Origin of the sequence: Paenibacillus sp. 22594, assembly GCF_052044425.1 — a bacterium.
Lineage (GTDB): Bacteria > Bacillota > Bacilli > Paenibacillales > Paenibacillaceae > Paenibacillus_AQ.
In genome coordinates this window covers 346,027-708,944 of record NZ_JBQENA010000004.1, presented here as the reverse complement: position 1 = coordinate 708,944, position 362,918 = coordinate 346,027, and the positions used below count along the sequence as shown (strand labels likewise).

The window sequence follows — 362,918 nt, the reverse complement described above, 5'->3', positions numbered from 1 at the left end:
ACCTGTGCGGGTGTAGTTCAATGGTAGAACTTCAGCCTTCCAAGCTGATAGCGTGGGTTCGATTCCCATCACCCGCTTAATTGTTAATCGAGTGAACCCTTGTGGAGCAAGGGTTTTTTTGTGCTTTTCACCGTATTGTGTTTTTGCCGACAGTCAGAAAGTGCAGGGAACTGATATTATTAGGGTGGCGAGCACAATGTCATGAATACCAGGAAATTAAGGAGCCTACATCGATGACTGACAAAGTAATTCGGATCTTCAAAATTATCAACGCTATCCAGTCCAGTCCAGGGATTACAGCCGCGGATCTGGCGATCAGATGTGATGTGAACATAAGAACCGTCTACAGGGATTTGGAGATCATAAGCCATTTTGCGCCTGTAACGAACGAGGGCAGAGGTACTGGCTATAAGTTTATGGGTAAGTTTTTTTTGTATCCACTGGATTTCTCCGAGCAGGAGGCAATGGCCTTTTCTCTTTTACCTTCAATCCTGAATCAGGATAAGATTCCCCCAGGCTTCCATACCGCCTATGATAAGGTCATGGGCACACATCTCAAGGAAAAATCCAAGTCCAATGCAATACTTGAGAATATTGCCGATATTATTCAGATGGGTAAACCTGCTTACCGCAAAGAAAGCCGGAACTTTCTGCAGCCGATTATCGGCGCGATTGTGGAGCAGCGGAGCATTCGGGCTATCTATCATTCCCAGTCGCGTAATGCTATTACACAGCGTGTGATTGATCCGTATTACTTGATTCCGCGGGATCAGCGGTTTTATCTGATCGGGTACTGCCATCTTAAGGAGGCCATCCGGACCTTCCGTATCAGCCGTTTTCAGGAGGTGGAGGTGACGGATAAAAGCTTTGATAAAGGCGATTTTAATATTAAAAAGTATCTGAAAAATACCTGGTCCATTGACCGTGGCAATAAAAACATCAAGTTCAAGGTGCGTTTTCATCCTGAAATTGCCCGTTATATTAAAGAAGAAGAACTCTTTGTGCATCCATGGATGAGCGATGAACAGGATGGCAGTCTGCTGTTTGAAGTGACTGTCAACAATGAGAAGGAATTCACCAAGTGGATTCTGCAATATGGCCCAAATGCAGAAATTCTGGAACCAGCGTCGGCCAGAGATGGGCTGAAGGGTCAGCTTACCCAGTGGATGGAGCTTTATCAAAAGTGAGCAGGTACGATAAAAGCATTTTTTGAGTGGGAATACTTCACAGCAACAAGCGACAATGAGCGGAGGCTCTTCGTCCCCTTCATTCACATGGGCAGATGTTACTTAGAGCGCTATGGGGAGCTCAATCTTTGTTTTCATAACAGATGTAGCTTATGCCAGTGAATAGGTTATTTTTTTGTAACCCGTAAATCGAGAAACTTTTATCATCTTCGATGCGTCAAATAGATAGAAAAAAATGAGGATTTTAGCATATCCAGGAGGATGAGCTTGTGAAGAAGTTATGGATTTCTATTGTAGTGGGGTTGTTAGTGTTTCCGATGATGTTTCAATCCCCAGCTCAGGCGGATACACCCATCAGTATTATTATTGATGGAGTCCCATTGTCTACAGATCAGCCGCCTGTAATGGTGAATGGGCGGACGATGGTACCGTTACGTGCAATCTTTGAAGCCTTCAATGCCAACATCAAGTGGAATCAGAAGACACAAACAGTAACGGCTACTAAGGATGATACGACGATTATATTGAAGATTGGCTCCAAGATAGCTACGATTAACAATCAGACTGTAAGTCTCGATGTACCCGGTCTAAATTTGAAGGGTAGAACAATGGTACCGACACGGTTCGTAAGTGAAGCCATGGGTCGAGAAGTGGGATGGAACTCCAAGACCAAAGTTGTGACAATAACCACTTCAGTCTCGAACGTTGGAAATGCAGGTCCGGTCACTAGCTTAACAGCGCAGGATGTAAGTGATTTTGGTGACGGCCGTGATCTGCAAGTTAGCTTCACCCGAGTGGCAGATGAGTCACTAGTGGATCATTACCGAGTTCTGATTGCTAAAGCAGGGTATACGCTTAATCTGTCATCAGCACAAACGATAGCCTCATCTAATTATTCCGCTGTATTAGCAACAGGTTCAAATCCTACGATTAAATTGACCGCTACTTCGAGGACTGTTGATGGCGATTTAATTAAGAGTAATCAAGCGTATATAGCTTATGTCATGACAGTTGGCAAAGGAAGTAATGCCAGTACGCTTTCTAGTGGGTCTTCCTCTATTACACTAGTAAATAACACTGCAGAATTACTAAGCAATGTAAAAGTAAATGATATCAGCGACTACGGTGATGGGCGAGATTTATTCGTCAGCTTCAACAAGCTGTCAGATGAGACGAAAGTAAGTTCTTATCGGATATTTGTGATCAAAGCTGCTAATTATTCAACTTTTAATTTGGCGAAAGCAAACGCTGTCTCCAGTTCGGATTCCACACAAGTTAGCAAGACGGGTTATAACATCTCCCAGATCTTGTCTTCAGGAGCCAGGGATGTGGATGGAGCTCTTGTTAAAACAGGGGTTAGTTATCGAGTGTTTGTCATGGCGATTGATAGCAGTAATGCAGCCAATAATGTGTTGTCTTCTGCTTCATCTGCACTTACGCTGTCAAGCGTAGGTATCACTGGCTTGAGTGTTAGCGACGTTAGCGATTATAATGATGGCCGTGATTTGAAGGTATCATTTACTCATGCTACGGACGAAACCAATATTAGCCAGTATCGAATTATGGTAGTGCCTGCGTCATATTACAGCAGCTTCAGCTTATCTGACGCGAATAATGTATCGAGTGCGTACTATACAACCGTAAGCACAACAGGATCTACTACCAATCAAGTATTGAACTCGTCAGCAAGAGATGTACGCGGCAATTTGATAAAGAGTGGCACTAGCTATAAAGTGTATGTGTTATCTATCGGAAGCGGGACTTATTTAGGGGCTAATGTACTTTCGTCTGCTTCATCGGATATTATGTTGTTGAATGTTTCCAGCTTGAGTGCCGTTTCTAACTTGAGTGTTAGCGATGTTGACGATTATGGTGATGGCCGTGATTTGAAGGTGTCATTTACTCATGCCACGGATGAAACCTATATTAGCCAGTATCGGATTATGGTAGTGCCCGCGTCATATTACAGCAGCTTCAGCTTATCTGATGCGAATAATGTATCGAGTACCTACTATACAACCGTAAGTACAACTGGATCTACTACTAATCAAGTATTGACCTCGTCAACCAGAGACGTGCGTGGCACTTTGATAAAGGACGGAATTAACTATAAAGTGTATGTGTTATCAATCGGAAACGGGAATTATTCGGGTTCTAATGCATTGTCTGGTGAATCGCCTGTCATTACCTTGTCGGGTAAGATCCCGGTCATCTCTGTAACGAATGTAACGTATAGTGTGAACGATGGTAAAATACTGATAAGTTTCAACAAATCATCCATTGAGACAAATATCTCAGAATACCGGGTATTGGTAGTTCCTTCTAAGCAAGGCTTTGGTTCGACGGATGCCTTGGGGGTGCAAGCTTCGTTCTATAAGTCGATCGCTCCTAATGGAACGAATCCTTCAATAGTGACTGCGACAAGGGATGTTAATGGAGCCTTAATTACAAAAGGGAAAAAATATAAGGTATATATTCTTGCCGTAGCCAATAGTAGTGGTGTGCAGAATGGTGGTCTTTCAGATTCAACGGAAGAATTTGAAATATAACTACGCTCAAGTGGAGAGGGCTATGCTATAAAAAATAATCGAGCCTGTGCTACGATGTTCCTGAAGGAACTACGCGGCACAGGCTGTTTGTATGAAGAAGCTTATGAGAGCCGGGTTATCAATAGGCAGACGGGCAGAATGAAATAACCCCCGGCCTTTACGGCCGAGGCTTATTCGTGCAATAGGGGACAGGTTACTCACCTTGCGGTATAGTCAGTCCCAAACCTTCAGCAATGCGCTGACCCAATTCGGGGTCTGCCTTATAAAAGTGTCCGATCTGGCGGAGCTTGATCTCTTCGTTCTCGACGGGGGTCATGGCGCCTACAATATTGCGGATCAGACGTGCGCGTTCTTCTTCACTCAACAAACGGTAGAGGTCCCCGGGCTGAGTGTAGTGATCGTCATGATTATAGGACACACTGTCGGCCTGCCCGGTGACTTCAAAAGCTGCCGGCTTGTGCGCAGGTGATTCTGCCGCTCCACCGAAGCTGTTCGGTTCGTAGTAGACGGAACCGCCGCCGTTATTGCCATGGATCATTGCGCCGTCGCGCTGATTGTTGTTCACCTCCGCTATAGGGCGGTTAATGGGCAACTGATTGTGATTCGCACCTACACGGTAGCGGTGGGCATCGCCATAGGCAAAGAGGCGGCCCTGCAGCATTTTATCAGGGGAAGCTTCAATCCCGGGGACAAAGGAGCCAGGAGAAAATGTAGCCTGCTCCACTTCCGCGAAATAATTCTCGGGGTTGCGGTCCAATACCATGCGGCCTACTTCAATGAGCGGGTAATCTTTTTGCGACCATACCTTGGTTACATCGAAGGGATCAAAACGGTACGTATCTGCATCTTCTACAGGCATAATCTGCACATGCAGTCTCCAGGCAGGGAAATCTCCCTTATCAATCGCATTGAACAAATCCTCTGTATGATAATCCGGATTCTCTCCGGCGATTTGCGCGGCCAGATTCACATCGAGATTCTTTATGCCCTGCTCTGTTTTGAAATGGTATTTGACCCATACTGCTGCACCCTCGGCATTGACCCATTTGAATGTGTGGCTCCCGAAGCCGTGCATATGGCGGAGCGTAGCCGGTATGCCGCGGTCGGACATCAGAATCGTAACTTGATGCAACGACTCCGGTGAAAGGGACCAGAAGTCCCAGACGGCATTGGGGTTCTTCAGATGGGTCTGCGGATGGCGTTTCTGGGTATGGATAAAGTCCGGGAATTTGATTGCGTCACGGATGAAAAAGACAGGTGTATTATTGCCGACCAGATCGTAATTGCCTTCTTCGGTATAAAATTTCACGGCGAAGCCGCGCGGATCACGAACGGTATCGGAAGACCCCAGTTCCCCGGCTACTGTCGAGAAGCGGATGAACATTGGTGTGCGTTTGCCCACTTTGGACAGGAAAGCTGCTTTGGTATATTTGGACAGGTCCTGGGTGACTTCAAAATAACCATGGGCTCCGGCTCCTTTGGCATGAACCACACGTTCGGGTACACGCTCCCGGTTGAAATGCGCCAGCTTTTCCAGCAAATGTACATCCTGCAGCAGAGTGGGTCCACGGGAACCGGCAGTCATGGAATTCTGGTTATCCCCTACAGGTGCTCCCCAGCTCGTTGTAAGTCTGTTATGGTTCTCGCTCATGAATAATCTCCACCTCGTATTAAGATTTGAATTTAGAATAAGTATAAATACTATAATATCAAATAAATTTAAAATATCAATCCTAAATTATAATTATTTTAAATAAGTCTGAAGAACCTAGCATTTTCTGTTGCGCTCAGGCTTAAAAATGAACGATAATGGGGCTGTTGGAATTACAGGGAGTTTGGTCAGTTAGGGGGAGACAACATGCTGGATCGGCTGATTAGTCTGCCATTCACGATGACGGATGAGGAGCGCAGAGAACTGCACATACTTACGCTTAACGAAAATATTTCCAGAGGCAAGCTGTTTGCCAAAATTATTATAGGCATTGAATCAGCTTTGGCAGTCACTGACTTGGCAGCTTCTTTCGCTAAGGTACACGATAGCTTTCATTTCAGCTTTTATTTTATCATGTATGTTTTCATGATCGGACTGAATGTAGCTTTTCTGCTGGGAGCTGCAGCCTATGAAAGAGATGCCAAGCGGGTGGAGGGCAGGTATCGGCTGTATGAGAAGCTGTTCATCGTATATGCGTATACTTTTGTGATTTGGGGCTCTGTCGTGACGTTGTCGGATCAGCGGCTATATGGACAAGTGATGGCTTTTGTGATTAATCTGGTCAGCATTTCGGTCATCTTTTATTTCAACAACAGGATGGTGCTGTACCTGTATGGAGTCTCGGCAGGATTGCTGTATATCGGGCTCCCCTTGTTCCAATCGTCTTCGAATGTACTGATAGGTCACTACGTCAATCTGACTTTGTTCCTTTTCTTTACCTGGGTGGCGTCAAGAATTCTCTATGTGAACTATTGCAGCAATTATTACAACGGAATACTGCTGGGGAACAGCCACCGGAAGCTGGAGGAGCAGGTCATTCAGAATGAAAAAGTACATCAGGAACTGGCCCGGGCCAACGGGGAGCTGCAGAGGTTATCGCTTATCGATGCGCTGACAGAAATTCCGAACCGCCGTGCTTTCGACCAAAGGATACAGCAGCTGTTAAGCTCGGGCAAGGAAGCGGCCAGTATGGTTGCTGTATTAATCATTGATATTGATTACTTCAAATCATTCAACGATAACTACGGGCATGCTGAAGGGGATCGGATCATTAAAGAAGTGGCTCAGGTGATTCATGGGGAAATGGAGGGAGAGCGTCAATTTGCAGCCCGGCTGGGGGGTGAGGAGTTCGTGGTTGCAGCCTTTGATACCGGGGTGAACGGGGCGATGGAGCTTAGTGAAAGAATCCGTAAGCGTATTCAGCAGATGTCTGTTCACCACGGCTATTCCGAAGTCAGCTCCTATATTACAGTGAGCATAGGCGCCGCCGCAGGTGAAGCGACGAATCCGGGGGAGATTGCGCTTCTAATGGAACTCGCAGATCAGGGGTTATATGTAGCGAAAACGAGCGGCCGCAACAGAGTGTCCACCGCAAGCGGCAGCATGTAAAAATCCCGCCTGCAGCATAGAAGCTGGAGGCGGGACATTGTTGTAAACAGTTAACCTTTGATATACATCCGGTTGTAATATTCCTCCAGCATCCGTTTGCTCGCGAATTCGGTACGGGTGGTTTCAATGCTCTTGCGCATCATCTGTACCCACTTCTCCTTATCCTCATAGAAGGTTGGGAGGACACGGTTCAGGAGTGTGTCGTAGAGGGCATCGCTGTCATGCTGGTCAAGCACAGCGAAATCAGTCGTCTCGAAGCCGTCTCCGATCTGCCAGCCATTCTCGCCGTCAATACAGGCCTCCGGCCACCAGCCGTCAAGGATGGAACAGTTCAGGACACCGTTCATGGCAGCTTTCATACCGGAGGTGCCGCTGGCTTCCAGCGGACGGCGCGGATTGTTGAGCCAAATATCGGAACCGCGCGTCAGCATTGCTCCGATCGTCATATCGTAATTTTCCAGGAACACTACGCTCTTCGGATATTTTTTCATCATGGCCACGAGGTTGCTGACGATTTTTTTGCCGTTGTCATCCAGCGGATGGGCTTTGCCGGAGAATACGATTTGGATGCGGCCACTCTCCAGGTAAGGCTCGATAATCTCCGGCTGGGAAAAAATCAGGTCGCTGCGTTTGTAAGGGGCAGCGCGCCGGGAGAAGCCGATCAGCAGATTGTCCGCATTCAACGAGATGCCGGAACGTTCTTCAATAAAGCCGATTAGCTCGCCTTTGATCTCCTTATGTGCGGCCCACAGATCGCCGTCTTCTTCAAAGGCCCTGGTCATTCGTTCATCGACCCAGGTTGGGGTATGAATAGCATTGGTAATGCCGATGATCTCCGAACGGCCGGCGACTTCCTTCCACATTTTATTTGCGGTATCGGCATGTAGCTGAGCCACAGCGTTAGAGATACGCGACAGGCGCAGTCCGGCTACGGTCATATTGAACGGATCACCGCCGATGCGCACCATTTGGTCATGGGTCAAGCCGTTAAAAGCACCCATATACTCCAGACGATCCAGCGGATGCGTCTCATTGCCTTCCTTAATCGGTGTATGTGTAGTGAACACAACCTCTTCCCGGGTAGCTTTCCAGGCTTCTTCAAAGGTGCTGCCACCGGACATTTTTTCACGGATCAGTTCGATAGCGGCCAGTGCCGCATGTCCCTCGTTGAAATGGTAGACGTCAATCGGAATATCCAGTGCGCGCATGGCTTTTACCCCGCCTATTCCGAGGACAATCTCCTGTGCGATCCGTTCTTCCCCAAACCAGCCGTAGAGCTGGCCCGTAATCCAGGCATCTCCGTTCTCCGGAATATCCGTATCGAGCAGATACAGTGGATTGTTGCCGAAATGATCGGTTTTCCAAACCTTGCAGACTACATCGATCTTGCGGACCTTAACGGTGACCTTCACGCCTGTATCCTCAAGGAAATCATAGACGTAATTGTGGTAGGAGTCGTAAGGATTGCCGCTCGCGTCAATCTTCTGGTCCGTGTAGCCTTGCTTCCATTTCAGCCCTATGGGGATGATCGGAGCGCCAATATCCTTGGCACCCTTGATGTAGTCTCCGGCCAATATGCCCAGGCCACCGGCGTACATTTTGAAGTCGGAATGCAGTCCGTACTCCATGCTGAAATAAGCTACTGACGGTAATTGGTTCTGGTTCACTTGATAAGCCTCCTAAATACATAGTAGAGTGAAAACTGGTGTTACTGCAGGCTTAATCTAAGGTGCAAACGTTTGCTCAAATGAGCGAAAAAACTTTCCTGGAAGCGATTGCACACCTATTCTAGCACATTTGCAGAAAAAAAGCATACCGAAGTTTGAAAAAAGAAATGGCCCGATTTAAAGCAGTGTTTTCCCTGAACGTTTGGATGGCTCCGTGGAGTAGGCCCCGCAGGCTAGGACTGGAGTAGCGTTGCAAACTCCGGCCCGAGCTTATTATCCTAAAAATTCATTTCTGCTCATAAAGTGAGAGCTGGCAGCCGAAATAAATAAAGATATATATCACAACATAGGGGGAACCGATCACATGAAAAAAACAGTCAGTATTATTGCAAGCTGCTTTCTGGCCATCAGTATGGTGTCAGGAGCTGCACAGGCCAAACCCGACAACAATAATGGTAAGGGTAACGGCAATGGTAAAAGTATAGTAGAAGCTCCAGCTGCGGTACCTGCTAATGTAGCAGCGCCAACAGACAAGGATAAAGACAAGGACAAAGAAAAAGAGAATACCAAAGAAAAGGATAAAGAGTCCGTTACTACAGTTACCTATGCTACATATGGAAATAAGGGCCAAAATGGATATAAGGGTCTTCTGCATGCTATTGAAAATGTGAAGGACAAGCCGGCAGGGGCCGTGATCGCAGAGCTTTTATTGACCCAGTATTCTACGGAACTGACACCAGAAATGAAGGCTGAGCTAGAAGCCATTAAAGATAAGGATGCCGCGTTGTCAGCACTTGCGGAGATTCTGAACCAAAAAGGCAGTGTAACCGATGCGGTATACGTCCAGAAAGAAGCTATTCTGGCTAACGTAAAGAATCTGAACTCGTATAAAAAGCTTGGCAAGCTGTATGCACAAACCGGCAAAAAAGGAGTAAAGCTGTACGTTAACGGTGAAGAGTCTACCTCTGCCGTTGCTCCTATTGTTACAGCCGGAAGCACATTGGTACCGTTCAAAGCTATTGCTGAAGCCTTGCAGGCTGAAGTGGTCTGGAATGGGAAGGAGCGTTCGGTTACCATGACCCGAGAAGGGACTACTGTAAAGCTGTTTATTGATAAAAAGACAGCGTATGTCAACGGTCAGGCTGTTACTCTTCAGGTCGCGCCGGCCATCGTTAAGGGCAATACGGTTGTGCCAGCCCGCTTCGTCAGTGAAGCCTTGAAAGCTACTGTGAAATGGGAGCCGGAATCCCAATCGGTAGTCATCTACGAAGAGTAGAAGATTACAGAAGGCCCAGGCCGCAGTACATGTTCAAGAGGAAGTTAGCTTGCATTAAGGAGAAGGCACGGCAGTCACTGCTGTGTCTTTTTGTTAATATAAAAATTTATATGTTTCATGCTATAAATTTTCTGCTTAGTACAGAGAGAAATGGGGTTTGATAAAACCGGGTAAACCCGAGTAAGATAGAGTGTAACAAGTTAGGATGGTGAACAGATTGGGTATAGTGATAATCGGCAGCCTGAACATGGATATGGTGGTACGCACAAGCCGGGCACCAGAGGCCGGAGAGACATTGTTCGGACAGGACTTTACCCTGTCTCCAGGCGGGAAGGGTGCAAACCAGGCAGCAGCGGCAGCCCGTCTTGGCGCAGAGGTGACGATGATCGGCAGAGTAGGCAAGGATGCCTTCGGCAGCGAGCTGCTTGAGGTCATGCGCCAGGAGCAGATCCATACCGAGCATATTGGACAGAGTGAAACACTCGGTACGGGGATCGCTTCCATCGTTGTGGACGGAGAAGGGGAGAACCGGATTATCGTTGTGCCTGGGGCGAATATCGAGATGGGTCCAGCAGATATTGCAGCACTTGCGCCGATAATTAGCCAGGCGGAAATGGTAGTCATGCAGCTGGAGACGGATCTCTCAATGTGTGCACATGCTGCCGCCATAGCCGACAGGCATGGAATCCCGGTAATCCTGAACCCTGCACCGGCCCGGGCCCTTGATGATGCATTTCTCCAGCATGTTACCTACCTGACACCCAACGAGACGGAAGCGGGCATCCTGGCAGGAATGGCCGTGAATAGTATTGATGATGCTGAGCAAGCGGCGCGTATTTTGTTGCAAAAAGGGGTCAGGAACGTTATCGTGACCCTCGGTCCCAAAGGAGCGCTAATTGTGAATAATGCCGGAAGCCTGCATATTCCCGGTTTTCCTGTACAAGCTGTTGACACGGTAGCGGCTGGAGATTCTTTTAACGGAGCCCTGGCCTGGCAGCTTACCAAAGGAAAGACGCTTGACGAAGCGGTCAGATTCGCGAATGCTGTCGGTGCGCTGGCTGTAGGCAAGAAGGGTGCGATTCCGTCGCTGCCGCAGCTGCCGGAGGTTGAGCAATTTCTCCAGGATGCTGCTGAACAGTAAATGAATCATAGCTACACGCTGATACATAAGGAGCTGAAGGAAATGAGCGGCACAGTAACTGTTAGACATGTAACCCTTGGTGAGGATATTCCCAAAATCTGTGTTCCACTGGTTGGAGCTACGGCAGCTGAGCTAATAGCAGAAGCAGAGGCACTGAAGCAGCTGGCACCGGATCTGGTGGAATGGCGAAGCGACTTTTTTGCAGAGATAGAAGATCTCACCGCAGTACAGGAAACCTTGTCCGAAATCTCCTCCGTCCTCCCGGATATTCCACTGATCTTCACGTTCCGCAGTGTGGAGGAAGGCGGCGAGCGAGCGATTGCTAAGGAATATTATATCCGGCTCAATCAAGCGGCTGCAGAGAGCGGCTGCGTCGATATCATCGATGTGGAGCTGTTCAAGGGGGATGATATCGTTCGTGAGTTAATTGCGGCTGCGCATGCCTGCGGGGTGTTCGTGATCGTCTCGAATCACGATTTCCACGGAACACCCTCCCAGGAGGAGATGATCACACGGCTGCGCAAGGCCCAGGAGCTTGGCGGGGATCTGCCCAAAATCGCTGTCATGCCGCAGCATGCGGGTGATGTGCTGACGCTGCTGGCTGCCACGAATACGATGCGAGAACAGTATGCGGACCGTCCGATCATTACGATGTCCATGGCCGGAGAAGGCGTAATCAGCCGCCTGGCCGGAGAAATTTTTGGCTCAGCGCTGACCTTTGGCGCAGCACACAAGCCCTCGGCTCCGGGCCAGGTGGCGGTAGCCGAGCTGCGCAGTGTGCTGGAGCTGCTGCACCGCAGCCTGTAGAATTGCGGGCATTCAAGGGATCAGGAAATACAGGCAGCTCCATCAGCTGGAGCTGTCTTTTTGCTGATCTTGCATAATAATTCCCCGCTCCTTAAATACCTCCTTGGCTACAAAAGTCGCATTCAGCACACGCGGAAATCCGGTATAAGGCACACAGTGCAGGATGGCTTCCACGATTTCTTTAGGAGAAAGTCCTACATTAAGCGCTGCATTGATGTGAACGGTGAGCTGAGGCTCGCAGCCGCCAAGCGTAGTGAGCGAGGAAATGGTGACTAGTTGGCGCTGCCGCAAATCCAGTCCTTCGCGGGGATAAATATCGCCAAAAGCAAATTCGATCACAAATCTGCCCAGATCGGGAGAAATGTCCTTCAGCGATTGAATTACATTTGTCCCGCCCTTGCCATCCACTTCCATCAGCTTTTCCCACCCGCGTTCATAACGTTCTGTTGTCATAAGATAACCTCCGATTAATAGGGTATTTAACTTCTGAATTCAGGTTACAGCTTAGAGCGCGCTCTAATGCAACCGTTAATTTTTTGTGGTATGATTCCGCCATGGAGAACTTACTTACGATTCAGGAAATGTCCCGCCTGACGGGACTGTCGGCACATACGCTGCGGTATTACGAGAAAGTGGGCATGCTTGAGGGAGTGGCGCGGAATGAACAGGGCTACCGTGCCTATTCTGAAGCCGATGTATCTTGGGTACAATTTCTGGTCATTCTGAGAGAGCTGGATATCCCCATCCGGGAAATGAAGCGTTATTCCGATCTGCGCAGCCAGGGTCCGTCTACTGTCCATGAGAGACGATTGATGCTGGAAGCCCACCAGAGCAGGGTCCAGGAGCAGATGCGGAAGCTTGGCGATAATCTCGGGAAAATTGCCGACAAGATTCAGTACTACAAAGTAATGGAGGAAGAGGTGGAAACGGATATAAAATAGAGCGGCAGCGAAATATCCGCTGCCGCTCTGACTTTCACAAACGTGTAGAAAAAGCCTATTCCTGCTCCGTTGCGGTATACACATGAACGGCATCCCTCAGAAACTTGGCCACGCCGGACCGGGTTTTGTCGTAGTAGGCGGTGAACCGCTCATCATCGACATACATTTGTGCGACTCCGGCATGGGCCTCTTTGGTATAGGTATCCCAGTAGAAGGTCAGCCATTGGCGGTGCAGATCGGCGGCTTTTTGGGCCAGCACGCTTGCCGGATCACCGTCCTCCATGGCCTGCTCCAGTGCGGCGAACATCTCAGCCTCGAGCAGTTGAACCCTGTCGTGCTCCTCCTCCGTCATATTTCTCAGCTTACGGTTCGACTTCTCTACAGCTTCATCGCCATATTTCTCGCGGATTTCCTGCCCATACTTCTGCTCGTTATCGTCGATCAGCTTTTGCTTAAAGCCTGCAAATTTCTCTTCATTGCTCATAGTTATTCTCCCTTCAGTTTGTGCCAGTGTCCGCTCGACATTCAGGATCAGCCTATCCAATTGCTGTCTCCGCTGAAGCAACTTCTCATGATGCTCACGCAGGGCCTGGGCGCCGTCAAAGGAAGGTGCGGTTATAAGCTCTTTGATCCCTTCCAGGCTTAGGCCCAGCTCCCGGTAAAAAAGAATCTGCTGCAGCCGGTCCACCTCGGCCTGGCCATAGATTCGGTATCCCGAGGAGTTGATTCTCGCCGGCTTAAGAATGCCAAACTCATCGTAATACCGCAGGGTCCGTGTGCTGATTCCCGCAAGCGCCCCCAGCTTCTGCACGGTATACTCCATCATTTCTTCAGCCTCCAGCTCATTCTCAGCGTGTATTTGAATGGATCGCTTCACGTCAGCGACTCGCAAGCAGCTGCTTGCAAAATGAATGTACACCTTTACGTAGCGGCAATGTCAATCTTTTTTTATGATGAAAAAACAGCGGCAGTCTCCCTAGTATACCCACTAAGGGAACTGCCGCTGTCGTGTGACGATAATGAATTCAGGTTACTTTTTACCGAGCTGTGCTGCAAAGTAGGCCTGCAATTCAGCCAGCTTGCGTGGATCAGCCAAAGCGTCCTCAGCCGGGAAATAGTGCTCGGCAACGAGGTCCCAGGTGGGAACGATCTTCTGCGCGTTCATCGCTTTGATCGCAATCTTGACCGTCTTGCGTTCTCTGGCATTGGAGAAGGTGTCCACATAGTGTTGGGAGCGCTCGAAGTCGAGATCCGGGAAGACGGCGCGGAAAATTTCCGCTGTCATCTTGGCGTCGTCCAGCGCGCGATGCGCGGAGCCGGAAGGCTCTAGCTCGAACAGGGCCATCGCCCCTTCGACGCTGATATCGTTGCTGAGGCCGCGTGCGCGCAGCACACCTTTGAGCAAATCGAAATAGGTGGCAGACAGCCAGTAGGCATCGTCTATTTTGTGCATGCGGACATCCTGAATGATCCGTTTCATATCCTCACCGCCCCACGTTAGAAGGAGCACACCGTCCAGGCTCTGATCCAGCCAGGCCCGAAAGGCCGTAATCACCTTAGGGAACCGTTCGGCCACGTCGATATCCTCCTGGGGGATGCCGGTTTTTTTCTTAATGAACGAATTCAGGGTGGAGAAGTATATGGGTTTGATCAAAGCTGAGAATTCATCCTTATATTGCAAAGAAGCGTCTAACCGGACGGCTCCAATCTCAATGACCTCCATAGGGTGCTCGCTGGCAAATTTGCGGCCGTTGAATTCGATGTCCAGAATAATATAATCCACAGGTAATGCCTCCGTTTCAGTGACTGGCGCTAGGATTGCCTTAAAATACGCCGACTATTCTATTTTAGCAAAAAAAACGCAGGAGTGGGGGGTTCAGAGGGAATCCCTCCAATTTGACACCATTCTTACGTATTTATGCATTTTTCCTTCTGATAAATCAGGAGATAACGCTTTATTTGTAAAATCATATAAGGAAAAAGCAGGAGAAAAGTCGCGGTACGGCGAATTTCTTGTGAGAAGGAAGAGAGGAGTGTGTGATGAAGAACAAGCCTAAATTTGATGTGCAGACATTGCAGAACGCTTACTCTTCTTTATGCGGATTGTCGATTATGATTACCAATCAAACAGATGAACGATTAACAGAAACCTCGGGTTTAACGGATATGGTACGTCTTTTATTGAGTTTTGAGAGTCAATCTGCCGAAGATGCAATTATTAAAATTATTGAAAAGGTTAGCGGCATTCCTAAACCTATCGTATATGAAACCATATCCGGATTTAAGCTGCTGGTTGCCCCTATAAATCTTCATAAACAAACCGGTTATTATATTATTGCAGGTGTCTGGATAGAGGAAGGCAGTAAGGGGCTCATCGCAGAACGAATATATGAAACGATTGACCCCAACGAATGGGAGCAGTGGATTCGCGCTCTGGATACTGTGGCAACGTACAACAAAGAGCATACTGGAAGTGTTCTTCACCAACTGGAAACCTTGGCCGATACGGTTAGTGTCCTTCTTGAACGGGAGCAGCGGGAAAATCATTCTGCATATAAACTGCAGTTGTTGAATCTTACACACCTCATCGACTCCAAAAGCCCAAACTGGCTGAAAGGGGTCCTCGGCATATTTACACGTGTTATGGGGCTTGAATTTGCAGGATATGCCGGCAGCATGGACGAAAAGGGACAATTTACGATCATTGAAACGACTGGCATGCCTGCTGAGCATTCCCTAACAGGCTCTTCCTTTTTCTCGGGTGAAGGCTTCCTGGGACAAGTAGGGCTTTCCAAGCAGATGGGGTATTGGGAGAATTCGGACCGGGACCCGAGAAGCTACTTCTTCACTATGCGGGGAATTAAACCTAAAGTTATCATTTGCTATCCCATAAAATATAAAGGTCAATTATTCGGATTGTTATTTGGCGGAGATACTTCGAGAACGGAAATATCAGAAGAAGAGGCGGATATGGGATTGCTGGCAGCCCATCAGATCTCATCTTCTATGTACCACTTGGATAGTGAAGATGCAATCGAACGGCGTAGTCTGCGGATTAAGGCTTTTCAAGAATTAACTCAGGCATTTGTTGCTGTCCAGGACAGGGAAGACTTCCTGCAAATGTTTCTTGAAGTTATACAGCAGCAGATTCACAGCTCTTTTATTTGCCTATTGCTGCATCAGCCCGAAAATAATGGAATGAAAATATACACTTCTCCTTCTGCTTCAAAAGAATTGTATTCTGTTTATGCTGCAGATGCTGAAGCCATCTATTTTGGAGACGGGATGCCGGGGTTTAGTATGCTGCGCAGGCCCTTGCAACGTGAATGGGAGGGCAGGGATGTAGTAGAGTTTCCAGTGGCTTCCGGTCAAAAACTGCTGGGGACGGTTACTATCCAATTTATAGATGATAGGCAATACAAGGAATATGCGATGTTCATTCAGGCAATCTGTGGTTTTGTGGTAGCAAAATTAGTGGTAGCGCAACAAGCGGCCCCGCTTATGAATACTGATCTCATACACCTGCTTCAGGATTCGTTGTTAATGTGGAAACCGGAAGCGCATCATAAGGGGACCCGGGTAAAAGAGCTCGCGGCGGGTTTGTTGCAAGAATTGAATCGTCCTTCCGAAGAGATCCAGCGTATCGGGCAGGCAAGCCTGCTCGCTGAATTTGACGCAGACCTGCTTGCCGGCTACTTTGGAGAAGCCCCGCTGGTTATGCTGCTGCGTCAACTGCAACGGTACAGGTCAGGACAACATGAGGACATAGGAGAAAGTTCCTATACTTTCCTGGGACAAGTACTGTTGGTCGTTATATGGTATTTGGAAAAGGGGGACAAGGAATGGAAGGAAGCTCTTCCTGTTCCCGTAAATGAGTCCATCCTGCAATCTGCGGAACATTTCTTGTACAGGCGGACTTCATCCGCAGCCCCCCGGCTTCCGATTGAAAATAAAGAACGTCTGACTTCAAGAGAAGAAGAGATTTTAGGTCATTTGGTTCAAGGAATGAATAATAAAGAAATCGCAGAGAGGCTGTTTATCAGCACGCATACTGTCAAGAATCATATCACCAAGATCTATGAAAAGCTTGGTGTTAGCGGTCGGGCACAGGCGATATCTCAAATGTATCAAACCTCCATAAGCCTTACGGTGAATAAGCAATGATCCCCCTTTTTAGGGTGCATTGCTTTTTTTGTGCTGTGAAAAAGGAAGAGATTCCTGTAGAAAATAGGAATATATTGTCGATAAACAGGAACTAGTGACAATAGGCACAAGGAACTAGTCCAATCATAATAAAAGAGAAATATTTCACATAGTTGACCGTTTCGAAATATAGGATTTTTCCTAATGCAAGGTATAAGGAGCGGCGGGAGCTAGGGGGAATTGCACAAAACGGAGAGTAGTCTGTGGAGTGTTTGAAAACGCATACAAAAAGTAATCACTTAGAGGAGTGTTTCAAATGAAATTTAACATCCGAACTAAATTATTGGGTAGCTTCCTGCTTGTTGTATCGTTGCTTCTATTTATCAGCGGATTGTCGATTGTTAAGATGGGGCAAATGAACAGCAAGTCAGTGCAGATGCGCGACTATAATTTCCCTGGATTAGTCCATATGGAGAACATCCGCGCGGATCTGTACAAACTCCGCGGCGACCTGATGAAAATCATACTGGAAACAAGAACTTCAGAATTCGACAAGATCCAATCGACAATTCAGGAAGATCAGAAAAATCTGGCGGTCAGTATCAAGGACTACGGAGAACTTTCACTTGATGCCGGACAAAAGGCATCCATGGAGATCATTAAGCAAAATGTGGAAAGCTATAACGCCGTGGTTCCTGAAATCGTTGAGCTTGGAATCAATAATGATAATGTTAAAGGCTACCAAGTAATGCTTGATGCCGTTCCTTATCTGCAAAAGGCGCTGGATACAGTGAACCTTGAAGTAGAGAATGTAGTAAGTGACGCGAATAAAAATATTGAGGCCAATTTAAGCAGCTATTCCACCGGGAAAAATTCAGTGATCATCTTTGCGTTTTTAGCTACTGCCGTTGCCATTGTGCTTGCCTTATGGATCTCGCAGGGCATTGTAGGTCCAGTGTCCAAAATTCTGTCAATCATGGTCAAAATGGCCGGTGGAGATCTCAGAGAGCAGATCACACTGAAAAGCCGGGATGAGTTCGGCAAGCTTGCCGGTGCAGTCAATGAGATGATTATCAGCTTAAGAAAATTAATCGGTGGAACCGCTGAGTCTGCTCAAAATGTAGCGGCCTCCTCCGAGGAAATTTCGGCCACCACTGAACAAATCGCTGCGGGCAGCCAGTCCCAGGCTATGGCAGCACAAAATATCAATCATCTGATTCAGGATCTGGTCAGAGGTATCGATGAGGTGGCCAAGAACGCCGAACAAGTCTCGGAGTTATCCATTCAAACCCGTCAGGGTGCTGAAGAGGGAAGTAATGCTGTAAGAGAATCCGGTCTGGGTATGAGTGATTTGTCAGAGAAGATGGGGCTTCTTGAGCAGGACTCCCAAAAGATCGGGGAGATTATTGAGGTGATTGACGAGATCGCCGAGCAAACCAATCTGCTTGCCTTAAATGCGGCGATCGAAGCGGCGCGTGCCGGTGAGCAGGGGAGAGGCTTTGCCGTTGTGGCTGATGAAGTCCGCAAGCTGGCAGAACGGAGCAGCGATGCCACGAAACAAATTGCCCACATCATCCGGGGGATGCAAAAGAATACAGTACTCAGCGTACAGGCAGTGAGTGAGGTATCTGCACTGTCAGACCGGACGGAGGGGCTAATCAAGGGCATCGTTGACCGTGTGAACGAGACTACCCAGCAGATTACCGGTATTGCCGCGGCATGTGAGGAACAGGCAGCACAAACGAGTGAGGTCCTCTTCTCCATTGAGGCTGTAGCGTCGGGTAGCCAGGAGTCAGCAGCAGCAGCGGAGGAAACGGCAGCTTCCTCGCAAATGCTCGCCAGATTAGCCGACGAATTGAATAGCGCCATCTCAGCCTTCAAGCTGGTGTAAGGAGGATGAACGATGCAGGCAACAATGAGTACTGAACAATATGTTGTATCCCGTCTGGGAAGCGAGAAGCATGCTATTAATATTCGGGATATCAATGAAATCATCAAAATGGAGCATATCACAGGAGTGCCCAACAGCAAGCCATTTATCAGAGGTGTTATTAATTTACGGGGCAGGATTGTTCCGGTGATTAGCTTATGCAGGAGATTTGGCATTCCCGAGACACCTATGGGAGCACAGTCACGCATCATTGTGGTGCGCTATAAGCAGGAGGCCATTGGCATTATTGTCGATGCAGTGGAGAAGGTGACTTCATTTCAAGAAATTGAGCCTCCGCTCGAATCTCGTGAGGTCCAAGGCGCTCAATATATGGAGGGAATAGGACAGAGTGCAGACGGGTTGATCAGCATTCTGAATGTTGAACGATTGTTTGGTGAAGGGTGACGCATGAAGGAGAGCGAAAAAGATGAATGATTTTCATAATTCTGCGTATTTGGGTGTTTTTTTAGATGAAATGGAAGAGCAGCTTCAACTTTTGGATGATTCCTTGCTGGTGCTGGAAAGCGTGGGCTGTCAGCAAGATACCATTCAAAAAATTTTCCGGGCTGCACATACCTTAAAAGGATCTTCTGCAGTCATGGGTTTTAAGCAGCTTAACAGGCTGACCCATCAGATGGAAAGTGTATTTGAGCTGATCCGGTGCGGACAACAGGAGGTGACCTCCGAGTTATTGAATATTCTATTCGACTGTATAGATTTCATTAAGGAGCTTCGCCATTCCATTCTGGGCGGTGTGATGGAGGAAGGAGACACAACGATTCTGATGGGGCGGTTGGAAGAAATCCGGGGTTCCGCTTCGGGCACTCCTCTAAACCATGAACAGGCAGTAAAAGAAACCGCTCCTGCACTACATATTGTTTTTGACGATATTCAGAAGGAAAAAATACAAACAGCTCTGGAAAGCAGCTACGAGGTTATGGCTATTCATGTTCATATGGCGGAAGAGGAATCCATGAAATATGTACGGGCCAAGCTCGTCGAAATTAATCTGATAGAGCATGGGGAAGTTGCTGCCTGCTACCCGGAGCTGGAAATGATTGAGAAGGATGAGTTGTTTACCGGAACTGTAGTGTATATTTTGATTACCCAACAAATCCAGCAGGATATTATTCGCAGTCTGACCCAAATCTCCCAAATTGATTCTGTGCGTATTGAATATATTACAAATTTGAATCTGGATACCTTTTTAGAAGGGAAAGTTGTGCCAGAGGTCGAAAAGACCAAAGTACAAGAACCCCGCAAGGAGTTAGTCAAAGCCAAAGAGGTTCCGGTAATTACCGAGAAAAAGGTACAAGTGGCTCAGACGGTTCGCGTTGATGTGGAGCGTTTAGAGGGTCTTCTGAATCTCGTAGGCGAATTGATCATTGATAACACTAGGCTTCGCAGTATACGAACTAAACTAAGCGAGCAGTTCAAAAACAATGGCGATATTAATGTCTTGAATGACATTGCAAGCCATTTGAACATGGTCGTTACCGATCTCCAGGAAGGAATGATGAAGACACGGATGCTGCCGATTGAGCATTTGTTTGGCCGTTTTCCGCGAATGATCCGTGATTTGGCTCAGAAGTCGAATAAAGAAATCGAATTCATCATTGAAGGCAAAGAGACGGAGCTTGACCGTACCCTGATTGAAGAAATCAGCGACCCGCTTATTCATATCCTGCGTAATTCGGTTGATCATGGACTGGAGCTGCCGGATGAACGTGCTGCTATGGGCAAACCGAGCAAAGGAACCATAGTGCTTCGGGCCAGCCATCAAGGGAATATGATCGTGATTACTATCGCGGATGACGGCAGAGGCATAGATGCGGAAAAGGTTAAGGAAATGGCAGTCCGCAAAGGATTCGTTAGTGCTGAAGAGGCCAGCCATATGACAGAAAAGGAACTTGTGATGCTGATTTTCCGTTCAGGCGTTTCCACAGCCCAAAAGGTCACCGATCTATCCGGGCGGGGCGTTGGAATGGATATTGTGAAATCGCATATAGAAAAATTAAATGGTGTCATTGATATTGAAACGACCCGGAATGAAGGCACCGTATTTACCATAAAGCTTCCCTTAACCCTTGCCATTATAAGGTCTCTGCTGGTGAAGCTGGGAAGAAGTACATTTGCGGTCCCGTTAGTGAATGTGATTGAAATCTTCAGGCTGAAGACAGCGGATATTCTTACGGTACAAGGGAAAGAAGTGTGCAAATTCCGCAATCAGGTGCTGCCTCTTGTGCGTCTTCACCGGAAGCTGCAGGTGCAGGAAGAGCTGGAACCGGCTAAGGACCGCTTGTTCGTGGTAATCGTCGGATTGGCGGATAAACGGGTCTGTCTAGTCGTCGATCAAACCATCGGCAACCAGGAGATCGTGATCAAATCGCTGGGGAATTATATCGGCAATGTTTCTTATATTGCCGGGTCAACGATTCTTGGAGACGGCCATGTGGCCCATATATTGGATATTGGCTTCATTGCCCGTGAGACGGGCTCCTCTTACCAGGCACTGTTGCCTGAAGACATGGAGGGCGAACAGGTAGATGCCGAAAATGAGAAATATGTGACCTTCAGGCTGTCAGGTTTGGATTTCGGAATTCCGATTTACAAGATGAAAGAGATTCTACCTGTACCTGAGATTCACCCTCTAGTCTCTGCGCCTGCATATGTTCTGGGGATGATTCATCTGCGGGGAATGCTGTTTCCGGTATATGATTTACGGTCCCAATTGGGAATGAGCACCTTTGAGCAAGCCCCCGGCTCCCGGATTATGATCTGCGAAGTGTCAGGGCATGAGGTGGGGATTGTAGTCGATGAGGTTACGGAGGTTTGCCCGCTCTCAAGTGTATACATGGAAGAAACGCCGGATTATGTGCTTATGAATTCAGATATGCTCGATGCCATATACAAACAAAACCAACAGTTTATCCATTTGTTGAATTTGGAAAAGATGCTGAATTTAGAAATTAAGCGGAAAGAGGTAGGCTGATTATGGAGAATACCTTGAAGGATCAGGTACAGCTGCTGAACTGGAATACAGATGTAACGTTAAAAAATGTGGACGAATTCCGCGGGGCGATTGAGAAACTGGTCGATGGGGAGAAGACGAAGCTTATCCTGGAGCTCACGAAGGTAGCCTACCTGAACAGCGCGGCTCTTGGTGTGATTGCTGATGCTGTGCTTGGCGCAGGTCGTACAGGCAAAGAGCTTATTATTGCGGGTGTACAATCGACTGTAGGTGAAATATTCGAAATTGTCCACTTCAGTGCATTGATGAAGATCTTTACTGAATTGGAGGAAGGCTACGACTATTTTGCAGGTGAATTGAAATGAACAAACTGAACAGTGGGACGTACGGGCAGATTCTGGTCATTCATTCGAGAAACGATATTGCTCTTGCTATGGAGACAACCAGAAGGATTGCGGTGCGTACGGAATTTTCAGAGCACGAATCCATACTCCTGCAGTTGGTCACAGAAGAAGCCTGCATGAATGCATTTGAGCATGGTTGTCCCTCAGGTACCTGTGAATTCAGAGTTTCTTGGCTGGTTGAATCAGATATCATGGAGATCAGGGTTTGTCAGAATGGAGAGTCCTTTGAAATGAGCAATGAACAAACCGAGCCGGTTAAAATAGGGTCACGCGGAAGAGGACTGGTCCTGATTCAAGGTATTATGGATGAAGTGTGCTTAATTCCTACGGGTCCCTATGTAACTCTCTCCATGCGTAAGAGAAGGAAAGTGTAATGAATAATAGAATATTGGGCTTGTTGAGAGAAAAAGCCTCCAAAAAGAAGGCTCTCTTTTTGCTTATCCTTATTGTATTGAATTTATATAATCTTGTATTTGTGGATAAAGGGTTCAGCTATGAGTTTATCGTTGATCTTCTGACACAGGGCGTTATTCTAGCCCCGCTATACATCATGTTTAGACAGCTGGAAGGCCATACGAAGAAACTTAGGGCAAGTGAACAACGGTATGAATCGTTATTTCTCTATAATAATGCAGGAATATACGTGGTAGACCTCAATGGTTCCATCATTAGTGTAAGTCCCAATCTTCTGGATATTCTCGGATATACTGAAGCGGAGATTAGAAATACTACATTTATTAATCTGTTCCATCCGGCGGATATCCCGTTGATTCAGGAGACCTTTCTCGATATTACGAACGGAAGTATTCTTTCTACCTCCAGCAAATTACAGCTGCGTCATAAAAACGGACAATATCTTATCTTTGATTTATCCAGTGTTGCCCTGATGGCCAGCGGAGAAATTCAGGGTGTTATCGGTTTTGCCAAGGATATTACGGAATTTGAAAGAGTACAGAACAAATTGGGGGAAATCCAGACCCAGCTCAACAACATTTACGGGAGTATCGATATTATCTTATGGTCGTTTGATGTAACCCGAAATCAACTGATTACCATCTCGCCGGCGTGTGAGAAGATATTTGGCTACTCTGCAGAGGAATACTATCAATACCCCGATTTATGGTCGGCGCAAGTCTATGAAGAGGACAAGGATTTCGTGAAGGAAAGAATGTTTTCCGTTATTGAAGGGACTTCTGCTAATCCGACTCTTGAATACCGGATTATCCATGCAAGCGGGGAGATCCGCTGGGTGGAGAGCCGGATGTTTCCTTTAGCTGACCCCAGGATTGGGGTCACTGGTATAAACGGAGTCGTGCTGGATATTACCGATAAGAAGCAGATTGAAAAGAATAAGCAAACCGATCTGGATCTGGCCAGACAGGTTCAGAAGAGTGTACTTAGTCAACCAATACATACTCCTTCATTCTCCATTAATGCGAAATACGTTCCTTCCCGGAACCTTGGAGGAGATATGTACGCCTGGTACCGCTTGAATGAGAACCGCTACGGGGTTCTGATCATGGATGTCATGGGACATGGGGTTTCTTCAGCGCTAATATGTATGTCCATCCGCTCTTTGCTGAGGGGGATTATCCAAGCCAATCTAAGTCCGGAAGAAGTCATTCATGAATTAAATACTCATATGAACAAACTGTTCAGCGTGGCCAAGGGGACTACGAATTTCTTTTTTACAGCTATATATTTGATCGTGGATACAGGGAAGCACACTGTTGAATATATAAATGCGGGACATCCCAGCGGACTGCTTGTAGATGATCGTGGAGAAGTATTCCGTTTGAAATCCTCCAGTCTTCCCATCGGCTTGATTCCCCATATGAAGCTTCAAAAACAGACTCTTTCTTTCAAGGGAGCCGCCCGGATACTCTTATATACCGACGGGTTGATTGAAAGACCGGGACGTTTGTTGAAAGACCAGATCGGTCTGCTGCTACAGGTAATGGAAGAAACCAGACTTGAGCCGATTTCGGCGCTAATGGACAAGCTGCTTGCGTTCAACAAAGAACACCAGCAGGTTGAGCAGGAGGAACAGGATGATATTTGCCTTGTCTGCATGGATATATGCGGTGATACAGCCGGAAAGATGGAGGATATCGGGTAGGGGACACCGATGCCTCTTAATCCCGGATCACATGGCCCTGCCCGAGCGTAATTTCCACAAATCCGGCCATTTGCTTGGCTTGATAACGGATCGGCTTAACGCTGCCCATGATGAGGACGTTGCGGACATCGGCTGTGCCTTCCGCAGGAAGAGCAAAAGCTTTGATATAGGGGAATTCTTCGCTAAGGGTCGTGTGGATGGCACCCATCAGGCGGTCCTTTTCGCTTCTGCCCATCAGGTTCATGATGATCGAACCGCGGCTGTTCAGCTTGGAGCGGGCTATGGCGAAGAACTCGCTGGAGACCAGATGCTGCGGGGTACCGTCTGCGGTGAAGGCATCCAGAAGGATGAAGTCATAGCGGTGGTCAGGCTCACCCTCCAGAATGCAGCGCCCATCCCCAATAACAACATTGTCCTGGCTGCAGCCAAAGTGCTGCCTGCTGAGCTTCACAACCTCTGCACTTACCTCGGCGGTCTTAAAGCGTTTCTCTGCGAAGTATCCGGCGATCGTCCCGATGCCATGTCCGATGACAAACACATCCTCAAACAACGCCCCGCCTGCCTCCATTAAGTGGATCATTGCTCTAGGATATTCAAAGACCACCCGACGGGGGTGGTTCAGATCAAGGGCTCCCTGAATGGCGTCTCCCGAAAACTGCAGCACACGGAATCTGCCTCTCTCGCCATATAATTCTGTGGTATCATAGACTTGGATTTCATGCCCATCCCCTGAGGTGCTTAACCATAGCTGCAAAGCGATCATTCTCCTTATATAAGTGAAATGCGTTTATATTCGTTCGGTGTAACGCCGACTATTTTTTTGAACAACTTATTGAAATAAGCGGGATCGGGGTAGCCGACTTCAGCTCCGATCTCATGGATCTTCAGATCATGCGCATTCTTCAGCAGCTGCTTGGCCTTGCGGATACGGATTTCTATCACATAGTCGGTTAGGGTCAGCCCGGTTTCCTGCTTGAACAGCTTGCTTAAGTAGCTTGGTGTCAAAAACACCATCCCTGCCAGCATGTTCAAATCGGCGTGCTGATTGTAGTGGGCCGCTACCCATCGCTTCACGGTTTCGACAGCGGTGCCTGACAGCTCCAGACGGTGGGTGCGGATTATGCTTAATGCGTCCGAGATGGAGGAGATGAACATCTGCTCGATCTCTCCAAAGCTCATACAGGTCTCGATCTGTTCCTCGAGCAAAGGTCTGTTGCTTACGCTGTAAACGGCTCCGAATTCCTGAAGCTCCTTGCGTGCTGTGTCCTCAACCTCCCGGCAGGCCCGCAGAATCTGTTCTGGGCAAGCCCGCTGCGACTCCAGCAAAGAGAACATGGAATGGATATGCCCCAGAACGCCGGACATATTCAGAATCTGCAGATCGTGGATCAGCGGCTCACGCACAGGCGTAAAGGGATCAATCAGGCTTATGCCGGCAGCCGTAAGCTCCTGAGCAGTAATATAATGCAGCGGCTGTGAATTGTAAATCCCCGCATCACAGGCCAGCTTGGCTTCCAGGTAGGCGGATCTAAGCTTGGAGGGAGTGCTATATGTGCCGCTGACTCCGGCATGGAGGCATTGTCCGCTGCTTGCCGCCCGGATAGTCCCGCCGATACGATTCAATTCCGCAGCTGTTAAAGGCTCGGCAGAATACCAGATCCATACATACAGTCCCTTTCGGACTTCCAGAAGGTCAAGCAATATTTCCTTCTCTTGCCGCAGACTGTCTGAGCAGGCACAGACGGTTTCCCGCGAGCTTCCTTTGAGCACGAACACGGAGAAGTAAGGCTGGGGCAAGGTAAGGCTGCTTAGAAGGATTTCGGATGGCTGCTCGACATGAAGCAGCGAGAGCAGAAGCCCGGAACGCTGGCGTTCTTCTTTTTCCTGAAACAGCTTCTGCTCCTCATCCAGACGGTAGAGCACTTCAAAAAGCTGCTCTTTGTTGATAGGCTTCAGTAAATAGTCCACAGCAGAGCTGCGGATAGCCTCCCTAGCATAATTAAATTCTACAAATCCGCTCATCAGCAGCGTACGTATCCGCGGATACCCGGCTTTGAGCTGTTTGATCAGCTCCAGCCCGTCGATATGCGGCATCCGGATGTCTGTAATGACCACATCAATCTGAAGGGAGGGAAGGTCATCCAGCAGCTGCTTGCCGTCGGCATACGTTCCTGTGACAAGAAAGCTGCTGCTCTCCTTGCTTATCATCCGGGCCAGGCCCTCGCGAATCAGAATCTCATCATCTACAATCACAATACGCAGCAATCCGAAATCCCTCCTTAAAATAAAAATAACGAGTATTATTCCTCCCGGGGACGGCTGGTGAGCGCTTCAATGCGCAAGGTGACACGGGTGCCTCTGCCGGGCTCGCTGCTTACGCTTAGACCGAGGAAAGGCCCGTAATGCAGGCGGATCCGCTCGTTCACATTCCTAAGACCAATGCCGAACCTTTCACCGTCTGCTCCACTTCTCAGGCTATCGTTCAAAGCACGCAGAGTATCCCCATCCATCCCCACACCATCATCCTCTACGCAAAATACTGCTTGACCGTCCTCTTTCCAGCCGCTGATGCTCAGCGTACCGGGTCCTTCCTTCGGTTCCAGGCCGTGAAAGACAGCGTTCTCGACGATTGGCTGCAGGACCAGCTTAATGACAGGAAGGGGGAGCAATGCTTCCGGCACTGTAATATCCAGTCTGAATTTATCCGGGAAGCGGATCTGCAGCAGATGCAGATAATTCCGTACATGGTCCAGCTCGTGGCGGATCGTAACCATCTCTTCGCTGCGGACAATACCGTAGCGCATTTGCAGTCCGAGCAGATAGGTCAGCTCGGCGACCCTCGGGTCCTCGCTGCTCTCGGCCAGCATACGGATCGATTCCAGGGTGTTATATATGAAATGCGGGTTAATCTGGTTCTGCAGCGCCCGCATATCGGCTTTCTGTTTTCTTTTTTCCGTCACAGAGACCTCCTGCAGCAAATCCTTGACCCGGACAATCATCCGGTTGAAATGGCTGCCAAGCATGCCGATTTCGTCGTTGTATTTGGGATGCAGCCAGACCTCCAGATTGCCGTGTTGGACCTGCTTCATCAGCCGGACCATCGATTTCAGCGGCTTTGTCAGCGCATGCGAGATGATCGTAGCGACGAACAGGGCAAAGGCTATAATCGCGAGTGTGGTCAGAATCAGCGTATTGCGGTTTTTCTCTACGGGCGACAGAATGCGGGACAGCGGAATGGTAACCATTGTCGTCCAGCCGGTTTGCTTGGATACGGTGTATACGGCCAGGTAGGGCTGTCCGTCCAGCTCAATCTGAAAATGTCCTTGATCCTGTTTCACATGACCCAGCAGCTGCTGCCGGGTGAGTGCCTGCCTTTCGGGATTTGCTTTCTCCGTGTTTTCACCGTCATACATAAGCTTCCCCTGATCATCCACCACCAGGGTGTTGCCCTGAGTCACAGCATTCACGGGATCCAGAATACCCTTGAACAGGCGGATATCGATATCGAAGACGAGAATTCCGATGCTTTTCAACGTGCTGACAGAATAGATCGTGCGCAGCATACTGAAGACTTCCCGCTGTTCAGATGAATTGACCTGAATGCTGTGTCTACCCTGAATGACAGGAGCCGTCCCTCCAGCTTCACTGAGACTTTTCCATGTAGACAGCCGGTCCTTCGGAAAAGTCATATTGATGCCTGCAGCCGTATCGTAAAAAACGGAATCGTACTGGTCCACCATATAGACGGCCAGGATTTCGCTTTTCGTGGGTTTCAGATAACTAAGGAACATCGACATCGCGGTATTTTTATCCCAATCGGTGCTCTTCTGCGTCAGGTAGAGCTGCACATCAGTATTATACAACGGCAAGGTAGTATACCGTTTCAAGTCTGCCACATAGCGGTCCATCGTATCCGAAGCGTTCGAGGTCATTTGGCCCGCGCTGTCTGTGGCACTTTCCAGAACAGAATGGAACATGGAGCGGGAGGACAGATAGCTGACATAGGTAATGGGCATGGAAATCAGAAAAACAAAAACCACAATCAGCTTCCGCTCCATCGGCAGGTCAGCCAGGAACAACCACATTTTGCGAAAAATCCTCAGGATTGTTGACACCACGTTGTTATTCCTCTCCGTACATCCCCCTTATTTGACCGCGCCGCTGGTTACACCTTCAAAAATATAGCGCTGCAGGAAAAAGTACAGAATCACTGTCGGCAGCAAAATCAGCAGAATCGCGGCACAGATCAGGTTCCATTCCCCGGAGTTGACCCCCTGGAAACGCATCAGGATGGTGGTGACCACACCAAGGCTCTGTTTGGGCATATAAAGGTAAGGGATGTACATGTCATTGTATATGCTGATCGTCTTCAGGATCACCAGTGTAGCTGTCGCCGGGGTCAGGAGCGGGAAGATGATCGAACGGTAGATTTTGAACAGGGAAGCGCCCTCCACCATGGCACTCTCATCCAGATCAACCGGAATGTTGCGGATGAACTGCAGATACAGAATGATCTGGATCACGTCTGCGCCGATATACAGGACAATTGGGGCGCCGAGCGTGTTGTAGAGACCCATGTTCTTGATGATGCCGAAGGTGGCAACCTGAGTGGTGATGCTGGGAATGATAGTAGCAACCAGATAGGCTCCAAATACAACCGGTTTCAGCTTAAAAGAGAAGCGGCCAAGCACATATGCAACCATTGTCCCAAACAGAATGTTCAGGGTCAATGTAATTATTATGATCACGAGGACATTGCCGAAACCGCTGAGAAGCCCTCCGCGCTGGAAGACGGCGACAAAGTTGTCGAAGTTCAGGAAGCTTTTTGGCAGTGACATTGAGCTGCTTGAATTGAATTCATCCGTCGATTTGAAGGCATTAACGACTACCACATAAGGAGGGAAGAGGACAACAAAGACCCCGATCAGGAGCGAGACGTATTTGATAATATCAACCAGACGAAATTTAGTGTGTGCCATGTTTATTTGTCTCCTCCCCGGTTAAGAACCAATTGCTGCACCAGCAGTACAATAACGACAAAGAACAGCAGAATAATGCTCATGGCTGAAGCCAGGCCGTAATTGTTATATGCGAATGCCGTCTCGACCACGCGCTGCACATAGGTCTGACTCGCGCCGGCCGGGCCGCCTTTGGTGAGTACGAACGGCAGGTCGAAGACCTCGAGCGCACCGGTAACAGTGAGAAAGAGATTCAATTGAATAACAGCCTTCATATTCGGCAGGGTCACTCTCCACAGGGTCTGAAAAGAGCCGGCACCGTCGATCTTGGCTGCTTCATAAATATCGCGCGGAATGGCCTGCAAGGAGGCGATGTAGATAACCATATTGTAGCCCATGAAGCGCCAGAAGCCGGTGGAGGCCAGTGAGTAGTTGACGAGGCCTTCGGTTCCAAGCCAGCTGGTCTGGGCCAGATGGTGCAATCCGATGCTGTCCAGGAACAGATTCAGTGAGCCGTTGGTGGTATCAAATACATAGCCGAACATAAAGGCAACGGCGACGCCGTTCATAATGTAGGGCAGGAAGAGCATAATCCGGAATCCGTTGCGGCCCCGTAGCTTGCTGTTCAGCACAACAGCGAAATAGATAGCCACTATGTTCTGGACAATCCCCATGACGAAGTAAGCAAAGTTATGGATGAATACCTTGAAAATATCGGGATTGGTGAAGACTTCGCGGTAATTGTCCAGTCCTACCCAAGGCTTCTCGGGGCTGTAGCCGTCCCAGTTCGTGAAGCTGTAGTAGATGAGCTTAAGTGCCGGATAATACGTGAATGTAGCTAGCAGTATCAGCGGAATGAGCAGAAAGGATACGATAATGACCGTCTTCTGTTTGTTGTAGGACAACGTTCCGAACATAGCTTGACCTTCTTTCCTGGAGAGCGCTCTGTGTTTTATGGCAAAATGGATTATCCGTAAAGGCGATAATCCATTTTGCGCCGTGTTATGGGATGATAACGTTACAGCGTGATTTGAGATTAATAGCCGAGGTCTTTCTTAGCTTTAGCCCAGGCTTTGTTCCATTTGTCAAAGACGGTTTGCGGATCTTTGGCAAGTACAAATTCCTGAAGCATGGCTGGAATATCAAGCTGTGCCTTGTTAGTGATTTCCGTAACCTTAGGATCATCAGGTGTACCTTCTTGCAGAGTTACGCCGGTAGCCTGGAATTCCTTCAGCTGAGTTAGCTTGGATTCTTTGCCTTTCAGCGGAGAGATAAATCCGGCAAAATCTTCATATCCTGATTCTTCGATCATCCATTTCACGAAGGCTTTGGCAGCGTCTACATTTTTGCTGTCCTTGGCCACGGCATAGAAGAAGTCTGGGCTGAGCGGAGCAGAAAGTTTACCCGAGTTGTCGTAAGGAAGCGGGAAGAAACCTACGTTGTCAGAAGTTGTACCTGCGCCGATGACTTGATTGATTACCCAGTTACCAAGGAAATACATGGCGAACTTGCCGGCTGCGATGTCTTTCTTGGATTGTTCCCAGTTAGTGGAGTTGATGTCTTTTTCCAGATAGCCTTTTTCGTTAAGCTCTCTCAGAAGGCTGAATGATTTGCCATATCCATTATCCATAGTGAAAGGAGTGTCAGTGTTCAGCTTGTCATTAGGGAAATCAGCTTTGTTCTCAATGATGCGGGGAACTGCAAATACCCAGTCGTTAAGCGGCCATTTGTCTTTAAAGTTGGAAGCCAGCGGCACGATACCTTTGGCTTTCAGCTTTTCGCAGGCAGCCAGGAATTCGTCCCAGGTCTTGGGAACTTCCGTGATGCCAGCATCGGCGAAGGCTTTTTTGTTGTAGACAATCCCGGAAGTGGAGTTGCCTGTAGTAATTCCGTAGAGCTTGCCTTCATAGGATTTGAAATCTTTAAAGGTGATCTGGTCGTTCAGGCCAAGATCGTCCAGGGAAGCAAAATATTTAGGCAGATCCGAGTTCGGAATGCTTGGAACGAACATCACATCCGGAAGTTCCCCACTGGCCATTCTGACTTTGGCTTGCTGGTTGTAGTCGGTTTGAGAGGCTTCAAATTCGACCTTGATATTCGGGTATTTTTCATTAAAGCGCTTAACATATTCGTCATACTCTTTACCGATCATGTCGGTTCTGTTGGTGAGGAAGGTGATTTTGCCGCTGATGTCGGTGCCGCTTGCTGCCGGTTCAGTGGTTGCTGACGCATCACCACCGGTACTTTCAGTATCCGTAGTTGCTGCAGGCTTGTCTGTGGCTGAGGCGGCATTATTATTGTTGTTGGAGCCGCAGCCTGTCAGGGATAAAGAGAAAATCATGATGATAACAAAACATAACGAAAATAACTTGTTTCTCATTGCGTTGTCCCCTTTTCGTTTTATTGTTAGCGTTTACATTAGTTATTATAGCGATAAAATTCTAATTGAGAAATGGATTGAATTATTATTTATTGTCTTTATTTATTCTATTTAAATGAATATAATTAGTCTGTTGCTAACAATAGGATAACAAAATACAATGGAAATGCACATTATTCATGAAAGCGCATGCTTACAATACTGTAGGGCGTATGTTTTCCAAATGAGTTTGGTATGATGCAGACCCAAGGAGCTTAGGCTCATATAAATTATGCCCATGCATCCGTAGCGGGTCTTGTATGATGTGATTACAGGAAATCTATGCTCACAAAACTTTTAGGAGGTTCTTATGAAGCACATACAACTGAAATTGGACAACTGGCAATTTAGAGCATGTGGTGAAGAGGAATGGCTGCCGGCAGCCGTGCCTGGAACGGTGCATACCGATCTGCTCCGTAATGAACGAATTCCACAGCCCTTTTATGGAAAGAACGAACATGAACTGCAATGGATCGACAAGAAAGACTGGGAATACCGGACGGTCCTGCAACTGGAAGAGAAATGGCAGCAGCATGTTTGTACTGAGTTGATCTTCAAGGGACTCGACACGTATGCGGATGTCTATGTAAATGATGTGCATGCGCTCTCAGCAGACAATATGTTCCGGGCCTGGACTGTGGACATGAAGGGGCTGCTGCGGACTGGGGAAAATGAGATTCGCGTGAGATTCCGTTCCGTAGTGAATGAAGATCTGCCGAAGCTGGAACAGCTGGGCTATGCGCTGCCGGCACCCAATGACCAATCAGAGCTTGGCGGACTTGGGGGTCAGCAGATCAGCGTATTTGCCCGCAAAGCGCCGTATCATTACGGCTGGGACTGGGGGCCGAGATTCCTGACCAGCGGCATCTGGCGTGAGGCTGTGCTGGAAGGCAGGGATACCGTTGCTATTACAGATGTATATATCCGGCAGAATGTAGTGAACCGGGAAGAAGCACGGGTGACTGTGCTTGTGGAAGTGGATGCTCCGTCCGGATGGAACGGTCTGCTGCGGATCAGCAGCGGCGGTCAGGAATGGATGAAATCCGCTGCAGTACAGCCGGGCAAGCAGACACTGGAGCTGGAAGTTGTCCTGGATCAGCCCCGTCTATGGTGGTGTAATGGTCTCGGGGCACCTGAGTTGACTGTTTTTCGGGCAGAGCTGCTGGAGGAAGGGAAGGCTGTGGCGCAGACTGAAGTTACCACAGGTCTCCGGGAGATCAAGCTGGTCCGGAAGCCCGATGACCGCGGGGCTTCCTTTTATTTCGAACTGAATGGTGTGCGGGTTTTTGCCAAGGGTGCCAATCATATTCCGAATGACAGTTTTTCCACGGAAGTTACCGAGGAGCGTTATCGTCATGAGATCGCTTCAGCAGCAGCCTCCAATATGAACATGCTGCGGGTATGGGGCGGCGGGATCTATGAAGAGGAAGTCTTTTACCGGCTGTGTGATGAGTATGGGCTGCTGGTCTGGCAGGATTTCATGTTTGCGTGCAGTATGTATCCTGGTGATGAGCCATTCCTGGAGAATGTGCGCGAAGAGGCTGTCTATAACGTGCGGAGATTGCGCAACCATCCGTGCATCGCTTTGTGGTGCGGCAATAATGAGATGGATTCGGCGTGGTCGCACTATGAGGAGAATATGGGCTGGGGCTGGAAGGAAAAGTTCAGTCCGGAGATCCGTGAGAAGCTGTGGAAGGATTACGAAGCAGTATTCCATCGTATCTTGCCGGAGGCTGTAGCCGCCTGCCACCCGGATGTGGATTACTGGGCATCTTCTCCGATGCGGGACCTTACCCATGACCTGAATCAGCATGCTACGCGGATTGCCGGTGAAGGGGATGTGCACTACTGGGGGGTATGGCATGGAAGCGAGCCTTTTGAGAACTACAATGTTAAGGTTGGCCGCTTCATGAGTGAATACGGCTTCCAGTCTTTCCCTGAGCTGAAATCGGTGCTCAGTTATGCGGAAGATCGCGATATGGCGCTGGAATCTGAAGTGATGCTGGCGCATCAGAAGAACGGACGCGGCAACCTGCTGATTAAGGAATACATGGATATCTATCTTCCGCAGCCGAAGGATTTCAGCAGTTTCCTCTATATGAGCCAGATTCTTCAGGCAGAGGCCATGCAGATAGCTATTGAGAGCCACCGGAGAAACAAACCCTACTGCATGGGTACGCTGTATTGGCAGATGAATGATTGCTGGCCGGTGGCCTCCTGGGCGAGCATGGATTACTACGGCCGCTGGAAGGCGCTGCAATACACAGCACGCAATAGCTATAAGGAGCTTCTGCTCTCCATTGACGGCTCGGACGGGGACACCCTCAAGGTGCATGCCGTTTCTGACCGTCAGGAAGCGTTTGAAGGCGAGCTGCAGGTCCGGTTGCATGACTTCAGCGGCGATGTGCTGCAGGAATGGTCACAGCCGGTGACCCTGGCAGCGGACGCTTCAGACGTCGTATTTAAGACAGGACTTGACGGATTGCTGGAGGGCCGCGAGTCTGACCGTGTTCTGTTAACTGCGTCTTTGCTGGCTGACGGCCGGCTGCTGGAGCACAAGCACCACTACTTCGTATCCGCCAAAGAAATTGCGCTGACCCCGCCGAACCTCACGGTGACAGAGGTTCCCGGCAGCAGCGGACTCAGCTTCAATGTAAGCAGTAATGTGCTGGCGAGAGGGGTATATCTGACTACGGAAGAGGAGGGGATCTTCTCGGATAACTTCTTTGACCTGCTTCCAGGTGAGACGAAGACTGTGGAATTCTTCCTGCGCGGCAGCGGGGAAGCGGACTTCGCTCCGGCTGCTCCAAAGGGTCTTGAGATTCGCTCGATGGCGGATTACGTGGAATAGAGTCTTTAGTTGAAACCTACAAGAGAGAAGGAATAAGGACCATGGCGATTTGGGTACAGGAAGACAAGGGGATATTCCACCTGCAAAGCAAGGGCATGAGTTACATCATCGAGCTGGTCAACGGCTATCCGGCGCATGTGTACTGGGGTGAAAAGCTGCGCCACGGCAGCAATCTGGAAGGCTTGCACCCGCTGGTAACCGGTGGCTCGCTTGACCGCCTGCCGCAGGAATACCCGCAGTACGGTACGGGGGATTTCCGCGTTCCGGCTTATCAGGCCAAGCTTGAGGATGGGACCCGGGTTACGGAGCTGCGCTACAGCGGTTACCGGGTGCTGGCGGGCAAGCCGAAGCTTGCAGGACTTCCTGCAGTGTATGTGGAGTCCGAGGAGGAAGCGGATACTCTGGAGCTTATTCTCCGCGACGATTATGCCAAGCTGAATGTTGTCCTGCGTTATTCCGTATATCAAGAAATGGATGTCATTGCACGATCCGTCGAATTTGTAAATGACGGTCCGGCTCCGCTGCAATTGCTGCGGGCACTGAGTACTTCCGTTGATTTCCCGGCAGGGGATATGGACATGATCTACCTGTCCGGCGCCTGGTCGCGGGAAGGCCGTCTCACCCGCAGGCAGCTGGAGCAGGGCAGTACTTCGATCGAGAGCCGCCGGGGGATGAGCAGCCACCAGCACAACCCTTTTGCCGCGTTGGCGAAGCGTGGCACGGATGAACGTCAGGGAGAGGTGTATGGATTCTCACTGGTGTACAGCGGAGGTTTTGAAGCCGTGGCCGAGGTGGATTCCTTCGGAATGACCCGGCTCACAATGGGAGTGAATTCCCTTGACTTTTCCTGGCGGCTTGAGCCGGGGGAGAGCTTCCAGACACCGGAAGCGGTAATGGTCTACTCGGGACAGGGGCTTGGTGAAATGTCGAGAACCTATCACAGGCTATACCGGACGCGGCTCAGCAGAGGAGAGTACAGGGATAAAGAACGGCCGATCCTGGTGAACAACTGGGAAGCGACATATTTTGACTTCAATACCGATAAACTGGAGGCTATCGCCGCTGAAGGCGCGAAGCTCGGCATTGAGCTGTTCGTGCTGGACGACGGCTGGTTCGGCAAGCGAGATGCGGACAACTCCTCACTCGGCGACTGGGTGGAGGATCTGCGCAAGCTGCCGGGCGGCCTGTCCGATCTGGCAGCCCGGGTGAACGGCCATGGGCTGAAGTTCGGCCTGTGGGTGGAGCCGGAGATGATCTCGCCGGACAGCGACCTCTACCGCAGCCACCCCGACTGGTGTCTGCATGTTCCGGGCCGCCGCCGCAGTGAACTCCGGTGGCAGCTGGTGCTGGACTACACACGTGAGGAGGTGCGGGAATATATTTATGAATCGCTCAGCCGCATCTTCTCTAGCGTTCCGGTAGCCTATATCAAATGGGATATGAACCGCTGTCTGACAGAGATCGGCTCGGCGCAGTTGCCGCCAGAACGTCAGGGAGAAACAGGGCACCGGTATGTGTTAGGACTGTACGAGCTGCTGGAACGTCTGACCTCGGCATTTCCGCATATTCTGTTCGAGAGCTGCTGCAGCGGCGGCGGGCGTTTCGATCCGGGTATGCTCTACTATATGCCGCAGACCTGGACCAGCGATGATACGGATGCCGTGGAGCGCTTAAAGATTCAGTATGGTACGAGTCTTGTCTATCCGGTCAGCTCTATGGGGGCACATGTCTCCGCAGTGCCGAATCATCAGGTGGGACGGATCACTCCGTTGTCCTTCCGGGGAGATGTCGCCATGTCCGGCAACTTCGGCTATGAGCTGGATCTGACGAAGTTTACTCCGGAAGAGAAGGAACTGGTGAAGGTGCAGGTCGCGAATTACAAGGGAATTCGCAGCCTGGTCCAGCAGGGCAATCTGTACCGGCTGCAGAGCCCGTTCGAGGGGAACGAAACGGCCTGGATGTTCGTCTCGGACGACCAGCGCGAGGCGCTGGTCTACTATTTCCGGGTGCTGGCTGAACCGCACCCGCCGCGCCGCAGCCTGCTGCTCAGCGGGCTGAACCCGGAGCTGGACTACCGGCTCACGGACAGCGGGGAAGTCTACGGCGGCGACCGCTTGATGCAGGCGGGTCTGGCGCTGCCGGAGATCCAGCGGGACTTTGTGAGCGGATGCTTCCGGCTGCTGGCTGAGGCGTAAACCGCGTTATAGGAATAGGGGGAGGCCAGGGAGACTTGGCTGCCCCTATTTTTTGGATTAGGGAGCTAAAAAGTTGAAGTGAATTTAAGAAAACGAAAGGAGGAGTGGAAAAAGTATACTTAAATCTGCTCTAAAGTGCTTCATAGCGCGGATAGTTGGAATTAGTAGACCTAATCTGAGCGAATCCATCTGATGGAGTGCTAAACGGGCAAATTAGGTTTACTTTTTCCACATGTACTTCTGGCGGGAGTGGAATCGCACGGATTAGGTTTACTTTTTCCACATGTACTTGCTCTCAACCGCTGAAAAGAGTCTGGAACATCCTCGATAGAAGTAGCTCACGTTTCAGCTAAAAGTTTTTGTGTTCCAGTCTTATTGTATATAATGGAAGCATTGCATGATTTCGGAGGAGGCGCTGCTGGTGACGGGGATGGATCAGATGAACGAGGTGGACAATGTGGAGAAGCTGAGAGGGCAGAAACATTCGGGGAAGTGGAAGAAGCCAACCCTGACGCAAATCTTCCTGACTGTGTTCCTGCTCGGGATTGCTGTATTCTGGGTAGGGACGATCCTGCAGTCCTTCACTTCGTTCGAGAGCCGGGTGTCCAGCCGCATCGATCTGCAGGATATAAGCTCTATTGAAGTCATCCGGTCCTTGCCGGAAACTACAGATGAAGTTACGGTCACTGTGACTGATCCGGCGGAAATCGCAAGCATTATGAATGCTTTTGCTGACGTGAAATTATTAAGTTCCTCTGCTTCCCACGATTTCACCAGAAACTACTGGATTAGCATCTTTGTAGACGGTCATCCAAGATTCGGAATCACATTGGATGACCAAAAGTATATCTACATCAATGATACGGAGAGAAAAGACAAATACAGCAGCGGGTCATTTAAAATCATCAATCATTATGACATACAGTCCATCGACCGCCTGTTCGACTGAGTTTGCGGATTCCATTGACTTGCAGATGACCCGCACCTATGATGATTAATAATATAAATGTGAAACGAACAGAGGAGCGAAACAGCATGGCTATGGAGATTGAACGCAAATTTCTGCTGCCGGAGTACCCGGAGCGGCTGATTCAGGATGGTCAGGTACAGGTGATTACCCGGCACAGCATTGACCAGACGTACCTTGCGATAGAGGACGGGCAGGAGTTGAGAGTGCGCAAGATCACCGACCTGGATTCGGGTGAAATTACGTACACACACACCTTCAAGGATGGCAAGGGCATCAGCCGCCAGGAGATTGAATATAACATTTCGGAGGGGTTGTATACCCAGATGATCGAAGCGGTCAAAGCCGTACCGCTGGTCAAGACGCGGATTACCGGCATTTGGAACGGCACGACAGTGGAGATTGACCTGTATACCCAGCTTGAGCTTGCGGTGCTGGAGGTTGAATTTGATTCCCTGGAGGAAGCGGAGAGCTTTGTGGCTCCCGAATGGTTCGGCCAGGATGTAAGCGTCGAGAAGAAGTACAGCAACAAGACCGTCTGGAAAGAGCTGCAGAACCAATGACACCAGGCAGCGGACGCTGCAGATGTTCACACAAAAGTTGACACAGAAGTAACGGACTTTAACGCGTAAACGTGTTAATATAGAGTGAGCTTAAGGCTGGTTCAGCACGGCTTCATTTTCATATATAACGTGAACTTATAGACCAGCTGTATGAAGGATAACTAAAGAGGGGTTCAGGAGGATGAGAGAGGTATGGAGTATATAAGCACAAGAGGCAATGTGAAAGCTAAGGGCTTTATTGATACGGTTCTGATGGGGCTGGCGGATGACGGCGGGCTGATGGTGCCTTTTCAGATTCCGGTGATCTCCCCCGAGAAGCTGGCAGAATGGAGAAGCCTGAGCTTCCAGGAACTGTTCCTTGAAATTTTCTCTTACTATACCAATGATGAAATTCCCTATAATGATCTCAAAGAAATGGTCTACACCAGCTATGGCAATTTCCGCGCGCCGGAAGTGACACCGCTGCACCAAGTGAATGATTCCTTGTACGTGCTGGAGCTGTTCCATGGACCAACCTTTGCTTTTAAGGACGTGGCACTGCAGTTTATGGGTGAACTATATTCCTACATTGCTAAGGTGCGGGGTGAAATTATCCATATTCTCGGTGCAACCTCGGGGGATACGGGTGCGGCGGCGATTCAGGGCGTGCGCGGCAAAGAAGGGATCAAGATCTGCATCCTTCATCCGCACGGCAAGGTCAGTAAGGTGCAGGAACTGCAAATGACGACAGTGGATGACAGCAATGTGCTGAATCTGTCGGTTGAAGGCAACTTTGATGACTGCCAAAAGGTGATCAAGGAGCTGTTCGCTGATCTGGATTTCAAGGGCCGCTATCACCTGCGGGCGATCAACTCGATTAACTTCGTGCGCATTCTGGCGCAGACGGTTTATTACTTCTATGCCTATCTGCAGATTGAGGGCAGCGATGAGAAGAAGATCAGCATCAGTGTGCCTTCGGGCAACTTCGGCAATATTTTCTCAGGTTATCTGGCCCAAAAAATGGGTCTGCCGATCCACAAGCTGATCATCGCCACCAACGAGAACAACATTCTCGAACGGTTCGTGCTGACCGGCGAATACAAACCAGGCAGCTTCACAGGAACCTACAGCCCGTCAATGGACATCCAGGTAGCGAGCAATTTTGAACGTTATCTGTATTACCTCTTAGATGAGGATGCGGTGAAGCTGTCTGCGTACATGGCTCAGCTGCAGGCGGAAGGAAAGATTACGGTGGATGGTGCAGCCTTTGAGCAGGTGCAGCAGGATTTCTCTGCGCTGGGGGTCAAAAATCAGCAGTGCCTGGATACGATCGGCAAATACGAGCAGGAATACGGCTATCTGCTGGACCCGCATACGGCCTGCGGCATTGCAGCCTATGAAGCGTTCAGCGGTCCGGACGAGACGAATATTACTTTCGCCACGGCACATCCGGCCAAGTTCGATGAGGCGATTGCCCTGACCGGCATCAAGCAGGAATTCCCTGCTCCCATCTCGGCACTGTTCTCCATGCCGCAATTTATGACCGTGGTAGAGCATGACAAGGCAGAGATTGTGCGTCAGCTGGTGAAGTTTTACGAATAGAATGGAACTAGCAGCGTTGCCGGACATCCTCTTGCGGGCTGCTTGAATTTAACGTATGGCATATAGCCCTGTTCCTGAAAAGGACAGGGTTTTGTCATGTAATCGGCTGGTGCTTTTTTTCACAACCACAGGTTTGCGGAATTTGTCGGAAATTCCCCCTGAAAAGTAGACATCGCTATCCCGGAATGAGAAAATAGCAGGAAGAGAATCCATATACCCAGCCCAAACGGCTCTTATATTAATCAAAGGACGGGATCATTCATGACTATTCGATTTGGAGTCGTAGGCACCAACTGGATTACAGACCGCTTCATTCAAGCCGGTCTTGAGAACGAGGAATTTCTTCTCACTGCCGTATATTCACGTACTGAGGAGAAGGGGCGCGATTTTGCCGCTAAATACGCTGGCGCTTCAATCTACACCAACCTTGAGGAAATGGTGACCAGCGGGGAAGTGGACGCGGTATACATTGCCAGCCCCAATTCGATGCATGCGGAGCAGTCGCTCATCTGTCTGAACCACGGAATGCATGTGATTTGTGAAAAGCCTGCGGCCTCCAACAGCGCGGAGCTGCGTGCAGTCATTGAAGCGGCCCACCGCAACGATGTGCTGTTCCTGGAAGCGATGAAGTCTACCTATATGCCGAACTTCGGTGTGATCAAGGACAACCTGTACAAGCTGGGCCAAGTGCGCCGTTATTTCGCCAGCTATTGTCAATACTCATCGAGATATGATGCTTACCGCCAGGGAAAAGTGCTGAATGCCTTCAATCCGGTCTATTCCAACGGCTCACTAATGGATCTGGGCATCTATTGTCTGTATCCAATGGTAGCACTGTTCGGCAAACCGGAAACCGTGAAGTCTGTTGGTATGATGCTCTCTTCGGGAGTGGACGGTGAAGGCAGCATTGTCATGCGTTATCCCGATATGGATGCCGTGGTCATGCATTCCAAAATTGCCGACTCTTATCTGCCTGCGGAGATTCAAGGCGAGAACGGTACGATGGTCATCGACAAGATCAACCAGCCGTACCAGGTCAAAATCTACTACCGCGACGGAACGGTTGAAGAGCTTACCCTTCCGCAGGTATTTGAGCCGATGTATTATGAGGTTGAGGAATTTATCAGCCTGATCAAGAATGGTCATCGCGAGAGCAGCGTGAACAGCCATGCCAATTCACTGGCGGTCGCTGAGGTGATGGAGGAAGCCAGAGCACAGATCGGCCTCCGCTATGCCTCGGACCTGTAGCCGAAGCATCGGATGAATATTGAAATGGGGAGCGGAACTTGAAAACTTTTAAAAAGGTCTACATCGAGATTACAAGCGTCTGCAACCTCGCCTGCAGCTTCTGTCCGCCTACCGAACGGCAGAAAAACTTCATGAAGCTGGATACCTTTAATACCATTCTCGACGAGATCAAGCCGCACAGCAATCACATCTATCTGCATGTCAAAGGCGAGCCGCTGCTGCACCCGAAAATCGGCGAGCTGCTTGATGCTGCCCACGCCAAAGGGTTCAAGGTCAACATTACGACCAACGGAACGCTGATTCATAAAGCGGGGCCCAAAATCCTCGGGAAGCCGGCGCTGCGGCAGATGAACTTCTCCCTGCACAGCTTCGACGGCCATGCGGGCTCGGAGAACCGCGAGGGGTACGTGTCGGAGATTATTTCCTTTGTGCGGGAGGCATCCGCCCAGGGAGTCATCGTCTCCTTCCGGCTGTGGAATCTGACCGAGGACAACCGGACGAATCTGGAGAAAAGCCGCAACCGCGAGACGCTGGCGCTGCTGGAGGAAGCCTTCAATCTGGACTTCAAGATTGAAGAAAAGGTGGTGCCCGGCAGCGGGGTGAAAATTGCCCCGCGCGTGTATCTGAACCAGGATCACGAGTTCAGATGGCCTGCCTTGAGCGAGCCGGAGGATGACGGCAAAGGCTTCTGCCACGCGCTGCGCAGCCAGGCGGCGGTGCTGGTCGACGGCACGGTGGTGCCGTGCTGTCTGGATGGCGAGGGTGTGATTAACCTCGGCAATATCCATGAGAAGCCGTTCTCCGAGATTGTCGAGGGCGAACGCGCGAACAATCTGTTCTATGGCTTCTCCCGCCGGGAAGCGGTAGAGGAGCTGTGCCGCAAATGCGGGTACAGACAGCGGTTTGGGACGTAGTAAGGGAAGGCAAGCTTGAACTGGAAAAGAGGGAACGGATGCCTACTGTACTGGTAGCGGACGACGATGCGAACATTCGCGAACTCGTTTGTTTATTTCTGCGCAACGACGGATTCACAACGGCCGAAGCTGCGGACGGCAAGGAAGCACTAACCGTCTACGCCTCGACGAATATCGATCTGGTTGTGCTCGATATTATGATGCCGATTATGGATGGCTGGACGTTATGCAAGGAGCTCAGAAGAGCCAATCCCGATCTCCCATTACTGATGTTGTCTGCAAGAGGCGAAACATGGGAGAAAGTGAAAGGGTTCGAACTGGGGACGGACGATTATATGACGAAACCATTCGATCCGCTGGAGTTAACCGCCCGTGTCAGGGCATTGCTCAAACGTTACCGGGTTGGCTCCACGCATACGATCCAGTTAGGTAACGTCATCCTTGACCGCCAGACCTACAAGGTGATGAGAGGGACGGAGCCGCTCACATTGCCGCTCAAGGAGTTCGAATTGCTGTATAAGCTTGCCGGCACACCCGGACAGGTCTATACGCGCGAGCAGTTGATCGATCAAATCTGGGGGATTGATTACGCTGGAGATGACCGAACGATAGACGTACACATTAAACGCCTGCGCGAACGGTTCGCGGCGACACCCGAATTCCGTATCGAGACGGTCCGCGGGCTGGGCTACCGGCTTGAGGTTTACGAATGATCAGATCCTTATATATACGCGTTGTCCTGACGTTTCTAGTGTCTGTAATCGGAGGCACGATCATTGCTTTTTTTGTGGCAACCTGGATATTTAAAGATCAATTGAACGAAAACCTGCAAATCACCTTACTTGATTTTGGTCAGGATATTGCCCGAATGTACGAGATTCTACCCACTAGTGAAGCAGACTCGTTCGTAAGTGGTATGAAGCAGCTCAATTCCTATTATGTCCGAATCTATGATGGGACGGGGCAGACGCAATCTTTGGGAGTGCTTAAGGAACATAACCCTATCACTGTGACTGCGGAACAAATAAAGGAAGTGCTTGCCGGCAAAGTTTTTCAAGGCAAGACGAATGGGATTAATCCGATCCTTTTAGGACTGCCGATAAAAACGGATATGGGAACAAAAGCGATGTTTGTAGAGCAGCGTGCTTCCTCCTCCTCTTCTTTTATCATCAAATGGATTATAAACTTTTTGACCTATTCGTTGATTGCAGGAAGCCTATTGATTCTGGTGGCAGCGATGTTCCTAATCAGTCCGATCAAGAAGCTGACAAAAGCGACCCGCCGTATAGCCGCTGGAGATTTCAGCACTAAGCTGAATATTAAGCAAAAAGGTGAACTCGGTACCTTGGCACGCAGCTTCGAAGAAATGATGTATGATCTGCAGCAGCTTGAACAGATGCGCAGAGAATTCGTATCGAACGTGTCGCACGAAGTTCAATCGCCGCTCACCTCGATATCCGGTTATGCTATGGCGCTCAAGCAACCAGGCATCACAGAAAACGAGCGAAGCCGTTATCTCGATATAATCATCACTGAAGCAGACCGGATGTCCAAGATGAGCGATAGCCTGCTAAAACTGAGTTTGTTGGAATCGCAATCACAGCAGCTGCAGCTCACCACGTTCAGCCTTGATGAACAGATCAGACGGGTTATCGTCGCGATCCAGCCGCAATGGCTGGCCCGCAACATCCGTTTCGAGCTTGATTTGAAGGCTGTTCGGCTAGTGGCCGATTATGATCAATTAAACCAGGTATGGACGAACCTGATCGGCAATAGCATCAAATTTTCCATGGATGGCGGCGTTATTGATGTTAGCATCAGGCAAGATGTTAACCATGTGACCGTCCGGATATCCGACAACGGTATCGGTATTTCTCCCGAAGACCAGAAACGTATATTCGAACGGTTCTTTAAGGCCGACCGCTCCCACAGCCGTAAGTATAGCGGCAGCGGTATGGGACTTGCCATCGTTAAACAGATTGTATCGCTGCATCAAGGCGATATCCGGGTGGAGAGTGAGCCCGGCCGGGGAACTACCCTTACTGTCACCTTGCCGATCACCACGAAGGCTGAGTAGCTGGTGCTTTTTTCAGGTTACGGTATGATCTTCAAGCCTCTGTGCTTGTTACGCCGTAGCTTTTTTTGAAATATAAAAATTTATATGCTTCGCGCTATAAATTATCCTTCTATTTCTCGCTGAAACGGTGCCGTCCTTAAAAAAGGACGGCACCGTTTCTACTTGCTTGTTCATACTCCGTTCATATTGTCGTCACGGGGAGTACATCTTCGTTGTATAAGCTTACCTTAACGGATCGTTAAGGCAACCGGAATCACCGATGAGGACAGGAGAAGATACAAGTGAAACAAAGAGAGACAGCGAAAATGGGGATGGACACGAGAATGAAAAAACCGCTTAGGATTATACTGAAATCATTAGCAGGATTAATGATAGCCATAGTACTTTTTTTAGCCATTGTTTTTATAGTCAATCTAATATGCAACAAATCGGAGCAAGGTAGGATTCAGTCCTATGGCCAGTTAGTCCCTGTAGACGGGAAAAAGATGAATGTATTGATTCAAGGCAAAGGTGAAGATACCGTGGTACTGCTGCCCGGTTATGGGACAGCAGCACCGGCACTTGATTTTAAGCCGCTGGTAGATGAGCTGTCACCCTTGTATAAGGTAGTTGTGATTGAGCCATTCGGATATGGATTAAGTGATGGAACGGATAAAGAACGAAGCACAGAGAATATTGTAAGTGAGATTCATGAAGCTTTACAGCAGCTTCATATTGATCGTTACACGCTAATGGGACATTCCATTGCGGGCATTTACGGGCTGGATTATGTGAACAAATATCCAGACGAAGTGAATGCATTTGTCGGGATCGACAGCAGTGTTCCCACGCAAGGTGGTATGGATGAAGAATTACCGGCAAAAACGTTAGAATTTCTCGACAAATCGGGTCTCATGAGACTGCTGAAGAAAATAAGCGGGGACCCTTATGCCGGACTGCCATTTGATGATCAAACGAAAGAACAAATGAGACTGATTTCGAATATACACTCGAATAATGCTACTGTGATGAATGAAATGGAACATATTTCTTCTAATTTTAATGCAGCTAAAGCTTTGGCATTCCCTAAGAATCTTCCCCTTCTTCTTTTTGTACAAGCGAATAATACAGACGTTGAAGGATGGATCTCCTTGCATGAAGGGCAAATCAAAGATTCTGTACATGGAAAAATGATCACACTCGAAGGGGAACATTATCTGCACCATACCCGATCCAAAGAAATCGTTCAGGACTTCAGGGAATTTATGAAGGAATCCAAATAAGAGATTGCTCTACTTCCCTACTCATAGAAACAGCGGCATCATGGACGAGAATAAGGTCCCGGATTGCCGCTGTTTTTTTGGGATAGTATTAAGTTTGTAGGTGATATCATAAAGGGCAGTTGTTAGCTATATCCGTGTTGAAATAGCATATAACGAATGCCCTGAATGAATGCAAACTCTCATTTTTTGGTTTATAATATAACAGAATTCATCTACATGTCTTGCTTAATAACAATTAATGTTGGAAACACTAGAGGTATACAATTAATTTAATGGGGGGCTTGATATGCCAGATAATCGAAGTATTACAGAAATTGAATTTACCGATTTTACGTTGTTTTCAGATATCACAATTCCCTTTGCTAGGGATATTAATATAATAAGTGGAGAAACTAGTGTGGGCAAGACCAACATTATGAAGGCACTATACAGCTATGGAAAAACAATAAACGAAGTTAATGATTTACTTGATCCTATCTCAGTTGAACGAATTAGTGAAATGATCACTTCTAAATTCCTTGGTGTCTTTCGACCAGATGAGAGAAAGATTGGTAGACTGGTAAAAAGAAATAGAGGAAGAGGAACAGCTATTTGCAAAATTACCTTTGATAAAGATCATGATATAAAGTTATCCTTTTCAAATTTAGCCGTCAAAAACATTAAACTTGAAGGTTACCAACCTATAGAGAATTGGCCTCGCTTTGTCTACATACCAGCTAAAGAAATTATCTCATCTACTGAAAACTTCTCTGCGTTGTACGAAAATTATCATATTGCGTTTGAAGAAACCTATTACGATCTTAGCAAGCTCTTGTTACTTCCTACGAGAAAAGGCCCTTTAAATTCTAACCAAAAAAAATTAATTAAAACCTTGGAAAAGATAATTGACGGGAAGGTTACACTAGAAAGTCAAAAGTTCTATTTAAAGACTAAAGGATTAGGTAACATTGAAATGGGTCTTCTAGCTGAAGGATATCGCAAGATTTCTACTTTATTACAGCTTATTTCCAATGAAACGTTGGACGAAAATACTATTCTTTTTTGGGATGAGCCGGAGTCGAATATTAACCCCAAAATGATTCCTGCTCTCAAAGAAATGTTAGTAGCACTTGCTCAAATGGGTGTTCAGATATTCATTACAACGCACAGCTATTTTCTTCAACAGGAACTTTCTCTGTTTGCCCAATATAATAACGAGAATAATCTTGATATTCGATTTATTACCTTGTATCCAGAGGAAGGCAATATTAATTTTGAATCGCAAAAACTCATTTCAGATTTATTGCACAATCCAATACAGCAAGAATTTATGGATTTATATAATAGGGAGCAGGAACTATTCTATGACCATACTTAAATTAGAAGAGAGTAATCTTAGTTTTCAATTTAAAGAGGGTCTTTTTCCAGTTAAATTCGATGAAACAAATTTTTATGTGAATCACTTTATTACTCTCCAAGGTTCTAAAGGCGTGGACTTTATAGTATTCGATGATAAAACTGTATATTTCATTGAAGTTAAAAATTTTAGCGGATATGAAATTGAAAATAAGAACAGACTTATTGCAAATTCAGAACAAAGCTTAGCACTTGAGGTATCGAGAAAAGTACGTGATTCAATTGCATGTCTGGTTGGTGCGTATAAAAATAGTAATGAAGTTCTTTCTCCTTACTTTAACCGCCTAAAATCAAGAACGGTAGACATTAAAGTTATTTTATTTCTAGAGGGTAAATTCCATAATGAAACTGCCGTATTCAGGGCGATAACAGATGAAATGAAAAATCGTATGAAATGGCTGACTACGAAGGTTATTGTAGAAAATATTCGATTAACAAAAGGTCATATTTATTCAATTAATAGATTAGCAAACGATTAGCTGCAATCGTCTCTCTGCAATAAACCTGCTTCTATTTATGCGTTATGTCTCTAATCGAATATATTGTTTTTCTCTTTTGTGTCAAGAGTTCAACCAGTGGTTATTGGCTGAACTCTTTTCAAATTTCGCATTAGTCTTCTTTCCCGTTACAATTAATGCAGCAATGCCGCTCCTTACATCCCCACACGGTTTGTATAGACATTCTCGAAAAATATTTTACTTATACATACTTAGGAGGAATTAGCATGCTGAAATCCCTGCGAGCTATTGAAGAATACCGCGAAACTGGACAGCTGTACGGCGGGGGGGTTCCCTGGCTGGAATATATCGTTGAAGCGGAAGAAACGATTGTCAACCTGGAACGCGTAGACTCCCTGCATGAACTGGAATACATCAACCCGGTACTGGATTACGTGGAACGGAGCCTGCGTCTGCTGGACAGTCTGGCGCTGTCTTACTGGATCAAGGAGTTGGCGGAAGAGACACTGGTCTGGTCGGAGACGGCAAAGGGAGGAACATTGCGCCAGCGCCGGCTGTGGCAGGCGGAAGGGATTAATATTTTTGTGCACAATATCGGTTCGGCTCAGCTGTATTTGAGGCATGCAGGGGTAGCCGGGGCGGAGGCGTATGGTCTGCAGACTGTTCGTATGATGGAGGCGGGGGGGACCGAAGCAGCGAAGCAGGAGATTGTGCATCGGCTGATTGAAACACATGGCCTCATCGGGCAGCAGATTCGCGGCGAGGTGCCGCCATCCGTCAACCGCCCGCTGGCATCGATGGTAGAGGAAGGACTGCTGACCGCCGATGAGCTGGAGCGCCTGCTGTTCGCACTGAATCACTGCATTATTTCCGCGGTATCCCCGGAGCTGTGGCAGAAGGTACGGACCGAGGTGATGGTGCTGATCGCCGTGATTTCGTCCGGGGATCTGCTGCATGCTGAAGTGCCGATGAAGGAGCGTTTGCGGAGAATGCGTGCGGGAGCGATTGCTGCAGGTGAAGATTTTGATACCGAGTGGAACAGTCTGGTGCAGGAGGGCTTCAATCCCGATGTTCTGGAGCCGATGCAGCCGATTACCTTCTGGTATGTGGAATCGGCACTGCAGACCTTTTCGCTGGAGCAGTTTCTCAAGGTTATGGCTCTCACTGCCTGCGGCAGCAAGCTGTCCGGTCTAAACCATATCAGCTACGAAGCGGTAATGAACAGCATTTATTATGACTACAAAGGTGCCAAAAAGATCAATGTATACAAGAAACGGATCATTGAAAAGTATTTATCCGGGCTGGCCTGGGAGGATATTCTGACCGGTTCTGCTTCTCCAGGGAATCCTCATCTGATTCACCGGCTGCGGCGGGAGGAGCATTTGCCGGACACGCTGTTTTTCCATTTCGAATTCTCTCCGGCAGCGGAGAAGCTGATCGAGTTCTGCACCGAAGCGGAGAAGTCGGCACTGTATGAACGGGCTGTGCTGATGCTGTTCGATTTGTTTGAGCTGCGCCGGGATGCCTTTGACCGGTTCCATAACGAGGATACGTATTTAAGTCAAATGAATGAGACGGCAGACTATAAAGCGGTCATTCTGGAGTATGTCACCGGCCGGAAGGTGCTGGACATCGGCCCTGGCGGCGGGGTGCTGCTGGATCTGATCGAAGAGCGGATGCCTGGAGTGATCCCGGTAGGCATTGATATCTCCAGTAATGTTGTAGAAGCGCTGCGCCAGAAGAAGCAGCGGGAGGGCCGGCGCTGGGAAGTACTGCAGGGCGATGCGCTGAACCTTAAGGACTTTGTGGAGCCGGGCACGGTGGATACTGTTATTTTCTCCTCCATTCTGCATGAGCTGTATTCCTATGTGCCGCTGAACGGGGTGAAGTTCAATCATGAGACCGTATCGGCAGCGCTTCGCAGCGCCTTTGAAGTGCTGACAGAAGGTGGCGCGATTATTATCCGGGACGGGATTATGACGGAACCCGAGTCACAGCAGCGGAGAATCAGGTTCCTGGAAACGGACGGGATGGCGGCGCTGGAGCGGTATGTGAAGGATTTTGCCGGACGGAAGATCAGATTTGAGGTACTTGGTACTGATGAAGTGCAGCTTCCGGTGAATGATGCGATGGAATTTCTCTATACCTATACGTGGGGGGAAGAGGCTTACATTCATGAGGTGCAGGAGCAGTTCGGCTATCTCACACCGTCGGCGTATGCCGAATTTATCAGGAAGGCTCTGGGGGAACAGGCTGTGATTGAGGTCTTACGCCATTATTTGCAGGCAGGCTATACCGAGGCTCTGCAAGGCCGCGTACAGTTCATGGACGAGAACGGTCAGGAGACGGCACTGCCGGACAGCACCTGCTTTATTGTTATCCGCAAGACAGGCGGAGAGATTCTTTGATTCGGAATACATCAATTAGGTTAGATGAAAAAAAGATATTTCTCCAATGGAAATATTTATGAATGGAGGGATTCTGCCGATATAAACTGAGAATTATCCAATATTGGCGGCTGATTGCCGGATTAGGCAAAAGAATACATATCAGGAGGAACGAAATGCGAGAGAAAAGCAGGATTGTATTGCCGATACTGGGGGCATTATTGGCAGCGATTGTAGGTGGTACGTTATGGGCTGTCATTGCCATCCAAACCGATTATGAAATTGGTCTTTTGGCCTGGGCCATCGGCGGATTAGCCGGATTTGCGGTTGTGAAGCTGAGCGGAGGCCGCACGAATGTGGCGCATCAGTTAATTGGGGTGATCGCCAGCTTGCTGGGGATTTTTCTCGGAAAATACTTTATCTTCAGCTATGTTATCAACGAAGGTCTGGACGGAATGTTCGCCATTGATCTGTTCACGCTATTCATGGACAACATCAAAGAGTTCTTCGGTGCGATGGACATTGTGTTCGTCATTCTGGCCATTATTACCGCCTGGCAGATGCCGGCCCGTCTGGCCAAACAGCCCGCGGCTCCGGAACTGAACCTTCCTTCCTAAGCTTTGCGGGAACTAAATAGAGAGTGCTCAAACCAATCAGCAATCAGCACACCCGCAAGCCCTGAGGCCTTCGTCTCAGGGCTTGTTGTATACCCAGCGCTAGCGGGGAAGTTAGGGCAACCCACGGGGCTCAGCTGCCGTCCGCCAGCTCAACAGCGTTTACGGAACTCCGAAGGAGAGCATTTCATGCTCTTGCGGAACACTTTGATGAAATAGCTGACGTTGTCGAAGCCGACCTCCAGGGCGATGTCAGAGATTTTACGTTCCGTCTGCTGCAGCAGGTCTGCCGCCTGGCGGATCCGGTAGGAGTTGATATAGTCAACCGGCGTTTTACGGGTCATGGCCTTGAAGAAGCGGCAGAATTGCCCTTCACTCATTGGGATCAGCTCCGAAAGATCACGGGTACGAATCGGTTCCTGATAGTTGTCCTGAATATATAGAATAACCTTTTTGAGCCGGTTGATCTTGGTGGTGTCGGCGCTGTCCGACTGGCTGTGGTTCACCGAACGGCCCTCTATGGCGATCTGGGAGAGCATGATCAGCAAAGTTCCTTTCATAAAGGACTCGAATCCGGGCATTTTATGATCATATGCCTCCATCATGCGCTCCAGATAGCGCAGCAGCTCCTGTTGCCAGGGGACAGCGGGTGTAATATGGCGGGGGAAGCTTTGGCGTTTCTCCAGAAGCGGCAGGATCACGGTCTGCTGAATGGCATCATATTGAGCGCTGGCCAGCAGATCGGGGTGGAAGACCAGTGCGCAGAAGCGGCAGGGGATATCTTCTAGCGCATATGCCGCATGGACATCACCGGATTCAATGAATACAGCTTCACCTGGACGGAGCGGGAAATAATCGGTATCGACCTGGAACATAATCTCTCCCTCCAGCAGCAGGAAGAACTCGGCTTCCTCATGCCAGTGCGTATCCAGGACAGGGGTTCCGGCGGGAAGCTCGATCCAATAGGCGGCGAGTGGAAACATTACATCACCATGAACACGGTCTTCTTTGAGCAGACGCTGCGAGGTGCGGTCCATTATGGGCCTCCTTTTCGATGAAACATCAGAATAATGTTATAAATAAGCTATATTATATTAGTTTTGTCTAATTATTATCGTTATAATGCAACTATAAACACCAAATTGAAGGGTGGCAAGTACCACATGAAATTTACAGACGGCCTCTGGCTGGTTCGTGACGGAATCAACATCAATGGTGCAGTTCAGAACTATGTAGTAGAAAAAACAGCTGAAGGTTTGACTGCTGTTACGCAGACAACTCCGATTACAGGACGCTCAGCAACCCTGAACTCCACACTCTTGACCGTAAAATTCCATTCCCCGCTTCCAGGCGTGGTAGGCATCAAAATCATACACAATGATGGCGTATTGGACCGCGGTCCAGCCTTTGAATTAACGAAGGGAACCGGCGATCATGTACAAATCGAAGAAACCGATGCACAGACTGTACTGATCAGCGGCGGACTTCGTGTTGTCATCAACAAAGGTACACATTGGTCCGTAGACTTCTACCGGGGCGACGAGCGTATTACCGGCAGTGGTTACAAATCGATGGCCTACATTACCGATCAGGACGGCAACACGTTCATGCGTGAAGAGCTGGATATCGGCGTAGGCGAATTCGTCTACGGTCTGGGCGAGCGCTTTACCTCTTTTGTGAAAAATGGACAGGTGGTTGACCTCTGGAACAAGGATGGCGGCACCAGCTCCGAGCAGGCCTATAAAAACATTCCTTTCTATGTAACAAGCAAAGGCTATGGCGTATTTGTTAACCACCCTGAGCTGGTTTCGTATGAAATCGCTTCGGAAAAGGTGAAAAAAGCCCAGTTCAGTGTAGCCGGTGAAAGCCTGGAATACTTCATCATCGAAGGGCCTTCCATTAAAGAAGTCATCACCAAATACACCTCACTAACGGGTAAGCCAGCGCTTCCGCCGGCATGGACCTTCGGTCTGTGGCTGACCACTTCGTTCACAACCGACTACGATGAAGCGACCGTTAATTCCTTCGTTGAAGGTATGGCTGAACGCGATCTGCCGCTGCATGTTTTCCACTTTGACTGCTTCTGGATGCGTGAATACCAATGGACAGATTTCCAGTGGGACCCGCGCGTATTCCCGGACCCTGTCGGCATGCTGAAACGTCTGAAGGATAAAGGCCTGAAAATCTGCGTGTGGATTAACTCCTATATCGGACAGCGTTCACCGCTGTTTGAAGAAGGCAAGAAAAACGGATATCTGATCAAAAAAGCAAACGGCGACGTGTATCAGACAGACCTGTGGCAAGCGGGCATGGGACTTGTAGACTTTACGAACCCTGCAGCTTGTGAATGGTATGCCGGCTACCTGCGTGGCCTGGTGGATATGGGTGTAGACAGCTTCAAGACCGACTTTGGCGAACGTATTCCTACCGATGTGGTGTACTTCGACGGCTCTGACCCGCAGAAAATGCATAACTATTACACTCAAATGTACAACAAAGTGGTCTTTGAAGTACTGGAAGAGAAGCTTGGCAAACATGAAGCTGCTGTATTTGCCCGTTCGGCAACGGCCGGCGGACAGCAGTTCCCGGTTCACTGGGGCGGCGACTGCTACGCGGATTATGAGTCGATGGCAGAGAGCCTTCGCGGCGGTTTGTCCCTGGGCTTGTCCGGCTTCGGTTTCTGGAGTCATGATATTGGCGGTTTCGAAAATACCGCTCCGGCGCATGTGTTCAAACGCTGGCTGGCCTTCGGCCTGCTCTCCAGCCATAGCCGTCTGCACGGCAGCACCTCGTACCGTGTGCCTTGGGCGTACGATGACGAAGCCGTGGATGTTACCCGCTTCTTCACCAAGCTCAAATGCAGCCTGATGCCTTATCTGTATGATGTGGCCGGACAGGCACATGAGCAGGGTTGGGCTTCGATGCGTGCGATGGTGATGGAATTCCCGGAAGATCCAACCTGTGAAGTGCTTGACCGTCAATATATGCTTGGCGATAAGCTGCTGGTGGCTCCAATCTTCCAGGAAAACGGCGAAGTGAAATACTATCTGCCGGCTGGACGCTGGACACATCTGCTTAACGGTGAAACGGTTCAAGGCGGATCATGGCGTAAAGAAAAACATGATTTCTTCAGCCTGCCGCTGTTTGTCCGTCAGAACTCACTGCTGGCTACAGGCAGTGTAGATACCCGCCCGGATTATGATTTTGCCGATGGCGTGAAATTCGGCCTGTATGCACTGGAAGACGGAACAGCAACGACTGCAACTGTTCGTGATATGAATGGTGCGCCTGAGCTGACCGTGAAGGCTGAACGTAAGGGCAGCACGGTTACCGCTACGGCAGAAGGAAGCGGCAAGGCATTCACGCTGGCTGTGAAAGACCTGGGCGCTATCGCTTCCGTAGACGGAGCAGAGCAAGTGGACGATACAACAGTGAAAGTGAGCGCCGGAGCCAAATCCGTATCGTTCACCATCACACTTAAATAAGAATTAGGATTCTGCACAATAGCAGAATGACACACAACCTCTCTGTACAGCATGGCTGCGAAGGCTTCCATGGAGTCGGAGAGGTTTTGCTGTGAGGGGATTTGCCGGGGTATACCAGGATCAGAATTATGTTATATATCGGCTGATTCGTATTAGTTTTATGCCGGTAATGTCCGTATACTGTGATTGTTTACAGATTCGTATGAACGAAGGAGCTACTTCACTATGCACAGTCAAGAGAACCAAGACGGAGTGTTCAGCCAGTCTGAGTACTCCTCAGCCACGGCGCTGTCCACGGCCGCCAATTATATCATGAACTCGCAGGAGCCATTCACGCATACTTACCGGACGTACATCCGGTTACGGGAGAATGGAAGCCTGACCCTGAAATTCTGGCACAGCAACGCGGTGGATTCGACCTGGGATATGGGGCTTGAAGCGAGAGGCAGCGAGCCGGGAGGCGAATGGAGCATTGCGGCGGCTTATATAGCCGACGGAGGGCTTGCGCCGGATGGTACCGTCGCGGCAGGCACTGAGGTGCCTGTGACTTTCTCGGGAGCAGCGGCGAAGCAGGTGGCCCCGGGGGAAACCTTTTGGAGTGACGAGGCTTCGGTTACACTGCCGGAGGGCCACTATCTTGCTTTTACATGGACCATTAGAACGGCTGCACCGGGCAAAACCTTCCCTTACAACGTGGAGGGCATCCTGGTCTCTGCCTACGATGCCCCGGGGAATCTCGCCGGACAGGAATCGAATGCTTCCTTCCGTGTATCGGACAATCTTCTGGTATTGCCAAGCTACATCGGCTACAAGAAAAAAGTGTCCAAAAGACTCGTATTCCTGGGTGATTCCATCACACAGGGTGTGCGGACGGCTAAGGACGAATATTCCTACTGGGCTGCGCGGATTGCGGAAGGGCTTGGAACCGGGTATGGGCTGTGGAATCTCGGGTCCGGCTGGGGCAGAGCTTACGATGTGGCCACGAACGGCTCTTGGCTGAATAAAGCCAAGCAGGGAGATGAAGTACTTATTGTGCTGGGCGTGAATGATCTCGATATCGGCAAGCGCTCGGCTGCAGAATTGTTTGAAGATCTGGTGCATATCATTTCCTTGATCAGAGCGGCCAATCCGGAAGTGGAGATTATTCTAAGCACTGTGCCGCCATTTAATTTTGAGGGCGAGCGTGAGGAAGCCTGGCGCAGTGTAAATGCACAGATTCTTACCGCACCGCCTGCGGGAGTCAGCCGTGTGTTTGATATCGCGGCCGTATTATCTATGCCGGCTCCGGCAGACCATAGGGTCCGCGCAGAGTATATGAGCAATAGTGACGACCCGCATCCGAACGGCACCGCCGGCAAAGCGGTGGCGGATGCTTTTCTGGCATGGTATGAAGGAACAGTTAGCAAGTAAGGCTCTAGAAGGATTCCCGAAAAAAGAACACCCAAAGCACACTAGGCATACTATGTATTACTTTTACAGGAAGGTAGTGCTTACTATGGGTATCCAAATGGGATCACATCAAAAAGTGTTGTATCAAGCTGACAATCATTATATCCAAAGTCTGAAGACCGTTAGAAATCACTTACACGGCATATGCAGACAACATGCAAATCAGTTTGTTCGAGTACAAACATTAGACGGTCAAGTGTTCACCGGGAGAATTGTGGGCTGTGATAGAGGGTTGATTTATTTGAAGGTACAGCATCATGGAGGACAACGCGCTTTTTTTGGAAGCAGCAGTGATGAAATGATATTAACCCTGGTGCTGTATGAATTGCTTGTTATTACTCTGTTGTATACCTAACACATGAAAGAGAACCTACATGGTTGTAGGCTCTCTTTTTTTGGCTTATGACAGATTAAAATGTTCTAAGAATAATCACCAGCAGAATATACAGCACCAAGATTGTAGTAGTGGAAGTAACAAGGCCTCCAATATTTCCGCAACCGCTCATTGTATAACCTCCTCCGCGTTTTCATCTTACAGACCCATGATATGCACCTTCCTCACTGTCTGTATGGACGATTAACCCGAATGAAAAATATATCAGGGGGTATTCTGTATACGGTAATCCTTGGGAGAGCAGCCCACCTGTTTTTTGAACACCTTGCTGAAGTATTTGACATCATGGAAACCGACCATTTCCGAGATTTGTGACAGCTTCAGGTTGGGGTTCTGCAGCAGAAGCTTGGCTTTGTCAATTCTGACATTGCCGATGAAGTCAGAGAAATTGATGCCATACTCCTGCTTGAATTTACGTGAAATGTATTCGCGGCTAACGTAGAATTTGCCGGCCACCTCCTGCAGTGACAGGTCGGAGGGGTAGTTCTGCTCAATATATTTTACAATATCCGTCATCGGGTTACGTTCCTTAACTGCTCTGGCGGCAAGCTCCTGCGAGAGCTGCTGCAGCATGGCGAAGGACCAGTCGCGCCAGGCGAACAAAGAAAAGGAATAGCCGCTCGGCAGTGGAGCCGGATTGAGAGTATCCGCCCGTTCCAGCTCTGCCAGTGCACGATCGGCCTGTCCGCCCAGGGCTTCCCGCACCAGCCGGGAACGGAAGAGCAGGGCGTCGGCCTTCCAGGAATTCAGCATCTCCGGGGTAACCACACCCCGGCGGCTGAGCTCGTGGGTCCAATGCTGCGCTGCGGCTGACAGCACTTCAGGACTGCCGCTAATTACGGCCATTCTCCATTCTTCCTGTACATCTGCAAAGAGCATCGGAGCCCCGTTTCCGGTATCCAAAGGTTCAGCGGGCGGGGAGAAATGGCAATAATCTTCATGTCTTAACAGATTCCGCCGGAGTAGTGCTTCGGCGGCTTCTGCGCGTTCTGCGGGCAGTCCTCCAGGCAGGCTTCCTACTGAGCTGATGCCAAAGTGCATCCGGAACTGCAGTGTCAGGTATATTCCCTGGTTGATCCGGTTGATCAGCTCGACAACCGATTCCTGAACATCCCACAGGATCATTGCGATTTCCGGCGGTCCGCCCCAATAGCGGAACGCTATCCCTTTGCTCTGCTGCAGAAATTCATTGCAGATATTGACGATGGCATAATACATCAGCTCACTGTCTCCGCCAAACCGTTTGATCAGCGGATTGTTACCGGGATCGGTCTGCACCAGAACCAGCCGTGAGACGCTGGCATGATGCGGGACCACTCCCTCATCCAAAAGCCTGCGCAGCGTGACTTCCGCATTCAGCGGATCATCAATCAGCGCCGACAGCAGCTTCTCCCCGTAGATGGGTTTGATTTCATTCAGCCTTATGCTTTGTTTCTGCCGGTGGCTCCGCTCTTCCTCTTCGGTCCGCCAGGCGGCTACCGCTTTGGATACAGCGTTATTGATCATTTCCGGCTCAATGGGTTTGAGGATATAGTCAATCCCGCCATGACGGACGGTTTGGCGGACGAAGTCAAAATCATTATGGCCGCTGACCACAATAAACTTGGTGCTCCCGGCAAATTCATTGACCCAGGTCATCAGTTCAATCCCGTTACCCGACTCCATCATCATATCCATGATGACAAGTGCCGGCTTTTCCTTGCGGATCAGCTGAATGGCTTCATTACCGTTCCCGGCCTCCAGAATTTCCCCGATCTGATGCGCATCCCAGTCGACCAGAAGTCTGACCGCCTTGCGTACTCTGGCCTCATCGTCAACAATCAGCGCCTTCATATTCCTTCACTCTCCACAACAATTTCAATTTCCAATCTGATAACGACTCCGCCTGCCTTATGATTATCCACCATCAGCACAGCACTGTCTCCGCAGACCAGCTTTAGCCGGGCCAGCACGTTGGGCAGTCCGATCCGGGCGCCAGGGGCATCCCGTGTGCTGTCTTTGCTGTCCGCGTCTTTCAGGGAGCCGATATCCAGCCGGCTGGGATGCTCAAGCTCCTGCTGCAGCGCTTCCAGCCTCGCTGCAGGAATGGAGCTGCCATTGTTTTGGATGATGATTTCCATCCGCCCGGTGGCAAGCCGGGCCGCTGTGATTTCAATCAGCCCGTCGGTACGGGCGAGATTGAAGCCATGCTTGAAGTAATTCTCCACAATGGGCTGGAGGATCATCTTGGGCATCAGCGCATTCTGCAGCGAGTCCTCCATATCGTAGCGGAAAGTGAACTTATTTTCAAAACGTTCCTTCTGCAGCTCCATATAGGCTTTGACATGATCCAGCTCATTTTGAACCGTCACAATTTTCTCATCATTGTACATACTGTAACGCATCATTTTGGCGAGCGCGGAGAGCAGGGCATAGATTTGCGGGACCTTAAGCTCCAAAGCGAGTGTACCGATAATCTGCAGCGTATTGTTCAGAAAATGAGGATTAATTTGTGACTGCAGCGCCTTTAGCTCATTGGTCTTGTTCGATAGTTCCAGCCGGTATTCGCGCAGAATCAGGTTATTGATCGTATCCATCATGCTGCGGAAGCGTTCGGTGACGAGACCAATCTCATCTTTGCCGGTTGGCCTGATATCGATCTCCAGATTACCCGTCTGCACCTGATTCATGTACCTTGTCAACTGCTTAATGGGGGCCGTGATCCGGAAGGAGATGAGAATCGTCAGTGTAATAATCATGATCATCAGCAGCACCAGCAGCAGAATATTGATTCTGACGGCTTCGTTCGCTTCACGGTACAGGTAAGAGACCGGAATCTGCTTCACCAGCGTCCAGTTCAGTCCCGGACTCTCAATCTTCTGATAGATAAACACGGCTCCGTCCTCTTCAAAATAACCCTGAGACTGCCCGTTTGCCGCGATTTGCTTGTCATACCAGGAGGCATGCAGCGGTTTACCCATGGTTGCCTCATCATGACTGTATACGAGCGTGCCGCTGTCATCGACCAGATAGATGTTTTCTTTATCGCGCTCATACAGCTGGTCCATGATGTCCGTAAACGCTGTCAGCTTCACATCAATAGAGAGATAGCCGAGCGCATCGGTGGAAGGGACTCTCTCAATCTTTCTATGCAGGGTGAAGACCGGCTCCGGAGTCAACTGCGGAATCACTGAATTCAGCCCGTAGCTGTTGCTTATATGTGTACTCTGAATGGATAGGGGGGATGAGTCCGTGATCCGGGTGTCACTAAAGAGTGGAATCCCCTGCCGGCGCCTGGGTGTGGCATTGTGGGCTACGAGCGTGGCTTTGCTATCCTTGACACGATATAGATAGACCTGAAAGATGTCAGGAATAGAAGTCAAAATATAGTTCAGCGAAGAGTAGATCCGGATATTGGCAGTCATATCATCGTAGCCCGCTTCAAGCTGCCTGTAGAAGTCGGAGTCCGAGTATACTGTCAGGGACAACCGGTCTACCTCCTGGATCAGGGTGCTGATATTTTTGTAGCCTTGGTATAGCAGATTTTTATTCTCATCTACCGCCCGGGTTCGGAGAGACTTCGTCGTGTAGGAATAGCTGATAAACATCGTAGCCATTATACAGATTAGGGTTGGAAGGAGTAAAAATACAATCAATTTAGTGCGGATACTGTTCCATTTCATCGATTCTTGTCACATCCGATCAATATTTTACACCTTAAAGATCACCTGAGTAGGTGTGAGAGGTTCTTCAAAAAATAGATAATATGTTTAGATCATAAACAAGTGAGTGAGTAAAAGAAAGGGGGACGGGTGAATGCGCGGTTCGAAGTTGTCCCAATTTGGTCAACAGGCTTTTTTTGTGGGTCCGGCACTATTGTTTTTTACCCTGATTACGATTATTCCATTTCTGATGGGGATGTACTATTCCTTCACGGACTGGAACGGCGTATCTGGAAACGTAGGCTGGGTTGGCATTGATAACTTTAAAGCGATATTTACAAATGATCCGGATTTCTGGTCATCCTTCTGGTTCACCGTAAGATTTACTGTGCTGGGAGTGGTTTTGACCAATGTAGTGGGCTTTTTCCTGGCCTATCTGCTGACTAAACCATTAAAAACACGCAATATGCTCCGTACCATTTTCTTCATGCCGAATGTTATCGGGGGATTGTTGCTCGGGTTTATATGGCAATTTATCTTTATCAAGGGTTTCGCCACGATGGGCGATGTCACCGGCTGGTCCTTCTTTAACCTTCCATGGCTCGGAGATGCAACCACAGGCTTCTGGGCGATTGTCATGGTTTTTGTCTGGCAGTCCTCGGGTTATCTGATGGTTATCTACATCGCTTCACTCAGCAATGTATCCAAAGAGGTGCTGGAAGCGGCTGAGATTGACGGGGCAACCCGCATGCAAGTGCTTCGCAACATTATTGTTCCTTTGATTATGCCCGCAGTGACCATCGGGTTGTTCCTGGCTATTTCCTGGTCCTTCAAAATGTTCGACCTGAACTTGTCGCTGACCAAAGGCGGACCGTTCAAATCGACCGAGTCTGTTGCCATGAACATCTATAATGAAGCCTTCCTAAACAACCGTTACGGTCTGGGTACGGCCAAAGCGCTGCTCTTCTTCCTGATTGTAGCTATTATCACTGTCATTCAGGTCCGTGTGACGAAGAGCAAGGAGGTAGAAGCTTAATGAATGCAAAGTCCAAAAGCAGATGGAATATCGGAATTGAAGTAATCATGATTCTTTTGGCGCTTCTATTCCTCTCTCCTTTCTATTTCTTGCTGGCGAACTCGGTGAAATCCTTCGGAGAGATCCTGAGCGATGCTGCAAGCTGGCCGCAGCACTTCATGTGGTCGAACTACTCAAGCGCATGGAAATTGGCCCGCTTCTCTGAAGCCTTCCGCAACTCGCTGATTGTCACCATCATCAGTGTGGTTCTGATCTCTTTGTTCAGTGCCATGGCTGCTTACCGCATGGTTCGCGCCAATAACCGGTTTAACCAGGTGCTGCTGCTGCTGTTCGTAGCGGCGATGGTCGTTCCGTTCCAGACCATTATGATTCCGATCCTAAAGGTCGTTAATGTATTAGGAGTGAATAACTCCTTTCTGGGACTCATTATTTCCAACCTGGGACTCAGTATTCCGATGGCGATCTTCCTGTTCCACGGCTTCATCAAGTCCGTACCTCTTGAAATTGAAGAGGCGGCAACGGTCGACGGCTGTAATCCGATATCGGCATTCTTCCGGATTGTGCTGCCTCTGCTGAAGCCGATGCTGATGACCATTATCGTTCTGAATGCTCTGGGAATCTGGAATGACTATCTGCTTCCGTCGCTGATTCTTCAGGCACCTGAACTGCGGACTATTCCGCTGGCTACCTTCTCGTTCTTCGGGCAATATACGAAGCAATGGGATATGGCGCTCCCGGCATTGACGATCGGAGTTGCTCCAATTGTTATCTTCTATCTGTTCATGCAGCGTTACATTGTTGAGGGAATAGCGGCTGGCTCGGTGAAAGGTTAACACCGGGCCCCCGTTCCATATATGAATCAGTTAAATTATACAAGGGGGAAATAAAATGATTAAGAAACGTTCTGCATTGTTGATGTCATCTGTAATGCTAATGACAGTAGTGCTCGCGGCCTGTGGCGGGAATTCAAATAATGCCGCATCCAATAATGCATCCAATGGAAGCGCTGGCAACAAATCCGGCGAAGTGAAAACGGTTAAAATTTTTCAATTCAAGACTGAAATCGTGGAAGGCCTTAACGAGCTGAAGGTTGAATTCGAGAAAGAACATCCCAACATCAAGCTGGATATCCAAACGGTCGGCGGCGGTGCTGACTATGCGGCAGCCCTGAAGACTAAATTTGCTTCCGGCGATGCTCCTGATATTTTCTCGAACGGCGGTTACGCTGAAATGGCACTGTGGGCTGACAAATTGGAAGATCTGTCCGATCAGCCTTGGGTGAAGGATCTGATTCCTTTGGCTGCAGAGCCAATGACCAAAGACGGTAAAACCTATGGTATGCCAATGAACCTTGAAGGTATCGGTTATGTATACAATAAAGACTTGTTTGCAAAAGCGGGCATCACTGAAACTCCAAAGACCATTTCTGAGCTGGAACAAGACGCTAAGAAGCTGCAGGCGATCAATGTTATTCCTTTCGGCAACGCGTATCAGGAATGGTGGCTGCTGGGTATCCAGGGGATTAGCGTAGCTTTTGCACAGCAGAATAATGTGGATGATTTCATTAAGGGCCTAAATGCCGGAACTTCCACAATCGTGGGCAACGAGAAATTCAAGGATTGGAGCAACCTGCTTAATCTGACTGTAAAATACGGACAAAAAAATCCTTTGACTACAGATGCTAATACTCACCTGGCTATGTTCGCCAATGGCGAAACAGCTATGATGCAGGAAGGTAACTGGGCACAGACTCTGGTTGACAACATCACGCCTAACATGAATATCGGTATGTTCCCTATGCCAATCAACGACGATGCTGCGATGAACGATAAGTTGTCTGTAGGCGTACCGTCCAACTTGGTTGTCAACAAGGATTCCGGATCGAAGGAAGAAGCTAAAACCTTCCTGAACTGGCTCGTAACTTCTGACATGGGTAAAGAATATATTACAAAAAAATGGAAGTTCATCCCTGCACTGTCCACCATTCCGGCAACACCTGAAGATATCGGTCTGCTTGGTTCTGATGTATGGAAATATGTTAAAGAAGGTAAAGTATACGGTTTGCAGGCTTCAAAATTCCCTGATGGTGTAACTCAAGAATTCGCCAGCGTCATCCAAGAGCTGATCGCCGGTAAAACCGACGAAGCCGGTTGGGAAAAAGGCATGCAGGCTGCTTGGGACAAGCTGAAGAAATAAGCGGATCAAGTAAACAGAGAGTCCGGACACGGACCAAATAAGCAGTTGGATAAAGTGGATTTGCGAAAGGCGCTCCGTCTATCTCATCATTGATGTGAGGCGGAGCGTCTTTATTTGATTTAAAATAAGAGGATGAAAGGGAGTGGAGGAATGGCCGGGGAAGGCTATACAAATGTTCAGGTCGGTGTTGATTATTATCCGGAGCACTGGGATGAATCCATGTGGGAGCCGGATGTGAAGTTAATGAAGGAGAGCGGCGTCAGACTGGTGCGGGTGGCAGAGTTTGCCTGGAGCCGTCTGGAGCCGAGCGAAGGTGATTTCGAGTTCGGCTGGCTGGATAGGGCGATAGATCTGTTTCATAAATATGGCCTCCAGGTTGTGATCGGGACGCCTACAGCAACACCGCCGCGCTGGGTGACGCGGACTTACCCGGATGTGCTGCCGGTCTTTGCGGACGGGCGGATTTTTCACGAAGGCGTGCGCGGGCACCGCTGCTACAACAGTGTCTCCCTGCGCAAATTCGGAAGCCGCATTATTGAACGCCTGGCTGGACACTACAGCAGTCATCCGGCCGTGATCGGCTGGCAGACCGATAATGAATTCAGCATGCTGGACTGCTGCTGCGACCGCTGCAATAAGGACTTCCGGGACTGGGTGCGGGCAAAATACGGCACGCTCCAGCATCTGAACCAGGAATGGGGAACCGTGGTCTGGAGCGGGGAATACAGTGACTGGTTTGAGGTTACAGTGCCTTATGGCGGCTCGCCGCACCAGAATCCTTCACTTCTGCTGGACTATCAGCGGTTCCAGTGGGAATCATGCATTGCCTTCCAACGTTCCCAGGTAGAGATTCTGCGCCGGGTCTGCCCGGAGCATTTCATTACGCATAATTTCCACAGCTATCCGCAGCGGCTGAACATGCATGGGCTGGCTGAGGATCTCGACGTGGCAGCCTTCGATTATTATCCGAACCCGTCACCGCAGAAGCAGGCGACCGCGCCTTACAGCGGCGTGCTTTCCCTGGATCTGACCCGGGGCATCAAACGCCGGAACTTCTGGATCATGGAGCAGCTTAGCGGCCCTCCGGGCTGCTGGTTCCCGATGTGGCGGACGCCGTACCCGGGTCTCATCCGCGCTTATGCCTGGCAGGCGATTGCGCGCGGAGCCGATACGGTTGTGCATTTCCGCTGGCGCAGCGCGGCTGCTGGAGCGGAGCAATTCTGGCATGGGATGATCGACCACAGCAACGTGCCCGGGCGGAGGTTCGCCGAATTCGCACAGCTGTGCGGGGAGGTGAATGGTCTGGCCCCGCTGCTGGAGGGGACTGAGGTCGTCAGCAGGGCCGCCATCCTGTATTCGCATGAGCAGCAGGCGGCACTGCGCATCCAGCCCCAGGCCGAGGGAATGGATTATTATGAGAACATCAAGCTGTACCACCGCGCGCTGACCCGGCTTGGCATCAGCTGTGATGTTATCGACTGGCGTCAGCCGCTTGAGGGGTACAGGCTGGTGATTGCCCCCAGTCTGTACCTGCACGACGAAGAAGCCTCCCAGGCACTGGAGGCATTTGCCGAAGCCGGAGGAACGGTGATTCTCACGAACCGCAGCGGCGTGAAGAATATGAACAACATCTGCGTGATGCAGCCGCTGCCGGGATTCTTCTCGCGTGCGGCGGGCGTTTCGGTGGAGGAATACGACCCGGTCGGAAGTGAAAATCATCTGCTTCTCGATCGTGAGGGTGTGCTGTATGAATGCAGCCAGTGGTGCGACATTCTGCGGCCGGAGGGGGCCGAGCCCATCGCTTGGTATGGAGACGATTTCTTCGCCGGAGCTCCTGCGGTTACTGTGAACCATTTCGGATCGGGCAGAGTTTATTATATCGGGACTCATGCCGGTGAGGACTACTGGCTGAAGCTTCTCCATGATATCGCCCTGGATGCAGAGCTGGTCCTGTTTCCGGGATTGCCGGACGGTGTGCAGGCATTTACGCGTACCGGAGAGGCAGGAGACCTGCTGTTCCTGCTGAATCTCACCCGTACAGCACAGACCGTGGGACTGGCCAAGCATTACCGCAGCGCTCTTACCGGTGCCGGGCTTAGTGGACCGGTTGAGCTTGAGCCGTACGCCGTAGAGATTCTGAAGACAGAAAGCTGATCTATTCGGGCAGGCGGACTCAGGCAGAGGGATGGCGTCTTTTGTCCATCATACGGGAGACAAAAGGGAGCAGTGGCGCTTTCGGCTTATTCTTCAGACTTGCAGTCTGATCCTCCTGCGGGGCTTGAGGCTCTTCGCTATGGAGCATATCCAGCAGGTCGTACACACTTCTGATATCGCTGGTATTGATAACCGTTTCTCTGCCGTCCGGGTCCCCGGGTATCTTAAAGCTCCAATATTTGTTATCCATTGATCCCGCTCCTTATAAGTTTTGATAGCCTCAGCTTTCTTTAGTGCGCTTCGCAGAACTGTATAAGATGAACTTAAAAATTCATAAAAGGGGTGGAAGTGAGAGGGGGAGTTTGGAACTGTAGGAGCGAACGCGTCCGCCTTTATGTTTGGATTTCAACCGCGATCAGCGGCATAAAATCAGGAAATCCAAACATAACAGCGGCCGGAAGTCCAAACATTCCCCGTAGTTACTACCATAACCCCACATGATAATCTAAAAGTTAACTTATATGGCTTCGGAAGCATGTGCATAAAGTTCAATTTTTATGTATTTCCATCATAATCCGGACACCGGTATCATGTATAATGAAGGGAAATGATGGAGGCTATCACTGCGGCTGATGGGTGATGCGGGGGGAGAGAGCAGAGATGGAAATTGGACTTCTGAAAGTATTCCGGGCGGTCGCTGAAGAAGGGAGTATTTCCAAAGCGGCCCAAAGCCTGAACTATGTGCAGTCGAATGTGACGGCGAGAATTCAGCAGCTGGAGCAGGAGCTGAAGACCCCGCTCTTTTACCGGCACAGCCGGGGCATCACGTTGACCTCAGCCGGACAGACGCTCATGGAATACACAGTCAAAATACTGAATCTGCTGGAGGAAGCAGAACAAGCGGTTCTGGATTCGCCCGTTCCGAAGGGCTCGATTACGGTTGGCTCGGATACGACGGCTGCCGTGCGGCTGCCTGCTATCCTGTCTGCCTATCGCGGTTGTTACCCCGACGTCGAGGTTCACCTGCAGATCGGACGGTCAGGTGAACTCATCGATTCTGTCTTGCAGTATTCCGTGAACGGAGCCTTCGTCGACGGACCGGTAGAGCATCCGGAAATTGTCCAGGAGCTGGCTATCAACGAACGGCTGGGACTCGTCATTCCAGATACCATAGATTATCAGGGTATCCAGTCGGTCCATGACAAGATGCTGCTGATCCTGAACGCGGAGTGCATGTACCGGACCAAGCTGGAAGAGTGGCTAGGAGACGAGGGTTGCCGGCTCGGGAAGGTGATGGAATTCGGGACGATGGAAGGATTGCTGGGATGCGTGAAGGCAGGGATAGGCTATGCAGTTCTGCCCATATCCTATTTCAACCGGATGAACATAACAGAGGGTATCCGCTGCTATCCGTTTCCTGAGAAATACGCAGAGGTTCCCATGGTGTTCATCCGGCGGCGTGACCTGTATATGACGAGCGCCTTTCGGGAATTTATAGAGGAGTTGAAGGTGCGGCTGCCGGAAGCTGTGTCCGGGGCGGAAATATCATAATATTCTTCAAAAAACATAAACATCGGTACCCTGGCCGGTTCAGCCCCTGGGTGCCGATGTTTGTGTGCAAGGCTATTGCCGGGGGGCTGGATCACGAACGGAGATTTAGTGCAGCCGCCGAAATTGATCCGGCGTCGTTCCGGACTGCTTACGGAAGGTGGCCACGAAGTGGCTGACATCGCGGAAGCCGACCCGCTTCGAGATGGCTTTTACCGTGAGATCCGGCTGGCTGACCAGCAGCTCTTTGCTCTTGCGGATGCGCAGACGGACGAAGTAGGCATAGGGGGAGAGACCGAAGGTTTGCAGGAACAGGCTGTTGAGATAGCGGCCCGACACGCCCGACTGCAAGGCCAGATCGTGGAGACCAATATCGGGATCGCCATAGTGGCTGTCCATCCATTTCAGCAAAGGCTGCACCTTGTCCACATTGCGGGATATGGCGGTATTGTTATGCAATTGCCCGTATTTGCTTAGCGTAAGAAGGAAACGGTAGGCATCAGAGGAGGCACCCAGGCTGAACATATCCTCTGCGGCATCATAGCGGTCGAGCATTTCCTTCAGCATCAGGGGGAGCGGTGCCTCACTCTCCCAGCGGTAAAAAGAGTTGGCGTTCATACCCAGCGAATCGAGAATATTCCGGGCGGAGCTTCCCCCGAAGGTCAGATAATAGGTGCACCAAGGTTCAGCGGAGAGCGCTGCATAGCGGTGCGGGGTACCTGGCAGCAGCAGCACGCCGCTGCCTTCGGCGAGCGTAAGCTTTTTATTCTCGAAATGAATCAGTCCTTCGCCCTGCGAAGTCTGAAGCCAATGATAGGCGTGATAGCCTTCCGGCCGGGATACCTTCTCCTGATCCGGGTTATAACCCATACTGTCCAGAGTAATCGGCAGATGATAGCCGCCCTCCTGGCCAAACACAATTCTGCGGGGTGCTGCCACAAGCACAATGATCCACTCCTGTCAGTTCCATATTATTATATGACATAGCGGTAATTTTATATTTAAAGGGAAACGGCTAACGTTTACAATAAGAATATACTTATACTATAAAGGATGTGCAATAAGTGATCAACGATAAATTGGCGAAGATTTGGTACGGCGGAGATTACAATCCCGAGCAGTGGGACGCGCCTGTATGGGCAGAGGATGAACGGATGTTCAAGCTGGCGGGCATTGATGTCGCTACGATTAATGTATTTTCATGGGCGCTCATTCAGCCGTCGGAAGACACCTATGATTTCTCCGGACTCGATGAATTGATGGACCGTTTATATAAGAATGGAACCTATGTCTGTCTGGCGACGAGCACCGGTGCGCATCCGGCCTGGATGGCTCACCGCTATCCTGAAGTGACCCGGGTGGATGTTCAGGGCAGAAAACGCAAATTCGGCGGACGCCATAACTCCAATCCGAATAGTCCGGTCTACCGGAAATTCGCGGCCAAACTTGCGGGCAAGCTGGCTGAACGCTACAAGGATCATCCGGGGCTGGTCGCCTGGCATATTTCCAATGAATATGGCGGCTACGATTACTCTGAGCAATCCGAAGCAGCTTTCAGAGTCTGGCTGAAGAACCGTTATGGCTCGCTGGATGCTCTCAATAAAGCCTGGAATACCCGTTTCTGGGGACATACCTTTTATGACTGGGAAGAAATTGTTGTGCCCAGTGAGCTGAGTGAGGAATGGAATGGAAACCGGACCAACTTCCAGGGGATATCCCTCGATTACCGCAGATTTATGTCCTACAGTCTGCTGGAATGCTACAAGCTGGAATATGATGCGATCAAGGAGCACAGCACGAATGTTCCGGTCACCACGAACCTGATGGGTTTCTATCCGGAGCTGGATTATTTCGAGTGGGCCAAGCACATGGATGTCATCTCTTGGGATAACTACCCGTCGCTCGATACGCCGGTCAGCCATACGGCCATGACGCATGATCTGATGCGCGGCCTGAAGCACGGTCAACCGTTCATGCTGATGGAGCAGACGCCAAGCCAGCAGAATTGGCAACCGTACAATTCGCTGAAGCGTCCGGGCGTGATGCGTCTGTGGAGCTATCAGGCGGTAGCACGCGGTGCGGATACTGTGCTGTTCTTCCAGCTCCGCCGTTCCATCGGTGCCTGCGAGAAGTATCATGGTGCAGTTATTGAGCATGTGGGGCATGAGCATACCCGGGTATTCCGTGAATGTGCTGAGCTCGGCAAAGAACTGGAGCTGCTGGGCGACCAGCTTCTGGATGCGCGCAGCGCAGCAAAGATAGGCATTATCTACGACTGGGAGAACCGCTGGGCGCTGGATCTGTCGAGCGGACCTTCCGTAGCACTGGATTATGTGAACGAAGTGCATAAATATTATGATGCCCTGTACCAGCAGAATATCGAAGCCGATATGATCGGTGTTGAAGAGGACCTGTCGAAGTACAAAATTGTCATTGCTCCGGTACTGTACATGATTAAGCCAGGATTTGCTGAGAAGGTTGAAGCTTTCGTAAAGGCGGGCGGCACGTTTGTTACAACTTACTTTAGCGGGATCGTGAACGAAAATGATCTGGTTACCGTAGGCGGCTACCCTGGAGAGCTTCGCAACGTGCTCGGCATCTGGGCTGAGGAAATTGATGCGCTGCTGCCGGGAATGAGTAATGAAATCGTGATGAGCAAAGAGTGGGGAGCGCTGAACCGCACCTATCCATGCGATTTACTGTGCGACCTGATTCACGCTGAAGGCGCAGAAGTGCTCGCGGAGTATGGCACCGACTTTTACAAAGGCATGCCGGCCCTGACCATGAACAGCTTTGGCGAAGGCAAGGCCTATTATGTGGCAACCAGTCCGGATGCGGCCTTCCTGCAAGGGTTCGTGTCGAACCTGTGTACTGAACAAGAGATCCAGCCGCTGGTCAGTGCACCGGAAGGTATCGAATCCGTGCAACGCGTTAAGGACGGTGTATCCTATCTGTTCCTGCTGAACCATAAGGAAGGCGAACTCAACGCTGATATCGGTTCGGTGCAGCGCACCGATCTGCTGACGGGTAAGACCTTCAGCGGCACGGCTGTTGTTCCGGGGCGTGGCGTGCTGATTTTGTCAGACAAGTAATTTAAAAGGACGATTTCCCGGGCTTCAAGCCTGGAGATCGTCCTTTTTTCTACGCCCAAAATGGTATAATGCAGAAATAGAGCGAGATACGAAGATTAACGGTTCAGGAGAGAGGCAGTATATGACAACCTTACTGGTAACAGGCTACCGCGCGCATGAGCTCGGGATTTTTGACAGCAAACATCAGGGGATTCCGTATATCAAAAAAGCGCTGAAAAACAGACTAATCCCTCTGATCGAGGAAGGGGTTGACTGGATCATTACCCCCGGACAATACGGGGTGGATCTGTGGGCCTGTGAAGTGGTGCTGGAGCTGAAGCAGCAGTATCCCGGACTGAAACTGGGCATTATTACAGCACATACCGCTCCGGAAGAAAAGTGGAAAGAGGAGAAGCAGAATGAATACCGCCGGATTATTGCCGGGGCTGATTATTACGGGGCGGTGAGCAATGCTCCGTACGACGGAAGCTGGCAGTTCCGGGCCAGAGATGACCTGCTGCTGCGCAAAAGCGACGGGATTCTGCTGTTCTATGATGAAGACGCGGCCGAGGGAAGTCCCAAATTCTTGAAAGAGCGGGTCCAGAAGCTGCATGAGGAGGGAAATTACAGCCTCTATCTGATGCATGCCGAGGAAATCCAGAATATTGCGGATGAGGAAAGCCAGCGCGGATATGAATAAGGAGGACGGACAAATGAGTTCTGTTAATGGCGGAGAGGATATTTGTTATGTCATTATGTTAAACCCCACCCCGCAGGACCGGAGGGATATAGATATCATCCGGGCGCATGTCAAGCATTTGCAGGAGCTCGAACGCAGCGGACAGCTGGTCATGTGCGGACCTTTCAGCGACAGTCCGGGCGGCATGGTCATTATTCGTGCAGACTCCCGCGAAGAAGCGGAGCGGATTGCAGAGCGCGATCCGTACATTCTCACGGGAATCCGCAGCTATGAGCTGCGCACCTGGGAGCTGTCACATGCAGGCAACCGGCATATGGGCATCGCGAAGGAATAGAACAACAGCTCTCCTCACAGAAACGATACCGTCCCTCAGAAGGACGGTATCGTTTCTGTTTATATGAAGCTTTGCAGGGAAGGTGCTTGGCGGACCTTGTAATTCTGCTCGTAAGCATATGCCAGCCGGATCAGTACCGGCTCCTGGTAAGCCTGCGCCGAGAAGGTGACCCCAAAGGGAGCACCGGCAGAAGTGTAGCCGGAAGGCACAACGATGGAAGGATAACCTGCCCTGGAGGTGATCCTTGCACCGAAATCCGCCGGGAACAGAAGCGCGTCAAGCTGATGCTCCTTCATCGTGGCGTCAATGCCAAGCTCCTTGCAGAGCCTGAGATCCGTTGCCCGGTCGCGCAGATATTGCGGCTCAGTGAACGTGCCGGAGGAGGTGTACTCGGCATCCATCAGGGTGGCTTGCCCGTATTTCAAGGTCTCCATGGGATGTGCATGATTGAAGTCGATAATATCCTTCAGCGTGCGCATTCTGGCTCCCGGGCCGAGAGCGGCCAGATACGCGTTCAGCGAGGTTTTGAATTCGTTCAGCACGACGGAGGAATAACTGATCTCGCGTGCGGTCCGGATCTCTGCCGGATCAATGATGGTGGCGCCAAGCTCGCGCATCCGGTCCACCGAGGCGTTGAACAGCGCCAGCTGCTCATCGGTCAACTCCTCAAAATAGTAATCCCGCGGAATTCCAATCCGTGCGCCTTGCAGCCCATTCGGGTCTAGGAAGACGGTATAATCCCCATGCAGACGGCCTGCACTTGTCCCCATGGCGGCATCTCTGTCGTCCTTCCCCAGCATTGCGTTCAGCAGCAGTACCGCATCGCGGACCGTACGTGCCATGGGTCCGGCAGTATCCTGTGTATTCGAGAGCGGCAGAATGCCGGAACGGCTGATCATCCCCACCGTCGGCTTGATGCCGATGATGGAGCCGAGATTGCCTGGATTCAGAATGGAGCCTGAGGTTTCCGTACCCACGGACACTGTGCAGAAATTACAGGCCACTGCTACCGCAGAGCCGGCGCTGGAGCCGCCCGTCGGCGTGGATATATTGTAGGGATTCAGCACTTGTCCACCGCGTGAGCTGTACCCGGACGGCATGCCGTTCGTCATGAAATTGGCGAATTCAGTCATATTGGCTTTGCCTATAATGACGGCGCCAGCTTCGCGCAGCTTGGTGACAATATAAGCATCTTCTCCGGCAAAAGAATCCGCCAAAGCCAGCGAGCCTGCACTGGTGTGCATTTTATCGCCAGTGTTGATATTGTCCTTCACTAAGACAGGTATACCATGCAGCGGCCCCCGGGGGCCTTGCAGCGAGCGTTCCACATCCAGAGATTCGGCAATGAACAGGGCATCGGGATTGATCTCCAGAACGGAGTTGACCGTCAGCCCGCTTTTGTCATGCTCGGCGATACGTTCAAAATACATGAGGACTAATTGTCTGGACGTAATTTCTCCGGTTTCAAGCGCAGCCTGAATCTCCGGAATAGTAGCCTCTACGATTTCAAAACTCATGCGGTTCACGCTTCTTTCCCTGTGGAATATGGCTTTTTTGTCTATAGGGTATTCAGGTCCTTCTCGAATCCTAGTCCTGCACCTGGGTAAATCCTTCTTCCGCCAGATATTCCTCAGCTTCTTCAAGCGTCTCGAAAGCCATCTCCAGCTGAAGCCCGGCGTAGAGATACCACAGGTCATCCTCCGGCTTCAGGGTAAGCGTGTGTCCTTCATCATTCGTCCACAGTGTCTGTGCTCCGGCTGTCTGCTTTTTCTTTCTCTTGCCAGGTGCCGGTGCCTCGGGGATATACATAGACAGTGAGGTGATGGACGCCTCCAGCAGGCTGCGCAGTTCGGGCTCCCCGTAATCACGGATGTTCACCATGCCCTTGTCATCGGTCTCATAGCCGCGCAGCAGTCCTGCATACACAAACCCGTTGCCATTCGGATGCAGATGGAAGGCTACCGTTTTCTTCTCATGGCGGCTTTCCTCATAGTGGTAGTTTACCCGGCCCAGCGATACATTTCTCCGCTCAAGCTGGGGGTAGGAATCAAGAATAGCCAATTTCTGTTCAAAAGTAAGCATATGCAGCCTCCGGTTTACGGTTTCAATTTCAGTCGCCCTGATTATACCATGCCGTTCCCTTCAAGGACTATAATCCGGACTGTACCCTCAATGGTCTACCGGCATAGAGGCAGGGTGATTACAAAAGCGCAGCCCTCCTCCGGTCTGTCGCCGAGCCGCAGGCTTCCGCCCATGGCTTCGGCAAGCAGGCGGCTGAAGGTAAGGCCGAGTCCAAGGCCCCGGAGTGTGCTTTGTTTGTCACTGCTGCGGAAGAAGGCTTCGAAGATCCGCCCGCGGTTCTCTTCAGAAATGCCCGGCCCATTATCGGTGACGGTAATCACGGCATATCCCTCCGGATTCGCCTCTAGGCGGAGGGTCAGCTGAAGGGCATGCCCCGTCGCCTTGGCCTGTACGCTATTGTTGAGCAGATTGACGAGAATCTGCTGGATTCGCAGCGGATCGCCCCGCAGGAATAGGGGCAACTCCGGCAGCTGCAGCTTCGGCTCACATACCTCCTCCTTCTGGGTCAGCTTCCACTGATAGACGACCTCCTCCAGTAGCGGAACGGCATCGAGCCTGTCATGACGGATGGCGACAATACCTGCAGCCAGGGCGTTGTAATCCAGCAGATCCGCGACCATACGCTGCAGCCGTCCGGCCTCCAGCAGAGCGATGTCGAGGAATTCACTGGCTTCTTCGCCTTCCACAACGCCCTCACGAACCGCATGCACCAGCCCCTTGATGGAGGTGACAGGGGTTTTAAGTTCATGGGAGACCCCGGCCAGCATCACCGCCCGGGACTGCTCGAACTGCTGAAGCTTGCCTGCCATCTCCTGGAAGGAGAGCAGCAGCTCGTGAATTTCCCGCTCCTTGGCCTCCGTCTTCAAGATGATGTTGTATTCACCGCCGCTGATCTGCGAAGCAGCGGCGGCAACCCGCTGAATCGGCTTGGCCAGCTTAATGGACAAGAGATAAATAGTCAGCCAGCTTAAGAGGATCAGGAAGAAGATGAGAATCGAGAAGAAGGTAATCTCCTCACGCGGAATGAACCGCAGGGATCGTTTGGACTGCAGGACCACGACCTGCCCGAGCGTTTCGCCGTTTCCTTGAATCCGGGCACCAGCCGACTTGAACTCCGGGCTGCGCGCCGCGCTCAGGCTGTCGTTGAGCTCGTAGCGCATCTCCTTGTCAGTCATCGTCGGCTGGGAGAACAGCAGCTCCCCTTTCGGTCCGGTGATAATGACGCACATTTCCTGCGTCAGTTTGAAGAACCGCTTGCGGTCCTCGATCAGCTGATTCAGAGCCGGGGAAATACTCAGGCTGCCGTCCGCATTCACGCTGCGGTCGGCAATCTCCTGCGCGAGCAGACCGGTGGTTTGCATCCGGTTGTTCATTGCTTCCTGCTGAATCCACCAAAAGGTCACCAGCGCGGTGAGCAGGAGACCCGTGCCGATAATCAGCAGGTAGCGGACCGTCCAGTAGGAGAGGATGGAGGTGTGTGTGTTGCGCGGCTTCTTCAACTTCAGGTGGTCCATAATTGATACCCCGTTCCTCTAAGCGTGCGGATTTCGCCTTCTTCGGCAGGCCAGTGCGACAGGGCCTGGCGCAGCCTCTTGATCGATAGGTCCACAGCCCTGTCACTTCCCTCATAATCCATCTCCCACACATGCTCCAGCAGCTGATCCCGCGTACAGATCTGATTCGGGCGCTCCGCAAGGAAGAGCAGCACCGACATATCACGCGGGCTCAAGGAAACCTCGGCTCCGTTCAGGAACACTGAGCGTGCGCCAAAATCAATAAACAGGCTGCCATAATGGCGTTTGCGGCTGCCGTCGGACCACTGGGAGGGGCGCCGCAGCACCGCATGTACACGGGCCACCACCTCCTCAGGAATGAAGGGCTTGGACATGTAATCGTCGGCCCCTCCGTCCAGTCCGGCCAGCCGGTCGTGAATAGAGTCTCTGGCCGTCAGCATAATCACAGGACAGCTGCTTTTCTCACGGATCAGACCCAGCAGCTCAAAGCCATCCATATTCGGCAAATTGATGTCGAGCAGAATCAGTGAAGGCGGAGCCACCTCGAAGGCCTTCAGCGCAGTGCGTCCGTCTGCGGCGCGGGTGATCTGGAAGCCCGCTTTTTTGAGATAAGCGCCGAGCACACGGGCAATGGCCTCCTCATCTTCAACAATCAGAATCGATTTCATCATCTATAGACAGTCTCCTTACAGCAACTTAGATTCTTAAGTTCACTCTATATAGTTAAAATTACGACAATTTTACCACAATACAGATGGGGGTGCTTTGACTTATTCCCGACATATTGCTCTGCTAGAATGGGAACCAAGCCATACCGGGCAATACAGAACCATTTGGATGGAGGAAACAGGATGAAGAAAAAAACAATCGCCATCGTCGCTGCTGGAGTCGTCATTGTAGGAGCCATCACCGCATTTTCCTATTTGAATAACAGCTTGGGAAATAATGTTAAAATCGAGTCCGTGATTCCGACACAGGAGCAAGGTGCAGCAAACGGTACGAACACAGCGAACGCGGCAGCATCGCCCGCAGGAGCAGCCGTTACAGCAGAACAATTAAATGGTGCCTGGAACATCGCCGACACCTCGAAAGTATACTGGTCGGTAACGACCTCCAAGGAAACTGTCAATTTCGTGGACCCGTCAGTTACGGGAACCTGGAACGTGAACCTGGACGATGCGGGGGCGATGACCGGAGAAGGCACCGTGGAGATGAGCGCCCTTGATTCCGGCAACGGCCAGAGAGACGAGCATGTAAAGGGAGCAGACTTCCTTTCTGTAACAGAATTTCCGCAGTCCACCTTCGTCGTGAAGTCTTTCTCGGAGCTGCCTGCGGAATGGACGGAGGGCACGGCGGTACCCGTCCAGCTGCAGGGCACGATGACCGTAAAAGGCACTACAAAGGATGTCACCTTCGACAGTCAGGCCGTATATAGCGGCGGACAGCTTATGCTCTCGGGCACAACTACCGTAACTTTTGAAGATTTCGGTATGGCCAACCCGCACTCGATTGTGTTAGACACCGAAAATAATCTCGAGGTCCGCCTGGAGCTTGTACTATCGAAATAACAGGAACACTTCAATAAAATAAGCTTAAGACTCTTCCCGGCAACCGCATCTTTGTGGTTCCCGGGAGGAGTTTTTTTGTAAATATAAAAAAATTTATGTTTCACGCTATAAATTATCCTTATATTTCTCGCTGAAACGGATACCGTCCTTAAAAGGACGGCGAAGCCGTTTCCACTTGTTTTACTGGATATCCCTGCTGCACCGGGGTATATTTTTACCTATAGCCTGAAGGAGGGAAGCTCCATGATTGAAGTGGCGGCAGCGATTATACATAATGCAGAAGGGCAGATCCTGATCGCACGGCGGCGGGAGGGCAAATCGCAGGCCGGATTATGGGAATTCCCGGGCGGCAAGCTGGAGGACGGCGAAGAGGTGCCGGACTGTCTGCGCAGAGAGCTGATGGAGGAGATGAGCATCACGATTCTTCCTTACGCGGCTTTTGGAGTGAATGAGCATGACTATGGCGGATTCAAGATCAGGCTGATTGCCTGGGAGGCTGAATTTCTGGAAGGCCAAATCAGACTGAGTGACCATGATGCTTTCCGGTGGGTGGCCGCGAATGAGCTGGACGCGTTTGCTTTTGCTCCGGCGGATATCCCTTTTGTGCACAGACTGCTTGGTCCATTACAGTAAACCGGATAACAGACGATAGAATATACATAGGAAGGAGCTGTTTCATCTGCCTGAGTACCATAAGCTTGTGCGTGACGGCATACCGGAGCTGATTGCTGCCGGGGGGCACTCGTGCATTACAAAAACACTGAAGCATGAAGAGTACATAGACCAGCTGCGTGAGAAATTGCGTGAGGAAGCGGAGGAGTATTTCCGTGAGGACAACGACAGGCTGGCACTTGAAGAACTGGCGGATCTGCTGGAGGTCATTCGGGCGCTGGCAGCCATACACGGGGGGAGCCCCGAGGTTCTGGAGCAGATCCGTGCAGAGAAGGCGGAACGCCGCGGCGGATTCCAGGAGCGTATTTTTCTGTTACGGGTAGAGGATGGCAGCTAGCGGCGTACCAGATGGTTCTCGTTCAAGCTATAGGAGGTTGACAATTCATGTTCAAAAGCAGACTGACCATGCTCTTAAGCAGTGCTGCCGCGATTGTACCGATTGTGCTGTATTTCTATCTCTACCCGCGGATGCCCGATTTTGTACCGATTCATTACAACGGGGCCACGGCTGACCGGTTTGTGGATAAATGGAGTGTCGATGTGGCTCTGCTCTGTCTGCTCAGCTGGTTCGGCTTCGGTTTTATGCGGCTGCTTCAATTCATATTGCAAAAAATGTTCCTGAACAGTTATATCCATAATGTGGCGTTCATTCACCGGATCTGGAATGCGGCGACATTGCTTGTGACGGCCGGGTTCGCCGCGATTAGCGTCTGTGTCCTGCTCGCTATGGTCTAGCGGTATGCTCTTCCCCGAAAATTTTATTAACAATCCGATATTGTAGCTATAATAAGGAATAAAGAATAAAACCTATTCTTTCAACCCTTTCGGCTAAACTAAATTGAATATGGGAGAGCAGAATGAACAAGAGGCAGACAGAGATTATTCGGAATTTGTTAACCGAGCCAGACCGCTTATGGCTGGTGCAGGATTTGGCGGATCAGGCCGGCTGCTCGGACAAAACCATTCGAAGTGATCTGAAGGTCATTCAAAAATATATGAACAAGCACTCCACAGCACAACTTGTGAAAAAACCGGGGCTGGGGATTTATTTGGAGCTGGGTGAAGGAGACCAATCTGTTTTGCTTCAGCTGCTGTATTCAGAGGAATATGATACCGAGCATGAATCGGATGAAGAAAGAGTCCTGCATATCGCCTACCGGCTTCTGATGAACGCCAGTCCAGTGACCACACAAGATCTTGCTGCTCAGTATTACGTGAACAAAACGTTAATCCGCAGAGATCTGGAGAAGATTGAGCACTGGCTGCATCACCTTGATCTAGCGTTAATTATCCGGCCCCGCATAGGGCTTATGATTAAAGGCACCGAAAAAAATAAACGTCTGGCCCTTGCCAGGCTGAACCAGCTGATTGACAGCCCTGAACTTACGGGACAATGGATGCGCAAGCAGTTTGAATCGCATGAAATTGCGGCTGTAAATCATGAATTGAAAATATTTCAGGAACAGCACCGGCTCTTTTTTACGGATGAAACCTTCGAAGGGCTGATGCTGCATATTCTGCTTATGGTCAAACGGACAAAGCTAAACCAGCCCATTTCGCTCTTGGAACAGGATATTGCCTTCCTGCAGGAAAAAGAAGAATATGCTTGGGCTGCAGCATTTTTGCAGCAACTGCATAAGCTGTTTTCGGTCTCATTCTCACGGGAGGAAACAGCTTATCTGACCCTGCATTTGCTTGGCGGAAAGTTTCGCTATGGGCAGGAGGAGACAGAGGGGAGACGGACTCTGCTGGCGGACAGCCACCCGCTTCTGCCGGAATTGATCAGACAACTGGTCAAGCGGATGTCGGAACTGAATATGATAGAATTCTCCAGTGATCAGGTACTCCTGAATGGACTCAAGGTTCATTTGTTCACTACCCTTAACCGTCTCCAGTATGGCCTGAAGCTATCTAACCCCATGCTGGCCGATATCAAAAAGATGTATCCCTACATGTTTGACCGTGTTATTGAGGCACTGGAGGCGGCAGGCAAAGCCATAATGCAAACGTTTCCGGAAGAGGAAGCCGCCTATGTCACTCTGCATTTTCAAGCTTCTGTTGAACGGCTGCAGCAGAGCGAGAGGCAACCGCAAAAGGCTATTATTGTGTGTCACATGGGCATTGGAATGTCTCAATTGCTCCGTACAAAAGTGGAACGCAAATTCCCGTCTGTGCATGTAGGAGCAACTCTATCCAAAGCAGAGGTCAGAGGATATCTGGCCTTACATGACGTGGATTTGGTTATATCAACTGTGGCTCTTCCTGAGGACATCAAGCATATAATCGTCTCTCCGCTTCTGGAAAGCAGGGATGAGCGTTTGCTGGAACAGTCCATTCGACGGTTGGATGAGCCGGACCATGCGGTGGAGGAATCTGTCTTTCTAAAGTATACGACCCCGTTTCTGGTCTATCCCCAGCAGGAGGTGCAGCATCCGGAACAGTTAATTGCCAAACTGGCAGGAATTCTTGAACAGAAGGGCTATGCGGAAGTAGGCTATGCGGAAAGTGTGCTGGCGAGAGAGAAACTATCCAATACTACCATTGGCGGAGGAGTGGCTATCCCGCACGGGAGCTCGGAGTATATCAGAGAATCTTCTATTGTAATTGCTGCGCTGAAGCACCCGCTGTCATGGGGGAACGAAACCGTGCATCTGGTGTTCCTGCTGGCGGTCAAGCATGATGAACGGGAAGAAATGCGGCTGCTGTTCAGAGAATTGTCCCGAATAAGCGAGCAGCCTGCACTGGTCAGCGCGTTGGCCAAAGAAACGGATGCGATGGTCCTGCTCCGAAAACTGGGCAGATAAATTGCCAATTGAATAATCCTTAGGAGCAGGGGTGTCCCAAAAAGCCATGAAGTGGCTGCTTGGGGCATCCTACTTTTTTGGAGCAGGCTGGACCTGGGTACTTGTGCGGGATGGTAACATCTTTGGCAGTATTAATCCGTTTTTCCGGAAGTTCCGGTAAAAAGTTTGTCCGATATCCGAGGATAAGGTGGATATAATTTAAAATGTAAGCGCTGATAAAAGTGGAAAGGGATGATAGAAATGAAAATATTAGCGATAACCTCGTGTCCTAACGGCATTGCGCATACCTATATGGCAGCTGAGAATCTGCAGAAGGCAGGCAAGAAATTAGGCATTGAAATTAAGGTTGAAACACAGGGCTCCATCGGCGTGGAAAATGCGTTGACCGAGGAGGAAATTCGTGAAGCTGACGGAATAATCATTGCAGCGGACAAAACGGTAGTAAAAGACCGGTTTGTCGGAAAAAAACTGCTAGTTGTCGGAGTGCAGGATGGAATCCGCCGTCCGGAAGAGCTGATTCAGCGGGTTATGAAAGGCGAGGTACCTGTGTACCAATCGCAGTCTCGTTCTTCCGACAGCCGTCCGGGTGAAAAAGCACCGAAACAAAATCCGATTTACCGTCATTTGATGAATGGCGTCTCCTATATGGTACCCTTTATCGTCATTGGAGGGCTGCTTATCGCCATCGCATTGACGATTGGCGGTGTGAAGACACCGGGCGGTCTAGTGATCCCGGAAGGCTCCATTTGGAAGAACATTCAGGATATCGGGTCTGCTGCATTTACTTTCATGGTGCCTATTCTGGCGGGATTTATCGCAATGAGCATTGCAGATCGGCCAGGACTTGCTCCGGGGATCGTCGGCGGATTTATCGCCGCCAACGGAAGCTTATATGGCAGTGAAGCGGGAGCGGGGTTCATCGGCGGGATTATTGCCGGCTTTCTGGCGGGTTATGTAGCACTCGGCATCCGCAAAATCAAAGTTGGCCGGGCGTTGCAGCCGATTATGCCCATTATAATCATCCCCGTGCTTTCTTCCCTGATTGTGGGTTTGATCTTTATCTTTTTCATCGGATCTCCCATTGCCCATTTGTTTGAAGTGCTAACCGGCTGGCTTGCCGGCATGCAGGGAACAAGCTCGATCCTGCTGGCTTTGATCCTGGGAGCGATGATCTCCTTCGATATGGGCGGTCCGGTGAATAAGGTAGCCTTTCTGTTCGGATCGGCCATGATTGGTGAAGGGAATTATGAAATTATGGGGCCTATCGCCGTAGCCATTTGTATTCCGCCTATCGGGATGGGACTGGCTGCAATGATCAACAAACGCAAATTTGCATCTGCCGAGCGTGAAGCCGGCAAAGCGACATTTACCATGGGGTTGTTTGGTATTACTGAGGGTGCAATTCCATTTGCGGCCCAGGACCCGCTGCGCGTGATTCCAAGCATCATGGCCGGATCAATGGTTGGATCGGTAATTGCGATGCTGGGGAATGTAGGGGACAGAGTAGCCCATGGCGGACCGGTTGTAGCTGTGCTGGGGGCTGTTGACCATGTTGTTATGTTTTTCATTGCTGTTATCGTTGGATCTGCCGTAACAGTGGCCATGGTGAGTCTGCTGAAGCGGGACGTTGCCGTTGTGGCGGAGAGTACAGCAGTAGAGGCGGTTGCCCCGGAAAGCTTGGAAAATGTTCACCAGGTCAAGCCTGCCAAAACCTCTATAGCTGCTGACGTGGAAACAACTCAGGACCGTCTTGAGAAACTGACGGATATTTTAACACCAGACCTAATTGAGCTGAATGTAGCGGGAGCCACAAAGGAAGCCGTTATTGATGAAATGATTGCAATCCTGGAAAGAAACGGGGCCATAAGCTCTGCGGGTGATTTTAAAGAAGGGATATTGGCCCGTGAGGACGAAAGCTCTACAGGCATCGGTATGAATATTGCTATTCCTCACAGTAAATCAGATGCGGTCCTGAAGCCAAGCGTGGTTTTCGGCATCAAGCAGGATGGAGTGGATTGGAACAGTGTAGATGGCAATCACGCGAAGCTGGTATTTATGATTGCCGTACCGCGCAGCAGCAAGGGGAATGCGCATTTGAAGGTGCTGCAAATGTTGTCCCGCAAGCTGATGGATGATGATTTCAGAGAAGCGCTTCTTGCGGTTACGACGAAGGAAGAGGCTTATCAGTTACTTGGGCAGGTGCACTAATTTAGCCGGCAGAAGAGCAGATCCATACTATGCTCTTCTGGTTAAGCAGAACATATACAGGCTGGCGATCCCTTATGCAGGGGACACCGGCCTGTTTGTCTGTATCTCTCGCCGAGCCTGTACGCGCAAGGTATAGTTTGATAGAATCAAAAGTACCTTATGGCCAAAAACAAGGAGGATTCATCAATGACAATCGATAACGCTTACAAGGTAAAATGGGGAATTCTCAGCACCGGCTGGATCGCGCACCAGTTCGCAACCGATCTGGCTCATGCATCGAACGGGATTGCCTATGCTGTAGGTTCACGCAATCAGGAAAGCGCCGATGAATTTGCCAAAAATCACGGTATTCCTGTAGCCCATGCCACGTATGAAGATTTGGTCAATGATCCGGAGGTGGATGCGGTTTATATCGGGACGCCGCATCCTTTTCATAAAGACAACGCGCTGCTTGCGCTGCGTGCCGGCAAGGCGGTGCTCTGCGAGAAGCCGTTCACGGTGAACAGCGGCGAGCTTGAGGAGCTCGTATCCTATGCCCGCGAACATAAGCTGTTTCTGATGGAAGCCATGTGGAGCCGGTATATTCCGGCCAACGTCAAGGTCAGAGAATGGGTTGCCGCCGAGCGGATCGGAGACGTACGGATGGTGAAGGCAGATCTAGGCTTCCGTGCCGAATGGAACCCGGAGAGCCGTCTGCTGAACCCGGCACTGGGCGGCGGGGCGCTGCTGGACGTTGGCATTTATCCGATATCCTTTGCATCCATGATCTTTGGGCCTCACCCTGAAAAGGTAGCCAGCACTGTACATATGGGTGAAACGGGAGTAGATGAGCATTTCTCGCTGCTGCTGTCCTATGGCGATGGCAAATCGGCTTCCCTGAACGGCGGAGTGCGCCTGAATATGCTACAGGAGGCTTATGTGTTCGGAACAGAAGGCCATATTGTGGTTAAAGGCTCGTTTATAAACCCGAAATCAGCTGAGCTGTATGTCGGCGGCGAGCTTGTGGAGACCTTTGAGGATGACCGGGCTTCCATCGGGTATGCCTTTGAAGCCGAGGAAGTGGGACGCTGCCTGCAGGCAGGACTAACGGAGAGTCCCGTGCTGACGCTGGATGAATCGGTAGCGATTCTGAAGCTGCTGGATCAGGTGCGCGCAGAGTGGGGGCTTGTCTATCCCGGTGAAGAATAAACCCGGATAGATACGTGGACATGATGATTACCTGCTCAGTAAGGGACTCTCGTTAATGCTTAGAAGAGGAATGCAGGAGGTGTAACATGGTACTGGATGTGGATCGTTATCAAGGCTGCCTGCAAGGGCTGGCAGCGGGTGATGCACTGGGAACCACCGTAGAATTCAAGGCTCCGGGGACCTTTGCGCCGCTGGAGGATATTGTTGGTGGAGGGGTGTTCCGTCTACAGCCGGGTCAATGGACAGACGATACTTCGATGGCGCTGTGCCTGGCGGACAGCTTGCTTGCGTCCCGGGGATTTGATCCCGCCGACCAGCTGCGGCGGTATGTCCGGTGGTTCCGCGAAGGCTATCTGAGCAGCACGGGAGAGTGCTTCGATATCGGGAACGCCACACGCTCAGCGCTGATGCATTTCGAGGCCAGCGGCGAAGCCTGGAGCGGGTCGGAGGATCCGCATGCTGCCGGGAACGGCTCGATTATGCGGCTGGCCCCGGTGGTCCTTTATTATGCTGAGGACCCGGCTGCCGCCATAGAGTACGCTGCGCTCAGCTCGCGGACGACCCATGCTGCTGCAGAATGTGTGGATGCCTGCCGCCTGATGGCGGCCTATATCCTGGCCGGGCTGCAGGGGTGGAGCAAGCAGGAGATGCTGAGCCCAGGCGCCTTCGGCGGCTGGCTGCACGAGGGGACGTTGTCCGGCAGCATTCTGGACATTAAGCACGGTTCCTACCAACGCAAGGCTCCGCCGGAGATTAAGGGTTCCGGTTACGTGGTGCAATCGCTGGAAGCAGCCCTTTGGGCGTTCCACCAGTCGGCCAGCTTTGAGGAGGGCGCGCTGCTGGCGGTCAATCTGGGCGATGATGCTGATACTACCGGTGCTGTCTACGGCCAGATTGCCGGAGCTTATTACGGCCTCGGCGGCATCCCTGCTCGGTGGTCTGACAAGCTTACCCTGCATGGGCTGATCAGTGATTACGCCGGACGTTTGTTTACGGAGCGGGCGGGAAGATAAGCAGATATAGCGTAAGGGCGAGTGGATAGAGCGTAAGAATGAGTAATAGTACGTGTGGAAGCTCTGCAGCTGCGGAGCTTTTTTGTGCTGCTTGGCAAATGGGGGATTCCTTCTGCAGTGTGAACGGGTTCCTAGGAAAACTGAATCCACTCTCCAGCCGATGAATAGTGGGAGTTATGCAAGTAGAATAACGTATCTCAAACGGAGGGGGAACAGGCATGGAAGGAATGACACCGGCGAACTGGCTAAGCGGACCGGGCTAAGCATGGCAACTATCCGCTACTATGAGGACAGCGGCATTCTGCCGTCCCCGAGCGGATTGCAGCGATGCGTTCCATTCAGAAATTGCTTGCCGGACTGCTTCAGACGCCAAATGAAGAGGTTCACGGATAAGGAGTAATAAGCAATAAGCCTGTTATTTGGACAGCAGTTCTTCCACGGCAACGGGGAACAATGATTTTACGATATCAAGGATCGCCTTCGCGTAGTCCTGGATTTCCTTTTGGGCATCATGCTCCAGCCGCTGGTTCAAAAAATGGGCAACGGACTGCAGGGACGCCGTCCAATACCAACGCACGTACAGGCCATAAGCCGCAAGGAACAGTCTGGCCTGCTCGGCGCATATGCCGTCAGCTAGAGCAGCCTCGTATTTGTGTATGCCCAGTTGGACGTATTCCATGAGCTCTTGCGTATATTTCTCACCTAGCTCCCAGGCTATCAGGTCACCGCTGCCTTGTTTGGAGTTCTCCGGTGCGCCTCTCCACTGTCCGGCAGAGGGAATATAAAAAGCGGGTTCTTCTGTAATATACCTGCGGCTCGATTCATTCCACGCCTCCAGGCTATCTCCGGTGCCTTCATAATGGGCTGAACCTACTACGTATTTCCACCACTGTCTGGCGACCATGAGCGGGGCATAAATTTCCAGCTGGATTACGGCATGTCTGAAAGGCGAGGTGTGGCCTTCCCGTGCGAGAAACTGAATCAGCCGGATATCTTTTTCCGTCAGTGCTTCAGATTGTTTGGCATAGGATACGCGCGCGGCATTCACAACGGTCAGATCGCTGCCCATATGGTTAACCAAGCGGACATACCCCTTGTCCAGTACGTTAATATGCAAAATTATTACCTCCAATTATAGTAAGCTCTCTAATTCTTATTCTGGAATGTGAGGGCTCTTTCCTGCAAATGGAAGTCTTACACTTATCTATTCCCAACACACATGGTATAATTTCCCTTATGACGGGCTTGCATCAGAGAGATTGCGGAAGAGACAGGTCTGGCGGAACACGCGCTTGCCGGTCTGGAACTCAGGTACATTGTGCATAGAATCAAGGATGAGAGCGAAATCCGCATACAGTACATTTTTATAGGAGAGGTACAGGCTGGCAGCAGACTGATGGAGAGTGATGAGGGACGGCTGATGTGGGTGGATTGCGGCAACGTAATGAACCAGCAGGTTACAGCCTCTACCAAAGAGGTCATGGGGCACTACCTTGAAACGGGAATACATAGTCATAAAACTTATATCGGCACTATGCACGGCATACAGGGACAAGCTGCAATGAGCTGGGCAGTGCTGGAAGATTGGGAAAGCAGGGTGAGTCTATGAACGGAACGGTGAGTATTTTGGGTGTGCCATTTTCCAAGCTGACGCTTAATGAGACGATCCTTCATCTAACTGAACAAATCGGGAACCGGAGCGACAGGCTGTTTCATCTCATTACCGCCAACCCGGAAATCACACTGGCGAGCCAGACGGACGAGTTGCTGCAACACATTATCCAGTCAGCGGATATGATTGTACCGGATGGAATCGGAATTGTACTGGCTTCGAAAAGAAAAGGGGAAGCCATCCCCGAGAGAGTAACGGGATATGACCTACTGCTGAAACTCTTGGAACAGGGGGATGAGCGGAGCTGGAGTTTTTATTTTTTGGGTACGGATGAAGAAACAAGCAGGCAAGCGGTTGAAAAGATCACGCACAGCTACCCTGGAGTCAGGATTGCCGGCAGGCATCATGGATTTTTTGACGGAACTGCAGAGCCTGGGATTATTACCGACATTCAGCAGGCCAAGCCGGACATTCTCGTTCTTGCGATGGGTGCTCCGTACTCGGATAAATGGCTTCATAAACATAAATCGGAGCTTGCCGGAGTGAAGGTGGTTTTTGGCGTAGGGGGTAGTCTGGATGTAATTTCGGGAAAAATGAAGCCCACACCGCCCGTTTGGAAAAAACTCAACCTGGAGTGGGCGCACCGCTTGCTCTTTTCTCCCGTTGCCAAAGGGCAGAAATCGCGTTGGCGCAGACAATCTGCGCTACCGAAGTTTATATACCGGACGATGATCCGGAAATGAAGGAGAAGTAGAGATGAAGCAAGAGAACAGCAAACCAATATTGCAGCTGGTTTCGCTAATTTCAACGGGAGCAGAGGATTTTGTCAGAGATGCTTTTGCCAAACAGAAGGTAACGGTTGTGTACCATGAAGAGTCCGGGGATAATCAGGGAGTGTTCTGTTTGGCAGAGGATGACGATTGCGTCATTGCTTATGCTGCTTTTATTCGAACGGACGGGATCGGCTCATTGTTGAAAGTGATAGAAGACAGTATTAAGCCGTACATAGCAGAAGAGTGCAGAGAATTGTGCTGTAATGTATACGGTGAAAATAAAGAAATTATTGAATGTATAAGATCGCTTGGTTTTGCCTCGGATATGGAGGGGTATCAGCTCAAGTATGACTTATCCTCTCCGGGCTCATTGGATGATACTTCTGTATTGTGGGAGCGGGGGTTCACACCGGATATGCTGGAGCCGTTTATTGTTTTATTTGACGGGGCCTATCATCAATTGCTTCAAGACAATGGATGGGAGACAGACCGGTACCGAAAAGACCCTGAGCACTTTCTGAGAGCACTTACCCGGTATGAGTCGGCTGAGGGGGTCCGATCCTTTTGGCTGCAGAGTCAATTGGTGGGGGCGTATATTTCGGAAGGTCAATATATCCGTGATGTCGTTGTTGCTCCTGAATTTCAGAACCGGGGATTTGGGCGTATCCTCCTGCAGAGCTGTGTTAACCGTATGAGCAGTTTGCTGCCCGGGGGACCGATCTATTTGCGGGTGGCAACAAGCAACCAGGGGGCTAAACGATTCTATGAAAGAAATCATTTTGTGGAATGCTCTTTTTTTGCCGAGCATACATATCCCCGTCCAGATTGTTAAGTAAGGAAGGAGAGATGCCGGATGATTCGATTGTGTGAGAAGAAAGACGAGGAGAACATGTACCGGATTATCAACGATGCCGCTAAGGCATACCAGGGGGTTATTCCGGAGGACCGGTATCATGAACCGTATATGAGCAGAGCTGAACTCGTTCACGAAATGAAGGATGGGGTCGTTTTTTGGGGATTTGAAGACAATGGAGAACTGTGCGGTGTGATGGGGATTCAGGACAAAGGCGAGGTAGCCTTAATCAGACATGCCTATGTCCGAACGGCCCAGCGTCAAGGCGGGATTGGGACAAGACTGCTAACGCACATCACAGAACGTACAGATAAGCCCATCCTGATTGGCACGTGGGAAGCGGCAGATTGGGCGATTTCCTTTTACACTAAGAATGGTTTCAATCTTGTGCAGCCAGACGAGAAAAGAAATCTGCTGAACCAATACTGGAATATCCCGGAGCGGCAGATCGAAACGTCTGTTGTTCTAAGCAATAAAGGCTGTTATTAGAAGTAAGGATATCTTATACTAGAAGACCTTAATGTATGGCATAAGCGGCATATTCGTGGATGGCATGGGGAAGAATATCCTTTCGAAAAAGGAGGGAGTACCATCAAAAAACCACTGTTATGGATTTGTGTCCTGCTGCTGGCTGTTATATTTCCAGTGGCCGTACAAGCCGCACCCCCAGAGAGTAAGTATCCTTGCAGTCTCATACTGAGTGCCAAAGAAAACATGCCGGTCAACGCCAAGGGTGTAGCTCTGGTTTATCGTGTACTTAGGGATGTCGGAGGTGAGCGGACAAGCTTGAGCATTCACGCCCAATTCTTACCGGATCCAGCCTCCTTAGGAAATTACGACAGGTATGAGGGATTTGCTCAAGTGGCGGGTGAGATCAGCTGGCGATTCCCTTTGCATCCGGCTCCTGCCGGAACGGAGAATCCAACCTGGGCTGGCCGGATTGATGATATCACAGGTCCGCTGGAGCGTGCTTCCATACAGGTCCGTCTATCCAACTCTACAACGAATACACTGGGTCCCATCGTTCTGGAGAGTGTTATGAGCAAGTGTAATTGATGCTAATATCGCTACTCGATAAGTAAAGCATGCAGGGAGAAGCAGGAGAATTTTCCACTTCGGGCGAATTTACTCTACATCATGTCCAAGTCTGGGGAAAAGAGGTTGTGCCATGTCCCGAAGCTTTCAGGTTGTACTAAAGAAGGTAGTCGATCACTCCTATGCGATTGAGATTGGTGAGCGGCTGTTTGATTCGCTGATTGAGGATTTACAGCAGGGGCTAGTGCCGAATGTAAGCAAATATGCAATTATTACGGATTCCACAGTGGAACCGCTCTATGGACGGCCTTTGCTTGAACGGCTGCGTCAAAACGGTTTTGAGGCGGACTTGTTTTCTTTTCCGGCGGGGGAGACCTCGAAAACCCGGGAAACCAAGGCCCTGCTGGAGGATCAGCTGCTGCAACGAGCTTACGGGCGGGACTCTTGCATCATCGCCGTGGGCGGCGGAGCTGTGACCGATCTGGCCGGATTTCTGGCCGGAACCTTTGGGCGGGGTGTACCGAGCCTGAATTATGCAACCACCCTGCTGGCTGCTGCGGATGCGTCGGTCGGCGGCAAAACGGGTGTAAATACGCCGGTGGCCACGAATCTGATCGGTGTTTTCCATCAGCCGCGCAAGGTATACATAGATTTAGCTGCTTGGCGCACCCTTCCGGCCCGTGAGTTCAGAAGTGGCTTGGCCGAAACCATCAAGCATGCCTGCCTGGGGGATGCCGGTTTTTTCAGCGATCTGGAGGAGAATCTGGGCAAGGTCATTTCGGATCGCGGGCAGCTGGTGCTTGATGCCGGAGTTTGTGAGCGGATCGCGCTGGCTAACTGCCGGATCAAATACGAAGTAGTGGAGCAGGACGAGCATGAGAGCAATCTGCGGCAGATTCTGAATCTGGGCCATACGGCCGGCCGGGCACTCGAAGCGGTAAGCGGTTATACGCTGCTGCATGGAGAGGCCGTTTCGGTGGGGCTGGTGATCCAGGCGAAGCTGGGAGTGAAGCGGGGGTATATGACCGAAGAACAGGCAGAGCGCGTGATTGCACTGCTGAAGAAGGCCGGATTACCGACGGATATTCCGGATCAGATCCCGAACAGACAACTGATGGACAAGATGTATACGGATAAAAAAGTGCGTAGCGGCCGTATCCGGTTTGTGTTCCAGGACGGTATCGGGGCGATGAAGCGTTTTGCAGACGGCTCGTATTCGGTTCCGGTTGAGGAAGCGGAGGTTATGGAAGTGCTCGAGGAGATGCGTCAATTGTAGGCTTTGAGGTCCAAAGCAAAGGCAGGACCCGGCAGCATTCATGGCTGCCGGGTCCTGCCCGTTTTAATTATATACTGCTCTACTGAAATTATTCCCGACTTCTAATTATTTGGCAGATACGGATTTGTACCAATCGTTGACTTCTTTCGTGATTTGGTCGCCGCCGTTAGCTTTCCAGTTGGTGACGAATTCGTCAAATGCATCAACCGGCAATTTGCCGTAGATGATTTTGTTGAAGGTTTCCATCTCGGACTGGCGTAGCAGATTCCACTTGGAGACCATGGTCGGTGTAGCTGCACCTGTGAAATAGTTTTGCTTGCGGATATCTTTCTGTGACATTACGATCTTGGCGGCTGCCCAGTTTTCCGGCTTGCGGAACTCAGCCATTTGTTTCTCATAAGGGGTTACCGGTTTTTCGCCGTCTGCCAGCTTAACGAGTGTTTTCATGTACAGATCAGGAATACGGGCCGGACCGGTCAGGAACGGGAACTCATTGTTGAAGTCCTTAATCTTCTCTTTATCGCTGGTAGGCTGGCCATTAATGATATCCCAATCGTAGCCCTTGGCAAAGCCGTATTCATATGGGCTGCCTGCGGTCGGATTCGCCACGTTATCGAGCAAATAGTTATAGTACAAGAAGATAGCTTCCGGATGCTTGGCATCTTTATTGATCATGATACTGGCATTTACACCGGAATTCTGCCATTTGGTGCCGATCTTGCCATCAGGTCCGGCAGGAATAGGGTAGGCTTTGTACTTAGATCCCGGCACATTCTTGAGCAGATCGGGAGCGGGCCAGTCTGGAACCCATTGGGCTCCCGGCAAAATGCCTGCCGTGCCTTTGGTCCAGCTCTCAGCGGATTTCGCTTCATCCCATAGAGCGGAGTCGGCATGGATATAGCCTTTATCCATCCATTCCTTCAGCTTAGCAAGGGCTTGCTTGGCACCCGGGTTCACAGAACCATATTCCAGATTGCCATTCGCATCCATGTTCCATTGCTCCTCGATGGTCCCATAAGCTCCGAATAGCCAGTCGAGCGAGCCCATCCAGGTGTTTGTGTTATTTTTCAGCGAAATGGCCAGTGGATACACTTTATCGGGAGCCAGACCGTCAGGGTTCTGATTCTTGAATTTGTCCATGATATTGTCTAAGTCGGCAATAGTCTTGGGTGCCTTAAGATTCAGCTTCTCCATCCAGTCCTCACGGAGCCAGAGCAGGGTATCGTCATTGTCGGTATATTCCATGATCGGCATATTGTATTTCTTGCCGTCTCTCATGAAAGGATACCAGAGCTCAGGGTGTGCAGCAGCATGGTCTTTCAGTGTCTTGTCGGCGTATTTGTCAAACAGCTCATCAATCGCAATGAACTGGCCGGAATCAATCAATTGATTAGTCAGTACAGGATTGGTAGGTACAGATACGAAATCCGGAAGCTTCTCGCCCGAGGAGATCGCAAGCTGAAGCTTTTGCCGGTATTGGTCGTCATTCGCGGGATACCAGGTATCTTTATGCTTGATTCCCAGAGTCTCCAGCATCCAACGGTCATGTACATTATTTTCCTTCGTGTCGCCATGGGCGTACTTCTTCGGCATAAGTACTGAACTGATCTCAATCGGCGGATCGTATTTGCCTTTGGCAAAGGCTGCGTCGGCTTCAGAGGTAGTGGCACTATTGGAAGCGGCATTGTCTTTGGGTGCCTTCTCATTGGATGTTCCGTTACAGGCTGTGAGTGTGACGAGAGCTGTGACAGCGAGCAACGAGCCTAATTTTTGGAATGTATTCATTCATCATGTCCCCCTACTGTGTATGATGCTTACATGTGTACTGTACCAACTTTGAGGGGAGTGCATCTATATGAGTTTCTTAGTTTTGATAGGACTCTATCATGCTATTTTTTTCCGTCCCTATATTCCTGCGGTGTTACCCCAAACTGTCGTTTGAATACCTTGATGAAGTAGGCGGGGTCCATGTAGCCAATGTCTGTGCTGATCTCATACACCTTTTTGGCGGTAGTCTTCAGCATATGACAGGCCCGGTCCATACGCAGGCGTGAAATATATTCGCTGATGCCTTCACCTGTTTCAATCTTGTAGATTTTGGATAAATGGGTGGGATGCAGATTGACATGGTCTGCCAGCACCCGCAACGAAACATCCAGATGCAGATTCTTATCCGTAAACTCCTGGATTTTCTTCACGTAGAGGGAACGGATGTCTTTGATTTCGCTTGAGGTTCCCTCCTTCAGCTTGCCAAGCACGTTCACGGACCACACTCTGAGCTTGTTGATGGAAGAGAAGGCTTCACCGCTTTGCAGCTCTTCAATATCTGTCCCCAGCAGTTTCCCGAGCGTATGTCCATTCCGGTGTGCCAGGTTGGAGAAAGCCGCCGAGATTAAGAATCCGGCTTCCATGCAGTGCTCCCAGGATTCAGGCCATTTCTCATCCAGTTCTGCACATACATCCATCAGCTTGGCCTCGGCAGCTTCCCAATGTCCGGATTCCAGCAAATGAATCAGAGAAGGAGGTGTGTAGAGGGCATCCAGCGGTCCTTGCTCTGCTTGTTCGCCGGGTTCACTGACCCGCATAACGAATTCCCGCTCATCCCCGACAATCTGGCGGAAGTAGGCCGAGGCCTGGCGGAACCGGTCAGACAGCTGCTCAGGGAACTTGAACCATTCTGTGATCACTATAGACAGCGAACCTTTCAGGAATTGTTTTACCTTGTACTGCAGCTGCACAGACAGCTGCTCCAGAAGGCCTTCTTTCCCCAGATCTGCTGCCTGTTTCTTCAGCTGAAGCAGAAAGACCAGATATCCATGCTCTTCCTTGACGCCCCAGACCTCCATGAATTCGCCAATAATCTCTTCCGCCATATTAATGACTGCATATTCAATGAGTAACTGTCCGTTATTCTTATACTGTCCGAATTCTTCTTCCAGCCTGACAAGCATCAAGGCGCAGTCCCCATGGCTGAAGGGGAGACCGTAGCTCCCCAGCTTGCGTTCCCATTCATCGGCTGACATCCGCTGGCCCTGCAGAGCACTCAGAAGCAACTGGCCGCGCAGCAGCGGCAGGTTCTCTCTCAGCGTATATTGGGTCCGTTCCAGGGAGCTGACCAGCTCCCACTCCGCATTCAATTGATCAATTGCCGTTTGGACGGCACCCAGTAATTCAGGGTCTGTCGGAGGCTTAAGCAGGTAATCCACTGCACTGTGCTGAATGGCAGTTTTGGCGTATTCGAAGTCCGAATGCCCGGTTAAGATGATGCATTTGATTTTCTTGTCCCGTCTCCGGATCCGTTCTATCAGTTCAAGTCCCGTCATTTCAGGCATCTGAATATCTGAGATCACAATATCTATGGGGTGCGTTTCGATGATCTGAAGCGCCTCGGTAGCGGAATATGCCTTGTGTACTTGTTCGATTCCCAGCGTGTGCCAGGGTTTGGTCATGGACAGGTTATCTACCCAGTGGGCTTCGTCGTCAACGATGATCATTTGCATGCTGTGTGTCTCCTTGTTGGTTAGTGTACAGGTGATACTCTTCCTGAGCTGGAATTTCCCAGATAATCTCTGTCCGGAAACCGCCTAGCGGTGATTCCCTGAAATGCAGAAAGGATTGATTACCGAATTGGTGAATAAGCCGCTGATTCGTATTCCAAAGGCCACAGCCCATTTCCTCGCGCAGCGGCTCCCGCATCTTCCGGTTGAGCGCTTCCTGCTGATCCTGGCTCAGGCCCGGCCCATCATCGTCAATATACACCCGGCAGAAGCCTTCGGTAGTCTCGCCGGTGATTCTGATTTCACCGGAGCTGTACGATTTTCCGACCCCATGAATGACTGAGTTCTCCACAATGGGCTGCAGCAGGAGACGCGGAATAGACTGTTTCAGCATCTCTTTGGGGATATCAATATGATAATCGATTCGGCCATTGCGCAGCTTTTGAATATCCAGATAGTTAATCAGCAGTTTGACTTCGTCGTCCAAAGTGGCTGTATCCCGCTCCATCCGGGTAGTATAGCGATAGTAGGCGCTTAAGTTATAAGCCATCGATACAACGGCTTCTTCATCCTTCATTTGAGCCATATTGATAATATATCCCAGGCAATTGTAGAGAAAATGCGGATTAATCTGAGCTTGAAGCTGCTTCAGGGTGGCCTCACGGGCCCGGATTTTTTCGTTGAAGACATTTTCAATCAGGTCCTGAATCTGATGAGACATATCATTGAACCGGTGGAAGAGAAACGAAAATTCGTTTTGATCCTCGGAGTGGAGGCGTACAGTGTAGTCGCCCCGCTGCACACGTCTAAGCCCTTTGATGAGCTTCTTGATGGGCTGTTGAACGTTCCGGTACAGCAGAATGGAAGCCGAGATTCCAACAACAAAGAGCAGAAGCATGGATACATAGAATAAATTACGGCTGCCGGATATAGGCCCGAGAATACGGTCAAGCGGTACAACGTCAACCAGATACCAGTCCAGATTAGTGGACTTCACCGAGCTGACCAGATAATTTTTATTCTCCAGTTTCACTACATGCTGCGTGCTGTTGTCCGGTGAATGCTCATTCAGATAAGTGATCAAATCACCGGTTAGGCGCTGGTCCGCACTGCGGTTCAGGATCGGCTTATCGCCTTTGTGATAGAAGAACGGGTCACCCTGCCCCCCTGCCTTATACGTATCCAGCATGTTCTGGATATTCTCATAGCTGAAGCTGGCTTCAACAACCAGATCACTTCCCGTAAACGTTCCCTGCGGAGCAATAGAATCGCTATAGAACCAGTAAAAAGCCTTGGTTTTCCCCGGATAGCCCGATTGGCCGTCGCTGTATGTCCATTTACCGCTCATATTTTGCTTCAAATAGTGTTCATCATAACCTGTGGGCTTGTCGTAATTGGAAATGACATCCTTGTTCTGCTGGGAATATACAGCGTATCTGGAAGGCCAGATATCCGTTAACCCGGACTGGAGCATCATCTTCTCCTGAATGACATAACGGGTCTGCATATGGTCGTAACGGTCTTCCCACATATTCAGGCCATTGAATTTCCTGACATTCGGATCTTTCGAGAATACCAGACTGAAATCCATCATTTGGTTGATCCGCGAATCAATTTGACTGGATAAAAAAGTGAGCTGTTTAGTATTGGATTCCTGGAGCTCTTTACTGACTACATCGTAAGTGACGTTATTGGAATACGTATACACGATGATGATCGGCACAAACAGCACAATGATCAGACTGTTCATTTTGGCGAACAAACTAAATCTGCTCCAGGATTTTTCCTTAGCGAAGTTAATAGCTTTACTTAGACCCATCTAATGTCCCCCCAGACGATGCCCTAATAAATCCCTATGAGAGCCTAACAAAGTAATATAGTCAAACCTTAGAAATGCTTGCTACTATTTATATCAGAGATTCATACAACACACAAAATAATTTTTTGAAAGCGGGAGAGAGCGATGGAAGCTAACACTATACAGCAGGTGAATTCTGGAAAAACGCCGCGCCTATCGAAGAAAAAGGGGTATAAGCAGCCGTGGATGCTTCACTTTATGGTGCTGCCGGCGGCCGTTATGGTGTTTATTTTTTCTTATGTTCCCATGGGCGGAATTCTAATGGCCTTTCAGGATTATAAGCCGGCGCTCGGATTCGCTGATTCTCCCTGGGTGGGACTCAAACATTTCGAATACATGTGGCAGAACGATTACTTCCTGCAGATTACATGGAACACCCTGTTCTTCGCCTGCTCCAAAATGGTGATGAACCTGATTATCCCGTTCTTCTTCGCCTTACTGCTGAATGAGGTCAGAAAGATGGCGCTCAAACGAACCATTCAGACACTGGTCTATCTGCCGCACTTTTTATCCTGGGTTACCCTGTCGGGGATTCTGATTGATATGCTTGCCCAGACGGGCCTGATCAACCAGTTCATCTCCAGTCTGTTCGGCGTGAAGCCGATTTTCTTCCTGGGTGACGGTAACTGGTTCCGGTTCACGATCATTTTCAGTGATGTCTGGAAGGAATTCGGGTTCAACATGATTATATTCCTGGCGGCGCTGTCCGGCATTAATCCCTCCCTGTATGAAGCGGCGGAAGTGGATGGGGCAGGGCGCTGGAAGCAGACGATTTATATTACCATTCCGGCGTTGATTCCGATTGCCATCGTGGTGGCAACCCTGGCGTTGGGCAACGTGATGAACGCGAACTTTGACCAAGTGTTTAACCTCTATAGTCCTTTGATCTATCAGCAAGGGGATATTATTGACACCTTTGTCTACAGAGAGGGTCTGCTCAGCGGACAGTTCAGCTTTGCCACTGCGGTGAATCTGTTCAAATCGGCGATAAGCCTAATCTTGATCGTGATCTCCTATCGTCTGGCATACCGGTTTGCCGGCTACAGAATCTTTTAGAAAGGATGACATCCTATGTATCACAAAACGGCGTCTTACCGCATATTCAGCGTATTCAATAATGTCTTCCTGACGGTTATTTCCGTACTGTGCCTGCTTCCGCTATATCACTTGCTGATGGTATCGCTCAGTTCGACGGCTCCGGCCAATGCCGGGATGGTGACCTTTTGGCCGATCGGATTTACTTTTGAAGCCTATACAAAAACATTTAACAACAGCAACTTTCTCTCTGCCCTTTGGGTGTCTGTAGAACGGACCGTGCTGGGAACGGCCCTTGCCCTGGTTGTGAATACCGTTGCTGCATACGCGCTCTCCAAGGAAACCCGTGTATTCCGGGCCCGCAATATTTATCTCTGGTATTTTGTCGTCACCATGCTGTTCAGCGGCGGTCTGATCCCCGGCTACATTCTGATTCTGAAGCTTGGGCTGATGGATTCCCTGATGGCGCTGATCCTTCCGGGACTGGTGGCTGTGTTCAATATTATCCTGCTGCTGAATTTCTTCCGTACGGTGCCCAAAGATCTCGAAGAAGCCTCCTTTATTGACGGGGCAGGGCAGTTCCGTACCTTCTACAGCGTATATTTGCCGGTGTCCCTGCCGGTTCTTGCCACGGTATCCTTGTTCATTATGGTCGGACATTGGAATTCGTATTTCGACGGGATTATCTATATCAAGGATGCCGCAAAGCTCCCGCTCGCGACCTTTATGCAGACAATTATTGTGCAGGCAGATATGTCGCAGATTGATCCGAACGTCGTGGCCAATCAGTCGCAGCGTACCCTCCGGGCGTCACAGATTTTTATAAGCGCCTTGCCGATTTTGATGGTTTATCCTTTTTTACAGCGGTACTTTGTAACCGGGATTGTTGTCGGTGCTGTAAAAGAATAGCGGATGCCAGCCGGCAGCATGCCAAACAGGACGTTCATCACAAAGAAGCCGGTGCTCACCTTTACAGGGGGCACCGGCTTCTTAACTCTTTTACTTATGATTACCTTGCACAGGTGGATTGACTGCAGCGCCGTTGGCCGAGACGCCCACGCCATCTGTGTACACCATTTTCCCGCCGTAATATCCGGTTCCCAGCACAAGCCCGCAAGCGGCAAGGGAGACGGCCAAGTACAGCACCAGCGGAACCTTCACAAAAGCCCGCTTGCCCTTCAAGTACATCAGCAATCTCCACACAACGATCAGAGAAGCTGCCCAAGCGGTCAGAGTAGCGAGCGTCTCGTGAGGCTCAATAAATGAAGTCACGCCGCGGGCATCATCATCCGGTCCGGTTGCTATAGCGACCCATGCTCCCGCTGCAGCAAGAAGCCACATCCATAACCCTCCGGAAGGATTCAAAGTGTGTTTTTTCAGGGCCACCACCAGATCATATCCAAATCCGATGAGGATCAGAGCGATAGGAAAATGTACGACAATAGGATGGATGTGGTTAAAGACTTCAGTGAACATAGTAATACCTCCATTTTCTACTTGAGTGGTTGCCTAAGGATTCGCTGGGTTTCAGGAAGGATGACCGTAAATGTGCTCCCCTGATGAAGGGTGCTGGTTACGACGATTCTGCCGCCGTGCCGGCTGACGATCTCGTGCGCAATGGCGAGTCCCAGCCCGGTGCCGCCATGCTCTCTTGTGCGGGCTTGATCTACCCGGTAGAACCGTTCGAACAAGTGGGGAAGATCCTCCTCGGGAATCCCGCAGCCCGTGTCCTGAATGATTACATTCGCAGTGCCGTTGTCATTCCGGGAAATCCCCAGCGTGACTGTGCCTCCCTCCGCAGAGTATTTGATTGCATTGTCCAAAAGAATATAAAGCAGCTGATCAATCTGTTCACTGTCGCCCAGACAGGTAAAGGTATCTTCCGTGTTGCCGATATGGAGCTGCAGCTCCACAGTTTTCTCGTGAGCCTTCAGCTGCATTCTTGCGGCTGCAAAAGAAAGGCTATGCTTCAGGTCGAATACCTCCCGTCTCATCTGCTGCACAGGAGAATCGTTTCTGGCCAGCGTGAGCAGTTGTCCGGTTAAGCGTGTCATGCGCTGTATTTCTTCCTTCATATCCTGAAGCACCGTTTGATGGACCGGTGAAAGCTTGTGCTGTTCCTCTTCCAGAATGTCCACCGACAGCTGAAGTACACTTAGGGGTGTCCTTAGCTCATGGGATGCGTAAGCGGTGAATTTTTGCTGCCGGATAAACGCATGGTTGAGGGGAATCATAGCCCGGCCGGCCAGTATATATCCTATGATCGTGGCCACCGCCAGGAGGAGAAGCGTGATCCCGATGAGGAGCAGCCTCATCTCCTTCAATAAATGCTCCTGTTTGCTAACCTCTTCCGCGAGCAAGAGAAACGGATGTTCTTCATCACCTGTCATCACACGCAGTACCGCATAATTCGTCCTGTTGTTACCCGAAGAGATGCTCAAATGAATGTAGTTTTTACTCCCTTGGGCATCCAGCAGCTTCTGGAAGGAAGGCTTGAGCAACAGGTTATTCTCCTCTGGCGAATGAACGAAGATCGTCCATGAAGGATCTGTAATGACCGCAAATTGGTCACTCTGCAGATATTCCCATTCCATCCGGTGGCTGTCCGCCTGACGCTGCTCCCGGATTTCCTCCTGATCCTGCGGCCCCGGTGAATGATTACGCCATTCGTTTACGGCCTTTTGCCCGGCGGACTCCAGATTATGCCTCTCATCCCTGTGCATCACATCCGTCAGTACCCAATAGAAGGAAGCCGCCATGAGGAGCAGAATTAATCCAATCATAGTGCTGTAAAAGATGGTTAATTGCCTGCGGGTGTTAGGTATCATCATGGACAGCTCCGGTGTCAACCAGGCGGTAGCCTCTTCCGTGGACACTCCTGATCAATTTCACAGGGAAGGGGTCATCTACTTTTTTGCGCAGCAGCTTGATCACCGCATCCACCGCATTCAGAGTAACATCGGCATTGTTACCCCATACATAATTAAGAATCCGCTCTCTGGACAGTACCTCATTGGGGTGACGGGCGAAAAACTCCAAAAGCTGAAACTCGCGGTTAGTCAGGGTGAAAGTGACCCCGGCACGTTCTGCTTCCTGTGTGGCCGGGTTCAGCCGCAGGCCGCTGACCGCATACTGGTTCACATAACCCTGGGTTTGTTTTCTGCGGTCCAGGGACGTAATACGGGCCAGGAGTTCTTCAAAGGCGAAAGGCTTGATCATATAGTCATCCGCTCCGGTAAGCAGTCCGCTGACGCGGTCCTCAATCTCGCCGCGTGCCGTCAGCATCAGAATGGCCGTGTTGTCATTCAGGCGGCGCTGCTGCCTGCATAGCTCAAGGCCAGTCTTGCCAGGAAGCATCCAGTCCAGAATGTAGAGATCAAATTCTGCAGAGGAAAAGAACAGTTCCGCTTCATCCGAGTTGCGGGCCCATTCTGCCAGATGTCCTGCAAGCTGCAGTTTATATTGGATCATATACCCGAGTTTGGTATCGTCTTCTACTAATAGAATACGCATGGTTTCCTCCTCAGCCGCTCTATATAAGGCTCATTATATCCCGTAATAATGAAAAAATAATGAAATCATAGCAGACATCAAAAGGAGCAGCGTGCATGACCACGCTGCTCCAATAATAGTATTAGAGTACTTAGGGAATTGGATTCATACTCCCCAATGACTCGACTGCAAATACAGGCACGTACTGTTCCCCTGTATCGGTTCCTACATAATCGAATCCATACTGGAATTGGCCCGTTACCAAGGCGGGACCCGTAACCGTACCCACATTTCCTTGCAGGGCCAGGAAGCGCCCATTCGCGCTTGCTACGGGTCTGCCGTTGGAATCGATATAAATATCAACCTTCAAGACAACGGTTTCCAGGGGGTGAAGCTCCAGCTCAGAAGCGTCCACAAGCGGATACTGCTGGTAGATTTCAGAGAACTGGTAGACTCCATTCGTCTGCCGGAATATGGCAGTCTGGCCCTCCGAACCGTCTCCCATATCTGCATTGGTGACACGGATGGAAGCATCGTCCGGCTGGAACTCGTAGCTGTTGCCGGCAAACGAGAAGAGCAGGGAGATTCCTTCAGGCCTGATGGTATAGGCTGTGAAAGAGGTCCGCCCGTCTTCGTGGCTGCCTGCAGCCACTACCACCGGCACTTCGGAGTAGACGGACAACGGGTCATCAAAAGCAAGGCTGCTGATACTTTCAAAGCCCGGTATGGGATCTCCGGTCCGTGTAGTTACGGTGCCGTCATTGCTCAAATCCGCATAATAGAGGCGTCCGCTGCTGTCTGTTCCGGTTACGGCAAGCCGTGCGCCGTAACGCCCGCTGACGGAAACAACATGCGTATATTTACCAGGCTCCTCCCCGCCGGGCAACATGCGGACGGGTTCGGCAATGTTCCACGCGAGCTGTGCTGCGGCGATTTCAGCCGCCGTGTCCTGAAGCTGGGACAGGTCGCTGTAGCGCTGAATGGCCTCCGCGTACCCGCCACTGCGAACCAGCATTGCGGCGCTTCGGAGCAGCTTGGTGGTGGTACTGTCGATTAGAGTCAGCACCTTCGAGGCAGCGAGGCCAGCCGAGGCAGCATATTTGCGGTACGCTGCAGCATGCGTAGAGAAGGCAGCAATCTGATCGCCGTCTACATCCTTACGCAGCATGAGCTTGGCGCTCATTTCAATCTGGCTGGCTACCCAGGGAGCCGTATAGCTGTGGCTGCTATAGGCATCGTTAAGGGATAAAGCGTAATTCAGCATGGGCGAGAAGCTGCCCGTTGCTGCAAGCGCCTTGAGCCGGGCGGTGTCATGCGCTTTGAACTGTGTGGCCAGCAGATCTTTTTTGGCATCGGCTCCGCCTAGATACACATCGGGAATCCTCAGCAGATTCCATTTGAAGCTGTCTCCGTCATTATCGGTGCTGCTGCCGTGCTGGCTTGCCGCCAGTTCGGCAAGAAACTGCGCCTTGAACTGCTGAAAACCTGTCCCCAGCTGATCCGAAATGCCTGAACCCCCTGACAGCTGGCGATAATAGGTTTCATAGGGTCCGCTTGGTTTCATATATTGGCTCTTCAGACTCAGCAGCGAGGCATAGCTCTCCATAAAACCGCCAAAATCCTTGGTCGCCAGCTGGTCTTCAATCTTCAGTGTAAGTGTGCTAAGACTACTGCGGATCGCCGTAATTGGAGCCAGCTCCTTAAGTCTCGAGGCAATCTGTTCTTCCTTGTAAAGAATGGAAGCATTAGCGGCTGCCAGGCGGTAATGCTTCTCGGCGGCAATCAGGTCTCCGGAGACATAGAGCCGCTCGGCTTCCCGTACCGTCTCGATCTTGCTGTGAAGCCTGAGAGCCTTCTGCCCCAGCAGGGCCAGCATGAATATACACAGAATGATCATAAAGTTCCGCAGGGTTAAGACCTGTTTGATCGTCATATTGTAGTAGCCCCTTTTCCGGCTGACAGTGCTCTATTCAAAAATCGGGGTCCCAGCGGTATTTGGCTTCGCGGACCTCCGCCACTTTGAGGTCCAGGCCGTTCCAGGCCTCGTAGGGATTGGCGGATATCATCCGGCTCAGACGCATAAAACGGTCCTTGGGAAGCTCCTGTATGTATCGTCCGATCATGCCCGAGTTGAGCAGCGCGTAGCGTTTTAACCGCACTGCCGCTCCGGCCACAGCCGTCAGAATGGCTGCGCCACGTTCCATTTCCAGAATCTGCACCTCATAGGTTTTGACATAGCGCAGCGTGCGGTCCTTGATAAGCTCGGGCCGCACTTTGGCAATCTCGCCGATATATTCGGCGAGCAGCGGTTCGAAATCCTTGAGCAGCAGCTGCTCAAGCTCCAGGTTCATATCCTTGCGCAGCTGAAAGCCGTGCAGCAGAGCGACACGCTGGCGGGCGACCCGGTCGCCGCGCAGCAGAATCGAGATTTCGCGCAGCTTCTCATAGGCCAGCACATCATTCTCGCGCAGAACGGACACTGCTTCCTGGCGGTTGATCTCCAAGCCATCCCTGATGCTGTCTATGCTGCGGCCCAGCAGCTCATTCAGGGCATACAGATTTTCGTTCTGCCGCACTTTGCGCTGCATAAGCAAGAGCAGTCCGGCCAGCACGATGCCGCCGGCACCGCACAGCGCCATCTGCTGCAGGCTTTGGCCGAAATAGACCGAACCCAAGGTAAGCAGCAGGATGAGAAGAAGCCGGGTATGCATTTTTCGTCCGGCAAGGGAAATTGCATGCTTCTCTACTGGTGTCAGCGAAGCATGGCCGCATTTGCTGCACCGTTCTTCACCGAGCGCAGTATAACGGCTGCACCGGCGGCAGATACGCAGCTTGTCAAAAGCATACCGCGGAGTCTTAAAGGGGCGGAACGTCACGGGTTTCTTCTTATTTACCGGCATGGTCGCCTCCGTTCAGCGCAGCCAGCAGACGCTCATCAATGTCATCACGGGTTAGCGGCTTGCGCTGCCGTAAGGCATAAATAATGATCTGAATGACTACATAAAGAAACGTAATGCCGAGAATGGCGTATGAAATCATGGAACTCTTCCTTTCTTGTTGGAAGCTGACAGCGCTAAAGTTGAAGTTTACAAGGTTTAATTATATCATAATGGCATGCTATTGACAGAATTTAGCTATACCTGCAACCCTGCCGTAGTTGCCTAATTTAACACAAGAGGAGCCCTATTTATGCTTCGTACACCGATTAATATTTCAAAGACAGCCAAGAACATACTGCGGCATGTTGTCCCGCTGCTGCTGGTGCTGTGCATCTCAGCGGCGCCGTTTGCGGCAGGGAGAGCCAGCGCGGCATCACCCGCGCCATCCCATATTGATGCCGTACTGCTGATTGATGTCAGCAATTCCATGAATAAGAGCGACAAAAACAAGATCGCAAATGAAGCGATGAAAATGTTCATAGATATGCTGTCTGCCCAAGGCGATAAGGTCGGGATTGTGGCCTATACCGACAAGGTGCAGCGGGAGAAGGCACTGCTGCAAATCGGCTCTGCCGGAGACAAACAGGATTTGAAGGATTTCATTGACGGTCTGGACCGGGGAGCCTATACGGATATTGCCGTTGGAATGGAAGAGGCCGTAAAGGTGCTGGAGAACGGCAGCGATCCGGCACATGAGCCGATGATCGTCATGCTGGCAGACGGCAACAATGACCTTAATGAAGCAACCGGCCGCACGCAGAGCCAGTCGGATCAGGAACTGGACGCTGCGGTGGCCACCGCCAAGCAGAAAGGCTACCCGGTCTATACTATAGGCCTTAATGCTGATGGAAAGCTGAATAAGGAGATTCTGGCCGGACTGTCCAATCAAACAGGAGGCAAGGCGTTCACCACTGATTCGGCGGATGACCTGCCGCAGATTCTCAGCGAAATTTTTGCCGACCATTTGAAACTGAAGGTGGTTCCGGTACAATCCATCACAGCCAACGGCAGCTACCAGGAGGTTACAGTAAATGTTCCCAATGGAAGTGTGCTGGAGGCGAATATCTCCATTATGTCTGCACAGCCGGTTACGGCGAAGCTTAGTGATCCCTCCGGCAAGGAAGTGGCTATTCCGTCTAACGATGTGCTGCTCTCCAAGTCCAGCTCGTACAGCTTGATCAAGCTGCTGTCGCCGGAGCAGGGGGACTGGAAGCTTCAGGTGAAGGGCGTGCCGAAGGATAAGATCGATATCAATCTCGTCTTTAACTATGATCTGGAGCTGAAGCTGGATGCACTGTCATCCAAGACTTACCAGAAAGGCGATACCGTAGATATCTCTTCACACCTGTTCAGCAATGGAGCTCAGGTAACACTCAGCAATTTGTATCAAGATATGAAGGCGGTGCTGCTTGCTACGGATACCGATACGGGGAAGGTGCAGGAGCTTCCGATGGATAACACCGGCGCGGTGTTCAAAGGCTCCTTCAAGATTACGGAGAGCCATAATTATGAGCTGAAGGTGCGGGCGGAGGAGAGCAGCTTCTACCGCGAGAGTGATGTTCTTAAGATCAACGCCAAGACAGGAGCTGTGGCGACGAGCCCGGCAGCAGGAGCGGGTGTGAGTGAGCCTGCACAGGATAAGTCTTCTTCCAAAACTCTCTATTATATTATCGGCGGGATCGTGCTGGTACTGGCCGCGGCTGTGGTGCTGTGGATGCTGCGTAAGCAATCAAACCGCGGCTTCGTAGGGCAGATGGTAGTAGAAGTTCTGGACGGCAATACCGGGGAGAAAACCTATCCGCAGTACAAGAAGCTCTCAGCTTTCCGGGGCAAGTTCACCCTGCATCAGCTTCTGCAGCTGGCACCTGAGCTGAAGGAGAGCGAGAAGCTTGTATTCACTCCGGGCAAAAATGACCGCCTCATGCTGCGCGGCAGCGAAGGGATTTCCGTCGAAAAATCAGGACGCGTCGCCGATGTGACGCGCGGCCTGGAACTGAAAAGCGGCGACCGCATTTCCGTGGCTCTGGCTACGGTGGATAAGACGATTTTACTGGAGTATTTGATATAAGGGGGAGCACGTATGAAACCGGTAGTAAGAGAACATATTCAGCAGCTCGACGTATCGCTGGGCGGAGGAATCGTCAGCGACAAAATCCGAGTGGACACCATTGACAACCCAATCCTCATCATTGGCCTTGGCGGCACGGGAATTGATGCCCTACTGCGGCTGAAATATCAGATTAACCGCCGTTTCAAGCTGCCGGAAGATCCGCTGTCCAAGAAGAAAAGGGATAAGCCGGACAATGTGGAATTCCTGGCGTTCGAGACGAATGAGCAGGATCGCGGGAAGAGGTACAAAGGCATTGGCCTCGATCCGCAGAATGAATTTGTGCTGCTGGCCAATGCGGAAATCGGCGGACTGCTGCAGAACCGCAGCATTTTGGAGCCTTATATTACGGATTGGCTGTCGCCGGAGCTGAGCATTACCGATGGCATGAACGGAGCCGCCGGGGTGCGTCAGGCCGGACGCCTGCTGCTGTTCACGAAGATTAACCAGGTGGTAGCGGCCATCGACAAGAAGATTAAGACGCTGTCCGTCGGCACGAGCAAGAAGCTGATGGTTTTCCTGCTCACCGGCTTGTCTGGCGGAACAGGCAGCGGGGCTTTTCTGGATATCGCCTATATCGTACGCGGGATTATTGAACGGGATTACGGCTCAGCCGGTATCGACCGTGTAAATACACTTGGCTACCTGTTCACGCCAGATGTGAATCTGGCGAACAAAAGCCTCAGCGAGCACACCCGTGAATATATCCGCAAGAATGGCTATGCGGCGCTCAAAGAGCTGGACTACTGGATGAACGTGGACAGCCGGGGGGAGAGATTCCGCCAGCAGTATGGCAATATTTTGACTGTGAACTCGCCGCTGCCTCCGTTCAACCTGTGCCATCTGATCTCCGCGACCAATACCGAAGGCAAGCTGCTGGAGAACGCCTATGACTACTGCATGAATGTGACAGCGGAGAATATCACGAACTTCATGGCCAGCGAGGAAAAACAGTCGGGCGAGGAATTCGCCATCCACGACTATATCAGCAACATCCGCACGAATATTGCGCAGATGAACAAGACCTATCCTGCCAATTATGAATACAACATCATCGGCGCTTCGTCCGCGGTGCTGCCGATTGAAGAAATGACAACCTATCTGGCATTCCGCCTGTTCGACAAGATGGACAAAATGTTCCAGCAGGCTCCGGGGCAGGAGGATGTGGAGAAGCTTGCGCGCAAGCTCGGGATCGACCTCGACAGCATGATCAAGACCTTCGAATCCCGTGTGCCGGAGCCGCTGCCCGGCTATGAGAACAGCGAGCGCCTGAATCACAGCAATGTCATCAAGCACCAGGTGGTGGACATGGATACGGAACTGGAGCAGAATTTTCTGGCCCGTGCCCGTGAGGAATATATCAAGTCCAAGAAGCAGCTTCCCGGAGAGATTACCGGACGCTTCGGTGAAGAACTGGAGCGTATTTTCCTGCATCCTGAGCAGGGTCCGTTCTATGTGTCACGGCTGCTCTATACCGAAAAGGGCTTCTGTATTCTGAAGCTGATCCAGTCTTATATTGAAGCGCTGCGCGAGAGCCTGCTGCGTCTGCCGCGCGATATTGAGACGGCACAGGACAGTGCGCAGGAGAAGCTGGGCGATGCGCGGAGCGCTTTTGTCTCCAAGGAGAAGAAGAAAAATGCCTACATTGAAGCCAAGATCAATGAATACTGGCTGCATGCCGACGTAGAGCGCACTGAACAGATGATTGAGTTCTATGAAGACCTGTTTGAGCTGCTCAATGAAGAGAACAACCGGATTTATGGTGTGTTCACAGAGATTCTCAGTGCGCTCAGCACGATCTTCGAGAAGAATGGCGATATTCTGATCAATGGTGAAGAACAGGCCGATCAAAAAGGGAACAAAACCTATTATTGGAATATCGTTAACGTGCCGGATATTGCCTCAACCATCTCTAAGGTGATGGACCAGAAGGACGGCGACGATCTGATCCGCGACTTCACACGGGAGATGCTGAAGCATTCCGGGCGCTGGGTCAAGGAGCAGGAAATCGACATTGTGCGCTCGATTTCAGAGTTCCTCAGCGATAAGTTCGGTGATCTGATTACCCGTTCCATGGAAGAATTCCTGGTGATGAAATACGGCCGTGAGGAACCGCTGGACAAGTTCGTGGAGCGGATTATCGCCGGACGTCTGGATGAAGATGCGGTGCCGATTTTCCATCTCAGCAACAGCTCCGGCAGTTTGCATTTCCCGTCGTGGGGTTTTGTCTCCGTGCCGGTCAAGGCGCCGGGCATTCTGAAGGGAATCCGCAATTATCAGAATAACGCGCTGGGCAAATCACAGTTCACGATTAAGGAAAGTCAGGTGAAGAACCGGATTTTCTGGCTCAATACGCGCAACGGGGTGCCACTGTTCGTATATACGCCGCTGCGGGTATTCGAGGAGAATTATGAACGGACGATTCTGGATAAGGAAGGCATTGGCCGCCATCTGGTGATGACCGACAAGAACAACTGGACCTATCTGCCTTCACCGATTCCGGAAAAATCATGGGGGGATACTTACGTTAACACCCGTGTCCGGGATTACAATGCCAGAGTCCGGGCTGATTTCGCCAGAGCGCTTGAGATCGGGGTTATTATTGAAAAAGGCCTCGACGAAAATACAAGCAGCCGTTTCTCGGTCGTCTTCACGAAGCCGTTTGATGTGGATAAAATGCTTAGCGGCTATGACCTGCAGCTTGGCATGGCTCGTCCAAATCTGGGCGAAGTGAAAAAGGCGGCTGACGAGCTGAAGTCGCTGCGCGCAAGCGGGCTGGAACGCGAAGGGGTTAAGGATATTTTCGGCAGCATCAACAAGGATCTGGCCCAGGAAAATCTCATTCGCTCGCCGCAGCTGATTACGCGTGTCCGTGAAGAATTGGCCAAATATGAGGCACTGGCAGCGAAGGCGGCCGAGCTGGATGGACTTCTCCATCAATATCTCGACGAAGACAAGTGGATCGACCAGTTTATTGAAGCCCTGTACACGGACACGATCACCAAAAAGGGTGCGCTCTACGTCTATGACCGTGATGAGGACGAAGACGCCTGGGAGCCGTTCGCCAACTTGATGAAGGAACGCAGCTATGTGGAGTATGCCGTCTACCGTCATTTCCGCGGTCTGGACGAGAAAAGCCGCAGCCTGCTGCTGCGCAAAGCGGCGCGCCGTGCCGGGGAAATGACCGCTGCCGAGGATGTGACTCCGCTGCTGTATAAACTGGAAGGACTGTATGTGTCCTTCCTGGAAGCACGCGACAGTCTGGAATATGAGCGGGTAGAGCATGCGGACGGCGATGAAATGTACAGCTTCTACAAGAGCCTGACCGGCAAGCTTGGCAGCATCCGCAGAAAGCTGAAGTAATCCTATGATCAAAGCACAGGCATTAACCTATGCGCAGCAATATGCGGCCCAGGAAGAGGCGCAGCGCAGCAAAGGGGACGGGCGCAGCAGTATTCATTATCCTGCCCTGTTCCTGTTCCTGGGTGACAAAGTAGCCCCGGCCATCGGCCCGGTGCTGGACAGCTGTGAGCGGAAATGGGACAATGCGGGCGGTATTATGGCGCTGCATGCCGCATCCGCTGGAAGCACAGGCCAGTCTGGCAGTGGTATTCAGGCTCAGGCTGGAAATGCCCATGACGGGAATCAGGTGCAGCCTGAAGGCGGCAGTGGCAGAAGAGAACGGGTCCTGGCTATGACCCTGCCGGAAACGGCGGGGCGTGATCCCCGCACCGTCCGTCAGGAACTCTATCGCGAGTTTCACGAAGACAGCCGGTTTTTGGCCGGGTTGAACCGGAGCCTGCGGCGGTTAAGCAACAGCATAGCGGATTATGGACGGCTGTATTCCTCTTTTGACGTCATCCATCTCTCTATTGTTACGCGGGTCGATGACCCGCTTAACGTGCTGCTGCCTGAGGTTGCCCTGCTGGCCCGCGCGGTGCTCAGCCAGTCCTTCAAGTCGGTGCAGACCGACCTGTACGCGCTGATCAATGAGCGGGAGCAGGGGGACAACTTCGGTTATTCCAGCTCGGTAGGGCTGGCTTTTCTGCGTGAGCTGGACGGGATGCAGCAGTCGGATTATGCCTTCAGTGCCCCGCTGCTGGTCACGGAGGACGGGCTGTCCATACCTGTAGCTCATGGTCCTTCTCCGCTGTTCGATCTCGTCTATCTGCTCTCGGACAAAAACGAGCGGGGGATGATGTCTGCTCACGGCATGGACGACAACTACGAAATTATCGCCCATATCAGCCTGCTCAAAAACCGTGTACGCCCGGCTACAGATACGGCTACGGGACACGGCGGTTACAACAATATGACCTTCAAAAGCGGCATCCGGGGCAGCTCCGGAAGACAGGGCTACGCATCTGCCGGGTTCTCGGCAGTGCGCAGACCGAACCGGCAAATCGCTCTCGCGGTGCTGGCTCATGCCTTTCATTATCTGGCCGCAAAGCTGCAGGAAGGCGGAACAGTCAGTCTGCGCGAGCGTCAAGCTCTGCTCGGCCTAAGCGCCGATTCCCTGCGTGAACGGGCAGCTTCGCTGCTTCCGGATGAAGCGGGGATAGAAGAGATGACCGGGCTGATGAGCCACGGCCGGCCCTCCTATAGCGAGTTGAAGCCGCTGTCGCTGCTCGAGGCCGAGACGTTGCTGTTCGGCGACGGCGGGCAGGCCTATTTCCGCAGCAACTTTGCGGATGTGGCGTCGCGGCGGGCGGCGGCTCTCGATCCTGCCCGCGAGTGGGCCGCTCTACTGGCGGACCAGGAGAAGGCGGTTCCGCCGCTGACCTTCTACCAGCTGGCGGAATGGACCGCCGAGCAGGGCGGCGGGGGCAGTGTACTGCATGCGCTGCGCCAGCATATGGCCGGACTGCGCTCAGCAATTCTCTCCGCGCAGGAGGAGCTGGATCAGCTCTACGCGGAGAGCGTGGAGCGCCAGCCGTTCCAGCGCGTGCCGTTGCTGGACAAACGGACGGTGCGCAATTTCATTCATTATTTATTCGCAAGTGTGTACGGCCGGAAATATGAGCTGCTGCGCATGGAAAGTGAGCTTGCGCTGTGTCTGCGCTACGATGCGGCGCTGGAGCAGCTGCACGCGGACAGCAAAGCCAAGGTGCAAACCATGGAAGCGCTGGAGGAGGATCTGCGCGGTCTGGCGCTTGACAGCATCGGCCGGACGGGCGAGACGGTGGACCAGAACATTATGGAGTATTACCGGACCGTCACGGAAGAAGTCATGCGGGATATTGAAGCACGGCGCGGCCCCGGTATTTTCTTCAGCGAGCGGTTCATGGGAAGCATCTCGGGCCTGCTCCGCCAGGGGGGCGCGGCAGTAGCCGAGCGGCTTACCCAGCTGTGCCGCCTCGAGCTGCTGACGGCGGAGCCGTTCGCACTGCCGTTCGAGGAAGAACTGCTGCGGCGCGCCAATGTCGCGGCGGCTTACGAGAACCGTGAAATAGTCTCCAGGGAGGAGCTCTTCAAACGGCTCTACCGCAGCCTGGAGGAAGAAGCGAGCATCAATGTCCGCCTGTTCGAATATACGCAGGAGCACCGCCATGAGGAGAAATATTTCTTCGGTGACAGCGGCTCCGAATTCCTGCGTTATGCCTTCGGCGCGGATGAGACGACGCGCATTTACCGGCTTGGATTTGTGCATGAGCAGCGCAGAAGCGGTGTCGAGAAGCTGAACCTGATGGGCGGCTTCCATCTGGAGGATCTCCTCTATTACCGCAACGGCAAAGTCTATTATGAGACCTACGCCACTAGCGGCTACAAGCTGCATGGTATAGGCGAAGAAGAGCTGCCGAAGCTGAGGTAGGTGAGTGGAAGCAGATAGTCATGGCCACAAGAATGAATATAAGCTCAATTCAAGTTTTTCCGGGAAAGGATGGATATCGATGCAGCGAAAAATCAATCTGCTATTGCTCCTCTTCAGTCTGCTTGGCGGTGGAGTTGCCTTTGTGTTAGGTGAGCTGCTGCTGGACAGCAGGCCTTATGATCTGCCGTCGATCATACTGATCGGCATCTATTTTGCCATTGTGGCACTTGGGGTCGGGCTGGGTAGCTTACTTGCAGAGATCATTTCGCCCAGATTGAACGGCTTGTCGTGGAAGCAGCGGTATCTGGGCTTATCGTGGAAGCTGCTGCCCGTAACGCTGGTGATGCTGTTCGCGGTTGGCACCGTAACGGAATTTGTGTATGAGCTGAACTTCGGCGGCGTGAGACCGGTAAAAGATGTGGTCATGGTCATTGATGACTCCGGCAGCATGAAGCAGAGCGATCCGGGCAACAGCCGTTATACGGCTGCAGAAGCGCTGGTACAGCGCATGGATGAAGATAACCAGGTAGCCGTGGTGACGTTCAGCCAGGAGGCCGCAGTGGTTCAGCCGCTGGTCCCGCTGTCCAGCACTGCGAACCGTGAGAAGGTAACTTCGGTTATTCGCAGTCTGCAGACTACAGAAGGTGGTACGAACTTCAGCGCCGCGCTTACGGAAGCCATGAGTGTCATAAACAGTGACAATACATCCGGGCGTGGAGCTATGGTAATCATGCTGTCCGACGGATTCAGCCAATTTGATACCTCGAAGGAACTAGCGCAGTATGTGGACCGCGGGATTGCAGTCAATACCATTGGCCTTGCACTGGATGATCCTTCGGGACCAGCTTTGCTTCAGGACATCGCCACCACAACCGGCGGGCAGTATTATGATGTAACGAATGCAGAGCTCCTCGGCGGTGTGTTTCAACAAATCTATGACCGGCTGGGTGACCGGACGCTGATGACGGTGCGCAGTGATTCAACGGCGGACAGCCCGTATTATGCCGGGGTGCGGATTCTGGCACTGCTGCTGGTAGGTACGGCTCTCGGTATCGGGCTTGGCATTGTGTTTGATAATCGTCATCTGGCGCGGAGCTTTGGCGTTGGCGGCGCAGTATCCGGCCTGTTCGCTGGCCTCATTCTGGAATTTGGCCTGGACGGCCATTCCTTTGGGGATGCCATGACCCGTCTGCTGGCTCTGCTTGTTCTAACTGCTGTCATTGCATTGTTCACCTTTGTGATACCGTTCGGAGAAGGGCGTCTTTCCCGCAAAAGAGGAAGAGGCGCAGAAGTTCCTTCGCCATCGTCGGACGGCTTCCCGTCTTCACGCAGAAATCGGGGAAGCAAAGGGTTCTGATCGTGAAAGAGACATTGAAAGATACCGAAAGTGATACTGAAAGGAGCCTACATTCATGAGGTACGCCGAGGTTGATTCCTCCACACCGGCAATTACGGAGGTGTCCTCCCGGGTGGAGGACAGGTTCTGTACACTGCGGTGGCACTGGCCGGACGGCGTGCAGGCAGTCTACATTCATAAGGCACCTGCGGAGGCGCCGGACAGCCTGGAGCTTCCTCCTCCTGGCATGAAGCTCTATACCCGTGAGGAGTACAAGGCGAACAACGGATACCGTGACCGGCTGGATGACATCGGCCTGGTTGTCTATACCGTTTATGTCCGGCTTGCCGATGGCGGAGACATCCTGCTGGTTCGCCAGCGGGATGGTGCCAACCGTACGCTGGTCAGTGCCGGCAAAGCGCGGATCTACTACTCCATCCAGCAGAAAAAAAGCTTGTTCGGCAAGCAAAAAACAGTACATATGACGCTCACGGCCGAAGTGCCCGTATCCAAAGAGGTACTGTGCTATGTGAAAAAACGGGGCGGATTTCCGGCGTCCAAAGAGGACGGCGTACTCTTTCCGTTCGTCCAGGATTTTGCCGCCGGACGCAACGTGCTGCCGCCGATTGAAATCGGCAAAGAGGACGCTGTCCGTATCTTTTTTACGGATGGCCGCAAATATGGTTTGTATTACGAACTGATACCTGAATAAGTGGAGGGAATGCCCTGCTGACGTGATGCAAGGCATTCGGAAGGGGATCACTGGGCGCAGGTACTGAAGTCAGCGGCCCTGCCGAGCGTTCAGCACACACAAGTTAAGGGGCAGAGGCTCACAAAACTTAAGCGTATGCTTTCGAAGCGAGTTTTGCCGCAAGCATTTTCGATGAAGCGGGTATTCTGCAAAACTTAAGCAAATGCTTCCGAAGCGAGCTTTGTTCGAAGCGACTCAAGGGAGCAGAAGCTCACAAAACTTAAGTGTATGCTTTCGAAGCGAGTTTTGCTGTAAAGCATTCTCGAAGAAGCGGGTATTCTGCAAAACTTTTAGGAGGACAAGAGATGTCTTTTTTCAACCGGTTTAAGAAAAAGAATCAGCCGCAGCAGCGGCCGCTTTTTTATGATATTGTCTGTCCGTATTGCTTCACCCGGTTCCAGCCGGAGGATGTGGTGTTTCGGGCTATGCACAGCCGTGAGGATGACGAGAATTATGCGCTGGGTGAAGACGATGCGCTCAACAAATACCGCGAGCGCTTCGGCCTCGATACGGTTGACGATATGGAAGCCATCCTGAATCCGGCGGATATTCCGGAGGAGTACCACCACTATACGGACCATGTGCTGACCGGCATCACCGACCGTTATGGTGTGCTTACACGCAGACGGCTGTGCCCATCCTGCCATAATGAGCTGCCCGTGACCGCAGGCAAGGTGCCAAGCAATATTATCTCGATCATCGGCGCTTCCCAGGTCGGGAAGTCAGTGTACATGACCTCGCTGATCCATACGCTCCAGCATACGACGGCGGGGCATTTTGACGCAGCCTGCATGCCGCTGAATGCCGAGATCAGCCGTAAGTTCCGCACGCTGTATGAAGAACCGCTGTTCGAGCGGGGCGATCTGCTGGCTTCGACCCAGAAGGAGAAAATGCAGGAGCCGTTTATTTTCCAATTTGTATTCAAGGATGAGTCCAAGCCGCCGTTGACGCTGGTATTCTTCGATGTCGCGGGTGAAGGTATGGTCGATCAGGACTATCTCGGGCTGCACGGACAGCATATCAAGAATTCTGCCGGCATCCTGTTCATGGTCGATCCGCTGCAGATCCGCTCGATCCGCGAGAAGATCCGCATCAACTTCGGGGACCGTCCGGGGGAATGGGTCTCGCAGTATGACGAGCCGCGCGATGTGGTGCTGACCATGTTCGGTGATTTCATCGCCTATCAGGAGAAGAGCAAAACCGATATCCCGACCGCAGTCGTGCTCGCCAAGAGCGACATGCTGCATTCACTGAAGGATGAGGACGGCGACTATATTAAGTCCAACAGCAATGTGTTCAATAACTATGTGCACCGCAAAACGCTGAATCTGGACGAGTTCCACAACATCGACGGTGAAATCCGCCGCTTCATTGAGAAGGTAGACCGCCCGTTCAAGGATACGATGGATGTGTATTTTGCGAATACGGGGTATTTTGCCGTGTCGGCTCTGGGCAGCAATCCCGTGAATCAGAAGATTGAAGGTGTGGTCAGCCCGATCCGTGTGGACGAGCCTTTCATCTGGCTGCTGCACAAGCTGAACTATATTGAGGGGAGCGACGGGCCGTGAACAGATTTTCAGGGTCCATGATCACCCAGCAGATGTATACCCGGGAGCGGCGAGGGGTGTACCGGGCGACAGAAGGATTCGATACGGTAGCGAAGTCAGAGAGCCTGGACAATAATTTTGTCAAAAAAATTCTGCACCCCTTCTGCCTCTATGATGCTCCGGCAGAGCTGACGGCGCGCGGCGAGAAGAATGAGGAGCTGTATCCTGCCGCGCTGCATTTGTTCCATACGGAAACGAATGATACAGTCATTGGGCAGAGCCGGTATCTGGCGGCGGATTTCACAGGGCAGCGGAGCGCTTTTTTTGCCCATAATTTTGTGGTGCCGCCCATCCGTTCAGAGGAGATTCTGGAGGGTTACCGGGACTTTCTCCATGCGGATTTTGCCGGCAGTTATGCGGGTGAGCTGGGCGGGACACTGCCGGAGCTTCCGGCTGTTCCTGCCCTGGAGCAGGAGCGGAATACGAATCCGCTGACCATCCTGAGCGCGCTCGGCATTACGGAGGAGCTGTTCAAGTCGCTGCTCCAGGCAGTGATGGTCTCTGTGGCCGGGAAGAAGAAAATATATGTTGCTTTGGATGTTCCGATTGTAGAGCTATCCCGGCGCGCGGTGGAGCTGACGGAGGTGCTTTTTGCATCTTTGCCTTATGATTTCCGCCGCAGACTGGGTGTGATCACCTATGCAAGCGAGCCGAAAAGCCGTAAATACATCCATCTGACCTTCGTGGAAAAAAGCTCGCTCCGCCCTGGCGACCGCAGCGTCGAGAAGGATTTTGTGTTCGATCTCGCTTCGGGCCGGATCATGAATGCGGACTTTGGCGATTCACGTCAGCCTTATGCCGAGCTGGCCTGGAAAACACTGAAGCAGCCGGAACGCGGACTGGAAGATTTCGCACATTTTGCCGATTCGCTGCTGCCCGGGGAGAGCGTGGAGCGCAAGCTGTCGCTCGCGCTGTACAACGAGCTGGCGGTATTCTATGAGATCGAGCAGGGCAATGAAGATCTGTATACAGAGAACAAGCAGGCGGTGCTGGGCGGATTGCTGTCCTACTTGAAGCCGGAGGGTGCGCTTACCTCGCGGGTGCGGCTGAACGATATGTTCCTGGAGCGGTTTGACCGCGAATATGACCTGATCCGGCAGAAAGGCATCCCTGTGCCCGAGATCATGGAGCAGTTTGTGGAGTATTTTACGCTGAAGGGCCATAATTACCGGGTCAAGATTGTCGATTATTTTATCAACGGCATGCTCAATGCCCAGTCTGCTGGCCGTGAAGATGCACTGGCAGCAGCTTACGGTATGATCGAGAGCAATGATGAGCTCAGCGCGTCTTTCTTCAAAAGAGTGCTGGCTCAGCCCATCTTTCGCCGGGCGCTGCTGGAGCCTTACATGGAGTCCCGGCTGTCTACAGCGGCAAGGTCTGCTGACATTTTGCGCTTTGTGGTACACTTTGGCAGGTTCCTGCCGGAAGCGCTGCAGCAGTCGTTTGTCCGCGATACCGTCAAGGAGTACCTGCTGGAGAAGCTGCAGCGGGAGGCTGATCCGGTAACGGCGGTAGCAGCGATCCATGATTCCGTGGACAAGGCGGAAAAGGAGCGCCGCAGAGGAAGCGGGCTCTATCCCGAAGCCCTGTCGCTGCTGGAGGAACTGATGACGGCCGCAGACCGCTTCCTGCTGAACCGGGTCTCGCTGGACGAGCTGACACAGGAGCAGCTGCTGGAGATATCTTTTCTGCGCTACCGCGAGGTTACCGACTGGCAGCCGCCGCTGGATGCGATTACCCGGCAAAAGGCGAACGCCCTCCGGGCAGCTTACCGCTGGTTCGGGGAGGAGAAGCCGGCAGAAGAGATTTTTGCCGGACTATCGCCCAGAGAGCTGGATGATGTGCAGCTGCTCGGACGGCGCTGGCTGAAGGAATCGCGCAATATTGAGCCGTTCGAACGTGTGCCGCTGGCCTTCTATCACAGCAGTGAGCGAACGGATGGACCGCTGGATTATGAGACACTGATGGAACTACTAAAACGCAAGGCGGGCGACGACAAAGAGAGAATCTACCGTTTCCTGGCCTGGTCGCAGGGCAATCCGCTATTTTCTATTTCGAATAAAAAGCTGTGGCCCGGTTACCGCCGGGCCATCCTGAAGTATTTCCTGAGCAGTGACCGCGAGGCGTTCAAAAGCCGCGATTTCCGCAAAAACTATGCCGCCGCCGCTGGCCCGGCACTGCAAAATGTATACAACGAAGCGCGCTCCCAGCTGGCTTCGCCGCTGGCGCGGTGGGTCAGCCGCAGCCGATTTCAACTCCTGATCTCCGGCAGCGTGCTGGGTATTGTGCTGATCGCTGTAATGATCGCGTTCAGCCTGCTCCGGCCGGACCCTGCGGACACGGCCCTGCCAGAAGGCAGCGCGCAGCCCAGCGCCACAGGCGGGGCTGCTGCTCCAGCTCCCGCCACCGTCCGGCTGGGCCGCGGGACAACAGGCGGCAGCCTGGTGTTCAGCTTTGCTGCTGCCGCCGACTGCTCCGCCTTCAAACCGGCGGAGATCAGCGTGGTGTCCTCCGGCGATGTGACGGAGGACTACAAGATCACGGCGACGACAGGCAGCTGCCTGGTCGTGTCGCCGAAGCCGGGCGCCGATGCGAGTGCGCCGGCCGGGTCTGACAGCGGCGCGGATACAGCCGCTGGAGCCGCAGGCAGCGCGGAGGCAAGCGCGCCTGCAGGGACTGACGGCACCGACACGGGTGCCGGACAGGAGACCGGCGCGACTGCGAGCGCTGTTGTGAAGGGGGCCGCGGGCGGGAACGCCAGCGCGGCCACGCCTTCTCCGGCGGCGGGGGGCACCGCGCCGGCAGCTCCCGGAGCCTCGGGAGCGGTGCCGGAGGCATCCGCGTTCGAGGTGACCGTGCAGCTGGAGGCCGGCGCGAAGCTGGCCGCAGGCGACATGATTATCGCCGGGGAGTACAAGCTGATCCTGCAGCCGGCTTCGGGCAAGGCAGCAGTCAGCACCCCGAGCGCCGGGGCGGACACCTCTTCAAGCGCTGAACCTTCGCCTAAGGCAACTGGTGATACGGACAGCGAATGATGCGTGGCAGTAGAATATGTTTTCAACACATTATCCTGAACAGCACGATTAGCCATGAGTGTGGGGCGCGTGCAGTTCGGGATTTTTGCTAATTTATGGTGTATATGAGTTGAACCCGGGAAGTCGAACGCTGGGCGTGTTTTAAAGTATCAGACCGACCCTGGAAATTGAAACAGCGACAGTAAAGGACAAGAAAGTCCTAGACTGTCGCTGTTTCATTGAATGCTAACGTTCTACGTTAGAGTTAAATATGACAAAGAAAAGTATAACTCTAAGCATGTGCTAATGCAGGTACACAGAATTTTGAGCTTGGATCTAAAGTAAAGTTAGACTTTATAAAAAGCATATCACCGTTGTTGTCCATCCACTCGTACTGTACGTTCTCAGGCAATTGATCTGGTGTGAAATGAAAATGAATATATTCTGTTTGCTCATTAGCAATACGCTTAAGTAGGCGATCTAAATTAACGTCACATTGACTAACTACATCATATAAATTTAGGTTATGACCTTCTTGTTGATAGACGATAATAGCCTCGTCCTCTTGCGAATAATATATTGATTCGGGAAATACTTTTATAGCGTAAAACATAAAGAGTCCTAGGTTATTAATAACACCAAATTGTTCTGAAACAGGTCGGCGAGACAAAACCATTCTTTTGATAAATGCCAAGTCTTCTTTATGGGAACAATTCAACTTGCGCAAGGTGGTATCCGCATTTGGAGTGGGGTGATATTTAAGTTTGATTTGGGATTCACCAACGGCTTTAAATCCAAATATTGGATAGAAATCAATTACACTGCTATTAGCGAATAAGAAGAAGAAATCACAATCTTGCTCGTAAAAATCTAGAACGTGCCTCATCAATTTTCCAGAAAGTCCTTTCCCTCTAAAATCCGGATGAGTCATAACTGTTCCAATTTGAATCGCTTTTTTATTAAATCCATTTATCATCAAGTCCATTTTGCTAACTGATACATTGGCAATGACTACATTATCTCTGATGAAAGAATGGCATATATAACGATCATCCCAGAATCCTTTCTGATACCAATCTTCAAAGTTGATATCAAAAACCAAAGTCGCTAGTTGATTAAAACTATCCCTGTAAACTTTGCTATCTTTATAATCGTTAACTAGGCCGATGTTATCAATATCTATATTTTCACTAGAAAACACAAATATCCCCCCATTGTCTTTATGTTCACACTACCACGGGAAGCTTTAATATATAAGGGTAAATATAAGGTATAACTAAACTATCCCAAGACAGTTTATCGTAGCGTGTAGCCAGTCTAGTTTTGAGTGTAGGATTCACCGCCGACTACGTATTTATGATAGTTGCTTTACGCAAGCGCCTCTGCTTCGTCAGCTCACCGTCAGAGGTTTTTCCGTGATTGGCATGCTGAAAGAGATGAAACAGCGCTATCTGGTGCAAGGAAAGCGAAACCGCCTACGTCCACTATGAAACAGCTTGTCTATAGACATACAAGGGAATACTGGATATGATTATTGATATTAAAATTTAATAGGTTATGGAGAAGGTGCCGGTTCTGCTTCGCAGAAACAGAATCGGCTTAAAAGGGAAGCACGGTGCAAATCCGGCGCGGTCCCGCCACTGTAAATGCGGAGCGGCTCTTAGAGCGGCCACTGTCCGGATATAAGGATGGGAAGGCCAAGAGCAGCAATGAGGCATAAGCCAGGAGACCTGCCTTTTTCGTGAACGTTTCTATTCTTCGTGGGGTAAGAATGCGGAACATATACAGATGGATGGAGTCCGGAGCTTAGGACAGCCGCAACCTTCACTTTGTATTCTTCCCGGGCCGCCCTGAACAAGGGCGGTCTTTATGTTGTTAAGGTTACCCCCTGCAGTGCACTACAATCCATTTCATTAAAAAGGAAAGAGGTTGACGATGAAGACATTGTATTCTGCCAAGTCTTTTATACTTGGTCTGGTCTTATTACTGGTTATTTCGATTACAGGTACCGCTGTGGTTCCGGCGGGACAGGCTTTTGCTGCGGCAGGAGCCTCCGCTAACAAGGTAACGAATAGTGTTGCAGACGCTGTGTATGAGGCTGACCATTCTGCGGACGGAGAAGCCGCAGCGGCACTAACCGCAGCAGCTTCCGGGGGACAGGTATCGGTCTCGCAGGCAACGTATACAGCTGCCGAATATATTATCAGCGGCGGTGTGACCTCGGAGTGGCAGGCGATCGGCCTGGCCCAGGCGGGCTACCGGGTGCCGGAGAGCTATGCCCAGTCGCTTGCACAGAAGGTGCAGGCTGCGGGAGGTATCTTCCCGAACGTTACGGATTATGCGCGGATTGTGCTTGCCGTGCGGGCGACCGGCGGGGATCCGGCGAATTTTGCCGGCAGCGGTTCGGGGGCAGGGTACAATCTGCTGGAGCGCATCTACAACAGTGACAAAATCAGCGGCCAGTCGCTGAATGCTCCGGTATATGCACTGCTGGCACTTGATTCCGGAAGCTATACGCTTCCCGGGGATGCCAAATGGAATCAGACAACATTGTTAAGCGAAATTCTATCCAAGCAAAACAGTGACGGCGGCTTTGCTCTGTTCCCGGGGGCGAGCGATCCGGATATGACGGCCATCGTCCTGACCGCACTCTCTGCTCATAAGAATGACCCGGCTGTTGCGACAGCCGGACAAAAAGCCGTAGCCTGGCTGGCTGCCAAACAGGACGCCAGCGGTGGTTACGGGGACAGCAGCGAAAGTGTGGCTCAGGCCATCATTGCCCTGTCTTCTTATGGCGTAGACCCCACCAGTGACGAGTTCACCAAGAACGAAGCAGATCTGGTCAGCCGACTTCTGAGCTTCCGGCTGGAGAATGGTGCCTTTGCCCATAATCAAGGCGGCAGTGCCAATGTGCTGGCCACGGAACAGGGACTCCAGGCGCTGGTGGCCTACAGCTTGTTCAGCGGTGGAACGAACGGAAAACTGTACGATTTTTCCAAGCCGGCACCGCAGAATCCGTTAGTCTATGTGCCGCTCACGATCGAAGGCCCTGAGCAGACACTGGGTCAGGGCAGCGCATATGCGGGAAATGTACTCGAAGCGCTGGACAAAGTAGCTGCAGCGAACGGACTGACGGTTACGAACCCTTCCGGTAACTATGTCACGGGTATTGGCAGCATCTCTGCCGGGACCTATGGCGGGTATGATGGCTGGATGTATGCCGTTTCGCGCGGTGGTGAATGGGCAAGCGTCGATGTAGGCATGAAAGACTTCAAGCTGAAGGAGTCGGACAAACTGCTGGTTTATTATGCCGGCAGCGATACACAGCTTGTAGATCAAGTATCCCTTTCCAAGGTGCAGCCTAGAGAGGGTGAAGCTTTTACCGTTACGGTCACCCAAAAAACATGGGTATGGAATAATTCCACATCCACTTCCAGTCCGGTAACCTCAGGCGCTGCCGGGGTACAGGTGACAATTGGGGATCATACGGTCACAACAGATGCAAAAGGAACTGCAGCCTTTACCGGAGGGATTTCAGCAGGTGATTATACGCTTGCTGTGACCGGCTACGCTCCGGGGAAGGCCCCGGCAGTTGCGAAATATACGCAGTCTTTGAAGATCGCTCCCAAGAATGTAGCGGCTTATCTGTCGGTTGAAGGACCGCAGGGGCCAGTCATTGACGGTGCGCTGGAGGCGTATAATACACTGGAAGCGCTGAAGAAGCTCGCCGAGTCCGGCAATATTCCGCTGAAGATTACAGAATCTTCTTTTGGCAGCTATGTCTCGTCGATCAACGGAATAGAGAGCGGCACGTATAAGGGCTATTGGAGCTTTGCGGTGCAGCGGGGCGGCGAATGGATCTACCCGTCTGTCGGGATGGGGGATTATGTACTGGAGGCATCCGACCGGGTGCTGGTGTATTATGCCGGTGCGGATACCCAGGTGGTGGATACGGTACAGGTCAGTCCAGCGCAGCCTAAGCCGGGGGAAGCTTTTACCGTTACCGTGACGCAAAAGAAATGGGTGTGGAATTCGGCCACATTCAACAATGATCCGGTAACCTCCCCGGCGGCGGGTGTACAGGTTACCATTGGCGGCAAATCCGTCACTACAGACAGTCAAGGCACAGCCAGCTTTAAAGACGGTCTGCCCGGCAAAATATACACACTGGCGGTAACCGGGTACGTTGCCGACAGCACGCCGAAGATTGCCCGCCATGCACAATCCTTGAAAATAGCCCTGAGCAATGTGACCGCTTATCTGTCCATTGAAGGGCCTCAGGGGCCGGTGGCCGAAGGCACGCTGGAAGCGCTCAACGCGTTTGACGCGCTGCTGCAGCTGGCTGCTTCGGGCCATATTCCGCTGAATATTACGGAATCCTCTTTTGGCAGCTTTGTATGGGGGATCGATGGCATCAAGAATGGCACTTACAGCCCTAATGATTATTGGGGGTTTGCAGTATCGCGCGGCGGGGAGTGGATCTACCCCGAGGTAGGGCTGAATGATTTTGTATTGCAGCAATCCGACCGGGTGCTGGTCTACTATACCGGTGGCAACACGCATGTTGTCAATTCACTGTCGGTTGCTCCTGCGCAGCCTAAGCCGGGTGAAAAGTTCACCATTACGGTAGCGCAGAAGCAGTGGGTCTGGAATAATACCACCTTTACCTCTGACCCGGTGGTAACGCCGGCAGCGGGTGTACAGGTTACGATTGGCGGCACAGCAGTAACTACAAATGACCAAGGTATAGCTACCTTTGACAAAGGATTGCCTGCTGGTGCGTACACCCTGGCCGTGACCGGATATATTGCGGAGAGCACGCCGAAGATTGCCCGCTATACGCAAAAGCTGACCGTTGCAGATCCGGCAGTTGTGCCTCAGCCGGCATCGGCAACGATCTCGGTTATCGGGGACAGCGCCAAAGGAACGATTCTGCCCAGCACGCAGGTGGTCTTGAATCCGGGCGAAACGGCATACAGCCTGCTGAACCGCCAATTGGGGGGCAAAGTGGAGGCCACGACCTCCGGCGGAAGCCTGTATGTGGTGTCTATCGACGGCCTCAAAGAGTTTGACCGGGGACCCAAAAGCGGATGGCTCTATTACGTAAATGGTAAGGACCCCGGATTTAGTGCGGCTGATTATAAATTGAGTAATGGAGATGTACTTGTCTGGTCCTACACGACAGATTATGAAACCACTTCTCCAGGCGCAGGCGGTCTTCCGGGAAGTACGGGAACCGTGGACATCACCACTGACAACACCCTTCCGCTGAATCAGGTGGGGCAGACAACAGCCGTTACGAACCTGAACGCCAGAATGACGGCGTCAGAAGCGGCGGCACTGAGCGGGAAATTCACGGCAAACACTGCTGTCTTCGAGCAGGAAGTTACCCCTGGTGCAGGTGCAGTCCTCAAGGACAGCGGGGGTGAAGTGCAACTGCTGATTCCGGCCGGTGCGGTTACCGGAACCGTGAAGATCAGCGTGCGGGAGAGCAGCTCGTCACGCAAGGAGCTGGTATCAGGGCTATACACCTTCTCCCCGGATGGTACCAAATTTGTGAAGCCGGTCGATTTATCCATTACGGTGCCTGTAACCGTCCTTAATCCAGCGAATCTGGCCTTGGCCTGGCTTGATCCGGCCACAGGCCGCTGGATTCCGGTTCCGTCGGTATTGGATGCCAAAACCGGAATTCTCACCGGAAAGGTGAGCCACTTCACCGACTACGCAGTGGTTGACCGCAGCAAGTGGGAGCCTAAGCCAGAGCAGCTGAAAAGCGACATTGCTGCTACAGCGAAGGGCATAACAGCAACGGAAGAGCTTAGTGACTGGCAGGCCGTTGGGCTTGCCCGTTCAGGTCATGCGGTGCCTGCTGCTTATCTGGCAGGTGTGAAGGGGCAGCTGTCGGACAGTCAGGGGCAGCTCCGCAAGGTTACAGACTATGAGCGTCTAGTCTTGGCTGTGGCTGCTGCGGGTGCAGATCCGCAGACGTTTGGCGGCTATAACCTCATTGAGAAAATCTACAACAATGACAAGTTGACCAGCCAGGGAAACAACGGTCTGATCTTTGCCCTGATTGCCCTGGACAGCGGCTCCTATACGGTGCCTTCGAGTGCCAAGTGGACCAAAGAACGCCTGACTCAGGCGCTGCTCGAAGCTCAGGATAAGGACGGCGGATTCCCGCTGACTGCAGGCGGAACAGCAGATCCGGATATTACCGCTATGGCGGTTACCGCGCTTGCTGCTCATACCGACCAGGCTGCTGTTGCGGCGGCAATAGACAAGGCCATTGCCTGGCTGTCACAACAGCAGCAGGAAGACGGCGGCTACAAGCAGGCTGGTGAAGCGAACAGTGAGAGTACGGCGCAGGTGATTATTGCCCTGAGTGCTGCGGGCACCGGCCCGAATGACTCCCGGTTTGTCAAAGCCAAAGGCGGATTGCTCAGCCATCTGGCTTCCTTCCGGCAAGCGGACGGCGGTTATGCGCATACACTGGGACAACCCGCGAACAACGTAGCTACCGAGCAGGCACTGCTGGCGCTGACAGCGTATAGCCGTTATCTGAATGGTGAGGCGAAGCTGTTCAGCATTTCTCCTTCCGGTGTGACCGGGGGAGCGGTATTCACCGATGAGGAACTGATTTCGGCCTGGGCGCTGGATTCCGTGCATCAGGCTTACACCCGGAAGCTGATGGAAGGGGTCAGCGGAAACAGCCTGATTTTTGCGCCGAAGCAGAAGATTACCCGTGCGGAATTTGCGGCTCTGCTGCTCAGACTGACCCACAATGAGCCTTCTTCAGCAAGCAGCGCACCGGTATTCAGCGACGTCAAGACTGGCGCATGGTATTATGGAATAGTGCTGAGAGCCAAACAGCTCGGCATTGTCGATGGGATCACGGACACAACCTTTAATCCGAACGGCATCATCTCCCGCCAGGATATGGCTGTCATGATCGCCAGAGCGCTCAAGCTGGAAAATACAGCTTCTGCGTCAGCCCCGCAGGCCGTTAAATTTACGGACGAAGCCCAGATTAGCAGCTACGCGCTATCCGCTGTCCGTTCCGTCACTCAGCTCGGCTATATGACTGGATCTGGCGGAACCTTTGACCCGGTGGCAGCTGTCACTAGAGAAATGGCGGCTGTTGTGGCTGTAAGACTGCCTTGATGTTACCTTCTCCAGTAAAGTTGATCCATTCAGACTTGGTGGTTCCTGTTATACCAGCATTCATATTGTAAAAGAACGGAACGGGGGAGCAGTCTGCAGCCCCGTTCCTTTCCCTTTTTCCCGGAGGTGTCCATGTTCATGTTGAAGTCCATCCAGCAATGGCTGTCTTACCCGCTGCTGCTTCTGGCCGCAGCGCTGCTGCTCGTCGGCTGCGCATCCGGCGCAGACACAGCCGGCGGCGGGCCGAGCCCCGCCGCCACGAATACGGCTGCGGTGCAGAGCCCGCAGCCCCAGAACCAGGCGTCCCCTATCCCCGGGGACGCCGCAAGCCCCGTGCCGTCCGCTACAGGGGACGGCACAGCCTGGACGTCCGGCGCGGAATCCGCCGCCGGGACGTCCAAGGGGGCGGCTGCGTCCGCGCCGCCCGCCGCTTCCAGTGCGGCCGCTGGCACCGCGCCGTCTGCCGCTGCCGTAACGGAGCCAGCTCCCGTTACGGGCAGCGCAGCTCCGGCCACGGCGCAAGCCTCGGCCGGGCCTGCGAAGCCTGCTGCAGGCGCGAAGCCCTCAGCAGCCACTAAGCCGGCGGCAACGGCGAAGCCTGCCGCCACGGCGCAAGCACCGGCAGCTGCGAAGCCGACTGCTGCAGCATCAGCCGCCCCGGCGAAGCCTGCCGGGGCCGAAGACACCGTCACGTTCTCCATTACCGGAGATGAGGAGCACGGGGCGATTTTTGCGGCAGCCGCCGTTGAAGTCAAGGACGGCGAGAGTGCGCTGGAGCTGCTGAAGCGCATTACCCGCAAGAATAAAATTCAAATGGAATACCAGGGAGCCAAAAGCTTCGCTTATGTTGAAGGAATAGATAATCTCTATGAGTTTGACCACGGGCCGGAGAGTGGCTGGATATACAGAGTCAACGGTGAAATTCCCGGCAAGGGGGCAGGCAGCTACACACTGAAGCCGGGTGATACCGTGGAGTGGCTGTATACGCTCGATCTCGGCAAGGATGTGGGGGCCGAAGTGCAATGAGCAGCGGCTTCCGCTCGATGCATCCTACGGTGGCGCTGGTCTATTATGCAGGGCTACTCTTATTCGCCGCCTTGCTGTTTCATCCCCTGTTCCTGGCAACGGAGATTGCCGGACTGACCTTACTCCTGGTGCTGCAGGGTCAAGGACGCGGGCTGCTGCGCGGCCTGCCCTTTTATCTGCTGATGGCGGTTTCCGTGGCGGTGCTGAATCCCTTGTTTTCACACAGGGGGGCGCATATTCTGTTTTATTTTATGGATCAGCCGATTACACTGGAAGCCGTACTGTACGGGCTGATGATGATGCTGGTGCTGCTGACTGTCTTTATACTGTTCATCTCTTATAATTACACGGTTACTACTGATAAATTCATGTACCTGTTCGCTGCGGCTGCACCCCGGACTACTCTGCTTACGCTCATGACCATGCGGTTCGTCCCCTTGTTCCAGCGGCGGCTGCGGCAGATCACCCTGATCCAGCGGATTCGGGGAGTGGATGCGGGCAAGGGCAGCCTGCGCTCCAGAATGAGGGATGGCATGACACTGCTCAAGGTGCTGCTGACCTGGTCGCTGGAGGAGGCGCTGCAGACAGCAGACTCGATGAAAGCGCGGGGGTATGGTGTCCGCAAACGCAGCGTATACGGCATATACAAGCTGGACCTGCAGGATAAAGCCATGCTGCTGCTGTTTACCGTAAGCGGATTGATTCCGCTGTTTTTTTGGATGAAAGGGTATGGGGTGCTGGATATTTATCCGCGGATGAAGCCGATGCACCTCGGCTGGGCTGATGCTGCGATGTATGCCAGCTTCTGCGTGTTTGTGCTGACGCCGCTGGCCCTGGAAGGAAAGGAGAAATGGTTATGGAGATCCTCACGGCACAGCAGTTATCCTTCAGCTACCCCGAAGAAGACAGGGACTCGCTTCATGAGCTCTCATTTACGGTAGAGGAAGGTGAATTTGTGGTGCTGCTCGGCCCGTCCGGCGGTGGTAAAACCACGCTCCTGCGCCATTTGAAGCGCGAGCTTGCTCCAGTGGGCAAGGTTAGCGGGACGATTGCTTATAAAGGGCAGTCCTTGTCTGATCTGCCAGCGGAGCTTGCTGCCGGAGAAATTGGGATGGTGTTCCAGAACCCGGACGCTCAGATCGTGATGGACACCGTGTGGCATGAGCTGGCCTTTTCTATGGAAAATATGGGCTATCCGCCTGCAGTCATGCGCAGCAGGCTAGCAGAGATCGCCGGCCTGTTCGGGCTGGAGCCGCTGCTGTACCGGTCCATACATGAGCTCTCCGGTGGCCAAAAGCAGCTGCTGAACCTGGCATCAGTACTGCTGCTGCAGCCGAAGCTGCTGCTGCTGGACGAGCCAACCTCACAGCTCGATCCGGTCGCTGCGCGGGAATTCATCCAGACGCTGCACCGGTTAAATGAGGAACTGTCGGTGACGGTAATAATCAGCGAGCACCGTCTGGAGGAAGTGCTGCCGCTGGCTGACCGGGTGCTGCTGCTGGAAGAAGGGGAACTGCGGTTCCAGGGTACGCCCCGTGATTTCGTACGCCAGGCCGGCAAGGAACCGGACTCAACACATATGGCGTATTTGCCAACCGCCTCACGTCTTTTCCTCGCGCTTGCGCCGGACGCAGGTTCTGCTCCGACGGAGTCTATCCCGCTGACCGTGCGTGAGGGCAAGCGCTGGCTGCATTCCTTGGACGGAATAGCGGCAAGCAAGGATACTTACGCTACCTCTGGAGGAGCTGGCTCTGCTGTACACACCGCCCGGACACTCGCTGGGACCGCAGAGGGCTTCAGAGCCCATGAAGATCCCGTAAGCACAGTTTCATCCGCCGACGCTTCACGTACGGTCCCAGCGCCCTCTTCCGACCTGCTGCTCAGCTGCCGGGAAGTGACCTTACGCTACACCAAGGACGGGGCAGAGGTGCTTAAAAAGCTCTCGTTATCGCTGTACCGGGGAGAGCTTCTGGCTATAATGGGCGGGAATGGGGCCGGGAAATCAACGCTGCTGCATGTAATGAATGGTCTGCTTAAGCCCCAACGCGGCAAGGTCGCGCTGGGCAAAGGGATTACCAGCGGCTTTCTGGCCCAGAACCCGCTGCTATACTTCAGCTACGACACGGTTCAGGAGGAGCTGAAGCATATGGCAGATTACGCCGGGTTGTCCGGAGAAAGGGCAGAACGGGAAATATCCCGTCTCCTCGAAACCTTTCAGCTGGAGAACCTCCTGCTCAGCCATCCGCATGATATCAGCGGCGGTCAGCAGCAGAAGCTCGCGCTCGCCATGGTTATGCTGCTCGCGCCAGACATTTTACTGCTGGATGAGCCGACGAAGGGACTGGATCCCGGGGCCAAGGAACGGCTGGCTGCATTGCTTGGGGATTTGCGTCATCAGGGAGTCAGTATCGTTCTGGTAACACATGATGTTGAATTTGCTGCGAGATATGCCTCGCGCTGCGCGATGCTGTTCGACGGCGGAATTACGTCAGAGGGGGCCCCGGCGGAGTTTTTCAGCAGCAATTATTTCTATACGACAGTGGTCAATCGCATGGTGCGGGATCTGCTGCCGCAGGCATTGACGATAGAGGATGTGATGAAAACGTGGTCCGCTTTCGCTTTCCGCTCCTGATCGCACTCGGGTTATTTGTAGCCGGCCTGGCGCTCACCTCTGCGCTGAAGGACCGCCATTATATGTTGCTCAGCCTAGTGCTGCTGGCGGTGACCCTGCTGCCGCTGTTCATCCGGCTGGAACGGCGTCCGCTTGAATCCAGAGAGCTAGTGCTGCTGGCAGTGCTGTCAGCTGTCGCTGCGGTCAGCCGCATTCCTTTTGCTGCCTTGCCGAGTGTAAAGCCTGTATCTGCTATTGTCATACTATCGGCCTATGTCTTCGGGGCTGAAGCTGGCTTCATCATCGGGGCGGTAGCTGCACTGGTGTCCAATATCTACTTCGGGCAGGGTCCATGGACACCCTGGCAAATGTTTGCCTGGGGGATGGTCGGCCTGACGGCGGGCTGGCTGCGGAATACCTGGTGGATGAAGAAAAAGGGCGGAATGCTTGCCTTTGGCTTTGTATGGGGTTTTGTGTTCGGCTGGATTATGAATATCTGGTATCTGATCAGTCTTCCTGATGCATTCAGCTGGGGACTGGTGACGGCCGCCTATGCATCAAGCTTTTATCTGGACCTGGCCCATGCCTTATCCAATGTGTTTTTCCTGGCCGTTCTCGCCGGAGGCTGGACCAAAGTGCTGAAGCGGTTCCGTAAAAAATATGGGCTGCTCCAGGAATGAGTGGTCATATAGTCTTATAGTCACATAATATACTATAATATTCGTTTTTTCGACAAATTTCTCCGCTGAATCATCATACTTTTGACCTTCTTCTCCGATAAAATATGTACAGCAAGATTGGGAGAAGGCGGGAACAGGAAATATGAAACATCTTAAGGTTAGACATAAAATGTTATTGCTGGTGACGATTTTTGCGATCTTGCTCTTTGGGATTGGAGCTATCGGCATGATTACCACCAATCGCATGGCTGACAGATCCAAGGAAGCTTATAATCAGAACCTGCAGCCCATCTATTTGATTACAGAAATACGCGGAAACAACCGGGCGATTGAGTCGTTCCTATTGGAGTCTCTGATCACCAAGGACGATGCCAAAAACCAGGTGCTTAACGCAGCCATCGAAGAGAACATCAATACTAACAATAAGCTGATCAGTCAGCTTAAGGGGATCTCATTGGCTAATAAAGAGATTTCCAATAAAATATTTCAATATCTATCTCTGTTGCCGGATTACCGGGCACAGCGTGATAATATCATCAAGCTTGCCGGTAAGCATCTGAGCAGTGATGGATATCAGATATATTCGGACACCAGCTTCAAAGAATTACGGAAGACCATGGTTGGCCTCCTTGACGATGCCAGCGTGCTGCTGGTTCAAGATGCTGAGAATCATAATGTGAAGACTCTGAAAAATGCTAAAAACTCCATGACAGCGAGCATTTCCCTGATAGTTACAGCCTTACTCCTGTGTGCAGGAATCGGCTTCATGATCTCGAGGATGATTACTAAGCCGCTGAGAGAATTGCAGATGCTGATGAAACGCGCAGAAACGGGAGATCTTACCGCAGCAGCTTCCTATGACTCACGGGACGAGATCGGGCAGATCAACGGATCGTTTAATACGATGCTGGATAGCCTGAAGCTCATGATGCAGGGGGTTTCGGAGAGCGCTGAAATGCTGTCGGCCTCCTCGCAGCAAATGAGCGCCAGCGCAGAGCAGACTGCCAGTGCTTCGCGGTTAATCGCCGAAACCTCCAGTGAAATCGCCACCGGGTTCGATGCGCAGGCAGAGACGATTGACCGCACTGCGCAATCCGTGCAGACGATAGTGAAGGATATTGCTGCTGTTGAGCGAGGAAGCAATGAAATGTCTGTGCTCATGGCAGAGGCCACAGCTTTCACCGCTCGTGGTGCTGATGCAGTTGAAGTTATTCTTGGGCAGATGAAGCAGATGGATTCCAGCTTCTCAACCAGCCGGGAGATGGTCAGTAATCTGGGCAGACTGACGGCAGAAATCAATAGCATCCAGGAGTTCATTAGAAATGCTGCACGTCAGACAGAGGAGATTTGCAAGGCCACTCTGCATGTTTCTCTTGAAGCCCAATCGGTATCAAAGGCTATGGAGCAGGTAAGCGAAGTTTCGCGCAAGGGTGCGGGAGAAGTGCAGGATACCAGCGCTGCCAGCGAGGAACAATTGACTGCGATGGGCGAAATGTCGATGTCCGCTCAGTATCTGGCAACGTTGGCCGAGAATTTGCAAATGGATTTGGCGCGCTTTAAGCTCTGATATGATCAACAAGCAGCCTCCCCGGAGCCAGAAACTCTCGGGGGGCTGCTTGTTTTTGTTCGCATAATAACAGGCAAGCAAAAACGGTCTGTCCCGGCAGCAAATTACCGGAACAGACCGCTTGTTATTGCAGATCGAAGAATGAAATGTTGCGGGCCTTAGGCGTACCAGCCCCATACGAAGATGAACAAAGTACCGAAAATGGTGACCAGACCCACAAAGAGTGCATAGGTGATATTAATGTACAGCTCTTTCTTGGTATCTGCCGATTCCCCGATGTGCATGAACACGAACAGCTGCAGGGAAGCCTGGATCAGAGCTGTGATCAGCAGTACGGCCATGTTGGCGCCGTGTGAGAGATCACCATAGATAACAATGAGCGCTGCAGCAGAAAGGACCAGAGAGGCCAGATAACCCATCACATGGCGAATTGGAAACAGTTGCTTCATCATGTCACATCAGTCCTTTCAGGTAGACGAAGCTGAAGATAAAGATCCAGACAACGTCCAGGAAATGCCAGAACAGTGAGAAGATAAATGCTTTGTTGGCTGTAGCCGGGTTAATGCCCTGACGCCACAGCTGAATCATAATCGCCGTTCCCCACAGGAAGCCGAAGCTGACGTGGGCACCGTGCGTTCCCAGCAGGACGAACAGACTGGAGAGGAAACCGCTGGTTTGCAGCGTAGCCCCTTCATGCACGTAGGTCACAAATTCAGTGATTTCAATGCCGATAAAGCCCAGACCCATCAGCAGCGTGAGGGCCATGAAGACCATCATTGCCTTCTTATAGCCTAGACGCATGGCATGAACCGCAAGACCGATCGTGAACGAACTGGTCAGCAGCAGGAAGGTTTCAATCAGCACCGGGCCAATTTCAAAAAGCTCTTTTCCGTTAGGGCCGCTGGCGAAGCGGTCCACCATGACCAAGAATACGGTAAACAAGGTGGCGAACAATGGAATTTCAGCTCCGAGAAAGACCCAGAATCCGAAGATTTTGTTACTGTTCTCTTCTGTTGAGTATTCAAGCGGCTTGGATGCATCTATTTTCATACAGTCTCACCCCGCTTCAATTTCTTTTCTGTAGCGATAACTTCATCCACTGAGATGTAGTAGCCGTGATCGCGGTCAAAGGACATGGCTGCCAGCATAATCAGAATACCCACTCCGGCAACAATCGCAGGAATCCACATGCTGAAGACCAGGAAGAAGCCAGCGAAGAAGAAGATCACACCCAGGATAAAAGGTTTGCCAGTATTGCTTGGCATGTGGATCTTAGTGATTTTGTCCTCGAATAACGGTAATTTGTCCTGCTTGGCGGACCAAAAGGCATCACGTGTCTGAACTTTTGGCACAACCGCAAAGTTGTAGACCGGCATTGGGCTATGCGTAGCCCATTCCAGTGTGCGTCCATCCCAAGGATCGCTTGTTGTATCTCTTGGCATGTAGCGTGTGCTCCAGTAGATGTTGTAGACCAACAGTACAAAGCCTATCGCCAATCCTACCGCACCCACAAAGGACAGCATATTGAGCGGGCCAAAGCCGGTTTCCTTTGAATAGGTGTACATCCGGCGGGTCATCCCCATTAGACCGAGGAAGAACAGCGGGAAGAAGGTGACGTTGAAGGAAATCACGATCCACCAGAAGGAATGCTTACCCAGTCGTTCGTTCAGACGGAAGCCGAATACTTTCGGGAACCAGTAGTGGAACCCGGCAATAACGGCGAAGACGGCACCCGGAATCAGCACGTAGTGGAAATGCGCAACCAGGAACATGGTGTTGTGGTACTGGTAGTCGGCACTGGCCATCGCCAGCATGACCCCCGTTACCCCGCCGATGGTGAAGATCGGGATAAAGGCCAGCGTATACAGCATCGGGGTCGTGAAGGTAATCCGGCCTTTTCGCAGTGTAAACAGCCAGTTGAATATTTTAACCCCGGTAGGTACAGCTATCGCCATCGTGGTGATGGAGAAGAAACTGTTGACCATAACGCCTTGACCCATGGTGTAGAAATGGTGGGCCCATACCAGGAAGGACAGGAGCGAAATAATCAGCATACTGAATACCATGGAGGTATAACCGTATAGATTCTTTTTGGAGAAGGTGGCGATAATTTCGCTATAAATACCGAACGCCGGCAGAATAACGATATATACCTCAGGATGTCCCCAAACCCAGAACAGGTTCGCCCAGAGCATATCCATCCCGCCGTTGGCCATGGTGAAGAACTGGGAGCCGAACAGGCGGTCGAACATCATCAGCGCCAGGGCCACGGTCAGAACCGGGAAAGCGAAGACGATAATCACGTTGGTGATGAGTACGGACCAGGTGAACATCGGCATCTTCATCAGCTTCATGCCTGGTGCGCGCATTTTAAGAATGGTTACGATAAAGTTAACACCTGTGATCAGAGTCCCGATACCGGAAATCTGCAGCGCCAGGGAGTAGTAGTTGTTGCCGACTGTCGGACTGAACTCCAGACTTGCCAGCGGGAAGTAGGCCGACCATCCGGCATCCGGCGATCCGCCGATGACGAAGGAAATGTTGAGCAGCATGGCCCCCATAAAGAAAAGCCAGAAGCTGACGGCGTTCAGACGCGGGAAAGCTACGTCGCGTGCACCGATCTGCAGCGGTACGATCACATTCATCAGACCGATGATAAACGGCATGGCCATGAAGAGAATCATGATCAGACCGTGGGTGGTAAAGACCTCATTATAGTGCTGTGCGTCGAGGAACTTCATTTCCGGCGCTGCGGTTTGCAGACGCATCATCATCGCGTCCACGCCCCCGCGGAACAGCATGAGCAGCGCGGCCAGGATATACATGACGCCGATTTTCTTATGGTCGACCGTGGTCAGCCATTCGCGCCAGAGGTAACCCCATTTTTTGAAATAGGTAAGCCCGACGAGAATCCCGATAGTAGCAAGTGCGATACTGATCATGGCTCCGTATATCAAGGGTTCGCCGTGAACCTTAAATTTGTCTAAATCCATTAGGGTGGCTCCTTTCAGGTTGTTTCATCGAGCGGTACTTTAAGAATTGCTATCTTGCGTCTGTTCGTCTACCGGTGAGCTTGGCAGCGGCTGTTCGACTTCCGGATTCGGTTTGCTGTCGAACTCAGTCTCGCTGGAAGGCTCCGGTGAAGGATGGATATCCTTATTGTCCTGATGATCCATATTTCCGTTATCCATATCCATCTCCTTGCCTTCACCGCTCATATGCTCGCTGTGGTCTCCCGGAGGAGGGCTGAATTCCAGATGGGTGGAAGAATAAGTTTTACGTCCAAGATAATCGGTGGCGAGCAGGCCCTTGAATTCCTTCTCTGTAAGCTTCGGAGCCGTTTCCTTGACCTCTTTCACCCACTCGTCATAATCCTTGCTGCTCATGACAAGGGCTTCGAATTCCATATGGGCGAAGCCTTTACCGCTGAAGTTGGCATTCTTGCCAATATATGAGCCTTCAGTATCTGCGGAAAGATGAAGTGTGGTAAGCATGTCGCTCATCGCATACTTTTGTCCGGCAAGCTGTGGAATCCATAGGCTCGTGATGGTACCGAAAGAGTACATTCTGAACTCTACTGCCCGGTGCACCGGCATATTGACATAGTTCACGGTTTCAATGCCTTCCTCCGGATAGCTGAAATGCCATTTCCAGTTGGAAGAAGAGGCATAGATGACGAGAGGAGTCTGGTCTTTGTAATCTTCGGCCTGCTTCTCGACAGCGCTAGTCGTTTTGACTGTCACAACGGACAGGAAGGCCACAATAATGATCGGGATAATAATCCAGATCGCTTCGAGCACCTTGTTGCCCTCCTCATGCTCCGGAATGTATCCTTCATTGCTTTTATTGGCCCGGTATTTCACCAGCACGAAGATGTATAAGATGTAGACAACGGCCAGAACACCGAGCATCACGAGAATAGAAAGGATGATGGTGTCAGATAAAGTTCGTGCAGACGGCCCCTTCGGGTTCAGAACAGCGATTGAACTGCATCCCGGGAGGAGGAGAATGAGGCTGAGAAACAAAGCGTATAACGGTCCCTTTTTTTTCATATAGAACTCCTTCCTTCAATAGTTCTTTTCATGCACCGATCGTTAGCGGGCAAACATTAACCTGTATCTATAGTAAGAACTACTTACCCATAATGCAAAATACATATTTTGTAATTAAAGCTATAATCGTCCTTAAAAATGTCCATTAAGTTAAATATCTGTGATCAATTTGTTACAACATCCTTAACGTATGATAAAGATCACAGTAACGGTGCGCCTTAAGGTTATTTTAAGAATGTTCAAATTTTGTTCATAATTTCACAAATGTTACTATTTTCGTCACAAATATTTAAGCCGTAAAAGGCCCGGATTCATTGGGATTTGCTTACTATGACAGCATTCGACGAAGTTTGAGTTCTTTCTGAAAATAATGACAATATGTCATTTATCACAGCATAACAGTTACAACTTTTTCTGCTCGCGGTTACAATCTCTCAAATTACGTTATATCTATGTATGTTAAAGTAATAGATAAATATACATAGATTGGAGATTGTGTCGGTGGCTACTAAAAAAGTAATGCTCTTATTCATGTCATTATTCCTGTGCTTCGGTGTCATTCAAACAACAGTAAGTGCAGCGGGAGCGAACAAATCTTTGAAGCTGGGAGTAGGGGATACCTTAAGCGGCATCACAGCCGTTTCGCATAATGATACCTATTATGTTCCTCTCCGCGCTTTGGCGGCAGAGCTGAAGTGGACCCTCACCGGTCTTCCAGATGGCATTCAGGTCGAAGGCGGGGGGCGCACGCTCAGGCTGCTGGGGGATAATGGGGGAGCTAAGCTCCAGGATGGAACGATTGCCAAGGCGGATACATTTCTTCAGAACGGAACATTGATGGTTCCGCTGAAGATAAGCGCCTACCTCGGATATATCATTTCCTTTGAACCGGAGAAATATTTACTGCGCGTCTATGATGCCTCGGCAACCTTGGATGACGCAGGGTTCATAAGTAAATACAAGAGCGAACTGACGCCGCCTGTAACCCCCGAAGAACCTGCCAAAGAACCTGCGAAAACTCCTGCAGCCAAGCCGGGTACAACCTTATATCTGACCTTTGATGACGGACCGTCAGCAACAACGTCACAGCTGCTGGATATTCTGGACAAGTATGATGTCAAGGCCACGTTCTTCATGATTGGACCCAATATGAACCGTTATCCTTCCCAGGTGAAGCGGATTGTGGAGATGGGAAGTGGTCTGGGCTTGCATGGCATGACGCACCGCAAAGAGAAGTTCTATGCGTCTGCCTCTGCTGCGCTTGCCGAAATGAACGGGGACAACGCGATCCTGCGGAAGATCACCGGCCAGGGTACAACACTGATTCGTCCGCCATACGGCAGCAAGCCTTATTTCACCAAGACCTTTAGAGACAAAGTGCTGGGTCAAGGTTATCATCTGTGGGACTGGAACGTGGATTCGGATGACTGGAAGTACAAAGAGGATAGTGCCACCATCTATACAACAGTCATGAATCAGGTGCATAAGCTGCAACACTCCAGAACCAATCCGGTGATCCTGATGCATGACCAGAAAGCAACCCTCAAAGTGCTTCCGCGCCTGCTGGAGTCACTGAAGAAAGAGGGCTATACGTTCGAGATTATTACGAAGGATATCGAGCCGTTGAATTTCTGGAAGGACAAGCGTTAAGCATCTCTAGGGTTGGAACATTGAGGGACAACCGTTAGCCTTTATAATTTTGTTATAAAAAAAGGGCTCAACCAAAAATTATCGGTTGAACTTTTCAGCATGGTAATCGGATTCGATTCCATTCAACTAAAATACCTGAATAGCGGAAAAACGCCCTCTATTCAGGCGGCGAACAGGATATTTGGAGGAATAGAGGGAAATGATCCCTCTATAATTGGCCATTATCCCCTTCCGTGACGGTTTGAGTAGGAATAGAGGGATAAAAACCCCTTAATACTTAATACTGGAAGATTATCTGTGGATTAGCGGGTCATTTTCCTCTTGTTTGTTCAGACACTACACAGGCATTCCAAGGCCACGCCTAGCGAATCGCTCCTCGTGCTGAAGGAACTAAGGAAACTTCTATTGGAGTGACAACCGCTAATTTTGGTTTTGAACCAAAAAAAGAGCAAGCTACGTGGTTGATTCATCCTCGCAGCTTGCTCTTTTTTGTCATTGAATGGGGTAATCCGTGGGAGAACAACGGTAGAAATGCCGTTATTTCAGCTCCAAGTACCAGATCGCCATGAACAACTGCAGAAAGTTTCAGCCCCTGTGTGAGCGGGTCGCTCATCCCCCGCCGCCGAGGGTGCAGACCGCGGCGGCTTTGTTGTACTGACCCGGAGCCTGGACTACCCTCACTTATACAGATAACTGATAACCATCTGAACCAGCTCGGACTTCAGCCGGTCGGTTGCGATGCGCTGCGGGGAGAAGGAGATGACATCAACGATGGCGCTGACCGTTTCGAACACGATGATAGAAGCGGCCTCCACGTCTTCCGTCTTAAGCTCATCTTGTCCCATCTGCAGATACTTCAGTGTTCTGATCCGGCCCACCTCATACTGGGCATCCATCAGCTGCTTAATTTCCTCATCGCTATGGTACATGATCGTCAGATCTTTATGGTACCCGATAAAGGCCTTATGGGAGACGAGAAGGGTGTCAACCAGATGAGTAATCAGCTCGGTCCGTTCGATGGTTTTGAAGTTGATCTCAGACATCGAAGCGTCGATCCGGACCATAAGCTCGTCGCCATATATTTTGAGAGCATCGATAAAAACAGCTCTTTTATCAACGAAATAGGAATAGAAGCTGCCTGTCGATACTCCGGCGGCCGCTGCGATTTGCTTGGTATTGGTCTGGTGGAAGCCCTTGTCCGAGAAGAGCTTCATAGCCGCCTGGATAATTGCTTCCTTGGTTTTGATACTGCGTTCCTGCCGTGGTGTTCTGATCTTGTCTTCCATATCACTCATGTCCGGTAGCTCCCCCTTGTAGTACTGATTGTAGAGGAGGGGTTTTGGGCTGTCAATAAAAGTTGAACTAAAGTTCATTTTTTGTTGACAAACATGAACTTTAGTTCATATAATCACAACATGAACTGCAGTTCACATTTCGGGAAGCCTTTTTGAGGAGTGGTGAAGATGAGTATTAGAATGCGCAGAGCTTTATCTTTTACGGCAATCGTACTTGGTTTTTTTATGGCGCTGCTGGATACAACGATTATTAATATTGCCCTGCCGGAGATGACCCGCCATTTCGGCGGGAGTGTATCACGGATTTCATGGGTGATGAACGGGTATAACCTGGCTTTTGCCATATTCATTCTGACCGCCTCGCGGCTGGCTGATCAATTTGGCCGGAAGAAAGTGTTCATTTTCGGGGTGGCCCTGTTTACGCTAACCTCTCTACTTGCAGGGTTTGCAACCTCTCTCGGGGTTCTGATCCTGCTGCGGGTGATTCAGGGTCTAGCCGGGGCTATTATTGTTCCGGTCACCATTCCTCTGACTACGACTACTTTTCCTAAAGAAATGCATGGCCTGATTATTGGCATATGGGGAGCTGTATCGGGTATTGCGGCGGCAAGCGGCCCGGCGCTGGGCGGGATTCTTACGCAGAAGCTGAGCTGGGAGTGGATTTTTTTTGTGAATGTGCCGCTCGGTGTGCTGAGCATTGTGTTGACGGCTGTTTTCATTGAGGAATCACGGGATAATACAGCAGGCCGCACGATCGATTACGGAGGAACCCTTGCCATTACCGGAGCGATGTTCTTCATTACGTACGCTCTGATCAAGGTGCAGGATTATGGCTGGGGTTCCGGTGTGATCCTTGGGCTGCTCGGGGCAGGCCTTGTGTTCCTGCTGCTGTTCATCTTTACGCAGTGGAGAGGGAAGGAGCCCATGCTGCCTTTGTCACTTATGCGGATACGTACGTTCAACGGTGCTTCTCTGACCTTGCTGATTGTCGGTGCAGCGCTAATGAATCTCTCTCTGTTAACTTCCTTCTTTCTGACGCGGATGATGGGGATGACCGAACTGAAGGCAGGGCTTGTACTGTCCATGATCGCTGTAGGCTCGATTGTAAGCTCAGCTATTTCGGGTCCGCTGTCTGCAAAATACGGAAGTCATCTGTTCGCTGCAGCCGGTATCATGGTCACTGGTGGAGCGATGTATTCTTTGAGCGGACTTCACGCAGACTCGGCTCTTTCAGAGGTGGTGGTGAGGCTGTTAGTGGCGGGTGTCGGCGTGGGCCTTACCATGGCGCCGGTGATGTCTTCCGCTGTCCGCAATGTGCCGGATGACAAAGTGGGCATTTCTTCAGGAGTCACCAATATGGCCAAAGCGCTGGGCAGCGTCATCGGAGTGGCTATTATCGTGACCGTGCTGCAGCACAATACGGACAGTGAGCTGGGCAAGGCGGGGATTTCCGCCACTAAGGTCATTCAGACGAATACGGAGCTTCAGCCTTTTGTCAAAAATGTTCTAACCGAAGCGGTGGCTTCCATCGGCAAACAAGGGAATGCAGCGATGGACAGCAGTGGCAGGGAAGCGGATACCGCTTCAGCTGTAGTTCATGCGGTGGAGCTTGCTGCCGCTAAGCTGCCGCCTGCGGAACAGAAGGCTTTTGCGGCAGACAGCGCCAATCAATTTCATGAAGTGAAGCTACTCCTGTCTCAGGCAGGAGGCGGAATGCAACAGGCGGCGGTGAAGGGATTCAGCCGGACCTTTGCTTTTGCCGGACTGCTTATGATCCCTGGGATACTGTTCGCTCTCTTAAGCGATAAGCGGCGGAAGCCGGAGGAGCCTGTGATGCTGGCTGAGCCTGCTGTACTGGAGCGTTAACTCCGCAAGGGTCATAGCCCATGGCTGTGACACCAGTCCCACCTGCAGCATAGAATGGACTACATTCCATTAGCCGAGGTGATACCGGATGCCTAACACCTTAAAAAGCACACCCAGAGAGGATGGCTACCGTATGCCGGGCGAATTTGAACCGCATGCGGGAACCTGGATGCTCTGGCCCACCCGTACAGATACCTGGAGGCTGGGCGCGAAGCCGGCACAGGATGCTTTTACCGAAGTGGCTGTGGCGATTGCTGAGTTTGAGCCGGTTACCATCGGTGTGATCTCCTGCCAGTATGAGCATGTCCGCTCCCGCATGCCTGCGGCTGTGCGCGTAGTTGAGCTGTCGTATAACGATGCCTGGATGCGGGATATCGGACCGACCTTTGTCGTGAACGGGCAGGGGGGAGTAAGGGGGATCGATTGGGGGTTCAATGCCTGGGGCGGCCTTCACGGGGGATTGTATTTTCCCTGGGATCTCGACATACTGGTGAAACAAAAAGTGCTGGAGATCGAGCGTATGGACCGCTATGATCTTCAGCATTTTATTTTGGAGGGCGGGGCGGTCCATGTGGATGGTGAAGGCACGCTGTTGTCCACCAGCCAGTGCCTGCTGCACAAGAACCGCAATCCGCATCTGACGAAGCGGCAGATGGAGAAGCTTTTACGGGATCACCTGAATATTACAAAAATCATTTGGCTGCCCCAGGGCCTGCATAGCGATGAGACAGATGGTCATATTGATGAGGTGGCGGCTTTTGTGAAGCCTGGAGAAGTGGTGATGAGCTGGACGGATGACCCGGGTGACCCGCAATATGAAGTGCTGGGCAGGGCCCATGAAATATTGAGCCGGGAGAGGGACGCCAGGGGCCGCAGACTGGAGATTCATCGGCTGCATCTCCCGGACCGGCTGATGATAACGGACGAAGAAGCGCGGCGGATTGACACGGCCAGTCACAGCTACTACCGTGGTGCAGGCACTGCTTTTGCTGCAACCTATGTGAATTTCTATATCTGCAACGGCGGTGTGATCATTCCTGCTTTTGGCGACCCGAGGGATGAAGAGGCGCTGCGTACACTCAGCGGTTTATTCAAGGACCGTAGGGTGGTGCAGATCAATACGCGGGAAATCGCCCTAGGCGGCGGCAATATTCACTGCATCACCCAGCAGCAGCCAAGAGGGTGGTGAAGCTCCGCTGCTTAGCTATAGTAGAATTCTGGACGGCCCTGTTGGCCGTTTCTTTGTGTTGACATCCCTATCTGACTGTATTAATAATAGTAGTACAGTTAATACACTGAGATGCTTGCCAGAAGACAGCATACGAAAGGAGGACTGTCATGTTCGAATTGGACGTCCGCAGCCGCAAGCCGATCTATGAGCAGTTGACCGATAAGGTCAAAGAGATGATCATGCACGGAATTCTGCGGGCAGATGACCAGCTTCCGTCCGTAAGAACCTTATCCTCACAGCTTACAGTGAACCCCAACACGATTCAAAAGGCCTACCGGGAGCTGGAGCGTGAAGGCTATATCTATTCTTTGCAGGGCAAAGGGAGCTTTATAACACCTTCGCAGCAAGGGCAGAACGAAAGTAAAAGAGCGGAGCTTCGGGAGGAATTGCTGCGTCTGATGGCGGAAGCAGTCTATCTCGGATTCACCGAAAGTGAGATAGGAGCGCTGTACCGCCAGGTGCTGGAGCAAAGAGAGAGAGGGGAGAAACAATGATCGAGATTCGCGGAGTCAGCAAGAGCTTTCAAGGTGAAAAGGCTGTGGACCGCCTGTCGCTGACTGTACATAAAGCAGCTATTTATGGACTGCTGGGCTCCAATGGTGCCGGAAAAACCACGCTGCTGAAGACACTTGCGGGCATCTACCGGGCCGATGAGGGGACGGTCCAGATTGGGGGCAAACCGGTGTTTGAGAACCCGGAGGTGAAGCAAAGCCTAATCTTTATGCCGGACAGCCCTTACTTCTTCCCGCAGGCGTCGATCAACAGCATGGCGGCCTACTACCGCTCGATTTATCCGGGGTGGAGTGACAAGCGTTTTGAGGAGTTGGGGACAGTGTTCCGGCTGGATACGGCACGCAAGCTAAGCCGCTTCTCGAAGGGGATGCAGCGCCAGGCGGCGTTCTGGCTCGCGCTAAGCTGTACACCCGATGTGCTCATCATGGATGAGCCGATTGACGGGCTGGATCCGGTGATGCGCCGGCAGATCAAAAATCTGCTGTTTCAGGAAGTCGCTGAGCGGGAGCTGACCGTACTGATCTCTTCACATAATCTGCGGGAGATTGAGGACCTGTGCGATCATGTCGGCATTATGCACGGCGGCCGGATGCTGGTTGAGAAGGATCTCGATGACCTGAAGGCGGACACGCACAAGATTCAGGTGGCTTTCCGGGATGAGCGTCATGCGGCGGCACTGGCGGCCAAGCTGCAAATTCTCCATCAAGAGCAGCGGGGCAGCGTGAATCTCTATATCGTAAAAGGCGACCGGGAGCGGATTTCGCAAGCTTTTCATGTCTATGAACCGTATGTGTTCGATCTGCTTCCCTTGACGCTGGAGGAAATCTTTATTTATGAAATGGGGGATGCCGGGTATGACGCACAGCCGATACTTCTTTAACAGCGGTGTAATCCGCCAGAATGTGCGCCAGCACGGCTGGATCGGAATCATCTATACACTGGGATTGCTGTTTTCGCTCCCGTTGCAGCTGTTCATGAGCGGTAATTCCGGTACACAGCCACAGAAGGTGGATAATCTGTTCCGCGTAGCAGGAGATATCCAGATGCTGTTCATCGTCGTCCTTCCTGTAGCTGCAGGCTTGTTCGTGTTCCGCTACCTGCAGTCCAAAATGGCCTCCGATCTGTGGCATAGCCTTCCGCTGCGGAGGGAGCATCTGCTTACTGCCCATATGGCGAGCGGACTCGGCCTTCTGCTGCTTCCGGTCTGGCTGACGGCAGCGGTTACCGCAATCGTGACTCCGCTGGGCGGCAATATGTACATCTATTCTGGTGCAGATATTTGGAGTTGGTGCCTGATCGTCAGTGTTCTTACGCTGTTCCTTTTTGTGTTCAGCACCTTTGTTGGCATATGCACGGGGCAAACGGTGCTCCAGGGAATAATCATTTATATTCTGCTCATTCTTCCGGCAGCATTGTTTCAGCTGGTCAATTTCCATTTGAGCACGTACCTGTATGGTTACCCGCAATGGTCCTGGTCCAGCGACAGTCTGCATATCTGGTCACCGCTGCTGCGTCTTATCACTTATACAAATGACATTTTTAGCGTAGCAGAGCTATGCATTTACGCGGCACTGTCGGTTGTATTCATCGCCTTATCCTTTGTGCTGTATCGAAATCGCCATGGGGAGAAGACAGGGCAGGCCATTGCCTTCGCCTATTTTAATCCACTATTCAAAGCGGGTGTCATGCTCTGTGCCATGCTTCTCTCGGGAACTTATTTTACCTCAGTGAAACCTCATCAGCTGGGCTGGATGATCTGCGGTTATATTACTGGGGCTATACTGGGCTATATTTCTTCTGAGATGATTATCCGTAAAACCTGGCAGATCCTAACGCGTAAAGTGCCAATGGAGTTTGCAGTGTATGGTATTCTGCTGGGTTTGCTGCTCTACATTCCGGTATCCGGATTAACCGGATATGAGAACCGGGTGCCTGCGGGGGAACACGTCACGGGGGTGTATGCAGGGAGCAAATACCAGATGTACAATGACGATTCCTATCCGCGGATATACAGTTTCAGTGCAAGCGTAGATTCATCCGGCGTGGATAAAGATCCTCCTTTGGCTAAGCCGGATTTCTACACTACCGATAAACAGTACATCGAAGCTGTACGCAGACTTCATCATGCGCTTGTAACGATGCGGCCAACGAATCAGGATTCAGTGAGACACTATTCTCCTGGAGCCAGAATGTTCACTCTTGCCTATCAACTGGACAACGGGCGCAAGCTAGTGCGGCAGTACTGGATTCCGGGTGAGGGATTTGAGCCGGAGATGAAGTCGGTGATGGAAAGCAAGGGCTTCAAACAGAATGAATATACGCTTTATCAACTGGATGAAGACATAGAAAGCATCCGCCTTGGCTCCAATTATACAAATAAAGCTGTTAGCATCTCTGATCCACAGGAGGTTAAGGAATTTACCGGGCTATTGAAGCAGGAAATTTTGAACATGAGCTATGAAGATCAGACTGGCGACCAGAAGTCGATCGCTACTATGCAGATGAACAGCAAGCCGAACCATATAGGGTATGGTTTTTATTATGACTTCGACTGGAAGCCCTCCTTTCATGAGCTGGAGAACTGGCTCGTTCAGAAGGGATATGCGGATAAGGTCCGTTCTACAGTAAAAGATGTCATCTCCGCTGAACTGATCCAAGATGATTATGCCGGCAAGCTTCCTGAAGAGACCAGGTTTGACGCTGAACAACATGTGAAGTTGGCACGCAGTGAGAACCGTGCTGTTATCGTTAAGGGTGCGACAGAGATTAACGATATTCTGAGCCGCCAGCGCAATTTTACAGGCAAGAATGGCGATTATCTGGTGAAACTGGTCTATAAAGGCGGATCCATAGATTATGCTTCGCTGCATGAAGAAGACTTAACGCCAGGCCTTAAAGCACTTATTCCCTAGAACTGGGTTGACAGAACCTGGAACCGTGGATTATGCTTTTGGAAATATTATGATGCCCACATCGCTAAGTGTATGCTTACGAAGTAATGCTAACCAAACTTTTAGGAGGTCAGGACAGATGAATGAACAAGGAAAACTATCGTACCCGAATCTTGTCCATTTGTTTCCCGTTTATCTGTCCGCCTCGTTCGGCAGGCTGGCCCTGGCAGCGGTTGATTCATTTCCGGCAGCAGCAAGTGATCTTGTTCGCGGGAAGTGATTTGCCTGAATATGCATGAGGCTAAAGCATGGCCATGGACGATGGAGTCCATGGCCTTTTTTGACTTTTTATCTTGAAAAAGATTGGGGGAGATACATCATGTCTGAAATTCATGAATCCATTATCCGCGAGCTTCGCGCTATCGAATCCGAGGAGGATGTCCGTATCCTGTACGCTTGTGAGTCCGGCAGCAGGGCTTGGGGCTTCCCCTCCAAAGACAGCGACTATGATGTGCGGTTCCTTTACCTGCGCCGCCCGGAAGCTTATCTCTCAATCTTCGGGCAGCGGGATGTTATTGAGCGTCCAATCAGTGACTTGCTGGATATTAATGGATGGGACCTAAAGAAAGGGCTGACCCTTTTCCGTAAATCCAACCCGCCGCTCCTGGAGTGGCTGCAATCCAGGGTCCGTTATGAAGAGAACTATACCGTAGCAGACGGAATCCGCCGCTTGTCGCCGCTTGGATTTTCGCCCAAATCCTGCATTTACCATTATCTGAATATGGCCCGCGGGAATTACCGGACTTACCTTCAGGGCAGCGGGGTCAAGATCAAGAAGTATTTTTACGTTCTCCGGCCAATGCTGGCGTGTGCCTGGATTGAGAAGTATCAGGAGGTGCCTCCTCTGGAGTTCACAGTGCTGGTAAAAGACCTGATTCCGGAAGGAACGGAGCTGAGAGAAACGGTCGATAGGCTGCTGGTCCGCAAAATGTCAGGCGATGAACTGAACCTGGAGCCTCGGCTTGAGTGTATTAACAAGTATCTGGAGCAGCAGATCAGCCATTTTGAAGAAGCGGCGGCCCGGTTTGGACCAGGAAACGGGGTAGAGAACCACGTGCTGGATGAACTGTTCCGTTCCGCACTGCTTGAGGTGTGGGGCGGAGAAAGCCGCTGGACCCTGTAGAGAGAAAATCAAGTGACGCAGAAGGAAAAATGGACGCTATGCATTTAATGAGCTAACAAATCGGCACCGTTGTGCAAATCTGGATGGAGGTGTAACAAATGTTGAACCAAGCTGCTGAGGTTTCACTCAGCAAATTCATGACCAAGCTGCTTCGGCACACCCCGTCAGAGTATGGCCTGCTCCTTGATCCTGAGGATGGCTCCTGCCTGCTGGAGGATCTGCTGAGTGTCATCCATGCAGCCCCGAAATGGGCCGGTATTACTGCAGAGGATATCCGTCAGGTTGTCCGAAACAGCGAGAAGCAGCGCTTTGCCATTGAAGGCGGGCATATAAAAGCGCGGTATGGGCACAGTCATGCCAAGCTAACATATGAGCCGGGAACTCCGCCTCCTGTGCTGTATCATGGCACTAATCAATCAGCATTGTCCGCGATCCTGAAAGAAGGGCTGAAGCCGATGGGGAGGCAGTATGTACACTTGTCAGAGGGGCTACATTTTGCCAGCTTGGCCGGGAGCCGCAGAGGCAAGCTGGTTCTGTTGAGCGTGGATACGGTTAAGGCTGTGCATTTGGGAGTAACCTTCTACTATGCGGGTAATGAAGTATGGCTGGCGGAGCCGGTTCCACCCGCTTGTGTTGCCTTGCGGGAAGAAGAGTAGACGGGTACCGCCAGCTTCCAGCTTACAGGAGGGATGTCCCATGGATGAAGTGCCGGATCACCTCGACCACGGTTTGCAGATTGTATTTATCGGCTTCAATCCCAGCCTCCGTTCCGGAGAGCTGGGGCATCATTACGCCAATCCGCGCAATCATTTCTGGCGTATTCTCGAACGCTCCGGCCTGACGCCCCGCCTCTATGATGCCTCGGAGGACGGAGAATTGCTCCGGCTAGGCTTGGGCTTCACCAACATCGTTGCCCGCCCGACACGTGGAGCGGAGGACATTACCCGTGAGGAATATGCGGAGGGACGCCAGATTCTCCGGGACAAGCTTACCCGCTACCGCCCGGAGATCGCCTGTTTTGTAGGCAAGGGGGTCTATACGGAATTTAGCCGCAGAGCAAAGGCGGACTGGGGGTTTCAGGAGGAGCAGCCCCCGATCGTGGATGGCGTGAGGGAATTCGTGGCGCCTTCGTCCAGTGGGTTGGTACGAATGCCCATGCCGGAGATCGTGGCTATTTACCACAGGTTGTATGAGTATATTCAGGAAAATACTTGATTCCGCCCTACGCCGCTTTTTCTACTCGTAGTGCTCATACGGTGGGCTGGCATCCAACAAAAAACCACCCTAGAAGAATGAGATCAAGGGTGGTTTTGCTGTATTACTGTGCTTTTTACCCCAGCCCATACCAGTCCGCGTCAGGTCTGGATCAGCAGCAGAATAATTGAGGAGAGCGACAGGCAGACGCTGGCCAGATAGAGGACGGCAACAACCTGCTTCTGGTTCAATCCAGCTTTGAGCAGACGGTAATGGACCTGGGTTGCATCGGCTTGATAAATCGACTTGCCTTGCACGAACCGTTTGATGACGACAAACAAATTGTCGAAGATCGGCACGCCCAGTGCGAGAATCGGGATGAACAGCGACAAGACTGTTGCCTGCTTAAATGCACCGTCCAGCGCAATTACAGCCAGGATATAACCGAGAAAGGTAGCGCCTGCGTCACCCATGAAAATTTTGGCCGGGGCCTTGTTGTAACGCAGATAGGCAATGGTAACACCCACGAGAGTGATGGCCATCATGGCTGAGGCGGATTGCCCTTTGGCCAAAGCGACCACAAATAGGGTTACTGCAGAAATGGCCGTCAGCCCTCCCGCCAGACCGTCCATACCGTCCGAAAAATTAATCACAGTCGTCACGCCGAAGATCCAGAGAATAGTAAGCACAAATTGCAGGATGACCGGCAGCGAGATATAATCCCCGGAGAAGGGGTTGAAGAATCCGGTGAAGGCATTGCCCGACAGAAAGACCAGAATCGCAGCCGCGATCTGAACAATGAACTTCGGCAGCGCCGGGAAGTCCTTGCCCTTGGTTTTGTACCAGTCATCGACGGTGCCTATGGTCAGCAGGAGTACACCGCCAATGAACAGGGCGAGTGTACCCAGCGAGAGATCTCGGGTAAACAGCAGGTATGTAATGAAAAATCCGATGAATATCGCATAGCTGGCTGTCAGCGGAATGGGCTCCCTATGTATTTTTCGCTCCACATCCTGCCGGGGTTTGTCCACAAAATCGAGCCGGAAAGCAAGCCTGCCAAGCGGAGGAATAAGCAAATAGACGATGCAGAAGGACACCAGAAACGCTAGAACGTAAAAAATGACAATCACCGCCGTTACATTTTTTGAAAGAGCCTCTCTGAATTATATCGCAGATGGCAGGTGCTTGTCGACGAGACTCGAAATAGGAGGGAATATGGGAATATGAAATACGAGGTCATTTTATTTGATGCCGATGATACCCTGTTTGACTATGGGATGGCTGAGAGCAAGGCGCTATATAATGCTTTTGTCCATTTCGGCTTGCCTACGGGCGCCGAGGATTATGCTGCAAGCTACCAAGAAATTAACAGGGCCCTGTGGAAAGATCTGGAGCAAGGACGGACAACGTCTGCTGTGCTGCGGGTTGAACGGTTCAACCGGCTGTTTGCTGCGCATAAGCTCGAACTAAATCCTGAGGCGTTCAGTGAAGCCTATTTAAAGTTTCTGGGTGAGGGGACATACCTTATTCAGGGGGCGGTGGAGCTGTGTCAGGAACTGAGCGGGTACAGACTTGCTGTTATCACTAATGGGATCAAGGATGTACAGCTGTCCAGAATTCAGGGCTCGCCGCTAAGTGATACCTTTGAGCAGATCATTATTTCCGAAGAGACAGGCTATCAGAAGCCGGAAGCGGGGATTTTTGATTATGCTTTTGACAAGCTGGGGATCTCTGACCGGAGCAAAGTGCTGATTGTCGGTGATTCGCTGACCTCGGATATTCAGGGTGGAACGGGCTATGGCATCGATACCTGCTGGTTCAACCCGCTGGGCAAAGAAGGCGCTCCGGGCATTCATCCAACCTATGAGATCCGGGAGTTGTCCGGGCTTTTGGAGATTATCCGATAGTCCGGCTATATGGCCCTGAGATTGAAAACTTTCCCAGGTGTTAAATATATTAAGATACAATACTCATACTCTATTATCAATTCTAATGGGAGAGGATCAACTTGAACAAAAAGTGGCTAATTGCCGCTGTCACTGCAGGCATGACAATAACCGGATCGGCAGGTGTCTATGCAGGAGCCAAGCTGGAGCAGATCAAAGCCTATCTGAATCACAGTATTGGTGTTGTGGTGGATGGCACCCCTTATTGGCTGAAAGACGGCAACGGTAAAACCTTATCGCCGATCACCTACGAAGGCATTACGTATTTGCCGGTCCGTTCGATCGCCGATGCCCTGAAAGTACCGATAACTTATGATGCCGCGAACTATAAAGTGAGAATTGGCAGCGGCGCCGAGACTGGAGGAGCCACGGGAACAGGTGCTGGGACAACAACTCCTCCGGTAGAGAGTACAGTGCGGCCGGTGAACCTGCCGAAGGATTTTCCGATTCCGGAGGATGCTCTGATTGCGACTACACTAGATACGGACGCCGACGGGGTGAAGAAGGTGGCTTTTACCTACTCCACGCAGGAGACGTTGGAAACGATGGGTTTTGTGTACAGTGAATATGTGCGGATCAAACGGCTGGAGAATGCTTCCCAGACCGTAAGCGCCACTACAGTCAAAATCTCAGGCAGACTGGGCGGAACTAGCCCGCTGTCCATCACCGGCAAAGCTTCAACCGCGCGCCCGGGCTTCAATATCTTCACCATCACTTTCTCGGAGAGCTGATTATCCCTATTGTTTACAAAAAAACAGCTGCGCCTTCTGAAGGTCGCAGCTGTTGCAGTAGTAATTCCCTTGCTGAGTGGGTCTTCCAGAACCGCAGCGGAGTGCAGCCGCCTTGTAAGCTGTGCAGGTTCCAGCCCAAACACTGGATTATGCCTGCTGCCGTGCATCCGGCCGAATCACTGGATTAAGCTTATTGCCGTGTATCCAGCGGCTTCAGGTGCGCTTCAATCTGCTCACGCTTGGCTTCGAGGAAAGGCGGCAGGGCCAGGGACTCGCCCAGATGCTCAATATCCTCATCCGTGGCAAAGCCCGGGCCGTCCGTTGCCAGCTCGAACAGGATTCCGCTTGGCTCACGGAAATACAGGGAGCGGAAATAAAAACGGTCCACGAAACCCGAGTTCGGGAGCTGGTAGCTGCCGATCCGCTCGATCCATTGCTTCAGCTCATCGGCGTTGTCTACGCGGAAGGCCACGTGATGAACACCGCCGCGTCCGAGCCGCTCCTGAGGCAGATCTTTGCGTTCTTCCAGATGGATCTCCGAGCCGGAGCCGCCTTCGCCAGTCTCAAATACAATGACATCCGGCTGACCGGCAACCGGGGAAGGATAGCTGCCTTTACGACGGAACCCGAGCAGATCCACAAGCACCTTTGCGGAAGACTCAGCAGTCTCGACGGTCAAATGGACCGGACCCAGGCCGAGGATGCCGTAAGCCGCCGGAACCGGACTTTTATCCCAAGGCTTACCGCCTGCAACACCCTGATTATGCTCATCCGATACAAGAATCAAGCGCTGTCCCTCATGATCCCGGAAGGCTAAAGTCTTACGTCCGCCGCGATCCATAATTTCGTCATGCTCCACCTGGAACTCCGCCAGCCGCTGGGACCAATACTCAAGCGACTTGTCGTCCGGCACCCGGAGCGACAGCGCGGAAATACTGTTATTACCGTCACGGTTGCGCCCTGCGTTAGGAATCTCGAAGAAGGTGACCTCCGTACCGGGATTGCCTACTTCGTCCCCGTAGAACAGATGGTAGACGGAGACGTCATCCTGGTTGACTGTTTTTTTGATCAGGCGCAGTCCAAGCACCTCCGTATAGAATTTGAAGTTTTCCGGGGCTCTGGCGGTTAGGGCCGATACATGGTGAATTCCTTTTAATGTTAAACTCATGATAGTTCCTCCTCAAAGGATGGGATTGAAGTACTGATAACAGGGTTTATTATGAATGTGATGTAAAGTATATAATTATTTTTAAGTTACTTACATTTTAATAGTAAAATGAATAATTGGCAAGCATGAATTTCATTCCATTGAAATACAAGGATCTGTAGAATTCCAACTATAAACGATCCTTCTATTCTTGGAGAAGAAGGAAGCTGCCTCTTTCAGGGACAGTATCCCTTCTCTTCTTATCTGCAAAGGAGAGCGATATGATACATACACAAATAAGCTTGATGGAGCAGCTGAAAGGAATGGGGATTGATCCGCAGGGGACACTCCACGTCCATTCTTCGCTGAAGAGTATCGGGCAAGTCCAGGGAGGTGCAGACACAGTACTTGATGCGCTCTCTGCATATATGAAACAAGGCTTATTGGTTCTCCCTACGCATACCTGGTCTTATATCCATGCGGACAATCCGCGGTTCTCTGTCCAGGAGTCCCCATCGTGTGTCGGCATCCTGCCGGAGCTCTTCCGCAGACGGCCGGACGTTGTCCGCTCGTGGCATCCGACCCATTCTGTAGCAGCACTGGGTAAGGACGCGGCTGCATTCACCACCGGTGATGAGCGCTGGGATACACCTTGTGCCCGCGGCTCCGTCTATGGCAAACTTCTGGACCGCCAGGCGGACATTATGCTGCTTGGTGTAGATTTACGGCGGAATACCTTCATCCACGGAATTGAAGAATGGCTCGATATTCCCGGCAGAATGACGGATGAGCATGAGCAGCTGTACACGGTGACGCCCAGCGGGGAAGAGCTTCCAGTCTCTTCACGGAGGCACTGCGGACTCTCCTGGTCGCAGCATTTCTGGAAGGTAGAGCGGGTGCTTGAGCAAGGCGGAGCACTGCGCAGAGGCAGTTTTGGAGATGCGCCTGTGATGATCTGCAGGACAGTGGCAACAACAGATATTCTGAGCCGTATGCTGCGCAGCAATCCGGACCTGTTCTCAGACAATGAACCCTTGGATGGTTTAGAGGTGCCCGAGCCGCTGCCCAAGACCAAGCGGGCCGTTCTGGATTGACTGCGCACCAGATGTGCCTCCTTGGCTTAATCAAATAGGTAATGAATTTCAGGTTCTTGTCCGCAATCTGGCGGGCACCTATCAATGTATGGTATATTATTCTCACAAAAAACATAGTAAGGAGATTGGAAATGGAAAAAACATTGATTTTTGGACACAAAAATCCGGATACGGATACCATCTGCTCGGCCATCGCTTATGCGGCATTGAAGAAGGAACTGGGCTGGGATGCTGAGCCGGTTCGTCTCGGAGAAGTTAGCGGCGAAACTAAATATGCGCTAGACCACTTCGGCGTACAGGCTCCGCGCCTGGTTGAGAACGTGGCAAGCGAAGCTAAGCAGGTCATTCTGGTTGACCATAATGAACGCCAGCAAAGTGCGAATGATATCGATCAGGTCCGTGTGGTCGAGGTTATTGATCACCACCGGATTGCTAATTTTGAAACGGCTCACCCGCTCTACTACCGTGCTGAACCCGTAGGCTGTACAGCAACGATCCTTAACAAGCTGTACAAAGAAAACGGAGTGGCTGTTCCGAAGGATATCGCCGGTCTGATGCTGTCCGCCATCATTTCCGACTCCCTGCTGTTCAAATCGCCTACCTGCACCGAGCAGGATGTGGCGGCTGCGCGCGAACTCGCGGCAATCGCCGGTGTAGACGCTGACAGCTACGGTCTTGCCATGCTCAAGGCGGGTGCCGATCTAAGCGACAAGAGTATCGCCCAACTGATCTCCCTGGATGCCAAGGAATTCAAAATGGGTGAATACAAAGTGGAGATTGCCCAGGTGAATGCTGTAGATGTTAACGATGTGCTCTCCAAACAAGCTGAACTGGAAACAGCCCTGACTGCCATCATTGATGACAAAGGCCTGGACCTTTTCCTGTTCGTAGTTACAGATATCCTGAACAATGATTCCGTAGGTTTGGCCCTGGGCCGTGTGGCAGGTGCGGTTGAGCAGGCTTACAATGTGAAGCTGGACGACAACAAAGCTGTTCTGAAGGGTGTCGTTTCCCGCAAATCGCAGATCGTTCCAGTTCTGACCGAAACCATTGCCAAACTGTAATAGACAGGCCCGGTAAGCGGAGTTATTCAACAAATCATTGAATATAGGTATGACACAGCCCGGCTGTGTGCCTTCTTTAGGGAGGTGCACAGCCGTTTTTTTGTATATATGGGCTTTCTAAGCAACTTATTTCCATTTGGGCGGTATAATCAGCAGGGACAATCAGAGGGGGAGAATGAATGGGGACTATGAAAAAGCTTATTATTTCCACACTATGCCTGATGGTAATATCGGGTGGCACCCTGCTGTATGCGGCTTCGGGCAAAACGGATATCGCGGTCTACCTGAACAATGTGCTGCAGAAGCAGTCGGGGCTGTTGTCGGAAGGAGAGCCTTATCTGTCCATCGAGCAGCTCCCTGAGAACCTGCACGCGGTATTATCCTGGGATGAATCCGCCAAGGAGGTGCGAATCTATAAGCCCAATGTCAACATGGTCCTGCTGGATGATCAGGGGAAGATCTTTGGCAAGGTGAGAAGTGCGGCAAGCAGCACATTCTCCGTTCTTCTGCAGGTGGATCATCTCAAGACAGAAATCTCAGATCTGAAGATTACCATCACAGATCCTTTGAACAAGACGGTTACGATGGATAATCAAGCCATCAAAGAAAATAAGGAGAGCTTCTGGTTCAAGTCCGTGGAATACTCCTATATGTTTAATGAGAAAGGTAACTATATGATCCAGGTCTACATCAAGGACAGCTCATCCAAAAGCTGGTTTATCGTTTCCGAAATGCAGATTTCCACGATTTAGCGGACTGCGTAATTACAGCAGAAGGTGAATCCTTTTGCCAAAAAGGCGCGCAGACTCTATACTTAAGCTTACATCTAAGTGTAAAGGAGCGGAGGAACATGACTAGAACACGAAACAGCGGAGCGCTTCAATATAAATCGTTTGGTCTGGTTCTGCAGGCACTTGTGATTATGGCCCGTAAAGAGGGCAATACCTGTTCCAGTTGTGAAATCGCCGGGCATTTGTCGTCAGAGCCCACCGTTCTGAGAAAAGCTCTGGCCAAGCTGACCAAGGAACACATTCTGGTAACCCGTGAAGGGCGGGATGGCGGCTACATGCTGAACCGTTCCCCGGAAGAACTGACGCTGGCTGAAATATATAGCGCCATGGAGGCCTGCGGGGTGCGCAGCAATACTGTGAATGAGACGATGTGTGAGAACGCTTTTGGGCTGCAGATGAAAGGCGCATGCGGAGATATTCTGGAAGAGATGGAACAGAGTGCAGTAGCTGTTCTGCAGAAATATACACTGGCAGATCTTGTGCGCCGAACGGAATGTTGACAGGGTGCTTTTTTATGAATTATACTGTGCTTATTAAATCACAGTTAAACGCATCATAAAAAAACAGGGATAGGAAGAGGAGGATTAAGTTATGGCAGCAGAACTGAAAGTAGAACAGGAATTCAGCAAGGTGATTCGGGAACGGCGTTCGGTGCGGAAGTATGATCCTTCCTGGAAAATTTCAGATGAGGAGATCAAGGAGCTTCTTGCAGAGGCTACCCTGGCTCCATCTTCCTCTAATCTTCAGCCATGGCGGTTCATCGTCATTACTGATCAGGAAATTAAGGAGAAGCTACTGCCTATAGCGTACAATCAGGCGCAAGTAACGGAGGCTTCGGCGATGATCGCTGTACTTGGTGATACGGAAGCTTATAGCAATGCGGAAGCTATCTATGGTCATGCCAGTGCTAGCGGGCTTATGCCGGAGGATGTTGCCGCTGCTATGGCCAAACGCAGCCGTGAAGGTTATTCCAGTCTGCCGAAGGAAAAGCTGGAGGACATTGCTCTGGTAGACGGCGGACTGGTATCCATGCAGCTGATGCTTGCAGCCAGAGCCAGAGGCTATGACACGGTGCCGATGGGCGGTTTTGACCCTGCGGGGCTCAAAGAGCTGTTCCAGATCTCTGACCGTTATATTCCGGTGATGCTGATTGCGCTTGGCAAGGCTGCAGTGGAAGGACGGCCAACAGGCCGCTTGTCATTGGAAGAGATCGCTTACTGGAACGGATTCCAGTCATAAAGTCCTGATTGATTACAAGTTGTCTACCAGCGTGGACTCGTATAATAAAAATAAGAGCTCCTGCCAAAGTCCCTTTAATGAGGATGAGGCGGGGCTCTTTTTTTAAATATAAGGATTTATATGTTTCACGCTATCAATCATCCTTATATTTCTCGCTGAAACGAATACCATCTCTTTCAGAGGACGGCGAAGCCGTTTCTACTTGTTCCTTTCGATTTAAACGCCAGATAGAATAGTCTAAAAACTCCTCAAGCTGCTCTACGCTGATCCCGGAATCGATGGCTTTTTTGATGAGATGATGCCATTCACTATCGGGATTTTCGCTCAGAACGGGATTTTTCTGCAATAATGCATCTACAGTTATATTAAAAACTGATGCAATTTTCTCAAGAAATTCTATAGAGGGATTAGATTGAATCCCCCTTTCAATACGACTTAGATAGGACTTGGCAACTTCAGCACATTCAGCTAGCTCTGATAGAGAAAGGCCTTTTTCTATTCTAAGTTGGCGTATACGTGTTCCAATCATAAACAGCCACCTTTTTTGGAGTGAATTATATAGTTAATAGGATAGAAAAACAAGGAGACTCTGCTTCTTTTGAATCAAGTTGATGTATCTAATTTACAAGTGTAAATGCGACGAAAATCACTTTTTTTCCGCGAATTGGAATTTAATTGGTTTATCCGAGATGATTGATTATAAAAATAGATCAATAGTTATGCAGTGGGGTAGAAACAGAGGTAGTCGATAATAACTTATTGATGATGTTAGGGATATGGTAGAAATGAGCAAAGATGACTATATCATATATTGACACTGCTACCCTATAATTGGGTTACGCCGTTGCTTAAAAGGAACGAAAAAGTGTTGCTCGAATTGTTGTGCTTCAACGAACCGTTATTCAGTTGATTTCAAATGATTATTGAACAGGGAGTTTATGAAGCTGGTGGTAACGTGCCAAGAGATTCACAATACTTTTGTAGAGCACATTCCAAGTCTTTATCTTAACATTTTTAACACTATTTAGGAAGGGCTTTCCGCGATTCAACTTTTTTGCAGCGTTCAAGCTGAATGACTAGTTCAAGTCGAGAAAAGTGTTCTCTAAAAGGAACAAATGAATCTTCTGAATTGATTACATGAAAAGTGGAAAGGGAGAAAGATTCAACATATTTTGTGGAAGGAGAACTCAAATTGATCGCCTATGTATCAACTGTAAACGTCATTATCTACATGATATTAACTATGATTTCGCTCTGTTTTGTATTCATTTTCATTCTTAAATCCAGAAAAATATGGATGGATAAAAAAACAAATAAGATCCTGATAAAGTTTGAAGATTATTTTACATATATACAAGCTCATATCGACAGTGATGATCAAATACGGATCCCTCATTCCAGGCTAAACGGTCATGAACGGTATGTTATGCAAAAAAAACTGATCGAGTGGATTGAACACTTTAAGGGAAGCCATCGCGAGAAATTAATTAAGCTGTGTGAAGACCTGGGACTGATCAAACTTGATATAGTACGTCTGCATAGGCCGCTGCCTTGGATACGGCTGGGTGCCATCTACAATCTGGGTGCTATGAGATCTGATCAAGCCATACCAAGGCTTATGAAATTACTAGTGACTCCTAAGTATGAACCGATTGTTTTTATTATCGCTCGTTCCATAGCTAAGTGCGCTTTAAATATAGAACCCTTGAAGGGAATGGCACTGTTTCTCGTAAAACAACGAAGGAACGTTCACCACCTGGTTGTTGACATCATCAAGGAATCAGAATTGGATTGCACCCCGCTTATGGTGGAATTTCTACATGATGACGACAACGATGTGATCAAACTAGGACTAGTAGGACTGCCTGCTTATATGGTGCCAAACGTCGTACCTACGCTATATCGTTTGCTCCATTCCGATGATGAGGAGATCAGAGTGCAAGCCGTGAAGCTGTTAAGCAGCAATAACATGTTGATCCCAACGGGCTACGCCATGGCCGTATAATTTCAAGTGAAAGGAGATGCCATGAGAGATTTTTTGTTAGGATATGGGATTTTTGCAACTTATTACGTGGTAGTCATTAATACTCTTTATTTTTCGATTATGTTGTTTTCATTCAAGAAGATTTTTTCGATTGTCAAAAACAGCACCTATTCGAGATTTCAGGCATTATCCGGCTCGGAGTATGTTCCATCCATATCCATTCTCGTTCCAGCGTACAATGAGGAATTGACCATTATCGAGAATGTCAGTTCACTGCTGGCCCTGGATTATCCAAAGTATGAGGTCATTGTTATCAACGACGGGTCAAAAGATGACACCGTAGACATATTGATACAAGAGTTTGGTCTAAAACCTTCAGAGCGTACTGCGAAAAACATTTTAGAAACTGAAGCGATTCGAGCGGTCTACCATAATCCGGAGTACCCTAATCTATATTTGATTGACAAGAATAATGGAGGAAAAGCGGATTCGCTTAATGCTGGCATCAATCTTTCCCACCATGCGCTCATTGCATCCATTGACGCTGATTCTCTGCTGGAAAAGGATGCACTCATTCGCATTGTAAAAGTATACATGGAGAACCCGGAGGAAACTGTAGCGATTGGCGGGAATATCCGAATTGCGAATGGTTGCGAGATTGAGGACGGAATCGTTAAGAAAGTTCAGTTACCCCATAATATTCTCCCTATGTTTCAGACAGTCGAGTATCTAAAGGCGTTTCTGGGAGGAAGAATTGGCTGGAGTGCCATCAATGGTTTAATTATTGTATCAGGAGCTTTTGGCGTATTCCGCAAGGATTATGTGATAAAAGCAGGCGGGTATCGCGGGGGATATCCGGGTGAAGATATGAACATTATTATCAAGCTACATAAGTACATGCTGGAAAATAAATTACCCTATCGTGTGGCCTACTGTCCTGATGCCGTTTGCTGGACCCAAGCCCCGGATTCACTTCGGATACTGGGCAGCCAGCGAAGGCGATGGGGGCGCGGGAACCTTAAGAACATGCTGGAGTACGGTATACATATGGCATTCCGGCCAAAGTATAAGGTTATGGGGCTGTTAACCCTCCCTTATAATATTATCTTTGAAACCTTGAATCCGTACTTCAGATTTACCGGGTTTGTGGCATTGATAGGATATGTCCTGTTGGATTTAACCAATTGGTATATTCTTGCAATGTTCAGCTTATTAAACATTCTATACGGAATTCTGCTGGGAGTCGGATCACTTTTACTGGAAGAAATGGCATTTAGGCGGTATCCGAGAATTAGAGATGTGTTCAAGATGCTGTTTTTCATTGTCATCATGTTCTTAGGGTATCAGCAGCTGGGGGTTATCTGGAGATTTCTCGGGCATATTGAGTTTTTCAGAAACAATAATACTTGGGGGACCATGACCCGAACCAGTTTTACTAAAGATAAAAAAACTACCGGCTAGGGGGGGAGTACAATTAAAGTCATGGAAAGAAAGTCATCGAAAAAGCTGCAGGATGCGTTTGAATTTTTTCTTACTTACTATCAGGCGGGTCAAATCTCTTACGGGATCATTCTTGTCGAATCCCATGAGATCCAAGAGAAGGATTTGCAGGATATGAAGCTTTACTTCGGTAAGGAGGGATCTATATTTGCACAATACTATTACGATAATGAAAGTAGTATTTTAGCTATTTTGATAGACGATCTAAACCTTAGCCATACCCATTATCATTCTCTGGTTGTTAAGGATTATCTGCTGGGACGGAAGCTGTTAGCCGGACAAATCCTAATCGCGAGCTTCCCGGAGAATGGTGAGTCGGCTGTGCGGATATTAAGTGAGATGCTGGATGAGATGAGTAAAGGTTCAGGCGCGGTTGGGGGAATTCGGATTTTCAACGTTGAAGCTCTGAATAAAAAGCGGAAAATCAGCATTTTAGTAGTCAATGATGATGAAACGGTTAATGAGTATTTGGGCATTTATTTGCATAAAAAAGGCTATGATGTCCATTTTGCCAATAACGGGAGGGAAGGGATAGCAAAATATCTAGAGTTGGGGCCGGATTTGGTGATTACAGAGTTGAATCTGCCGATCATGGATGGTTACCAGCTCATCAATACGATCAAGAATAGTGAACATACAAATAACTATAAAATAATGGTCTTGACGGATAAACGATTGGATGAAGACATCCAAAAATCGTTTGAAATGGGCGTCTCTGATTACATGATCAAACCCTTTTCACCGATAGAGCTGGCTGTTCGAATTAAAAGACTGTTTCAAGAAAATGACGATAAAGGGGAAATGAAGTAATGAAGAACTATTCTGATTTGAAACAAAAAATCGTAGCAAAAACAGCGAAAATCGGGGTAATTGGACTCGGATATGTGGGTCTTCCCCTGGCCATGGAGATGGTGAAGAGCGGTTTTTCAGTCGTTGGCATAGATCTGGATGTCCGGAAAATTGAAAAATTGCTATCGGGCAAGTCCTATATTCAAGATGTTCCGGATGAGATTATTCAATTGTCCATGGGAAAGTTCCTTCCGACTTTCGATTTTTCAGCGCTTGAAGAGTTAGATGCCATCAGTATTTGTGTACCCACACCGCTGAGCGAGAATCAGGATCCGGACACTTCATATATCACCAGTGTAGTCAATATGATCAAGAAACATATGAAAAAGAGAATGTTAATCACATTGGAGAGTACAACTTATCCCGGTACAACGGAAGAACTGATTCAATGGGAATTTGAAAAGATCGGTTTAACCGTAGGTGAAGATTTCTTCCTCTGCTTCTCTCCTGAGCGTGTAGATCCAGGTAATACTTCTTATAACACCTATAATACGCCAAAGGTAATTGGAGGAACCACTCCGAAGTGCGCAGAACTTGGCTCGCTTTTATACGGAAATACGGTGAAAACAGTAATTACCGTTTCTTCGCCTAAGGTAGCTGAGATGTCCAAATTGCTTGAAAATACGTTCCGCAGTGTAAATATTGCCTTTGTGAACGAAATGGCCTTGATGTGCGACAAGATGGGAATCAATGTATGGGAGGTCATCAAAGCCGCCTCTTCGAAACCCTTTGGATATATGCCGTTTTTCCCGGGTCCGGGAATTGGCGGGCACTGCATTCCGCTTGATCCGATGTACCTGTCCTGGAAAGCGAAAGGGTTCCGTTTTCACAGCAAATTTATTGAACTGGCTCAATCCGTGAATGACAATATGCCTGATTATGTGATCAGTAAAACAGGCCAAGTCCTCAACGTCTATGAAAAATCTATTAGAAAATCCAACGTACTCATCCTGGGGATGGCCTACAAACCGGACATTGACGACATGCGCGAGTCACCAGGATTACATATCTATGAGCTGTTTCAAGAAAATGGAGCGAGTGTCGATTACTATGATCCGCATGCACAAAGCTTTGTCGACAAACATGGGAACATGGTTCATTCGATTCCATACGATTTGGAGAAAATGAGAAGCTATGATTGCTTTGTACTTGTTACAAATCACAACAGTTTTGACTATGAGGTGCTTGCCGGTTTAGGTGTAGCCATTATTGATACACGCAATGCTTTTCAAGGCATAGAGGCACCGCATATCTATCAGCTCGGGACAACGGTAAAGATACCGGCTGAAAAAGAATTGCTCTCCCTTTTAGCGTAGGCAGGTTCAGAATTATTATGAAAAATTCAATGGGATGAGGAGATAGTCGGATGTGTGGAATTGTGGGCTATATTGGAGCGGGTCAGGCACAACAGATTTTAACGAATGGTTTGAAAAAGCTTGAATATCGCGGATATGATTCCGCTGGAATCGCGGTTTATAACGGCGAGAAAGTGGAAGTGTGCAAGTCTATGGGACGCATAGCTGTTCTAGAAGAACGGCTGGAGCATTCTCCTCTAGAGGGTTCCGTAGGGATAGGCCATACCCGCTGGGCGACCCATGGACGTCCATCAGATGAGAATTCACATCCTCATACGGATGAAACAGGGATGTTCACTGTAGTTCATAACGGAATTATAGAGAATTATCTTGATCTCAAAAAAGAGTTGCTGGACAAAGGTGTGATCTTCACATCAGAGACTGATACCGAAGTCATCGTTCACTTGCTTGCGGACTTATACGATGGAGATATTGTTTCTACGATTCAAATGGCGGCCGCAAAAATGCGTGGTGCGTATTCTCTCGGGGTTGTCACGGAGTATGAACCGGACAAGCTGATCGCCGTTCGATTGGCTAGCCCTTTAGTTATTGGTGTGGGAGAGAGAGAGAACTTCATTGGCTCCGACATCTCAGCCGTACTAGAATATACCCGTGATTTTTACATCCTGGAGGATGGAGAGATGGCAGTTATTACGAAAAGTGATGTCTCTCTGCTGAAAATAGATTCGAATGAGACGTTTCAGCGTGAACTTTTACGAGTCGACTGGGATATGGTGCAAACGGAGAAGGACGGTTATGAAACGTTTATGCTGAAGGAAATCTATGAACAGCCGAATGCTTTTCGCAAAACCATATTGAACCGGATTGATGCCGGGGGGGAAAACATTGTCTTTGAAGGATTGCAGTTAAGTTCAGAACGAATCCAGGCGCTGGATAAAATCTATATTATAGGATGCGGTACTGCCTATCATGCTGGATTGGTCGGGAAAACTGTGATTGAAGAGCTGATCCGGGTACCGGTGGAAGTGGATGTCGCTTCTGAGTTTAGATACCGCCGTCCGATTATTACAGAGAAAACTTTGGTCATTGTAGTAAGCCAGTCTGGAGAAACAGCGGATACGTTGGCTGCTTTACGGGAGAGTCAACGTCTTGGCGCAAAGGTCCTGGCCATTACCAATGTACCCGGAAGCTCCATTGCCCGCGATGCCGATGCTGTGATTGCTACCGTAGCAGGGCCGGAAATTGCTGTCGCCTCTACCAAAGCCTATACATCACAGTTAATAGTATTCTATTTACTTGGGATGTACCTTGCGCAAGTAAAAGAAGTACTCTCCGAAGATGAGCGTAAGCTCATGATTGAAGCTCTTTGCAAATTGCCTGAACAAGCGGAAGCCGTACTTCAGCGTGCCAACGATATCCGCCTGTATGCTGAATCTATTAAGAATCACAGCAGCTTGTTTTATATGGGCCGCGGTATGGATTATGCCGTTGCCCTGGAAGGCTCTCTAAAGTTGAAGGAAATTTCTTATATCCATTCTGAGGCATACGCGGCAGGTGAACTAAAGCATGGGACGCTTGCATTAATTGAGGAAGGAACGCCCGTGGTTGCCTTGACCACCCAAGTGGATCTTTATGAAAAAATGGTCAGCAATATTAAAGAAGTAAAGGCCCGCGGTGCTCACGTACTCGGGATTACACTGGAAGAAAATATCGAGCTGCACAGAGTTGTAGATGACGTGTGTTTAATTCCTCAAACGCAGTTTCTGTTTACACCGATCTTATCGGTACTTCCTTTACAGCTTATTGCCTACTATACTGCCATATCTCTCGGTAATGATGTGGATAAACCACGCAATCTGGCCAAAAGCGTCACGGTTGAATAAGTGGGGAACATGAGACATCATTATGCGGTTGTTCTGGCAGCGGGAAAAGGAACCCGAATGAAATCGAAACAATATAAGGTGCTGCACGCGGTTTGCGGAAAACCTATGGTTCAGCATGTTGTTGATCGGTTGAACAGCCTTAGGGTCGATGAGATCGTGGTCATTGTGGGACATGGTGCTGAACAAGTAAAGGAACAGCTGGGAACGGCTGTGAAGTACGTATTTCAAGAGGAACAGCTGGGTACAGCCCATGCCGTTATGCTGAGCAGGGAATTTTTACAGGATAAGACGGGAACAACGATTGTAGTGAGTGGAGATACTCCATTAATCAGAGAGGAAACCCTGAAGCATCTCATGCAGCAGCATGAAGAAAGTCAAGCGGCGGCGACCGTCTTGACTGCTATATTGGATGATCCTGCTGGATACGGCAGAATCATCCGCTCCCCTGAAGGTTTGGTAGAGCGTATCGTGGAACACAAGGATGCTTCAATGGGTGAAAGGGAAATCTCTGAGATTAGCACCGGAATCTTTTGCTTTGATAATCAACACTTATTTCAGGCGCTTACTCAGGTTAAGAATGACAACGTACAAGGAGAGTATTATTTGCCCGATGTCATAGAAATCCTGAAAAATCAGAATCATCGCATTGCTGCTTATAGGACGGATAATGCGGAAGATGGAATGGGAGTGAATGATAGGGTGCAGCTGGCTGCGGCCCAGAAACTTCTCTGTACCAGAATAAATGAGCAGCATATGAGAAACGGCGTGACCTTTATCGACCCTGATTCAACTTATATTGATATGGACGTTGTTATTGGAGCGGATACGGTCATTCATCCGGGTTCGTTCCTTCGAGGGAATACCTCCATTGGTGAAAACTGCATAATAGGACCTCATGCCGATCTAAGGGATTGTCAGGTTGATCGAGAAGCAGAGGTTCAATACGCTCGGGTTACGGGTAGGAGGTTGCCTAAAATACAATGAACACCACATCACGAAGGAAACCAAAAGGGAAATTCGTTATCTTCGGCATGTTGTTGATAGGGGCAGCTGCCATTTGGTTGTATTTCTATATGTCCGGGCCCGCTTTGATCAAATCGACTTGGATATGGAATCCGGAAATTATATCTAAAGAAGCAGACGATATTGTTGCGTTCAGCAAGCAAAACGGAATTAACCTCATTTATTTACATATTGATCAAAAATCAATTACGCAGGAAGCATATCGTTCGTTTATCCAGAAAGCGGGTGCAGCCGGCATACAAGTGGATGCACTTGCCGGCGACCCCTTATGGTCGTTACCGGAAAATCAAAAAAGCATCCAAACCTTTGTGGACTGGGTACAGGATTATAATCAATCTGTAAATAAAGAAGAAAGGTTCCATGGGATTCATGTAGATATTGAATTTTATACTTTGGCCCATTGGGATGATCATAAAGAAGAAATCACCAAGCAGTGGATGACAAACATAGAGCTTTTGGTCAAAGAAACTAAAAAGGATCAAAAACTCGAAGTCAGCGCGGACGTTCCCTTCTGGATCAATGAGCTTATGATCCCGGGCACAACGGAAACCCTCAGCAAGTGGCTGATCCATAGAATGGATCATATTACGCTAATGTCTTATCGGGATCACGCTGAAGGAACCAATTCCATTATGGAGATCGTTACGCCTATCTTTAATGAGGCTGGTGCTGAAGACAACAAAGTAGTGGTAGGTGTGAACCTTCTAAAAAGTTCGGAAGGGAATGACACGACGTTCCATGAAGAGGGTCTTGATGAAATGGAGCGGCAGCTGACCATTCTAAAAGAAAAGCTGAAGAAGTATTCCCTCTATAAGGGAATTGCTATTCACGATTATGACAGCTGGCGTGAACTTGCGAAATACACCGCCTCTGCTTCAGCGTCAGTCCAATCAACCCCAAAAGCTATGCCTGTTTTTGAATCGGGTGGAATCAAACAAATCGCAAAGGTGGATGGAGAACATCTGACCCTGTTTGATGGTACGTCATGGAAGCAAACCTTCTGGGCGGGGATGAACCTGGGGGCAACCACACCTGGCCACTTTCCCGGAGAGCTTTCACCCTCCCGCACAGATTACCTGCGATGGTTTGCAGAAATGCAAGAGATGCATGTAAAAGTAGTCCGTATCTATACGATCCTGCCGCCTGTTTTTTATGAAGCTCTGAATGATTTCAACGAAAGCGCTGAGGTGCCTTTGTTCGTTATGCAGGGAATCTGGGCACCGGACGAGGAGCTTGCCGGGGAAGATCGTATGGGGAGAGATGCTTTTACCCCGGAGATTACCAAGGATTTCACCAAAGAAATAGAAGATGCCGTGGGGGTCATTCATGGAGATATCACTCTACCCACCCGGTATGGTCACGCAAGTGGAGAGTACCGTACAGATGTTTCGCAATATTTGTTAGGCTGGATTGTAGGGACGGAGTGGTTTCCTTATACAGTTCAGGTTACCAATTCGCTGCACCCGGATATGCCTCCGTTTAAAGGGGATTATTTCACAGCAAGGGAGAATGCTTCTCCATTTGAGAGCTGGCTTGCCTCTATGTTGGAGGTTCTCGCCCATAAGGAAATCCAGTATGGCTGGCAGCACCCTGCCGCATTTACGAACTGGCTGTCTACCGATCCGCTTAATCATCCGAATGAGCCGCTTAAGCAGGAAGATTTGGTGTCTGTAGATCCGATGCATGTGGCAGCAACCTCTGCCTGGACGGCCGGATACTTTGCTTCCTATCATGTATATCCGTATTATCCTGATTTTTTGCGGTATGAGGCGAAGTATCAAAGTTACCGTGACGTGGATGGCAAAATCAACCCCTATGCGGGTTACTTGCATGATCTGCGCGCCTACCATAATGGCATTCCGGTATTTGTATCGGAATTTGGCGTCCCCAGCTCGCGGGGAATCACGCATTTTGGGGCAGCGGGTCTAAACCAGGGGATGCATACCGAACAAGAACAAGGACAGATGGATGCAGCTATGCTTAAAAGCATCTATGATGAACGCTACGATGGAGCGCTGCTTTTTTCGTGGCAGGATGAGTGGTTTAAATATACCTGGAATACTTTCGATCTGGAGATCCCTGTGGAACGCCGGGCGATGTGGCGAAATCGCTTAACGAATGAAGAGAATTTTGGAGTCATTGCTGTAGAGCCAGGCAAGTCCGCTTCAGATATGATCATTCTGGACGGGAAGACAACGGATTGGGAGAAGAGACCGCTTAAAGTCAAACAATCGTACGATAACTTTGATCTCACGGTATCTCACGATGAGGCCTATCTGTATCTTCTGTTAAAGAAGCAAGAAGGAGAATGGGATTTTTCAAAAGATACTGTGGATATCGGCTTTGATACCTTGAAGGGTGGCAGTCTGGTTGCTGATAAAGCGCCCGGTGCAACCTTCTCCAGTGGAATTGAATTTTTACTCCGGATGCAAGGTGAGAAGGATACCCGTCTCTTTGTAAATAGTGCGTATGATCAGCATACATGGCTGTATGCGTATACCAAGAACATGCTGCCTGGAGACCCTAGATACCGCCAGGATAAGCTAGGCCTCTTTCTACCCTGGAAACTTGCGCTCAACAAAGCGCTTTATCTGCCGGTAAGTAAAAAGACAGTTCCTTTTGAAGAGTATGAAGTAGGGCTTATGAAATCCGGAACCACTGATCCTGATGATTCTGCATTTAATACGCTGGCCGATTGGTATGCAGCTGAGAATATACTGGAAATACGCATTCCCTGGATGATGCTTGGTTATACGGACCCTAGTAGTAAACAGGTCTGGCGTTATCCATATGTGGCTGATGGAATTGTAGCTACAACCAGCGAAGGGGTAAAGGTGGAACCCTTTGTAGAGTCGAAGGGTCAATCCTCATTTGCGCAATCTGAACCGGTTTTTTATCAATGGGATTCATGGGATGAACCTACTTCCCACGAACGTAAGAAGCAAAGTTTTGAGATTCTTCGCCAAGCTTATGGCGAATACTGATGGGACGCTTATTAAATTTTTTGCAAAGTTGGCGTATGCAGCAGAGGCTGCCTGAAAGGATGAGAAGGTTTGAGGATTACCCTCAAGCCCTCTCTTTTTTTGTTTTCCTGCGCTTTCTGCTACAATATTTTTAGGGTAGATGAGGTGACTATGACAAGGGGGAGATAAGATGATTCAAGTCTATTCGGCGGACTCCGCCCATCGCTTTGATCATGGTTGGCTGCAAGGGAGACATATTTTCTCGTTCGGTGATTACTACGATCCCGGGAATACGGCGTTTGGCCCCATGCGCGTCTGCAACGACGATACGATCGCTCCGGGAAGGGGCTTCGGCGCCCATCCGCACAGCGATATGGAGATCGTCTCTATTGTATTGTCGGGAAGACTGCGCCATGAAGACAACCTGGGGAATGTGGTCGAAACGACGTTTGGCGGCATCCAGCGGATGTCAGCAGGTACAGGGGCCATTCATACTGAGCATAATCCCTCGGATACCGAGCAGGTACGGCTGCTGCAGCTGTGGTTCATGCCACGCACCCGCGGTACCGCACCATCTTACGGTACGGGCCGCTTTGTTCCGGCGAAGCTTCAAGGCAGGCTGCTCCCTGTAGTAGCTTCCGAACGGTCAGAGGAAGTCGTGGATATTGCCCAGGACATGACGATTTATCTTGGCCGGGCGCAGGCCGGACAGACACTGGATTTTGAACAAGAGCCCGGAAGACGCATCTTTATATATTTGATCGAGGGACAGCTGGAGCTAAGCGGAGACACGGTGTTGAAGCCGGGAGATTCTGCCCGGATTGAAGATGTCTCCAAGCTGGCGCTTACCGCTGCCCAGGATGCACTCGTCATGCTGATTGATCTGCCATAGGCAATACAACTCAGGTCATTTTTTAAGGAGGAATCCAATCATGGGGCAGGAGAGAGTGCTCGTAAAGCATTCCGTAACAGGGCGCATGCTTGTCAGCAGCACGGACGGAGTGACGTATACCTTTGATCAGCGAGGAGATCTGACCTTGATTACTTTATTCGGTGTGCCTGCTGACAAGGGAGCGGCTGTCGTGGAGCTGAGGTCTGAACTGAATGTATTCCGCTTCGAAGAACCGGTGGGAGGGCCGAATATCAAACATTGGTATTATGTAGGGGACAACCTGGTAGCCTACGACATTTCCTCTGAATGCTTAACGATAGCGGTCCAATCGGAGATTGAATATCGGCCGGATCAGTACTGGGAATAGAATATCAAGCTGAAATGAATCCTAACATACATCTGACATTAAAAGTGAATTAATATCGGTTTTGAGTGGATTAAATAAGAAAATCCACTGGATACGGACAAAAGATATTGACAATACGCTCTGGAAGTACTAATTTTGTTATGAAACATAACACGAATAAAGAGCTGAGACAGGAGAAATGAATAAAATGGAATTGTTTGCAGCAATGGAGCGGGACGATTACGAGGAACTGTTGTTTTGTCAGGACAAGGCATCGGGACTAAAAGCCATTATCGCCATTCATGACACAACATTGGGTCCCGCACTGGGTGGAACAAGAATGTGGACCTATGCTTCGGAGGAGGACGCGATTGTAGATGCGCTCCGGCTGTCCAAAGGAATGACCTACAAAAATGCTGTAGCCGGGCTCAATCTGGGCGGCGGCAAGACGGTAATCATCGGGGACCCCAAAAAGGACAAAAACGAGGCGATGTTCCGTGCCTTCGGCAGATACATACAAGGTTTGAACGGCCGCTACATTACAGCCGAGGATGTGGGCACCACGGAAGCAGACATGGATATCATTCATCAGGAAACGGATTATGTGACCGGGATTTCGGCAACCTATGGTTCTTCCGGCAATCCGTCCCCGGCCACAGCTTTTGGCGTATACCAAGGGATGAAGGCAGCGGCGAAGGCGGCTTTTGGCAGCGATTCTCTGGAAGGGAAGACCGTTGCAGTACAAGGTGTCGGCAATGTATCCTTCACGCTGTGCAAGTATTTGCATGAGGAAGGCGCGCAGCTGATCGTAACCGATATTAACAAGGAAGCGGTGAAGCGGGCGGTAGAGGCGTATGGGGCCAAAGCAGTTGATCCTGCAGACATCATCTCTGTCAAAAGTGATATTTATGCGCCCTGCGCCCTCGGCGCCACGATCAATGATGACTCGCTGCCGCTTCTTCAGGCGAAGGTTGTCGCCGGTGCAGCCAACAATCAGTTGAAAGAACCGCGTCATGGGGATGCCTTGCATGAGATGGGAATTGTGTACGCTCCTGACTATGTCATTAATGCGGGCGGTGTAATCAATGTGGCTGATGAGCTGAACGGATACAACAAGGAACGCGCCTTCAAGCAGATTGCCAAAATCTATGACAGTATATCGCGGGTGCTGGAAATCTCCTCTACCAGCGGAATACCTGCTTATGCGGCGGCGGATCATCTGGCACAGGAGCGCATCAACCTGCTGCGGAACAGCCGCAGCACCTTCCTGCGTGACAGTCACCATGTGCTCAGCAGAAGATAACATAACAGCTGCGGATACAATAAAGAGCCTCTTTTCCGGTATGGGAAAAGAGGCTCTTTATTGTAGTTGCCGGAGGGCCGGGAGTAAATACAGCTTGGGAATATCTACTGTACCTTTTCCGGTTCGGGATAAGTTACGCCTAGCGTATCCACGGTGACCTTCTTCATGACCGGTGGCTGTTCCGGACGGTCTGAGCTGTCACGGGGCAGATTCACGATGGCATCTACCACATCCTGGCCTTCGGTAACCTTCCCGAAAGCAGCATATTGGCCGTCCAGGCTTGGATACGCAGCAGCCATAATGAAGAACTGGGAGCCGCCGGAGTTCATATCCTGGCTTCTTGCCATGGACAGTACGCCCTGCGTGTGCGCCAGATTGTTGGTGAAGCCGTTAGCTGTGAATTCACCTGCGATGCCGTAGCCTGGTCCACCCATACCCGTGCCATCTGGATCTCCGCCCTGAATCATGAAGCCTGGAATTACGCGGTGGAAGATCGTTCCGTTATAGAAGCCTTTTTGAATCAAAGAGATGAAGTTATTGACGGTATTAGGAGCGACCTCAGGGTACAGCTCGGCCTTAATGATGCCGCCGTTATCCATCTCTATCGTGACTACCGGATGGCTGGCTGTTGCCAAAGGTACACCTTCAGTGGGTGCCGCAGCACTCTCTTGGGGAGCAGGACTCGCAGCATTGCCTGATGTATTGCCCGCTGCATTGCTGCTGTTTCCGCTATTGGCTGAACTGTTGTTATTCCCGGGCTTGTTGCCGCAGCCAGCGGCAATCACCAGCAGGAGGCTCATCATCAGCAGCAGGATGACGGGATTTCTTCTTGTACGCTTCACGTTCTTAATCGCTCCTTTGATCTATAAATATCGTAGTTCATCTACCCTATCATACCCCGTTTGTCCTGCTCCTTGCAAAAGTGAAGTGACGGCATTGGTTGGCACATCCCTGAATGAGAGTTACAATGAAAGGATGATGCTTCCAAGAATACTCAGAAGGGACGTGTGCAGCATGCGTTTTTCATGGAAGCGGAACCTGATCGTGCTTTGGGTAGGGGTGTTTTTTTGCAGTACAGCATATTCGATCTCGATTCCGTTCCTCTCGATCTTTTTGAGCGACCAGCTGGGTGTTACGAATCATTTGGAAATCTGGTCAGGGTTCAGCTTTGGCATTACCTTTCTTGCCAGTGCGCTGATTTCACCTTACTGGGGGTCGCTCGCCGACAAATACGGGCGCAAGCCGATGCTGATCCGGTCGGGCTTCAGCCTGGCGGCGCTGTATTTGATCAACTTTTTCGTACATGATCCATATGTGTTTATTATCGTGCGGATTTTTCAGGGACTCTTGGCGGGTTTTGTTCCGGCAGCCATTGCGATGGTTGCCACCAATACACCGGAAGACAAGACAGGTTATGCGCTCAGCATTATGTCTACGGCCGGAGCTACCGGGAGTATTATCGGCCCGCTGATCGGCGGCGTGGTCAGCTATTATTCCAGCAACCGCAGCGCATTTCTGTTCTCGGCCGTGATTGTGCTGGTATCGGCGCTGATTGCCACCTTTTTTGCGAAGGAAGAGAATTATGACCGGTCGGCACCGAGATCGCGTGTGCGAGATGATATCCGGGAAGCGCGGGCGAATCCCGCGTTTATGACGCTGCTGCTTCTGGCGGGGCTGGCGACCTTTTCCGTGATGATCCTGGAACCGCTACTACCGATTTATCTGCTCGACATGGGGGTCTCAAGGAACAGCGCCTCCCTAAGCTCTGGCATCGTCTTCTCTGCTGTAGGGATTGCCACGGTAATTATGGCTCCGCAGTGGGGGCGTCTCGGTAGCCGTAAGGGCTTTGGGTTCATTCTGTTTATCGGCCTGGTCGGCGGAGGTATCGGCAATATTCTGCAGTATTTTGTATCGGGTTATGTAGAGTTCGCCATCCTGCGATTTGCTTACGGCTTGTTCTATGCCGGTGTGCTGCCTTCGGTGAATGCGATGATTGTGCAGGTGATTGACCCTGGCTTCCGTGGCCGGGCCTTCGGTCTGAATCAGGCAGCCACCCAGCTGGCAACCATGGCCGGGCCGATTATCGGCGGACTTCTGGGGGCGTTTCTTCCGATCCGCTGGATATTTGTCATTAACGGTGTGATGCTCCTATTGGCGGCGGTGCTGGTCAAAACCCGTAAGCTGGAGGCAAAAGTGGAAGCCACCCACGTCACGGGACAAAAAGTGATACTGGACAATTAATAACAGAAGCTGTTGACAGACCGTCTGCCTGAAGGCAACTTTTCAGCGGACGGTCTTTTTCGAAAGATAAGAAACGGATGCTATCCTTTTTAAGGACCATCGTAGCCGTTTTTACCTGCCTGGCGCAGCTGCTTGACGGCTCCCAGTGTGGTACCTTCGGGAATGCGGACCCACTCACTTTTGGATATTCCAATCTGCTGGGACGTATAGATGCCGGAATGTCCGGAGAACAGGTAGCTTACCAGGCAAGCGATGAACATATAGACCGCTCCGCCTGAGCCGAACAGTTCAATCCCCATTAGAAAGCAGGCGATCGGTGTATTGGTCGCTCCGCAGAAGACGGCAATGAATCCCAGAGAGGCCAGAAAAGGCGCATATAGATGAAGAAACCCGGCTAAGCTGTTCCCCAGGGTGGCACCTATGGCAAAGAGCGGAGTCACTTCTCCCCCCTGAAATCCGGTTCCCAGGGTAAATGAGGTGAAAATCAGCTTCCATAGAAAGGCGAAGGGGGCAACATCCGTCTGAAACGAATCTTGAATCAGAGGAATCCCGAGACCCAGATAATCTCTGGTGCCGGCAACATAGACCAGGGCAATGATGATGAACCCGCCGAGCGCGCTTTTGAGCATAGGATTCTTCACTAACCGGGTGAAGGTTCTTTTCAGATAATGGGTCAGCTCGCTGAATGCGATACTGGCTAGTCCGAACAGAACGGAGGCCAGGATGACTTTGAACAGTACAATCATGGAAAGTGCCGGAAAGACATCTACCTGATAATGGATGTGATGGACGTTCCATAGACGGGTAGCCACGATATCTCCGACAAAGCTGGCTGTGAAGCAGGGGAGCAGCGCCTTATGGCTGATCAGGCCGATGGCGATGACCTCCAGACCAAACAGCGTTCCAGCCAAAGGTGTACCGAAAATGGAGCCGAACCCGCCGCTGATCCCGCACATAAGCAGAATTCGACGGTCAAGGGAATTGATGCGGATCAGTCTGCCGAAGGCTTCCGCCAGACTTCCGCCCATTTGCACAGCCGTTCCTTCCCGTCCCGCGGAACCTCCGAATAGATGGGTAACGAGTGTTCCGAACAGGACCAGGGGAGCCATCCGCAGCGGAATCGTCTCCTCGCCTTGCTGAATCTGTTCAAGGATCAGATTATTCCCCTTGCCGCTGTTTTTGCCGTACCGCATGTACAGATAGCTTACCAAAGCCCCGCCCAGCGGCAGCAAATACAGCAGCCAGGCATGATTCAAGCGTACTTCTGTCACTGCATCCAGGCTCTTCAGGAAAATGGCTGAGGCTGTACCGGACAGCATACCGACAACGCCGCCAAGTACAATCCATTTCATAAAAGTACCCCAAAGCGCCAAATAACTGCTCCTTTCTATAAGCTTCTCCCACCGTGCGTATACTGCTCTCATCTTCCTAGCCCCCAATAAATAATGATGTTACAACATGGTTCCCTAAAATCAAACAGACTCCTACCAGCGAATGGACTGCTGGTAGGAGTCATTAGTCTCTAGAGACGGTTAATGGCGAACTCCATCGCCGTATTGAATTATAACCAATACTAAGGACATCATGTGAAAAAGTCAATGCGAAAAATAACGATGTTAATCATCATCACCATTTGATCCATTCAGAACATCCGTACCCGGCATGGCATCGATTGGCGGGGAGACCGGATCAATGGCCGTTCCAGGTTCAAGTTCATCGGCATCGGGAATATCTTCGAGCGGAAGCTCTTCTTCATCGTCATCTATAAGCTCTTCATCATCGGCGTAATCAATCGCACTGCCGGCCAGTCCGGCAGCTTCAGCGGCAAATATTGCATCTGATTCCAGTACTTCGTCCCGTTCGGATGGTGGAGGAGAAGTTATGCTGGTGACCCTGTCTGCCCGGCGTCCAAGCGCCGGTTCAGGAGTATTGAGGTTGATATCGGCAGCAAGAATAGGATCCCCCTCCAAGACGGGATCGGAGCCGTCATCGACCACACCATCCCAATCGACAGGCTTCTCGTGGGCCGGAAGTTCCTCAAGCGGGATATCCTGCTCGGATGAAACTCCACCCATTTTACTATAACGCTCATATACAAAGTCGGCTTCAGTTTTATTAAATTCATTACCCATCGCCGTTCAGCTCCTTTTGGCGTGATTACTTTTGGTTTCATTCACTATAGTAATTCTATACCCCAATCTCTTGCGGCGAATCTTCATGCCTTACCGTAACCTATGCTTAATATAATCATTCTGCTGATGGATTAACCATTATTGAAGTAAATGTTCATCTGGTCAGCTGAAATATAACGTCTTTTTTCGAGGTTTTTTGCAAGAATAGGCAGGTAAAGTGCGAAGGTTGTCGAAAATAAGAGTTGTATGGACTACATAAATCCAACTAAAGATTTACTGAGGTGCCACAATGAAGTTTTCATCAACAAAGGCAGCGGCAGTTATTTTCACAATGTTGCTGCTGATTGTTATAGTACCTATGGCCGTTGCCTCACAGGGGAGCGGCAAGGCAGGAACCTTATTGCCAGGCTGGGAGCTGAAATGGGAAGACTCAGCAGTGTGCAATCCTGCTGCTGCAGCTTCGGCCCCTGACAGTGATTGGATCTCAGTTGCCGGGCAATCCGCGAGACCCGTGGCTCCGGCAGGGGCCACAGCCGTCTGGCTTCGCTTTTCTCTCCCGGAGCCCGGGGTGAGCACGGGCCTTTTGATTGATAAAGTCCATGGGAATAACTTCAGAGCTTATATAGACAATAAGCTCATTTATGATTCTCAGGATGTAGTGAATGATAATGGAAGTAAGGTGCTGATCCCTTTGTCCGGTGCAGAGGGGCCTTCCCTTCTTTATCTGTGGAGCAGCGGAACCGGTCAGGATTTTGGGATTGAAGGCACAATCACAGCAGGAAGCTACGGCAAGCTGCTGGCTGTCTATGTGAAGCAGGATTTGGCGGATATTGTGATTGGTGTTGCTTTTTTATTTATGGGTGCAGCATTGATGGTTTGTTTGCTGTTTCTCAAGCTGGATGTATTCAAGGGCGGTTTTTTTCTGGTTCTGGTCATTGTTTGCTTTGGCGTACTATTCATCACCTATTCGCCGTTTCTGCCGATTATTTTGCACACCCGGGGACACTGGATAGAGATCTGCTTTGATCTGGCGTTATTCACACTGCTGCCGTCGTTTACATTTTATTTTGAGCAAATTTTCGGTCCAGGACGGCGTGGACTGATTATGCGTCTGCGTCAATTTCAGATGGGCTATTCTCTATTGTGTGTACTATTTCTGATTGTTAACGCTCTGCTGTCTTACCGGTTGGACGGAATATATAGAATTTTCACCGTAGATATTCTGGGACTGCTGATGATGATGCAGGTTATCTTTTTGCTGTACGTGGCTGTTCAGACTGCATCCCGAGGGGACCGCGATGCGGTTATCTTCTCAATCGGGTTCTCAGTATTTGCTCTATTGTCACTAACGGAGCTAATTCTGTACTATGCCAACAACAGCTATCACTTGCAATGGTGGAAGTGGGGGGTTATTGTGTTTGTCCTTTCGCTTATTGTCATTCTGGGCAGAAGATTCGCCAGCAATCATGAACAGGCACTGGAATATTCCCGTGAGCTGGAGAGATTCAATGATGATCTGCAGCGGTCGGAGAAAATGGAGATCATCAGCGAACTCGCGGCCTCGGTGGCTCATGAGGTACGTAACCCCCTGCAGGTTACCCGCGGATTTTTGCAGATTCTGGGAGAACGCTCCGGCAAGAAGGAGAAGGAATACCTGCAAATGGCCTTGGAAGAGCTGGACAGAGCTTCGCTCATCATCACGGACTTTCTGACCTTTGCCAAGCCTGGGCCTGATTCACTGGATAGCTTTGAAGTAGCGGAGGAGCTTAAGCATATCTCGGGCATTCTGGTACCGCTGGCCAACATGCAGGGAGGGGCCATTGAGCTTCAACTGCAGAGCGGACTCCAGGTGCTGGGCAGCACTTCCAAGTTCAAGCAGGCTTTTATCAATCTGATCAAAAATGCCATTGAATCCCTTGAGGAAGATGGGCTGATTACCATTACTGCATGGAAGTCTGGAGAGTATGTCATCATCAGTGTGCAGGATAACGGTGAGGGGATGAAGGTGAGTGAGCTGGCTCATCTGGGTGAACCGTATTATTCGAACAAAAAGAAGGGGACCGGGCTTGGCCTGATGGTGACGTTCCGGATTATTGAAGCCATGAACGGCTCCATTCAATTTGAGAGCAGGAAAGGTGAAGGCACCCAGGTGATTGTTAAATTACCATCGTCCGCAAATAAATAGGAATTATTTTGGTTAATTCCGTTTTTTTGAAGGGATGGACTGTAGATGGGGCGAAGTACTAACAATAACAGAACAATAGCTTCTGAATTTTACTTCTGAGGTGCTCGCATGCGCTTGTTCGCTAGAATTCTACATCTATCGGTAGTTCTATTCGTACTTTGTATGGCTTGTGGTGTGCTTGAGGCATCGGCAGAAGGTCGGTATGGCTCCACAGAAATCACAAACTGGCAGATGAAATGGGGAAGCCCGGACGGAGAGACAGGCAAGGAGGTTCCGCTTGCGGACGAGCAGGGATGGATGACGGTCCACGCTCTGCAAGGTACATCGGAGCTTCCCAAAGGAATTTCCTCCGCGTGGACGCGGATACCGTTGCCGGAGAACAGGTATACTTCGCCTGCGGTCTACATTAATACGTTATACGCGCTGCATGTTAAGGTATATGTGGGGGACCGTCTTATTCTTGAGGGCGACCGCAGCTTCATCCATGACAATTATTCACTACTTATCCCCCTTAGTACCGAAGACAACGGCAAAACCTTATACATATGGACGGAGACCCTGCAAGACCGCATCGGAATCAAAGATAAGGCGCTGCTAGGTGAGCACAGTCTCCTAATAAAAGATTATTCGAAAAACGGACTGGTCGATGTGGTCTTGGGCGGCGCTTTTCTATTCGTGGCTATCGTTCTTTTTGTTTGCGCATTTTACTTGAACAAGGAATATTTCCCTATCGGCGCTTCCCTTTCCGTAGTCATCGCCTCCACCGGAATTCTATCCATTACTTATTCTCCTTTTACCTACACCTTCTTCAGTTATTTAGGCCCGCTTAGCGTCGTCTTTTTTGATTTGGCACTGCTGTCGCTTCTGCCTGCATTAACCTTTTTATTCGAGAAAATTTTTGGCAGCGGCAAGCATGGAATCATCCGCCGGTTTCGTAAATTTCAGGTGGCCTACTCCATGTTCTGCATTGCCTGTCTGATTGTGAATTACCTGTCGGGCAACCGGCTGGTGGAATTTTATTATTTTGTGTCTGCTACCATTATCGGCATCATTATGATTCTGCAGTTCATCCTTTTGACCGCCTGTGTCATCCTGTTCTCTCTGCGGGGGAATAAGGATGCAATCACCTTTGCCGTCGGGTTTGGTATTGCTGCCGTGACCGGGGCGGGTGAGCTGGTGTGGTATTATATCCGGCAGGGCAATTATGATCTGATCTACTGGAAGTGGGCGCTGGTGGTGTTCATTCTCTCGCTGATCATCATCCTTGGGCGGCGTCTCGCTTTGAACCATCAGCAGGTTGTCAAGTATTCACGGGAGCTGGAGCTGTTCAACAACGAATTGCAGCGGTCCGAAAAAATGGAGATTATCAGCGAGCTGGCTGCATCGGTGGCGCATGAGGTGCGCAATCCCCTGCAGGTGACAAGAGGGTTTCTGCAGCTTCTAAGCGAAAAGTCGAGCGGTGATGAGAGACGATATTTATTCATGGCCCTCAGCGAGCTGGACCGCGCATCCAATATCATTACGGATTTTCTTACATTTGCCAAACCCGAATTCGAGAAGATCTCCCTGCTCAGTGTCCAGGATGAATGTAAGCATATCGAGAGTATCCTGCTGCCGCTATGCCATTTGAACGGAGGCAAGATGGTGCTCGAGGTCGCCGGTAATCTATGGGTAAAGGGCAATTCCTCCAAGTTCAAGCAGGCATTCATCAATATTATCAAGAACAGTATTGAGTCGCTGGGAGAGGATGGGGACATTCATATTACGGCCTATGCCAAAGGGGATAAAGTGTTCATTCATATCAAGGACAACGGGTCGGGGATGGATCCATGGGTTCTGAGCCGGTTGGGTGAGCCTTATTTCTCTTCCAACAAGACCAAAGGAACGGGACTCGGACTGATGGTGACGTTCCGGATTATTGAGGCGATGGGGGGCGAGATCCGCTTCATGAGCACAAAAGGAGCCGGAACCGAATCCATTACCACTCTGCCTTTGGCAGAAGCGCCGGATGGTTCTGGCTCCTATGAAGCTAAGCTTGGTTAGATTACCAGGTGCTGTGTAGTATTACCAGGTGCTGTGTAGTATTACCAGGTGCTAAGTGTGGTTAAGTCTGTTTTCATTACACCTGATGCCGGACTGGGCGGGATAACCAGGTAGAACTCGTTGGATCCTTCTTCAACGGTCTTGAGAGTAATATCATCGGGAAGTTGAATGCCTAGCACTTCTTGGAGGGCTGCTTTCGGATCTGTGAGTAATCTTTGCTTGAAACCGGGATCTTCCCATGCCTTCTGAATCACTTGATTTCGGAGAATTGCTTCTGACAAAATAATCACCCTTCCCAAAATGGTTATATTTTCCTGATCAGTATAGCATAGCCCAATCTATTATTCTACATCCTATTTCCTATTTACAGATTTATATGTTTGGATAACCAGTAGCTGAGACCCCCGTGCTGTAAAAGCTGCTTTTCTGCTTCAATGGCTGCTGCCATGTGCTGCAGATTCTTAACCATTACCTGGTGGAAGGATATGAGATGAGGGGCGTTCAGGTGGCAATGTTCCAGCTTTCTGTGATTGGTTAGTGCCGTCTCGGCATACTCGGCAAGTCCGCCTGTGGTAAAGATATAATCCTTGACCTGTGTTTTGGTAAGCGCTTCCCTTTGTGTGTTGAAATGACTGCAGGCCAGTGACAGCAGACAGTTGTAGCTTCCCCCGGCAAGATCCTGCTCCCAATCCTCGTAGTCATCCAGCATTTGCAGCGTCAGCAGTACCGTGTGGAGCACATCTTCCGCCTCCGTAATCATTGAAGCATTACCGGAATACAGCAGGACAGCTGTGCTGGTAAGCTTCAGCGGACTGGCTTTGTGAGAAATCTTCAGGCGGTCATTCAGAAAATAATCTCCATGCGCCTCACCGGCCATACTGTCCGCCCACTCCAGGATATATCGGTTGAAGCAGAGCCAGAAGAGTGAGTCTGACGGGAATAGCGGTCTATATCTGTTGAGGAATTCGACATACAGCAGATTGGCAAGCGGGAGCTTGCGGGCTGCACTGTCCTCGCTGCTGTCGATCAAGTCGTCCTGAATGAAGAAATACAGCATGCAAAAGACATTGCCCGCCGACAGTTGCCGGACTTCGGCATCCGTAAGGCCATAGCCGTCCCTCAGCCAGAAGGGAAGCAGATAACAGATGTAATTTTTGTGGCTTCCTGTACTAAACACGTTAAACTGTTCGAGATAGGATAGTCCTTGGGAACGAATCGGTTCAGGGAATCCTGAAATAATGTTGCTGCAGTCCTGAAATACCAAACGGAGCTCTTCATCGAAATCATGCAGCCAATCCATAGTTTTGTCTCCTGTCATCAGCTTTTTGAAAGATCTATGTATTGCGTTTACAGGTAATAAATGGTTATTCAAAATGATTATAGTCTTCCCGTCAGGTGTTTTCAATCTAAATTCGAGGGGGAATTATACTATGGAATGGTATACGTTCGGACAAATGCTGATGCATATCCGTTTGGGACAAAAGGCGGCCACTCCTGACGGGCGTACGGTGCTTCGCACCTCTGCCGGATTGCTCTGGCAAGAGGGAAGGATGGATGGGAGCTTCGTGGAAATTAAGGATTATCTGTTCTCCGATCTGTGGAGGATTTACGAGGATGAAGTGAGTCTGAAGGAGAGCCATAACCGGGATTTTTTGGAGCAGAGAGAGCGGGAAATGTTGGAGAACCAATATGAAGAACAGCGCTGGAATTATATGAAGGAACAGGGAGAGCCGAGAGGAGAATAATTGTACTGCGCGAGAAGTGCAGGGAGGTTGTCCGGGTTGACCAAGATATTAAGGGGAAGGAGAATTAAGTATGGAAAAAATAGTATTTGGACTGGTGGGCGGGGGCTGGCGTGCGGAGTTTTATTTAAGGATCGCCCGAGAACTGCCGGAGCGCTTTGCCGTTGGGGCCATGTTTGTCCGGAATAAGGAAAAGGCTGCAGCTCTTAGCAGAGCTTGGGGTGTAAAGGTGTATACCACCATCGAGGAATATATCTCATCGGGAGCTTTTTCATTCACCGTAGTGAGCTTGAAAAAGGATATCAGTACAGCCTATGTGATCCGATTGGCGGAGGCGGGAATTCCGGTGCTGGCTGAAACGCCTCCCGCTTCGGACCTGGCACAGCTCAAGGAGCTATGGAACCGAGTTGGCCACTCCGCGAAGATTCAGATTGCTGAGCAGTACTTGTTCCAGCCGATGCACGCCGCAAGAATTAGGCTCGCTGTATCAGGCAGGCTCGGAGCCGTCAGCCAGGCTCAGGTATCTGCTGCGCATGGTTACCACGGAATCAGCCTGATCCGCCGGCTGCTCAGCATTGGCTTCGAGGATGTCAGCATCCGTGCGCAGAATTTCCGCTCCCCGATCATTCAGGGACCGCAGCGCAGCGGTCCACCTTCCGCCGAAGTACCGGTGCAGGCTGTCCAGACCCTGGCAACGCTGGATTTTGGGGACAAGCTGGGTGTATTCGATTTCACCGGTGAGCAGTATTTTTCGTGGATTCGCGGCAACCGTGTCCTCGTTCGCGGGGAGCGTGGGGAAATAAGGGATCAAGACGTAGCCTGGCTGGAGGCCTATGACACACCGCTGTATAGCAGCCTTCGCCGGATTGATGCTGGACATGGCGGGAATCTGGAGGGCTTTTATCTCAAGGGAATTATGGCCGATGGAGAATGGCTGTATAAAAATCCTTATGGACCAGCGCGTCTGTCGGATGATGAGCTTGCCATCGCAGAGAGTCTTACCCGGATGCAGCAGTATATCCAAGGCGGGCCATCATTCTATAGCCTGGCTGAAGGAAGCCAGGACCAATATTTGGCGCTGCTGCTGGATCAGGCAGCCAGGAGCGGCGAGACGGTAGTTTCGCAGCGTCAGCCCTGGGCGGCGGAATGAGCCTGCGCCGCTGGGGAACCGGGTTTGGCCCGGAAAAGGCGGCAACAACGGCAAAAGTGCCGTTGTTAGAGCAGGAATGGCCAAGTTGGTCCCGAACAACGGCAGAAATGCCGTTGTTGAACGGGCCTCGGCCGGAAAAGGCGGAAACAACGGCAAAAGTGCCGTTGTTGGAGCAGGAATGGCCGAGTTGGTCCCGAACAACGGCAGAAATGCCGTTGTTGAACGGGCCTCGGCCGGAAAAGGCGGCAACAACGGCAAAAGTGCCGTTGTTTCCAAAAAAAGCTGCCCGTTCGCAGTGATACATGCGGCAGGGCAGCTTTCGGCCTTTTTACGGTTTGTTCTTACAGTTACTTGTTCTTACAGGTTAGATGAGGAGTTATAACGCCGCCGAACCAGTCAGCTCAGCAGCCAGCCCGATGTACTCGGAACGGAGCCGGACCAGCTTCGAGACACTTTGCTCCAAACCGCCGGGGCGGTTACGCTGAATCCATAGCTGGCGGTAGTGGTGAAGCAGAAGGTCGAGGTCTTTGATCTGCCGGTGGATCAGCGCCGGGTCTAATGGGCTAGCATCCTGTGCCAGATGCTTCTTAATCCGGGCCAGTTGCACTGCATGCTGTACAAAATGAATGCCATTCCGCAGCTCCTCCAGCACAAGACGGGCATCGCCGCACCCCAGCTCCAGCTGTTCAAGCTGTGCTTCGATCCCTTCTATATAATGCTCTAACTGATCGAAGTGTCCATCCGTCAGCTTGGTGACAAGCTGCACCTGATGCAGCGGGGTACGCATCAGCATGGACATTTCCGTATCATTGGGACGGACAACCCCAGATTCATACTTGTAATAGTTGCCCAGATCAAGCAGCAGCTGACCAATTTTGCCCGAGTGGTCATGGAAGACGGCTGTATTTAGATAAGCGGCAACATCTGCTTCAAGATTGTTCTCCACATTCCAGGCTACTGCTGCACCATAGGCGAATCCGGCATAGCTGATGGGCAGATGCTGCCAATGTCCGAAATCACCCCAGTCGGTAATCAGGTAGCCGATGGCACCATTATTTTTGCCATGCACTGCAGCGCTGCGCAGATTGGCCAGCATGTTATCGCTGCGGCCCGTGAGTGAATTCCAGGAGCTGGTTCCGGGGCATACATAGAACGGAATCCCCGCTTCCCGGAATTTCAGCGTATCTGCCTCAAACGGATGGGCTGCGCTGTAGCCCCATTCCATGGCAATGATATCTTTGGGCAGCTGGGGGATAAGCTCGGGGTGCTGGATGATAATATCTCCCCAGAACTGCATGGTTTTGCCGCGCTCCAGGACAAGCTTATGAATTTTCTGCAGGAAAGACAAATACAGCTGGCCTTTGCCTTCGGCCTCGGCCGACGCTTTGCTTTTGCCAAGACCCAGCTCATACGTCTCATCGCAGCCTACATTGAACTGCTTCGATGTGAAATACGGTAGGAGGTCATCATACATGGTGCCTAACAGCTCGAGGACTTCAGGATCTTCAGTATGGAAGGTACCGGGGTGCATGAACAGTCCCTCCGGGTACATTTCACTGTCGTACATATTCTCTGGGAGCATGAATCCTTCCGGAATTTCAGCCAGGCTATTAAACTCTGGACGGGTCAGCCAGCCCTCCATATGTCCGAAGCTGTTTTGATTCGGAACCAGCTCGATATATCGCTCCTTGCAATAGGCATCCAGCAGCAGAATTTCCTCGCCGGTGATAGGGGTTTCCAGCTCCCAAACTTGTGGAAAGGACTCGTAGGCGAATGGAGAACCTTCTATATATAACTGCAGCTGATTCAACTTCAGATCTGCCATGAAATCAATAATGTGGTAAAGGGTCTCAAGCCTCGGGATTTTGTTGCGGCTGATATCGATCATTAGTCCTCTGGCGGCAAAATCCGGCTGATCGCTGATTTGCAGAAACGGGATGCTTCTGCCGAATTGCTGCAAAATTTGTTTTAGGGTGGCGGTAGCATAATAAGCTCCTTCGGGAGAACTGTACATGACGGCAATTCCGCTCGCATCGACGCGGATTTCATAGCCCTGTGCAGGCAGCAGGGGACTATAACTAAAGTGATAGACGGAACGGGTGGCTGAACGAGTGCCTACAGACAAGGAAAGGCTGAGCTGCAGGACCTGCGACAGGATGAGTTGAAGCCTGCGCGCGGCAGGAAGAACGGAACCCTCTGCTTCTCCCGTAAGAACTATGCTTCCTGCAGAGGGATGCTGGAACCGGCCTTCGGACCAGACCAGCACCTGTGGCTTCGGAAACAGCTGTAATGGATGATTATCAGACATAGCGTGGACACCTCTTGTTCATGTAGAATATGATCATCTTCAGATTAACCATATCACTCCTGGATAGAGGGAGGAATGCACATGATGTCCGAGGTCATGGATTATATGATCAGTCCATACCCCATAAGGATTATTGATCCCAAAGTAGAGTCTTCCAGGCTCAGGCTAAAGGCGATTCAGATAGGTCAAGCGGGTCATCTTCCGGGAAGAATATTGTATCGTACAAACGTTGTATTCGAACATTGGGCACTTGTATATATTTTATCCGGGAACGGTACTTATAGGGAGAACGGCGAAAAGGTACAGCAGGTGCGTGCCGGCAGCCTATTTTTTTTCCGTCCGGGCTGCAGTTACAGCTTCGGACCTCCGCAGGGAGGAAGCTGGGATGAATACTATGTTAATTTTACGGGCACCCGTGTGACCGAATGGCTGGAAGCGGGACTTATTGAGGGGGGGACGGTATTCGAGGCTGCTGCATTTCAGGGGCTCAGTTCCTTATTCGAGCAGGTGCTTGGACTGATGGAAGGCGGTGTACCTGCAGATGCCGACAGGGCGGCAGCTATGCTGGAGGGTATATTGCTGGAATGCTCCCTAATCACTCAAGGGTTTTCCTGGACACGGGAAGCCGACATTATGCCCCAAATCCGCGAAGCGTTGAACTCCTGCATCTACGGAAAGCCGGATCTTTCGGACATTGCGGCCAGACATCATATTTCCATGTCAACCCTTCGCCGCCTTGTGCGGCGCAGCAGCGGATACCCTTTGCATGAGTATATCCACCGGCTCAAGATGGCGGAAGCGAAACATCTGCTGCTTAATACCTCCCTCCAGGTAAAAGCGATAGCCGGAATGCTGCATTACGCCGATTGCTTTTACTTTTCAAGGTTATTCAAGAAATATATGGGCATGTCCCCGCTCAACTGCCGCAAAAGCTTATAATTACTGACAAATTTCTACTTCAATTGACTTAGATATGTCGGAATTTGCGGTTTTTTCATTGACAGCGGCAAAATCAAAATGTTATTATTTAGGCAATATTTGCAGAATCACGATAGTTCTTATAGACTATGCCGGAGATGAAGCCATGAGGGAATTTTACTGCATCAGTTGCCGCAGTCTCCATAAGGTGGAAATACCAAACCACAGCGTACGTATTTTATCCACTGGTTATCATATCGTTGGCGAACAACGCTATCAGATTTGCATTTGTAATTCATCCAAGTTGCCCAAAGCTTTGCCAGCGGTGGCCGAGTAGACTTCGAAAGACTGGAAAGATTACAACAACCATAGATTTTAGCTGCCGAAGCAGCCTGTCCCATTTTTAGGGATAGGCTGTTTTTAGTTCGGCTGCAAGCAGCCTGGAATATATTACATATTCATGAATTCGCTATCATTAGAAAAGATGGATTGGAATTGATAATCCTTTGAAAAAAAAAGCCCTATTTTATGCAAAAATCATTAAATGTAAACGTTATCACTAAAAACGGGAACTTGTTATTGTGATTTTTCTCATGTATGATGCTTTTAAACAAAGCTTAGAAAAAGCTCGCATTTTCCAAAAAATGGAGAATAGGGTGGTGGGATGAAAATTAAAGCAACCGCGGAAGACAGAATGATTACACTTTACAGAAACATTTCTTTGTCCCTCACATCATTGATGTACCTCCTGGATCATACGGGGCCTTCCGTCTTTTATAAATCCCTATTAATCATGCTGTTATTTTTATTTGCCCAAGTATTCACTGTTTATTACCGGAGGTTGCGTAAATGGCCGCGTGTTCTTATGCTTGCAGTGAGCATTGAGATCGCTGGAATCATTGTATTGACGTTGTGTACTGGCGGGTATGACAGTCCGTTTAAACTATATGTACTTAATCCAGTACTCATCGCGGCAGGTTCCCTATCCTTTTACTTCAGCTGGAGCCTCTTGTTTGGTTATTTTGGCATATTTGCTGTATTTTGTTACTTTTTTATGAACTCATCCGGTAAAACTTTTGCAGAAGCAGTGCTTGATAACGGCAACCTGTTTCTAGTCCTGGTACTTACGGTTATAATTATGCAAATGGTAAATCGGATCAAGCGGCAGCGGGAAGCGGCAAACGCACGGACGAACGAAACCATGGAGCATATTAAATCGCTCTATCACATTGTAGAGACTTCAAGTCAGCATGATTTTATGAACATCGGGCAAGTCATTACGGATTATGTGGTGAAGCTTACTAAGCTGGACAAAGCATTGTTCTGGTTCGCAAAGAAGAGTGGAGAGCCTGCCCCTGAGAGCCGCCAGACCGGCTGGCAGCAGGAGGAGGAATGGTACCTGTTCGCAGAGCTGGAAAAGCACGAGCATGAATGGAGATTGCAGCGCGAACCTGTTTTTAAAAGCCTACCCGGACTCGGAGACTTTCTGCTCATGCCTGTGAGAATGAGTACACGTTTTGTGGGTATGATTGGTGTCAAGCTGGAAGCATCGGAGGGGCTGGAAGGCCGCAGATGGTACATCCAGCAGCTAATGTTTCTTTCAGAGCTGAGCGCCATTATTCTGGAGCGCCATGAGCTTGGCGTTATTGAGAACCGGCTGATCATCACCAATGAGCAGAACCGGATTGCCGATGAAATGCATGACAGCGTGTCGCAGAGCCTTTTCGGCATTGTCTATGCAACTCATTCTCTGAAGCAGACCTGGCGGAAGATGTCCGAATCCGAGCTGGAGGAGCAAATTGAGCTGATCCATGATTCAGCTACCAAGGTTGCCAAGGAGCTGCGCATTACGATTTACAGCCTCAGCTCCAAAAAGAGCGGCGGTCCTACATGGCTGGGCATGGTTAGATCACATTTAAAAAGCTTATCCAGGCTGAATGATGTGGAAATTGAGTTAAAAATAACGGGGGATGATTTCAGTCTTCCTTATCCTTACCACAAGGCGCTCTTCCGGATTATATCCGAAGCGACAGGCAATGCCATACGTCATGGTGCTGCCAGCCGGGTGGATGTCGAACTGTCACTTAAGCCGAAATGGATCAGACTTTCGATAAGCGACGATGGCGTTGGTTTCGATACTGATCTGCTCTGGACCGAATCCGAGGATAATACCGGCGGACTAGGCATGAAGAATATGCAATATCTGGCACAGTCCCTAGGCGGTGACTTCCAGTTGTCCAGCAGTGAGAATGCAGGCACCAGAATTTTAATTTCGATACCTGTCGGCGTGGCTGAACTGAAAAATGCATAAACTTTAGGCAGGAGGTCGTTCTAGTGAAAATCGTCATTGTTGATGATCACCCATTGGTTAGAAGAGGACTCGCGGCGGTCATTTCCATGCAGTCGAATCTGCATTTCGCCGGCGAAGCAACGAATGGCCAAGAAGCTCTTCTGATCATAGAAGAGACGCAGCCTGATCTTGTGCTTATTGATCTCAAGCTGGCCGATGAATCAGGTCTGGATGTCATCAAAGCAGCGCGTTCACGTGGGCTGATCAGCAAGTTCATCCTGTTGACCTCATCGGCGAGCCGGGAGGATTTCCTGAAGGCGGAGGAAGTATTGGTTGACGGGTATGTGCTCAAAGAAGCGTTGCCTGAGGAACTGCTGTTTGCCATTCAGCTGGTTCACAAAGGCCGAAAGTATTATGACCCTGGACTGATGGAAGATAAGATGCGGATGAATGGCAACAGTCCAACAGACGAATTGACTCCGAAGGAAAAAGAGGTGCTCATTGAGCTTGGACAGGGGGCAAGCAACCGGGAAATTGCCTCAAGGCTGTTCATCAGTGAGTTTACGGTGAAAAAGCATGTTAGCCAGATTCTGGCGAAACTTCAAGTGGCCGACCGGACACAGGCAGCACTATACGCGAACGCGGTGGGGCTCACCAAGTATGAAATGTCATACGATTAACTTCCATTTAATTTAAAATATGTATGGAACACGGACGTAATAGTCTGTGTTTTTTTTTGCCTTCAGGAGGGTTTTCCGCGCTATTTGTATTTCCTCTGACGTTAGCATTGCCATCTGAACATGATCTGAACAGCAGGTTACATACCCATATGCCTGCGGACGTAGCTATTAATGCCACGGCTTGTCAGGCTTTTCCAGTCATATGGCACTAAAGTATACCATGTGGCCCCTCTTTTGTAGTAAACCTCCTCACACGAAAGTGAAGATTAAAGTGATGGTATGACCCATGTGGGGATTCCCAGGGATTGATAAAATAAAAGCAAGATATCTGAAACTTTCATGATTGCTTTCAGAATGCAACGAATGCGGAAGGAGGGTTACTGTGGAAAAGACGATTTTGGATTACATTAACCTGATTAAAAAGAGGTTATGGTTAATCACACTGTTTGTATTAATCTCCTGCGCCACCACCTTCTATGTCAGCAAGAACTTCGTCGTGCCTGTCTACTCAGCCTCCGGACAGCTGCTCGTCAACAACGCCGCGAATGTCCCCGAGAGCAACAATCTTAATAATCTGAACTTCAGTCTCAACCTCATCGAGAGCTATAAGGAAATTATGAAGTCGCCAACGATTATGAAGAGCGTAGTAGCAGAACATCCGGAGTTCAATCTGACAGAACAGCAATTGGCTGGCAAGCTGCAGATTAAGTCTTCGGAAAAGAGCCAGGTGATCAACCTGAGCGTACAGGATGAGAGCTATACTAAAGCGGCTACAATAGTAAACGCGGTTTCGCAGACATTTATCCGCAGTTTGCCGGCGTTGATGAATCTGGACAATGTGGCATTCCTGACTCCGGCTGACCCTACTGATGTTCCTGGACCCGTTAACGGCGGATCGACAATGAACATTATCATCAGTTTTGTTGTCTCGCTGATGGCAGCCATCGGAATTATTCTGCTGATGGAAACTCTCAACGGTACACTCCGGTCAGAGAAGGAAGCAGAGTTCGATCTAGGACTTCCGGTTATCGCCAGCATTCCTACGATACGCAAACGGGACTTAGGGAAGTCGGCAAATGCTAAAGCAAGAGTAGGGGAGGGTGCTTATGTTACGGCTGAATAAAAGTCTGATTGCGGACATCAATCCATCCTCGCATATCTCCGAATCCTTTCGCTCGCTGCGCACCTACATCAGGCAGCTCGGGCTGCTGAAGAGCAATGGAGGGCAGGTGCTCCTCTTCACTTCCGCTGAAGGCGGGGAAGGCAAGACGACGATATTGTCGAACCTTGCAGTTTCCTTCGTACAGGACGGGAAAAAGGTGGCGGTTGTTGACTGCAACCTGAGACATCCGGGGCTGCACAATGTGTTTGAGGTAGAAGGCAGTCAAGGGCTTGCCGCATATCTCGGGGGCATGGAAGAAGCGAAGGATATTGCCGTTTACGGCAATCTGGCCAATCTGGCTGTAATCCCGGCGGGAATTACCAGTGTGAGTCCACCGGACATGCTGGGCAGTGAGAGAATGGCAGGCTTGCTGGAGGAACTGAAGGCGAACTTTGATCTGGTGCTGCTTGATTCGCCACAAGCGGTTGAATACAGCGATGCACGCATCCTGGCTCCCCTGTCTGATGGACTGATTATCGTTGCCAGACACGGCAAGACCAAACGCGAGTCGCTCAAAAAGTTGAAGGGGCTGATGGAGCAGACGGGCGTGAAAATTCTCGGAATTGCTATGAATCAGACCAGATAGTACTTCCAAGCGGGTTTTGTTCTAAAGAGAAAATGAGTGGAGCCAATACTTACAAAACCTGGTGTATGCTTCCGAAGCAAGTTTTGTACGAGGAATATTCGGATGAGGCATATGCTTACAAAACTCTTAGGAGGTAAGTGCGATGAAGAAGGTAAAAAAGGTGATTATCCCTGCAGCAGGACTAGGAACGCGCTTCCTTCCTGCGACGAAAGCAATGCCTAAGGAAATGCTGCCGATCATTAACAAACCCACTATTCAGTACATTGTGGAAGAAGCAATCGCTTCCGGCATCGAAGATATCATCATCGTTACAGGTAAAGGGAAACGCGCAATTGAGGATCACTTCGACAACGCTTTTGAACTGGAGTCCAGACTGCTGGAAGACGGCAAGCTGGAGCTGCTGAAAGAGGTTCAGCGTTCATCGAAAGTTGAAATTCACTATATTCGTCAAAAAGAACCCAAAGGCCTGGGTCATGCAGTATGGTGCGCTAGACGCTTTATCGGAGACGAGCCCTTTGGCGTAATGCTGGGTGACGACATCGTAACTGGCAAAGTTCCCTGCCTGAAGCAGCTGATCGACCAATACGAGGAAACGCAGAATTCAGTCATCGGGGTCCAGGAAATTCCTGATGAATTCACCAACCGTTACGGCATCATTGAACCCGATTTGCAGGATGGACGTTTGTACCGGGTTAATAATTTTGTCGAAAAACCGGCGATTGGCACCGCGCCATCCAACCTGGCGATCATGGGACGGTACGTGTTCACTCCAAAGATATTCAAATACCTGGATCTTCAAGAAAAAGGCGCAGGCGGTGAAATTCAGCTCACGGATGCTATTCAGAAGCTGAATCAGAGCGAGCGGGTATATGCTTATAACTTTGATGGTACGAGATATGATGTCGGTGAACGGCTGGGATATATTTTGACTACTCTTGAATTTGCACTGCAAAGCGAAGATCTGCGGTATCCGGTGATGGATGCGATGGCAGAATGGCTCAGCAAAGAGGGATTAACTCTGAATAGCTGAAAACCAAGTTTATACTTTCGAAAAGAGCAAACATTTAGGAGGAATGAGGAGAAATGAGCATGCAAAAACTGCCGGAAGACTATGAGGCCGTCCTGCCGAAACTTTACATGCTACATGCCAAAGAAGGAAGTAAAGAAATGGATTCCTATCTGGTGATGAAGCGGATTATCGACATTTTTTTCTCCGCTCTTGGCCTTCTCGTGCTGCTGCCGCTGTTCATCGTGGTGGCAATCCTGATTAAGCTGGAAGATCCGAAAGGAAAGGTGTTCTTCCGTCAGAACCGGGTTGGCAAGGACGAGAAGCTGTTTCCAATGTATAAGTTCAGATCCATGGTCTCCAATGCCGAGGAGCTGAAAGCGAATCTTTTGGCCTACAACGAGGTCAGCGGCGCGATGTTCAAGATCAAAAATGATCCCCGCATCACCCGTACAGGAAGATTCCTGCGTAAGACCAGCATTGATGAATTGCCTCAGCTCTGGAATGTGCTGATGGGTCATATGAGTCTGGTGGGTCCCCGTCCTCCGCTAGTGGAGGAAGTTGCCCAGTACACGGAATATGACAAGCAGCGGTTAATGGTTACACCAGGCTGCACGGGCTATTGGCAGGTAAATGCAAGAAACAGTGTCGGATTTGATGAAATGGTTCAGCTGGATCTGACCTACATTCATATCCGCAGCACGATGCTGGATCTCAAAATCATCTTCAAGACAGGCCTGATGCTGCTCGGCTCTAAAGATGCGTATTAATAAAATGGAAATTGGGTGAATGCCGATGCTTGTATACGGAGACGTTCCTAAGATTTCCATAATCATCTGTACCTACAACCGGGCAGCTTTGCTGCTTAAGACGCTTCAGTCGCTGTTGCCGCTGGAGAATCTGGATCAGGCCGAAGTCATTTTGGTGGATAACAGCTCCAAGGATGATACGGCAGCAGTGGTCAAGCGGTTTATGGATACGGAAGGTACAGATATGGATATCCGTTACATTCTGGAGCCGGTACAAGGGTTATCGGCGGCCCGGAATACAGGAATTCTGGCTTCCAAATCGCCGCTCATCGCTTTTCTGGATGATGATGCGATTCCTTGCCGGGATTGGATAACGACAATTGTAAACACGTTTGATCAAAAGCCCGAGGTCATGGCCATGGGCGGCAAGATTGCTCCGATCTTCGAAAGCAAGCGCCCGGATTGGCTGATCAAGCCGTTCGAGTTGCCTTACACCATCGTCGATTTGGGCAACCGCATTAAGGAATATCCGAAACGGCTTCATCCCTGCGGCGCGAATATGGCGATGCGCAAGGTGGCCTTTGATATCAGCCTGTTTCCACTGGAGCTCGGAAGAAAAGGAGACTCACTTCTCTCCGGTGAAGAGACCTGGCTGTTCAATCAGATTGAAAGTCAGGGACATTCGATTCTCTATCATCCGCAGATGGCTGTTGATCATTTCGTACCGGCCAACCGGCTGACGGAGGATTGGATTATGAAAAGATATTACAGTCAAGGCATATCCAACGCGATGAAAAGCGCTGGTGTGAAGGATAATCTGCTCCTGCTGGGTAAGACGGCCGCCAAAGTCATCTATGTGATGGCCGATTCGATCCTCTCCAGAAGCCAGGGAAGAAAACTCCTGAACAAATGCCGGCTGGAGAGTATTCGCGGAACTCTTCATATGATCTGGAACCGGAAGAGGGAATCTGCAGCGGGGTGAGGGAGACAATGACGAATTTTGAGTGGGGCTCCAAAATAAATGTTTTACCATACGGAATGCTCTATCTCATGTCCGCACTGTTCCTAGGAACAGCGGTCATCTATCAGCCAGTAATAGCGATAGCAGCCGTACTCCTGATTATATTGCTGGTTGTCTCGATCTCTCGTCCTGAACTCATCAGCTATTTCGTCCTGCTCACGACAGCGGTCTCCATCAACTTTCTGTATCCCGGCAGCATGTTCGGCGTTGAGATTCTCTCGCTTTACAAGCTGGTGATCCTGATGCTGCTGGTACCTTGCATTCTTGTGAACGGATTGAAGTTCCGTCTGAGCCCGCCCCTTTGGGCGATGGTGGGACTGCTCTTCATCACCTTTGGCACCTCCATATGGTTGCCTGAGATGAGCGGGTCCATTGCAATCAAGGCATTTATCGGTTTGTCTCTTCCTTTTGTCTTCCTCCTGATTAACTGGAAGAAGGAAGTAGCCGAACGGCAAATCCGTATTCTCGCTTCGCTTCCACTAATGAGTGTGCTGGCCGGAATCGTGCTGCAAGTCGTACATCTTCACTCTTTCCTCGATGTGGAGTTCACCGGCGCTGTACGGGTTCAGGGAGCGAACATCCCGGCGCATCTGGCGATGCTGGCCTTCATGGGTGTGGGAATTGCCTTCATTGAGATCAAGCGCAGTCCGCAGCATGCACGTTATTTCTATACCATGCTGGCACTGAACTTCCTGATTCTCATTGGAACCGGGACACGCGGACCGATATTGGCACTGGTGTTAATGGCTCTGTACTATTTCTACGATATTTCGCGGCAGTACCTGAAGGGCAAAACACAATTTCTGATTCCGCTCCTGTGCTCGGTTATTCTGATCTTCTCGGCGGTATATCTGCAACTCGACAACATCAAGAAGCGTTCCTTCGAACGCACGACGGAGACGACGGTTGACTTATCGGGGCGCGCAGAAGCCTGGGAGTACTTCCTGAACAAGGCGGCAGATTCTCCGTGGTCGGGCAGAGGACTTGGAGCCGTTACGGTGGCGAACGACGGAACACTGTATAAAGGATTCGTGGTTCCCCACAACGAGTATATCCGCTTTTACTTTGATGGAGGGTATATCGGAGCCATACTGCTTCTCATTTCATTATTGGCTGTGTTTACTCTGGTGTACAGAGCTTTGGCAAAGCCAGTCAAACCATATTATCTGTTCTTCATAGCAGGGTTTATGATTTATTCGTTTTCCGACAACACGCTGTCGACGGTCCAATCGATTATTCCTTTCTGTTGGTACCTCAACTGCCTGTATCGATCTTCACAGCCAACCGATTCCCCACAAAAAGAAGTGATACGATGAACCAAGTGAACATGTTCGATGTCAATTTCGATAACTATGATTTCATGGACCTGCTTGATTACATTGATAAGACTATTCAGGAGCGGTCACAATCGTACATCCTGACCTGCAACGTCGATCATGTGATCAAGCTTCGCAAGGACAAAGAGTTCCAGACCGTCTATTCCGAAGCAGGTGCTGTAGTGGCAGACGGAATGCCGCTCATCTGGGCCTCAAAAATGCTTGGTAAGCCGCTGAAGCAAAAGGTATCGGGAGCAGACCTTTTCAGCCGCCTAGGCAATGCCTTTGAGCAAAGGAAGTACCGGCTGTTCTTCCTCGGCTCTGCACAAGGTGTGCCGGAGCAGGCAACCAAGAATCTTAAAGCGGCCTATCCCGGCATGAATATTGTCGGCTGCTATTCTCCTTCCTACGGCTTTGAGCACAACGATGAAGAGAACCAGCGTATTATCGAAATGCTGACGGAGAGTCAGCCGGATATTGTGTTCGTAGGCGTGGGAGCGCCGAAGCAGGAGAAGTGGATTTACCGGCACTACAACTCTTACGGGGCGCCGATCTCCATTGGCGTGGGAGCCACCTTTGACTTTTTGTCAGGATCGGTGAAGCGGGCGCCGGATTTTATGCAGAGAACAGGGCTCGAATGGTTCTGGAGACTCAGCCAGGAACCGAGAAGGCTCTGGAAAAGATATCTTGTCGATGACGCTCAATTCCTGGTTTTGCTGCTCAAAGAGCTGCGCAAACGGGATAAAGCAAAGGGAGGCAGGCTGGAATGAACTTAAGTCTTCCGTCCATGAAGTCAGCAGGAACGCTGCTGCTGATCTGCGGTATATGTCTTGGGCTTCCGCTGATGATCGGGTTTGCCAGTGCGAAGCTCAGCTCTTCCAATAGTCTTCAGGGGATTATCCTGGCGGGAATCCTGTTTCCGGCCTTCCTGCTGGCATTGCTGAAGCCGAAGGCGCTAATCGCCTATACCTTGCTGGTCTGGGCGGTTGCTCCAGAGCTGCGGCGGATCGCTGATTGGTCGGAAGGAGTCTATCATTCTGTATCACTGCTCAGTCTGGCGCCGCTGCTCACGGGTGCTACCCTGGCAATTCCGGTGCTGGGGGAGATTCACCGCATCCGCAAATCTTCCACCCGGATTATCCTGTTGTTCTCGGTGGCACTCGCTTACGGAGCGCTGATTGGCCTGGCGAAGAACGGCATAGGCTCAGTGTACGATCTGGCAAATTATATCGTACCCTTGCTGCTGATTCCGTTCTTCGCGGTAACCCGCTTTAGACCGAAGGACATTGACCGGTTGCTTTATGCTTTTGCCAATATCGCCGTTCTCGTAGCCATTTACGGAATCGTCCAGTATTTGACCGTTCCCCCTTGGGATGCCTTCTGGATGAAGAATGCCGATATGATGTCCATTGGCACACCGTATCCTTTAGAAATCCGGGTTTTCTCCACGCTGAATTCACCCGGACCTGCAGCGACCTTCCTGGTCTTTGCCCTGGTACCGATGATTCTGGAGAAAAGATGGCAGGGTACCCTGCGCTGGATCGGCGTTATGCTCGTTGTCGTCTGCCTCCTGACCACGCTGGTGCGTTCAGCCTGGCTGGTCATGCTGGTCATGCTGCTGGTATACATCGCTTCCTCCCCGTCAAAGGGCAAATGGAAGGCGCTGCTCCAACTGGTCTTCGTCGCTGCCGCACTGTTCTGGATTGTCCCTAAGCTTCCGGGCGCGGAAGGGCTGGTCGCCCGTATGGAGACACTGACCTCTGTGCAGGAAGACCACTCCTATAATGAACGCCTGAGTCTATGGCAGAACATGCTTCCGATGGTGGCGGCCAATCCGGTCGGCCAAGGCATAGGCAGTGTAGGCCAGGGTACCAAGATCGGCAACGGTGGAGAACTTGGCGAATACGGAAATATGGACAACGGTGTGATCGCCTTACTGCTTACCTTCGGGGTCCTGGGCGCATTGTTTTTCTTTGGCGCCCTGGGCGCAGTCATTAAACAAATTATAGTCAGAGTGACCAGCAGAGACAGTCTTCAGCCATATGCCCGGTTATCACTGGCAGCATGGATGGGAGCGGTGGTCAGTCTGGTATCGGACAACGGTTTTCCCGGACTCAAAGGTTACCTGATCTGGATGCTGATTGGATTAGGGCTTGGGGCCAAAGAGATTATTGATAGCAGAAAGAAGGGAACACCACATGCAGCCATTGAACGCGAAATCACTTCCCACTAGCACGGTCTGGTCCTCGCTTCGGCGGTTTACCAAGAGTAAGGACAACAGCTCCGCAGCTGTGAAGACCATGTTCGTCAGCGTGCTGATCCTGCTGGTGAATATGCTGACCGGTGTGCTGACCGCCCGCTACCTGGGTCCTACAGGACGCGGAGAACAGACAGCTATGGTGAACTGGTCACAATTTCTGGCGTTCAGCATGAGCTTCGGGATTCCTTCGGCGCTGATCTACAACGCCAAAAAGAATCCGGATGAAGCAGGCGTACTCTATCGGGTGGCCTTGCTAATCGCACTGGCATTCGGGACCGCAGCCATGATTGTCGGGATTGTGATCCTTCCCTACTGGCTGAAATCCTTCAGCCCGAATGTCGTACTGTTTGCGCAATGGTCAATGATCCTGTGCCCGCTGATCGTGGTCTCACAGATCAACAATGCAGCTTTTCAGTTCAGAGGCGATTACAAGACCTTCAACTGGCTGCGGTATCTGCTCCCGCTGCTGACGCTGGTAGCTATCGGAATTCTGATCCTCACCCATTCGATGAATCCTTTTACAACTGCACTCGCATATCTGGTACCTTCAGTGCCGGTCTTCATCTGGATGACAGTTACCCTGCTCCGTACCTACAGAGTGAAGATGAAGGATGCTTACAAGAATTTCAAAAGACTGTTCACCTATGGACTCGGTTCCTACGGAAATGATCTGCTCGGACAGTTTTCCTTCTATATCGACCAGATCATTATCGCCGGGCTGCTACGGCCAGCCGATCTGGGATTATATGCGGTAGCGGTAAGCCTCTCGCGGATGGTCAACTTCTTCTCGAATTCGATCACCGTGGTGCTCTTTCCAAAAGCTTCCGAGCTGTCTAAGGATGAGGCCATTTCCCTTACCTTCAAAGCCTTTCGGATCAGCACAACGTTCACCCTGCTGGGCTCACTGTTCCTGATGCTGGTTGCACCATTCGTGATTCCGCTGCTGTACGGCAAAGATTTCAACACAGCTCTGACGGTGTTCCGCCTGCTGCTGCTGGAAGTTACGATCAGCGGAGGCACATTGATACTGGCCCAGGTGTTCATGGCACTCGGCAAACCGAAGTTCGTATCGATCCTGCAAGGGGTCGGACTGATCCTGGTAATTCCGCTGCTGTTCCTGCTGGTGCCGAAGTTCGGATTGTTCGGGGCAGGGGTGGCGATGCTGTCATCGGCGGTGCTGCGGTTCTTGTTCATTATCCTGAATATCAGATACAACCTGAAGGTCAAGCTGCCCCGCCTTATCATTAACGGGGATGACATTCAGTGGATGAAGACGACGATGAATTCCTATATTCGTAAAAAACCTATGGATACCTAAGCAAGCGAGCAGAGGCACTAAGCGAGCCGCTTCTCTGCTTAAATAATAATGGACGGTGTTGAGAGGAAAGTAGAGAAAGTTTGGAGCTGTAGAAGCGTAGCGTTCGCCTTTGTCTTCTGATTTCAACCGCAGCTGCGGTCTTAAATAAAGAAATCAGAAGACAACAGCGATCGGAAGCCCAAACATTTCTCGAATTGACGACAAACACCGGACTGAAAAGGAGGATACCTTCATGGATTCAGTGAAAAGCGTGCTTGGCGGCCCGGGCAGTTACCCGATTTCGGCTGTCATCATTGCTCAGGATGACGAAGTTCGAATATCCAAAGCAATTCAGTCCTGCCGACTATTCGCCGATGAGGTGGTTGTAATCGACGGAGGGAGCAAAGACGGGACGGTGCAACTCGCCGAAAGCTTGGACTGCCGGGTGTTCGTTAACCCATGGCCCGGATACGCGAAACAAAGGGAATTCGGAGTGGAACGCGCCGTCCATGATTGGGTCTTCCTGATTGATACCGACGAAGTGGTCAGCGATGAGCTGGCGCAGGACATTCTGGACCGCAAGCCGGGACTTACGGACAGGGAAGTTGCCTTCTCGCTATACCGGATCGGTGATTTTCTGGGCAAGTGGCTGGATAAGGGTGAATACCTGGTGCGTCTCTATAACCGCAAGGCGTACGCCATCCGCAACAGTCTGGTGCATGAAATACCTGAGGTACCAGAGGAAAAGACGGTCAAGTTGAACGGAATACTCTGGCATCAGGGCTTCCGCAGCATCAATGACCATGTCGCCCGCTTTAACAAATATACCGATCTGGAAGCACAAACGGCTTTTGCCAGCGGCAAGCCCTTTAAGATCAGCCGCTTGCTGATTCGTCCGCCGGCTCGCTTTTTACAGAAATATTTCCTGCATGGTCTGTACAAAAAAGGGATTTCAGGGTTTGCGGTATCCATATTCTGGGTGATGTATGAATTCATGGTCGGCTTCAAGCATTACGAACTGAACAGCTCCGGCAAGCTGGCCCGGCATAATGCACTGGGTCAGGCGGAAAAAGAGGAAAAAGGGGAGAGAAGCTATGCCGTACAGTGACGGATTGAACATTATGACTACCGGCCTTAGCTGGCCCTCTTTACAGCCAGGCGGACTCAATACGTATTTCAAATCCGTCTGTGAGCAGCTCTCTTCACGCAACAAGGTGCACGCGCTGATCTGCAGTCAGGAGACGCCTGCCACCGCCAAAGAGCTGATTATCCACAACGCCGGCGACCCCAAGCAAACGATTTGGAAGCGCAAGGATGCGTTCCAGCGCAAGGCAGCGGATCTGATGGGGAATGGAAGCGGACGTATAGATATTCTCTATTCCCACTTTGCACCTTACGGAATAGGCCCGGCGCTTGAAGCCAAGAAACGCGGCATTCCCGTGGTGATGACCTTCCATGGTCCATGGAATGAAGAGATGAAGATCGAAGGTCAAGGGATCAAACACCGGGTCAAAACAACCATTGCCAAATCGATTGAACATAAAGCCTACAAGCTTGCAGACAGATTCATCGTACTCAGCGAATACTTCCGCGACATGCTGCACAGCCTGCACGGGGTGCCGCTGCATAAGATCACGGTTATCCCTGGTGCGGCTAATGTGGACCGCTTCATCCCCGCTACCAACCGGCTGGCGATCCGGCGGACGCTGAATCTTCCGGAGGGAGCAACCACTGTTCTTACGGTGAGACGCCTGATGAACCGGATGGGGCTTTTGCAGCTGCTGGAGGCTTGGAAGCAGGTCGCCGAGCGTTTCCCGAACGCGATTCTGCTGATTGGGGGCAAAGGCCCTCTGCGTGGAGAGCTGGAAGGGAAAATTGCAGACTACGGACTCGGTAATAAAGTAAGGCTGCTGGGTTATATTCCCGATCATGAGCTGGCCTCCTATTATCAGGCAGCGGACATGTTCGTGGTTCCATCCCAGGCACTGGAAGGGTTCGGACTTATCACTGTCGAGGCATTGTCCTCCGGACTTCCCGTGATGGCGACTCCTGTAGGCGGCAATAAAGAAATTCTGCAGGGCTTCCGGCCGGAGCTGCTGTTCAAGGGATCATCCAGCGATGATATGGCGGAAGGTATGATTCACATGCTGAGCAACCGTAAGCTGCTGCCTGGGCGTGACGAATGCAGAAACCATGTGCTCGAGAAATATACCTGGCAGCATGTAGGCGACCAAGTAGAATCCGTATTCCTCGAAACTTTGGGAAAGGGTGTGGCTGCAGGATGCTAAAAGTCGCTTATATCGATCACACCGCCAAATGGAGCGGCGGAGAGGTAGCCCTGTTCAACATTCTCACCAATATCGGTGAAGAGATTGAACCGCTCGTGATCCTTGCTGAGGAAGGAACACTTGCCGAACGTCTCCGGGAGAAAGGCATTGATGTACGCGTCATCCCGATGGATGAAAGCATCCGCAACCGCGGACGGAATGCCGTCAATCTCGGTGCGCCTGCTGCTGCGCTTGGACTACTGTCCTATGGACGCAAGCTGGCTCCTATCCTCAAGCAGGAGAAAGTGGATTGTGTGCATACCAATTCCCTGAAATCGGCATTCTACGGAGCCGTTGCCGCCAAAAAAGCCGGCGTGCCGCTGATCTGGCATATCCGGGATCACATCGGCGCCCCTTACCTCAAGCCGGTTGTCGCCAAGGCGATCCGGCTGATGTCACGCCTGCTGCCGAACGGTGTCATTGCGAATTCACATTCCACGTTGAATGCGCTGGAGCTGCCCCGTACGAAGAAGACACTGGTTGTCTACTCTGCGTTTGCCAAAGCGATTGGCGAAGGCATCGGCAAACGGGACCAGAAGGATTTCAACGTTCTGCTGGTAGGCCGGCTCGCGAACTGGAAAGGCCAGCATATCGTCCTGGAAGCGGCTAAGGCTTTTAAGAACGATAGCCGGGTGAAATTCTGGCTGGCCGGGGATGCCCTGTTCGGTGAAGAAGAATACAAAAATGAGTTAATTCAGAAGATGCAGCAGGATCAACTGACCAATGTCAGCCTGCTGGGTCATGTGGAAGATATACAAGGCCTAATGAACAAAGCCGATTTGCTGATCCACACCTCGATTACGCCTGAACCGTTTGGCCAGGTGATTGTCGAGGGCATGGCCGCTGGACTTCCGGTAATTGCCTCCAATGAAGGCGGACCGGTAGAGATTGTGGTTCCCGGTGTAACGGGAATGCTGATCCAGCCTGGAGACCCAGTCGTACTTGCAGACTCCATCACCTGGATGCTGAACCATCCCGAAGAGCGAAGACGGATGGCGGATAGTGGAATGAAACGGGTGAAAGAGCATTTTGTCATCGAAAATACGGTCAAGGATATCGTCAATTACTACAAAGGTTTGCTGGCGGCGACCTGACCTTATGTAAGACAAGAGCTTGTAGCTCGATCAGGAACTAATACATCCATGCGTTCACTACTTGATGATGCTGCTCCATAAAACTTTGAGGATGATTCACATGAAAATTGCGATAGCGCACGATTACTTAATCCAAATGGGCGGGGCGGAAAGAGTAGTGGAGGTATTCCACCACATGTATCCGGATGCTCCGATCTTCACGACGGTTTTTAACGGAAGCCGGCTGACCGACAACCTCAAAGACGCGGATATCCGGGCCTCCTGGCTGCAAAAAATACCGGGAGTGAAGACCAATTTTAAAGGGGTGCTGCCGCTTTATCCCATGGCCATCCGTGATTTGGACTTTCGCGGGTATGATATCGTCCTGAGTTCCAGCAGTGCTTTCATGAAAAGCATACAGGTGCCCGAGTCTACGTTTCATCTTTGCTACTGTCATACTCCGATGCGGTTCGCCTGGGACTATGACACTTACATGGAGCGGCAATCGAATTCCGGATTGTTCAAAAGACTGCTCAAGGTCTACATGCAGCGCCTCAAGAACTGGGACCAGCGGACTTCCAAAAATGTAAACCAGTTTGTTGCCAATTCGTCCGTAGTAAAAACGCGGATTCAGAATTATTACCACCGGGATGCGGATGTGATTTTTCCACCGATCAACACCGCACGCTTCAGCAGTTCGTCCTCTATAGGCGATTACTACCTGATTGTATCCCGGCTTGTATCCTACAAGCGGATTGATCTGGCGGTGGAAGCCTTCAACCGCAACGGTCTGAAGCTGTATATCGTCGGTGACGGGCCGGACCGCAAGCGTCTGGAGGGCATGGCCAAAGACAATGTATCGTTTCTGGGCCGGCTTGAGGATGCGGAGGTTACGGGCCTGATGTCGAAGTGCCGGGCGTTCATTTTTCCCGGAGAAGAGGACTTTGGTATCACGCCACTTGAGGCGAATGCTGCAGGAAGACCGGTGATTGCCTATCAGGCCGGAGGAGCACTGGATACCATCGTACCCTATGTCAACGGCGTATTCTTCCAGCACCAGGAAGTTGATGATTTACTTAAGGCCATTTACGAAGTGGAGTCCTACGCGTGGGACATTGGGCAGATTATGGGTCATGCGCGTAAATTCGATGAACAGGCGTTTATGGTTCAGTTCAAGCAGTATGTGGAACAGGCCTACGTCAATTTTCTAAAAGGAGGATGATTGTATGAAGCTGACAGTAATCGGTACCGGCTATGTCGGTCTTGTATCTGGCGTATGTTTTACACTGAATGGGAACCATGTGATTTGTGTGGATAAGGATGAGGAAAAGATTGAAAAGCTGGGCCGGATGGAATCCCCCATCTATGAGCCGGGTATCGAAGCGCTGATCGAAATGAATTTGCGTGAAGGCAGGCTTTCTTTCTCCTCTGATCTTCAGGAATCGGTAAGACGCTCCGATATCGTCATTCTGGCTGTAGGGACACCTTCATTACCAGGCGGCGAAGCGGATCTGAGATATATCGAAGGTGCAGCCATAGAAGTCGCCCAAGCGATGGAAGGCTACAAAATCATCATGACCAAGTCAACTGTTCCTGTTGGTACGAACGAGAAAATCCGTGGTATCATCGCTTCCCACACGAATCATCCCTTCGATATCGTCTCCGCTCCGGAATTCCTGCGTGAAGGCTCGGCCATCCGCGATACGCTCCATCCTGACCGGATTGTCATCGGACTTGATAACCCGGAGCTTGAGCCTACGATGCGCCAGCTTCACCAGGGCTTCACGGAAAATGTGTTCGTAACGGATATCCGCAGTGCGGAAATGATCAAATATGCATCCAATGCTTTTCTGGCAACCAAGATCTCCTTTATTAACGAGATTGCCAACATTTGCGAAAAAGTGGGAGCTGATGTAACCCTGGTGGCGGAAGGCATGGGGATGGACCGTAGAATCGGCTCCTCGTTCCTGCAGGCCGGCATCGGTTATGGAGGCTCCTGTTTCCCGAAAGATACCAATGCGCTGATCCAGATTGCGGGCAACGTGGATTACGAGTTCAAGCTGCTGAAATCCGTAGTCGAGGTGAACAAGGGGCAGCGGTTTATGATTCTCTCCAAGCTGCATGAATCCCTTGGCAACCTGCGCGGCGCAGTGATCGGTGTATGGGGTCTGGCTTTCAAACCGAACACCGATGATGTACGCGAAGCACCCGCCCTTGAAATTGTTGAGGCACTAGTGGCCGAAGGCGCTACAGTGAAGCTGTATGATCCGATTGCTGCAGATAACTTCAGACAGCAATACGATCATCCGCAGCTCCGCTGGTGCGGTCTGCCGGAAGAAGCGGCGGAAGGCAGTGATGCAGTATGCCTGCTGACCGACTGGAGCATGTTCAAGGATATTGATCTGCATAAGCTTGCGGAGAGCATGCGCCGCCAGGTGCTGATCGATGGCCGCAACGTGTACTCCAAAGAGCAGATCGAGGGCACCGGGCTCGAATATCATTCCGTCGGCCGCCCGCAAATGGGGGGCCTGAGCGGCTACTCCCCCAGCGTAGCCGGTGCGGTCTAATCCTTTGATCTTATCTGCTCTTGCCTGCAGCCCAAACAAGCGGCAATGCTGGATCTTTAGCAGGGCGCTTCGCCTGCGGGTGAAGCCAGTTGAAGGTTAGAGGAATTCACTGTAGCTGGCTACAGTGAAAATGCTGCTTGGGAAGCTGTTAAGGGAAGGAACGGAGAGGAATTTTGGAACTGTAGGAGCGTAGCGTCCGCCTTTGTCTGCAGATTTCCACCGTGACCAGCGGTTTAAATCAAGAAATCTGCAGACAACAGCGGCCGAAAGTCCAAACATTCCTTGCAGTGACTCCCGCAACAGTTGACCTTAAACATTGTCATGCAGCATAAAGCGAGAGTGGCATTCCTATCCTTCATGCGTCAGCCACCCGGCAGAAGCTTACGATAACAATCCGATATTTTCGCGACAAAACATAAATAGGAGGGTTCACATATGAAACTGGTACTTCTATCTGGCGGCTCTGGTAAACGTCTCTGGCCTTTGTCCAATGATTCACGTTCCAAGCAATTTCTGAAGGTACTGCAAAGTCCGGCAGGTGAGCCGGAGTCCATGGTACAGCGTGTATGGAGACAGCTGCAGGAGACAGGGATGGCGGAATCCTCCTACCTTGCGACCGGCCGCAGCCAAGTGGAGATGATACAGAGCCAGCTCGGCACAGAAGTGCCAATCATTGTGGAGCCGGAACGCCGTGATACCTTCCCGGCCATCGCTTTGACTGCAGCTTATCTGTATTCGGTGGCAGGAGTGTCTCCCAGCGAGACCGTGGCCATTTTGCCGGTCGATCCTTATGTGGAGGCATCATTTTTTGACACCGTCGTCCAGCTTGAAGCAACGATGGAACAAAGCGGCGCAAACCTGGCGCTGATGGGTGTTGTTCCTGAGCTGGCTTCTGAGAAATACGGCTATATTATTCCTACAAGCGACGAGGCGGCGGCAAGCGGCTATCTGCAGGTGAGCCATTTCCAGGAGAAGCCGGACCGTGTACAGGCTGAGGAACTGATCAGCAAGGGCGCGTTGTGGAACTGCGGAGTATTTGCATTCCGCTTGGGTTATTTACTGGATATTTTGCAGCGTAAAGGTTTGCCTTTGAACTATGAGGAGCTGCAGAAGCAATATAAATTGCTGGCTTCCATCAGTTTTGACTACGAAGTGGTGGAAAAAGAGGAGAATATCGTCGTTCAGCCGTACGCCGGTTTCTGGAAGGATCTTGGCACCTGGAATACCCTCACCGAGGAAATGAGCAGCAACCACGTGGGCAAAGGGTTCGTGACTGCCGATTCTGAAGGAACCTGCCTGATCAACGAACTGGATATTCCGATTACAGTCATCGGTGCGAAAGATTTAATCATCGCAGCCAGCCCGGATGGCATTCTGGTTACTCACAAAGCGGAAAGCCCGCGGATTAAGGAAGTGCTGAAGTCTTTTGAACAAAGACCCATGTACGAGGAACGCCGCTGGGGCCACTATAAGGTTATTGATTATGTGAAATATGATGAGGGCAACGAGGTGCTGACCAAGCGGATTTTCATAGCCGAAGGAAAAAACATCAGCTATCAGCTGCATCACAAACGCAGTGAAATCTGGACGATCGTCAGCGGGGAAGCCAGCATTGTGCTGAATGAGAAGATGCATAATGTGAAAGCGGGAGATGTTGTGCGCATACCGGAAGGCACGAAACATGCAATCCTGGCGTTGACCGATGTGGAGTTCATTGAGGTGCAGACCGGTTCAGAGCTGGTAGAAGAGGATAATATCCGCATCACACTGGACTGGAAAGATATTGCTCTTCAGCAATTTATTTCGTGAAAATAGCAGCGCTTAACGCGCTGTAGAATTCGACTGAACCGTCCCGGAACCTGTGTTGGGTGGTCCTAAACATAGGGCTAAAATATCTATTTACCCAATTGTGGCAAATCCAAAACAGGTATTAAGAACCATTTATTAAGAAAAATTCATTAATGCTCTAAACTAAAAATTTAATAGAGACGATACTTACGGTAAGAGGGATAAATCCTTCCAAAACGAAAAAGGCAAACCTAATCGAAAGATAGGGACGCAAAGCTATAGGGCCTTCGAAAGAGTGGCAGCCTGGCTACCGAAAGGAAGATGAATTTTGACAACTTACCGTAAGTCGCGTCTGCTGTGCACCATTTTAACGATTGCCCTGTTGTTGACTGCTGTACCACTGGGTTTGGGGGCTGCGCCTTCGACCGCAGCTGCTTCGAGTTCTTCAGCACCGGTTAATCCGGATGCTTCAGCTGAAGCTGTCAAGCTGCTTGACAATCTGTACACCATTTCCGGAAAAGGCATTATCACAGGCCAGCATGACTACCTGGAGAGCCCGGATGAGTTCAGTAACAAACTAAAGGGAACCAGCGGACAATTCGCTGCCCTCCACGGATTCGAGCTTGGCGTGATCAGCGGCCAGTCGGAAAGTACTGCAGCAACTCAGCGCAAAAATGTAGTGAACAGTGCGATCAACTGGTATAAAAATGGCGGCATCGTCGCCATGACCTTCCATGAGCAACTGCCCGGGACCTCCTATCTGTGGTCCAATGTGCAGAAGACGCTCAGCCAAGAGGACTTCAATAAGTATGTAACACCTGGAACAGCCCAATACAACAGCCTCATCGCCGATCTCGACAAAGTGGCGGTTTCGCTCAAAAGCTTGCGGGACGCGGGCGTTCCTGTACTTTGGAGACCTTACCACGAAATGAACGGCAACTGGTTCTGGTGGGGGAAGAAAAACAATTTTGCGGAACTTTGGAATATTATGTATGAGCGTTTTGTGGGCGTTCATCAATTAAACAACCTGCTGTGGGTATGGAACCCGAATGCTCCCAATGCCTGGTCTGATCCATACGAACTGACCTATCCGGGAGCGGGTAAGGTAGACGTCCTTGCAGCAGATATATATAACAATGATTATATGAACAAGTATTATGACAACCTGTTGATCCTCGCGAACGGCAAACCCATTGCTATCGGCGAAAATGGTGAAATGCCAAGTACAGCCAAGCTCCAGCTTTCCCAGAGAAAATGGGTATACATGATGAACTGGGGAAAAATGCTCTATGAGAATAACAGTACAGATACCATCAAAAATTTTATGAGTGACAGCTACACAGTATCGCTTAATGAATATAAAGCTGGGGTAGTGCAGACACCTGCTCCAACTGTCACACCGACGGCAACGCCAACACCAACTGCTACACCGACGGCAACGCCAACTGCAACACCGACTGCTACGCCAACTGCCACACCGACGGCAACACCAACGCCGACTGCTACGCCAGCGCCTGTACCCACAGCAACGGTAAAGCCAATAACCACTCCAGCGTCCGGTGATACAGTACAGACGCCTGTTGTGAATGGACTTCACGGAGAGTATTTCAACAACATGACGCTTTCAGGCACACCTGCAATGGTCCGTGACGACGCTCTGCTTAATTTCAACTGGCGTCAAGGCTCACCGGCCAGCTCCATAAAGGTGGATGGGGTCTCGGCCCGCTGGACCGGGCAGATCAAGCCTTTATACAGTGAGACCTACCAGATTATCACTACTTCTGACGATGGTATCCGTGTCTGGATTAATGGCATAGCCGTAATCGACAGCTGGACCAAGCAGAGCGGAACCGAACGTTTCGGAAGTATCGCTATGACGGCTGGACAGCTCTATGATATCAGAGTGGAATATTATGAAAATGCAGGCGATGCCAACATTCGTTTGATGTGGCAAAGCGCAAGCCAGGTCAAAGCGACTGTCCCAACAAGCGCATTGTTTGTAAATACGTCAGCAGCCAGCGTAAGCAAAACATCGCTGGCGCTTGTAGAAGCACCAACACCAACACCGACACCAACACCAACACCAACACCAACACCGGTGCCAACACCTACACCAACGCCGGTGCCAACGCCGGTGCCAACGCCGGTGCCAACACCAACACCGACACCAACACCGGTGCCAACACCGACACCAACACCGGTGCCAACACCGACACCAACACCGGTGCCAACACCAACACCGACGCCGACACCAACACCGGTGCCAACACTGGCACCAACGCCGGCTCTAACAGTGGCCCCTACAGCAAACGGGCTGCAGGCGGAATATTTCAATAATATGCAGTTAACCGGTGCTCCCACAGTTGTACGCACCGATGCTTTGCTGGATTTCAACTGGCGGCTGGGTACACCGGATGCTGCGATTGGCATTGATTTCTTTTCCGTAAGATGGAGTGGCAAGATCAAACCGCTGTATAGCGAAACCTATCAGATTTATACAACATCAGATGATGGTGTCCGCGTTTGGGTCAATAACACTCTTGTCATTGACAGCTGGATGAAGCAGAGCGGGACCGAACGCACAGGAAGCATAAGCCTGCAAGCCGGGCAACTATATGATATCAAAGTGGAGTATTACGAGAACCAAGGGGATGCAAGAGCGCGGCTGATGTGGGAAAGTCCAAGTCAAGTCAAGGGGACGGTCCCTGCCAGCGCACTGTTCCTTCCTTCCGCTTCCTAAAGTACTGCTGAATTCATCACCGAACGCCGATACTGGTTAAGACGTTACAATTCTAAAATCCTAAAAGTCCGATGGCCCTGCTAAACAGCAGGGCTACTAAGCTATTAGTCTGTATTGCCGCAGGATGATGTAACCCTTAGCGGGAAGACCATCCATAAGCGTCAATGACAGCACTTGAGGCTGGAGAGAGGAGATTACATTGAACACTTACCGTAAGTACCGGCTTTTTACTACGATTATACCTATTATTTTCATCCTTTCCTTGCTGCCATGGAGTGAGGTCCGCAGTCTTGCCGTCGAACGAAGTATAGACATTCCTACGGAGTCGGAGGCGAAGGTGGAGGCAGTCACACCAGTGAATCCTGCGGCTTCGAAGGAAGCTGCCGGCCTGCTCGATTATCTGGTTGACCTGGGAGGAAAAGGCGTGATTTCCGGGCAGCATGATTATCTGGAGAGCCCGGATGAATACAACAACAAGCTGAAGAATGCAACGGGGGATTACGCCGTCTTGCATGGCTATGAGCTTGGAGCGATCAATAACCAGTCGGAGAGGACGATCGCCCGTCAGCGGCAGAATGTTGTGGACAGTGCCATCGAATGGCATGAAGATGGAGGCATTGTGGCAATGACGTTCCACCAGAATCTTCCAGGCACAACTCCTGAATGGGCGAACGTCCACACGAGTCTGAGCCAGGAGTTGTTTGATGCCTACGTAACTCCCGGTACCATACAATACAAAAGCCTCCTTGCTTCCCTTGATGAGATTGCCGTCTATCTGGGGGAATTGCGGGATGCAGGGGTTCCTGTCCTATGGCGTCCTTATCACGAGATGAACGGGAACTGGTTCTGGTGGGGGCAGAAGGATAACTTCTCCAAGCTCTGGGACATCACTTACGACCGTTTGGTCAACAAGCATAAACTCAATAATTTATTGTGGGTGTGGAATCCGAATGCACCGAATGAGTGGGCAGATCCTTATAGTGCCTACTACCCGGGGGCGGATAAGGTGGATATATTGGCAGCAGATATCTACAATAATGATTACAAGCAGTCCTACTATTCAGATCTTCTCAATCTGGCTGATGGCAAGCCTATTGGCATAGGAGAGAGTGGAGAGCTTCCAGACCCTGTCACATTGTCTCAAACCCAGCGTAAATGGGTATATACGATGACATGGGGGAAAATGCTGACTGAAAAAAATGACCTCCAGAAAATCCGAAGCTTTATGACGGATAAGTACACGGTTTCGAGAAAGGAATACATTGAATCCCTAAACGCCAAACCGAACACTCCGGTGCCCGTTATTGCCAAAAAAGGCTTAACAGGAGAATATTTCAACAATGCCGAACTATCAGGGACTCCTGCACTGATCCGTAATGACAAGAAGATTGATTTTAACTGGCATGGAAACGGTCCGGCTGCGGGCCTTAATAAGGACACATTCTCCGTTCGCTGGACGGGTAAAATCAAGGCAGGCTACAATGAGAAGTATACCTTCACTGCTTCCTCGGATGATGGCATACGTGTATGGATCGGCGGCCAGCTAATCATCGACAGCTGGAAGAAGCAAAGTGGTGTTAGCCGCGAAGGAAGCATGCAGCTAAGCGCAGGAGTCTCTTATGACATTAAGGTCGAGTATTACGAGAACCGCGGAGATGCAAGCATCCGTTTGATGTGGAAGAGTCCGAGCCAGAAGAGTGCGGTCATTTCCCCGAGTGCCCTTACCTTTCCTTGATGAACGAAGCAGACGAGCCTTTACAGAGTTGAACACGCACCCCAGAAGAAAGCGAGGACAAGGGAATGAGAACTAGGACTAAGAAAAAAACATACAAACCCCTTCACATTCTACTAAAATTCGTAGCACTGACCATCTTGTTTCTGTTGTCCGTCTCTGTCTTCGGAGATAACGGAACGAATAGGGGCAAAGTGGAGGTAGACATGACCAAGCTGTCCTCAGCAAGTGATGTGGGACCGGAGCTGCCGGAGGGCACAGTGCTCTGGGAGCTGGGACAGCATGATGGATCCGCTGGGGAATTTGCGGAGACTGGCACCGCGAATGTGGAGGAAGTGGTTAATGCCGCTTCTTCTGCTCTAAAATCCTCTGTGCTCCAGAAGATCCCTTCTGGGCTCAGAGGGGATACTAATCCCGAACTGCGCATTTCGTACAAGCTGGATAAGATCCCGGTGAACGGGGTCTTATTTCGCGTAAGCATCCTGGATGCTTACAAATCCGTTCCGCAGATGAGCGTGTTCTCCAACCGCCAGCTATCGGGAATCATTCAGATCGCCGGTGTTTCTGGAACAGACAGCAAATATACCTTCCGAAAAACATATGAGCTGTATATTCCGAAGGAGCAGCTGATTACCGGTACCAATGAGCTGAAGCTGCAGGTCGCGCGCGGAATTTACTCCTCTGACATGGAGGATAAATACAACTGGTGGACCTGGGACAACCTCCGCCTGGAGTCCCTGAAATCTCCGATCAAGGAGCCGATTCATGGCAGCTACACCCTGACCGGCACTATGGTCAACAATAAGCAGTTTTATTTTGACGAAGGTGCGGTTACACATCTGCCTTATATCATGAAGTGGCTTGGAGTAGCTTACAGCGGGAATATCATGCGCACCAGCTGTGCTAGCGATGTGGGCCGTTCCTGTTCGAATATGGGGGATTATTACAAGGTGCTCAAAGATTACAACATGCAGGCTGTAGCTTTGTACCTGTATACCGGAGATATCAAGCTTAAGGAAGACGGCTCACTGCCGGAAGATGCGGAGAAGAAGCTAACCGATTATTTCGAACAGTACAGCCCGTACTTCCAGTATTATGAGGTGGATAATGAGCCGGGTCTGTTCAACCGCTCCAAGGCGGTGAACCTGGCTATTGCAGAATGGTTGAACAAAAAAGGCAAGACCATCGCCCCCCATCTGCAGACCGTAGCTCCAGGCTGGGCCTATTGGCCGGATTACAGTAAGGATTCCTGCGGCAATCAGAGAGGAACGTCACGCCAGTGCGGCGATCCCGACGGCTGGGAACGTGATCCGGAGCAGCGGGATGAGCTGGAGAAAGTCACCGACCTGACGAATGGGCATTCCTACGGGGAGTCCTATATTTTCAGCAACGGAGGCAGTTTTACCGAGAACCTCAAAACCTTTGGCGGAGCAGCGGATGGACTTGGTAAAAAAATGCTGACGACGGAGTTCGGAACCTCTGACTCCCATGTGGACGCTTACCAATACGGAGCTTCTGAGCGCACGGCGGCGGTGTTCGACCGGATTATGCGCGCCCATATCGGTTATGCGGATATGTTTGTGCAGCATGCCGCTTTTTTCAAGAATTTTAGTTTGTTCAAATACGGCTTTAATCTGGAAGAGCATGATCCAGCAAAAACGGAGATCTATTATACCAAAAAGGATGAGGATTCCCGGGTCAGCATCATGAGACGGCTGGATCTGGCCTATGCAACACACGGTGCTCCGCTAAGCTATGACATCACCAATAAGAATGCGTTAGCTGACAAACTGGTCTATGTCCGTGCGGTAGATACCTCTACACTTGAGCCTTTGGCGGGTAGTGAGGCCACCTCAAACAAGGTGCTGGTGAACTTTGTGAACTTCGAAGAGACCCCGCAAACCGTTACAGTGAAGGTGACGATGCCTAAGAAAACCGTGTATGAGGGCGAACGCTTTGGTAATGGCGATACGTATGAAGAAGCCCGAAGCTACGTTTCGGAAAGAAAGGCTACCCCTGTTCTTGAATTTACGGAGACGCTCGCACCGGGAGAGGCAGTACAGTATATACTGGAACCCTCTTCTGAGGTGGCGGACGTTGCGCCTCAAGGTTTAAAAGCGGCAGCCGTCAAAGGGCTGTCCGTTAAGCTGAATTGGCTGGAGGCCCCTGGAGCAAGCTATGAAGTGCTCCGGGCCGACGGCTCAGGCAGTGATTTGAAAGTGGTTGCAAGTGGTATTGCCGATACCGGGTATACAGATAGCAAGCTGAATGAAGGCACGCTATATACTTACGCAGTAAGAGTGGTGGGCTCAGGAGTAATGTCGGAAAAAACTCAGATTACAGCGACTGGATTGGTTCCTTTGGACCGTTCGGACTGGAAGGTGTCGTCCAATGTGAATACAGAAGCCTCTAATCCGGAGAATGCCATTGACGGAGACAGGCGGACTCGCTGGGATACCGGCAAACACCAGGCATCGGGAGAATACTTTCAGATTGATCTTGGCCAAGTGCATTCAGTGGAAGCTGTTGATTTGGACTATACCTTATCTTCATATGATTATCCCCGGGGATATGAGCTATATATTTCGGATGATGCTAAGAACTGGAACAAGATCGTTTCGGGTAAAGGAAAACTGGAGATGACCAAAATTGTGTTTGCCCCGGTCAAAACCAGATATATCCGGATTTTGCAGACCGGATCTGGCGGGAATTACTGGTCGATCCAAGAAATGCAGGTATACTCAAGAGAATAGCATCCGGATAACCTCCGTGGATTCATAGAGCCACTGGGGTTTTTTACTGCGAATTGGGAAAGATGAATAAAGGCATTGGATGCTTTGGAAGCCCACTGCTTACCAGAAAGGCGGTACCGTAGACATGACTCACCTTGCGGACAATATTATTTTATTGCTGGCTGCGCTGATGCTGGTGGGTGTGCTCTCCACCAAACTTTCCACACGCTTTGGCATGCCGGCGCTTGTGCTGTTCATCGCAGCGGGAATGTTGCTCAGCCGCTTTGTTTTTTTCAACAACGCCTCATTGACGCAAGTAGCAGGTATTTTTGCATTGATTGTTATTTTGTTTGAGGGCGGTATGCAGACCAGCATGAAGGACATTCGGCCCATCATCGCACCGGCGCTATCATTAGCTACAATAGGGGTGCTCCTGACGACAGCGATTGTGGGAATATTCGCAAGGCTTGTACTCGATGTGCCATGGGCAGAAAGCCTGCTGTTCGGAGCGATCGTGGGCTCCACCGATGCGGCAGCCGTGTTCTCCGTCCTCGGCGGCAAAAATATTGATAAGCGCCTGACTTCAACACTTGAGGCAGAATCAGGAAGTAACGATCCGATGGCTGTCTTTTTGACGGTATCGTTAATTGAATGGATTCAGCATCCCAATACAGCCGTTTGGAGCCTCGTACTGTCCTTTATCTGGGAAATGGGGATAGGCCTGTTCATGGGGATTGCTGTCGGGAAGCTTGCCGTCTATTTGATAAACCGGATTAATCTGGATTCCACCGGGTTGTATCCGGTTATGGCAATAGGATTCGCTGTATTGACCTATGGGCTTGCAGTGACGGTGCACAGCAGCGGACTTCTGGCGGTATATGTCATGGGTCTGACTCTGGGTAACTCCGAGCTGATGTATCACCGTACCATCATGAATTTTAATCATGGCTTTGCATGGATGATGCAAATTGCGATGTTCACACTGCTGGGCCTGCTTGTGTTCCCCGATGAGCTGGCGGAGATTGCCTGGGAGGGCCTGCTGTTGTCGGTTATTCTTATGCTGGTCGCAAGACCGGTGGGGGTATTCCTAAGCCTGCTGTTTTCCAGGTTCTCGCTCCGTGAGAAAACGCTGATCTCCTGGGCCGGCCTTCGCGGGGCGGTACCGATTGTACTGGCGACCTATCCACTGCTGGCGGGACTTCCTCACGGGCAATTGTTTTTCAATGTGGTATTCTTTGTGGTATTGACCTCGGCAGTCATTCAAGGAACAACCATTTCCCCGTTGGCCTCCAGACTGAAGCTGGTTGGCAAAGACGACGCCCAGCCTTCGTTAATGGAGCTAGTGGCACTCGGCAAGACGGATTCCGAATTCAATCATATTGCTATCGACAAGCACATGCCCATAGCCGGCATGCAGATCGCACAGATGGGGCTGCCCGATGATATTCTCTTTACTGCCATCATCCGCAATAAAAATATCGTGACCCCGCATGGGAGCACTGTTATCGAGCCCGGAGATACAGTTTATGTGCTCAGCCCCAAATCCAAGCGTGACGAGATGAGATCCATTTTCCGCAGTGGCAAAGGTAAGGCGGCGGAATCCAATATTCCTATGGTTTAAAAACAGATTGCAAAAGAACAAGGATTGTGTTAAATTGTATATAGATTTAGAATGAGTCTAAATACAAATGACAAATATACAGGTCACAGGAGGGTATTGGAATGAGTACACAAATTAAAAGCCAGACTGAACTGCACGCTGCCTTGAACCGCCAAACCGCAAATTGGACACTGCTGGGAGTCAAGCTGCATCACTATCACTGGTATGTGAGCGGAACGCAATTCTTCACGCTGCATGCCAAATTTGAAGAGCTGTATACCCAAGCAGCTACATATGTGGATGATCTGGCAGAACGCCTGCTTGCTATCGGTGGACAACCGGCCTCGACTATGTCACAATATTTGGCCCTATCTGAGCTTAAGGAAGCCGTTGGCGGCGAAACGGCCAAGGAAATGGTTGCTCAGCTGATTAAGGACTTTGCTGTTGTCACTGAAGAGCTGAAGAGCACGATTTCAGCTGCAGAAGAGCTGAGCGATCAGCCTACTGCCGACCTGCTGACTGGAATCAGAAGCAGTGTGGAGAAATCCGCCTGGATGCTGAACGCTTTTCTGGGCTAATACAGAAGGCGAAGAAGTGAAATAAGCTTCCTTTGTCGCTTGAGCAGAATAGCCGTATGTACAAAGAGCGCCGCGCGATGTGAATTCGCGGGCGCTCTTTTGCAGGTGTATGGGTAATCTCACCAGAGCTACTTAATGAAGACTCCGCCGAAAGGGATGGCTTCACGCAGAAACCGCTTGATAATGCCGTCTTCATTATTGTCACGCTCGAAGCGGCGGCTTTGGCGTCCAGCCTGAAACATCACCGGCCCGTGACCGGTCATTTTCCAGTGGTAGCTCATATGCTGGCTGGCTAAGTGATTGCCATAGACTGTCAGTTCAAGCTTGGCATTTTCGGGATAAGCGATGATACTGCCGGCATCAATATATATAGGATCGAAGGGATGCAGCTCGGCTTCACATACCGTTCCTTCGGTCAGAATACCGATGCTCCCCGGTCCGGAGAACTTGACCTTGATAATATCGCGTGTCACAAACATGTTCTTCATACTTAGCACTCTTGTCTGCATGGTGATTCCTTTGCTGTAGAAGAACAAATGCCTGAAATCATAGAGCAAATCGCTTTTCCCGTCCAGATGGAAGGTCTTGACGCGGTAGCCTGGAGGTAAAGCGGCGACAAAGCGGCAGGGGCCGGTCATATCCGAGCGGATCAGTTTGCGCTTGCGGTACATTCCCTTGACATCCATCAGCCGGTCCGCACGGCCTGAAGAAGGGCCTTGATATGCGATAATTTGCTGCGGATGCAGCACATGGATCTCCTCGTTCTCATCAACAGTGAAAGCCACGGCTTGTCCGCTGCCGCTGTCACCTTCATCTTGGATATCGATGTTCATACTTTACACTCCCTCATGTACTCATTAACCCAGGCGGTCACTTTTTCTGGACCGGTGGCGCATGCCCAGCCGCAGCAGCCGGATCATCAGGAAGTAACCGAGTACAAGTGCAATTCCGGTAAATATAGTATTTTTGATCCGGTTGTAGTACTTTTCCCTGGCCGTACGATCATCTTTCAATTCATTGACCACTTGGCTAAGCTTACGATTCTGTTCCTGCAGAGCAGCGTTCTGGGTCTGATAGTCTGCCATCTGCTGCAGGGTCTGGCCCAATTGGTCTTTAGTCTGCCCAAGCTCGTCCTTTGTCTGCTGAAGCTCCTCCGCCGTTTGCTGATAACTCTCCTGCAGCTTGTTAACCTCACCGGGAAGCTCCGAGAAATTCTGCAATCCATTATATATATCATTGATATAATTTGCTTTTGCCGCAGGAGCGGGAAAGATGACTGACAGTCCCAGGAGCAGCAGTGCTGAAGACAACAATTTGGCATACGTGCGTTTTACCTTTTGCTTCATTATAAATCACCACCTGTATTAGGCTAGTCTTCCTTCTTTATTTTAGCATAGCAGGACAACATTCGCGCGGCATAGGGTGCCGAAGATGGGCTGAATTTGGCGGTTTAGGGGATTATTTCACCTGAATGATAACCACCTATCAGTAATACCGCATAAGCCTCCTGATGGTTTCTATTTCACCCTGAAAAGGTACTGTCCTGTATATGGCCGGCAAAGGCGTATCAGCAGTCTACCGTTTCCGCTTAAATTAACGTATACTTTGAACGGAAAGGGGCTGCATGCTATGAATAAATGGCTCAAAACCCTGCTGTTTCTTGCAGGTTCTGCACTACTAACCCGATGGATACCGTTTTCCTCCCTGTTTCGTAATCTGGATACCATGTTCCATGAATTTGGCCATGCGCTGGTGACACTGATGCTCTCGGGTAGTGTGCTGCGGATTGAACTGTACGCGGATCACAGCGGAGTAACCTATTCGGCAATAGAAGCGGGTGGCAAAGCGATTCTGGTATCTCTTGCAGGTTATCTGCTGGCGTCCGTATTCTCGCTCCTGCTATTCTATTTATATACTAGAGGGCGCTATCAATGGGGGCTGATCATGGCATCCGGTGTGGCGCTGATCATGCTTGTCCTGTATGTACGGGGCGGCTTTGGAATGGTGTGGCTAAGCGGATTCATCCTGTTAAATCTCATGATGCTGTTGGTCTGGCCAAAGGCCGGCAAATATTATTATTTATTTCTGGCTTTTCTAACCCTGGAGGAATCCGTCATGGGTACACTGTTTCTGGTCTCGGCTGCGGCAATTACACCAGAGCGTTCGGGGGATGCGGCCAATCTGGCAAGGCTTACACCTCTGCCTGCCATCGTCTGGGCACTCCTGTTCTTTGTATTCTCGCTGCTGTGCGCGAAATGGGCACTCGGGTTCTTTTTCGAGGGGGAACGGGGCAGACGCAACTCGAACAAACTACTAAAATAATGGCAATCTTCCGCCATCTTTAGACAAAAGAATGAGCTTTCGCAAAGAGGCACACTACTTTACAAGGAGAGTGGCTCTTTTTTTGTCGATATTCTAGGACCGAACATATATTCCATGACAAGGAGTTGTCCGCCAATATTGGTACATTAATAGAAGACCCAAAAAAAGAAAGAGGTGGAAATATGCAAGCAAGTATTCAGCCCATATTTACATGGAGCCAGGAACGGATTTTTGCCGGCGGAGCCCAAAATGTCATACTGCTCATAGAGTGGAAGGGGATTTCGGAGAAGGAAGAATCCCGTAGGAAAAGCCGGAAGGTGGTGGCCAGTGATATTGAACTTAGGATCTGGCTGGAGGCGCATGTGACAGTAAATGATTGTCATGGCTGCACCGCAGAAGCCGGGGAAGGACGTTCCATACTGCTAAGGCTTGGAAAAATACAATCCAAGGCACGTAAATTTATCGCATTGGAATTCTCTATGGCAGCTAAACCGGCGGGAATACATGAAGCTCTCTGGCTGCAGTGGCAGTACAAGCAGCCTCCGGTAGAACGGATCCGCGAGCTGCCTTTGAAGAAACTCAGCTTGGAATATTCACATCATACGGATGTATTGTCTGAAAAATGCTGCTTCCATGTAGAGAAGCATTTGGAGCTGCTGAAGACAGAAAAACTGCTGGAAGAAGCGGTGCTGCAGAGGACAAAAAGCTCTGTGCAGACGGACTTCGAGCATCTCCGGAGGCAAGCGGATGACCTGCTGCTCCTGGCGGCCAGATCAGGAGACATGCAGCTTGTGAAAGAAGCGGAAACCGTGTATAAACAGCTTGACGCAGAGGTTAATGTATGGAGGAAGACAGCAACAAGATAGAGAGCTCTCCGGCATATGCGCAATCCTGCTAGTACATACATAAGATCAATCTATCATAAATGTTTGCTTGGATGTGTAGAGAGCTAATGTGATTATTATATGTGGTAATATAGTAAAATAGTTCTATTATATTTATTAATTTCGGTTATAAGATCATTGGTTATAGATACATATAACTAATTTACTTAAAATAATGGGTCTATTTTACCATGAACTCAAGGGGAACTGAAAATGACAGACCGATTAATCCGGCTAATGCGCATCATTACGCTAGTTCAAGCCAAACCTGGAATTTTGGCCCGTGAACTAGCGGAACGCTGCGGTAACAGCGAGAGAACGATATACAGGGATATGGATGCGCTGAGTGCCATGCACATCCCTATAACCCATTTGGGACATGGGAAAGGATATGCTTTTATAGGTAATTTTGCTTTATATCCTCTGGATTGGTCGGAAGAAGAATCGGCCGCTTTTTCACAACTTCGAGGCATTTTGGATGATATCAAACCCTTGCTGCCTCCCAGCTTTGAGAGCGCCTACGAGAAAGTAATGGCCGCAGCCTATAAGCAGAAGGCGGAAAGGGAAGAAACCATGGAAACTGCCAAGAAAGAAGCGGGACAGCTCTGGATGGAAAGAAGCGGGTACCAGGATGAACCGCCCCCCTTTTTGACTGAAATATTGGCCGCCATTATGAAGCAAAGCAGTATTCTGGCTGACTATAGTTACAATTCCTATGAAGAAAGAGGCATCCAAATTGACCCATACTGCCTTGTTCCCTTGGAAAATCGTTATCATTTAATCGGTTTTTGTCATCGATTCGGGATTATCCGGACGTTTCATCTTGGTGGGTTCTCTAATGTAAAGCCGACGAATCATTGGTTTTCCAAAGAGCAATTTGATCTGCAGGCTTTTATGGAGGAGAAATGGTCTCTGGATCAGGACAGTCTGCAGGTAGAGTTCAAGATCAGGTTTTCGGAACGGATGATGGACCGGATCAAAAATGAGGATATGTTCGTGAAGCCGATCAAGGTAGACCGTCAGAGTAGGTATGTTCATTTTAAAGTGGCGGTGGAACAGGACATTGGTTTTGTCCGCTGGATCTTAAAATTTGAAGAAGAGGCGGAGATCGTAGAGCCTCTCTATTATCGGGAATTGCTGAGAAATCAATTGGAAAAATGGCTGTCACTATATAAATAGTAATATATTTATTTTAATAGGAATCATTTAACTTTATTATAACATTCAATGTTAGTTATATGCATAAATTTCTCTTGTCTACAGTAGAATTCTATAGTGAGCAATGTGTTGATTCACTTTCCTCTCATTTGACCTTTGTTCAATACCGGGTGATCTGGCAGGAACTATCCGTGAATTAGTGCCCTTCCATGAAGTCCTTTAGGCGTTCGTTACGCCTATAGGTCTTTTTTGTGTTGGTTAAGAAGCACCTATTACTCGCAAACCATACATAACTAAATATATACAAACATAATCAAACGTATAGATAAACCAAAAAGGATATGCTAAAATAGCTTCTAAATATACAAGATACATACATGGGAGGAATGGAAATGTTCAAGAAACTTGGAGTGGTTGTACTGGCTGTGCTACTGGCAGTGGCTTTGTCGGCGGTACCTGAGAAGCAGGTTGAAGCGGCGAAAAAGACTGAAATTATTATCTCTGCTGCAGCGAGCCTGCAGGACAGTCTCGACAAGATCGCTGTACTCTATGAGAAACAGCATCCTGATATTGATCTTGTCTTCAACTATGGTGCTTCCGGTACGCTGCAGAAACAGATAGAGCAAGGCGCTCCAGCTGATCTGTTCTTCTCAGCAGGGGATAAGCAGATGAAAGCTCTCGTCGATGGCGGACTTGTTTCTGACAATACGGAGCTTTTGAAGAATCAGCTGGTGCTGGTTGTGCCTTCCGATTCCAAGACTTCCATTACAACGATTACTCAACTTACGGATAAAAGCTTCAAAAAAGTGGCAGTAGGACAACCTGAATCGGTTCCGGCGGGACAATATGCACAGCAGTCATTGACAGCAAAGAACGTATGGGATACGCTGCAAAGCAAGCTGGTATTTGCCAAGGACGTGCGCCAGGTGCTCTCTTATGTGGAAACGGGAAATGCTGATGCCGGATTCGTCTACAAGACGGATGCTCTTACTTCGAACAAAGTGAAGATTGCTCTTACCGTAGGTGCCCATGTGCACAAGGCGATTAATTATCCGATAGGCCTTGTGAAGGAATCGAAGCATCAGGCGGAGGCCAAAGCCTTTTACAGCTACGTTCAGACCAAGTCAGCAAACGATGTCTTCACCAGCTACGGCTTTAAGCTTGCTGATTAACCTATGGAAATCTAAAGTTCAACTTATTTAACATATACACGGGGTGAAGAGCGATGGAGATCAATTGGACTGATTTTTTCGCCCCGGTCTGGCTTTCGATTAAGATCTCAGTCATAACCAGTATCATTGTGTTCCTGCTGGCGACACTGGCAGCCAAAGTGATGGCGGGACGGAGGTTTCCCGGCTACAGTCTGATTGAAACGGTGCTGCTGCTTCCGCTGGTGCTGCCGCCAACCGTGGTCGGGTTCGTATTGCTGGTGATTTTGGGCCGGAGGAGCTGGATCGGGAAGCTGTACGAGCAGTTTACGGAGCACACCATTCTATTCACTTGGGGCGCGGCGGTCATTGCTGCGGTTGTCGTTGCTTTTCCCCTCGTATACCGTACAGTGAAGGCGGGCTTTGAAGGTGTGGAAAAGGATCTGGAAGACGCTGCGCGTGCGCAGGGAGCCAGTGAGCTTCAGGTGCTTACATATGTGACGCTTCCGCTCGCCGGCCGCTCGCTGGCAGCCGGATATGTGCTTGGGTTTGCCCGCGGGCTAGGTGAATTCGGAGCGACCATTATGGTGGCTGGCAATATTCCCGGCCGGACGCAGACTGTGCCTACTGCCATTTACGTGGCTGTCGATGGCGGCAATATGACGCTGGCCTGGTTGTGGGTATGCTCGATTATTGTCATTTCCGCACTCATGCTGATGTTCGTCAACCGCCGTTCCTGACAAGGTGAAGGAAGTAAGGATATCCGTGATAGAAGAGCAGATCTTGGGGCAGAGCAGTGCCTACAGACCTGCTTTTTGCTGTGTTGTTTTATGAATGTAGTTTTGTGTGCAGGGTGCCATAAGGAGTTCAGCTGACGGATTTTGTGAAATTTCGAACAAAGATCATGGTACCTTCGTAATAGGGTATGAAAGGGCGGGCAGAGGAACATGATCACTGATAAGCAGCTCATCGAAGGATACCGGACGGGCAGGCGGGAAATGCTCGGACCTTTAGTGGAAAGATACCAGGATGACTTGTACCGGTTCTGCCGCCACCTTACCCTGAATGCTCTGGATGCGGAGGATTTGTTTCAGGAGGTTTGGGTGCGGGTCATCCGTAAGCTGGATCGTTACGATCCGGAGCGGTCTTTTAAAGCGTGGCTGTTCCAGGTGACCTTGAATATGCACCGGGACAGCTACCGGAAATGGAAAAAAATCTATGGGCGGCTTGCCGGTGAGGATTCCTGTCGTGTTCCATGGGTTGAACTTCGGGACGGGGCACCGCTGACGGAGGAGCAGTTGCTGCGGAATGAACGGAATGCCTATTTGGAGAAGGGGCTCCGCAAGCTGCCAAAACGGTATCTGGGTCCTTTGGTTCTTTTCTATTATGAGGAATTCAGCTACGAGGAGATCGGAGAAATGCTGGGCATTCCCACAGGGACTGTGAAGTCCAGATTGAATCAGAGCAAGAAGCTGTTGCAGAAGACTGTGGAGCCGTGGAGGGAGGAGTATTGATGAAAGAAACAGAATGGGAAGCTAAGCAAGAGGAAATGCTTCGTGGCTATTATAGCGCTCAGATTCCAGCACCGGCGGGCCTGAAGACAGCGACCTTGCAGCGCATCCACAGGGAAGAAGGAAAGGGCAAGGGGGTTGTTGCTCTGGTGGTGCTGTTTGTGCTGTCTCTGCTCCTGTTGTGGGGGTGCCTGCTGAGCGGTCCCATTCCTCTGCTCTGGAAGCTGACGCTCTTGCTCTCCTTTGGTGCAGTACCTGCGGTTGCCTCAGTGGTGGTGCTGCTGTATCTGTCCGGCAGAGATGCGGGAATTGCACAAACCTGACTTTTGCGGATCAGGTGAAAGGAGGAAGAGAAAATGAAAAACCGCACCTATATGGGAATGCTGATATTCTGGAGCATCACCACCGTTATGGTTATTCTGTTGACCTATTCCGGGTACTGGATACTTCCCTATATGCCCGAAATGTGGGATGAGGACCCGGTCTGGGTGACGATAACCGCACTGGCCATTCTGCTGTTTATTGGTTTATATGTGGCTCTGGGTGTGTTCATATACAAGGATTCATCGCGCAAAAAAATGAACACATGGCTGTGGATGACTGCCGTTTTTTATATTCCTAATTTCATGGGGGTTGTGTTGTATTTTTTTGCCCGGAAGCGGCAGAAGATGCAGAGTGCAGGCGATCTACCCGCACAATACTGCCCGCACTGCGGACATATTATACATACGGGGGAGTGAATTCAAATGAACAAACGATGGCAGGGACTGCTTTTGCTGGTTCTATTAGTTTCTATGTTTATGGTTACGGGATGCGAGAAAAGGCTGATGTACACCGGTTCCAGTACGCCACACCAAATTAAGGCTTCTTACCGGCTGCTGTCCGGTACCGAGAAGCATAATCTGAAGCTTAAGGAAGGGGATACGATTCGTATAAACTATGTGTCCAAGGTTGAAAAAGGTGAACTGACCATGAAGCTGTATGATCCTGACCATGAGCTGTTCAAAGAGCTGGAGACGAATAAGGAGGGGGAGGAAGAGCTGCAGATACAACAAACCGGCACCTACAAGCTGGAGATCGTAGGAACCGGAACGAAAGGGAGCTATAAGTTCAGCTACAAAAAGGAAAATAAGGATTCCGAGTAAGCTGGCGGCGATAGAAGTGTATCAAGTTTCGTAAATAACGTTGCCGGTCTCGCTAAGGTCATAGCCATGAATGGAGCTGAGCTCGTTCTTAAAGGCGGTTGAACGTAAAATATCAATAACAGTTCCGATCAGTGCCTCGTGCTCCGGTGTCTTGAGCATCACCAGATCGTACCGCTCCTGGATGAGCGGGATGAAATCAATGCCGTCAATAATCTTGGCGGCTTTTTCTGTGCCGATGCCCACATCGGCTTCTCCCCGGGCGACTCTGCCCGCAATAGCAAAATGGCTGTTCTCCTCGTTGCCATACCCGCTAATGCTGGAGGAAGAGATGCCATGGAGGCGGAGCTGCTCGTCCAGCAGAACCCGTGCTCCTGCACCGCGTTCCCGGTTGACCAGCTTAATTCCACTCTGCTGCAGATCGGACCAGTCACGGATGCCTTTCGGATTACCCTTCTGCACATAGAAGCCTGCACTCCGGGCCAGCATATGCACTACGATATAAGAAAAGCCGACCAGCAGTCTGCGAATATAGGGCAGATTGTACTCCCCCGTATCTCCGTCCAGCAGATGGGTGCTAACAATGTCGGATTCCCCATGGTACATCGCAATCAGGCTGTCCAGACTCCCGGCATACGACCGCAGAGGACGGGCAGAAGACTCGCTGCGCTCCAGATGCGTAGCCAAGATGTCCAGTGACATATCCTGCCCGGTAATCACCACATTCACGCCGGCGGCTTTGCCGGAGTGTCCCTGCGTCTGGTTAAACTGCAGCGGCAGGGCGGGCTTAGGCATGGACACCGGGGCTTCGGCCAGCCCTGGGGCTGGAGTCAGACTTCCGGAAGCACCGCTGCGCGAGTTCTGTTTGTATGCCTCCAAGTCGGAAAGATCCACGCGCATCTGCTTGCCGACCCGGTAGGAGGGCAGCTCACCTTTTTTGATCAGATCATAGACCTTGAGTTTGGATATCTTCAACAACCGGGCGATCTCCTCGGTTGTGTAGGAAGTATTTTCGGACATGGATAAAGCCTCCTAAGGATGAACTGCGGCAGTTCTCTGAATACAGCTATAATAGCTCAAGACTACCTTATTTTAAGTTCCTGTGCAATTCATTCACCTGGGAGGCTGGAGACATAGAGGAGGCTAAAATGCCAGATGTCTGCGTTGCTTGACCTGCTGGAAATCGGACAGTCCGATCATTTCGGAAACGGTGACAAAGCGGAAGCCTTGCTTCTGCAGCTCGGGCAGAATAATTTTCAGTGCCTCCAGGGTTTGCGATTGTCCATGAACATGGTCATGCAGCAGCACTATGTCGCCGCTGTGCGCATTGCGGATCACGCGGCTGGAGATGCTGTACACACCCGGGCGGTTCCAGTCACGTGTATCCTGATGCCAAGACCAGAGCACCGGCGTAAGGCCCATGCTGTTGGAGACGTCGACCAGGGTCTCGTCGTACATGCCTCCCGGCGGCCTGAACAGGCTGCTGTGCCTCCCGGATACCTTCACAATCTCCTTCTCGGCCAGTGCAAGCTCCTCTTGAATCTGCTGCCCGGAGACCGGTTTTTTGAAATAGATATGGTTATAGGTGTGGTTGGCCAATTCATGTCCGTCTGTGATCACTCTTCGGGCGACATCGGGGTAGGCTGCGATTCGTTTACCGATAGCGAAGAAGGTGCATTTGGCGTTGTATTGACGAAGTACCGCCAGAATCTGATCCGTCTCGGAGGGATCGGGGCCATCGTCGAAGGTGAGGGCGATTACTTTTTGGCTGGTATGCACTTCCCAGATCATGTCGCCTCTCTGCTCGTAATAGTCACGGTTTTTGACAAGGGGCTTGCATTGTGCAGGGTTGGTCATGCCAGAGACTAGTGTTATTGCTGCAAGTGCAGCGGCAGTGGTTCTCCAGATGGATTTCATTGGCTTCAGATCCATTCCACTCTGTACCCGGTACAGGTTATTTGCATCACTCTGCTCTAGGATGCGCCTGGACTGATATGGAATATTCATTCCTGCCCGAGTACCCCTTTATTTCTATTTAGGAGTGAAAGTTCCGGATAAAATGACTATAATGAAATACTAAATACAGATCAAGGATGGGGGCAGCGGATATGACACTAATTGAAAAAAGAGAGCATCGGCAATATCCGGAGATTACCCGTCTGGAAACCTCTAGAGCCGCATATGAACGTGATTATTCACGTCTGATCCATTCGCCGACCTTCCGCCGGCTGCAAGGCAAGTCCCAGGTATTCGGTGCCGGCACAGGAGACTATTACCGGACGCGTTTGACCCATTCGCTGGAGGTGGCGCAGATTGCCCGTGAGGCGGCCAAAAGCCTGCTGCGCTCCTACCCGGAGGTTGAGACTGGACAAGCAGAGAATCCCGGGCTGGTCATCGATCCGGAAGTGGTGGAATGTGCAGCGATCGCCCATGACTTCGGCCACCCGCCGTTCGGCCACAAGGGAGAAGAGGTGCTCGACAGCATACTGGAGCAGCTTGTGGCGAAGAAGACAGCGGAGGCGGTACGCAAATCCGGCGCAGGTCCGGTACAGCAGCAGACGATCCGTGAGAACATGAGACGGCAATATGAGCATTTTGAAGGCAATGCCCATAATTTCCGGCTGATTATGTTCCTGGAGAAACGCGAAAATATCGACGGGCTGAACCTCTCGGATGCGGTGCTGCTGGGTATCAATAAATACCCTTTTCCCGGCACGGTCCTCAAGAAGGGCATGTATCTGCACGAATGGAATTACATCTCGGACATCCGCAGCCAGTGGGGGGTCCCGGAAGGAAAGAAGACGCTCGAAGCCCAGCTGATGGACCTTTGTGATGACATCGCGTACTCTGCGCATGATCTGGAGGATGGCATTAAAGCCGGCAAAATCGAGGTGCATGAGCACTTCATGCATGATGCGTATATCCAGAAGCTGATCGTAGAGAAAATCACCACTTTGGAGGATGCCTTCTGGATTGGGTGGAAGGATGCCGATATACACATCAAGGTTGAAGAGGTACTGAGCTCGTTCCTGCGGGTATGGATGGAGAAGATGCCTACCTGTGAGAATGATTATTCCCGCACCCGGCGTGAGGTCAAGGCTTATTGGGTCAGCACCTTTGTAGCCAGCCTTGGTGTTATTGAGGACAGGGACTGGAAGAAGGTTACCTTCATTAAAGATGGTCAAGAGGACGAGGACATGCTGCGGACCGTCAGTGTGCTGAAAAGCTTCGCCTGGGTCACGATGATTCGTGATCTGCGTGTGCAGCGGCTGCAAAAACGCAGCGAGTGGATACTTCGGCGCTTATGGGAGGCATTCCTGGACCCGGAAGCCTCACGGGCGATCATCCCCAGCGACTGGCTGCAGCGTTTTGAGAAGGATCAGCGCCAGGCTAAACCCATCTGGACCTGGGAACATATGGTGATCGATTATATCGCCGGAATGACAGATGCTTTTGCCGAGAAAATATACAATGAACTGTATGGATTAAAGGTCGGATCGATTTATGATCTGGACTAGGATGAAGCTAATTAAGGGAAGCCGCTGTTCTTGAGGGTGAACCTTCCTAAATAAAGTGAGCTGTTCCTGTAAGGGGGGCGGCTTTTTTCTGGTCTTTTATTTTCATTTCTGGTCTTTGTTTTTGAATTCTGGTGTTGTCTTGCTCTATTTTGTTATTATTTTGTTATTATCCTTGGCAGAGGTAGTTCAGTTGAATGCCTCCATTTACAAAGAGGGTTATAGCTGACATACCCTTGATATACATAGGTTTTATGCGAAGGTTATCGATTACTTATGTTCATTGACTTGGATTGATGGTAAAAATTTTAGAGAATAATATATTTTTGTTATTGTTTATTTATGGTTATGATGCTAATATTGCCAATGTAGTTATTGTGTTTCTTCGTAAAATGAAAACCCTTACACAAAAGGAGGACAAATGGATGAAGAGATTCAAAAAAGGGTTCACGCTGCTCCTCACCTCCATCATGCTGGTTTCGATGGCGGCTCCTGCGCTTGCAAGCGGCAAGGCGGATGGGAAGATGGGGACACACTGGGCCAAGGACAGTATTGCAAAGTGGCAGGGAAACGGTGTGGTTCAAGGTTACCCTGACGGATCATTCCGGCCGGATAACCAGGTGACCCGGGCTGAGCTGGCCAGCATGGTGAACAAGCTCTTCGGATTCAGCGCTGCGGCGGATACATCCTTTGCAGATGTGACGGCAGGAGCCTGGTATGCCAAAGATCTGTCTATCGCCAAACAGGCCGGCTATTATAAAGGCTTCCCGGATAACAAAGCGAAAGCGGATACAAAAGTCACCCGCCAGGACGCCGCCGCTCTTTTTGCGGCAGTGTTCTCGTTAAAGCCAAGCGCTGTAGCGGCATCTGCCGCTTTCACGGACAGTAGCACTATCAGCAGCTATGCCAGGGAAGCCGTTCAAGCGCTGAGCGGAACGATCAGCGGATATCCTGACGGCAGCTTCCGCCCGGACATTCCCATTACCCGGGCTGAGATGGTGAGCATCGTTGACAGACTGGTCAGCCGTTACATGAACACGGCCGGAACGGTTGCCGGCGGTGCTATCCAGGGCAATGTCCTGATCAACCACACAGGTGCTGTGCTCAAAGACAGTGTAATTTCGGGCAATTTATATTTGGCGCCCGGCATCGGCAGCGGTGAAGCCACCTTGGAGAATGTAACGGTGACAGGTGCCGTATATACCGCCGGAGGTGGAGAGAACTCCATTCATTTCAATCATTCCAAGCTGTCTGCAGTGAATGTCAATCGGCCGGAAGGAAAAGTGCGTATCTCAGATGAGGGAGCTACAACTGTAAGCCGAATGGAAATTGAAAGCGCTTCTATTATTGAGGTGGCCGAGAATGCGGTGATTTCCGAGCTTATAATCGGCAGCGGTGCTGCAGGTACTTCTCTGACGGGCAAAGGAACGATCAGCAAGCTTGACGTCCGTGCAGCATCCGTTGTCCTGAACGGCCAGCCTCTCGTGGCCGGAATCTATAGTGTTAAGGGCGGAGTGGTTACGGCGTGGACAGCAGCGGGCAGTACTCCGGCTCCAAGCCAGCCAGTTGCTACAGCTTCATCTGGCAATCCATCTGTGACACCGGTACCAAGCAGCCCAGTGGCCACACCGACACCAAGTAGTCCGGTGGTCACACCTGCTCCAAGCAGCGGTAACGGGGGAACCGAACCGTCCCCGCGTCTCGTGGATTTGGCAGATGCAGATGCATCGTCTGCTACCCGGTCACTGTTCGCTTATCTGGAAGATATCAGGGGCACAGGTACGCTTTTCGGGCAGCAGCACGTAAACGACGAAGGCCAATCCATCAAGAAGCTTGACGGAACGGAATCCGATGTGAAAAATGCCGTTGGTGCTCATCCGGCCCTGTTCGGCTGGGATACGCTCAGCCTGGAAGGCAAAGAGAAGCCAGGGGTATCAGGGGATGTGTATGCCAGCATCGGCAACCTCGTTGCCAGTATGAAGAAAGCCTATGAATCGGGAGGTGTACTTACCCTCAGCTCTCATATGCCTAACTTTGTAACCGGAGGCGATTTCTATGACCTTAAGGGCTCTGTCGTCTCACATATCCTGCCCGGCGGAGACAAGCATGCCGAATTCAACACCTTTTTGGATCATATCGCGGCTTTTGCGAATAGTCTGAAGGACGATAGCGGCCAACCCATTCCGGTTATTTTCCGCCCGTTCCATGAACAGAGCGGCAGCTGGTTCTGGTGGGGGCGCGCTTTTACAACAGAGGACCAGTATAAAGAGTTGTACCGGTACACAGTGGAATACCTGCGGGACAATAAGGATGTGCACAACTTCCTGTATGCATACTCTCCCGGTGGTGGTTTTGGGACGGATGAAGAGCAGTATCTCGAAACCTATCCTGGTGACGATTATGTAGATATTCTGGGCTTCGACAGTTACTATAACGGGGAAGGAGAGAGCTGGTTCGACGGTGTGGCAACAGAGGCCGCAACGCTCTCGAAGATTGCCGACACGAAGCACAAGATTGCCGCGCTGACTGAATTTGGCTACCAGAACATGAAGGTGGCAGGCAACTCTACTCCGGATTTCTACACCCGTCTCAGTACGGCGTTGAAATCCAGTCCGGATGCCAAGCGACTGGCCTATATGCTGACCTGGGCTGACTTTACCCCAAGCGAGAACTCGTATGTTCCTTATCCGCTCGCTTCTGGAGAACAGCATCAGATGATGGCCGACTTTAAAGCATTCTTTAATGATGCGTACACACTGTTCAGCGGGGAGATTAACGGTGCTTATACAAAGCTAGTTACCGCTGCGAAGGAGCAGCCATTCATGCACATTGCCTCTCCGGCAAATCAGGCGACAGTGACAGAGGGGACTACCCGGATCCGTGTCCGCGTACTAAATGAGGCGCCGACAAAAGTGGTATATTCCGTTGGTGAATCTGCTGCGGAGATGCCGCTCACACTGGACCCGGTAACAGGCTTTTATGTGGCAGACTGGTCCCCGGACGCGAAGCTGAACGGTAAGATGGCGACGGTCACGGTGAGGGTATACGGTGAAGGCGGAACAATATTGTTGGAACAGACGAACACAGTTTATGTCAAAATAAGTGAAGTTCTGCTCGGAGTCTATACATTCGACAACGGCATTGACGGTGTACAGAGCAACGGCGGCTATCAGGCGGCAATAGACTCCACCCAGCCGGGTTCGTTCAACGGCAGCGGTGTGCTGAAGGTGAATGCAAGCGGGATGAACCCTGCAGATACTTGGCAGGAGCTGAAGCTGGAGCTTAAAACTGCAAAAACGGTTATAGACAGTGTGTATTTATCGGATGTGACCCGCGTCAAGCTGGAAGCATGGGTTCCATTGTCCGCACAGCCTGAGAATGGGAATGCAAGTCTGCAGGCGGTCGTGCAATTGCCTCCGGATTGGAATGGCAAGTATGGGATCGGAACGACACAGATCACTTTTGCCGATCTGCCAAAAGTAACCATCGATGGCGTGGAATATGTGCATTTCACACCGGTTATTGATTTGACTGACGCAGCGGCGCTCCTGGCAGCCGACGATATTGCGGTATCCATTGTAGGTAGTGGACTTGCAAGCGGGAGTATTCCCCTGTATATCGACAACATCGGATTGTATAACACCTATGTGGAGACCGGGGCTGATCCGGCAATGGTTGACGATTTCGAAGGCTATCTGGGCAGTAACGAGGCACTGAATACGAAATTTGTACATGCGGGTGGAGATGCGACCGAAACGGCGCTAGATGCGAACAAGCATAGCGGTAGTTACGGCATGAAGTATACCTATACCCTGGGCGCGAGCGGATATTCAGGTGTGACCAAGGCGCTTAATGTGGATTGGTCCGGATACAATGCACTTCAATTCTGGTATAAGCCCGATGCTAAGGGGCAGAAGCTGGTAATACAGATCAATGCCGGTGGCAGCACTTACGAGTACTACCCGGACACGACCACTGACGAGTTTGCACTTGTGACTGCGAAGTTCAGTGAGTTCGTTCCAGCCAATGGCGCAACAGGAACACTGACCAAGACCAACCTGAAGGATGTTCAAAAGTTCTCAATCTACACCAATGCCAAATCGGATGGTACGCAGCTGACATCTTCGATGTACTTTGACGACATTAAGGCGGTTAATGATCCGGATGCCGGAAATGTACCTGGCGGAAGTGCCGGAGGCGGCCTGCCTCTGGGTACCCTTTTTGACTTCGAAGGCTCTGTGCAAGGATGGACATTTGGTGCTAACACTATGGGAGCAAACCAATTGATATCGGGTACCGACGGAGGCAAAGGGGTACTGAGCGCTGACTATCCTCTTGTAGCTGAAGCCTCGAAGGTCTTCGACCTGAATTTTGTGGGTGATAAGGACCTGAGCAGCGGCAGCACCTTGAAGCTCCACGTGCGGGTTTCATCCGGAACGGCCAAGGGCAAGATGTTCCTGAAAAGTGGAGCGAACTGGGACTGGGCCAATACGGATGAAGTGACCTTAACGGATCAATACCAATGGATTTCGCTGGATCTGAACGGATATGACTGGACCGGAGGAATCAAGATCGATAAGACAATGGTTCGCGCGCTGGGCTTGGAGATATTCTCTACGGACAGTGCAGCTAGCGTATACGTCGATGAAGTGATTCTGGAGTAGCGAAAACTTCATAACAGCACATCGCCCTCGTGCGGCCGCACGGGGGCTATTTATATAAAGTCTTGTCACGCTGGCGATGGTGCTGATTGTAATCGGGGGCATCAACTTGCTCATCCGGCGGTTGATGATTCACCCGGTGAAGAAGGTGACTATCCATCTACAGCGTATATCCGGCGGTGACTTGACTGCGGAGGATACCCTTATTGGGAATATGGATGAAATCGGCCTCTTGGCAAAGACGGTGAATGACACGAACCGGACTCTTCTGGAAATCGTCAACCGGATCAGAAGCGTTGTGCAGATTACATGAACCGGCTGATTGAGAATTTTGCCGGCAAAGGCATGGAGCTGTCGGAGCATTCCGAGCAGGTTAGGATGAAGGGCGATAAAGGTAGGGAATTGATGGAAAGCTCTGTAGCACAAATGGGCCAAATTGCCGAGGTGGTGTCACGGTCCATGGAGGCGGTAGAAGAGCTTAATCTCAAGAACGAGGGCATATTCAGGCTGGTGGGATCAATCCGCAGCATTTCTGAACAGACACATCTCAGGTCAGCTCCACCAATGAGGTGGCAACCGGGATAGAACAGCTTAGAACCCTGCTGGGAGAGCTGAAGGAATCAGTGACGCGGTTTCAAGTATAGCAGAGCGGAGCGTTAGCGGATGTTTTGCTGATGCGGAACCTGTTCGTGAACATAAAAAACGGGTGTTGTCCTTGGGAAGGGACAGCACCCGTTTTTACTTACTCCGTTAATACCGGCGGCTGTAGTCTACCAGATTGCGTGCAGGGGTTCCTGAGTTCAAATAGGATTTCATGTTCTCTATAAAAATATCAACCAGCCGGTCTGCATAACGGTCCGTTGCCCCGGCACAATGCGGGGTGATGACGACCTGCTCCATCCCCCATAGCGGGTGCTCCTGGGGAAGCGGTTCTGTCTCGAATACATCCAGGCCCGCACCGGCCAAATGGCCGCTGTTCAGCGCCTCCATCAGCGCCTCTGTATGGGTTGTGGCTCCCCGGCCAATATTGATGTAATAGGAGCCCTGTTTGCAGGCTGAGAAGATCTCAGCATCGAATAGTTGCTGCGTCTCTTCGGTAAGCGGGAGTGTGTTGATCACGAAGTCGCCTTGGCCTACGGCATCTTGAAGTTGACCGGTCGTATATATTTCATCAAAACCATCTACCGGCTTACCGGAGCGGCTTACTCCCACGGTTTTCATCCGGAAGGCCTTTGCGATTCTTGCGGTTTCACTGCCGATAGCACCGGTTCCGGCGATAACAGCCGTTTTACCGGTCAGTTCGCTCTCATTGCCTTCCGAATGCCAACGACGGTTCAATTGATTGCGAACCGCTGTATGCAGATTCCGGGTAAAGAGCAGCATGAAGCCGAAAATGACCGCTGCAATCGGCTCCGCATGCACACCGCTGGCGTTGGTCAGGAGAATTCCTTTGTGCTTCATAGCGTCAAGAGGAAGCTTCTCGACCCCGGCCGACCAGGTCTGCACCCAGCGCAGCGGAGACTCGGGCTTCAGCAGCGTGTCGCTAATTCCTTTGCCCCAGCCGATAACAATTTCTGCTTCGGCAAGCATTGCAAGATCGGGATCTTTGCCGTTTCCAAGCATAAGGGAATAACCTGGAGCGGCTTCGCGGATTAACTCTTGCTGCCGTGGTGAAAGAGTATGCAAACAAACAATGGATTTCGTCAAGATGGTTCCCTCCCGCTATACTATTTAATAGGGCTGTCTGATTCTGTATAGAATAAGGATAACAAATCTACCTTGAAAGGTGAAATTGAAATGGATCGTAAGCTGTGCGGCTCTGAAATGGAACGCTTGTTCATCGCGGTAAATCTTCCCTCCCTACTAAGCAAGAGCCTGGGAAAAGAGTGCAGCGTCTTGTCTGCCACGCTGAATTTTGCCAAATGGACACATTCTGAGGATTATCATATTACTCTGCAATTTCTCGGGGATACACCCAAACCGTCGGTTCCTGATCTTCTTGTGGCCCTGAAAGAGGTGACTTCCACTTGTAAGCCATTTCAACTACATCTCACGGAGTGGGGCACTTTTGGGCGCCCGGAGGCGCCAAAAGTGCTCTGGGCGGGGGTTTCCGGAGAGATGGAGAAACTGGCGGATCTCCAGAAACGTGTGATTTCCGCTACCCGACCTCTTGGTTTCATACCCGAAGCTAGGGAATATAAACCTCATCTAACATTAGCCCGCAAATACCGCGGCACCCTCCCCTTTAACCTCGAGAGGCTTGCCGATTTACGTGCCCAACTGCCGAATAATGAGGGAAATAGTGGGATTGCGGACTGGACGGTGGATGGTTTTTTGGTGTATGCTACCAGGATGCATGCCATTCCTATGTATGAAATGATCGAAAAATTACCGTTTTTCTGATATAAAATCGATAAGAAAGTTTTCAAAGCTTCCATTTTCGGTTACATACAATAGGAATGTGCCGTAAATTTAGGAGGTAAAAAATGGAAATATTTAAACAAAACCGCTGTATTGCGCTGCTTGTTGGCGTTATTCTGGTGAGTTTCTCTGCGATAAGCCTGCTCGGTTCTGAAGGAGCCGCTAAGGGCAAAAATACAGTACAAATGAATCATTTGAACTCGAATGGTCAAGCTTCGGCGTTGACCCCATCCAGTGAAGCCTCGACTAGCTTGGTGAGGACAAAGAATAACGCGATACCCATGCTCTACACCGCAGCCGCCAATCTGGTCCATACCCAGAGGATCAGGCAGACCGTGGAATGGTTCAGTCCAGATATACTGAAGCCGAAAGGTATAGCAGTAAGGACTGGGATTCTCCGGCAAAAGGCAGCTGTGGTGAAGTCAAATCCGCTCGTGGCGCAACAAGTGGCCAAGACGGCGGTGGCTAAGGGGAGCCAAACCGTAATTACCCAAAAGACGGCAATTCAGCAACACCCCCCCACTCAATTGTTCTTCTCTCGGACAAAGCTATTAAGCCAGGAGCAGCGAGGTCAAGCGACCTGGAGCTACGCGATATCCGAAGAAGACCTGCTACTGCTGCAAAAAATCGTCATGGCAGAAGCAGAAGGCGAACCGTACCAGGGCAAGGTGGCAGTCGCCAACGTTGTTCTGAACAGGCTGCGGTCAGCCAATTTTCCCGACACCATACATGATGTAATCTATCAGAAAAGCCAGTTCAGTCCTGTGGCCAACGGGCGTCTTAAGCGCGTGAAGCCAAACGGGGACAGTATTAAAGCTGTTTCCGCCGCACTCTCCGGAAGCAAGGCGGTGACTGATGATACGTATTTCTTCCTGTCTCTTAAGCTTGCCCAGGATCTGACGGTGCATCATTCCAGGCAGTACGCCAAGACTATCGGCAATCATACTTTTTATAAATAAACGATAGGAGCAGGTGTCCCGAGTCCTGAAAATGGCTCTGGGACATCTTTGCTTCATTACAAGCAGAAACGGTACCGGGCCTTATTGGCCGGTACCGTTTCTGCTTGAGTCCTATCATCTTCCATTGGCCATCGTCCGATTAATGCGTAACGTACACGGCTTCTTCATTCCGTGCTGGAACAGCAACCCGTGCCCCCCGAAGCTCCGCAGAAGTTCCGGCTGCAGGTTTGCCCAGCATCTGCAGCACGGCTGAAGCGCAGTGGTTCGGCTGCTGGCGTTCCGGAGCGAGGCGCCGTCTGCGCAGCTCCTCTAGTCCGGCGTATTCACGCAGCAACAGTGAGAACCATTTGTCCACCACATCCGAATCGAGTTCCTCGGCAAGGCCTAATTCCACGAAGTATTGGCAGTTCTTTTCTTCCTGGCCGGGAATGGCGCTGTAAAATAGCATCGGAATACCTTTGGCCTGGCCTTCCGTACAGGTCATCCCTCCGGGCTTTGTAATCAGCAGATCGGAGGCGTCCATCAGCTTATTAATCTCGCTGCTGTATCCCAGGATCTTTACATTGGGATGATTCAGCAGCGGATTGGCTTTCATTTTGGCTACAAGCCTGTCGTTGCTGCCCATACAGAAGACCAATTGGATATCGTTCATCCGGGCAGTGAGCGAGTCCATGACTTCTTTTCCGAACATGAGCCCCCAGCCGCCTCCCATAATCAGTACGGTAGGGATATCAGCAAGTCCCAGTTCCTTCCGCAACAGCTTTTTGTTCGATCTTTCCCAGAACTTAGGGTGCAAAGGCATGCCTGTGACGGAAACCTTGTCTGGGGAGACCCCCCGGCCGGTAAGTATCGACTTGACCCGGGAGGTGGACACCAGGTACCGGTTCGCTTCTTCATTAACCCAGCTTCCATGTGCATCATAATCCGTAATCAGTGTATACATTGGCACATCCAGCCCCTGCCGTTTCAAGCGGGAAATCACAGCGGCTGGAATGGGATGCGTACAAATAATCAGATCGGGCTTAAGCTGCTCGATGACCTGTGAGGCATGTGTATAAAAAATCCGGTGAAGCGCCAGCTTGGTCAACCGGTTCAGAGATTTATGATATTGGGTTTTGTACATCATGCCGACCAGCTTCGGCTGGCTGCTGACTGTTTTGCGGTAAGCTGAAAGAATCCAGGGAGCGACCGTTGGGTTGAGGAATTTGCCAAGCTCAATGACCCGGCACTGTACATCCGGGCTAAGACGCTTTATTCCTTCGGCCAGAGCATAGGCTGCCCCTGTATGGCCCGTACCGAAGCCTTCCGAAAACAGCAGTACTCTTTTCTTTCGCATAAGTTCACCTGCTACTTTCCTTCATAGGTAGGATTAATCTTCTCTTCTATTATACTAGGGATATTGCTTCTTTTCTCACATTATACAAATAAGACGTAAATAGAAAGTTAAAACACTGCAACAATTAAAAAATAAAGATTACACCCAAGTATTGCAAACGAAGAAGCAACGTGATAAAGTGGGTATTGACCGATTGACCAGAATAGTAAAACAGTCATATCGTATGGCAGGCCTATTTTATGGAGAAAGGAAGTGTCGCAGGTGGCTGTGGTAGATCGAAGGCAACAGGTGCTCCAGGCCGCAACCAAGTCTTTTTCATTATTCGGGTACAAGGCGACTACAATGGATCAGGTCGCGAAGATCGCAAATGTTGGTAAAGGAACCATCTACACCTTTTTTACGAACAAGGAACAGTTATTTGATGAGATACTGCGTGAAGTGATGATGGATATGAAGGTCGTCGCCGAGCGGGAAATCAGACGGGACCGGTCGTTTTTTGAAAATCTGCACCGTGTTCTCGATGCTCTGCTCGAATTTCGCAGTGAACATGAGCTGTTTATCAAGTTGTCCCAGGAAAGCCGTGATTTCGGTACCCCCCAGGCCAACGAAGGTCTCGACAAGCTTGAGAATGTCGTTCTCGAATATTTGCAGCGGGAAGTAGAGTATGCAGTGGATCAAGGGGAAGTGAAGCCCTGTGACCCCAAGATTGTATCGCTGGTAATGTTCAGACTGTATATTGTGCTTACGGCCGAACTGAACAGGGTGCATGTGCCTTTGACCAAGGAGCAGATCAAAAGTTATTTTCATCTCTTTTTGGCAGAAGGGTTGGCAGAGTAGCTTCATAACATGAGAATGGACAGTCTCAGACGACTCCGGTGGGAGTTTTTATTTGCCCTTGAGTGACCAAATGGGGAAAACAGTCATCCAGTGTTACTGCAAGTTTTCAAGAGATTCACCTTTTTTTAGATAGTAATAGGATTTTAAAGAGAGCATATGATCAGAAGGAGAGAACCAGAATGAAATCTTTATCCGTATTTGCCAAGGACCTGGGCGCAGTGTTCAAGAATCCCAAGGTGCTGATTCCCATGTTTGTCGTCCTGTTCATTCCGGTACTATACAGCGGATTATTCCTCAAGGCATTCTGGGACCCGTATGGCAAAATGAATGAGCTGCCCGTCGCTGTTGTCAATGAAGATAAAGGTGCCGACTATGAGGGAACGAAGCTTACTGCCGGGAATGACCTGGTAGAGGAGCTCAAGAAAACGGACGGGTTCAAATGGAACTTTGTCACCCGGGCGCAGGCGGACGCCGGCATGAAAGACGAAACCTACTATATGACTATCGTGGTTCCGGAAGATTTCTCCGCGAATGCGACTACATTGCTCGATGACAGTCCGAAGCAGGCTAAGATCATATACGAGCCAAACGAAGGCTATAATTTCTTGGCAGGTCAAATCGGCGGCACGGCCGTGAAAGATATCAAGACAAAAGTATCTGCTAAAATTACGGAAGCTTATACGACCTCTGTTTTTGATAAAATCACTGACATCGCCAGCGGCCTTGGCGAAGCTGGTGATGGAGCCACCAAGATTGCTGACGGTGCAACCAAGCTGGACGATGGTGCGCTCAAGCTGAAGGATAACCTGCTTGTGCTGACCGAAGGTACCGGTAAGCTCTTGGATGGAGCAGCGCCTCTTACAAAGGGTGTAGCGGATCTGAATACCGGAGCTGCTGCACTGCAGACTGGTAGCAGTACGCTTGCAGGCGGACTTCAGCAGTTGTCTGCAGCCCATAAACAGCTGCAGGATGGTGTAGCGCAGACAGCGAACGGCAGCAAACAGCTCAATGCCGGATTGCAAAAAACGTCTGCCGGAGCAGCTGCATTGCAAGCTGGTACAAAATCGGCTGTAGACGGAACCACTAAGCTGCAAGCTGGTACAAAGTCTGTTGTGGATGGAAGCGCGAAGCTGGAAGCGGGATTGACTTCTTCCGTAGATGGCAGTGCGAAGCTGGAAGAAGGACTTAAAGCTTCGAAGGACGGCAGCGCGAAGGTAAGCGCGGGAGCCAAAGCAGTCGCAGATGGCCTGTCGCAGTTGGCCAAATCCAATCCGCAGCTGGCGGCAAGCCCAGATGTGCAGAAGCTGCTCGCAGCCAGCACCGCAGTCGCTCAAGGTACCGCACAGCTGGATCAGAGTCAGCAGCAGCTCCTTGATGGCGCAACTGCGCTGCACAGCGGCCAAGAGCAGCTGGTGCAGGGAGCGAACCAACTGCATGCCGGTTCGCAGCAGCTGGATGCCGGAGTGACCCAGCTGCATGATGGGGCACAACAGCTGAATGCCGGCAGCACACAGCTGCTGGACGGACAGAAGCAGCTCCTGGCCGGAGCCGGAGCGCTTGAAACTGGCGGTACCAAGCTTGCCGCAGGCATGAAGCAGTTCGGTGCGAAGCTGGACGAAGCAGCAGCAGGCGGTGCGAAGCTTGCTGACGGCGGCAAAGCGCTGGAAGCAGGAACGGCTAAACTTCTGGATGGAACCGGTCAGCTTAGCAGCGGCCTTAGCTCTGTAGCAGACGGCTCGAAGAAGCTGAGCGATGGAGCCGTACAGCTTAAGGACGGACTGGATGACCTGAAGGCCGGCTCCGGTGAGCTGGCAGTGAAGCTCGGCGATGCTGCTTCAAAGACCAGCACCGTGAAGAAAACCGATGCGCTTGTATCAATGTTCGCCCAGCCGGTAGAGATTGAAGAGAAGGAATTTACTACAGTACAAAACTATGGTACAGGGTTTGCACCGTACTTCCTGTCGCTTGGTCTGTTCGTAGGCGCACTCATCTGCACCATTGTTATTCCAATGCGTGATTCCGAGGTGATTGGTGCCAGCCGGTTCAACCGTTTCATCAGCCGCACCCTTACTTTCTCGATGATGAGCGTGTTCCAGTCCCTGATGGCAATCCTTATTGTTCTCTACGGTCTTGGACTGGATGTACAGAATGTACCGTTGTTCTATGCCTTTACCTTCATTACTAGTCTCGCCTTCATGTGGATGATTCAAGCTATTGTTACCTGGATGGATCAGCCAGGACGGTTCGTGGTTATCGTTCTACTGATATTCCAATTGACAACAAGTGCTGGAACCTTCCCGCTTGAGCTGATTCCGGACTGGATGAAATTCTTCAACCCGCTGCTGCCTATGACTTATAGCGTAAGAGGGTTCAAGGCAGTGATATCCACTGGTGACTTTGGTACGATGTGGAGCGATGCCGGAATGCTGTCCATATATGGAATAGTATTCCTGGCTTGTACTTTTACCTACTTCATAACCCGTGACCGGGATAGTGAAATGGCTGTGCAGAAAGAACAAGCATTAAGCTTATAATTGAAAAATAATTCATTAAGCAAAGACAAAAAGGACGTTCCTTGCCGGGGCGTTCTTTTTGTCTTTTTCTCATCTAGAGTAAAAAGCGGGCCAAAATATTCCATGAATGTGTCAGGAAAATGAATGAAGCGTTTTCATTGTATAAGAGCTTATTCGTTATTCATGCATATTTATGCATAACAAAGATTTTTTACGCTTTTATTCACTAAAGCTGTGACGCAAAAGCATTTGTTAATCAAGCTCATAAAAAAGTTTAAATTGCGCTCATGTCAGGTCGATGATAAAATAATATAACCAATCTGTCTTGAATATTTATTAAGAATTTCCACTGAAAATTTTTCCTGAAATCCGTCTACTTTATAATAGAAAGGTTGCGTACAATGAGACACACTGAATTGCCTGTCAAACAAGGCCTGTACGATCCCCAGTTCGAAAAGGATGCCTGTGGAATGGGGTTTGTCGCCCATATCAAAGGCAAGCCATCCCATGATATTGTAAGTAACGCTTTGACCATGCTCTTCAATATGGAGCATCGGGGAGGCCAGGGAGCAGAACCAAACTCAGGTGACGGAGCCGGCATTATGCTGCAGATTCCGCACCGTTTCTTTGCCGGTGAAGCCAGCAAGCTTGGATTTGAACTGCCTGATCAGGGGCTTTACGGCGTAGGCATGATATTTTTGTCTCACAACGAGGAGATCCGGGCCCGCCACGAAGCGCTCCTTAGCGAGATTATCACCGAGGAAGGCCAGCAGGTGCTCGGCTACCGCGATGTACCTACCTTTGACGAGATGCTGGGCAAGACAGCCAAGGCGGCTAAGCCTTATGTGCGCCAGGTATTCATCGGCCGTTCCGAAGGAATCAAGGATGATCTGGCCTTTGAGCGCAAGCTGTACGTCATCCGCAAACGTGCCGAACTGTCGATCCGCTATGGCGGTGCAGAAGAAGGCGAATCCTTTTATGTGCCAAGCATGTCCTGTCGAAAGATCGTATACAAAGGCATGCTGACCACTGCGCAGGTAGGCCAGTTCTATCTGGATCTGCAGAATGAAACGCTGGAATCGGCGATTGCCCTTGTGCATTCCCGGTTCAGCACCAACACATTCCCGAGCTGGGAACGTGCCCACCCATACCGTTTCATGATCCATAACGGTGAGATTAATACTTTGCGCGGCAATGTGAACTGGATGCATGCCCGCCAATCGCTGTTCAAGAGTGAAGTATTCGGGGAAGACCTGAGCAAGATCAAGCCTGTCGTGAATCCTGACGGCTCCGATACGGCTATGTTCGACAACACCTTCGAGTTCCTGTACCTCAGCGGGCGTTCCTTGCCACATGTAGCCATGATGATGGTTCCTGAGCCATGGGGCAACCATGACAGCATGGACGAGGAGAAGAAGGCATTCTATGAATACCACAGCACGCTGATGGAGCCGTGGGATGGACCTGCTGCAATGGGCTTCACCGACGGAGTACAGATCGGTGCGATTCTTGACCGCAACGGCCTTCGCCCTTCGCGTTATTATGTAACCAAAGACGATTTGATTATTTTATCCTCGGAAGCCGGAGTGCTTGATATTCCTGCTGAGGATGTACTATACAAAGACCGGTTAAGACCAGGACGTATGCTGCTGGTAGATACGAAGCAGGGCCGGATCATTTCCGACGAAGAAGTCAAAGCCGAGATTGCTTCTGAGCAACCTTACCGCCAGTGGCTGGATGAGCATCTGATTGGCCTTGACGAGCTTCCCGATGCTCCAGAGCTGCCGAATCCGAAGCATGACAATGTGCAACAGCTGCAGCAGTCTTTCGGGTATACCTTTGAAGATCTGCGCAAGGTGCTGGAGCCGATGGCTTCCACCGGTGCCGAAGCTGTAGGCTCGATGGGATATGATGCCCCATTGGCTGTACTGTCGGACCGTCCGCAGCGTCTCTATAACTATTTTAAACAAATGTTCGCCCAGGTAACCAATCCACCGATCGATGCAATCCGTGAAGAGCTGGTTACCTCGACAGCGACAACTATCGGACCTGAACGCAACCTGCTTAAGCCGGAACCTGAGAGCTGCCGGCAGATTTCACTGGATTCACCGATCCTGTCCAATGAGGATTTTGCGAAGATCCGCCATGTCCGCCGCGCAGGGTTCAAGTCGATGTCGATCCCGATCCTGTTCCCGGCTGAGCTGGGTGCGGAAGGGCTGCGCATCGCGCTGGAGCGGATGAATGAAGCGGCTGACCGCGTTATGGCCAAAGGCCATAACATTCTGATTCTGTCCGACCGTGGCGTAGACCGTGAGAATGCTGCTATTCCGGCATTGCTCGCAGTTTCCAGCCTGCATCACCATCTGATCCGCTCGGGAACCCGTACCAAGGTCAGCATTTTGCTGGAATCCGGCGAACCGCGTGAAGTGCATCATTATGCGCTGCTGCTCGGCTATGGGGTGAGTGCGGTCAACCCGTACCTCGCTTTCGAGAGTCTGGATGACATGATCGGCCAGGGCTTGCTGCGCGGCATCTCACATGAGAAGGCTGTGAAGAATTATATTAAAGCTGCGACGAAGAGCGTAGTGAAAATATTGTCCAAAATGGGCATCTCGACGATTCAATCCTACCGGGGTGCGCAGATTTTCGAAGCTGTTGGCCTGAATTCGGAGTTCGTGGACCGTTACTTCACCTGGACACCTTCCCGTATCGGCGGCATTGGCCTGGAAGAAGTGGCAGCGGAGACGCTTGCCTCTCATAACCGTGCCTTTACTGACAAAGATGGTAGTGACAAGGTGCTCGATTCCGGCGGTGAATACCAATGGCGCAGTGACGGGGAAGAGCATCTGTTCAACCCGCAGACCATTCATCTTCTCCAGCACTCCGTGCGGAGCGGCGATTACGGGCTGTATAAGAAGTATGCGGCACTTGTGCAAGGAGAGAGCGAGAAGCATCAGACGCTCCGTTCCATGCTGCAGTTCAAGCCTTCGAATTCACCAATTCCACTGGATGAGGTGGAACCTGCAGAATCCATCATGAAACGCTTCAAGACCGGTGCCATGTCCTTTGGCTCGATCAGCAAGGAAGCGCATGAGACACTGGCGATTGCGATGAACCGCATCGGCGGCAAGAGCAATACCGGTGAAGGCGGAGAAGATCCGGCCCGGTTTACTCCGGACAGCAACGGCGATTCCCGCCGCAGTGCGATCAAGCAGGTGGCATCGGGTCGATTCGGGGTTACCTCGAATTACCTGGTCAATGCTGACGAAATTCAAATCAAGATGGCGCAGGGGGCCAAGCCTGGTGAAGGCGGACAGCTTCCGGGCCGCAAGGTATATCCTTGGGTCGCAGAAGTACGCGGATCCACAGCGGGTGTAGGTCTGATCTCACCGCCTCCGCATCATGATATTTACTCTATTGAGGACCTGGCAGAATTGATCTACGATCTGAAAAATGCCAATCCCCGTGCCAATATTAACGTGAAGCTCGTATCTGAAGTCGGTGTGGGAACCATCGCTGCCGGGGTAGCCAAAGGGCGTGCCGATATTATCCTGATCAGCGGCTACGATGGGGGTACCGGCGCATCGCCGATGAACTCTATCCGTCATGCCGGCCTCCCTTGGGAGCTTGGCCTGGCTGAGACCCATCAGACCTTGATGCTGAACAATCTGCGCGACCGTGTTGTACTGGAAACGGACGGCAAAATGCTTAGCGGCCGTGACCTGGCAGTCGCTGTGCTGCTCGGCGCTGAGGAGTACGGATTTGCCACTGCACCGCTTGTAGCTGTAGGCTGTATTATGATGCGGGTATGCCAAATGGATACCTGTCCGGTAGGTGTTGCTACCCAGAATCCGGAGCTGCGTAAGAACTTTACCGGTGATCCGCAGCATGTCGTGAACTTTATGACCTTTGTGGCACAGGATCTGCGTGAGATCATGGCGGAGCTTGGTTTCCGCACCATTCAGGAAATGGTTGGACGCACGGACTGCCTGGATGCCGTCAAAGCTTCGAGTCACTGGAAGAAGAAAGGCGTAGATTTGAGCAGCCTGCTGCACACTCCGGCTATGCCGGAAGGAAGCACTCGCTACCGCAGTCAGACGCAGAACCATGGCTTAGAAGAAACAATGGATGTTTCCAAGCTGCTCGACCTTGCTGCACCGGCACTGGAATCCGGTACAGTGGTTGAAGCTTCACTTCCGATCACGAACGTCAACCGTGCGGTAGGAACCATCCTGGGCAGTGAACTGACCCGTAAATATGGAGCAGCAGGTCTTCCGGATGATACGATCCGCCTGCATTTCACAGGTTCGGCTGGACAGAGTCTGGGGGCGTTCGTACCGAAGGGAATCACGATCACGGTTGAAGGGGATTCCAATGACTATGTCGGCAAAGGACTTTCCGGCGGTAAGCTGATCATTAAGCCGTCCTCTAAGGCGACCTTCGCCGCCGAAGATAATATCATCATCGGGAATACGGCCATGTACGGTGCTACCGGCGGTGAAGCTTATATCAGCGGGATTGCCGGCGAACGGTTCGCCGTCCGCAACTCCGGTGCGAATGTCGTTGTGGAAGGCGTGGGCGACCATGGCTGTGAATACATGACCGGCGGCCGTGTGGTTGTGCTTGGCGCAACGGGTCGCAACTTTGCGGCAGGCATGTCGGGCGGTATCGCCTACGTGTATGATCCGGACAATACGTTCGTCAAACGCTGCAACATTGAGATGGTTCTCTTGGAGCGTGTGGAGGAGCTCGAAGAAATTGCTGAACTGCAAGGTCTGATTACCCGCCATACCGAGCTTACAGGCAGTAATGCCGGACAACGTATCCTGGATACATGGGATGAGGCCCTGCCGAAATTTGCCCGTGTCATTCCGAAGGACTATAAACGGATGATGGAGCAGATCCGCAAGGTGGAACAGACCGGTCTGACTGGCGAAGCTGCCCTGATGGCTGCATTTGAAGCGAATATGCGTGAGCTTGCGCGTGTTGGCGGCTAAACGCTAACCACTCTCGAATAAAATATAAACCAAGGGACAACATCACCTCCTTAACCGGAGGGAGGTTGTCCCTTTTACTATTGCTGCATTTTTTCCCGGTTTTCAGGAAAAAGGAAAGTTGTGGTAGAATAAAACCCATATAAAATGAAATTGATGAAACAACAATAAGGTGAAAGTAACGGAGGGGAAGTTTGGAACTGGAGGAGCGCTAGCGATCGCCTAAAAGCTTTCCGAAGGAAAGCTCGCTTCGGAAGCATCATCAGTTCACGGATTTCAATCGCGTGCAGCGGTCCTAATCAAGAAATCTGTGAACAACAGCGACCGGAAGTCCAAACATTCCCGGAGTTACGGCAATCACCTTGCACGCTGAACTATCAATTATTTTATATACACCGACGAAAGGAAGTGAGACCATGCCGAACACGGCAGAAGTGGTGAAGCCCGTAGCCAGCTTAATGGGTGTAACCAAAAAAATGGGCAACAAGACGCTGGTCAGCGACTTGACGCTCGATATCCCGCCCGGACAAATCTTCGGATTTCTCGGGCCGAATGGTGCCGGTAAAACAACAACCATTCGTATGATGGTCGGACTGATCTCGATCAGCCGCGGAGATATCCTGATTTGCGGCCGCAGCATCAAGGATCATTTTGAAGAAGCGGTTGCAAATATTGGGGCGATTGTGGAGAACCCTGAGATGTATAAGTTCCTTAGCGGGTACCAGAATCTGCGCCAATATGCGCGGATGGTGCCAGGCGTGGACAAGAAGCGGATTCAAGAGGTTGTAGAGCTGGTTGGGTTAGGGCAGCGGATACACGATAAGGTGAAGACCTATTCACTGGGGATGCGCCAGCGGCTGGGTGTAGCCCAGGCGCTGCTTCACCGTCCCAAGCTGCTGATCCTGGATGAGCCGACAAACGGGCTTGATCCACAGGGGATTCGCGAGCTGCGCGACTATCTGCGCCGTCTATGCCAGGAGGAAGGTACAACGGTATTTGTCTCCAGCCATCTGCTGTCCGAGATGGAGCTGATGTGCGACACAGTGGCAATCATCCAGAATGGCAAGCTGATTGACGTGAAGCAGCTTAAGGCTGTAGGCACGGAGGTGCTGCCCATCGGCGAGACGCTGTTTGAGGTTAGTGATCCTGAAGCGGCATTGGCCTTGCTGGGGACCGGGGTACTGAAGGATGGTGGAATTGCCGTGGAAGCGGACCGCGAAGCTATCGCTGAATTGAACGCGAAGCTGGTCACGGGCGGGATCAAGGTCTACGGCATTAAAGTACTGGCCCGTTCACTTGAGGATCAATTCCTGGAAATCACCGGAGGTGAAGGCATTGGGTAATTTCGCGGCTCTCATACATAATGAGAACGTTAAAATCTACAGTCGTATACGTACATGGATTATGCTCATTATTCTGGCTGTGATGAGCGCGCTGTTTCCGGCGCTGTTCTACTTTACCAGCAGTGATACCTCCACAACAGAGCTGTGGAACAGCTTTCAAATGACCGTGAGTATCGCATTTTTCCTCAATACGATTTTTACAGTTGTGATCGCCTCCGACTCCGTTGCGGGCGAATTTTCCTGGGGGACTATTAAGCTGCTGCTGATCCGCCCATGGAGCCGTTCCAAAATACTGCTCTCCAAGTACATCTCCCTAATTCTGTTCAGCTTGCTGAGTACGGCTGTACTGATCGTATTTGGATATGTGTCCGCGCTTATATTTTCCTCTTCCTCCGGGCTTGGAGGAGCTTCAATGTCTGCATGGAGTCCAGCAGAATATACGTTCCTGGGCATTCTGTGCAGCTATGCCGAGCTCTTTCTGACCGCTGCTCTGGCCTTTATGGTGTCGAGTGTCTTCCGTGCAAGCGGACTGGCGATCGGGTTGTCACTGTTCATTATGTTTGCCAAGGATATTTTTGTTGCCATCTTTAGCCCTGAGCGTTATGAGTGGGCTAAATATCTGATCTTCACCCATATGGATCTGCATGGTTACCTGCTGACAGATAAGGGCCCGGGTGGAGTCACATTGGGATTTGCCATCGCGGTACTAGCCGTCTATTATCTTCTATTCATGCTGGTGTCCTGGATTGTATTCCGTAAAAGAGATGTTGCTGCATAAACCGGACTGCTGCACCAGCCCGATTCAAGGTTGTTCTGAACAATAAAAATTAATATGTTCTATAGGGACGGCTAAGCCGTTTCGGCTTGTTTGGAGCCGCGTTTGCCGGCTTTGTCCGTATGCCCGTTTTTCTGAAGTCCGCCCGCTTTTTCTGTGGCGGGCTCTTCGGCCATGGCAACGGTGCCATTCAGCACGCTGCCCTCCATGATGCTTAAGGTGCCGGCCAGAATATTGCCATGCAGCTGTCCGGTACCCGTCATCATTAGTCTCTGATCGGCAACCACATCGCCGTATACCTTGCCCGCAATGATGATGTCCTGTGCTTTGATGGTGGAGCGGACGGTTCCCTGTTCACCGACGGTGACAGTGCCCCGGCAGTGGATTTCTCCGCTGAAGTTGCCCTCAATCCGTAAATTGGTGTCGCAAGTAACTTTGCCCTCCAGTGTACCCCCGTGCCCGATCAGCGAGTCGGTGGATTTCACCGGCGTGTGCTGTTTGTTTTTATTCCACATGCGTTCATCCTCCTGAGTGTTTGTTAGATGTACTCCACTGAATAACTTCGTACTTAACTTTCTTCCTGCTCAAGGCTGTACATAACCCAAAGGATTGACCGGTTTGTTTTGTTTGACCACCTGGAAATGAAGATGGGGTCCCGTGCTGCGTCCGGTATTGCCGAGCAAACCGATCTTCTGGCCTTTGCTTACCTTGGTGCCCGGGGAGACCAGCATTCCATTCAAATGCATGTACCAGGACTCCAGTCCATTGTCATGTTTGATAATAATATATTTGCCTCGTGCGCCCATTTGCTCGGCGGCGGTGACCACGCCATCCATGGCAGCATATACGGGATCGCCGATACTGCCTGCTATATCGATGCCGGAATGATAGGCTGAAGTCCCGTTGAAAGGGTCTGAACGGTAACCGAAGCTGGAAGTAATGACCTTGGACTGGGTAGGCCAGATGACGGCAGGTGCCAGCCGGGCTTTTTCAGCAATCGCTTTTTTGGCCTGGAGATTGGCTTTAGCGGTATTTGCTTTTTGGGCTTCTGTAATCGTCACAGGGATCCTGCTCATCATTTCATCCAGCATGCCGCGAATTTCCTCATAGTCATCCTTCGTTTCCCGCACCAGCTCCAGGGAATCGTTCGGGTAGACAGCGATATATTCCCCGCCCACCTGTGGCGTGAATGTGCCGTCTGGCGATGCGGCAGCAGCTGATACAGCGGAAAAAGAAGCCCCGCCAGAATAATGTGTTTCTGCCGGAGGAGATAATACTGTACCCGCTGCAGGTGTAGAGGGATCCACGGTACTGGATGTCTTGGGGGCGGAGGATTTCTCTTTACCGCTGGCAGCTGGACTGCTACCCTTGTCAATCAGAGACTGCAGCTGCTGCTCCAGCTCGCTTACGCTTTTCAGTTTGTCTTTGATGCTGTCAGCTTCCTCCGATAATTCAGTAACCTGGCTGCGAAGCTGCAGCAAGGCCTGATCCTTATCGGCAACCTTCATTTCCATACGAAGATTGGTCAGGGACAGTGCCGCAGCTTCGGCTTCAAGCTCGGAAATGGAGCGGGAGGCATGAAAATGCATGGAAGTGACCAGACTGGAGAGAGAAAGGGCGGCAGCGGCCGGCAGCGCAAGAGCGAGCGGCTTGGATAGCTGAAGCTGCCTTACCGGACGTCCGGCTTCACGGACAACTAGCAGCGTGATCCGGTTATGATCGGGCTGATTCTTCATAGCTTCTCCTTTCCTGCGGCTCATGCAGCCGCCTTGTGTTCACTGAAGTCCTGATTTCTGTGGGCTCATCCGAATCGTCCTACTACTCTATGTATTCCATGTCCGTGGGGAACATGACAACGGTTTGCTGGAATTAGGAGGGAGACTTACGGTGACAGCTGTACTAGAATCACCTCAGCTTAATCGTGGAAGTACAGAGTTGCCGGATGCCAGTGGACCTGTAACGTGCTTGGACTAACTATAAAATATTCAAGAGGGTGACGGATTGGTAATATTGGCGCTTATTCTATGTTTTTTTATTCTGCAGATTGCTGTAATCCTGCTGCTCGAATTCCGCCGCCCGCAAAGAGCGTTGGCCTGGTTGCTCGTTACCTTCTGCTGCCCGCCGCTGGGGCTGCTGTTCTATTATTTTTTCGGCCAGGATTATTGGCAGAACCGCAAGCTCGAGAAGAGATGTATTTCGTTGTTTCGGGAGATCCGTTCTCATGTGTCCGGCAAAATCAGGCTAGTGAAACATGCGGAAGAGAGTGGGAATCCGCATGTTTCAGACTATAAAGGACTGCTGTTCCTGCTCTCCCGGCTGTCGGAGATTCCGGTCACCGGCCGGAACAAGTGCCAAGTACTGGCTGACGGACAGGAAGCTTACGGCTCCATGCTTGAAGCTATGGAAGCAGCTCGGGAGCATATCCATATGGAATTCTATATTTTTCGTGATGATGAGATCGGAAAGCAGTTCCAGGAGGTCATGATCCGCAAAGCGCGCCAGGGAGTGAGGGTACGCCTGCTTTGTGATGGACTCGGCAGCCACAAGCTAGGCCGCGGCTTCATTGGCAGGCTGAGAAATGCCGGAGTAGAGGTTCATTTCTTCCTGCCGCCACTAACTTCCCTGCTGGAGCGCAGGTTCAATTTCCGGAATCACCGGAAAATCGTTGTCGTCGATGGACGTGTGGGGTTCACCGGTGGCATGAACGTAGGGGATGATTATTTGGGGAAAGATCCAAAGCTGGGATATTGGCGGGATACCCATCTCCGTCTGGAAGGGGATGCGGTCTACAGCCTGCAGTATGTTTTCCTGAAAGATTGGAGGCTGGCAGCAGGTGAGGGAATGAGCCATCCCCGCTTTTTCCCGGCGCATGAATGTGCGGAAGAAGAGGCTGTTCTCGTTGTCGCCAGTGGACCGGACGGGGCGCTGGACGCCTCACAGGAGATGTATTTCGCGTCAATTGTAGCGGCGAAAGAGCGGATATGGATTACCTCACCTTATTTTATTCCCGATCCTACGATCTGCCGGGCGCTCAAGAGTGCGGTGCTTGCTGGAGTGGATGTGCGGATAATCATTCCGGACAAACCGGACAACAGGCTGGTGTACAATGCGTCTCTTTCTTACCTGGAAAACCTGCAGGATGCCGGAGTGAAATTCTACCGCTATCAGAAAGGTTTCATGCATGCCAAGGTGATGATTATCGATGATGTTCTGGGGACGGTGGGGAGTGCCAATCTGGATATGCGGAGCTTTTACTCCAACTTTGAACTGACAGCCGTTATGCTCAGCCCGGAGGTGATCGCGCTGCTTGCTGCTGGTTTTGAACAGGACATGGAGCATAGTGAATTTATTGAACCAGCAGTATTTCGGAGAAGAGGACAAATTGTCAAATGCATAGAAAGTCTTTGTCAGCTGTTATCACCGCTTTTATGACAGTTTAAGCGATAGAAACTTGTGTTTTCGAAGGTTCTAACATTTTCTATGCCATAAAGGACCCTCTTTTATGATATAATGAAGGTATAAGAAGTAACTATACTTTTAATAGGGGGAGTTCTATGACTGTAAGCCAACAATTATTCACGAATGAGGAACAGAAAAAACCACAGAAATCAGAGGCCTTTAAGAGGGCCAAATTGGTTCAAAGGATCGTAATGATCGTGCTTGGATCAGCGATGATGTCTGTGGCATTGGAGATTTTCCTTGTTCCCAATCAATTGATTGACGGCGGAATTACCGGTATTTCCATTATGATATCCCATATTTTCCATATCCCGCTGGGGATTATATTAACTCTGCTTAACTTGCCGTTCCTTGTAATCGGCTATAAGCAAATCGGCAAAACCTTTGCCTTATCCACTCTGTTTGCGGTTGTTCTGATGTCCATTGGCACTCAGCTGCTGCATCCTGTAGATCCTCTTACAGGCGAACCTCTGCTTGCCGCAGTCTTTGGCGGTGTTATTCTGGGCGTGGGTGTTGGCCTGGTGGTACGGTATGGAGGATCGCTGGATGGAACAGAAATCGTCGCCATTCTGGTCTCAAAAAAGCTTCCATTCTCCGTAGGTGAAGTAGTGATGTTCTTCAACCTGTTTATTCTTTCCGGTGCAGGCTTTGTGTTTGGCTGGAACAATGCTATGTTCTCATTGATTGCGTACTACATTGCTTTTAAGGTGATTGATGTTACGCTTGAGGGTTTGGATCAATCGAAATCGGTATGGATCATCAGCGATAAATTCCGTGATATCGGAGAGGCGCTGACCGAGCGACTCGGACGTGGTGTTACTTATCTGGATGGGGAAGGCGGCTTCTCCGGAGATAACAAGAAAGTGATTTTTGTGGTGATTACCCGTTTGGAAGAAGCGAAGCTTAAAGCTATTGTTGAAGATTGGGATACCGAGGCTTTTGTCGCGATTGGCAATATCCATGATGTTAAGGGCGGCCGCTTTAAGAAAAAATCAATCCATTAGCTTTGCCCGCAAGAAACGGGAGCGCTAACCGAAGGAAGGTATATTTACGAACGACAGAGTAATCAATTCGGCGTCTGTATTAAGTATCGCCGCATTCTCATATAGAGTACCTTCCGTCCATATGGTGGACGCCTGATAAGCCCGCAGCCTGATTAGGCATTTGCGGGCTTATTGCTTTTTGGAGAGGAGAAAATTAAGGGAGCTTGGAGATAAGAGCTTCCACGGGCTGTGCAGGCACTTTGGCGATCAGATCACCCATGCGGCTGAGGCGCTCCTCGATGTTCTGCAGGTGGAAATCAGCAGGCGAGACATCCCGCCGAACCTCTTCCCACAGAAGAGGAGTAGAGACGGTAGCCAGCGGGCGGGCTCGTGGCGTATAAGGTGCAGCCAGCGTTTTGCCGCCGTAATGTTGAAGGTAATCAAAATAAATTTTGTCCCCCCGATGCTTCTTTAGCCGCTCCAGGGTAAACAGGTCCGGACGTTTCTCCGTCACATACCGGCCGACAAAGTGGCCGATCCGTCGAAGGCCGTCGAAGGTGACTCCGGGGCGGATAGGAACAATAATCTGCACGCCTGTTGCACCGGAGGTCTTCGGTACTGAGGCAATGCCCAGAGATTGGAGCACCTCGCCTACGACTGCAGTCGCTTCCATAATCCGCGGTTCGACTTCAAGCGACGGGTCAAGGTCAATCATCCATTCGCAGGGCAGCTCACTTCCCACGTAATGAAGCGAGGGATGAAACTCCAGGGCGGCCATATTGCCCAGCCAGAGCAGCTCCGGCAGCCCTTGAAGAAGGATATAAGTGATGTTGTCGTGTGTTGCTGTGCGGACAAAGTCGGGCAGGGGCTCCGGCGCATTTTTCTGATAAAAGGACATGCCTGGCACGCCGTGCGGATAGCGGATCACCGTCAGGAGACGGTCCCGGCAGTATTGCAGCAGATAAGGGGAGAGGGCTGCGAGTTTCTCCAGATAAATCCGTTTGGTAATGCCCCGCTCCGGCCACAACAGCTTCTCCGGGTTCGTTATGGTGATTTCTTGTCCTCCGACGGTAATGGAACCCCGGATAGTCTTGGGCATCCGGCATCCTCCTTTTGAAATAAGGGATATCTTGCACTGTCAGCCTTTCTGCTCGATCCGGCAGGACAGCGGGGGAAGGTCTAATTGGGCTTGGATGACAGGTTGGCGCAGGGTTCCCGAGAGGTTCCACTCCAGGAAATGCAGCTTAAAGACCAGCTGGGGCTGTATCCAGACGGCTCCCTTACTCCGCTGCGGGACAGTGGTGAAGGGCATGTCTGAAGTTCGAAGCTTCTCAACATGTGCAGTTAAGCTGCGCCAATCCTGTACCGTCATCCGGCCTGCTCCGGCATGCCCGATATAATGCAGCTTGTCTTCGCTGTCATAAAGGCCAAAGAGCAGAGCATTCACAAGTCCATCCCTGTAAGTGACACCGCCAACTACGGCGGTTACGTCGGAGATGATCTTGCGCTTTTGCCAGCGGCCGTCTTTTCCGCCGGGTGCATAGGTACTGTTGATGTCCTTGCACACAATCCCTTCCAGGCTTCCGTTCTGTGCAGCGGCTAAAAGCTCGGAAGGTCGGGTATAGCTGGGCACGTTCTGCACATGGGGATGGGGAAGCAGGATGTGGCTTAAGGTCTGCTGCCGGCTCGACAGCGGCTGGTCCAGAAGCCATAAGCCATCACAATACAAAATATCAAATATCATATAGAGCACGGGAACCTGCGGGCGGACAGCCTTAATGGCTGCGGCATTCTTCAGGCTGTCCCGGCGCATCACCTCATGAAAGGACGGTTTGCCGCCGCTGAGCGCGATGACTTCACCGTCCAGTATCACAGATTCAGCCCTGCAGTAAGCTCTGGGGTCGGCGATTTCAGGATACTGCAGGGTGCGGCGGTTGCCGCGCCGGTTAATCAGTTCAGCGGCTTTCCCGTCGTAATAGGAGAGCATACGCACACCGTCCCACTTAATCTGCGCAATCCACTGGTCACCCTCCGGCAGCTGTGACGCCAGTATAGGTTCAAAAGGAACTACCGGCTGCAGCTTCATGGGTTAAGCACCGGATTCCTTACTCTTGGCTGTGCGCCGTTTGGGTTTGGGCGCTATGACCGGGATCGGTCCGGTGGCCTCATTCACAACCGCAGTACCGGCTGGGACTTTGGATGATTTGGCAGTGGCTGTTTTTTTCCTGGCGGCTGCGCCAGTTTGCGGTTTCGTCTTGGCGGCAGCGGGCGATGGTCCCGGATCTGTCGGAATATGCTGTACCGCCTCGATACTGGCCTGAAGTGCAGCCATCAGATCGATGACATTGCTCTCCTGGCGGGCTGGAGCAATATGGAATTCCTCGCCAGCTATCTTATGGGTAATCAGGTCAAGCATCCGCTGGCGGTAGTCATCGGTGTATTTGCCCGGCTCAAACGGGGTGGACAGCTGTGAAATCAGCAGCTTGGCCATATCCAGTTCCTTATCGCTCACGATGCCGGGCTCCGGCAGTCCTGGAACCTGGGATACAGGCCGGACCTCATCGGGATAATATATCGTTTCGATTGCCAGGCAATCAGCCAGCACGCGGATGGCGGCGAGGCTGCTTTTGGACCGGATGGAAATTTTGGCGATTCCGATCTTGCCGGTCTGGCGCATGGCTTCCATTAATAGACGATACGCGTTAGTTCCCGCCTGGTCAGGAGAGAGGTAATATGTTTTTTGAAAATAAATCGGGTCGATCTCCGTTAAGTCCACAAAATCCAAAATGGTAATGCTCTTGCTGCTCTCCTCTGTCAGCTGATCCAGCTCTTCTTTGTCAAACAGGACAAATTTCCCCTTCTCATACTCGTAGCCCTTGCCGATTTCCTCCCAAGCCACTTCCTTGTCGCAGACAGGGCATTTGCGCACATAGGACAGCGGACTGCCGCATTCCTTATGGATGTAGCGCAGTGATATGTCTTTGTCCTCGGTAGCGGAGAACATTTTGACTGGAACATGGACAAGCCCGAAGCTGATGGCCCCTTTCCAAACGGTATGCATGATGATCCCTCCTGATCCAAATGTGCTTTGGCTTAGTATGCGGCAGCAGGTCTTTTTCTAGCCTGATGCATTTTTTGCGCCGGTTGGGAAAAAATAAGCCCAGGCATGAAGGATAACCTGCGTTCAATTGGAGGTAGCAGAAATGGATCAGGAACGAAACGAATGGATCGATGCTTTGTCAGAGCAGGATATCCCGGCTGAAGCCGTGGATTGGGAGAGTATTGTAGAGACAGGGGAAGACGAAGAGCTGCCTGGAAATTTCGACCGGCTGGATGCAGAAGCGACGATCGGCGAACTGCCGACGGTGGATGATAACCTATTTAAGGAGAACCAAAAATGAACATACAGCGGGCAAAGGAAATTTACGCTTCCAAGGATATGATCTCTGTTCATTTGGATGGAGAGCCGGTCTGGATCGAACATGTGGATACAGATAATGGGATGGCTACTGTGCAGGTGGGCTCACGTCCGACAAATACGCATACAGTGGGCGTGGAGCGTTTGGAAGAGCAGGGTAGCTAGGCCCTGAGATATTGTGGAAAAAGACCGATTGAGGGGGCAGTACCCGTTCAATCGGTTTTTTATTATTGACGGAGGCTGAACCAAACCCCTATATTGAACTTGTGAAAATGATGAAAAGAGTGATCCATGGTGCGTCCTATATTGTTGGGTGTTTGTTCGGCACTGTTTTTTGCTATAACATTTGTACTTAACCGGAGGATGGAGCTGTCAGGCGGGAGCTGGGCGTGGAGTGCCTCCCTTCGTTATTTGTTCACACTGCCGTTTCTGCTAACCATCGTGGCAGGGCGCGGCAGACTTAGGCCGCTTCTGGCTGCAATGAAAGAGAAGCCCTCTGCCTGGCTGTTGTGGGGAACGGTTGGCTTTGGCCTTTTTTATGCTCCGATTTGTTTTGCTGCTGCCTATGCACCAGGCTGGCTTACGGCAGGGACCTGGCAGATTACGATTATTTCCGGCTCAATCCTGGCCCCTTTCTTCGGGCAATGGGTGAACGGACCTTCAGGCAGACTATACATACGCGGGAAGATCCCTTTGCGCGGCCTGGGCTTGTCCCTTATTATTTTACTCGGTGTGGTGCTGCTTCAGGCGGAGCATGCAAGAACACTTGCTCCGGAACAAGTGCTCATGGGCATTATTCCTGTGCTGATTGCCTCGTTTGCCTATCCGCTTGGAAACCGGAAAATGATGGAGCTGTGCGGTGACCGCCTGGATGTGTTTCAGCGGATTCTGGGCATGACCCTGGCCAGTCTACCGTTCTGGGTTATTGTTGGACTGTACGGCCTGGCGGACAGCGGACTCCCTTCCTCTTCCCAAGCGGGACAATCCCTTATCGTTGCGCTATCTTCAGGAATTATTGCGACAGTGCTCTTTTTCCGGGCTACAGATATGGTCCGCAGCAGTATGGGAGGACTTGCGGCGGTAGAAGCAACCCAATCCCTGGAAGTACTTTTTACCTTGGCGGGAGAGATGCTGATTCTTTCTTCACCGGTGCCTTCAATGCTCTCGTGGATTGGTATTGCCGTCATTATTATAGGGATGGCTTTGCATAGTTTGTTCTCGGAACATACGAAGAACCAAGCCTCTGCTTCTTTGGCGCTACCCGCTGCCCCGGCTCTGGCAGCAGACGGCAAAGAGTGAAGGACGGCTGTTGCGGTGGAAGTATCATACCGATATAATTGAAAGTATTGTTACTTGGAAAGCTGGAGTATTTTAATATGTAGAGGTGGTAGTTGCAGCTTGAACAACAACGCTGAAACGGTGTTCACTTACCGTTCATATAGTCTGGCGGATACAGATTTGCTGGCAGCTGAGCTGGCCGCCTCGGCGGCGGCAGGCATGGTAATCGGGCTGGACGGCGATCTGGGCGCAGGAAAGACGGCCTTCTCACAGAGCTTTGCGCGTCATTTGGGCGTGGAAGGGATCGTCAGCAGCCCCACTTTTACGATCATCAAGGAGTATCAGGGACGCCTTCCGCTGTACCATATGGACGTATACCGTATTTCGCTTCAGGAAGCGGATGAGCTGGGACTGGATGAGTATTTTTATGGACAGGGTGTGAGCCTGGTCGAATGGAGCAGTATAATTTCGGATTTGATGCCGCCGCAGCATCTCCATATAGCCATGGAAACTTACGGGCCGGAGGAACGGCTAATTACGGTGACCGGAAGCGGGGAGCCTTACGGTGAGTTATGCCGGGCTATGATCCAGAAGTGGGGTAATGAAAGATGAAGAATCAAATGGAAGAGCCGCGTAAGCGGTTTTTGGCGCTGGATACATCCACGGCTGTACTCGGAGTAGCGATAACGGAAAACGGCAAGCTGCTGCACGAGACGAATGCTTCCGGGGAACGGAACCATTCCGTACACCTGCTGCCGATCATTGAGCAGGCACTGCAGGCTACCGGCACAACCTCCGCCATGATTGGCGGAGTCTCTGTGGGCCTGGGTCCCGGATCTTACACCGGAACACGCATCGCTGTTACAGCTGCAAAGACACTGGCCTGGGCCTGGAAGGTGCCAGTAGCCGGTATTTCGAGTCTGCAGGCGTTGGCTTGGGGCGGTTTGGTTGCGGCTTTGGGGCAGCCGGAGGGGGCAGAAGGGAATCCAATGTCCGGGACAGGCCCGGACTGGATCATTCCTCTGCTGGATGCGCGCCGCGGGCAAGCCTACACTGCACTGTTCGTTGCGGACGGTGATCGGGCGCCCCGCAGGCTTGAACCGGACGCTATCCGGCTCATGGCAGACTGGGTGCAGCACCTGGCCGACAGACTGAAGGAGGCAGCGGCAGAAGGCATGAAGCCACGCGTGATTTGGTTTGTCGGAGAGACGCAGCTGCACGGCAGCGAAGAAACGACTTTTTTGCTGGGTGAGCTGGGACGGGTACAGGCTGTGCCTTATGAGATGGAAGGCCGCTGGGCAGGTTATTTGGGGGAAAAACGCCTGCAAGCTGGAAGCGATGATCTGCACAGTCTAATCCCGAATTATACTCAGCTTTCCGAAGCGGAAGCCAATCTGCGACGGAGCAGTGAAGGGAGCCTGAATCAATAATGATGGAGTCGGAGCCAGTAAAAGATCAGGGAACGGAGCTTGTATTCCGCCTGATGAAGCTTGAGGATATTCCCGAAGTTCTGATTATTGAACGGGAAGCCTTCACGATGCCGTGGACGGAGGAAGCCTTCCGCAATGAACTGTCGCATAATCATTTTGCTAAATATATGGTCATGGAGCTGAACGGGCATATTCTGGGTTATGCGGGAATGTGGGCTATTGTCGACGAAGCGCATGTGACCAATATTGCCTTACTTGAGGCGTACCGGGGACGTAAATGGGGAGAAAGACTGCTGGACGAGCTGATGAAGACGGCTGCTTTTTTGGGCATGAAGTCCATCACACTGGAGGTCCGGGTCTCGAATGAGGTTGCCCAGAATTTGTACCGCAAAATGGGCTTCCGTCCTGCAGGTACCCGCAAAGGTTATTATTCGGATAATCGCGAGGATGCACTGATCATGTGGGCGGATCTGCCGGAGTATGGGGAGCAAGGCATGACGGAAGGAAGCGTGGACCTGAAATGAAGATACAAACGGGTGAAGTCCAGCCTGTGCTAATACTGGCTATTGAGACTAGCTGCGATGAGACTTCCGTTGCGGTGGTAAAAGACGGCAGCGAGGTGCTCTCGAACATCATCTCAAGCCAGATCGAAACGCACCGCGCGTTCGGCGGCGTCGTGCCCGAAGTGGCATCCCGCAAGCACGTGGAGGTTATTACACTGGTGATAGAGGAAGCGCTGGCGGTGGCTGGTGTACAACCGGAACAGCTGACGGCCGTTGCGGTTACTCAGGGACCGGGTTTGGTAGGGGCGTTGCTGGTCGGTGTTGTAGCTGCCAAAAGCCTTGCGCTTGCCTGGGGCAAGCCGCTGATCGGCACGCATCATATTGCCGGGCATATCTATGCCAACCGGCTGGTTCAAGAGCTGCAATATCCGAACATGACGCTAGTCGTGTCCGGCGGACATACGGAACTGGTCAGCATGCAGCGGGAAGGTGAGTTCCGGATTATCGGCCGTACCCGCGATGATGCCGTGGGCGAAGCCTATGACAAAGTTGCACGGGCACTCGGGTTTCCTTATCCCGGCGGTCCCCATGTGGACCGTCTGGCCCGCGAGGCAACCGAAGCTGTGCCGCTTCCGCGTGTCTGGCTGGAGCCGGGCTCCTATGATTTCAGCTTCAGTGGCCTGAAGTCGGCGGTGCTGAATGTGGTCAATCAGAGCAAGATGAAGGGGCTTGCGCCGGATGTGGCCGGCATTGCCCGAGGCTTCCAGGAGTCAGTGGTCGAGGTACTTGTGGAGAAGGCGGTTCGTGCTGTAAAAGCAAACCAAGCCCGGCAGCTCCTGCTAAGCGGAGGCGTAGCGGCCAACAAGGGTCTGCGCGAAGCGCTGACGGCTCGCTGCGGGGCAGAGGGCATCGAGCTGATCATTCCGCCTCCGGTGTACTGCACCGATAATGCAGCTATGATCGGTGCAGCGGCTTATGTGAAATGGCGGCATGACGGCAGTACGCCGCTGGACATGGTTGCCGATCCGGGGTTCTCGCTGGAAAAATGGTCGGTAGGAGCCTATTGACATCTTTTGGAGCTGGCGGGTATAATCAGTTCAATCATTATTCATAATTTGAACAAACGCGATGAATGGAAGCAGTAAGGAACCTCCGGGATTAGAGAGCTGCGGGTCGGTGCAACGCAGTCGAAGGAGACCTGAACTCGTCCGGGAGCGGAACGGTGGAAGCAGGAGGTTCCTTGTATAGGGACATCAACCGGTGCATAAGTTTGCCGGACCTTTCGTACACCGTTACGGTTTGCCTCCGTAAGAGGGTCGCCCTGCACAGCAAGGATGGAACAAGTAATTGCTCCTGGTGTGCTTGCAAAGGCGTAGAGTGGATATCGTGAGGAACAGCTAAAGCGCTGGCTGAACCGGGATATCAACAAGAGTGGTACCGCGAAGGTGAACAGCCTGTCGTCTCTTGAATGAGACGGCAGGTTTTTTTGCGTGGGTTGGCACGGAACGTATATAGAGTACACGCGATGAACGGGAGTAGTAGATGATGACGGTGAACAGAGAGCTGCGGGTTGGTGCGACGCAGTCACCGGAGGCATTGAATCTCGCCCGGGAGCGGAGCGGCGGAACAGCGTAACATATGCCGCTACGGATGTCCCCGTTACAGGACCTTCATGGAGTGCTGAGAGCCACTATGGCTTGGCAGGCATCTGTGGGGAAGAGCTGGACGCAGCTTGAAGCTTTGCTCACATTAAGAAAGCTGTGCGTCAAAAAGAGTGGTACCGCGGAGGGGTGACCCGCCGTCTCTTTAATAGAGATGGCGGGTTTTTTGTGTTATTCAGGTGGTTGCTGGCTAAAGCACCATTCTGGAAAAGCAATTGAGAGTGAAGGCTGTCGCATAAATATGCAGTCAGCTACTCTATACTTGCTGCCGGCAGCAGTGGGCGGGATATCAGGAGAGCCGCAAGTCGACGTGGGGCTCTTGCAAGAAACTTTAGCTGAGTAAAAAAACTTTCAGGAGGTTTTCCATGATTATTCCGGTAAAAAAACGAATTCAGATTTTTGACACGACGCTGCGTGACGGCGAGCAGGCTCCCGGGGCAAGCCTCACTCCGGAACAAAAGATTATTCTGGCCTATAAGTTGGCTGAGCTGGGCGTGGATGTACTGGAGCCGGGGTTTCCGGTATCCAGCCCGGGGGATTTTGCCGCTGTGGAGACGATCTCCCGGAAGGTGCAAGGGGTGGAAATCTGCGGCTTCGCCCGTGCGGTCAAAGGGGACATTGATGCAGCCGTCCGGGCGACCCGGGATGCGGAGCGGCGGCGGATTCATCTGTTCATCTCCTCCTCCGACATTCATCTTCGCCATCAGCTGCGCAAGAGCCGGGCTGAAGTGGTGGCCGCCGCCCGAGAGATGACAGCCTATGCAAGGCAATTTTGCGGAGTGGTGGAATTCACTGCTATGGATGCCGCGCGGACGGGCATTGATGATTTGATCGAAATGGTTGAGGCTGTCATTGAGGAAGGCGCAACGATTATCAATCTCCCCGATACGGTAGGTTACGCGCTTCCGCAGGAATACGGCGAGATGTTCCGCCGGGTCCGGCTCGGAGCCAGGGGCGGAGATACCGTGAGCTACAGCGCTCACTGCCACAATGATTTGGGGCTTGCTGTAGCCAACAGTCTGGCTGCTATCGCCGGAGGGGCCACGCAGATTGAGGTAACGGTCAACGGTGTGGGCGAGCGCACCGGAAACTGTGCGTTGGAAGAGCTGGTCATGGCGCTGGAGACCCGGGGAGATGTGCTGGGTGCGGAAACCGGAATTGTACTGGAAAAGCTGTATGACACCTCTCGGATCATCAGCGGGGCGATGCATTTTCCGATTGCCTACAACAAGCCGGTTGTCGGCAGAAATGCCTTCCAGCATGAATCGGGGATTCACCAGGACGGGCTGCTGAAGGACCGCAGCACCTATGAAATTATGGACCCGGAGCGGCTGGGCATTCCGCGAAGCATGATCATTCTGGGCAAGCATTCCGGCCGGCATGCGCTCAAGGACCGTGCAGCAAAATATGGCATTGCCCTGAGTCCCGGGGAGCTGGACGCCCTGTATGAATCCTTCAAGGAGACGGCTGACCGCCAAAAGGCTGTCAGCGACGATGAACTGCTGCGAATGGTCAGCAGCACAACCGGACAGCAGGCGCAGGTCTATGAGCTTGGCGAGGTCCAGGTGCTGGCCGGCAGCGCGCCGCGCCGCGTAGCCGCTGTTACGGTGCGGCATTTGAGAAGCGGTGAGGAGACGTCGCATACCAGCACCGGCGACGGACCGCTGGAAGCCATCATTGCCGCGATTGGGCAAGGGATTGCCGAAGAGATTGACTTTACCGGACTTGAGCTGCATTCCCTGGGCAGCGGGGAGCACGCACAAGCCGAGGCGGCGGTCCTTGTGGAATGGGAAGGCAATACATTCAGGGGAACGGCTATTCATCAGGACATTGTAATGGCGGCGGGGATAGCTTATATCGCGGCTTGTAATTCGGCATTGCTCTCCTCCGGGGAGCAGATGGAGCTGGTTCCGGAAGAAGCGGTACGGATTCCGGAGTAACTTGCCTGTCGCTATGTGATATCCAATAAGGCAGCAGCGGCTTTTAATACCATACACAATCTACGAGTCATCTTCAGGGCGTAGTCCCCGGGAGGAGGCTCGTTTTTTTATATAGTTGCAGAATTCACACATTTTTTGACGAAAAAATCAGAAATAAATGCCATTAGAATCATTTGTCAAGCTGTGGACAACGTTATCCACATATTCTGTCCGAATTGTGTAAAAACCGTGTAAAATCAGCAATAACAGCATTTTTTATTGCCCGCAAAATACAGATTTACTAAGAGACGATTTCTTGTGGGGATTGTGGATAATGTGGATAGTTCGGTGGATAAAAAGTCCTTGACAAGGAAAAACGCGATTTTACGCATAAAAAAAGGCCACATGGGCCTTTTTACGCTATGAGTTATACACGAAAACTGTGGATAGCCTTGTGGATAACTATTTATGAACAAATCGGGAACGGTTAAAAAATATTTATTTAACGCATTTACATTATTCGTCAGCAAGGTTTTCCCATTCGCTAAATAAATTTCCAAGCTGTTCTTTTTTGAGCTTCAAATCACCTTCATGCTCCTGAAGTGCCATATAATCCTGAAAAACCTCGGGTTTGGTCATTTCATTCTCAATCCTGGCGATGGTCTCCTCAAGCTCAGCAATGTTCTCTTCCAGTTCGGAAATCCGGCGCTGGCGGTTCCGTTCCTCCCGTTTCGCTTGTTTTTCTGCTTCATAGGAAAGTGCAGTACCTTTTTCTGCAGCCTGAGCTTCCGTGTCGGCGTTTTTGGAGGCCTTGGCAGAGGCCAGCTCCGCTTCGTCCAGGGCTATAGCTTCAAGCTCTTTCTTTTTCTCGATATAATCGTCATAATTGCCCAAATATTGATCAATCCCGCCCGGATGAAGCTCCAGTACGCGTTCGGCCATTTTGTTCAGGAAATAACGGTCATGAGAAATGAAGAGCAGGGTGCCTTCAAAATCAATCAGCGCCGACTCCAGCACCTCGCGGCTCACCAGATCTAGATGGTTGGTAGGCTCATCAAGAATGAGCATATTGGCACCGCGCAGCATGAGCTTGGACAGCGCCACACGCGCTTTTTCACCGCCGCTGAGTGCGGCAACCTTCTTGAGGACATCTTCGCCGCTGAAAAGGAAATTACCAAGAATGGTGCGGATCCTTGCCTCCTCCAGCATCGGGTATTCGCTCCACAGCTCTTCCAGCACAGTATTGCGCGGATTAAGCCGTGTCTGTTCCTGATCGTAGTATGCGATCTTCACTTTGGTTCCCCAATTGACGGTGCCTGCGGAAGGCTCACGCGTGCCGGTCATACACTGCAGCAGTGTGGACTTGCCGATCCCGTTCGGGCCTATCAGGGCTGCCGTTTCACCCCGGCGCAGTTCAAAAGAGGCGTTCCTGAACAGCGGCACTGCGTTTTCGCTGAAGGCTACTGCGACATCCCGCACTTGAAGCACCTCTTTGCCGGACATGAAGTCCGGTTCGAAGGAAAAGCTGGCTTTTTTCAAATCACCAAGCGGCTTATCGATACGGTCCATCTTGTCGAGTGCTTTGCGCCGGCTCTGCGCCCGTTTGGTTGTGGAGGCGCGCACGATGTTGCGCTGCACGAACTCCTCCATCCGCGAAATCTCGTCCTGCTGCTTCTCGTACTGCTTCAGCCGGATCTCATATTCTGCGGCTTTCAGATCCATATAGCGGGTATAGTTGCCTGTATATCTCCGAGACTGGTGGCGTTCGATCTCTACGATTGTAGTCACCAGGCGGTCAAGAAAATAACGGTCATGGGAGACGACCAGAATGCCTCCGGCATAGCTGCGCAGATAATCCTCCAGCCAGGTGAGTGTTTCGATGTCGAGATGGTTGGTCGGTTCATCCAGCATCAGCAGATCCGGAGCCTGAAGCAGAATGCGGGCCAGCGCCAGCCGGGTTTTCTGGCCACCGCTTAGCGTGGCAATTGGTGTATCAGGCGAGAACTCCCCGAAGCCCATCCCGTGCAGCACACTGCGGATGCGCGTGTTCATCTCATAGCCGCCATGATCCTTGAACCAATCCGAGCGTCTGGCGTAACGTTCCAGCAGATCCTCATAACGCTTTGGGTCATCTGCCAGCTTCGGATCGGCAATATCTGCCTCCAACTGCCGCAGTTCCGCTTCCGCTTCGATCAGCGGAGCGAATACGGCCAGCATCTCCTCTTGAATAGTCTTGTCTGACTGCAGCCCGCTATTCTGGGCCAGGTAACCGATAGTGGTTTCCTTGGATTTATGAATCTGCCCGCTGTCAAAGGACATTTCACCTGCGAGAATCTGTAGAAAAGTGGACTTGCCGGCCCCGTTCACACCGACCAGGCCTACCCGTTCCTTCTCGTTCACCTGCAGGCTGATGCCGTCCAGCACGCTCTGTATTCCATATGATTTTGTAATTCCTGTCGCTTGAAGAAGCATACCGATGAAACCTCCGCCCTTGCATATTTCACCACGGCGTCTACGCCGGGGCTGTACAAAAAACCTTATTCTATAGTTTACATGAAAAGCGATTCCTGCGCGAGGGGAGGTGCGGCTTGGCATAGCTGTATTCTCCCGGGCAAGTGATCTCTCCCCCGGCAATGGCTGCATCACATGATAGGGAAATCAGACCGCTGACGGTTCCTATAACAGTGTAATAAGTGCGACCTTGGCGAACCGGGGGGAAGAGTGGTAAACTGAGTTTACAAACTATGATAAGCTAGGATATAACCAAGGGGAGGCGGCTGCCTATGACAGGCAACGGTGCGCTGCTTGCCGGACTCAAACGGAATCTTCGTGCAGAGCGAGCTGCAGTCCGTGATGGGATTGCTTCAGGTTTACGGGACTTTATGTCCGCTCAGGTCTGCAGATATGCACATGAGTGGCTGCAGAAGGAAAAGGCCGCTTCACTGCTCGCCTATGTTCCATTCCGATCGGAGCTGGATTGCCGTGCGCTAATTGCGGAGGCCTGGGCACATGGCCGGGAGGTGCTGCTGCCCCGTGTCTTGTCCGAAGCCGAAACGATGAGCCTTCATCCGGTAAGCTCCTGGGAAGAGCTTGCACCGGGAGCTTACGGTATTCTGGAGCCCTTGGCCAGCGTAGGGAATGAGCAGGAGACGGAAACGCTCCGGCTTCCGGATGTTGTCTTTGTACCGGGGCTGGCTTTTGACCGGCAGGGCGGACGGCTTGGCTATGGAAGAGGCTATTATGACCGATTGCGGGCTTCCTGGCAGCAGGGGGCAACGTTTGCTCTGAAGCCTCCGGTTTGGATCGGGTTGGCATTCAGCCATCAACTGATTCCTGAAGTACCAATGGATGATCATGATGCCTTTATGGACATGCTGATTACGGAAGATGGCATCATTCACTGCCGGAAGGAGAATAAACCATGGAGTTAAGCCATTTCAATGAGCAAGGCAGAGCGCGCATGGTGGATGTGAGCGACAAGGAGATTACCAAGCGGACAGCGGCTGCGCGTAGCCGTGTCGAGATGGCCCCCGGAACGCTCACAGCGATCAAGGCAGGCCGGATCGGCAAAGGCGATGTGCTGGCCGTTGCCCAGGTTGCCGGAATCATGGCGGCCAAAAAAACTGCAGACTGGATTCCCATGTGCCATCCGCTGCCGCTGACCGGTATTGATATCCGCTTCTGGGATAACAACGAAGACCAGCTATATATAGAAGCAACCGTCAAGACAACAGGAAAGACCGGAGTCGAGATGGAGGCGCTGACCGCCGTTTCGGCAGCCGCGCTGACCGTATACGATATGTGCAAGGCGCTGCAGAAGGATATGATTATTGGACCTACACTACTGGTGCAGAAGAGTGGAGGCAAAACCGGAGATTATGCGCTGGAGGAAATAGAACAGCAAGATGCAGTTCAAAGCGCTGATTAAAGGCCGTGAATGCGGCCGTCTATACATAGAATAGTGAGAAGGAGGGACAACCTATGGCGTGGAAAACAGCAATCCTGACGGCCAGCGATAAAGGGGCCAGAGGCGAACGGGAAGACACGAGCGCCCAGGTTATTCGGGAACTGGTGGAAGAGGAGCTAGGTGGCGAGATCGTTGAGTACCGGATCGTACCGGATGAACAGGATGAGATTATTGCTGCTCTGATTGAATTAACGGATTATTTCCAGGCGGATTTGGTGCTGACTACCGGTGGCACCGATCTTGCGATTCGTGATGTTACGCCTGAGGCGACCCGGCGTGTCATTGAGCGGGAGGTGCCCGGGCTCTCGGAGGCCATGCGGAGTACGGTCATGCAGAAGAACCGGGCAGTTATGCTGTTCCGGGGGATTTGCGGCATACGTGGAAGAACACTAATCGTGAACCTGCCGGGTACGCCCAAGGGGGTACATGAGAACCTGGCGGCAATTATGGATCAGCTGCCGGAAGCTTTGCTCATGGTAACTGGCCAATACCGGCAATAATGTCTTTTCTTTCGGTCGTGTCACCAAGAATCGTCAGAGATCGCTGATGGATGTGTGACATAAGTTATGGTATTATTAATTTATAGTTAACAATATCATGAACGGACAGAGTGAGAAGGAGGAATAACACATGCTAAGTGGTATTGGTGCTCCCGGGATTATTTTACTGGTTATCCTGGCACTGCTGCTCTTTGGTCCTAATAAGCTTCCTGAACTGGGACGTGCCGTCGGACGTACCTTCCGTGAGTTTAAGGATGGGGCGCGGGAAATTATCAGTGATCCGGAACCTGTGAAGAAAAGCGAAGCTCCGGCAACGGCAGCCCCGCAGACGATGGCAGCAGATCTTCCGCAGGACAGACGTCTGCCGGAATAATATCATTTTTCACGCGGGGCGTTTCTCTCAGTGCTGTTTAGACTGGGCGGCGCCCTTTTTTTGAAAGATAAGAAATAATATGTTTCACGATATAAATGGTCCTTCTCTTTCTAGCTGGAACGGATGCCTGAAAGCGATGTGTAGTATCGCGGCTTCGATCCCTTATTATTCATACATAGTCATCGGGTGGTGTCAGTCATGTCTCAGGAAGCGGAAGAAATGTCAGTGGTGGATCATTTAACCGAACTGCGCAAGCGGATTATCTATGTGCTCATTGTATTTGTGGCCGGCCTGATTGCAGGGTTGTTCGTGGCCAAACCGATCTATCTCTATCTGATTCACGCCGATCAGGCTCAAGGCTTCGTGCTGCATGCGTTTTCCTTCTGGGACGGCATCGGAATGTATATGAAAATCGCCATGGCTGTATCGCTGGCCGTATCTGTGCCGTTCATCGTCTATCAGCTATGGGCATTTATCAGCCCCGGCCTTCGGCCGGTGGAGCGGAGCGCGGCTCTGCGCTACGTGCCTTACGTCTTTATCCTTTTTATTCTGGGCATCGCGTTCGCCTACTATATTGTGTTCCCGATGGCGCTGTCCTTCACCATTACGATTACCCGCAGCATGGGGCTGGAGGAAACCTACGGCATTGCCCAGTATTTCAGCTTTTTGTTCAGTCTGGTTATTCCTCTGGCGCTGCTGTTCGAGCTTCCGCTTGTGGTCATGTTCCTGACCAAGCTGAGAATTCTCAATCCGCTGCGTCTGCGCAAAATGCGCCGGTACGCTTATTTTGCACTCGTCTTTATTGCTGTGGTCATCACACCGCCGGATTTCATCTCGGACTTTCTTGTGACGATACCACTCCTGATCCTCTATGAATTCAGCGTGTTCCTGTCCGCCTTCGTCTACCGCAAGCAGCTGGCCATGGACAACGAGCTGGAGGCGAGATATGTCAGGAAAGAGGAGTCCAGGTAAGGGACTTGGCCGCAGTCTAGGGAACTGCACCCGGGCACGGCCAAAGTCTGGGCTGAATTCTCCCCTCACAAAGGTGGCATATTTTGCCCTCCGGTGGATAGAATGTAAGAGAGTATGGGCCGGACAACCCTTCTGACCATATTTTTCCGTAAAAGCTGGATGATTTTACGTAAAAGACTTGAAATCCGCCTTCAAGTTGAGTATCATAAAAATTGTTGTTAGCACTACAGAGGGTTGAGTGCTAATACCAATGAAAAATAAGGAAATCACCGGTATCTGCCGCGCTGAGAATCCTGTTTTTCATAACTGCCGCTGAAACGCCTGAGCTTCGAGCGGTATCCCAGTTATGTTTTCAAGGTAAACAACATATTTCAAAGGAGGCTATTTTTTCATGATCAAACCACTAGGTGAACGCGTATTGGTAGAACCAAGCGAGCAAGAGCAAACCACTTCTTTCGGGATTGTGCTTCCGGACTCCTCCAAAGAGAAGCCGCAAGAAGGCAGAATTATCGCTGTAGGCAGCGGTGCCCTGAAAGACGGAGTACGTGTGCCACTGGAAGTTAAAGAAGGCGACCGCGTGCTGTTCTCGAAATATGCCGGAACTGAAATTAAATACGAAGGCAAAGAATATTTGATTATGAAGGAAAGCGACATTCACGCGATTCTCGAATAATCGGATAGCCTTTCATAAGTGATAACCGAATATACTTACAAAAATTTTAGGAGGTTAACAACACAATGGCAAAAGAAATTAAATTCAGTGAAGATGCCCGCCGCGCAATGCTGCGTGGGGTTGATGCTTTGGCAAATGCTGTAAAGGTTACACTTGGACCAAAAGGCCGCAACGTGGTGCTGGAGAAGAAATTCGGCAGCCCGCTCATCACTAACGATGGTGTAACTATCGCTAAGGAAATCGAACTGGAAGATGCTTTTGAGAACATGGGCGCACAGCTCGTCAAAGAAGTAGCTACAAAGACAAACGATGTAGCCGGTGACGGTACTACAACTGCAACGGTTCTGGCTCAAGCGATGATTCGCGAAGGTCTGAAAAACGTAACTGCAGGCGCTAACCCAATGGTTATGCGTAAAGGGATCGACAAAGCGGTTAAAGCTGCTGTAGCTGAGCTGCAAAAGATTGCTAAACCGATCGAAGATTCCCAGTCTATCGCACAAGTAGCTGCTATCTCCGCTGCTGACGATGAAGTGGGCCAACTGATTGCTGAAGCTATGGAAAAAGTGGGCAAAGACGGCGTTATCACCGTTGAAGAATCCCGCGGCTTCCTGACTGAGCTTGAAGTGGTAGAAGGCATGCAGTTCGACCGCGGTTACATTTCCCCGTACATGATTACAGATACGGACAAAATGGAAGCTGTTCTGGAGAACCCGTACATCCTGATCACCGACAAAAAGATCAGCAGCACACAGGAAATCCTTCCATTGCTCGAGAAGATCGTACAGCAGGCACGTCCGCTGGTAATCATCGCTGAAGATATTGAAGGCGAAGCTCAAGCCATGCTGATCGTGAACAAACTGCGCGGAACCTTCAACGCTGTAGCTGTCAAAGCTCCTGGCTTCGGCGACCGCCGTGAAGCTATGCTGCAGGACATCGCTGCTCTGACAGGCGGCCAAGTGATCACTGAGAAGCTCGGTCTGGATCTGAAGAGCACTACTGTGGAACAACTGGGTAAAGCCCGTCAAGTACGTGTAACCAAAGAAAACACTACAATCGTAGACGGCAGTGGCGACAAAGCGGACATCAATGCACGCGTTAGCCAAATCCGTTCCCAGCTGGAAGAAACCACTTCCGAGTTCGACAAAGAAAAACTGCAGGAACGTCTGGCTAAATTGGCTGGCGGCGTAGCCGTTGTCAAAGTAGGCGCTGCAACTGAAACTGAATTGAAAGAGCGCAAACTGCGCATCGAAGACGCCCTGAACGCAACCCGCGCTGCGGTTGAAGAAGGTATCGTATCCGGTGGTGGTACTGCTCTTGTGAACGTATATGCTGCTGTAGCTGCAGTAGTAGCTGAAGGCGACGAAAGAACTGGTGTTAACCTCGTGCTGCGTGCACTCGAAGAACCAGTCCGCACGATCGCTGCCAACGCTGGTCAAGAAGGTTCCGTTATCGTGGACCGCTTGAAAAAAGAAGCTGTAGGTATCGGCTACAACGCTGCTACCGATGAGTGGGTGAACATGTTCGAAGCAGGGATCGTTGACCCTGCCAAAGTGACCCGTTACGCGCTGCAGAACGCAGCATCCGTAGCTGCTATGTTCCTGACTACCGAAGCGGTTATCGCTGACAAGCCAGAGCCTGAAAAAGGCGGCGGCATGCCAGATATGGGCGGCATGGGTGGTATGGGCGGCATGATGTAATGAAGTCATTATCGAAGTAATTCGATGATGATCGACCATTGCATGACCTCATAGTGCAAAAATGAGAGACTTTTCAAGAGTTCATTGAACTTTTGGGAGGTCTCTCATTATTTTTGATTAACAAGTTATCGGAACTGGAGTTCTATTTAGGTGCTTCAATCTAACTCTTGATCTAAAAGAGGTTGTACTAAACGACGCACTTCGTCTGTTGAAGTGGTACTCATTAGTTGGTCTCTTAGTTCGCCTGCGCCTCTAAATTCACGAACATAGATTTTGAAATAGCGAAGAAGTGGTCTAAATGAACGTGGCAGGGTTTCTGTTGAATATTTATCGTGAAGATCCAACTGCAAAAGAAGTAAATTGAGAAAATCCTTCGCGCTATGTTCTTTAGATTCTTTCTCAAAAGCAAATGGATTAGTGAAAATGCCGCGGCCAATCATGACACCATCAACGCCGTATTGTTCTACTAATTGTAATCCTGTTGCGCGGTCGGGAATATCTCCATTAATGGTTAACAACGTATTTGGAGCAATTTCATCGCGTAATTTTTTTATATCAGGGATTAGTTCCCAGTGTGCATCTACTTTACTCTTCTCTTTTTTTGTACGAAGGTGAATGGAAAGATTCGCAATATCTTGTTTCAATATATGTCCTAACCAATCGCGCCACTCGTCAATATTAGAGTAACCCAATCTTGTTTTAACACTAACCGGCAATCCACCTGCTTTTGCTGCTTGAATAATTTCTGCTGCAACTTCAGGATGGCGTATTAATCCAGCCCCTTTTCCAGTGGAGGCGGCGTTTTGTACTGGGCATCCCATGTTTATATCGATACCACGAAAACCAAGTTTTTTCATATCAATACTCATCTGTTCAAAAAGTGCAGGTTTATTGCCCCAAATATGAGCGACAATCGGTTGCTCATCATCTGTGAACATTAATCGGCCACCTACATTTTCTTTTCCAACAGGGTGACAATAATTTTCTGTACTTGTGAATTCCGTAAAAAATACGTCAGGTGTTGCAGCTTCTCTAATGACCTGACGAAATACAATATCTGTGACATCTTCCATTGGAGCTAATATAAAAAACGGCTTTGGTAGATCCATCCAAAAATTTGATTCCATGTTATCTTCTCCTGTTGCAACATTTAAAAACGATATAATCTATAGCAAAGTCCTTTACATAGTATCATTATTTTTCGTTTGATGCACAGAATCAATGGTGTGAAGGGCAGACACATTGGAGTGTGATTTGGCGTGAGAGTGACCGACTAAGCATCTAGATCTTATAGTCTTATTGGCATACATAAAAAAGCCGCCGGTAATTCCGACGGCTTTTCCCTAGTTGGACATCCCCGGTAGGGGGGGCTTTTTACTTCCTGGCCTTAATGGAGAGATTTGTCGTCTTCCGCCAGATAATGATCTTCAAGCTCAATGAATTCAGCTGATCGATGTACGGCTATCATGCCGTGATAACTGATATCGAGTCCGATGTCTTCCTCTTCCTCGCTGGAACGGACATGGACCAGCTTTCCGATCAGCTTCAGACCACACCAGGTAGTTGCAAATCCCCACGCAGCCAATGTAACTAGACCAAGAGTCTGTACCCCTAGCTGATGCCAACCGCCGCCATAGAGCAGCCCACCATCGGTGGCGAACAAGCCTACAGCTATAGTCCCCCAAGCGCCAGATACGGCATGTACCGGAAAGGCACCTACTGGGTCATCTATGCGGCGGGCTTCCAGCCAGTTGGTAGCCGCCATCATGAGCAGACCGGAGACGGCACCGATCAGGATGGCCGCACCGTCACTGACAAACGCACAGCCGGCAGTAATACCGACCAGACCGGCGAGGGAACCGTTGATCACTGATGGTGCATCTGATCGCTGGTAACGGAATAGAGTGTAGATCAGTGTGATGCCGCCGCCTGCTGCTGCTGAGAGCATGGTAGTAATAGCGATGTGTCCAATCCGGACATCGGTAGCACTTAAGGTACTTCCTGCGTTAAAGCCGAACCAGCCAAACCAGAGCAGGAAGGCGCCGACTGAAGCAAGCGGCAGATTGCTCGGCAGGGAAACCGTGCTGTTTCCGGCCTGATTGAACTTGCCCTTTCTAGGGCCGATGACGATCGCCGCTGCCAGTGCCGAGAATCCTCCAAGGGCATGAATGACGGCTGAACCTGCGAAGTCCTGCAGGCCCAGTTGGTTCAGCCAGCCGCCGCCCCAGGCCCAATGCCCACCCAGGGGATAGATCAGGCCGGTCATTAATATGACGTACAGCAGATAGGCGCGGAAGTTGATCCGTTCGGCAACCGCACCCGATACGATGGAAATAACAGCGATAGTAAATGCCGCCTGGAACAGCCAGAAGGTATCAATCGAGATGGTGAAATGGAGATTGGAGAGATCACCGCCAAGCAGGAATCCGCTCGTGCCCACCAAACCACCGGCGTCTTTACCGTACATGAGCCCAAATCCGAAAATATAAAAAATCAGCGTTCCTATGGTGATATCGGCGAATACTTTCATGATGATGTTCACACTGTTCTTATACCTTACAAAACCGGCTTCCAGCAGGGCAAAACCGCCCTCCATCAGCAAAATCATAGCGGCGCTCAATACAACCCAAATCGTATCTACTCCACCGCCAAGCGACTCCAGCGTCACATTCATTTCTATAGTGCCTCCATACCCCTAATGGTTTTGATTTCACGTATAATCTCTGGTGAGAGCGGGATCTCTTCCGTTGCCGGATGGTTATCTAGAAGGAGTAGAACCTGATCTAGCTCTTGAATGTCTCTTTTAATGCTGTTTATTCGTTTGAACCGGTCTTTTACATGAACGATATATTCTACGGCTGTGTGATGGCTGGCCGGGTGTCCGGCAAACCATTTGCGGATCGGGGAGAGCGATTGGTACATTGCCTCTTCGGCCCGTCTTTTTTGTTCATATTTGTTGATTTTATCCTTAATCCCCTCGATTTCATCCTCTTTCTTGATCTTGAGGCGTACGATGAGGTCTTTTACTTCCTCTGCAGATAGACGATAAACAACATTTTGGTAAACTTCATCTACAATAATCATGTTAGATCTCCTTACATGAAAAGTCATAGACTGATTATAGGGACAATATATTTACAAGTCAATAGGTTTTTGTACCAGGTGGCATGTCAATCCAGTAATGTGGTATACGGGGATTGCAAGACCCTATATTATATAGAGTACAAGACGAACGATTAGCAGGAAGATATCTGAAAGGATGATGATTATGACCTACTCACAGATATTGGGCAGCTCAGGAGATGCAACCGATATCCTCTATCTGGAACAGCAGATTGCAGCTGTCAAACAGGTGATAAAGCGGGCCGAAGCTGCAGGACATAAGGAAGCACTGGATGAAGCCAAGAACAAGCTCGCGGAACTGGAAGGCGAACTGGATGAGCTTGTGGATTAGTGGGAGTGGATGGTGCCGATCTTTTTGCCTGTAAAAATAGCCGTACTGAAAGGTCTTAAGACCTGCAGTACGGCTTTGTTTATGAGTGTTAGTAACGAGGGTGCTTACATCCGTTTCAGATGCATTCCTGTGAACCGGGAAGCTGGAGGAATTCCAGCCTTCCCTCGTGGGTATCCCCTTTTTTGGTAAAAGCACCGCCGGATATACGGTAGACCGTGCTCTCCGTACTGCTGCGCCCGGGCATATCCCGGCCCGGGTCCGCAACCATCCGGTGGGCGAGACTCTCGATCAGCGGGTAGGCCATCTCGTTGGGGGCTCCGGTAATCAGAGAAACCCAGAGGCGCGACAGGTTAATAGTCAGAAACGGAACACCGACTAATTTCCGTTTCTTGGCATGACCTCTGCCGTCTGGAGCATCATTTCTTTGTAGGTCATGCTGTCAGGTCCGCCAACATCAATGGCCCGGTTGTACAGTTCCATGCTCCCAATGCTTGCTGTCACGGCCCGGACATCAGACAGTGCAATGGGGTGGGTCTTAGTGCGCGTCCATTTCGGCAGTGCCATGACCGGCAGGCGCCGGACCAGAATAGGGAAGGACAAGCCCTGCGGTTCGACGATCAGTCCGGCGCGGATTGTTGTGACAGGTACACCGTAGGAGCCCAGCACCCGCTCCACCTCAACCCGGCAACGCAGATGGCGGGACAGCTGGTTCTGCGGCTTATAGTCTGGGATGATCCTGCTGAGGTAGATGATCTGGTGGATGCCGTTCTTGCTTGCTGCGCGGCAAAATTATCCGCGAGTTTGGCGTCCAGGTCCGCGAAGTTTGCCTGTGTCAGCTTAGCTGTCGGCATCATGGAGTGGACCAGATAGATGGCATAGTCTGCGCCTTGTAATGCTCTTCCGCAGAGGATATGGAGAACGGCTCACAGGAACGCCATTCCACATGGCTGTTATCTTCCTTCTGGTCTCCGTGCCTGGATAACGCGATCACATCATATTCCCGAGTCAGCTGCTCCAGCAGGATATATCCGATATATTCGCTCGCTCCGGTTAAGGCGATTTTCAGCCGCTGTGTCTTTGTAGTATCTATATGTTCAGTTCTAGTAGCATCCATTGTTGTAATCCTCCTGGTGATAAAGCATTCCCTGTTCTAAAGTATAAGCCGTCCTTTCCAGTACCCTTTTCCGCCGAAGTTCAACCGGGTCCACTCCTATCTAAGCAGAAGTTATTGCCCAAGTATATCGATTACCATGCTCATTCTGTACTGCTGTCTTTGGAAAAAAGAGATATTCATATATAATAGGGAAAATCCGCGAAAGAAGGTGTGCCGGTTGAACGAAAAGAACGGAACGGAGCTTGCCACCTTTGCGGGTGGCTGCTTTTGGTGTATGGTCAAGCCCTTTGACGAGCTGCCGGGCATTGTCTCATTGGTATCCGGGTATACGGGCGGCCACACGGTTAATCCGACTTATGAGGAAGTGGGTACGGAAACGACGGGGCATGTGGAGGCTGTGCAGATTACATTTGAGCCGGAGGTGTTCCCGTATGAGCGGCTGCTGGACATTTATTGGCAGCTGATTGATCCGACGGACAAGGGCGGGCAATTCATGGACCGGGGATATTCCTACCGGACGGCGATCTTTGTGCATAATGATGAGCAGCGGAAAAAGGCAGAGGCGTCCAAGACGGCGCTCCAGGCAAGTAAAAGATTCAAGGACCCGATTGTGACGGAGATTCTTCCCGCTGCTCCATTTTACACGGCTGAGGATATGCATCAGGATTATTATAAAACCCATCCCTTGGATTATAAGCTCTATCTGAAGGGCTCGGGCCGGGACGAATTCCTGGAGCAGCACTGGAACAGCCGTGAGGATCAAAAACGCCTGAAGAGCCAGCTGACCCGGCTGCAATATGAGGTCACGCAGCATAAGGCGACAGAGCCGCCGTATGAGAATGAGTATTGGAACGAATTCCGTGACGGCGTTTATGTGGATGTGGTCAGCGGCGACCCGCTGTTTAGCTCGGCGGATAAATTCGATTCCGCCACCGGCTGGCCCAGCTTCACTGGACCGATTGCCGAAGGTCTGATTCGGCGGGAGGCTGATTACAGCGGCGGAGAGGTCCGGACGGCACTGCGCAGCAGGCTGAGCGGAGCCTATCTGGGTCATTTGTTCTTCGATGGGCCGGAGCCGGCGAAGCAGCACTACCGGGTCAATTCTGCCGCACTCCGGTTCATCCCGAAAGAAGAGCTGGAGTCGAACGGGCTGGAGCGGTATCTGGAGCCGTTAATATGATCTTAGTAATTTATGTCTGCCTGATTAGTGATAAAATGGAAGAGGCTGAAATACATATGAATCGCTGGAGGAATGCAGGATGGATATGGAGCAGACTATCGAATCATTAATGGACGAGGCAGAGGTATCTTTTATCGGATCTGTGGATGCAGAAGGGTTTCCGAATATGAAGGCCATGCTGCCGCCGCGCAAAAGGGAAGGAATGCAGGTCTTTTATTTCACGACCAATACCTCATCCATGCGGGTCAGACAGTATAGGGAGCATCCGCAGGCCTGTGTGTACTTTTGCAATCCGCGCACATTTAAAGGCTTCATGCTGAGAGGCACCATGGAGGTGCTGGAGGACCAGGCTTCCAAGGAAATGATCTGGTGCGAGGGCGATACGGATTATTATTCGCTGGGCGTAACAGACCCAGACTATTGCGTCCTGAAATTCACAGCAGAAAATGGGCGGTTCTACAGCCATTTTCATTCAGATAATTTCGATGTGCCCGTGATGAGTGAAATCTAATCTATAGGGGGACGGCTGGAATATGAAGCATCTTTTGCTCCAATATATGACCCGGCTGACTTCTTTAAGTAATGAAGAGCAGCAAGCGATTCTGGACGAAATCCTTGTCGAGGAATACTGCAAGGGAACTGTTCTGCTGCAGCAGGGAGAGGTTCCCGGCCAATGCTATTTTGTCCTGAAGGGATGCGTGCGGCAGCATGCAGTTGATGTTATAGGCCGGGATATCACCTCCAACTTCTATACAGAGGAGCAGGCGATCTCGATTTTCAATGCGCATAAGCCGGATAAAACGTCAGAGTACACCCTGACCTGTCTGGAGGACTGCATATTAGTGGTTGGCCCGCTGGATACTGAGAAGGCGATGTACACCAAACATACACAGCTGGAAACTATGACCCGCCAGATGATTGAGGAGAGCTTCGGTCAGATGCAGGAGGAATTCGCCGCTTTTATTGCCTCTTCTCCCGAAGACCGCCTGAAGGCTCTCCTTCACAAAAGACCCGCACTGATCAGCCGTGTCCCCCAGCATCAGCTGGCGAGTTATCTCGGAATAACGCCGGAGTCACTGAGCCGGATCAAGAAGCGGATTCACCGCGAACCCGCGGAGCCGGGACTCTGAACAGCAGCCATAGGCCAAGGCCCAGCTCCCCCGCCGTCATCGGCAGCATAAATACCCATTTGACTACTTTTATTAATTCTTCATACTCAGGAACGAGTGTGCTGCTCAGATGGAGCAAGATATAACCTGCCCCAGCCAGCAGCAACAGAACACTAATAATCTTCGGGATATTACCCGATTGGAAGGCCAGCAGGCCCATTATGAGCAGATGCCCCCCAAACAGAATCAAGCTGATCGACCACACCGCTTCAAAAGCGTGAAGAAAAAGCATCATCTCCGCCTGTAACTCCTGCGGTGTGAAGCCGATCAGTGCCTGACTCCTGCTGTCTGTAAGAAGCGAGACGACAACCAGGCTGGAGACAGCGACCCCCAATACCGCAGTATAGGATAGGCGCAGCCATGCACCCAGCAGGGACAATGCCTGCTGCACAGGCTTCAGAACCGTATATAATGCCCATGCGGCTGCAATGTCACAGGCTAATATCAGCACCCATCCCAGAATTTCAGCCCTGAATAGCAGGGGAGAAGCTTGCAGGTTGCCGAAGGTAACGGCTGGATCTCCCTCCACCACAAGACTTCCATGAACATATCCATACGAAAATGCGGCGGCCACCGCCATCACAAGTAGTGAAATTCCCCCAGTTCGCGCCACTGCTGCAGACATTAACACAACCCCCTCTAATTGATTCTGGTTCCATTGTACAAAGAGGGTAAGGAGGGAGCATTGACTTAAGTCAAGGAGTTCAGATGGGGTATGCAAAAGTGCCCAGTATCGAAGTGAAGCCGGGATAATGCGGTTGGTGAAACCGTACCACAAGCAAAGGTGAAATTGTAGGCCAGGCAGAATAATTGAAAGAGGGTATCAAAGTTACAAAGCGATGTGAAAAAATTCTATGTCATGGAGGGTTAAACATGAACAGTTATCAAAAAGAAACGGTAAAGATTAAACATCATGGGAGAGAAATTTATGGTGTCTCTTACATGCCTAATAAGAAAAAATGTCCTGTCGTGATCTTCAGCCATGGGTTTAATGGAATAAATGAAGATTTCGCTATGAATAGTGACTATTTAGCAAAGAATGGGGTGGGCGCATATTGTTTCGACTTTTGTGGCGGCTCCGTACATTCAAAGAGTGACCTTAGGACCAATGAAATGTCTATATTTACAGAAAAAGAAGATCTATGCGCTGTTGTTGAAAACATAAAAACTTGGGAGAATGTTGATTCTGATAATATCTTTTTATTTGGAGGAAGCCAGGGAGGATTAGTATCTGCATTAGTAGCTGATGATTATATAAAAGATATTAAAGGACTCTTATTACTATTTCCAGCGCTGTGTATTGTAGCTGACTGGAATAAAAAGTTTCCAACATTGGAGAGCATTCCTGATGCGTATGAGTTATGGGAAGTTCAATTGGGGAGAGTGTTTTTTGAATCGATTCATAAATATGATGTATTTGACCATATTGGCCAATTCGATAAAAATGTTTTGATTTTTCATGGGGATCAGGATGACATTGTGTCACTTGAATATGGGAAGAAGGCATCAATGTTATATCCTCATGCTAGAATTGAAGTGTTTCCAGGAGAAGGCCACGGTTTTTCAGAAGCTGGTAATAAAAGAGTCGCTGAGATGACATATGAATTTATAAAAGCAAATATCTAATCGCTAAATGATTATTCGCAACCGCTTTCATTTGTTAAAGGCGCCCACGATTGCATCATGCTGTATAGACTAGGCAACTCAACTCTGGAGGGATCTACTTATGCAAAATCGAATTCATACGCCCGGTCCTGTGCTTGGCAGCGACGGCGTCTTGCTGCAGCGCGGTTACTCGACCCAAGCCGTGCTCACCTTCAATCGGGACGCAATCAAGGCGCCGCCCTGGCGAGTCAAGGAATGGGATTTCTATCAAGTGTCGAACGATCAGTATGGCTTACAGATGACCATCGGGCATGTCTCCTACGCCGGCGATGTATCCGTGAAGCTCTTCGAGTTTGAAACCGGCAAACGGTACGATATTTCGAACATGCTTATATTACCATTCGGCCGGTTGAATATGCCAGCAACGGCCGAGCAAGGCGATCTGACGTATCAGAAAAAAGGCTTCCTCATGCAGTTTCAGGTAGTGGACGGAGAGCGCAGGCTTATTTGCAAGTCCGACGGCAACGGCAAGCAGTTACCGGTCGACATCGATATTCGGCTAATCCAGCCTGATTCTACCTCGATTGTGATGGCAACGCCATTTGATGAGGATAGACGTTTTTTCTATTACAATCATAAAATCAATTGTATGCCTGCTAGCGGTGTTGCCCGAATAGGGGAGCAGGAATATCGGTTCGAAGCCGATACCGCTTTCGGGCTTCTCGATTGGGGCCGGGGGGTATGGCCGTTCAGCCACGAGTGGTTCTGGGGAAGCGGCAGCGGTTATGCCTTCGGCAAACGGTTCGGCTTTAACATCGGCTATGGCTTCGGTAACACATCTGCCGCCACGGAGAACATCCTGTTCTATGACGGCAAAGCGCATAAGATCGGCCAAGTTCACTTCGATCTGCAAGGAGGCGGTGGTTACATGGCGAGGAAAACCTTCATTAGCGAAGATGGGCGATTCGAAATGGAGTTCAAGCCGATCTATGATCGGTACACGGAAATGAAGCTGAAAATTGTCGATACGCATTGCCACCAGATTTTCGGGAAGTTTAACGGGAAGGCCGTTTTAGACGACGGCACGGTGATCGAGGTTAAGGATCTCGTGGCCTTTGCGGAGCATGCGGTCAACCGGTGGTAAAGGGAAGGCTTCTTATGAATTCCGCTCTGTTGATTTAATCCTTAAGAGTCGATATAAAAGTCCATTTTTTTGGGGTGTTGACAGTAAGACTATTAATTGTTATATTCTGAACGTTAAAATTTTAACTATATTTAACAATGAAAGGGGAGGTCAAAGAATACGGTGATTACCAACATAATTTGATTAATGGATAGAATATGATCAGAGAAAATAGTCATAATTGAAAAATACAATAGTGGAAGCCTGTGGAAGCGACAAAACCAAAAATGGAGGGATATATATATGGCAAAGGTTACAGTTGGACACGAGAATGGGATTGCAATAGAGCTTCATTATGAGGATGTCGGAACGGGCAAACCAGTTGTACTGATTCATGGTTGGCCGCTCAGCGGAAGGTCCTGGGAGAAGCAAGTGCCTGCTCTAGTTGAAGCCGGTTATCGGGTGATCACGTATGATCGTCGCGGATTCGGCCAGTCCTCCCAGCCGTGGAACGGATACGACTATGATACGTTCGCGGCGGATTTGCATGGCTTGATTTTGCACCTGGATCTTCACGATGTGACACTGGTCGGGTTCTCCATGGGCGGAGGCGAAGTAGCGCGTTATATTGGTACTTATGGAACGGAGCGGGTATCGAAAGCGGTGCTGGCCGGTGCTATCCCTCCCTACCTGTACAAATCATCGGATAACCCGGACGGCGGATTCGACGATGCGACTATTCAAGGATTTCAAAACGGGGTGAAGGCGGATCGTCTAGCGTTCCTGGATGAGTTTACAACTAATTTCTTTGCTGCTGGAGACCGAACTAACTTGGTAAACGAAGCATTCCGCTTATATAATCGCGATATTGCGGCTTTTGCGTCCCCGAAAGGCACGCTTGATTGCATTGCGGCATTCAGCTATACCGATTTCCGTGTGGACCTTGAGAAATTTAAATTGCCAACGCTTATTCTCCATGGTGACGCCGATGCGATCGTTCCTGTCGAGATCAGTGGTCAAAAAGCGCATGAGCGGATCGCAGGCAGCCAATTAATCGTAATCGCAGGCGGCCCCCACGGATTCAATGCTACCCACGCTAAAGAATTTAACCATGCATTATTGCAATTCTTGAACGGCTGATTATGAGGAAGAGCCACGCTTCACAGGAGGCGTGGCTCTTAAACTTTTGTGATAACGAATCGATGGCAGTGCTCTCGAAGATAGAACTCTTGATTATTGAATAAGAAAAGTGTAGGATGAGTCTATACCATTGGTTTAAATGTTTAAACATTTAAACTACATAAACGGGGAGGCACCAGCATGGGAAAGCAGGCATTGCAGATTTTTCGCGAAAGCCTTCCAATTCTTCAAGTATTAAGTGATCCGCACCGTCAGGATATTCTGCTCCATCTATCAGAGGACGGAAGGATGACGGTCAATGAAATTACCGGGAAGTTGTCCTTGTCGCGGCCGGCGGTTTCCCATCATCTGAAATTGCTCAAGAATGCGGGAGTCATCAAAGTCGAGCAAGTGGGGACCCAGCGATATTATGAGTTGTCCATGCAGGAATCGGTGGACTTGTTAAGAAGGCTTCTAGTTGCCTTAGAGCGGGATTGTCTCTAGACCTATTACATAGAAAGAGGAGAAGGAATATGAAGCAGTGGAACTCAGAGCGGGTAAATGAAATCCTGCAGGAGCATCGCGAGAAATTCCATAGCGGTTATACACGAAGCGTGGAGTTTCGTCTGGAGCAGCTGAAGAAGCTGTCGGACGCGATTAAACGGAACGAGCAGCCGTTACTGGCGGCGTTGTATCAGGACCTGCACAAAAGTGAATTTGAGGCTTATTCGACGGAGATTGGCTATACGCTGGACAGCATCCGCTACATAAGCAAGCATTTGAAGCGGTGGATGAAGCCGCAAAGGGTAAAAACACCGTTCTATCTTGCTGTATCTAAGAGTTACCAGTATAGAGAGCCTTACGGAACTGTTCTTATCATCGGCCCCTATAATTATCCGTTCCAGCTGCTGATTGAACCGCTGATCGGAGCCATTGCGGCAGGGAACAACGCGGTCTTAAAACCCTCCGAGAATACTCCTGCAGTTACTGCTGTCGTTAAGAAGCTGATCGGCGAAACTTTTGACGAGACATATATTAGGGTGATTGAAGGGGAGAAGGAGACCACCTCGGCGCTGATTCACGCTCCCTTTGACTACATCTTTTTTACGGGAAGCGTACCGGTCGGAAAGATCGTCATGAAAGCCGCTGCAAATAACCTTGTACCCGTCACGCTTGAGCTTGGGGGCAAAAGTCCGGCTATCGTTGAGCGGACAGCGAACCTCGACGTTGCGGCCAAACGGATTATTTGGGGGAAGATGATGAACGCGGGGCAGACATGCATTGCTCCGGACTATGTACTTGCCCATGAAGAGATTAGGGAGGAATTGATTGCCCGGATGAAGACGGTTGTGGCAGGCTTCTTCGGACCGGACGCCAGAGTAAGTCCGGATTATGGCCGAATCGTCAATGAACGCCAATTTGACCGCTTGGCCGCGATTCTGGAAGCGGAGCCGAATAGTGTGCTTTCGGGCGGGAAAACGCTCAGAGATGAGCTCTATATCGAGCCAACGCTGCTTGCCGCAACCTCTTGGTCGGACCCTGCGATGCAGGATGAACTCTTTGGACCGATTTTGCCCATTATGGGCTTCAGTCAAGTGGAGGAGGCGATAGAAATGGTGAACGCCCGTCCCAAACCGTTAGCACTGTACTTGTTTACCGGACAACGTCAGGTCGAGGAGAAAGTACTCTCACGCGTCTCCTTCGGCGGTGGGTGCGTGAACGATACGATCAGCCATGTTGCCAATCACCACCTGCCATTTGGGGGAGTAGGGAACGCCGGGATCGGCGCGTATCACGGGAAATACAGCTTCGAGCTGTTCTCCCATACCAAAAGCGTCCTGACCAAGAGCACGAAGCTGGATATCCCTTTCTTATTTCCGCCTTATGGCGACAAGGTTAAGTGGGTCAGAAAGATTATGCGTTAATACATGAGGAACGTCGATAAGGAGGAGAACAAGATGAATAACGTGCAATTTAAATCACTGAATGATGTGAAGAAAGAACTGCTGATCATGGAGGGGTATGATGTTATCCCAACCAAGCAGTGGCCGCTCTATGAGATTCTTGCCCATTGCGCACAGACCATCGAATATTCTATGACAGGTTATCCGCAGCTGAAGCCCAGGATTGTGAGAAAAACCATCGGCCGCATCGTGATCCGGAAATTTTTGAAGCAGGGTCATATGAAGCATGATTTAACGGCACATGTACCAGGTGCGGCCAAGCTTGAAAAGCAGGGAACCGTCAAAGAGGGAATCGGACTTCTCCTCAGGGCAATTGATGCCTTTCAAGCATATGAAGGGAAGTTAGCTCCCCACTTGATTTTCGGAGATCTGAGCAAGGAGGAGTATGACCGGTATTTCACCATGCACATTACAGATCATTTCTCAGAGGTGCAGTTCGCAAGCTAAGCTAAAGATTGATTGCCAAAGGGATATGGAAGTAATTGGTTTGAGACTTTTATCACTGATCGAACACTCACTTCGCAAGTAATATGTTAGAATATTAGAAACGCATGATACATTAACTTCATAATTCGCAAGCTATGATTGCTATGGATCACACTATAGCAGGAGCAGCTTCTGGAGAGACCGCGGGAATTCCGTGGCGCCGAAGGGTTCACAATCTCAGGCAAAAGGACAGAAGAGTACGGAATGTATTTGTCATGCTGATACCATCAGCAGGGCAGGTATTCTTTCATATTCTTATGACCCGGGAGATTGGATGACATCCAGTCTCTTTTTTTATTGGCATCAATGTATTGTATTCATAAGGGGGAACTAGGAATGGCACAAAAAGAATTAAAGAGAGAGCTGGCCAACCGGCATGTTCAACTGATCGCCATCGGAGGCACCATTGGCACAGGATTATTCCTGGGATCGGGCAAGGCGATTCAGCAGGCGGGACCCTCTATCATGATTACCTATCTAATGGTGGGTATCGCTGTATTTTTCGTAATGAGAGCGCTGGGAGAGCTTCTGTTGTCTAACGCGGGATACCAGTCATTTACGGATATTGCCGAAGACTATCTTGGCCCCCGGGCGGCGTTCATCACGGGTTGGACCTATTGGTTCTGCTGGATCATGACGGCTATGGCTGATGTGATTGCAGTAGGCGTATATGTGCAGTATTGGTTTGATATTCCGCATTGGGTACCTGCTGTCGTCTGCCTGATCATTTTGTTAGGACTCAATTTACTGACCGTCAAAAACTTCGGAGAACTCGAATTCTGGTTTGCTCTAATCAAGGTCATCACGATTCTTGCTTTAATCGGCATAGGTGTCATTTTCCTGATTATGGGGCTCAAGACGGATGCAGGATCGGTAACGGTCCGGAATCTTTGGGAACACGGAGGTGTGTTTCCGAACGGTGTAAAGGGTTTTTTATTTTCCTTCCAAATGGTTGTATTTGCATATGTCGGTGTGGAATTAGTCGGTGTATCGGCAGCGGAAACAGCAAATCCGGAGAAAAACATCCCGTCAGCGATCAACAAAATACCTCTACGGATTCTCTTCTTCTACGTTGGCGCGTTATTCGTCCTTCTGTGCATTAACCCATGGACGGAACTCAGTCCGGCACAAAGTCCTTTTGTGAAAACCTTTAGTTTGGTAGGGATTCCAATTGCCGCAGGGATAATCAATTTCGTCGTATTAACTTCAGCCGCTTCCGCATGCAACAGCGGGATGTTCTCTACAAGCCGGATTCTTTATAATTTGAGCCGGAAGGATCAAGCATCCGTTCATTTTGCTAAACTGAATAAAAATCATGTACCCGGGAACTCGTTATTCATATCTACGCTAGTCATATCTGGCGGTGCTCTTCTGAGTAAGCTCATTCCGGAGCAGGCTTTTGGAATCGTAACAACCATAAGTGCCATTTGTTTTATCTGGGTGTGGGGTGTTGTTCTCGTATGTCACATCAAGTATAAGAAGACCCGCCCGGAATTACATGTGAATTCCAAATTCAAAGCACCGTTAACGCCGGCGATTAATTATGTGGTCCTAGCTTTATTTGCTGCGATCCTCTTGATTATGCTGTTTGCTGAAGATACACGTCCGGCATTATTGTTTACGCCTCTATGGTTCATTCTGTTATTTGTTTTGTATTCGGTGAATAGCAGGAAAAGGGAACAGAGTAACAAAATAATCAGTGCAGAACCGACAAGCCATTAATCAAAGCAGCCCTCAATCCCACATTTCAGTGGTTTTGGGGGCTGCTTTGATTTAATATGGGGGACAGATAACCATTAACGGAGGTTCCCTGCATGTCTAAAACAATCGCAGACAAATTAAATTTACACAAATTCCAAAAGGTTGCCGTATTGTACAGACCCGAAGATGAGGATAGTTTATCGGGGTTAACAGCATATGATACTGAATTGACAGACAACTGTTATGATCTCATTTTTGCTTATGTGCTCAATATGGAAGTGCTTCAGGATCTCGTCAATAAAGTGATTGATCACAACTATTTAGATAAGGGAGGCTATTTGTACGCTGCTTACCCCAAAAAAGGAAATAAGGTCTATTCAACCTATATTCATAGGGACAGCCTTTTTGAAGGGGTAGGAGCGGATGAGGACGGATATATTGGGGCAAGCAGCCTGAAGTTTGCACGTATGGTGGGCTTAAACGATGTGTTTACCGTTGTTGGTTTCAAAGAGGAGACACGGAAGAAGAATGAGGCGTCTTCCAAGCCAAGTCAGCGAGTGGATGATTATACATCTATGATTCCTGCTGTGGAAAATGACTTGCAGGATAGTCCGGAGGCGCTGAAGTTATACCAATCGCTTACTCCCGGTTACCGGAAGGATTGGGCCCGTTATGTATATAGTGCCGTACAAGAAGGGACTAGAGCAAAGCGAAGAGCAGAAATGAAGAAAATTTTAGGTGAAGGTTATAAGAGCATCGACATTTACCGGAGAGAAAAGCAGTAAATATGTATGGGAGGAAGGTTTGGAATGATTACAATAGAATGTCCTATTGATGAAATTAAAGATATGATTACTGAATACTTACAGGGTTTATCCTCGCCGTTTGATTCTTTCCTGGAGGAGCATATTCTCGCTTCAACCTTCTACAAAATTGAGGATCATACTGGACAAGTTGGATATTATGCGATTCACAATGAACAACTGCTCACCCAATTCTATATCCGCCGTTCCTATCAGAAGCACGCACAACGCCTATTTAGCGAAACGCTTGAACGTCATCGGCCAGAGTCCCTTTTTGTTCCGACCTGTGATGAGCTATTTGTAAGCCTGGCACTGGATAAGGAGTTTGAAATCAACAAGCAAGCATACTTTTTCCAGGAAGGCCGAACCGATTTAATAGATTTAAATATTGTAAAGGATGAGGAGTTCCGGCCTGCTAGAGCAGAGGATCTACAACAAATAATAGAGGTCTGTGGGGACTTTCTGGATCAATATGAACAGAGGATCGCGGGCGGGGAGCTTTTCACTTACTATAGAGGGGCTTTACTAGTAGGAATCGGAGTGTTTGAACAGTCGAAAATGATGGATGGATTGGCGAGTATAGGGATGTACACTAATGAAGCCTACAGACAGCAAGGAATCGGGAGAAGCATCATATTACATTTAAGAAAATGGTGCAAAGAACAGGGGATTATCCCGGTGTGCGGATGCTGGTATTATAACCATGCCTCTAAGCGGACATTGGAAAGTGCGGGCATGGTGACGAAGACCAGACTACTGAATATAAAGACAACTCCCCATTAATGTGGAAGAAACCTCCATTCTAAAAAATTGGAGGCTGTTCTAGAGAGGGTCTGAATCCGTGAAATGGGGGTTACTATATGCCATTGTTTAATGAAAAAAACGAGTCTTGCCTTATTGAGATTTTAAAATTGCACATACCAGATGTCGAGGATTTACTGAATCCAGCAGCTGAGGAAGCAGAAATAAACCACGCAGAGAGCATGATGAATTGCAGATTTCCAGATGATTTCAGACAATTATACATGAAACATAATGGAGAGGGAGAGCAAGTATTTGGAGTCATGGCTGGCTTTAGCTGGATGGCCCTACAATCGGTAACGGCTAGCTGGAGAGGGCGTCAGAATTCAGGCTGTGATATTATTTCCGGCAAACCGGATGCAGTGCAAGAAGGGGAATATAGAAAGGGATGGGTCCCTTTTGCTGAAGATGGCGGAGGTTCGTTTCTAGTAATGGATCTGGAACCCGGAGTAAAGGGGAGTTATGGTCAAATCATTACATTAGACCGCAATTCGAATATTTCCTATGTTATTTCAGAGAGCTTGGGGCATTTCTTTGAATTTATCGAATCAGGCTTCAGCAATGGTGAAATCAACGCCATAGACGAGGAGGAAGTGATCCTTATTCACCGGAAGCAGGGACATCTGTTTGATGATATGCTGGCGTTGACTACAATGGAAGACGAAAAAAACAGCCTCATCCCTATAAGCGGATTTTGGGCAGAGTATTTTGAAGATGATCATGAAGGCGGTTATATTTCTGCCGAAACACTGAGCAAACAGAGAATGGTCTTTATTCGGCCGGATCTAGCGAGAAAACACGGAGCAGTATCCTTAGATATTTTAGCCCATATGCCTAACCTTAAGGAACTTATTATACATGCCGATGAAATTGCAAATTACGATGTACTCAAACAGTTATCTGGATTAACGAAGCTTGTAATAGGGGGGCAATCCTTTAAAGAGTCTGATTTGGAGTACCTAGTTTCTTTAGAGGAGTTAAGGGAACTAACCTTAGTAAGACTTTCATTAAGGGATGCACATAAACTGAGGGATGTAAAAAAATTAAAATACCTCTCACTAAGCAAAATAGACTCAATGGACTGTAAAGCAATAGGAGCCTTAGTAAACTTGACGGAATTAAGCTTAGAAGAACTGGAAGTTGGCGATTTGAGCTATATTTCAAACCTTAAGAAGTTAAAAAAACTGGAACTCAAAAAAGTGACAATACCTGACTTAGCGTTTTTAAAAGACTTAAGGAATCTAACAACATTTAAAACGGATCGCTGTGTAAAGGATGAATCGAAAAATACCGTTCTAGGAGAATTGCAGAAATTAGAGGAATTCACTTATCCGGTTGGAGATTTAACCCTATTCAAAAATTGTACGAGTCTTCGGGAAATTGGAGTAGATGCATCAAGATTTAGCGGCTTGGAGGAGATTTCCGGGTGTAGTATAACCGGTATCACTATATTTCAGGCAACATCAGAGGAACATGCAAACTCCGTAGTCGCTGAGTTCAATAAATATTTCAACCTTCAGTCATACGGATGGCAGGTGAATTGGTGATGAGCGAGGAACAGAAAGATAAAGCAGCAGGAGAAGTTCTATTTATTTCTCCAATGACAATGGAAGCAAGCAGCGGACTTACGATTCAGGATCTGATCTCTATGATTCAATCTGCTCGGTATTCTAAGGAAAGCGGAGCTTTTGAGACGGAACACTTTGATGCCCAAATGCTCTTGGATTCATTGAAACGAACCATCTTAAATGCCGAAGCATTATATATGGCGTACGATGTCCATACGAATTATCCATACATCGATGGTAATGACCTGGTATGGGTGTTCTCTGAGGAAGCATTCTCAGCCAATGCGGCGGATTATTACCTGCAGCAGCTCATTGAGCTGGAAATGAGAAAGATCAGCCGGGAGGAGATCCGCAGGATGCTCGCTGAGCTTCATCTCCTTGGCATCCGCAACCTTCTTATTGATAACGGGCAAAACACGATCGTGATCAGCAGAGACGATCTATTGCCGCCGCCCGATTGGAGCGGAACGCCGGAGATCAATATTCCCGTAAGCAATCCGGAGCTGCAGCATGCGATGCTTTGTTTTTTTCAGGCGATGTATTCCCGGCAGCAGTATGAAGGCAAAAATCAGTATCTTCAAGCGGCAGAAGCCCGGATGCTGGATGAACTCGTTCAGGCAAAGTTTTTGGTGCCGATGCAGCTTACGGAAGAACCGTCACCCCCTGATGAACAGGGCATGAAGACGGTGAAGCAAGGAACGTACATTCAATTTGCCTCCCTTGGCGTGGAGGGGGAAGAACCTTGGCTGCCGGTGTTCACAGATTGGCTTGAGTTTGAAAAAGGTTATGATAAAACGGTATGGGGCGGCAATTTCGCTACCTATGAGGATATTGTGTCCCTATCGGAGAACATGAGCGGAGCCGTCATTAATTTCCGGGGGATCGGTTTCCGGTTAGACGACAAGAACAAGCGGATGATCGCCGAATATAAGAGGTTGTAGAGGAACAAAGGACAAAGAACTGCTGAAAAAAAGAACCTTGGCTTTAAGCTGCTTCCGGTATTCTACCGGAGGCGGCTTTTTTATTTGTTGACGGTTGGATGAAAGTGGAATATAGTATCAAAAGATATAAAGTTTTAAATGATATAAAGTATCAAAATTATCGTGCTACATCATTTTGAAAGGAGAAAGGATAATGAATCTTCAAGAAAATCGTAGATGGTGGGTACTGAGTGCACTTGCCGTCGGTATACTTGCAGTGGGTCTGGACATGACCATTCTCAATCTGGCTTTACCTATTCTAGCTACGGAGTTGCACGCAACCAACCGGGAACTTCAATGGTTTGCCGATGCGTACAATCTTGTCTTTGCTGCGTTATTACTTCCTGCAGGACTACTAGGTGACCGTTTAGGCCGGAAAAAGATGCTTATCATCGGGCTGATTGTATTTGGAACGGCTTCGGTGGCATGCGCCTACTCAGACTCAGCAGGGGAGCTTATCGCTGCACGCGCTGTTCTTGGTCTTGGGGCTGCTCTATTGGTGCCGTTATCGATGGCGATTATTCCTATATTGTTCTCTGAAAAGGAACGTCCTAAGGCAATAGCAGTGTGGATGATGGCTAACGCATTCGGGATTCCACTGGGACCTATTGTTGGCGGATGGCTGCTGAGCAACTACAGGTGGGGGTCAGTGTTTCTTATTAATATTCCGCTTATTCTTATTGCACTGTTTGCAGTTTCCATATTATTGCCTGAATCCCGGGGTTCGGGAATTCAGAAGGTAGATCACATTGGTGTATTAGCCTCTAGCCTTGGACTAGTCGGTATAACCTACGGTGTTATTGAAGTAGGAGAGAAGGGATGGGGGAACCCAACAGCGTTAGCTACGATTGTTATTGGCATGCTGTTGTTGTTTGCTTTTATACTCTGGGAGAAGCGTATCCGTCATCCACTGTTTGATCTCTCGTTGTTCCGTTCGGCCAGCTTCACCTGGGGGACAATATTGGCTACGTTTGTTTCATTTATGATGTTCGGTGTGTTGTTTGTAACGCCTCAATTTTTTCAAGCCGTCGAAGGGGCCAATGCACAAAGTGCGGGTCTACGGTTACTGCCATTGGTAGGAGGTCTCTTAGTTGGATCGCAAATTTCTGACTGGCTTCAGTCACGGTTTGGTACAAGGATAACCATTGCACTTGGTTTCTTGGTACTTGGTATTGGTGTTGTTCTTGGTGCATATACCAGTTTGGGCAGCGGATACGGTTATACTTCGGTATGGATAACGGTTGTTGGTTTTGGAATTGGGTTTGCACTACCTGCAGCTATGGACGAGGCTATGTCTGTACTTTCTGCTGAACGGAGTGGTGTAGGCTCGGCACTCATTATGTCATTGCGCCAAGTCGGGGGTACAATGGGGGTGGCTATACTGGGTACCTTACTTAGCAAGGGTTATCGTGATAAACTGGATTTGGACGGATTGTCAAGTGACATTGCAGAAGTAGTTCAGCGAAACGTATCGGCAGGTACAACATATGCCCTCCAGATGGATTCAACAAATCTGCTTCATTCCGTTCGCTCAGCATTCGTTCACGGAATGGGAGTCACACTATGGATGTGTGGCGGTGTGGCGGCGCTTGGTATCGTATTAACTTTATCCTTCTTGAAAGTTCGTATAGATAGAAACGGAAATGCACCTTCGGATATGAAGTAATTAAAATGTTGGGGAGTGAACATCGTGTTATCGGATGAGCAACGAAGTAATGGATTGCGCGAACGTAAAAAAGCAAAGACTATGGCAACAGTTCAAAAGCACGCATTGCGGCTTTTTCGCGAGTTGGGCTATAAAGCTACCACTGTGGAGCAGATTGCGGAGGCAGCAGAAATTTCCTACAGCACCTTTTTTCGTTACTTCTCTACGAAAGAGGATGTATTGCTTATCGATAACTATGATCCTCTCTTTGTAGCTGCTTTTGAAGACCAGCCCTCTAATCTAAGTCCGCTCCAAGCAATACGTAACGCTATGCTTTCTGGAATTAAGGATATGTCCACAGATGAGCTAACTACGGTGCGTGAACGTAACGAGCTTATTATGAAGGTCCCGGAGCTGAGGGCTGCGAGTCTAAATAACATGACCCAAATGATGCAGTTGATCATGGAATTAATAGCTAAACGAGTAGGCCGTAACCCGGAAGACTTAGCGGTGCGCACTTTCGCCGGTGCAATTATTGGTGTCAATATCTCGGTGATGCTGTACTATGCAGAGAATCCTGATGCCGATTTTGCTACATTGTTAGATGAAGCTTTGAGCAAATTAGAGGAAGGCTTGCCATTGTGAAGCCTAAATAGCTATGCTCTAAGAAGTAAGAGCGTCCATCTAATTCATGATTAGTAAGGAAGAAATTGATGCAAAAAAAAGGCCATCCCGCAAAGGATGGCCTTAAACTTGCCCCTACAGCCTTCATGGGGAACAATCATTGTGATTCAGAATGTTGGCATGATAAGATTATAAGATCGTAAATTAATGAAGAAGGTGATTTAGATTTGAAGAAGCTGCAAAAGCAAATACCGCTGCTTTGGCTATTAACCATTCCGTTGATAGGCCTGCTGTACTCGCTGCAGAACCATCTGAGGCCAGTCGAGCATGTACTGGTGACAAAGATGGATCAAGCTACTCCGTTCATACCGGTCTTCTCTGTTTTTTATTTTGTATGGTATCCTTTTATATTTATTACGCTTATTTTGATTTTCCAAAAGCGAAGTTCAGCCTATTACCATACACTTGTTGCCGTTTGCATAGGTATACTGCTGTGCAATGTTGTTTTTCTTGTTTTCCCAACACATGTGCCGCGTCCTCAGCTCGGGGAGGGGTGGAATTTTTTTGTGCCTATCACTTACAGGTTCGATGAGCCCTATAATGCGTTCCCGAGTATTCATGTGCTTACTTGTTACCTAATGCAGCGAGGTTCAAGGGAGTTATCCAAGCCGGTCCGGCTGGCCGTCGTTGTTATGGGAGGTTTGATCATTTTGTCAACACTGTTCATCAAACAACATGTCATTGCAGACGCGGTCGCCGGTATCGTCTTAGGCGAAACAGTATTCCGGATATCAGGGCGTTACTTCAAAACAAGGCGGCAGCGTTTGCCTCATGAATCCGGCAGTGCGGCCATGTAATAATGATTAATTACACCCGCAATTAATCATTATTTAATAGTTGCATGTTACGATGAATTCGTGGTATCAGTTGAAATATAAATACACGCAGCAATCCTTGATTTCTCGTTAAAGGCGTATTGGCGTGCAGGATCAAGCGGGCCAGGTTGAATGAGATGTATTGGGAGGAAAAACGAGTGAAAATCTTAATAACAACGGATACATATTCTCCTATGATTAATGGAGTTGTCACCTCGGTAAACAATTTATATAAAGAATTGAAAAATGAGGGACACGACGTTCGAATATTGACGTTGTCGCATACGGGTCGCGAGGAGGTAGCCGGTGATGTGTATTACGTAAAGTCGATCCCGATTGGCGTGTATCCCGATGCCAGATTTAAGCTGCCCTTATATAATAAGCTCATTCATGCAATCATTAGATGGGGCCCTGAGATTATACATTCCCAAACCGAATTTTCGATGATGGCCGTGTCCAAACATATTTCAAATAAATTGAACATTCCACATGTGCATACCTATCACACCATGTATGAAAATTATTTGAATTATTTTCTGGGTGGAAAGATTATTACGGTAAATATATCGGCAAAAATAACCAGGAGAATGTTAAACAGCTTAGATGGTGTTATTGCTGCTACAGATAAAACGAAAAACAAACTTTTACACTATGGGGTCAGTAAGCCCATTTTTGACATACCCACTGGCATAGAGCTGCACAAATTCCAGCAAGCATTAAGTGAAGAAGATAAACAACAAATCATGCGGGAACTGCATATTCACCCGGACGATCGAATTATCGCCTATGTGGGGCGAATCGCGCTGGAGAAAAATATAAGTGAAATCTTAATGTTTTTACCTGAATTGGTCAAGAAGTCACCTAAAGTGAAGCTGCTGATTGTAGGCGGCGGGCCATATTTGAACACCTTGAAAGAACAAGTGGAAAATCAAAATTTAGTAAACAACGTTATTTTTTCAGGCATGATACATTCGGAAAATGTGTATAAGTACTATAAAATGGCTGAAATTTTTGTTAATGCTTCGACTAGTGAGACCCAGGGATTAACCTATTTAGAGGCATTAAGCTGTGGATGCCCTGTCGTTTGCAGATATGATCCTTGCATAGATGGTGTTATCGAACAAGGGAAGAATGGCTATTCTTATCTGAAAAAAGACGAATTTGTTGATTTTATAACTGAAATACTCAGTGACGCTGATTTAAGGAACCATATGAGCGAGGAAGCCATGAGGAAGGCGAATGAATATTCCAGCAGCGTTTTCGCGAATAAGGTTTTGGATAAATATTGGAGTATGATTTACGCCAATAAAGAGGCCCCCATTCCTTTGGGGAAGTTTGTATTTCCTAAAATGTTAAAGTTTAGAAGACATAAGTTATAGCTTGGCGAAATCCCCTTCACTGTAGACAACGCAAAGAAGCCAGCGGTTAAGCTGAGCTGACAAACGTCGCCTGCCGGGAGGGTTTTTTTGTGGGGAAAAGGCTGCAAACATGGTCAAATAGCAAAACGACCTTACTCCGGTATAATACCGGGGTTCGGTCGCAATCAGATCCTAATGGTGTTTCCTTACGTTCGGCAGCACTAACGTAAATATACTGCCTGCAGCTACAGTGATGTAGTAGGTTAATACTCGCCATACAAAGATGGCCGTTATTATCGTACCGGAATCAAAAAATATACTATAGATTAAATAGAATCCCCCTTCGGCACCTCCGGCAGCGCCGGGAAGCGGGATGATGGCCATAAAGTTAACTAAGAAAATTTGGGCACAAACCATTGTCCAAAGATCAGCCGAATGGAGACCAAAGCTCCTGTAAATGCAGTAGGGAATGCTAAAGAAAGCTGCATATTGCAGAAACGTGAAGATCGAGGCATACGTGCACATTTTTAGATGCTTCGTGATTAAGGAAGCGTTCTGATGGAACTGCGTCAATTCGGACTCGATTTTGTTAAATGCGGCATCTGTGTTTTTTACGAGCCTAACGACTTTTAATACTTTAAAAACAGCGGTAAGCAACCGTTTCGTTAGCTTGCTGTTAATGGAGAAGAAGATGGCAAAGACCATGATGAGAACGTGTATGGCGAGACCCAAAATGCATAGGTACGGAAAGTAATCGACCTTGGCGTTGAAATAACCGAATTTAAATAAAAAGGCTAAAATTAAGATCACGATATTAATCGTTTGATGAATGATAAATTTGATCATCAATATAGAACCGGCAATACCGGCAGGAATCCCGTTTTCCGTCATGGCATAGAGTTGTGCGGGGTTGCTTCCGGCTGAAAAGGGTGATACTGCGCCAAAAAATAGGCCGATCATCTCGAATTTAAGGGATTGTACCAATAGTTTTTTAATAGGATACAGCTTTTTAGTGATCGTATATAAGACAAGCGTTTCAAAGAGCCAAAACAGGAGTACCAAAGCAATGGACAATAAGATCCAGGAAATATCTAAGGTTTTAAGCTCTTCGATCATAGAGCTCAGACCCTTAGTGAAAAGAAAAAAGGACAAAAAGATACCAAACGTAAAGATGACAACGATAAAGTTGAATATTTTATTCCTCATGAGCGGTGCTCCTATATGTCGTTTTTAACGGGAAATACGATTATAAAACTGCTGCCACAATTCCAAAACATGACGTTCAGAATAAAATTCGTGACACTTCCGGGAGTTCTCGCACCAAGTATCGTAATCCTCGCCTCTATGCTGCATTGCAGTGATGATTGTGACGAAATCCGTGACGCTGTCACCTTGCAGATAATAATCAAATAGAATATTGCGGTATAGTTCCAAGCCCCTTAAGAGAACGGGTACCTTTAATGAAATTGCTTCAAGAATGGACATCGGAAATAGCTCGTTATAAGAAGGCAAAAACATTAGATCACAAATATTATAGATGTCATTCATTTCTTCTCTCGTAATAATGCCGATGAACTTAACGTTATCAGGCGGGTGATCAATGATTTTTTTTAGTTCTTTATAGCCTTCTGTAATGGAACCGAATGAAAAACCACCGGCCCAGATAAACTGGATATGCGGAAGACGTTTCGCAACCTCTACAAAATCTAATATCCCTTTTCTGGTTTGAACTTGACCGACTCCGAGGACAACAAACTTATCTAATGGAACCGAATACTTTTGTTTGATTGCAATAATCTTGTCCTCGGGATAGCGATAAAAACGTTCTTCGGAAACTACGTTCGGTATGTAAGTTACCTTCTTTTCATCAATGTTATAGGTTTTGAGAACGTCAATAAAATAGGGGTTCACTACGACGATATGGTCAACGGATCTATAGAACCTAATCATGTAGGCGTAAAATATTTTTTTAAAGAGAGGTGGCAGCTTCAAACTTTCCTCTATGGTTTCAGGCACAAAATGAACATAAGCAACCGTGGTGCCTTTCCGTTTGGCAAAGGGGATGCTGAGAAAAAATTTCAGGTCAATCGTGTGATAGTGATTGATATCGCCCGGAACAAACCTGTTGATTGTCACAGTGTAGTTGTCTTTAAGACCCTGTTCCACTAAATGGACTTGTTCGATATAAGCCGATAAAACGCCTTGAGCTTTAACCTTATGGGCTGAAGAAAGCATATTAATAGTTGGCATACTGTCCCCCTAATTATAGAATTGCCGATGGTTGCTATTTTCATGCACGGCCTATGATTACAAGTTTGATGGAAGAAGATTGGGTAGCAGTCCCAAAGATATGTTACACCAAAAACGATCTGGTTTGATAGTTATATTCACACCGCATATTCCGGCACATTCACCACTCACGGGAAAAATCCGATAAAAGAAAGGATGACAACTATTCAAGTTGCGGAAAAGGAGAATCTAAATGCCTGCTAAATTATTGAAAAATATCATCGTGTTTTGTTTGGTTTTCGTATTCTTACCGGCAACATCCATTTGGGCCGCCTCTGTTATTACGGACCCTGCATTGGCGAAAGCTATTCGAACGGAATTGAAGCTGCCGGCTAATAAAGAGGTGAAGGCGGCTGAATTGCAGAAGTTGAAGTCTTTGTATCCTATGGAGTCCAAGAATAAAATCGTCAGTTTGCAGGGACTTGAATATGCTGTTAACCTGCAGGACTTATTTCTGCCCGGCCAAAAAATAAAGAATATCACACCCCTCGGCAAGCTGAAAAAACTGACGTTCCTGGCTGTTGACGGGAATCAGATTACTGACCTTTCACCGCTTTCCGGGTTAAGTTCTATGCAAAAACTGGTTGTTGACGACAACAAGATCAAAAGTCTAATGCCGCTCAAGAATTTACATAAGCTGACTGATCTTCTTGCCAGCAATAATCAAATAGCAGATCTAAGTCCCCTTCAGGATTTGAAGTTAGAATGGCTTATCCTGAGCGGAAATCAAATTCAAGATTTGACGCCGTTAACAAACCATCCAACCTTGGAGCATCTTTATCTGGAAGATAACCTCATAGAGGAACTTGAAGTGCTCGAGACGATGCCGAATTTAAAAGAAGTATCTTTGGCAAATAACCCGCTGAATGAGCAAGCGGAGCAGGTTATCGAAAACCTGGAGGACAATGGCGTTATTGTAAATTTGAATTAAATATGACAGTAAGCTGTCTACTTCCTCCTTGTATAATTTAGTGCAAGAGGAGAGTGAGGCATGAACACTATTACAATTCACAAGCCAAAGCTAATACTGACTGGAGTAGCTGTACGTACAACGAACGAAGCGGAAGCTGGACCGGATGGGCGATTACCTAAGCTATGGGAAACTTACTTTCAGAGTAATCTCGGTTCTGCTGCTGGGGTTAAAAATCCACATTATATTTACGCACTGTATACGGATTATGAGAGCGATGCAAACGGAGCATATACAGTTGTTATTGGGCATGAATCAAGCAGTGACGCGGTCTTAGGAAACACTAATCATGTAGTTGCGGTTGTCCCTGAAAGTAAATACATGGTATTTACAACGAAAAAGGGACCTGTATATGAAGTGGTGGCTGAGGCGTGGTATGAGATATGGACCTATTTCAAGGAATCTCAGGATGTAAGAACCTATACGGGCGATTTCGAGCTTTATGATGCCAGGGATTTCGATCCGGCCAACACAGAATTGCAGATTTATATAGCTATACAATAATTTCAAGGGGGTGTTCCAAGCTATTTCAGCTTATGGAACACCCCCTATTAATTATCGGATTTACAGATTCGCCAGAAGAAGGGCAATAATAGCCAGAAAGGCCGGGAGGCCCTGGACTAACAGAATGGATTTCTTGGCCGTCATGCCGCCATAGACCGCTGCAACTCCGACACAGATTACAAAAAATAGTTGAAGCTGAAATCCGAACGTGTCGTTCGGATGGAGCAAGCCCCAGACCAGACCTGCGGCCAGGAAGCCATTATACAGACCTTGGTTGGCTGCGAGCGATTTCGTATCCTGCGCGAACTCCTTGGTGGTCCCGAACGCCTTCTGCGCTCTGGGGGTAGTCCACATAAACATCTCCAAAGCTAAAATATACACATGCTCCAGCGCTACGAGCGCCACAAGTATAGTACTTAAAATCATCATTTTAATTCCCTCTTTTGTATTAGATTAGGCGGGATAGCCCCCGCCAGGTGGCGGCCAGGCCCCATGTAGACGGCGAAGCAGAACAATTTCTCCTAAATGGTAGGAATTATGAGAGGCGATATTACGTAAAATTCCGCCCTTGGTCTCCCCCGGAAAACCGGGGAGCGGTTCGTCCAGCTGTTCAGTCCGGGCAAAAGCCACAGCCTTCTCCACGCCTTGCAGCAGATGCCTCACAGTGTCCTGCAATTCTGCCTCGTCCTCGGGGGCTTCCTCTTCAGGCCAGCTCTCCATTACACTTCCTGGCGCTTGCGGTTTACCCCCCTCCAGGAAGGTCAGCATGAAATCCTGCCAATAGCTCATATGCTTCAATAATTGATAAATGCTGTACGGAATTCCTTCCGTGCGTTGTCCGGCAAGCTCCGGTGTAATATCCGGCAAGGCTCTGGCAATCGGAATATGACCCCGTTCGCCAATTAATGATTTCACAAGAGCCTGACCAAAAGCAGAATTGGACTCGGACATCATGAAGCTCCTTTCAATATTTTAATATTTGTATTTAAATTATATTTTGCAAAATCGAATTTTACAAAAGTAAATATACCTAAGTTCAGTAATTTTGTCAATTGCCCAGGCGATCCGCACATCCAATGTAAGTAGAAATATCTAAGGCCAGATACAAGGGAAACCGGTATAATGTTAGCAGTTAGAGTCGAAATTTTGAAAATCGGGTCAGGAGGTATCCCCCTTGTACATAAGAATACTGACATCCGCCGATGCGGAGGTTTACCGCGAGCTCCGCCTACAGTCGCTGCAGCAGAACCCGGAAGTTTTCCTCAGCTCCTATGAGTCGGAGTCCAAAATCTCCATAGTCACCACCCGGATCAGGCTGGAACCCTCGGATGATAATTTTACCCTTGGAGCGTTCGACGCGGAGGAAAAGCTGGTGGGTATCGTAACCCTTTTCCGAGAGAGCAGACCGAAGATCCGTCACAAAGCCCATGTATATTCCGTATACGTCGATCCGTGTACGCGTAAGCAGGGGATAGGGCGGCTCTTAATGCTGGAGCTGATTGAGCGGGCCAAGCAGGTACCAGGTCTGGAAATCCTTAATCTGACCTTAACCTCCACTAACCTCTCCGCCAAACGGCTGTATGAATCTCTGGGGTTTATCCGCTATGGCACAGAGCCGAGGGCGATAAAGCTCGGGGTTGACTACCAGGATGAAGATCTGATGTTTTTGCCGCTAATGCCGGAGCTGTAGATTATAAATGGGAATTACAGACATAACTGTACCTGCCAGCAGCATAAGCTGGGTCTAGGAGTCCTGTCCACAAAAGGGGTTGAAGACTTGCAAACTGCGCTGTTTGGCAGCTTTTTATCGGCTATGGCTACTGTACTTGGGGTGATTCCCATCCTGTTTGTCCGAAGATTGTCCGAGCTGTGGAAGGATGTGCTGGTCGCCTTCACTGCCGGGATCATGGTATCTGCATCTACCTTTGGGTTAATGCCGCAGGCGATCAAGGAATCGGGAATCCTTGCGTTAACCCTGGGTCTGATTACAGGTGTACTGCTGCTCGATCTGATCGAGAACAATATTCCGCATATCGATGTGGAGAACAAGCCCGGCTTCACTAACATGGATTCCAAAGCACTGCTGGTGCTGATCGCACTGTTTATTCATAATATTCCCGAAGGTCTCAGCACGGGCTTCAGCTATGCGAGTGAGCAGCCGAGCCTCGGTCCCATGGTGGCGATAGCCATCGGAGCACAGAACATGCCGGAGGGTCTGATTCTGGCAGTGTTTTTGCTGAATTCCCAGGCGACCCGGCGCAAAGCATTGATTATGGCCGCCTTAACCGGCCTCATGGAGATGGTGTCGGCGGTGATCGGATATTTTACAGCCAGCTATATGCAGAACGTGGTGGGGTACGGGTTGGCTTTTGCCGCTGGAGCGATGCTCTTTATCGTATATAAGGAGTTGATTCCGGAGAGCCACGGACATGGGTATGAACGCCCCTCAACGTATTCATTTATCTTCGGCCTGCTGGCGATGGTGTATATTACTCAAGCTTTTGGGTGAGGTCCTAGGAGGAATTCCGTCAGACCTTGTCGAAAACTTCCTTACTATGAAGAAAAATATACCAAACAACAAACCTGCGGAAAAAATGTCTTATTATACTTTGCTCGTGTATATGATTACCGGAGCGCTCGGAGCGGGATACTTTCATACCCGTTCTTTTTTGGCGTTAGATGCTCTGTTATTTACAGCGGCGCTGGTTTACATTCTGCGCACCGGCCGGATCAAGCTGCTGCCGGTGCATTTTTTTCTGCTGATACTTACCTTACTGTACTGGTTGTCTGCCATTTGGGCGGTGGATGTTGAACAAGCTCTGCTGGAAGCGGGCAAAATCTCCTCCCTGCTCCCGCTGTCACTGCTGTTTGCCGGGTTGTCCCGGGAGCTGCGGGACCGGATCTGGTCAGCCTGGGCCTGGTGTGGAACAGCACTGATACTGTGGGGACTGGCCTTTGGGCTGTTCCGCGAAGGCAGGCTGGAATCGACGCTTGGTTATGCGAACAGCTTTGCCGTCATATTGGCAGCAGGAGTTGCGGCAGGCTGGCGTGCTTACAAGCTGTCAGGTCACAAACGCTATTGGATCGTTTGTGTAATCCAGATTGGCGGCTTGCTATGGACCGGCTCCAGAGCAGTACTGGTTCTGGCGGTCATCGGGGCAGTCATTTATGTATTCCTGAACCGGGATGCGCAAAAAGTATCCATGCTGGGAACGATGGCGGCTTCAGTCTTGTTGGCGGTGGTTTTAGCCTTTGCTGCGCGTAATGGCGGAGAGGCGTTTCGTGAGATTGCCTGGAATGCTCCCGAATTTGCCCTGCGCCGCATCTATTGGAGCGATGCCTTTCATCTATGGCTGAAGCACTGGCTACTGGGTGTTGGTGGCGGCGGATGGGCAGTGCTGTATCCATCCGTATATGTGAAATATGTGCATCAGCAGTATTTGCAGGTTGCTCTGGATACGGGGGTTTTTGGAGCTCTGAGCTTTATAGGCATGATTATCTTCTCTATACGTGCGGGGCTGCGCAGGGGAAAAGAAGGCTGGGGCTCTATGCTGGCCATTATCCTGTTCTGCGCCCATCTTGCTTTTGATATCGATCTGGCTTATCCGCTGGTGTTCGGGTTGTTTATTATGCTGCTCACCGGAGCAGAGGCCGAAGGCGGGCCCGGACAAGAAATTCCTCTGCCGCGTTTCAGAGCTGCAGCTCTCGCGCTGCCCGCAGTAATTGCTGTATTTTTCTTTTCGTGGCTGACAGTAGGCTATACCAGTCTTGCCAACGGGAAGTCAGCGATAGCTAGGCAGGATTGGGAAAGGGCGGAACGATCACTGATTGCCGCTGCTGCACAGCTTCCGTGGTCCCATGAGACTCATTACGAATTAGCTGCTCTTTATTCTGCTATAGCCCGGTCCCAGGGGGATGAATCCTATATGCAAAAAGCATTGGAGGAAATGCGAACGGCTTCGGATATGATCCCGGAGAACAGGAGCTATAAAGAGATGGTGAAGCAGGCAGAGAATGGAGGACAATAGTGGGAAATAAGTTAAATAATACGTTGTAATATGTTGGAATTTCTCGTATTATGGGGAAGGATTTCCGAATCCTATACATCTATCTGGGGGGAATTATTCTGCACAACATCTTACGCAAAATTAGTGCTTCACTGGCAGTCCTCATGCTGCTGGCTTTAAGCGCGCCCGTACTGACCTATGCGGCCAGTATGCTGAAAGTATATTACGATGCATCTACCGGAGAGATTTCGGGAGTGATCTACTCCGATCAGAAAGACATTGCAATGTATCTGATTAATCCGAATGGCAGAAGGGTTCAAGTGCCTTCATCGGTGCTTGGTGAGGTATATCACTCAGATAGTGCCAAGACTTACTGGTCTAAGGTAAACGGTACGATTGCTCAAGGTCTGGTACCGGGCTTCGGTACTGTTGTTGCGGGTGATGCAAGGGATTTTGCCGCGAGCGTGGCGGGGAATGTGTATTCGTTCGTGGATGATCCAATAGCCCCTAGGATTACTAGTGCGCACTGGTCCAATCAAACGGATAAGTCTAGCGATATCGATGTTCACTGGCAAGCCTTGGATAGGTTTTATACTTCATATTACAAGTTTTATAACAATGACCAGTTAATTGGAATTACTGGGGTTAACTCAATCCAAATCAAGAATCTTCCTGCCCATTCTTTGAATCATTTCAAAGTGTCTGCAGTAGACGTATTTGGCCGGGAATCGGATTTTTGGCCTGCCTATTCAATCCGAACTCCTGGGTTTATGAAGGAAGTGAAGTTCCTCTTTAGTGGAAAGGAACCTGGTCACGCGCTTCAACCAAATGAGGCGCTGATATCATTTGTTATATCAGGAAACGCTGTAGACCAGGCAGAATCGTGGAGTTATATGGAATTATTACTAAATAATGTTTCTTCGGATTCTCTTTATAGCCCGTATACAATAAACCATTCAGAATTGAGCGCTTCAGATTTTGAATTAGTCAATAAGGATGGAACTGTTTTTCCAGTAAGCAACTTCTATAATTATAATAATGAGTTTAATTTTACTTTTCCAGTTCCACTAAAAACAGACCAAAAATATATTTTGAAACTGACCTCTTCAGCTTCGGGTCATGAGATCAGCTTACCCAACGCTAACTCTCAATATGGACGTGCTCACCTTCATACCTCATTCTATAAAAAAGGCGAATCCGATGAGTATGTCTATGAATACCGCGAGAGTGGCATTGTAACCGGCGATCCATACGCACCGGCTAAGCCCACAGGCTTAAAGGCATGGGGCAACGGAAGTCTGTATGTAACCTGGGACAGCAATAAGGAAGATGACCTAGCAGGTTATCTAGTCTGGCTGGATGGCAGTCTGCTGACAGAACCTATTAAGCGAACAAACTTTACTATTAACGGTTTAACCAATGGTAAGATTTATCATGTTAATGTAGCAGCTGTAGACAAAATGGGCAATCGCTCGCTGCAGGCTTATATCTTTCCGGTGCCTCAGGCTTCTGGAGGGGGGACGTCAGGAGGAGGAAGTACACCAGGCGGAGGCGGAGGTAGTGCAGCAGGAGGAGGCGGGGCCTCAGGGCCAAGCTCAACTGTTCCTGCGGTGGTAGCGGTTAAATCTCCTATTAGTGTAGTCGACCAGACTGGAGCTACGAAGGCCTTAGACATAGCACTCAAAAGTGAGAACGGCAAGGTAACCGTACCTGTAGCCAGCGATATTAAGCAGCTCCTGTTGCCTGCAAGCTCTGAAGCAATCAACAAAGACAATGCGTTGGTTGTCTCCAAAGATAATCTGTCTATTGAAATTCCAGGTGGTGATCTGGAGAAGCTTAAGGCTTCTGTGCCAGCAGAGCAGCTAAAGGATGCGAAGATTTCCGTCTCCTTTACTCCACTTAGCAGTGATGATATTGCCAAGGCAACAAGCGGAACTACCGGTAAATCGGCGAATACTGCAATTACCTCCGCTGGTGCGGCTTTTGATTTTGGCTTATCGCTCATAACGGCAGACGGCAAAGAAACGAAGCTGTCTGAGTTCGATTTTCCTGTCACGTTGAAATTGAAGGTTAACGAAGGCGTGAATACCCCGCTCACAGGTGTTTATTATTTGGATGCACAAGGCGGACTGCAGTACACAGCAGGACAACAGGAGAGCGGCTATCTGAGTGTTCAGACCAGTCACTTCAGCAAATACGCTGTGCTGCAATACAGTAAATCGTTCAGTGACGTTTCCGCTACTCATTGGGCATCCGGTGCCATTCAAGCAATGGTGGCTCAGCAGGTGGTGACAGGGACAAGTGATCTGCACTTCTCCCCTAATCAAAAGGTGACACGGGCCGAATTTGCTGCGTTTATTGCCCGCAAGCTGAATCTGAAGGCAGGCAATGCAAGCGGCTTCAGTGATGTTGGAGCGGCCAAATGGTATGCGGATGAGGTTGCTGCAGCTTCTGCGGCCGGTATCGTAACGGGAATCTCCGGTTCGGCATTTGCACCGGACAAGCTTATTTCCCGGCAGGAGATGACAGCCATGCTGATCAAATCTTATCTCTATAAAAATAATAAGTCACTGAGTACGGTAGAAGCTTCTAGTGCTTTTGCCGACTACAGCTCCATTTCAAAGTGGGCCCGGCCTTATGTGGCTTATGCTCATGAGCTGGGTCTGATTCAGGGCCGGAGCGGCAACAAGTTCCAGCCTCTGCAGAATGCGACCCGGGCCGAAGCGGTTCAATTGATCTCCAAGCTGTAGAACCAGCAAATCATGTATTATGAAAAGAGGCTGTTCCTGAACTGTTATGACCTAACAGTTACAGGGACAGCCTCTTCGTCATACATGTTCTTAGCGGTGCTGCACATACCGGTTGCACTTGCTGGCAGCCTGGACAGCGGCCAGCTCTGCGGGAGAGAGCGGAGCGGCTGTGACAGCTGCCGCATTCAGCCGCAGCTGCTCCAGGCTGCTCGCGCCCGGAATGATGGCGGCAACTGCGGGATGTGCCAGCGGGTAATGCAGCGCTGTCTCCGTCAAGGTACGGGAGCCGCTGTTCTGCTGCATAAGTTGTTCATGCAGCCCTACCAGTTCCTCGCTACCGTAGTCAAGATATTCCCGGTTAGCTTTACTGGCGCCATGTTCGGTTAATATGCCGCTTGCCAGCGGTCCCCGGGCGATCACACTGATGCCCTTCTGTTCCAGCAGGGGCAGAACCTCTTCTTCAGGCCGCCGATCGAGAATGCTGTACTGGCTCATGACACTGATAATATTGGAACGGGAGACGTATTCCCTGATCACATTCGGGCGGATGGAGGAGATGCCGTAGTAGCGGATCAGTCCCTCTTGCTTCAGCTCTTCGAAGGCTTCGATGGTCTCGTCAATTGGATCTTCGAGCGTACCGCCATGCAGCTGGTACAGGTCGATATAATCCGTCTGCAGTCTGCGCAGACTCTCTTTTACTGCCGACTTTATATAGGCTTTGGAAGGGTCCCAGGTCCAGCCTTCCTGACCGGGGACTCTGCGGTTGCCGACTTTGGTAGCCAGTATGATGTCCGCCCGGCGGTGGCGCAGCGCTTGCCCGATAATTTCTTCATTCCGCCCGCTATCATAGAGGTCGGCAGTATCCAGAAAGTTAACGCCTAGCTCAAGCGCCTCATGAATAATCGGAATCGCCGTGGCTTCGTCGGTCCCCAGGGACATGCAGCCGAGTCCCATAGCACTTACGTATAAATCGGAATTTCCTAAACGGTTTTTGTTCATCTGCTTCCCTTTCTGTGTTGTTTTTTTGTGTACATTATAGCATTCCCACAGCAAAAGACGGCAATAGAGCGCCGCCGCAGCCTGCCAGCTGTGCGGTCGCTATTGCCGTCTTTGTGTGTGTATGTGTTCAGCTTATCCCCGCAAAATACTCTCGATTTGCTCCAGCTCTTCCGCGCTGAGCTCAGGCGCGTTCAAGGAGGCTACGGCATCCTCAATCTGGCTCACCTTGCTTGCGCCGATCAGAGCCGAGGTCACTTTGCCGCCGCGCAGCACCCACGACAGGGCCAGCTGCGACATTTTCTGTCCGCGTGCAGCAGCCAGAGCGTTCAGCCGGCTGACCTTGCGGATCACCTCTGAGGTGATTTCTTTCTCTGAGAGGAACACGCTCGGTCCGGCCGCACGGGAATCCGGTGTGATTCCGTTCAGGTAGCGGTCGGTCAGGATCCCTTTTTGCAGCGGGGAGAAGGCGATGGTGCCAATGCCTTCCTCAGCCAGCACATCCTGCAGCCCTTCTTCAATCCAGCGCGACATCATGGAGTAATTCGGCTGGTGGATCAGGCAAGGTGTGCCGAGTCGGCGGAGAATCTGCGCTGCTTCACGCGCTTCCTCGGCCTTGTAGTTGGAAATGCCGACATACAGCGCTTTACCTTGACGCACGAGCAGATCCAGTGCAGCCATTGTTTCTTCCAGTGGTGTATTCGGGTCCGGACGGTGATGGTAGAAAATATCCACATAATCCAGTCCCATCCGTTTCAAGCTCTGATCGAGACTAGAGACGAGATATTTTTTCGAGCCCCATTCGCCATAAGGGCCCGGCCACATGTAATAGCCTGCTTTACTGGAGATAATCATCTCATCGCGGTAAGCGTCGAAATCTTTATGCAGAATCTGCCCGAAGGTCTCTTCAGCCGATCCGGCAGGCGGACCGTAGTTATTGGCGAGGTCGAAGTGGGTAATGCCTAGATCGAAGGCCCGTCTGATCATAGCCCGTCCGTTCTCGAACACATCGTTGCCGCCAAAATTATGCCACAGCCCGAGTGAGATCGCCGGGAGAAGCAGGCCGCTGCGGCCGGTACGGTTGTACTTCATATTTGCATAACGTTCAGGACTTGCATTGTACATTTTTTTACCTCCTAAAAGTTTTGTAAGCCAAGGCATCATCGTGTTACTCCGTACAAAACTGGCATCGTAAGCATACACCTAAGTATGTGAGCGCTACATCCTGCATTTACTTCGAACAAACTGGCATCGTAAGCATAAGCTTAAGTTTTGTAAGCGTAATCACCGTGTGATAGAGGAGAGGCGGCTTGCCCTCTTTTCGCCGAAATAAAACCGTTGGAATTACAAGAATAATCACACGTAAGCATTTGTTTCATACGATCCCGGTCACGCTCTTATTGTAGCGGATGCACGGAGACAAACGTATGTCAGCAAGGAAGAAGTTTATAGAACAATGTCATTATCGGTATGACGGATACGGTACTCCTTGGGTGAGCAGCCCTTAACCTTCTTGAACATACGCGAAAAAAGCAGCGGGTCCTGGTAGCCGACAGACCGCGAGATTTCACCAATCGTACAATTCGTATCGGTTAAAAGCTCACACGCTTTGGCGATACGGAAATTGAGCAGGTACTGTTGCGGCGGTAGGCCAACGGTCTTTTTGAATAACGCGGATAAATATTTACGGTCCAGCTTCAGGGAGGAGGACATCATCTCCATGGTAACATTTTCACAGTAATGGGCATGCAGATAGTGGAGACATTGCTCGACGTAGATACTCTTTTGGCGGGGAACCGGGAAAATGTCCGCCGCCGCAGGAACCGTGCGCAGCAGCAGGCCAAAGAACTCATACATAATCGCCTTGAGCGGTAAATCGAGACTGCCCGTGTGGTCAGCCGCAGCACTAAGCCGGTCATAGAGTACGGGCATCATTGATTCATCCATCGGAAAGATAGGGTGTTCGGGCGTGAGAGAGGTTGTGGACAGCAGATATCCAATCTCTTCTCCCGTAAAGGCAACCCATGAATATGTCCAGGGATGATCCGTGTCTGCCGCATAATGGGTGACTATATGAGGATAAGTCAGGAAGGCTTGTCCAGGCTGTAAAATGTGAGTTTCTTCTCCTACAGTGACTTTGCCGGTTCCTTCGTGTATGAAATGGATTTTGTACAGGTCTCGCACGCCGGGGCCAACGCTATGTCCGGGAGCACACTGCTCACGTCCCCAATAATGAAGATGCAGATCAGGACTGCCCCGGAAGGGACGCTCTGAATTATATTTGAATATGGCCATGCTTCAGCCTCTTTTCGGTGTGGGATGGCTCCGGGACGGATATACACTTCATTATACAATAGATCGTCCAAGGCAGATCAACCGCAAAAAGTCCCAGACCCCAGGCTGAGGGCGGGACTTCCAGGATTTAGAATGGGAGAGGCATCGCGGGGCACAGCTTGCTGTACCGGATAACGGAAAACCAGCCAGCTCGGGGTGGAACGGAATCAGGCTTCCATTTTGAGCATTACCAGTTCTTCGACCGGCTCGCCGTTCACGAGATGCTCCTCTACAATACGCGCCACATCATCCGTAGTCACATTGTAATACCAGATGCCATCCGGATAGACGATAACAAATGGCCCGTTGCCGCAAAGGCCGAGACAGCTGGTTTTGTTGATTTTGACGGTTTTGTTAATCCCTTTTTCCACGAGCTGTTCCTTGAATTCCTGCATGACATCCTCCACATCCTGATTATTGCAGTGCTCGCTGCAGCAGAAGAGCAGGTGCTTCTTCAGCACCTTGAGTCGCATATTCATCCTATGCCTCCTTCGTATGTGATAATAGTTGACTATATCTTACGAGGAGTATAGACCCTTTTGCATCATCTGTAATCGGGTAACGGTCAAAGTTCCAAAAGGCTTAACAAATGTCCTGAAATCAGGATATTCGCGTTAGATTATCTAACCCGAATTCTATAATTTTGATGAAAATGTGTCTCAATTATTATTTCCCGAATGTTTTCCTGTTTCATAAATTGTTTTGTGGATTCAGTAGGGAAAGGGATATTCTACAGTTTCGGCCCCGGCTGTTTGGTTAAGTAAGAGGTGTGAAACAAGCTGCATCATCAATGGACACCCCAAAACATGCTATCAGGAGGGAATCGTTATGAATAAGAAAATTGTAGGTGTATTTTATACCGAACATGAGGCTTCGCAGGCTATTGAGGAGTTAAAAAGCCGCGGGTTTATGACAGATGATATCTCAGTGATTGCACGGAACAAACAGGATGTCGAAACCATCAATAGTGAAACGGGTACCAAAGCGCCTGAGGGAATGGCTTCAGGGGCGGCAACCGGCGGTGTACTGGGAGGTGTGACCGGACTTCTGGCAGGTATCGGAGCACTGGCGATTCCAGGGATTGGCCCTATTCTTGCGGCGGGACCCATTGCGGCTACGCTGGCGGGAGCTGCGGTGGGAGCGGGAACCGGTGGACTTGTCGGCGGACTGATTGGACTCGGCATACCGGAGGATGAAGCACAGAGCTACGACAACTATGTGGACGAGGGCCGGATTCTTGTCATGGTGGATGCGGACAGCGCCCGGGCCAATGATGTATATTCCGTGCTCCGCAATCATAACTCCGCCAATGCCGACCGTTATGTAGATGAAGCGATTCCTGAAAGTGAGGTTGCAGCGAGTGCACGTCATTCAGTCAGTGACACCGTAGATGCCGCATTCAACGGCTCCGGTCTGGAAGGACGCGAGGATACTGGGCTGGACACGATGAATTCAGAGCGGAACAGAGAAGAGGAAGAACGCAGGCAGCGCCAGCTCCGCCAAGATGAGCTGAATGCTTCCAACAGGCAGAATACGAACCGGTAAAGTGTAAGTTAACAGTTAAAGTGGTGTATGACTTAACCTATTTTCCATGCAAGAAGGGTATCTCAGGTCCAGCTGGACCATGGGATACCCTTTTTGCATGGAGTGAATCAACGGAATGTGGTGTCTGTGTCCAAGCTAGTACATCGCAGCTGAAACAAACTATCATTTAGGCACAGAGGGGCTTGCTCGCGCGCAGTCCAGTGACTGACCGGGTGCCCACAATCCTTCGGCTCTTACAGGCAGTCGCAACGATTTGCACGGTTTGTTGCTTCGTTACACCGGAGGAACCAATGAAAAGCGTCTCCAGAATTGCGTCACATTTAACATAATTGATATTGATAATCATTATCAGTTATGCTAATATAGTTTTGTTCACAAGTGAACAAAAAAGAATTGTAATCTATTGCTGACACTGCACCTTGGTCTGCAACTACTACAAGAGAGGGGAGACTGCAAAATTGGAGTTTCAAAATCATTTTAAAGGTCATCTTTACGAGCAATATATAAGAATGCTGCATCTGAACGAGTTGTATACCGAACAAGAATTTAATTCGTTTCGGCAACAGGCCAGAAAGTACCAGATTGACATGCTCTCCAACAATATTACTAGTGTACACGTTATTGATTGCATTGGTGATTATGAACCGATAAATCATACCGGGATTGTGGAGAAGATGGGGTTGTCCAAAGCTGGCATTACTAAAATTAGTTCAAAGCTGCTGGAAATGGGCTTCATTATGAGAAGTCAACTGAACAACAATCGTAAGGAGATTTACTTTAGTTTAACGGATAAGGGAAGACACGTTTATCATTTGCATAAGGAGCTGCACAAAGAAAAAGAAGAAAGGTTCTACCAATTCATTGAATCCTATACAGAGGCTGAACTGCAGACTATTGGAAAATTTATCAGTGATTTGGTGGCGCGTGCCGAAGAATACTCCGAAGGGAAGTTTACGATAAATGACGACATTAAAGATTGAGGAATTAAGATCCGAGATTGAAGGGAAAGAAATTTTAAAAGGGCTCACACTGGAGATTCAGGGCGGAGAGATTCATGCGATTATGGGGCCTAACGGGACGGGGAAAAGTACGTTGGCTTCTGCGTTAATGGGCCATCCAAAATATGAGGTTACTGGCGGCAAGGCGACATTGGACCATGAAGACCTTCTGGAGATGGAGGTGGATGAGCGTGCCCGGGCAGGCTTGTTCCTCGCTATGCAATACCCAAGTGAAATTGCCGGCGTAACGAACTCGGACTTTCTCAGAAGTGCCATCAATGCACGGCGTGAAGAAGGCCAGGAGATATCATTAATCCGTTTCATCCGTGAATTGGAGAGCAAAATGAAGGGGCTAGAGATGAACCCGGAATTCGCGCATCGTTATTTGAATGAGGGATTTTCGGGCGGTGAAAAAAAGCGGAATGAGATTTTGCAAATGATGCTGCTTGAACCCAAGTTTGTGATTTTGGATGAAGTAGATTCCGGGCTTGATATTGATGCACTGCGTATTGTAGCCAATGGTGTAAATGAGCTGCGCAGTCCAGACAGAGGATTTATCATCATTACCCATTATCAGCGCCTGCTGAACTATATTACCCCGGATTTTGTGCATGTCATGATGCAAGGTCGGATTGTCAAATCTGGCGGCCCGGAGCTTGCCCACCGTTTAGAAGCAGAAGGGTACGATTGGGTAAAAGAGGAGCTTGGGATTACGGATGAGACGGTGGGCGGGGAAGTTTGAAAGCTGAAGAGGAGGAAAAGCAAGTGGGTATACAAGCAAACACTTCAATGAATGCGAACGCTCTATGCGCTTGGTCAAGTGCTAAGGATGAACCTCGGTGGTTGCTTGAACGCCGGATTCGGGCACTCGAGCTGGCAGGGACGCTAGAACTGCCTAAAGTGGAGAAAATCAAGCTTGAAAAATGGGATATCTACGAAAGTGGTGATTTCAAAGCTGAGAATGCGTGGTCAGGTTTGGAAGATGCGCCGGAGGTTGTTCGAGGTTTGGTTGCCTCCCCGGTGGAAGGCGGACTCATCGTTCAGATCAATTCGGATGTAGTGTACACAGAATTGTCGGCTGATTTAGCCGCCCAGGGAGTAATTTTAACGGACCTGCATACTGCGGCAAAAGAGCATGAGGAGTTGGTTCAACGTTATCTCTTTCAGGCTGTGAAGCCGGAAGAGCACAGATTGTCTGCTGTGCACAGTGCCTTATGGAGTGGTGGCGTTTTTCTATATGTCCCAGACGGTATAGAGGTTGAAGTTCCCATTCAAGCGATCTTTTATAGCGATACGAGCGGGGCGGTTTTTGCTCCTCACATCTTGATTGTGACTGGGAACAACAGCAAGATCAGCTATGTGGATCATTGTATATCGAGAAGAGATGATATCAAGGTTTTGCATAATGGTGTGGTAGAGGTGTTTGCAGGGGCAGGCTCCAAGGTGCAGGTCGCTTCTGTTCATCAGCTTGCTGCAGCAACAACGGACTTCACCCAGCGTCGTGCGGTTGTGCTTGCGGATGCCGGTGTAGAATGGATTGTCGGCGAGATGAATGATGGCTATACCGCCAGTGATACCAAGACATTACTTCAGGGCAACGGGTCCATCTCTGATGCTAAGGTAATTGCGGTAGGCTCTGGGGACCAGAAATTGAGTTATACTACGCAAGCCCAGCATTTTGGCAGAAGCTCGGTAAGCCAAATGATCACACGCGCAGTAATGCGTGAAGAAGCTACAGCCATTATCAACGGGATTACAAAAATTGAAAAAGGTGCAACCCATTGTGATGGTCAGCAAACAGAACGTGTACTGATGTTAAGTCCAAATGCGCGCGGTGATGCTAATCCGATCCTGCTGATCGATGAGGATGATGTAACCGCCGGTCATGCTGCATCCGTGGGGCAAGTAAATGCGGAACAAATCTATTATCTGATGTCGCGCGGGATCTCACGGAGTGAAGCCGAATATCTTGTTATTTTCGGATTCCTCGCTCCTGTCATTTCGGAGATTCCGCTGGTGGGAGTGCGTAGCCGCCTGCAGGATGTAGTGGAGAAAAAGCTTGGCAGATCGCAGGGAATCAGAGCCAATCAAAGTGAGGCTTATGAAGGTTAAAAGGAGCGGTAACAATGGCTAAAAAAGCGCCGGATATGGGCGAATATAAATATGGGTTTCGCGATGAGCACCAGTCTATTTTCCAATCCGGAAAAGGTCTGACTGAAGAGATTGTCCGGGAAATTTCCCGGATCAAGGAAGAGCCGGAGTGGATGCTCGATTTTCGGCTGAAAGCTTTGAAGCAATTCTACAAAATGCCGATGCCCAAGTGGGGAGCGGATCTGTCCGGACTAGATCTTGATAACATCCAATACTACGTTCGCCCTTCTGAGAAACAGGGAAAGACCTGGGAGGAGGTTCCCTCCGAGATTAAAGCAACTTTTGACAAGCTAGGGATTCCTGAAGCAGAGCAAAAGTTTCTGGCAGGCGTATCCGCTCAATACGAGTCAGAAGTAGTCTATCACAGTATGCGGAAGGAACTGGAGGATCAGGGCGTTGTTTTCCTTGATACAGATACTGCTTTAAAGCAATATCCTGAAGTGTTCAAGCAACATTTTGGAACGATCATCCCGCCCTCCGACAATAAATTTGCTGCGCTTAACAGCGCGGTTTGGTCAGGCGGCAGCTTTGTATACATCCCGAGAGGTGTGCAGTGTGAGGTTCCGATCCAAGGATACTTCCGGATTAATTCTGAAAATATGGGACAATTCGAGCGGACATTAATTATTGCCGAAGAGGGCAGCTTTGTCCACTATGTGGAAGGATGCACAGCACCTATTTATAGTACCAGTTCTCTGCATAGCGGAGTTATTGAAATTATTTGCCGGAAAGATTCCCGTGTCCGTTACACGACCATCCAGAATTGGGCTCCTAATATCTACAACCTGGTAACCCAAAGGGCTGTAGCAGAGGAAAATGCCACAATGGAATGGGTGGACGGCAACATCGGCTCTAAGGTAACCATGAAGTATCCGGCTGTAATCTTGAAAGGAAGGGGAGCCAAGGGGTCCATCCTGTCTATTGCCGTAGCCGGTAAAGATCAGCATCAAGATGCCGGCGCGAAGGTAATTCACCTTGCTCCCGAGACAACATCTACGATTATATCCAAATCCATCAGCAAGCAGGGCGGCAAAGTAAACTACAGGGGATTGTCGAGCTTCAGCCGCAATTCTGCAGGGTCCAAGTCCAATATTAAGTGTGATACGTTGATTTTGGATAACCAGTCAACCTCAGATACGATTCCGTACAATGAAGTTAAAAACGATCAGATTACTTTGGAGCATGAGGCAACAGTATCCAAAGTGTCCGAGGAACAATTGTTTTACTTAATGAGCCGCGGGCTTACAGAACAAGATGCCACACAAATGATTGTAATGGGCTTCATTGAGCCGTTTACCAAAGAACTGCCGATGGAATATGCCGTTGAAATGAACCGGCTGATTCAATTTGAAATGGAAGGAAGCATCGGTTGATTCATTAAGGAAGTACGAGGTGTTAGTAATGAAGAAAAAGAATTCGGACAATTCAGAACTAGCTCAAATTACCCGAGAGATACGGAAACTTCAGTTCTACTTCAATATGCTGTCAGGATTGAGCGCAAGTTGTGGTGTGATGATACCTTTAGATTCTGTATATACGGCTATAAGGGAACTTTCGGATCAAGAGGCCATTCTTAGGCAAAAAGCAAAGGATCACTCAGACTATCTAGGTGAAAAAGGCTTAAATTGACTGTTGGGAAAACAATGAGAGGAGCTAGCATAATGGAGGAGAATGGAATTTTATTCGATGAAGTATCGGAGGTGCTTCTCAAACTACGTCCTTTCTTACTGCGTGACGGTGGAGATGCTGAACTCGTCGAGGTTGAGAACGGTATAGCCAAATTAAGATTTTTGGGAGCTTGCAACGGTTGCCCAAGTGCTACGATTACGCTAAAGGTTGCTATTGAGCGCGCAATTCTTGAGGAAATCGATGAGATTAAAGAAGTTGTACAAGTTTTTTAAACTTCTTTTAACAGAGACGAATTAACAGTGCAGAGGGAGGTCATCAATCTCGTCATAGGGATTAACCAGCTCGGCCATCGGGAGATACTCGGATTTTACGTGGAAGGCCATGAGAGTTCAAACGGTTGGCGTGAGGTCCCAGAAGACCTGTATCACCGTGGAGCGACGGAGGTATTGTTAGGCATCTTTGACGCTCCTCCTCCGCTGCTGCCGCCGATTTTTTGGGTTTTTCACTGTATGCTCAGAGGGTCTAATTATCTCTACCTCTGAGCATAAATCCCCGTAATGAATCCCCTTTATACCATCCTCTAGACAGGCTAGTACATCACAGCTGAAACAAACCATCATTTAGGCACAGAGGTGCTTGCTCGCGTAGGTCCACTTGAATGGGTTTGTCATCTTTGGTTTAGCCATGAACAGTGTTTAGGCGTATACACAAACCGAATGCGGTGGCTGGAATCTGCTAAAAATAGTGCTCGGCTGGTTTGGGTGCCAGAATGCTATGCTTTCCCTTTGGACCGGGAGTTTCGTCCAGCTGACCATAACCTGCCACCAAACGGACCAAGCTTACCGAGTGGTGAGTGTTCAACCCGTCGGCGACGGAAATCCATTCCCCTTCCGGGTCGGCCCCATCGACGACGCCACAATCTGGCCGGTCGCCACGTCAAAACCGGGAATGAGGCTAAGCGTGCGGAGCTAGTGAATTGCTGGGATTTTTCAGCTACGCTATACTAATCGACATCATTTAGATGAGAGCCGCATTTTGCCGGCTGGTGGCCACCTGCGGAATATCCTTGCCAGGCAGGAAGTGTATGCTGCGGATATAACGGATGGTGCGGCTCTGCGCCCGCATAATGACGGAATGGGTCTCGGCGCGCTCCTTGCCGATGAAGCGGACTCCGTTCAGGAATTCGCCGGAGGTTACACCGGTCGCCGCGAAAATGACATCTCCCGTTCCAACCATATCCTCCATCGAGAGCACGCGTGTCGGATTCTCAATCCCCATTAAGAGGCAGCGCTGCAGCTCGAAGGGACCCTCCGGCAGCAGCTTGCCCTGCAGCTCCCCGCCGAGGCATTTCAGTGCGGCGGCTGCCAGCACGCCTTCCGGTGCTCCGCCGGAGCCCATGTACAGATCGACATCGCTGTCCGGCAGTGCTGCCGCGATGGCTCCTGCGACATCGCCGTGGCCGATCAGCTTGACGCGCACGCCCAGCCCTCGCAGGGTTGCGATCAGCATCTCATGCCGCTTACGGTCAAGGACCATCACCGTCAGCTCGGAGAGCGCTTTGCCGGTGATGAGGCTGGCTTTGCGCAATGTGACTTCGGCCGGATCTTCCAGGCTGAGCCTGCCGGTGAGCTCGGGACCGCAGGCCAGCTTCTCCATATAGATGTCAGGCGCATGCAGCAGGCTGCCCCGGTCGGCGATGGCAATCACGGATTGGGCATTGTGCAGCCCGCAGGCTACTACTTCCGTGCCTTCCAGAGGATCCACGGCTACATCAACGGAAGGACCGTTACGGTTCCCGACCTGCTCGCCGATATAGAGCATCGGTGCTTCATCCATCTCACCCTCACCAATGACCACAGTCCCATCAATGGAGACAGAATCAAACATGGAACGGATGGCGGTTGTGGCCGCATCATCCGCAGCATTTTTATCGCCTCTTCCGATCCAGCGGGCTGAGGATAAAGCGCCCAGTTCAGTTACCCGTACAATTTCCAGTGCCAATTCGCGTTCCATATGATTTCCCTCCAGTATAATATTTGTATAGGTTCAGGCCTGAATCAGCAAAGCTTACGGAGAATCGGTAATATAGCCCATAATAATACCTGCTGTTTCTTCAATTGCCTTGTTTGTAATATCAATAACAGGACAGCCCAGCTTGCCGAACAGCAAGGCAGCGTATTCCATCTCTTCAGTAATGCGCTCCAGACTGGCATATTGCGAGCCTGCAGGAAGTCCCAGCTGCTTCAGACGTTCGGAGCGGATCTTCAGCATATACTCGGGCTTCATCGTGAGCCCGATGAGCCGGTTCGGCGGCAGGCTCATCAGCTGCTGCGGCGGGCCGATTTCGGGAACGATCGGGTAGTTCACGACCTTTTTGCCCCGGTGAGCAAGAAAAATGCTGAGCGGGGTTTTGGAGGTGCGTGACATGCCCAGCAGTACAATATCCGCTTTTAGCATCGCACCAAGATCGCGCCCGTCGTCACAGGCAACGGTGAATTCAATCGCCTCGATCCGGCGGAAATAATCCTCGTCGAGCTGGTGAAGCAGCCCGGGACGGGCCTGGGGCGCATCATCGAAGGTATCAATGAAGGCTTGCATCATCGGGCCCATAATATCTACAATCCGCAGATCGAGGCGCACCGCTTCTTCACGGATCATCTCCCGCAGCTCCGGTTGGACCAGCGTGTAGGCGACAAAGCCCTGAAGCTGGGCGGTCTCCTCCATCAGCTTCCTGAGCTCGTCTTCATGTCTTACGTTGCCGTATCTTCTGATCGTGACACGCTGATTCTGGAATTGGTGGATAACAGCCTGCACGACAGCCTCCGCTGTATCCCCTATAGAATCCGAGCATATCGTTATGAAATGTGAGGATGGCTCCATGCGCTTTTGATTCCTCCCGTTATCCTTTGGCTTCTAGATCGAGGAGTAGTTTGACAATGGAAGTCTTCGTCAGCCGTCCGACAACGTCGAGTTTTGGGCCGCTTTCTTCCACAATACCGGGGATGACCACCGGCAAACTGTCCACCTCGTGAAAAATCATTTTTTGTGCGGCATCAAGCACCGTATCCTCGGGAGAAACGGTCACGACCTTGGGCTGGCGGGTCATTACCATGCTCACGGGCATGGACACTGCTCCGGGATTGCCCAGCGTAACCTTCAAGAAATCCTTGCGCGAGGCCACCCCGGTCAGCTTGCCGTCCCCGTCGCAGATAATCAGCGTGCCGACATCCTGCAGAAACAGTGTGACTACAGCATCCTGAATCGTTGTCGTCTCGCGAATAATTATCGGGATGCTCTGAATGTCCTTGACCTTGGTTTCCTTCAGCAAATAGCTGCCGCTGAGGCGCTGCGAGGTTTTTTTGCCGGGAAAATAACCTACTTTGGGTTTCGCGTCAATGTACTCCAGCATGACGAGTACGGACAAGTCCGAGCGGATCGTCGGCTTGCTGAGATTGAGATGCTCCGCAATTTGCTCGGCGGTGATGGGTGCTCTTTTTTTGACGATTTCAATAATTTGCAGTTGACGGGATGTCAGTTCGATCACAGGTTCCCTCCACTTTCCGGATACATTCAGGTGTTCCTTAACAGAAAAGGAGCACCAATAATCGATTCCCCCTTCCATTCTTACGTCCTATTAGAGTATTAAGCCCTTAACTTGCTTATATAATACGCAATAATGATCATTAATGCAATATATAATACGTCATATATATTTTCTGCAGGAGATATTCTAGAGTTATAGAACGTGAACTTCAGTATTTCGGGCTCTTCCTTGAGGAGTACATTGTTGTTCGAGGCGATCTCGCAAGGGTTGTTATCCATGTTCAATGTTAGTCATGTATGTTGGCGCTATTGGAAGTTAAGTTAGGGGAGCATGTGCGTGTGTTGAGTTAGGGAACATGTGCGTGTGTTGGGTCAGGCTAGTATGTGCGCGTATTGGATTAGCGGAGCATGTGCAAGCGTTGAGTTAATGAGAGATATGAGTACTGGTTAGTCCCTCCATATATCTCGTTTATTCAGCTACCGTTCCAATGCAGATGGACTAAATGTTGCGGACTCAGGTGACCCTATTTTGCAGAAATGCACGATATATTGGTGGTTACGGACACAGGTGCGCTTATTTCATGTTTTCTGCTGCCAAATGGGGTGTATGCCACCAATAGTGTCATCTGTGTCCGTAAGTATTAGATGGCTGAATAATTTCACATAATAACGGCTCTCCTGTCCGTTAGGGTGGAGGGGACTCACCATTCATTAGGGGTGAACGACATTTCGGCCCGTCTGGCGCCAACAACGGCAAAAATGTCGTTGTTGGCGCGGGCCTTGACCGCGAACGCCATTGTCCGCGCCGTCCCCGGCCTGTCCAGGCCGGCGTGCCGTTCTCCGGCCATCGTCGTGTCCCCAGACTCCCGCTCAGCAACGCACCTGGCCCGCTCTGCCCGCTCCGGCCCACCTGGCACAGCGTTTACGCCACCCTGCGCAGACCACCCGCTCTTACAGAATCTGTTTCCGCGGATAAGCCTCTCCTGCCACTGGCTGCACCAGCGGGGTGCTGCGCTTCGGCTTGAACAGCAGTTGCTTGAGTGCACCTGCATTTACGAGCACCGTGCCGGCGATGATAGTGAATACGCCGAGCAAGGTGATCCAGGTTACAGCTTCCCCGTAGAAGAGGAAGCCTACACCGACCGCGATCGGCGGGGAGATATACAGCCAGGTGGACGGAAAGACAGGATTGGTTTTCGCCACCAGCCAGTAGAACAGCGTATGGCCGACCATGGAGCCGATTACGGTCAGGTAGAGCAGAGAACCGGCTGTACGGAAGGACAGCAGCACCTCAGGGTGTACTTTTTCCGTGAACAGGGACAGAAGGAACAGCAGCGCGCCGCCGTACATCATCTGCGCTGCATTCAGGGCAACGGGCGATTCGCCGGATAAGGTGCTGGTTACTTTTTTGGAGTAGATGGCTCCCGCCGCGTAGCAGATTTCTCCGATCAGCACCACAGCGCAACCGGTGACCCACAGGGGAGAAACCTCAATGGCAAGGCTGGGCAGCACAAGCAGCAGTACACCGGTGAAGCCGATGATGCAGCCGATCAGCGAATAAGAAGGCGCTTTTTGCCGGAGAACAGCGGTCTGCATCAGCAGAATCATCATCGGACCGGTAGCGGACAGCACAGCGGCAAGCCCTGAGGAGACATATTGCTCGGCCCAATATAGTGCGGAAAAGGTTCCGAACGTCAGCGCAGCGCCGGTGAACAACATCTCTTTGCGCAGGAGTAGGGCGAAGCTGGCTTTGCCTTTCCAGGCCATAAAGAGGAAAAGTACAGCACCTGCAACGAAAAAGCGCAAACCCGCCGAGAAGAACGGAGGCGTACCGGCGTCCACGCCGATTTTAATAGCCAGGAAGGTCGTGCCAAAGATCAGACAGACGAGCGAGTAAGCAAGCATAATCATGTTTCAGGTCCCCTTTGTGATGGTAGTGTGGCAGTCGGCTCAAGTGTTTGATTCATCATACCGGAAACAGGACAGAACAGATTTCAGACAATAGAACAGATAGAAGGCGGAATATTGTACAATAGGCCCAAGAGAAGTTAACTAAAGACGGTTATTGGACTTGGCTGTTTGGCAGAGCCATCTGGTAAAGGAGCGGCAGACTAATGAAAAAAGCGGCAGGAGCAGAGCAGAACTCCCCATTGTTTCGCCAGGTGTATCAATACATGCACAACCGGATGGAGCGCGGAGAATGGAAGGCGCATGACAAGCTGCCGTCGATCCGGCTGCTGGCTGAGGAGCTGAAGGTTCACAGGCTTACGGTATTCAAGGCCTACAGGGAGCTGACGGAAGACGGAAAGGTGTATGTAAAAGACAAATCTGGTTATTATGTGTCACCGGTCAACAGTGTGGTAGAAGAAGCGACAGAGGGTACAGCGGTATCCGCTTATATGCTGGCGAACCCAATGTCCGATATTCAGCGGATACCGGTCAGCTACCAGTTCTCACAGGCGCTGATTGATCCTGGACTGCTGCCCAACTTGTTCCTGTCCGAATACGTCAAAAAAGTGTTCGATCTATATCCGAAGGTCATGGGAACGTACTCTTCGGTCCAGGGAGACGAGGAACTGCGGGTTACGCTTAGCCGCCATTTCCGGGAGAAGCACAAGCTGCAGTTGTCGCCGGGCGAGCTGCTGGTAACTTCGGGCGCTCAGCAGGCGATTAATCTGATCGCGGGCATTGTGCTGGGACCGATGGATGCGGTGCTGGTGGAGCGGCCGACGTATAGCGTGGCGATGGATATTTTCCGGCGTCTGGGAGCCCGGTTGGTACCGGTGGAGATTACTCCGGAGGGTTATGATCTGCAGCAGGTCGAGGAACTGATGCGCAGACACCGGCCAAGAATGTTCTATATGAATCCGACACATCACAATCCTACGGGTTATACGGTTCCGGCGCAGCAGCGGAAGCTCCTGGTGGAGCTGGCGGAGCGCTACCGCTGTCTGCTCGTGGAGGATGACCCGTTCCGCGACATGTATTTCACGGAGGAGCCGCCACCGCCGTTTTTTGCGTATGATACGGAAGGCTGGGTAATCTACATCAGCAGTTTCAGCAAATATGTCGCCCCGGGCCTGAGGATCTGCGCAGTTGGCTGTCGTTACCCGTTCATGGAACAGCTGATTACCGCCAAATCGCTGGCGGACAACGGAACGCCGATTTTGAACCAGAAAATCTTTCAGCACTACTACACCTCGCCGCGTCTGCAGCAGCATCTCGGGAAGCTGCGGATCGCACTACAGGTGCATAAGGAGATTGTGGAGGAGGAGCTCGCCGCTACCGGATGGGAATGGACGCCCCCGCAGGGCGGGCTCAATCTTTGGGTGAAGCTGCCGGAGTCTATTTCCGTGTCTGCGCTGTTTGCGCGCTCTATGGAGCAGTCCATCTCTTTTGTCCCTGGTGAAATTTTCGATCCGCTGGGGGAGATGAAGTCCTGGCTGCGGCTGAGCTACTCCTTTGCCAGCGGAGGTGTGCTGCGCGAAGGAATACGCCGTCTGGCGGTGCTTGCGCTTGAGCTGCAAAAGGGGTGACTAGTGCTCAAGAAAGAATATCCGGGTTCCGCAGGAGAATGAAGAAATTTTACAAATCATGCATAGTTCTTGAGTTGTTTTACATTAATCGGGCGTTCGTGAAATATCCCCTTAATATAATTGCTCTAGTATGAGGTAGTAATTAACCTTAAGGAGGGTATATATGAATTCTCAGAAAAAGAATAGATTCAAGACTGCATTAACTGTAACTGCAGCAGGGGCGCTTTTGGCTACGAGTGTAGTGGCTGCACAGTCTGCCAAACCGGCAGCTGCGGCTTCCGCAAAAACGAAGAATGTCATTCTTTTTGTCGGCGACGGCATGGGGACAGCAGCGCGTAATGCGATCCGGCTGGCGACCGTAGGCGAAAATGGCAAATTGGCCATGGATGATATGCCCTACGCGGGTCTGGTACATACGAGCTCTACCGTACCGGTTACAGATTCAGCTGCATCCGCCACAGCTTATGCCAGCGGTGTGAAGACATATAATGGCGCCATCGGCATGGATGCCAACAAGAAATCGGTTAAAACTATTGCGGAATACGCCAAAGATGCAGGCATGTCCACAGGCGTGGTAACCACCAGCCAAATTACCGATGCTACGGGCGCAGCTTTTGGCGCACACGTGGAAGACCGCTCGAAGCAAAGCGACATCGCACTGCAGCTCTTGACCAAGAGCAAAGTGGACGTTCTGCTCGGCGGCGGTGAGGATTTCTGGTATCCGGCTGGCGAAGCAGGCAAGTTCCGGGATGCTCCGGCTGAAGATCCTTCGGAGAAGAGCAAAGGAAGCCAGGGCAATCTGGTCACCAAAGCGAAACAGCTGGGTTATAACTATGTATCGACCAAAGACGGCTTGAAGCAGGCTAAGAACGGCAAGCTGCTCGGACTGTTCGCCAATGAGGAGATGTTTCAGCAGAATGAGGAAGGCAAAGGGGATATCTACAACCCTGTAGTCTCTCTGCCGGAAATGACCCAGAAAGCGATCGACACACTGTCCGCGAACAAAAAAGGCTTTTTCCTGATGGTAGAGGAAGAAGGCACGGATGAATTTGCCCACAGAAACAATGCCAAGATGACGATTAAATCCGGCCAGGCTCTGGATGCATCTGTGCAGGTAGCTAAAGATTTTGCCAAAAAGAATCCCGACACGCTGGTGCTGGTGCTGGCTGACCATGAAACCGGAGGACTTTCCATCGAAGCGGTCGATGCAGAGGATGAAACAGGAGACGGCATCTCCAAAGAAGACGGTCCGTTCGCTATCGCCAAATCCAAGGAAAGCTTTGTAGTGGACTGGACAACCTCCGGCCATACGGCGGTGGATATTCCGGTTACAGCAATGGGTAAAAACGCCCAGCTCTTTACTGGAGTTTTTGAGAACACAGCCGTGTTCGAGAAGATGATGCAGGCTTATGGTTTTAAAGCGGAGAAATAAAACGTCAGAGGGAGCTAGTACCTTTGCAATAGATAAGCTGGCCGAATGTTCGGCTGGCTTTTTCTATTTATAAAGATTTTTATGTTTGAGCTAAGAAGCCTATCCGCTGCGTTTTGAACTGTTCCATGTATTTACATTTTTCTAGTAACATTTGTAACTGACGGATCTGCTAGAAATTGATAAATATAGATTGTAAGCGTTTTAATCATAGGACTGGGGGAATGGTTGTGAAAAAGGTAACAAAATTATTGCTGGTAGCCGGCATCTCTTTGGCTGTTGTAGGCGTAGGAAACAGCGGCGCTCTGAACAATGTATCTTCAGCTGCAAGCGCACCGCTTAAGGTTGGCCGGGTAGAAGCTGCTGCTCATGGCACGAAATGCTTCACTGTGGCAGTTGCCGTAGTCCAAAATGGTGTAATCGTAGCCGCTTCACTGGACGACTATCAATTCCTGGGCTCCGACGTGGCAACGGGAGTGCCTAACTCGGACAAGGACTTCGGACAGAACTACAAAGATCCTGCAATGGTCCTGGCTTCCAAGAAAGCCAATGCCAAATATTATAGCGAACATATGAAAGAAGAAGCCAAATCTACGGTTTCTTATGACAAGAACATGGCTGCCATTGAGAAATATGCAACGGGCAAAACAATCAAGTCGCTTGAAGCTACACTGGCTGCAAAGAGCAAAGAGCAAATGGTTGACGCTGTAAGCGGAGCTACTCTTGTAGATACTCAAGGCTACCTGAAAGCTATTGTAGCTGCTGCCAAGGCTGCCAAGTAAGTGCAGTAAGCCATTAATGTAATCATTAATACACAAACTCCTCCACGGTTACGGCTGTGAAGGAGTTTTTTTGCGTTTACACTTTTATAGTTTTCGCGATCACACCCAGCCGAACAACCGGGCAGTCTGGGCAACGGCGAAGGTTACCGCAATAGCGATTCCGAGCGGGATGACCGCAGAGAGCACGGCCCATTTCATACTCCGGGTTTCTTTATAAATATTGATAAGCGTGGTGCCGCATGGATAGTGAAGCAGAGAGAACAGCATCATATTGAGCGCGGTCAGCCAGGTCCAGCCATGACTAAGGAAAATATCCTTGATGCCGCCGAGGCCATCGATATCGACCATCGCGCCGGAGGACATATATCCCATAAGCAGGATCGGCAGTACGATTTCATTGGCTGGCAGTCCCAGGATGAATGCCATAATAATGAAGCCGTCCAGACCCAGCAAATGCGCAAAGGGATCAAAAAAAGCAGCCATGTGGTTAAGTACGCTGTCTCCTCCGATCATCACGTTGCCCAGAATCCAGGTGATGATCCCCGCCGGTGCTGCGACGACGATTGCCCGGGTCAGCACGTTCAGGGATTTTTCTTTGGAGGAGATCAATATGGTTTTCCAAATTTGTGGACGGCGGTATGGCGGAAGCTCCAGTGTGTAATGAGTGGGTACTCCGCGCAGCGCAGTTTTTGACATGACCCAGGAGACGCTCAAGGTGACAATGATACCGATCAGGACGATGCCCATCAGCACCAATGCAGTTGATAATGTATGCAGTGCGCCTGTTGCTGCACCTCCTACCATGAACAGGGAAGAGAGCAAAATCAGCGTCGGCCAGCGTCCGTTGCAGGGTACGAAGTTATTGGTCAGGATGGCCAGCATCCGTTCCCGGGGGGACTCGATAATGCGGGTGGAGAGAATGGCAGCGGCATTGCAGCCAAAGCCCATCGACATGGTCAGGGCCTGCTTACCGTGGCCGCCGGACTTTTTGAACAGCCGGTCCATGTTGAACGCCACGCGCGGCAGATAACCGAAATTCTCCAGCAGGGCAAACACCGGGAAGAAAATCATCATGGGCGGCAGCATGACACTGATTACCCAGGAGGTTCCGCGGTACAGTCCAAGCACGAGTACGCCATGCAGCCAGGCAGGTGCGCTCAACGCCTCAAAACCCGCCGTCAGATAGCCTTCAATCCAGCCGAAAAAGGAAGCGAGCCATCCTGAAGGATAGTTGGCACCTGCAATTGTTATCCAGAACACGAGGCCGAGGGCGGCGAGCATAATGGGGAAACCCCAGATTTTGGAGGTGACGATATGATCCAGCTTATAGGTGCTGGCGAGCTTCTTCTGGTCCTTGTAGGTCACAGAGTCACGGCAGATACCGGCCGACACCCCGTAGATTCCACTGACAATTTCGTCCCGGATAGCCCCTTTGTCAGCCAGCTTCTTCGCGAAGGGCAGCAGGGAATCCATGGCGTCCGTTCCCTTAATGACATGCGGTGACTCCATGACCCACAACCTCCTTTGCTGCGGAAATATTTGTGCGTCCCATATGGGCTTTAAGTGACGTAAGCAGGCTGTCGTCACCGTCCAGCAGCCGGAGGGCAATCCAGCGCGCCGGATATCTTGTGCCAATGGCTTGCTCGACCATGGGGATCAGCTCGGCGATGCCCTGTTCAATTTCGTCACTATAACTGATGCGAAGCGGCTGTGCTGTAAAAGCGCCAGTGGCGACACGCTCGATCTGATCCAGAAGAGCATCAATACCGATTTTGCCTCTGGCGGATATGGCCACAACCGGAACCCCGAGCCGCTTCGAGATCGCCTTCACATTGATGTCGATACCCAGTCTGCGGGCTTCATCGATCAGGTTGATGCAGATCACGGCCCGCCCGGTAATCTCCAGTACCTGCAGCGCGAGGTTTAGATTGCGTTCCAGCGAAGTCGCGTCCAGAACTACAAGCGTCACATCCGGTTCCTCAAAAATGATGAAATCCCTGGCCGCCTCTTCGTCGGCGGAATTGGAGTACAGCGAATAGGTGCCCGGAAGGTCGACTGCGCGGTAAGTGTGGTTATTGTGGGTGAATTCACCTTCGGCCGAAATGACGGTTTTGCCCGCCCAGTTGCCGGTGTGCTGACGCAGTCCGGTCAGAAGATTGAAAAGCGTACTTTTACCCGTATTGGGGTTGCCGGCAAAAGCCACAGTAAATGGATTCATTCGTCTCCACCTCCAATCAAAGTTCCGTAGATTAATTGACTTTCTTCGCGCCGCAGCGCAATCGTTGTATTGCTCACGCGGAATGCCGTAGGGTCGCCCAGAGGGCTGCGCCGCAGCACCTCTACCGCGTTACCGACGACAAATCCGAGATCCAGCAGTCTTCTCCGCAGCACCCCCTGCACTTCGATGCCGCTAATCACGAGTTTGCTGCCATTCACCGCCTCAGACAATGGAATTAGAGCTCCAGCCATAACTTCCCCTACTTTCATATTAGAAATTAGTACATATTGTGCACTAAGGATAGATTCTTGTAGTGTGCCACAATAGTAGTATACGTAAATAAATTTGTCCCTGCAACAAAAAAGTTTCCCTAGGGAAAAATAAAAGAGGAATAATTACAAAATGCGGGCTGAAGTGGTCATTATATGGGAAGGGGGATTAAATGTGGATAGAAAAACAAAAACAAGCACTCAGACCTTTTAGGGTCCCGGGTGCTTGTTTTTGCTCAAAAATAAGGATTAATAGGCTTCACGCCGTTTCTGTTTGCTTGCAGCTATCTATTATTTGCTTGCAGTATCGATTTGACCTGAGCCATAAGTGTCAAACCAGCCTTTTATCGTGTTGAAATCACTGCTGAAGGAAAGACTTAACAGCAATAGAATGCGGGCATGTGCGGCGTTTAAGTTGTCTCCGGCAATAATGCCATCGGCGCTTGTGTAGTTACTGCCGGAACCCGTACGGGTTGTTGCAACAAAGATAACACCTTTCTCTTTAATCGCCTTCGTCCGGGCTTCTCCCATTGCTTTAGAAATTCCCCCGGCTCCTGTGCCGGCAGTAACAATTCCCTTTGCGCCGTCCTCAACAAAACCAGTGATGGCTCCAGCCCCGGCATCTTGATAAGAATAGGCAATCTCCACCTTCGCCAGGCTGGATGCAGAAATTTTACTCAAATCAAAAGGTGTTGCCCATTTATCTTCACTCATGAGTGATCTGGCATTGGAGCGGTATATGCGGATATTTTTTTCGTCGATATATCCCAGCATCCCAAGCTTAGGTGTTTCAAAAGTATCCGTGCGGTAAGCATTCGTTTTAGTAACTTCTCTTGCCGCATGGAATTCATCATTCAGCATCAGAACGGTTCCGTAATACTTCGTTTTTCCACTTGCAGCCAGCTTGATGGCATTGTATAAATTGGCCTGAGCATCGCTGCCGATAACTGTCCAGGGGCGCATTGAACCTGTAATCACAACGGGTTTGGGGCTGCGCACTGTGAGATCAAGGAAATAAGCGATTTCCTCCATCGTGTCTGTACCTGTCGTTACGACGACTCCATCCTGTGTCTTAAGCGCTTCATCGACTTTTAAGGAAAGACTGTATAATTGCTGCATTGAGTAAGAGCCGGAACCTGCATTACCAAATTGATAGCTGGAGACTTCAGCGATTTGATCTTTATTGGGCAGCGCTTTAACCATATCTTCCATTAATAAAGTGCCTGCCTTATAATTTTGAAAGCTTGTTTCATCAACAGATTGGCCTGCGATGGTGCCCCCGGTTGCAATAACCTGTACCTTGGGCAGTTTGATTGCGGATTGAGTAGATACGACGGTTCCCTGGACTACAGCCTCAGCTGCATAGGTGCTTGAGACCGGAAACATGGTGACAGTTGGAAAAAGCGAACCTAGAGCCAGTCCAGCAGTTAAAGCAGTTTTCAGCCATATTGATTTGGATAATGACATAAATTCAACCCCCCAGAGTATGTATAATTATTCATATGTGTCATTAAAACTAACATATATAAATAATTATTAAGGGGATTATATCTACATGTTATGTTTTATGGCAAACATATAACATGATTAAGAATGCGCTTTAATATACCGTTTTATTGTTTGCAAGCCTGATTATCACCTAATATCACTCTTTATTAAAATTAAAATAAAATTTAAGGTTCCTAGTCGCCAAATTCCAGAGTGCGGCCGGTCTCGGCCAGGGTTTTGATATTGCTCAGAATATGCCACCAGGCGCTGTCACTGGCTGCATAAGAAGGGTCGTCCGGATGCCAGCTATCGTGTATTAATGTCAGCCGGGTGCAGCCGCCTGCCACTTCCAGCTGCCAGGAGATACGGGATTCGTAGTTTTCCCGGTTTTTGAGATAGGATGGGCCAACCTTGTGTGTGAAGCTTAAGATCTTCTCCGGGACGTATTCCAGCACCGTTCCGTATACATGCACTGTCTCGTCACCCTCGGCTCCGGGACCCACATATTCCAGCAGCTCCCCTGGCTTGAAGCTGGAGCGGATTACGCTGCCATAATAGATTTGCTTGACCTGCCCCGGCGAAACCAGTGTGTCCCACACCTGAGCCGGGGTGCCGGCAATATAAAATTCATATTTCAATTCGTTCATTTCAATCGTTCCTCCTTGAAAGTATATTCATAAACCTTAACCCTGCCTCCACTATACAAAAGGATCACTGACAGATACGGTCAGTGATCCTAAGAAAGACATTATGTAAGATGAACTTGAGAATGGATTCCGCTATTATGAGCCTAACATTCTCAAGTTCACGTTCTATGCTGAATAATATGCCGCTAGTTCTGCGGTCACCGCTGCGAGCTTCTGCTTCAGGGCAGCAGGCTCAAGGATGGTCAGCGCTTTGCCATAAGGCAGCAGAAAGTATGGAGCGTAGCTGTACAGGGTGGCTTCATCCAGCAGGAAATTTGCTGTATCTGCACTGCGCTGCTCCAGCGTATGACCGAACAGCCAATGGCTGCAAAGATCATTTAGTACTCCCTCTGAGGCTGAAATGACAACTGCAGTCAGCTTTGCCGGATTGTCATAACCGGGCAGAAGGCTCTGCAGCAGGAACTCACGTGCCGAGAAGCTGGCGGGGCGGAGAAAGGTTTCCCCCGTTCTCCGCAGGCCAGTGATCCGGTCTACCCGGAAGCTGCGAATTTCCTGACGCTTATGGCAGAAGCCGGTCAGGTACCATTGGCCTTTCCACAGGACCAGGCCATAGGGATCTATACCGCGGGAGGAAGGGGGAGACCCGTTGCCCTTGCGGTAATCCATTTCCACCATCAGGCTGTCTGCTGTACAAGTCTCAAGCTCTTCCAGCAGTTGCGCAAGCGGAGCGGCCGGTGAATGGAGCGTCTCCAAACCGCTCTCATGACGCTCCATTTGCGACAGCTGTTCGGCATTGCTGTAACGCTTAAGCTTGGCAATCGCTCCATCCAGCGCTTGCTCATAAGGATATCCGCTTCCCCGTGCGAAGGCCGAAGCCTGGACAAGCGCCCGCCGTTCCCCGGCGTCGAAGAACAGCGGAGCTGAGCTGAAATGCTCCGGGAGACTATAACCGCCTCCCGGACCGGCATCTGCGATTACGGGGACACCGCTGGCGCAGAGGGCGTCAATATAGCGGTAGACCGAGCGGACACTCAGCTCCAGCTCTTCGGCCAGCTCTGCAGCAGTTCTCTTGCGCTGCTGCAGCATCCATAGAATCGACAACATGTAATCGGCTTTGGACATGAGTCCGGAACCTCCTTGTACATTGGCTTATTCATTGATTATAGCCAGTGTACCTGTAGAACAGTTTGTCGTCCAACCGGTGATACCTGTTACACCATCATTTTCTTCAGACTCTGAATATACCGGGACCGGACAATAATAAAGTATAGAGTTTGCAGAGCCAAAAAGGCTGCGGCCGTCACTAGGACCGGTACAGTGACATTGTCTATGTTAATCTGATTCAGCACCGGACGGAGCACTACTAGGGTCTGCACCGCAGCAATAACCATAGGAATATAGAATAGCAGGGCGATTTGCCGGGTCGCGGAAGCCGACATTTCTTTGACGCTCAGGCCAATTTTGGACAAAGAATGATACATCCGCATATCTGCATTCAACTCGGTATGCAGCTTGAAATAGAGGAAGCTTGCAGACGAGAGCGAGAAGATCAGCGCGATGAAGATGCCGATGAAGCTGAGCATGGACGTTGCCTGTTTGGAAGCCATATAGTTGTCTGCCCGGGTGCTGATTGAGGTATCCCAGTTGTCATTCGCATGGTTCCGGTCCAGGCTCCACTTCACCAGTGCACCCGAAAGGACAGACTCCTGTTCATCCGCCTGCGGTAGAGCCTCACCCCATGCCGGGACACTGTAGTAATAGTTCTCTATCCGGGAGGAACTGCCGGAAGAAGCTGCTGCTTGCTTATAGAACCCGTCACTCACAATCAATACAGGTGAATTAAATTGGCCGAATGGCATCGCCTTTGGCTCCTGAACCTGTTTCAAGTCTAGTGTCCGTTCATTCGGGGCAGGTACTACGATATTCTGACCTGACTCATAATCATAGTTGTCATATTGCGGATTCAGAATCAGCACCGCTTCCCCATCCGTTAGAGGAGGCAGGCCTGCAGACCTGGTTTGCTTGGCGAGCTCGTTATAGCGGAAGAGGGGAAGCAGTTGAACGCTGTTGGACTCACTCTTGCGTTTGTCCATGATGGAGCTGCGGATGAATTCAACCTTGTTCTCGGTATATTCGATTCCGGCTTTATCCAGACTGCTCCGGATTTCCTGCAGTCCTGTGTCAGCATAGGGAGCCGTATCTTTATAGAGGGTATAGATGACAGCAAACGGGCTGTTCATATAGCTCATCCGGTTGGCTTGGCCGATGGATAATAGTAGACTTGCAGCCATACAGGCCACAGAGGTAACGACTGTGACCATAAACAGCATACGGGCGTTGTCCTTGATCTTGTAGCTCATCTCGGAAATCCATAGCAGATTGGTTCCCCGCCATACCCGTTTGCGGCTGAGCTTCAGCAGACGCATACCCAGCACGGACAGCTGCGAATAGAAGAAATAGGTGCCGGGAATCCCCGTAACAGCAGCTGCCAGCAGAGATAGAGGGGATAAGGGACTCCAGATGGCGTAGGCGCCGGCGGTCAACAGAGCTACCCCGAGGAAAGACAGCAACCAGGAGACTTTGGGCTCTTTTTTGGGCTTTACATTGCCTTTCAGCAGCTCAAGCACCTGATTTTTGCGGATGAACAGCAGTGTGAACAGGGAGTTGACCAGGAACAGGGCCATAAAAGCAACCGAGGTCGTAATTAACGCCTTCACCGGCCAATAAAACGGCAGATTGTCCACACCCATCGCAGTGGTACTGAGCAGCAGAAACAGCTTCGACAGCAGCATCCCGGCAGCCATCCCGGTTACGATTGACAGCAGGCCGATCAGCATGTTTTCCAGCAGAATCAGCCTGTTGATCTGTCCCGGATGTGCACCAAGGATCATGAGAATACCAAATTCCTGGTTCCGAAGCTTAAGAAAGGCGCTGATTGAATACAGCACGAAGAAGAAAGCAAAGGTGAACACGATATAGGAAGCAATCTTCATCCCGGCTGCCGAATTCGCTCCCATCTCTACAGACGCAACGCCAGGATGATACATGAACACTGAATACGAGAAGAAGATCATGACCATGAAGGCGCTGCTGAGAAAAAAGGCCATATACGCCCGCGCATTACGCCGCACATTATTAAACGCGAATTGAGGAAAGCTCATGCGTATTCCCTCCCCAGAATGAAAGTGTGTCGATAATCTTCTGAAAGAAGGCCTGGCGGTTGTCTCCGCGGTGAATTTCCGCAGCCAGCTTGCCGTCCTTGATGAAAACGATGCGGTTGCAATAGCTCGCCGCCAGCGGGTCATGCGTGACCAGCATTAGTGTGGTGCCTTCCTGGCGGTTGATGTCCTCCAGCGACTCCATCACCATCCGTGAAGAATGGGAATCCAGCGCACCTGTGGGTTCGTCGGCCAGGATCATTGCGGGGGAAGTGATAATCGCCCGGGCGATGGCCGTCCGCTGACGTTGTCCGCCGGAGATTTCATAGGTCCGCTTATTCAGGATATCCTTGATATTCAGCCGGTCCGAAACCTTGTTCAGCAAAGAATCCATCTCGGCCAGCTTGCGGTTGTCCAGGGTCAAGGGGAGAACTATATTTTCGGCTACAGTCAATGTCTCCAGAAGATTGAAATCCTGAAAGACAAACCCAAGCTGCCTGCGGCGGAACAGGGCCAGTTCCTTCTTGTTCATGAGATAGGGATTGCTTCCCCCAATCTTGACCACTCCAGAAGTGGGCTGGTCAATGGTGGAAACCATGTTGAGCAGGGTTGTTTTCCCGCTGCCCGAGGGTCCCATAATGCCAACGAACTCGCCTTGTTCCATGCTGAGGTGAATATCGGTAAGGGCTTGTGTAATGACTTTGCCTGGATATATTTTATTCAGAGCGGTTACTTCGAGTACATTCATTCCATCCATTCCTTCCTGCCGGAAACATGAGTGTCACCCCAATCTTCAGGGTGCGACTGTGCTTAATGTTTCGCCTCTGTTTCCGAGTGTACAGGATGGGGCACTAGTAAGCTATGGTTTTACCTTAACGTATCCTTACAGTCCATTTAAGGTTATGTTCGTACTTTAAGAGGGAGGACGCGCAAATCTGCTGCGCAGCAGGATGGAAAGGGCCAGCAGTAGAGGAATTGCCACCTGGAATATTGGATCGATCCTCAGACTTGGTCCCAGGCCGATAGCAATATGTTGCGTGTAGTCCCTCTCCAGGAAGGAAGCACCATAAATGACCGCGCCTATGGGGAATACCCACCATTTCGCTGGTTTTCCGGTCAGCTCCGCTACTGCCTTTACAGAACAGAAGAAGAACAGCATCATCTTAATCAGCAGGCCGACGAAGAGCTGGACGGTAACCAGAATATCCAGGCGTTCGATGAACTTCAGACTGGACAAGGTGCGTACCGATTTTAAAAAGGGCAGCTGGCTGATTCCTGCGACCGTGGGTCCGAGGACGGCTACATTCAGCGCGTTCATGAAGATCAGGAATATACTGATCAGGAGATAGGCCACTAAAGTGTTTTTTACGGGAACCCCCGGCTTGTCCCATAAGGACCATAACATCAGGAATACAATCATCTGTCCGAAGGGAAAGGAGATTAAATCGGGAAGCGCGGCGTCTGCAATCGGCTTGAATCCATTCTCGAATACAGGTGTCAAACGGCTGAAATCCAGGGAGCCCATGATTCCGAGCAACAGAACAAGCAGGAGATAGAAGAACAGTACCATCGGCAGCAGGACCTCGGGCAGGCGGAAGACAACCTCGGCCCCTTTCCAAATCGCATAAATGGCAATCCCGACAAAAATCAGCATCGTAATGGACATCGGTGATCTTGGCAGCATGGTAAGCGCCGTGAGTTCACCCAAGTCACGGACATTGCGCATCGACTGATAGGCAAAATACATGCTGTAGATTCCCCCGATTACAGAACCGGCATAACGTCCAAAATGGAAAGTAAGCATGCCGATAAGGTCTGTATTCAGCGAACGTTGCTGAATCCACATCAGAAGCATAAGCAGGATAAAGCCGGCTATCGAGCCGGTGCACATAGCGAGCCAGGAGTCCTGCTTGGCCTTGCCGCCAAGCAGAAACAGCGGGGTGCTGCCGATCTCAAACAGCATGATCATGAACGAGATTTGCAGGGCGGACACCTGTTCCTTTTGTTGCATGACGGGAATCAACCTCCTAACCATTTGATCATTGCTCTGCCCACAGGCTGGAAGAAAGCTATGTACAGGCTGGACACGCCCAGATGCGGAGTTCTGGTAATGCCGCAAATATTAACGTAGGCACAGTAAACCAATATACAGCCGTACCACAGCCTGTGCAGCTGGCGCTTCTTTCCCTTCAGCATGGTGCAGCCCCGCCAGAATACGAGGATATAGAGCCCCAGAATTACAGCTATACTCATAGATAAGCTCCTTTATTTCTCGTGAACAGATTCGAAGGATTTATTGCTGAGTCCTGTCCGCTCAATTTCCATCGAAACATGGGGCCGGATTTCAATCTCCTGGAATGTGCTGTCCCAGTTCTTGTCCTTCTTAATTTGTTTGAAGCGTTTGCGGTCACTGCGGTGTATTCTGACCGCGAAACCTGTAACGTCAGCCCCCAGCGTTCTGACTTCCTTCCAGGAATTGTTCACCAGCTCCAGCACCTGCTGTTCAATGGAATGTTCCATTTCTGTAATTGAAGCACGATCGTTCAAATCCATAACGCTGCCAACTTCGGTTAGTACACCGCTGCCTTTGATATCCAAATCTATCACGTAATGGTCCTGTTCCCACTTGGGATGAACGACAGTTTTGGATTTTTGGATGATATAAGAGGCATCCGGCTTGTCGCCGGATTTGGGCTTCGAAGAGAAGGCTATGGTAGCTGTCTTAATCTTGTCCGTCATGAAGGACAAGCCAAACGCCTCCCTTTGACTTAGCCAGCCGATCAGCTTATCCCCCTTCAGTACACCCAGTCTCCCCAGGGCCAGCCGGGTCTGCAGATCTGTCCGCCCGGTTTCTGTCGTTTCATCCATAATCTCCGGTCCGGTAAGCAGAATCTCCGGAATGACTGCACTGCCAGATTCAGAGGATAGGGCCATCGCCAGTTCGAACATTCGTATTCCTGGATAATAGGAGAGCAGCCGGGATTCCTGTTCGATCATCAGCTGGATGCCGGACCCCTGGTTTTTGGTCAGCTGCATGAGCTGATCCAGAATATTGCCGCCTTCCCCCTTGGCAATAAATACATAGACGGTTTCCCGGGCATCCTGCTTGCGCAGGAACATATCAATTAATTGGTTAACACCATGCCTGGCGACACTTTCTCCAAGCACGGTAATCCGTGAATGGGAGAAGAACATTTCACGGGTGCTGGTCAGGTTGGTTTTTTCAATCGCTTCCATAATGGTCTTCCCCTTGACTGTAAAGGTGACAAATGGAGGCGAACTGGAGCTTCCGCCTCCACTGGCCCCCATACCGCTGGCACCAGAAGAGGGGTTGATGACCTGGTAGGTAGCCTTCCACTGGTTATCCTCCCAGTCATATGCCGAACCGGAAGTAATGCCAAGCTCACTCAGCTCCCGGTCGTCCCAGCAGCCGGTCAGCAGAGTGGATATGAGGGGAAGGCACAGCAGGGGAATGAGGATTTTTTTGTGAATATTCAAGTGTCCCATCCTTTCTGCTTAGGCTTGCCCTTCTTGAACCGGTCCAGTCCGATCGCCCCCAAAGGAACGAGTACATTGAAGAGGAAAAAGACGATGAACCGTCCTTCCTTGTTATAGAGGTTCAATTTCTCTGTGCTCTGCCAGGTATACAGACACTCCAGAACGATGAGCAGACCCAGGGCACCGATGAACGGCCGGCTGCTGCCCACCCTGAAGGTTTGCTTGAAGCACTCTACGGTAGCAAACAGGAAGATTGAAAACTTCAGATAAATGGACATCACCCAGTAGGAAATAAAAAGAATATCGAGCTTCTCGATAAATCTTCCGAGATGTACAACACTGGCTGCTGAGAATCCGGGATAAGCACTGAGTTTGATAAAATCAGGGCCAAAGACCATGAGCGTCGTAATCAAAGAAAACATCATCAGGATGGCGACAAAAGTCAGGCCACTCCAGCCGATGATCCGGGCTCGCTGCGGATCTTTCAGATATGGCGCCAGGAACAGCAGCACCGCAACCTCGGACATCCATGTGGTTGGTGTAATACTGGCGAGCGTCAGCTCGGCCAGAGAATGATCAAACATTGGCAACAAATGGTGCACATTCATTTCATTGGACAGTCCGAACAGATACAGCGGTACGAAAAACACAAAGAGCAATATCACAAGACTGTTCACTCGCGCAATGGCTTCCAGTCCTTGTCTTACCATATAGATGGTAATGAGCAGGATCAGTGTGCACAGTATCGAAATTGGCGTATTGACCAGCACATTGTCCTTCAGGAAATTGACGAATTCACGCAGTATGGTTGAGGTAGTGTCCAGGTAAAACTGCAGCATCAAGAGGCCCAGGACCGTACCGATAACAGGCGAGCTTTTCTCGCCGACCCATGTGAGAAATGGAGCGCCGTTGGTGCGGCGGACGGCGCTGCCGACAAGGGCTGCGATAAGGAGGCCGAAGAAAGTGGATAGCAGAATGGCCAGCGGCGCATCCTGTTCCGCATAGTTGCTGATGATCACGGGCAGCACGACGGTCGCTGTTGGCAGAATTGTATTGATAATCAGCATGGCTGCCTGGGTGGTGCCGATTTTTCCATTCATGCGGGGTCCTCCCCTTGTGGTTTGGGCTGCCCGGACTTTACCTGGCTATTCTTGCCTTCCGCCGGCTTGGGCTTCTGATCTGGGCCCTGTCTGCGTGTTTCCTTGCCAAGGTTGGTCTTGGGACGCATCGCCATGCTCCAGAGAGGAACACGGATTAAGATATCCTTAAGATAACGAGGAACCATCGGTGCAACTGGTGACAGGTACGGCACACCAAACGAGCGCAGTCCGGCCATGTGAATCAGCAGCACCATCAGAAAGGACATGATGCCAAAGAGTCCCAGTGTCGCGGCGATAAACATCATCACAAAACGGATGAGCCGGATGGAGTTGGCGATGGCCAGTGAAGGAATCACAAAGTTGGATATCGCCGTAAAAGAAACCACAATAACCATAGCGGCGGAGACGAGTCCCGCCTGAACGGCAGCCTGCCCCAGCACCAGTGCGCCGACAATGGATATCGCCGGGCCGATGGTGCGCGGCATGCGGACTCCGGCTTCGCGCAGAACATCAAAGGTCAGCTCCATAAGCAGCGCCTCCGCCAGCGCCGGCAGCGGGACCCCTTCCCGCTGGGCAGCGAGGCTGATTAGCAGGGTGGTCGGCAGCATTTCCTGATGAAAGGTAGTAACGGCAATATATAGAGCAGGCAGCAGCATGGATACAAAAAAGGCCCCATAGCGGATCAGCCGCAGGAAAGAAGAAATATCATAACGCTGATAGTAGTCCTCGCTGGACTGAAAAAAGTTGAAAAACGTAGACGGCGCAAGCAGTGCAAAGGGTGTGCCGTCAATGATGATCCCGATTTGGCCTTCCAGAAGGCCTCCGGCCATCGCATCCGGGCGTTCCGTATTCTGTATCGTCGGAAAGGGTGTCAGACCGCCGTCCTGGATGAACTCTTCAATATAATTGCTCTCCAGAATGCTGTCCGTATTGATCGCGTTCAGGCGGCGGCGGACTTCTTTCAGCACCTGCTCACTTGCGATGCCTTCCAAATAGACCAGAGCCACCCCGGTCTGGGTGCGCTGGCCGATTTTATACTCTTCGATACGCAGATCGGAGGTTTTGAGTCTGCGCCGCAGCATGGAAGTACCTGTCCGCAGGCTCTCGGTGAAGCCCTCTTTGGGACCACGGATGACACCCTGAGAGGTCGGCTCGTTGATGCTGCGTTTCTCCCAGCCCGAGGTATCAGCGGCCAGTGCCATCTGGAGTCCATCGAACAGGATTAGAGTATAGCCGTCGAAGAGCATGGACAGGAGCGCTTCCTGCGTTTTTCCTTCTTTGACGCCCCCAATGGGCAGGATTTGATCCTTGATCATACTGAAGGCATCTGTGGCAGTGATCGATTCACTCTTTAGGGTGACCGTTTCCAGTAAGGGCTGAAGCACAGTTTGATTGACCACATCGGCGTTGACCAAGCCGTCAATATATACAAAAGCCAGCGCTAGCGAGCTTAAAGACTCGTTGGTGAATCTGCGGAAGACGACATCCGAGCTTTGGCCGATCCGCTTGCCAAGCTCCTGCAAGTTCACCTCGAGTGAAGGATCAAGTGGAAGTGGGGCAGGCACGGAGTTCTCTGCGGGATCACTGGCATTTTTGCGGGCCGGCTTCTGTTTGTTTGCCATCGTAACGCCTCCGTTCTGCTGGAATCTGGATTCTTTGGCGTTATTATCCCCCGGTCCGCAATTCCTTATTCTGCCTGTATGAAAGAACGGTTCTTAGATCCTGCGTACAACAAAAACTCCGTTCGAAGCCGTGATGGCTGAGAACAGAGCCTTTGTCTGAAGATCTTGGCAAAGCCGGCTGCAGCTACTCTTTCAGTCTGGCAGTTCTGCTGAACGTGATGCTTACCGTAGTTCCTATCCCGGGCCGGGACTCCAGGCTGACGTTGTGTCCGAGACGGCCGCAAATCTCGCGGACCAGATGCAGGCCCATGCCTGTCGATTCATGATATTGCCGTCCGCGTTCACCCGTGAAATAAGGATTGAATACCCTTTTTAGATCTTCAGGTGAAATGCCGATGCCCTGATCCATAATCTCAAGAACGATGTCGTTGCCTCGCGTCTGAGCGGTGACTGCAACGGTTTTGCCCGAACCGGAAGTATAATTTACAGCATTGACAAGAATCTGTGTGAGCATGAACATTAGCCATTTGGCATCACTGTAGACAGATATACTCTCATCCACCCGGATGTCCGCTTTGATACCCCTGCGGATGAACAGTCTGCGGTTCTCGGCTACCGTTTCACTGACGATTCTGCGCAGAGGAATGTACTGAACCTGAAAATCATCTTCAAACCGTTCCAGACGGGAGGTGTAAATGACCATTTCCAGCCCCTTCCGCAGCCGCTCCAGCTCTTCCTGAATGCTGTTTGCCACCTCATCGTCGAGCTCCTGCAGGATAAGCTGGATAACGGACAATGGAGTCTTCATCTGGTGTACCCACCGGTTGATAAAAACGATATGCTGATCCATCCGGCTGATATGGGTCTGCAGCTGCTCCTGGTAGTGCCGGTGGGTAACCAGGAGAAGTTCGGTTATAGCTTCGGACAACGGCGCATCATCCAGCGGAGCGGGAAGCCCGCCAGGTGCGGCGGCCGGTTGGTCCAGACGGATGTATAGCTTATGATGCTGGATATATCTGAACACCAGATAGACTAAAAGGACAGCAGCGCTGAGTGCCATGCCGTACAGAATGATCGACAGAGGTCTGGATTCGCCGGACAGATAGTACAGAACCGGCACGAGGATCATCTGCAGCAGATAAAAGAGCAGCAGGGGAACTTGGTCTCTGAGAAACAGCCTCACAGTTCTTCTCCTGAAGCGCTCAGTCTATAGCCTGCGCCTCTGACCGTCTCCACGATGTCACCAAGCCCAAGGACCTTGAGCTTCCGCCGTACCCGTGTAATATACACATTTAATGTATTGTCATCAATAAAATGCTGATCCTCCCACATAAGGTCCAGCAGCCGTTCACGGGTGACCACACGCCCTTCCTTCAGGAGCAGGGCTTCTAGCAGAATGGCCTCCTTCTGGGTGAGCTCTGCAGATTGTCCGGCATACTGAATGATATACCGTTCGGGCAAAAGTGTAAGTCCACCCGCCTGCAGCTTGCGCTCATCCTGGTTCTGGGCATACGAACCGTAGGCTCTGCGCAGATGGCTGCGGATTTTGGCCAGCACCACCTCGTATTGAAATGGCTTGGTGATATAATCGTCGCCGCCATTCTCCAGAGCCATTACCTGATCCATTCCGCTGTCACGTGCCGAGATGAACAGGATCGGGCACAGCGAGGACTTGCGCAGCTGCCGGCACCAGTAGAATCCGTCATATCTGGGCAGGTTGACATCCAGCAGCACCAGACTAGGGTCAGCGTGTTCAAAGGTTTCCAGCACTCTGTTGAAATCTTCAACAATTATAATGCGAAAATCATATTTCGAAAGATACGCTCCCAGCAGATCTGCCAGCTTGGCGTCATCCTCAACAATCAAAATCGTTTCCATGAGCTCACTCCTTTATCCCCATATACAGTAACATGTTCAAGGAAAATCTTGCAAAGCCGACCGTCGTCTGGGTATTGCCGTTTGCCGGTTAAGGACTGAACACTTGAAGACCTAGGTTGCCGTTCACAGCAAAGCCTCCAAGGCTTCCGGTCCGAAGGACCGGTGCATGGAGGCTTATAGAATCAAGAATATTAAGATTGCGAACCCGGAATGAAGGCGCTGCTATTTGGTTTTGACCACCAGCGCATTGCTGATCAGCCGTCCTGGGGTAGTCAAATATTTGCCGCCATAATATAGACCGCTGGAGGCTCCGCCATCCAGATTCATCGCCTGATATGCCCCGGCCTGCTTCATGATATGGGCCAGCTGGGGCATGGTTGCCCCGCTGGAGGTCAGTAGAATCAGCTTATGGTCTTTGGTCAGTCCCAGGGCGCTGCGGGAGCCACCGCCCGTTAATATTTTAGGGTCTCGGAAGCCTTCCCCGGCCACATTCAGGGCCACTTTGCCATCTACAAGCAACCGTGGACCGGCCTGGATCGCACCTGTAACAGCTCCGGAATTAAAGTGGTCCATGAATTTGCTGCCCGGGATCAGCTCTGCCAGCAGGTTGTTGTCATAAGCGAATACGGTCCGCTTGTCTGCCGGGCTGTTCTTGAGCATTTTCCCGCCACTGATAATATATCCATAAGGAACTTTGTAGGCCCCGTCTGTATAGGCATCAAAATATGTGCCGTTAATGGCGGCAACTGCTCCGCTGCGCTTGGCAATGCTGCCCAGCGCTTCTGTTCTGCCTATGGTGTTGCCCGCAAGGACAACATCCAGTTTGAGAGCAGGATGCAGCAGGGACACGGTTACCATCTGTACAGCAAAGGATCTGCCGCCCACCTTGTAGGTACGCTTGGAATTTACGACTGCCGGAGAGCTTGCTGAAATCAACGAACCGGATAATACAGGCAGCGTGGCGGTAGCTTCGCCTGAAGCTAATGTAAGGGAAGCGGCAGTTTTGCTCCACGCAAGCTGAATGCCCAGGGTTTGGCTGATGAGGGACAAGGGAACATAGGTTGTCCCATTGCTGCTGAAAGGCCGCTCACTCAGCGTAACGGACTTGCCGTTAACAGAGGCTGCCGTTTGACCGGGTGCCAGAACTACGGAGTTCCCGTCTCTAGAAACGGTAATTTCCTTCCCGGTTTGGCCGCCGACTCCTGCCTGAATACCGGCGAAGCCGTTCAGGAATCGCAGCGGGATGAAGGAGTGGTTGGCCTTATCGACATAGACGGTGGTTTTGGGCGCTGCAGCAGCGGCAGCGCTGACGGGTACATAGGTTAGTGCAGAGAGCATGAAGATGAGAGCGAGCGATAGAACGGACAACTTTTTCATTGTAAACAGTAATCTCCTTTTGAATTATAGGGTACGGATGCTGGAATGTGGCAAACGAACCCATAATATCATAAATACGGTCAGCGGTGCAGTCAATTATTTCCACTTGGTATAATCATGTTTCATACGAGATCCTGGGAGTGCCAATATGCATCTGCCGGAGCGATGGTTTATAATCTACAGATGGCATTCGAACATTCATATTGAATAAAGGCGGTAAGCATAATGACAACCATAGGCTTGATTCGGCATGGCAGCACACTGTGGAATAAAGAAGGCCGGATTCAGGGGCATACCGATAATCCGCTCGATGAGGAAGGGCTGCGCCAGGCAGCGGCCATAGCCGAGCGGCTTCGCGGAGAAGAGTGGGATTACCTCTATTCAAGTGACCTGCTCAGAGCGGTGCAGACAGCAGAGGTGATTTCGGAGCGGCTCGGTATTCCGGTAACAGGGCTGGTCCCGGGGATTCGGGAGATGAACGGCGGTCTGATTGAGGGCACCACAGAGGACGAACGATTGGAGCGCTGGGGCAGCGGATGGAAGAGTATTGATATGGAGCTGGAGAGCGACGAATCCGGCCAGGAGAGAGGCAGCAGGGCTATCGAAGAAATTGCGGCACGGCATCCCGGCAAAAAAATCCTCGTAGTCAGCCACGGTGCCATTTTGCGCAGCACGCTGAGAAGCCTGGTCCCCGAACTTGATGTAACCATCCTGCTGAAAAATACCTCGATCACTCATATCGTCAAGGACGATAACGGATGGACTTGTGCGTTGTACAACTGTGTTTCGCATATAGAGGCTGAACGGTCATCATAGGGGGTTCCGCGGGTTCACCCATCCTGAATATCCGTCCTGTCGGGGACGGATATTTTTAATGCGCCGGTATGCAGCATCGTCTTCCAAATGATCCCATGCAGGAAGAGGTTCTTCCTGCCGATAATAAGCATATCTTGCAAACCGCCTGCTTTATTTCAGAATGATTCATGGTGGTGTTCAGTTTATGTTCAGTGTATTATTGTACAGTAAAGCTTCAAAGTGCGAAACAATTCACATGCAAAAGGGAGTGCAATTGAATCATGGAAGCCCAAAATTATATGCTGGCCGTATCTTCGGTGCTCGTAGCAGCATTAACCGTCTATAGCATGTTCTATCTGTCCCGCAAATTCAGCGGCCGAAATCAAAAAAACCGCGCGGTTCGCGCGGTCTCCATAATCTTTATTGGTAGTGCCGGAATGAGCGTCATGCACCTGCTGGGCTTGAAGTCCCTCCCGGGTACTGGATTTGCTGCCGGTAAAGACGGATTCATCCTTCCGCTTACACTATATGTTCTGACACTGGCGGGAATGTTCTACCTGTTCTCCCGGCTGCGCATGTTGCTTGCTGAGCGGGAACAACTGAAGGAACTGGCATACCGGGATTCATTGACCAGTCTCCTGAACAAGAACGGCATGGATCACTTCTGGGATCATTGCAAGCCCAATGAACAGCTTGCGGTACTGTTTCTGGATCTCAACCGTTTCAAATCCATCAACGATACGCTGGGACATCATGTGGGCGATTTACTGCTTCAGGCGGTCGGTACCACGCTGAGCCAATTCTCGAGCAAAGGCAAACGGCATATTTTCCGCATCGGCGGGGATGAATTTGTGATTATCGCCAAGCGCTGCGGCCGCAAAGAAGCGGAGCAGCTGGCCCTGCGGATTCTGGAGAAGACGACCCGGAATTATAGACTGGAGAAGCATGAGCTGTTTGTTTCAGCCAGCATTGGCATCACCATGAGCCATGGGAAGATTGACCGCCAGAAGCTGCTTAAAGAAGCCGATTCGGCCATGTATAACGCCAAGCAGCTGGGGAGTGGCCGCTACTCCGTGTATAAGGAGGAGAATGCCACCCCTGCCAAGGCTGGCAATTCGGTGAGCCTGCTCCACAGCGGTGTAACCAGTTCCAATGTACTCGATCATAAGCGAAGCTCCATGCGGGCGTAAGCTGGTGTTACTGCCGATTTTTTTTCGGATCATGCTTTCTTGGAGTAAACGGCGTTCACTGCTTTTACACGCCCCTTCATCATCAGCAGGCACACCAGGGCGAATGCCATACTAACGGTGGCAGCATAGAACAGGATGGAGTAATCCGTAAGATCAATCAGCAGCCCCAGCAGGGGCGGAGATGTAATGGCTGCGAGTGATGAGACCAAATAGTAGATTCCCGTCCGCGTGCCGATACTCTCTTCGTCTCCTGTAGCAACCACATAGGGATAGGAATTGATATTGATACAAGCCCAGAACATCCCGCCCAGCAGAAGCAGACCGCGCAGCAGGAGCACATTTTCCGCAAACCCCACGAGAGCAAATACCACCATCAGTCCGCATACACCCAGAATAATGATGTTTTTCTTCCCGAACCGTCCGCCCAGCCAGCCGCTGGGAATCGCAAAGATCACAAAAGCAAGCGAAAAGAACGTGAGCGAGAACGAAGCTGCTTGCTCACTAAGCCCCAGATGATGTTTACCATACAAGGTAAACAGCGTCTCTACCCCTTGATAAGCCACGAACCAGAAAAAAATCGCTGCCAGCAGCCAAACCGTTGTCCGGTCCAGCTGTTTGGTGAGGGAGATGCGTGCTGGCCTGCCCTTAGGGCCGCTCCCGCTTTTCAACTGGAGATTACGCTCAGCTCCTGGAATGGCCGCGGCATTCACTGCGGGTCCATTCACCCCATCCCGATCCTCCTTAATGAACCGCGACACGATGAACAGACACAACAGTGTGATCAGACCGGCCACCATAAATGGCAGCACAGGGCTTACATCATAGAGATAGGACCCTGCGCCAAAAGCCAAAATAGATCCTACTCCGCCCATGAAGTTAATCAGTCCGTTAGCCTTGGTACGATGAGGCTCCGGCGTAATATCCGGCATCAGCGCGACGGTCGGCGAACGATACAGGCTCATGGCCAGATTCATCATCATCATGAATAGCAGGAGAGTGAACAGTCCGGTGTGGAACGGAATCAACATAGTCAGTACGGCAGCCAGCGGCATGCCAATCATCAGATAGGGTATTCTCCGCCCGAAACGGGACGCCGTCCGGTCACTGCGGTTGCCGATCCACGGCTGCAGAAACAGCGCGAAATAGTTATCAATTGTCATCATGAAGCTGATCAGGGCGACGCTATGCACATATTTCTCCAGGAAAAAAGGGACAAATGCGTTGTATAAGCTCCATGTGATGCTGATGCTGAAGAAACCAAAGCCAAGCAGCCAGACTTTTTTCACGATCACACTCCCTTGGACGCCATCAGTCCTGCGAGTACATCGGGAACATCGGTAATAATCCCCGCTACACCGGCATCGATCAGGTATTTCATCCGCTCGGGATCATTTACAGTCCATGGATGATAGACAATTCCATGCTCCGACGCCTCGGCAACAAACTCAGGTAATACAGCAAAATGATAGGCATGCAGCGCATCCGCCTGCAGGGTAGCCGCATAATCCCAAGGCCGGTATAAGCCTTCTCCATACAAAATGCCCGTGCGGATCTCTGGTGCCAGCGACTTGCAGTACGCAAGTGAATAGTGGTTGAAGCTGGACAGCACCACACGCTCACTCATGCCGTACTCCCGCACGGCGGCAATGACCTTTTCCTCCATGCCGGGGTAGAGGTACATGCCGTTTTTTAGCTCAATATTGAGGATTGTGTCACGTCCGTGCACCAAATCCAGCAGCTCTTCAAGGGCAGGAATGCGTTCCCCCGCGAATTCAGCTCCAAACCATGAACCAGCGTCTGCCTCCAGTACTTCACTCAAAGTTTTATCCTTCACCAATCCGCTGCGATTCGTAGTACGGCTTAGATCCTCGTCATGAATGAGGACCAGCCCTCCGTCCAAGGTCATCTGTACATCGGTTTCGATGCCGGTTGCACCCAGCTCCAGTCCCTTACGGAAAGCCGCCATCGTATTCTCCGGGCAGACTGCGGATGCGCCGCGGTGTGCAAAATTAATCGTCTTGTTCATGTCGTTCAGTTCCTCCGTCTCATTAGTGTTAGTGTACTTTTGCCGCAGCAGGTGCGGGCTTCCTTATTTCATATTCCACACTACAGCATGAAACCCTGTCCCCGGGTAGCGAAAGGGCGCTGATTTGGAAATTTTAACATTGGGATGACGTTAATGGAACAAAAACAAGCAGTAAGGCTGATTTTTTGAAGCTGATATTTTGGAAAATTTCATGATAATGGAGTGCTTGAATTATACCCGAGTATCATCAGCATGCCATGCGTTGTTACGGGTCATCGGGCATTTTTGCATGGTGTGTTCTATTGGAATGGCTTAAAATAAACTTTATGTTCTATAAGCGGGATTGGAAAGGTCGATCTCAGGATGGCAGAGAGAGATTCCACAATGAGCAGTCTGACGCGTTGTCCCGAAACTGAAGTGGAAAAAGGTACACTAATTCAGCAATTCAGGCGTGAAAATCAGAAATAGGTGGAAAAAGGGAACCTAAATCAAGAAAAAATGGTGAATTTGGGAAGTATTCATCAATGTAAGTGGATACATTCCACTTGGAGTTTCTGGATAGTGGTGGCTGCCAAGGGTTGAAGTGGAGAATTTCCACCTGGTGCGCCTGTAACCTTTATTCTGTATGACAAATCTTAAGTTCGATTATGTGATCATAACAATCATAGAAAGAAGAGATGGCTGTGAAATATTGTGTGGAATGCGGAACAGAGCTGGTGATGAAGGAATGCAACGGGGAGGGGGAGGTTCCTTTTTGCGAGGCTTGCGGGGTATTTCGGTTCCCTGTCTTTAGTACAGCAATGAGTACGGCAGTTCTAAACCGGGGGCTGGACAAAATTCTGCTGATTCAGCAGTATAACCGTCCCGTCTTCATCCTGCTGGCAGGTTATGTGAATAAGGGCGAGAACGCGGAAGAAACGCTGATCCGTGAGGTGAAAGAGGAGGCAGGGCTGGACATCATCGCTTATGAATATATGCGCAGCGAATATTTTGCTCCTTCCAATACATTGATGCTCAATTTCATTAGCATTGCGGATACGGAGGATTTGAGCGGAATGAGCGCGGAGCTGGACCACGCCCAGTGGTTCCTGCTGGAGGAGGCCGCCGATGCTATATTGAAGGGCAGTCTCGCGGAGCGTTTTTTGCTGAATATCTTGGATAAGCTGACCAAGGGCCGGACCCTGGAGAGCTTCACACCGGCAGCCCGGTAGTCACGCCGACACAATGCCGCGGAGCATTTCATGAACCTGTTGAGCCTCAGAAAAGGCTTGGGAGTATGCGGAATCGGATTTTTTGGCCGGGGACGGTCCCGGAAGGAACGGAATGGAAAGCACCGGAGTATCCGCGCTGTCGAGATAGATTTTTAGAGTGAGTTCATTGATTTCTTCGGTTGTTTCAGCACTAGGGTTGGTTTCGATTATGCTTGAATGGGCGACTATGCCCGGAGTCCGTCTGACCGCGCTGGTGGTAATACGGCTGGTTTTGCTGACTTTGGTGAGCGTTAGCGCATTTTCTACAATTTCCGATCCCAGAATATTCTCATAAGGGAACATCGTTGGTGTTGTACCTTCCGGGCTGAGGGGATCATAGATGCCGACCGCCATGTGTTTACCTTCTTCATTCAAAGCGATGATATGGGATTTATCCGGGGTGATATACCGCTCGGGAAATTTGGAGTTGAAGGATAGTAGGCCATGGGCCGGTTTGTTCCGGGTGGACGACGGGTGAGATTGTTTGATTTGCAGCACTGCTGCTGCGAGCAACAATGAAATACCCAGTAGGGCGAACATGTACATCAGGAAATGGAGCATTAGGCCGCCTCCTAAAAGTTTTGTGAGCGATACTCCTGTGAAACCTCTTCGTGCAAAACTTACTTCGGAAGCGTATGCCAAGTTTTGTGAGCGATACTCCTGTGAAACCTCTTCGTGCAAAACTTACTTCGGAAGCGTATGCCTCCAATAGTAATAGATATGCTCAAGGGACGTGAACAAATACATAGACTGCACTTCTGCGGATACTATATTATTTTTCTATTCCGCAAGGTGGAACAAACTAGAGATTACAGGGGGATATCGGCGATGATTGTGGATACATTGGGACATTTGCTGGAGAATGAGGCGGCTTACGGAGAGAAGATTCAGAGAGGGCTGCAGTTCCTGCGCGATACCAACTTTGCCGGACAGGCGGCTGGACGCCATGATGTGGACGATGAAATGTTTTATTTCATTAATGAATATGAAACCAAGGATGCCGGGGAGTGCTTCTGGGAAGCGCACAGAGTGAACCTGGATCTGCATTATATTCTGGAAGGCACGGAGCGGATCGGCTACGCCGCTATCGAACACCTTGAGGTGCGGGATGATTACAGCGCTGAAAAGGATGCGATTTTCTTCACAGGTGCAGTGAAATCCACAGTAACCGCAGGACCGGGAGCGCTAGTGGTCTGCTATCCGCAGGACGGGCATATGACGGGGATTGAGGCGGGGAAACGTGAAGCGGTGCGGAAAGTGGTTTTGAAGATTAAGCTGTGATTGCTGGTACTGCACATATACTTCTTATTAATAACACAATCTGAGGAGCCGTTAGGGCAATGTCATTAAGATAGGCTCAAAGATAAGGCTCGCAATAAAATGGAATCCAAAACGGCATTGTAGACGAAGCTAACGACTGATTTCCAGCGGATTTTGCGCGTATTCTGCTGTCCTGGGCGAAGGGAAGCGCATTCGCGTACTCATTCATTGGCGTACCTCCTCGTTGTTTCAAGGGGCTTCGCCACACATTTTTATTTGCTTGTCGTTATTCTTCTTTTTTATGCAAAAAAAAGAGCGGGCTATCTTTTCGATAACCTGCTCTTTTTCATGATTTTTGGCTCTACGCTTTAACTTCATAACATTGAGCAGGAGGCCCCTTCTTTTTTGAACGGAATTAGAACAATACGTGCAAAAGCACTATCTCAGCCTATACACCCTGGCCTCGTAAGGGCGCAGCGATAGAGAACGGATATCCTCCTCCGGCTGTACTCCGTAATTGGCGATAACCAGTGTTTTCTCCTCAAAGATCACACATGCAGGAAGCTCGAAAGCGGCAGGCTGGCCGAAGAAGTTCAACATGACGAGCAGCCGCTCTTCTCCAAGTGTCCGGAGATAGGCATATATCTGCTCATGCTCCTCGGCCAGGATCGCATAATCCCCGTACACAAATATGTCATGGCTTTTCCGCAGCTTAATCAGCTTTTTATAGTAGTAGAAAATCGAATCGGGGTCAGCCAGAGCCTGCTCGGCGTTAATTTCCGTATAGTTTGGATTCACGGCCAGCCAAGGTGTGCCGGTAGTGAAGCCGGCCTGAGGTTCCGCGCTCCACTGCATCGGGGTACGCCCATTGTCGCGGCCTTTGACATAAATGGAGTTCATAATGTCTTCTTCCGCATGCCCCGCGGCCCGGTATTCCTTATACATATTCAGGATTTCAATATCCTTATAGTCGCTTATAGAGTCGAATTTGACATTGGTCATGCCGATTTCTTCGCCCTGGTAGATGTAAGGCGTGCCTTGGAGTGTGTGCAGCAGCGTAGCCAGCATTTTGGCCGACTCCTTCGGATAGTGCTTATCATCTCCGAAGCGGGACAGCATGCGCGGCTGGTCATGATTGTTCAGGTAAAGGCTGTTCCAGCCCTTGCCATGCAGCTCGGTTTGCCATTTGGAGAAGATAGACTTGATGTCCGCCAGCTTCCATGGCTGCACATCCCATTTGCCACCCGGCCCGGAATCAACCTCCATCAGTTCGAAGTGGAACAGCATATGAAGCTCATTCCGGTCTTCGCCGACATACAGCGCCGCTTCCTCGGGGGTGACGCCGATGGCTTCACCGACAGTCATGATGTCGTATTTGGATAGGACCTCCCGGTTCATTTCCTGGAGGTATTCATGCACGCTCGGACCGTTTACGAAATATTCACCGCCAAAATGATAGGTCCGTTCGCCGTCCTCCTGCTCTTTCACCACATTGGGAAGCTCTGGAACCTTGGAGATCAGGTTGATGACGTCCATACGGAACCCGTCGATGCCTTTATCGAGCCACCAGGTCATCATATCGTAGATTTCCTGCCGCAGCTTCGGATTGTCCCAATTCAGGTCTGGCTGCTTCCGGGAGAACAGGTGCAGGAAATATTCGCCGGTCTGCGCATCATATTCCCAGGCCGGGCCGCTGAAGAAGGAGCCCCAATTGTTAGGCTCATGCCCGTCCTTACCCGCCCGCCAGATGTAATAGTCCCGGTAAGGGCTGTCCGGGGATTTGCGTGATTCAGCGAACCAGGCATGCTCATCCGAGGAATGGTTGACCACCAGATCCATAATCAGCTTCATACCGCGGGCATGAAGCCCGGCAAGCAGCTCCTCCCAGTCAGCGAGTGTGCCGAATTCATTCATAATACTCTGATAATTGCTGATATCATAGCCGTTATCGTCATTGGGTGACTGGTATACCGGACACAGCCAGACCACGTTGATGCCTAGTAGCTCCAAATAATCAAGCCGGGATATTATCCCTTGAAGATCACCGATGCCGTCTCCATTGCTGTCTTGAAAACTGCGGGGGTAGATTTGGTAGACTACACTTTCTTTCCACCATTGCTTGTTCATGGTTCTGCACTCCTGTCTCTATATGAACTGCGGTACGTAAATTTACTTAATGGAGCCTTGGGTAAGGCCGCCGATAATCCATTTCTGTGCGAACAGATAAATAACTATCATAGGGGATAAAGCCAGCAGATACGAGGCGAAAGCCAGGTTGAAATCGGTGCTGAATTGGCCCTGGAAGACATACTGCACAAGCGGCAGCGTATAGGAATCCTGGTTGCCCAACAGAATCAGCGGCAGCATGAAGTCATTCCAGGTGGATAGGCAGGACAAGATGCCGATGGTCGCATTGACAGGAGCCAGCAGCGGGAAAATAATCCGCCAGAAGGTTCCCCAGGTCGAGGCCCCGTCCACTGTAGCCGCTTCCTCCAGCTCATACGGAATGGAGCGGATATAACCGACATACACAAAGACATTAAAAGCAAGGCCATAGACGATGTACAAAATAATCAGCCCGGGAATATTGTTCATATGCAGGTCGGTAGTGACTTTGACCACCGGCAGCATAATGATCTGAAACGGAATGAACATAGCGCTGATGAAATAGAAATAGAGCGTTTTGAAGAAGCGCTTATTCATATTTCGGGCAATGGCGTAGGCGACCATAGAATTCGTGAGCAGAATAAATACAACCGCTGTCACAGTAATTTTGGCACTGTTGCCCAGGGCGTTGAAAAAATTCGTCGCCTTGATGGCGTTCGCGAAATTCTCGAAATGCAGCCCGGTTGGCAGGGAAAAAATGGAGCGGGCCATTTCCTCGGGATTTTTGAGTGCGATGGCGACCGTCATGTACAGCGGAAAGAGGATCAGCAGGGAACACAGCGCGATAATTACCGTAACCGGCCAATTCGTCGATTTTTTGATCATAGGTCCATCTCCCGTTTCTGCAGGAATTTAAGCTGAAGGGCGGAGATGACGACGATGACGATAAAATAAATCACGGCGTTCGCCGACTGGTATGCGAATTCTCCGCCCTGGAAGCCGCCGGTGTAGATCAGTAGGGCGATGGATTGCGTAGAACGGCCGGGACCCCCGCCTGTCAGGGCGATGATCTGGTCGAAAACCATCAGTCCGCCTTTCATCGCCAGCACCATATTGATCGTGAAAAAGGAAGCAAGCAGCGGAAAGGTAATGCTCCAGAATTCCCGCCAGCGGCTGGCGCCGTCCAGATTGGAAGCTTCATAAAGATCGTGGGGAATCGTCTGCAATCCGGCCAGATACAGAATGGTGTTATAAGCGATGCCCTGCCAGACCGCAACAATGACGATTCCAATCCAGGCCCAATCGGAGTTGCCGAGGATGTTCTGCGAGAGAAAATCACTTCCCAGCTTCTGGCCCCACACCGGAAACACATTGGAGAACAGGTAGTTGAAGATAAAGCCGACAATCAGCACGCTGAGGATATTGGGAAGGAAATATACGCCGCGGAAAAAGTTTTTGGCCTTTATCTTGGCATTCAGTCCCAGTGCGATCAGCAGGCTGATAATATTGATGAGAATAGTTGTAGCGATGGCGTATTTGAAGGTGAAAAGATAAGAGTTCAGTACATTCTCGTCTTTGAAAATATTAATGAAATTCTTGAACCCCACATAATCAAAGCTGTTGCTGAAACCATCCCAGTTCGTGAACGCATAATAAATGCCCTGCAGCGCCGGAAACGTATGAAAGGCGAAGAACAGCAGCAGTGCTGGTATAGTCATCAGGTAAAAAGCGGCTTGCCGTTTGGCCATCAGTTAATCCTCCTTAGAAAAAAGCGCAGAAGCAGGGGCTTGCCGCCCCTGTTCTCCTGATGCTTGTATTTCATGCTATTGATTGGCAATCTTATTTCCGGTTAGCTACCTTATCCCATTCTGTATCGAGCTGCTTCAGGTATGCGTCGATGTCTTTTTTGTTAAGGAAGCTTTGAATAATCGTATCGACCTTCATCGCCCCAGGGATGTAATGATCGGCAAAATCGGCCAGCTTGCCGGAGGTGAATGCTTCCTTGAAGCCGTCCATGGCAGGGTCATCCTGAGTCACGCCCTTCACCGCCGGGAACGCTTTTTGCTCGGTGATGTATGCCGTTACGTTCTGCGGCTGAAGGAGGAATTCGACGAATTTTTTCGCTTCCTCCTTATGCTTGCTGTCCTTGGAGATCGTCAGTAGGGTATCCACACCGGAAATGACCTTGTTTTTTGCGGGATCATTGGTGGCCGGGAATGGGAATACGCCCATCTCAAGAGATGGATTAGCTTTCATGATTTCAGGAATTGCCCATACCCCTTGCAGATACATCGCAGATTCACCCTTGGCGAACGCCGTATTGCCGTCATTGTAGCCCTTGCCGAAAATGTCCTTCTGGGCAAATTCTGTCAGCTTCAGCTGCTTCTCGGCGATTTCCCGGAAGCTGTCCGCGAAGGTCACGCTGCCTTCGGCGCGCTTCTTGAAGTAATCAGTGCCGAGAATGCTTGGCTCCAGGGAGTTGAAGGGGGTAAGTGAGGTCCAGGAATCCTTCAGCGTCAGGTAGAAGGCATACTTGCCGCTGTCTTTGAACTTCTGGGCTGCAGCGATGAATTCATCCCAAGTCGTTGGCACGGCAACGCCAGCTTCCTTGAACATCGCTTTGTTATAGATGACACCGCTGGCATTGGCAGAGAACGGAATACCGTTCAGTTCGCTTGACCCCGTAAGGTCATTGAGCATTTTGACATAAGCGGGCTGGATAGAGGAGACCAGCGGATCACCGGTAAAGTCCTCGAACAGTCCGCTGGCGGAGAGGGTCTTGTAAGTGTCGGTGGCGCCAAGGCCGATGACATCGGGAAGATCCTGTTTAGCGGCGCGGGTCTTCAGCACCGTTTCGGCATCCGGTGGGTTGATCTGCGAGACAACGATGTTAGGGTTCGCGGCGTTGAATTGGGCGACCAGCTTGTCGAAGGTGGCTTTGGCTTCCGTCTTGTTCTGGAAGAACTCAATCTTGACCTTCTCACCGGAAGTGGCGTTCCCTCCATCAGCGGAAGCAGCGTTGCTTCCGCTATTATTGCCGCAGGCGCTGAGCAGTGACATAGCCAGCAGGCTTACTGTTACGGGTTTCATTGTTTTTTTCATAGATGGAATCCCCCTGAGTACTAAATTTAGCAGTTTACTGCCATTTGAGTAAACGTTTACTCTACGTCCCAAGCAAACTATCCCTAGATTAAATGCCTGTGATTACTGGATTTTCCAGTTGTGAATACGGGTGCTTCCGGCAAAATAGTCAACAATCGGGATCATTAGAGTAAACGTTTACGTTATATTGATAAAAGACTTAGGTAAGTGTTCTTACCGTTTGTCTTTCCACAATCGAATGAGCAATGATCTTGTTTGCGGCAATGTCCCCGGTTTCGATCATCCGGATCAGCTTCTCGGAGGCGATCTTTCCCATTTCGTACAGCGGCTGCCGGACTGTCGTTAGCGGAGGTGTAACCATCTGTGCCAGTTTGAGATCATCATATCCCATGATCGAGATATCCTCGGGAACGTTCAGACCGTGTTTCAGGGCTGCGGAGAGGGCGCCAATGGCCATCTCATCACTGGCTGCAAAGACTGCGGTAGCCTCTCCCGCTTTGCGTAATATGGCTTCCATTGCCCTGCCGCCGCTCTCGAATGAAAAGTCTCCATACACAAGACGGCTGCTGTCAAAAGCAATTCCGCTCGCTTCCAGCGCTTTGCGGTAGCCCTGCACTCTGGGAGTCCCGGCGATGGGATCGCTTTTGGTTCCGCTGATCATGGCGATTTTACGGTGGCCTTTGGTGATCAGATATTGAATCGCGTCATAGACCGCCTGGTAATCATCAACCTTCACATAGGGCACCTTGGCAAAATCCGTCTTCGAGGAGACAAGAACAACCGGTATCTTCATGCTCTCCAGCACCTCATAGTACTCTTTATTCAGCACCTCACTGGAAAAAATAATGCCATCTACCTGTTTTTCGCGCAGCAGCTGCAAATACTTCATTGTCCGCTTACCATCATTATCTGTGTTGCAGACGACTACACTGTAATTGCTGTCATGGGCGAATTCGTCAATCCCGTGGAGCAGATCTGAAGAGAAGGCGCTGGAAACATTGGGAAACATCACACCGATAGTCTGTGTCCGCTTGTTGATGAGACCGCGGGCGATAGCATTGGGCTGGTACCCAAGCTCTTTGATCGCCTGATTCACCTTCTGTTTTGTTTTGTCCGAGTAGCCGGTCAGGTTATTCAGCACACGGGACACTGTGGCAATGGATACATTTGCTTTCTGGGCGACATCTTTGATCGTAGGATTCATAAGGCAGTTCCTCAGTTTTCTGTTTCATTCGGATTTAAGGTATAACGTAAACGCTTACGATTACCTGAAATATAAGGGCAAGATATATTTTTGTCAACGGGAAGATTCTACAAAAAATTTAAAGCAGTCTGGCAGACCCCGGAATCTTTATACAGAATAGAACAGCGATTGACAAAGAAATAAGAGGAGTCTACGATAAAGTAAACGTTTACTCTAATGTCTGTGAATCATGGATTTTCTTTGGAGGACGATATAAATAATGAACCCTATCCAACTATATAACTATAGATGTTATAAGTATAGATATCATATGTTACCTTCAGTGGATCATACGGACAAGGAGCCGCACTCATGAGTATATATCTGGAGCTTCCGGATGTGGATAAGCATTTTCCCTTTCGCAGTCTGATTTGTGGAGGGGATGAACTCTGTTATCCGCATTGGCATAAGGAAATCGAAATCATCTATGTTACAAAAGGAAGACTAAATCTGGGAATTAATGATACCCCAATCCGTATGGAACAGGGCGAAATTCAGTTCATTAACGGCGGGGATGTACATTATTTTCTCGCTTCGCCCGAAAGTGAGCGGGTGGTGATCCAGTTCGATCTAAATTTGTTTCAGGAAGTTGCTGCCCTGGGAGGCAGCGGCTATTCCCTGCGGGATTTGTTCACGGAGATGGAGCACTCAAGCCAGTCATGGCCGGAGGGGGCGTCTGCCCGGATCATTCCCCTGATTGAGAGCATCTACGAGGAAGATACCCAGCGGCGGGAAGGCTATGCCTATATGATCAAAGCGAGGATGTTCGAGCTGTTAACCGTTATTTTGCGGGAGATTCCAAAAAGCAGAGTCAAGCGGGAGCCTAAGTTCTCCGAGGATACGCTAACACAGTCCCGGGAAACGATGGAGCGCCTGGAGCGGATTTTTGCCTATGTGGAGCAGCATTATCAAAAGGCGATTTCCCTGAACGAGGTGGCCCGTTACATGGGCTTCAGCCCGTATTATTTCACCAAACTCTTCAAGCGTAATACGGGGATGACCTTTGTTGCTTTCCTGAATGAATACCGGCTGAACAAAGCGAAGTGGATTCTGTTAAATGAGGACTTGCCCATGTCTGCTGTGGCCGAAGCTGCGGGGTTTGGGAGCGTGAAGACCTTTCATCATTTTTTCAAGGATGCAACCGGAATATCTCCGCTGAAATACCATAAGACAATATTCAGGAATAATTCAGCAAGAATGCAGGAAGAAAGCGCCGGGACGGATTTGTATGATAGAGATATCAAAACCAGTGGAGGTTAGGCCTGAATGACATTGAGAATAGGAATTATCGGCTGCGGCGGAATCGCGAACGGCAAACATATGCCCGCATTGCAAAAAGTGGAGGGAGCCGTGATGGTAGCCTTCTGCGATATCGTGCCTGAACGTGCCGAGAAGGCAAAAGCGGAGTTCGGAAATGAAAGCGCTGTGGTCTACACCGATTACAAAGAGCTGCTTAGGGATGCAAGCATAGATGTGATTCATGTGTGCACACCGAACATTTCCCATGCGGAAATTTCCATCGCTGCCATGGAAGCCGGCAAGCATGTGATGTGTGAGAAGCCGATGGCCAAGACAACTGCGGAAGCGCAGGCAATGATTGATGCTTCTAAGCGGACTGGTCAAAAGCTGACCATTGGGTACCAGAACCGCTTCAGACCGGATTCGGCTTACCTGCATACTGTATGTGAGAATAACGGACTTGGAGAAATCTATTATGCCAGAGCCAAGGCGATCCGCCGCCGCGCGGTGCCAACTTGGGGAGTATTTCTGGATGAGGAGGCGCAAGGCGGCGGACCGCTGATCGACATCGGGACTCATGCCCTCGACCTTACCCTGTGGATGATGGACAATTACAAGCCTAAATATGCCGTGGGCAATGCTTATCACAAGCTGTCCGGCCGTAAGAACGCCGCGAATGCCTGGGGGCCATGGGACCCGGAGAAATTCACTGTTGAAGACTCTGCTATCGGGTTCATTACCATGGAGAACGGAGCGACTATTGTCCTTGAAGCCAGTTGGGCGCTGAATACCCTGGATGTGGGAGAAGCCAAAACCGTGCTCTGCGGCACAGAAGGCGGAGCGGATATGGAGAAGGGTCTGCGCATCAACGGAGAAGAATACGGCAAAACATATGAGAAGCATATTGGCCTGGATGCAGCTGGTGTGGATTTCTACGACGGCGCTGGGGATGATCCTGCGGTGGCTGAAGCCAAGCAGTGGATCGACAGCATTGTGAATGACACGGAGCCGGTGGTGAAGCCGGAACAGGCGCTGGTGGTCACCCGTATTTTGGAGGCCATTTACAAATCGTCGGAGACGGGAATGCCCGTATTTTTTGACTAGATAGATTGAACCTGAAACATAATGAGGGAAAAAGTCTCCTAATGCAAACATAACGGGAAAATCACCCTATAATCGAGAAAAGGGTGGACAGTTTAGGCAAATAACGGGATATTCTCCCTCTATATTTGGCTTATCCCTCCCCACCGTATCGTTTGAGGGATTATACAGGGGGTAATTCCCTCTAATTAATAAATATTGGGGCATTGCTAATAAATAGAGGGTCTTTTCCCCTTTATTATCATCACAACCCCGAATACTATCAACGACATAAGAGCCAGGAGTGTGTTCATAGTGACCAGAGTAACCGTATGGAATGAATATCGTCATGAACGTGAGGAAGAGCGCATCCGGCAGGTCTACCCGCAGGGCATTCATGCCCAGTTGGCTTCCTTTCTCAGCGACGCCGGACTGGATACAGCGACGGCAACACTGGATGAACCGGAACACGGCTTGACAGAGGAAGTGCTGAATAACACCGATGTGCTGGTATGGTGGGGGCATGTGGCCCATCAGGAAGTGAGCGATGAGGTCGTGAACCGTGTTCATCAGCGTGTGCTTCAGGGCATGGGGCTGGTAGTGCTGCATTCAGGGCATATGTCCAAAATCTTCATGAAGCTGATGGGGACAAGCTGTGATCTGAAATGGCGCGAAGCCGGGGAAAAAGAACGCTTGTGGGTCATGGACCCGAGCCATCCGATTGCCGAAGGCATAGGCGAGTATATTGATCTGGAGCAGGAAGAGATGTATGGAGCGCACTTTGATGTTCCGGCACCGGAGTCGCTGGTTTTTGTCGGCTGGTTCGAAGGCGGGAACGTATTTCCGAGCGGATCGACGTACCGGCGCGGCAGCGGGAAGATTTTTTATTTTCAGCCCGGACATGAATCGTATCCGACCTATTACAACAAAGAGATTCAACAGGTCATTATCAACGGCGTGAACTGGTGTGCGCCAACCAAGCGCGACTACCCTGTGTATGGACATTCCGAGGCGCTGGAGCCAATCAAAGAAAAGGTGGGAGTCTAGATGAAATTAGGAGTATTTGATCCCGTATTTGGAAGTCTGAGCCTGGATGAGATGCTGGATAAAATCGCTGCCGCCGGCCTGAATGCCGTCGAGATCGGTTCCGGGGGTAATCCCGGCAATCCGCACTGTCCTACGGATGAGCTGCTGGCGAGCGAAGCGGCCCGTAACGCCTATTTGGAAAAGTTCACGAAACGCGGCATTATGATCAGCGCCTTCAGCTGCCATAACAACCCGATCTCACCGGATAAAGAAGAAGCCCGCCAAGGCGATGAAATCCTGCGCAAGTCGATCAAGCTCGCTTCACTGATGGGCGTTGCCGTGGTCAATACCTTCTCGGGCACAGCCGGGGACAGTGACGAGGCCAAAGCACCGAACTGGCCGGTCACACCTTGGCCTACAGTGTACAGCGATATTCTAACCTGGCAGTGGGAGCACAAGCTAATTCCCTACTGGAAGGAGATTGCCCAGCTTGCGGAAGAACATGGCGTAAAGATTGGCATCGAGCTGCACGGCGGCTTCCTGTGCCATACTCCGTATACAATTCTCAAGCTGAGAGAAGCGACGGGACCGGCGATTGGAGCGAATCTGGACCCGAGCCATTTGTGGTGGCAGGGCATTGAGCCTGTGGGTGCGATCAAAATTCTTGGCAAGGCCGGAGCGATTCACCATTTCCATGCCAAGGACACGTACCTGGATCAGGACAACATTAATATGTACGGTCTGACAGATATGCAGCCTTACGGCGATGTGCAAACCCGGGCATGGACCTTCCGTTCAGTCGGCTGTGGGCACAGCCTGTCCGAATGGTCCGATATCATGAGCGCGCTGCGCACCTATGGTTATGATTATGTGGTAAGCATTGAGCATGAAGATCCGCTGATGTCTGTGGATGAAGGCTTTTACCGCGCAGTGACCAACCTGCAGTCCATCCTGATCCGCGAGCAGCCGCTTGATATGTGGTGGGCGTAAGGGAATAAGAGCTGTATAAGTAAAATGTTCAAAAGCCATCAAAGGCCTGCTTATTTTGCAGGCAGTGATGGCTTTTTCTTTGCTTGCGTGCCCAGATCGGCAAGGGCTTTCTAGCCGGTGAAAGTCCGGTTGCGGGAGGGGGCTAAGAGAAAGCACCTTTGATTTGGCCGAAAGCGGGCCGTTAAAATTACATTGTTCAACATTCTCGTGGTCGGTTGTCGTTGCAATATGCCGCGCCCGTCAACCACCCGTCTCCGCTTGCCCAAGTTTGCTCCCTTGCACCGCTTCCTTTGTTTGCGCCCCTTGCCCTACTTCACCGGCTTGCCCTCCCTTGCCTTACTGATGCTTATAATAAATCACCGTGGCGGACATTTCCCCATCGCCTGAAGTCACATAATTTGGGATTTTCCCTGCTTCCACAAATCCGCGTGATTGGTAGAGCAGGTTGGAAGGATCACCCTCACGTGTGTCCAGCACCAACAATGTCCGGCCGTTTGCTGCAGCTGCCTGCTCTGCGCTATCCATTAGCAGGCGGGCGATGCCTTTGCGGCGGTGTTCCGGATGCACCATCAGCTTGGCGATCTCTGCCCGGTGCGGGGCGTTGGGCCTCAATACGAAATGGAGCTGGACCGTGCCCACTATGGTTTCTCCCTCGAGTGCTACCCAGAGCAGGACACCCGGGGCCAACACTCCCTGCCAGAAGGCAGAAGCTTCTTCCGCTGCCATCGGAGGGAGGAAACCGATAGAGGCACCATCTTCTACGACATCTATAATCAGTTTGTTCAGTTGTTGCAGGATCTCCGGTTGTAACTCCTCAAGCTGTGTGATGGTAATTTCATGGCTCATCGGTTGTTCATTCCTCCGCATAAAAAATATCGTATGAAATTCATTATAACGATAAGATGAAAGTATTCAATTTTAACTGCTGTAAGGAGAGGATATGAAGTATGCTGCTGGAAGTTATTGCAACGACGGTGAGTGATGCGGTTATAGCTGAAAGGAACGGGGCGGACCGGATAGAGCTGATTACCGGCATCCGGGAGGGCGGGCTGACTCCGAGTCTGGGATTGATAGAAGGTGTACGGGAAGCCGTCAACCTCCCGGTAAGGGTGATGGTTCGCCCGCATGCCCGTTCTTTCCGGTATGATGAAGCCGATGCGCAGACGATGCTGCGGGATATCCGCCACATTGCAGCCGTAGGCGGATTATCCCTTGTCATGGGAATGCTCCATCCTGACCGGACGGTTGACGAAGAACTGCTCAAGAGGCTGCTGCAGGCTGCGGGCGGGATGGAAGTTACGTTTCACCGGGCTTTTGACGAGGCAGAGAATCAGCTTGCAGCATTGGAGATATTATCGCGCTACCCTCAGATTACGGATATTCTGACTTCCGGAGGACGGGATACGGCGCCCGAGGGGAAAGAGCGGATTGCAGTTCTTGAGCAGCTGGCCTCCGCTTCTTCCGTCTCCATCCTTGCGGGCAGCGGCTTAACCGCCGATGGTCTCAGTGAGTTCATCACACAGACAGGAGTAAGTCGGGTGCATTTTGGCTCTGCAGTAAGGGAAGACGGAGATCCGCTGAAGCCGGTAGACCCGGTGCGGGTTCAGTCGGTACGCAGTATTCTGAATTCACTGAAGGGAGAAAGGCTGCTATAATTATGATATTAACAACTTGATAATATCAACCGCCTGTGCTAAAATGTTGTTAATAACATAATGTTAATAACAAAAGTTAACAGGAGGTAATAACTATGTTCGGATTCAGATTCGTGAAATTCCAGCCCAGTGACTATGTGCTTAAGGTGAAAAACGGCAAGGTAGTGCGTGAGGGAGTGGGGCTTTCTTTTCATTATTATGTGCCTACGACTTCGGTTGTTGTGGTTCCGGTATCCTCGATTGATGTTCCGTTCATGTTCGAGGAAATTACAAATGATTACCAGACAGTGACCGTACAGGGGCAGCTGACCTACCGGATTGTCGACTACCGCAAGACCACACAGATTCTCAATTACACCTACAATTTGCGTAAAAATACGTATCTCTCCGACGATCCCGGCAAGCTGGCGCAGCGCGTGATTAATATCGCCAAGGTGCTGACGAAGAAGCAGCTGGAGCAGCTGCCGCTGCGCGAAGCGATTAAGTCCAGTGAACGTCTGGCAAAGACCATTACCCAGGAGATCGGACGAAATGAGGAGATCGAGAAGCTGGGCATTGAGCTGATGGGGCTGTCGATTCTGGCCATTGTCCCGAATAAGGAAACGCTGCGCGCCCTGGAGGCACAAGCCCGGGAAGAAATTCTCCGGAGTGCGGACAATGCGCTCTATGAGCGCCGCAATGCTTCCATTGAGCAGGAGCGCCGAGTGAAGGAGAATGAGCTGAATACGGAAATTGCTGTCGAGACGAAGAAAAAACAGATCCGTGAAACCCAGCTGGACGCCGAGCGTTCGGTGAAGCAGAAGCAGAATGCGATGATGGAGGAGCAGCTCAGCTTCGATACCGCGCTTGAAGAGAAGAAGCAGGAGCTGATCGGGCTGACCGTAGCCAACCAGCGGGCCGAAGCAGATGCCAAAGCCTATGAGCTGTCGGCGGTGATGAATTCGCTGCAGGGCGTAGCGCCTGGTGTGCTGCAGGCCCTGACCAATGTAGGCATGAAGCCGGATAAGCTGATTGCAATCGCCTTCCAGGAGCTGGCGGAGAATGCTGGCAAGATTGGGCAGCTGAACATTTCGCCGGATCTGCTTCAGGGATTGATGGGCGGTTCGGCAGGAAACGGCGGGAATGCTGCAAGAGGAGGCGGGGGACGATGAGCGGGACCCGAAGTTCGGAGAACAAAATAATCCTGATCAAGCGAAAAACCCGGCTCGAAGAACTGGTGGTCCGCTACAATACGATTCAGCAGGCGCAGTTCTATATTGAACGCTTGGGAGCGGATTTCAGCGATTATGTCAGCGAGGACTTTCATTACCGCAAGGCGGTGGAGACCGCAGTGATCGAGCTTGGCACGGTGGGCCGGGTGCAACTGCTGGAACGCCAGCATGTGCCGAACTTCATTTTTGGGGAGCAAGATACTGTAGTGGTGTTGGGGCAGGATGGACTTGTGGCCAATACGTTAAAATACTTGCACGAGCAGCCGCTGATCGGGGTCAATCCCGATCCACAGCGCTGGGACGGTGTGCTGCTGCCGTTCACCGTCAAGGATCTCCGGCATTTGGTGCCGGAGGTGTTCCGGGGGCAGCGGCAGGTGCGTGAGGTCACGCTTGCCAAAGCACAGCTCAACGACGGACAGAGCCTGTACGGCGTCAATGATCTGTTCATTGGCCGCAAGACCCATGTGTCCGCCCGCTATCAGCTGGAGCTGAACGGCGTCACCGAGCAGCAGTCCTCCAGCGGGATTATCGTCTCCACCGGCATGGGCTCCACCGGCTGGCTCAAAAGCGTGCTCGCCGGAGCGGCGGGGATTGTTCACAGCGCGGCGCAGCTGCAAAAGGCAAGCGGAGCACGCACAGCCCCGGCTGCAGGAAGAGGCGGACATCCGGTAACCGGAGCGGCTGAGGCATACACCGCGATGGCAGAGCGGCTGCCTTGGGATTACCCGAACCTGTACTTTACGGTTCGGGAGCCTTTTCCCAGCCGAACGACTTCCGCTGACCTGGTCTTCGGAGAGATCGGCAGCCAGGCCCCGCTGAAGATTACCTCACAGATGCCGGAGGATGGGGTCATCTTCAGCGACGGGGTTGAAAGTGACTTCCTGGCGTTCAACTCCGGCGTGGAAGCGACGATTACACTCGCCGAGAAGCGGGGACGGCTGGTGGTATGAATGCAACATTCAGCAGTAATGGTTCGGTCTGCTCGCCAGCCGGACAACAGAAAGGGTTCCCCGTCAGCCATAGAGAGGCTGCTGAGGAACCCTTTTGAAATTGAAGTGCTGTTGATTACTGGAAGTTGCGGCCCTGATTCATGGATGAACCAAAGGATTGATTCGAAGACATTGGCGAATGCATTTGCTGCGAATTGAAGGAAGGCATCATTGGGATATGTGGCATCGGTGATGGCTGTTGGTTCATGGAAGAATGGAAGACCGGGCTATAAGATGGGTTAAATCCTTGAGCCCCTGTGCCGATTCCAGTGCTGAAGCTGGTAACCTGGGAGTTCTGCTCCATCTGTCTAACCAGTTGGGATACATGCTGCAGCTGTTGTACAGCCGTTTGATGACCCTGCAGGGCCTGCTGAATCATTTGACTGGCTTTACGTTCACGGTCTGCCAATTCTTCCAGCTTGGCAGCATTTTGCTGTTCCTGTTGAAGAAGCTGTTGATAGTTTTGGCTGGCCTGTTGTGTTTGGGAGACCAGCTGCTGAATAATTTGCTCACATTGGTTGATCTGGCTGGAAATGTTGGAATTCAAAATATTTTGCCTCCTTGGCATTTCGGTTTGGTAATGCGTTCTTATTATCTCTGAGAAAAGTACTGAATATTCATGTGCTTGATTTGCTTGAGTTGACGGCTACAATTCCTTCAACTGCTCCTTCAATGCCAAGGGACGGGCTCAAAAGAAAGGTACAGGCTGCACAGCAACTTTTGCGGCCTCCTTTCGTCTATCTAGAAAACAGTATCCATAATCACCCATAACCTGGAGGAGGGGCAGCATGAATCAGCATGGTTTATTTGCTAGACCAAAGGCTTTTTGGAAATATAAGAACGTATATGTTTCACGTTACAAACCATCCTTCTATTTAGTGCTGAAACGGAGTATTACACTGCCGCTTGTATTTGTGCTTCTGTTAACATTGGGCTTCCCGGGAGTGTCCACGGCATCGGCAGCATCGTCATCAGAGCTGATTATTGTGAACAAAAAGACGAATACGCTAGGCTATTTCAGTGGCGGCAAGCTGGTCCGGACGTTTCCGGTTGCCACAGGCAAAACTAAAAGCCTCACTCCAGAGGGCAGCTTCAAAATTGTCGTCAAGATCAAAAACAGGCCATATTATAAGGAACACATTCCCGGAGGAGATCCGGCGAATCCGCTTGGGGACCGCTGGCTGGGACTCGAAGTGAACGGCACAAAGGGTACAACGTACGCCATTCATGGCAATAATAACGAAGCATCCATCGGCAAATATGTCAGTGCCGGGTGCATCCGTATGCATAATGAAGACATCCACTGGCTGTATCCGCAAATTGCCAAGAATACAAAAGTGGTGATCACTTCTTCGTCACTCAGCCTGGACAGCATTGCTGCCAAAAACGGCTATGCCCTCGGGATTACCGCTTTTGCAGGAACCTTCATTATTGATGGTAAGCCGCTGAAGCTTAAGGATGACTTCATCCTGGAGAATTCGCGTGTTTTTGTTCCGTTGAGAGAAACAGTAGCCTTACTGGGAGGTACGCTGAAGCCGGAAGTTGGAACCGGTGCGCTGGAGATCACCATAGGAAACCGTACGGTGACACATAAACCACTGACCACTCAAGCTGTTGTGCAGGGCAAAACCATACCCATGATTGCGTCCAAAAATGTGAATAACCTTCTCTATCTGCCGCTTGGCAGCCTGACAGAGTTGTTCGGTCTTCCGTTCAAATGGAGCAAGCAGGAAGCCACAGTCACTTTCTAGGACGGATCAGCTTCATAGTATCCCCGGACCGCAGCGGGCAGAGGCCTGCTGCGTTTTTTTGTAACCCGTTCTATGTACAGCAACTTTGAACGGGCAGGAGTATCAGGATAAATATTGAAGTTATAGAGGGAAAGGGCAGAGGATTGAGCCTACCGTAGAGTACGGGATTATTTATATTAGGAGGCGGGTGATTGAGATTCGAATCCGGATCATTGGCGGCTGCGGAAGCGGGAAATCCTATACAGCCAAGGAATTATCCAAGCGCTACAGTATTCCTTACTTTGAAACCGATAATTTTGTATGGGACAGAACGGCTCCGAACCTGCGGAACACCCCAGAGGTCAGGGACGCGTTATTAGCAGAAACCACAGCTTTGAACTCATGGATCATCGAAGGGGTGCACTATAAATGGGGCAGCGAGAGCTTCCGGCAGGCAGATTACATTGTCGTGATCAGGCCTAACCGGGTAGTTCAGGACTTGCGGGTAGTGCGGAGATTCGTGAAAACCAGGCTTAGCCTGGAACAGGGGAATTATAGTCAAACGTTTAAGAACCTGTATGAGATGCTGTTTGAATGGAACAGGAAATATGAACGGGTGGATATGCCCAGAATTATGGAACTGACAGAAGAATATGCCGGCAAGCGGATGATTGTCCAAAATAATCAGGAGATCCTGCGCTGGAGCAGCTCTAATATCCATTTGGCTGAAGCCGCTGGTGGAGTTCCTACTCAAGTGGAGAGGTGATGTATGATGAGCAAGCTGGCAACCTTTGTGCTCGAAATATTACGGATGTGTCTTTTGCTGTTACTGACTCTAGGGTTACTGGGCGGCTTGGAGTATGGCCTATTTAAGCTGTTGTACAGCTGGACGATATACCCTGGGAGCGCTGCGGCGGGGAATCTCATTTTGTTTTTTGTGCTTTACCGCAATTATTGGCAGTTCAAAGGCTGGTTCAAATCAGAAAAAAATCAGAGGCTGGGACGCAATCTGACGTTTAGCCTAACTAGTCTCTCGCTGCTGCTGATCCTGCTGCCGTTTGCTGTCCCGCTAATGATGTAATAACGGAATGGGAAACTTTAAATATAAAGGTTCTTGACCTTGTTTATGCTTGTGGAGTTGCATATGCTGTAAGAAGTATTACATTTCGGACAATTACGGAGGTTCACCGAAGCGATGAATAACTAACACGTTTCCTTCTCAAAAGACCATGAACTAGGGATGTGCTTATGCACAAGCCACGGGACACCCTTTGGAATAAAGCATGTAAGGACGGCGTAGCCGTTGCTGCTTGGGGTGTACGGTCAGGGGATACGTGTGTCGATCGGGGACCTTACGATGCTTGCTACAGATGAACGCAGCTGATAAATATATGGTTCACCTTGCGATAAGACAAGGGAGCAATATATCTGCAGCGTTGTTTCATGGCATCCTCCTCCTTCATACATGCTCTGCCGCAGGCCGCTGGCTGCGGTTTTTTAGTATTTTTACGGAAGCGGAGGAATGGATATGACCATAATCAAGGTTAGACATATACGTAAAGAATGGAACGGAATTCCCCTGTTCGCGGATGTCTCTTTTGAAATTGCCGAGAGAGAACGTGTGCTGCTCTTCGGACGCAACGGGATCGGCAAGACGACGCTGCTGCAGGGTTTGCTCGGACGTTACACCTTCGAGGAGGGCAACGTTTATCATGGTCTGCCCCCGGAGGAGCGGGGAGTACTGGATCAACAGCTGGAGATTGGGTCAGATGTCAGCGCGCTGGAGTATGTTCTGTCCGGTTCGCCGGAAGTGGATGACCTTAAGCGCAGGCTGGAGCAGATGGGCCGTGTGCTACAAGAGACTAGCGGCAGCGATGAAGCGCTTGTGGCCGAATACGGTGAAGTATATGAACGTTATCTGCAATTGGACGGGTATGGCTGGGAGGCCAAGGCGGAACAATGCCTTAGCCAGCTGATGCTGAATCCAGAGGTGTGGACCCTGCCTTACCGCCAGCTCAGCGGGGGGCAGAAGACCAGAGTTCAATTGGCTGCGCTGCTGGCCCGTCAGCCGAAACTGCTGGTCCTGGATGAGCCGACGAACCATCTGGATGAGAAGACCATGGTCTGGCTGGAAGAGTGGGTGCGGAATTATCCGGGGACGGTATTCTACGTTTCCCATGACCGCAGATTCATTGACCGGACGGCTACGGCAGTGCTGGAGCTAAGCCCGCAGGGCTGCCGGCGATATCCGGGAGGATATACGAAGTACCGGGAGCAGAAGGAGATAGAGTCACGAACGCTGGCGGTGCAGTACAGAAAGCAGGAGCTGGAGAGGGAAAAGCTGCTGGCGAGCATCCGGCGTTACGCGGAATGGTTCCAGCAGGCCCACCTTGCTGCCGGTCAGAACGATTTCCGGCGCGCCCAAGCAAAGAAGAACGTCTCCCGGCTCCATGCCAAGGAAGCGAGTCTGGAACGCCTGGAGCAGAATCGGGTGGAGCTGCCGCGTGCCATATCCCAGCTGAGCATGAAGCTGGAAGGTGAAGTTTTCCGGGGAGATTCGCTGCTTGAGATGAGCGGCATTCATTATGCTTACGGCGGCGTCCCTGCGCTGCTGGAGAATTTTAATCTAACTTTACGGCGCGGAGACCGTCTTGCTGTTCTTGGACCGAATGGTGCCGGCAAATCCACGCTGCTGAAGCTGATCGCTGGTCTGCTGGAGCCTGACGGTGGCGAATTGCGCATGCATCCCCGCACACGGGTAGGTTATTTTGCCCAGGAACTGGATGATCTGCCCCTGTCATCCACCCTACTGGACAGCTTGCTGGAGCTCCCCGGCATGACGCAGACGGAGGCGCGGACCATTCTGGGCTGCTTCTTGTTCCCACGGGAGGATGTGTTTAAGCGGATCGGTGATTTAAGCCTTGGTGAGAAATGCCGTGTTGCCTTCCTGCGGCTGTATTTTGGCCGTGCCAATCTGCTTGTGCTGGATGAGCCGACCAACTATTTGGATATCGATACCCGGGAGCGGGTGGAAGAAGCACTGGCTTCTTATCCCGGCGGACTGGTTATCGTCTCGCATGACCGGTATTTGCATGCTAAAGTAGCCAACCGGCTGCTTTTGCTGGAGCGTGGAGGGACACCGCGTCAGTTCACAGGTACCTATGAGGAATATTCGTCCAAGGACCGGAGCCGGGTGCTTACACCGGAAGAGCAATCACAAGAAGGAGAGCTGCAGCTGATGAAGCTGAGGCTGGCCCAACTGATGCACAGTGAAACCAGGGAGACGGTGGAAGAAGACCGCGAGCTGATGAATGAGATTGTGCAGCTGCGGCGGACCATCCATGAGCGGCAATAACCTCCCGTTCCACCCTGGGGTGACGAGATAACGAAAAATCCAAAAAAATACAGATTCGTTGGAGGGTTATGGCATATTTTGGCGAAATGTATAAATCATACAGCTAAAATATGAGGGAGGCACTCTCAAATGCGTAATAAGGGAATCAGAATCATGGTAATGCTGCTGCTCCTGTTCAGTATGGCCATACCGGTACAGTCCACTTCGGCGGCATCCAAAAGCATCAAGGTTAAAGTAACCTTGGTCAGTGCGGAGCTAACTGAAAACAATCATGTGGGTAATGAGTGGTATACCACGGCATATATTAACGATAAAGAGATCAGTGAGGGCTCATCCGTGGTTCTGGACCTGAAATCGACAGGAAGTGTTCAACTGAAGGCGTATGCGGAAGAGCAGGATAAAATTCCGGAATCCGCCACGGCTACCGCTTCTGTCAAAGCCTCAGCAATAACCAAAACCATCAGCAAAGCCATAGAGGTAACCGTCGTCGAAAACCGGGGGCGCTATTCCGGCAACACGGCCACATGGACGTTCACCTTTAGAGTTCAGAAGCAATAGACCAGAAAAGCAACCAGGGGGAACAATGAATAAAAAAGTATGGTTAAGAATGGGGCTGACCCTAATTGTGCTTGTGCTGCTC

At 50.4% G+C, this 362,918-nt stretch carries 318 protein-coding genes, 1 tRNA gene, 3 pseudogenes, 4 riboswitches and 1 other annotated feature (1 of these 327 running past the window's edge); of the genes and pseudogenes, 218 read left to right on the top strand and 104 right to left on the bottom strand.

Going from position 1 to position 362,918, the window contains the following annotated elements; genetic code table 11:
* The first annotated feature begins 6 nt into the window (after positions 1-6).
* The 3 genes from ACTJKB_RS17270 to ACTJKB_RS17260 all read left to right on the top strand — a co-directional run bounded on the left by ACTJKB_RS17270 (position 7) and on the right by ACTJKB_RS17260 (position 3,736).
* A tRNA-Gly gene (locus tag ACTJKB_RS17270) sits at positions 7-77 on the top strand.
* Between the two features lie 156 nt (positions 78-233).
* Positions 234-1,187 carry a helix-turn-helix transcriptional regulator gene (locus ACTJKB_RS17265; protein ID WP_440835603.1) on the top strand — a complete coding sequence of 318 codons (954 nt, stop codon included), beginning with the start codon at positions 234-236 and terminating at the stop codon, positions 1,185-1,187.
* Positions 1,188-1,456: 269 nt separating this feature from the next.
* Positions 1,457-3,736 carry a copper amine oxidase N-terminal domain-containing protein gene (locus ACTJKB_RS17260; protein ID WP_440835602.1) on the top strand — a complete coding sequence of 760 codons (2,280 nt, stop codon included), beginning with the start codon at positions 1,457-1,459 and terminating at the stop codon, positions 3,734-3,736.
* A 193-nt stretch (positions 3,737-3,929) separates the two neighbouring features.
* Here the strand turns inward: ACTJKB_RS17260 and katA are convergent, their stop codons facing one another.
* On the bottom strand, positions 3,930-5,387 hold the full coding sequence (gene katA / locus ACTJKB_RS17255) for a catalase KatA (protein WP_440835601.1): 1,458 nt from the start codon (positions 5,385-5,387) through the stop codon (positions 3,930-3,932).
* A 207-nt stretch (positions 5,388-5,594) separates the two neighbouring features.
* On the opposite strand from katA, the gene ACTJKB_RS17250 reads away from it, so the two are divergent.
* The gene (locus ACTJKB_RS17250) at positions 5,595-6,836 is read left to right on the top strand and encodes a GGDEF domain-containing protein (protein ID WP_440835600.1); all 1,242 of its coding nucleotides are present in this window, start codon (positions 5,595-5,597) and stop codon (positions 6,834-6,836) included.
* 50 nt (positions 6,837-6,886) lie between these two features.
* On the opposite strand, the gene glgP is transcribed toward ACTJKB_RS17250, so the two are convergent.
* Positions 6,887-8,503 carry an alpha-glucan family phosphorylase gene (glgP, locus tag ACTJKB_RS17245; RefSeq protein WP_440835599.1) on the bottom strand — a complete coding sequence of 539 codons (1,617 nt, stop codon included), beginning with the start codon at positions 8,501-8,503 and terminating at the stop codon, positions 6,887-6,889.
* 364 nt (positions 8,504-8,867) lie between these two features.
* Between glgP and ACTJKB_RS17240 the strand changes: the two genes are divergently transcribed.
* The 3 genes from ACTJKB_RS17240 to aroD all read left to right on the top strand — a co-directional run bounded on the left by ACTJKB_RS17240 (position 8,868) and on the right by aroD (position 11,727).
* On the top strand, positions 8,868-9,779 hold the full coding sequence (locus tag ACTJKB_RS17240; protein WP_440835597.1) for a copper amine oxidase N-terminal domain-containing protein: 912 nt from the start codon (positions 8,868-8,870) through the stop codon (positions 9,777-9,779).
* A 208-nt stretch (positions 9,780-9,987) separates the two neighbouring features.
* On the top strand, positions 9,988-10,920 hold the full coding sequence (gene rbsK, locus ACTJKB_RS17235; RefSeq protein ID WP_440835634.1) for a ribokinase: 933 nt from the start codon (positions 9,988-9,990) through the stop codon (positions 10,918-10,920).
* A gap of 42 nt (positions 10,921-10,962) precedes the next feature.
* Positions 10,963-11,727, top strand: coding sequence for a type I 3-dehydroquinate dehydratase (aroD, locus tag ACTJKB_RS17230; RefSeq protein WP_440835633.1), 765 nt, complete (start codon positions 10,963-10,965; stop codon positions 11,725-11,727).
* A gap of 42 nt (positions 11,728-11,769) precedes the next feature.
* Here aroD and ACTJKB_RS17225 read toward each other — a convergent pair whose 3' ends face one another.
* Entirely contained in the window at positions 11,770-12,180 is a 411-nt protein-coding gene (locus ACTJKB_RS17225) for a carboxymuconolactone decarboxylase family protein (RefSeq protein ID WP_440835596.1), read from the bottom strand.
* Between the two features lie 101 nt (positions 12,181-12,281).
* Between ACTJKB_RS17225 and ACTJKB_RS17220 the strand changes: the two genes are divergently transcribed.
* The gene (locus ACTJKB_RS17220) at positions 12,282-12,668 is read left to right on the top strand and encodes a MerR family transcriptional regulator (RefSeq protein ID WP_440835594.1); all 387 of its coding nucleotides are present in this window, start codon (positions 12,282-12,284) and stop codon (positions 12,666-12,668) included.
* A gap of 55 nt (positions 12,669-12,723) precedes the next feature.
* Here the strand turns inward: ACTJKB_RS17220 and ACTJKB_RS17215 are convergent, their stop codons facing one another.
* Together ACTJKB_RS17215 and ACTJKB_RS17210 are read right to left on the bottom strand one after the other, a co-directional pair.
* A complete protein-coding gene (locus tag ACTJKB_RS17215; protein ID WP_440835632.1) occupies positions 12,724-13,491 on the bottom strand; it encodes a MerR family transcriptional regulator in 768 nt (255 codons plus the stop codon).
* A 207-nt stretch (positions 13,492-13,698) separates the two neighbouring features.
* Positions 13,699-14,451: an exonuclease domain-containing protein gene (locus tag ACTJKB_RS17210; protein WP_440835593.1), complete on the bottom strand. Its 753-nt coding sequence runs from the start codon at positions 14,449-14,451 to the stop codon at positions 13,699-13,701.
* Positions 14,452-14,708: 257 nt separating this feature from the next.
* Between ACTJKB_RS17210 and ACTJKB_RS17205 the strand changes: the two genes are divergently transcribed.
* The 7 genes from ACTJKB_RS17205 to ACTJKB_RS17175 all read left to right on the top strand — a co-directional run bounded on the left by ACTJKB_RS17205 (position 14,709) and on the right by ACTJKB_RS17175 (position 24,235).
* Entirely contained in the window at positions 14,709-16,832 is a 2,124-nt protein-coding gene (locus tag ACTJKB_RS17205) for a LuxR C-terminal-related transcriptional regulator (RefSeq protein ID WP_440835592.1), read from the top strand.
* A 295-nt stretch (positions 16,833-17,127) separates the two neighbouring features.
* Entirely contained in the window at positions 17,128-18,702 is a 1,575-nt protein-coding gene (locus ACTJKB_RS17200; protein ID WP_440835590.1) for a methyl-accepting chemotaxis protein, read from the top strand.
* Between the two features lie 12 nt (positions 18,703-18,714).
* The gene (locus ACTJKB_RS17195) at positions 18,715-19,146 is read left to right on the top strand and encodes a chemotaxis protein CheW (protein WP_440835588.1); all 432 of its coding nucleotides are present in this window, start codon (positions 18,715-18,717) and stop codon (positions 19,144-19,146) included.
* A 22-nt stretch (positions 19,147-19,168) separates the two neighbouring features.
* Positions 19,169-21,733 carry a chemotaxis protein CheW gene (locus ACTJKB_RS17190; RefSeq protein WP_440835587.1) on the top strand — a complete coding sequence of 855 codons (2,565 nt, stop codon included), beginning with the start codon at positions 19,169-19,171 and terminating at the stop codon, positions 21,731-21,733.
* A 2-nt stretch (positions 21,734-21,735) separates the two neighbouring features.
* A complete protein-coding gene (locus ACTJKB_RS17185; protein WP_440835586.1) occupies positions 21,736-22,077 on the top strand; it encodes an STAS domain-containing protein in 342 nt (113 codons plus the stop codon).
* The gene (locus ACTJKB_RS17180) at positions 22,074-22,490 is read left to right on the top strand and encodes an ATP-binding protein (RefSeq protein WP_440835585.1); all 417 of its coding nucleotides are present in this window, start codon (positions 22,074-22,076) and stop codon (positions 22,488-22,490) included. The genes ACTJKB_RS17185 and ACTJKB_RS17180 overlap by 4 nt, the downstream gene beginning before the upstream one ends.
* Before the next feature lie 77 nt (positions 22,491-22,567).
* On the top strand, positions 22,568-24,235 hold the full coding sequence (locus tag ACTJKB_RS17175) for a SpoIIE family protein phosphatase (RefSeq protein ID WP_440835584.1): 1,668 nt from the start codon (positions 22,568-22,570) through the stop codon (positions 24,233-24,235).
* Positions 24,236-24,251: 16 nt separating this feature from the next.
* On the opposite strand, the gene ACTJKB_RS17170 is transcribed toward ACTJKB_RS17175, so the two are convergent.
* From ACTJKB_RS17170 to ACTJKB_RS17145, 6 genes are all read right to left on the bottom strand, one after another.
* Complete coding sequence (locus tag ACTJKB_RS17170) at positions 24,252-24,998, bottom strand: spermidine synthase (RefSeq protein ID WP_440835582.1); 747 nt, start codon at positions 24,996-24,998, stop codon at positions 24,252-24,254.
* Positions 24,999-25,003: 5 nt separating this feature from the next.
* Positions 25,004-26,500 carry a response regulator gene (locus tag ACTJKB_RS17165; RefSeq protein WP_440835581.1) on the bottom strand — a complete coding sequence of 499 codons (1,497 nt, stop codon included), beginning with the start codon at positions 26,498-26,500 and terminating at the stop codon, positions 25,004-25,006.
* A 35-nt stretch (positions 26,501-26,535) separates the two neighbouring features.
* On the bottom strand, positions 26,536-28,353 hold the full coding sequence (locus ACTJKB_RS17160) for a sensor histidine kinase (RefSeq protein WP_440835579.1): 1,818 nt from the start codon (positions 28,351-28,353) through the stop codon (positions 26,536-26,538).
* 27 nt (positions 28,354-28,380) lie between these two features.
* The gene (locus tag ACTJKB_RS17155; protein WP_440835577.1) at positions 28,381-29,214 is read right to left on the bottom strand and encodes a carbohydrate ABC transporter permease; all 834 of its coding nucleotides are present in this window, start codon (positions 29,212-29,214) and stop codon (positions 28,381-28,383) included.
* Between the two features lie 2 nt (positions 29,215-29,216).
* Positions 29,217-30,110 (bottom strand): carbohydrate ABC transporter permease, encoded by an 894-nt coding sequence (locus ACTJKB_RS17150; RefSeq protein ID WP_440835576.1) that lies wholly within the window; start codon positions 30,108-30,110, stop codon positions 29,217-29,219.
* Positions 30,111-30,229: 119 nt separating this feature from the next.
* Entirely contained in the window at positions 30,230-31,573 is a 1,344-nt protein-coding gene (locus ACTJKB_RS17145) for an ABC transporter substrate-binding protein (RefSeq protein ID WP_440835574.1), read from the bottom strand.
* Positions 31,574-31,922: 349 nt separating this feature from the next.
* Here ACTJKB_RS17145 and ACTJKB_RS17140 point away from each other — a divergent pair, with 349 nt between their 5' ends.
* The 14 genes from ACTJKB_RS17140 to ACTJKB_RS17075 all read left to right on the top strand — a co-directional run bounded on the left by ACTJKB_RS17140 (position 31,923) and on the right by ACTJKB_RS17075 (position 50,127).
* Complete coding sequence (locus ACTJKB_RS17140) at positions 31,923-34,463, top strand: beta-mannosidase (RefSeq protein ID WP_440835572.1); 2,541 nt, start codon at positions 31,923-31,925, stop codon at positions 34,461-34,463.
* A 41-nt stretch (positions 34,464-34,504) separates the two neighbouring features.
* Complete coding sequence (locus tag ACTJKB_RS17135) at positions 34,505-36,658, top strand: alpha-galactosidase (protein WP_440835571.1); 2,154 nt, start codon at positions 34,505-34,507, stop codon at positions 36,656-36,658.
* 397 nt (positions 36,659-37,055) lie between these two features.
* Positions 37,056-37,607 (top strand): hypothetical protein, encoded by a 552-nt coding sequence (locus ACTJKB_RS17130; protein ID WP_440835570.1) that lies wholly within the window; start codon positions 37,056-37,058, stop codon positions 37,605-37,607.
* Positions 37,608-37,693: 86 nt separating this feature from the next.
* Positions 37,694-38,188, top strand: a complete 495-nt coding sequence (locus tag ACTJKB_RS17125; protein WP_440835569.1) for a CYTH domain-containing protein — start codon at positions 37,694-37,696, stop codon at positions 38,186-38,188.
* 192 nt (positions 38,189-38,380) lie between these two features.
* Positions 38,381-39,769: a threonine synthase gene (gene thrC, locus ACTJKB_RS17120; protein ID WP_074110976.1), complete on the top strand. Its 1,389-nt coding sequence runs from the start codon at positions 38,381-38,383 to the stop codon at positions 39,767-39,769.
* Between the two features lie 261 nt (positions 39,770-40,030).
* Positions 40,031-41,017: a Gfo/Idh/MocA family protein gene (locus ACTJKB_RS17115; RefSeq protein ID WP_074110975.1), complete on the top strand. Its 987-nt coding sequence runs from the start codon at positions 40,031-40,033 to the stop codon at positions 41,015-41,017.
* 38 nt (positions 41,018-41,055) lie between these two features.
* Positions 41,056-41,931 carry a radical SAM/SPASM domain-containing protein gene (locus tag ACTJKB_RS17110; RefSeq protein ID WP_440835567.1) on the top strand — a complete coding sequence of 292 codons (876 nt, stop codon included), beginning with the start codon at positions 41,056-41,058 and terminating at the stop codon, positions 41,929-41,931.
* A gap of 38 nt (positions 41,932-41,969) precedes the next feature.
* Complete coding sequence (locus tag ACTJKB_RS17105; protein WP_440835630.1) at positions 41,970-42,644, top strand: response regulator transcription factor; 675 nt, start codon at positions 41,970-41,972, stop codon at positions 42,642-42,644.
* Complete coding sequence (locus ACTJKB_RS17100; protein ID WP_440835566.1) at positions 42,641-44,008, top strand: sensor histidine kinase; 1,368 nt, start codon at positions 42,641-42,643, stop codon at positions 44,006-44,008. The genes ACTJKB_RS17105 and ACTJKB_RS17100 overlap by 4 nt, the downstream gene beginning before the upstream one ends.
* Before the next feature lie 323 nt (positions 44,009-44,331).
* Entirely contained in the window at positions 44,332-45,270 is a 939-nt protein-coding gene (locus ACTJKB_RS17095; protein WP_440835564.1) for an alpha/beta fold hydrolase, read from the top strand.
* A gap of 286 nt (positions 45,271-45,556) precedes the next feature.
* The gene (locus tag ACTJKB_RS17090) at positions 45,557-46,627 is read left to right on the top strand and encodes an AAA family ATPase (RefSeq protein ID WP_440835563.1); all 1,071 of its coding nucleotides are present in this window, start codon (positions 45,557-45,559) and stop codon (positions 46,625-46,627) included.
* Entirely contained in the window at positions 46,614-47,144 is a 531-nt protein-coding gene (locus ACTJKB_RS17085) for a DUF6661 family protein (RefSeq protein ID WP_074082822.1), read from the top strand. Before ACTJKB_RS17090 ends, ACTJKB_RS17085 begins: the two co-directional genes overlap by 14 nt.
* Before the next feature lie 245 nt (positions 47,145-47,389).
* Complete coding sequence (locus ACTJKB_RS17080) at positions 47,390-49,531, top strand: class I SAM-dependent methyltransferase (RefSeq protein WP_440835560.1); 2,142 nt, start codon at positions 47,390-47,392, stop codon at positions 49,529-49,531.
* A gap of 155 nt (positions 49,532-49,686) precedes the next feature.
* Entirely contained in the window at positions 49,687-50,127 is a 441-nt protein-coding gene (locus ACTJKB_RS17075) for a hypothetical protein (protein ID WP_440835559.1), read from the top strand.
* 149 nt (positions 50,128-50,276) lie between these two features.
* On the opposite strand, the gene ACTJKB_RS17070 is transcribed toward ACTJKB_RS17075, so the two are convergent.
* A complete protein-coding gene (locus ACTJKB_RS17070) occupies positions 50,277-51,161 on the bottom strand; it encodes an AraC family transcriptional regulator (RefSeq protein WP_440835558.1) in 885 nt (294 codons plus the stop codon).
* A gap of 126 nt (positions 51,162-51,287) precedes the next feature.
* On the opposite strand from ACTJKB_RS17070, the gene yicI reads away from it, so the two are divergent.
* The 3 genes from yicI (at position 51,288) to ACTJKB_RS17055 (ending at position 55,413) form a co-directional block, all read left to right on the top strand.
* Entirely contained in the window at positions 51,288-53,609 is a 2,322-nt protein-coding gene (yicI, locus tag ACTJKB_RS17065; RefSeq protein ID WP_440835557.1) for an alpha-xylosidase, read from the top strand.
* 225 nt (positions 53,610-53,834) lie between these two features.
* Positions 53,835-55,019, top strand: coding sequence for an SGNH/GDSL hydrolase family protein (locus ACTJKB_RS17060; protein ID WP_440835556.1), 1,185 nt, complete (start codon positions 53,835-53,837; stop codon positions 55,017-55,019).
* Positions 54,997-55,413 carry a hypothetical protein gene (locus ACTJKB_RS17055; protein WP_440835555.1) on the top strand — a complete coding sequence of 139 codons (417 nt, stop codon included), beginning with the start codon at positions 54,997-54,999 and terminating at the stop codon, positions 55,411-55,413. The genes ACTJKB_RS17060 and ACTJKB_RS17055 overlap by 23 nt, the downstream gene beginning before the upstream one ends.
* 55 nt (positions 55,414-55,468) lie before the next feature.
* Here ACTJKB_RS17055 and ACTJKB_RS17050 read toward each other — a convergent pair whose 3' ends face one another.
* The 3 genes from ACTJKB_RS17050 to ACTJKB_RS17040 all read right to left on the bottom strand — a co-directional run bounded on the left by ACTJKB_RS17050 (position 55,469) and on the right by ACTJKB_RS17040 (position 59,048).
* Positions 55,469-55,564 (bottom strand): YjcZ family sporulation protein, encoded by a 96-nt coding sequence (locus ACTJKB_RS17050; RefSeq protein WP_218619217.1) that lies wholly within the window; start codon positions 55,562-55,564, stop codon positions 55,469-55,471.
* A gap of 92 nt (positions 55,565-55,656) precedes the next feature.
* Positions 55,657-57,285, bottom strand: a complete 1,629-nt coding sequence (locus tag ACTJKB_RS17045) for a response regulator transcription factor (protein WP_440835553.1) — start codon at positions 57,283-57,285, stop codon at positions 55,657-55,659.
* Entirely contained in the window at positions 57,282-59,048 is a 1,767-nt protein-coding gene (locus ACTJKB_RS17040) for a sensor histidine kinase (protein ID WP_440835551.1), read from the bottom strand. The genes ACTJKB_RS17045 and ACTJKB_RS17040 overlap by 4 nt, the downstream gene beginning before the upstream one ends.
* A 199-nt stretch (positions 59,049-59,247) precedes the next feature.
* Here ACTJKB_RS17040 and ACTJKB_RS17035 point away from each other — a divergent pair, with 199 nt between their 5' ends.
* From ACTJKB_RS17035 to ACTJKB_RS17020, 4 genes are all read left to right on the top strand, one after another.
* Positions 59,248-60,129, top strand: coding sequence for a carbohydrate ABC transporter permease (locus ACTJKB_RS17035; RefSeq protein WP_440835549.1), 882 nt, complete (start codon positions 59,248-59,250; stop codon positions 60,127-60,129).
* Positions 60,129-60,962 (top strand): carbohydrate ABC transporter permease, encoded by an 834-nt coding sequence (locus ACTJKB_RS17030; RefSeq protein WP_440835548.1) that lies wholly within the window; start codon positions 60,129-60,131, stop codon positions 60,960-60,962. The genes ACTJKB_RS17035 and ACTJKB_RS17030 overlap by 1 nt, the downstream gene beginning before the upstream one ends.
* 55 nt (positions 60,963-61,017) lie before the next feature.
* Positions 61,018-62,325, top strand: a complete 1,308-nt coding sequence (locus ACTJKB_RS17025) for an ABC transporter substrate-binding protein (RefSeq protein WP_440835546.1) — start codon at positions 61,018-61,020, stop codon at positions 62,323-62,325.
* A gap of 132 nt (positions 62,326-62,457) precedes the next feature.
* The gene (locus ACTJKB_RS17020) at positions 62,458-64,479 is read left to right on the top strand and encodes a beta-galactosidase (RefSeq protein ID WP_440835545.1); all 2,022 of its coding nucleotides are present in this window, start codon (positions 62,458-62,460) and stop codon (positions 64,477-64,479) included.
* A 19-nt stretch (positions 64,480-64,498) separates the two neighbouring features.
* Here ACTJKB_RS17020 and ACTJKB_RS17015 read toward each other — a convergent pair whose 3' ends face one another.
* Positions 64,499-64,729, bottom strand: coding sequence for a hypothetical protein (locus ACTJKB_RS17015; RefSeq protein WP_440835543.1), 231 nt, complete (start codon positions 64,727-64,729; stop codon positions 64,499-64,501).
* Positions 64,730-65,139: 410 nt separating this feature from the next.
* On the opposite strand from ACTJKB_RS17015, the gene ACTJKB_RS17010 reads away from it, so the two are divergent.
* Entirely contained in the window at positions 65,140-66,030 is an 891-nt protein-coding gene (locus ACTJKB_RS17010) for a LysR family transcriptional regulator (RefSeq protein ID WP_440835542.1), read from the top strand.
* Positions 66,031-66,135: 105 nt separating this feature from the next.
* Here ACTJKB_RS17010 and ACTJKB_RS17005 read toward each other — a convergent pair whose 3' ends face one another.
* On the bottom strand, positions 66,136-66,972 hold the full coding sequence (locus ACTJKB_RS17005; protein WP_440835540.1) for an AraC family transcriptional regulator: 837 nt from the start codon (positions 66,970-66,972) through the stop codon (positions 66,136-66,138).
* Between the two features lie 119 nt (positions 66,973-67,091).
* Between ACTJKB_RS17005 and ACTJKB_RS17000 the strand changes: the two genes are divergently transcribed.
* The 3 genes from ACTJKB_RS17000 (at position 67,092) to ACTJKB_RS16990 (ending at position 70,132) form a co-directional block, all read left to right on the top strand.
* The gene (locus ACTJKB_RS17000) at positions 67,092-69,119 is read left to right on the top strand and encodes a beta-galactosidase (RefSeq protein ID WP_440835539.1); all 2,028 of its coding nucleotides are present in this window, start codon (positions 67,092-67,094) and stop codon (positions 69,117-69,119) included.
* 121 nt (positions 69,120-69,240) lie between these two features.
* Positions 69,241-69,798 (top strand): DUF1273 domain-containing protein, encoded by a 558-nt coding sequence (locus ACTJKB_RS16995; protein WP_440835537.1) that lies wholly within the window; start codon positions 69,241-69,243, stop codon positions 69,796-69,798.
* 13 nt (positions 69,799-69,811) lie between these two features.
* The gene (locus ACTJKB_RS16990; RefSeq protein ID WP_440835536.1) at positions 69,812-70,132 is read left to right on the top strand and encodes a YciI family protein; all 321 of its coding nucleotides are present in this window, start codon (positions 69,812-69,814) and stop codon (positions 70,130-70,132) included.
* 59 nt (positions 70,133-70,191) lie between these two features.
* Here the strand turns inward: ACTJKB_RS16990 and ACTJKB_RS16985 are convergent, their stop codons facing one another.
* The 4 genes from ACTJKB_RS16985 to ACTJKB_RS16970 form a co-directional block, all read right to left on the bottom strand.
* Positions 70,192-71,649, bottom strand: a complete 1,458-nt coding sequence (locus tag ACTJKB_RS16985; protein ID WP_440835629.1) for an amidase family protein — start codon at positions 71,647-71,649, stop codon at positions 70,192-70,194.
* Positions 71,650-71,719: 70 nt separating this feature from the next.
* A complete protein-coding gene (locus tag ACTJKB_RS16980) occupies positions 71,720-72,214 on the bottom strand; it encodes a hypothetical protein (RefSeq protein WP_440835534.1) in 495 nt (164 codons plus the stop codon).
* Between the two features lie 95 nt (positions 72,215-72,309).
* A complete protein-coding gene (locus ACTJKB_RS16975; protein ID WP_440835533.1) occupies positions 72,310-73,728 on the bottom strand; it encodes an ATP-binding protein in 1,419 nt (472 codons plus the stop codon).
* A complete protein-coding gene (locus ACTJKB_RS16970; RefSeq protein ID WP_440835628.1) occupies positions 73,716-74,396 on the bottom strand; it encodes a response regulator transcription factor in 681 nt (226 codons plus the stop codon). The genes ACTJKB_RS16975 and ACTJKB_RS16970 overlap by 13 nt, the downstream gene beginning before the upstream one ends.
* Before the next feature lie 183 nt (positions 74,397-74,579).
* Between ACTJKB_RS16970 and ACTJKB_RS16965 the strand changes: the two genes are divergently transcribed.
* The 9 genes from ACTJKB_RS16965 to ACTJKB_RS16925 all read left to right on the top strand — a co-directional run bounded on the left by ACTJKB_RS16965 (position 74,580) and on the right by ACTJKB_RS16925 (position 83,581).
* Entirely contained in the window at positions 74,580-75,296 is a 717-nt protein-coding gene (locus tag ACTJKB_RS16965) for a YceI family protein (protein WP_440835532.1), read from the top strand.
* A gap of 243 nt (positions 75,297-75,539) precedes the next feature.
* On the top strand, positions 75,540-75,929 hold the full coding sequence (locus ACTJKB_RS16960) for a (deoxy)nucleoside triphosphate pyrophosphohydrolase (RefSeq protein ID WP_440835531.1): 390 nt from the start codon (positions 75,540-75,542) through the stop codon (positions 75,927-75,929).
* A gap of 46 nt (positions 75,930-75,975) precedes the next feature.
* Positions 75,976-76,305 carry a nucleoside triphosphate pyrophosphohydrolase gene (locus ACTJKB_RS16955; protein ID WP_440835627.1) on the top strand — a complete coding sequence of 110 codons (330 nt, stop codon included), beginning with the start codon at positions 75,976-75,978 and terminating at the stop codon, positions 76,303-76,305.
* Positions 76,306-76,352: 47 nt separating this feature from the next.
* Entirely contained in the window at positions 76,353-76,703 is a 351-nt protein-coding gene (locus ACTJKB_RS16950; RefSeq protein WP_440835530.1) for a DUF1648 domain-containing protein, read from the top strand.
* Positions 76,704-76,825: 122 nt separating this feature from the next.
* Complete coding sequence (locus ACTJKB_RS16945) at positions 76,826-78,772, top strand: BglG family transcription antiterminator (protein ID WP_440835528.1); 1,947 nt, start codon at positions 76,826-76,828, stop codon at positions 78,770-78,772.
* A gap of 240 nt (positions 78,773-79,012) precedes the next feature.
* Positions 79,013-80,980: a fructose-specific PTS transporter subunit EIIC gene (locus ACTJKB_RS16940; protein ID WP_440835527.1), complete on the top strand. Its 1,968-nt coding sequence runs from the start codon at positions 79,013-79,015 to the stop codon at positions 80,978-80,980.
* A gap of 186 nt (positions 80,981-81,166) precedes the next feature.
* Entirely contained in the window at positions 81,167-82,168 is a 1,002-nt protein-coding gene (locus tag ACTJKB_RS16935) for a Gfo/Idh/MocA family protein (protein WP_440835526.1), read from the top strand.
* Positions 82,169-82,254: 86 nt separating this feature from the next.
* Complete coding sequence (locus ACTJKB_RS16930; RefSeq protein WP_440835525.1) at positions 82,255-83,181, top strand: ADP-ribosylglycohydrolase family protein; 927 nt, start codon at positions 82,255-82,257, stop codon at positions 83,179-83,181.
* Between the two features lie 160 nt (positions 83,182-83,341).
* A complete protein-coding gene (locus tag ACTJKB_RS16925) occupies positions 83,342-83,581 on the top strand; it encodes a MerR family DNA-binding transcriptional regulator (RefSeq protein ID WP_440835523.1) in 240 nt (79 codons plus the stop codon).
* A gap of 15 nt (positions 83,582-83,596) precedes the next feature.
* Here ACTJKB_RS16925 and thyX read toward each other — a convergent pair whose 3' ends face one another.
* Positions 83,597-84,304 carry an FAD-dependent thymidylate synthase gene (gene thyX / locus ACTJKB_RS16920; protein WP_440835626.1) on the bottom strand — a complete coding sequence of 236 codons (708 nt, stop codon included), beginning with the start codon at positions 84,302-84,304 and terminating at the stop codon, positions 83,597-83,599.
* 195 nt (positions 84,305-84,499) lie between these two features.
* Between thyX and ACTJKB_RS16915 the strand changes: the two genes are divergently transcribed.
* The 6 genes from ACTJKB_RS16915 (at position 84,500) to aroB (ending at position 88,730) form a co-directional block, all read left to right on the top strand.
* The gene (locus ACTJKB_RS16915; protein WP_440835522.1) at positions 84,500-84,790 is read left to right on the top strand and encodes a hypothetical protein; all 291 of its coding nucleotides are present in this window, start codon (positions 84,500-84,502) and stop codon (positions 84,788-84,790) included.
* Positions 84,787-85,536: a WecB/TagA/CpsF family glycosyltransferase gene (locus ACTJKB_RS16910; protein WP_440835520.1), complete on the top strand. Its 750-nt coding sequence runs from the start codon at positions 84,787-84,789 to the stop codon at positions 85,534-85,536. The genes ACTJKB_RS16915 and ACTJKB_RS16910 overlap by 4 nt, the downstream gene beginning before the upstream one ends.
* 13 nt (positions 85,537-85,549) lie before the next feature.
* Positions 85,550-86,398, top strand: a complete 849-nt coding sequence (locus ACTJKB_RS16905; RefSeq protein ID WP_440835519.1) for a GNAT family N-acetyltransferase — start codon at positions 85,550-85,552, stop codon at positions 86,396-86,398.
* A 21-nt stretch (positions 86,399-86,419) separates the two neighbouring features.
* Positions 86,420-86,908 (top strand): GNAT family N-acetyltransferase, encoded by a 489-nt coding sequence (locus ACTJKB_RS16900; RefSeq protein WP_440835518.1) that lies wholly within the window; start codon positions 86,420-86,422, stop codon positions 86,906-86,908.
* Between the two features lie 225 nt (positions 86,909-87,133).
* A complete protein-coding gene (locus tag ACTJKB_RS16895; RefSeq protein ID WP_440835517.1) occupies positions 87,134-87,475 on the top strand; it encodes a hypothetical protein in 342 nt (113 codons plus the stop codon).
* 112 nt (positions 87,476-87,587) lie between these two features.
* Positions 87,588-88,730: a 3-dehydroquinate synthase gene (aroB, locus tag ACTJKB_RS16890; RefSeq protein WP_440835516.1), complete on the top strand. Its 1,143-nt coding sequence runs from the start codon at positions 87,588-87,590 to the stop codon at positions 88,728-88,730.
* 105 nt (positions 88,731-88,835) lie between these two features.
* Here aroB and ACTJKB_RS16885 read toward each other — a convergent pair whose 3' ends face one another.
* The 3 genes from ACTJKB_RS16885 to ACTJKB_RS16875 form a co-directional block, all read right to left on the bottom strand.
* Entirely contained in the window at positions 88,836-90,515 is a 1,680-nt protein-coding gene (locus ACTJKB_RS16885) for an ABC transporter substrate-binding protein (protein WP_440835515.1), read from the bottom strand.
* Between the two features lie 104 nt (positions 90,516-90,619).
* Positions 90,620-92,230 carry a response regulator transcription factor gene (locus ACTJKB_RS16880; RefSeq protein WP_440835514.1) on the bottom strand — a complete coding sequence of 537 codons (1,611 nt, stop codon included), beginning with the start codon at positions 92,228-92,230 and terminating at the stop codon, positions 90,620-90,622.
* Positions 92,211-94,046, bottom strand: a complete 1,836-nt coding sequence (locus ACTJKB_RS16875; RefSeq protein ID WP_440835512.1) for a cache domain-containing sensor histidine kinase — start codon at positions 94,044-94,046, stop codon at positions 92,211-92,213. Before ACTJKB_RS16875 ends, ACTJKB_RS16880 begins: the two co-directional genes overlap by 20 nt.
* A 144-nt stretch (positions 94,047-94,190) precedes the next feature.
* On the opposite strand from ACTJKB_RS16875, the gene ACTJKB_RS16870 reads away from it, so the two are divergent.
* Together ACTJKB_RS16870 and ACTJKB_RS16865 are read left to right on the top strand one after the other, a co-directional pair.
* Positions 94,191-95,141 (top strand): ABC transporter permease, encoded by a 951-nt coding sequence (locus tag ACTJKB_RS16870; protein ID WP_440835511.1) that lies wholly within the window; start codon positions 94,191-94,193, stop codon positions 95,139-95,141.
* Positions 95,142-95,156: 15 nt separating this feature from the next.
* Positions 95,157-96,029 (top strand): carbohydrate ABC transporter permease, encoded by an 873-nt coding sequence (locus tag ACTJKB_RS16865; protein ID WP_440835509.1) that lies wholly within the window; start codon positions 95,157-95,159, stop codon positions 96,027-96,029.
* Positions 96,030-96,119: 90 nt separating this feature from the next.
* Here the strand turns inward: ACTJKB_RS16865 and ACTJKB_RS16860 are convergent, their stop codons facing one another.
* The 6 genes from ACTJKB_RS16860 to ACTJKB_RS16835 all read right to left on the bottom strand — a co-directional run bounded on the left by ACTJKB_RS16860 (position 96,120) and on the right by ACTJKB_RS16835 (position 101,651).
* Complete coding sequence (locus ACTJKB_RS16860) at positions 96,120-96,596, bottom strand: DUF2231 domain-containing protein (RefSeq protein WP_440835508.1); 477 nt, start codon at positions 96,594-96,596, stop codon at positions 96,120-96,122.
* 17 nt (positions 96,597-96,613) lie between these two features.
* Positions 96,614-97,951: a sensor histidine kinase gene (locus tag ACTJKB_RS16855; RefSeq protein WP_440835506.1), complete on the bottom strand. Its 1,338-nt coding sequence runs from the start codon at positions 97,949-97,951 to the stop codon at positions 96,614-96,616.
* Positions 97,938-98,633: a response regulator transcription factor gene (locus ACTJKB_RS16850; protein WP_074082931.1), complete on the bottom strand. Its 696-nt coding sequence runs from the start codon at positions 98,631-98,633 to the stop codon at positions 97,938-97,940. Before ACTJKB_RS16850 ends, ACTJKB_RS16855 begins: the two co-directional genes overlap by 14 nt.
* A 130-nt stretch (positions 98,634-98,763) precedes the next feature.
* Positions 98,764-100,545: a hypothetical protein gene (locus ACTJKB_RS16845; RefSeq protein WP_440835505.1), complete on the bottom strand. Its 1,782-nt coding sequence runs from the start codon at positions 100,543-100,545 to the stop codon at positions 98,764-98,766.
* A 37-nt stretch (positions 100,546-100,582) separates the two neighbouring features.
* Positions 100,583-101,512 (bottom strand): hypothetical protein, encoded by a 930-nt coding sequence (locus ACTJKB_RS16840; protein WP_440835503.1) that lies wholly within the window; start codon positions 101,510-101,512, stop codon positions 100,583-100,585.
* Positions 101,499-101,651 carry a hypothetical protein gene (locus ACTJKB_RS16835; protein WP_167374697.1) on the bottom strand — a complete coding sequence of 51 codons (153 nt, stop codon included), beginning with the start codon at positions 101,649-101,651 and terminating at the stop codon, positions 101,499-101,501. Before ACTJKB_RS16835 ends, ACTJKB_RS16840 begins: the two co-directional genes overlap by 14 nt.
* A gap of 150 nt (positions 101,652-101,801) precedes the next feature.
* Here ACTJKB_RS16835 and ACTJKB_RS16830 point away from each other — a divergent pair, with 150 nt between their 5' ends.
* The 7 genes from ACTJKB_RS16830 to ACTJKB_RS16800 all read left to right on the top strand — a co-directional run bounded on the left by ACTJKB_RS16830 (position 101,802) and on the right by ACTJKB_RS16800 (position 116,199).
* Positions 101,802-103,619 carry a vWA domain-containing protein gene (locus tag ACTJKB_RS16830; RefSeq protein WP_440835501.1) on the top strand — a complete coding sequence of 606 codons (1,818 nt, stop codon included), beginning with the start codon at positions 101,802-101,804 and terminating at the stop codon, positions 103,617-103,619.
* 12 nt (positions 103,620-103,631) lie between these two features.
* Positions 103,632-107,021: a tubulin-like doman-containing protein gene (locus ACTJKB_RS16825; RefSeq protein WP_440835499.1), complete on the top strand. Its 3,390-nt coding sequence runs from the start codon at positions 103,632-103,634 to the stop codon at positions 107,019-107,021.
* Between the two features lie 4 nt (positions 107,022-107,025).
* Positions 107,026-109,470 (top strand): transcription initiation factor TFIID, encoded by a 2,445-nt coding sequence (locus ACTJKB_RS16820; protein WP_440835497.1) that lies wholly within the window; start codon positions 107,026-107,028, stop codon positions 109,468-109,470.
* Positions 109,471-109,549: 79 nt separating this feature from the next.
* Positions 109,550-110,827 carry a vWA domain-containing protein gene (locus tag ACTJKB_RS16815; protein ID WP_440835496.1) on the top strand — a complete coding sequence of 426 codons (1,278 nt, stop codon included), beginning with the start codon at positions 109,550-109,552 and terminating at the stop codon, positions 110,825-110,827.
* A 55-nt stretch (positions 110,828-110,882) separates the two neighbouring features.
* Positions 110,883-111,518 (top strand): beta-mannanase, encoded by a 636-nt coding sequence (locus tag ACTJKB_RS16810; protein WP_440835494.1) that lies wholly within the window; start codon positions 110,883-110,885, stop codon positions 111,516-111,518.
* Positions 111,519-111,862: 344 nt separating this feature from the next.
* Positions 111,863-113,125, top strand: coding sequence for a hypothetical protein (locus tag ACTJKB_RS16805; protein ID WP_440835493.1), 1,263 nt, complete (start codon positions 111,863-111,865; stop codon positions 113,123-113,125).
* Positions 113,122-116,199: a GAP1-N2 domain-containing protein gene (locus ACTJKB_RS16800; RefSeq protein WP_440835491.1), complete on the top strand. Its 3,078-nt coding sequence runs from the start codon at positions 113,122-113,124 to the stop codon at positions 116,197-116,199. Before ACTJKB_RS16805 ends, ACTJKB_RS16800 begins: the two co-directional genes overlap by 4 nt.
* Positions 116,200-116,470: 271 nt before the next feature.
* Here the strand turns inward: ACTJKB_RS16800 and ACTJKB_RS16795 are convergent, their stop codons facing one another.
* Positions 116,471-117,379: a GNAT family N-acetyltransferase gene (locus ACTJKB_RS16795; RefSeq protein ID WP_440835490.1), complete on the bottom strand. Its 909-nt coding sequence runs from the start codon at positions 117,377-117,379 to the stop codon at positions 116,471-116,473.
* Between the two features lie 122 nt (positions 117,380-117,501).
* Here ACTJKB_RS16795 and ACTJKB_RS16790 point away from each other — a divergent pair.
* The 7 genes and pseudogenes from ACTJKB_RS16790 to ACTJKB_RS16760 form a co-directional block, all read left to right on the top strand.
* Positions 117,502-117,659, top strand: a pseudogene (locus ACTJKB_RS16790) (IS4 family transposase); the annotation flags it as partial.
* A gap of 66 nt (positions 117,660-117,725) precedes the next feature.
* Positions 117,726-117,930, top strand: a riboswitch (cobalamin riboswitch).
* Positions 117,931-118,113: 183 nt separating this feature from the next.
* On the top strand, positions 118,114-123,339 hold the full coding sequence (locus tag ACTJKB_RS16785; protein WP_440835488.1) for a DUF4430 domain-containing protein: 5,226 nt from the start codon (positions 118,114-118,116) through the stop codon (positions 123,337-123,339).
* Positions 123,340-123,477: 138 nt separating this feature from the next.
* On the top strand, positions 123,478-124,365 hold the full coding sequence (locus ACTJKB_RS16780; protein ID WP_440835486.1) for a DUF4430 domain-containing protein: 888 nt from the start codon (positions 123,478-123,480) through the stop codon (positions 124,363-124,365).
* Positions 124,362-125,306, top strand: a complete 945-nt coding sequence (locus ACTJKB_RS16775; RefSeq protein ID WP_440835484.1) for an energy-coupling factor transporter transmembrane component T — start codon at positions 124,362-124,364, stop codon at positions 125,304-125,306. The genes ACTJKB_RS16780 and ACTJKB_RS16775 overlap by 4 nt, the downstream gene beginning before the upstream one ends.
* Positions 125,222-126,997: an ABC transporter ATP-binding protein gene (locus ACTJKB_RS16770; protein ID WP_440835483.1), complete on the top strand. Its 1,776-nt coding sequence runs from the start codon at positions 125,222-125,224 to the stop codon at positions 126,995-126,997. The genes ACTJKB_RS16775 and ACTJKB_RS16770 overlap by 85 nt, the downstream gene beginning before the upstream one ends.
* A complete protein-coding gene (locus ACTJKB_RS16765; protein WP_440835481.1) occupies positions 126,970-127,656 on the top strand; it encodes an ECF transporter S component in 687 nt (228 codons plus the stop codon). Before ACTJKB_RS16770 ends, ACTJKB_RS16765 begins: the two co-directional genes overlap by 28 nt.
* A gap of 142 nt (positions 127,657-127,798) precedes the next feature.
* Positions 127,799-129,223 carry a methyl-accepting chemotaxis protein gene (locus tag ACTJKB_RS16760; protein WP_440835480.1) on the top strand — a complete coding sequence of 475 codons (1,425 nt, stop codon included), beginning with the start codon at positions 127,799-127,801 and terminating at the stop codon, positions 129,221-129,223.
* 158 nt (positions 129,224-129,381) lie between these two features.
* Here the strand turns inward: ACTJKB_RS16760 and qoxD are convergent, their stop codons facing one another.
* The 4 genes from qoxD to qoxA are packed head-to-tail and all read right to left on the bottom strand — an operon-like array spanning position 129,382 to position 133,275.
* Positions 129,382-129,675, bottom strand: coding sequence for a cytochrome aa3 quinol oxidase subunit IV (qoxD, locus tag ACTJKB_RS16755; protein ID WP_440835478.1), 294 nt, complete (start codon positions 129,673-129,675; stop codon positions 129,382-129,384).
* A 1-nt stretch (position 129,676) separates the two neighbouring features.
* Positions 129,677-130,273: a cytochrome (ubi)quinol oxidase subunit III gene (locus ACTJKB_RS16750; protein WP_074082968.1), complete on the bottom strand. Its 597-nt coding sequence runs from the start codon at positions 130,271-130,273 to the stop codon at positions 129,677-129,679.
* Complete coding sequence (gene qoxB / locus ACTJKB_RS16745) at positions 130,270-132,216, bottom strand: cytochrome aa3 quinol oxidase subunit I (RefSeq protein ID WP_440835476.1); 1,947 nt, start codon at positions 132,214-132,216, stop codon at positions 130,270-130,272. The genes ACTJKB_RS16750 and qoxB overlap by 4 nt, the downstream gene beginning before the upstream one ends.
* Positions 132,217-132,255: 39 nt before the next feature.
* Complete coding sequence (gene qoxA / locus ACTJKB_RS16740; protein WP_440835474.1) at positions 132,256-133,275, bottom strand: cytochrome aa3 quinol oxidase subunit II; 1,020 nt, start codon at positions 133,273-133,275, stop codon at positions 132,256-132,258.
* A 501-nt stretch (positions 133,276-133,776) separates the two neighbouring features.
* On the opposite strand from qoxA, the gene ACTJKB_RS16735 reads away from it, so the two are divergent.
* Positions 133,777-134,925, top strand: coding sequence for a polysaccharide deacetylase family protein (locus ACTJKB_RS16735; RefSeq protein ID WP_440835472.1), 1,149 nt, complete (start codon positions 133,777-133,779; stop codon positions 134,923-134,925).
* Between the two features lie 677 nt (positions 134,926-135,602).
* Here ACTJKB_RS16735 and ACTJKB_RS16730 read toward each other — a convergent pair.
* On the bottom strand, positions 135,603-136,220 hold the full coding sequence (locus tag ACTJKB_RS16730; RefSeq protein WP_440835470.1) for a TetR/AcrR family transcriptional regulator: 618 nt from the start codon (positions 136,218-136,220) through the stop codon (positions 135,603-135,605).
* 168 nt (positions 136,221-136,388) lie between these two features.
* On the opposite strand from ACTJKB_RS16730, the gene ACTJKB_RS16725 reads away from it, so the two are divergent.
* The 9 genes from ACTJKB_RS16725 (at position 136,389) to ACTJKB_RS16685 (ending at position 145,119) form a co-directional block, all read left to right on the top strand.
* The gene (locus ACTJKB_RS16725; RefSeq protein ID WP_440835468.1) at positions 136,389-138,086 is read left to right on the top strand and encodes an MFS transporter; all 1,698 of its coding nucleotides are present in this window, start codon (positions 136,389-136,391) and stop codon (positions 138,084-138,086) included.
* A gap of 88 nt (positions 138,087-138,174) precedes the next feature.
* Complete coding sequence (gene aguA, locus ACTJKB_RS16720) at positions 138,175-139,275, top strand: agmatine deiminase (RefSeq protein WP_440835466.1); 1,101 nt, start codon at positions 138,175-138,177, stop codon at positions 139,273-139,275.
* Between the two features lie 149 nt (positions 139,276-139,424).
* Positions 139,425-139,811: a GntR family transcriptional regulator gene (locus ACTJKB_RS16715; protein WP_440835464.1), complete on the top strand. Its 387-nt coding sequence runs from the start codon at positions 139,425-139,427 to the stop codon at positions 139,809-139,811.
* Complete coding sequence (locus tag ACTJKB_RS16710) at positions 139,808-140,710, top strand: ABC transporter ATP-binding protein (protein ID WP_440835462.1); 903 nt, start codon at positions 139,808-139,810, stop codon at positions 140,708-140,710. Before ACTJKB_RS16715 ends, ACTJKB_RS16710 begins: the two co-directional genes overlap by 4 nt.
* A complete protein-coding gene (locus ACTJKB_RS16705; protein ID WP_440835460.1) occupies positions 140,664-142,742 on the top strand; it encodes a DUF6449 domain-containing protein in 2,079 nt (692 codons plus the stop codon). The genes ACTJKB_RS16710 and ACTJKB_RS16705 overlap by 47 nt, the downstream gene beginning before the upstream one ends.
* 118 nt (positions 142,743-142,860) lie before the next feature.
* A complete protein-coding gene (locus ACTJKB_RS16700) occupies positions 142,861-143,001 on the top strand; it encodes a hypothetical protein (protein ID WP_440835458.1) in 141 nt (46 codons plus the stop codon).
* A 99-nt stretch (positions 143,002-143,100) separates the two neighbouring features.
* Positions 143,101-143,904, top strand: coding sequence for a nucleotidyltransferase domain-containing protein (locus ACTJKB_RS16695; protein WP_440835456.1), 804 nt, complete (start codon positions 143,101-143,103; stop codon positions 143,902-143,904).
* 98 nt (positions 143,905-144,002) lie between these two features.
* The gene (locus ACTJKB_RS16690; protein ID WP_440835453.1) at positions 144,003-144,560 is read left to right on the top strand and encodes an RNA 2'-phosphotransferase; all 558 of its coding nucleotides are present in this window, start codon (positions 144,003-144,005) and stop codon (positions 144,558-144,560) included.
* A gap of 40 nt (positions 144,561-144,600) precedes the next feature.
* Positions 144,601-145,119, top strand: coding sequence for a mismatch-specific DNA-glycosylase (locus ACTJKB_RS16685; RefSeq protein ID WP_440835451.1), 519 nt, complete (start codon positions 144,601-144,603; stop codon positions 145,117-145,119).
* Positions 145,120-145,259: 140 nt separating this feature from the next.
* Here the strand turns inward: ACTJKB_RS16685 and ACTJKB_RS16680 are convergent, their stop codons facing one another.
* Positions 145,260-146,219, bottom strand: a complete 960-nt coding sequence (locus ACTJKB_RS16680; RefSeq protein WP_440835625.1) for an MraY family glycosyltransferase — start codon at positions 146,217-146,219, stop codon at positions 145,260-145,262.
* Between the two features lie 102 nt (positions 146,220-146,321).
* On the opposite strand from ACTJKB_RS16680, the gene ACTJKB_RS16675 reads away from it, so the two are divergent.
* On the top strand, positions 146,322-147,005 hold the full coding sequence (locus tag ACTJKB_RS16675) for a YjjG family noncanonical pyrimidine nucleotidase (protein ID WP_440835449.1): 684 nt from the start codon (positions 146,322-146,324) through the stop codon (positions 147,003-147,005).
* Positions 147,006-147,106: 101 nt separating this feature from the next.
* Positions 147,107-147,775: a hypothetical protein gene (locus ACTJKB_RS16670; protein WP_440835447.1), complete on the top strand. Its 669-nt coding sequence runs from the start codon at positions 147,107-147,109 to the stop codon at positions 147,773-147,775.
* A gap of 190 nt (positions 147,776-147,965) precedes the next feature.
* On the opposite strand, the gene ACTJKB_RS16665 is transcribed toward ACTJKB_RS16670, so the two are convergent.
* The gene (locus tag ACTJKB_RS16665) at positions 147,966-148,943 is read right to left on the bottom strand and encodes a ring-cleaving dioxygenase (protein ID WP_440835445.1); all 978 of its coding nucleotides are present in this window, start codon (positions 148,941-148,943) and stop codon (positions 147,966-147,968) included.
* A gap of 260 nt (positions 148,944-149,203) precedes the next feature.
* Here ACTJKB_RS16665 and ACTJKB_RS16660 point away from each other — a divergent pair, with 260 nt between their 5' ends.
* The 5 genes from ACTJKB_RS16660 to ACTJKB_RS16640 all read left to right on the top strand — a co-directional run bounded on the left by ACTJKB_RS16660 (position 149,204) and on the right by ACTJKB_RS16640 (position 153,110).
* Positions 149,204-150,016, top strand: a complete 813-nt coding sequence (locus ACTJKB_RS16660; RefSeq protein WP_440835443.1) for an AAC(3) family N-acetyltransferase — start codon at positions 149,204-149,206, stop codon at positions 150,014-150,016.
* Between the two features lie 131 nt (positions 150,017-150,147).
* Positions 150,148-151,080: a manganese-dependent inorganic pyrophosphatase gene (locus ACTJKB_RS16655; RefSeq protein WP_440835441.1), complete on the top strand. Its 933-nt coding sequence runs from the start codon at positions 150,148-150,150 to the stop codon at positions 151,078-151,080.
* 179 nt (positions 151,081-151,259) lie between these two features.
* Complete coding sequence (locus ACTJKB_RS16650) at positions 151,260-151,832, top strand: hypothetical protein (RefSeq protein WP_440835439.1); 573 nt, start codon at positions 151,260-151,262, stop codon at positions 151,830-151,832.
* Between the two features lie 98 nt (positions 151,833-151,930).
* Positions 151,931-152,371, top strand: a complete 441-nt coding sequence (locus ACTJKB_RS16645; RefSeq protein WP_440835438.1) for an RrF2 family transcriptional regulator — start codon at positions 151,931-151,933, stop codon at positions 152,369-152,371.
* Between the two features lie 91 nt (positions 152,372-152,462).
* On the top strand, positions 152,463-153,110 hold the full coding sequence (locus ACTJKB_RS16640) for a nitroreductase family protein (RefSeq protein WP_440835436.1): 648 nt from the start codon (positions 152,463-152,465) through the stop codon (positions 153,108-153,110).
* A 208-nt stretch (positions 153,111-153,318) separates the two neighbouring features.
* Here the strand turns inward: ACTJKB_RS16640 and ACTJKB_RS16635 are convergent.
* Positions 153,319-153,639: pseudogene (locus ACTJKB_RS16635) on the bottom strand (helix-turn-helix domain-containing protein); the annotation flags it as partial.
* 663 nt (positions 153,640-154,302) lie between these two features.
* Between ACTJKB_RS16635 and ACTJKB_RS16630 the strand changes: the two are divergent.
* The 10 genes from ACTJKB_RS16630 to ACTJKB_RS16585 all read left to right on the top strand — a co-directional run bounded on the left by ACTJKB_RS16630 (position 154,303) and on the right by ACTJKB_RS16585 (position 167,169).
* Positions 154,303-155,115, top strand: a complete 813-nt coding sequence (locus ACTJKB_RS16630; RefSeq protein ID WP_440835435.1) for a HEAT repeat domain-containing protein — start codon at positions 154,303-154,305, stop codon at positions 155,113-155,115.
* A 21-nt stretch (positions 155,116-155,136) separates the two neighbouring features.
* Entirely contained in the window at positions 155,137-156,555 is a 1,419-nt protein-coding gene (locus tag ACTJKB_RS16625) for a glycosyltransferase family 2 protein (RefSeq protein ID WP_440835434.1), read from the top strand.
* Positions 156,556-156,576: 21 nt separating this feature from the next.
* Positions 156,577-157,404: a response regulator gene (locus tag ACTJKB_RS16620; protein WP_440835432.1), complete on the top strand. Its 828-nt coding sequence runs from the start codon at positions 156,577-156,579 to the stop codon at positions 157,402-157,404.
* Positions 157,404-158,759 (top strand): nucleotide sugar dehydrogenase, encoded by a 1,356-nt coding sequence (locus ACTJKB_RS16615; protein WP_440835431.1) that lies wholly within the window; start codon positions 157,404-157,406, stop codon positions 158,757-158,759. The genes ACTJKB_RS16620 and ACTJKB_RS16615 overlap by 1 nt, the downstream gene beginning before the upstream one ends.
* A 50-nt stretch (positions 158,760-158,809) precedes the next feature.
* Positions 158,810-160,642 (top strand): glutamine--fructose-6-phosphate transaminase (isomerizing), encoded by a 1,833-nt coding sequence (glmS, locus tag ACTJKB_RS16610; protein WP_440835430.1) that lies wholly within the window; start codon positions 158,810-158,812, stop codon positions 160,640-160,642.
* A gap of 9 nt (positions 160,643-160,651) precedes the next feature.
* The gene (gene glmU / locus ACTJKB_RS16605) at positions 160,652-161,626 is read left to right on the top strand and encodes a bifunctional UDP-N-acetylglucosamine diphosphorylase/glucosamine-1-phosphate N-acetyltransferase GlmU (RefSeq protein ID WP_440835429.1); all 975 of its coding nucleotides are present in this window, start codon (positions 160,652-160,654) and stop codon (positions 161,624-161,626) included.
* Between the two features lie 89 nt (positions 161,627-161,715).
* Positions 161,716-164,649, top strand: a complete 2,934-nt coding sequence (locus ACTJKB_RS16600; RefSeq protein ID WP_440835427.1) for a hypothetical protein — start codon at positions 161,716-161,718, stop codon at positions 164,647-164,649.
* Between the two features lie 169 nt (positions 164,650-164,818).
* A complete protein-coding gene (locus tag ACTJKB_RS16595; protein WP_440835425.1) occupies positions 164,819-165,520 on the top strand; it encodes a pirin family protein in 702 nt (233 codons plus the stop codon).
* Positions 165,521-165,560: 40 nt separating this feature from the next.
* Complete coding sequence (locus ACTJKB_RS16590) at positions 165,561-165,887, top strand: hypothetical protein (protein ID WP_440835423.1); 327 nt, start codon at positions 165,561-165,563, stop codon at positions 165,885-165,887.
* A 187-nt stretch (positions 165,888-166,074) separates the two neighbouring features.
* A complete protein-coding gene (locus tag ACTJKB_RS16585; RefSeq protein ID WP_440835421.1) occupies positions 166,075-167,169 on the top strand; it encodes a Glu/Leu/Phe/Val family dehydrogenase in 1,095 nt (364 codons plus the stop codon).
* Positions 167,170-167,273: 104 nt separating this feature from the next.
* On the opposite strand, the gene ACTJKB_RS16580 is transcribed toward ACTJKB_RS16585, so the two are convergent.
* Positions 167,274-167,972 carry a peptidylprolyl isomerase gene (locus tag ACTJKB_RS16580; RefSeq protein ID WP_440835624.1) on the bottom strand — a complete coding sequence of 233 codons (699 nt, stop codon included), beginning with the start codon at positions 167,970-167,972 and terminating at the stop codon, positions 167,274-167,276.
* A gap of 211 nt (positions 167,973-168,183) precedes the next feature.
* Between ACTJKB_RS16580 and ACTJKB_RS16575 the strand changes: the two genes are divergently transcribed.
* Positions 168,184-169,410, top strand: coding sequence for an MFS transporter (locus tag ACTJKB_RS16575; protein WP_440835420.1), 1,227 nt, complete (start codon positions 168,184-168,186; stop codon positions 169,408-169,410).
* Between the two features lie 89 nt (positions 169,411-169,499).
* Here ACTJKB_RS16575 and ACTJKB_RS16570 read toward each other — a convergent pair whose 3' ends face one another.
* Together ACTJKB_RS16570 and ACTJKB_RS16565 are read right to left on the bottom strand one after the other, a co-directional pair.
* Positions 169,500-170,834: a voltage-gated chloride channel family protein gene (locus ACTJKB_RS16570; protein ID WP_440835418.1), complete on the bottom strand. Its 1,335-nt coding sequence runs from the start codon at positions 170,832-170,834 to the stop codon at positions 169,500-169,502.
* A gap of 75 nt (positions 170,835-170,909) precedes the next feature.
* A riboswitch (Fluoride riboswitch) is annotated at positions 170,910-170,972 on the bottom strand.
* Positions 170,973-171,026: 54 nt separating this feature from the next.
* The gene (locus ACTJKB_RS16565; protein WP_440835417.1) at positions 171,027-171,542 is read right to left on the bottom strand and encodes a hypothetical protein; all 516 of its coding nucleotides are present in this window, start codon (positions 171,540-171,542) and stop codon (positions 171,027-171,029) included.
* Positions 171,543-171,831: 289 nt separating this feature from the next.
* Here ACTJKB_RS16565 and ACTJKB_RS16560 point away from each other — a divergent pair, with 289 nt between their 5' ends.
* Positions 171,832-173,727: an ATP-binding protein gene (locus ACTJKB_RS16560; RefSeq protein ID WP_440835416.1), complete on the top strand. Its 1,896-nt coding sequence runs from the start codon at positions 171,832-171,834 to the stop codon at positions 173,725-173,727.
* A gap of 108 nt (positions 173,728-173,835) precedes the next feature.
* Positions 173,836-175,770, top strand: a complete 1,935-nt coding sequence (locus ACTJKB_RS16555) for an ATP-binding protein (protein ID WP_440835414.1) — start codon at positions 173,836-173,838, stop codon at positions 175,768-175,770.
* 41 nt (positions 175,771-175,811) lie between these two features.
* On the opposite strand, the gene ACTJKB_RS16550 is transcribed toward ACTJKB_RS16555, so the two are convergent.
* On the bottom strand, positions 175,812-176,051 hold the full coding sequence (locus tag ACTJKB_RS16550; RefSeq protein WP_440835623.1) for an NHLP leader peptide family RiPP precursor: 240 nt from the start codon (positions 176,049-176,051) through the stop codon (positions 175,812-175,814).
* 83 nt (positions 176,052-176,134) lie between these two features.
* Positions 176,135-177,070 (bottom strand): hypothetical protein, encoded by a 936-nt coding sequence (locus ACTJKB_RS16545; protein ID WP_440835412.1) that lies wholly within the window; start codon positions 177,068-177,070, stop codon positions 176,135-176,137.
* A gap of 130 nt (positions 177,071-177,200) precedes the next feature.
* On the opposite strand from ACTJKB_RS16545, the gene ACTJKB_RS16540 reads away from it, so the two are divergent.
* The 3 genes from ACTJKB_RS16540 (at position 177,201) to ACTJKB_RS16530 (ending at position 179,044) form a co-directional block, all read left to right on the top strand.
* Complete coding sequence (locus ACTJKB_RS16540) at positions 177,201-177,515, top strand: hypothetical protein (protein WP_440835411.1); 315 nt, start codon at positions 177,201-177,203, stop codon at positions 177,513-177,515.
* A gap of 70 nt (positions 177,516-177,585) precedes the next feature.
* Positions 177,586-178,662: a Gfo/Idh/MocA family protein gene (locus ACTJKB_RS16535; RefSeq protein ID WP_440835409.1), complete on the top strand. Its 1,077-nt coding sequence runs from the start codon at positions 177,586-177,588 to the stop codon at positions 178,660-178,662.
* A 76-nt stretch (positions 178,663-178,738) separates the two neighbouring features.
* Complete coding sequence (locus ACTJKB_RS16530; RefSeq protein ID WP_440835408.1) at positions 178,739-179,044, top strand: hypothetical protein; 306 nt, start codon at positions 178,739-178,741, stop codon at positions 179,042-179,044.
* Here the strand turns inward: ACTJKB_RS16530 and ACTJKB_RS16525 are convergent.
* Entirely contained in the window at positions 179,039-180,970 is a 1,932-nt protein-coding gene (locus ACTJKB_RS16525; protein ID WP_440835406.1) for a beta-N-acetylhexosaminidase, read from the bottom strand. The two genes, ACTJKB_RS16530 and ACTJKB_RS16525, sit on opposite strands and share 6 nt — an antisense overlap.
* Before the next feature lie 84 nt (positions 180,971-181,054).
* Between ACTJKB_RS16525 and ACTJKB_RS16520 the strand changes: the two genes are divergently transcribed.
* The 23 genes from ACTJKB_RS16520 (at position 181,055) to ACTJKB_RS16410 (ending at position 211,392) form a co-directional block, all read left to right on the top strand.
* A complete protein-coding gene (locus ACTJKB_RS16520) occupies positions 181,055-181,909 on the top strand; it encodes a helix-turn-helix domain-containing protein (RefSeq protein WP_440835405.1) in 855 nt (284 codons plus the stop codon).
* A gap of 844 nt (positions 181,910-182,753) precedes the next feature.
* Positions 182,754-184,199 (top strand): sensor histidine kinase, encoded by a 1,446-nt coding sequence (locus ACTJKB_RS16515; protein ID WP_440835403.1) that lies wholly within the window; start codon positions 182,754-182,756, stop codon positions 184,197-184,199.
* A gap of 23 nt (positions 184,200-184,222) precedes the next feature.
* Entirely contained in the window at positions 184,223-184,858 is a 636-nt protein-coding gene (locus ACTJKB_RS16510; RefSeq protein WP_440835401.1) for a response regulator, read from the top strand.
* Between the two features lie 382 nt (positions 184,859-185,240).
* Positions 185,241-185,981: a YveK family protein gene (locus ACTJKB_RS16505; RefSeq protein WP_440835399.1), complete on the top strand. Its 741-nt coding sequence runs from the start codon at positions 185,241-185,243 to the stop codon at positions 185,979-185,981.
* Positions 185,965-186,606 (top strand): CpsD/CapB family tyrosine-protein kinase, encoded by a 642-nt coding sequence (locus ACTJKB_RS16500; RefSeq protein ID WP_440835398.1) that lies wholly within the window; start codon positions 185,965-185,967, stop codon positions 186,604-186,606. The genes ACTJKB_RS16505 and ACTJKB_RS16500 overlap by 17 nt, the downstream gene beginning before the upstream one ends.
* A 142-nt stretch (positions 186,607-186,748) precedes the next feature.
* Positions 186,749-187,636: a UTP--glucose-1-phosphate uridylyltransferase GalU gene (gene galU / locus ACTJKB_RS16495; RefSeq protein WP_074083042.1), complete on the top strand. Its 888-nt coding sequence runs from the start codon at positions 186,749-186,751 to the stop codon at positions 187,634-187,636.
* Positions 187,637-187,689: 53 nt separating this feature from the next.
* Entirely contained in the window at positions 187,690-188,382 is a 693-nt protein-coding gene (locus tag ACTJKB_RS16490; RefSeq protein ID WP_074083044.1) for a sugar transferase, read from the top strand.
* A gap of 19 nt (positions 188,383-188,401) precedes the next feature.
* Positions 188,402-189,343, top strand: coding sequence for a glycosyltransferase (locus tag ACTJKB_RS16485; protein ID WP_440835395.1), 942 nt, complete (start codon positions 188,402-188,404; stop codon positions 189,341-189,343).
* 8 nt (positions 189,344-189,351) lie between these two features.
* Positions 189,352-190,698 carry an O-antigen ligase family protein gene (locus tag ACTJKB_RS16480; RefSeq protein ID WP_440835394.1) on the top strand — a complete coding sequence of 449 codons (1,347 nt, stop codon included), beginning with the start codon at positions 189,352-189,354 and terminating at the stop codon, positions 190,696-190,698.
* Complete coding sequence (locus tag ACTJKB_RS16475) at positions 190,695-191,468, top strand: WecB/TagA/CpsF family glycosyltransferase (protein ID WP_440835392.1); 774 nt, start codon at positions 190,695-190,697, stop codon at positions 191,466-191,468. The genes ACTJKB_RS16480 and ACTJKB_RS16475 overlap by 4 nt, the downstream gene beginning before the upstream one ends.
* Positions 191,469-191,485: 17 nt before the next feature.
* Entirely contained in the window at positions 191,486-192,931 is a 1,446-nt protein-coding gene (locus ACTJKB_RS16470; RefSeq protein ID WP_440835622.1) for an O-antigen ligase family protein, read from the top strand.
* The gene (locus ACTJKB_RS16465) at positions 192,897-194,276 is read left to right on the top strand and encodes an oligosaccharide flippase family protein (RefSeq protein WP_440835391.1); all 1,380 of its coding nucleotides are present in this window, start codon (positions 192,897-192,899) and stop codon (positions 194,274-194,276) included. Before ACTJKB_RS16470 ends, ACTJKB_RS16465 begins: the two co-directional genes overlap by 35 nt.
* 232 nt (positions 194,277-194,508) lie before the next feature.
* A complete protein-coding gene (locus ACTJKB_RS16460; protein WP_440835389.1) occupies positions 194,509-195,363 on the top strand; it encodes a glycosyltransferase family 2 protein in 855 nt (284 codons plus the stop codon).
* A complete protein-coding gene (locus tag ACTJKB_RS16455; protein WP_440835387.1) occupies positions 195,350-196,543 on the top strand; it encodes a glycosyltransferase family 4 protein in 1,194 nt (397 codons plus the stop codon). Before ACTJKB_RS16460 ends, ACTJKB_RS16455 begins: the two co-directional genes overlap by 14 nt.
* Positions 196,537-197,676, top strand: a complete 1,140-nt coding sequence (locus ACTJKB_RS16450) for a glycosyltransferase family 4 protein (RefSeq protein ID WP_440835386.1) — start codon at positions 196,537-196,539, stop codon at positions 197,674-197,676. The genes ACTJKB_RS16455 and ACTJKB_RS16450 overlap by 7 nt, the downstream gene beginning before the upstream one ends.
* A gap of 100 nt (positions 197,677-197,776) precedes the next feature.
* Positions 197,777-198,877 carry a glycosyltransferase gene (locus ACTJKB_RS16445; RefSeq protein WP_074112643.1) on the top strand — a complete coding sequence of 367 codons (1,101 nt, stop codon included), beginning with the start codon at positions 197,777-197,779 and terminating at the stop codon, positions 198,875-198,877.
* A gap of 4 nt (positions 198,878-198,881) precedes the next feature.
* Complete coding sequence (locus ACTJKB_RS16440; RefSeq protein WP_440835385.1) at positions 198,882-200,222, top strand: UDP-glucose dehydrogenase family protein; 1,341 nt, start codon at positions 198,882-198,884, stop codon at positions 200,220-200,222.
* Between the two features lie 435 nt (positions 200,223-200,657).
* Positions 200,658-202,031: a sugar phosphate nucleotidyltransferase gene (locus ACTJKB_RS16435; protein ID WP_440835384.1), complete on the top strand. Its 1,374-nt coding sequence runs from the start codon at positions 200,658-200,660 to the stop codon at positions 202,029-202,031.
* A gap of 213 nt (positions 202,032-202,244) precedes the next feature.
* Positions 202,245-202,325: riboswitch (cyclic di-GMP riboswitch) on the top strand.
* Between the two features lie 13 nt (positions 202,326-202,338).
* Positions 202,339-204,750 carry a PA14 domain-containing protein gene (locus ACTJKB_RS16430; protein ID WP_440835383.1) on the top strand — a complete coding sequence of 804 codons (2,412 nt, stop codon included), beginning with the start codon at positions 202,339-202,341 and terminating at the stop codon, positions 204,748-204,750.
* A gap of 199 nt (positions 204,751-204,949) precedes the next feature.
* Positions 204,950-206,485, top strand: coding sequence for a glycosyl hydrolase (locus tag ACTJKB_RS16425; protein WP_440835381.1), 1,536 nt, complete (start codon positions 204,950-204,952; stop codon positions 206,483-206,485).
* A gap of 65 nt (positions 206,486-206,550) precedes the next feature.
* On the top strand, positions 206,551-209,235 hold the full coding sequence (locus ACTJKB_RS16420; RefSeq protein WP_440835379.1) for a discoidin domain-containing protein: 2,685 nt from the start codon (positions 206,551-206,553) through the stop codon (positions 209,233-209,235).
* A gap of 124 nt (positions 209,236-209,359) precedes the next feature.
* Positions 209,360-210,835, top strand: coding sequence for a potassium/proton antiporter (locus tag ACTJKB_RS16415; protein ID WP_440835620.1), 1,476 nt, complete (start codon positions 209,360-209,362; stop codon positions 210,833-210,835).
* 101 nt (positions 210,836-210,936) lie between these two features.
* Positions 210,937-211,392, top strand: coding sequence for a Dps family protein (locus ACTJKB_RS16410; RefSeq protein ID WP_440835377.1), 456 nt, complete (start codon positions 210,937-210,939; stop codon positions 211,390-211,392).
* Between the two features lie 128 nt (positions 211,393-211,520).
* Here ACTJKB_RS16410 and ACTJKB_RS16405 read toward each other — a convergent pair whose 3' ends face one another.
* Positions 211,521-212,225 (bottom strand): AIM24 family protein, encoded by a 705-nt coding sequence (locus ACTJKB_RS16405; RefSeq protein WP_440835375.1) that lies wholly within the window; start codon positions 212,223-212,225, stop codon positions 211,521-211,523.
* A gap of 24 nt (positions 212,226-212,249) precedes the next feature.
* Entirely contained in the window at positions 212,250-212,738 is a 489-nt protein-coding gene (locus ACTJKB_RS16400) for a hypothetical protein (RefSeq protein WP_440835373.1), read from the bottom strand.
* 283 nt (positions 212,739-213,021) lie between these two features.
* Here ACTJKB_RS16400 and ACTJKB_RS16395 point away from each other — a divergent pair, with 283 nt between their 5' ends.
* From ACTJKB_RS16395 to ACTJKB_RS16355, 9 genes are all read left to right on the top strand, one after another.
* Positions 213,022-213,714: a M50 family metallopeptidase gene (locus tag ACTJKB_RS16395; RefSeq protein WP_440835371.1), complete on the top strand. Its 693-nt coding sequence runs from the start codon at positions 213,022-213,024 to the stop codon at positions 213,712-213,714.
* A 182-nt stretch (positions 213,715-213,896) separates the two neighbouring features.
* The gene (locus ACTJKB_RS16390; protein ID WP_440835369.1) at positions 213,897-214,580 is read left to right on the top strand and encodes a hypothetical protein; all 684 of its coding nucleotides are present in this window, start codon (positions 213,897-213,899) and stop codon (positions 214,578-214,580) included.
* A 231-nt stretch (positions 214,581-214,811) separates the two neighbouring features.
* Positions 214,812-215,777, top strand: a complete 966-nt coding sequence (locus tag ACTJKB_RS16385) for a helix-turn-helix transcriptional regulator (protein WP_440835367.1) — start codon at positions 214,812-214,814, stop codon at positions 215,775-215,777.
* Positions 215,778-216,142: 365 nt separating this feature from the next.
* The gene (gene modA / locus ACTJKB_RS16380) at positions 216,143-216,928 is read left to right on the top strand and encodes a molybdate ABC transporter substrate-binding protein (protein ID WP_440835619.1); all 786 of its coding nucleotides are present in this window, start codon (positions 216,143-216,145) and stop codon (positions 216,926-216,928) included.
* A 53-nt stretch (positions 216,929-216,981) separates the two neighbouring features.
* Positions 216,982-217,644 (top strand): molybdate ABC transporter permease subunit, encoded by a 663-nt coding sequence (gene modB, locus ACTJKB_RS16375; RefSeq protein WP_440835365.1) that lies wholly within the window; start codon positions 216,982-216,984, stop codon positions 217,642-217,644.
* A gap of 207 nt (positions 217,645-217,851) precedes the next feature.
* Positions 217,852-218,418 carry an RNA polymerase sigma factor gene (locus tag ACTJKB_RS16370; RefSeq protein WP_440835363.1) on the top strand — a complete coding sequence of 189 codons (567 nt, stop codon included), beginning with the start codon at positions 217,852-217,854 and terminating at the stop codon, positions 218,416-218,418.
* Complete coding sequence (locus ACTJKB_RS16365; protein WP_440835361.1) at positions 218,418-218,738, top strand: hypothetical protein; 321 nt, start codon at positions 218,418-218,420, stop codon at positions 218,736-218,738. The genes ACTJKB_RS16370 and ACTJKB_RS16365 overlap by 1 nt, the downstream gene beginning before the upstream one ends.
* 33 nt (positions 218,739-218,771) lie before the next feature.
* On the top strand, positions 218,772-219,155 hold the full coding sequence (locus ACTJKB_RS16360; RefSeq protein WP_440835359.1) for a hypothetical protein: 384 nt from the start codon (positions 218,772-218,774) through the stop codon (positions 219,153-219,155).
* Positions 219,156-219,161: 6 nt separating this feature from the next.
* Positions 219,162-219,560 carry a hypothetical protein gene (locus ACTJKB_RS16355; protein ID WP_440835357.1) on the top strand — a complete coding sequence of 133 codons (399 nt, stop codon included), beginning with the start codon at positions 219,162-219,164 and terminating at the stop codon, positions 219,558-219,560.
* A gap of 21 nt (positions 219,561-219,581) precedes the next feature.
* On the opposite strand, the gene ACTJKB_RS16350 is transcribed toward ACTJKB_RS16355, so the two are convergent.
* Both ACTJKB_RS16350 and ACTJKB_RS16345 read right to left on the bottom strand, forming a co-directional pair.
* Positions 219,582-220,577, bottom strand: coding sequence for a substrate-binding domain-containing protein (locus ACTJKB_RS16350; RefSeq protein WP_440835355.1), 996 nt, complete (start codon positions 220,575-220,577; stop codon positions 219,582-219,584).
* Between the two features lie 123 nt (positions 220,578-220,700).
* Positions 220,701-221,564: a polysaccharide deacetylase family protein gene (locus ACTJKB_RS16345; RefSeq protein ID WP_440835354.1), complete on the bottom strand. Its 864-nt coding sequence runs from the start codon at positions 221,562-221,564 to the stop codon at positions 220,701-220,703.
* A 101-nt stretch (positions 221,565-221,665) separates the two neighbouring features.
* Between ACTJKB_RS16345 and ACTJKB_RS16340 the strand changes: the two genes are divergently transcribed.
* The 4 genes from ACTJKB_RS16340 to ACTJKB_RS16325 all read left to right on the top strand — a co-directional run bounded on the left by ACTJKB_RS16340 (position 221,666) and on the right by ACTJKB_RS16325 (position 228,318).
* A complete protein-coding gene (locus ACTJKB_RS16340) occupies positions 221,666-223,075 on the top strand; it encodes a deoxyguanosinetriphosphate triphosphohydrolase family protein (protein ID WP_440835352.1) in 1,410 nt (469 codons plus the stop codon).
* A 422-nt stretch (positions 223,076-223,497) separates the two neighbouring features.
* Complete coding sequence (locus tag ACTJKB_RS16335) at positions 223,498-227,736, top strand: glycosyl hydrolase (RefSeq protein ID WP_440835350.1); 4,239 nt, start codon at positions 223,498-223,500, stop codon at positions 227,734-227,736.
* A 76-nt stretch (positions 227,737-227,812) separates the two neighbouring features.
* Positions 227,813-228,046, top strand: a complete 234-nt coding sequence (locus ACTJKB_RS16330; protein WP_440835348.1) for a HAMP domain-containing protein — start codon at positions 227,813-227,815, stop codon at positions 228,044-228,046.
* Positions 228,043-228,318 carry a hypothetical protein gene (locus ACTJKB_RS16325; protein WP_440835346.1) on the top strand — a complete coding sequence of 92 codons (276 nt, stop codon included), beginning with the start codon at positions 228,043-228,045 and terminating at the stop codon, positions 228,316-228,318. Before ACTJKB_RS16330 ends, ACTJKB_RS16325 begins: the two co-directional genes overlap by 4 nt.
* Positions 228,319-228,483: 165 nt before the next feature.
* On the opposite strand, the gene ACTJKB_RS16320 is transcribed toward ACTJKB_RS16325, so the two are convergent.
* The gene (locus tag ACTJKB_RS16320; protein WP_440835344.1) at positions 228,484-229,440 is read right to left on the bottom strand and encodes a D-2-hydroxyacid dehydrogenase; all 957 of its coding nucleotides are present in this window, start codon (positions 229,438-229,440) and stop codon (positions 228,484-228,486) included.
* Positions 229,441-229,530: 90 nt separating this feature from the next.
* Here ACTJKB_RS16320 and thpR point away from each other — a divergent pair, with 90 nt between their 5' ends.
* A complete protein-coding gene (gene thpR / locus ACTJKB_RS16315) occupies positions 229,531-230,136 on the top strand; it encodes an RNA 2',3'-cyclic phosphodiesterase (RefSeq protein ID WP_440835342.1) in 606 nt (201 codons plus the stop codon).
* 83 nt (positions 230,137-230,219) lie between these two features.
* The gene (locus tag ACTJKB_RS16310; RefSeq protein WP_440835341.1) at positions 230,220-231,113 is read left to right on the top strand and encodes a cell wall hydrolase; all 894 of its coding nucleotides are present in this window, start codon (positions 230,220-230,222) and stop codon (positions 231,111-231,113) included.
* A gap of 139 nt (positions 231,114-231,252) precedes the next feature.
* Here the strand turns inward: ACTJKB_RS16310 and ACTJKB_RS16305 are convergent, their stop codons facing one another.
* Complete coding sequence (locus tag ACTJKB_RS16305; RefSeq protein WP_440835339.1) at positions 231,253-232,449, bottom strand: MGDG synthase family glycosyltransferase; 1,197 nt, start codon at positions 232,447-232,449, stop codon at positions 231,253-231,255.
* Positions 232,450-232,710: 261 nt separating this feature from the next.
* On the opposite strand from ACTJKB_RS16305, the gene ACTJKB_RS16300 reads away from it, so the two are divergent.
* The 5 genes from ACTJKB_RS16300 (at position 232,711) to ACTJKB_RS16280 (ending at position 242,914) form a co-directional block, all read left to right on the top strand.
* Entirely contained in the window at positions 232,711-233,286 is a 576-nt protein-coding gene (locus ACTJKB_RS16300) for a TetR/AcrR family transcriptional regulator (protein WP_440835337.1), read from the top strand.
* Between the two features lie 179 nt (positions 233,287-233,465).
* A complete protein-coding gene (locus ACTJKB_RS16295; RefSeq protein ID WP_440835335.1) occupies positions 233,466-235,820 on the top strand; it encodes a YhgE/Pip family protein in 2,355 nt (784 codons plus the stop codon).
* Positions 235,821-236,200: 380 nt separating this feature from the next.
* Positions 236,201-240,796 carry a glutamate synthase large subunit gene (gltB, locus tag ACTJKB_RS16290; RefSeq protein ID WP_440835334.1) on the top strand — a complete coding sequence of 1,532 codons (4,596 nt, stop codon included), beginning with the start codon at positions 236,201-236,203 and terminating at the stop codon, positions 240,794-240,796.
* 413 nt (positions 240,797-241,209) lie between these two features.
* Positions 241,210-242,136, top strand: a complete 927-nt coding sequence (locus tag ACTJKB_RS16285) for an ABC transporter ATP-binding protein (protein WP_440835332.1) — start codon at positions 241,210-241,212, stop codon at positions 242,134-242,136.
* Entirely contained in the window at positions 242,129-242,914 is a 786-nt protein-coding gene (locus tag ACTJKB_RS16280; RefSeq protein WP_440835330.1) for an ABC transporter permease, read from the top strand. Before ACTJKB_RS16285 ends, ACTJKB_RS16280 begins: the two co-directional genes overlap by 8 nt.
* A 71-nt stretch (positions 242,915-242,985) precedes the next feature.
* Here the strand turns inward: ACTJKB_RS16280 and ACTJKB_RS16275 are convergent, their stop codons facing one another.
* Positions 242,986-243,426, bottom strand: a complete 441-nt coding sequence (locus tag ACTJKB_RS16275; protein ID WP_440835329.1) for a bactofilin family protein — start codon at positions 243,424-243,426, stop codon at positions 242,986-242,988.
* Between the two features lie 69 nt (positions 243,427-243,495).
* Entirely contained in the window at positions 243,496-244,671 is a 1,176-nt protein-coding gene (locus ACTJKB_RS16270) for a peptidoglycan DD-metalloendopeptidase family protein (protein WP_440835327.1), read from the bottom strand.
* Positions 244,672-244,912: 241 nt separating this feature from the next.
* Between ACTJKB_RS16270 and cls the strand changes: the two genes are divergently transcribed.
* Positions 244,913-246,343 carry a cardiolipin synthase gene (gene cls, locus ACTJKB_RS16265; protein ID WP_440835325.1) on the top strand — a complete coding sequence of 477 codons (1,431 nt, stop codon included), beginning with the start codon at positions 244,913-244,915 and terminating at the stop codon, positions 246,341-246,343.
* 122 nt (positions 246,344-246,465) lie between these two features.
* Positions 246,466-247,374, top strand: coding sequence for a YitT family protein (locus tag ACTJKB_RS16260; protein WP_440835323.1), 909 nt, complete (start codon positions 246,466-246,468; stop codon positions 247,372-247,374).
* A 193-nt stretch (positions 247,375-247,567) separates the two neighbouring features.
* On the opposite strand, the gene ligD is transcribed toward ACTJKB_RS16260, so the two are convergent.
* Genes ligD through ku form a run of 3 tightly spaced genes read right to left on the bottom strand, consistent with a single transcriptional unit; the run spans position 247,568 to position 250,414 of the window.
* The gene (gene ligD / locus ACTJKB_RS16255) at positions 247,568-248,452 is read right to left on the bottom strand and encodes a non-homologous end-joining DNA ligase (protein WP_440835321.1); all 885 of its coding nucleotides are present in this window, start codon (positions 248,450-248,452) and stop codon (positions 247,568-247,570) included.
* A gap of 39 nt (positions 248,453-248,491) precedes the next feature.
* Complete coding sequence (locus ACTJKB_RS16250; protein WP_440835319.1) at positions 248,492-249,439, bottom strand: ATP-dependent DNA ligase; 948 nt, start codon at positions 249,437-249,439, stop codon at positions 248,492-248,494.
* A 3-nt stretch (positions 249,440-249,442) separates the two neighbouring features.
* On the bottom strand, positions 249,443-250,414 hold the full coding sequence (ku, locus tag ACTJKB_RS16245; protein WP_440835317.1) for a non-homologous end joining protein Ku: 972 nt from the start codon (positions 250,412-250,414) through the stop codon (positions 249,443-249,445).
* A 142-nt stretch (positions 250,415-250,556) separates the two neighbouring features.
* Between ku and ACTJKB_RS16240 the strand changes: the two genes are divergently transcribed.
* The 8 genes from ACTJKB_RS16240 (at position 250,557) to ACTJKB_RS16205 (ending at position 257,583) form a co-directional block, all read left to right on the top strand.
* Complete coding sequence (locus ACTJKB_RS16240; RefSeq protein WP_440835315.1) at positions 250,557-250,754, top strand: hypothetical protein; 198 nt, start codon at positions 250,557-250,559, stop codon at positions 250,752-250,754.
* On the top strand, positions 250,751-250,936 hold the full coding sequence (locus ACTJKB_RS16235) for an H-type small acid-soluble spore protein (protein ID WP_379154561.1): 186 nt from the start codon (positions 250,751-250,753) through the stop codon (positions 250,934-250,936). Before ACTJKB_RS16240 ends, ACTJKB_RS16235 begins: the two co-directional genes overlap by 4 nt.
* A gap of 129 nt (positions 250,937-251,065) precedes the next feature.
* Positions 251,066-252,070: a DMT family transporter gene (locus ACTJKB_RS16230; protein ID WP_440835313.1), complete on the top strand. Its 1,005-nt coding sequence runs from the start codon at positions 251,066-251,068 to the stop codon at positions 252,068-252,070.
* 99 nt (positions 252,071-252,169) lie between these two features.
* Complete coding sequence (gene tsaE, locus ACTJKB_RS16225) at positions 252,170-252,661, top strand: tRNA (adenosine(37)-N6)-threonylcarbamoyltransferase complex ATPase subunit type 1 TsaE (RefSeq protein WP_440835311.1); 492 nt, start codon at positions 252,170-252,172, stop codon at positions 252,659-252,661.
* A complete protein-coding gene (gene tsaB / locus ACTJKB_RS16220; protein ID WP_440835310.1) occupies positions 252,658-253,479 on the top strand; it encodes a tRNA (adenosine(37)-N6)-threonylcarbamoyltransferase complex dimerization subunit type 1 TsaB in 822 nt (273 codons plus the stop codon). Before tsaE ends, tsaB begins: the two co-directional genes overlap by 4 nt.
* Positions 253,479-254,003, top strand: a complete 525-nt coding sequence (gene rimI / locus ACTJKB_RS16215) for a ribosomal protein S18-alanine N-acetyltransferase (RefSeq protein ID WP_083607010.1) — start codon at positions 253,479-253,481, stop codon at positions 254,001-254,003. The genes tsaB and rimI overlap by 1 nt, the downstream gene beginning before the upstream one ends.
* Positions 254,000-255,049: a tRNA (adenosine(37)-N6)-threonylcarbamoyltransferase complex transferase subunit TsaD gene (gene tsaD, locus ACTJKB_RS16210; protein WP_440835308.1), complete on the top strand. Its 1,050-nt coding sequence runs from the start codon at positions 254,000-254,002 to the stop codon at positions 255,047-255,049. The genes rimI and tsaD overlap by 4 nt, the downstream gene beginning before the upstream one ends.
* 449 nt (positions 255,050-255,498) lie before the next feature.
* Positions 255,499-255,791 (top strand) — a binding site (T-box leader).
* A 217-nt stretch (positions 255,792-256,008) separates the two neighbouring features.
* The gene (locus tag ACTJKB_RS16205; protein WP_440835306.1) at positions 256,009-257,583 is read left to right on the top strand and encodes a 2-isopropylmalate synthase; all 1,575 of its coding nucleotides are present in this window, start codon (positions 256,009-256,011) and stop codon (positions 257,581-257,583) included.
* 495 nt (positions 257,584-258,078) lie between these two features.
* Here ACTJKB_RS16205 and ACTJKB_RS16200 read toward each other — a convergent pair whose 3' ends face one another.
* Positions 258,079-260,034, bottom strand: coding sequence for an ATP-binding cassette domain-containing protein (locus ACTJKB_RS16200; RefSeq protein WP_440835304.1), 1,956 nt, complete (start codon positions 260,032-260,034; stop codon positions 258,079-258,081).
* Positions 260,035-260,345: 311 nt separating this feature from the next.
* On the opposite strand from ACTJKB_RS16200, the gene ACTJKB_RS16195 reads away from it, so the two are divergent.
* The 7 genes from ACTJKB_RS16195 (at position 260,346) to groL (ending at position 265,744) form a co-directional block, all read left to right on the top strand.
* Entirely contained in the window at positions 260,346-260,993 is a 648-nt protein-coding gene (locus ACTJKB_RS16195) for a 5-formyltetrahydrofolate cyclo-ligase (protein WP_440835302.1), read from the top strand.
* The gene (moaC, locus tag ACTJKB_RS16190; RefSeq protein WP_440835300.1) at positions 260,984-261,490 is read left to right on the top strand and encodes a cyclic pyranopterin monophosphate synthase MoaC; all 507 of its coding nucleotides are present in this window, start codon (positions 260,984-260,986) and stop codon (positions 261,488-261,490) included. The genes ACTJKB_RS16195 and moaC overlap by 10 nt, the downstream gene beginning before the upstream one ends.
* Before the next feature lie 53 nt (positions 261,491-261,543).
* Positions 261,544-262,029: a MogA/MoaB family molybdenum cofactor biosynthesis protein gene (locus tag ACTJKB_RS16185; protein ID WP_020429419.1), complete on the top strand. Its 486-nt coding sequence runs from the start codon at positions 261,544-261,546 to the stop codon at positions 262,027-262,029.
* A gap of 130 nt (positions 262,030-262,159) precedes the next feature.
* Complete coding sequence (locus ACTJKB_RS16180) at positions 262,160-262,402, top strand: twin-arginine translocase TatA/TatE family subunit (RefSeq protein WP_440835299.1); 243 nt, start codon at positions 262,160-262,162, stop codon at positions 262,400-262,402.
* A gap of 198 nt (positions 262,403-262,600) precedes the next feature.
* Positions 262,601-263,374 carry a twin-arginine translocase subunit TatC gene (tatC, locus tag ACTJKB_RS16175; RefSeq protein WP_440835297.1) on the top strand — a complete coding sequence of 258 codons (774 nt, stop codon included), beginning with the start codon at positions 262,601-262,603 and terminating at the stop codon, positions 263,372-263,374.
* Between the two features lie 391 nt (positions 263,375-263,765).
* Positions 263,766-264,047 carry a co-chaperone GroES gene (gene groES, locus ACTJKB_RS16170; RefSeq protein ID WP_440835296.1) on the top strand — a complete coding sequence of 94 codons (282 nt, stop codon included), beginning with the start codon at positions 263,766-263,768 and terminating at the stop codon, positions 264,045-264,047.
* Positions 264,048-264,112: 65 nt separating this feature from the next.
* Positions 264,113-265,744, top strand: coding sequence for a chaperonin GroEL (gene groL / locus ACTJKB_RS16165; RefSeq protein WP_440835295.1), 1,632 nt, complete (start codon positions 264,113-264,115; stop codon positions 265,742-265,744).
* A gap of 155 nt (positions 265,745-265,899) precedes the next feature.
* Here the strand turns inward: groL and ACTJKB_RS16160 are convergent, their stop codons facing one another.
* The 3 genes from ACTJKB_RS16160 to ACTJKB_RS16150 form a co-directional block, all read right to left on the bottom strand.
* Positions 265,900-266,871, bottom strand: coding sequence for a tRNA dihydrouridine synthase (locus tag ACTJKB_RS16160; RefSeq protein ID WP_440835294.1), 972 nt, complete (start codon positions 266,869-266,871; stop codon positions 265,900-265,902).
* Positions 266,872-267,131: 260 nt separating this feature from the next.
* A complete protein-coding gene (locus ACTJKB_RS16155) occupies positions 267,132-268,418 on the bottom strand; it encodes an ammonium transporter (protein WP_440835292.1) in 1,287 nt (428 codons plus the stop codon).
* 2 nt (positions 268,419-268,420) lie between these two features.
* On the bottom strand, positions 268,421-268,828 hold the full coding sequence (locus tag ACTJKB_RS16150) for a hypothetical protein (protein ID WP_440835290.1): 408 nt from the start codon (positions 268,826-268,828) through the stop codon (positions 268,421-268,423).
* 184 nt (positions 268,829-269,012) lie between these two features.
* Between ACTJKB_RS16150 and ACTJKB_RS16145 the strand changes: the two genes are divergently transcribed.
* Entirely contained in the window at positions 269,013-269,198 is a 186-nt protein-coding gene (locus ACTJKB_RS16145) for a hypothetical protein (protein WP_440835289.1), read from the top strand.
* Between the two features lie 115 nt (positions 269,199-269,313).
* Here ACTJKB_RS16145 and ACTJKB_RS16140 read toward each other — a convergent pair whose 3' ends face one another.
* Both ACTJKB_RS16140 and ACTJKB_RS16135 read right to left on the bottom strand, forming a co-directional pair.
* Positions 269,314-269,502 carry a hypothetical protein gene (locus ACTJKB_RS16140; protein WP_440835288.1) on the bottom strand — a complete coding sequence of 63 codons (189 nt, stop codon included), beginning with the start codon at positions 269,500-269,502 and terminating at the stop codon, positions 269,314-269,316.
* A gap of 71 nt (positions 269,503-269,573) precedes the next feature.
* On the bottom strand, positions 269,574-269,873 hold the full coding sequence (locus ACTJKB_RS16135) for a hypothetical protein (protein ID WP_440835287.1): 300 nt from the start codon (positions 269,871-269,873) through the stop codon (positions 269,574-269,576).
* An 18-nt stretch (positions 269,874-269,891) separates the two neighbouring features.
* Between ACTJKB_RS16135 and ACTJKB_RS16130 the strand changes: the two genes are divergently transcribed.
* On the top strand, positions 269,892-270,068 hold the full coding sequence (locus ACTJKB_RS16130) for a hypothetical protein (RefSeq protein WP_440835285.1): 177 nt from the start codon (positions 269,892-269,894) through the stop codon (positions 270,066-270,068).
* Here the strand turns inward: ACTJKB_RS16130 and ACTJKB_RS16125 are convergent.
* Positions 270,049-270,312: a hypothetical protein gene (locus ACTJKB_RS16125; RefSeq protein WP_440835284.1), complete on the bottom strand. Its 264-nt coding sequence runs from the start codon at positions 270,310-270,312 to the stop codon at positions 270,049-270,051. The genes ACTJKB_RS16130 and ACTJKB_RS16125 overlap by 20 nt on opposite strands.
* A gap of 217 nt (positions 270,313-270,529) precedes the next feature.
* Between ACTJKB_RS16125 and msrA the strand changes: the two genes are divergently transcribed.
* The 3 genes from msrA (at position 270,530) to ACTJKB_RS16110 (ending at position 272,622) form a co-directional block, all read left to right on the top strand.
* Positions 270,530-271,492, top strand: a complete 963-nt coding sequence (gene msrA, locus ACTJKB_RS16120; protein WP_440835282.1) for a peptide-methionine (S)-S-oxide reductase MsrA — start codon at positions 270,530-270,532, stop codon at positions 271,490-271,492.
* Between the two features lie 79 nt (positions 271,493-271,571).
* The gene (locus tag ACTJKB_RS16115; protein ID WP_440835280.1) at positions 271,572-272,003 is read left to right on the top strand and encodes a pyridoxamine 5'-phosphate oxidase family protein; all 432 of its coding nucleotides are present in this window, start codon (positions 271,572-271,574) and stop codon (positions 272,001-272,003) included.
* 22 nt (positions 272,004-272,025) lie between these two features.
* Complete coding sequence (locus tag ACTJKB_RS16110; RefSeq protein WP_440835278.1) at positions 272,026-272,622, top strand: Crp/Fnr family transcriptional regulator; 597 nt, start codon at positions 272,026-272,028, stop codon at positions 272,620-272,622.
* Here ACTJKB_RS16110 and ACTJKB_RS16105 read toward each other — a convergent pair.
* Positions 272,579-273,286, bottom strand: coding sequence for a DUF4386 domain-containing protein (locus ACTJKB_RS16105; protein WP_440835276.1), 708 nt, complete (start codon positions 273,284-273,286; stop codon positions 272,579-272,581). The genes ACTJKB_RS16110 and ACTJKB_RS16105 overlap by 44 nt on opposite strands.
* A 248-nt stretch (positions 273,287-273,534) precedes the next feature.
* Between ACTJKB_RS16105 and ACTJKB_RS16100 the strand changes: the two genes are divergently transcribed.
* The 15 genes from ACTJKB_RS16100 to ACTJKB_RS16030 all read left to right on the top strand — a co-directional run bounded on the left by ACTJKB_RS16100 (position 273,535) and on the right by ACTJKB_RS16030 (position 289,334).
* A complete protein-coding gene (locus ACTJKB_RS16100) occupies positions 273,535-274,287 on the top strand; it encodes an alpha/beta hydrolase family protein (RefSeq protein ID WP_440835275.1) in 753 nt (250 codons plus the stop codon).
* 100 nt (positions 274,288-274,387) lie between these two features.
* The gene (locus tag ACTJKB_RS16095) at positions 274,388-275,410 is read left to right on the top strand and encodes a DUF2804 domain-containing protein (RefSeq protein WP_440835274.1); all 1,023 of its coding nucleotides are present in this window, start codon (positions 274,388-274,390) and stop codon (positions 275,408-275,410) included.
* Positions 275,411-275,692: 282 nt separating this feature from the next.
* A complete protein-coding gene (locus ACTJKB_RS16090; RefSeq protein WP_440835272.1) occupies positions 275,693-276,529 on the top strand; it encodes an alpha/beta fold hydrolase in 837 nt (278 codons plus the stop codon).
* Positions 276,530-276,709: 180 nt separating this feature from the next.
* Positions 276,710-277,012 (top strand): ArsR/SmtB family transcription factor, encoded by a 303-nt coding sequence (locus ACTJKB_RS16085; RefSeq protein ID WP_074083140.1) that lies wholly within the window; start codon positions 276,710-276,712, stop codon positions 277,010-277,012.
* Between the two features lie 29 nt (positions 277,013-277,041).
* Positions 277,042-278,433 carry an aldehyde dehydrogenase gene (locus tag ACTJKB_RS16080; protein ID WP_440835271.1) on the top strand — a complete coding sequence of 464 codons (1,392 nt, stop codon included), beginning with the start codon at positions 277,042-277,044 and terminating at the stop codon, positions 278,431-278,433.
* A gap of 33 nt (positions 278,434-278,466) precedes the next feature.
* Positions 278,467-278,919, top strand: a complete 453-nt coding sequence (locus ACTJKB_RS16075) for a DUF1569 domain-containing protein (RefSeq protein WP_440835270.1) — start codon at positions 278,467-278,469, stop codon at positions 278,917-278,919.
* A gap of 161 nt (positions 278,920-279,080) precedes the next feature.
* Positions 279,081-279,161, top strand: a riboswitch (glycine riboswitch).
* Between the two features lie 133 nt (positions 279,162-279,294).
* On the top strand, positions 279,295-280,680 hold the full coding sequence (locus tag ACTJKB_RS16070; RefSeq protein WP_440835269.1) for an amino acid permease: 1,386 nt from the start codon (positions 279,295-279,297) through the stop codon (positions 280,678-280,680).
* A 92-nt stretch (positions 280,681-280,772) separates the two neighbouring features.
* The gene (locus ACTJKB_RS16065) at positions 280,773-281,444 is read left to right on the top strand and encodes a YdeI/OmpD-associated family protein (RefSeq protein WP_440835267.1); all 672 of its coding nucleotides are present in this window, start codon (positions 280,773-280,775) and stop codon (positions 281,442-281,444) included.
* Between the two features lie 24 nt (positions 281,445-281,468).
* Positions 281,469-282,245 (top strand): GNAT family N-acetyltransferase, encoded by a 777-nt coding sequence (locus tag ACTJKB_RS16060; protein ID WP_440835266.1) that lies wholly within the window; start codon positions 281,469-281,471, stop codon positions 282,243-282,245.
* A gap of 77 nt (positions 282,246-282,322) precedes the next feature.
* Positions 282,323-283,810 (top strand): SMI1/KNR4 family protein, encoded by a 1,488-nt coding sequence (locus ACTJKB_RS16055; RefSeq protein ID WP_440835265.1) that lies wholly within the window; start codon positions 282,323-282,325, stop codon positions 283,808-283,810.
* The gene (locus ACTJKB_RS16050) at positions 283,810-284,772 is read left to right on the top strand and encodes an SseB family protein (RefSeq protein ID WP_440835264.1); all 963 of its coding nucleotides are present in this window, start codon (positions 283,810-283,812) and stop codon (positions 284,770-284,772) included. The genes ACTJKB_RS16055 and ACTJKB_RS16050 overlap by 1 nt, the downstream gene beginning before the upstream one ends.
* A gap of 193 nt (positions 284,773-284,965) precedes the next feature.
* A complete protein-coding gene (locus ACTJKB_RS16045) occupies positions 284,966-286,477 on the top strand; it encodes an MFS transporter (RefSeq protein ID WP_440835263.1) in 1,512 nt (503 codons plus the stop codon).
* A gap of 24 nt (positions 286,478-286,501) precedes the next feature.
* Positions 286,502-287,101 carry an acyl-CoA-like ligand-binding transcription factor gene (locus ACTJKB_RS16040; protein ID WP_440835261.1) on the top strand — a complete coding sequence of 200 codons (600 nt, stop codon included), beginning with the start codon at positions 286,502-286,504 and terminating at the stop codon, positions 287,099-287,101.
* Positions 287,102-287,307: 206 nt separating this feature from the next.
* The gene (locus tag ACTJKB_RS16035; RefSeq protein WP_440835260.1) at positions 287,308-287,937 is read left to right on the top strand and encodes a phosphatase PAP2 family protein; all 630 of its coding nucleotides are present in this window, start codon (positions 287,308-287,310) and stop codon (positions 287,935-287,937) included.
* A 176-nt stretch (positions 287,938-288,113) separates the two neighbouring features.
* Positions 288,114-289,334, top strand: a complete 1,221-nt coding sequence (locus tag ACTJKB_RS16030; protein ID WP_440835258.1) for a glycosyltransferase family 4 protein — start codon at positions 288,114-288,116, stop codon at positions 289,332-289,334.
* A gap of 171 nt (positions 289,335-289,505) precedes the next feature.
* Here ACTJKB_RS16030 and ACTJKB_RS16025 read toward each other — a convergent pair whose 3' ends face one another.
* Both ACTJKB_RS16025 and ACTJKB_RS16020 read right to left on the bottom strand, forming a co-directional pair.
* Positions 289,506-290,519, bottom strand: a complete 1,014-nt coding sequence (locus ACTJKB_RS16025; protein ID WP_440835257.1) for a lysylphosphatidylglycerol synthase transmembrane domain-containing protein — start codon at positions 290,517-290,519, stop codon at positions 289,506-289,508.
* 24 nt (positions 290,520-290,543) lie between these two features.
* Positions 290,544-291,563: a glycosyltransferase family 4 protein gene (locus ACTJKB_RS16020; protein ID WP_440835256.1), complete on the bottom strand. Its 1,020-nt coding sequence runs from the start codon at positions 291,561-291,563 to the stop codon at positions 290,544-290,546.
* A gap of 232 nt (positions 291,564-291,795) precedes the next feature.
* On the opposite strand from ACTJKB_RS16020, the gene ACTJKB_RS16015 reads away from it, so the two are divergent.
* Together ACTJKB_RS16015 and ACTJKB_RS16010 are read left to right on the top strand one after the other, a co-directional pair.
* Positions 291,796-292,533: a leucine-rich repeat domain-containing protein gene (locus tag ACTJKB_RS16015; protein ID WP_440835255.1), complete on the top strand. Its 738-nt coding sequence runs from the start codon at positions 291,796-291,798 to the stop codon at positions 292,531-292,533.
* A gap of 60 nt (positions 292,534-292,593) precedes the next feature.
* On the top strand, positions 292,594-293,076 hold the full coding sequence (locus ACTJKB_RS16010) for a GyrI-like domain-containing protein (protein WP_440835253.1): 483 nt from the start codon (positions 292,594-292,596) through the stop codon (positions 293,074-293,076).
* A gap of 60 nt (positions 293,077-293,136) precedes the next feature.
* Here the strand turns inward: ACTJKB_RS16010 and ACTJKB_RS16005 are convergent, their stop codons facing one another.
* Positions 293,137-293,505: a DUF1304 domain-containing protein gene (locus tag ACTJKB_RS16005; protein WP_440835251.1), complete on the bottom strand. Its 369-nt coding sequence runs from the start codon at positions 293,503-293,505 to the stop codon at positions 293,137-293,139.
* 24 nt (positions 293,506-293,529) lie between these two features.
* Positions 293,530-294,027 carry a DinB family protein gene (locus tag ACTJKB_RS16000; protein WP_440835250.1) on the bottom strand — a complete coding sequence of 166 codons (498 nt, stop codon included), beginning with the start codon at positions 294,025-294,027 and terminating at the stop codon, positions 293,530-293,532.
* Positions 294,028-294,250: 223 nt separating this feature from the next.
* On the opposite strand from ACTJKB_RS16000, the gene ACTJKB_RS15995 reads away from it, so the two are divergent.
* The 4 genes from ACTJKB_RS15995 to ACTJKB_RS15980 all read left to right on the top strand — a co-directional run bounded on the left by ACTJKB_RS15995 (position 294,251) and on the right by ACTJKB_RS15980 (position 299,833).
* Positions 294,251-294,766 carry an N-acetyltransferase family protein gene (locus tag ACTJKB_RS15995; RefSeq protein WP_440835249.1) on the top strand — a complete coding sequence of 172 codons (516 nt, stop codon included), beginning with the start codon at positions 294,251-294,253 and terminating at the stop codon, positions 294,764-294,766.
* 87 nt (positions 294,767-294,853) lie between these two features.
* Positions 294,854-295,585, top strand: coding sequence for a ZIP family metal transporter (locus ACTJKB_RS15990; RefSeq protein WP_440835248.1), 732 nt, complete (start codon positions 294,854-294,856; stop codon positions 295,583-295,585).
* Positions 295,586-295,631: 46 nt separating this feature from the next.
* Positions 295,632-297,104, top strand: a complete 1,473-nt coding sequence (locus ACTJKB_RS15985) for an O-antigen ligase family protein (RefSeq protein ID WP_440835247.1) — start codon at positions 295,632-295,634, stop codon at positions 297,102-297,104.
* Between the two features lie 50 nt (positions 297,105-297,154).
* On the top strand, positions 297,155-299,833 hold the full coding sequence (locus ACTJKB_RS15980; RefSeq protein ID WP_440835246.1) for an S-layer homology domain-containing protein: 2,679 nt from the start codon (positions 297,155-297,157) through the stop codon (positions 299,831-299,833).
* Between the two features lie 90 nt (positions 299,834-299,923).
* On the opposite strand, the gene ACTJKB_RS15975 is transcribed toward ACTJKB_RS15980, so the two are convergent.
* The 4 genes from ACTJKB_RS15975 to ACTJKB_RS15960 form a co-directional block, all read right to left on the bottom strand.
* Positions 299,924-300,832: an aldo/keto reductase gene (locus tag ACTJKB_RS15975; RefSeq protein ID WP_440835245.1), complete on the bottom strand. Its 909-nt coding sequence runs from the start codon at positions 300,830-300,832 to the stop codon at positions 299,924-299,926.
* Between the two features lie 132 nt (positions 300,833-300,964).
* Positions 300,965-301,954 carry an aldo/keto reductase gene (locus ACTJKB_RS15970; RefSeq protein ID WP_440835242.1) on the bottom strand — a complete coding sequence of 330 codons (990 nt, stop codon included), beginning with the start codon at positions 301,952-301,954 and terminating at the stop codon, positions 300,965-300,967.
* A gap of 321 nt (positions 301,955-302,275) precedes the next feature.
* Complete coding sequence (locus tag ACTJKB_RS15965; protein ID WP_440835240.1) at positions 302,276-303,124, bottom strand: AraC family transcriptional regulator; 849 nt, start codon at positions 303,122-303,124, stop codon at positions 302,276-302,278.
* Between the two features lie 206 nt (positions 303,125-303,330).
* Entirely contained in the window at positions 303,331-303,642 is a 312-nt protein-coding gene (locus ACTJKB_RS15960; protein ID WP_440835239.1) for a (2Fe-2S) ferredoxin domain-containing protein, read from the bottom strand.
* A gap of 349 nt (positions 303,643-303,991) precedes the next feature.
* Here ACTJKB_RS15960 and ACTJKB_RS15955 point away from each other — a divergent pair, with 349 nt between their 5' ends.
* The 8 genes and pseudogenes from ACTJKB_RS15955 to ACTJKB_RS15920 all read left to right on the top strand — a co-directional run.
* On the top strand, positions 303,992-304,708 hold the full coding sequence (locus ACTJKB_RS15955) for a general stress protein (protein ID WP_440835238.1): 717 nt from the start codon (positions 303,992-303,994) through the stop codon (positions 304,706-304,708).
* 458 nt (positions 304,709-305,166) lie between these two features.
* Entirely contained in the window at positions 305,167-305,688 is a 522-nt protein-coding gene (locus ACTJKB_RS15950; RefSeq protein WP_074110872.1) for a MarR family transcriptional regulator, read from the top strand.
* A complete protein-coding gene (gene sufC / locus ACTJKB_RS15945) occupies positions 305,669-306,448 on the top strand; it encodes a Fe-S cluster assembly ATPase SufC (RefSeq protein ID WP_440835236.1) in 780 nt (259 codons plus the stop codon). Before ACTJKB_RS15950 ends, sufC begins: the two co-directional genes overlap by 20 nt.
* 23 nt (positions 306,449-306,471) lie before the next feature.
* Entirely contained in the window at positions 306,472-307,818 is a 1,347-nt protein-coding gene (gene sufD / locus ACTJKB_RS15940; protein ID WP_440835235.1) for a Fe-S cluster assembly protein SufD, read from the top strand.
* A 14-nt stretch (positions 307,819-307,832) separates the two neighbouring features.
* The gene (gene sufB / locus ACTJKB_RS15935; RefSeq protein ID WP_440835234.1) at positions 307,833-309,230 is read left to right on the top strand and encodes a Fe-S cluster assembly protein SufB; all 1,398 of its coding nucleotides are present in this window, start codon (positions 307,833-307,835) and stop codon (positions 309,228-309,230) included.
* A 28-nt stretch (positions 309,231-309,258) separates the two neighbouring features.
* Positions 309,259-309,486: a hypothetical protein gene (locus ACTJKB_RS15930; RefSeq protein ID WP_440835233.1), complete on the top strand. Its 228-nt coding sequence runs from the start codon at positions 309,259-309,261 to the stop codon at positions 309,484-309,486.
* A gap of 32 nt (positions 309,487-309,518) precedes the next feature.
* The gene (locus ACTJKB_RS15925; protein WP_074083165.1) at positions 309,519-309,758 is read left to right on the top strand and encodes a NifU family protein; all 240 of its coding nucleotides are present in this window, start codon (positions 309,519-309,521) and stop codon (positions 309,756-309,758) included.
* 24 nt (positions 309,759-309,782) lie between these two features.
* Positions 309,783-309,965, top strand: a pseudogene (locus ACTJKB_RS15920) (transposase); the annotation flags it as partial.
* 538 nt (positions 309,966-310,503) lie between these two features.
* Here the strand turns inward: ACTJKB_RS15920 and glpX are convergent.
* From glpX to ACTJKB_RS15900, 4 genes are all read right to left on the bottom strand, one after another.
* Complete coding sequence (gene glpX / locus ACTJKB_RS15915; protein WP_440835232.1) at positions 310,504-311,499, bottom strand: class II fructose-bisphosphatase; 996 nt, start codon at positions 311,497-311,499, stop codon at positions 310,504-310,506.
* Between the two features lie 54 nt (positions 311,500-311,553).
* Positions 311,554-312,366, bottom strand: coding sequence for a pyruvate, water dikinase regulatory protein (locus ACTJKB_RS15910; RefSeq protein ID WP_074083168.1), 813 nt, complete (start codon positions 312,364-312,366; stop codon positions 311,554-311,556).
* Positions 312,367-312,385: 19 nt separating this feature from the next.
* The gene (locus tag ACTJKB_RS15905; RefSeq protein WP_074101131.1) at positions 312,386-313,030 is read right to left on the bottom strand and encodes a helix-turn-helix transcriptional regulator; all 645 of its coding nucleotides are present in this window, start codon (positions 313,028-313,030) and stop codon (positions 312,386-312,388) included.
* 950 nt (positions 313,031-313,980) lie between these two features.
* Positions 313,981-314,940, bottom strand: a complete 960-nt coding sequence (locus ACTJKB_RS15900; RefSeq protein ID WP_440835230.1) for a DMT family transporter — start codon at positions 314,938-314,940, stop codon at positions 313,981-313,983.
* A 203-nt stretch (positions 314,941-315,143) separates the two neighbouring features.
* On the opposite strand from ACTJKB_RS15900, the gene ACTJKB_RS15895 reads away from it, so the two are divergent.
* The 3 genes from ACTJKB_RS15895 to ACTJKB_RS15885 all read left to right on the top strand — a co-directional run bounded on the left by ACTJKB_RS15895 (position 315,144) and on the right by ACTJKB_RS15885 (position 318,776).
* Complete coding sequence (locus ACTJKB_RS15895; protein WP_440835228.1) at positions 315,144-316,565, top strand: PLP-dependent aminotransferase family protein; 1,422 nt, start codon at positions 315,144-315,146, stop codon at positions 316,563-316,565.
* A 163-nt stretch (positions 316,566-316,728) separates the two neighbouring features.
* On the top strand, positions 316,729-317,997 hold the full coding sequence (locus ACTJKB_RS15890) for an alkaline phosphatase (protein ID WP_440835227.1): 1,269 nt from the start codon (positions 316,729-316,731) through the stop codon (positions 317,995-317,997).
* 227 nt (positions 317,998-318,224) lie between these two features.
* Positions 318,225-318,776: a hypothetical protein gene (locus tag ACTJKB_RS15885; protein ID WP_074083174.1), complete on the top strand. Its 552-nt coding sequence runs from the start codon at positions 318,225-318,227 to the stop codon at positions 318,774-318,776.
* A gap of 99 nt (positions 318,777-318,875) precedes the next feature.
* Here ACTJKB_RS15885 and ACTJKB_RS15880 read toward each other — a convergent pair whose 3' ends face one another.
* The 16 genes from ACTJKB_RS15880 to ACTJKB_RS15805 all read right to left on the bottom strand — a co-directional run bounded on the left by ACTJKB_RS15880 (position 318,876) and on the right by ACTJKB_RS15805 (position 336,031).
* A complete protein-coding gene (locus tag ACTJKB_RS15880) occupies positions 318,876-320,285 on the bottom strand; it encodes a nucleoside recognition domain-containing protein (protein WP_440835226.1) in 1,410 nt (469 codons plus the stop codon).
* Entirely contained in the window at positions 320,263-320,994 is a 732-nt protein-coding gene (locus ACTJKB_RS15875) for a FeoB small GTPase domain-containing protein (RefSeq protein ID WP_440835224.1), read from the bottom strand. The genes ACTJKB_RS15880 and ACTJKB_RS15875 overlap by 23 nt, the downstream gene beginning before the upstream one ends.
* On the bottom strand, positions 320,991-321,245 hold the full coding sequence (locus ACTJKB_RS15870; RefSeq protein WP_440835223.1) for a FeoA family protein: 255 nt from the start codon (positions 321,243-321,245) through the stop codon (positions 320,991-320,993). The genes ACTJKB_RS15875 and ACTJKB_RS15870 overlap by 4 nt, the downstream gene beginning before the upstream one ends.
* A 309-nt stretch (positions 321,246-321,554) precedes the next feature.
* Positions 321,555-322,730, bottom strand: a complete 1,176-nt coding sequence (locus ACTJKB_RS15865; protein WP_440835221.1) for an asparaginase — start codon at positions 322,728-322,730, stop codon at positions 321,555-321,557.
* Positions 322,731-322,945: 215 nt separating this feature from the next.
* Positions 322,946-323,398, bottom strand: a complete 453-nt coding sequence (locus tag ACTJKB_RS15860; RefSeq protein ID WP_440835219.1) for an SRPBCC domain-containing protein — start codon at positions 323,396-323,398, stop codon at positions 322,946-322,948.
* Positions 323,399-323,563: 165 nt separating this feature from the next.
* On the bottom strand, positions 323,564-324,520 hold the full coding sequence (locus tag ACTJKB_RS15855; RefSeq protein ID WP_440835218.1) for a helix-turn-helix transcriptional regulator: 957 nt from the start codon (positions 324,518-324,520) through the stop codon (positions 323,564-323,566).
* An 89-nt stretch (positions 324,521-324,609) separates the two neighbouring features.
* Positions 324,610-326,559, bottom strand: coding sequence for an FtsX-like permease family protein (locus tag ACTJKB_RS15850; protein WP_440835217.1), 1,950 nt, complete (start codon positions 326,557-326,559; stop codon positions 324,610-324,612).
* Positions 326,534-327,304: an ABC transporter ATP-binding protein gene (locus ACTJKB_RS15845; RefSeq protein ID WP_440835215.1), complete on the bottom strand. Its 771-nt coding sequence runs from the start codon at positions 327,302-327,304 to the stop codon at positions 326,534-326,536. Before ACTJKB_RS15845 ends, ACTJKB_RS15850 begins: the two co-directional genes overlap by 26 nt.
* A gap of 165 nt (positions 327,305-327,469) precedes the next feature.
* A complete protein-coding gene (locus ACTJKB_RS15840; protein ID WP_440835213.1) occupies positions 327,470-328,567 on the bottom strand; it encodes a GerAB/ArcD/ProY family transporter in 1,098 nt (365 codons plus the stop codon).
* Positions 328,568-328,575: 8 nt separating this feature from the next.
* The gene (locus tag ACTJKB_RS15835; RefSeq protein ID WP_440835212.1) at positions 328,576-328,809 is read right to left on the bottom strand and encodes a hypothetical protein; all 234 of its coding nucleotides are present in this window, start codon (positions 328,807-328,809) and stop codon (positions 328,576-328,578) included.
* Between the two features lie 12 nt (positions 328,810-328,821).
* Complete coding sequence (locus ACTJKB_RS15830; protein ID WP_440835210.1) at positions 328,822-330,054, bottom strand: Ger(x)C family spore germination protein; 1,233 nt, start codon at positions 330,052-330,054, stop codon at positions 328,822-328,824.
* Positions 330,051-331,154: a GerAB/ArcD/ProY family transporter gene (locus tag ACTJKB_RS15825; RefSeq protein ID WP_440835209.1), complete on the bottom strand. Its 1,104-nt coding sequence runs from the start codon at positions 331,152-331,154 to the stop codon at positions 330,051-330,053. Before ACTJKB_RS15825 ends, ACTJKB_RS15830 begins: the two co-directional genes overlap by 4 nt.
* Entirely contained in the window at positions 331,151-332,776 is a 1,626-nt protein-coding gene (locus ACTJKB_RS15820) for a spore germination protein (RefSeq protein WP_440835207.1), read from the bottom strand. Before ACTJKB_RS15820 ends, ACTJKB_RS15825 begins: the two co-directional genes overlap by 4 nt.
* Before the next feature lie 184 nt (positions 332,777-332,960).
* Positions 332,961-333,959, bottom strand: coding sequence for a sensor histidine kinase (locus tag ACTJKB_RS15815; protein WP_440835205.1), 999 nt, complete (start codon positions 333,957-333,959; stop codon positions 332,961-332,963).
* Positions 333,956-334,654, bottom strand: a complete 699-nt coding sequence (locus tag ACTJKB_RS15810) for a response regulator transcription factor (protein WP_440835201.1) — start codon at positions 334,652-334,654, stop codon at positions 333,956-333,958. Before ACTJKB_RS15810 ends, ACTJKB_RS15815 begins: the two co-directional genes overlap by 4 nt.
* 222 nt (positions 334,655-334,876) lie before the next feature.
* Positions 334,877-336,031, bottom strand: coding sequence for a phosphodiester glycosidase family protein (locus ACTJKB_RS15805; protein ID WP_440835199.1), 1,155 nt, complete (start codon positions 336,029-336,031; stop codon positions 334,877-334,879).
* A 225-nt stretch (positions 336,032-336,256) separates the two neighbouring features.
* Here ACTJKB_RS15805 and ACTJKB_RS15800 point away from each other — a divergent pair, with 225 nt between their 5' ends.
* Both ACTJKB_RS15800 and ACTJKB_RS15795 read left to right on the top strand, forming a co-directional pair.
* Positions 336,257-336,847: a histidine phosphatase family protein gene (locus tag ACTJKB_RS15800; RefSeq protein WP_440835197.1), complete on the top strand. Its 591-nt coding sequence runs from the start codon at positions 336,257-336,259 to the stop codon at positions 336,845-336,847.
* A 260-nt stretch (positions 336,848-337,107) separates the two neighbouring features.
* Positions 337,108-338,016 (top strand): diguanylate cyclase domain-containing protein, encoded by a 909-nt coding sequence (locus ACTJKB_RS15795; protein WP_440835195.1) that lies wholly within the window; start codon positions 337,108-337,110, stop codon positions 338,014-338,016.
* A 29-nt stretch (positions 338,017-338,045) separates the two neighbouring features.
* Here ACTJKB_RS15795 and ACTJKB_RS15790 read toward each other — a convergent pair whose 3' ends face one another.
* Positions 338,046-339,302, bottom strand: a complete 1,257-nt coding sequence (locus ACTJKB_RS15790; RefSeq protein ID WP_440835193.1) for an SLC45 family MFS transporter — start codon at positions 339,300-339,302, stop codon at positions 338,046-338,048.
* A gap of 2 nt (positions 339,303-339,304) precedes the next feature.
* Positions 339,305-340,042 (bottom strand): glycerophosphodiester phosphodiesterase, encoded by a 738-nt coding sequence (locus tag ACTJKB_RS15785; RefSeq protein WP_440835191.1) that lies wholly within the window; start codon positions 340,040-340,042, stop codon positions 339,305-339,307.
* A 695-nt stretch (positions 340,043-340,737) separates the two neighbouring features.
* Here ACTJKB_RS15785 and ACTJKB_RS15780 point away from each other — a divergent pair.
* Positions 340,738-341,253 carry an NAD(+) diphosphatase gene (locus ACTJKB_RS15780; protein WP_440835190.1) on the top strand — a complete coding sequence of 172 codons (516 nt, stop codon included), beginning with the start codon at positions 340,738-340,740 and terminating at the stop codon, positions 341,251-341,253.
* On the opposite strand, the gene ACTJKB_RS15775 is transcribed toward ACTJKB_RS15780, so the two are convergent.
* The gene (locus ACTJKB_RS15775) at positions 341,254-341,853 is read right to left on the bottom strand and encodes a hypothetical protein (protein ID WP_440835188.1); all 600 of its coding nucleotides are present in this window, start codon (positions 341,851-341,853) and stop codon (positions 341,254-341,256) included.
* 159 nt (positions 341,854-342,012) lie between these two features.
* On the opposite strand from ACTJKB_RS15775, the gene ACTJKB_RS15770 reads away from it, so the two are divergent.
* Complete coding sequence (locus tag ACTJKB_RS15770; RefSeq protein WP_440835186.1) at positions 342,013-342,573, top strand: YhcH/YjgK/YiaL family protein; 561 nt, start codon at positions 342,013-342,015, stop codon at positions 342,571-342,573.
* Positions 342,574-342,801: 228 nt separating this feature from the next.
* Here the strand turns inward: ACTJKB_RS15770 and ACTJKB_RS15765 are convergent, their stop codons facing one another.
* The 6 genes from ACTJKB_RS15765 to ACTJKB_RS15740 form a co-directional block, all read right to left on the bottom strand.
* A complete protein-coding gene (locus tag ACTJKB_RS15765) occupies positions 342,802-342,930 on the bottom strand; it encodes a hypothetical protein (protein WP_440835184.1) in 129 nt (42 codons plus the stop codon).
* A gap of 60 nt (positions 342,931-342,990) precedes the next feature.
* Positions 342,991-344,679: a glycoside hydrolase family 13 protein gene (locus ACTJKB_RS15760; protein ID WP_440835182.1), complete on the bottom strand. Its 1,689-nt coding sequence runs from the start codon at positions 344,677-344,679 to the stop codon at positions 342,991-342,993.
* A 42-nt stretch (positions 344,680-344,721) separates the two neighbouring features.
* Positions 344,722-345,543: a carbohydrate ABC transporter permease gene (locus ACTJKB_RS15755; protein WP_440835180.1), complete on the bottom strand. Its 822-nt coding sequence runs from the start codon at positions 345,541-345,543 to the stop codon at positions 344,722-344,724.
* Entirely contained in the window at positions 345,540-346,406 is an 867-nt protein-coding gene (locus ACTJKB_RS15750; RefSeq protein ID WP_440835178.1) for a carbohydrate ABC transporter permease, read from the bottom strand. Before ACTJKB_RS15750 ends, ACTJKB_RS15755 begins: the two co-directional genes overlap by 4 nt.
* A gap of 91 nt (positions 346,407-346,497) precedes the next feature.
* Entirely contained in the window at positions 346,498-347,760 is a 1,263-nt protein-coding gene (locus tag ACTJKB_RS15745; protein WP_440835177.1) for an ABC transporter substrate-binding protein, read from the bottom strand.
* Positions 347,761-347,959: 199 nt separating this feature from the next.
* Positions 347,960-348,964, bottom strand: coding sequence for a LacI family DNA-binding transcriptional regulator (locus ACTJKB_RS15740; protein WP_440835175.1), 1,005 nt, complete (start codon positions 348,962-348,964; stop codon positions 347,960-347,962).
* Positions 348,965-349,315: 351 nt separating this feature from the next.
* Between ACTJKB_RS15740 and ACTJKB_RS15735 the strand changes: the two genes are divergently transcribed.
* The 4 genes from ACTJKB_RS15735 to ACTJKB_RS15720 all read left to right on the top strand — a co-directional run bounded on the left by ACTJKB_RS15735 (position 349,316) and on the right by ACTJKB_RS15720 (position 353,338).
* A complete protein-coding gene (locus tag ACTJKB_RS15735) occupies positions 349,316-350,263 on the top strand; it encodes an AraC family transcriptional regulator (protein ID WP_440835174.1) in 948 nt (315 codons plus the stop codon).
* 6 nt (positions 350,264-350,269) lie between these two features.
* Positions 350,270-351,346, top strand: a complete 1,077-nt coding sequence (locus tag ACTJKB_RS15730) for a Gfo/Idh/MocA family protein (RefSeq protein WP_440835173.1) — start codon at positions 350,270-350,272, stop codon at positions 351,344-351,346.
* 291 nt (positions 351,347-351,637) lie between these two features.
* The gene (locus ACTJKB_RS15725; RefSeq protein WP_440835171.1) at positions 351,638-352,369 is read left to right on the top strand and encodes a ThuA domain-containing protein; all 732 of its coding nucleotides are present in this window, start codon (positions 351,638-351,640) and stop codon (positions 352,367-352,369) included.
* The gene (locus ACTJKB_RS15720) at positions 352,370-353,338 is read left to right on the top strand and encodes a sugar phosphate isomerase/epimerase family protein (protein ID WP_440835170.1); all 969 of its coding nucleotides are present in this window, start codon (positions 352,370-352,372) and stop codon (positions 353,336-353,338) included.
* 336 nt (positions 353,339-353,674) lie between these two features.
* Here ACTJKB_RS15720 and ACTJKB_RS15715 read toward each other — a convergent pair whose 3' ends face one another.
* The gene (locus ACTJKB_RS15715; protein WP_440835169.1) at positions 353,675-354,184 is read right to left on the bottom strand and encodes an N-acetyltransferase family protein; all 510 of its coding nucleotides are present in this window, start codon (positions 354,182-354,184) and stop codon (positions 353,675-353,677) included.
* 101 nt (positions 354,185-354,285) lie between these two features.
* On the opposite strand from ACTJKB_RS15715, the gene ACTJKB_RS15710 reads away from it, so the two are divergent.
* The 3 genes from ACTJKB_RS15710 (at position 354,286) to ACTJKB_RS15700 (ending at position 357,154) form a co-directional block, all read left to right on the top strand.
* Positions 354,286-354,993 (top strand): copper homeostasis protein CutC, encoded by a 708-nt coding sequence (locus ACTJKB_RS15710; RefSeq protein ID WP_440835167.1) that lies wholly within the window; start codon positions 354,286-354,288, stop codon positions 354,991-354,993.
* A 95-nt stretch (positions 354,994-355,088) separates the two neighbouring features.
* Positions 355,089-356,144, top strand: a complete 1,056-nt coding sequence (locus tag ACTJKB_RS15705) for an SPFH domain-containing protein (RefSeq protein ID WP_440835166.1) — start codon at positions 355,089-355,091, stop codon at positions 356,142-356,144.
* On the top strand, positions 356,141-357,154 hold the full coding sequence (locus ACTJKB_RS15700) for a sugar kinase (protein ID WP_440835165.1): 1,014 nt from the start codon (positions 356,141-356,143) through the stop codon (positions 357,152-357,154). Before ACTJKB_RS15705 ends, ACTJKB_RS15700 begins: the two co-directional genes overlap by 4 nt.
* Positions 357,155-357,269: 115 nt before the next feature.
* On the opposite strand, the gene ACTJKB_RS15695 is transcribed toward ACTJKB_RS15700, so the two are convergent.
* The gene (locus ACTJKB_RS15695) at positions 357,270-357,740 is read right to left on the bottom strand and encodes a hypothetical protein (protein WP_440835164.1); all 471 of its coding nucleotides are present in this window, start codon (positions 357,738-357,740) and stop codon (positions 357,270-357,272) included.
* 241 nt (positions 357,741-357,981) lie between these two features.
* On the opposite strand from ACTJKB_RS15695, the gene ACTJKB_RS15690 reads away from it, so the two are divergent.
* The 6 genes from ACTJKB_RS15690 to ACTJKB_RS15665 form a co-directional block, all read left to right on the top strand.
* Positions 357,982-358,944: a L,D-transpeptidase family protein gene (locus tag ACTJKB_RS15690; protein WP_440835162.1), complete on the top strand. Its 963-nt coding sequence runs from the start codon at positions 357,982-357,984 to the stop codon at positions 358,942-358,944.
* A gap of 187 nt (positions 358,945-359,131) precedes the next feature.
* Complete coding sequence (locus tag ACTJKB_RS15685) at positions 359,132-359,689, top strand: hypothetical protein (RefSeq protein ID WP_440835160.1); 558 nt, start codon at positions 359,132-359,134, stop codon at positions 359,687-359,689.
* A 3-nt stretch (positions 359,690-359,692) separates the two neighbouring features.
* Positions 359,693-360,004 carry a hypothetical protein gene (locus ACTJKB_RS15680; protein ID WP_440835158.1) on the top strand — a complete coding sequence of 104 codons (312 nt, stop codon included), beginning with the start codon at positions 359,693-359,695 and terminating at the stop codon, positions 360,002-360,004.
* A gap of 447 nt (positions 360,005-360,451) precedes the next feature.
* Positions 360,452-362,278, top strand: a complete 1,827-nt coding sequence (gene abc-f, locus ACTJKB_RS15675) for a ribosomal protection-like ABC-F family protein (RefSeq protein WP_440835157.1) — start codon at positions 360,452-360,454, stop codon at positions 362,276-362,278.
* Between the two features lie 129 nt (positions 362,279-362,407).
* Complete coding sequence (locus ACTJKB_RS15670; protein ID WP_440835155.1) at positions 362,408-362,836, top strand: hypothetical protein; 429 nt, start codon at positions 362,408-362,410, stop codon at positions 362,834-362,836.
* A gap of 25 nt (positions 362,837-362,861) precedes the next feature.
* Positions 362,862-362,918, top strand: partial view of a hypothetical protein gene (locus tag ACTJKB_RS15665; RefSeq protein ID WP_440835154.1) — the 5' end (the start) only. The gene runs 429 nt beyond the window's last position; only the first 57 of its 486 coding nucleotides appear in the window; it begins with the start codon at positions 362,862-362,864; the stop codon falls past the right edge of the window.

Bases quoted from the DNA above. Each gene is read 5' to 3' on its own strand.
- moaC (WP_440835300.1), top strand. From the start codon at position 260,984: ATGGAGTTAAGCCATTTCAATGAGCAAGGCAGAGCGCGCATGGTGGAT.
- ACTJKB_RS16515 (WP_440835403.1), top strand. From the start codon at position 182,754: ATGCTTGCAGTGAGCATTGAGATCGCTGGAATCATTGTATTGACGTTG.
- ACTJKB_RS16730 (WP_440835470.1), bottom strand. From the start codon at position 136,220: ATGAGTGATATGGAAGACAAGATCAGAACACCACGGCAGGAACGCAGT.
- ACTJKB_RS15730 (WP_440835173.1), top strand. From the start codon at position 350,270: ATGACATTGAGAATAGGAATTATCGGCTGCGGCGGAATCGCGAACGGC.
- yicI (WP_440835557.1), top strand. From the start codon at position 51,288: ATGAAATTTACAGACGGCCTCTGGCTGGTTCGTGACGGAATCAACATC.
- sufC (WP_440835236.1), top strand. From the start codon at position 305,669: ATGACGACATTAAAGATTGAGGAATTAAGATCCGAGATTGAAGGGAAA.
- ACTJKB_RS17080 (WP_440835560.1), top strand. From the start codon at position 47,390: ATGCTGAAATCCCTGCGAGCTATTGAAGAATACCGCGAAACTGGACAG.
- ACTJKB_RS16020 (WP_440835256.1), bottom strand. From the start codon at position 291,563: ATGCCAACTATTAATATGCTTTCTTCAGCCCATAAGGTTAAAGCTCAA.
- ACTJKB_RS16820 (WP_440835497.1), top strand. From the start codon at position 107,026: ATGATCAAAGCACAGGCATTAACCTATGCGCAGCAATATGCGGCCCAG.
- ACTJKB_RS15845 (WP_440835215.1), bottom strand. From the start codon at position 327,304: ATGAATGTACTCGAAGTAACCGCTCTGAATAAAATATATCCAGGCAAA.
- ACTJKB_RS16810 (WP_440835494.1), top strand. From the start codon at position 110,883: ATGAGGTACGCCGAGGTTGATTCCTCCACACCGGCAATTACGGAGGTG.
- ACTJKB_RS16990 (WP_440835536.1), top strand. From the start codon at position 69,812: ATGAGTTCTGTTAATGGCGGAGAGGATATTTGTTATGTCATTATGTTA.
- ACTJKB_RS16565 (WP_440835417.1), bottom strand. From the start codon at position 171,542: ATGGGTAATGAATTTAATAAAACTGAAGCCGACTTTGTATATGAGCGT.
- ACTJKB_RS16540 (WP_440835411.1), top strand. From the start codon at position 177,201: ATGGAATGGTATACGTTCGGACAAATGCTGATGCATATCCGTTTGGGA.
- ACTJKB_RS15670 (WP_440835155.1), top strand. From the start codon at position 362,408: ATGCGTAATAAGGGAATCAGAATCATGGTAATGCTGCTGCTCCTGTTC.
- sufB (WP_440835234.1), top strand. From the start codon at position 307,833: ATGGCTAAAAAAGCGCCGGATATGGGCGAATATAAATATGGGTTTCGC.
- ACTJKB_RS16240 (WP_440835315.1), top strand. From the start codon at position 250,557: ATGGATCAGGAACGAAACGAATGGATCGATGCTTTGTCAGAGCAGGAT.
- ACTJKB_RS15810 (WP_440835201.1), bottom strand. From the start codon at position 334,654: ATGGAAACGATTTTGATTGTTGAGGATGACGCCAAGCTGGCAGATCTG.
- abc-f (WP_440835157.1), top strand. From the start codon at position 360,452: ATGACCATAATCAAGGTTAGACATATACGTAAAGAATGGAACGGAATT.
- ACTJKB_RS16125 (WP_440835284.1), bottom strand. From the start codon at position 270,312: ATGGATGCTACTAGAACTGAACATATAGATACTACAAAGACACAGCGG.
- ACTJKB_RS16085 (WP_074083140.1), top strand. From the start codon at position 276,710: ATGGGAAAGCAGGCATTGCAGATTTTTCGCGAAAGCCTTCCAATTCTT.
- ACTJKB_RS16705 (WP_440835460.1), top strand. From the start codon at position 140,664: ATGAAATGGGGGATGCCGGGTATGACGCACAGCCGATACTTCTTTAAC.
- ACTJKB_RS16845 (WP_440835505.1), bottom strand. From the start codon at position 100,545: ATGACGATCAAACAGGTCTTAACCCTGCGGAACTTTATGATCATTCTG.
- groES (WP_440835296.1), top strand. From the start codon at position 263,766: ATGATCAAACCACTAGGTGAACGCGTATTGGTAGAACCAAGCGAGCAA.
- ACTJKB_RS16595 (WP_440835425.1), top strand. From the start codon at position 164,819: ATGATTCAAGTCTATTCGGCGGACTCCGCCCATCGCTTTGATCATGGT.
- ACTJKB_RS15835 (WP_440835212.1), bottom strand. From the start codon at position 328,809: ATGAGTATAGCTGTAATTCTGGGGCTCTATATCCTCGTATTCTGGCGG.
- ACTJKB_RS16485 (WP_440835395.1), top strand. From the start codon at position 188,402: ATGCCGATGCTTGTATACGGAGACGTTCCTAAGATTTCCATAATCATC.
- ACTJKB_RS15805 (WP_440835199.1), bottom strand. From the start codon at position 336,031: ATGAAAAAGTTGTCCGTTCTATCGCTCGCTCTCATCTTCATGCTCTCT.
- ACTJKB_RS16875 (WP_440835512.1), bottom strand. From the start codon at position 94,046: ATGGGTCTAAGTAAAGCTATTAACTTCGCTAAGGAAAAATCCTGGAGC.
- ACTJKB_RS15870 (WP_440835223.1), bottom strand. From the start codon at position 321,245: ATGGCTGGAGCTCTAATTCCATTGTCTGAGGCGGTGAATGGCAGCAAA.
- ACTJKB_RS16995 (WP_440835537.1), top strand. From the start codon at position 69,241: ATGACAACCTTACTGGTAACAGGCTACCGCGCGCATGAGCTCGGGATT.
- ACTJKB_RS15840 (WP_440835213.1), bottom strand. From the start codon at position 328,567: ATGCAACAAAAGGAACAGGTGTCCGCCCTGCAAATCTCGTTCATGATC.
- ACTJKB_RS15965 (WP_440835240.1), bottom strand. From the start codon at position 303,124: ATGGCCATATTCAAATATAATTCAGAGCGTCCCTTCCGGGGCAGTCCT.
- ACTJKB_RS16370 (WP_440835363.1), top strand. From the start codon at position 217,852: ATGATCACTGATAAGCAGCTCATCGAAGGATACCGGACGGGCAGGCGG.
- ACTJKB_RS17140 (WP_440835572.1), top strand. From the start codon at position 31,923: ATGAAGCACATACAACTGAAATTGGACAACTGGCAATTTAGAGCATGT.
- ku (WP_440835317.1), bottom strand. From the start codon at position 250,414: ATGCATACCGTTTGGAAAGGGGCCATCAGCTTCGGGCTTGTCCATGTT.
- ACTJKB_RS16140 (WP_440835288.1), bottom strand. From the start codon at position 269,502: ATGGCCTACCCGCTGATCGAGAGTCTCGCCCACCGGATGGTTGCGGAC.
- tsaB (WP_440835310.1), top strand. From the start codon at position 252,658: ATGAAGAATCAAATGGAAGAGCCGCGTAAGCGGTTTTTGGCGCTGGAT.
- ACTJKB_RS16665 (WP_440835445.1), bottom strand. From the start codon at position 148,943: ATGAGTTTAACATTAAAAGGAATTCACCATGTATCGGCCCTAACCGCC.
- ACTJKB_RS16850 (WP_074082931.1), bottom strand. From the start codon at position 98,633: ATGCGTATTCTATTAGTAGAAGACGATACCAAACTCGGGTATATGATC.
- ACTJKB_RS16450 (WP_440835386.1), top strand. From the start codon at position 196,537: ATGCTAAAAGTCGCTTATATCGATCACACCGCCAAATGGAGCGGCGGA.
- ACTJKB_RS16355 (WP_440835357.1), top strand. From the start codon at position 219,162: ATGAACAAACGATGGCAGGGACTGCTTTTGCTGGTTCTATTAGTTTCT.
- ACTJKB_RS16275 (WP_440835329.1), bottom strand. From the start codon at position 243,426: ATGTGGAATAAAAACAAACAGCACACGCCGGTGAAATCCACCGACTCG.
- ACTJKB_RS16780 (WP_440835486.1), top strand. From the start codon at position 123,478: ATGTTGAAGTCCATCCAGCAATGGCTGTCTTACCCGCTGCTGCTTCTG.
- tsaD (WP_440835308.1), top strand. From the start codon at position 254,000: ATGAAGATACAAACGGGTGAAGTCCAGCCTGTGCTAATACTGGCTATT.
- ACTJKB_RS16545 (WP_440835412.1), bottom strand. From the start codon at position 177,070: ATGGATTGGCTGCATGATTTCGATGAAGAGCTCCGTTTGGTATTTCAG.
- ACTJKB_RS17075 (WP_440835559.1), top strand. From the start codon at position 49,687: ATGCGAGAGAAAAGCAGGATTGTATTGCCGATACTGGGGGCATTATTG.
- ACTJKB_RS16470 (WP_440835622.1), top strand. From the start codon at position 191,486: ATGAAGTCAGCAGGAACGCTGCTGCTGATCTGCGGTATATGTCTTGGG.
- ACTJKB_RS16930 (WP_440835525.1), top strand. From the start codon at position 82,255: ATGGTACTGGATGTGGATCGTTATCAAGGCTGCCTGCAAGGGCTGGCA.
- ACTJKB_RS16690 (WP_440835453.1), top strand. From the start codon at position 144,003: ATGTTGAACCAAGCTGCTGAGGTTTCACTCAGCAAATTCATGACCAAG.
- ACTJKB_RS17125 (WP_440835569.1), top strand. From the start codon at position 37,694: ATGGCTATGGAGATTGAACGCAAATTTCTGCTGCCGGAGTACCCGGAG.
- aroB (WP_440835516.1), top strand. From the start codon at position 87,588: ATGTCCCGAAGCTTTCAGGTTGTACTAAAGAAGGTAGTCGATCACTCC.
- ACTJKB_RS16600 (WP_440835427.1), top strand. From the start codon at position 161,716: ATGTCCGGGCCCGCTTTGATCAAATCGACTTGGATATGGAATCCGGAA.
- ACTJKB_RS16330 (WP_440835348.1), top strand. From the start codon at position 227,813: ATGGTGCTGATTGTAATCGGGGGCATCAACTTGCTCATCCGGCGGTTG.
- ACTJKB_RS17025 (WP_440835546.1), top strand. From the start codon at position 61,018: ATGATTAAGAAACGTTCTGCATTGTTGATGTCATCTGTAATGCTAATG.
- ACTJKB_RS16925 (WP_440835523.1), top strand. From the start codon at position 83,342: ATGAATAGTGGGAGTTATGCAAGTAGAATAACGTATCTCAAACGGAGG.
- ACTJKB_RS17220 (WP_440835594.1), top strand. From the start codon at position 12,282: ATGGAGAACTTACTTACGATTCAGGAAATGTCCCGCCTGACGGGACTG.
- ACTJKB_RS15795 (WP_440835195.1), top strand. From the start codon at position 337,108: ATGGAAGCCCAAAATTATATGCTGGCCGTATCTTCGGTGCTCGTAGCA.
- ACTJKB_RS16475 (WP_440835392.1), top strand. From the start codon at position 190,695: ATGAACCAAGTGAACATGTTCGATGTCAATTTCGATAACTATGATTTC.
- ACTJKB_RS16675 (WP_440835449.1), top strand. From the start codon at position 146,322: ATGAAATACGAGGTCATTTTATTTGATGCCGATGATACCCTGTTTGAC.
- ACTJKB_RS16045 (WP_440835263.1), top strand. From the start codon at position 284,966: ATGAATCTTCAAGAAAATCGTAGATGGTGGGTACTGAGTGCACTTGCC.
- ACTJKB_RS15850 (WP_440835217.1), bottom strand. From the start codon at position 326,559: ATGAGCTTTCCTCAATTCGCGTTTAATAATGTGCGGCGTAATGCGCGG.
- tatC (WP_440835297.1), top strand. From the start codon at position 262,601: ATGTCTCAGGAAGCGGAAGAAATGTCAGTGGTGGATCATTTAACCGAA.
- ACTJKB_RS16900 (WP_440835518.1), top strand. From the start codon at position 86,420: ATGATTCGATTGTGTGAGAAGAAAGACGAGGAGAACATGTACCGGATT.
- ACTJKB_RS16070 (WP_440835269.1), top strand. From the start codon at position 279,295: ATGGCACAAAAAGAATTAAAGAGAGAGCTGGCCAACCGGCATGTTCAA.
- ACTJKB_RS16710 (WP_440835462.1), top strand. From the start codon at position 139,808: ATGATCGAGATTCGCGGAGTCAGCAAGAGCTTTCAAGGTGAAAAGGCT.
- ACTJKB_RS17095 (WP_440835564.1), top strand. From the start codon at position 44,332: ATGAAAAAACCGCTTAGGATTATACTGAAATCATTAGCAGGATTAATG.
- ACTJKB_RS16145 (WP_440835289.1), top strand. From the start codon at position 269,013: ATGACCTACTCACAGATATTGGGCAGCTCAGGAGATGCAACCGATATC.
- ACTJKB_RS15890 (WP_440835227.1), top strand. From the start codon at position 316,729: ATGAATTCTCAGAAAAAGAATAGATTCAAGACTGCATTAACTGTAACT.
- ACTJKB_RS16305 (WP_440835339.1), bottom strand. From the start codon at position 232,449: ATGCGAAAGAAAAGAGTACTGCTGTTTTCGGAAGGCTTCGGTACGGGC.
- ACTJKB_RS16460 (WP_440835389.1), top strand. From the start codon at position 194,509: ATGGATTCAGTGAAAAGCGTGCTTGGCGGCCCGGGCAGTTACCCGATT.
- ACTJKB_RS16350 (WP_440835355.1), bottom strand. From the start codon at position 220,577: ATGTCCGAAAATACTTCCTACACAACCGAGGAGATCGCCCGGTTGTTG.
- ACTJKB_RS17225 (WP_440835596.1), bottom strand. From the start codon at position 12,180: ATGACAACAGAACGTTATGAACGCGGGTGGGAAAAGCTGATGGAAGTG.
- ACTJKB_RS16980 (WP_440835534.1), bottom strand. From the start codon at position 72,214: ATGCTTACTTTTGAACAGAAATTGGCTATTCTTGATTCCTACCCCCAG.
- ACTJKB_RS16905 (WP_440835519.1), top strand. From the start codon at position 85,550: ATGAAGCAAGAGAACAGCAAACCAATATTGCAGCTGGTTTCGCTAATT.
- ACTJKB_RS16105 (WP_440835276.1), bottom strand. From the start codon at position 273,286: ATGTCTGCAGCAGTGGCGCGAACTGGGGGAATTTCACTACTTGTGATG.
- thpR (WP_440835342.1), top strand. From the start codon at position 229,531: ATGGATCGTAAGCTGTGCGGCTCTGAAATGGAACGCTTGTTCATCGCG.
- ACTJKB_RS16185 (WP_020429419.1), top strand. From the start codon at position 261,544: ATGGCGTGGAAAACAGCAATCCTGACGGCCAGCGATAAAGGGGCCAGA.
- qoxA (WP_440835474.1), bottom strand. From the start codon at position 133,275: ATGAAAAAAAAGGGACCGTTATACGCTTTGTTTCTCAGCCTCATTCTC.
- ACTJKB_RS16615 (WP_440835431.1), top strand. From the start codon at position 157,404: ATGAAGAACTATTCTGATTTGAAACAAAAAATCGTAGCAAAAACAGCG.
- ACTJKB_RS17185 (WP_440835586.1), top strand. From the start codon at position 21,736: ATGGAGAATACCTTGAAGGATCAGGTACAGCTGCTGAACTGGAATACA.
- ACTJKB_RS16205 (WP_440835306.1), top strand. From the start codon at position 256,009: ATGATTATTCCGGTAAAAAAACGAATTCAGATTTTTGACACGACGCTG.
- ACTJKB_RS16455 (WP_440835387.1), top strand. From the start codon at position 195,350: ATGCCGTACAGTGACGGATTGAACATTATGACTACCGGCCTTAGCTGG.
- ACTJKB_RS16400 (WP_440835373.1), bottom strand. From the start codon at position 212,738: ATGAAGCAAAAGGTAAAACGCACGTATGCCAAATTGTTGTCTTCAGCA.
- ACTJKB_RS16910 (WP_440835520.1), top strand. From the start codon at position 84,787: ATGAACGGAACGGTGAGTATTTTGGGTGTGCCATTTTCCAAGCTGACG.
- ACTJKB_RS16150 (WP_440835290.1), bottom strand. From the start codon at position 268,828: ATGATTATTGTAGATGAAGTTTACCAAAATGTTGTTTATCGTCTATCT.
- ACTJKB_RS15680 (WP_440835158.1), top strand. From the start codon at position 359,693: ATGATGAGCAAGCTGGCAACCTTTGTGCTCGAAATATTACGGATGTGT.
- ACTJKB_RS16805 (WP_440835493.1), top strand. From the start codon at position 111,863: ATGTCTTTTTTCAACCGGTTTAAGAAAAAGAATCAGCCGCAGCAGCGG.
- ACTJKB_RS16520 (WP_440835405.1), top strand. From the start codon at position 181,055: ATGTCCGAGGTCATGGATTATATGATCAGTCCATACCCCATAAGGATT.
- ACTJKB_RS16580 (WP_440835624.1), bottom strand. From the start codon at position 167,972: ATGATGAGCCTCCTGCTGGTGATTGCCGCTGGCTGCGGCAACAAGCCC.
- ACTJKB_RS15760 (WP_440835182.1), bottom strand. From the start codon at position 344,679: ATGAACAAGCAATGGTGGAAAGAAAGTGTAGTCTACCAAATCTACCCC.
- ACTJKB_RS15755 (WP_440835180.1), bottom strand. From the start codon at position 345,543: ATGATCAAAAAATCGACGAATTGGCCGGTTACGGTAATTATCGCGCTG.
- ACTJKB_RS16935 (WP_440835526.1), top strand. From the start codon at position 81,167: ATGACAATCGATAACGCTTACAAGGTAAAATGGGGAATTCTCAGCACC.
- ACTJKB_RS16825 (WP_440835499.1), top strand. From the start codon at position 103,632: ATGAAACCGGTAGTAAGAGAACATATTCAGCAGCTCGACGTATCGCTG.
- ACTJKB_RS15745 (WP_440835177.1), bottom strand. From the start codon at position 347,760: ATGAAAAAAACAATGAAACCCGTAACAGTAAGCCTGCTGGCTATGTCA.
- ACTJKB_RS15690 (WP_440835162.1), top strand. From the start codon at position 357,982: ATGAATCAGCATGGTTTATTTGCTAGACCAAAGGCTTTTTGGAAATAT.
- ACTJKB_RS16130 (WP_440835285.1), top strand. From the start codon at position 269,892: ATGGCGGGACAGCTGGTTCTGCGGCTTATAGTCTGGGATGATCCTGCT.
- galU (WP_074083042.1), top strand. From the start codon at position 186,749: ATGAAGAAGGTAAAAAAGGTGATTATCCCTGCAGCAGGACTAGGAACG.
- ACTJKB_RS16405 (WP_440835375.1), bottom strand. From the start codon at position 212,225: ATGAACATCGATATCCAAGATGAAGGTGACAGCGGCAGCGGACAAGCC.
- ACTJKB_RS15960 (WP_440835239.1), bottom strand. From the start codon at position 303,642: ATGAATATGCGACTCAAGGTGCTGAAGAAGCACCTGCTCTTCTGCTGC.
- ACTJKB_RS16590 (WP_440835423.1), top strand. From the start codon at position 165,561: ATGGGGCAGGAGAGAGTGCTCGTAAAGCATTCCGTAACAGGGCGCATG.
- ACTJKB_RS16855 (WP_440835506.1), bottom strand. From the start codon at position 97,951: ATGATGATACCTAACACCCGCAGGCAATTAACCATCTTTTACAGCACT.
- ACTJKB_RS15980 (WP_440835246.1), top strand. From the start codon at position 297,155: ATGGGGAAGGATTTCCGAATCCTATACATCTATCTGGGGGGAATTATT.
- ACTJKB_RS16750 (WP_074082968.1), bottom strand. From the start codon at position 130,273: ATGAAAATAGATGCATCCAAGCCGCTTGAATACTCAACAGAAGAGAAC.
- ACTJKB_RS17100 (WP_440835566.1), top strand. From the start codon at position 42,641: ATGATCAGATCCTTATATATACGCGTTGTCCTGACGTTTCTAGTGTCT.
- ACTJKB_RS16760 (WP_440835480.1), top strand. From the start codon at position 127,799: ATGAAACATCTTAAGGTTAGACATAAAATGTTATTGCTGGTGACGATT.
- ACTJKB_RS17200 (WP_440835590.1), top strand. From the start codon at position 17,128: ATGAAATTTAACATCCGAACTAAATTATTGGGTAGCTTCCTGCTTGTT.
- ACTJKB_RS16445 (WP_074112643.1), top strand. From the start codon at position 197,777: ATGAAAATTGCGATAGCGCACGATTACTTAATCCAAATGGGCGGGGCG.
- ACTJKB_RS16075 (WP_440835270.1), top strand. From the start codon at position 278,467: ATGAATAACGTGCAATTTAAATCACTGAATGATGTGAAGAAAGAACTG.
- ACTJKB_RS16570 (WP_440835418.1), bottom strand. From the start codon at position 170,834: ATGAGAGCAGTATACGCACGGTGGGAGAAGCTTATAGAAAGGAGCAGT.
- ACTJKB_RS16555 (WP_440835414.1), top strand. From the start codon at position 173,836: ATGCGCTTGTTCGCTAGAATTCTACATCTATCGGTAGTTCTATTCGTA.
- ACTJKB_RS17215 (WP_440835632.1), bottom strand. From the start codon at position 13,491: ATGGAGTATACCGTGCAGAAGCTGGGGGCGCTTGCGGGAATCAGCACA.
- ACTJKB_RS15720 (WP_440835170.1), top strand. From the start codon at position 352,370: ATGAAATTAGGAGTATTTGATCCCGTATTTGGAAGTCTGAGCCTGGAT.
- ACTJKB_RS16055 (WP_440835265.1), top strand. From the start codon at position 282,323: ATGCCATTGTTTAATGAAAAAAACGAGTCTTGCCTTATTGAGATTTTA.
- ACTJKB_RS16895 (WP_440835517.1), top strand. From the start codon at position 87,134: ATGCCGGTCAACGCCAAGGGTGTAGCTCTGGTTTATCGTGTACTTAGG.
- ACTJKB_RS16335 (WP_440835350.1), top strand. From the start codon at position 223,498: ATGAAGAGATTCAAAAAAGGGTTCACGCTGCTCCTCACCTCCATCATG.
- ACTJKB_RS16415 (WP_440835620.1), top strand. From the start codon at position 209,360: ATGACTCACCTTGCGGACAATATTATTTTATTGCTGGCTGCGCTGATG.
- glmU (WP_440835429.1), top strand. From the start codon at position 160,652: ATGAGACATCATTATGCGGTTGTTCTGGCAGCGGGAAAAGGAACCCGA.
- ligD (WP_440835321.1), bottom strand. From the start codon at position 248,452: ATGCCCAAGACTATCCGGGGTTCCATTACCGTCGGAGGACAAGAAATC.
- ACTJKB_RS17115 (WP_074110975.1), top strand. From the start codon at position 40,031: ATGACTATTCGATTTGGAGTCGTAGGCACCAACTGGATTACAGACCGC.
- ACTJKB_RS16650 (WP_440835439.1), top strand. From the start codon at position 151,260: ATGGGGACTATGAAAAAGCTTATTATTTCCACACTATGCCTGATGGTA.
- ACTJKB_RS16015 (WP_440835255.1), top strand. From the start codon at position 291,796: ATGCCTGCTAAATTATTGAAAAATATCATCGTGTTTTGTTTGGTTTTC.
- ACTJKB_RS17195 (WP_440835588.1), top strand. From the start codon at position 18,715: ATGCAGGCAACAATGAGTACTGAACAATATGTTGTATCCCGTCTGGGA.
- modB (WP_440835365.1), top strand. From the start codon at position 216,982: ATGGAGATCAATTGGACTGATTTTTTCGCCCCGGTCTGGCTTTCGATT.
- ACTJKB_RS16575 (WP_440835420.1), top strand. From the start codon at position 168,184: ATGCGTTTTTCATGGAAGCGGAACCTGATCGTGCTTTGGGTAGGGGTG.
- ACTJKB_RS17055 (WP_440835555.1), top strand. From the start codon at position 54,997: ATGAAGGAACAGTTAGCAAGTAAGGCTCTAGAAGGATTCCCGAAAAAA.
- ACTJKB_RS16025 (WP_440835257.1), bottom strand. From the start codon at position 290,519: ATGAGGAATAAAATATTCAACTTTATCGTTGTCATCTTTACGTTTGGT.
- rimI (WP_083607010.1), top strand. From the start codon at position 253,479: ATGATGGAGTCGGAGCCAGTAAAAGATCAGGGAACGGAGCTTGTATTC.
- ACTJKB_RS17265 (WP_440835603.1), top strand. From the start codon at position 234: ATGACTGACAAAGTAATTCGGATCTTCAAAATTATCAACGCTATCCAG.
- ACTJKB_RS17205 (WP_440835592.1), top strand. From the start codon at position 14,709: ATGAAGAACAAGCCTAAATTTGATGTGCAGACATTGCAGAACGCTTAC.
- ACTJKB_RS15895 (WP_440835228.1), top strand. From the start codon at position 315,144: ATGAAAAAAGCGGCAGGAGCAGAGCAGAACTCCCCATTGTTTCGCCAG.
- ACTJKB_RS17135 (WP_440835571.1), top strand. From the start codon at position 34,505: ATGGCGATTTGGGTACAGGAAGACAAGGGGATATTCCACCTGCAAAGC.
- ACTJKB_RS15855 (WP_440835218.1), bottom strand. From the start codon at position 324,520: ATGTCCAAAGCCGATTACATGTTGTCGATTCTATGGATGCTGCAGCAG.
- ACTJKB_RS16200 (WP_440835304.1), bottom strand. From the start codon at position 260,034: ATGCTTCTTCAAGCGACAGGAATTACAAAATCATATGGAATACAGAGC.
- ACTJKB_RS16535 (WP_440835409.1), top strand. From the start codon at position 177,586: ATGGAAAAAATAGTATTTGGACTGGTGGGCGGGGGCTGGCGTGCGGAG.
- ACTJKB_RS16110 (WP_440835278.1), top strand. From the start codon at position 272,026: ATGAAGCATCTTTTGCTCCAATATATGACCCGGCTGACTTCTTTAAGT.
- ACTJKB_RS17020 (WP_440835545.1), top strand. From the start codon at position 62,458: ATGAAAGGGAGTGGAGGAATGGCCGGGGAAGGCTATACAAATGTTCAG.
- ACTJKB_RS15770 (WP_440835186.1), top strand. From the start codon at position 342,013: ATGCTCAAGGGACGTGAACAAATACATAGACTGCACTTCTGCGGATAC.
- ACTJKB_RS15900 (WP_440835230.1), bottom strand. From the start codon at position 314,940: ATGATTATGCTTGCTTACTCGCTCGTCTGTCTGATCTTTGGCACGACC.
- ACTJKB_RS15785 (WP_440835191.1), bottom strand. From the start codon at position 340,042: ATGAACAAGACGATTAATTTTGCACACCGCGGCGCATCCGCAGTCTGC.
- ACTJKB_RS16010 (WP_440835253.1), top strand. From the start codon at position 292,594: ATGAACACTATTACAATTCACAAGCCAAAGCTAATACTGACTGGAGTA.
- ACTJKB_RS16310 (WP_440835341.1), top strand. From the start codon at position 230,220: ATGGAAATATTTAAACAAAACCGCTGTATTGCGCTGCTTGTTGGCGTT.
- ACTJKB_RS16000 (WP_440835250.1), bottom strand. From the start codon at position 294,027: ATGTCCGAGTCCAATTCTGCTTTTGGTCAGGCTCTTGTGAAATCATTA.
- ACTJKB_RS16880 (WP_440835514.1), bottom strand. From the start codon at position 92,230: ATGCAAATGATCATCGTTGACGACGAAGCCCACTGGGTAGATAACCTG.
- ACTJKB_RS15865 (WP_440835221.1), bottom strand. From the start codon at position 322,730: ATGTCATTATCCAAATCAATATGGCTGAAAACTGCTTTAACTGCTGGA.
- ACTJKB_RS15765 (WP_440835184.1), bottom strand. From the start codon at position 342,930: ATGAAGTTAAAGCGTAGAGCCAAAAATCATGAAAAAGAGCAGGTTATC.
- ACTJKB_RS16525 (WP_440835406.1), bottom strand. From the start codon at position 180,970: ATGTCTGATAATCATCCATTACAGCTGTTTCCGAAGCCACAGGTGCTG.
- ACTJKB_RS16250 (WP_440835319.1), bottom strand. From the start codon at position 249,439: ATGAAGCTGCAGCCGGTAGTTCCTTTTGAACCTATACTGGCGTCACAG.
- gltB (WP_440835334.1), top strand. From the start codon at position 236,201: ATGAGACACACTGAATTGCCTGTCAAACAAGGCCTGTACGATCCCCAG.
- ACTJKB_RS15970 (WP_440835242.1), bottom strand. From the start codon at position 301,954: ATGTACAATGCAAGTCCTGAACGTTATGCAAATATGAAGTACAACCGT.
- ACTJKB_RS17105 (WP_440835630.1), top strand. From the start codon at position 41,970: ATGCCTACTGTACTGGTAGCGGACGACGATGCGAACATTCGCGAACTC.
- ACTJKB_RS15930 (WP_440835233.1), top strand. From the start codon at position 309,259: ATGAAGAAAAAGAATTCGGACAATTCAGAACTAGCTCAAATTACCCGA.
- ACTJKB_RS16715 (WP_440835464.1), top strand. From the start codon at position 139,425: ATGTTCGAATTGGACGTCCGCAGCCGCAAGCCGATCTATGAGCAGTTG.
- ACTJKB_RS16985 (WP_440835629.1), bottom strand. From the start codon at position 71,649: ATGAGTTTTGAAATCGTAGAGGCTACTATTCCGGAGATTCAGGCTGCG.
- ACTJKB_RS16655 (WP_440835441.1), top strand. From the start codon at position 150,148: ATGGAAAAAACATTGATTTTTGGACACAAAAATCCGGATACGGATACC.
- ACTJKB_RS16860 (WP_440835508.1), bottom strand. From the start codon at position 96,596: ATGTTCACTGAAGTCTTTAACCACATCCATCCTATTGTCGTACATTTT.
- thrC (WP_074110976.1), top strand. From the start codon at position 38,381: ATGGAGTATATAAGCACAAGAGGCAATGTGAAAGCTAAGGGCTTTATT.
- ACTJKB_RS16560 (WP_440835416.1), top strand. From the start codon at position 171,832: ATGAAGTTTTCATCAACAAAGGCAGCGGCAGTTATTTTCACAATGTTG.
- ACTJKB_RS16235 (WP_379154561.1), top strand. From the start codon at position 250,751: ATGAACATACAGCGGGCAAAGGAAATTTACGCTTCCAAGGATATGATC.
- ACTJKB_RS17035 (WP_440835549.1), top strand. From the start codon at position 59,248: ATGCGCGGTTCGAAGTTGTCCCAATTTGGTCAACAGGCTTTTTTTGTG.
- ACTJKB_RS15710 (WP_440835167.1), top strand. From the start codon at position 354,286: ATGCTGCTGGAAGTTATTGCAACGACGGTGAGTGATGCGGTTATAGCT.
- ACTJKB_RS16490 (WP_074083044.1), top strand. From the start codon at position 187,690: ATGAGCATGCAAAAACTGCCGGAAGACTATGAGGCCGTCCTGCCGAAA.
- ACTJKB_RS15825 (WP_440835209.1), bottom strand. From the start codon at position 331,154: ATGAATGGAAAAATCGGCACCACCCAGGCAGCCATGCTGATTATCAAT.
- ACTJKB_RS17145 (WP_440835574.1), bottom strand. From the start codon at position 31,573: ATGAGAAACAAGTTATTTTCGTTATGTTTTGTTATCATCATGATTTTC.
- ACTJKB_RS16115 (WP_440835280.1), top strand. From the start codon at position 271,572: ATGGATATGGAGCAGACTATCGAATCATTAATGGACGAGGCAGAGGTA.
- ACTJKB_RS15975 (WP_440835245.1), bottom strand. From the start codon at position 300,832: ATGAACAAAAACCGTTTAGGAAATTCCGATTTATACGTAAGTGCTATG.
- ACTJKB_RS17045 (WP_440835553.1), bottom strand. From the start codon at position 57,285: ATGAAGGCGCTGATTGTTGACGATGAGGCCAGAGTACGCAAGGCGGTC.
- ACTJKB_RS17050 (WP_218619217.1), bottom strand. From the start codon at position 55,564: ATGAGCGGTTGCGGAAATATTGGAGGCCTTGTTACTTCCACTACTACA.
- ACTJKB_RS17130 (WP_440835570.1), top strand. From the start codon at position 37,056: ATGATTTCGGAGGAGGCGCTGCTGGTGACGGGGATGGATCAGATGAAC.
- ACTJKB_RS15820 (WP_440835207.1), bottom strand. From the start codon at position 332,776: ATGGCAAACAAACAGAAGCCGGCCCGCAAAAATGCCAGTGATCCCGCA.
- ACTJKB_RS16395 (WP_440835371.1), top strand. From the start codon at position 213,022: ATGAATAAATGGCTCAAAACCCTGCTGTTTCTTGCAGGTTCTGCACTA.
- ACTJKB_RS16090 (WP_440835272.1), top strand. From the start codon at position 275,693: ATGGCAAAGGTTACAGTTGGACACGAGAATGGGATTGCAATAGAGCTT.
- ACTJKB_RS16095 (WP_440835274.1), top strand. From the start codon at position 274,388: ATGCAAAATCGAATTCATACGCCCGGTCCTGTGCTTGGCAGCGACGGC.
- ACTJKB_RS16345 (WP_440835354.1), bottom strand. From the start codon at position 221,564: ATGAATATTCCATATCAGTCCAGGCGCATCCTAGAGCAGAGTGATGCA.
- ACTJKB_RS16480 (WP_440835394.1), top strand. From the start codon at position 189,352: ATGACGAATTTTGAGTGGGGCTCCAAAATAAATGTTTTACCATACGGA.
- ACTJKB_RS15740 (WP_440835175.1), bottom strand. From the start codon at position 348,964: ATGAATCCTACGATCAAAGATGTCGCCCAGAAAGCAAATGTATCCATT.
- ACTJKB_RS16725 (WP_440835468.1), top strand. From the start codon at position 136,389: ATGAGTATTAGAATGCGCAGAGCTTTATCTTTTACGGCAATCGTACTT.
- ACTJKB_RS17060 (WP_440835556.1), top strand. From the start codon at position 53,835: ATGCACAGTCAAGAGAACCAAGACGGAGTGTTCAGCCAGTCTGAGTAC.
- ACTJKB_RS16465 (WP_440835391.1), top strand. From the start codon at position 192,897: ATGCAGCCATTGAACGCGAAATCACTTCCCACTAGCACGGTCTGGTCC.
- aguA (WP_440835466.1), top strand. From the start codon at position 138,175: ATGCCTAACACCTTAAAAAGCACACCCAGAGAGGATGGCTACCGTATG.
- ACTJKB_RS16940 (WP_440835527.1), top strand. From the start codon at position 79,013: ATGAAAATATTAGCGATAACCTCGTGTCCTAACGGCATTGCGCATACC.
- ACTJKB_RS16260 (WP_440835323.1), top strand. From the start codon at position 246,466: ATGACTGTAAGCCAACAATTATTCACGAATGAGGAACAGAAAAAACCA.
- ACTJKB_RS16155 (WP_440835292.1), bottom strand. From the start codon at position 268,418: ATGAATGTGACGCTGGAGTCGCTTGGCGGTGGAGTAGATACGATTTGG.
- ACTJKB_RS16365 (WP_440835361.1), top strand. From the start codon at position 218,418: ATGAAAGAAACAGAATGGGAAGCTAAGCAAGAGGAAATGCTTCGTGGC.
- ACTJKB_RS15700 (WP_440835165.1), top strand. From the start codon at position 356,141: ATGAGCGGGACCCGAAGTTCGGAGAACAAAATAATCCTGATCAAGCGA.
- ACTJKB_RS17015 (WP_440835543.1), bottom strand. From the start codon at position 64,729: ATGGATAACAAATATTGGAGCTTTAAGATACCCGGGGACCCGGACGGC.
- modA (WP_440835619.1), top strand. From the start codon at position 216,143: ATGGAAATGTTCAAGAAACTTGGAGTGGTTGTACTGGCTGTGCTACTG.
- ACTJKB_RS15750 (WP_440835178.1), bottom strand. From the start codon at position 346,406: ATGGCCAAACGGCAAGCCGCTTTTTACCTGATGACTATACCAGCACTG.
- ACTJKB_RS16685 (WP_440835451.1), top strand. From the start codon at position 144,601: ATGGATGAAGTGCCGGATCACCTCGACCACGGTTTGCAGATTGTATTT.
- ACTJKB_RS17150 (WP_440835576.1), bottom strand. From the start codon at position 30,110: ATGTTCGGAACGTTGTCCTACAACAAACAGAAGACGGTCATTATCGTA.
- ACTJKB_RS16835 (WP_167374697.1), bottom strand. From the start codon at position 101,651: ATGATTTCATACGCCATTCTCGGCATTACGTTTCTTTATGTAGTCATT.
- qoxB (WP_440835476.1), bottom strand. From the start codon at position 132,216: ATGGATTTAGACAAATTTAAGGTTCACGGCGAACCCTTGATATACGGA.
- ACTJKB_RS16885 (WP_440835515.1), bottom strand. From the start codon at position 90,515: ATGAATACATTCCAAAAATTAGGCTCGTTGCTCGCTGTCACAGCTCTC.
- ACTJKB_RS16960 (WP_440835531.1), top strand. From the start codon at position 75,540: ATGATTGAAGTGGCGGCAGCGATTATACATAATGCAGAAGGGCAGATC.
- ACTJKB_RS15735 (WP_440835174.1), top strand. From the start codon at position 349,316: ATGAGTATATATCTGGAGCTTCCGGATGTGGATAAGCATTTTCCCTTT.
- ACTJKB_RS15800 (WP_440835197.1), top strand. From the start codon at position 336,257: ATGACAACCATAGGCTTGATTCGGCATGGCAGCACACTGTGGAATAAA.
- ACTJKB_RS17010 (WP_440835542.1), top strand. From the start codon at position 65,140: ATGGAAATTGGACTTCTGAAAGTATTCCGGGCGGTCGCTGAAGAAGGG.
- ACTJKB_RS16640 (WP_440835436.1), top strand. From the start codon at position 152,463: ATGGCAGCAGAACTGAAAGTAGAACAGGAATTCAGCAAGGTGATTCGG.
- ACTJKB_RS15875 (WP_440835224.1), bottom strand. From the start codon at position 320,994: ATGAATCCATTTACTGTGGCTTTTGCCGGCAACCCCAATACGGGTAAA.
- ACTJKB_RS16585 (WP_440835421.1), top strand. From the start codon at position 166,075: ATGGAATTGTTTGCAGCAATGGAGCGGGACGATTACGAGGAACTGTTG.
- ACTJKB_RS15705 (WP_440835166.1), top strand. From the start codon at position 355,089: ATGTTCGGATTCAGATTCGTGAAATTCCAGCCCAGTGACTATGTGCTT.
- ACTJKB_RS16385 (WP_440835367.1), top strand. From the start codon at position 214,812: ATGACAGACCGATTAATCCGGCTAATGCGCATCATTACGCTAGTTCAA.
- ACTJKB_RS17085 (WP_074082822.1), top strand. From the start codon at position 46,614: ATGACCATACTTAAATTAGAAGAGAGTAATCTTAGTTTTCAATTTAAA.
- ACTJKB_RS16840 (WP_440835503.1), bottom strand. From the start codon at position 101,512: ATGCCGGTAAATAAGAAGAAACCCGTGACGTTCCGCCCCTTTAAGACT.
- ACTJKB_RS16620 (WP_440835432.1), top strand. From the start codon at position 156,577: ATGGAAAGAAAGTCATCGAAAAAGCTGCAGGATGCGTTTGAATTTTTT.
- ACTJKB_RS15715 (WP_440835169.1), bottom strand. From the start codon at position 354,184: ATGAGCCATGAAATTACCATCACACAGCTTGAGGAGTTACAACCGGAG.
- ACTJKB_RS16695 (WP_440835456.1), top strand. From the start codon at position 143,101: ATGTCTGAAATTCATGAATCCATTATCCGCGAGCTTCGCGCTATCGAA.
- ACTJKB_RS16080 (WP_440835271.1), top strand. From the start codon at position 277,042: ATGAAGCAGTGGAACTCAGAGCGGGTAAATGAAATCCTGCAGGAGCAT.
- ACTJKB_RS16410 (WP_440835377.1), top strand. From the start codon at position 210,937: ATGAGTACACAAATTAAAAGCCAGACTGAACTGCACGCTGCCTTGAAC.
- ACTJKB_RS16050 (WP_440835264.1), top strand. From the start codon at position 283,810: ATGAGCGAGGAACAGAAAGATAAAGCAGCAGGAGAAGTTCTATTTATT.
- ACTJKB_RS16005 (WP_440835251.1), bottom strand. From the start codon at position 293,505: ATGATGATTTTAAGTACTATACTTGTGGCGCTCGTAGCGCTGGAGCAT.
- ACTJKB_RS16420 (WP_440835379.1), top strand. From the start codon at position 206,551: ATGAGAACTAGGACTAAGAAAAAAACATACAAACCCCTTCACATTCTA.
- ACTJKB_RS16970 (WP_440835628.1), bottom strand. From the start codon at position 74,396: ATGAAATCGATTCTGATTGTTGAAGATGAGGAGGCCATTGCCCGTGTG.
- ACTJKB_RS15955 (WP_440835238.1), top strand. From the start codon at position 303,992: ATGAATAAGAAAATTGTAGGTGTATTTTATACCGAACATGAGGCTTCG.
- ACTJKB_RS16830 (WP_440835501.1), top strand. From the start codon at position 101,802: ATGCTTCGTACACCGATTAATATTTCAAAGACAGCCAAGAACATACTG.
- ACTJKB_RS17180 (WP_440835585.1), top strand. From the start codon at position 22,074: ATGAACAAACTGAACAGTGGGACGTACGGGCAGATTCTGGTCATTCAT.
- ACTJKB_RS16965 (WP_440835532.1), top strand. From the start codon at position 74,580: ATGAAGAAAAAAACAATCGCCATCGTCGCTGCTGGAGTCGTCATTGTA.
- ACTJKB_RS17155 (WP_440835577.1), bottom strand. From the start codon at position 29,214: ATGGCACACACTAAATTTCGTCTGGTTGATATTATCAAATACGTCTCG.
- glmS (WP_440835430.1), top strand. From the start codon at position 158,810: ATGTGTGGAATTGTGGGCTATATTGGAGCGGGTCAGGCACAACAGATT.
- ACTJKB_RS16295 (WP_440835335.1), top strand. From the start codon at position 233,466: ATGAAATCTTTATCCGTATTTGCCAAGGACCTGGGCGCAGTGTTCAAG.
- ACTJKB_RS15925 (WP_074083165.1), top strand. From the start codon at position 309,519: ATGGAGGAGAATGGAATTTTATTCGATGAAGTATCGGAGGTGCTTCTC.
- ACTJKB_RS16950 (WP_440835530.1), top strand. From the start codon at position 76,353: ATGTTCAAAAGCAGACTGACCATGCTCTTAAGCAGTGCTGCCGCGATT.
- ACTJKB_RS16285 (WP_440835332.1), top strand. From the start codon at position 241,210: ATGCCGAACACGGCAGAAGTGGTGAAGCCCGTAGCCAGCTTAATGGGT.
- ACTJKB_RS16770 (WP_440835483.1), top strand. From the start codon at position 125,222: ATGGAGATCCTCACGGCACAGCAGTTATCCTTCAGCTACCCCGAAGAA.
- ACTJKB_RS16785 (WP_440835488.1), top strand. From the start codon at position 118,114: ATGAAGACATTGTATTCTGCCAAGTCTTTTATACTTGGTCTGGTCTTA.
- ACTJKB_RS17240 (WP_440835597.1), top strand. From the start codon at position 8,868: ATGAAAAAAACAGTCAGTATTATTGCAAGCTGCTTTCTGGCCATCAGT.
- ACTJKB_RS16160 (WP_440835294.1), bottom strand. From the start codon at position 266,871: ATGGAATCAAATTTTTGGATGGATCTACCAAAGCCGTTTTTTATATTA.
- glpX (WP_440835232.1), bottom strand. From the start codon at position 311,499: ATGGAACGCGAATTGGCACTGGAAATTGTACGGGTAACTGAACTGGGC.
- ACTJKB_RS16945 (WP_440835528.1), top strand. From the start codon at position 76,826: ATGAACAAGAGGCAGACAGAGATTATTCGGAATTTGTTAACCGAGCCA.
- ACTJKB_RS17030 (WP_440835548.1), top strand. From the start codon at position 60,129: ATGAATGCAAAGTCCAAAAGCAGATGGAATATCGGAATTGAAGTAATC.
- ACTJKB_RS16870 (WP_440835511.1), top strand. From the start codon at position 94,191: ATGGAAGCTAACACTATACAGCAGGTGAATTCTGGAAAAACGCCGCGC.
- ACTJKB_RS16390 (WP_440835369.1), top strand. From the start codon at position 213,897: ATGCAAGCAAGTATTCAGCCCATATTTACATGGAGCCAGGAACGGATT.
- ACTJKB_RS16645 (WP_440835438.1), top strand. From the start codon at position 151,931: ATGACTAGAACACGAAACAGCGGAGCGCTTCAATATAAATCGTTTGGT.
- ACTJKB_RS17040 (WP_440835551.1), bottom strand. From the start codon at position 59,048: ATGGCTACGATGTTTATCAGCTATTCCTACACGACGAAGTCTCTCCGA.
- ACTJKB_RS16325 (WP_440835346.1), top strand. From the start codon at position 228,043: ATGAACCGGCTGATTGAGAATTTTGCCGGCAAAGGCATGGAGCTGTCG.
- ACTJKB_RS16340 (WP_440835352.1), top strand. From the start codon at position 221,666: ATGACACTAATTGAAAAAAGAGAGCATCGGCAATATCCGGAGATTACC.
- ACTJKB_RS17190 (WP_440835587.1), top strand. From the start codon at position 19,169: ATGAATGATTTTCATAATTCTGCGTATTTGGGTGTTTTTTTAGATGAA.
- ACTJKB_RS16360 (WP_440835359.1), top strand. From the start codon at position 218,772: ATGAAAAACCGCACCTATATGGGAATGCTGATATTCTGGAGCATCACC.
- ACTJKB_RS16100 (WP_440835275.1), top strand. From the start codon at position 273,535: ATGAACAGTTATCAAAAAGAAACGGTAAAGATTAAACATCATGGGAGA.
- ACTJKB_RS16775 (WP_440835484.1), top strand. From the start codon at position 124,362: ATGAGCAGCGGCTTCCGCTCGATGCATCCTACGGTGGCGCTGGTCTAT.
- qoxD (WP_440835478.1), bottom strand. From the start codon at position 129,675: ATGATGAAGCAACTGTTTCCAATTCGCCATGTGATGGGTTATCTGGCC.
- ACTJKB_RS15880 (WP_440835226.1), bottom strand. From the start codon at position 320,285: ATGGAGTCACCGCATGTCATTAAGGGAACGGACGCCATGGATTCCCTG.
- ACTJKB_RS17090 (WP_440835563.1), top strand. From the start codon at position 45,557: ATGCCAGATAATCGAAGTATTACAGAAATTGAATTTACCGATTTTACG.
- ACTJKB_RS15860 (WP_440835219.1), bottom strand. From the start codon at position 323,398: ATGAACGAATTGAAATATGAATTTTATATTGCCGGCACCCCGGCTCAG.
- ACTJKB_RS17070 (WP_440835558.1), bottom strand. From the start codon at position 51,161: ATGGACCGCACCTCGCAGCGTCTGCTCAAAGAAGACCGTGTTCATGGT.
- ACTJKB_RS15985 (WP_440835247.1), top strand. From the start codon at position 295,632: ATGAAGAAAAATATACCAAACAACAAACCTGCGGAAAAAATGTCTTAT.
- ACTJKB_RS16180 (WP_440835299.1), top strand. From the start codon at position 262,160: ATGCTAAGTGGTATTGGTGCTCCCGGGATTATTTTACTGGTTATCCTG.
- ACTJKB_RS16435 (WP_440835384.1), top strand. From the start codon at position 200,658: ATGAAACTGGTACTTCTATCTGGCGGCTCTGGTAAACGTCTCTGGCCT.
- ACTJKB_RS16700 (WP_440835458.1), top strand. From the start codon at position 142,861: ATGAATGAACAAGGAAAACTATCGTACCCGAATCTTGTCCATTTGTTT.
- ACTJKB_RS16500 (WP_440835398.1), top strand. From the start codon at position 185,965: ATGTTACGGCTGAATAAAAGTCTGATTGCGGACATCAATCCATCCTCG.
- ACTJKB_RS16625 (WP_440835434.1), top strand. From the start codon at position 155,137: ATGAGAGATTTTTTGTTAGGATATGGGATTTTTGCAACTTATTACGTG.
- ACTJKB_RS15910 (WP_074083168.1), bottom strand. From the start codon at position 312,366: ATGGAGCCATCCTCACATTTCATAACGATATGCTCGGATTCTATAGGG.
- ACTJKB_RS16975 (WP_440835533.1), bottom strand. From the start codon at position 73,728: ATGGACCACCTGAAGTTGAAGAAGCCGCGCAACACACACACCTCCATC.
- ACTJKB_RS16865 (WP_440835509.1), top strand. From the start codon at position 95,157: ATGTATCACAAAACGGCGTCTTACCGCATATTCAGCGTATTCAATAAT.
- ACTJKB_RS16065 (WP_440835267.1), top strand. From the start codon at position 280,773: ATGTCTAAAACAATCGCAGACAAATTAAATTTACACAAATTCCAAAAG.
- ACTJKB_RS16440 (WP_440835385.1), top strand. From the start codon at position 198,882: ATGAAGCTGACAGTAATCGGTACCGGCTATGTCGGTCTTGTATCTGGC.
- ACTJKB_RS16530 (WP_440835408.1), top strand. From the start codon at position 178,739: ATGGCCAAGTTGGTCCCGAACAACGGCAGAAATGCCGTTGTTGAACGG.
- katA (WP_440835601.1), bottom strand. From the start codon at position 5,387: ATGAGCGAGAACCATAACAGACTTACAACGAGCTGGGGAGCACCTGTA.
- ACTJKB_RS17170 (WP_440835582.1), bottom strand. From the start codon at position 24,998: ATGATCGCTTTGCAGCTATGGTTAAGCACCTCAGGGGATGGGCATGAA.
- aroD (WP_440835633.1), top strand. From the start codon at position 10,963: ATGAGCGGCACAGTAACTGTTAGACATGTAACCCTTGGTGAGGATATT.
- ACTJKB_RS16195 (WP_440835302.1), top strand. From the start codon at position 260,346: ATGACAGGCAACGGTGCGCTGCTTGCCGGACTCAAACGGAATCTTCGT.
- ACTJKB_RS17250 (WP_440835600.1), top strand. From the start codon at position 5,595: ATGCTGGATCGGCTGATTAGTCTGCCATTCACGATGACGGATGAGGAG.
- groL (WP_440835295.1), top strand. From the start codon at position 264,113: ATGGCAAAAGAAATTAAATTCAGTGAAGATGCCCGCCGCGCAATGCTG.
- ACTJKB_RS15775 (WP_440835188.1), bottom strand. From the start codon at position 341,853: ATGCTCCATTTCCTGATGTACATGTTCGCCCTACTGGGTATTTCATTG.
- ACTJKB_RS16270 (WP_440835327.1), bottom strand. From the start codon at position 244,671: ATGAGCCGCAGGAAAGGAGAAGCTATGAAGAATCAGCCCGATCATAAC.
- ACTJKB_RS16660 (WP_440835443.1), top strand. From the start codon at position 149,204: ATGATACATACACAAATAAGCTTGATGGAGCAGCTGAAAGGAATGGGG.
- ACTJKB_RS16060 (WP_440835266.1), top strand. From the start codon at position 281,469: ATGATTACAATAGAATGTCCTATTGATGAAATTAAAGATATGATTACT.
- ACTJKB_RS16815 (WP_440835496.1), top strand. From the start codon at position 109,550: ATGCAGCGAAAAATCAATCTGCTATTGCTCCTCTTCAGTCTGCTTGGC.